The sequence below is a fragment of the Nostoc sp. genome (assembly GCF_036917355.1).
Taxonomy (GTDB): domain Bacteria; phylum Cyanobacteriota; class Cyanobacteriia; order Cyanobacteriales; family Nostocaceae; genus Nostoc.
The window spans coordinates 1-334,758 of the sequence record NZ_JBALDP010000061.1; the positions used below are offsets into that span (position 1 = coordinate 1).

255 protein-coding genes, 3 tRNA genes and 8 pseudogenes are annotated in these 334,758 nt (G+C 40.9%); 117 read left to right on the top strand and 149 right to left on the bottom strand.

Annotated features, from left to right (window positions below):
• Positions 1–188 precede the first annotated feature (188 nt).
• The 4 genes and pseudogenes from V7K53_RS17270 to V7K53_RS17285 all read right to left on the bottom strand — a co-directional run.
• The gene (locus tag V7K53_RS17270) at positions 189–527 is read right to left on the bottom strand and encodes a hypothetical protein (RefSeq protein WP_322660052.1); all 339 of its coding nucleotides are present in this window, start codon (positions 525–527) and stop codon (positions 189–191) included.
• 267 nt (positions 528–794) lie between these two features.
• Positions 795–2,501, bottom strand: a complete 1,707-nt coding sequence (ilvD, locus tag V7K53_RS17275; protein WP_335198703.1) for a dihydroxy-acid dehydratase — start codon at positions 2,499–2,501, stop codon at positions 795–797.
• 226 nt (positions 2,502–2,727) lie between these two features.
• The gene (locus V7K53_RS17280; RefSeq protein WP_335198704.1) at positions 2,728–2,994 is read right to left on the bottom strand and encodes a hypothetical protein; all 267 of its coding nucleotides are present in this window, start codon (positions 2,992–2,994) and stop codon (positions 2,728–2,730) included.
• A gap of 177 nt (positions 2,995–3,171) precedes the next feature.
• Positions 3,172–3,502, bottom strand: a pseudogene (locus tag V7K53_RS17285) (IS1 family transposase); the annotation flags it as partial.
• Positions 3,503–3,582: 80 nt separating this feature from the next.
• Here V7K53_RS17285 and V7K53_RS17290 point away from each other — a divergent pair.
• The 4 genes from V7K53_RS17290 (at position 3,583) to V7K53_RS17305 (ending at position 7,747) form a co-directional block, all read left to right on the top strand.
• Positions 3,583–5,028, top strand: a complete 1,446-nt coding sequence (locus V7K53_RS17290) for a PQQ-dependent sugar dehydrogenase (protein ID WP_335198705.1) — start codon at positions 3,583–3,585, stop codon at positions 5,026–5,028.
• A gap of 190 nt (positions 5,029–5,218) precedes the next feature.
• On the top strand, positions 5,219–5,554 hold the full coding sequence (locus V7K53_RS17295; RefSeq protein WP_335198706.1) for an STAS domain-containing protein: 336 nt from the start codon (positions 5,219–5,221) through the stop codon (positions 5,552–5,554).
• Between the two features lie 583 nt (positions 5,555–6,137).
• Positions 6,138–6,222: transfer RNA gene (locus tag V7K53_RS17300), tRNA-Ser, on the top strand.
• 343 nt (positions 6,223–6,565) lie between these two features.
• Positions 6,566–7,747: a CapA family protein gene (locus V7K53_RS17305; RefSeq protein ID WP_335198707.1), complete on the top strand. Its 1,182-nt coding sequence runs from the start codon at positions 6,566–6,568 to the stop codon at positions 7,745–7,747.
• 76 nt (positions 7,748–7,823) lie between these two features.
• On the opposite strand, the gene V7K53_RS17310 is transcribed toward V7K53_RS17305, so the two are convergent.
• Together V7K53_RS17310 and rpiA are read right to left on the bottom strand one after the other, a co-directional pair.
• Positions 7,824–9,452: a serine/threonine-protein kinase gene (locus V7K53_RS17310; protein WP_335198709.1), complete on the bottom strand. Its 1,629-nt coding sequence runs from the start codon at positions 9,450–9,452 to the stop codon at positions 7,824–7,826.
• A gap of 427 nt (positions 9,453–9,879) precedes the next feature.
• Positions 9,880–10,590 carry a ribose-5-phosphate isomerase RpiA gene (gene rpiA / locus V7K53_RS17315; RefSeq protein ID WP_334819582.1) on the bottom strand — a complete coding sequence of 237 codons (711 nt, stop codon included), beginning with the start codon at positions 10,588–10,590 and terminating at the stop codon, positions 9,880–9,882.
• A gap of 246 nt (positions 10,591–10,836) precedes the next feature.
• On the opposite strand from rpiA, the gene V7K53_RS17320 reads away from it, so the two are divergent.
• Positions 10,837–11,511, top strand: coding sequence for an S-layer homology domain-containing protein (locus V7K53_RS17320; protein WP_335198938.1), 675 nt, complete (start codon positions 10,837–10,839; stop codon positions 11,509–11,511).
• Between the two features lie 30 nt (positions 11,512–11,541).
• On the opposite strand, the gene V7K53_RS17325 is transcribed toward V7K53_RS17320, so the two are convergent.
• Positions 11,542–12,852 (bottom strand): hypothetical protein, encoded by a 1,311-nt coding sequence (locus V7K53_RS17325; protein ID WP_335198710.1) that lies wholly within the window; start codon positions 12,850–12,852, stop codon positions 11,542–11,544.
• Positions 12,853–13,287: 435 nt separating this feature from the next.
• On the opposite strand from V7K53_RS17325, the gene V7K53_RS17330 reads away from it, so the two are divergent.
• The 4 genes from V7K53_RS17330 to V7K53_RS17345 all read left to right on the top strand — a co-directional run bounded on the left by V7K53_RS17330 (position 13,288) and on the right by V7K53_RS17345 (position 19,564).
• Positions 13,288–16,119 (top strand): DUF3131 domain-containing protein, encoded by a 2,832-nt coding sequence (locus tag V7K53_RS17330; protein ID WP_335198712.1) that lies wholly within the window; start codon positions 13,288–13,290, stop codon positions 16,117–16,119.
• 252 nt (positions 16,120–16,371) lie between these two features.
• Complete coding sequence (locus V7K53_RS17335; RefSeq protein ID WP_335198713.1) at positions 16,372–18,363, top strand: glycosyltransferase; 1,992 nt, start codon at positions 16,372–16,374, stop codon at positions 18,361–18,363.
• A gap of 87 nt (positions 18,364–18,450) precedes the next feature.
• Positions 18,451–19,164 (top strand): PIG-L deacetylase family protein, encoded by a 714-nt coding sequence (locus tag V7K53_RS17340; RefSeq protein ID WP_335198714.1) that lies wholly within the window; start codon positions 18,451–18,453, stop codon positions 19,162–19,164.
• A gap of 73 nt (positions 19,165–19,237) precedes the next feature.
• On the top strand, positions 19,238–19,564 hold the full coding sequence (locus V7K53_RS17345; protein ID WP_335198715.1) for an STAS domain-containing protein: 327 nt from the start codon (positions 19,238–19,240) through the stop codon (positions 19,562–19,564).
• A gap of 42 nt (positions 19,565–19,606) precedes the next feature.
• On the opposite strand, the gene V7K53_RS17350 is transcribed toward V7K53_RS17345, so the two are convergent.
• Entirely contained in the window at positions 19,607–20,794 is a 1,188-nt protein-coding gene (locus V7K53_RS17350; protein ID WP_335198716.1) for a SpoIIE family protein phosphatase, read from the bottom strand.
• 150 nt (positions 20,795–20,944) lie between these two features.
• Between V7K53_RS17350 and V7K53_RS17355 the strand changes: the two genes are divergently transcribed.
• Entirely contained in the window at positions 20,945–21,373 is a 429-nt protein-coding gene (locus V7K53_RS17355) for an ATP-binding protein (RefSeq protein ID WP_335198717.1), read from the top strand.
• A 20-nt stretch (positions 21,374–21,393) separates the two neighbouring features.
• Here the strand turns inward: V7K53_RS17355 and V7K53_RS17360 are convergent.
• From V7K53_RS17360 to V7K53_RS17430, 16 genes and pseudogenes are all read right to left on the bottom strand, one after another.
• Positions 21,394–23,067: pseudogene (locus tag V7K53_RS17360) on the bottom strand (ATP-binding protein); the annotation flags it as partial.
• 12 nt (positions 23,068–23,079) lie between these two features.
• Positions 23,080–23,847 (bottom strand): annotated as a pseudogene (locus V7K53_RS34065) (PAS domain-containing protein); the annotation flags it as partial.
• Between the two features lie 5 nt (positions 23,848–23,852).
• A complete protein-coding gene (locus V7K53_RS17365; RefSeq protein ID WP_335198720.1) occupies positions 23,853–24,377 on the bottom strand; it encodes a Rab family GTPase in 525 nt (174 codons plus the stop codon).
• A 56-nt stretch (positions 24,378–24,433) separates the two neighbouring features.
• Positions 24,434–26,608 carry an OmpA family protein gene (locus V7K53_RS17370; protein ID WP_335198721.1) on the bottom strand — a complete coding sequence of 725 codons (2,175 nt, stop codon included), beginning with the start codon at positions 26,606–26,608 and terminating at the stop codon, positions 24,434–24,436.
• A 135-nt stretch (positions 26,609–26,743) separates the two neighbouring features.
• Positions 26,744–27,379, bottom strand: coding sequence for a hypothetical protein (locus tag V7K53_RS17375; RefSeq protein ID WP_292774975.1), 636 nt, complete (start codon positions 27,377–27,379; stop codon positions 26,744–26,746).
• Positions 27,380–27,598: 219 nt separating this feature from the next.
• Positions 27,599–32,314 carry a response regulator gene (locus V7K53_RS17380; protein WP_335198722.1) on the bottom strand — a complete coding sequence of 1,572 codons (4,716 nt, stop codon included), beginning with the start codon at positions 32,312–32,314 and terminating at the stop codon, positions 27,599–27,601.
• Positions 32,315–32,503: 189 nt separating this feature from the next.
• Complete coding sequence (locus V7K53_RS17385; protein WP_335198723.1) at positions 32,504–33,856, bottom strand: hypothetical protein; 1,353 nt, start codon at positions 33,854–33,856, stop codon at positions 32,504–32,506.
• Positions 33,857–34,247: 391 nt separating this feature from the next.
• The gene (locus V7K53_RS17390) at positions 34,248–34,460 is read right to left on the bottom strand and encodes a CopG family transcriptional regulator (RefSeq protein WP_094351406.1); all 213 of its coding nucleotides are present in this window, start codon (positions 34,458–34,460) and stop codon (positions 34,248–34,250) included.
• Between the two features lie 55 nt (positions 34,461–34,515).
• Entirely contained in the window at positions 34,516–35,190 is a 675-nt protein-coding gene (locus V7K53_RS17395; RefSeq protein ID WP_322686757.1) for a response regulator transcription factor, read from the bottom strand.
• Positions 35,187–35,324 (bottom strand): annotated as a pseudogene (locus V7K53_RS17400) (ATP-binding protein); the annotation flags it as partial. The gene V7K53_RS17395 and the pseudogene V7K53_RS17400, both read right to left, overlap by 4 nt.
• A gap of 237 nt (positions 35,325–35,561) precedes the next feature.
• Entirely contained in the window at positions 35,562–36,995 is a 1,434-nt protein-coding gene (locus tag V7K53_RS17405) for a sensor histidine kinase (RefSeq protein WP_335198725.1), read from the bottom strand.
• Positions 36,996–37,481: 486 nt separating this feature from the next.
• Positions 37,482–38,135: a glutathione S-transferase family protein gene (locus V7K53_RS17410; RefSeq protein ID WP_335198726.1), complete on the bottom strand. Its 654-nt coding sequence runs from the start codon at positions 38,133–38,135 to the stop codon at positions 37,482–37,484.
• Positions 38,136–38,274: 139 nt separating this feature from the next.
• Complete coding sequence (locus V7K53_RS17415; protein ID WP_335198727.1) at positions 38,275–38,730, bottom strand: VOC family protein; 456 nt, start codon at positions 38,728–38,730, stop codon at positions 38,275–38,277.
• A gap of 27 nt (positions 38,731–38,757) precedes the next feature.
• Positions 38,758–39,786 (bottom strand): glutathione S-transferase family protein, encoded by a 1,029-nt coding sequence (locus tag V7K53_RS17420; RefSeq protein WP_335198728.1) that lies wholly within the window; start codon positions 39,784–39,786, stop codon positions 38,758–38,760.
• Positions 39,787–39,925: 139 nt separating this feature from the next.
• A complete protein-coding gene (locus V7K53_RS17425; RefSeq protein WP_335198729.1) occupies positions 39,926–41,953 on the bottom strand; it encodes an amylo-alpha-1,6-glucosidase in 2,028 nt (675 codons plus the stop codon).
• Between the two features lie 185 nt (positions 41,954–42,138).
• Entirely contained in the window at positions 42,139–42,780 is a 642-nt protein-coding gene (locus V7K53_RS17430) for a GNAT family N-acetyltransferase (protein ID WP_335198730.1), read from the bottom strand.
• Positions 42,781–42,907: 127 nt separating this feature from the next.
• Here V7K53_RS17430 and V7K53_RS17435 point away from each other — a divergent pair, with 127 nt between their 5' ends.
• The gene (locus V7K53_RS17435; RefSeq protein WP_335198731.1) at positions 42,908–43,447 is read left to right on the top strand and encodes a hypothetical protein; all 540 of its coding nucleotides are present in this window, start codon (positions 42,908–42,910) and stop codon (positions 43,445–43,447) included.
• A 62-nt stretch (positions 43,448–43,509) separates the two neighbouring features.
• Here V7K53_RS17435 and V7K53_RS17440 read toward each other — a convergent pair whose 3' ends face one another.
• The 3 genes from V7K53_RS17440 to V7K53_RS17450 all read right to left on the bottom strand — a co-directional run bounded on the left by V7K53_RS17440 (position 43,510) and on the right by V7K53_RS17450 (position 44,943).
• Positions 43,510–44,310 carry a PD-(D/E)XK nuclease family protein gene (locus V7K53_RS17440; RefSeq protein WP_335198732.1) on the bottom strand — a complete coding sequence of 267 codons (801 nt, stop codon included), beginning with the start codon at positions 44,308–44,310 and terminating at the stop codon, positions 43,510–43,512.
• Between the two features lie 90 nt (positions 44,311–44,400).
• A complete protein-coding gene (locus V7K53_RS17445) occupies positions 44,401–44,622 on the bottom strand; it encodes a hypothetical protein (RefSeq protein WP_335198733.1) in 222 nt (73 codons plus the stop codon).
• 81 nt (positions 44,623–44,703) lie between these two features.
• Entirely contained in the window at positions 44,704–44,943 is a 240-nt protein-coding gene (locus tag V7K53_RS17450; protein ID WP_335194705.1) for a hypothetical protein, read from the bottom strand.
• A gap of 626 nt (positions 44,944–45,569) precedes the next feature.
• Between V7K53_RS17450 and V7K53_RS17455 the strand changes: the two genes are divergently transcribed.
• Positions 45,570–49,097, top strand: a complete 3,528-nt coding sequence (locus V7K53_RS17455) for an NB-ARC domain-containing protein (RefSeq protein WP_335198734.1) — start codon at positions 45,570–45,572, stop codon at positions 49,095–49,097.
• Positions 49,098–49,159: 62 nt separating this feature from the next.
• Here V7K53_RS17455 and V7K53_RS17460 read toward each other — a convergent pair whose 3' ends face one another.
• The 3 genes from V7K53_RS17460 to V7K53_RS17470 all read right to left on the bottom strand — a co-directional run bounded on the left by V7K53_RS17460 (position 49,160) and on the right by V7K53_RS17470 (position 50,705).
• Positions 49,160–49,363 carry a hypothetical protein gene (locus V7K53_RS17460; protein ID WP_289798204.1) on the bottom strand — a complete coding sequence of 68 codons (204 nt, stop codon included), beginning with the start codon at positions 49,361–49,363 and terminating at the stop codon, positions 49,160–49,162.
• A 10-nt stretch (positions 49,364–49,373) separates the two neighbouring features.
• The gene (gene def / locus V7K53_RS17465; protein ID WP_322668450.1) at positions 49,374–49,937 is read right to left on the bottom strand and encodes a peptide deformylase; all 564 of its coding nucleotides are present in this window, start codon (positions 49,935–49,937) and stop codon (positions 49,374–49,376) included.
• 480 nt (positions 49,938–50,417) lie between these two features.
• Positions 50,418–50,705: a Mo-dependent nitrogenase C-terminal domain-containing protein gene (locus tag V7K53_RS17470; protein WP_335198735.1), complete on the bottom strand. Its 288-nt coding sequence runs from the start codon at positions 50,703–50,705 to the stop codon at positions 50,418–50,420.
• Positions 50,706–51,088: 383 nt separating this feature from the next.
• Here V7K53_RS17470 and V7K53_RS17475 point away from each other — a divergent pair, with 383 nt between their 5' ends.
• The 4 genes from V7K53_RS17475 (at position 51,089) to V7K53_RS17490 (ending at position 54,823) form a co-directional block, all read left to right on the top strand.
• On the top strand, positions 51,089–51,991 hold the full coding sequence (locus tag V7K53_RS17475; RefSeq protein WP_335198736.1) for a cell division protein FtsX: 903 nt from the start codon (positions 51,089–51,091) through the stop codon (positions 51,989–51,991).
• Between the two features lie 95 nt (positions 51,992–52,086).
• Positions 52,087–52,257, top strand: coding sequence for a hypothetical protein (locus V7K53_RS17480; protein WP_335198737.1), 171 nt, complete (start codon positions 52,087–52,089; stop codon positions 52,255–52,257).
• A 172-nt stretch (positions 52,258–52,429) separates the two neighbouring features.
• Positions 52,430–53,239 carry a DUF3598 family protein gene (locus V7K53_RS17485; RefSeq protein WP_335198738.1) on the top strand — a complete coding sequence of 270 codons (810 nt, stop codon included), beginning with the start codon at positions 52,430–52,432 and terminating at the stop codon, positions 53,237–53,239.
• 72 nt (positions 53,240–53,311) lie between these two features.
• Complete coding sequence (locus tag V7K53_RS17490; protein ID WP_335198739.1) at positions 53,312–54,823, top strand: BamA/TamA family outer membrane protein; 1,512 nt, start codon at positions 53,312–53,314, stop codon at positions 54,821–54,823.
• A gap of 102 nt (positions 54,824–54,925) precedes the next feature.
• On the opposite strand, the gene V7K53_RS17495 is transcribed toward V7K53_RS17490, so the two are convergent.
• Positions 54,926–55,600 (bottom strand): hypothetical protein, encoded by a 675-nt coding sequence (locus V7K53_RS17495; protein ID WP_335198740.1) that lies wholly within the window; start codon positions 55,598–55,600, stop codon positions 54,926–54,928.
• 550 nt (positions 55,601–56,150) lie between these two features.
• A complete protein-coding gene (locus V7K53_RS17500; RefSeq protein ID WP_334896999.1) occupies positions 56,151–56,822 on the bottom strand; it encodes a LuxR C-terminal-related transcriptional regulator in 672 nt (223 codons plus the stop codon).
• Positions 56,823–56,922: 100 nt separating this feature from the next.
• Here V7K53_RS17500 and V7K53_RS17505 point away from each other — a divergent pair, with 100 nt between their 5' ends.
• From V7K53_RS17505 to V7K53_RS17515, 3 genes are all read left to right on the top strand, one after another.
• The gene (locus tag V7K53_RS17505) at positions 56,923–57,579 is read left to right on the top strand and encodes a DUF3386 domain-containing protein (protein ID WP_335198741.1); all 657 of its coding nucleotides are present in this window, start codon (positions 56,923–56,925) and stop codon (positions 57,577–57,579) included.
• A 160-nt stretch (positions 57,580–57,739) separates the two neighbouring features.
• On the top strand, positions 57,740–58,249 hold the full coding sequence (locus tag V7K53_RS17510) for a HugZ family pyridoxamine 5'-phosphate oxidase (RefSeq protein WP_335198742.1): 510 nt from the start codon (positions 57,740–57,742) through the stop codon (positions 58,247–58,249).
• Positions 58,250–58,512: 263 nt separating this feature from the next.
• A complete protein-coding gene (locus V7K53_RS17515) occupies positions 58,513–59,445 on the top strand; it encodes an alpha/beta fold hydrolase (RefSeq protein WP_335198743.1) in 933 nt (310 codons plus the stop codon).
• A 52-nt stretch (positions 59,446–59,497) separates the two neighbouring features.
• On the opposite strand, the gene V7K53_RS17520 is transcribed toward V7K53_RS17515, so the two are convergent.
• Positions 59,498–62,341, bottom strand: a complete 2,844-nt coding sequence (locus V7K53_RS17520; RefSeq protein ID WP_335198744.1) for a zinc-dependent metalloprotease — start codon at positions 62,339–62,341, stop codon at positions 59,498–59,500.
• Positions 62,342–63,460: 1,119 nt separating this feature from the next.
• Here V7K53_RS17520 and V7K53_RS17525 point away from each other — a divergent pair.
• A complete protein-coding gene (locus V7K53_RS17525; RefSeq protein WP_335198745.1) occupies positions 63,461–63,844 on the top strand; it encodes a hypothetical protein in 384 nt (127 codons plus the stop codon).
• 751 nt (positions 63,845–64,595) lie between these two features.
• Entirely contained in the window at positions 64,596–66,044 is a 1,449-nt protein-coding gene (locus V7K53_RS17530; protein WP_335198746.1) for an AAA-like domain-containing protein, read from the top strand.
• Between the two features lie 91 nt (positions 66,045–66,135).
• Here V7K53_RS17530 and V7K53_RS17535 read toward each other — a convergent pair whose 3' ends face one another.
• On the bottom strand, positions 66,136–66,513 hold the full coding sequence (locus tag V7K53_RS17535; RefSeq protein ID WP_335198747.1) for a hypothetical protein: 378 nt from the start codon (positions 66,511–66,513) through the stop codon (positions 66,136–66,138).
• Positions 66,514–67,384: 871 nt separating this feature from the next.
• Between V7K53_RS17535 and V7K53_RS17540 the strand changes: the two genes are divergently transcribed.
• The gene (locus tag V7K53_RS17540) at positions 67,385–67,876 is read left to right on the top strand and encodes an orange carotenoid protein N-terminal domain-containing protein (protein WP_335198748.1); all 492 of its coding nucleotides are present in this window, start codon (positions 67,385–67,387) and stop codon (positions 67,874–67,876) included.
• 320 nt (positions 67,877–68,196) lie between these two features.
• Here V7K53_RS17540 and V7K53_RS17545 read toward each other — a convergent pair whose 3' ends face one another.
• The gene (locus tag V7K53_RS17545; protein ID WP_335198749.1) at positions 68,197–68,976 is read right to left on the bottom strand and encodes a glucosamine-6-phosphate deaminase; all 780 of its coding nucleotides are present in this window, start codon (positions 68,974–68,976) and stop codon (positions 68,197–68,199) included.
• 235 nt (positions 68,977–69,211) lie between these two features.
• Between V7K53_RS17545 and V7K53_RS17550 the strand changes: the two genes are divergently transcribed.
• The gene (locus tag V7K53_RS17550; protein ID WP_335198750.1) at positions 69,212–69,898 is read left to right on the top strand and encodes an HAD family hydrolase; all 687 of its coding nucleotides are present in this window, start codon (positions 69,212–69,214) and stop codon (positions 69,896–69,898) included.
• Between the two features lie 65 nt (positions 69,899–69,963).
• On the opposite strand, the gene V7K53_RS17555 is transcribed toward V7K53_RS17550, so the two are convergent.
• Positions 69,964–70,893, bottom strand: a complete 930-nt coding sequence (locus V7K53_RS17555) for an AraC family transcriptional regulator (protein WP_335198751.1) — start codon at positions 70,891–70,893, stop codon at positions 69,964–69,966.
• A 208-nt stretch (positions 70,894–71,101) separates the two neighbouring features.
• Between V7K53_RS17555 and V7K53_RS17560 the strand changes: the two genes are divergently transcribed.
• Complete coding sequence (locus V7K53_RS17560; protein ID WP_335198752.1) at positions 71,102–71,833, top strand: SDR family oxidoreductase; 732 nt, start codon at positions 71,102–71,104, stop codon at positions 71,831–71,833.
• Positions 71,834–71,895: 62 nt separating this feature from the next.
• The gene (locus tag V7K53_RS17565) at positions 71,896–72,894 is read left to right on the top strand and encodes an aldo/keto reductase (protein WP_335198753.1); all 999 of its coding nucleotides are present in this window, start codon (positions 71,896–71,898) and stop codon (positions 72,892–72,894) included.
• Positions 72,895–72,988: 94 nt separating this feature from the next.
• Here V7K53_RS17565 and V7K53_RS17570 read toward each other — a convergent pair whose 3' ends face one another.
• The 3 genes from V7K53_RS17570 to V7K53_RS17580 all read right to left on the bottom strand — a co-directional run bounded on the left by V7K53_RS17570 (position 72,989) and on the right by V7K53_RS17580 (position 76,571).
• Positions 72,989–73,627, bottom strand: coding sequence for a PadR family transcriptional regulator (locus V7K53_RS17570; protein WP_094352959.1), 639 nt, complete (start codon positions 73,625–73,627; stop codon positions 72,989–72,991).
• Between the two features lie 1,017 nt (positions 73,628–74,644).
• A complete protein-coding gene (gene tsaE, locus V7K53_RS17575) occupies positions 74,645–75,100 on the bottom strand; it encodes a tRNA (adenosine(37)-N6)-threonylcarbamoyltransferase complex ATPase subunit type 1 TsaE (RefSeq protein ID WP_335198754.1) in 456 nt (151 codons plus the stop codon).
• 61 nt (positions 75,101–75,161) lie between these two features.
• The gene (locus V7K53_RS17580) at positions 75,162–76,571 is read right to left on the bottom strand and encodes a gluconeogenesis factor YvcK family protein (RefSeq protein WP_335198755.1); all 1,410 of its coding nucleotides are present in this window, start codon (positions 76,569–76,571) and stop codon (positions 75,162–75,164) included.
• Between the two features lie 175 nt (positions 76,572–76,746).
• Here V7K53_RS17580 and ruvC point away from each other — a divergent pair, with 175 nt between their 5' ends.
• On the top strand, positions 76,747–77,238 hold the full coding sequence (ruvC, locus tag V7K53_RS17585) for a crossover junction endodeoxyribonuclease RuvC (protein ID WP_292735399.1): 492 nt from the start codon (positions 76,747–76,749) through the stop codon (positions 77,236–77,238).
• 587 nt (positions 77,239–77,825) lie between these two features.
• Here ruvC and V7K53_RS17590 read toward each other — a convergent pair.
• From V7K53_RS17590 to V7K53_RS17670, 17 genes are all read right to left on the bottom strand, one after another.
• Complete coding sequence (locus V7K53_RS17590) at positions 77,826–79,139, bottom strand: DUF4910 domain-containing protein (protein WP_335198756.1); 1,314 nt, start codon at positions 79,137–79,139, stop codon at positions 77,826–77,828.
• A gap of 21 nt (positions 79,140–79,160) precedes the next feature.
• Complete coding sequence (rfbC, locus tag V7K53_RS17595; RefSeq protein ID WP_335198757.1) at positions 79,161–79,715, bottom strand: dTDP-4-dehydrorhamnose 3,5-epimerase; 555 nt, start codon at positions 79,713–79,715, stop codon at positions 79,161–79,163.
• Between the two features lie 40 nt (positions 79,716–79,755).
• Complete coding sequence (locus V7K53_RS17600) at positions 79,756–80,409, bottom strand: PIG-L deacetylase family protein (protein WP_335198758.1); 654 nt, start codon at positions 80,407–80,409, stop codon at positions 79,756–79,758.
• Positions 80,406–81,203, bottom strand: coding sequence for a sugar phosphate nucleotidyltransferase (locus V7K53_RS17605; RefSeq protein ID WP_335198759.1), 798 nt, complete (start codon positions 81,201–81,203; stop codon positions 80,406–80,408). Before V7K53_RS17605 ends, V7K53_RS17600 begins: the two co-directional genes overlap by 4 nt.
• A gap of 39 nt (positions 81,204–81,242) precedes the next feature.
• Positions 81,243–82,508, bottom strand: a complete 1,266-nt coding sequence (locus V7K53_RS17610; protein WP_335198760.1) for a class I SAM-dependent methyltransferase — start codon at positions 82,506–82,508, stop codon at positions 81,243–81,245.
• Positions 82,509–82,525: 17 nt separating this feature from the next.
• Positions 82,526–83,554, bottom strand: a complete 1,029-nt coding sequence (locus V7K53_RS17615) for an NAD-dependent epimerase/dehydratase family protein (RefSeq protein ID WP_335198761.1) — start codon at positions 83,552–83,554, stop codon at positions 82,526–82,528.
• 3 nt (positions 83,555–83,557) lie between these two features.
• Complete coding sequence (locus tag V7K53_RS17620; RefSeq protein ID WP_335198762.1) at positions 83,558–86,113, bottom strand: tetratricopeptide repeat protein; 2,556 nt, start codon at positions 86,111–86,113, stop codon at positions 83,558–83,560.
• 130 nt (positions 86,114–86,243) lie between these two features.
• Positions 86,244–88,256, bottom strand: a complete 2,013-nt coding sequence (locus V7K53_RS17625; protein ID WP_335198763.1) for a tetratricopeptide repeat protein — start codon at positions 88,254–88,256, stop codon at positions 86,244–86,246.
• 385 nt (positions 88,257–88,641) lie between these two features.
• Positions 88,642–89,922: a calcium-binding protein gene (locus V7K53_RS17630; protein WP_335198764.1), complete on the bottom strand. Its 1,281-nt coding sequence runs from the start codon at positions 89,920–89,922 to the stop codon at positions 88,642–88,644.
• Positions 89,923–90,030: 108 nt separating this feature from the next.
• Positions 90,031–90,201, bottom strand: a complete 171-nt coding sequence (locus V7K53_RS17635) for a hypothetical protein (RefSeq protein ID WP_335198765.1) — start codon at positions 90,199–90,201, stop codon at positions 90,031–90,033.
• A gap of 6 nt (positions 90,202–90,207) precedes the next feature.
• Complete coding sequence (locus V7K53_RS17640; protein ID WP_335198766.1) at positions 90,208–91,470, bottom strand: nif11-class peptide radical SAM maturase 3; 1,263 nt, start codon at positions 91,468–91,470, stop codon at positions 90,208–90,210.
• A gap of 67 nt (positions 91,471–91,537) precedes the next feature.
• On the bottom strand, positions 91,538–92,002 hold the full coding sequence (locus V7K53_RS17645) for a Nif11-like leader peptide family RiPP precursor (protein ID WP_335198767.1): 465 nt from the start codon (positions 92,000–92,002) through the stop codon (positions 91,538–91,540).
• A 72-nt stretch (positions 92,003–92,074) separates the two neighbouring features.
• A complete protein-coding gene (locus V7K53_RS17650) occupies positions 92,075–95,167 on the bottom strand; it encodes a tetratricopeptide repeat protein (protein ID WP_335198768.1) in 3,093 nt (1,030 codons plus the stop codon).
• 540 nt (positions 95,168–95,707) lie between these two features.
• On the bottom strand, positions 95,708–95,968 hold the full coding sequence (locus tag V7K53_RS17655) for a hypothetical protein (RefSeq protein ID WP_335198769.1): 261 nt from the start codon (positions 95,966–95,968) through the stop codon (positions 95,708–95,710).
• Positions 95,969–96,403: 435 nt separating this feature from the next.
• Positions 96,404–97,192 carry a peptidylprolyl isomerase gene (locus V7K53_RS17660; protein ID WP_335198771.1) on the bottom strand — a complete coding sequence of 263 codons (789 nt, stop codon included), beginning with the start codon at positions 97,190–97,192 and terminating at the stop codon, positions 96,404–96,406.
• 181 nt (positions 97,193–97,373) lie between these two features.
• Complete coding sequence (locus V7K53_RS17665) at positions 97,374–98,921, bottom strand: HlyD family efflux transporter periplasmic adaptor subunit (RefSeq protein ID WP_335198773.1); 1,548 nt, start codon at positions 98,919–98,921, stop codon at positions 97,374–97,376.
• 146 nt (positions 98,922–99,067) lie between these two features.
• Positions 99,068–102,178 (bottom strand): peptidase domain-containing ABC transporter, encoded by a 3,111-nt coding sequence (locus V7K53_RS17670; protein WP_335198774.1) that lies wholly within the window; start codon positions 102,176–102,178, stop codon positions 99,068–99,070.
• Positions 102,179–104,432: 2,254 nt separating this feature from the next.
• On the opposite strand from V7K53_RS17670, the gene V7K53_RS17675 reads away from it, so the two are divergent.
• Positions 104,433–105,632 (top strand): acyl-CoA dehydrogenase family protein, encoded by a 1,200-nt coding sequence (locus V7K53_RS17675; protein ID WP_335198775.1) that lies wholly within the window; start codon positions 104,433–104,435, stop codon positions 105,630–105,632.
• 218 nt (positions 105,633–105,850) lie between these two features.
• Here V7K53_RS17675 and V7K53_RS17680 read toward each other — a convergent pair whose 3' ends face one another.
• The 6 genes from V7K53_RS17680 to ssuD all read right to left on the bottom strand — a co-directional run bounded on the left by V7K53_RS17680 (position 105,851) and on the right by ssuD (position 111,884).
• Positions 105,851–106,801, bottom strand: a complete 951-nt coding sequence (locus tag V7K53_RS17680; RefSeq protein ID WP_335198776.1) for a D-2-hydroxyacid dehydrogenase — start codon at positions 106,799–106,801, stop codon at positions 105,851–105,853.
• Between the two features lie 283 nt (positions 106,802–107,084).
• Complete coding sequence (locus V7K53_RS17685) at positions 107,085–108,032, bottom strand: D-2-hydroxyacid dehydrogenase (protein WP_335198777.1); 948 nt, start codon at positions 108,030–108,032, stop codon at positions 107,085–107,087.
• A gap of 123 nt (positions 108,033–108,155) precedes the next feature.
• Positions 108,156–108,656, bottom strand: a complete 501-nt coding sequence (locus V7K53_RS17690; protein WP_335198939.1) for a GNAT family N-acetyltransferase — start codon at positions 108,654–108,656, stop codon at positions 108,156–108,158.
• Between the two features lie 246 nt (positions 108,657–108,902).
• Positions 108,903–109,673: an ATP-binding cassette domain-containing protein gene (locus V7K53_RS17695; RefSeq protein ID WP_335198778.1), complete on the bottom strand. Its 771-nt coding sequence runs from the start codon at positions 109,671–109,673 to the stop codon at positions 108,903–108,905.
• 140 nt (positions 109,674–109,813) lie between these two features.
• Positions 109,814–110,644 carry an aliphatic sulfonate ABC transporter permease SsuC gene (gene ssuC / locus V7K53_RS17700; RefSeq protein ID WP_335198779.1) on the bottom strand — a complete coding sequence of 277 codons (831 nt, stop codon included), beginning with the start codon at positions 110,642–110,644 and terminating at the stop codon, positions 109,814–109,816.
• Between the two features lie 91 nt (positions 110,645–110,735).
• Positions 110,736–111,884: an FMNH2-dependent alkanesulfonate monooxygenase gene (ssuD, locus tag V7K53_RS17705; protein WP_335198780.1), complete on the bottom strand. Its 1,149-nt coding sequence runs from the start codon at positions 111,882–111,884 to the stop codon at positions 110,736–110,738.
• Between the two features lie 1,020 nt (positions 111,885–112,904).
• Here ssuD and V7K53_RS17710 point away from each other — a divergent pair.
• Together V7K53_RS17710 and V7K53_RS17715 are read left to right on the top strand one after the other, a co-directional pair.
• A complete protein-coding gene (locus V7K53_RS17710; protein WP_335198781.1) occupies positions 112,905–113,663 on the top strand; it encodes a hypothetical protein in 759 nt (252 codons plus the stop codon).
• Between the two features lie 281 nt (positions 113,664–113,944).
• Positions 113,945–116,995: a TIM-barrel domain-containing protein gene (locus tag V7K53_RS17715; protein ID WP_335198782.1), complete on the top strand. Its 3,051-nt coding sequence runs from the start codon at positions 113,945–113,947 to the stop codon at positions 116,993–116,995.
• A 377-nt stretch (positions 116,996–117,372) separates the two neighbouring features.
• Here the strand turns inward: V7K53_RS17715 and V7K53_RS17720 are convergent, their stop codons facing one another.
• A complete protein-coding gene (locus tag V7K53_RS17720; protein ID WP_335198783.1) occupies positions 117,373–117,612 on the bottom strand; it encodes a hypothetical protein in 240 nt (79 codons plus the stop codon).
• A gap of 594 nt (positions 117,613–118,206) precedes the next feature.
• Between V7K53_RS17720 and V7K53_RS17725 the strand changes: the two genes are divergently transcribed.
• From V7K53_RS17725 to V7K53_RS17780, 12 genes are all read left to right on the top strand, one after another.
• Complete coding sequence (locus V7K53_RS17725) at positions 118,207–120,021, top strand: iron uptake porin (protein WP_335198784.1); 1,815 nt, start codon at positions 118,207–118,209, stop codon at positions 120,019–120,021.
• A 523-nt stretch (positions 120,022–120,544) separates the two neighbouring features.
• On the top strand, positions 120,545–122,164 hold the full coding sequence (locus V7K53_RS17730; protein ID WP_335198785.1) for an FAD-binding protein: 1,620 nt from the start codon (positions 120,545–120,547) through the stop codon (positions 122,162–122,164).
• Positions 122,161–122,490, top strand: a complete 330-nt coding sequence (locus tag V7K53_RS17735; protein ID WP_335198786.1) for a 4Fe-4S binding protein — start codon at positions 122,161–122,163, stop codon at positions 122,488–122,490. Before V7K53_RS17730 ends, V7K53_RS17735 begins: the two co-directional genes overlap by 4 nt.
• Positions 122,491–122,509: 19 nt before the next feature.
• Positions 122,510–123,568 (top strand): ABC transporter substrate-binding protein, encoded by a 1,059-nt coding sequence (locus V7K53_RS17740; protein WP_335198787.1) that lies wholly within the window; start codon positions 122,510–122,512, stop codon positions 123,566–123,568.
• A gap of 319 nt (positions 123,569–123,887) precedes the next feature.
• Positions 123,888–125,372, top strand: coding sequence for an amidohydrolase family protein (locus V7K53_RS17745; protein ID WP_335198788.1), 1,485 nt, complete (start codon positions 123,888–123,890; stop codon positions 125,370–125,372).
• A 91-nt stretch (positions 125,373–125,463) separates the two neighbouring features.
• Positions 125,464–126,945, top strand: a complete 1,482-nt coding sequence (locus tag V7K53_RS17750) for an amidohydrolase family protein (protein ID WP_335198789.1) — start codon at positions 125,464–125,466, stop codon at positions 126,943–126,945.
• 208 nt (positions 126,946–127,153) lie between these two features.
• Positions 127,154–128,335 carry an acyl-CoA dehydrogenase family protein gene (locus V7K53_RS17755; protein WP_335198790.1) on the top strand — a complete coding sequence of 394 codons (1,182 nt, stop codon included), beginning with the start codon at positions 127,154–127,156 and terminating at the stop codon, positions 128,333–128,335.
• Between the two features lie 83 nt (positions 128,336–128,418).
• Positions 128,419–129,240: a class I SAM-dependent methyltransferase gene (locus tag V7K53_RS17760; protein WP_335198791.1), complete on the top strand. Its 822-nt coding sequence runs from the start codon at positions 128,419–128,421 to the stop codon at positions 129,238–129,240.
• A gap of 446 nt (positions 129,241–129,686) precedes the next feature.
• Positions 129,687–130,715: an aliphatic sulfonate ABC transporter substrate-binding protein gene (locus V7K53_RS17765; protein ID WP_335198792.1), complete on the top strand. Its 1,029-nt coding sequence runs from the start codon at positions 129,687–129,689 to the stop codon at positions 130,713–130,715.
• A 161-nt stretch (positions 130,716–130,876) separates the two neighbouring features.
• Entirely contained in the window at positions 130,877–131,983 is a 1,107-nt protein-coding gene (locus V7K53_RS17770; RefSeq protein WP_335198793.1) for an aliphatic sulfonate ABC transporter substrate-binding protein, read from the top strand.
• Between the two features lie 37 nt (positions 131,984–132,020).
• Positions 132,021–132,884 carry a TauD/TfdA dioxygenase family protein gene (locus V7K53_RS17775; RefSeq protein WP_335198794.1) on the top strand — a complete coding sequence of 288 codons (864 nt, stop codon included), beginning with the start codon at positions 132,021–132,023 and terminating at the stop codon, positions 132,882–132,884.
• A 741-nt stretch (positions 132,885–133,625) separates the two neighbouring features.
• Positions 133,626–134,714, top strand: a complete 1,089-nt coding sequence (locus V7K53_RS17780) for a sulfonate ABC transporter substrate-binding protein (protein WP_335198795.1) — start codon at positions 133,626–133,628, stop codon at positions 134,712–134,714.
• A gap of 22 nt (positions 134,715–134,736) precedes the next feature.
• Here V7K53_RS17780 and V7K53_RS17785 read toward each other — a convergent pair whose 3' ends face one another.
• Positions 134,737–137,787 (bottom strand): hybrid sensor histidine kinase/response regulator, encoded by a 3,051-nt coding sequence (locus tag V7K53_RS17785; protein ID WP_335198796.1) that lies wholly within the window; start codon positions 137,785–137,787, stop codon positions 134,737–134,739.
• A 336-nt stretch (positions 137,788–138,123) separates the two neighbouring features.
• On the opposite strand from V7K53_RS17785, the gene V7K53_RS17790 reads away from it, so the two are divergent.
• Both V7K53_RS17790 and V7K53_RS17795 read left to right on the top strand, forming a co-directional pair.
• Positions 138,124–138,417, top strand: a complete 294-nt coding sequence (locus V7K53_RS17790; RefSeq protein ID WP_335198797.1) for a hypothetical protein — start codon at positions 138,124–138,126, stop codon at positions 138,415–138,417.
• A 191-nt stretch (positions 138,418–138,608) separates the two neighbouring features.
• Entirely contained in the window at positions 138,609–140,816 is a 2,208-nt protein-coding gene (locus tag V7K53_RS17795; protein ID WP_335198798.1) for a CHASE2 domain-containing protein, read from the top strand.
• A gap of 206 nt (positions 140,817–141,022) precedes the next feature.
• Here the strand turns inward: V7K53_RS17795 and V7K53_RS17800 are convergent, their stop codons facing one another.
• Positions 141,023–144,574 carry an NB-ARC domain-containing protein gene (locus tag V7K53_RS17800; RefSeq protein WP_335198799.1) on the bottom strand — a complete coding sequence of 1,184 codons (3,552 nt, stop codon included), beginning with the start codon at positions 144,572–144,574 and terminating at the stop codon, positions 141,023–141,025.
• Positions 144,575–144,953: 379 nt separating this feature from the next.
• Here V7K53_RS17800 and V7K53_RS17805 point away from each other — a divergent pair, with 379 nt between their 5' ends.
• The 5 genes from V7K53_RS17805 to V7K53_RS17825 all read left to right on the top strand — a co-directional run bounded on the left by V7K53_RS17805 (position 144,954) and on the right by V7K53_RS17825 (position 150,171).
• Positions 144,954–145,499 carry a hypothetical protein gene (locus V7K53_RS17805; RefSeq protein WP_335198800.1) on the top strand — a complete coding sequence of 182 codons (546 nt, stop codon included), beginning with the start codon at positions 144,954–144,956 and terminating at the stop codon, positions 145,497–145,499.
• Positions 145,500–145,924: 425 nt separating this feature from the next.
• Positions 145,925–146,653, top strand: a complete 729-nt coding sequence (locus V7K53_RS17810) for a COP23 domain-containing protein (protein WP_335198801.1) — start codon at positions 145,925–145,927, stop codon at positions 146,651–146,653.
• 134 nt (positions 146,654–146,787) lie between these two features.
• Positions 146,788–147,630, top strand: a complete 843-nt coding sequence (locus V7K53_RS17815; RefSeq protein WP_335198802.1) for a S1 family peptidase — start codon at positions 146,788–146,790, stop codon at positions 147,628–147,630.
• A gap of 34 nt (positions 147,631–147,664) precedes the next feature.
• The gene (locus V7K53_RS17820; protein ID WP_335198803.1) at positions 147,665–149,377 is read left to right on the top strand and encodes a tetratricopeptide repeat-containing S1 family peptidase; all 1,713 of its coding nucleotides are present in this window, start codon (positions 147,665–147,667) and stop codon (positions 149,375–149,377) included.
• 167 nt (positions 149,378–149,544) lie between these two features.
• Positions 149,545–150,171: a hypothetical protein gene (locus V7K53_RS17825; RefSeq protein WP_335198804.1), complete on the top strand. Its 627-nt coding sequence runs from the start codon at positions 149,545–149,547 to the stop codon at positions 150,169–150,171.
• 169 nt (positions 150,172–150,340) lie between these two features.
• Here the strand turns inward: V7K53_RS17825 and V7K53_RS17830 are convergent, their stop codons facing one another.
• From V7K53_RS17830 to V7K53_RS17840, 3 genes are all read right to left on the bottom strand, one after another.
• Entirely contained in the window at positions 150,341–151,324 is a 984-nt protein-coding gene (locus tag V7K53_RS17830; RefSeq protein ID WP_335198805.1) for an RNA polymerase sigma factor, RpoD/SigA family, read from the bottom strand.
• Between the two features lie 574 nt (positions 151,325–151,898).
• Positions 151,899–153,629, bottom strand: a complete 1,731-nt coding sequence (locus V7K53_RS17835; protein WP_334893813.1) for an ATP-binding protein — start codon at positions 153,627–153,629, stop codon at positions 151,899–151,901.
• Positions 153,630–153,755: 126 nt separating this feature from the next.
• Entirely contained in the window at positions 153,756–154,550 is a 795-nt protein-coding gene (locus V7K53_RS17840; protein WP_335198806.1) for a glutathione S-transferase family protein, read from the bottom strand.
• 733 nt (positions 154,551–155,283) lie between these two features.
• Between V7K53_RS17840 and V7K53_RS17845 the strand changes: the two genes are divergently transcribed.
• Complete coding sequence (locus V7K53_RS17845) at positions 155,284–156,108, top strand: fasciclin domain-containing protein (protein WP_335198808.1); 825 nt, start codon at positions 155,284–155,286, stop codon at positions 156,106–156,108.
• 76 nt (positions 156,109–156,184) lie between these two features.
• On the opposite strand, the gene V7K53_RS17850 is transcribed toward V7K53_RS17845, so the two are convergent.
• Both V7K53_RS17850 and hemL read right to left on the bottom strand, forming a co-directional pair.
• The gene (locus tag V7K53_RS17850) at positions 156,185–157,105 is read right to left on the bottom strand and encodes a polysaccharide deacetylase family protein (protein ID WP_335198809.1); all 921 of its coding nucleotides are present in this window, start codon (positions 157,103–157,105) and stop codon (positions 156,185–156,187) included.
• A 720-nt stretch (positions 157,106–157,825) separates the two neighbouring features.
• A complete protein-coding gene (hemL, locus tag V7K53_RS17855) occupies positions 157,826–159,124 on the bottom strand; it encodes a glutamate-1-semialdehyde 2,1-aminomutase (RefSeq protein WP_292741328.1) in 1,299 nt (432 codons plus the stop codon).
• 231 nt (positions 159,125–159,355) lie between these two features.
• Between hemL and hisIE the strand changes: the two genes are divergently transcribed.
• A complete protein-coding gene (gene hisIE, locus V7K53_RS17860; protein WP_335198810.1) occupies positions 159,356–160,006 on the top strand; it encodes a bifunctional phosphoribosyl-AMP cyclohydrolase/phosphoribosyl-ATP diphosphatase HisIE in 651 nt (216 codons plus the stop codon).
• A gap of 122 nt (positions 160,007–160,128) precedes the next feature.
• Here the strand turns inward: hisIE and V7K53_RS17865 are convergent, their stop codons facing one another.
• Positions 160,129–161,403: an MDR family MFS transporter gene (locus V7K53_RS17865; RefSeq protein ID WP_335198811.1), complete on the bottom strand. Its 1,275-nt coding sequence runs from the start codon at positions 161,401–161,403 to the stop codon at positions 160,129–160,131.
• Positions 161,404–161,874: 471 nt separating this feature from the next.
• Here V7K53_RS17865 and V7K53_RS17870 point away from each other — a divergent pair.
• Positions 161,875–162,066, top strand: a pseudogene (locus V7K53_RS17870) (DUF2811 domain-containing protein); the annotation flags it as partial.
• Between the two features lie 796 nt (positions 162,067–162,862).
• Here V7K53_RS17870 and V7K53_RS17875 read toward each other — a convergent pair.
• The gene (locus V7K53_RS17875) at positions 162,863–163,582 is read right to left on the bottom strand and encodes a response regulator transcription factor (RefSeq protein WP_094348795.1); all 720 of its coding nucleotides are present in this window, start codon (positions 163,580–163,582) and stop codon (positions 162,863–162,865) included.
• A gap of 648 nt (positions 163,583–164,230) precedes the next feature.
• Here V7K53_RS17875 and V7K53_RS17880 point away from each other — a divergent pair.
• Positions 164,231–164,857: a CPP1-like family protein gene (locus V7K53_RS17880; RefSeq protein ID WP_289798780.1), complete on the top strand. Its 627-nt coding sequence runs from the start codon at positions 164,231–164,233 to the stop codon at positions 164,855–164,857.
• Positions 164,858–165,011: 154 nt separating this feature from the next.
• Here the strand turns inward: V7K53_RS17880 and V7K53_RS17885 are convergent, their stop codons facing one another.
• The 10 genes from V7K53_RS17885 to V7K53_RS17930 all read right to left on the bottom strand — a co-directional run bounded on the left by V7K53_RS17885 (position 165,012) and on the right by V7K53_RS17930 (position 175,984).
• Entirely contained in the window at positions 165,012–165,704 is a 693-nt protein-coding gene (locus V7K53_RS17885; RefSeq protein WP_335198812.1) for an HAD family hydrolase, read from the bottom strand.
• A gap of 117 nt (positions 165,705–165,821) precedes the next feature.
• Positions 165,822–166,907, bottom strand: coding sequence for a 4-hydroxyphenylpyruvate dioxygenase (hppD, locus tag V7K53_RS17890; RefSeq protein ID WP_335198813.1), 1,086 nt, complete (start codon positions 166,905–166,907; stop codon positions 165,822–165,824).
• Between the two features lie 106 nt (positions 166,908–167,013).
• On the bottom strand, positions 167,014–167,718 hold the full coding sequence (locus V7K53_RS17895) for an SDR family oxidoreductase (protein ID WP_335198814.1): 705 nt from the start codon (positions 167,716–167,718) through the stop codon (positions 167,014–167,016).
• An 81-nt stretch (positions 167,719–167,799) separates the two neighbouring features.
• Positions 167,800–169,077 (bottom strand): IS1/IS1595 family N-terminal zinc-binding domain-containing protein, encoded by a 1,278-nt coding sequence (locus V7K53_RS17900; RefSeq protein ID WP_335198815.1) that lies wholly within the window; start codon positions 169,075–169,077, stop codon positions 167,800–167,802.
• Between the two features lie 186 nt (positions 169,078–169,263).
• The gene (pstB, locus tag V7K53_RS17905; RefSeq protein ID WP_335198816.1) at positions 169,264–170,043 is read right to left on the bottom strand and encodes a phosphate ABC transporter ATP-binding protein PstB; all 780 of its coding nucleotides are present in this window, start codon (positions 170,041–170,043) and stop codon (positions 169,264–169,266) included.
• A 432-nt stretch (positions 170,044–170,475) separates the two neighbouring features.
• The gene (pstB, locus tag V7K53_RS17910) at positions 170,476–171,255 is read right to left on the bottom strand and encodes a phosphate ABC transporter ATP-binding protein PstB (RefSeq protein ID WP_335198817.1); all 780 of its coding nucleotides are present in this window, start codon (positions 171,253–171,255) and stop codon (positions 170,476–170,478) included.
• A 132-nt stretch (positions 171,256–171,387) separates the two neighbouring features.
• The gene (gene pstA, locus V7K53_RS17915; protein ID WP_335198818.1) at positions 171,388–172,269 is read right to left on the bottom strand and encodes a phosphate ABC transporter permease PstA; all 882 of its coding nucleotides are present in this window, start codon (positions 172,267–172,269) and stop codon (positions 171,388–171,390) included.
• Positions 172,270–172,343: 74 nt separating this feature from the next.
• Positions 172,344–173,321: a phosphate ABC transporter permease subunit PstC gene (gene pstC, locus V7K53_RS17920; RefSeq protein ID WP_335198819.1), complete on the bottom strand. Its 978-nt coding sequence runs from the start codon at positions 173,319–173,321 to the stop codon at positions 172,344–172,346.
• Positions 173,322–173,502: 181 nt separating this feature from the next.
• The gene (gene pstS, locus V7K53_RS17925) at positions 173,503–174,546 is read right to left on the bottom strand and encodes a phosphate ABC transporter substrate-binding protein PstS (protein WP_335198820.1); all 1,044 of its coding nucleotides are present in this window, start codon (positions 174,544–174,546) and stop codon (positions 173,503–173,505) included.
• A 463-nt stretch (positions 174,547–175,009) separates the two neighbouring features.
• Positions 175,010–175,984: a stage II sporulation protein M gene (locus tag V7K53_RS17930; RefSeq protein ID WP_335198821.1), complete on the bottom strand. Its 975-nt coding sequence runs from the start codon at positions 175,982–175,984 to the stop codon at positions 175,010–175,012.
• Positions 175,985–176,064: 80 nt separating this feature from the next.
• On the opposite strand from V7K53_RS17930, the gene V7K53_RS17935 reads away from it, so the two are divergent.
• Positions 176,065–176,910 carry a hypothetical protein gene (locus V7K53_RS17935; protein WP_335198822.1) on the top strand — a complete coding sequence of 282 codons (846 nt, stop codon included), beginning with the start codon at positions 176,065–176,067 and terminating at the stop codon, positions 176,908–176,910.
• A 45-nt stretch (positions 176,911–176,955) separates the two neighbouring features.
• Positions 176,956–177,741 carry an RDD family protein gene (locus V7K53_RS17940; RefSeq protein WP_335198823.1) on the top strand — a complete coding sequence of 262 codons (786 nt, stop codon included), beginning with the start codon at positions 176,956–176,958 and terminating at the stop codon, positions 177,739–177,741.
• A gap of 62 nt (positions 177,742–177,803) precedes the next feature.
• Here V7K53_RS17940 and V7K53_RS17945 read toward each other — a convergent pair whose 3' ends face one another.
• Positions 177,804–178,592 (bottom strand): DUF1868 domain-containing protein, encoded by a 789-nt coding sequence (locus tag V7K53_RS17945; RefSeq protein ID WP_335198824.1) that lies wholly within the window; start codon positions 178,590–178,592, stop codon positions 177,804–177,806.
• Positions 178,593–178,790: 198 nt separating this feature from the next.
• Here V7K53_RS17945 and holA point away from each other — a divergent pair, with 198 nt between their 5' ends.
• Positions 178,791–179,780, top strand: a complete 990-nt coding sequence (gene holA / locus V7K53_RS17950) for a DNA polymerase III subunit delta (protein ID WP_335198825.1) — start codon at positions 178,791–178,793, stop codon at positions 179,778–179,780.
• A gap of 109 nt (positions 179,781–179,889) precedes the next feature.
• Positions 179,890–180,372 carry a DUF4168 domain-containing protein gene (locus tag V7K53_RS17955; RefSeq protein WP_335198826.1) on the top strand — a complete coding sequence of 161 codons (483 nt, stop codon included), beginning with the start codon at positions 179,890–179,892 and terminating at the stop codon, positions 180,370–180,372.
• Between the two features lie 465 nt (positions 180,373–180,837).
• Here V7K53_RS17955 and V7K53_RS17960 read toward each other — a convergent pair whose 3' ends face one another.
• Together V7K53_RS17960 and V7K53_RS17965 are read right to left on the bottom strand one after the other, a co-directional pair.
• On the bottom strand, positions 180,838–184,818 hold the full coding sequence (locus V7K53_RS17960; RefSeq protein ID WP_335198827.1) for a PAS domain S-box protein: 3,981 nt from the start codon (positions 184,816–184,818) through the stop codon (positions 180,838–180,840).
• A gap of 185 nt (positions 184,819–185,003) precedes the next feature.
• Positions 185,004–187,379 (bottom strand): glycoside hydrolase family 31 protein, encoded by a 2,376-nt coding sequence (locus V7K53_RS17965; protein ID WP_335198828.1) that lies wholly within the window; start codon positions 187,377–187,379, stop codon positions 185,004–185,006.
• Positions 187,380–187,846: 467 nt separating this feature from the next.
• Between V7K53_RS17965 and rsgA the strand changes: the two genes are divergently transcribed.
• On the top strand, positions 187,847–188,908 hold the full coding sequence (rsgA, locus tag V7K53_RS17970; protein WP_335198829.1) for a ribosome small subunit-dependent GTPase A: 1,062 nt from the start codon (positions 187,847–187,849) through the stop codon (positions 188,906–188,908).
• Between the two features lie 395 nt (positions 188,909–189,303).
• Here the strand turns inward: rsgA and V7K53_RS17975 are convergent, their stop codons facing one another.
• The 7 genes from V7K53_RS17975 to V7K53_RS18005 all read right to left on the bottom strand — a co-directional run bounded on the left by V7K53_RS17975 (position 189,304) and on the right by V7K53_RS18005 (position 194,513).
• A complete protein-coding gene (locus V7K53_RS17975) occupies positions 189,304–190,311 on the bottom strand; it encodes an aldo/keto reductase (protein WP_335198831.1) in 1,008 nt (335 codons plus the stop codon).
• Between the two features lie 94 nt (positions 190,312–190,405).
• Positions 190,406–190,870: an aldo/keto reductase gene (locus V7K53_RS17980; RefSeq protein WP_335198832.1), complete on the bottom strand. Its 465-nt coding sequence runs from the start codon at positions 190,868–190,870 to the stop codon at positions 190,406–190,408.
• Between the two features lie 95 nt (positions 190,871–190,965).
• Entirely contained in the window at positions 190,966–192,024 is a 1,059-nt protein-coding gene (locus V7K53_RS17985) for an NAD(P)-dependent alcohol dehydrogenase (protein ID WP_335198833.1), read from the bottom strand.
• A gap of 214 nt (positions 192,025–192,238) precedes the next feature.
• A complete protein-coding gene (locus V7K53_RS17990) occupies positions 192,239–192,394 on the bottom strand; it encodes a hypothetical protein (protein ID WP_335198835.1) in 156 nt (51 codons plus the stop codon).
• Positions 192,372–193,148, bottom strand: coding sequence for an SDR family oxidoreductase (locus tag V7K53_RS17995; protein WP_335198836.1), 777 nt, complete (start codon positions 193,146–193,148; stop codon positions 192,372–192,374). The genes V7K53_RS17990 and V7K53_RS17995 overlap by 23 nt, the downstream gene beginning before the upstream one ends.
• Positions 193,149–193,253: 105 nt before the next feature.
• Positions 193,254–194,090 carry an SDR family oxidoreductase gene (locus V7K53_RS18000; RefSeq protein ID WP_335198837.1) on the bottom strand — a complete coding sequence of 279 codons (837 nt, stop codon included), beginning with the start codon at positions 194,088–194,090 and terminating at the stop codon, positions 193,254–193,256.
• Positions 194,091–194,117: 27 nt separating this feature from the next.
• Positions 194,118–194,513: a (R)-mandelonitrile lyase gene (locus V7K53_RS18005; protein WP_335198838.1), complete on the bottom strand. Its 396-nt coding sequence runs from the start codon at positions 194,511–194,513 to the stop codon at positions 194,118–194,120.
• A gap of 209 nt (positions 194,514–194,722) precedes the next feature.
• On the opposite strand from V7K53_RS18005, the gene V7K53_RS18010 reads away from it, so the two are divergent.
• Complete coding sequence (locus V7K53_RS18010; RefSeq protein WP_335198839.1) at positions 194,723–195,703, top strand: AraC family transcriptional regulator; 981 nt, start codon at positions 194,723–194,725, stop codon at positions 195,701–195,703.
• A gap of 799 nt (positions 195,704–196,502) precedes the next feature.
• Here V7K53_RS18010 and V7K53_RS18015 read toward each other — a convergent pair.
• Entirely contained in the window at positions 196,503–196,715 is a 213-nt protein-coding gene (locus tag V7K53_RS18015) for a hypothetical protein (protein ID WP_335198840.1), read from the bottom strand.
• 197 nt (positions 196,716–196,912) lie between these two features.
• Between V7K53_RS18015 and nifH the strand changes: the two genes are divergently transcribed.
• Positions 196,913–197,803, top strand: coding sequence for a nitrogenase iron protein (gene nifH, locus V7K53_RS18020; RefSeq protein ID WP_335009683.1), 891 nt, complete (start codon positions 196,913–196,915; stop codon positions 197,801–197,803).
• A 284-nt stretch (positions 197,804–198,087) separates the two neighbouring features.
• On the opposite strand, the gene V7K53_RS18025 is transcribed toward nifH, so the two are convergent.
• Positions 198,088–198,384: a hypothetical protein gene (locus V7K53_RS18025; RefSeq protein ID WP_292729887.1), complete on the bottom strand. Its 297-nt coding sequence runs from the start codon at positions 198,382–198,384 to the stop codon at positions 198,088–198,090.
• A 168-nt stretch (positions 198,385–198,552) separates the two neighbouring features.
• On the opposite strand from V7K53_RS18025, the gene V7K53_RS18030 reads away from it, so the two are divergent.
• A complete protein-coding gene (locus V7K53_RS18030; protein WP_335198841.1) occupies positions 198,553–198,960 on the top strand; it encodes a hypothetical protein in 408 nt (135 codons plus the stop codon).
• A 53-nt stretch (positions 198,961–199,013) separates the two neighbouring features.
• Here the strand turns inward: V7K53_RS18030 and V7K53_RS18035 are convergent, their stop codons facing one another.
• The gene (locus V7K53_RS18035) at positions 199,014–201,113 is read right to left on the bottom strand and encodes a TonB-dependent receptor plug domain-containing protein (protein WP_335198842.1); all 2,100 of its coding nucleotides are present in this window, start codon (positions 201,111–201,113) and stop codon (positions 199,014–199,016) included.
• Positions 201,114–201,543: 430 nt separating this feature from the next.
• Between V7K53_RS18035 and V7K53_RS18040 the strand changes: the two genes are divergently transcribed.
• From V7K53_RS18040 to V7K53_RS18050, 3 genes are all read left to right on the top strand, one after another.
• Positions 201,544–201,942 carry a hypothetical protein gene (locus tag V7K53_RS18040; protein ID WP_335198843.1) on the top strand — a complete coding sequence of 133 codons (399 nt, stop codon included), beginning with the start codon at positions 201,544–201,546 and terminating at the stop codon, positions 201,940–201,942.
• Positions 201,935–203,584 (top strand): caspase, EACC1-associated type, encoded by a 1,650-nt coding sequence (locus tag V7K53_RS18045; RefSeq protein WP_335198844.1) that lies wholly within the window; start codon positions 201,935–201,937, stop codon positions 203,582–203,584. The genes V7K53_RS18040 and V7K53_RS18045 overlap by 8 nt, the downstream gene beginning before the upstream one ends.
• Positions 203,585–203,699: 115 nt before the next feature.
• Positions 203,700–204,485, top strand: a complete 786-nt coding sequence (locus tag V7K53_RS18050; RefSeq protein ID WP_335198845.1) for a DUF3598 family protein — start codon at positions 203,700–203,702, stop codon at positions 204,483–204,485.
• A 48-nt stretch (positions 204,486–204,533) separates the two neighbouring features.
• Here V7K53_RS18050 and V7K53_RS18055 read toward each other — a convergent pair whose 3' ends face one another.
• Positions 204,534–204,839 (bottom strand): DUF6398 domain-containing protein, encoded by a 306-nt coding sequence (locus V7K53_RS18055; protein WP_335198846.1) that lies wholly within the window; start codon positions 204,837–204,839, stop codon positions 204,534–204,536.
• On the bottom strand, positions 204,832–205,086 hold the full coding sequence (locus tag V7K53_RS18060; protein WP_335198847.1) for a hypothetical protein: 255 nt from the start codon (positions 205,084–205,086) through the stop codon (positions 204,832–204,834). The genes V7K53_RS18055 and V7K53_RS18060 overlap by 8 nt, the downstream gene beginning before the upstream one ends.
• Before the next feature lie 97 nt (positions 205,087–205,183).
• Here V7K53_RS18060 and V7K53_RS18065 point away from each other — a divergent pair, with 97 nt between their 5' ends.
• The gene (locus V7K53_RS18065) at positions 205,184–205,783 is read left to right on the top strand and encodes a Uma2 family endonuclease (RefSeq protein ID WP_335198848.1); all 600 of its coding nucleotides are present in this window, start codon (positions 205,184–205,186) and stop codon (positions 205,781–205,783) included.
• Between the two features lie 168 nt (positions 205,784–205,951).
• Here V7K53_RS18065 and V7K53_RS18070 read toward each other — a convergent pair whose 3' ends face one another.
• The 3 genes from V7K53_RS18070 to V7K53_RS18080 form a co-directional block, all read right to left on the bottom strand.
• On the bottom strand, positions 205,952–208,567 hold the full coding sequence (locus V7K53_RS18070) for an S-layer family protein (protein ID WP_335198849.1): 2,616 nt from the start codon (positions 208,565–208,567) through the stop codon (positions 205,952–205,954).
• Positions 208,568–208,741: 174 nt separating this feature from the next.
• Positions 208,742–209,080, bottom strand: a complete 339-nt coding sequence (locus V7K53_RS18075; protein ID WP_335198850.1) for a hypothetical protein — start codon at positions 209,078–209,080, stop codon at positions 208,742–208,744.
• A gap of 205 nt (positions 209,081–209,285) precedes the next feature.
• A complete protein-coding gene (locus V7K53_RS18080) occupies positions 209,286–210,605 on the bottom strand; it encodes a calcium-binding protein (RefSeq protein WP_335198851.1) in 1,320 nt (439 codons plus the stop codon).
• 712 nt (positions 210,606–211,317) lie between these two features.
• Between V7K53_RS18080 and V7K53_RS34070 the strand changes: the two are divergent.
• Positions 211,318–211,978 (top strand): annotated as a pseudogene (locus tag V7K53_RS34070) (ISL3 family transposase); the annotation flags it as partial.
• 116 nt (positions 211,979–212,094) lie between these two features.
• On the opposite strand, the gene V7K53_RS18095 reads toward V7K53_RS34070, so the two are convergent.
• The 4 genes from V7K53_RS18095 to V7K53_RS18110 form a co-directional block, all read right to left on the bottom strand.
• Positions 212,095–213,900 carry a dynamin family protein gene (locus tag V7K53_RS18095; RefSeq protein WP_335198854.1) on the bottom strand — a complete coding sequence of 602 codons (1,806 nt, stop codon included), beginning with the start codon at positions 213,898–213,900 and terminating at the stop codon, positions 212,095–212,097.
• Positions 213,901–213,908: 8 nt separating this feature from the next.
• The gene (locus tag V7K53_RS18100; protein WP_335198855.1) at positions 213,909–214,877 is read right to left on the bottom strand and encodes a M48 family metallopeptidase; all 969 of its coding nucleotides are present in this window, start codon (positions 214,875–214,877) and stop codon (positions 213,909–213,911) included.
• An 80-nt stretch (positions 214,878–214,957) separates the two neighbouring features.
• Positions 214,958–217,000 carry a dynamin family protein gene (locus V7K53_RS18105; protein WP_335198856.1) on the bottom strand — a complete coding sequence of 681 codons (2,043 nt, stop codon included), beginning with the start codon at positions 216,998–217,000 and terminating at the stop codon, positions 214,958–214,960.
• 429 nt (positions 217,001–217,429) lie between these two features.
• Positions 217,430–219,502 (bottom strand): dynamin family protein, encoded by a 2,073-nt coding sequence (locus V7K53_RS18110; RefSeq protein ID WP_335198857.1) that lies wholly within the window; start codon positions 219,500–219,502, stop codon positions 217,430–217,432.
• A gap of 782 nt (positions 219,503–220,284) precedes the next feature.
• Here V7K53_RS18110 and glgX point away from each other — a divergent pair.
• Complete coding sequence (gene glgX / locus V7K53_RS18115) at positions 220,285–222,411, top strand: glycogen debranching protein GlgX (RefSeq protein WP_335198858.1); 2,127 nt, start codon at positions 220,285–220,287, stop codon at positions 222,409–222,411.
• Positions 222,412–222,479: 68 nt separating this feature from the next.
• On the opposite strand, the gene V7K53_RS18120 is transcribed toward glgX, so the two are convergent.
• Complete coding sequence (locus tag V7K53_RS18120; RefSeq protein ID WP_335198859.1) at positions 222,480–223,034, bottom strand: hypothetical protein; 555 nt, start codon at positions 223,032–223,034, stop codon at positions 222,480–222,482.
• A gap of 12 nt (positions 223,035–223,046) precedes the next feature.
• On the bottom strand, positions 223,047–223,976 hold the full coding sequence (locus tag V7K53_RS18125; protein WP_335198861.1) for a hypothetical protein: 930 nt from the start codon (positions 223,974–223,976) through the stop codon (positions 223,047–223,049).
• 112 nt (positions 223,977–224,088) lie between these two features.
• On the opposite strand from V7K53_RS18125, the gene V7K53_RS18130 reads away from it, so the two are divergent.
• Positions 224,089–224,550 carry a Uma2 family endonuclease gene (locus V7K53_RS18130; protein ID WP_335198862.1) on the top strand — a complete coding sequence of 154 codons (462 nt, stop codon included), beginning with the start codon at positions 224,089–224,091 and terminating at the stop codon, positions 224,548–224,550.
• Positions 224,551–224,561: 11 nt separating this feature from the next.
• Here the strand turns inward: V7K53_RS18130 and V7K53_RS18135 are convergent, their stop codons facing one another.
• From V7K53_RS18135 to V7K53_RS18150, 4 genes are all read right to left on the bottom strand, one after another.
• On the bottom strand, positions 224,562–225,485 hold the full coding sequence (locus tag V7K53_RS18135) for a tetratricopeptide repeat protein (protein WP_335198863.1): 924 nt from the start codon (positions 225,483–225,485) through the stop codon (positions 224,562–224,564).
• Between the two features lie 169 nt (positions 225,486–225,654).
• A complete protein-coding gene (gene petJ / locus V7K53_RS18140) occupies positions 225,655–225,990 on the bottom strand; it encodes a cytochrome c6 PetJ (protein ID WP_335198940.1) in 336 nt (111 codons plus the stop codon).
• Positions 225,991–226,351: 361 nt separating this feature from the next.
• Positions 226,352–226,846 (bottom strand): GNAT family N-acetyltransferase, encoded by a 495-nt coding sequence (locus tag V7K53_RS18145; RefSeq protein WP_335198941.1) that lies wholly within the window; start codon positions 226,844–226,846, stop codon positions 226,352–226,354.
• A gap of 163 nt (positions 226,847–227,009) precedes the next feature.
• Entirely contained in the window at positions 227,010–228,182 is a 1,173-nt protein-coding gene (locus tag V7K53_RS18150) for an RpoD/SigA family RNA polymerase sigma factor (protein WP_335198864.1), read from the bottom strand.
• A gap of 804 nt (positions 228,183–228,986) precedes the next feature.
• Between V7K53_RS18150 and priA the strand changes: the two genes are divergently transcribed.
• Together priA and V7K53_RS18160 are read left to right on the top strand one after the other, a co-directional pair.
• A complete protein-coding gene (gene priA / locus V7K53_RS18155; RefSeq protein WP_335198865.1) occupies positions 228,987–231,746 on the top strand; it encodes a primosomal protein N' in 2,760 nt (919 codons plus the stop codon).
• Between the two features lie 819 nt (positions 231,747–232,565).
• Complete coding sequence (locus tag V7K53_RS18160) at positions 232,566–234,764, top strand: Ig-like domain-containing protein (protein WP_335198866.1); 2,199 nt, start codon at positions 232,566–232,568, stop codon at positions 234,762–234,764.
• 282 nt (positions 234,765–235,046) lie between these two features.
• Here V7K53_RS18160 and V7K53_RS18165 read toward each other — a convergent pair.
• Positions 235,047–235,118 (bottom strand) — tRNA-Thr (locus tag V7K53_RS18165).
• Positions 235,119–235,485: 367 nt separating this feature from the next.
• On the opposite strand from V7K53_RS18165, the gene argF reads away from it, so the two are divergent.
• The 9 genes from argF to V7K53_RS18210 all read left to right on the top strand — a co-directional run bounded on the left by argF (position 235,486) and on the right by V7K53_RS18210 (position 244,142).
• Positions 235,486–236,406, top strand: a complete 921-nt coding sequence (gene argF, locus V7K53_RS18170; protein WP_335198867.1) for an ornithine carbamoyltransferase — start codon at positions 235,486–235,488, stop codon at positions 236,404–236,406.
• A 196-nt stretch (positions 236,407–236,602) separates the two neighbouring features.
• The gene (lexA, locus tag V7K53_RS18175; RefSeq protein ID WP_104901782.1) at positions 236,603–237,208 is read left to right on the top strand and encodes a transcriptional repressor LexA; all 606 of its coding nucleotides are present in this window, start codon (positions 236,603–236,605) and stop codon (positions 237,206–237,208) included.
• 57 nt (positions 237,209–237,265) lie between these two features.
• Entirely contained in the window at positions 237,266–238,747 is a 1,482-nt protein-coding gene (locus V7K53_RS18180; protein ID WP_335198868.1) for a DNA phosphorothioation system restriction enzyme, read from the top strand.
• A 327-nt stretch (positions 238,748–239,074) separates the two neighbouring features.
• Complete coding sequence (locus V7K53_RS18185) at positions 239,075–239,248, top strand: hypothetical protein (protein WP_167306198.1); 174 nt, start codon at positions 239,075–239,077, stop codon at positions 239,246–239,248.
• On the top strand, positions 239,245–241,317 hold the full coding sequence (locus V7K53_RS18190) for an AAA family ATPase (protein ID WP_335198869.1): 2,073 nt from the start codon (positions 239,245–239,247) through the stop codon (positions 241,315–241,317). Before V7K53_RS18185 ends, V7K53_RS18190 begins: the two co-directional genes overlap by 4 nt.
• 73 nt (positions 241,318–241,390) lie before the next feature.
• Positions 241,391–241,960, top strand: a complete 570-nt coding sequence (locus V7K53_RS18195) for a Uma2 family endonuclease (protein WP_335198870.1) — start codon at positions 241,391–241,393, stop codon at positions 241,958–241,960.
• 93 nt (positions 241,961–242,053) lie between these two features.
• Positions 242,054–242,605 carry a Uma2 family endonuclease gene (locus V7K53_RS18200; protein ID WP_335198871.1) on the top strand — a complete coding sequence of 184 codons (552 nt, stop codon included), beginning with the start codon at positions 242,054–242,056 and terminating at the stop codon, positions 242,603–242,605.
• Between the two features lie 93 nt (positions 242,606–242,698).
• Positions 242,699–243,169, top strand: a complete 471-nt coding sequence (locus V7K53_RS18205; RefSeq protein WP_335198872.1) for a DNA phosphorothioation-associated protein 4 — start codon at positions 242,699–242,701, stop codon at positions 243,167–243,169.
• A 31-nt stretch (positions 243,170–243,200) separates the two neighbouring features.
• Positions 243,201–244,142 (top strand): HNH endonuclease, encoded by a 942-nt coding sequence (locus V7K53_RS18210; RefSeq protein WP_335198873.1) that lies wholly within the window; start codon positions 243,201–243,203, stop codon positions 244,140–244,142.
• Here V7K53_RS18210 and V7K53_RS18215 read toward each other — a convergent pair whose 3' ends face one another.
• Positions 244,143–245,741, bottom strand: a complete 1,599-nt coding sequence (locus V7K53_RS18215; RefSeq protein WP_335198874.1) for a DGQHR domain-containing protein — start codon at positions 245,739–245,741, stop codon at positions 244,143–244,145. It lies immediately after the preceding gene.
• Between the two features lie 172 nt (positions 245,742–245,913).
• On the opposite strand from V7K53_RS18215, the gene dndC reads away from it, so the two are divergent.
• From dndC to dndD, 3 genes are all read left to right on the top strand, one after another.
• Entirely contained in the window at positions 245,914–247,569 is a 1,656-nt protein-coding gene (gene dndC / locus V7K53_RS18220) for a DNA phosphorothioation system sulfurtransferase DndC (RefSeq protein ID WP_335198875.1), read from the top strand.
• A gap of 225 nt (positions 247,570–247,794) precedes the next feature.
• Positions 247,795–248,415, top strand: coding sequence for a Uma2 family endonuclease (locus tag V7K53_RS18225; protein WP_335198877.1), 621 nt, complete (start codon positions 247,795–247,797; stop codon positions 248,413–248,415).
• 193 nt (positions 248,416–248,608) lie between these two features.
• Complete coding sequence (gene dndD / locus V7K53_RS18230; RefSeq protein ID WP_335198878.1) at positions 248,609–250,597, top strand: DNA sulfur modification protein DndD; 1,989 nt, start codon at positions 248,609–248,611, stop codon at positions 250,595–250,597.
• Positions 250,598–250,619: 22 nt separating this feature from the next.
• On the opposite strand, the gene brxL is transcribed toward dndD, so the two are convergent.
• The 5 genes from brxL to V7K53_RS18255 are packed head-to-tail and all read right to left on the bottom strand — an operon-like array spanning position 250,620 to position 259,846.
• Positions 250,620–252,068 (bottom strand): BREX system Lon protease-like protein BrxL, encoded by a 1,449-nt coding sequence (gene brxL / locus V7K53_RS18235; protein ID WP_335198879.1) that lies wholly within the window; start codon positions 252,066–252,068, stop codon positions 250,620–250,622.
• Positions 252,040–254,247, bottom strand: coding sequence for a hypothetical protein (locus V7K53_RS18240; RefSeq protein WP_335198880.1), 2,208 nt, complete (start codon positions 254,245–254,247; stop codon positions 252,040–252,042). The genes brxL and V7K53_RS18240 overlap by 29 nt, the downstream gene beginning before the upstream one ends.
• On the bottom strand, positions 254,237–258,559 hold the full coding sequence (locus tag V7K53_RS18245) for a hypothetical protein (RefSeq protein ID WP_335198881.1): 4,323 nt from the start codon (positions 258,557–258,559) through the stop codon (positions 254,237–254,239). Before V7K53_RS18245 ends, V7K53_RS18240 begins: the two co-directional genes overlap by 11 nt.
• A 32-nt stretch (positions 258,560–258,591) precedes the next feature.
• On the bottom strand, positions 258,592–259,032 hold the full coding sequence (locus V7K53_RS18250; protein WP_335198882.1) for a hypothetical protein: 441 nt from the start codon (positions 259,030–259,032) through the stop codon (positions 258,592–258,594).
• Complete coding sequence (locus V7K53_RS18255) at positions 259,022–259,846, bottom strand: DUF4007 family protein (RefSeq protein ID WP_335198883.1); 825 nt, start codon at positions 259,844–259,846, stop codon at positions 259,022–259,024. Before V7K53_RS18255 ends, V7K53_RS18250 begins: the two co-directional genes overlap by 11 nt.
• Positions 259,847–260,151: 305 nt before the next feature.
• Here V7K53_RS18255 and dndE point away from each other — a divergent pair, with 305 nt between their 5' ends.
• The 7 genes from dndE (at position 260,152) to V7K53_RS18290 (ending at position 266,009) form a co-directional block, all read left to right on the top strand.
• A complete protein-coding gene (gene dndE, locus V7K53_RS18260) occupies positions 260,152–260,538 on the top strand; it encodes a DNA sulfur modification protein DndE (RefSeq protein ID WP_012410821.1) in 387 nt (128 codons plus the stop codon).
• Between the two features lie 51 nt (positions 260,539–260,589).
• Positions 260,590–262,047, top strand: a complete 1,458-nt coding sequence (locus V7K53_RS18265; RefSeq protein ID WP_335198884.1) for a DNA phosphorothioation-associated putative methyltransferase — start codon at positions 260,590–260,592, stop codon at positions 262,045–262,047.
• 247 nt (positions 262,048–262,294) lie between these two features.
• Entirely contained in the window at positions 262,295–263,587 is a 1,293-nt protein-coding gene (locus V7K53_RS18270; protein ID WP_335198885.1) for an AmpG family muropeptide MFS transporter, read from the top strand.
• The gene (locus V7K53_RS18275; protein ID WP_094353027.1) at positions 263,572–263,994 is read left to right on the top strand and encodes an ABC transporter permease; all 423 of its coding nucleotides are present in this window, start codon (positions 263,572–263,574) and stop codon (positions 263,992–263,994) included. Before V7K53_RS18270 ends, V7K53_RS18275 begins: the two co-directional genes overlap by 16 nt.
• 267 nt (positions 263,995–264,261) lie before the next feature.
• Entirely contained in the window at positions 264,262–264,453 is a 192-nt protein-coding gene (locus V7K53_RS18280; protein WP_335198886.1) for a hypothetical protein, read from the top strand.
• Positions 264,454–264,470: 17 nt separating this feature from the next.
• Positions 264,471–265,076, top strand: a complete 606-nt coding sequence (locus V7K53_RS18285; protein ID WP_335198887.1) for a GNAT family N-acetyltransferase — start codon at positions 264,471–264,473, stop codon at positions 265,074–265,076.
• A gap of 174 nt (positions 265,077–265,250) precedes the next feature.
• The gene (locus V7K53_RS18290) at positions 265,251–266,009 is read left to right on the top strand and encodes a HEAT repeat domain-containing protein (protein WP_335198888.1); all 759 of its coding nucleotides are present in this window, start codon (positions 265,251–265,253) and stop codon (positions 266,007–266,009) included.
• 62 nt (positions 266,010–266,071) lie between these two features.
• Here V7K53_RS18290 and V7K53_RS18295 read toward each other — a convergent pair whose 3' ends face one another.
• The 7 genes from V7K53_RS18295 to V7K53_RS18325 form a co-directional block, all read right to left on the bottom strand.
• The gene (locus V7K53_RS18295; RefSeq protein WP_181928464.1) at positions 266,072–266,479 is read right to left on the bottom strand and encodes a phosphomannose isomerase type II C-terminal cupin domain; all 408 of its coding nucleotides are present in this window, start codon (positions 266,477–266,479) and stop codon (positions 266,072–266,074) included.
• A gap of 174 nt (positions 266,480–266,653) precedes the next feature.
• Positions 266,654–267,997: a PQQ-dependent sugar dehydrogenase gene (locus V7K53_RS18300; RefSeq protein WP_335198889.1), complete on the bottom strand. Its 1,344-nt coding sequence runs from the start codon at positions 267,995–267,997 to the stop codon at positions 266,654–266,656.
• Positions 267,998–268,155: 158 nt separating this feature from the next.
• Positions 268,156–269,367 (bottom strand): EAL domain-containing response regulator, encoded by a 1,212-nt coding sequence (locus V7K53_RS18305; RefSeq protein ID WP_335198890.1) that lies wholly within the window; start codon positions 269,365–269,367, stop codon positions 268,156–268,158.
• Positions 269,368–269,445: 78 nt separating this feature from the next.
• A complete protein-coding gene (locus V7K53_RS18310) occupies positions 269,446–270,366 on the bottom strand; it encodes a hypothetical protein (protein ID WP_335198891.1) in 921 nt (306 codons plus the stop codon).
• 462 nt (positions 270,367–270,828) lie between these two features.
• Positions 270,829–273,693: a family 10 glycosylhydrolase gene (locus tag V7K53_RS18315; RefSeq protein ID WP_335198942.1), complete on the bottom strand. Its 2,865-nt coding sequence runs from the start codon at positions 273,691–273,693 to the stop codon at positions 270,829–270,831.
• Positions 273,694–274,662: 969 nt separating this feature from the next.
• Complete coding sequence (locus tag V7K53_RS18320; RefSeq protein ID WP_335198892.1) at positions 274,663–275,988, bottom strand: TIGR03279 family radical SAM protein; 1,326 nt, start codon at positions 275,986–275,988, stop codon at positions 274,663–274,665.
• Between the two features lie 295 nt (positions 275,989–276,283).
• Complete coding sequence (locus tag V7K53_RS18325; protein WP_335198893.1) at positions 276,284–277,108, bottom strand: undecaprenyl-diphosphate phosphatase; 825 nt, start codon at positions 277,106–277,108, stop codon at positions 276,284–276,286.
• A 437-nt stretch (positions 277,109–277,545) separates the two neighbouring features.
• Between V7K53_RS18325 and V7K53_RS18330 the strand changes: the two genes are divergently transcribed.
• The 3 genes from V7K53_RS18330 to nadB all read left to right on the top strand — a co-directional run bounded on the left by V7K53_RS18330 (position 277,546) and on the right by nadB (position 281,148).
• Positions 277,546–278,325, top strand: a complete 780-nt coding sequence (locus V7K53_RS18330; protein ID WP_335198894.1) for a DUF3120 domain-containing protein — start codon at positions 277,546–277,548, stop codon at positions 278,323–278,325.
• Positions 278,326–278,893: 568 nt separating this feature from the next.
• Positions 278,894–279,322 (top strand): photosystem II complex extrinsic protein PsbU, encoded by a 429-nt coding sequence (gene psbU / locus V7K53_RS18335; RefSeq protein WP_292715556.1) that lies wholly within the window; start codon positions 278,894–278,896, stop codon positions 279,320–279,322.
• Positions 279,323–279,471: 149 nt separating this feature from the next.
• Entirely contained in the window at positions 279,472–281,148 is a 1,677-nt protein-coding gene (gene nadB, locus V7K53_RS18340; RefSeq protein ID WP_335198895.1) for an L-aspartate oxidase, read from the top strand.
• A gap of 142 nt (positions 281,149–281,290) precedes the next feature.
• Here the strand turns inward: nadB and V7K53_RS18345 are convergent, their stop codons facing one another.
• The 4 genes from V7K53_RS18345 to btpA all read right to left on the bottom strand — a co-directional run bounded on the left by V7K53_RS18345 (position 281,291) and on the right by btpA (position 287,089).
• Positions 281,291–281,527 carry a hypothetical protein gene (locus tag V7K53_RS18345; protein ID WP_335198896.1) on the bottom strand — a complete coding sequence of 79 codons (237 nt, stop codon included), beginning with the start codon at positions 281,525–281,527 and terminating at the stop codon, positions 281,291–281,293.
• A 741-nt stretch (positions 281,528–282,268) separates the two neighbouring features.
• A complete protein-coding gene (locus tag V7K53_RS18350; RefSeq protein ID WP_335198897.1) occupies positions 282,269–284,473 on the bottom strand; it encodes a CHASE2 domain-containing protein in 2,205 nt (734 codons plus the stop codon).
• Between the two features lie 618 nt (positions 284,474–285,091).
• Complete coding sequence (locus tag V7K53_RS18355; RefSeq protein WP_335198898.1) at positions 285,092–286,075, bottom strand: vitamin K epoxide reductase family protein; 984 nt, start codon at positions 286,073–286,075, stop codon at positions 285,092–285,094.
• Between the two features lie 165 nt (positions 286,076–286,240).
• Positions 286,241–287,089, bottom strand: a complete 849-nt coding sequence (gene btpA / locus V7K53_RS18360) for a photosystem I biogenesis protein BtpA (protein ID WP_322670041.1) — start codon at positions 287,087–287,089, stop codon at positions 286,241–286,243.
• A gap of 757 nt (positions 287,090–287,846) precedes the next feature.
• On the opposite strand from btpA, the gene rimO reads away from it, so the two are divergent.
• Together rimO and V7K53_RS18370 are read left to right on the top strand one after the other, a co-directional pair.
• Positions 287,847–289,166 carry a 30S ribosomal protein S12 methylthiotransferase RimO gene (gene rimO / locus V7K53_RS18365; RefSeq protein ID WP_335198899.1) on the top strand — a complete coding sequence of 440 codons (1,320 nt, stop codon included), beginning with the start codon at positions 287,847–287,849 and terminating at the stop codon, positions 289,164–289,166.
• A gap of 287 nt (positions 289,167–289,453) precedes the next feature.
• Entirely contained in the window at positions 289,454–290,983 is a 1,530-nt protein-coding gene (locus tag V7K53_RS18370; RefSeq protein WP_335198900.1) for a DEAD/DEAH box helicase, read from the top strand.
• A gap of 189 nt (positions 290,984–291,172) precedes the next feature.
• Here the strand turns inward: V7K53_RS18370 and V7K53_RS18375 are convergent, their stop codons facing one another.
• The 7 genes from V7K53_RS18375 to V7K53_RS18405 all read right to left on the bottom strand — a co-directional run bounded on the left by V7K53_RS18375 (position 291,173) and on the right by V7K53_RS18405 (position 296,350).
• On the bottom strand, positions 291,173–292,120 hold the full coding sequence (locus V7K53_RS18375) for an aldo/keto reductase (protein WP_335198901.1): 948 nt from the start codon (positions 292,118–292,120) through the stop codon (positions 291,173–291,175).
• A 267-nt stretch (positions 292,121–292,387) separates the two neighbouring features.
• Positions 292,388–292,612 carry a hypothetical protein gene (locus V7K53_RS18380; protein WP_179066759.1) on the bottom strand — a complete coding sequence of 75 codons (225 nt, stop codon included), beginning with the start codon at positions 292,610–292,612 and terminating at the stop codon, positions 292,388–292,390.
• Between the two features lie 202 nt (positions 292,613–292,814).
• Positions 292,815–293,246, bottom strand: a complete 432-nt coding sequence (locus tag V7K53_RS18385) for a hypothetical protein (RefSeq protein ID WP_335198902.1) — start codon at positions 293,244–293,246, stop codon at positions 292,815–292,817.
• 164 nt (positions 293,247–293,410) lie between these two features.
• A complete protein-coding gene (locus V7K53_RS18390; protein WP_335198903.1) occupies positions 293,411–294,163 on the bottom strand; it encodes an ATP-grasp domain-containing protein in 753 nt (250 codons plus the stop codon).
• Between the two features lie 200 nt (positions 294,164–294,363).
• A complete protein-coding gene (locus V7K53_RS18395; protein ID WP_335198904.1) occupies positions 294,364–294,789 on the bottom strand; it encodes a hypothetical protein in 426 nt (141 codons plus the stop codon).
• Positions 294,790–295,315: 526 nt separating this feature from the next.
• Complete coding sequence (locus V7K53_RS18400; protein WP_335198905.1) at positions 295,316–295,534, bottom strand: hypothetical protein; 219 nt, start codon at positions 295,532–295,534, stop codon at positions 295,316–295,318.
• A gap of 18 nt (positions 295,535–295,552) precedes the next feature.
• A complete protein-coding gene (locus V7K53_RS18405; RefSeq protein ID WP_335198906.1) occupies positions 295,553–296,350 on the bottom strand; it encodes an Rpn family recombination-promoting nuclease/putative transposase in 798 nt (265 codons plus the stop codon).
• A gap of 257 nt (positions 296,351–296,607) precedes the next feature.
• On the opposite strand from V7K53_RS18405, the gene V7K53_RS18410 reads away from it, so the two are divergent.
• The 4 genes from V7K53_RS18410 to V7K53_RS18425 all read left to right on the top strand — a co-directional run bounded on the left by V7K53_RS18410 (position 296,608) and on the right by V7K53_RS18425 (position 300,755).
• Complete coding sequence (locus tag V7K53_RS18410; protein WP_335198907.1) at positions 296,608–298,041, top strand: BCD family MFS transporter; 1,434 nt, start codon at positions 296,608–296,610, stop codon at positions 298,039–298,041.
• Between the two features lie 70 nt (positions 298,042–298,111).
• Positions 298,112–298,918, top strand: a complete 807-nt coding sequence (locus V7K53_RS18415) for an inositol monophosphatase family protein (protein ID WP_335198908.1) — start codon at positions 298,112–298,114, stop codon at positions 298,916–298,918.
• A 215-nt stretch (positions 298,919–299,133) separates the two neighbouring features.
• Positions 299,134–299,706, top strand: coding sequence for a hypothetical protein (locus V7K53_RS18420; RefSeq protein ID WP_335198910.1), 573 nt, complete (start codon positions 299,134–299,136; stop codon positions 299,704–299,706).
• Positions 299,707–299,801: 95 nt separating this feature from the next.
• Complete coding sequence (locus V7K53_RS18425) at positions 299,802–300,755, top strand: MDR/zinc-dependent alcohol dehydrogenase-like family protein (protein WP_335198911.1); 954 nt, start codon at positions 299,802–299,804, stop codon at positions 300,753–300,755.
• 121 nt (positions 300,756–300,876) lie between these two features.
• Here the strand turns inward: V7K53_RS18425 and V7K53_RS18430 are convergent, their stop codons facing one another.
• The 5 genes from V7K53_RS18430 to V7K53_RS18450 form a co-directional block, all read right to left on the bottom strand.
• Complete coding sequence (locus tag V7K53_RS18430; RefSeq protein WP_335198912.1) at positions 300,877–301,164, bottom strand: hypothetical protein; 288 nt, start codon at positions 301,162–301,164, stop codon at positions 300,877–300,879.
• Positions 301,165–301,269: 105 nt separating this feature from the next.
• The gene (chlG, locus tag V7K53_RS18435; protein WP_335198913.1) at positions 301,270–302,316 is read right to left on the bottom strand and encodes a chlorophyll synthase ChlG; all 1,047 of its coding nucleotides are present in this window, start codon (positions 302,314–302,316) and stop codon (positions 301,270–301,272) included.
• A gap of 93 nt (positions 302,317–302,409) precedes the next feature.
• Positions 302,410–303,510, bottom strand: coding sequence for a Get3/ArsA fold putative tail anchor-mediating ATPase NosAFP (locus tag V7K53_RS18440; protein WP_335198914.1), 1,101 nt, complete (start codon positions 303,508–303,510; stop codon positions 302,410–302,412).
• A gap of 120 nt (positions 303,511–303,630) precedes the next feature.
• Complete coding sequence (petP, locus tag V7K53_RS18445; RefSeq protein ID WP_335198915.1) at positions 303,631–303,822, bottom strand: cytochrome b6f subunit PetP; 192 nt, start codon at positions 303,820–303,822, stop codon at positions 303,631–303,633.
• A gap of 66 nt (positions 303,823–303,888) precedes the next feature.
• Complete coding sequence (locus V7K53_RS18450) at positions 303,889–304,038, bottom strand: hypothetical protein (protein ID WP_335198916.1); 150 nt, start codon at positions 304,036–304,038, stop codon at positions 303,889–303,891.
• 14 nt (positions 304,039–304,052) lie between these two features.
• Here V7K53_RS18450 and V7K53_RS18455 point away from each other — a divergent pair.
• From V7K53_RS18455 to rfbD, 17 genes and pseudogenes are all read left to right on the top strand, one after another.
• A pseudogene (locus V7K53_RS18455) lies at positions 304,053–304,850 on the top strand (Uma2 family endonuclease).
• A gap of 378 nt (positions 304,851–305,228) precedes the next feature.
• On the top strand, positions 305,229–306,077 hold the full coding sequence (locus V7K53_RS18460; RefSeq protein WP_335198943.1) for an ABC transporter permease: 849 nt from the start codon (positions 305,229–305,231) through the stop codon (positions 306,075–306,077).
• A 168-nt stretch (positions 306,078–306,245) separates the two neighbouring features.
• Positions 306,246–307,559: an ABC transporter ATP-binding protein gene (locus V7K53_RS18465; protein WP_335198917.1), complete on the top strand. Its 1,314-nt coding sequence runs from the start codon at positions 306,246–306,248 to the stop codon at positions 307,557–307,559.
• Entirely contained in the window at positions 307,552–309,387 is a 1,836-nt protein-coding gene (locus V7K53_RS18470) for a class I SAM-dependent methyltransferase (RefSeq protein ID WP_335198918.1), read from the top strand. Before V7K53_RS18465 ends, V7K53_RS18470 begins: the two co-directional genes overlap by 8 nt.
• Before the next feature lie 71 nt (positions 309,388–309,458).
• A complete protein-coding gene (locus V7K53_RS18475; RefSeq protein WP_335198919.1) occupies positions 309,459–311,132 on the top strand; it encodes a methyltransferase domain-containing protein in 1,674 nt (557 codons plus the stop codon).
• A 29-nt stretch (positions 311,133–311,161) separates the two neighbouring features.
• Positions 311,162–312,778: a glycosyltransferase family 4 protein gene (locus V7K53_RS18480; protein ID WP_335198920.1), complete on the top strand. Its 1,617-nt coding sequence runs from the start codon at positions 311,162–311,164 to the stop codon at positions 312,776–312,778.
• Complete coding sequence (locus V7K53_RS18485) at positions 312,775–313,698, top strand: glycosyltransferase family 2 protein (RefSeq protein WP_335198921.1); 924 nt, start codon at positions 312,775–312,777, stop codon at positions 313,696–313,698. Before V7K53_RS18480 ends, V7K53_RS18485 begins: the two co-directional genes overlap by 4 nt.
• Positions 313,695–314,876, top strand: coding sequence for a glycosyltransferase family 4 protein (locus V7K53_RS18490; protein WP_335198922.1), 1,182 nt, complete (start codon positions 313,695–313,697; stop codon positions 314,874–314,876). Before V7K53_RS18485 ends, V7K53_RS18490 begins: the two co-directional genes overlap by 4 nt.
• A 50-nt stretch (positions 314,877–314,926) precedes the next feature.
• Positions 314,927–315,901 (top strand): glycosyltransferase, encoded by a 975-nt coding sequence (locus V7K53_RS18495; protein ID WP_335198923.1) that lies wholly within the window; start codon positions 314,927–314,929, stop codon positions 315,899–315,901.
• A 99-nt stretch (positions 315,902–316,000) separates the two neighbouring features.
• A complete protein-coding gene (locus V7K53_RS18500; protein ID WP_335198924.1) occupies positions 316,001–318,307 on the top strand; it encodes a hypothetical protein in 2,307 nt (768 codons plus the stop codon).
• A gap of 39 nt (positions 318,308–318,346) precedes the next feature.
• Complete coding sequence (locus V7K53_RS18505; RefSeq protein ID WP_335198925.1) at positions 318,347–318,715, top strand: EamA family transporter; 369 nt, start codon at positions 318,347–318,349, stop codon at positions 318,713–318,715.
• A 342-nt stretch (positions 318,716–319,057) separates the two neighbouring features.
• Complete coding sequence (locus V7K53_RS18510; RefSeq protein WP_335198926.1) at positions 319,058–320,029, top strand: GDP-mannose 4,6-dehydratase; 972 nt, start codon at positions 319,058–319,060, stop codon at positions 320,027–320,029.
• Positions 320,030–320,037: 8 nt separating this feature from the next.
• Positions 320,038–321,198, top strand: coding sequence for a glycosyltransferase family 4 protein (locus tag V7K53_RS18515; RefSeq protein WP_335198927.1), 1,161 nt, complete (start codon positions 320,038–320,040; stop codon positions 321,196–321,198).
• Positions 321,198–322,292, top strand: coding sequence for a glycosyltransferase family 4 protein (locus tag V7K53_RS18520; RefSeq protein ID WP_335198928.1), 1,095 nt, complete (start codon positions 321,198–321,200; stop codon positions 322,290–322,292). The genes V7K53_RS18515 and V7K53_RS18520 overlap by 1 nt, the downstream gene beginning before the upstream one ends.
• A 102-nt stretch (positions 322,293–322,394) precedes the next feature.
• Positions 322,395–323,471 (top strand): glucose-1-phosphate thymidylyltransferase, encoded by a 1,077-nt coding sequence (locus tag V7K53_RS18525; RefSeq protein WP_335198929.1) that lies wholly within the window; start codon positions 322,395–322,397, stop codon positions 323,469–323,471.
• Between the two features lie 113 nt (positions 323,472–323,584).
• On the top strand, positions 323,585–324,130 hold the full coding sequence (rfbC, locus tag V7K53_RS18530; RefSeq protein WP_335198930.1) for a dTDP-4-dehydrorhamnose 3,5-epimerase: 546 nt from the start codon (positions 323,585–323,587) through the stop codon (positions 324,128–324,130).
• A 164-nt stretch (positions 324,131–324,294) separates the two neighbouring features.
• Positions 324,295–325,185, top strand: coding sequence for a dTDP-4-dehydrorhamnose reductase (rfbD, locus tag V7K53_RS18535; protein ID WP_335198931.1), 891 nt, complete (start codon positions 324,295–324,297; stop codon positions 325,183–325,185).
• 76 nt (positions 325,186–325,261) lie between these two features.
• On the opposite strand, the gene V7K53_RS18540 is transcribed toward rfbD, so the two are convergent.
• Positions 325,262–326,002 carry a 2-phosphosulfolactate phosphatase family protein gene (locus V7K53_RS18540; RefSeq protein WP_335198932.1) on the bottom strand — a complete coding sequence of 247 codons (741 nt, stop codon included), beginning with the start codon at positions 326,000–326,002 and terminating at the stop codon, positions 325,262–325,264.
• A 330-nt stretch (positions 326,003–326,332) separates the two neighbouring features.
• On the opposite strand from V7K53_RS18540, the gene V7K53_RS18545 reads away from it, so the two are divergent.
• Together V7K53_RS18545 and V7K53_RS18550 are read left to right on the top strand one after the other, a co-directional pair.
• Complete coding sequence (locus V7K53_RS18545; RefSeq protein ID WP_335198933.1) at positions 326,333–326,752, top strand: BlaI/MecI/CopY family transcriptional regulator; 420 nt, start codon at positions 326,333–326,335, stop codon at positions 326,750–326,752.
• Positions 326,752–327,591: a M56 family metallopeptidase gene (locus V7K53_RS18550; RefSeq protein WP_335198944.1), complete on the top strand. Its 840-nt coding sequence runs from the start codon at positions 326,752–326,754 to the stop codon at positions 327,589–327,591. Before V7K53_RS18545 ends, V7K53_RS18550 begins: the two co-directional genes overlap by 1 nt.
• A 122-nt stretch (positions 327,592–327,713) precedes the next feature.
• On the opposite strand, the gene V7K53_RS18555 is transcribed toward V7K53_RS18550, so the two are convergent.
• From V7K53_RS18555 to V7K53_RS18590, 8 genes are all read right to left on the bottom strand, one after another.
• A complete protein-coding gene (locus tag V7K53_RS18555; RefSeq protein WP_335198934.1) occupies positions 327,714–328,016 on the bottom strand; it encodes a hypothetical protein in 303 nt (100 codons plus the stop codon).
• A 159-nt stretch (positions 328,017–328,175) separates the two neighbouring features.
• On the bottom strand, positions 328,176–330,632 hold the full coding sequence (locus V7K53_RS18560) for an AAA family ATPase (RefSeq protein WP_335198935.1): 2,457 nt from the start codon (positions 330,630–330,632) through the stop codon (positions 328,176–328,178).
• 2 nt (positions 330,633–330,634) lie between these two features.
• Complete coding sequence (locus V7K53_RS18565; protein WP_335198936.1) at positions 330,635–331,711, bottom strand: nSTAND1 domain-containing NTPase; 1,077 nt, start codon at positions 331,709–331,711, stop codon at positions 330,635–330,637.
• A 278-nt stretch (positions 331,712–331,989) separates the two neighbouring features.
• A complete protein-coding gene (locus V7K53_RS18570; RefSeq protein ID WP_335198945.1) occupies positions 331,990–332,112 on the bottom strand; it encodes a hypothetical protein in 123 nt (40 codons plus the stop codon).
• 72 nt (positions 332,113–332,184) lie between these two features.
• A tRNA-Asn gene (locus V7K53_RS18575) sits at positions 332,185–332,256 on the bottom strand.
• A 145-nt stretch (positions 332,257–332,401) separates the two neighbouring features.
• Positions 332,402–332,950 carry an NYN domain-containing protein gene (locus tag V7K53_RS18580; RefSeq protein ID WP_109011419.1) on the bottom strand — a complete coding sequence of 183 codons (549 nt, stop codon included), beginning with the start codon at positions 332,948–332,950 and terminating at the stop codon, positions 332,402–332,404.
• 264 nt (positions 332,951–333,214) lie between these two features.
• Positions 333,215–333,892 (bottom strand): ABC transporter ATP-binding protein, encoded by a 678-nt coding sequence (locus V7K53_RS18585; protein WP_335198937.1) that lies wholly within the window; start codon positions 333,890–333,892, stop codon positions 333,215–333,217.
• A gap of 13 nt (positions 333,893–333,905) precedes the next feature.
• Positions 333,906–334,178 carry a hypothetical protein gene (locus V7K53_RS18590; RefSeq protein ID WP_012410874.1) on the bottom strand — a complete coding sequence of 91 codons (273 nt, stop codon included), beginning with the start codon at positions 334,176–334,178 and terminating at the stop codon, positions 333,906–333,908.
• Between the two features lie 374 nt (positions 334,179–334,552).
• Between V7K53_RS18590 and V7K53_RS18595 the strand changes: the two are divergent.
• Positions 334,553–334,758 (top strand): annotated as a pseudogene (locus tag V7K53_RS18595) (photosystem II D2 protein (photosystem q(a) protein)); the annotation flags it as partial.

The following is a 334,758-nucleotide window of genomic DNA, read 5'->3' on the forward strand; positions in this document are numbered from 1 at the left end:
GACCAACTTACATTTGAGCAGGTAATTTCTGTCTCTTCTTACAACTTTATCCTGGAAGCTTTATTCTATGCAGCTTCATATTAAATTGGTATTACTTTATTAATTAAGTAATTACTTCGAGTCTAGCAGAGGACATATTGTTGAGTTGCCCTGTCAGAAGTAAGAAATGTTTTAAAGTCGGATGAGTATCACTCCAAACTAATTTTCCACAACCCATCTAGGGGATTAGACAGTTGGAATTGACTATCATTGCTACCGAGCCAATTATTGTCATACACTAACCCCACACTGAATATTCTATTTAGAGGATACTGTCCTAGTTTTCCAAAACCTTCAATATTCTTTGAGTCAGCGATCGCTTGCTGGTTCAACTGTATAGTTGTTTGGTTGCCGTCGTCAAAGTAAATTGTAGCTCGTTTGTTGTGAAAGCGCACCTGAACTTTGTAGACGCCACCAGTTGCATAGTAATAAGCTGTAGCAGGCAGCTTTTGACCGTCAATATTTTGTCCTTTAAGCTCAACTGCCATAGCAGGACTGCATAGCAGCAAGAGGATTGGCAAGACTGACCCTAAAACTTTCATTGGTAGTAACAAACACTTTCAATCAACTACTTTCTACTTTAAAACATAAGTAGAGTGACTTAAAAGAACCAGGCTATGTAAAGATAAGCAAATACTGGTCGCGATCGCGGAAAAAACAAGAAGTATACATTTCCAATTTTGACAACGTCAGAAAATCGTCTTTCCATACGTCTTGTAGAGAGACGCGAGATATCGCGTCTCTAACCTTACTCCCTACTCATTAAATAAATCCAAGTCTGTGACAGCACCAACACTACTAGAGGAAACTAGCTTGGCATATTTTGCTAAGATGCCTTTTGTATAACGGGGTGGACGGGGTTGCCATTTGGCGCGGCGACTGGCTAATTCTGCATCAGAAATGTTGATTTGTAACAAGCGAGAATTAGCATCGATAGTGATGCTATCACCTTCTTCGACCAGAGCGATCGCACCACCAACGGCGGCTTCGGGAGCAACGTGTCCGACTACCATCCCGTAAGTACCGCCTGAAAAGCGTCCATCAGTAATTAACGCCACTGCATCGCCTAAACCTGCACCAATAATTGCTGAGGTGGGTGCTAACATTTCCCGCATCCCAGGACCACCTTTCGGCCCTTCGTAGCGGACGATAATTACATCACCAGCTTTAATCTTACCTGCAAGGATGGCATCTAGGCATTCTTCCTCGGAATCAAATACCCTTGCAGAACCGGTAATGTTGGGATTTTTTACCCCAGTAATTTTTGCTACTGCCCCCTCTGTAGCGAGATTCCCTTTCAGGATGGCTAAGTGACCTTGGGCATACATCGGGTTATTCCAAGGACGAATCACATCTTGATTGCTTGGTGGTTCATCGGGAACATCTGCTAAAATTTCAGCGATGATTTTACCTGTAATGGTAATACAGTCACCGTGAAGTAATCCATGCACCAATAGCATTTTCATCACTTGGGGAATACCACCAGCTTGATGTAAGTCTGTGGCGACATATTTACCACTGGGTTTTAAATCGCATAAAACCGGGACACGATCGCGGATAGTTTCAAAATCATCTAGATTAAGTTCTACATCAGCCGTATGAGCGATCGCTAGAAAATGTAACACGGCGTTAGTTGAACCACCCACAGCCATAATTACAGAAATAGCATTTTCTATAGATTTGCGTGTGATAATGTGCCGGGGTAACAATTGATTGCGAATTGCTTCTACTAATACCTTGGCTGATTCTTCAGTGCTATCGGCTTTTTCATCGTCTTCCGCCGCCATTGTGGAAGAATAGGGTAAACTCATACCCATCGCTTCAAAAGCCGAGGACATAGTATTGGCTGTGAACATCCCACCGCAAGAACCAGCACCAGGACAAGCGCGGCGTTCTACTTCCATCAGTTCGGTGTCGTCAATTTTTCCAGCACTGTATTCACCCACAGCCTCAAAGGAACTCACAACAGTCAAGTCACGGCTGTTGTAGTGTCCGGGTTTAATTGTCCCACCGTAAACAAAGATAGCCGGGATATTCATCCGTGCCATTGCAATCATTGCCCCTGGCATATTTTTATCACAGCCACCGATGGCAATTACACCATCCATACTTTGACCATTACAAGCGGTTTCAATTGAGTCAGCAATCACTTCTCGTGACACTAGGGAATATTTCATTCCCTCAGTTCCCATAGAAATCCCATCACTAATAGTAATTGTGCCGAACATTTGCGGCATTGCCCCGGCTAGTTTAATTCCAGCTTCAGCTATGAATGCTAATTGATTAATCCCCATGTTACAGGGAGTGATGGTGCTGTAGGCATTAGCCACACCGACAATTGCTTTCTTAAAGTCTTCATCCTGAAAACCTACTGCACGCAGCATAGCCCGATTTGGCGATCGCTGTACGCCTTGTGTAACAACTTTACTTCTGAAATTCTCTGACGTTGTTTTTTCACTCATTGCTCTGGCCTCAATCAAATCTCTGTACGAGTATGATATGGAGCCTTTTTTGAGATGTCCAATATATATTTATCTAAATTTGAGACTTATAAAGTATCAAAAAGATGGGACTACGACATCTGCGCTACTTTATTGCTGTAGCTAAGGAATTACATTTCAACAGGAATTAGACAAACGTATAATTTTATTCAGCCATAAATCGAATGGCTCTCTGCGTTCATATTACTCACCCACAGAAATTATCAACTCTCAACTCGCGCCACACATCAGACGGTTGCCAGCCAGAGTTACCAACGGAACGCAAAGGGCGATAGTGTTCACAGATGTAGTCCGATTCGGATGCTTCGATGTACACAGGTAGATTTGGTTCAACCACCGATTCAGGAATATCTTGACTCTCAGGCATCTCAATCGGTTCAGTCAATGGTGGAGTTACTTCTGTTATCTTGCGAATTGGGTTAGAAGTTTTTTTGATGAGTCGTTGCATATTCATAGTCATTATTTGGCAAACACAAGGTAGGATATCCCAGAATACAGTAAGTTATCAGAAAATCCGAAATATTTTGCTGGAAAGTTTTTTCGGGTGCGGATTGCTTTTCGCTTTTCAAAGATGGGAGGGTAGCACGATTGCATGATTGCACTAATAGGCGTTGCATAAATGCAGGATGAATTAGCCAAATACGGGTATTTCTCTATACTCGAAAATTAAAGTAACAATCAAATTGAATATTTAAGCGTATCTACTGATTTGGAATAGCACAATGTTTTTCGATAGCGAAGCGGTAGCGACGTTAGGAGCGTCTGTAGGCGTGCAAGATAATCACGTAAATGTGTATTTTCACCTTCTAGTCTGGTCATATATGTTTTACTGACGATACGATCTTCTGGGTTAATAAAACTGGGGTAAACTTTCCATCCATCCGTCATATAAAAATAGCACTGCCAACAGCAAACAATGTCCATCAAAGTTTAAATGTTTCAGCACTATGGTCTCCTAAGATTTAAGCTAAAATTCCAAAAAATTTCCCTTATCAAGAGGGATTTAACAACAAAACTAAGTGACTATTTTATTAAGAAAATCATGAACAACACTAAATCATTTAACCAAGTTAAACGCAGATTTTTCGGGAAATTTGCTCTTAAAACGCTGTTATTTACAATAAAACTATTATTTACAATAGTTTTATTAAATCATAGCACTACTGGAGTAAGTGTTGTACCGCAAGCCCTGCGTCCTGATATCAAGGTTCGCAATATTATTAATACACTCTCAGTCTCTCCTTCTGTGCGGATTGTAAAAGATCCACGAGATAATACTCTCTATTACCTCAAACGAAATGGTGAGATTTATCAAGTCAATTTAGCCTCCTCTACTAGAAGCCTTGTGTACAACTCTAGTAATCATAATATAAGTGAAACTCAAGGTATGGCCATTGGCCCTAACGGCACAATTTATTTAGTTGGCAATGCAGACCTTGTGAATAACCAAACTCAAGCAATTATTGTTAAAGGTGTAATTAATTCGAGTACAAGACAGCGTATCTGGTCTATCTTAGCTAAGAGTGCAGCCTATCCCAAAAGCAAAACAGCTTATGACCATCGCTTCAACGGTGTAGTTGTTAGCCTGGATGGTAATTTTATCTATGTGAATAGCGGTTCTCGTACCGATCATGGTGAGGTTCAATCTGTTGATGGTCTGTATCCCAATACTCGCGAAGTTGGATTAACCGCCTGTATACTCCGTCTTCCTAGTAATGGTAACAATTTATTTCTGGCAAACAATCGAGCAACCTTAAAGACATCTGGCTATATTTTTGCAGAAGGAACACGCAATACTTTTGATATGGCATTTGCACCCAATGGGGATTTATTTGGCACAGAAAATGGGCCAGATCGCGACATGTCAGAAGAATTAAATTGGCTACGTTTAGGTGGTAATTACGGCTTTCCTTGGCGTATTGGTGGGACAGATAATCCACAACAATTTTCCAATTATAATCCTGCCACTGACCGATTGTTAAGCCCTCAATTTAACGCTATCCAAAAGGGCTACTATCGTAACGATCCAACCTTTCCTATTCGGCCTACTGGAAAACTGATTGAACCAATTCCTAATCTTGGACCAGACGCAGATAATTACCGCGATCCTGTAGATGGAAAAGTTAAAGATGCCAGTGTTCTTGGGCAACCTTTTAGCACTTTTACAACACACCGTTCTCCTTTAGGGTTAGTTTTTGATACACAAGGAGTAATGAGTCCAGAATTCAACAGAGATGGATTTATGTTGAGTTGGACAGCAGGCGATCCCACTGGCGAAACACTAATAGGCCCTTTTAAAGATGCCAGCCAAGACCTACTACATTTAAAGTTAACTAAAGTAAGAAATACCAACTATAAACTTAACTCTACGCGCCTTGTCACAGGTTTTAGTAATCCCATTGATGCCGAGATTATTAGCAACAAGATTTATGTTCTAGAATATGGCGGAAATCAAGGAATTTGGGAAGTCTCTATGCCTACCAAGTAAAGTAAATTCGACATTCGTCCAACAGGTGACAGCATCGACAACGCCAAACGAAAATAGATTGCGATAATCTAACTTTTCTAAACTTATTTATCTTTTTTCCTTAAGTGTCTTATCTGTCTTAACTGTCCTTGTAACGATTTTTCAGCCGTGATAAGTTCTTATAAAACAACACTATTAACCAAGCATAACTATGTCAATAGAAACAAGAACTGTGAAAGACGTGACTATTTTAGATGTAAAAGGCAAAGTGACAATTGGCCAAGGTGATTTAACCCTTCGCGAATCTATCAGCAGCGCACTTGCAGATGGTGCTAAAAAGATTTTGCTCAATTTAAGCGGAGTGACTACAATAGACTCTTCTGGAATAGGTGAGCTAGTATCAGGTTATACTACAACAAATAACCAGGGTGGGAAACTTAAATTAACAAATCTTCCCCCGAAAGTTAATGATATTTTGATGATAACCCAACTCATAACGGTTTTTGAGACTTATGACAGTGAAACAGAAGCACTTCAATCATTCTAATTAGTGGGATTTTTGTTGTCTGTACTGATGGCGAAAAAACAAGTTATAAAAAAATCTAAGTACAGTAGAGATTTAAGATTTTTGCTCTGCCTGTCCCTGTACCCAATTCAATACTTAACTCATCCCACCTTTTCCCACCTTTTGATTGGTGGGATTTTTAGTTTCAGGATCTATGCATTAGTCACATCTTTCTTAACAAAAGAGTTAAAGTGTAGAAAGCAGATACAGCAGTAGTTTAAGCGATAAAAGGCAAGGATTAATCAGAGTGCGATGTCTGACGACAAGCCTTACGGCTACGCTTTTATTGGAGTAATTGAGATAAGAGGATGCTGATTAAAAAATATTTCACAGAATAATACGAGTACTGTTATTTTTAAGCCATGCTAATGTAAGTAACATGAATCTTGTGATGTCTTTTTCGATGTCTACAGACCTTAATTTGCCTTGCCGTTGGTGTTCTTGGAGGATTGCATTACGCAAAAAAAGCGATAATGCTATAGTACTATAGGGAATCCAGCAAAAATTCTCTAAATTTACAGCATTTGCATGTAAAATAGATAGTCAAATGTTTGAATAAATAGTTGGAGAGGTGTCCGAGCGGTTCATGGTGACGCACTCGAAATGCGTTTTGGGGAAACCCAACGGGGGTTCGAATCCCCCCCTCTCCGTTCAAAAGATTACTGAAAATTTACTACAATGTGGCTGAAATTTGCCTACCTTTAGCAAGGATCTTGAACAACTTGTCTGTTTATTTGCAAGTTGAATATAGGAATCCGGTTTGATTCCTGAATTTAGTTGCGTAGACAGGGGACAGGGAATAGGGGACAGAGAACAGGAAAGAATGGATAGATCCGTACTGAGTCTTGTTCAAAAATCAAATAGGAATCCTATAGGATTATCGCTTCATATTTACGTAGTTAAATATTTGCCAAAAACACTAAAATATACACCGCCAACACAGATTTTTCAGATTTTTAGGATAAACTAATGCCATCGTGTGAGGAGTGAACGATGGTAGATCGCAGATTGGGGCGAGTATTCTCATTTAGTCTGATCAGCATTTGTTTATATCTGGGTATTAGTATAGGAGTCATTATCCGGCTTGGTCAATCACAGCGATTAAACGCTGCTACTATGCCTACTAAGCCTATGCAATTTCCATTAGCTATTCCTGAACTTACGCCATCAAAAACACAACAACAAACCTTTCCAGATACTATTACCATCAAAGCTGTTGGAGATATTATTCCCGGCACTAATTTCCCTGACTATAGATTACCCCGTCTTCGAGATCAATTATTACCAAAGTCAGTGAGAACTCACTTGCAAGGATCTGATATCTTGTTTGGGAATTTTGAAAGTAGCCTAACTAATTATCCCTATACTGCCAAAGATATTAGTCGAGGACAAGTCTTTGCCTTTCGTTCTCCACCTGCATACGCCCAGCTTTTTGCTGAAGCTGGTTTTAATGTGTTCAATATGGCAAATAACCATGCAATGGACTTTGGCCCGGTAGGGTTCAAAGATACAATGAAAAATCTTCAGGCTGTGGGCATTGCAACATTAGGTCATAAAAATCAAATTCTTTATTTGGAAGCTAACAATATCCCTGTGGCAATGCTCGGATTTTCTCCTTATGAAATGTATAACTCCATCCATAATTTAGGAGCAGCTAAAGCACTCGTGGCAGAAGCCAAAAATAAAGCCAATATTGTAGTAGTATCGATGCACGCTGGAGCGGAAGGAACGGGGGCACTACACGTTAAGAATCAAACAGAGTTTTTTTATGGAGAAAATCGAGGTAATGCGATCGCGTTTGCTCGAAACATGATTGATGCCGGAGCAGACTTAGTACTAGGACATGGCCCTCACGTTCCCAGAGCGATGGAAATTTATCAGGGAAAAATCATTGCCTATTCTTTAGGAAACTTTTTGGGATATCGGACTTTATCTACAAATGCCCAAACAGGTGACTCCATGATTTTAGAAGTCAAACTTAATTCAGCAGGAAATTTGGTATCAAGTAAAATTATTCCAGTTCGGATGGATCGGCAAGGAATCCCTCATATCGATCGGAGTTTTCAAACTATAAAACTTATGCGTTATTTGAATAATCAAGCTTTTCCCAAGAATCCGGTGAAGATTAATAAGAAAGGGGAAGTTGTTGTACAGAATAAACTTAATCCTTCCTAAAATAATTCGTAATTAGTTAATAGGAGCCAGCGTGGTTGTGGACTTACCACGCTGTTTTACCAGAATCCAAAATTGATTAGTTATTGTCATCTTGTGGCTTTTCCTCGAACTTCTGAATATTCTGGGATTCACTATTAGTCGGTGAATTTTGCTTTTCCAATGTTGGTACTACCACAGCAGAAGGATCTGATTGTTTGGATTCTGTTGGTGCTGCTGGTGGTATAAGTAAAGGTTTTGACGGACTTACGGGTTGAGGAGAGGCAGGATTTTGACTAGAAGTGGGTAAGTTATTTTGTGGGAATGGCAACGGTGCAGGGGCGGGGGAAGCTTTTCGAGATGAGCGGATTGCCCGTAGTTTCTCCACTAACGAGGGTGTGGGGGAAACGCTAGGTGAAGGTGTGGATTGTTCGGAATCACCGCGTTGTGATTCTCTTGTAGGGCTGCTGGTAGATTCTTCTTGGGAAGAACGACGATTGCGGCGACGCTGCTTGGAATTAGAGCTAGGTGCTGTTTCGGTTCTTGAGGTAGTGTTAGTCTCTTCACCTCTGGGTGAAGATGTACTATCAAAATTAGGTGCTTTCGCGCCTGATTCTTGAGTTGGCTTTTCAACAAGTGGCTTGGCAGCCGGCTGCTGAAATTTGGGTAATATACTGGCGATCCCAAAACCTGCTGTCGCAGCAACTAGCGCTACACCCATACCAATAAATACTTTAGATGACGCCAGGTTTTTAGCCAGTAAAGTTTCCTTAGCCATGCCTGGGTTGGACTGTGCCATCACAGATGGTCTATGCATAGAATTTTGGGCTGTTTTCCCAATTACAGTTGCTGCTTGCTGGGCAGATAAATTGACAGTTGGCACTGCGTAAGTGGGTAAAACTTGCGGTGTTCCATTCACCCCATTTCCAGGTAGCAATTGCAGCCACTCAGCAACTGTCGCTGGTCGAAAACGAGACTCTACCGCCATACCGCGCATTACCGCTTGGTTGACAGCAGCACTCAAGTGTGGTTGCAGTTCGCGGGGGGAAGGCATTTGTTCGCGATCGCGCAATAATGCTGGCATGGGAACTTGGGCTGTCAACAGTGCATACAAGGTTGCTGCTAAACCATAAACATCCGTGGCGGGTGTGCGCGCCGCTTGCGTCATATACTGCTCAATGGGAGAATAACCCTCAGAAACCAAACCTGTGTGGGTCTGCCTGACACCGCCATTAAATTCCCTGGCAATGCCAAAATCAATTAGTACTACTTCCTGTGTTCCTTGACGAAGAATAATATTATCTGGTTTGACATCACGATGTAACAAACCGTTGTTGTGTACTACCTGCAACGCTGCCCCAATTTGCCGGATGTAATGAATTGCTGTGGCTTCTGGCAAAGTTACTCCCGGTAAAACAAATGCGTCTCCCAAGGTTTCGCCAGGAATGTATTCCATCACCATGTAAGGCAGTCCAGCTTCCACAAAAAAGTCACTAACTCGGACTATATTTGGGTGAATACACGTAGCTAATCGTCTGGCTTCATCTTGGAATTGGCGCTCGAATTTGGCAAAATCAGGATGTTGTCGCAGCCGTTCGTTGATGGTTTTCATCACCACCTCCTGACCCAAGTAGTGATGCGTAGCTTTAAAGGTAATGCCAAAGCCACCCCGCCCTATTTCTTGAATTAGGGTATATTTTCCATCCTGCAAAATTGTGCCTGCTAACATAAAGAGTCCTGAGTCCTGAGTGAGCAGATAAGTACCGAGTCCTGAGTTTTGAGGGATTTCCCAAAAATTTTCCCATATTTTTATCGGGCAGGGTTCTTGCCTGTCTATTTTACGGGATGTAGTTGTTGGAATTGCTGAAGTGAGAAAGACCTCCCCACGATCGCAACAGTTTTATCTTTCTCAGATGATAACGCGGGAGTGCGGCAAGCTTAAAAGCGAAAGACGGGCTAAGGCTATTTTTTAGGTTTTATAGAAAATTCGGCTAAAGTTTAGTGTCAAAACAGAATTCAGAAGTCAGAATTCAGAATGAATGATGTACAACTGGCGAGTTTTGGGAAATTTCTGTTTAAACTCACTGGAATCTTGCTTAGTTTTGGATTTTAGATGTCTCTGAAATCTAAAATCCAAAATCTAAAATCCAAAATTATTACAGTTGCCGCACTAATGGCTGACCATCTTTGACTTCGCCAATTAAAACTAAATCGACGCAGTTCACAAAGATACCATTTTCCAGAACGCCGGGAATGTTATTCAATGTCTTTTCTAGTCCGGCTGGATCTTCAATAGAGTCAAATCTGACATCTAAGACAAAGTTTCCTTGGTCAGTGATTACTGGCCCAGCTTTTTTTACACCCATGCGGAGTTCTGGCTTGCCACCGAGTTTTTTGATGGCATTGGTTACAGGGGTAATTGCCATTGGAATCACTTCCACGGGTACAGCAAAACTAGAACCCAAGCGGTCTACTAACTTGCCACTGTCTACCACGACGATGAACTGTTCTGCTAGGTAGTCTACGACTTTTTCGCGGGTATGTGCTGCACCACCGCCTTTAATCAAATTCTTCTGCGGATCGACTTCATCTGCGCCATCAATGGCAATATCGATGCGGTCAATAGCATCCAAGGTGGCGAGAGGGACACCGTACTGCTTTGCCAGTACTTCTGACTGAAACGAGGTAGGTATACCAATGATATCTTTGAGTTCACCAGACTTGAGGCGATCGCCCAAAAACTGAATCGTATATGCTGTAGTTGATCCCGTACCCAACCCGACAATGGAACCCGACTTGACTAGGGCGGCGGCGGCTTTGCCAACTTCTTGCTTCATCAACTTTACGGGGTCTGCTGCTGCTGTCATTCCCAAAACTCCTGAAAAACTGACTATAGTCCATAGTAGTGGCCGGATAACGCCAAAACATCAAAGGGAAAAAACAAGTTTTTGCTGATTTTTACTCCCTTGACGATCGAAACCAGCTAACGCACTACGTAACGGGAGCAACATTGCCTAGCCGAAATTCGTCATTAACTGAGACTAAATTTTGCGTTAACCTCATTAACGTAGTTTTTTTTTGATTCACGTTAGCAGCTAAAAGTAGTTATCATGATGCGTCAGCTTTCAATTACTCTCTCTTTAATGGCAGTACTACAAAGCTTGCCAGCAATTGCTCAAATGCCAGAATCTAATTCTGGAATAACAGCTGATTCCATTCAACAAGTAACTGCTGTCAAATGGATGACAAACTTTCCCGATGGCAAATTTTATCCAGAAAGGTTACTGAGTCGGGCAGAGTTAGCCTCGATTATGGTAAAAGCATTTCGCCTAGATAAAAGAGAAGCTGTTAACAAACAAAATTTAACTATTCCAGATGTTCCTCGTTCTTATTGGGCATTTAATGATATACAGACAGTCCTAAAAACTGACATCATGAAAGGCTATCGGGGCAATGAATTCTTCCCTAACCAAAAGGTGACAAGGGCAGAAGCTCTGGCTATTTTCGCCCAGGCTTATGGTGTATTTCAGTTTCCTGATGCCGCTGTGAATGAGATTCTGGCTTCACATCCAGATGAAAAGTCTATCCCAACTTGGGCTAGAAAAGCGATCGCTACAGTGGCGACTGAGGGATTTCTGAATACAGATGCTCAAGGCAATATTTCCCCATTAAAACCCGTAACTCGTGGGGATATGGCTTATGTATTGAGTAAATATTTGCAACGACAACAGCAACAACCCGAAACACCGGAAGTTCCGATAATTCCAAATAGCCCACAATCTCCTTAGCTAGACTTTATCAAGCCGACGGACTCAAAATCAGTTTTGACCCGGATTTTTATACCTGTCTCGAAGTTGGCGAAGAAGATATACGGAATTAGACTGTGTTGGTTGCTGCAACACATTATTCCCATAATTAGTTTGTGGTACTTGGGTCGGTTGCTGCAAGCCATAATTCCCATAATTAGATTGTGGTACTTGGGTCGGTTGTTGCAACACATTATTCCCATAATTAGTTTGTGGTAGTTGAGTCGGTTGCTGCAAGCCATAATTCCCATAAGTAGATTGTGGTGGTTGCGTTGGTTGCTGCAAGCCATAATTCCCATATCCCGCAGGGTTAGTGGGTGTGACAACACTTTGACTCGGACTCTGGCTAGAGTAAGGTGCAATATTATTTGGCGCTACATTAGGCACTACTTGACCGTTATTTAAATAAGTGTAAGGATTTTGCGGTAAGTTCGTACCCGTAGTTAACCCATTATTAGGCACTACTTGACCGTTATTTAAATTAGTGTAGGGATTTTGTGGTAAGTTTGTACCCGTCGACGTGTTGCCTGTCCCAGTTACCCCAGTGTTTGGTAGGGAATTCTGACTGGTTAAGCTATTGATAGGTGGCATTAAGGTTGTTCCTGGAGCGGAGACTTGCCCTAAAGCATTTGTTTGAGTTGCAGTGGTATTATTGTAGCTAGACAATTTCTGGTTTGCCGATTGATTAAGCGCTGCTTGCAGAGGGTTGATAGAGAGAGAATTTTGATTCTTATTAGTTTGATTAGTGAATCCAACACCCAGGCTAGAAGATGTTTGGTCTCCCCCTGTTGGTTCAGACGCCGTATTAAAGGTTTTAAGACCTAGAAACGGGTTACTACTATCAACTGTTCCAGTACGCAATAAATTGTCTGTTTGCTGGACAAAGGGATTTTTCAGGGTTGGGGAGGTGTCGCCGTTAACACCTAAACCAGGATTTAATTTGGTATTATTAGCAGACTTTTGTTTGTTAATTACATCATCTAATGAGCCTTTGGTCTTTTTTGCCTCAGTCTTTTCTTCAGGCGCATTTGCGTTTAATGAGAGAGTTGCTTGCTCAAAGTCATTAAATAAAACTGGTAAGTTATCAATATCTGCTGCAATAGCTTTGTTTTCTTCTGACAGGGAAGAATCAGCAGACTTTTGTAAAACGACTGGTTTTTTTTGCTTATAAACGAAAATACCTGGGTTTGACCAGTATTCCCAGGTTGCTAGCCCAACTACAGATAAAAAAATCGCAGTTCCCCAAAAACCAGGTCGCCCAAGATTCCATAACCTGGCTTTGAGATAGCGTAAGTAGGCGGGAGGATAATGACGATGTGGCATGGGATTTGCTAAGTGAGATTTACTATAAATTGGTAAAATTCAACGGAAGAGGCATTGCTGTTTGATGCTTTTATTTGCCTGGGAAGGAAATATCTCAACTAAAGTTCGATTGTGATTTCATCGTAACTTCTCAAGAAATTATTAGTTATAAGTAAGTCAAAAATTTACTAATTACTATTTTAAACTAAACGGTTTAGTCTTGAAAATAATTTTAACTATCTTAGCTGCGATCGCCCCAACTTCCATTTTCGCTATCTTGATTTTCTACAGGACTAGCCGACAGATTAGCAGAGGTAGCATCTCTGCGGTGGAAATAGTTGACCGCCATTGACCAAAACGAGCGCCAAGTCTATTTTTTATACCTGATAAAACTTGATTTATGAATTATAACTGTACAGACGGGCTATGACGCTCTTTTAACTCCTTCTTTGAATTATGATATACAAACTCCCTCAACAAAAGCTGTTGAGATGGATTGCATTGTTCCTAATTGGAACATTTCTGCAATTTTTGTTTTACATCCCGACACCAGTCTTATCTCAAAATTCCAATAGCTGTAGCAATATTACAATCCCGCTCACATCTGAAGAACAAACTTATGCTCGTGCTGCTTGGCAGTATTTTGTCAAAAATTATCAGCCAGCAACGGGATTTACCAATTCTACTGGGGGTTATCCTTCAGGTACGCTCTGGGATATGGGTAACTACCTGATGGCATTGAATGCTGCACGATGGTTGAATCTTACCGATCAAGCAGACTTTGATTCTCGCCTCAATAAGTTTTTGACGACTCTTAGCAGTCTGAAGTTATTTGAAGATGCTTTGCCCAATAAAGTCTATAACGCAGCCACTGCACAGATGGTTGATTATGGTAACAATCCACTAGAGCGGGGTATTGGTTGGTCTGCTTTGGATGTTGGGCGAATATTGGCTGCGTTTGATGTCGTCCGTACCTGTCATCCTCAATATAATGACTGGCTCAAAGGAATTATAGCGAAGTGGCAGGTGGCGCGATCGCTCAAAGATGGACAACTTTTCGGCGCTACTGTTCTCTCTGACAACAAAACCTTACTAGTACAAGAAGGACGACTCGGCTACGAGGAATACGGCGCTAGAGGTTATCAACTTTGGGGTTTCTCAGCACCCAAAGCTATTGCTTTAGAACCGTTTAAGTTAGTTGAAATTAACGGTGTACAAATTCCTGTTGATAGCCGTGACTTTCAAAGCACCAACGCTAATAATTACGTTGTGAGTGAGTCTTATATCCTTGATGGGATTGAATTTGGCTTGCAGGGTGAATTAGCTGATTTTGCTGCCAGGGTTTTAGATGTGCAAAAACGGCGTTTTGATACCACAGGTCAGTTAACTGCGGTAACAGAAGATAATATCGACCAAGCACCTTATTTTCTCTATAACACCGTTTACGCCAACGGTACAAACTGGGCAACTATTACCGATGCCAATCAACCTTACCCACAGTTTCGCAGCCTCAGTACAAAAGCTGCTTTTGGCTGGCGCTATCTGTTTCCAGAAAATGCTTATGCCCAAAAGATTTTTGATGCAGTAAAGGATCTCCGCAGTCCTGATGATAGCGGTTACTATGCTGGGATCTATGAAGAATCAAAACAACCCAATAAAGCTTTAACAGGTAATACGAATGGGTTAATTTTGGAGATTTTATACTACAAAGCTAGGGGAAATCACCCTTTAATTGCTTCTGCTTCTACGAGTGTGTCTAGTAGCAAGCCTAGTGAGAATGCTTCTTCAGCAACCCCTGCAAATCAATCGAATCCTACTGTTACGACTCCGATCGCAATCCCTGTAAATCAACCGAATTCTACTGTTACGACTCCGATCGCAACTTCTAAACCTACAGAAGTAGCTGTTGCACCTATTCCACCAGTGGATAGTCCCCAGTCATCATCTAACCTGAAACTAAATCGATCGCTAACGCCTATTGAACGGCGTTATGCAGATGCGGCTTGGCGATACTTTCAAGCGAATTATCATGCCAAGAGTGGGCTGATAGACGATCGCAGTGATTTTAAAGGTGCAACCCTCTGGGGATTGGGAGATTATCTGGCAGCACTCCATGCGGCGCGATCGCTCGATACAATTACCCCTAAAGAATTTGACCAGCGCACCCGCCATCTCTTAGGAGCTTTGACAAAGTTACCGTTATTTGCAGGTGAATTGCCGAGTCGGAGTTATGATACGCGATCGCTGCAACCAGTCGATTATGGTGGCAATCCAGTTCCCGAAGGAAACGGTTGGTCAGCTTTAGATTTAGGTAGAATGCTGGCAGCGCTTTACAACTTAAAAAGCTGTCATCCAGAATACACGGCTGCCGTAGATAAAATTGTCCTGGATTGGTCATACTTGCGTGTGGTGCGCGAAGGTATTCTCTCCAGTGCCACCGTTACCAAAGAGGAAGATGGGCGATATCTCACCCGCGTTAACCCAGAAATCCGCTTGGGTTATGAGGAATATGCCGCTCGTGCTTTTCAATTATGGGGCTTTAATCTCGATCGTTCTGCTGTTGGGGGTGAATATCAAACTGCCTCAGTGGAGGGATTGAAAGTCCCAATTCAACGCCATCGCACAGATACTAATTCCAAAGTTAACCAATACACAGTTAGCAATCCTTTTGTACTCTATGCATTGGAGTTTGGATTAGATCCAAAAATGCGATCGCTCTTTGAACCAATTTTTCAAGCACAAGCTGAACGTTACCGTCGCATCGGCACCCTCACAGCCTCAGCCACCACCTTAATCGATCGTAAACCTTACACTGTCCACAGTACAATTACTGGACAAGGAGAGTCTTGGGTAGCTTTAGGAGATGATGGTCAACCAGTACCAAAGGGGCGATTGGTAAGTACAGCAGTAGCTTTTGCCTATAATGCTCTGCTTCCAGACAATAAGTATAGTCAACAGTTACAGGAAGGAACGACTGACTTATATAATCCATTAATTGGATTTTATGAGGGCTTCTACGAAACCACCGGCAAAACAGCAGTTGGTTTCACCAGCAGCACCAACAGTATGATTTTGCAATCATTGCTATACAATGTGACAAATCGACAACCCTTAATTCGTCCGATTAACGCTATGAAATCTCTTTGGTGGCAGACAGTTACCAAGGGAAATTCTGGGCGAGGTCTACCAAACAGCGCTATACAACAAACCAAGTTAACTTCTGATAGTTCTGGAAGTTACTGGGTTTCAGATAGTGAAAATACTCACCTAGTAACTGGCACAAAATAACATAACCAAAACCCTGATTTTCAGGTAGGGGCAATTCATAAAATTGCCTCTACAGTATGTAGTTTTGCATAAGTCCTAGTAATACCAAAATCCTTGTAGAGACGTAGCAGTGCTATGTCTCTACATCCAGATTCATAACTCAAATCAGCAACGCCAATTTTGGGTTGATTGAGAAAAAGTTGTTAGTCACAAATTTAACTAGGGAATACTTATTTTGATGGAGATGCAGATACATTAACTATCGGTACTAACATGACTTCAGTTTCTCTGACAAACTTTTCTGGTAACAGCCGCTCATTACTCAAAAAAAGAACGCTGTTATTTCGTTATTTAGCAGAAATCAATTTAATTTTTGGTATCTGGTATTTGCAATGGCGCATCACCCATTCGATCAATTTTGATGCCCTCTGGATTTCTATTCCTTTGCTGATAGCTGAGATTTACAGTTATTTCGGTGGCGTCATGTTTGTAATTGGGTTGTGGCGACCTTTAGTCAGACAAGTTAAATCTCTCGACCAGATGACCCCACCCATACCCAGAGCCGACTGGCCAACAGTGGATGTGTTTGTAACCTGCTACAATGAGCCGCCGGAAATTGTCGAAGAAACTGCCAAAGCTGCTTTGGCAATGGATTATCCGCCAATCAAGTTACGCGTTTATGTGCTGGATGATGGTAACTCGGCTGATATGCGAGCGATGACAGAAAGATTGTGTATTGAAGATTTGCAGTCACCACAATTACAGCTAGAAGCGGAACGGATTGATGCAGAACATTCTGGTCTGTTGGAGCGCTTGAAGCAACTGGAAAATCTGACATCTAATACTCAAGCTGCCGAACAATGGCTGCAAACATCAGAATCAGTGGTGAATCAGCCTGCGGCTGGATTTGTGCAAAGTTTGCGATCGCTGATTCTTTGGCTATCTCCGACTCATCAAAGTATTAACGATTTTCCTGTCAAAACGCTACGCGATCGCCTAATTACCGAACGGAAAACTTTAGAAGAAGCTATTTATAAAAAAGAACTAGAACTAGTTGAACTCACTCGTTTTCGCTACATTGCTCGTCCGAAGACGCCTGGTGTAGCGCATCATGCCAAAGCAGGCAACATCAATTACGCAATTTTTTCTGGAGAAACTTCAGGAAATTTTATTGTTACTCTAGATGCTGACCACATTCCCAAGCGAAATTTTCTCAAGCGAGTTCTGCCTTATTTCTACGCCTATAATCTTTCAACCGGAAAATACGACCAGAATCAAATTGCTTTTGTACAGACCCGCCAGGATTTTTACAATATTCCTCCAGGCGATCCTTTTGGACATCGAGCAAACTTATTTTATGGGCCACTTCAACAAGGTAAAGATGGTATGAATGCCGCGTTCTATACGGGCACAAATGCAATTCTCAGACGTGAAGCATTAGTTAGTGTCGGACTGCAAAACTTTGCTGATGAATTTGCCAAAGATGAAAAACGTTTAGATGAATTTGATTTAGTTGGTGGGGTATCCAGTAATAGCATTACAGAAGATATGAATACAGCCATGCGTCTGCATAGTGCTGGCTGGAAATCTATTTACCACAATGAACTTTTGGCAGAAGGTTTAGCCCCAGACGATCTAAGTTCTACTCTTAAACAGCGGCTACGCTGGGCACAAGGAACTATCCAAGTGCTAGTAAGGGAAAATCCACTGACAAAATCAGGGCTAACGTTTTGGCAAAGGTTGCAATATTTTAAGACGATGTATAGTTATTTTTCTGGTTTTGCAACTCTGGTTTTTATTTCTTGTCCAATTATCTATTTTTTTACGGACATTGTTCCAGTCAAAACCTACGGGTCTGACTTTGCCATACACTTTTTCCCAGCTTTTATTATTAACCGTCTGACTTTCCTTGCAGCTACCTGGGGTATTCCAGCGAGAGAAGTTTGGCGATCGGAACAATATGCGATCGCTTTATTCCCCTTATTAATCCAAGCTGTATGGAGTGTGTTCACAGGACAAAAACTCAATTTCCAAGTCACACCTAAGCAGCGGCAATCCGGGATTTATCTCCGGCTTGTTTGGCCACAGTTGGTTGTTTTTATCCTTACCATCTTGGGGATGTTATGGAGCCTTTACCAATTCGCAATTGGCCATTTAAATAATCCTGATGTTCACCTACTCAATGGTGCATGGGCTATCTATAATTTATTACTTTTGTGGGCGATCATCCGCGCATCTGTTTGGCAGCCTCCAAAAGAGGTTTAAAAGGTAAGTAAGAAGAGTGAGCAGAGGGAAGAAGGAGAATAACTACTGACTACCGACTTATAAATCCAGTCTAGAAAGAAAACAGCTATGAACACTCATTCAGACTCAAAAAACTTTGGTCAGCGAACTGTCTTAACAATTTATGCTCATGCTGATGATGAAGTTCTACCTGCTGCTGGTACTCTCAGTCTGATGTCGAAAGCAGGATGGAATGTTCGTTGCTTAATTTTGACTGATGGTGGTCTTTCTAGTTCGCCTGTTAAAGGTACACGTCATCAAGAAGCAGATGCAGCTGGTAAAATCATCGGTGCAACTTATGAGTTTCATGCACTTGAGGAGTGCAATTTCTCAACACAAGCAGTGATTAAAGTTACTGAAGAAGCTCTTGGGCGTTGGCAACCGGATCTGATTATTACTCACGCACCACAACCGGAAAAATATGGACATAGAGATCATGAAGTGTGTGCGATCGCAGTTTCTAATGTTGCTACCCGCAAAAATATACCCTTGTGGTATTCAGCACCACCCGTTTTTTTGCGCGGTTTTGAACCCAACTTTTTTGTAGATATCACCTCTGTAATTGAGGAAAAAGTCGCAGCGATCGGTTGTTATGAATCAGAGTTAAATAAAGCATTTATGCAACTTGATGCCATACTTGTTCTATCTCGCTTTTGGGCGCGAGAGTTAGGTCAAAAAGATGGCTATTTTGAAGCTTTTGAAATTTCTCGGCAATGGGTTGATGCTAGCTTTTTTACTGCTATAGCAAATAATAGTAATCAGCAAGTATTAAAACAAAACTAATTGTAGACTTTATCTATTGCAGGTTGCATGAATCTAATGCCAAAATATAACTATACAATAGGGAAATAAAACCATGAATTTGAGCGTAAAAGTACTAGAAATATCTGGAATTTTAGATGGTATTAGAGGTAACGAACTACGTCGTGAAGTTAGAGGTATGCTAGCAAACGGAGCCGATATTTTGTTGATCGACATGAAAGAAGTCAAGTTTATTGATAGCTCTGGTTTAGGTGCTTTAGTATCAGCGATGCAAATGGTACGAACTGCCAATGCTAAACTGTTTGTTTGTTCGATAAGCGATCAAGTCAGGATGTTGTTTGAACTGACTAAAATGGATAGGATTTTTCAAACTTTTGCTGACAAAGATGAATTTTACCGTCAAATATTGGCAACACAATAAGCTATTATCCAATCCAAACTTAACCATGCATAGTTGACTATTCTAACCAAAGTTAACTTTTACTAAAGATAAGTCATCATTTAGATTATCTTGAGTATTTAAAGTAAGAATATTCGCTAAGAGTTGATTGAGGTTACAGGCATTCTGACTATATTTGGTTAGTAAGTCAATGAAAGCATCGATCCCCCAAATTTTACCATCTGACTGATTAATTTCATAAGCACCATCACTAAAGATGTATAAAATGCTATTTTCTTCAATTTCAAAAACAGCATCCTCAAATTGAACTTCAGGCAAAAAGCCAATTGGTAAATCTAAAGAAGTTAGCTGTTTAACTTCGATATGATTTGTGGAGGTATTAGATAACAGTAAAGCCGGTGGATGTCCCGCGTTGGCATAAATGAGTTGACGTTTAAGGCGGTGATAAACTCCATACCAGATTGTGAAGTATTTATCACCGTGCTTGCTCATTTGAAAGGCATGATTGAGAGCTTTTAGGACTTCACTTGGTTGACAAAAGTTAGTTTTTGGTAGGGATTGCGATCGCAAAACATTCAACACCGATACTGATAGGAGGGCTGAACCCACCCCATGACCTGATACATCTAACAAATAAATTGCCAAACGATCCTCGTCAATCCAATGATGGTCGAAGCAATCACCCCCTAGCTGTGCTGAAGGAATAAACAGATTTTCTGTAGTTACTGCTCCTACAAGCGGTGAGGGTAAAAGCGATCGCACATAATCAGCGGCCTCAGCCAATTCTGCTTCCAAAATTTGCTTTTGAGTTTGCAAATCCTGATTTAGCGTCTCCAAAGCTTGCTTTTGACTTTGTAAATCCTGATTTAGCTGGTGTAACCTTAGTCCTGCTCTTACCCGTGCTTTCAATTCATTCATCTCTATTGGTTTGGAGATAAACTCATCCGCTCCAGCATCAAGTCCCCGAACTCTATCTTCCTCTTCTCCTCGAGCTGCTCCCCTAGCCGTCAATAGAATAAAAAAAGTAGTTGCCAATTCTGGATCTTTTCTAATTCGACGACACACTTCTAGCCCATCTAGCTGTGACATCATCCAATCACAGATAATCAGGGCAGGATGTAGCAGTTGTGCTTGGATAATTCCTTCTTCACCATTGCTAGCTACAGTAGTTTCATAACCCTGCTTTTGGAGTGTGCTTTTCAGTACTGCTCGCACTGTCGGGTCATCATCAATAACCAGAATTTTAAACATAAATTACAGTTTACTAAGTAAAATGATTGATAAATAGTTGCTTTAATTTAAGTTATATGCAATTTAGTTTTTAATGTATAGTAAAAATACTCAAATTAAATAAACTAATTAACGAATATGATGATTTCACGATATTTTATTAGTTAAGAAGTGAATAATAAAATTTATCTCAAAGTCAACACAGACCTGACAGCTTCATCTCAAGTTTTGTCTTGGTTCGAGCAGATGAATCAACCACCTATTCCCGATAAACAAATTTGGTGGCAATGTCAAACGCTGATGATGGAAGGCTTTACTAACATTGTTGAACATGCCCACAAAAATTTACCTATTGAAACTCCGATTGAGATGGAAGCTGTGCGGTTAGATGAATACATAGAAATTCGCATCTGGTCTCAAGGTGAACCATTTGACTTAGAACAGCAATTGCGCCAAACATCTGAATTTGAGGATAACAATCGAGAGCGCGGGCGGGGTTTAAAAATCATGTCCGCCATTGCCGACAAATTGAGTTATGAGCCGACAGTAGATAATCGTTACTGCTTATTTATTAGTAAATTTTACAAAAAATGCCTATGATTGGAGTAGGGAGATAGTAACTACTGACTCATGATTAAAAACTCTTGGATGCGTTTAATAAAATCTTCTAACTCTACAATTAAGTTAATAGTACCTCGACGCTCTTGGTTTATCGCTAATTGTTCCAGTTTTTCTGCTGCTAGATGCATGGTTGTAACTCCTATATTGGCACTAGAACCTTTAATTTGATGGCCTTGAAGGGCTAGTTGCTCAAAATCACAAGCTGCGATCGCTATTTTAATAACTTCTAGACGAGGTTGAATATCTTCAACAAATATTTGTAGTAGTTCTAATTCAAATTCTCGGTTATTTTCTGAAAGTTGATGCAAGCGTTCCCAATCAATTGGGAGTTCAACTGAACCGACATCTGTTGTCGAAACTGTCTGCTCTGTGGCAGTTGTTTCTTTTGCCTTGAGTATTACATTTCCCCAATACTCTAGCGTTGCGGCCAAATTTTCTTTCATCACCGGTTTGCTCAAATAGTCGTCCATTCCAGCATCTAAACACATTTGTTTGTCTTGTTTCATTGCATTAGCTGTCATTGCAATTACTACAGGACGACGACCACTCGCAAAGCTGCTTTCTTGCCAACGATGAATTTGTTTTGTGGTTTCCAAACCGTCGAGAATCGGCATTTGGCAATCCATCAGAATTAAATCATAGGGAATTTTTTCTAATAGTTGCAAGGCTTCTTTCCCATTATTAGCGACATCAGCGCTGTAGCCCAGGCTTTTGAGTTGCTTCAAGGCTATTTTCTGATTCACCAGATTATCTTCAGTTAAAAGAATTCTTAATTTATATAGGTCAGGAGACGGGGAAGGAGGGGACGCAAAGACGCTCTTATCCGGGGACAATAAGAATAACTCCTGACTCTTGAACGCCAGTTGCTCCACTTGTGAAGACTCGACCGCTTTTGGTATCTCCTGTTGGGAGAAGACCACACTGGCTCCTGCTGACTCCTCTGGAATAACAGAAGCGGCAATCGTAAAGTAAAATGTACTACCTGCATTCAGCTCACTTTCAACCCAAATTCTGCCACCCATTAACTCGCACAGTTGCTTGCAGATAGCAAGACCTAAGCCAGTACCGCCATACTGTCGAGTAATGGAGGAGTTAACTTGACTGAAAGCTTTAAATAAACGCTCTAGGCGATCGCGTGGAATTCCAATGCCTGTATCTTTAATACTAAACTGAATTTCATCAGGATTTGCAGCAGAAGAATGATTAATATCGCTACTCTTGCGGGTTATAACTGAAACTTCTATACTTCCAGTTTCGGTAAATTTAATCGCATTACTGATTAAATTAATCAAGACTTGGCGCAGTCTGGTGATATCCCCCACAATCGTAGTAGGAAGTTGAGGACTATCTAAAAATGTGAGTTTTAAACCTTTTTCTCTAGCTGTAGGCGCAAGCAGATAAAGAGCCTCATGAATGCAATTTTGCAAAGCAAAAGGTTCTTCTTCGAGTTCTAAGTTACCCGATTGGATTTTGGAGAAGTCAAGGAAATCGTTAATAATTTTGAGTAAGGAATTTCCACTGGTGTAAATGGTTTCAACAAAATCTTGCTGTTCAGCAGTCAATTCAGTGTATTGCAACAAACCGGCCATACCAATTACCGATGCAATCGGAGTCCGAACTTCATGGCTAATCATTGCTAAGAATTCTTGTTTAGCAAGTTCTGCCTGCTTTCGTTCAGTCATGTCTCGCAAAATGTAAACATAACCTTGAAAATGTTCAATTTCTGTCTTTACAATTGAGGACGAAAAAGCTACGGGAATTGTTTTACCACTTTTGGTATAACAAACGGTTTCTACTTCTTTTACTAAAAAATTTATGTCTTGACTGTGGGATATATCAAGATCGTCAATTATCAATGGATATTTATTGGCTTCTCCAATAACTTTTGCGATCGGTTGACCGATGAGTTCTATTTCGTTGTATTGTAATAAAATTTGTGCGGCATAATTCATTTTTTTTATCTCGCCTGATAGCGTTGTCACTAACAAGGCATCCGCCATTGATGTTACAATTTGGTCAATGTATTGTTTAGAAGCCTTTAAGTTACGTAATAAAAGATTTGCTTCATTTGCACCTTGAAATAAAGATTGCTCAAGCACCATCCGTTCTGTAGCATCTTCGACAGCAATGGTTAGTCGATTCCTAGAATGGTCTTCTTGGAGATTATTAGTAATACGAATATCAATATATAAAGGAGAAGGCGTATCTTGCGATCGCATAATTCCTTTTAATTCAAAATTATCTTGTTCTCCCTGGAGAATTGCATCAAAAACATCTTCTAGTCCCTCTAATTCTGGAAACACAATCCGAACATCATGACCTAGTTTTGCTTCATTAGGAAGATCGGCAAAATGATGTAATCCCAAAGACATCTCTAGAATCTTGAAGTTTTCATCAATTATCAAATATTCAATACCACATACAGATAATAGGTTTGTAAAAAATGAATTCATCTTAATTAAATTAAACGAGTAGCTAAAGCTTGAAATATTTTATCAACATTATTGCCAGTTTTAGCTGAAGTTACATAAGTGTCTAATATATTAACTTGATTGGTAAATTGATGCATTTGCCGAATTTTTTCTAAATATTCGGCTGCAATCATATCTGATTTGTTCAGTGCAACAACAATATAGCTGTTAGGATTAACAGCTAAAAAAGTTTGAATATGCTCCTGGATATGATTGAGCGTTTCAGCTTGTGTCACATCGCCGACTATCACAGCACCTTTAGAACCTTGAAAATAATTTTTAGCAACTGCTTTAAACTTATTACTACCTTCAATATCCCAAATTATCAACTGTAATTTTTGTTCAAAATGTGGGTCTGTTTCAGGAAAGTAAACCAATTTACGAGAGATTTTTACTCCTACAGTTGAAAGGTATTCATCACTAAACTGACACTCTACAAATTGGCGAATCAGACTAGTTTTACCAACACCAAAATCACCAAATAAGCATATTTTTTTAGAGATTGTAGACATGGTTGAAGAAAAATAGAGAATGTTTTATCAAAATCATAACTACTATAAACTTAAAATTACTTGTTTATCGCTTCTAGAGCGACACAGCGGCTTAACCATAAGGGTTGAGTTTCATCAATTCCTGGTGGTAAATTTGTCCTACCAATGACCTGTAGGCGATATGGCTCAATGCCTAATTTAATCAGTGCTTGTTGTACAGCCTTTGCTCGCGCCAGTGCCAATTTTGGAGATTTGTTCGCGCCAGTACGGTCACTATAACCAATGATTTTTAAATGCTTATTTAGCTGCTGATTAAGGAAAAACTTAACCTGTTGAATCTTATGTGCTGTATCTGCTTTCATTAAACTCGCTGAGTTGGGTTGAAAGTAAAATCGAACTTCAATCTGTGGGGGTTCTACTCGCACTGCACTAGATACATATTTTACGCCGGGAATTTGTGCAAATGCATTCGCAATAATCTGAGCATCTGCAATTCGGTTGACAGTTCCTTCAACAGCTACTTTACCAGCGATATATTGAGCGGAAATTGCTATGTCGTTAGTCTGATTTAAAACTGTTGTGACTCGTTTGACTTCAGCAGCAGCTAATACAGGATCTGCTGGTACTTCTACTAATAAAATTTGATTGTCAACCAACCAATTAGGAGAGGTTATTTTGGCGGTTTGCTCGGCTTTCTGGCGAAGAAGCTGATTAGGTAATCGTCCTGTTAATTTTAATTTATTGTGTTCTACTTGTACATTGAGCCGATATACAGCTAGCTCTGGAACAGAAGTTAAAGCCAACGAAGTTTGATTTTCAATGGAATGTATAACTCCACTACGGTATTGCCAAATACCCCAAGGAATGAAAATGGTACTTATAACTGTTAAGACTAATATTTGTAGCGGCGAGATTTTCGCTTTCTTTTTATCCTGAATACCTGAATTTTTTAGTTCTTCTAGAAGTGTATTAATTTCAAAAGGAATTAAATCTGGATCGCCGTCAAATCTTTCAATTAAATTACCATACTTTTTAATAATTGTGCTGAAGACTTGCCGCATTTTCCAAATAAAGTTTTTGCTTGGGTCTCCTCGTACAATAATCGCTAAATAACAGTATCCTGCAACTTCTAAAATGATTTTTGATGTTCCATATTCAATTGCATCTAATTCTATTATGCTTCCAGATTGATTGATGCAATCATTGGCAAAGCTACGAATTGCTGTCAACATTCCTGCTACCATTTCAGCCTCTAGCTGCTCTACATGAGAGTGCTGAATATCTGAGATAACTAAACCAGATGTTTTATGAATCAAGAAAATGGCTTGAATTGTAAATGGCAGAGCTTCTTTAAGAATTAATTCTGCTTCCGAAACTCCCTGTAGCTTGGCACGAATTTTACGTTTAACGCCTTCAACACTAAGGGTTTCTTCAACTTGTCGGTTAATGGCACGGATTGTCTCTGCCATATATTTGGCTATGGTACTACCAATAATTGGGTAGAGTGCATCCACCACAATATTCTGCTCAATTTCAATTTGCTTTTTTATGGCTCGTCCCATTGCCGGAGCGATCGCATCTGAAACTTCTTCTGGAGCTATAATAATTTGCTGGGAAATGGCTAGAGGAATTACAGGTGCGATCGCTGTACTCATGCTAACTTTATCCTGTTCAGTGCGACTGCGGATAGTCTCATCAATGATCGAAGCAATTATTTGGACAATTTCCTCTCTCGACTCTGTAATCTTCAGTCTTAAAAGCTCAGAAATCCACGGTAGTAGTAAATTTATTAACTCTTTATGATCGTAAATTTGATGCTCTATTTTTGTTAATTTTTGTTCCAACTTATCTGTAATATTGTTTATTTCTGCTAGTTCATATCCGACTAATATATCCCGTAATTTTTGCAATGCATCTTCTGAGTTGTCTAATTTTTCCTCAAATTCTGTAAATATTTCAATAGATTCTTCTAATTCTTCTTGAGTAGTTTGTGAGTAATTCAATATATCTTGAGGAAAATTAAAATCCGACTCTAAATAAGCTTCACATACTTCTAATGTCACTGAAGGAAGTTGCAGTAATTCGATTTCTTCTGGAATATACTCATTACTATTATCAGTTTCTGATGGTAATAAAGGAGATTGCTCAGGGGATTCGATAATTTTGAGATCGATAAGCAAATGCAGCAAATTGTCAAGCTGCACAGCTGTTTCTGACTTCAACTCAACAGATTGAGAAACCGAATTTTCCACCTGAGTTATCCTTTTTAGAGTGCTGTTAGAGGTAGCGGGGCGTTGCGCCCGTGCTGAGTTAGGAGTTTGGAGTTATTATCTCCTTCATCTCTCTTTACTTTCTGACTTTATTATGAATGTGATTCTGCTGTACTGTTAGAGTGAGTTAACACTTACTTTTGATAACTTTGTAGTTTCTAGAAGCGGTACAGCAGTATATTCATCGCTGCGTTCATTGGCTGCTTCTCGCAATTTAGGAATAAATTCAGTTTCTTTCAGACGCATTCCCAAGGCAAACAAAGTTTCAGCCATATCGTCTTTAGAAACTTTTGTGTCTGTCAGTTGTGAGAAGCGTCGATCTATTTCTTCTAAAATTAGATCCCGTAATGCCGTAACATCATCTTGTAATTGGACTTTAGTTTGAAAGATTTCATCTCGAATCGAGGTAGTTTGGCTATCTAAGGTTTCATCAAGCGACTGAACGCTGCTAGAAAACTTTTTATTAAGTCTATCAACCTGTTGCCGTAAGTCAAGAGTTTCTTCTTGAGTTGCGAGGTTCAGTGATTTCAGCTTTTTATCCAGCGACTCAAATCCCGCTTTTAGTTCGGCAGAAAAGTTGGACTTGAGTTGCTCGACATGCAATCGCGTCTGTTGTTGCAGGAGAGATATATCTGACTCCAGCTTGCTAAATCGATTTTCGTACTCTCTTAGCTGTGTTCCAAGAATAATATCGCGGATCTGATCGATATTACCAAGTCTTTCTCGTACATCGTCTCTACTCATCTGACTCATTAGGAAAACCTCACTTTTTGGGAATCATAATAGATGATGCATTTAACTGACATTTAGGCTAAAAATTCTTAGCTGATGATGCAGCTAACTCACCGAATATACTTTGTTATTATTCCCAATCGGTTACAATTTCTATCTGAAAAATAGGAAATGAGTAATGCGAAATATAAAATAAGTGTTTTTCATAAGTTACTCAGAAAAAACGATCCAGTTAGTTTATTAATAAATATTATTATTAGTTAAGGTTGTGGCATTACTATCTTTACGGTTCAAAAACTCTTGAATGCGTTTAATAAAGTCTTCTAACTCTACGATTAAGTTACTAGAACCTCGACGCTCTTGCTTATAAGCTAGTTGTTCTAGTTTTTCAGCGGCCAGATGCATGGTTGTAACTCCCATATTGGCACTAGCACCTTTAATTTGATGCCCTTGGAGTATAATTTGCTCAAAGTCATAAGCGGCGATCGCTATTTTAATGACTTCTAGACGAGGTTGAATATCCTCAACAAATATTTGCAGTAGTTCCAATTCAAATTCTGGGTTATTTTCTGAGAGTTGGTGTAAGCGTTCCCAATCAATTGGGAGGTTAACTACACCGACATCTGTTGTAGAAACTGTTTGCTCTGTGATAGTTGTTTCTTTTGCGTCGAATATCACATTTCCCCAACGCTCTAGCGTTGCCGCCAAATTTTCTTTGATTACTGGCTTGCTCAAATAGTCATCCATTCCGGCATCTAGACACATTTGCTGGTCTTCTTTCATGGCATTAGCTGTCATTGCAATTACCACCGGACGATAACCACTAGCAAAGTAGCTTTCTTGCCAACGATGAATTTCTTTTGTGGTTTCTAAACCATCGAGAACTGGCATTTGGCAATCCATCAGAATTAAATCGTAGGGAATTTTTTCTAATAACTGCAAAACTTCTTTCCCATTACCAGCAACATCAGCGCTATAACCCAGACTTTGGAGTTGTTTCAAAGCAACTTTCTGATTCACCAAATTATCTTCAGCTAAGAGAATTCTAAGTTTGGGAGAGTCAGGAGAATAATAGTTGCGGTTGTTTTCAGAATTTTTCAGTTTTAAATCCTGACTTCTGACTTCTAACTCCTGAATTGTGACTTCTGTCTCTTCTTCTGGCTGCGTTCCTAAAATAGTCATGATGGTATCGAGGAGTCGGGATGGCTTAATAGGTTTGACTAAATAAGCCGCAAATCCTATTTTTAGCGCTCGTTGAATTTCATCGCGTTGATTAGTAGAGGTAAGCATAATTAAAGGTAGCCCAGCGATCGCTGAATTTGCTTTAATTTGTTCTCCTAAAGTCATGCCATCTATTTCTGGCATCTGCATATCAATCACAGCTATGTCATAGAAATTTTTTTGCTTGGCGGCTTCCTGAATAGCTTTGAGAGCAGTAGTAGTCGAAGCAGCTTGATCCACCAGCATCCCCCAACGGGTAGCTTGATGGTAGATGATTTTGCGATTAGTAGCATTATCATCCACTACTAACAAGCGCCGATTGAGCAAAAGTTCGCGTTCGCCTTTTAAAGAAATAGGATCGAGTTGCTTGGCGAGAGTTATTTCAAACCAAAACTTAGATCCTTTCCCCAAGCGACTTTCTACGCCCATTTCTCCTCCCATCAAGCTTACCAGTTGCTTGCAGATGGCTAATCCCAAACCTGTGCCGCCATATTTTCGGGTGGTGGAAGCATCTACTTGGGTAAATGGCTTAAAGAGTTTGGATTGATCTTCAGGGGTAATGCCAAGACCGGTATCTAAGATCGCAAAATAGATGGTGGCTGTAGTCAAGGAAAGCGATCGCAATTCTGCTCGTAATACTACCTCACCCTTGCTGGTGAACTTGATTGCATTGCTAATCAGGTTCATAAGAATTTGTCGCAAGCGGCCGGCATCGCCTTGGAGGTGGGTGGGGACGTTGCTGTAAATTAATCCTGCAATTTCTAATCCCTTATGATGGGCTGAGGGAGCCAATAATTCTAATACTTCTTCTACACAAGTAGATAAGTCAAAATCTAGAGTTTCTAGTGCCATTTCCCCAGCCTCTAGTTTGGAAAGATCCAAAATTTCGTTGATCAGGCTTAAGAGAGCATCGCCACTAATGCGAATTGTTTCCATAAAATCCCGCTGCTCGGAATTTAGGGGAGTTTCTAACATTAAGCTTGTCATCCCCAGCACAGCATTCATGGGAGTCCGAATTTCATGGCTCATGTTGGCCAAAAAGGCACTTTTGGTTTGGGAGGCTAATTCAGCTTGGTGACGAGCAATTTCGAGTTCTCGTCGTTGTTGAGTTTCTGCATCTAACATTTGGGCTTGGGCTAAGGCAATACCTACTTGGTCAGCTATTTGCCGTAGAAGATGAGTTTCAAAACTAGACCATTGGCGGGAACTGCCGCACTGATGGACAATCAGCAAACCGCAGAGTTCTTCTTTGACAAGAATGGGTATGACTAAATTACACTGGACTCCAAATTGTTGTAGTAATTCGAGATAGTTTTTTTGGACTTCAGCTATATCCAAGTCAGCAAGCCCCAGATTCGGTTTTTGACGGTACTGTTGTAGATAGTACTGCTGGATGTATTCAGCTTGAAAGTAAGCATTGACTAGCTCTTTCTCTTTAATTGCTAGCCAGCCAGAAATTACTGCCTCAACCACGGTAGCTCCAGAGCCATCAGCCAAAGGCTGATAAATCAAAACTCGGTCGCTATGGAGAATTTTTTGAACTTCGGTGACAGTGATTTGGAGAATTTCTTTGATTTGCAAAGACTGACGAATCTTAAGGGTGATTTCAGTAAATAATTGCGATCGCAAGTTTTGGCGTTGAAGTTGTTCTTCTGCCTGCTTGCGCTCAATAAACTGCCCTACTTGCTCGCCAATCAAATTCATGACCTTTGCCAAATTCGGATCAGCTTGCTGGATTTCATGGCTAAAGCAGGTAATAACACCGATGATTGTTTTACCACTACGGATCGGGAAACCGAAAGCTCCGTGCAGTTCTGCTTCGGCAGCGATTTGAGAGCGGATAAAACTCCGATCTTTAACTACATCAGCGATCCAAACAGGTTCAAGACTAGCCCAGACACGCCCAGGCAGCCCAATTCCTGGTGCAAATGTAATCTGCCGACTGAGGATGTCAAACTCTTGCATCTCAAAGGAGATTTTATACCATGAATTTAGCAAAGACAGTAGATTTGCTCGCCCATCTACCATCCAAAATTCACTAAAATCCCATCCCAAACTTTCGCAGATTCCTTGCAAGATTTGGGGCATGGCTTCGTTGATTGTGATTGACTCTGCTAAGATCCGGGTTGTAACGTACTCTGCTTTCAGATGCTGTTCAGTTCGTTGGCGTAAGCGAAGTTCTTCAAAGACATCGCTGATATCAATACCTGTAGCAACAATGTATTCAACGTGCCCCTCATAATCTTTCAAAGTAGTGTTAGTCCAAGAAATAAGCCGTCGACTGCCATCCTTAGTTACCCAATAGTTTTCGTATTCTTTGGGCGCTTCACCAGATCGCAACTGCTCAAAAACTGCTTTAACCGACTCTACCTGTTCAGGAAGTAGAAACAGGTTCCAGAAATGCCTTCCTTTCACCTCATCAAATGAGTAACCAGTAATTTGTTCGCAAGCTTGATTGAAGCGAACGATTTGCCCTTTCGTGTCAAGAACTATTACTAAAGCGCTGGTTGTATTAAGGACTGCTGAGATAAAGTTGCGTTCTTGATTGAGTGTTTCCTCTGTTAATTTCCGCTCTTTTCCTTCACGGTAAATAAAGTAGTAAACTATAGCCAGAATCAAAAAGCTTAGACAAATCGCGATCGCCAGTGTCAAAACTGTGTTGTTAGCAGTGGCTTTTGCAGCTTGTGACTGCTGTTGAAGCAACTCTCTATCCTGATTTTCTATCTCATGGACGATCTTGCGGATATCATCCATGAGATGTTTTCCTTGATTTGTCTGAATTACCTGCAACGCCGCCTCAAATCCCTGATTTTGACGCAGGTATATAGTCTGCTTGAGTATGGCAAGTTTTGCAGCTATCAGAGATTCAAGGGTTGCGAACTGCTTTTGTTGGTTAGGTTGATCTGCGATTAAATCTTTCAGTTCTACAATTTTGCGATCGATGTTTCCAACTACTGCTTGATAAGGTTCTAGATAACTTTCTTGTCCAGTGAGGATGTAACCGCGTTGTCCAGTCTCAGCATCTTTCATCTCAGACAGTAATTCTTCTAGTTGATTGATTTTCTCTTGAGTTCTTTGTACCTGATTATTCGTATCAATCAACCTGTGTGTGTTTTGATAAGAAATCACGCCAATCAAAACTAAAATTGCCGATGCTAACCCAAACCCTCCAGCTATTCTTTGAAAAAATTGTTTGTGTGCCTTCTGGGACTGTTTGCGTGTATCACTTGCCAATACCAAACTTGCTAAATTGCGGCGCATTTCTAGTTGCTTAATTACCTGACGACCAATAATTCGTAATGCTTCAAGTTGTTCTGGAGAAAGGTTTCTTGGTACACGATCGATTACACAAAGTGTTCCTAGTGCATATCCTTCAGAGTTAGTCAGTGGTACACCAGTATAAAATCGAATATTTGGAGCGGAAGTGACTAGCGGGTTTGTCGCAAACCTTTCGTCTTCTGTGGCATCAGGTACAACAAAAACTTCAGGTTGCAGAATAGCATGGGCGCAGAATGCCAAATCGCGGGGTGTTTGTAAGGCATCCAAACCAACTTTTGACTTGAACCACTGACGATTAGTATCAATTAAGCTGATTAAGGCAATGGGAGTTCCACAAATATACGAGGCTAAATGGGTGAGGTCGTCAAAGGCTGCTTCCGAAGGAGTGTCGAGTATTTTATACTGCAAAAGAGATTCGATTCGCTGTGTTTCGTTATCAGGTAATGGTGCTTTCATTCTCCAGCCTTATACCATTTTGAATTTTAAAAACAGAATTCGGAATTCAGAGTCCAGGAGTTAGAAGTTAAAATTAAGAATCCTTGGATAGTCAAAGTTTATAATTTTCAAAAAATCAAAAAATCAAAAATATATAGCGCGCTTGATTCTAATATTCATTCTGAATTCTGACTCCTGAATTCTTTTTTGTTAAAATTTGACCCGCAACTGTCCTGTGAAGGAATTACCACCGTAGGCGCTTCCGCCGGTTTCTTGATTGCGGACATTACTAAAGCTATAGCCCAAGTCTGCTTCTATACTGGGCGACAGTTTTACCGTACAGCGTGTTTGATAGGTATTTGCGTTGTCAAATTCTCCTTTAAGTCGCTGCCGTCCTAAGTTGGCAGCAAGGCGACAGCGTAAGAATTGTGCAATATCTCCCTCCCAAGCTACCTCACCGTTGTAAACTAAGAAATCTGGTGGAGAAAAATAACCGCTTGTGCGTTCTAAATCGCGATCGTAACTCCAAGTAAATAAGTTAGCTGCCAAAGAAAATTGTCCGAACTTGCGCTCTAACCTACTAAAAGACTGCACCTCGGAATTACCATCATTGTAATTACCCAAACGCAATGACGAAAATAAGCTGGTATTACGGTCAATCTGCCAGTATAAATCAGGCCCAAATCGCCAAGCAGTAATTTGATTGTCTAAAGTTCGAGCATTAGATTTATAAGGCCCTTGTTCTAAATTACCTGATATTATTGCTGCCGATAGCAATCGACCTGATGACGAAACTCGCGGGGGCGAAATGGGAGCATCCACCTTAACATTAAGATTGATAGCTGTGGGTAAACGATTGAACACATCGACTCCAGCTGCTGTTTGTAGAGTCACTTGTCCAATTTTCCCTTGCCATCCAACTTGCAAGGGAAAATTGGTAATTGATTCAACACCACGTTGCTCAAAGAGGTTAAAACCTGTCTTGAAAAATATTTTATTGCCATTTCTCAATCGAAACTGAACTGTTGGTTCTAGGAAAAAATTAGTTTGACCAAAGTTGTCTGTCTCATAGTGATAGTCTGTATCAATACTTTCCAAAACTGGATCTGGCGTTTTTGGTTTGGTGGAAGTTGTTGGTGGACTAGAATTCTGCTGTGGTGGTTCGGGTAGCGGTGGCGGACTAGAATTCTGCTGTGGTGGTTCGGGTAGCGGTGGTGGACTAGAATTCTGCTGTAGTGGTTCGGGTAGCGATGGGGGTAATCGCAAATCAGGATTGAAGTTTTCGGGTGCCGCCAGCAAAATAGGTGTTGGTTTTAATCGATAGGGGAGTGGTTTAGAGTATTGCTCTGCTGACTCAGGATTTACTGTGGTGACTTGCTCAGTCAATCCTAAAGGTGATTTCCAGGTCTGATGTGCTTGGGCTGCTTGTAATTTAGCTTCTGATAATATCCAAATACCTACGCTACAGATTACTCCTAATTGAATCTGTAGGCATCCCAAAAGAAATACAGCGTACAAACTAGATCGAGAAACAAAGAGATAAGGTCTAAAACTATATACCATCGCTTGATACTATATTTGTAAATGTAGAACTTGCTGCCAAATAGTTTTCTGGCTGCTAGCTGATGTAGTCGGGCTGGGATTATGATGCCCACAATCGATGCTTGTTAAGACATAGGAAAGGTAAAAGGCGTAAAGGCGTTAATTTGGCGGGATATAGAAGTTCCCAGGTGCATAAAGTACATATCAAAACCTCACCCCCAACCCCTCTCCTTGCTGAAAAGAGGGGTTGGGGGTGAGGTTAAGCTGTAGCTGATTCTGATTAGGAAACGCTAGACATCTTGCAAAATTTACTTTTGCAAGATATTGGGGAAAGGTTAAAGGGAAAGGGAAAATTCCATCCTTTCCCCTTTACCCCACTTCTGCAAGAAGTCTGCTATATTCGAGTCGATAGTTAGTGTGATTTTGACGAACTGCCAACAGTGATTTTTGAGTCTGCTGTTCCCATCTCAGAGTTTTCAGCATTGTCAACCTCAAGACTTCGGAGCAATTCTCGAATTACATCTGTTGCTGGTCTTCCTGTGAGAGTACAGTATTGTTCAAGTTTCTTCATTTCCTCGGTTGTGAGATTTACTGTCAGTCGTTTAACAGCCCATTTTTTCTTCATAATTCTCTTTTATCTTGAATATGTTGCTTTTCTCGAAATCACCACGTTATTACGATTACTCCCGTAGTGCATAGCCTACACCACGGACTGTATGAATCAAACGTCTTTCATTATTTTCTTCTAACTTAAGTCGCAAATAACGAATATATACTTCAATAATATTAGAATCACCCATGAAGTCGTAACCCCAAACTTTCTCTAAAATTTGATCTCTAGTAAATACTTGACGGGGATGTGAAAGGAGATATTCTAATAAGTCAAATTCTTTTGCTGTTAACTGAATGCTTCGTTTTTCCCGAAATACTTCACGGGTGCGCCGATTTAAGCTTAAATCTTCAAATTGTAACAAATCCTCGTCTGTTTCTTGCGTGCGGCGGAGATGAGCGCGAATTCTAGCTAATAATTCCTCAATGCTGAATGGCTTAACTACATAATCATCGGCTCCTGCATCTAATCCGGCGACGCGATCGCTCACTTCATCTTTTGCTGTCAACAAAATCACTGGTACTGTACTACCTGTTGTTCGCAAACGCCGACAAATTTCCAAACCTGTCAACCCTGGAAGCATCCAATCCAGAATTGCTAAATCTGGTGAGGAGTCTCGTGCCAGAGTCAAGCCTGCAATGCCATCATGGGCAACACTTACTCGGTATCCTTCGCTATTAAGTTCTAATTCGACAAATCGCGCCAGTTTGACTTCATCTTCCACCAAAAGGATATGTGCTGTCATATTTTTGCTCCTAAAGCAGGTAATGTGAGAATAAAAGTGCTACCATAACCTGGCTTTACAAGGATGGCAATTTTACCTCCCATACCTTTGGTTAGGTGTTTCACAATCGATAAACCCAAACCTGCTTTGCCAGTTAAACGAGGGCTGTCTTTATTCTTACAGGAAACGGGGTGACTTCCAAATAGATTACCCGATGTTTAAATTTCTAGCATTGCTGATTAGATGTAGAAATGTTTGATTGCCAAGTATCTACAGAGGTTTTGAAATCACGCAAAATCATTTTCATCTTGGAATTGAGCAACACCAAATTTCTCTATCATCTGTACTATATCTGCAATCAAATCTAGAACCTGGGGATCTGAGTCTTGCAATCACATAGAATTACTATATGTAGGTAAGCTGATTGTAAACATACTCCCTTCTCCTAACTTTGATTCTACACTTACAGTACCCCCCATACCTTCTACAAGAGTCTTAACAATAGATAAGCCCAAACCACAACCTCCAGTAATATGAGAGCGAGATTCATCTACACGGTAAAATCTCTCAAATATCCGTGCTTGCTGTTGCAAAGGAATGCCATAACCTTTGTCACAAACTTGAATAATAGCCCGATATTGAAGCTGGTTTAACTTAAAAATTATGGGTGTATCAGCGTCAGAATACTTAATGGCATTATCAATTAAATTTAATAATACTTGTTTAAAGCGACTATAATCTGCTTTGATCTCAATTGGATAAATTTCTGATTCGATTGTAATTGTGCGATCGCTATATTTTTTTGCCATCATGACAACTTCTTCAACCAAGTCATTCAGCACATAAGATTTCATTTGAAAATATAAGTAACCGCTATCTGCACGTGCTAAATCAAGTAAATCTTGTAGCAGACGGATAGTGCGTTCAGCTTCCGATGCCGCAGTTTCTAAAGCTTCTTGTTGAGTTTGGGTTAGGTTATTCTGCCTTCGCAATACGCTTTGTAAATATCCATGTACAATTGTTAAAGGTGTGCGTAATTCATGAGAAACATTACTCACAAATTCTCGCTCTTGCTCCCATGATTGGGAAAGGCGCGATAACAGCATGGTTAAAGTTTGAGCTAATTCTTTAACTTCACTGGGTGCATTCTCAAGATATAGCTGCGCTTGTCCTAAATCTTCAGCAGAAATCACAGAAGCCATTTGATTTAGCTGGCGCAGAGGTTGCAGAGAACGCTTAATGTAAAATGCGATCGCAGCAGTTAAAACAATAATTGCCAAAATACTAGTAATACCTAAACTTTGCACCATTACCACAAACATTCTCTGTTCGCGGGTAATATCCTTGACTACAAATAACTCACCCAGTAACTTACCCTGCACTTGTACAGAACTACCACATAAAACAAAGTAGCTTTGGTTCACTTTGTAAACTTGTGGTTTAATCGGCATCTTTGTCAGAGTCATTAATTCAGCTACAGTAGTATCAGATAATAAATCCAAAGTGGTAGATTTTGCTAAAATTTTATTATCAGGACTTTTTAGCCATAATAATATGTTGGTATTTGCCAAATTATTAATAGCCTTTTGCAACCCAGTTTCAGGTTGCATCATTTCACTATAAATTTGCACATCTTGCGGCAAGCGCTTGGCAATTTGTTCTATATTATATTTATGACTATCAACTAAAATTTGCTGCATTTTCCAGCTAGTCCATGTAGCAAGGCTACCTAATACCAAAGCTGAAAATGATGCAATACCAACCGTGAGGCGTGATTGTAAGGAAAATGGATCTATATTTATCCCAACTTTTATGGTTTGCTTCACTGTTTCGGTTGCGTTTTAGATGTTTAATAAGGTCGGAAAAACAAAATCAGACTGGTAAATGTAAAGTTACTGTTAACCACTACATCTTTAGTTATAGCTGATTTGAACTTACCTCTGTTGCATACCTACAGTGAAAAGTGCAGCCATTTCAAAAAGATTACTAAAATTTTTATTTAATTGCCATCTCAAATCCGCGAATTCTTGTCTAATAATAATGTAAATGCATTTCCTAGTAATTAAATTAATTTCTGCTGAGAATTACCTTAAAAATTTTCATCCTCGAAATTGATTCTAAGGGAGGATGGTAACAACAAGCCTTTTTTATTTGGGCGAGAGAGAATCAGATTTGGATGTTATTATGTTAAAGCGATCGCGTCTTTATCCTTCTCTATTTATAGTTCTTGATCCTTGGTAAACTTTGCATTCGAGGAATGCGGATTACTGTATATGATATTTAAGAGAACGGTTAGTGTCTAAGCTTTGCTCTCATTGAGCAAATCGAGCATAATGTTCGATATAAAACTTAGGAGGATTGGCGATCGCGCGCACGGATTCACGATTTGCTACGGCTGCCCACCATTGTTTGAGCCGATCGAGTCCCGGTGGTAATTGGAAGCCTAAAAAATGCTCTAATACATTTAGCTGCTCGAACCAAGGATAATAAGTCAGATCGACTAGACTAATCTCCGACCCAAGCCAGTAGGGAGCGCTATCTGACAATTTGTGCAATGCTTCATGTTCGATAAATAGCAAGTGTTCGGCTAACTCTTGTAATAACCCTGCCTGCTGTTGAGGATCTCGGCTATGTAACAATTTGCCAGAAGCAGCGAACAATCGGGTATCAGCAAAGTTAATCCAAATCCGCGCATGGGCACGCTGAATCGGCTCTTTGGGTAACAGAGGTGGTTCGGGAAATATTTCATCCAGATACTCATTAATAATGCTAGATTCCCACACCCTAATATCACCATGCTTGAGAACAGGCACCTTGCCATAGGGAGAAATTTCTAGAAAATTGGCAGGTTTGTTTTGCAAGTCGATTTCGACGATCTTAAAAGGAACGCCTTTTTCGGTCATGGTTAAGCGCGATCGGTGTGCGAAGGGACACAAAGCCGCACTGTAAATTTCGATTTCAGTCATAGGGACACCCTTTATATTGGGCAAAACAATTAGCTGCGAGCAAAATATGATAAATCATGATTATTTTCTCTGAATGCGATCGCAAATCGACACTATTAATTAACTACAAACAGCGAAGGGGACTAATGCTAACTTCAACCTATTGGTTGATAGTCTCTAGATATGGCCGCGGTTGGTGAAAACCCTGGAGTGAAGCATCGACAATGAGGCAAACTTCAATATGCATACCATCAGGATCGGAAAATGATAAGTTAAGTACTGGTCCAAGGTCGGCGATCGCGCCATCACTCACACCTCGATCTATCAGTTTGCGGCGGATAATCTGGAACGCTGATTCTGTTGGCGCATTCAAAGCTAGGTGGTCGATGTGTCCTCGTGCAAACGTATCCGGCAATCCAGAACTATGAATATTATTAGGCATTTCTGCTGCGTGAAGTACGCTCTGCGATCCAGCTAGCAGAAGTGCGTGACGAAAAGCTGGGGTCGTCTCTTGAAAAATTACTGGCATCTCGAATACATCAGTATAGAAGTCGATAAAGCGGTCGATATCTGCTGTCACCACTGCAACATGGTGGATACCTGATACAAGGCTCATGGTGTTACTCCAGTTAGATTGTGCAATTTATTTTCTATGAATAGGGAGCGATAACTTCTCAGGAGACGTTTTAGTGAAGCGATGTCTACGACGGGCTACGCCTACGCGATCGTGCTGTTGGTCAAAATCAATAATTGGCCCCTTCGGCACAATTTGATTTGGATTAATATCAGTCATACTCATGTAATAGCCGCGCTTGGTATAGTCTAGATTGCAAGTCGCTTTGAACTCAGGACGCTGATAGAGGTCTAGTAAATAATTCCAGAGATTTGGATAGTCGATAATTCGCCGCAAATTGCATTTAAAGTGACTGTAATACACTGAGTCGAAGCGATACAAAGTAACAAACATACAAATATCGGCTTCGGTGAGTTGATTGCCGCATAAATACCGCTGCTGGCTCAGAATGGCTTCCCATCGATCTAAACTCTCGAAAAGTTCTGTTACCGCATCTTCATAGGCTGCTTGCGAAGTCGCAAAACCAGCACGATATACACCAGCATTGATTGGCAGATAAATTGCATCAATCGTTTCATCAATCTGATGCTGTAGGTCGCGTGGGTATAAGTCTATTTTTTGTGTTGCCAATTCCCCAAACTCTACATCAAACATCCGCATGATTTCGCGAGATTCGTTATTGACGATCGTTTGAGTTTGCTTATCCCACAACACCGGAACAGTAACTCGTCCTGTGTATTTGGGATCGGCTTTCAGATAAATCTCTTGCAAATATTGAGTGTGGTTCACCCAGTCAGGAATAGCTCCCGGTGCTTCAGAAAACATCCATCCCTTGTCGCTCATAATCGGATCGACGATAGAGACTGAGATGGCATCATTCAAACCTTTGATTTCTCGCATAATTAAAGTGCGATGCGCCCACGGACAGGCTAAGGAAATGTAGAGGTGATAGCGTCCTGCTTCTGCCTTAAACCCACTAGAACCATCGGCGGTTATGCGATCGCGAAACGTTGTCGGCGTCTCAGTGAACTTACCGCTGGGATCTGATTTATTCCCATTGGTTGTCCATTTGCCTTCGATCATCATTCCTGACGGCATAATTTCCTCCTAACACTAAAGCGTGTCTATAAACTTTTGAGGATTACTTCAGCATTACGTCTTTCCTTTTCTGAAGGATGTTAATTTCTTAAAAATTCTTGACAAAATCGATTTTACAGAGAGATCAGGGTTTGGTGTATCAACTCGCTGTCGCCAACCAAGCACGCAAAACCTCTGCCACTGTCCACGCTTGGGCAATACATCCCCGTGGAGTCATCGGAGCATCACCATCAAAAATTTCGCTGAGATTACCAACACCATGTGCAGTCAGATGATTAGCCATTGGTTCCAAAAATTGACGAGCCTGCTCAGGATTTTTGTAGACGCGCAGGTGTGCTAACACGAACGGCCCCAACAACCAACCCCAGACGGTTCCTTGGTGGTAAGCTCCATCACGTTGATACTGATTACCACCGTATTCTCCCTGATATTGAGGACGATCGGGCGCTAGCGATCGCAACCCATAAGAAGTCAGCAGCGATCGCCCGCAAGCTTCCACCACACCCCTTTGCTGGGCAGGTGTGAGCGGACTTTCTGGTAATGACACAGCAAATATTTGGTTAGGACGCAACGCTGAATCATCACCATCAGGACTGTCTAGAACGTCATAGCAATAACTAGTCTCTTCATTCCAGAAGCGAGAAAATCTATACTTTGCCCGCTCTGCCATTGCCTCATATTCTTGGTGTGGTTTACCAAGCTGACGCGCAAACTTTGCCATTGTCCGTAAAGCATTATACCAGAGGGCATTAACTTCAATCGGTTTGCCAATTCGGGGCGTAACTACCCAATCATCAACTTTGGCATCCATCCAGGTCAGTTGTACGCCTGCAACGCCTGCATAAAGTAAGCCATCGGCGGCATCGAGATGAATATTGTAGCGTGTACCGCGACAGTGCCAATCAATGATGTCTGCAAGTATGGGAAAAAGTTCACCAAGCAAAGTATCATCATCTGTAGCACTGTAGTAGGCGCGGACTGCTTCAAAGTACCAAAGTGTAGCATCGACTGTATTATATTCTGGTTGCTCACCCGCATCGGGAAAGCGATTAGGTAACATTCCTTGGTCTACGTATCTGGCAAAGGTGCGAAGAATTGAGCGTGCTACCTCTGGACGACCAGTGGAAATTGTCAAACCAGGTAGACTAATCATCGTGTCGCGTCCCCAGTCGCTAAACCAGTGATAACCAGCGATGATGGTTTTGCCATAGGGATCTTCTGGCAATGAGCGATCGACAAGAAACTGGTCAGCAGCTAGTACTAGGTGGTTGATCCAGCTAGGTGATTCCTTAGTTTTCAGGGGTCGATTAGTTTTCCAAAATCCTGTTAACTTCTGTTCTTGAGCGCGACGTAACTTTAGTGCCGCTTCACCATTGAGATTTGGTTGTTTTTCTGTGCTGGCTACAAAGGCGATCGCTTCCCCAGGATTCAGTGTAACTTCAAAGGTGGCGGCGTGGAGGTGGTCTTCTTTATCTCTCAATCCCCGATAGCGTTCAACTGCTAAGTCAAAGCCATGATACCAATCGTGGACAACAGAGACACTAACACGTGAAACGCTGCGTAGCTTGCCGCCGTAGGCATCGCCTTTAGGTGAATCACTCAGTAGATATAGTGGTACAGCACCCGGATAAGCAGTTACACAAATCCCCTGTTCTACCTCCTCAATAGACATCTGCCAACCATTGCTTTGAGTATCGCTGTGATAATCGCGGTAATTGACTATTGCTTTGAGCGTCAACTTTAGCGGTTGAGTGGCACGACGCAAAGTATATTGGACATAAGTTGTATTAGCGCCTTGTTGCATCCACACCCGTTTTTCTAATAAGGCATCGGCAACAGCAAAACACCATACAGGAATTGTACCTTCCAGAGAAAAACGTTCAATATGTTGATAACCGTGGGGACTGACAATACCATCTGCCCAACGATTAGTGTCTAGAGAATAAGAACGAGTATCGTACAGGACATTTTCATCTAGTTTTGCCAGCATTAAGGTACGACCCAAAGGAGGTTTTAATGCTGCTACCAGTAGTCCGTGATAGCGGCGAGTCAACAAACCAGCCACAGTCCCAGAGGCGTAACCACCAATACCGTTAGTAACTAACCACTCCCGCGATTCTGCAGCGTCAAGATTGCCGCAGATTTCCCGCCCAAATTCTATACACATAAGTCACGCCACTTTGCTCTAAATTCAAAATCAACAATCGCCATCATGCTTTTCTCTCTGCATTTTCTATGCGTCTACGGTTTAAAAGTAATTTATTGAACCACAGAGGCACAGAGAACACGGAGAAAAGATAAATGATCGTCCAGAAATTTTACCCAAATTAAAAGGGCTACTCCTAACTTTTGTTAGATTGGGGATTGATCCTCAGTTATTTGAGATTCATTTACTAGAGGATTAAGGATAACTTCATTAGCTACACTATCAGCTTTCCGGGCACGAATTGCAGGACGCGATCTCTTGTAACCGGCTCTTTCAGCTTTTTGGTGTTCGTAATCAATCAATCTCCCATAATATTCGTGCTTGCTTAAATTCATCGACAAGAAAATATGCTGGCGAGTATTACCAAAACCTTTGCGGTTAAAAAACTTTAATGCTGAAGTATTGGTGGGGTCAGTATCTACCAACATAAACCGCGCCCCATCTTCAATCATTCGGGCGACGACTTTATCAACCAACTTGTCTGCAACTCCCCGACGCTGATATTTCGGGCTAACTCCTAGCCATAAAATATATCCATAAGTCCAGGATGCTTTGGTGATGATCGTTCCTAAAACGAATCCTGCTAATTCCCCGTCTGTTTCAGCCACAAGACAGTATTCTGGATCGGTGTTATAAAGTCCAATCACTTCCCATTCATCCCAAGTACGGTATAAATAGGGATATAAATCACTGGTAAATAACCCTTCTCCCAAGTGGTAAACAAGAGCAATGTCATCAATTCCTAATTCGCGTACATAAATTGCTTCAGTTTCGTCAAAAGTTGACATAAATTTAGAAGTTGTGATTTATTTACATAGATGATTACGGGCTTTTAGGATTCTCAACTATTTAAGAAGATTTATTTTGTCAGCTAACAGCACTATGTTAAATTTTGGCGACAAGGAATTTTAAAAAATGTCAATGGAGCATAAAGCATTTGTCTTTGATTACGATAGATTTCTTCAAGAGTTGGCTGATATCTTAGTCAATGCACTTGTTATTAATCAAAGCAACGAATTGATTACCTTTATCGATAATAATTTTTCATACCTGAAATATCCTGATGAAGGCGAACCTTTAGATTCTTTCTGGAAAGAAACGATCGAGATAGATGACATAAGCCAGTATGGTGATTTTGCAATTACCAAGTATTATAATCCTCAATGTGATATTGGACTTGGTTATGATTGGTTGCCTCTCTATGATATGTTACTCAATGAACTGGATAAAGATATATCTCCCTTGTTAGGTAAAAATTTCGGCATTCCAGGAAACTATTTTAATCCTGGCAAAATGGGGTCGTATTTTCAATCCCTTGAGCAAGTGAAGAATAATTTTGAATTGCTTAATTTGTTATTGAATGAAAAAAAAGAGTATTTACCGAATCTAGCTCTTTTAATAAAAATGCTTGCAAATGCTTTAGATTTAGACAAAGGAATATACATTACTTTTTGACTTTACGCAAGAGTCTAAAGATATAAGGAATCTGTTTTAGCGAAACAATCCTGCGGATCAAATCAAAATGAGACTTCTTGAATGCTGTCAAAATTTGGCAATGAGTATTTCACTGTTTCTTCAGTAGATTGGATGCGATCGCACCGTTTGGCAAACTGACAATAATCACAGTTTTTACTACCCTCCACAACTTGCGGAAACTGCTGGTTATTTTGGTAGTTTTCCAGCCAATTAGTTAACTGACTTAACAGTTGATTAAGTTTCTTTGCTGTTTGTGTGTGTTGAACATTACTGTAATTAAATTTAATATTTTGTGGTTTTCCTTCAGATTGGACAAACCAATAAGTCATAGAAATCTTTTCTGGCAAATAGTCGCTAGTTTCTGCGAATACATACAGATAAAGCCGTGTTTGCCAGTTGGATTCTAACTTGCGTTTGTTGGGTGGTTTAGGATAAGTTTTCCAGTCGAGAATTTGAGCTTGTTGGTTATCTGCAATCAATAAATCATAGATAACTGTGAGCAAATAATTCTGAACTTGCAGAGTGCGGTAGTGTTCGCTTTCACGAAAAGTTTGATTATCAGATGCAGCCGTTAAGATTTCTGGCGCTGCATCAGCAAAACCTAGCATCCAGCTTTGCAGTTGAGCATCTGCTTCTAGGAAACTATCAATTGGCAAACCCATTTCTCGCTGTTGCATTAGCAAGTGAAAACGACTACCCAAAGTTTGCCGTTCTTCTTGTTCTGGATTTGCGGGGGAATTGAGTTTTTCGAGATAGGTATGTTGAAATTTACGCGGACAAGCTTCTAGTAAGTTAAGTTGTCCTTGAGACAGTCGCAATAGTTGAGTGGGAGTTGACAGCATTCTTCTATTTTAGAAGTAAATTATAATCTGCAACTCACCTTTGGCAGACTATCAGTAAAAAATACCTGTTTTTTACTGCCTTTACATCTGCTATTTCAACTCGTCTCGATCTACCTCATCCTGGCGATTGGAATATTTACTTTTTCCTTGAGACTTGGTTGAGCCAAAGCTATAGGCTATAGCTATTTTAACTATGTCAAAATATGCTGGGTGATTAGCTTTGTTAACGATCGCCAAAGAAATTGACCCTGCCACTAAGATGATTAAAAGTGGCGAACATGTTTCTACCCCAGAGCCGTTGTTATTGGGCATGATATGATCTCCAAGTGAAAAGATTACGAAGCCTTTAGCTGAGTGAAGGTCAGCTAAAGGCTATTTTGGTCAGTAGGAGTCTTAACCCCAAGACTCGAACATCATGGCGATCGCAAATAGACAGACTAGAAAAATCGCTATCCTCGCAACCCATGACCTTAGACTTGCGGACAAAAGTATCCCAACGATCGCATTTGCCCCCAAAGTGTGAGACACAACAAAGGCTATTCCCAGCCCCAGCAGCGCCAGCAAGAAATATTTGAGTCCTATACAAAACCACTTGAACAACAGATTATCGTTATCTTTGAGACTGGGTTTCATAGTTTTTTTCCTGTTTTGATTGAATCTAGGTAGCAGTTTGCGCTCCCCCGACCACACTAAGGAAACAGCGAATCTCCACAGTTTTGCTCCCACCAAGTCAAGGTAGACAAAAGTCCTACTCCTGAGTGGAGTGGGGATACTAACAAAGGTGGTTTTGATATTTGCGGCTGATGAAAAATTAAGCTCTTTGATGAATTACCAGGGCAATCTGGATATCAAAAATTAGGCGTTCAATGCGCGTAATCGCACAGAACGCGCACTACGCGCATTGAACCCTCGAAATTCCTACAGGCAATTTGTATGCCTTTTTCAGAATTTGCAGTTCCAGTCTTTGCCTTTATGTCTTACTCACTAAGTTTCTTTAATTCACCCGTAACCTTACTAAGTCACCGTGGTTTCTACTGTTAAACTCACTATAAAGTAACTTAGTTACTTAGGTCAAGGTAAACTATAGAGAAAATTATCTAAATAGCATAAGATACTCTAAAACTGGCTGAAATATCCAGTTAAGGAAGGAACAGGAAATCAGAAAAACTGTCCCCTTCGTCAATGAATACTCACTTTTTGGAGTAATCTTGACTCACATAGTGAGCTAACATTGGTGTGTAGTGTGTCTTTGTGTGAGTATGAGTGTAATTCCCGAAAACGTTCTTTTGGCTTTAGCCGAAAAACGGTGCTTGTCTAGCAGCGAGATAGAGGTGTTTTTACACGCTGTTGAGGGACAATCGCCAAATGCGATCGCAAAAAAATTGGCAATCAGCGCTGAAGCAGTACGCAAAAGATTAAGCGAAGTTTACAAAAAATTTCATGTTACTGGTAGCGGTCCAGGTAAGCTCACTAAGTTACAGCAAGTTATAGAATCTGAGTATCAAGCATCTTCACACAATGAGAAATCCATTACCCAAAACCGTCAAGATTGGGGTGAAGCGCCTGGTGTCTGCTTTTTTCGGGGACGTATAGCAGAATTGTCTCAGTTAACGCAGTGGCTCATTAAAGATAACTGCCAACTAGTAGCAATATTAGGAATGGGGGGAATCGGCAAAACTGCTTTATCTGTGAAACTGGCAAAGGAAGTTCAGGAGAATTTTGAGTATTTGATTTGGCGAAGTCTCCGCAATGCGCCACCCGTTGCAGAGATGTTGGCGAAACTGATCGGGTTTTTATCTGATGAGAGGGAAACAAATTTGCCAGAAAGCGTAGATGGTAAAGTAACGCTGCTGCTTCATTATTTACGAGAGCATCGTTGTCTTGTGGTATTTGATAATACAGAGACAATTTTACAAGAAGGCGATCGCGCCGGACAATATAAACAAGAATACGAAGATTATGGTCAACTACTTAGTCGGGTAGGAGAAGAACCACATCAAAGCTGTTTGGTGCTGACATCTCGCGAAAAACCAAAAGAATTTGCGCCTTTAGAAGGAGAAGCATCACCAGTCAGAACATTATCGTTAATCGGCTTAGAAAAAACAGAAGGGCAAGAAATTCTCCAAGATAAAGGGTTATTTGGCTCACAACAGGAATGGGGCAAGCTAGTTGAGAAGTATTCCGGCAATCCTTTAGCGTTAAAACTAGTTTCTGAGCCAATTCGAGAGTTATTTGATGGTGATATTGCTGCTTTTCTGGCTGAAGGAGAGATAATTTTTGGTGACACCCGAAATTTACTAGACCAGCAATTTGAGCGGTTGTCAGAGATCGAAAAAGAAATAATTTATTGGCTAGCAATCAAGCGCGAGTTAGTTTCTCTAGACGAATTGCTAAATGATATTGTGCGTCCCTTGACCAAAAGGGAAGTGATGGAAGCGCTAGAATCTCTACGGAGGCGATCGCTAATTGAACAAAGAACAGCACTTTTCACCCTCCAATCTGTGGTCATGGAATACATCACCGACCAACTAATTGAACAGGTTTGTGACGAAATTGCCACTCGTAATATTAGACTATTTATCAGCCATGCTTTAATGGAAGCTACGGCCAAAGATTATATTAGAAACACTCAGATTACCCTGATTATTAAACCAATAATAGATAGATTATTAACTATTTTTAGAAATGCTAAAAATATTGAACATCATCTATATCAAATTTTATTGTCCCTACGACAAACTCCCCAAATAGCAGGATATGCGGGTGGAAATCTGTTAAATATTCTTTGTCAATTGCAAACTGATTTTAGCGGCTATGACTTTTCAAATCTGATTATTTGGCAAGCATATTTGCAAAGCGTAAATCTCCATCGGGTAAATTTTGCCAATAGCGATTTAGCTAAATGCGTTTTTGCAGAAACATTAGTTAGCATTTCGTCAGTCGCATTTAGCCCGGATGGAAAACTTTTGGCTACGGGTGATGCTGATGGCAAAACTTACTTGTGGCAAGTTGACGATGGAAAGCTACTTTTTACCTGTATGGGACATAGCAGTTGGGTAAAATCAGTTGCCTTCAGTCCCGATGGTCAAACTTTAGCTAGTGGTAGTGATGACCAAACAGTGAAATTATGGGATGTTCATGACGGTAAATGCCTCAAAACCTTGCATGGACATAGCAATTGGGTCAGGTCAGTTGCCTTTAGTCCCGATGGTCAAACTTTAGCTAGTGGCAGTGAAGACCAAACAGTAAAGTTATGGAATGTCCACATCGGCAAATGTTTGATAACTTTGCAGGAAAATACCAATCGAATTATGTCAGTTGCCTTTAGTCCCGATGGCCAAACTTTAGCTAGTTGCAGTGAAAAGCAAACAGTGAAGTTATGGGATATTCGTGATGGTAAATGCCTAAAAATATTGCAGGGGCATAACAGTTGGGTAAGGTCAGTTGCTTTTAGTCCCGATGGTGAAATTTTGGCTACTGGCAGTGATGACCAAACCGTGAAATTATGGGATATTCGTGATGGTAAATGTCTGAAAACCTTCCAGGGACATACCAATCGCGTCTGGTCAGTTGCCTTTAGTCCCGATGGTCAAACTTTAGCTAGCGGTGGTGACGACCAAACCGTGAAATTATGGGATATTCGTGATGGTAAATGTCTGAAAACCTTCCAAGGGCATACCAATCGGGTAAGGTCAGTTGCTTTCAGTCCTGATGGTCAAACTTTAGCTAGTGGTAGTGAAAACCAAACAGTGAAGTTATGGAATGTTCAGGATGGTAAGTCTTTAACAACCTTGCAAGGGCATAGCAATCGGGTAAGGTCAGTTGCTTTCAGTCCCGATGGTCAAATTTTAGCTAGCGGCAGTGAAAAGCAAACAGTGAAATTATGGGATGTCCGTAACGATAAGTTTCTCAAAATTTTGGAAGGTCATAACAGTTGGGTACGGTCAATTGCCTTCAGTCCAGATGGTCAAATTTTAGCTAGCGGCAGTGAAAAGCAAACAATTAAATTATGGGATGTTCAGACGGGACAATGCCTGAAAAAATTTCAGGAACATACCAATCGAATTAGATCGGTTGCTTTTAGTCCAAATGGTCAAATTTTAGCTAGCGGCAGTGACGATCAAACGGTGAAATTATGGGATATCTACACCGGCAAATGTCTCCAAACCTTGAAAGGGCATACCAGTTGGGTAAGATCGGTTGCCTTTAGTCCCGATGGTCAAACTTTAGCTAGTGGCAGTGAAAACCAAAGAGTGAGGTTATGGGATATTTATACAGGAGAATGTCTCCAAATTTTGGAGGGACATAGCAATCGGATTAGGTCAGTTACTTTCAGCCCAGATGGTCAGACTTTAGCTAGTGGTAGTGATGACCAAACAGTGAAGTTATGGGATGTTTTCATGGGCAAGTGCTTCACAACCTTGCAAGAACATACTAATCGAATCTGGTCAGTTACCTTTAGTCCCGATGGTCAAATTTTAGCTAGTGCCAGTGAAGACCAAACGATAAAATTATGGGATGTCTATAATGGCAAGTGCCTGAAAACTTTGCAGGGGGCTAATTGGGTAAAGTCAGTTGCCTTTAGTCCCGATGGTCAAACCCTGATTTGTGGTAGCCAAGATGAGACAATTAAGCTTTGGGATGTATCGACGGGTGAGTGTGTAAGAACACTGCGATCGCCACGACCCTACGAAAAAATGAATATCACCGGGGTTACAGGGTTAACCGCAGCGCAGTTAGTAACGCTAAAAGCTTTAGGGGCAGTTGAAAATGGAGAGCAAAAATAAAAGGTAAAAGAATGAATTTTGCCTTTTCCTTCATCCTTTTACCTTTTTTATGTACCTGATGCTTATTTCATGTTAGCCCTTGCGTCCTTAACTGCGGCAAAGAAAAATAATCCTGTAAGTGGAATGCTTAATACCAGGATAATTGCCGTCGCTGTGACACCAAAATCTGGTTGTCCGTAACCGAGTTCAAAAATCGAACCGACGGCTGCGATCGCACTTACACAAGAACCACCCAGAAATAAACTGCTTTTTGGAGTTAAATACACTACTGCCCCCCTATGCTATTGGTTTCACCGCTTGATACGAGAAGCCATTCTTAGATAGCTCCTGGGCTAAAGTCAAGGAGTTTTCTACACGGTCTACAAATACCACGCCGTTAAGGTGATCCATCTCGTGCTGAATGCAGCGGCCCAGGAGGTCATTAGCCTTCAATGTCCGGGGACGACCGTACTCGTCTTTATAGGCGATTTCTACGACTTCGGGGCGCTTTACGTCTAAATATACGTTGGGAATACTCAAGCATCCTTCTTGGGCAACAGAGAGGTCGCGGCTGACTTGTTTAATGGTGGGGTTAATCAACACCAAAGGCTGATTAGCTGCGTTCTCTGGTTCCAGGTCGATGACAACTAGTTGTTTGTGAATTCCCACTTGGGGTGCAGCCAAACCAATGCCATCTTTGCTGTACATAGTTTGCAGCATTTCGCGCACTATTTGGCGAAGTTCGTCATCAACTTTAGAAATCCGCTTTGCAGCTTGACGCAGCACGCGATCGCCTAAATAATGAAGCTCCAAAGGTGGATTTTTTAACTTTTTTTTCTCGACAGCAATTTCAGAGGGCATGAGTCTCGATGGCTAGATGGTGAAAATTCCTACTATTTTCATTCTATCAATCTCAGTTAGAGGATGTTTAAAAAGTCCTGAAGTATACCAAAAACCCATCTGCCATTCCTCTTTTTGCTTGCCTAACGGCAGGCTGATGCCAAGAGTGAGAGGCTGGGAAAACCTTATTTTATTGTCAGGAAGGTTTTCTAGGGGGTTATGTCTCCGAGGTTGTATTGTTAGCAATAATACTTTTTAAATATCCCCTTAGACGTAGTACCAATCTCCAAAATAATTATTGTGAAGTCACGTTGCACCATACTTGGAGCGATCCTTTTATCGAGGCTGACATCATTAAACAGTACTTTTAAATGTGAAATCGATTGTCAGTCGTTTACCAGTCTATTTCTGATTCTTATCTGATTGCAACTAGGATTCCTATACAATTTTTGTTAGTAAAAAGATTTATCCAATCAATTTATTATTGATGGAAACCTATATTTAGCAATATTTTCTAGCATCTTCACCACATTCATTGACTAAATATAATAAACACTTAAAACGAAGAGTAACTATCTGTTCGTAAAGAGGGTTCAATTTACACAAAGGTGGAATGCGAAGCAGAGTCCGACCAAAAATTTTAACAGTTCTTTCAAAAGGGCAATTGGAAGGAATTATTTTGCACAATAGTCTGGCTAGATTAGAATTATGTATTTCTACGGACTCAAGCTGATAGCGGATTTGGTTTAAGAAGCTATTGTCCAAATTGGCTTTATTTAAGAAGTTCATGGTTCAACTTTCCTTCCATCAATCTGTTTCTCCCTATCAAATTACTACGATATTCAGAGAAAAACATAGTATAAATACCAAACTATTTTCCTACTTTTTGGAGGTCAGTTTAAAGAACCGTAGAATTGCTGAGAAACTAGAACAGCTAGCCAATTATTATCAATAACTGTTAGAGGCAATAGTGAGTATATCTGTGGCAAATGGCATGAAGAGCGAGTAAATGGTCAAGGCAGCAGGAGGACAGAAGAAGGAAGTAGCAATAGATAAAAGCTGATATATTGGCAAACTTTACACCATTGACTATAAATAGTGGTGTTATTGACGCAAAAACGCAAAAGCTGAACTTAGTGCTTTGGCGTTAAGTTCAAATTTTGAGGTGATGTGTGTTTAAATCTTTCACGAAACTTGACTATCTGCTCAAAGAAACTTTCCTCGGTTTATTGCGGGGAGGTTGGATGAATTGGGCCGCTGTTAGTACTGTGACGGTGTTACTGTTTTTATTCGGTTTGAGTTTGCAAACCTCTTGGCAAGTCGAAAAACTCCTCTATCAGTTTGGTAGCCAGTTAGAAGTGTCAGTTTATCTCGAACCAGATACACAAATCGAAAGTATTGAGCCACTCATCGCCAAAATGCCAGAAGTGGCGGCGATAAAAACCATTACTAAAGAACAAGCTTGGACTAAGTTAGTTAAGGAAATGAGAATTTCTGATATTGAGGGTGCTACCCAGCAGCTAGGTGAGAATCCTCTGGTTGATGAGATGAAGGTGAAAGCGCGTAATTCTCAAGTTGTACCAACCTTAGCAACACAGTTGGCTAAATTACGAGGAGTTGAGACGGTGCAATATGTCGATGAAGCAGTTAAACGCATTGCCCAGTTGCACCGAGGACTGAACTGGATTACTTTAACAATTACGATTATTCTGACTTTAACAGCGATCGCAGTGACTACTACCACGATTAGGCTGATTGTCATGGCGCGTCGCCAGGAAATTGAAATTATGCAGTTAGTGGGAGCGACTTCTGTTTGGATTTACCTCCCGTTTATTTTACAAGGAATTGCCTTTGGTTTGGTTGGTGGTGCGATCGCTTGGAGTTTCATTTCTGTGATTCAACAGTTTCTCGGTAAGTTGCTAGTCAATCAACCTGAGTTTATTCAAGTCATCACCAACAGAGTGCAACTCACTCCAGCAGAAATTTTATTATTGCCTCTGATTCTTTTGAGTTTCGGTGCAGGTGTAGGATTAATGGGGAGCTTATTTGCTGTCCGACGTTTTGCTAAAGGATAGTCATTGGTCATTAGTCCTTTGTCATTGGTCATTTGTCCTCTGAACTCGGAACTTCGACTTCTGAACTCGAAACTTCGACCTCTGAACTCGGAATTTTGACCTCTGAACTCGAAACTTCGACCTCTGAACTCAGAACTCCGACTTCTGAACTTGGAACTCCGACTTCTGAACTTGGAACTCCGACTTCTGAACTTGGAATTTTGACCTCTGAACTTGGAACTCCGACTTCTGAACTCGGAACTCCGACTTCTGAACTCAGAACTTAGACTTCTAAACCCGAAACTTTGACCTCTGAACTCGAAATTTTCCAAATTTTAAAACAATAACTGAAATTTTACTTTGAATGAACATGAATTAAACATACATATCAACTTAACAGGGCTAATCAAATAACAAATGACAAATGACCAATGACAAATAACAAATGACAAAATCACTATGAAATCACAATGGGAATGTTTTTTGCAGAATCTCGGTGTTTGGGAAGGTTCATTTACGAATTTTTCTCCCCAAGGAACACTTTTGAATGATACTCCTAGTCGTCTTTCCCTAGAACATTTGAACAATAGCCAGAAAGTGCGCTTAACTCTGAGCCGTTCGGGACAAGATATAATGAGAGACTTTAATACCGTGGGAGGGGGTCTGCTGTTTTTTGAAAATGGTTCATTTTCAGAAGGTTTAATTCAGCTAGGGCCATTTTCTGAATTTGGTGGAGAACTCGCTTTTGTTCATGAAAATCGCCGCTTGCGTCTGGTGCAACTGTTTGATAATACTGGTCAGCTAAAGGAATTAATTTTAATTCGAGAACATCTCGCTGGAACCCCAGCAGATGAACGTCCAACTTTACAGATAAATGATTTATTAGGAGAATGGCAAGGTCAAGCAGTAACAATATATCCAGATTGGCGATCGCCTGATACTTACTCTACAACTTTCAAATTACAACTTGATGATGCTGGGCGATTGATTCAAAGTACCTCTTTTGCAGAACGCACTATTACTTCAACTGCTACCATCAAAGGCCCGATTGTTCTCTTTGACCAAAATCCAGAAAAGCAGGTACAAGTATTATTTTTACCAAATGGCGCTTCTGCAACATCACCTGTCAAAGTGCAGTTACGCCAACCATTTTTTATCGAAGCAGGTTGGTTAATCCAGCCAAATCTTCGCCAACGGATGATTCGCAGCTACAACGAGAAAGGCGAATGGGTTAGTTTGACATTAGTTACTGAAGAAAGAAAGCTTTGATATCACGTCCGCTTGATTACTTGTCAAATATTTAACTGTTGCCAAAATGTGGGTAATGACAAAGCTTTATTTATGTATATTCAAATAGCTGTAGTTGCGATCGCAGTCATCTTAATAGCTGGAGAAAATCTAGAGGCCGTTGCAGACTCGCAATCTTTTACTGAAGAAGGCTCTAGTAGGAATGTGGCAATAAAACCTACATTACAGATAGAGGGAGAGTATGCAAAATATGGTGACTATATCGGATTAACTCCAGTAGATAACCAGTCTACCGAGTTTTCTCAAAGAATTGTCAAAGACATCCAGATTCGTTTTGTTAATAACAAAGATCGATTGCTCGATGACAAAGGTCAGCCGATTAAAGGACGTACTCAAAAAGAGTTTATCATTGGTCTGCTGAAACTCAAACCTGGAGAGGTATTCCACCAAGATTTACTAGAAGCAGACTTGCAACGATTGCGGAGATTAGAGTCATTTAATGAAGTCAATGTTTATCGCCAAGAAGATGGCAATAGCGTTAATCTCATCTATGAAATTAAAGAGCGTGACTTCCCTTCTCTAATCTTAGGAGGCGGTAGTAACGAAGATGTTGGATTATTTGGTCGGTTGGGTTATAAAGATGAAAATATCAGCGGTCTTAACGATAAATTAGATACAACTGTACAAATCAGCGGTAAAGATGTCCAATTTAATGGTCAGTTTACTAGTCGTTATCGTCCTCAAGAACCAAAGCGCTTAGGCTACAGCATCAGAGCTTTTCGTAATCGTAATATATCAGGAACCTTCAACGAAGATATCAGATTGTCTAACGGTGACAAAGTACGCGAGGGAAGGTTTGGCGGTTCTGTAGGAGTTTTACGATCTTTTGATGAGTGGGATGCAGGTATAAGTTTGAATTACACCAGAATTAGCCTACGCGATCGCGACTATAAAGTTGCACAGGTCGATAGTTTAGGGAATCCTTTATCTGTCAGTGGTACTGGTATTGATGACTTATTTACAGTATTATTTTCTGTATCCAGAGATCAACGCGATCGCCGAGAAAATCCGACTCAAGGATCGATTCTGACTCTCAGCACAGAACAAGCAATTCCGATTGGACTGGGTAATATTTCTAGCAACCGCCTACAGGGAGATTATATTCAGTATTTACCAGTCAGTTGGATCGGTAAGGGTAGACCAACTGACAATCCAGAAATGTTGGCGATTAATTTACAAATTGGTACGACTATTGGAGACTTTCCACCAGCTGATGCTTTTAATATTGGTGGACTAGATTCTGTCAGAGGTTACGGTTATGGAAAAGTTGCCAGTGGTCGGAGTTATGGTTTAGCTTCTGTGGAATATCGTTTCCCAATTTTGTATTCAATCGGAGGAGTTCTTTTTACTGACTTTGCCTCAGATTTCGGGTCTAGCGAAACCGTACTAGGAGAACCAGGAGTGCTACGAGATAAACCCGGAAGTGGGTTTGGTTACGGCTTAGGATTGCGCGTCAAGTCATCCTTTGGGCTGATTCGAGGTGATTTAGGAATTAGCGATCGAGGAGAGCTGAGATTTGAAGTGACTACAGGTCAGCGATTTTAACGGGTGGCGGAAAAGTTCTAAAAAACTACTGAAGGCTTAATAACACACTCAGGGCTATTTGAGTGTGTCTAGTCCAAACGGACATAATCAAGACATTGGAGATTACTTGCACATTTGTAACGTGCGGCGATCGCTAGCTGCGATCGAATTTAACCGATAAAAGTCTTGCAGAGCCAGGGAGTAAGCATAAGAATTTGACTCATCCTCACCAACCTTGGGCAATCTATTGCTTGTAGCTACCTGATTCGATTGTTCAGAACTGGCTTCATTTGACGAACTATTAACCGTCATCGCCAACTCTCCTGCTGGGTTGATTGTACCCTGAAAACAATTCAACTCTGATTGGGGCATATACAACGCACCCCTTACCTTGTCCTGCTGCTTTTGAAATATGATATAACCTTGACCAAGCTGGTTTGGCTTTGGCGATTGACCATAGAGGTAAATCCCATCTTTTACAGGAAAACTTGCTTTTGGTAAAACTCCTGCGCTTTTTGTAACCCCATCGCCTGGAACCAACCCTGCGATCGTAGGTGCTGTATTTCCGCCTCCAGAAGCCGCATTAAGTTGACTTCTTTGATCTCGAACTTTTCTTAGCTGCGACAAAAGAGAGTTTTCGGAGGTTTTGTGAATCCGAGCCGATGATAATCGAGAATCTGTAAATGATATTACTTGAGTCTGCTTGGCTAGAAAGCCCAAACCGAGAAGTAAGCCTAAGCCCGCGAGGGGAATTCCCCACTTTCGGGGAGATAATAACTGATGAAGGTTGTTAAGCACCCTACTTCTCCTGTTAAAAAACTAACTAAGTTCTCTAGAACTTACTTAAATCATAACTAAGTCTTAATTGTCAAAGACTTTATTTACGACTTATATTACTATTGTCCAAAAAAGAAAACTGTCAAAAACAAAAGTTTTTATTGGATTTCGTTCTACAATCTTAGATTACCATCAGTTAGAGTCTTTATAACAGAGTGTAAGAGGCAGTGTTTCGACTACGCTCAACAACCAGGCTGGGGGCAGGTGGTCACTGAGCGTAGTCGAAGTGAGGCAGAAGGCAGGAGTAATCCACCTTTAAAAGCATGAGATTAAAGTAAGAAGAATTGTATCTCGCTACACTCTACTCAATACAATTCTGATTTTAAAACTGGGTTTTATACCCAGAATTAAAATTTTCCTATCATGTCTGGCTAATAGTTCTAATTCCCGAAGCTACGCAGAAAGCCCAAAAACCCATCCCTGGTTGTTGAGCGTATTCGAAACCCTGGTTGTTGAGCGTATTCGAAACCCTGGTTGTTGAACGTAGTCGAAACACTACCCCCTGCCCCCTTCAAGAAACTTGTATATCTTGTAACTTTGCCACCATTTCTGCACGCGCCGAAACCTTCAACTTCCGAAACATCCTTTTCAAAGCTTGTTTGACGGAATTTTGCGTAATCCAAAGTTTTTCCCCAATTTCCGCATTCGTTAACCCCTGTGCCACCAAATCGGCAATTTCTAACTCACGCGCTGTTAAAGGACTCACTAAAAGAGAATTGGATATTTTGGGTTTTGTCCGTAGGGTTGCCATTTTTGATGACAAATGAATACATAAAGCGCTCAAGTCAGCTAAATCGTTGCCATTAAAAGCAGGATTTCCCTTGTCACGTGCCAAGTTCAGCGTTCCGACAAGACGGCCATCGCAAACAATTGGCCCGGTCATCACGTGTTCGTGGTCGGAACGCGAACAAAAATGCTTCCAGTCTCCTGGCGATAATAATAACTGTTCGTGGGCGGGAGCATGACGCTCAACCACGTAGCGTCCCACTGGATTGCTCTCTAAGCATACTGCCGGAATGCCTGGAACATTAATCTCAGTGGTTGGCTGCTCATCAAGAAGATAAATACCCCAATTTTGCACGCCAAAATGCTCGCTAATTTTATCCGTGAGAGCGAGTCTTAACTCTTGCTCATTCTGGACATTAGCGATCGCATGAAATACAGCGTGTAGAGAATTAGTCATAAGTGTACCCAGTTGGGGACTATCCAAGCCTCAACAATTACTTCTATGCTAATACCAAGGAAACTAAAACGCTAATTACAGTAGCGACTAGGAGAAGCACATGACAGTTACACAACTCTCTGCTCAGGAACTTTTCCGGGCTGCTTATGAAAACCGCTATACTTGGGACAAGAATTTCCCTGGTTATACTGCAAATATTACCTATAAGCATGATGATAAAGTGTTTACAGGCAAAGTTATCATCACTGCCAATCTCAAAGCCGAAGTTTTGGATGTAGATGATGAGTCAGCCCAGAAAGCAATTCATGGTCAAGCCTGGGAGATAGCAATTCACCGCGTCCGCCGCAGCTTTGAAGACACCCACAGCGCCAATACGTTTAGCTATGGTAAAACTGACAAAACTGGTGCGGTTGAGCTTTTAATGGGTGGTAAGGCTGAGGGCGATAAATACAAAGTCCGCAATAATGAAGTCTGCCATGTTCACCGTCTAATCCACGGTACTTACGTCACCATTGACACCTTCAGCAGTCATGACACTGGCGAAGGCTACCTGTCTCACCGCTATGACTCTGTGTACCATGACCCCAAAACTGGGGAACAAAAAGGCGGTAGAAGCGAATTTATTGATGAGTATGAAAAAGTTGGTGACTATTTCATCCTAAATCGTCGGGAGATTCGCACCGAAACAGCAGGACAATTTTCTACTCAGGAATTTATTTTCTCTGACATTAAATTGTTGGAACCTGTTGCTGCTTAAGCTGTATTCTGTAATCCAAAAATTAGCGATCGCTCTTGAGTTAAAGGGAGCGATCGCTTTATTTTTGGGCATTCCATGCGTAGCTGTAGCTCCTCGTAGACATCGCTCAATCACGTTAAGATACTTAATTAGGTGTTCCTAATCAAGCGGTAATCTAGTTATGAGTCAACTTGAAAACATTCAAGCTGAGTACGAAAAATTCCCTGAAGCATTTGAGAGTGTAATTATTAGCACCGTGAGCGCGCAGTCAATACCCAATGCTAGTTATGCTCCTTTTGTAATGGATGATTCTAAGAATATCTACATATACGTGAGTGGTCTTTCGACTCATACCAAAAATCTTTATGCCAATCCTCATGTTAGTGTCTTGTTTATCGAGGATGAAGCTAAAAGTAATATAATTTTTGCCCGTCGTCGTTTGAGTTTTGATTGTACAGCAACTTTGATAGAGCGTGAAACTGATAAGTGGAATCAAATTGTTGAGCAATTTCAAGGGCGGTTTGGTGAACTTATCGAGGTTTTGCGTGGCTTGTCTGACTTTCGCATTTTCCGGCTAACCCCAAGTGAAGGTCGTTTTGTAGTTGGTTTTGGGGGAGCATATCATATTAGTGGTGATAACCTTCATCAACTTGTTCAAATCACAGGAGATGCCGAGAAAAAGCAAGGATGAATTATGAATTATGAATTGCAAGAATTCAGCATCCAGAAGTCAGACTTTAGAATTTAGAAATAATCAAGTGTAATTGATACAGCGAATTTAAAGTTAGTGAGGTACACAATTTAAGTTTAAAAGCCAGGTATAAGCCTGTTTTACTTCTGAGTTCTGACTACCGAATTCTGAATTCTGCTGTATAACTATTCAGACAGATGTATTTTGAATCCTGAATTAGTTCGACTGTATGTAAATTCAAATAAACTAAACTTTTTAATTTTATGCTTCAGTTTCAACCTCCTGGCTTTGGACATAAAGTTATCCATACATCCTTGGGAGCAATGGTTTACTATACCCAAACCAATGCACCTTGGACAATTGCTGACACTGAAGATTTACCCCCACTACTATTTCTCCATAACTTTGGTGGTGGAGCATCTGCTTATGAATGGTCTAAAGTTTATCCGGCTTTTGCCTCTAATTACCACATTTTAGCCCCCGATTTAATCGGCTGGGGAGAATCGGCCCATCCAGTGCGGGATTATAAAACTAGGGATTATCTCAGCACGATCGCAGAGTTTATCATCCAAACTTGTCGCCAGCCGGTGACAGTGGTAGCCTCATCTCTCACAGCCGCTTTTGCTATTCGCCTAGCTATTGTTCAACCCAATTTATTCAAAGCACTGTTTTTAGTTTCTCCCTCTGGATTTGATGATTTTGGGCAGGGTGCTGGACGCAGACTTCCGCTTTCGGTAATCAATGCGCCTCTGTTGGACAATTTTATTTACATGCTTGGTGCTGAAAATGAAATTGCAGTCCGAAATTTTTTACAAAGTTTTCTCTTTGCTAAGTCACAACGAGTATCTCAAGAGATGGTGGAGGCTTATTTAACCTCGGCACAACAACCTAATGCCAAGTTTGCTGCTTTGGCATTTTTGCGGGGCGATCTTTACTTTGACTTGAGTTTATATATTCAACAACTAACAGCTCCTACTGTCATTTTTTGGGGAGAAAAGGCACAATTTACCAACATCAAATTAGGACAACGCTTGGCAAATTTAAATCCAAGAGCAATTCGAGATTTTTATGCGATCGCAGATGCTGGAATATTACCTCATTTGGAAATACCAGAAGTTTTCATTGGTCTGTTGCAGCGGTATCTTGGGGAGGTGGAGAGCAGAGGGGCAGGGGAGCAGGGGAGCAGGGGAGAATAACTAATGACAAATACTTCGGCTTCGCTTAGTACAAGTGACAAATGACAAATGACTATTTAGAAAGTAACTGTGCGTTTAATGCTTTAGTAATGCGATCGCCAGAAGCTTCTAAGTGAGCTAGGGTGTAAAGATCGAGGCTTTCTCCGTTCGGGTGACGCTCGTTCCTCTCTACGAGACGCTGCGCGAACGCTATCGCAGTGCTTTCAAGGGAAGGAACCTCGCTAATGCCCTGTTCGCCAAGTTGTTTGAGTTTGACATCAATGGCTTTTTGGAGTTGGCGCAATTCATACCAAGCCAATGTCCGACCATCTTCAGGTGTATTAGTAGTACCTAACATCATCTGTAACAAAATATTCAGATGTTCCCGTTGCAATGAACGGCGGATGCTCGAAATTGGCTTTGGTTCTCCTGGGGCGAAAACTTCTGTCCAGATGCCTGTTTGCAGGGTGTCGAACAGTTCTGGTATGGAAAGCGCTTCTCCAGGCAGAGTTTTTAATTCTATATCTTGTAACCGATTTAGGCGATCGCTGGCTAATAGCGATCGCAATATCGTACTTTGAAAACTCAAAATGCGATCGTGAATTGGATAATCAAGGCGGTTATTAGGTGCAGAATTGCCCCAGTGTTCCCAACGCGATGGTGCCAGTTGATTGAGCAATTGTGGTGAAAAGCTAAAAGCATCTTCGGCAAACACATACTCTTGCAACTTTGTCAATGCTTGGCGTTGTTTTAAAAGTGAAACTGGTACAAATGCCCAAGCAGCATTATTACTGGTATGGAGACGCCGAAACGATTGTCCACCAATGTATTTAGAAAGCAAAGTGGCGTTCCGAAAATAATATTTAAGTACTCTATTAAACTTAAGGCGCAGGTTACTATAGCTTTCTCCTTTCGATAGATAACCCTTATCAAGACGCTGCCACATAAAACGAGCATTATCCATTTGCCACTGCGAATAAAGTAGCACATCACTACTCATATCCCAGACATTTGCCAAAGGATTGATGTCCCAGATATCTTCATCGCTTGCGTAAGATAATTCTGGTTGAGGCGACGCTAATGCAATCTGGTCTAAAAAACTTTTTTCTGATTCTGGAATAGTTACCTCAAGGACTGTTGATGGACATTTTTTATAACCATACTCAATTGCCCATTCGTCATAAGGCCCAATAACTCCTGGGAAATAGTCACCTTGCTGTACTCCCTGTGGTGCTATGTTCACAGGTACATAGTCCATCACCGAACCTACTAAACCTTTGGTGTGAGTGATTTCAGTATTATTTAATTCTTCTGGCGCTAACATGGTGCTGCCATAAAAGTTATGGCGCAAACCCAGAGTGTGCCCGACTTCGTGAGCGATGAGAGAACGCAAATATTGATGCACATACTCCTTAATCGTTTCACTACTAGGTGTAGTCTCTGGCAACATTGACAACGCCAGCGCCCCCATAGCTGCTTGATTTGAAGATTCCATACCATAGCAGGACTCTGAGGAGAAAAAGTGAGCAGAGGAAGAGGACGCAAATTTATCCAGAAATTTCCCCGCGTCTTCACGTCCTTTCGTATATTCTTGACATGAATTTGTGTTCAGTGATGAATTTGCCTCCATCAGTGCGTGATATTCTTGCTGAACTAAACGCACCATATTGGCATCCACTATGATATCTGCATCCAATATTTCCCCGGTGAATGGGTTGACGCGCATCGGCCCTTTGGCAAAACCTGCATCTAAAGAATTGAACCAGCGAATAGTGTTGTAATGTACATCTGCTGGTTTCCAATTAGCATCATCTGGCATTTCCTGCACTTCAATAGCATTTTTAAATCCGGCTTTTTCAAATGCTTTGTTCCACATCAAAACGCCTTCACGAATCGCATCGCGGTATTCTAGTGGCACAGCATTTTCAATCCAATACACAATTGGTTTTTTGGGTGGAGATAAAAGGGCGTTAGGATCGGATGGTTCTAGATGCCAGCGATTAATGTAACGTACAAATGATTCGTGAGCATTATTGTTAGATAAATCTTGAAAAGTAGTAGTAAAATATCCAACTCTATCATCGGCAAGTCTGGGAATATAACCATTGTTTTCTCTCAACTGAGAAAAGCTGTAGTGTACCTTCAGAGTGAGTGCCCTACTATCGGGTACAGCGATTACATTTGAGCCTTGTAGTGATGAAAAACCGTAAATAGAATCAATCTCTATATTTTCTGGGAAGCTATTAACATCACCAAAATATGACTTGCGTGCATCTAAGCGGTAATCAGCCTGTAAAGAGTATTTTAATAGAGGAGTTAATCCAGGAAAATCCTGCATTAGCAGTCCATTCAGGTCGATGAGAATATTTTTATTCTTTGGCTCGATAGTGGCTATTTCGAGTGAATAAAGAACTGAATCGCTAAATGAGCGAGCAAGCGATCGCTGTTCTGGTATACTTTCTGTACGAAATTTTACATTCCGCATAACAAAATGCAATCTATTATTTACTCGTCGAAAATAAAAGATAAAATCAGAGAGAGGTAATCCACTATAAATCCCACTTTCCCCAACGCCTGATTCCAATGTCACTATAGCTAGGTAATCTTTATTTAGCTGCTCTGGCTTAAGTTCTAAGAAAACTTTTCCTGAATCCTCGCTGCAATAAAGTGTGAACAGTCCCTCTAGTTTATCTACCCGATTAACAATTCCATTAAATCGGCAAGAATCTTCTTTTTGAATCTCAGCAAGATTCTTGTCAGCACTTGCTACGTTTTCAACTACTGGCAGTGTATTTAATTGCTGCACATCAATATTAGAAGTATTTGAAAGTTGGTTTGCTGCTGCATAATCATTTGATAGCAACAAGCTATACAGTAATACTATACAGACTGCTAATTTCGTTATCCAGTATTTCATCCTTTGGCTTTCCACCTGAAGCAGTTCTCGTGTTGAGGAAAAATGTCGAGTAGTTTTTCGTCTGTAAACCCTTCAAATATCTAGTAGTTTGCCAACCCAAAAATGTGCTTGTGAGGGCTGGGGAAAGGGTAAAGGGGAAAGGGTAAGGGATTTAAAACCTTTCCCCCTTCCCCCTTACCCTTTACCCCGCAAAGTTTCTTTGGCGAACTACTAGCGATTAGGGTATAAATCCACTCAGTCAGATAAACAAAGCCTCTAATACGGCACAGCATAAATTCAGCTACCATCTCAATTAACTAGACAAATTGTTCAAGCAACTTACTAAAGGTAGGCAAACTTCCGCCACAGTGTACTAGCCTAAAAGTCGTGTGACTATTGATTGTTATTAGTAACTATTTAGGAAATATCCATTAAGCATCTATCTTTTCAGGTTGATAATTTATATAACCAAAGATACATGTTTTTTTTACTTCTATCTGTATTAAAAACCAAATGTAGCATTAAAAATGTATTTAGTGCTACATTTGGCAGCCGAAGGAATCTCAAGCATGATTTATAAATAAAGAGTAAGACTTATAAGAAAGCTGTTATTGGGCATTTAAATGCTTTTTTAGGATGAATTTTGGAAATTTGTGCTAATCTCGACCGCTTTCTCACATCTTCCATTGTTCTCAATGATCTTCAAAGCGTTATTCCCACACAAAATTAGCTTTTTTGCCTAATTATCGACCTTTTGCTCTAGCCAACCACAAACCAATTTTGAGTGCTTTGATCTTATTTTGTGTAGAAGCAAAAGCGAGTACACCAATTTCTACCGCTTAGGTGATGTCAAAATCAAGCAATATATGAAAAAAATCGTAGTTTACTAAATATTCCGGTTAATACATACCTGGTGAAATTAAATATGCGTTATCCAGAACCCTTGTAGAGACCTAGCATTGCTACATCTTTACATTATTTTTCACTTCTATAAATGGTTTGATTTAGTTGATTTGCTTGCGGATGATTGGTATAGTCTCATCCCAGATTTTTCATAACTGAGATATGCCTTTTGTTAGAAGGATAATTATTTTTTTATAGTTAGTCTTTATTTGTACTCCAAAAAACAAGTTAATTGGCATGATAAATTTGATTTCTAGGACTATTAGTCACATCAGTTCCCTGCTTAAAGGACTTCAAATAAAAAGTTTTTTGGCTGTTGTCATAGTTGGTTTTTTAGTGCTGACGACGAATTTTGCTCCTGGGCAAAATAACACAGGCTTAAAGGAAAGAGTTCGCGAACAGATACAGCAAGATGATTCTCAAAGGCCGAGAACAATCGGGGAGTGGAATAAAGAAGCTCGTGAAACGGAAGGTTCTCCCGGTAAACGACTTCAAAAGATTGGAAAAGAGTCAGCAGAAGCCTTTAAACAATTTGGATCTGGATACGTAGAAGGTGCTCAGAAAACTGCTAGTGATGTAGGGGACAGTGCAGCACGTACTGGCGAAAAGATCCTTAATTAGTTCGATGCTAAATGCGTTACAATCTTTACTTGGCAATAAGTACTAATAACTTTTCGCCAATAAATGAGTAATATTAGGAAGGCTGGTGTCTAACCAACGAACTCTTCTAATATCTGGGTAACGCCCTCACCCTTGCTGATAATAGATTGTAGCGTTTCGTCAATCGCATTAAATATAGGTTTTGAGTAGGGGCGGTACAGCTAGCTGTACCGCCCCTACTGCGTGCTATAATTTTTTGTCAGTTTGATCGCTATTAAAATCAAAAGAAGCCCAAAGATCAAACTTTGGTAAGAAAGCCAGTGCGGTATTTTCCCTACAGCCCTACGGGCATCCTACTACAGGCACCAGCATCATAGCCCTTCGTATACATTGCTTACTCCTTATTGGATGGGTCTGCACTGCAAAATTTATATTAATGCCAGATAAAAAATATTTTTCAGTAATACTCAGTAAATTGGTAGAAATAAAGTCAACTATTAAGGCTTGTCATTTGTTATTTACAAGTAGTCAAAGATACTTGATGCAGAAGCATCAGCGTCTTTCTGGAGGGGAGAAAAAATGACAATCAATATAGTTATGTTTGTTTATACCCATTTATCTAACTATCCTAAATAATATATGTATATTTTTTTACAATTTTTATAGTATTTTAAGAACGGGTAAGTAACTGTTGAATAACTGTTTTAAAACGTGAAACAATGGGGAAATAGCTAAGACAGTAAATAAAGAAAGTAGATTAATAATTAGTGATATGAAGCAATCTAAGAGTACGCGAAGGCGGGGACTTGTCTTAACGATCGCTGGGCTGAAGCGTTTACAAGGGGCGATTCTGGCTATAGAAAAGGTAGAAAACAATGGACATCGCTTCACTCTAGAAGATTTAGGCGATCGCATGAAGGTATCTACCAAAACTCTGAACCGATTATGGTCGTTGAATACAGGCGTCGATCAAAAAACCTTAAAATTGTGCTTTAGCGCCTTTAACTTAGAATTATGCAGGGAAGACTATGGAATCCTGAGTGAACCTAATCATACTGAAGGCTATCAAACTAACTCAGTAAGTTTAGATACAGGAGAAAGAAAATTATTCCCGTCTTTATCCTTAGATTATCTGGCGACTCAACACCATAACCAACTCGAAAATCTTTGGTCATACCCAGATGGCCCCGTACCTGTAGATTCTCCCTTCTATGTCGATCGTCCCCCAATTGAGGAACTAGTTTATCGAGAAGTAATTCAACCAGGCTGTGTGATTCGGATTCGAGCACCAAGAGAAATGGGAAAAAGTTCTCTTGTGCTGCGGCTGTTAGCCTTTGCCAAGATGCAAAGTTATCGCTCGGTGAACGTGAATTGCAACCAAATCGATTCAAGCTGTCTGACAAACTTAAATAAACTGTTGCGTTCTCTTTGTTGGCAAATTGCAACAGAATTAGACATTGACCCCAAGCTAGATGAAAACTGGGATGAGGAAATAGGTTGTAAGTTGAGTTGCAGTTTATATTTGCAATCTTATTTGCTCAAGCAATGCAAAAGTCCAGTAGTTTTAGTGTTAAATGAGGTTGACCGCTTTTTTGAATATCCAGAAATTGCTCCAGAGTTCTTTGGTTTGTTACGCTCTTGGTATGAAGAAGCACGACAAGATCAAAACTTGCAGAAACTAAGGTTAGTGGTAGTTTACTCCACAGAAGTATATGTTTCTTTGGATATCAACCGTTCTCCATTTAATATTGGACTACCGATCCGTCTGCCAGAATTTACTGAACACCAAGTCAAATACTTAGCCCAACGACATGGTTTAGATTGGACTTCTGATAACGAAGTTAACCAACTGATGTCTCTCGTGGGGGGACATCCAGCGCTGATTCGGATTGCTCTATATTATCTATGCTGTCAAGGAATGACCTTAGAAGAACTGATACAAGATGCGATCGCTAACGGCGGTATCTATCGTTATCATCTATGGCGACACTGGGCAATCTTACAAGAAAATCCTAGTTTAGTAAAGGCGTATGTTGACGTTGTAGCGGCAACGCAAAGTATTTCTCTCAATCCCATTGACGCTCATAAGCTCGAAAGCTTGGGTTTGATCGCTTATGAAAGCGATCGCATCCTACCGCGTTGTGAACTCTACCGTGCTTACTTTAAAAAACAACTGGGTGTTGCTGAATTTGAATATAAATCATTGCAAAAACGTGCTTGAGAAAAAACTATTACAGGCTCTTTATCTGACGTTCACGTAATGGCTCCCTGACGCTCTAGGGATTAGAAACAAGGTTTCCAACGAAAAATAATTAATTGTTTGACCAATAAAGCTGATAATCCTCGATATAAAATTTTCCATTATTGGAAGACATTTTGAAAAAGAAGTAATAATCTTCTGGCTCCCAAATACTAAATTCTTGCTCTTGTTCTTGAAAACTAGCTGTCGAACCACTATTAGGGATAGTCATGCCAGCAGTTAGTGTTCCATTTTGTGTTCTCATTAGAAAAATTTCTAGCAGACAGAAACCCTGTAGTTCAGCAGAATAACGAATTTTGAAACGGATTCTTCCACCATTGCGTAGGGTCTTTTTAATATAAAAATTTTCGGTTTTAATGGGATTGCCAGACAGATAAATACCTTGACCTTGTGTTAATATATCAATTTGCCTTTGGTTAAATGAATTCATAAATTTTTCTCCTCCAAAAGAATAGAATTGATTGATATAATTGCATTATTGGCAAATGTTTTTAAAGATGGGTTATTTCTGTGATTCTGAATGTCACGTTTGTATTTTCTCGCTATCTCCAAAAAAATGCAATGACAGTTAAGACAGTTAAGACAGTTAAGAAGACAGTTAAGAAGATAATGAAAAGCTCAATTATGAAGAGCGATCGCAACCTGCAAAAATAGAGATTATAGAGATTAACGATTCGTTATTTGTAATTATTAATAGTGTTGGCAAACTCGCTATTTCTGCGTTCGCGCAACGTAGTGTAGAGAAGACAGTAAAACTCTTGCATAAATCACAAAAAAGAGCCTAAAAGAGCCAAAGCCTAGCTTTGGCTCACTTCCCTTAACAAGCTACAGTGTATATACAAGTCGAAAAAAGATCGATTTTCCATTGTTCTCTTGTCCATACAGAACATGGAAATGACTTATTAGAGATTGCTGCCTCTTTGTTTGACTGGAGACAGTAGCCCACCCACAAGAAGATTACAATGCAGAGCCTTGTAACAAGATTTACTCCACAATTGGTTGCTTCTGTCAATGCGTAAGTTATAAATTGAGCTATTTTAAAGATTAACAAGTAGTGCTTTTTTATTCACTATTACAATCAAGGTAACATCTATCCAGGGAAATACCTTTTAACAATCATTCAATTTAGCAATAGACTTCTAATTGCTAACTATTTCATTTGGCACTTGTCAAGCCTTATTTTGGCTTTGAACGATCTTCTTTATGATTTGAAGACATCTGTCTTCAGTAGGGTAAAACTCCAAATGTACATTTGGTAACATTGCTTAAGAATAAATAAGTAATTGCAATTGAAGTTAATCATGACATACACACAAACCAACGATCCAACTATTCGCGAACACGTTCAAGCTTGGCAACAGTTAAATGTAGATCAACAACTTGCTTTGTTTTGGTTTATCTATAAAGAAATGGGGGGTTCAATTACTCCAGCCGCTCCTGGAGCCAGTACTGTTTCTCCAGAAATAGCTGAAGGTTTATTTAATCAAGTTAAGGAATTATCTCACGAACAACAATTACAAGTTCAGCGTGATTTGATTAATAAAGCGGATAGCCAAATTTCTCGTGAGTATGGCTCTTTGAGTGATACGACAAAACTCCTGTTTTGGTATCGATTATCTCAAGGGATGGAAAATGGTACTATTATTCCTGTACCTGATGATTATCAACTTCCTTCCGAAGCGAAAGCGTTGTTTGGTAAAATTCAAGGATTAGAGTTTGAACAGCAGATTACTCTTTTCCGTGATTATGTTTCGCCAATGGGTACTGAAGCAAAATCAGGTGCTGAAATTTAGTCCTTTTGAAGTCTTTAGGATGCTTTAGGGTATCTATTAAGTTATTTATACCCTTCTCTTAAAGCTTGCTAGATTCGCCAGTCGCTTAATATAAAACTAAATTTTGATGACTGGCGTATTTAGAAACTTTTCTTTCATTACTTTGAGATGTTTATGACTTCTATAAACATCAAATTGTTAGAACAAAGTGTATTAATATTTGCGAATTTGGATATGAAATCTCGCTTGACAGTTATAGCGTTACTGGATACTGAAACTACCTAATGCAATTACAGCGATCGCTGCAATAATTAGCTTGTAAAATTCAGGTGTGGATAAGTTTAAGGTAATTCTAGTACGCTAGCAGAATTAACATCTAAAAACAACGTCGCTTGGGGTTGTTGACGGAGAATAGAAGCTGGACAGTCTGTACCGATATAATTTTGCAACATCTCTTTTACCACATTCGCTTTACGTTTTTCTGGAGCAAGACAGATAATTTTTTTAGCTGAACAAATTGTTGGGATGGTGACAGTAAAAGCATACTGTGGCACAGTTTCTAAATTTGGAAAGTGACCTGTATTTACTTGTTGCTGACGGTTCACGGTATCCAGTTTTACCAGTTTCACGCTGTAAGGATCTTGAAAATTTGCTACAGCTGGATCGTTAAAAGCTAAATGTCCATTTTCGCCAACACCAAGACAGCATAAGTCAATCGGTTGTGCTTGTAATAATTTGGTGTAGCGATCGCACTCTGCTACTGGTTGTAATGTATCACCTTCTATATAGTGAAATTTCTTAGGTTTAACCCGTTTCTCTACACGTTCTCGCATATAACGCCGAAAACTAGCAGAATGATCGGTAGTAATTCCCAAATATTCATCTAGATGGAACAGAATAATCCGTGACCAATCTACACCACCCAATGCAATCAAAGCATCAAGAAATTTGAGTTGGGAGTTACCTGTAGCTAACAATACAGCAGCTGTTTCTTGTTGCTTGAGAACTTGCTGTAAATACTTTTGCACGATTTCGGCAACATCCTCGGCCATTTCGACTTCAGAGTTGTAAATCTGCACTAGTAAATCGTCAACGCGAAAAAAGTTTGTGGCGGCTACCATTTGCTTACGAAGAAGGTTATCAATTATACGGCAGTTTGTTGAATAATTTTACCTGTCTGCCCTCAAATGCCCTATCCAGTATAGATTTTAGGATTTAGCAGATTAATTTCTGACTCTTGAAATTTTTTCTTCAGTCCCCAATCCCCGTATTAACGTAGGAACAATCACTAAAGACAAAAAACAATGTAAACTATTTAAATTAAGTTAACAATTATTTACATTTTACCGAAAAATCATGCTGGCTGCAATTCTCTTTGACCTAGACGGCACTATTGTCAACACTGACCCCATACACTACCGAGCTTGGCGGGAAATGCTGTTAAATTACAGCATAGAAATAGACGAAACATTTTATAAATCTCGAATTAGTGGAAGGCTAAATCCAGAAATTGTTAAAGACATTCTGCCACAATTATCAGTAGCAGAAGGGCAACAATTTGCAGACGAAAAAGAGGCGTTGTTTCGCAAACTCGCCCCACATCTCAAACCGCTAAATGGATTTTCTGAACTACTCGCATGGACAGAAACACATCAATTAAAACGTGCATTAGTAACTAATGCGCCTAGATTAAATGCAGAATTTATGCTAGAGGTTTTGGGGATAAAAGAAGCTTTTCATACAGTTGTTTTAGCGGATGATTGTATTGCAGGTAAACCCGATCCTGTGCCCTACCAAGTTGCCCTGAATAAATTGGGGATTACAGCAGAAGAAACGATCGCTTTAGAAGACTCTCCCTCCGGTATTCGGTCAGCGGTGGGCGCAGATATTCGCACCATTGGCATCGCCTCCACCCACGATCCGCAAATTTTGCAGTCAGTTGGTGCATTTATGGCAATTCCAGACTTTACTGATTTGCAGTTATGGACATTGCTAAACTCACTCATCGAGCCAGATTTAAGTGCGATCGCTTCTAATTTTTGAGGATAGGGGGAACAGGAGGCAGTGTTTCGACTACGCTCAACAACCAGGCAGGAATTCTTTAATTTTTAATTTTTAATTGATTTCTCCCCATCCCCAAAAACTCCACTTTTTAACCGAGCCATATCACGCAACGGTGGTGCGCCGAACAAGCGACTGTATTCACGGCTGAACTGTGATGGGCTTTCATAACCCACGTAATGACTAGCTGTCGCCGCATCCATACCTTGCCCCAGCATCAGACGACGGGCTTGTTGAAGCCTAAGTTGTTTTTGATATTGCAAAGGACTCATGCTGGTGACTGACTTGAAGTGATGATGAAGCGACGAGGGACTCATGCGCGCTTCACGAGCGATCGTATCGATCCGAAATGGTTTTTCATAGTTCCATTTCAGCCAGTTAATCGCTCTGCTAATTGCTTGGAGTTGTTTATCGACTAAAGCAATCTGTCGCAATCTAGCACTGTGTTCGCCAGATAACAAACGGTAGAGAATTTCTCGGACAATCAAAGGTGCGAGGATAGCAATATCTTGAGGCGTTTCCAACAATCGTACAAGTCGGATTGCGGCATCAAGTAGTTGCGGGCTAACAGGATTAATAGACAAGCCCGGTTCCGGTGGTTCGTTAGCTGGAGCGTCTAGTTTTGCCTCCATCATCAGTGTGCTGAGTTCTCCCATATCTAAATCAAGCCGAAGACACAAATACGGAAAGGTTGGCGTTGCTTCAATCACTTGACCGACAACAGGTAGATCGATGGATACCACCAAATATTGGTCTTGACCATAAACATACAAATTGTCTGCCAACATTACCTGTTTCTTACCCTGAGCGACGATGCACAGGGCAGGCTCATGCAGGGCATGGAGAGGCGCAGTAGGTTGTAAGGAACGGATTAGGAATAGCCGCTCGATCGCTGTGGGATGGACACCATCTCCATTACTGTTCTGTGCAATCAGAGCGGCTAGCTCGGACTGCTGCTTTATAACAGTCTGTTCCATAATGTCGTTTAAAATCCTTTATGAAACTAACATTCAGGGCAGCCGCAATTTATTTAGCCGCTGAGGTCAGTTTATCTTTTTACGATCGACAATGAAGAAAAATGCAGGATTAGGCAAGAATTTCGCAGGTTCAGATTACCGCATCAAGCTTTGACTCTTTTAGATTAAGAGTGTGCTAGAGAATACAACAACTTGGAGATACGGTTTTATGACTACCAACCATCAGAAAGTCGTACTGATTACAGGCGCAAGCAGCGGTATCGGTGAGGCGACAGCACGTCTACTCGCTCGTAAGGGCATCCACGTCATCCTGGGCGCACGACGCACGGAGCGCCTAGAAACCCTCGTGGCTACAATCCGCGCTGAGGGAGGCTCGGCGGAGTATCAGACCCTTGATGTTACTAATCGCGCCGACTTCCAAGCCTTTGTAGAATTTGCTCAGAGCAAATTTGGCCGCATTGATGTCATCGTTAACAATGCAGGCGTTATGCCGCTCTCAAAGCTAGAAGCGCTGAAGGTTGATGAATGGGACTGGATGATTGACGTGAACATCCGTGGCGTACTTAATGGCATCGCCGCTGGGCTACCACTGATGAAACGCCAAGGATTTGGCCAGTTCGTCAACTTGTCCTCCATCGGCGGACACGCTGTCTGGCCAACCTGCGCCGTTTACTCAGCCACTAAGTTTGCGGTGTTGGCAATTTCGGAGGGGCTGCGTCAGGAAAATACTGACATTCGCGTTACTGTTATTTCGCCGGGCGTAACGGAGTCGGAACTGGCCGATAGCATTACTGACCCCGAGGCTGGCAAAGGTATGCAGGAATTCCGCAAGATTGCGCTTCCGGCTGAAGCGATCGCCAGAGCGATCGCCTTTGCAATTGAACAACCGGATGACGTTGATGTGAATGAGATTATCGTGCGCCCCACAGCCAGCGTATAGTTACGCAAAGATGCGAAGAATTTTCAACCTAAGCTAGCAGTAAAACAACTGAGAACCGCTATATGACTACTCAAAATAAAATTCAACCTCGCCAACTTGGTTCTAAAGGTCTAACTGTTTTCCCCCTAGCTCTCGGATGTATGGGTATGTCCGGTATGTACGGTGCAGTAGACGAAAACGAAAGCATTGCAACTATCCAAGCAGCTCTCGATCGCGGGATTACATTACTGGATACTGGCGATTTCTATGGTAGCGGACACAATGAGATGCTAATTGGTCGGGCAATCAAGGAGCGTCGAGACAAAGCACTGGTTTCGGTGAAATTCGGCGCTTTACGTACTCCTGATGGTGGATGGATTGGTATAGATACCCGTCCCGCTGCGGTGAAAAACTTTGTCGCTTATAGTCTGACCCGATTGGGAGTAGACCACATTGACATCTACCGCCCAGCTCGATTAGACCCGCAAGTTCCCATTGAAGACACTATTGGCGCGATCGCGGAGCTTGTCACGGCTGGCTACGTGCGACATATCGGGCTATCGGAAGTGGGAACGGACACTATCCGCCGCGCCCATGCCATCCACCCCATCAGTGACCTACAAATCGAGTACTCCCTGATTAGCCGTAGTCCTGAGAGCGAGATTTTTCCTGTACTGGAAGAACTTGGTATTGGCGTAACTGCCTATGGCGTGCTGTCACGAGGGCTACTGAGTGGCTCCACTCCAGCTACACAGGGAGACTTCCGTGCCTACTTACCACGCTTCAGTAAAGAAAACCTTGCTCAGAATCAACGCTTGATCGAAGAACTAAAGCAAATTGCCGCCGAGAAAGGAGTACTTCCTTCGCAGTTGGCTATTGCTTGGGTACTTGCAAAAGGCAGAAATATTGTGCCAGTTATCGGCGCACGCAAGCGCACCCAACTTTCCGAATCGTTGGCGGCTCTGGATGTGAACCTATCGCCAGAGGACTTAACCCGCATTGAAACAGCAATTCCCGCATCTGCGATCGCAGGCACTCGTTATGATGAACATCAAATGCAGATGCTGGACAGCGAACGCTAATGCGATCGATAGTGCGAGCAAAGTAGTAGAGGGTTTGTAGTAAGCAATTTGCTGCTTAGAAAATAAGGACTAAAGTCTTACTACGATCCTCTACTTATTTTTCAGCCAGAATCGCGTAAATTTCCCGTTTAACTTGCTCTAAAAGCTCCCGCACCCGATTTATCCGCTCCATATTGCCACTACGAGCAACCTGCACCACCGCAGCAGCTAACTCTGTGGCGGCATTCCGCAATTCAATAAACTCTTGGGGCTTACCTGTAACAAAACTTTTGAAGGTATCCCAAGGAGTATCTGAAGGTTCTTGTTGGGCACGTTCTGCCAATAATTGTTTACCCTCATCCGTAATTGTATAAATCCGCTTGCCTCCTTCCTGTGCGCTCTTGAGATAACCACCTTCTTCCAGCAATTGGAGTGTTGGATACACTGAGCCAGGACTGAGGCGACGGAAACCACCATAACGAGTTTCCATCTCTTTAATCAGGTCGTAACCATGACTAGGATGCTCGGATAACAATTCCAGCAGAATGAACTTGATGTCACCCCGACGAGTCCGGTGCTCATCTCCCCAACCACGACCAAACATTTCATTATCAAAGCGTTTGTCATGATGTCTACCATGATGCTTGTCATGATGGTTGCCATGTCCAAACCAAGACCTGACAAGCAATGAATCCTCTTCGCTAACTCCTGCCCATGCAGGTGCGCCAAAACGTGACCGAAAATGTCTAAACATAAGTAAATCTCAAATCAACTTTCTCTAATATACGATATATCGGAATATATCGCGATATATCGGATAGAAATTTGATGAAGATTTGTAACGAAAGCAGCTTCGACTAGCCAAGAGACTGAACTTGTTCGACAGAAGACTCCAACTATTGCAAAAATGCTTAATCTACGGCGTTTAATCGGAGATTAAGCATTTTTGCTTAACTCTGAAGTAATAGGTGTAACAAAGAGTTCAGTCCACAGATAAACCCTTGTATCTTTAGATGGTTTGCTTTTTTCGTGTCTTGTCTTTCTAGATAGAATATGTATAAATACGAGATATTTTAGTTAAATATTTTATTGAGATCGGTGCTAATTACAGATGTGAATAAAAGAATTTATTGCTAGTTAAAATTATTAAAAATAATTTTGTAAATTTATAAAATAGTTTATTTTTTTGTATAGATTGTGAACTTAACTTGGGAATACTAAGTGTAAGAAAAGTTAAAATTATACATAAATTTATAATTGTTTAACTTTTTCTACTAGCATTCGCTGCTAAATAATCTAGATTCCATCTTTAAACCACAGTAGGGAACTAATCGGGTTCAATCGAAGCTGACTAGTTCTCTGAAAACTCTCATTGACCCCAACAACAGTTTATTTACACTTGCTTGATTCGTATATCCCGTTTAGTTAAGAATCACTTTAGGTTCAATACTATTCGGATAAGATAACCCCGCCTGGATTTAAGGGAGTGAAGGAAAAAATAGTCTCCCTTTTAAAGAAAGCTAGTGTGTTGCGAACTTTCCTAAATTTATAGGGGCAGGTGTCAGCAAAGCTGACTACCAGTTTTCTCTTGAAGAAAAGCTGATTAAATATTTTTGTTTTGGTTGAGATAACAATGTTAGGAACTGACAGTGGCGAACGTGGTAGTGGCAGATAGGAAGAGTGTAAAGTTCTCTCTTGATTATTTGTAAGAATTTTTGAGTGTTGCGATCAAAAAACTGAAATCCCTCATGCTTATAGTCGGGATATAAGCTTAAATCGCGGCAATGACTTTGCTAATGGCACAATTGAATGGTGTGAGTTCGACTTGACGAGTGCCTTCATGTCCATAAATCAAACTCACGCTCAGATAACTATCTGGCTTGTAGGGCAATCGTTCCGCCCATTCAACTGCCACAATTCCTGGTATCACTTCAACACCTTCCCAATAACTTTCTAAATTTAGGGTTGCAACTTCTTGCGCCTCTAAGCGATATAAATCCAGATGGTAAAGGGGAAAGCGCCCTTCCGTGTACTCATTAATCAACGTGAAAGTGGGGCTGACAATGGGTTCAGTAATTCCTAAACCTTTACCAATACCTTGAACTAAAGTAGTTTTACCAGCGCCTAAATCACCTTCTAGTAAAATTACGCTGCCAGGTATCAGGGATTCGCCAAGAGTAATACCTAAGCGCAGCGTCGCTTCTGTATCTGCAAGAAAAATTTTCATGATTGAGGTATTGGGCATTACTGATTAGTCTAAACAAATGAAAAATGACAAATTTTCATCTTCACTTAATTTTCAATTCCCCGTTCGCATAGCGTCTCCGCAGGAGAAGCGACTGACTTCTACCGTACCACCGCAATAACACTTGTGCTAGTTTTTGCGGATTGTGACGTACAAAACCTGTTTCATCTTCATACAAAACATTAGCTGGAACAATCCGTCGCCCTAGTTGAGTTACGGCTTCTCTATCGAGAAAAACGGGATGGGAGTTTTGTTGGGCGTAGCGGAGAAGTGATTGCTCCGAAGGAGATTTTTTGTGTATTAATACAGCATCGAATAGTCGTCTTTCTCCACAAGCAGCATCAATTGCTCTGATGTGGTCGGCAACAGTGTACCCTTCAGTTTCTCCTGGTTGAGTCATGATATTGCAGATATAAATACGGGGGGCATCTGATTGAGCGATCGCATCGGCAATTTCTGGTACTAATAAATTAGGAATTAGGCTTGTATAAAGGCTACCTGGGCCAATAATAATGTAATCAGCTTCTTTAATTGCCTTAATAGCTGCTGGCACCGCCGGAGGATTAGCTGGAATGCAGCCAATTTTGACAATTTTACCGCCAGCTTTGGGAATACTAGACTCCCCCTCAATCCGACGACCATCGGTTAATTCTGCCCAGAGGCGAACATCACTGAGAGTTGCTGGTAGTACTTGTCCCCGCACCGCTAGAACTTTAGAACTGGCTGCAACTGCTTGTTCTAAATCTCCAGTAATATCACTCATTGCCGTTAAAAACAAATTGCCAAAACTGTGACCAGTTAACCCATCTCCAGCCCGAAAACGGTATTGAAACAATTCTGTTAATAACTTTTCTTCATCAGCTAGTGCAGCCAAACAATTGCGAATATCTCCTGGTGGTAGCACTCCAAACTCTTGACGCAAACGCCCAGAAGATCCACCATCATCAGCGACAGTGACAATTGCAGTAATATTAGCGCTGTAGGTTTTCAGTCCTCTCAACAACGTAGAAAGTCCCGTACCACCACCAATTACCACGATTTTTGGACCGCGGTACAATCGACGATGGGCCAGCAAGACATCAATGAGTTCCTCTCCGCCTTCTGCTCTTAGTACCTTAGTAATTGAGCCTACGGTGCGAGTTTGCCCCCAAAGCACTAACAGCAAGCCGCCAAGCAGCACCAAAGGCCCACTGATATAGTTCGGTAAGAGGTTGGCGATCACTCCCAAGAAACCTCTTACCAACTCAATCATCCAAAAAATTGGGGTCAGCTTAATCCAAATGGCTAACCCCAAACTCGCCAGCAGTACACCCCCAACACTAATTAACAACCAACGTTTTACCGATAGTCCAGGGGATAACCATTTGAACCACTGGTTAACCCGATAGGAAGTACGAGAGCGCGACTGCTTTTGCAGGGCGTTGAGGGCTTGTCTGAGAAAACCAATTGACATACCTGATTTGGAGCAGTGCTACAAACAATAATTAACAGAAAATTTACACCGCTTGGTTTAAAAGACCAGGCGTGAAACTATTATATTTATCAATCCTATTAGACTAAGAGCAAGTCGTGAACATTGCCAGTATTTCTAGTTAAACAATAACCCTGGCTTGGTAAAAGTGAATTTAATGGAAAAACGAATTTTAGGATTAGATCCAGGACTGGCAATTTTAGGATTTGGAGTAATTAGCTGTACACAAAATCTCAACAAAGTACCAGAGACTACAGTAAATATGCTGGATTTTGGAGTAATTAAAACGTCAGCAGATGTAGAAATGGGACAGCGCTTATGTACCTTGTTTGATGATTTACACACCGTGATGGAGGAATTTCAACCAGATTTAGTGGCGATCGAGAAATTATTCTTCTATCGTATGTCAAGTACAATCCTGGTTGCACAAGCGCGGGGTATAGTCATTTTAGTGTTGGGCCAGCGTCGTCTTCCTTATGTAGAGTTTACTCCGGCTCAAATTAAACAAGCTTTAACAGGCTATGGCAATGCTGATAAGTCAGAAGTGCAAGAAGCGGTGGCGCGGGAGTTGGATTTAGATGAAATTCCTAAGCCAGATGATGCTGCGGATGCTTTAGCAGTGGCTTTGACGGCTTCTTATCAGCTGTAGGTGTTGTAAAAAGAGAATAGTTAGTTGAACTGGAGAATAATTAGTTGAACTGAGAAGTAAACGTTCTATCTATATAATAATTGATGGCTATGAGGGCGATCGCCTGAACCAATTAACTTTGATTGGGAATGAGCGATCGCTTTTTGCTTGAAGGTTAACTTGTGGTGTGTGGCTAGATGTCGCTAAGCTTAATTTTCTGTATGGTAACTAGAAATAACTATATTTAAGTGTAACTGTCAACTACCAATCCAGTAAAGTCTAAGTTAATCTAGCTTACTTAACTGGGAATAATCATCTAAGTAGCTTATATTCTAAAATATACTACCACGTGGAATTTCTAACTACTTATAGGGTTGGCCTTGGAGTAAATACTTGCTATGTCTGATTTTCTGCCATCTTGTAGTAGTATATTAATTCGCTAGTCCATAATCTGTCATCTACAGCGATCGCTCATGGCATTCAGTAATTTCACAAATCCTTACAAAAATCCAGCTGACATACCAGAGATATACCGTCTTAAGTGAAGCAATGATTTATGGCTCATTGATTCGTCTAATGGTCAAGCGAATGGCATCTTAAGCTTTTCTTTACGAATTAGCTTTTAATAAGTCATGTGTTGATAATGTATCGGCAGCAGATTTAATTACATCAAATGACATTCCCGATTTTTCTGCAATATCCAATAGAGTATGCTGACCGTCAGATAAATTTAAAACCCACAGGATTGCCATTTCATTTAGCCCGCTATCTTTGTTCCCACCAACTGCCCGATATATTCCTCTTTTACCTAACTGTGGCTCACATTTGGGATTTGTGTTGTAGTAGATTTCGTTATTGTTGAGGATATGCAACATCGAATGACATTGAAAGAATGACTCGGCTAGATATTGGGGTTGAACGAAATTTAAATCGTCTGCCGAGGTATGGTATTCAGGAAAACTACCATGAGGCGATCGCATGAAGCAACCTACAGCTAAATTAAATCCAGGCGAGCAATATTGTCGCTCATCATAGCCATAGGGGAAGAAATCTATAATTTTGTGATCTTGTTTTGAGTTTTTGAGTACATAAGCAGCAACTTTATCGATTTCAGTGTCACCTCTACGGCTTTTTTTGTAGGTAAAGTTGCCTGCATCTCCTAAACAAGTTAATACCAAGCCATGTTTAATGTTATTGACTTTAGCTTCATTGACAGCCAACCATGTAATTGAACCAATGGTTCCGGGAATCCAGAGAAATCTATAGGAATATCTTGGTGTAGTTTGACTTAAATATTTAGCGATAAAAATAGCGATCGCAATTCCCGAAAGATTATCATTACAGAGTGAAGGATGACAGGCATGGCAAGAAATCAATACTTCATCAGTACTGTCTCCGGGAATATAATACTCACCATAAGTCAAATAACCTGGTTTTAGAGAAGAATCAATACATACTTCATATTCTTGATCTTCTAGTTGCAAATACTGATTGTGAGTCAGGCAAAAACCCCAACTTTCCTTGTAATATGAAGTTCGGTAAGGAATCCAATTCGGATAATCGGCAAGTGTAAATAGATGCGATTTAAGTTCTTGAAGAGAGATTTTTTGATGTATGGGAATACTATAGTTAACAAGGTGCAAATTTGAATTAGTAAAATCTACAATCTTTTCACCTTGAGAGTTTTTAATATAGGCATCTTTAATATTCCACTCATTAGGAACTGTCCAATCAAATACCTCTGTTCCCGTTGGTACTTCATGAACTGACAAAGGAATATGCTGCTGAAGAATTTTTAAAGTTTCTCTAAAACCATCACCTGTAATACTACGGCAAATGGGATATAAATCAGAAATTAGTTGGTAAAGTTCTAGACTGATATCCTTGAGGTTAAAAGAGTTTTTGATATCAACTGCAACCATAAGTAGAATCCTTTTAAAAGCCTAAGTCATAGGCGTTACAATTTTTGTCGATTCAAATAAACTCCAAGCCCTATCTTTTTCTGAAATTTCAGTCACAGGTAGAGGCCATTCAATACCAAAAGCTGGATCGTCGTAGCGATACCCAGTAGCATATTCTGGTGCATATAAGTCACCCATTTGATAAGCCACTTCGGTTTCGTCAGTGAGCGTTTGGAACCCATGAGCGCACCTATCTGGGATATAGAGAGCAAGGCGATTTTCAGCGGTCAACTCTATACCAATATGAGATAAATAGCTAGGAGAATCTGGACGCAAATCGATAATTACATCATAAATAGCCCCCCTGATACAACGCACCAATTTTGTTTCCTGAGAAGGAGGCATTTGATAATGCATACCCCGCAACGTTCCTTTTTTATAGTTAAAAGATAAATTGCATTGGGCAATAGTAGGTTTTAAACCACGATTTTGAAATTCCTGAATGCAAAAAGTCCGAGTAAAAAAGCCCCGAATATCTCGATGCAACTCTAAATCAACAATAAATGCTTCTTTTATTTTAGTTTCAGTGAAGATCATAAATGTTACAAATTATTAAAAAAATTAAAATTCTAATTTTTTAGAAAAACATTTTTCGACAATAAAAGGCTTCAGCATATTTCCCCGGTGAGTTTGATTCAATCCCGCGAATTCTAAGAATGGAACGAAAAGTTTCTTCTGTAAACCACTGCTTATTATTCTGGGTAGGAAATGCATCCAAAATATATTGAATTTTTCGGCGACAGAGTGTTTCATTTAAATGAACAAAGAAATTAGGAATACCCAAATCACCATCATATTTGGGTATTTCATATTCCAAAATTAAATGATTTCTAAAGGTATTCCAAGTCAACTCAGAAATTAAGCGGTGATCTTGGTGGCGATCGTCTCGGTGATGAGTAAAGATTATATCTGGTGAAAATTCTTGCTTTAACTGTTCAAAACATTCCTTCACCTCTATTCCCTGAAAAGGCAGAAAGCCATCTCGAAAATTTTTAATGATAATTTTCTTGACCGGGATTTCTTTTAAGAAGAGATTAGCACTTGTGGTTGCTTCCTCTGCTCTTTGCTCATTGGAACTAAAGACAACCCAATAGATAACAACATCTTGGTAATTCTCTATCAGCTTTAAGATTGTGCCTCCACAACCAATCTCGATATCATCACAATGAGAACCTAGACAAAGAATTTTGTACTCAGATTCTTCTATCTTATTCAAACTAAGTTGGATCATACATGGTCGACTTGTACTTGTTCATCTCCCCAGACTTCCCAAGGTCTTTGTCCTTGAGCATACATATCATCCAACTGTTGTTTTTCTTTAAACGTATCCATGACTCCGAAAAAGCCAGTGTATTTATATGCAAAAAGTTCTTCTTTGGCAATCAATCTTTGAAAAGGCTCCATTACCAGTTCTTCACCATAATTTATATAGTTAAAAATCTCTTTTTTAAAGATAAAATATCCTCCATTAATCCAAATATCACATTGTTTTACATCTTGGATATTTTTTACCAAACCATCCTCTTGCATGTCAACTAAGTGAAAAGTTTGGCTTGGTCTGACACATAAAAAACTACCAATTTTATCACGCTGATGAAAATTATTGATATACGTTGGTAAATGTAAATCTGTCAAACCATCACTATAATTAGCTAAAAAGACTTCTTCTCCTTCTAAATACTTTTCTACTGCTTTGAATCTTTGACCAATGTTGGCAGTTAACCCTGTATCTACAAATGTAATATTCCAATCTTGAATATCTCGATTAAACAACTGAATTTGGCTGCCGTTGGAAAGAGTAAAGTTATTAGAAAGCCATTCATTGTAATTCAAAAAATAGCTTTTAATTAGGTCAGATTTGTAACCAAGACATAAAATAAAATCTTTGTGCCCATAGTGAGCATAGTATTTCATGACATGCCATAATATTGGTCGATAACCAATATTCACCATTGGCTTAGGAATACTTTCTGAATATTCTCTCATTCTGGCTCCTAAACCACCGCAAAATAAAACTACTTTCATGTTACTTACCCCCTTTTGACGAGCAAAAATATTAAATACTTAAGAGTAGACATTAACTTCAGGAATTGGTACAACAAATTGACCTCCCCAATCCCGAATGTAAGCCATTTGGGTCATAATTTCATTTTTCAGATTCCAGGGTAATATTAGTATATAGTCAGGTTTTGTTTCGGCAATTTTGTCTGGATGAAAAATCGGAATATGAGTTCCTGGTAAAAATTGACCCTGTTTATAAGGATTACGGTCTACTGTATAGTCAAGAAAATCTGTGCGGATACCGCAATAGTTTAAGAGAGTATTTCCCTTACCTGGAGCACCGTAACCAACAATCGATTTTCCCTCTCGCTTAACTTCGATCAAAAAATCTAATAAGTTGCGTTTAGTTTCTTTAACTTGTTCTCCAAAGGAAAAATAGTATTCTAATTGCGTAAAACCAGCTGCTTCTTCTCTATTTTTCAGTTCTGATACTTGTTGAGTAACGGGTCTAGAAGAGTCTTCATTGTGGCGGGCATAAATTCTCAAAGATCCACCATGAGTAATTAATTCTTCTACATCAAAAATTGTCAAGCCGTGAGCAGCAAAAACCTTGTCTACAGTAAGAAAGGAAAAATAAGAGAAATGCTCGTGGTAAATAGTATCAAACTGATTTTCCTCGATTAATCGCATCAGGTGGGGAAACTCCATAGTAATGACACCATGCGGTTTGAGGATAATTTTCATTCCCTTGACAAAATCATTCAGATATGGAGTGTGAGCAAGAACATTATTTCCGAGTAATAAATCTGCCTGTTTACCCTGAGCAACCTGTTCTTGCGCTGTTTTCTGTCCAAAAAATTTGACAACTGTAGAAATACCTTTTTTAATTGCTACTTCAGCAACATTTGCTGCTGGCTCTATTCCCAGCACCGGGATGCTTTTGGCAACAAAGTATTGCAGCAAGTAGCCATCATTACTAGCAATTTCTATTACCTGACTTTCCTGGTTTAATTGGAAACGTTCTACTACTAAATCAACATATTTTTTTGCGTGTTGTAACCAGCTATCAGAGTAGGAAGAGAAGTAAGCGTAGTCGCTAAAAATATTTTCTGGGCTAATGTATTCTTGGAGTTGAACTAAAAAACATTCTTCACAAACATAGACATGTAGAGGATAAAATGGCTCTACTTCATTGAGTTGTTTCAGACTGCGATAACTTTCGCAGGGAGGAGACATACCTAAATCTACAAAGGTATGCTGTAACCCTGTTCCACAAAATAGACAGTTACCAGTTATTAGTTGATTATTTGTCGATTTTAGTAAATTCATAACTTTATATGAAATTTTTAAACAGTCTGCCAGAAGAAATCTCGATCGATTTGCTGAGTGCGTATGAGGTATTCTAACTGTTTTAGGCGAGTAAAGCCTCTAGACTCAAATGTTCCTCTATCCATATCAATTTGCTGGAAGACATTATATAGTTGTTGGGCACCGCGCTGGGCATCCCATTCACATTTGAATCCTGGTAAATTTTGGTCAATTTTATTAAATAAAACCCGATAACTGCGGTTGTCAGGATCGTGTTTACCAAAGCTCAATTGGCAATCTGTAAAAACATCTGCAACTATTTGAGCAATTTGTTTGACTTGATAGTTGCTATTTGTATCACCGACATTGAAAATTTGGTTGTGAATTACATCACGCGGAGCTTCTAAGGTACAGATAATTGCTTTGCAGATATCTAATAGATGTACCAGGGGACGCCAAGGTGTACCGTCGCTGTTCATCTTGATTTCTTTAATTGTCCATGCCCAACCTGCTAGGTTGTTTAAGACAATATCAAAGCGCATTCTCGGAGAAGCACCATAGGCTGTGGCATTTCGGAGAAAGGTGGGAGAAAATGCATCATCAGCAAGGAGTTTCACATCCTGTTCGACAAGTGCCTTGCATTTGGCATAAGCTGTTTGGGGATTAATTGTAGACTCTTCACTAACGTAGTCTTCAGTGGCAAAACCATAGACACTGCATGATGAAGTATAGACAAAGCGTTGGACTCCAGCTGCTTTCGCCAGTTTCGCTATATGTACTGAGCCTTTGTGGTTGATATCGTAGGTGATATCAGGGGCTAACTGACCTAAAGGGTCGTTAGAGAGTTCTGCCATGTGAACTACTGCTTCCACACCTTGTAGGTCTTCTGTTGTAATGTGGCGGATGTCTTTGTTGAGGGTTTTAGCAGTTACTTTGGTGCCGTTATATAGCCAACCTACTTTATAAAAGCCAGTATCTAAACCAATAACTTCATGACCTTCTTGAATTAACAGAGGAGCTAATAATGAGCCGATATAACCTTCAGTTCCAGTTACAAGTATTTTCATATCCTATGATGCGATCGCAATTGGTGGGGATTTTAATTCAGTAGGAATCTTGTCTTGGGTAGTATCTACAGGTAGTGGTAGGAACTTAGCAATGATTTCTTCTCGTAGGGGAGCGGCTTCATCTTGAGTCAACCAAATGAATAACTTTGCTACTGCTTGCGGGGAGCTGTCAAGTTTGAGAATTTCTTGGAGCATACGCAAAGCTCCTATAACATTACCACTCTTCAAAGGAATCGCTGCCCGTGTCAAACAATAATTGAAGTTATAGCTACGAGCTTGGGTTGTAATGTCTGCGCGATATTCAACAGGAAGATAACTCTCTGAAATTTCTATACACTTGCGGATGGATGTCGCCAAAATACCGGATGATAAGTCATCACCTGTCTGTCTGTGGGAATGTATACGGTAACGAGCCAAACTTTCCGGTTCGTACCACCAATCAGAAGAAACAGTAATGCGTTTATAAAGTTCCCATTCAGGGGTGCAAACTAACTTTGGATAATAACCTCCTATTTTTTCATGAGTCAGACGACGAATAACAACCGCAGGCATCTGTAACGGGCATGTTACACCAATCTGCTGCCAAAAATTCCGAGCTATACCTTTATGCTTTCCAAAACAGGAAATCACTTCCCGTTTTTCAATTACTGTTCCTTTTTCATTGAAATATTCAAAATTTGCGAAAGCGGCTCCTACGGAATCTGGACACCCTTGGAGACTATGCTGGAGTCGGTCATAAAAACCTGGAACCACACTATCATCATCATGCAGGATATGAATCCACTGACCGCGACTGAGGGAAATGCCTGCATTTTGATTTGGCAATACTCCAATATTTTGCTGATTGCGGTAGTAGCGGATTATTCCTCCCCCAATACTGTTTACTAGATCGAACAACGGTGTTGTACTGGCATTATCCATTACCAGAATTTCCATCTGCTCTGCCCCAGTCCATTGCACTAAGACGCTAGCCAGACATTCCAGGAGATAATCGGTGCGGTTATATACCGGAATCACTACAGTCCAAAATGGTCGAGGTTGCTCTGGGTCTGTTACAGGTGGAATCGCTGGAAACTGATAGTCGCCAACAGTAACCTCACCTTGAGGAATGGGGGGAGTCACGAGCATTTCTGGAGTAATGGCAGCATTCTGGTAAGCAGACACCGCTTTAGCATAGTGAGGATTGAGTAAAGTTAATGCCTGACGATACACAGAAATCGCCTCTGCTCTCTTGTTTTGAGCTTGGTAAATCTGACTCAAACGGATGTAGATGTCCCAGTTTAAAGGATTGAGTTTTAGGGCTTGGCCATAGGAGGCGATCGCTTCTGACCACTGACCTTCTTCTTGTAGAATGTTGCCTAAGTTATAATATGTCTCTGGCAAGTTTGGGTCAAGAGCGATCGCTTGACGATAGTAATTAATTGCTTCCTTGAAATTCCCTGCGACTGTGTAGGAAAGTCCCAATTTGTGATTCAAATTCGCGTAGTGCCCTTGTTGAGCTTTTGATAGTTTACCTTGTGCATTGAGGGCGTTGCCTAAGTTGACTTCTGCTTCGGTGCAGTTGGGCTGAAATTCTAAGGCTTTTTGATAACAAGTAACTGCTTCGTCAAACTTACCTTGTTGTTCCAAGGTATAACCCAAGTTATTATGTATTGCTACTAGCTTTGATTCTAGGGCTATAACATCAGGTAGAGAAGCGAAATCAAAATACAATAAAAACTTTTGACAAGGAATATTTTGAAAGTTTTTATTTTCTTGCTTAAATTTTTGAGATAACAAAACTAATTGTTTTTCTCTATTTATTATCTCAATATAGTTCAGTTTTTCTAAAAGCTCACCATCCAATTCTCTGCCGTCATTCCTGGTAAATGCATTCTTTTTTAACCAACGTGTGTGCCAGAAAATAAAACCTAAATAATAAGATGTTAGTCCTTCAAATTGAATTGCTTCACAGAATGGAATTTTTGCATGTTTATCGAAAATATTTTGCTGCGAAACTGTCCAATATGCTAAATCTCCATTGCCAGAAGCAGGAGATTTTAAATTGGTGTAGTAGTTTGGATCGTCTGGACGTTGATATAAATTTACTCCTGAAAAAAATAAGGCTGTATTTTGCAGATGATTTTGCTTCAAATAATGATAAATATTTTTTAAATGTTCAGTAATACCGACGTGACCGCTGTCAATATCAACGCAAATTTTATACCGCGTCTGACTCAGAGCAAAGTTAGAATAAAAAACGAAAGAATGAATGTTATTTACATCCAATTCAACTTGTTCTTTTGTCCCAAATAAATCGACGTGGGGTAAGTAATGAAAAGCCCGTATTTTTTGAGGATATTTTTGTGCAAATGCCTTGATTATTTGGGGAGTTTTGTCCGTACACTGATGAAACACAATTACCAATTCATCTACATAATCAATCCAAGATTCGATCGTTGGTGCTAAAAATTCCTCTTCATTACGAACTCGCATCAGACCGCTAATACCATCTTGCCGATTTTGTGGCTCAAAAGATGAAGTATTTATAGTAGGATGCTCAATCTGACCAATTGACATAGTTTGTTAGTCCAAAATTCAAAAATTTTGCTTTTCCCTAAATAAGTCTTTATAGCAGTTCCCAATCTGGTGAGGTACGTTTTCAAAGTTACTAACCTTGCTCACAAAGATTTGGGTGTACTTCAGTTGGTTAGGAAACACTATATAAAGGAAGTGAGATCAATCTTGAGGCAATTTCATCACGCAGAGGAGCTGCTTCTTCTTGTGTTAACCACCGAAATAACTTTGCCACTGCTTCAGGGCTACGATCTATTTTTAAAGCCTCTTCTAACCCTTGCCAAACTCCAGCTAGATTACCAGCCTGTAGGGGAATTATGGCTGATTCTAGACAATAAAGAAAATAATGATTCCGGGATTGGGCGGTAATCTGTGCTGAATATTCAGTGGGAAAATAACTCTTTGAAATTTCAATTGCACGGCGGATAGATATCATCTGTTTCCCAGAGAGTAATAGTTCGCTGGTAACATTGTTAGCGTGTTGGCGGTAACGAGCTAAAATTTCTGGTTCATACCACCAATCGTAAACACAGGCAATGCGTTTATAAACTTCCCAATCACTTGTATAGGTTAGTTCAGGATGATATACGCCCAATCGTTCGTGTGCTTCTCGACGAATCACTACCGCAGGCATATTCAATGAGTTACTAACTCCAATAATTTGCAGCCAATTTTGGGCAATTCCTCGCTGCTCTCCATAGACTTGTTGGCTGAAAATTACTTCTCCTTTCTCGTTAATATTTTCATAACCTGTAAAAGCGGCTCCTACAGAATCCGAACACCCTTCTAGACTTTCTTGTAGCTGGGAATAAAAACCTGGGAGAATATAATCATCGTCGTGCAGTAAATGAATCCAATGACCGCGAGTGAGAGCAACTCCGGCATTCCAATTTCCTGGCAGACCGAGATTTTGCGGGTTGCGATAGTAGTTGATTATTCCTTGTCCAATACTATTCACCACTTCAAATACTGGCGTTGTACTAGCATCGTCCATGACGATGATTTCCATCTGCTCTTCTCCTTGCCATTGGGACAATACACTGACAAGGCATTCGAGTAGATAATCTATGCGGTTATATACAGTTATCACCACACTCCAGAAAGGACGCTTACCTGTATTTGCTACTGTCGGAATAGTCGGAAAGCTGTATTCTCCTACAATTACCTCCCCTTGGGGAATTGAGGGTGTGACTGGTACTTGTTGAGGAGTTTCAGCATCCTCACCAGCTGCTAATGCTTTGGCATAGTGAGGATTAATTAGCTTTAACCCTTGTCGATAGGCAGAAACTGCTTTCTGGTATTGGTTTAGTTGTTGGTAACTTTTGCCTAAATTGAGGTACACTTCTGCATCGTTGGGATTAAGTTGCAAGAGTTTTTGGTAGGATGCGATCGCCTCTTCTAATTCCCCTTGTTCTTGCAGCGCCAAAGCCAAGTTATAATGGGCTTCTAACAAATTTGGTTGTAGTGCGATCGCTTGCTTGTAACAAGTAACAGCATTTTTCAAATCCCCTGCTTTTTTTCGGGCAACACCCAATTGATTATTTAATTGTGCATAGTACATTTGTTGATTGCTGGAAAGCTTACTTTGAGCATGTAACGCATTGCCCAAATTAGCCTCTGCTTCTATAAAGTCTGGCTTTAACTCTAGAGCTTTTTGATAATAGTGAATTGCTTCTTCAAATAATCCTTGTTTTTGCAGAGTATAGCCCAAGTTGTTGTAAATTGGTAGTGAGTTAGGTAATAAAACTAAAGCTTGCCGATAAGCTTTCTCTGCTTCGGAAAACTGTTCTTGAACTAAATACAAATTTCCTAAACTGAACCAAGTTTTCACAGAATCTGGTCTAACTTGTGAAGCCGCACTTAACCACTGTTCAGCAATTTCAGGTTGCCCCATCTGCTGCGCTAACATTCCCAAACCATATAAAGCTTCAGGGTTATCAGGTTGTTTTTCCAGAACTTGACTATATAGCTGTTCCGCCTCCAATAAACTATTGTCTCGTTGCTGTTGAAGTGCTAGTTCGAGGATTTCAGCTACTTCTGTTTGATCTAGCGATTCAGCTTCATCCTTGTCACCTGACTGATGCGTTTGCACCGCAATTTCAATAAGAGATTTAACTCTAGATTCTGAAATGGTTGTATTATTCATAACTATGTAGTATCTATAACTATATTTGAATTTGATATTATATTGTTATAGATTACTATAAATTCAGACCATAAGTGATAACTATCAATAAAATATTTTACCTATTTTTGCCTGTCAATAAAGCAAGTCTATTTAGTTAAGATAAGGGAGAGATTTTGTCAACAGTATGAGCGAGAAATAAACCTGAAGTTAGCGATCGAACATTACCAACTCAAGTAATTTCAGTGCGTACACGATAGGGGTTGCTGTTGGCAAAACTTCTCCCAGAAAAAATATCGACATTTTCTTGTGCAATCAGATTTTTTACTCACCCGATTGTTTTGACTGAGATGCTTGTAAATCAAAGTCTGTTAGGAAATGAAACGAGGAATTAGCCTTAAGTAAATTAGATTACCGAGCTAATATCACTTGCACTCACGTTTGAAAATAGTATGCTTTGTTGAGAATTATTCAAGAGAGACAAAGAATTACCGAGAGACAAAGAATTGCCGAGAGACAAAGAATTGAAGGTGAGAAGAGCGCCATTGTTGGTATCTGTTACATTACCTTGACTTCCCCAGCCATCTAATACAAGCTTATCAACACCAACCTGGAAATCTTGAATGACATCAAAGTCTTTTTTAAGGAAGGTATCGCTACGTTTGAAAGTAAATGTGTCATTACCTTCGCCACCAACTAAGACATCATTACCACTACCACCATAGAGTGTATCATTGCCTTTACCGCCATAGAGTGTATCATTGCCATCGCCACCATTTAGCGAATCATTACCTTGGCCGGCGTCGAGGTCATCATTACCTCTGTTTCCAGATAGCTTATCATCTCCCAAGCTGGCATAAAGTTTATCCGCACCGTTGCTTCCCGTCAGATTATCCTTCCGAATCGTGCCATAGATAACATCTCTACCCAGGTTGCCGATTAAAGTATCTCCTGCCAATTCAACAGAAGTAGTATTAATTTTGACTATAGTTAGGTTGGTATTGCGATTAAAATTCCGTTCATAAGTCCCAACAGCACTACCATTGAGGAAGTCACTACCATTGTTGCCATTAATATCAGAATCTTTATCACGACTGTCGATTGTGACATTGCGACTACGACCAAATGTTAGATCCCCGATTTTATCGGAGGAGACTAATTTACCCTGGATGCCAAAATAATCTAAAACTCTGGCCCTGTTAGGATTTGTGGTATCTAATACCAAAAAAGTGGTTGTAGACTGAGCCTTGTTATATTCAACGTCAGGATTTTCAATTTCTTTAGCTGCCAATTTTAAATCTGCTAAAAAATCAAAAGAGAAGCTTTCATTACGACCAACCGCAAAACTAGCAAGTATCTTTGCTTCGCTGTTGGAAGTACCTTCAAACTGACCACTTAATCCAACGACAGTAGACTGAGTGAAAAGTGATGAAAAAGTTGGATCAAAACTTGCTTTAGCATCAGCAATTGCAGCAGTTACGCCACCTTTAACTAATGTATCTGCCTGGGTAGAAGTTAAAATGCTTGAAGCACTTTCACTATAGTTAGAAAAAGTTGCATCCCCTTCAGCGGTAGCAAAATTAGGGCTAGGATCTGGCTTAGGATCGGGCCTATTATTGAGATTAGCTCTACCATTGAAAGAAAGTAACTTTTGGGGTGTCAGTTGTAAACTTACTCTTGATGCCATAAAAAACCTGTGTTGATTTTGTTAGTTAACAAATTTGCGCGTAAAAATTTGGGGAGTAATTCTCTCCTAATTTACGAGCTTAATCTCTCGATATCCCTAACGAACCTGTCAGCTTTTATCCAGGACTTGCTTTGCTTTTAACAGCACTTTTAAATAGCCTACTTGACTATTCCAAGCTGAACGTGGAAGCAGTGGGATTTTCTCTAATTCTTGAGATGGTAATGACTTAAGGTCAGTTTTGTTCTCTGAAATTGTGTTAATTTCTGAATTTTCTGCCATAATTTATTATCTCACTAAAGAGTAATAAAATTCGGGTTCTTGTTGCCAACTTTCCGACCACTGAATGCTGTCAGCAGTAAAGTTTAATCGGTCGTTAGCTGGCAACAAAGTATCTGTAGGCTCGACAATTAGCTCAAATTCGCCATTATCAAATGGCAATCCTTGCGCCTTTACTTTGGGAACTACACGCTCTCTCATACCTTGTTTGGCATGAACAAGAGCGCGATGATGACAGTAAGGATTATTACCTCTCTTATTAAAGAAAACATGGGCTGTCCAACTGCAACCCCCACGACAAAGTTCAGCATATTCGCAGGTTTTACAGAAACCCCACAGGTGTTTTGTGCCTTCAGGTGTTCCTGCTCCTAGATTGAAGCGTAGTTCTTCTGCACCCTCGATAATATCATGCAAGGTCTGTTCTCGAATGTTACCACCTGTATAAGCAGTAGTCGGCAGTGAGGGACAACCTTTAATCGCTCCGTTAGCTTCAATTCCCAAGGTTGAGAGTCCTGCACCGCAACCTTGCCAAAATGAGAAGTCATGCTCCTTTCCCCGTCCCCGCAACAGTCGCTCATAAGGGCCGTAGTAACCAATGTTATTTCCCGCCTGAAGTTGCACACCTTCTTGGTAAGCACGACGCGCCACACGGGCAAGCATGGGGTAGATATCTAACAGTTCATGGGGTTGGAGGAGGATATCTGCGTTATCAGCTGCATTCCCCATTGGGACAGTTAGCTGAACTTGCCAAGCACGGGCACCGGCATCACGAATGCGCTCATAAATGCACGGAAACTCTGGCGCTGACAGGCGGTTAATTTGGGTGTTGCAACCAAAAGAAATACCCACTTCTCGCAGATGACTCATGGTCTTAAATGCATATTTCCAAGAGCCTTTCTTTCCCCGCAGGCGGTCATGAGTCGCTTCCAAGCCATCAATAGAAACAGAGACGGTACGAATTCCCGCTTCCTTCATTTTTTGGGCGGTTTCTAACGAAATGCCATAGCCGCCCGTAGTCATACCACATAACATTCCCGCCTCGTTGATAGCTTTGGCAATTTCCAGCCAGTCTGGACGCAGAAATGCTTCACCACCAATGAGAGTAACTTCTTTAATTCCAACTTCTGCCATCTGCTTGACGAGATCCAAAGCTTCCTCTGGGGAAAGTTCGTTGGCGCGTTCATGTCCTGCACGGGAACCACAGTGACTACAAGCTAGATTGCACTTTAAGGTAATTTCCCAAACTGCGTAGCTTTTGCGGTGATAGGTCATAGGTTAACTCTCAATCTCAACCCTCAAAATAAACTAACGCATTCTATTTCTTCATCGTTTTATCGGGTTATTGTACTTCTGTTGAACTAACAACGACTCCATATAACGCTTGTACAGGTGGATCTATTGCTTGACAAGGAAGCGGCCATGGCTTTGGAAGTGGTCTAGGAATCCATTTAATTGGTTTAATTGATGGTTGTCCAAAGTTTTCGGGAAGTGAGACTACAACATCACGTAATTTTGGCTGAGTGATTAATGGTGGCTTAATGACTGGTTGATTGATGCTTATAAACCCGCCAAATGCTCCTACTAATTCTTCTTCACTGAGATCATCAAACTGACCTCGTTCTTTTAATTCCAAGATTTTAATGGAGGCTATTTCAAATTCTTCTTGAGAAAAATTATAGCCACCTTCTTCCATGACTTTTATCACTTCCTCAATCTTATCACTCATCAATTGAGTGTAAAAAGCCTCGTCTTTGACTAGTCTGACCAGGAAGTCTTTAACTTTCTCGAAAATTGTTAATGACATAAATTTTACCCCTTGAATTTGAAAGTTTAAGTTTAGTTTGATGAAAATTGAAGATCGCGTGAAATAATCCGTTTAGCCAGAAACTTTTAGTGAGTCAACTTGTGTAAATTCTTGTTGCTGGGTTTGGTAAATCTCTCCTAATTTGATGTTGGCTTCCTGGTGTTGGGGATTGAACTCCAAAGCTTTTTGATAGCAAGCGATCGCTTCTTCTAACTCCCCTTGTGCTTGCAGTATCACCCCCAAGTTATAATTGGCTTCTACCAAATCAGGCTGTATTGCGATCGCAGTTCGATAGTAAACAACAGCAGTTTGCCAATCAGCTCCTTCTTGGTGGGCAAAGCCCATCTGATAATTCAATTCTGCATAATAGGCTTGTTTCTCTGGTGAAAGCTTCCCTTGAGCAAACAGCGCATTCGCTAAATTGATTTCTGCTTCTATGCAGTTGGGCTGAAATTCCAGAGCTTTTTGATAAGATGCGATCGCATCCTCCCACTTATCTTGCTGTTGCAAGGTGTAGCCCAAATTGTTGTAAATTGTCCCTGCATCTGGTCGCAACGCAATTGCTTTTCGGTAAGCGGCTTCAGCTTCTGGTAACTGTCCTTGGCCTTGCAGCAAATTGCCTAAACTAAACCAAATTTTCACAGAGTTAGGCTGAACTTGCGAAGCTACACTCAAATGCTTCTGAGCTTCTTGCAACTCACCTTTCTGCTGTAGCAACATCCCTAAATTGTATAATGCTTCTGAATAGTCTGGTTGTTTTTCGATCGCTTGACGATATAGCTGTTCGGCTGTGTCTAGGCGATTAGCTCGATGATCTTGAAGTGCAAGTTGAAACAGTTCAGCAACTTCTTCGGCGTTAAATTGTCTTGGTTTATTAACCAGCTGCAAAATAAAATCTTCCAGCGCTCTGACTGGCTTTAAATCGCCATATAATTTATGTTTATTTTCTGCAACTTGCTGGGAAATATATTGCCGATATTTAGAATCTTTCCCTAGACGGATGGCAATTTGGACATATTGTGATTTATTTGAAGCGATCGTCTCTTCGATACCCATCATCTGCAAAATTGCCAGAGAATGCCGCGATCGCATCAGCTCTCCTGGTAAAGTGACAACCGGAATATTATGAGCAATAGATTCGAGTGTGGAGTTACATCCAGACCAACCAATACTATCTAAGAAGATATCTGCTAAAGCTGTAGTCCCAGCAAACTTACTGTTATTGAGGAAAGGCAAAAACAAACAGCGATCTTGATAATCTAACCCGAATGCTGCAAAAGCATGGTTTAAGCGCTGGCGAAATCTTTCTGTTATTTCTTCACTTTTGCTTTTAATAAACACAAACTTAGAATTCCCTAACTCTTTAGCAATAGAAGGGAAAACATCATCATGATTAGGCAAATATTTATATAATGACTGACAACACCAGAAGAAAATATCATCGTCTTTTAAACCTATATCTGGTTTCTTAATTTCTTCGGGTGGAATTGCTAAAGGCATGTAATGAATAGATAGATTAGGTAATCTAACTAATTTTTCTGTATAATGTTCTTGAGCATTTTCTGGTTCCATTAAGTCACTGCTCAAGTAATAGTCAATTGTCGGGAGTCCACTAGTCTCAGGGTGTCCCCAAGATGTCATTTGAATTGGCGCTAATCTCAGACAACCCAGTTTGAGCGTCATTGAGTCCATCCCAAATTCTGGGAAAATCAGGATATGTAATTTATCTTTTGCGATCGCCTCACACCATTGTTCAGTTGAGCGAACACCTTGGACAAATTTATCAAAAGCCTTGGTGGCACTTATTGTTGAGTAATCTGTTTTGTCCCCGGTGTAATAACCAAATAATTCAAACTCGCTTCGATCGATATTTTCTACCCAACCTTTAATCGGTATTTTCCAATTAGAATGACTAGATAAAAACCCAGAAACAATACCAATACGAACCTTTTGATTTTTATCTAAATTTGGCAGAACAAGCGGCTGGCAATCTTGGGGATACCGACTCGACATAATCTGGAAAATCATTTCCCCATAAGTTCGCTGTAAATCTCGGTCATTTAAACCTTGATATGTCAAATAAAAAGGTTGAAATGCTCCCACAGCCTCAGATGCTTTGGCCCGTTCTTCCTGATTAGTTAATTCATAATATTTAGCTAAATCTTGCAAATACTGTTGATACTGATTTCGTCTGAATGCAATTTCATCAACATTAGAATAGATAACTGGTAGTTGGCTCATACAAGCACCAAATTTAGCCATATCATAGTTTGGTGTCAGTTTGACGGCTTGCTCAAATGCCTGGACTGCCGCTTCTATTTGGTTATCATCTCTTAATGCTGTTCCCAAGTTGGAATATATGTAATCAACATCAGGTCGAATTTTAATCGCTTTTTGATAGGATTCTATGGCGGCATCAAATTTATTTTGCGCCCTGAGAATATTTCCCAAGTTGTTATAGGTGATTGCAAAATCAGGTTGAATGCTTAAAGTTTTTTCGTAAACTTCTATTGCTTCTGCAAATTTCCCTTTTTCCTGGAAAAGATACCCTAAGTTGTGATAGGCGTAATGATAGTCTGGTTTAATTTTTAGTGCTTGTTGGTAAGAATCGATGGCATCATTGAATCGCCCTTGTTTTTGGAGTACCTCTCCTAAATTAGTATGAGATGATACCAAATCTGGCTGCAATGCAATAGCTTGGCGATAATATAATTCTGCTATCTTGAAATCGCCTGCCTGTTGCCTAGCTAAAGCAAACTGCTCATTCAACTCTGCGTAGTGGATTTGTTCTTCTGGTGACAGCTTACCTTGAATGTGAAGAATATTACTGATATTAATTTGTACTTCTATGCTGTCAGGGAGAATTTCTAATGCTTTTTCATAACAGGCGATCGCTTCTTCTAGTTTACCCTGCTGTTGCAGAGTAAATCCTAAGCTGTTATGTATTGCCCCTACTTCTGGCTGTAATTGCAAGGCTGCTTGAAAAAATTGTTCTGCATTTTGATATTGTTCCCGTTGCTGCGCCAGCAGACCTAATCCATATAATGCCTCTGACTGCTGGGGATCTAAGTCTATAATTTGACGATAAATCTCTTCGGCTTGGGTGAAGCGCTTAGTTTGGTGATATTGACTTGCGAGTTGGAGAGCATCAGGAATTGTGGTCACGTCGCTTTGCTCCAAATTCAAAATTAACAATCCCCATAAATAAACTCAGGAGCTTATATCCTTTTATTTATGGGCTATAATTTATACAATCTTGTTTATTTAATACGTCTTTTGTTCCTATATCTGCAAGGAACTCAAGCTTTTGAAACTTATAACTGATATCGATTGATATCATGTATGCTTGATTACTTCCTAAACTTAATTAACAGGAATTTTACTCTTCTCTACTTTTTGGGGGTCTACGAGAAGCTTAAGGCTACGGTAAAATCTTCCTCTTATGACTATTAGCCCAGAGTTTTAATTCAGGGCGGGCAAGCAACACAAACTGCAAACTGGGTTGAGGATTAAATGTTGTAAGTTGTAAAATTTTATTGCGGAAACAGTTATTTAAGACCAAAGAATGTATTTTGGGTAAAAGCCGAAGGCTCAAATGAGCAAAGAGCCTTCGGCGATTTATCAATATACTAAGCTTTCGAGCCTAACTCTACTTGCAGAAGTTAATACTTTTTGTGAGTAGAGTTTAATTATTACTACTTGTTACTACTTGTAACCTGAAGTAGCAGCATAGCTTGATGACGAAGCAGTAGCACTATTAGGAGTGACGGTGGCGTTAGTATAGGTTACGGCTACGTTGTTGAGGCCGCCAGTTGCTGAAGCATCTGCATCAGCTTGTGCAACGCTGCTGAATTTTACAGGGGGCTTGGGCTTCTTGATTATGATGATAATTGGCTTCTTACCAGAAGTACCACCAATAATTTCTTCAGAGGTATTTTCCAAGTAGTTCAGATCAGAAATGATCATTTGAGTTCTCCTAAATTTTGTAACTGTTGTTGGGAATATGTCTAACCAACTTGTTTCGTTTGGCTATACATCTAATATACTTTATTCCTCATAAAAGTCAATGCTTTTTTGAAGAATTTATGATTAAAAAAACTAATGTATTTATGTTTGAAAATCATTATATATAGTCCTAATTGAAGTTAGAAAAAACTGCATGATAAATTTAAGCAGAAATGATAATTAATTGCTGCCCAGCAAGAGTTGTAGCGATTTAATTTAGTTTTTAAATAAAGCAAAAGCAGCACTTTGTAGATATATTCACAAAACACTAAAAAAGAAAGGCTATTAAGTTTTAAAGCAAATAAAACCTGTATCTGCAACATTTTTGAAGACTAGAGAAATCTATCCTAAGTTAGGGTAGATACTTAGCGACAAAAACATTTGAAAACTCCTACATTATTTAGTCTTGGTGTATAACATATCTATTAATTCCTCTTGTGAACCGTCTGAGTCTATTTGAGTAACTATTTTCATCGTGGTGATTTGTTGCTTTAACCAATCAGAAAAGGATTCTGTAATGATTTTTTGGCGTAACTGTTCATCTAATTGGGGTTGAATGACTTCTTCCACCCAAATTAAATACACTCCCTTGGGAGTAGTTATCGGTTTGAGAGCTTCTGGTGGTGTAGCAGCAAAGACAGCGGCTGCAATCTCTGGACGAAAATCTTTGCGGTATCGGAGTCCTTTGTATCCATAAGCACGACGGGCTTCTGGTTCTGAGATATATAGACGAGCAATATCTGGAAAATTGATTTCGCCTTCTTCTAGAGCGTAAAAAAGCTCTAAAGCCAAGTCTCGATCCTCGAAGACAACTTCGTAGGTAACGGCGGCGATATAATCTAGCTGATGTTCGTAAAAATGCTTTTCCAGTTGATTGGAAAATAGATGATTCGCTAACTTCCGCGAAAGGATGTTGTTGTAGGCTAATTCTTCAAACTGATCCACAGAGAGGTGGTGTTTTTCTAGCCATGACCAGGTGTCTTTAGCTTTGACAAGCTTCTTGGCGAACCTTAAGTTATCTCCTTCTTGCTGTAATTCTTCTGGCGTGACTGTAATTCCTGCCGCTTGAGCAGCTTCGGCAATAATACTTTGCGATGCGATCGCTTCCACAACAGCAGGTATCTGACAGGAGAGTTTCAGACTGTGAATGATATCTGAGGTGGAAATTGTCAGATTGTGGGGCATAACACTATATCTCCAATAATTAAGCGGGATTGGGCATCCCTTCGGCTTCTCTACGTTCGCGCAGCGTGTCGCAGACAGACAGCTTGCTTCCCCGCAGGGGTACGCTCAGGGCAAGTAAGCACAAGGCATTGATTATTCCTCCAATCTCCCTTGTCCTATTTCCTGATTCCGATACCTTTAACTACATCTCCAAACCGCCCTTTTTCAGTTTTTTGAACGGATCTAGAACAAAATCAATTACTCGCCGTTGACGAATGATGACTTCAGCATTTGCTGTCTGACCCGCACCTAATGGAATACGTTTGTTGCCATTTTGGACATACTGCTGGTCTAAAGTGATTTCTAATTCATAGGTTTCGATGTTGCCTTGGGGTGTTTGGCTAACTTTCGAGTCAGGCGAGATCCAAGTAACTTTTCCTGGCACGATGCCATACTCTTGGAAAGGATAGGCATCAAACTTGACTTTTACTGGCATTCCTAACTTCAAGAAACCGCTATCCTGATTAGGCATACTTGCTCTGAGTACGAAGTCTGTTTTCGTAGGTGCAATTTGGGCAATCCTTTGACCGACTTGTACCACCGCTCCTGGTTTAGTGGTGGGTAATTCAAAAATCACCCCATTAATCGGCGATCGCACCACTCGCTGCTGAATTTGTACTCTTATAGATGTAAGCTGACTTTTAGTCTGAGCGATTTCTGATTGCGTTGCTGTTATTTGTGACTGTATGTCTTTTAGCTGTTCCTGATTTTTCATTACAGCTAGTTGTCCGGCTTGCGTGGCACTTTTATAACTACTTTGTTCTTCTTGCAGTCGGAGTTTTGCTTGTTTGATATCAGACTCTAACGTTTTGATAGTTACTTGATAATTATTTACCTCTTGGGCTAAACGCAATTCGGCTTGTTTAATATCTGATAGAGACTTGTTATAAACTCGTTGGCTTTCTTGCTCTTGTTTTTTGCTTTCCTCTAATTGGATTTCAGCAACTACCTTCTTGTCAACAAGTTGGCTATAACGTTCAGTTTGCTTAGAATTTATACTCAAAAGTTTTTTAGCCGATTCCCAATCGTCACGACTAGTGGAAATTTGCTCCTCTGCTTGTTTAACTAATGATTGCTTTTCTAACTTTTGCAGGTTATAGCTACTCAGTTTGGCATCCAAGTTTTGCTGCACCTGGTTGAGTTGAGCCAATTTTTCTAATTCTTGGGATTTATTTTGTTGTTCTAAAAGACTCGTTGACATTAAGAGTTGATTTTTCAGCAGTTCCAGTTGGGATTGCCGATTTTGTAGCCCTTGCAATTTGCTCTGGACTTGTTGGAGTTCGGTTTGTAGCAACTCAGAATCCAGTTCCAGTAAAACCTGGCCGGCTCTAACTGTATCTCCTTCTTTGACTGTAACTGCTTTGACACTTCCAGCAGCTTGAGCGTCTAATTTTTGAGTTGCACCTTTAGGTTCCATACGCCCTCTGGCGCTACCAGTTTCATCTACTTTCGAGAGAGTTGCCCAAGGCAAGAATAGACCAGCAAAGCCGATGAGCGCATACAACAAACCACGAGTCCAAATTTGAGGTAAGGCATCAAGTAGTTTTTCTGTACCGTAGTACAAATCTTGACTTTCATTTTCTGCCTCTGTCTGCTCGTCAAACTCTACCGATTCCTCTTGCTGTTTGTAACCTTGATATTTATCTTGCTCATCTGGGGGAAGTGGGGAGGATCTATTGGGATGTGGCATGGCTTTTTTTCCGATAACAGTAGATGGGGAGTGAGGGAGAAATCAATTCAAAATTCAAAACTTGTACTGAGCTGGTCGAAGTATTTAAAATTCAAAATTGTTCGCGCAGAGTCTCGTAGATAATAAAAAGACTGCCCAATGCCCCATCAACTAACTTGAGACATCTGTTGTTGATTCAGGTAGTAATAATGACCTTTTTTAGCGATTAATTCGTCGTGGGTACCGCTTTCTACCAAAATACCTTGATCTAAAACCAGGATTAAGTCCGCGTTGCGGACTGTAGAGAGACGATGGGCAATAATTACACTTGTGCGTCCTTTAAGAATTGTTTTGAGGTTGTTTTGAATAATCCGTTCTGATTCTGAATCTAGGTGACTAGTGGCTTCATCAAACAGTAATAACCGAGGATTTCCGAGCAAAGCACGAGCAATAGCTAGGCGTTGGCGCTGTCCACCAGAAAGCATTCCGCCGCTTTCACCAATTTCTGATTCGTAACCTATCGGTAATTTTTGAATAAATTCATCGGCTCCAGCATATTTTGCTGCTTGGATAATTTCTTCTGAAGAAGCATTTGGATTAGCGATCGCAATGTTTTCGCGAACAGTCCCACCAAACAGAAAAGTATCTTGGTCTACAACGCCGATTTGGGAACGGAGCGATCGCATAGATACACTGGTGATATCGTTACCATCAATGAGGATTTTGCCATCTGTCGGTGGGTATAAACCTAAAATCAATTTACTGAGAGTTGTTTTTCCAGAACCGCTGCGCCCTACGACTGCAACCATCTGTTCCGGTTTAATTTCAAAGTTGAGATTTTCTAATACGTTAGTGTCGCTTTCTGAGTGATAACGAAAGGTAACATTTTGAAAACAAATGTTACCGCGGAGTTTACCCAACGACTTGCGGGGTTTAGTTTCTAAATCTTCTTCTGGTTCCGCCTCCAACACATCATTAATGCGTTCAGTGGAAATCACGATTTCCTGTAATTCATTCCACAGTAAAGCCAGTCGCTGGAAAGGACTCAAGACGTTACCCACCAACATATTGAAAGCAACTAATTGTCCAATAGTTAGTTCGTTATTAATTACCTGGGTTGCTCCATACCACAGCAATGAAGTATTTACAAAGGTGTGGATGACGCCACTGATAATTTGCAAGCGATTGTCAATTATTTGAGCATTAAAATCTTTTTTGATTAAATCATTTAGCAGTTCCTCCCAACGCCAACGCACTGTCTGTTCAATTGCTAATGAACGGACGGTACGAATTCCGCTTAGGGATTCGATGAGATAGCTTTGTTCTTTGGTAGCTGCATTAAAAATATCTCTGGAGATGCGGCGCAAAATACTTGTGCTGGCCAGCGCCAAGATAAAAAATGGCGGTACAGTACACAGCACGAATAATGCCATCCGCCAGCTATAGGAGAACATCAAAGCCAGATAAACCACTAATGTCAGCATATCCAACACAATCGAGAGTGTCTGACCAGTCAGGAAGTGCTGAATTTTCTGGTTTTCTTGGATGCGCGAGATTATATCCCCAACGAAACGAGACTCGAAATAAGCAAGGGGCAAACGGAAGGTATGTTTGATGAAGCCTACGAGTAAGGCGATACTAATGCGGTTAGCAGTGTGAAATAAGAGATATTGCCGTACACCGTTGACAGCAACACCAAACAACCCAAAAACAATCATTCCCAAACCAATGGCGTTTAAGGTTGGAACACTGCGTTGCACAAGTACTCTGTCGAGCAACAACTGGGTAAATACTGGCGTTACTAACCCAAATAATTGAATTACTATCGAAGCTATGAAAATTTCTAGCAGTGTTCGATAGTGAGGTTTGACTAACTCAAAAAATTTCCAGAAGCTTCTACTTTCGTCTTTAGCACTTTTTAGTAGAGCTGTCGGTTGCAGTAACAATGCATAACCAGTCCAACCTGCTTGAAATTCAGCTTTTGTCAGACTGCGTTGACCAAGAGCTGGGTCACATACAATCACCCGCTTTTTGGTGATTTCATAGACAACAATAAAGTGTTTGCCTTCCCAGTGAGCAATTGCAGGTAAAGGTTGTTCTGCTAATTTATCAAGAGTAGCTTTTACTGGACGGGTGGCAAAACCCAAGTATTCTGCTGTTGCTGCCATTGCCTTTAGGGATGCACCGTTGCGAGTGACATTGGTCATATCGCGTAGGCGATTGATACTAAAATGTTTGCCCCAATAGTTACCAATCATCACCAAGCAAGCAGAGCCACAATCAGCTGCACTTTGTTGGGCATAGAAGGGATAGCTCTTGGTAATCCGCTTCCACCAATGCCCCACTTGTACTTTCGGACTGGGAAAGTAAAAACGTGATTTTTTTGTTGGCTGTTGTTGTGACTGCTTCTCTTTTTGGGGAAAAGGAATAATTTTAGATTTTGGAGATGGGAAAGTTTTTTCTCTAGTACCCAATCCCCTGCGATGTACTGAGCCGGTCGTTGTGTCCTCAGTCTCCAATTCCGTCCCGCTGACACTCATGGCAAAAGCCCACTCCCCTAACTCCGGGAAGTATTCTAGTGCTGTTTGCATCTGGTCGTTTTTTAGAATGTAAGCAATCGTTGGTTGCGTTGTTTCCCAATCTTCTTGTTTTGGTTGAGCAAAGATTGTACCTGGTGTCAAAGAATGGCCTTCAGAATGCCGCAGTTGACCTTTGTACAATAGCCACAACTGTGAATCTTGGGATATTTGTGGACTTACAGAGCCAGTGTCTAACTGGTGTCGCTCAAACAAAGATAAGGCTTTGAGCATTCCTGAAACTTGTGATGTATGGCGTGGGAATTGTGATACTTGGCGACATAACAACAACAAATCCCAAAGTTCTGCACGGGCAAATAGGCGATCGCGAATGTTAGGATACTTGTCTATCAACCTTTGCAATGCTTCTTGCCTGAAATAGCCAAGTTTTAAGCTTGTGGAAGCTCTAGCTACATAAGGACTAAAGTTAGCTTCGGGAAACAAGGTCAATTCACCAAAAACAGACCATGCACCAAAGGTAGTAATTAAATTTTCAGAGCTATCTAATAGTCGGACTTTACCTGTAAGAATAATGTATATACCAGGATTCGTCTGTGCAGATTCCCAGAATTGCTTTGCTGATGGTGGCTCGACAATCTCCATTTCTGCCAAGAAGTTCTCTAATTCTTTTTCTGAAAGTTTTGTACCCAAGGTATACAAAATTCTTTCACCCACATGTTGCTCAGAAAGCACTGGTGGCATTTTCTAATCTCCACAAAAAAATTTACTTATCAGTCGGAATCCAATTCAAAACTTTATTAAAAATATTATTTAATCCCGTATTTTCACCGAGGAAACTCTAAGCTTTATTAAAGTAGAGTTTAGAGAGAAGCAGTACGCTAGGAAAGCATGTGTCTTTTACATACAAGGTATTTTTATTGAGTGGGCAATCTACTTGTTGCAGCGAGTTATTGATGTGGCAATAACTAGTGTAAATGCCAAAATATTGAGCTAGAGCTTTATTTATCGGCATTTAGCTTCAAAAGCAACTAACTGCATTGACAGACTCCGCACAAATATGGATTGCTCATTTTTGCAATCAGCAGTAGTTGTAGGTGATGATTAAGAGGAATTATTTTCGCAATATAATTTGCTGTATGCAGCAATAGCCATACAAAGTATTTCATTTCTCAATCACAAACTCTCGAAGTTTTTTCTAGTCCAGGACAATGTTATGGCTGAAAGTTAGCTTTCATACTCTTAAAAAAGACCTGACTCGGAAGAATTTTTAAAAGAATGTTTTCAGACATTCCTAACTTTTTAACAGCCTTGTCTTGACTTAAATGGTGTGACATAATTGTAGTTAGAAATTGCATTGAGTCGTAAATTATGTGAAAACGTAATTCATTAGCAGTTGTGTGATCGAAGCCTGACAGCAAAAAAAACACAACTACAAATCTGATTAACGTTGTAGTGTTAATCAGAAATCTACACAATGTGCAATTAGCTCCCAGCGTATTCCCTAGTGCTTTGGCGAGTCTAGGGGATAGTCTCTGGGATAGCTTCATCCTTATCGTGCAACCTGGAACAAAAGAGGATTTTGAGTAGGCTACAAGAAACAGAAGACTATAAAAACTATAAAGCTATAAAAGCACATCGTAATTTTTGTTTAAGTAGTATTTTACCAATTAAGCAAAACTCCACTTAAACAAATATTGCTTAAGTTTGCTTGGAGATTCCAGAATGGATCTTTTTCCAGCACTGCTTAGTATCTTTTAGGGAGCATCTAGCAAGTTATTTAACGTTTGTATTATACCTCCTATAGTGTAACAAATGCAAGTGACTAAAAGAGACTTGCGAACATCATCATATTTACATATAAACATGATATTTACATAATTAGCTTACACTCCTTAGCACTTAAATTTAGATATTTTAGTAGTTTCTTAATGTAAATTTTCTGACAAGTCACCTAATAGATGATTTTTAACAAAAAAAATATATTTCACAACCATTTATACATTAAATCTTTAAATAGCTAGGCTGCATAACATGATGGTAGCTATAACGGCGACTATTGTTTGCTTAAAGGTGATATTTAAGTTGTTTAAATTAGCTGTGAGGTAAAACACATTAATGTTGTGATCGGGCACACACACTAGTTAACTACGGCAATCTTAGCATTTTTCCTATCAAGGACATAGCAGCAATACATATTGCAGCCTGATAGAATTGGAGAAATAAGCATCATGTTTAAATGAGCCTATAGTTCAAAAAATGACAATAAATCGCAAATTCGTCTTTTAAAACCTAAGATTGCGATGCGATCGAGTCAAGTAGTAAATGGATAAATTGAATGGTGGTTATAGAGTTAGTGCCCTGACGAAATTGTGACACCATAGATTTGGTTAAATATAGGAAATGATCCATAGGGTTCTCACTCAGATCGGGTACATCCTCAAAGTTAAAAAATTTATATATGAAGTCTAGTTATACCTCAGTAGCAGAGGAACCGCAATAAAAACAACCAATATCACCTTGGTTGCGATCGCCAATGCTGTTGCTGTATATTTACCACTTGGAAAATCTACTTGACGAGAAAATCATCCCTCTGTTATGTAAGGATCTTTATATTACTCTCAACAGAGAATATTTAAACGCTTGTTTCTCCGTGCTTGGTTCCAAATGCGGAGATTTAATTTAAATGACGATTCGCTTAAAAGACCAGCAGGAAATTCAGTTCCTAAGTTGTGGGGCGATCGCTGAATTTTCTACTTGGCTTGTTCTATGAAAGGAGTTTGTGTCATACTTACAAAAACCACTAATTACTAAATATCGGTCGATTTTAAGTAGTATTTTCACGAGCGCTAGAAGTAATACAGTCTGGGTAATGAGGATTGGAAATTGAGGGGAGACTGCCGTCATGCGAAAAATTGATGTTCCTGCAAACTTGAGATGCTTCCATATTGAAAAACATCTCTGATTTAGTAGTACAGTGAATTACGAAGGAGTATTTATGTCACAGTTGGAGCAAGCAGTGCCAGACACCTTTGTAGCCCAAGGCTTAGAAACTCTCCCCAATATTTTCGACCGAGTTGAGGCTCTGTCCAAAGATTTTGCCACCCGTGCAGGGGCACACGATAGAGATGCTTCCTTTCCTTTCGAGAATTTTACAGCTTTGCATGAGGCAGGATTGCTCAACCTCACCATTCCGTGTGAATTCGGTGGCCAGGATTTGGGTTGGGCAACTATCTGTCGGGTGATTGAAGGGATAGCACGTGGCGATGCTTCAACCGCATTAGTACTGACAATGCACTATCTTCAACATGCTCATGCAGCCCGTAGCCGTCGCTGGCATCCAGAAGTATATAAGCGGCTGTGTCGTGAATCAATTGAAGGCATCGCCCTACTGAATGCTGCCCGTGTTGAACCAGAGCTAGGAACGCCAGCGAGAGGCGGATTGCCAGCGACAATTGCCGAACGAACAGCAGAGGGTTGGCGTTTAACAGGACATAAGCAATACACCACGGGCAGTCCTATCCTCAGCTATTTTGTTGTTTGGGCACGGACAACTGAAGATGAACCACAAGTTGGGAATTTTCTAGTTCCGCGCGATCTGCCTGGTTTGCGAATTGTCGAAACCTGGGATCACTTGGGGATGAGAGCTACAGGCAGCCATGACCTCATTTTAGAGAATGTATTAATTCCTTCAGAGTATGCTCTAAATATCAACCCCATATCTGCTGCGCCATCTTTTGATCCACTGATTTCCACTTGGGGCAGTTTGACAGTGAGTGCCCTATATCTCGGTGTTGCTAGTAGTGCGCGAGACTGGCTTGTTAAATATCTTTGGGAGCGATCGCCTTCTAATCTCCAAGAGCCACTGGCAACTCTGCCACGCTTCCAAACTGCCGTGGGTGAGATGGAAGCACTGCTGTTTGCTAATAATAGATTGATTTATAGTTTGGCTCAGGATATTGACAAGGGCAAATATGAGCCTAACGTAGGATTACAGGCACAGGCTGTTAAATACCTTACGACAACAAACTCAATTCGCGCTGTAGAGATTGCCTTAGAACTAACTGGTAATCCTGGTTTATTAAAGAGAAATCCTTTAGAGCGACACTACCGTGATGTTTTGTGCAGCCGTATACATACGCCGCAAAATGATGTTATTTGCCAATCTTTAGGAAAGTCGGTGCTGAAAATCAAGTGATTGGAGAGCAGGAGAGCAGGGGAGAAGTTGCAGTAAGTTTTATCTCCTCTGCTCTTCTGCCCCTGCGCACCTCTGCCTCTTGTTCCCAATGCCCAATAGACTTCTTGGCATTTGTTGGGAAAAGGGAAAGGGGGAAAGGTTCTGTATTGTCCCCTTTCCCTTTAACCTTTACCCTTTTCCCACTCTTGCAAAAAGCACTTTTGCAAGAGGTCTAATATTTAGTATCCTGCTTGCTTATCTACAACATTCCGCAAGGGCTGACCGTTTTGGTAGCGTTGAAGATTGTCGATAAATAGTTGTGCTATGCGCTCTCTCAGGCGTGGCGACAAGGCTGAACAATGGGGTGTGATAAAAGCGTTCGGTAGCGACCATAAGGGACTTTCTGGCGGCAGAGGTTCGGTTGCAACAGTGTCTAATCCAGCACCCGCAATCCATCCCTCACGTAGTGCAGTAAGTAATGCGGCTTCATCTACGATCGCACCACGAGCGATGTTAATTAGGTAAGCAGACTGACGCATAGAGCGCAAAGCAGCTTCATCGATCGAGCCTTTAGTTTCTGGAGTTAATGGTGTCGCAATAACTACATAGTCTGCGGCTGGGAGGAGCGATCGCCACTCATCAGCACCCACAACTTTGTCAAAATTCGGTAGGGGTTCAGGATGGCGGCGACTACCCCAAACTGTGACTCCAAAGGCTTTAGCACGAGATGCGATCGCTTGACCGATATTGCCTGTACCAAGAATTAACAAAGTTGCGTCTGCCAACTCTTCGAGAAACACTCCTCTTACCCAAGTGTGTTCATTCTGCAAAGTTTGCAATTTCCGCAGATTCTTGGCGTGATAGAGCATAAATGCCAGTACAAATTCTGAAATTGGAATTGCATGAACCCCTGCGCCATTAGTGAGGATAATGTCCTTTTGCAAAAAAGTTGGCGTGAGGATGTGATTTACGCCAGCACTTGGTGACTGTTGCCAACGCAGCGCGGGTGCTGCTGTCAGTACTTTGTCAAGGGTAGAGGTTTTCAGGTAAAATCCATTGACATAAATCTCTGCATCACTGACATCACCATCGAGATTACCTTCACTATCCACCTCTACTACATCTATATTAGATGGTAGGTGTGGTTCTATATCTGCAATGAGATGATCGGGTAAAATTAGTTTCACCATTAGCTACTCCCTAATTTAATTTTGGATTTGGATTTTGGATTGTGCAACCCAATCGGTAATACCATTTCTTTGTGAAGCTGCGCTAAACCCTTTTAACTTCTTTCTTTGTGTCCTTCTCTGACGAGACGCTACGCGAATGCGTCCTTCTCTAACGAGACGCTACGCGTAGCTTGCTTCCCCGAAAGGGTATGCGGTTCGTTTTTCTTTCTTGTACTTAAATATGGTTTATCGCATCTTCATACAGAATTGGTATAACACCTCTTCATTTTCAATTTTTAATTGTTTAATATCCTGCTTCTTTATCTACTACATTTCGTAACGGCTGACCAGCTTGGTAACGCTTTAGATTGTCGATAAATAGGGCTATTGAACGCTGTTTACTCTTGGGTGAATGGCCAGAAGTATGAGGTGTGATAAAGATGTTAGGAAGTGACCACAAAGGACTTTCTGGTGGTAAAGGTTCTGAGTTAACTGTGTCTAATGCTGCACCTGCAATCCAACCTTCTGTGAGCGCTTTTATTAATGCTGATTCATCTACTACGCCACCGCGAGCAATATTAATTAGGTAGGCATGATTTGGGAGCGATCGCAATACAGATTCATCAATAAATTCTTTGGTTTCGGGAGTTAAGGGTGTTGCAATAACTACATAATTTACCTCTGGCAGGAGCGATCGCCACTCATCAGCACCCACTACTTTATCAAAATTTGCTAGCTCTTGGGGATGACGGCGACTGCCAATAATTCTTAAGCCGAAGGGTTTAGCACGGGCGGCGATTTCTTGACCAATACCACCAGCACCGATAATTAGCAAGGTTGCATCTGTTAATTCTTGGATAGCAAAGCCTCTTTTCCAGTGACGTTCAGCCTGTAAAGCATATAATTCTGGCAGGTGTTTGGCATGAGCCAGTATATAAGTAATGACGAATTCTGCGATCGGAATTCCATGCACTCCAGCCCCATTTGTGAGGATAATATCTCTTTGTAAATAAGTTGGTGTCAGGATATGATTCACCCCTGCATTTGGTGCATGATGCCAACGTAGTACTGGTGCTGCTTCTAGTATTTTATGCAGTATAGGACTTCTCGATAAAAACCAACTGAAATAAACTTCAGCATCGCTAGCATCCCCATCTAAATTTCCTTCAACATCTACTCGTACAATCTGTGTATTGGGTGGTAGATGTGGCTCAATGTCAGTAACCAGATCGAGCGGCAAAATGAGCTTCATTGTAGATTACCTCTTCTTTATTTACAAGGCTATCTCTGGAAATTGCCTATGTTTGACAAAAAATTGAGTGCCATTTTCCCTTGGCACAGATAATAATAATATTTAGTAATATTTCAGGGCTGATTATTTAATCTGTAAACACATCAACTCTAGATCAAAATATTGGTTATTATATTTATACGCTCTTTTCTCTGTTCCATATATTTGAAATCCCAATGATAAATAAAGTGCTTTTGCTAAGATATTGTTTTTAACAATATCAAGTAATAATATTTCCACCTCGTTAATAGCTTTTGCTTTTTCAATTAATTCATTTAGTAATAATTTACCTAAACCTTTTCCCCTATACTTTTGTTGAACATACATACTACTAATATATGCTTTATGCCAGAGTTTTATTCTTGCTTCTTGATGAAATGCAACTATCCCAATTAAATTTTTATCCTCAAAACATCCCAAAATAAAATTATTGTTATCTACTGGAATTCTATACCGAAATTGATCTATCGTCTTAATTACTTCTTCTTGATATGTTGTGCCAAATGAATCTGGATTTTTATCTAAAGCTTCTAATCTGATCTGTCTATAATCTTCTGCATCATACTTTGTTAATTTTTTGACGATCGTTAGATATTTTTTGTTTTTTCAATCAAGCAATATATATTATTATATTTTACTTTGTGTAGATAGTGAATATAGAAAAAAACACCTAGACTATCATAAAGGAGACTTGAGAGGTATTTTGATTGTTCATCAATAATTTTTTATTGCTATAGATAGCTGCTTTTAAGAGTAAGTTTTAATCTCGAAGTAGCCTATTTACCGCAGCTACCTCAAGTTTAAATTGATTGACTAAAAAAAGCTTAAATTTCAACTACTCAGTTGGAATAACTGGTTGTTTACCTGAGTATTTTCATTTCTCATTACTCGTTCTAAAACAGCTTCTCTGATATTGATAAACACTTCGCTACTTCGATCTCGCGGGCGTGAAAGTCTCACAGGTAAATCCATAGAAATCTTTCCTTCATCAATCACTATCACTCGGTCTGCCAACGCCACAGCCTCTTCCACATCGTGAGTAACCAAAAATGCAGTAAATCTTCGCTCTTGCCACAAGTTTTCAATCAAATGCTGCATTTCTTGGCGAGTTAGAGCATCTAATGCTCCCAAAGGTTCATCTAGCAACAACAAACGGGGCTGACTGGCTAAGGCTCTGGCCAATGATACCCGTTGCCGTTGTCCTCCAGACAAAACATAAGGCCACTCATCAGCTCTATCTTTGAGTCCGACTTTATTGAGTACCCATAAAGCTTTTTCACGCCAATTACCTTCTAAGCCCAATCCCACGTTCTGAATAACGCGCTTCCACGGCAGCAAGCGGGGATCTTGAAACATCACTGTTACAGAGCGGCTGAGTCTATGTAGTGGTTCTCCATCCAATAGTATTCCGCCTGAAGTTGCTCTATCTAATCCTGACACCAGACGCAATAAGGTACTCTTGCCACAACCACTTCGTCCAACAATAGCGACAAACTCACCTGCTTCAACTTCTAAATTCAGCGAGTTTAAAACAGTTTTCTTACCAAAAGCTTTCGTCAAATCCAAAATACTTAATTTTGTACCCTGTACATTTGAACTCACTTGCAAAACCTCCTTTTCGAGAACAACTGGAATTTAATTATTTGATCAGACGTTGAAGAAAGCAAATCACAGTCAAAATTAATAGAAATCAAAAGTTAAAATCTGGAATTTTCAACCTTTGAGTCTGGTGAGTTTAGTATTTATGACTTTTGGTAATTGGGGTTCCAAGCCAAGAATTTTGTTTCTAATCCTCTGGCAACAGCATCTGCTAATTTACCCAGCAGTGCATAGATTACAATACTCAAAACCACAACATCGGTTTGCATAAACTCACGGGCATTCATTGCCATATAACCAAGACCAGAATCTGCCGCGATCGTTTCTGCCACAATTAGTGTCAACCACATAATCCCCAAGGAAAAACGGACACCAACGAGAATCGAAGACAAAGCTCCTGGGAAAATTATTTGCCACAGAAGTTGTGGTGTTTTTAATCCATAGACTTTTCCCATTTCAATCAGTCCAGGGTCAACACTGCGGATACCATGAAATGTATTGAGATATAATGGGAAAAATACCCCCATAGACACTAAAAATAATCTAGCTTGATCGCCAATACCAAACCAGAGAATCACTAGCGGAATTAATGCCAAATTAGGGATAGTACGGAGCATTTGTAAGGAACTATCCAATAACTTTTCTGCTACACGGGAAAAGCCATTGAGCAATCCCAAACTAAAGCCAATACTGCCACCAACTAGAAAACCAGATATCGCCCGCCCAGCACTAATTCCTATATGTTGGAACAGTTCTCCAGTCGATCCTAGTTTAATCGCTGTAGCGATTACACCACTTGGTGCTGGTAAAATTCTGGTTGAAAGTAGACCAGTTCTGGAAGCGAATTCCCAAAGAACTAGTACGGTAACAGGCACAATCCAAGGAACTAATTTCTGGAATTGTTGGTTTTCCCACAATCCGTTCAGAAATATTATATTGTTGTTGCTTTTGGTCTGTTTAAAAGAAATAGTCATGGGATTTAGAATTTTAGATTGTCCACAAGGATAAATCTAGAAGCATCGTTCGCATAATTCGCAACTTGCTCTTTAATTACGAATTATTAGGTCATGAAGCACTTGTCAATTGTTTCGCAAATTTTTCATTGGCGAAATCTTCGCCAATGGTACTCAAGACTGGTGGCGTTAAAGGTGCAGGTTCATTCTGCAAAGGTAGACGTGGAAATAATAATTCAGCGGTGCGATACGCTTCTTCTAAATGGGGATACCCAGAGAAAACGAATGTTTCTATCCCCAAATTGCGATATTCCAGCATCCTAGCAGCAACGGTGTCAGGATCTCCAACTAAGGCCGTACCAGCACCACCCCGCACTAATCCAATTCCTGTCCAGAGGTTGGGGCTAATCTCTAAGGCTTCTCGACTACCACTATGTAGTTGACTCATGCGCCGCTGTCCTTCAGAATCAGATTGAGCTAAGTCTTTCTGAGCTTTAGCGATCGCATTGTCATCGACATACTTAATTAGCTCATTGGCTGCATCCCAAGCAGCTGACTCAGTTTCTCGCACAATTACATGCAAGCGAATCCCAAAACGGACTGTTCTGCCCTGTTCAGCCGCCAATTTCCTAACTTCGGCAATCTTTTGGGCTACTTGTTGTGGAGGTTCACCCCAAGTCAGGTAAACATCTATATGTTTAGCAGCAACCCGCTTGGCGGCAGCAGATGAGCCACCAAACCACAAGGGTGGATAGGGTTTTTGAACTGGTGGAAATAAGAGCTTACCACCTTTAATATCCAGGTAGTTTCCTTTAAAATCGACTGTTTCCCCACTGACGATACCCCGCCAAACTCTGAGAAATTCATCGGTTAAATCATAGCGATCGTCATGACTAAGATGCAAGCCATCCCCAGCCAGCTGCACCGGATCTCCACCTGTCACCACATTAATCAACAATCTTCCTTTAGAAATCCGGTCAAATGTTGCTGCCATCCGTGCAGCAACACTTGGGGAAGTAATTCCTGGACGAATTGCCACGAGAAATTTCATCTGTTTGGTGACAGATATGAAAGCAGCGGCAGTTATCCAAGCATCTTCACAAGAACTCCCTGTAGGTAACAATGCGCCCGTGTAGCCTAAACTATCCACAGCTTGGGCAATTTGTTGTAAATAATCAGGTGTGACAACACGAGAGCCAATATCTGTGCCTAAATAGCGTCCGTCATGAGATCCAGTAGGAATAAACCAAAGAATTTGCATTTGTGTCAGACAGGGTACAAGTATATATCCTACGGTAGATCGATCGAATTACCGGAGTTTATAGTCAGTATTTTACAGGAAATTATTTAAAACGCCAGTGATAGATTAACAGATTCATAAAGAATAACTGCCCATAAGATTGACGTTCTCACGCACAATCCTGATAATCATTACACTTTTTTTGCAACAATAGCTGTCGTGAAGAATACAAGTTTTGTGTCAATTACCCACATTTTTGTGACTTGTAAGTGTTTACTTCTGGTTTCATCGAGAGAAACCTTGTTAACTTGCACTTTCTAAATCTGTGTTTGGATAAAGGTTATCATTGCTGATGACTGGACTCCTTGAATACATACAGCAGTTTTCTTTTACATGAAGTTTTGAGGCAGGGAGAAGGAAATAGAAACTGTTTATGTTTGATTATTAAGTCCTACACTTTGTACCTCATCTACTTGAAAACTGCTGTATTTACTCTAGTACTAGTACAACACGGCAGAAATAAACTACCCATTCCAAATCAATGAAACGCTTACGCTGTATTCATTTTTCATTCTGCCTTGCTGTTTATGAAGCTACTTTTAGAGTCTTGATGTAGTGGTGAATTAGATAATTTATAAAATTTTTTACGAAACAAAATGGAAAGTCCGCACCTATGAGACGGATAAACAGTGAAAAAAGCGCAAGTTGCACTAAGGATAAAAGCCAGAGTCAATGCAAAATCAAAGCTTATTGTTTGCTCATCTTTTCGGGCAAGTTTGAAAATCTACGCTAATACATAGCAACTATGCGGTTATTAAGAATTTATTAAATGTTTATTAACTGTCTTAACTGTCCTTGTATTTGTATTCAACATTTTATAAAGTGTTGAAGAGAATTTTAAGTAATACCCGCTGGGGCATGCGATCGATTAGCTTAGGTGGAGCAAGTGCCACCGACAGGTTGTATTCAAACAGTAAGTGAATGCTCTCAACTGCTTTGTTTGCTGTGAGTAGATTTTGTCGAGCAGAGGAAAAGTAAATTATGACAAGCACGCTGATACATAACGTGGAAAAGCAGTTAAACTTTTCCGGTTCGCACATAGATGCGAAATACGTTGTTGATGTAACCAATTATTACATCAACAACGAAACGATTGTAGTTAACCCACACATGTGGGATGTTTCAGTTGGTCAGCCCGTTAGAAATATCATTCCTGCTTTTTCCTCAACTATCCTCAAAGACATAACCATCGAGAAGGCTCAAGCACTGATATTGATCGAGGTAAAAGACACCACAAATATCGGGAATATTATTTTGGAAGAGGGTTGGGTTCTATTAGGCGATACTATGGAAGACTCTCCCAATGGTGGCGACACTAGCGAACTTGCCTATCCTAAGAATACACCTCTATGGAAATCGCCACAAGATGACGCGGGTATTGTAGAGATCGACCCATATTACATGACGAGGCAAGCAAAGACACCGAGTGAAAAGCAAAGCTTTGTCGTTAAACTCAACTTATGGTTTGCACCCTCACGCACCAATTGTTTCATACACAACAAGCATGACTTCATAGAAACCCATACAGAGATATTTGGTACTGGCAGAATGCAGAAGTTCAAAGCTCAAGATTATGGCACTCTCTATGAAGACATGTTAATGAGTCCAGGTTTCACAACTGCTGTGCCATTTTGTCAAGTTGAAGAAAACAGCAAATACATTTATCCGTGGCATCAATATTACGCAGATACAGATTGTATTTGGATGGCAATAGAATATCATCCGTTAGCTAAAGCTTAAACTAAGCAACTTTATTGAGGGAGATTGCCAACTAAATTATGACATGGCGATCGCTAATTACCAGTCACATCCTTTGTCCTTGGCTCCAACAGATTGCACTACTTAATCTTGAGAGTCTGGGATAGGAAGTTAAGGTAGCTCTACCTCAGTCAGTCTTGTACACAAGTTCCTTCAATAATAACAAGAATAGAATTTATTCGCTTTAGATTCAGATAAATCTGATGGTGAATGATTTTAATCACTGAGCGATTGAGACAATTTTGTACTACCACACCATAATCATGTCGAATATAATTTTTTCCGAAAAAGAGGCCTACAAATTTCTGAAAGTAGAAGAGTATTTTGATAGGTATAAAGAATGGGAGAAGCTTCTAGAAGTCAAAAGTCATGCCTTCGATGCAGACTCAAAAACTTTGACGCTGAATTTTAGCAAGAGTGATGACAATCCATGCAGTATACTCATACAGTTCCCACAACAAGATACTTTCCGGTTGCGCTTCAATCCTGGAAAAACTGCCGAGGAATATTCTTCAAAAAATAGTCCTTCAGTACTTTTGAACAACTTTGAAGATTTGACGAGACTGCTCGATAATCACGAACATTTTGACATCGAGGTAATAAAAGATGTCAGCAACGGCATTGAACTGGTGACGAAGAATGTGGATAATAATCCAGAAATGAAAGTGGTTGTCAATCATCAGCCATTTTCAATTACGGTCTATATGTTTGCTCCCCATGAAGAGTATATTGTTTGGCAGACGGCAGATACTCCGATTTACTATACCCCTAACGGAAATAATAATTACGCCATTATCCAGGCAGTGAACAAGCCAGCCAACGCCAAATATGTTGGCTTTGGCGAACAAGGCGGGCAATCTCTGAGCAAAAATACCGCACAAGTCAACTATTTCAACTTCGATAATATGCGGTATCGGCAGGTTTACGATCGCGGTCCTTTAGACCCCCGAGAACCTCTTTACCACTCAGAACCGTTCTTTTACGAATTTCATGGCGTTCCCGAACACGATAGCGTCACTGGCGTTTTTATTGATAATACTGGTCAAGTCCTAGTGGACATCGGTTATATCAACTCCAGTCGCTATATGATTGGGACTCGCTTTGGGGATCTTGACTTTTATTTTTTTATCGGACATAACCCTGCCAACATCCTAGATAGTTATACCGAAATTGTGGGCAGACCGCGCTTGAAACCCCGCTACTGCTTGGGATATCAACAAGGTTGTTATGGCTACGAACGTCAAGATATCGTAGAATGGGCAGTCCGCAAGCATCGTGAATACCAAATTCCCCTTGATGGTATGCATGTCGATGTAGATATCCAGAAGAATTACCAAACCTTCACGATTGATACAGAGAAATTCCCCAACCCCTACGAAATGTTTCACAACTTGAAAGAACAGGGCGTGAAATGCAGCACCAATATCACCCCAGTGATTAGCCGACTAGACCCCAATTATTCAACTTATGCTGAGGCTAAGGACAAAGGGTTTTTCGTCATAGACAGACGTTACGATCCCGGAAATCCTGATAGCAAAATTTACCAGCTTTACGGTAGCGGTCATCAATTCTCTCCCAATAATGGGTATGTTGAAGGTTTCAATAGTGGGGAACCCTATATTGGTGGGGTTTACTACGGCAACGATTCCGACGGTAATGAGCTAGGGACTCCTGGTCATTACGCGGATCTGGGTCGGCAAGAGGTACGTGATTGGTGGGGAACCCAATATAAATACCTCTATTCGATGGGTCTAGAAATGGTTTGGCAGGATATGACAACACCTGCTATCCGCGATTATCGTGGGGATATGAAGGGCTTTCCTTTCCGTTTATTAGTGACGGATAATTCACACTCTGATGCCAAGCCGAAATTAACCCCAGCGATTGAGGTGTGGAATTTGTACTCTTACAATCTTCACAAAGCTACGTATCAGGGATTAAACCGTCTGCACGAAATCAAAGATTCCAGATACCCGAACTTAAGCGAAAGAAAAAACAAGCGGAACTTTATCATTGGACGCGGTAGCTTCAGTGGTGTCCATCGTTATGCAGGATTGTGGAATGGTGACAACTCTTCGGACTGGGATTTTCTGAAGATGAATGTCTCCCAAGTGCTGTCCCTTGGTTTGTGCGGATTAGCTATCAATGGGCAGGACATTGGCGGTTTTGAAGCTTCAGCGGTGGATGAAGGCAAATGGGCTAGTCCAGAATTGCTGATTCGCTGGACGGCGGCGGGTGCTTTCTTGCCCTGGTTCCGGAATCATTATGTCCGCAAAGGGCGTAAAGAGTTTCAAGAACCATTCATGTATGTAGAATGGTTTAACCAATATCAGAGTGGCAAGCTGCCTGAACCGCAAAATCTGTACCGGATGGTACTGCCGATTTGCAAGCACTACATTGAATTGCGCTATCGGCTGATGCAGTTGTTCTACGATGGGATGTTTGAAAACTCGCTGAATGGACTACCGATATCCAGACCCCTGTTTATTAACGATCCCGGCGATCAATCCCTCTACAATGACAAAGAAGCTTTCCTAGACAATGAATTCTTTGTGGGTAAGGATCTGTTGATTGCTCCGGTTTTAGATCCCCAGGAACCTCAATCAATTGAGAAAAACTACGGCAAACGGGATATTTATGTTCCCTACGGCAGCGATTGGTACTGTTTTATGAACAATACTATGCCCCTTGGGAGTGTTGTTGAGGGTGGAACAACTATCCGAGATTTTGATGCTAGTCTTAATCTGGAAGGCGATCACATTAACTTCATTGTGCCGATTTATGTGCGTGCGGGTGCTATCATTCCGACGATTGAATTGGAACAATATGTAGGACAACTGAATAAGGAAGGTAAGCCCAATCCGATTACTCTGAATGTCTATCCGGGTGTGAGTGGTAAATATACCATGTTCTTAGATGATGGTGTGAGCCGTTCTTCTGCTTTTAAGATGCCACCGAACTCTGGATGGGATGAAGAAGCGAACGATGAATATCGTCGGACTGAGATTACCCATCGTTACCCCGATCAAAAGACTCGCGAAATTAATGTAAAGCGCGTCCATGATGGTTACACGCCGAAGCTTGAAACCTATTTCTTTGTGGCAGTATTGCACGATCCATCTGAAACTAAAGGTGCTTCAGGTTGTTTGAAGAGTGTGAAGATCGCCGAACAAAGTATTCCACAGGTGCAAGGGAGTTCTAATCTCAACTCTTCGCCTCAAAATGCTTGGTATTACAACGAAAGCATCAATATCAGCTTTGTGAAGGTGTTTGATAATAGCCCAGATATCACCATCACAGCAGAGTATTTCTAATGGCTGATCCTACAAAACTTCAAGATTGTGAGATAAAGTCTTTGATAACAGTCCGTCGATCAAAATACAGGCAAAATACAATGCCTAAATTTGCATAAAAACTTGGTTTTTGAGTTTTTATAAAAGCCGTGCAACAGCCGACAAAAAATGACTGTTGCACGGCTTTCGTCTAAGGAAACAGGATACAGCTAAAAGCGATCGCAATTACAAACAGAAAAGTCACACATACATAAACGCCTAGCAGCGGCAGCATCAGAAATTGGTAAGAATTCAGCACCCAGGTAGTCGCCGAGCGTAGCCGTACCCCTCCGGGGAAGCAAGCTACGCGCAGCGTCTCCGGCAGGAGAGGTGAGTCAGAAGTCAGAATTTACGATTCTTTAACTATTCTGACCGGAGGCGGAGCGTCTCCGGCTCCGCTCCTGAATTCTTACAGAAATTGACTTAAAGCTTGTGCCCAGCCTGCTTTGATACAATCCAAACCCGCTTGCACAATGAACTGGTAACTCAAGACGACATTCTCCCTTACCAGCGTTGAGACCGATGCCAACTCCAATATTGCCACCTTTAGCTGACGCGATCGCAGTTGCTGGAATTGACTTAACCAAGAAATTTGACATATTTTCGCCTTATAGAAAATTACTAGGTCTTGCATTGTACCAAGCTCTATGCAAAGATAATTCTACCAAAGTACGGTAAGTCGATAGAACTATCGTACTTATGTAACGATTGATGCTGTCAAAATATAGCTGATTACAAAATAGTGTTTTCAACTAATGTTAATTGGCAAATAATCACTTGAATCGAAATCAAGCTTTCGTCAATGTCAGTAGCCATTGATGAACTTTGTACAGCATAACTAAAAAATGGACTTTAGGATGTTTCAGAAGTATCAGTTTATATAGTGTGTGGTTGAGTTTCCCTTAAAAGTAGAGAAGTCTTTGCTAAGTCCGTTATTGTCTAACTCCAGACGTTTTTAGACTTATTTTAAGCGTCATAATTCCTAGTTCACTGCGAATTTGGGATTGTACATTCAACTACTTAGTACTGGTTTCGATATTTATCAGAATTTTGCGCTTTTTTCAGCAGCTAAAGCCTTGGTAAATCGATGTTCTAATCGTTAGCTGTAAACATTAGAACAATGATTTATCTTGTCTTTTCTGTCCAATCAAGAGCTAATTTATTCATCTTTAAGGTTGAGGAGTTAAGGAGTCATGTCGAAATTTCGCTGGAATTATAGATCCATAGTTTTCCTGCTTTCGGTGCTAGATATTCTAGCTATCCTGGTTTTTCATCCAGCCAAAAGTCAGGCTGAATTACCTAAATCTGATGTATCTACTATTGAATTAGAAAAGAACAAAGCTCCAGAAGCAGTTGTCAATCAAACAGTAGACACTTTAATTGCACCAGTCACTCTTAAAAAAGCTCCAAACGATCTCCAAGATCGAGTGATACCTGTATCACAATTGTTGCAAGCTACACCGCCAACTAACCAAAAAGCCCCAAAGAATGCAGCAGGGCAAGTTACATCCGTCTCGCAACTATCAGATATTAAGCCGACAGATTGGGCATTTCAAGCATTACAGTCTCTAGTTGAGCGCTACGGTGTAATTGCAGGATATACAGATGGTACATTTAAAGGCGATCGCTCCCTAACGCGCTATGAATTTGCCGCTGGGTTGAATGCAGCTTTAGATCGCCTCAATGAACTAATAGCGACTTCGACAACAGATTTAGTCAAACGCGAAGACTTGGATACCATCAAAAAACTACAAGAACAATTTTCTCCAGAACTCGCTCAACTTCGGGGACGCGTAGATAGCTTGGAAACGCGAACTGCGAAGTTAGAAGCAACTAAGTTTACAACCACAACCAAACTTATAGGTCGAGTCCAGATTGTTGCTAGCGAACTTCTGGCGGGTAATAATGTCGTCACCAAGAGACCAGCACCTAACAATGTCACACTTCAAGGCTCAACGACTTTACGGTTAAACACCAGTTTTAACGGAAAAGATTCACTAGGTATAACAATAGGAGGTGGAAATATTGAATCACTAGGACAAACAAGAGCTGGATTATTGGGAACTTATGAGGGGAGAACTGCTGATAACTCCAGTATTACTTTTGCACGCAACACTCTTATTCTCAGTGGTGTTCGCTATCGGTTTCTACCTTTTCCAAATACCCAAGTCAACATTTATCCCTTGTCTGACGGAGCTAGTGAGATAGGTCTTTCTGGTCCGGTTAACCCATATTTTGAATCATCTTCTGCGACTGGTGCTAATGGGATTTCACGATTTTCACGGCGGTCTTTGGTCTATAACTATGGAGATAGCGGCCCCGGAATCGCCATACTCCAGGGATTAGGCAAACAGGTTCAATTCGGGATAGCGTACAGCGCACCAAACGGTGGTAATCCCACAACTAATAACGGCTTATTTACAGGCAGATATTTAGCTTTAGCACAGTTAATATACTACTCCGGTAATAGGAATTTTCGGGTGGCTGCAACTTATGTTAATACCTATAGCCCACCAAGGACACTAGGTTTTAGTGGGACAAATTTCGGCCCAGCAGTCGGGAGTAACCTGGTAAACAGCACCGTGGATGGAGTAGCAACTCTAGGCAACCTTTATGGCCTACAAGCGTTCTATCAAGTTAATTCCAAGTTGGCAATCAATGGGTGGATAAGTTATGGGGTACACACCTATTTGGGGCGCGGAAATGGTGAAGCTATGGATTGGGCGGTAGGACTGGCATTCCCCGATCTTTTTAGTGAAGGTGCTTTAGGGGGGATTTTAGTTGGTATGGAGCCAAAACTCATCAGTCTTAGTAATAATGTAAATTTGGGAAAAGGTCTAGGACAAGCGGACAGAGATACTTCTCTGCACGTTGAGGCATTTTACCAATATAAAATCGGAGATAATATTGAGGTTACGCCAGGTTTGATCTGGATTACTGCACCTGATTCGGATTCCAGCAATCCTGATAGTTTATTTGCTTGGGTTCGTACTGTCTTTAGGTTTTAACCTTTGGCACTCCCCGGACTGAATAAAAACAGGACTTACATTCGTTTAATCAAAAGTCCGGGGATTCTTGAGTATTAAAGGAGCGAATGTTAGTGCCGCAAGACAAAGACAATTCAATTTCGCGTCTTTTCTATCTAGACAAAACCGTTTAAAAAAATTTATTAAACTACGGCAAACTTATCGAATTTAAATATTTTATAAACCAAAATTCGACCACTACACAAAAGACGTTACAAAGCAAGTTATTGAGAAAGATAACTCCGTTGATTTTACATAAATTTACGTTTGAAGTTATTTGGTAAAATACTTGCTTTTTGTCGAAAACTGTGAAAGACTTTATTATGCTACAAACTACGGTTTGTCGATCAAGATAAAGTATTTAAATGATGTCAAGAATCTCAAGCTAGTTAGAACCTGTATTAAAAGATCGATCGCGATTTCTAGATTTTTAAATATTTATTTTGCAACATGGATGGGGTGAAGACTTGATGCTTAAGAGTTTATTGATGGAGGGAAATGGTAGATGCTAAAGACGTTAACAAACGATTTTGAACTCGACTTAGAAGCAGATGTACTTGTAATTGGAGGTGGGCCAGCTGGAACTTGGGCGGCTTGGAGTGCTGCATCAAATGGAGCTAAGGCGATCCTTGTAGATAAAGGCTATTGCGGCACAACTGGATGCGCTGCTGCATCTGGCAATGGTGTGTGGTACGTGCCACCCGATCCCGAAGCAAGAGAAACAGCAAAGGCAAGTCGGGAATCGTTAGGTGGGTTTTTATCCGATCGCAACTGGATGGATCGGGTGCTGAATCAGACATATCTAAACGTCAATCAGTTAGCAGAGTGGGGTTATCCCTTCCCTACCGACGATGAAGGCAAACCCTACCGGCGATCGCTGCAAGGGCCGGAGTATATGCGGCTGATGCGGCGGCAAATTCAACGCGCTGGAGTCAAGATTTTAGACAACAGCCCCGCCTTAGAATTACTGGTTGATGACGATGGTGCTGTTGCTGGTGCAACAGGTGTGAACCGTCAGACTGGTGAGAAATGGATAGTGCGATCGCAGTCCACAATTATCGCAACTGGTGGCTGTGCGTTTCTCAGTAAAGCGTTAGGATGCAACGTCCTGACGGGGGATGGTTATCTGATGGCGGCAGAAGCAGGAGCCGAGATGTCGGGTATGGAATTTTCTAATGCTTATGGCATCTCTCCCGCCTTTTCTTCAGTTACCAAAACCCTGTTTTATAATTGGGCAACCTTCACCTACGAAGACGGTACTGTAATTCCAGGGGCAAGTTCTCATAGACGTTCAGTAATAGCTCAGACATTACTGCAACAGCCAGTTTACGCCATCATAGACAAAGCGGCGGAATCAATGCGGCCATCTATGCGTTTAGCGCAGCCCAACTTCTTTTTACCTTTTGACCGTGCAGGCATCGATCCATTTACCCAACGTTTCCCTGTGACTCTGCGCCTAGAGGGAACTGTGCGAGGTACGGGGGGAATTCGGATTGTCGATGAGAGTTGTGCCAGTTCTGTACGGGGACTCTATGCGGCTGGAGATGCCGCTACACGGGAACTGATTTGTGGCGGATTTACTGGCGGTGGTAGTCATAACGCGGCTTGGGCAATATCTTCTGGCTATTGGTCGGGGAAATCGGCTGCTGAATATAGCCGTAGTTTGGGAGAATACAAAACTCAACGACAAGTTAAGGGAGTTGGAGAGGTAGTATTACATAGTGGGAGCGATCGCTCTTTAGCAACTGATGAAATTATTCAAGCAGTCCAAGCTGAAGTATTCCCCTACGAAAAGAACTATTTCCGTACAGAACAAGGTTTAACCGAGTCTTTGAGTAAGCTAAATCATCTTTGGCAAGAACTCCGCAGTAGCCAGGTAACATCAGATAAAGAACTAATCCGGGCGCGAGAAGCTGCGGCAATGGTAGCCACAGCGCGATGGATGTACAGCAGCGCTATTGAACGTAAAGAAACTCGTGGTATGCACAAACATCAAGACTATCCAGAACTTGATGCTAACCAGCAACATCACTTGATTAGTGGCGGATTAGATCGAGTCTGGGTGAAGAGTCAGCCCTTACATAGTACAGAAAAGTCACAATCCAAAATAGGAGCAGCAGTGTGATTGAGTTGGTCAGCGAGTCGCGGTGCATAGAATGTAATATCTGCGTGAATATTTGTCCAACCAACGTATTTGATAGAGTACCTAATGCGCCCCCAACCATTGCCCGACAGAGTGATTGCCAAACTTGTTATATGTGCGAATTGTATTGTCCAGTTGATGCTCTTTATGTAGCACCAGAAAGCGATATCAAGACTTTAGTCAACGAAGCAGAATTAATAGAAGTTGGGCTATTAGGTAGTTACCGTGAAAACATTGGTTGGGGACATAAACGCACTTCAACAGCCAAAACGGATCAAACATTTCAAATTTTGAAGCAGATGAAATAGTGCGGCGGAGAAAATAGTCATGCTGTTGTTTTCAGTAGGAACAGGTTATATCAGTAAAAATAAATTTACTTCCAGATTATCAACTTCAGTGGCTTGTGTCCTACTGCTACTAACTACAGGATGTAGCGAAGGCGAAAATAAATCTGCTCAATCCATTGAGGCTGTTAATGTCAATAACACTGTTGCTGCATCTAAGAATATTTCTACACTACGTATAGGTTATGTAGGTAGTTCAGAACCTACAGGAGCACTTGGTTGGGCAAAGAAAAAGGGAATTTTAAATCGTGAGTTGCAAAAAGCAGGATTTAAAAACATTACTTTTGCAAGATTTCCTAACGGGCCGGATCTAAATGAGGCGCTTGTTGCCGGACAATTAGATGTTGGCTCTTTAGGCGATACACCAGCCATAGTTTTGAGAGCAAGGGGTCAAGAAACCCGGCTATTGCGGATCAGTCAATTTAATACAACCGCTTGGTTAGTGGCGAAAAAGAATGGTGCGCGATCGCTTGCTGAACTGAAAGGTCAAAAAATAGCTACTCAAAAAGGTTCTTATATGCATAGATACCTGCTGGGTCTATTAGCTGAAGCTAAAATTGCCAAAGATGTAAAAGTTGTTCACTTAATGACCACTGAAGCAAAAGCGGCTTTAGAACGTGGTGATGTCGCAGCTTATGCAACCTCAAGCGATCTAGGGCCTTTTTTGAAATCGCAAGGGTTTCCAGTGATTGATTCTTCAGCAAATCATCAGGGTTTGTCAGGGACATCATTAGTTGTCGCAACCGAAAGCTTTTTAGCGAAACAGCCTGATTTCCCGCAGAAATTTAATGCAATTCTCACAGAAGCAGCTAAGGATTTAAAAGCGAATTCTGAAGAATATTATCAGTACCATGCTCAAACTACTAAATATCCTCTCGATATCATAAAAATATCGTACCCGCTCAGACAAGTTTCAGAAGAACCATTACCAGCCGAAGGCGTGAAACTTTTAGAGGGGACGAAGAAATTTTTAGTCTCGCAGGGTTTAGCAAAGTCCGACTTTAAATTAACAGATTGGGTTGCTAAAGAACAGCCGCGTTAATTTTATTTATCTTGTTGATTAAAGTTTTTTTAACGTAGACGCAAAGCGGCTTGCCGAAGGCTACCACAGAGGCGCAGAGAAGCCAGCGCGTTGGTCGGGTTCCCCGACTTGAAGCAACTGGCGCGACGCAGAGAGAATTTATGGAGAAGGAAATTATTCAGTAAAGCTGATTTTCGAGATTTTATCTTTACTAATCACGCCACATATAAAGAAAAATCCCAACTTCTTCAAAAGAATTGCTGTTGAGAAGAGAGTAAACAACCTTTTGAATCAGCATTGACTATCTACCCAATCCAATTGAAAAATCAAGGTAGAATCTATGACTATTGCACTAGACCGTCCCAGAAAAACTAAGTCCGCTCAAATTCGTGAAAAACTTGGTTATCCGATCGTTGACACCGATGTGCATACCCAAGAGTTTCCCCCAGCATTCTTGGACTATTTAGAGCAAGTTGCTGGAACTGCGATCGCAGAGCGCTTTCAAGAACACTTACCCGGTGCATCTCGCTCTAAATGGTTTAAACAATCTTGGGATGAACGTCGCGCTAACCGCACCGCCCGCCCTCCTTTCTGGACTCGTCCCACTAACGACGCTTTAAATTTAGCTACCGTTAGTTTGCCAAAGTTGTTGCACGAACGCTTGCAAGAAGCTGGTACAGACTTTGCCGTTGTGTACCCCAACTTGGCAACGATGGCTCCACACATCGGGAATGAAGAAATGCGGCGGGCTGTTTGTCGGGCAGCTAACACTTATCACGCTGATATTTTCCGCCCTTATAGCGATCGCTTAACACCCATTGCTGCCATCCCGATGAATACGCCCGAAGAGGCGATCGCAGAATTGGAATATGCCGTGAAAGTACTAGGACTCAAAGCCATTCAAATCCCCGGCCATATCCGCCGCCCGATTCCCGCCTTTGAGAAGTATGGCGAAGAAGTAGCCAACGAAGCCATCTGGATTGATACTTTTGGCTTGGATAGTAAATATGATTACGATCCCTTCTGGGCGAAATGCGTAGAACTGAAAGTTGTACCCACTACCCACTCTTCCGGTATGGGCTGGATCAATCGGCGTTCCATTAGCAATTACCAATACAACCATATTGGTCACTTTGCATCGGCTGCGGAAGCACTATGTAAATCTCTGTTCTTTGGTGGTGTAACTCACCGTTTCCCCACACTCAAGTTTGCTTTCTTAGAAGGAGGTGCAGCTTGGGGTGCTAGTTTGTACACCGATTTGATTTGGCATTGGGATACCCGCAATAAAGACCATTTGGTGGAAAATAACAATCCCGCCAATATCGATCGCGAAGAACTGCTAGAACTCTATACCCGTTATGGTGGCGAACTAGTACACGGTCGCTTGGATCGGCTAGGTAGCGGTTTAGGTTTCCACGCTGAGTTATTATCTCCCCTAGAACCAGGTGATTTAGATGAATTCGCCGTTGCAGGAGTTACCAAGCCAGAGGATATTCGCGATCGCTTCTTGAATCATTTCTACTTCGGCACAGAATCAGATGATACCCGTGTAGCTCAAGCTTTTAACCGCAAAGCTAATCCTTATGGCGATCGCGTTAAAGCATTTTTGGGTTCTGATTCTGGTCACTGGGATGTACCTGATATTACTGCGATCGCTGCTAATACCTATTCAATGGTAGAACGCAAAATTATCACCGAAGAAGATTTGCAATATTTTCTATCAATTCATCCCTTAGAGTTGTACACCAGCCTGAATCGTGACTTTTTTAAAGGTACGGCTGTTGAGAAAACCGCGGATGAATTTCTGGCTGGGAAATTAAGGTAAGAGACGCGATAAATCGCCGTCTCTACAAAGGATTGATTCTGCGTCTTTGCCAATCCCCATAAACAATTTGAATAATTTAGGGTGAACTATCATGACGATTGCTCTAGACCGTCCACAAAAAACCAGGTCTGCTCAAATTCGCGAAAAACTTGGTTATCCGATCGTTGACACCGATGTACATACCCAAGAATTTGAACCAGCAGTCTTGGATTATTTAGAACAAGTTGGTGGAACTGCACTTGTCGAACGTTTCAAAGAAAATTTACCAGGATCTTCCCGTTTTAAGTGGTACAAGCAAAGTTGGGAAGAACGTTTTGCTTATCGCACCAATCGTCCTAACTGGTGGGGTCGTCCCACAAAAAATACTTTGAATTTGGCTACCATTAGCTTACCCAAGTTGCTGCACGAACGCTTGGAAGAAGCAGGTACAGACTTTGCCGTTGTCTATCCCAACTTGGCAACAATGGCCCCAAATATCGGCAACGAAGAAATGCGGCGGGCTGTTTGTCGGGCAGTTAATACCTACCATGCTGATATTTTCCGCCCTTATAGCGATCGCTTAACACCCATTGCCGCCATCCCCCTACATACTCCCGAAGAAGGGATTGAAGAATTGGAATATGCGGTGAATGTTTTGGGACTCAAAGCAATTCAAATCCCAGGTTACGTCCGTCGTCCAATTCCTGCCTTTGAGAAGTATGGCAAAGAAGTGGCTAACGAAGTGGTTTGGATTGATAACTTTGGCTTAGATAGTGAGTATGATTACGATCCATTCTGGGCTAAGTGCGTAGAACTGAAAGTTGTACCCACAACTCACGCTTCTAGCCAAGGTTGGACAACACAGCGTTCTGTCACCAACGCCCAGTACAATCACATTAATCACTTTGCCTTTGCAGCAGAAGCATTATGCAAATCGCTGTTCTTTGGTGGAGTTACCCGCCGCTTCCCACAATTAAAGTTTGCCTTCTTAGAAGGTGGTTCAGCTTGGGGTGCTAGTCTATACGCTGATATTATTTGGCACTGGGAAACCCGTAATAAACAACATCTGTTGTCAAATAACAACCCTGCTATTATCGACAAGGAAGCATTAGTAGAGTTGTACACTCGCTACGGTGGCGAACTGGTAGATGGACGCTTAGATAAAATTGGTGACGGTTTAGGATTCCACCATCAACTATTAGCACCAGAAAATCCGGGCGAACTCGACGAATTTGAACTAGCGGGAATTGAGAAGCCAGAAGATGTGCGCGATCGCTTCTTGAATCATTTCTACTTCGGTACAGAATCAGACGATACCCGTGTAAGCCAAGCATTTAATCGTGCAGCTAATCCATTTGGGGACAGAGTTAAAGCATTCTTGGGTTCAGATTCCGGTCACTGGGATGTGCCAGATATTACCGCCGTTACAGCCAACGCCTACTCAATGGCAGAACGCGAAATCATTACCGAAGAAGACCTCCGCTACTTTCTCTCAATCCATCCCTTGGAGTTGTACACCAGTCTCAATCAAGACTTCTTCAAGGGTACAGGTGTTGAGAAAGCCGCCAACGAATATCTGGCTGCTAAAAAATAACTGTCATTAGTCATTAGTCATTTCCAAAGGACATAGACGCACCAGCGGCTTCCCACAGGGTAGGACTAATGACAAAGGACAATTACAACGTTCCATGTTCCATTTCCTCTGTTCACTTGTAGCGTGGGCCTTGCCCACTCTACATTTCTCCTAAATTCTGTGTCCGATCGCTGCCTACTGCCGAAACAATACCAAGGATGATTTGATTATGGTGCTAGATATTACAAAACCAAAGGATTACGTTGACCTAGCAACTTCTCTATCCAAGGAACTTGCTCAATCCGCAGTTGAACGGGATGCTAAAGCTGGAATTCCAGAACAAGAAATTAATAAACTGCGTGAGAGTGGTTTGTTACCACTGGTTGTACCGAAGCAATATGGTGGAATTGGTGCAACTTGGATTGATGCTTTAAAAATTGTCAGAAAGCTATCAAAAGCAGATGGTTCAATAGGTCAGTTGTATGGTAATCATCTAAATTTGACGGCTTTGGGTCACGTTTCCGGCACACCAGCCCAAAAGGAAAAATATTATAGAGAAACTGCTAAAAATAACTTATTTTGGGCAAATGCTATTAATACAAAGGATACTAGACTGAAAATTAATCCAGAAGGTGAGAATTTTCGGGTTAATGGTATTAAAAGCTTTGGTACAGGTATTTCCGTTGCCGATTATCGGGTATTCTCCGCTTTAGAAGATGGTGTAGAATTGCCCTTCATATTCATAATTCCCAAAGACAGGGAAGGGTTAGTTTCCAATCAAGATTGGGATAATATTGGGCAACGTCGCACTGATAGTGGTAGTTATACATTTAACAATGTTTTAGTAGAAAAAGATGAGATTTTGGGGCCACCAAATCCCCATGATAGTGCCTTCTCAACCTTCCTTGGGATTATTGCCCAGCTAACAAAAACTAACGTTTATCTGGGAATTACTAAAGGAGCCTTCGCCGCCGCTCGTGAATACACTAAAACTACTACTCAACCGTGGATTACATCGGGGGTAGATAGTGCTACTCAAGACCCATATATTCTGCATCATTACGGAGACTTTTGGATTGAAATTCAAGCTGCGATCGCTCTAGCCGACCAAGCAGCCGAAAAAGTGCAAGCAGCGTGGGACAAGGATGTAGCGCTGACTCATCAAGAAAGGGGAGAAGTAGCGATCGCAGTTTCCGCAGCCAAAGCATTAGCTACCCGTGTAGGTATAGATATTACCAACCGCATCTTTGAAGTTACGGGAACTCGCGCCACAGCAACCAAATATGGATTTGACCGTTATTGGCGGGATTTGCGAACCTTTACCCTCCACGATCCTGTGGACTACAAATTGCGTGCGATCGGCGATTGGGTACTCAACGATCAACTACCTGTCATCACCCAATATTCTTAGGGCATTGGTTATTTCTCTCTCCACCTTTATCCCCAAAGACGCGATGAATCGCGTCTCTACAAAATCCAAAATCCAAAATAGATATGACTCAACTCAAAACACTTCCTACCTACGACCCAAGTTTATTTGAGGGAGCCGCAGAAGGCTACGCTCAATATAGAACCAAATACCCATCGGTTGTATTCGATAAACTAGCCGAAATATTTAATCTCAATGGTCAAGGACGACTCCTTGATTTAGGTACTGGCCCAGGATTAATTTCCATTCCTCTGCGAACCAAATTTGAGGAAGTTGTTGCGATCGATCCCGATCCCGAAATGATTGCAGAAGCTAAACGGCAAGCAGCAGCAGTCGGAGCAAATAATATTACTTGGTTAGAACAAGGGGCAGAGTTAATCGACTCTAGTTTAGGGAAATTTAAGTTAACCACCATTGGTAGAGCCTTCCACTGGATGGAACGCGAACTAGTGCTTGAGCGCCTTTATGAATTGCTAACTGATGATGGTGGACTAGCACTGCTTAACACTGGTGATAACCCTTGGGAAAGCAATTTACCTTGGAAACAAGCTGCTGTTGGAGTAGTGAAAAAATGGCTAGGTGATGAGCGGCGGACTGGACAACGAGGACAAGGCATTCGTAAGCCAGTCGATCCTCCCCATGAAGTCCTAATTGGTAATTCGGCTTTTGCTCGTCAAGAAACCTATGAAGTGCCATTTGAAAAATCTTGGACTGTTGATAGCTATCTCGGCTATTTATACACTACAGCCTTCTCTCTGAAAATTTTCTATGGTGATGACGCCCCAGCATTTGAAAAGGATCTTAGAGAAGCGCTACTAGCAGTTGAACCGTCTGGACATTTTACAGAAGAACTCAAAGCTACAATTTTAGTCGCTTGGAAGCACTAGCAAAATTGAACATGATTGAAGAATAATTCAGAATCAAAACGCCACAAATTTCAATCTTCCACTAGCACGACCCTGGAGTGGGCCCTTCTCACTCCACTTCCTAAATTTTCCCCTCTCAACTCTTAAATTCTCAGTTCCTCGAGTCGTTATAGGGTGGGTATTACCCACTCTCTTTTCTATTTTAGACATTCCCAAAAATTATTTTTATTTATTAAAAAAATGTTCTCCATGACATGTAAACATGATAAAAATAGTTTTTATAAAAGTGGTCAGAGTATCTCTAACCAATATATTTCAGAATGAGCAACAAAACCCTTGTAGAAATGCAATGCATCGCGTCTTTAAAGACCGATTGTCTACTTTTTAAATCTGAATTACCAATAAAATTCAGTCTAACAAAATAAAAAATAGAAATATCCACTTACCTCAAGAAATTACATTGAATCATGTTCATCAGCTACAGAAAGTCATGGTTGCCTGCGAATATAGCTCGTTATTTTTTGCTGGCGTTTACGACTTTTCTGTTAGTTACAGGCTGTAGCTCTCCAAGCACGCAAAACAATAGTTCCCAAGTTGAGCCAACTACTGCAAGCTCAAAAAAACTAGAGGTTATTAATATTGGTCATCAGAGTGGTACACCAGGTCTAAACCTACTCAAAGCTCAGGGCTATTTGGAAAAGCGCTTTGCTGCTGATGGCATTGCTATCAAGTGGATAGAATTTCGGGGCGGCCCGCCAATGATGGAAGCAATGGCCGCAAACAGTGTTGATATTGGCAACGTTGGAAACTTACCACCGATTTTTGCTCAAGCTGGTAATAATCCCATTGTTTATGTTGCTGCAACTGGCTCCAACGCAGGCGCTCAAGCAGTTATTGTCCGTAAAGATTCACCAATCAAAACTCTTGCGGAACTCAAGGGTAAAAAAGTTGCGATCCAAAAAGGAACGGCTCTGCAATATTTACTTTTGAAAGCTATAGCAAGTGCCGGATTAACTCTCAATGATATTCAACCTGTTTACCTGACTATTCCAGAAAGTCAGGTTGCTTTTGAAAGTGCCAGAGTTGATGTTTTACCTACTAGCGATCCGTTTTACGCTCGGAAAGAGCGAGCAAATGAAATACGAGTACTAGCCAAAGGTTCTGATGTCGCTCCCCAAAGAGCCTACTATATCGCTACACGCAATTTTGCTGAAAATCACCCCGACTTAGTGAAGGTAATTTTGGAAGAACAAAGAAAAGTAGAAGAATGGGCTAAAGCTAACCCCAATGAAGTTGCTAGTTTATTGGCAGCGCAAACTAGACAAGAACCAGGAGTCTGGAAATGGGCTTTAGAGAGACGACCTATCTTAGGGGTGTTTGATATAACTGATGAATTTGTCGCTGAACAACAGCAAGTAGTTGAACTTTTCTACAGTCAAAAGCTGATTCCTAAAACTTTTCAAATCAAAGATGCAGTATGGAAACCTAAGAGTTGATTTATTAAAAGAGAATTCAGAATGAGCTACGCCCCACTACGCTAACAGAATTCAGGATTAACCAAACTCTCCTCTCTTATTATGAGAGTTCTTGTGATTATTTCATTCGAAATTAATCATAATCGTTTCAACCACCGACCGAGGAATAAAAATAACAACCCATGCCAGCTTTAAAAGGAAAGTTTGAATTCAGAAAAAACCAGAGAACAACGCGTCGTTCCTTGTTATTTGCTCTGGGCTACTGCTTAATGCTATCGACAGTCTTATCGAGTTGTGGTGAAGCCAAAAATAACACTCAGCAGTCATCAGCTTCCCCTGAGTCGGTAGCTGCATCTAGCACTACACAGAAGTCAACTGAGAAGCAAGTAGTGCGGATTGTACGTTCAAAACAACTTTCTGCTTTAGCAGTTTTAGAAAAACAGGGTTCCTTAGAAAAGCGATTAGAGCCTCTGGGTTTTAAAGTACAGTGGGCTGAATTTGCTGCTGGGCCACAACAGCTAGAAGCCTTGAATGCCAATGGATTAGATATCGCATCTACAGCCGAATCGCCTCCTATCTTTTCACAAGCAGCCGGAGCGCCTCTTGTTTATCTAGCTACTACACGCCCTAGTGGTAAAGCTATTTCACTTTTAGTTCCTGTCAACTCTCCGGTTAAAAGTGTTACTGATTTGAAGGGTAAAAAAGTAGCTTTTCAGAAAGCCTCCATCGGTCACTACTTATTAGTTAAAGCGTTAGAAGATGCAGGGCTGAAACTGAGCGATGTCCAATCAGTTTTTTTAGCACCGCCCGATGCAAATGCGGCATTTAGTCAGAACAAGGTGGATGCTTGGTATATTTGGGAGCCATTTGCTACCAGAAATGTACAAAATAAAATAGCTCGTGTTTTAGCCGATGGTGGTAAATTGCGGGATACTGGCAACTTTTATTCAACTTCACGCCAATTTTATCAGGCTCATCCTGATGTTATCAAAGTGTTTCTAGAGGAGTTAGAAAAGGCAGAGATTTGGACTAAGGATCATCCCAAAGAAGTTGCACAACTGCTTGCTCCTGTGACTCAGTTAGATCCACCAACTCTAGAAATAATGCATAAAAAATATGACTATGGACTGCGACCAATCACTGATAAAACTATTACCAAGCAACAGGAAGTTGCAGATAAGTGGTACAGCTTAGGACTTATCCCCAAGAAGGTGAATGTTAGAGACGGGTTCCTGACACCTGAAGAGTACGCCAAAATTACTCCCTCAGACGTGTTAGCGAATAAGTAGTTATCCCCAAAAAGAAACTAAAATTCAGGAGAATATTATGTCTACCTCGACTTTGACAAAGGTTAAAATTAGGTCTATCGATGCTCCTTTGGGAGCCATAGTTACCGATCTGGATGCCAGTCAACCGATCGCACCTGAAATTATATTACAACTTAAAGAAGCTCTGCGCGATCGCCACATCTTAATTTTCAAAGACCAAAAGCTCTCCGATAAAGAACTTTTAAACTTTTCTCTATACTTTGGCGCACTCTTTGTACCATCTGATGAAACTCCAGTATTGGCTTCTAAACCAGGAGAAACTCCGGTGGTGATTCCGATTTCCAATGTTGATGGTGGCTATACCGGTACTGGAGAATTAACTTTCCATTCCGATCACAAATGGACTCCTACCCCATCTAGTGGTTCGCTTCTTTATGCTTTGGAAATACCAACTCATGGTGGAGATACTTATTGGTTAAATACCAATTTGGCCTATGAGGCATTAGATGAAGCCACCAAAGAACGGATTGCAGATTTACAGCTAATTACCTACAACCCATTTTTACGAGATCGGAATGCACCCCGCTCTTTGTATCGTTTAGACAAAACTATTCCTTTAATCAGTCCGATCTTTCCCCATCCTTTAGTTAGGACACATCCAGAAAGTGGTAAAAAGCATCTTTACTTAGATGCTGCTACAGAAGTGGAAATTGTCGGGTTAGAGCCGGAAGAAGGATCTAAACTGATTGAACAGTTGAGACAACATCTAACTCAACCCAAGTTCTACTACCAACACAAATGGTCAGTAGGTGATATTGTCTACTGGGATAATCAAGCTACCTTGCATTACCGTCAAGCATTTGATCCAAATGAGCGACGAGTATTAAAGCGGGTTAGCCTTGCAGGTAGTCGTCCTTTTTAGAATTTATAGCTCAGAAGATTAAGCTAATGGGCATTTAAATATACCTTTTATTGGTCAAGAGTCAAGAGTTATTCTAGACTTTTGACCAATAAAACTTGTCTAAATATCATACTCTATGCTTGTAAATCACAAATAGTAAAAAATATTTTTTGTTTAAAAACAAGTGTTAATGAATACTTTATTTCTAGACCAAACTTGATAGACTCTAGACTGAAAATGATAGTTGTTAGCACCTCCTTAAAAGCGCTACAACGAAAACTATTAAATTTAACTAGAAAAATATTATGGGGCTTTTAAAATCTTTGTAAAGGCTAAATTTGTCTAGCAGCAATAAACCGCTGCAATCAAGTTAGCAAAACTTGAAACGGGTGACGTTGGTATTGATGTACTTACTCTCAAAACGATTCATAGTAAAGCAGTATATGGTCTGCTACCAATAACCGATGAAGTTGTTAAAAAAACAATAAATAGCTGATTTATGCTATGCACAAGGACTTTTACCAAAAAAGGTTAATGTCAAAGATGGAGTACTTACTCCAGAAGAATATGCAGCATTTACACCTGATTCAATTAAATTTAATAAGTAATTGAATAAGAATTCAGAATCAAGACGCGCTCTACGAGAGGCTGCGTTTAGCTTGCTTCTGACTGGGAGTACACGAACAACTTTAGTAATTGGAAAAGTTAAGCTTTTCGCTAATGTTTTTATATCAGTATTTAATCAAAAGCTGAGGTGCAAAAATGTTTCAAAATTTAGTTAAATCTAAGAAAACACTAATCAGTAAATTCTCCTTATTTGTAATACCTGGTTTTGTAGCTTTATCTACTACTTTAATCAGTTGTACGTCAACTGTATCTAACACAAATATAGGAACTGAACCGAAAGCAGAACCAGTAGGATCTAAGACTATAACTTTTAAAACAAAATTACTGCGAATAGGATATCAAAGCTCTGGTGATTTAGTTAGAGTCAGAGGAGTTTTAGAAAAACGTTTGGAGCCTTTGGGTTTGAAAGTAGAGTGGTCACAATTTGCTCAAGGGCCACAACTCATGGAAGCTATGAATGTGGGCAAAATTGATATTGGCTCAGTTGGAGAAACTCCTCCGATCTTTGCCCAAGCTGCGGGTGCCAGAATTATCTATTTGGCTGGGAGAAGACTTGGCCCTAATTCTGGTAAAGGTAGCGCGATCGCAGTTCCAAAAAACTCTCCAATTAAAAAATTAGCTGATATCAAAGGTCAAAAAGTAGTCTTTCAAAAAGGTTCTGCTTCTCACTATTTTATCATCCAAGCCTTAAAAGAAGTAGGTTTAAAATATAGTGATATTCAAGTTTTGAGTATGCCCAATGTCGAAGCTCGTGGTGCATTTATTCAAGGCACTATTCCAGTTTGGGTAACTGGCGATCCTCATTTAGCTTTGGTAGAAAAACTCCACGGTGCGCGTGTGCTGAGAGATGCGACAAATATCGGTACTCCAGGCGGATACTATGTAGGAACGCGAGAATTTGCTAAGGACAATCCTGAATTAGTTCGGATCATTTTAGAAGAAATTGACAAAAATGGTCAATGGGCAGAAGCGAATCGTAAAGAAGTAGCTAAACTCATAGCACCTGTACTTAAAATTGATTTACCTATTCAGGAAGTAATTTCTAGCCGTGCTACTTATCGCTTAAGAGGAATTACTCCAAAACTAATGCAAGCCCAGCAAAGTGTTGCTGATTTATTCTATAACGAAAAAATCTTACCCAAAAAGATTGATGTTAAAGAAGCACTGCTCACGCCTCAAGAATATGCAGCTATTACTCCCGAAACACTCATCAGTGGAAAATAAATTCGGAATTCTGACTCTTTGTTTATTCAGCGATTAAGTTAGCGATCGCATCTACTAACTCGCTCGGCTCTACTGGTTTGGCAATATGCTTGTTAAATCCGGCTCTTAGCACTTGTTGAGCATTCATTTCTCCAGCATAGGCGGTAAGCGCGATCGCTCGAATTTTTCCTCCCTGCTCTGGTGGCAGTGTTCTCAACTGTCGCATGAACATACATCCATCCACTTCTGGCATTCCAATATCACTTAAAAGTATATCTGGCAAGGATTGGGCTAAAGCAGCTAAGGCTTCATTGGCTGATGTTACTGCTGTTACATTTGCCCCATACTGCTCCAGTAAGAAGACAATAAATTCTCGCGTATCTGTATCATCATCCACTACTAAAATTTTGACACCATTTAAATTTGAAGATGGCTCAGAATTGCTACTGTCTTGTTTAATCTCTAATTGATTTTGGATTAACGGTAGTCTGACAGTAAAAGTCGCCCCCCGATCTTCGCCATCACTTTCTACTTGGACTGTCCCACCATGCAGTTCGACTAAGTGACGGACGATCGCTAATCCTAACCCCAATCCACCAAATTTTCTGGTGGTACTGCTATTCTCTTGGCGAAAATATTCAAACACGTAAGGCAGAAAATTTGGGTCGATACCTTTCCCTGTGTCGCTAACTTGAATCAGTGCTGAGTTATGAGTGCTGGGTGCTGAGTTGAAATTAGAACACGATGATAGTCGAATATCAACCCGTCCGCCTTCTGGTGTAAATTTAACCGCATTTGAGAGCAAGTTCCAAACGATTTGCTGCAATCTGTTGGAGTCTCCCAAAACTTGTCCCAAATTTGGTTCCAGGCTGATGTGCATCTCTATTGATTTAGCTTCTGCTGATAGCCGTACTGTCTCCATTGCTGCGGAAATCACAGATGTCAGATCGACTGGGTAAATATTCAAGCTGATTTTACCTTGTAAAATCCGGGAGATATCCAGTAAATCTTCAATCAGTTGAGCCTGTAATTTCGCATTTCGCTCAATAGTCTTCAGCGCTTGAGGAATTGTCTTTTCATCAAGTTTTTTGGTTTGGAGAAGCTTTGCCCATCCTAAAATTGGGTTGAGTGGCGATCGCAATTCGTGAGAAAGTACTGCCAGAAACTCATCTTTTATCCGGTTGGCATTTTCTGCTGCTTTCCGGGCGGTTTGCTCTGCCTCGTATAGGCGGGCACGTTCCATCGCTTGAGCACACTGCTGTGCTAGTGCCAGCATAAAGGCTCGATCGTCTTGATTAAACTTCTGAATTTCGGTAAAAGCTAGAGACATTCCACCAATAGCTCGTCCCTCGATGAGCAATGGAATCGAAATCCAAGCGCCGTAGTTGGATTGAGCATATTCCTTGGCAAGATTTGCGTAACGAGCAATCCTTGTTTCGGTTGGCTCTTGCCAAATAGGCTGCTTAGTTCTTACAGTTTCTGCCAGTGGCGCGGATGCATTAATCGAGAATCGACGCCATGAATCTACTATCTGTTGCTCGCCAACAGTTCGAATAAGTTCTAATTCAGTGCCGCTTTGAGTCAGTAGTGCGACAAAAACAGAACTAGCTCCCAAAGCTGCCATACCTTGCTCTACAATTACTTCAGCAACCTGTGTCGGAGTTAAAGATTCAGAAAGGGCAGCGGTAATCGCTTGCAGACGGGTAATGCGAGATGCTGCGCGTAAAGCCGCCTGTTGAGATTGCTGTGCTTCTCTGTAGAGTCCGGCATTATCAACTGCGATCGCTGCCCGGCTAGCCAACTCCTCAGCTAACATCAGGCTTTTGGTATCGTAGAAACGACCTGAAGAAGATACCAAAGTCATCGCTCCCAACACCCGTCCCCGAAGGATTAACGGTACACTCATCCCAGATGTTGGATTTAGTTCTTGCAAGATTTTGAAGTGACTGGCGTTATGGGTTAACCCTTGGATCTGTTCCTCAGAAATAAAATGAGTAATTTGTGATTTGCCTGTCCGTATTACCTTCGCAATACCTGCTGTTTGTGCCAAATCAGGCGGATAATTTTGTAACTGTTCTACCAATTCTTGTTTCTCTGGATTGGCATGGGCTGCTGCAACCCGACGGACTAATTGATTGTCACAAATAATATCAACTAAGCACCAATCAGCGATTTCCGGCACTGCTAAACGCGCCAAACCTGCTAGGGTTATTTCGTAGTCCAATGATGCAGCCAAAATCCCACTAGCTTCAGCTAAGAAACGCTGCTCCTCTTCCACCTGTTTGCGCTTAGTAATATCTCGCGAAGACGCTTGCATTTCTAAAATTGCTTGAGTTTGGCGATCGCGAATAGCTCGAATAGTTGCTTCCAACCAGATATAATGTCCGTCTTTGTGACGCGCACGGTGAGTAATGGTATAAATATCTGGTAAATCGGCATTGACTGGGTAATTCTTGGCAATCTGTACCAAATCGTCTGGGTGAACTAACTCCTGGCTGGGATGACCGACTAGCTCCTCTGGTTGATACCCCAGTACTGTGTAGCAAGCTGGTGAAATATATAGAAGAGTTCCATCTACTGTGTGGCGTGAAATAATATCAGTTGAATTCTCAGCCAGCAGCCGAAAACACGCCTCACTCTCGCGCAGTTTGGCCTCTGCCTGCTTGCGTTCGGTAATATCGACACACATTCCCACCCATTCGCGGATTTCGCCTGTTTCGTCGAGTATCGGCACACCGCGTATATTCATATAACGGTATTCGCCGTCATGGCGTAGAACACGATACTCAGCAACTGCAACACTGCGTGTAGGAAACGCCTGTTGCCAAATTTCCACCATCGATGAACGATCTTCTGGGTGCAGTGCCTCAACCCAACCCCATCCTTTATATTGTTCGGGACTTTGCCCTGTGAACCCCTGCCAAGTTGGAATATCATCAACAACATTGCCCCAAGGTGCTGCCCTCCAGACAATGGATGCGCTGGCCTCTGCCAGTGAACGGTAGCGTGCTTCACTATCGCGCAGCGCAACTTGCTGTTCGCTCAAATATTGCTGCAAATCAGTAACCTCTTGAGCTCTCAGGTTCTCACTCATTTTAAAAGTATTTGGCTAAAAGCGACTCGCCAGGTTCTCCCATCTGCTGTAATAGTTATTTTGATTTTTCTAATGCAATATAGCAGATGCTATGGCTCTAACTGCACCCATCTAAGGTTATAGAGGTTGTCAAGAAAAGGCAGGGGAGCAGAGGGTAAAAAAGATCGCCTACAAGGAGCGGGGCTTGTACCGAAAATCATTTTTCTCCTCTGCTCCTCTGCCCCCCTGCCCCCCTGCCCTCTGCATTCTTGTAAGTTGGTGATTATGTATTACATCAACTATCATGCAAGCTATTTAAGCTAGTAATAGAATTGTTTCAATTCAGGGGATAAGAATATGAAGGTTTGGCTTGCTTGCTTTTTGGTACTGTTTGCCTTAGCAGAACTGTTTGACTGGTTGCAAGAATTTAATCTGCCATTACCTATCTATATTTTGGGTGGCGCTTTTTTAGCTGTTGCTTCTAACTATGATAAGATTGTTGGCTCCTATTTTGCTGATTCCAGCATTGAAGCATCACTTGAACAACCTCAGTTAGATTCACTAACTCCATCTACTAATCCGATTTCTTTCCCAATTAGCAGTCCTGTTGAAGATGTTCAAACATCTCAAACATCTCCAACAGATGATTAGGGCTTGTCTGATTCTATGGTTGACGCTGGGCGTAAGCTTGCTTTAAAAGTAGGAATACGTCAAAGTCTCTAACTAACAAGTAAATTGCTACATTAATAGGAGCTTTAGGTTAATTAGCTTTTAACCTAGATTCCCAAAATTGACTTCTGCGCCTACAACATCTACCCAATTCAGGCTACCGCCTCAATGCCGTGATTAGTGGACTATTAGAAAAACTCCGCGTACCTTTTGTCAAAGTTCAGGATTCCCGTGAAACTCCTAAGAGCAAAAGTTGGCTACAAATTATTTTTGTTACCAGTATAGGAGCCACCGCGTTTATCTGGGGAGTTCGGGAACTCAAATGGTTACAGCCTTGGGAGTTAAGAGTTTACGATCAGATGTTGCGATCGCGGCCAGCAGAAGCACCCGATCGGCGGATTTTGCTAGTCAAAATTACTGATAACGATCTCAAACGCGAGAAATGGCCTCTATCAGAGCGGACAATCAATCAGCTATTAAAGAAAATAGAGTCTTATCAACCGCGAATTGTTGGTTTATATCTTTTCCGACCAGAAGACAATAATTTGGCGGCTAATCTCCAAAATCAAGATAACATTGTCACTACCTGTTTGTTCAGCAGTTTGGGTAGAGATGAAATTCCCCCGCCGCCGAATGCCGCTATAGATAATGTCGGGTTTAGTGATGTGGTCGCTGACAATGAAAACGACCAAAGTCTCCGCCGCACTTTATTATTTGCTAACTCTACAGACAAGAAATGTACAACATCATTTGCATTTGGTGCATTAATTGCAATTAATTATCTAGAAAAACAAGGTATTGAATACGATTTCACTAAAAAAGGAGATTTTATATTAGGTAAAACCTTGTTTGTGCGTTTACAACCTAATTCTGGCGGCTACCAACATTTGGATGCACAAGGCTATCAAATATTATTAAATTACCGTCACCCCAACAGCCTCGCCGACCAAGTAAGCCTCACAGATGTTCTTAGTGGGCAAGTCAACCCCAGTTTATTCAAAGACCGTCTAGTAATTATTGGCACTACAGCGGCTAATATCCCTCCAGGTGGCTTTTATACGCCCTACAGCGCTTTGCCAGATCAACCAGCCAGAATGCCTGCTCTATTTATTCATGCACAGATAGCAAGTCAACTCATCAGTACAGTGTTGGATGGGCGACCCTTGATTTGGTATTGGCCAAACTGGGTAGAACTTATTTGGGTATGGGGCTGGTCGCTATTAGGTGGTATTTTCGTATGGCGGTGGCAAAATCCGCTGCTTTTGCTAGTGGTGGAAACGATAACTCTATTTGGCTTAGTAGTAATCTGCGTTGCTTTGTTTTTGCAAGCTGGATGGGTGCCGTTAATCCCTCCTGCTCTTGCTTTGGCGATCAGTAGTATATGTGCGATCGCTTATACTAGCTACCAAAATCAGCGGCAAACTCAGGTGATTGTTCTGCAAGTTGAAAAACAACAAGAAGCGATCGCTCAATTAAATGTACTCTTAGAAGATAAAACAGCAATTCCCGACTCGTCTGTTGACTTTCCTCCCCCAGTTGATTCGCTAGAAATAAAATCGGGTGATTTGCTTTTGAGTGGACGCTACAAAATCTCTCAAACTCTTGGTGCTGGTGGATTTGGTCGGACTTATTTAGCACAAGATACTCAACGACCGGGTAATCCTACTTGTGTAGTTAAAAAGTTAATGCCAGCCCGTCAAGATGCACGATTTTTGCAAGTCGCTCGCAGATTATTTCATAGTGAAGCTGAAATTTTAGAAATTTTGGGTAAACATCATCAGATTCCTGAACTACTCGCTTATTTTGAAGATAATCAAGAATTTTATTTAATCCAACAATATATTGAGGGACATACCTTAAGCGAAGAATTACCACCCGTACAAAATGTCCAAAACGAATCATTTGTGATGGAAATGCTCAAACAAGTTTTAGAAGTTCTAGAATTTGTTCATCAACATCGAGTGATTCATCGGGATCTCAAACCGACTAATATTATTAGATGCGCTCAAAATAATCGCTTGGTATTGATTGACTTTGGGGCTGTGAAATTGATGCAACCGCCGAGTAGCGAGCAAACAGAATTAGCCACAGTAGCCATCGGGACGCGGGGTTATGCACCTCCAGAACAATTTGCCGGTCATCCCCGCTTATGCAGTGACATTTATGCTTTAGGAATGATTGCTATTCAAGCCATAACTGGGATAACACCGCAAGAACTCCACCCACATCCAGAAACTGGGAATGTGATGTGGCGGCAAACAGCGCCAGTCAGCGAAGAATTAGCGGCAATTTTAGATAAGATGGTTTGCTATCATTTTAGCGATCGCTATCAATCAGCCACCGCAGTTTTACAAGATTTGAAACGTTTTTCAACGAAGTGAACTGGTTGACTGGGATATATACAGCAGATTTCAAATTAGTGAGGTACACAAGCTAAGTCTATTACCCAGATATAAAGCAATAGGGTTCAGTTAAGGATAATTGGTTTTTCAAGACGCGATAAATCGCGTCTCTACATGAGGGTTTTGTTGCTCATTCTGAACTGTATTGAGATATAAAGCGTGTTTTACTCCTGAATTCTGCTGTATCAACTTACTTCTAACGCACCCAAAGCTTTTAAAGTTGCTACCTCTGCTTCAGTCAACCCTGTCACCCCGGTAATAATCATGCCTTCATACGGGCGGGCTGGTCTTAACGTTTGCCGACATTCCCCTGTAGTAATATCCCAACAGTTGATTGTTTCATCCCAGCTACTACTGAGAAGAGTTTGAGCATCTGGGACTAGACTAAGCGACCAGACCCAATTGAAATGATTTTGTAGTGTTGCAAGGCAGTCTCCAGTAAGTGTATTCCAAATTTTGATCGTGCGATCGCCACTACTGGTAATCATCCGATCGCCATTATCGACGAATAGAATACAAAGTATCTGGCTGGTATGTCCAGAGAATGTACGCAGACAAACCCCTGTTTCAATATCCCACAGTCGCACCAAGCAGTCATCACCACCAGTAGCAACGTATTGAGTATCTGGACTCACTGCAACTGCCCAAACACGGTTGGAGTCTGCCTCCCAACTATGAAGACAGGTTCCTGTTTCCATATCCCAGCGTTTAACTATCTTTTCATAGCCACTGCTGAAGAGAGTTTTTCCATCAGGGCTAAAGGCGATCGCCAACACAGAACCAGGATGACCTTGCAATGTTTGCCAACATTCACCAGAACGCACATCCCATATCTTGATTGTATGGTCGTAGCTAGCACTAGCAAGAAAATTACTGTCTGAACTGAAAGCGATTGCCCAGACCCAACTACCATGACCGTGTAAGGTTTTAAGGCATTGCCCTGTATGGGGACTCCAAAGCTTGATAGTCCGATCTGCACTGGCGCTGGCTAGCAACTGTCCATTGGGACTGAAGGCAACAGAGAAAATACGATTGCTATGTCCATGTAGTACACGAAACGGCTGGAGGTCAAGCTTTAAGTGTTGCGGGGCATTGACATCCCAGAGTTTAATTGTCTGATCTTCATGTCCACTAGCAAGTAAGTTTTGCTGCCAACTGTGTGCGATCCCATAAACAGCATTACTGTGTCCTTGGAAGGTTTTAGTACACTGTCCAGTCTGAAGTTCCCAGACTCTAGCTGCGTGATCGTCTCCACCACTAGCAATTAAGTGCCCTTGAGGGTGAAAAGCAACTGACCAAATCCGATTTGTATGTTTTTCCAGCGTATCCAGACATTTCCCTGTGTCTATATCCCAAATCTTCACGGTTTGGTCATAGCTGCCACTTACCATTTGTTCGCCCTTGGGGCTGAACGCTACCGAGGTGACAACTCCTGCGTGTCCCTGCAAGGTTATCAAACACACCCCGGTATGTAAATCCCACAGTTTCACAGTTTGATCGAAACTGCCGCTTGCTAATATTTGCCCTTTTGGACTGAAGGCGATCGCTTTTACCCATTGCTGATGCCCTTCTAGGTTTTGCACACAACATCCAGTTTTTAAATCCCACAGCTTGATTTTGTTATCTTCACCAGCCGTTGCTAAAATTTGATCTGCGGGATGAAAAGCTACACTCCACACACAAGCATGATGTCCTTCTAGAGTTTGCACGCATTTGCCTGTGGCTAGATGCCAAACTTTAACTGTGTAGTCATAGCTAGTACTAGCAAGGAATTGACCGTCAGGACTCCATGCGATCGCTGTGACAATGCTAGTGTGATCGCATAACGTTTTAAAACATTCTCCTGTAGTAATATCCCAAAGTTTAATTTTATGATCTTGACCGCAACTAGCTAAAACTGGGTGTACAGGGCTAAAAGCGATATTCCAGACCCAACTATTATGTTCTTTACAGCTAAAGAGTTGTTTACTATTGGTAATATCCCAAACATGAATTTCACCATTTGTATCACTGGTCGCAAGGCTGTGCCCATCTGGACTAAAGGCAACGCTAGTAATTCCACCAAAGGTTGCAGCAAAAACACAATCTTGAAAGTTGGTTTGGCTAAAGTTTACCCGATGTAAATTGAGCGATCGCAAATCGCAGTTACGGATAGTGAGATGCGAAAAATCATACCCAGTTAAATTTGTTTCTAATTGTGTCAGTAAATTCAGCAGATTACCGCCACCATACCCAACTGGATCTATAGCTTCACTTTGAAGCTTTCTAACTAGTCTGCCAAGTTTATGCTCAAGCTGATGAGCAGAACCAAGGGTTATTTGTAGCTGATTTAGGATAGGCCGCACAATTAAGTGAATTTGACTATCGCGGATGTAGTCTTTTGCCTGAGCTTGCATCAAAACATGAGTCAGCAGGTATTGTGGTGATTCTGTGACTATTTCCTCGCAGACTTGTTCAATCAAGCAGTCTGTCACGTATTCCATCACCACGGGTTGCTGTGTGAATCCTCCAGTATTGCTTTCTATGAAGCTAGACCAGCGTAAAGATTCGAGGACTGACATTAACTTAGGTTTAGGCAATGTTGGTGTGAAAGCTGTTTGCAATTCTGTCGAGGAAAGCTTCTCCCGATTAATTGCCAGCCAGTACATCACTTGCTGCTCTAAGGTGGAAAGTCTTTTGAATTGCTGCTCTAGAAGATTGGCAATGCCCTTAAAGACGGTTGTGCCTTCAGAAAAGAAACTGGCGATATTGCCTTCATGTAAGTCCCGAATGGAAGTGGCGGCAATTTTTAAAGCTAGTGGATTACCACGGTAACACTCAACTAGTTGGCGGGTTTCTTCTTCGGAGCCTGATAGCCCTTTGAGTGTCAAAATTGTTTGTCCGGCTGCGACTTCTAATCCTAATAAAGCAAGGGTACGAACTGGCAAAGCATCACCTTCCAAGGCGGCGATTTCAGTCGGTTTTTCCCGACTGGTGAGCAGGACACAGCTTTGATGCCCAGTCTCTCCCAATCGCCATAGGAGTTCACCGTAGGGTTCGTAGCCCTCACGGTAACAGCCTGTCCCTGTACCTTGCTGCAATAATGTGTCGAAATTATCCAGAATCAGCAAGCATCGAGATTTGCGGAGGTACTCAATTAAATAACTAATTTGCTCGTGGGGGGAAGCAGGCAATGTGGTAACTTGCTGATGAGAAAGGATTTTGATGTAGTCTGTCACCTTGTTGTAGAAAAAGGGTGCGTGCCGGAGCGATCGCCAAATCACATATTCAAATTCTCCCTGCAATTGTTCTGCTAACTTCACCGATAGCGCGGTTTTGCCGATACCACCCATACCTAACAGTGTGACTACACGAGCGCGATCTCTCACAATCCATTGGCTGAGGGTTTCTAATTCAGTAGTACGTCCATAGAATTGGGAAACGTCGATTGCTTCCCCCCAGTTTGTGAAGGGTTGAAAATTTAAGGAGGTGTTTGTGTCCTTTTGTAGCTGTGTGGTTCGCTTCAGTATTCCTTGCAGGTTATTTTTGGTAACTTTTTCTCCTAAAGCTTGAGAGAGCGATCGCCATAATTCCGAACCAATATCTTTGATGTAACCACAATCGTAATCGGACTCTACAGCCATGTCTAAGTAGGTCTGTCCTGCCCAAGATTGACGAAATACAATTTCTTGAACTTTTGTTAAGCGTCCCCGTTCTAATAATTGCTCAACTAGTGCGATCGCCTCTTCAACGGTCATTTATTTCCGTAGTAATACAGGTTAACTACAATATTCGCACCATAAGCTTTATTTATTAAAAAAGTTTGCGTAAATCTACTAATAAGATCCGACTTTTTCCCGACCTTTTCAGACCATCGAACTTTATACCAGGCAGTAGAGTATTTGGATAAGCAATTCTATAGAGAAGTAAGTCGGCATTAAAAAATTAATCTATATGACGAAATGTAAAATCAGTAAACAGCTAATAAATAAGTGATTCAACAGTTTTTACAAAATCAAATATACATGAATTTTATCGTGCCGATTTACTTAACTGACTTTGAATAAGACAAGGAATTGAATGATGATAAAACGTTCTTACCGATCAAGCCGGGTCCTAAGAGAAGCTACTAAGTTTTTGTGTATCACTTCCTTTGGTATCGGGTTAGCGTGGCTCCCGGCACAAGCGCCCTCAACCGCACAAAGTTGCAACGTCTTTGGCTGTTCGCAACCAGGTGCGGCAGCCTGTAATCCGTTCGGTTGTCCAAGTCAGGGAGCAGGTGAATGTAATCCGTTTGGTTGCCCCAATCCTGGTGCAAGTGCTTGTACTCCCTTCGGTTGTCCTGCTTCGCCTCAACGTTCCAGTGAGCCTCCACCCAGCAGTACCCAGAATGCTCCTGCCTCTGATCGTCGCAACTTTGTTGCTTACAACAAGACCAACCAAACCATTACAGCGTTGTATCTCTCTCCTACGGATAGCAACTCTTGGGGTGGCAATATCCTGTCCGATGTTTTGAGAAGCGAAAGTTATACAAGAGTGACTTTTTCAGATAACTCCGAGCGTTGCGTGTATGACTTGAAAGCAGTCTATGGCGATAAAACCTATGACAGAAACCGTTTTAATCTATGTGAAACGACAACTGTTGAATTCACTGGCAATGGAGGCGACTATACACCGAAGTAATTGGAAAATTAGGAATTGCAATAGGCAGCTTTAGCTCTAGTACGAAAAACATCCGACTTTTTTCCGACCTTTTCTGACCATCAAACTTGATACTAGACACTATAGTATTTAGATCGGCAGTCATTCTGACATCTAATTTTTCTGACAAATTGTAACTTGGGTTATTAGCTATTTAAGAAATACTGAATTATTTATAGCCTTTTTACCAACAGTGTATTTGCTATTTATTTACCAATTAGTTTTCTTTTTATAATGCTTTAACCTAAGTTAAATAAAAACGATCAAAAAGTTATTTGCTAGGGCAAGCTGACATAGCATAAAAAGAGAATAGTTACTGAACAATACTTTGTTTCTTCCGCAGTATCAGTCAGATGGTTTCAGAAACAATGAGTAACAACAATTCAATTTCAGTTAGGAATGTATTTATGAAATTCAAGTTAGCAACTAAATTTTTGATGAGTGCGATCGCGCTTTCTGGTGCTGCGGTGTCTCCAGCAATGGCACAAAATTATCCTAATCCAAATGCGCCTGTGCCAAGTGGGAATCCCTATCCCTATCCAAATGCGCCAGTCGCTACCGGAACATCTTTTATATGCGGTCGAGTGGGAGCTGACCCAGCCACCCTTGTCCAAGCAAACGGTCGGATTTTACCATCGCCTTTAATCGTTTGGCAAACAGCAAGTAATAATATGTCACCCCAGCAACGGTGTCAAATGGTTTCCCAGCGAATGACAGCGACAGTAGCGCAAAATGGTGGCAAATTGAGTAACTTGCTGTTGACGACTGGTAAAGTCAATGGCTTCAGCGTGATTTGTTTTGTAAACGCTACCGAAAGTTGCAACCCCAATAATGTGATTATGACCCTGCTGAGAGGGGAAAATGCCAGCAATCCCGGCAATGTCCTAGCCCGGATTGTGCGGTTTGGTCAACGGGCTAGTGGTCCCAATGTAGTTGAAAGTGGTGGCTTTGCAGGCGGTGTCGGTGGTGAGCCAGAAATTATTCCCACTGCTGTGGGCTTAGAAGAAGCGGTTAATCAGTTAGCTAATGAATCTGGCGCGATACCTACTGCCCCCAATCCAGGAAACTATACACCACCCAATCCAGGAAACTATACTCCAGTTCCAGATGCAGGGACGGGTGGCGGTTCTATCTAGCTTTAGCAATTGTTATAGAGACGTTGCTTTCAACGTCTCTATATATATGCAGGTTCACAAAACCTTCTGCTTCTCAAATAGCTGTGGAAATTAACAAAGTTGGTTTAAGCTCGCTCCTTTTAAGTCCAATCTGGATGTGGATTGTTCAGTTGGGAGTGTTTGCAGTATTTTCTGCTTCCCCATTAGTATCGCCTTCTATCGCAGCTAACCCAGGTTTCATAGATACTGACCTGCAATTGCATCAAATGTCCCAGACGATCGCTCAATTTCCAGAAACGGCTGCTACTCTTCCTGATTCGGTGTCAGCGATCGCTAAATTAGTAACAGTGAGAATTTTAGGCGATCGAGGGACTGGTTCGGGAGTGATTATAAAACATCAAGGACAAACCTACACAGTACTCACAAATGCTCATGTAGTGTCCGAAGTTGGAGGCAATGGCTACACCATCTTAACGGCGGATGGTCAACCCCATAAGGGTGTTGGGCTACATTCTGCTCAATTGGAGAATGACGATTTAGCCTTGGTGCAATTTAGCAGCGATCGCCTTTACAAAGTCGCAGCGATCGGCAACTCTAACATCCTATCTGTTGGTGAACTTGTTTATGCTTCGGGATTTCCCAGTTGGCGCATCATTAATGCAAACACCCTTGCTGATACTCGCGATTGGGGCTTAAAAGCCTTTGAATTAACTCAAGGCTATATTGGGATGCTGCCCAATCAACCTTTGCAACAAGGATATCAACTTGGCTATACCAATCAGATTGAACCCGGAATGAGCGGGGGCCCGGTTTTAGATCGATATGGCCGCTTAATTGCGATTAATGGCGGCTTGAAATATCCACTTCAAGGCATAATCGCCTTTATTTTTGCCGATGGCACAATGCCAAGTCAAGCTTTATTTGAGCAAATGGAAACCTTGAGTTGGGCTATTCCAACTGCTAGATTTCAACAATTGTTTGGGCAACCTGCTAAATAATTTTCGGGTAGTTATTAACTATTTTTTACTATATATGAACCTCAACTTTTTTCGCTCTAATTTTCCTTATGCCGTAATCAGTGGAACTGCCAGTGTTGCTGCAATAGTCATCGTTCAATCGGCAGCTTTTGCGGTGAAATCTTCTCAGGAAATTGCCCAGTATGCTAACACCATTACTGTGCAAGTAAACAGACCAACTGGAGTTGGTGTAGGTCTAGCTAGTGATGGTTCTGGGTTTATTATCAAGCGCGATGGAAGCACTTACACCGTCCTTACTTGCAATCATGTGGTTAATCCATCTAACGGGCCTAAGCCAGCTAGCATTCGCACTAGCGATGGAGTCTCTCATCCCATTAACCCTACAAGTGTTAAAAGTTTAGGAACTAACGTTAAAGGAAGTAACGATCTAGCCTTGTTTAGCTTTAGTAGTGATAAAGACTATCCAGTAGCCGAATTAAAAAGCCCTAATCAAACAAGGCTGGGCAGTAAAATGTTTGTTTTTGGTTATCCAGTTAACAATGATTTAAACAGAATTGCTGAAAATCGTGTTAATGAGTTTCAAGAAGGAACGATTTGGGAATCCAAGGATGCGACTTTGAGCGAAGGTGGCTACTCGTTGCAATACGCGGCTCAAACAGCAGGTGGGATGAGTGGGGGGCCAGTGTTTGATATTGATGGTAAAGTGATTGGAGTTCACGGTAAAGCTGACACAGAAACGGAAGTCAAGGAACTCCAATCTGGGCAACAAGTATCAGCGGGGCTAAAACCTGGAGTTAGTGCAGCAGTTCCAATTGAGAAGGCGATCGCTTTATCTGGGCAGGTTGGACTCACTGGTTTGAAGATAGACAGCTCCCCCAGTACGGATAAACCCCAAGAACGGATGCAAAACCCCCAAGCTTCGAGCGATTTCTTAGCACGGGGACTGTCCCAGCAAAGTAATAGCACCGCAGCAATCAATGATTTTAGCCAAGCGATCGCTCTCGACCCTAAAAGTAGTATTGCTTATTACAATCGTGCCAATACTCGCTACAAGATAGGCGATAAAGAAGGTGCGGTCGCCGACTATAATGAGGCGATTCGCTTCAACCCCAATAATGCGATCGCTTATTACAACAGAGGGGTAGTGCGATATTATTTAGGCGATAAGCAAGGTGCAGTTGCAGATTTTACCGTCGTCTTGCGTTTCGATCCTTATGATGTGTCGGCTTATTACAGTCGAGGATCTATCCTCCGCAACTTGAAAAATGCTCAAGGTGCCTTTGCCGATTTTGATCGAGTTGTTCGGCTTGCACCTAATGTGCCTCACTCTTACTTCAACCGGGCGCTAGCTCGTGCCATGTTTAACGATCGCCAAGGTACTCTCGCCGATTTGACTCAAGCGATCGCTCTCGATCCCAAGTTTTCTAGAGCCTACATCAGCCGCTCGTTGACATTGCGTCGCTTGGGACAGTTACCCGCAGCGATTCAGGATTTAAACACAGTGCTGAGTTACGAGCCAAATAATAGCATTGCTATTTACCAACGCGGCTTGTTCCGCCGCGATTCAGGCGATCGTCAAGGTGCGTTTGAGGATTTACAAAGAGCTGTAAATTTATTCCAGCAAGCCAATGATACTGCTAGTTACCAAAAAGCAATATACGTTCTCCAACGCTTACAGTCATCACCTGCTACTCCCACTCCTAATCAACCAAATAACGGACAACCGAGTGGTGAAACTGCCCCAGATGTCATAAATGAACCTATTTAGGAATGAGTGTAGAGATGTTTTATGGAACGTCTTTACACTTATCTAATAGACTTATTGCAGAAGTGGGGAAAAGGGTAAGGGGTAAAGGTATGGAATTTTCCCTTACCCTTTAACCTTTCCCCAACATCTTGCAAAAGTAGCTTTTGCAAGATATCTCAAGATATCTAATGAAACTTATCCAGAAAGCACACCAAAAAATTATGAAAACTGGGCGCTTTAAACTAAACTTTACTAAACTAATTCGCTTCAGTACGACAATCTGCGCGTCTACTTTTTTATCAGTAATTGATATTGCCGGGGCTATAGCAATACCAATGCCTACGGCGGTAAACTACGCTCAATCCCTTCCGCCATCGGGTTTTTCTACTTACCCAGCCTCCACAATATCTCCTCTAAATGGAATTTGGAAACTCCAGTGGCGCATGAATGGGAAATCTTTTGATGGACTCCTGACTTTAACGGGAAATTCTGGCACCATGACCGTTAATGTGCGCTATTCCAATGGTCAGAATGATGTCGTCCAACAAAGAATGGTGGTTCATTCTTCTGACGATCAATTCATTTTATCTGGACAAAATCCCGTTTATGCAGGGACGAATATGCCGATTGTCTCCTACATTCCCGATACTTTTTTGATCGAGCAATCAGGCAATTTGGAAGGTTGGAGGGCTAAAAGTTGTGATAGCACTGAACGGTGTTCGCAAGTAACGATGCAGTATGTTGATCCTGCTTACCCAGCATCTGTACCGAATCAAGCACCTGCCGAGATGCCCACAAAAAGGGATTCATTATAAATTTTTGATAATTGCTCAATCATTGAGTACTATTAACTTTCAGAAAGCCGATCGCTATAGAAATCGCCCATGAGTTTTTCCTAGTTTTCAGCAAAAAAAAATCGCCCCCTGAATTCAGGAAGCGCATCACCAAGGTGGTGTAGAGACGCGAAATTTCGCGTCTCTCGTTTTAACTAGCAACGTATTCTTTGACATTGGCACGACGGCGACGCAGATGAGCCAAAGCTTGATGCTCTAACTGGCGGACACGTTCGCGGCTGAGATTCAATCTCTCACCTACTTTCGCCAATGACATTTCATTACCATCTTCTAAACCAAAGCGTAAAGCTACAACTTCTCGCTGTTGCGGGGTTAGTTCTGCTAGCAGATTGTTCAAGTCTTGGCGTAAGAATTCCTGGTTGGTGTAATACTCTGGCGATGGGCCATCATCTTCGAGCATTTCTTGCAACTCAGTATCCTGGTTCTCACCAACCCGCACATCCAAAGAAACTGGTTGACGAGCCATATTCAGGTACTCGCGAATCTGAGCAGGTTCTAGTTCTAGTGCTTTGGCAATTTCGGCTGGAGTCGGCGATCGCCCCAAGGTTTGAGCTAACTCGCGCTGCACTTTTTTGATTTTGTTCAGTTTCTCGGTAATGTGGATCGGTAAGCGGATAGTCCGACCTTGTTGAGCGATCGCACGAGTAATTGCTTGGCGAATCCACCAGTAAGCGTAAGTCGAGAACTTATAACCCCTCATCGGGTCAAATTTCTCCACACCTCGCTCTAACCCTAGTGTTCCTTCCTGGATTAAATCCAGAAACTCCATATTTCGCTTTTGATACTTTTTGGCAATAGCAACAACCAAGCGCAAATTCGCTTCGATCATTTTTTGCTTTGCCCGCTTACCTTGTGCCACCGTTTGTTGCACATCGGTTTCCGATTGTTTAACGTGATCGGCCCACTCTGAAATATCCGGTTCGCGTTGCAACTTCTTCGCCAAAGCTTCCTTGGCGTCGATCAGCGTCATCATCTGTTGCACTTGCTTCCCAAAGACAATTTCTTGTTCGCGGGTTAGCAGTGGTACACGACCAATTTCTCGCAGATAGGTTCGCACCATATCAGCCGTGAATTTGGTGTTGAGGTTTTCCGTTTGGGTATTGATAGTAGGCATTGGTGCGATGTCCTCTACTTCGTAAAGATAATGTATGTTTTATTACTAAAATGGAGGGGAAAAAGTAGTACATCTATCACGAAATGTCAGGAGCTACCAAAAGCAATTGATTAATTGATACAGCCGTTGTTAAGACGGTAAGCCCCCAATGATAGGTTCCCCTACTTTCCCTAAATTTTCAATCTTTTATAAGCACGCTGGTTATTTTTGAGAATTCTTCTCTTGGACAGTTACTAACACCGATTGGAAAAACCGAAGTCGGTATGAGTTCTACTTAACTTATGATACGATAAATCAGGCAAATAGTAAACTATCTTTAGATAAAACCTATCATTATAATTCAAAAGCAGCAGTTATAGAAAAAAAATTTAAACTTCCTTGAAATTACTGACTATATCTATAGTGACGCCAAAAACCCCTCTTCTGTTGCCAAAAACTAGCCAGATAACCGAACTTAATTTGCTATGACAATGGAGGGATGTCACGAATTAGTCATTTGTCATTGGTTATTAGTCATTAGTAAATATTGATTGACTCTAGACAAAGGACAAGGGACAAATGACAACTGACACATCTAAAATCCCAGGTCAGCTTTAGCTAGTTCCGCAGCGGCGAATACTTCTGCGTCAGGTTTTTCTTCCCAGGCTGGCTCACCAATTTCTGCGTAAAAAGTTGCGTCGTAAGGACGGGTACGTACTACTACGGGCATAGGAACGGCGTGACCCAATATTAAAGCTTGTTGCTTCGAGTCTAGCTTTGCCAAAACCGATCGCAGTCCGCTACCACCAGATACACCTGTAAAAATCGCGTCAATGTCTTTTTCATCATTCAGCAAAGCAGTAATACGAGTCCCAATTTGCGACATAACTTCATTATCTATGCCTGATGGACGTTGATCGACTACCAAAAGTGTGACAAAATACTTGCGCAGTTCGCGGGCAATAGTCCCAAAGATAGTACTTTGGACGATAGCTGGGTCAAGGAAACGGTGCGCCTCTTCAATGGTAATCATCAATGGCGTTGGGCGATCGCTAGGATTTTTGCTTTGCAGGAATTTGTCTGCTTTTTTAACGTAATGCTCGTGGATACGTCTGGTGATCATATTCGTCACCAACATATAAGAGAGCATATTAGACTGGGAACCAAATTCTATCACAACATTCTTCCCAGATTCCAGGCATTGCACAATTTTACTAATGTAATTCTGGGGGCAAACTGCTCGCATATACTTCAAGCTATCCATCCGCAAGAGTTTGCGCTGCAATGCCATAATCGAGCCTTTGTGTCCGCGCTTCTCGTCGCAGAACATCTCGATTTCTTCGTTAGTCATATTTAGCAACTGGACAATCCAAGACTTGCCAAACTCGCTATACAGAATATTGGCGTTATCTAAGGCTGCGTCAGAGAGTCCTAAATCTCGGCTACATAACTTAATATCTTCAACTTCTATTTGCTCGTAACTCAAATAAAGTTCTTGAGCATCACGCACACCACGGCGCTTTGTCGATTCCGGGTCGAGGGTGTAAACTTCCACTTTACTAGGAAAAAGTTGCTTTAAACCTTTAACAGTATTGACGTTCTTACCTTCTGCAACGGCTTCCCAGCCATACTCAGAGTGCATATCAAAAATCAAATTGACTGCCGCATTTTTACGGATAACGCCAGCTAAAAGTAACCGTGTTAGAAAAGATTTCCCAGTACCAGATTTCCCAAAGACTCCATTACTCCGTTCCACAAAGCGGTTTAAATCAATACAAACGGGTACATCCATATCCAAAGGTTTGCCGATGGAAAAGTTGCGCCTTTGGGGGTCATCTTCCCAACCAAATACCCGGCGAAAATCTTCAACACTTGCTTCGTAAACTTGACTAAAGTGGCTAGGAATAGTTTTAACAGGCAACAATTCTATTGTCGTGCTGGTTTGTGGCACAAATGAAGCCAAACCTGTGACCGATGGGAGGAAAGGATTTGCCGATTTGCCATTTGTTGGGGAGAAAGATTCTTCAGTTTCGGGAGTGAACATCAACATCGGCGCGAGGTTGATGGTACCGTAAGTACCACTTCCGGCTAAAACATCTCGTAAAAAAGTGTCTTCCCAACTTGGGGGATTAGCAATAATTCGGGCATTAGCAGCTCCCAATGCTACATCTGTCAGCATACAAAAAAAACGCGATCGCATCCCTTGCACAACAAGAAACTTACCCACCCGCATATCTTCTACAGAAATGTCAGGATGCAATCGTACTTCTAAACCTTCAGTTAAAGAACCTTGAATGACCGAACCTAATGGCTGTGCCGAATTCATCTGATTAGTCATTTGTCATTTGTCATTTGTCATTGGTCATTGGTCACTTGTACTGAGCGTAGTCGAAGTATTGGTCATTTGTTTTTCTTCTCCATTCCCTATGCCCAATTCCCCATGTCCAATTATCTAATCAATCTGAATTGAGGTTGGCGCACTTCCTGTTGATGGAGTGGTACTAATTAACGGTTTGCGGAATTGGGCATAAAGGCGATCGCGCCAAGTGAAGAATGGTTCATAATCTATATTCTCGGCAAAGATTGGCAATCCTTTACCTCTGATAGAAGCTGGTAAATCCAGATAGGGGCCAGAGGGGAACTTGAGCAATATCGATAAGCCAGCCACCGCTAAGTCAGCTAAAGTCGGCTCATCTCCTGTTAAATAAGGACTATCTGCCAATAATAACGTTAAGGCTTCCAAGTCTTGTTTTAAAGATGCGATCGCTGACTGTATCACATCTGGGCTGTAACCTACGCCAAAACCCAACACTGTCAGTAAGTCACTAGGTACTCCTTGAACCAGACTTTTAAATATATCTGGTGTTGAGGTGGGTAATAAAGACTTACGGAAATTTTGATCTTGACTTACGGCTGCAAATAGTGCTTTGCGACCTTTGATGCCTATGGACTCATCCGCCCATTCTTCTATTAATAAAGTTAAACCCCGTTGTTTAGGATCTTGCGGTATTATGGGGCGATCGGGGTACTCTAAGTCTAAATACTTAGCTATTTCCGTAGAATCCGCAATATATTTATTACGATCCTTTAATACAGGCACTTGTCTTTGACCAGTCAGCCGGAACAGTTCCACTTGTCCAATCCCAGGCGTGACCTCTATTTTGCGGTAATCTAGTCCTTTAAAATCTAGAATTAGGCGCACTTTCTCTGAGTATTGAGAGAGTTCCCATTGGTATAATTCCAGCATGTGTTCTATCTCTTGTAACTGGTCAACTTATTAACTTTACAATTGTATCTTTAGTTTAAGTAATTTTTATTGGTATTAGTTGGTTAGCTGTCTATTTAATTGACATTAGGTTTTAACCGATGCCTGATTTTTGGCAAAATTATCAATTAAAAAAAATATTGTTTTCTGATTGATTGCAATATCAAATAATTAAGTAATTTAATTCAACATATAAATAAACTCAACCCCTCATTCGTGGGTCTTCAACAGTTAGTGCAATTTTTGTCAGCGTTAGCCTACGTTAAAAGATTTCGGTAATTAATTTCTGTGTTTTTGCTGAATAATCAATGGTTAATTCGGAAATATAGCCTTCTTCTCTATGTAATTCAGGATTTATGAATCAACTATTATTTTACGTACAAGTTTGTATATAAATTGTCTTTTAAGTATAATCTTTCTCGAAGCTCATCGTAACTCATAACTTGTATAGGTAAGATTTTCACATTTTCTGAGAATTTACTTGACACCGAGTAGGATTTTTTAATTTTCGTGTGGTGGAGAAAACTTGCTCAATTTACATGAAATATATGGTAGATATATTTCATACCTATCAGCGTGAATCGAGGTTAAAAATTTTCCCTCACTAGCACAAACTCTTCTAGAGAAAAATCTTACTTCCCTCTTGAGTTAGATTTTGTGCATAGCAAAATGTTATAAATCTTTATGTAATGTGTGGACAAAAAAAACAAAATTTATGAAGACAAATTACAGCAAATTTCTGACCGCGTTGGCAGGCATAGCAGGATTTACTAGTTTCAGCGTCCTCATTACTTTACCATCTGATGCGAAAGAGATACTAAATCCTAACCCCAGTATTTTCAACGAAGCTCCCTATAACCAAGGTCAACGCTTTCAAGCAAACACTCAATACACACCTGCTGAAGCCGTTTCCCAAATCGAAAAGGGCAATACCAAACGCAAACCAGTAGCACAGAAAAGTGGTGGAACGGTAAATCCCAGACCAAGTATTTTCAACGAGCCTCCCTATAACCGTAGTGGTGGTAGTGTTACACCTAGTGAACCTACACCCGTCACCCCAGGTACTCAACCCACTGGGACACCGACTACAACTCCACCAAAACCAGGAGCAAGTAGCAATCAAGGCAAAAACTTGTTAGCCTTGGCAGAGTCAAACGCTTCCTTTACCACGTTGACCAAGGCTTTGAAAGCAGCAGGATTAAGCGCAGCTTTGCAAGGCAAAGATAACTTAACTATTTTTGCACCCACAGATGCGGCTTTTGCTAAGTTACCGGCAGACGCTTTGCAAGAATTGTTAAAGCCAGATAACAAAGAAGTATTGCTCAAGATTTTAACTTACCATGTGGTGGCTGGTAAGGTATTGTCTACTGATTTAAAATCTGGCGAAGTTAAAAGCCTCGAAGGTGGCGCAATCAACGTTAAAGTCGATCCTGCTACCGGTGTAACTGTCAATGATGCTAAAGTGACACAGGCAGATATTACAGGTAGTAACGGTGTAATCCACGCAATCGATCAGGTGATTTTACCTCCTGACTTGTAGTTGTAAAGTATCAGCACAACTAGCAACATAACTAGATTGGCATAAAGTATTAATACGTTAAAATTCCGTTCAGATGTTAGTTTTGGACGGTTTTTTTGTTTGCAGTTAGCTTTTGATCTTTATCTTGCATTTCTAAAAGTTCAGGAATAGTAACAAATTTATAGCCCTGTTTCCGAAAGTTGGCAATAATTTCTGGTAAAGCTTGCACAGTTTTAGAGCGATTACCACCACCATCATGCATTAGCACAATTCCACCTGGCTTGGCCCTCCTAAACACATTATTAATTAATTTTGGTACAGCAGGACGTGAGTAGTCTACAGAGTCAGATGACCAGCGAATGATGGCATATTTGCTATTTCTCGCGTAACTAGCCACCCCATTGTGCATGATTCCCCCTGGTGGTCGAAATAAATTTGTTTTAATCCCTGTTACTTGATAAATCAAGTCTGCTGTGTGGTCAATTTCATAGGCAGCTGCTTGTGGATTTAAGAATTGATACCAATGATGCCAAGTGTGATTACCAATTACGTGACCCTCAGCAATCTCCCGCTTCACTAAGCCTGGATAATTCTTTACATTTTGCCCAATGAGAAAAAATGTCCCTTTAATCTGATTTTTTTTGAGAATATCTAGTACTTGTCCGGTACTTTCAGGCCATGGCCCATCATCAAAGGTGAGCGCAATTACTTTCTGTTCGGGAGTCAATTTTGCCGCATCAACTACTGCCCCTTGAAAACGTAGGGGTACAGTATATGAAAAACCTTTGGTTTGTACTTGTTGCTGCCAACTTCTAAGCATCGTTGCTTTGAGTTCTTCAATCTGCTGCTGAATCCCAACTTTGCTTGGTTGATTGTTTACATTTATATTCTCTGTACTTTGAGCATTAGAGGAGCTTGACTTAATAAGCATCATGGTGCTGATACTCACACTTCCACTCAATACAAGCAACGTAACTAATATTTTTTGCAGACCAAAAAATGACTTATTGTCGTCCACTTCATAGCTCCTTCAAGGTTGAACCATCTTTTTTTCACAGTATTTATGGCAGCTTTTCCTACTCTGTAAGCCTTGCCATACAAGCTACAGTTATGACTGGTATATTTTTTTAAGTTGGCTCCAACCCTGACTCTGAAAAAATACCTTACCCGATGGATAATCTAATATCTCTAAGCAAAACCCTCACCATAAAGGTAAGAACCTTCTTATGCATTAATTTTTGTAATCTATGGAGTATGAGGAAATTTTGAGAACTGTAAAAGGCAAGTAAAATAATTTGTAATTAAGTTAAGTTTTGCAATAAAGATTCAGACAAGACCCACAAAACTTGATACTTCTTAGTTGCAAGGGACTTAACCCCCTAATAATTTATTAATCCTGCCTCATTAACTATGAATCTTAATGTAGGCTAAATATTGCATATTCTATTGACGAAGCCATTGCGAAATGATGACGAAGATGTGACCTTTCTTGAGTAATGATGGTAGAAAGCAAATCTGTTAAAAATTTTTTCTATCCCCAGCAGTGTCAGAGGATTGAACACTACTAACTGCTGAAAATTATGCAAATAATGCTTTAAAGTGAGTCCAAAAATTCCGCACGTTTGTTTCTGTCTCAAAAAAGGGACTTCCTATAAATCATCCATTTTGTGGGGCAAGATGCCCACCCCACAAGAGTTAACAGGATACTTTTATTTGGAAATCCCTTACCCTTAACAGGTTACAGGCTAGACATTACATCCCGTGCAACTGCTAAAGTCTGCTCAATGTCTTCTTCTGTGTGAGCAAAAGATGTAAACCCTGCTTCAAATTGAGAGGGTGCTAAGTAAACACCGCGCTCTAACATCCCGCGATGGAAACGTCCGAATTTGGCTGTATCAGACTTTTTCGCATCTTCGTAGTTATGAACTGGGCCGGCGGTAAAGAATAAGCCGAACATGGCGCTGATTTGACCGCCGCAAGCTGCATGACCAGTTTCTTTGGCAATTTGCAGCAAACCATCTGCTAGCTTTTTAGTAATCCGCTCAAGAGACTCGTAAGTACCTGGCTTTTGCAGCAATTCTAAAGTCTTAATACCGGCAGTCATCGCTAAAGGATTACCAGAAAGAGTCCCAGCTTGATATACGGGGCCGGCAGGTGCAACCATTGACATAATATCTCGGCGACCACCATAAGCCCCTACTGGCAAACCACCACCAATCACTTTACCCAAGGTTGTTAAATCGGGAGTGACGCCAAATTTTTCTTGAGCGCCACCGTAAGCAATGCGGAAGCCTGTCATCACTTCGTCAAATACCAACAACGCTCCATATTCGTGAGTTAGTTCCCGTAAACCTTCTAGGAAGCCAGCGTCAGGCGCAATAAATCCAGCATTGCCGACGACTGGCTCAAGAATAACACCGGCAATCTCGTCGCGGTTTTCTTCAAATAAAGCTTTGACTGCTTCTAAATCATTGAAAGGTGCAGTTAGAGTGGTGCTAGTTGCTAATTTAGGTACTCCCGGTGAGTCTGGCAAGCCAAGTGTAGCAACACCAGAACCCGCCTTTACTAGAAACGCATCGGCGTGTCCGTGGTAGCAACCTTCAAATTTGATGATTTTCTCTCGATTGGTGAAAGCCCGCATCAGCCGCAAAACTCCCATACAGGCTTCAGTTCCAGAGTTGACAAATCTGACCATTTCGATGCTAGGAACGGCATCGATGACCATTTCTGCCAAAACATTTTCTAGAACTGAGGGAGCACCGAAACTGGTGCCTTTTTCTAAAGCTTCATGCAACGCTGCAATGACTTCTGGATGAGCATGACCACAAATAGCTGGGCCCCAAGTGCCTACATAGTCTATGTATTTATTGCCATCTACATCCCAAATATACGCGCCTTTGACACGATCAAAAACGATGGGTTGTCCGCCCACAGATTTAAAGGCACGAACTGGAGAACTGACTCCTCCGGGCATGAGATTTTGAGCAGCGGCGAAGACTTCTTGTGATTTTGTTGTTTTAATTGTGGTATTTACCAAAGTTCTCTCCTAACAGTGGGCAATAAAACGCTCTATCTTAGAATAGGGTCAAACACTGCTTAGAATTTCTATCCTATAAAATTAGCGGAACCAAAAAAATAACATTATGTTATGCAAGTCCAATGAAGACTTGACTTTGGATATTTAATTCAAAAAAAAACATACCAGCTGCCCTATTTTGAATGGTATCGTGAATCCATAAATTATTCTCATAAGAGCAAACTAGCTGGTATGTCTTCTAACGATTCGCGATCGCTGCATTACACCATCCCGGTTGATAAAATTCGCTACGATGAACGGGGTCTGGTGCCTGCAATTGTCCAAGACTATCTGGATGGTACTGTCCTGATGATGGCGTGGATGAATCAGGAGTCGTTACAAAAGACTTTAGAAACTGAAGAAACTTGGTTTTGGAGCCGTTCTCGGCAAGAATTATGGCACAAGGGAGCGACTTCTGGGCATATCCAAAAAGTGCAAAGTATCCGTTATGACTGCGATAGTGATGCGCTGCTCATTGGCGTAGAACAATTAGGAGATGTTGCCTGCCATACTGGAGAGCGCAGTTGTTTTCATCAAATAGAAGGAAAAATTGTCTCACCTCCTGGGGATACATTGTCGCAATTGTTTCAAATAATATGCGATCGCCGCGATAATCCTACTGAAAGTTCTTACACTTGTAAACTATTCGCAGGTGGCGATAACAAAATTTTAAAAAAGATTGGTGAGGAAACCGCTGAGGTGGTAATGGCTTTTAAGGATGATGAAGCAGATGCGATCGCCGGTGAAGTGGCTGATTTGCTATATCATACTTTGGTTGCCTTAGCTCACCATCAAGTTGATTTAAAATCGGTATATCGCAAGCTCCAAGAACGTCGTCAATGAGGAGGAAAGGGAGCAGGGAAAAGAGGCTTTTCCGATTTTTGCACAGATGCAGTAATCATAAGTGATTAATCGGACTTGATATGAAACCCTTTTTGCAGGAAAATTCCAGTATTCTTGCGCCCCTACTCAGACAAAATTCGATTGAGATACTGTAAAATTACCACAGCGATCGCTACGCTCAAAATGAAGCCTAGCCAGTAACTATTGGTAATAATTTGTGGTTGATCTAATGCCCATCCACCCAAGGGATGACCAATAAAAGAGCCAACAGCCCAGCACAAAGCATTGATGGAGAAATAAACGCCACGTTGATTTTCTGGGGCTAACTCAGTCACTAAAGAGGCAGCAGATGGGGTATAGGAAACAATCGCCACAGCAAATACTCCCAATGCCAATGTTACCCATGCCAGATGATGAGATGGGGCTGTACCGCTAACCCAAATCAGTCCGAAACCAATTGCCCAGAAAATGGCGGAAACAGTAAGCGCAAGTGTGTGAGAGCAGCGTTTTAAAATGCTGGTGACAGGCAACTGACAAATAATTGCGAACACTAGATGCCAAGCAAATAGTCCGCTAATGGTAGTTTCAGCAAATCCCTTGGCAGTACTTTCAACAAATACAAAGTTTTTGAAGTAAAGCGGCAGGGTGCTGTGGATTTGAGAAATATAGATTGTAAAAAATATATTAACTGCGATGTAGACCAGGAAACGCCCATCTCTTAATACTGCAATCCAAGATGCAAAAAGTTCTGTCTTTTCAGGTTCCTCTATTTGCTGTTGTTCCGTTTCATTAATCCCTACATAGACAACTCCAAAAAATGCCATAAAAGAGATGGCATCAATCACAAATAGCCATCGATAATTCCCAATTATCGCGATCAAAAACCCAGCCAGCACAATTCCGATCGCTAACCCAAGATTATCAGCTAGTCTGGCGATCGCAAAAGTTTCGCGGCGATTGTCAATTTGGCTAGCGTCAGCAACCACAGCTTCAGCCGCCGGCCAATAGAAACCTATCCCTAAACCGCTAATCAAGCTACCGATTACCAAAGAAGTGAAATTATTGGTTGTAGCTAAAACTAGAGAAGCAATTGCTGAAATCGCCGTCGCTAGTAACAAAGTTCGGCGGCGTCCCCAATATCCAGAATCAGCTAAAGAACCACCTGCAATCCGCCCTACGATGCCGGAAATCGAGGCGCTACCCAAGGCTACCCCAACACTGGTTGCAGATAAACCAAGTTGATTAACAAAAAAGATGGGCGCATAAAACAGGGTAAAGCCGGTACCAACTTCCGAAAGAAATCTACCAATTGCGAAAATCCAGACCTGGGGATGTATCGAGGGCAACCACGATGATAACTGAGATTGAGAAGCTAATTTCATGAGTTTAAATGTCATAGGTTGATGACATTTTTGTAATTCTTATCATTGGCTACTATTTTCCTCACTCATTCCACAGGGTTTCCACAGGGATTTTAGCAGTTTTCCACAGGTGCTATACGAGCTAATAGGCTTCTTGCTGTCTTACTGGGGATTGTTGATTACAAGTAGCAAAGAAGTTTAAGGACTGAGTTTTTATGAAGTAAAGTAACAAAAAATTGGCTTAAATCCCTATTCTGTCGTTCGCATTTATTTTTTATACCATCGTTTTTAACATTTCGCAGCATTGACAAACCCACCCCCTCTTGGCGCACAATGATGCGGCTTGCTTTTATAATCCTGTTCAACCGTTGGCATCAAATGTGTAAAATATATTACTACTAGATGTAAGCGCAGATTGTCGGGATAGCGAAAGAGCGTGTAAAGCCCTAAACCGCTTTACCGCAAGCAACTTGTCCCTCTTGATTATCCTCATAGGAGGAAAATCTCATGAAATCAACGGTTAGCATCTTTACAGAAATTCCTGAAACACTCCACGAATCCTTAAAAAACTACTTAGAAACCCATCCCGATTGGGATGAAAACAGAGTATTGACGGCGGCACTATCATTGTTTTTACTCCAAAATGGAGATAGCGATCGCCGTGCTGCACGAGTCTATCTGGAAACTTTGTTCCATCACTCCACAGTAGAAATGCCCTGTACCGACTCACCAGCAACAGCTAATTTACTAGACACCCCATAGCTACTGGTATAAAGGGCGTTATTCCCCCACTTATTAATGGGGTACGGCATACCGTGCCCCATTAACGGGATTTTAAGCTAATAGCGATCGGCAATATTACAATAAAAAAGATCGGTAGATTCCGATCCATAAAAAAGTTCTAATAGTTTTTCTTATTGCCAAAAGTAGTTGGTAATAGAGCGGAATTTACCTTTTTTGTCAGTCTCCAACTGGAAATATCTATTTTGAGACCGCGGCTTACCTGGCTTACAGCAACAGCTCAATGAGCAGCATTTCCAGACAGAGGCTAGAAACGGGCTTTTAAGGGGACTTTAGCTTAAGTTGACACTAATACACAGCTATAGGAATCCGGTTTGATTACTGAAATCATTTGCGTAGGTAGGCAATAGGCAATAGGCAATAGGCAATAGGATTTCAGCAGATTAAGGTGTACCGATTTTTTTTCAAAAATCAAATATGAGTCCTATATGTGCCCTACAAACTCCAATCTCAGCACCGTTATATCTACCAAAACGGTTACATACCAAGAAATATTTTCCAGTGGACTCTCTCCCCTGTCCACTATCTTAAATAGATAGATAAATAAATATCTCAAATCACTGTTTGGCGTGTATTTGAGGAATATCTACTTATTTTGATTATCTAAATTTGTCTGTTACTAAAACCAAGAAAATTCACCAACCACTACCCCAAGAGTCAACAGTCAAGAGTTAAAAAACTCTAGACTATAAACTTAGGACTTGGCTTCCAAATGCTGGGGATGAGCAGGAGATTCAAATTTATAGCCTACGCCACGTACAGTTTGAATTAATGCTGGCTGACTAGCATCAATTTCAATCTTCTTGCGAATTTGGCCGATATGAACATCTACAACCCGCTGGTCGCCGACATATTCATAATCCCACACTTCTTGGATTAGCTCTGCCCGCCGCCAAACTCGACCTGGATGACTAGCTAAAAAATGCAACAAGTCAAATTCCAGAGCAGTTAAGGGTACTGCTTGGTTATTAAGTGCTACCTCCCGTCGTACTGGGTCAATCATAAGTTTTTCAAATACCAAGCGTTTCTGCTCGGCCGTAGTTATCACTCGCTGACGCCTCAAAATAGCTCCGACTCTGACTTCTAGCTCTCCTAGTCCAAAAGGCTTGGTGAGATAGTCGTCAGCACCTTTAGCAAAGCCGCGAATTTTATCAGCTTCGTCAGCACGGCTAGTCAACATCAAAACAAAAACACCATTACGACTTTGCATCTCTTGGCAGAGGTTAAACCCTGTGACATCTGGTAAATTCACATCTAGAATCACCAAATCAGGGTTAAATTGCTCAAATAGATTTAAGGCTGTCTTTCCGTCTTCGGCAGCCTCCACCTGATAGTTCTGTTTAATCAAAAAGCGTTGGATTAAATTCCGAACCGCAGGGTCGTCGTCAACTACAAGAATCTTGGCGGGAGCCATGACCATTACTTTGCACAAAAATTCGTAAGATTAACAAGAGAGTTGCGTAAAAACGCAGTTGCCACTTTAGGACTAACTAAGAATCTACATGGCTACGGTATAACAATCCCGATCGCTCAAAAATAAATACTCTAATCAGGATTGTAGGCAATTAGAAGGCGAAACTTCTGTTAGCCAACAGTATATAAGCGCTCTGACTTGAACTGCAACCGTTCTTGATAGCAAGACACCTTCTCGATCCCAGTTAGGTGGTAACTTAAAACGTTTCAATTTTAAATCGATATGTGGATATATACCACAAGCGATTATTCAGTATAATTAAAAAAAAACTATTTTAGGGCACAGTAAGTTGCCAAATTTGAAACATTAAAGTTGATTTTTTCATAAAAACCATGACTTTTAGGTACTCTCCGTTCAAATTCTAGATTAGAGCCAGAATTAGACAACGACATGAGGGTATACACGGAGTTATAGCGATATGTTAAAGTGACTATAGTTGAAATTACAAAGTCGATCAAACTAACCCGTGCTACTATCCTGGTAGGGCATATAAATAGATCGAGACTTTAGTTTCGATCAAAATAAAACCTAAAGCTGTTTTTTTCGATAAAAGACCGCCGCTGATTGAGGCTGAAGTAACAAACTCCCATGAGCGATCAAAATCCCTACGAAAAACTTGGGGTATCAGAAGAGGCTAGCTTCGATGAAATTCAGGATGCTCGTAATCGCCTATTCGAGCAACATAATGGCGATGCCAAGCATTTAGAAGTGATTGAGGCGGCTTACGATGCGATTTTAATGGATCGCTTACGGATGCGCCAGGAAGGAAAAATCAAAGTCCCTGAGCGGATACGGTTTCCAGAGTTGCGAGTGCAATCGCCTCCTAAAGAAAGTCCAACCCCTCGCGAGCAGTCACCCGCATGGCTGCAACGTATGCTGGATCAGCCAACGCCTGCGGATATACTCCTACCAGGAGCTTGGTTTCTCGGTTTGAGTTCTATTAGCCTGTTCTATCCAGAGGGAGGCGATCAGGTTTTGCAGTTAGCATTGGTGGTTGGCGTAGGCACGAGTATTTACTTTCTTAATCGCAAGGAAGGCAAATTTGGCCGAGCAGTTTTGTTCACCCTGGTCAGTTTAATAATTGGCCTAATCGCTGGGGGACTAGTTGCTAGCTGGCTCTTACCACAAATATCATTTATCAGTCTGGAAACGAATCAGTTCTCTACTGTCGTGACGTTTATATTGTTGTGGTTAGTTAGTAGTTTTCTACGTTAAACCACTGCCGTAAGCAGGTTTCTATAAAGAAGACATGGTTTATGTGTGTTCTTCTAAGATAAAAAAGTCAGGAGTCAGAATACCTATTCTGACTCCTATTTTAATTTGCAACCCGAATGCTGATTAATTGAATATGTTGCAGGTAGAGAGCCTTTTAGACAAGGTGTTTAGCTTTTAGAACTAAATCTACAGCAGCGCTAAAATCCTGAACAATTAAGTCGGGGTGGTAAAGTTCTAATTGGGTGCGATCGCGAATTCCAGATTCTACAGCCATCACCTTAATACCATAATTTTTCGCAGCGGTGATGTCGGCTTCCGTATCTCCCACCATCCAGGTATCAGCAGCCGCGGGCAGTTCTTTTAATGCCCTAGCCATTAACAAGGGCTTATCTTCAATATCGCGAGTTTTAACGTAGTCGTTACTCAGACAATAACAACGATTTTCTGGGAAAAATTGGCCTAAATCATGTTTTTTAAAGGCATAATCCAGTTCTCGAACTCGGCGCATGGTCATAACTGCCAAATCAATTCCAGCTTGTTGTATTTTTAACAGTGCATCCACAGCACCAGGCGCGAGGGTGTCATAGTCAAAGTAGGGTTCTGTATGCACAGTTTGTCGTCGCAGCTGGGCAAATTCTTGGGCTTGAGCTTCGTCTAACCCGGAATTTAAGGCAATTTGTTTTTCGGGAACACGCGATCGCTTTAACTGCCAAAATTCCGCTTTCGGAAGTTCTTGCACTACTTGATCTGGGCGACGGGTTTTATCTAAGCAGAATTGATATACGCGGTAGTACCGTTCGGAAACATCAATAATTGGGCCGTCGAAGTCAGTAATAAGTCTTAGCATCGGCGGTAAAAGTTAATTTTTATTAAGTTTATCTCAGATGTATGGCTATTTTTGGAGACTATCAAGTTTAGCTAAAGGTTTTTGTAAATTCTTTTTAAGAAAGTATCGACGATGACCTCATTGCAAAGTACCGCGTTTGATTTGTTCGCTTTCAATGGCTTCAAATAAGGCGCGAAAGTTACCTTCGCCAAAACCTTGAGCTTGGAAACGGCGTTCAATAAACTCAAAGAAAAATGTCGGCTGTTCAAATATTGGCTGGGTGAAAATTTGTAGTAATAAGGGTGCGGTATTTCCTCCTTCTACGAGAGTATCTTCTTGCCAGTCCACCAGAATTTCCTGTTGAGCGATCGCTTCTAGTTCTAGAGGTGATAGCGTGATTCCTGGTCGCTGTTTTAGCTGCGAGTAGTAGGTTTGAGGAACTGAGAGTAAAGATAAACCACTGGCACGAAATTTAGCGATCGCATTCACAAGATTAGTCGTCCGCAAGGCAATATGTTGAATTCCTGGCCCCCGATTGACATCTAGAAATTCCTGAATTTGAGAATTTTTAGAAGCAGGTTCATTAATTGGCAATTGGACGCTACCGTTGCGCGAAACCATCACCTGGCTGTGTAAAGCAGAGCGATTGGTTTTAATTTTAAATGCCTGCTGGGGTTGAAAATCTAGAATTTTTTCGTACCAAGCCACAGCACGATCCAATTCACCAACTGCTACGTTTAAGACTATGTGATCTATGGCGGTAAAAGTGTTGTCATTTGTAATTTGTTCTTTGTCATTTGTGTTAGTTACAAATGACGACGGACAAATGGCCAATGACCTTTCTATTAATGTATGAGTCAGTCCACCCCAGGCAGCAATTTTGCCACATTTGATGAATTCCGTACCTTCTTGGCGTTCCTGGATGGGTTGTAGGATTGTAGCACCGTGTTTTTGAGCTAGTGCGATCGCGCCTTCGACATCTTCAACAGCAAAAGCGACATCTGCCACACCAGGCGGATATTGACGCAGAAATTCGGCTACTGGACTTGTAGGCAACAGGGGTGAAGATAGAAAAAAGCAGACACTACCATTTTTCACCACTTCTGTACAAGTGTGAAATGAACTGCTGCGATCGGTTACTGCTTGAAAACCAAGATGGCGTACAAACCAATCTCGCCACACTTTGGCATCTTCTACATAGAAATGAACGTGATCAATTTTCATAGATATTGAAAATCCAGCATAACAGTTTATATATCTGTAAATTTTGCCTTTTTTGCTAGATTTTCACGTCCTTCCTAAGCAAGAATTATGTACACGTACTCCCCCTTTAAAAGAACAGATGACTATCAGGTTGAATATTAATTTCCATTGGCACAGCTTGCGGTTCGGCAGAAAGAGCAAAGAAAATCGCATTGGCAGCAGTTTCAGGACTGAGCATTTTTTTTCGGTCTACTTTTAGGTTGACGTTATCCCAAAAAGGAGAATCTACCCCACCAAAGTAGAATAGCGTGAACTTGATACCAAAACGCTTGAGTTCCTCTGCCATGCACTTGCTAAAACCGACAACACCAAACTTAGAAGCCGAATAAGCCGCTGCCATCCCCATCGAATGCTTGCCCAGAATTCCTACGACATTACAGATGTGACCAGACTTGCGCTTTTGCATCTCTTCAGCAGCCGCCTGAGTGGTGTAAAAGCTACCTTTTAAGTTGACATCTAACATCTTGTCTAAATCAGCGGGTTCTAGGCTGTTGTAGGGCTTGAGTATACCAGCACCAGCTGCATTCACTAAAATATCAATTTGACCAAACTCAGCGATGGTCTTTTCTATCAAATAATCTACCTGTTTGGGGTCAGTAATATCGGTGGGAACAGTCAAAACTTCTCCTGGGAAATCAGCAGCCAGTGTCGTTAAACGCACCGCATTTCTGGCAGCTAGTACCAATCGAACTCCGGTAGGCGCAAGTTTTTGTGTTAAAGCTGAACCAATACCACCAGTTGCACCGACGATAACAACAACTTTATCCTGCATTGTATTATTTACATTTCTTTACATCTTTTTACATAATACAGAATTAGAGGCTCAGGTTGTGCGTAAACATCCAAGAAGTATCTATTCGGAGAGTAACGGCATTACTTCATATTCCTTGCCATTCATTTTTAATGTAAATGTGGGAGATGATTCTAAATATTTGGTAAAATTGGAACCTAACTTTAACTTTTTAATAATTGAATTAGAAGATTCTCCAGTTATTTTCTGTAACTCTGTACCTAATTTGGACACAGATAATTTAGTTTGGGGAGACTTTGTTTGTATATCTTGAATAATTTTTAATAGTAATTTATCTAATGTTTTTTCATTAGGAATTTCTGCAGAATCTTTTTCTAGAATAGATTGTACAGATGAATTATCTATTATAGGGATAATTTCCTCCATGTCTGGTTGCTTAGGATTAGATTTATTATTGATATTTGCTCTTTCTTGAAATAAACTTGAAATAGTTGTTAACCTGTGTAATCGAGTATTGATTGAATCTTGTTCATTTTTAATTAAATCTTGTATTTGCTCAACCACTTTTTCCAAGGATGGAACTTCTGTTGTCATTGCTAAAGAATAATGAGTTAATTTGCCAGTATTCCGGTTTTTTATATGCAAAGTTTGCCCTTGTCTACGTACCCAATAGACAATTAATCCTTGGTTTTGGAGTTCGTTGCAAAGGTGAATTAAAATTCCATCGCTAGAACAGACTAATATTTCTTTAACTGTTGGATAAGAGCGTAAAATACAAGAACCGAAAGCGATCATTTTTGCATCAGCACTATCCTTACCCTCTGGCACATGGACAAGTTGATAGCCACGGTTATATAGTTCAATATCTTGCTTTCCAATACTTGGATTTTTCCAGTTAGCAAATGCCATTTTAAATTGGAGGGGATACTTGCAGACACTAGCTAAAAATAATTCAGAATTAATATCTAGTTTTAAGTTTTCTGCATCCAAAAGTAGAAGCGATATCCCTGTTTCTAATTGATAATTTATTTCAGTTTTTTGTTGAATTTTTTGGATAAATTGACTGAAAGCCGCAGATTCTAACCAACCAGGTGATAATATCGTTTGCAGCAGTTGTTCAGCTAATGTCAAACTAAAAGAGTCAAGGCTTTTCTCTGTGATTTTTTCTTGTGGCAGGTTTTTTACTAAAGAAAGTTCCGTCGTTTCAGCCGTAGATACTTTAGTGTGTCCGTTGCTGTTAGCAAGCAAGTCAGTTTCTAAGGGACGAGAGAATGCAGGTTCTAAGAATTGTTTACCACAATTTTTGCAGAGGTAATTCTGCTTGTCATTCCGACGACCATTTTTACGATATGAAGTAGATTCGCACCGGGGACATTTCATTTTATGATTCAAGTGGTCTAGAGCAAATACTTGTCTTCAAATATATAGTATAAAAAAATACTGTCAATGTCAGTTTGTATTGCCCAACACAAGAAAAGCTCAAAGTAAGCGGAAATTAAATTCAACCCTTAATTTCCGCTTGCACTATGTATTAACCCTCTGAATAGCTAGAATTTAAGAAATACTTCAACCGACGCGAGCGAAAACATAGTCGCGGGTACGAGAATCCACAGGGTTAGTAAAGATTTTATTGGTAGTACCAAATTCAACCATTTGAGTAATACGATTTTCGTTACTATAAAAGAAAGCCGTAAAATCAGATAGGCGAGTAACTTGCTGCATGTTGTGAGTAACAATCACAATTGTCAACTCAGAACGCAAATTATGGATTAAATTCTCGATTTTCATATTAGCCATAGGATCGAGACCTGAACAAGGCTCATCCATCAACAAAACATTAGGTTTGACCGCTAAAGCACGGGCAATACATAATCTTTGCTGCTGACCGCCAGAAAGCTCTAAAGCAGATTTGTGCAGTTTATTTTTCACTTCATCCCAAAGTTCGGCAGCTTTGATGGCAGATTCAACAATTCCATCTAATTCTACTTTCGGATGCCATCCAATTAATTTCACCCCATAAGCAACATTATCATAAACGCTCATGGGAAAAAGATTTGGTTTGGGAAAAACCATACTAACTTGGCGACGTAAGCGATTGATGTTAACACGACGCTCATAAATACTCTGCCCAAAAAATTCTACTTTTCCTTCAACCTTTACTTCTGCTTCTAATTCACTCATGCGATTTAACGATTTAAGAAAAGTAGACTTCCCACAACCACTAGAACCAATAATTGCCGTGACTTGGTTTTGGTAAATATCCATTGACACGCCTTCAACTATCTTTTGAGTGTCGTAAGAGAAGCTGAAGTTTTTGACTCTGATTGCTGGAATTAGTTTACTCATATTCCTAAAACGTGTGAAACAAAACCTAACTAGGTAAAGTAGTACAAATTAGCGCCGCTGTTTCACTATGTTACCCCCAAAAGGAGATATTCATGGAAATTACGTAGCCATGCAGTAGCTATACAGCAGATAAACTGTTGGTCGATACTTATATTAAAGTTATGCTCAAAAATTTATCTTTTACAGACTTTTTATACCCACCTTTCACACCTTAACTATATACCATCCTTTCTGATGAAGAAGAATTAGGTATGGTTCGATTTAAAATAGCTATGTAGAAATCAAAATCTGAGTATTGTATACTCTTTATGGGTAGTGAGGAGTTAATTTATTTATAAAGATAAATTAGTAACTTTTTTAAACTACACTTTATCAGTATCCTCTAGTGCAAAATAGCTCGACAAAAATCAATAAGTTACGCTAGAAAGTACCTTAACCGAAACGCCCCGAAATGTAGTCGCGGGTGCGAGGATCGAGTGGATTGTTAAAGATTTGCTCTGTAGCGCCAAATTCAACCATTTGACCGATCCGACTTTCATCGGTGCTAAAGAAAGCCGTAAAATCAGAGACGCGAGCAGCTTGCTGCATATTATGAGTAACGATCGCAATTGTCAACTCAGACTGTAAACTGTGGAGTAGTTCTTCAACTTTCATGGTGGCGATGGGGTCAAGAGCCGAACAAGGCTCATCCATCAGCAGAACTTTTGGCTTGACTGCTAAGGCACGGGCAATACATAATCTTTGTTGCTGACCACCAGAAAGCCCTAAAGCTGATTTATCAAGCTTATCTTTGACTTCATCCCAAAGAGCAGCGCTTTTAAGGGCAGATTCAACAATTTCATCTAATTCTAATTTCGAATACCTGCCTGCTATTCTCATACCGTAGGCAACATTTTCGTAAATGCTTATAGGAAAAGGATTTGGTTTTTGAAATACCATACCAATTTGGCGGCGTAAACGATTGATGTTGACACGAGGAGCATAAATATTTTGACCAAAGAATTCTACATTTCCTTCAATTTTTACAGGCCCTTCTAATTCGCTAATGCGATTAAGAATTTTGATGAAGGTAGATTTACCACAACCACTAGGGCCAATAATTGCCGTGACTTGGTTTTGGTAAATATCTATTGACACCTTTTCAATTGCTTTGATTGTGCCATAGTAAAAGCTAATATTTTTAACTTTGATAGCTGGAATTAGGTTACTCATGCTTTCCCAAGGTGCGAAATAAAAATTTATCAAAACAGAATTCAGGAGTCAGGATTCAGTGTGAATTCTGTACGACTGACGGATAGCGAACGCAAACATCTTGATTCTGACTCCTGAATTCTGAATTCTTCTTCAATTTATTTTTCTCTGCCTAATAACTAAGCGAGAAAGAATACTGACACATAAAATTAAGCCGAGTAGGACTATAGAAGTAGTCCAGACCAGTTGACTTTTTTGTGGATCGGGGTCGTTATAGAGGTTAAAAATTAATACTGGTAAAGAAGCTGTTGGACTTAACAATCCTTCTGACCAATCTAGACTAAATAAAGCGGTAAAAATTAAGGGTGCTGTTTCACCAGCCGCACGAGCTACAGCTAATAAAATGCCTGTAGTAATTCCGGGGATTGCAGTAGTTATAACAATGCGAAAAGTAGTTTGGAAACGAGTTCCACCTAAAGCAGCAGAGGCGAGGCGTTGAGATGTGGGAATCAGTTTTAAGGATTCTTCTGTTGTCAGTATAATTACAGGTAGCATAATCACGGCTAAAGCAAAACCACCTGCGATCGCACTAAATCCTTTCGTTACCAAAACTATTACACCATATGCAAACACGCCGACAACAATTGAAGGCACGCCTGTCAGAATACTAGTAACAAAACGAACGATACTAGCAACTGGGTTAGTTTGACCAAATTCTGCTAAGAAAATTCCTGTCATAATCCCTGTGGGAATGCTGAAAATAGCACCAATTACTACCATGAATATGGTTCCCAAGATGGCATTGCCAAAGCCATTATCAATAACTGCTTTGACAAACATTTCTGATTTTAGTCCAGATATTCCCCGGAAGAAAATTTCCCATAAAATTGATAATAAAGGAATGAGTACTAGACCTGTAAGACCAAAGGCGATCGCATTCATTGCGTATGTAAATATGACTCGCTCTGTTGGCAGAGGACTGCATAATTCTGCCGCCAAAGATTCATCTGTTTCTGACTGGATGTAACCACTCATAAATTTGAAAAATTTTGATTGATAAACGTTGTATTAGACTGGATTATTTGTAATATTTTCAAAGTGAGATAGTGTTATTGATTTTTACTGCCAACCCACTTTAGGAAGATGACAGCGCCAATATTTACAGCCAAGGTCAACCCAAATAAAATCAATGCCAAATAGCTTAAAGCACCTATATGTAAACCCGGTTCAGCTTCAGCAAATTCATTAGCTAATACAGAGGGAATTGTATAAGCTGGATCGAGTAAAGAAACGCTGATTTGAGCAGAGTTACCAATCACCATAGTTACAGCCATTGTTTCACCCAAAGCCCTTCCTAAAGCAAGCATTGCTGCACTTACTATTCCAGAAAATCCAGATGGTAGCAAGACTCGAAAAATTGTTTCCCAACGAGTGCCACCCAAAGCCATAGATGCAGTACGTAATTCTTTAGGGATAGCTATTAAGACATCACGACTAATTGCTGCCATTGTGGGCAAAATCATGATGGCGAGAATAACCCCAGCAGTCAACATATTAGTCCCAGAAGGATCTTCTGTATTAAACAGTGGTATCCATTTCAAAGTACTGGCTAGCCACTTTTGTAGAGGTTCCAGAACTGGAATAAAGACAAAAATCGCCCATAAACCAATAATTACACTGGGAATTGGAGCAATTAATTCAACAACAAATGCCAGGATGGTTCGCAGCGATTTAGGTAAAAAATTTTCACTTGTAACTAAGGCTACTGCAATTCCCACTGGGACAGCAAATAAAATAGCGATCGCACTACTTACCAAAGTTCCATAAATATAGGGTAATGCACCAAAAATCTGATTACCTGTATCCCAATCTTGTCCCCACAAAAACCCTATTCCAAACTGCTTAATGGCTGGTAGAGCTTCGTGTAAAATTACCCAACTCATTAACAACAGTACTGTAACAGTAATCACAGCAAAAAAGTATACTAGCCGTGTAAAACCTTGGTCAAACCAGAAATTTGTGCCGCTGGTAGTAGTTAGATTGAAATTTTCATCACCTAGATTTGAATCATCTGATAAATTTGCCATTACAAATCAGTAAAATAGATTTTTTATGACTGGTAGAGCGAGTTATTAACTCAGTCTATTAGGGGAAGAAAGTAGTAAAATAATCCCCCTAAACCTTTTAAAAGGGGGATATATTCAAAGCACCTTTCTCTTTTTAAGGGAATTGGGGAATCTCTTGTGCGTAATTTCTAAAAAATACAAATTAAGGCTTGACAGAGCTATTCACTGTTTGAAGCACTCGATTTGCTACATCAGACGGAATTTTGGTGTAGTTAAGGTCATCGTTATATTGTTGACCATCTTTCAATACCCAATTAATCCATTTCTTAACTGCATCAGCTTTCGCAGCATTAGCATACTGTTTGTAAACCATCATCCAAGTAAGACCGACAATGGGATAACCTTGTCCTGGATCTCCTATAAAAACGCGGTAGTTGTCTGGGAAAGTGACAGTTGATAAAGCTGCATTTGCAGATTCTAAAGAAGGAGCAACAAATTCTCCATTCTTATTTTGTACCAATGCTGATTTCAGCTTATTTTGGACAGCGTAGCTATATTCAACATAACCAATAGAACCAGGAGTACGAGCTACTATAGCAGCTACACCTGGATTCCCTTTACCTTTGAGGACATTTGGCAGATTCCATTTTGGAGCAGTGTTAGTTCCAACTCTGCCTTTAAAATAACCGCTGATGGCACTCAAGTGGTTCGTAAAAATGAAAGTTGTACCGCTACCATCTGCACGAACAGCAAATTTAATTGTTTGATTTGGTAGATTAGCGCCTGGATTATCAGCTTTAATTTTCGCGTCATTCCATTTGGTAATTTGACCTGAATAAATTGCTGGTAGTGTAGCGCGGGATAATTTGAGATCGTTAACACCTGGAAGATTGTAAACAACAGAAACAGCACCGCCTGCTGTAGGTACTAAAATTGCACCATTCTTGACTTTAGCAATTTCATCATCTTTCATTGCAGCATCACTACCACCAAAGTCAACGGTTCCAGCAATGACTTGACGAATACCGCCACCGCTACCAATTGCTTGGTAGTTAATTTTTAAGTCTGGATATTTCTTCTTCACTTCACGAGCATAGCGTTCGTAAAGCGGAGCCGGAAAAGTTGCTCCTGCACCATTGAGAGTTTCAGCTTGTGCGATCGCACCAAAAAATGGACTAAGTGCAATAGAAGTTGTCACCATTGAAGTAGCAACGACACGATTCAATATGGCGGTCGAAAAAATCATATTACCTCTGATAAAAGGAATATTTCCTTGGTGTTATTTCAGTCTTAAAATAAGGTACATTTTTTATATTTAAACTTTGTTTAACAAATGATGAATAAAAAATTAATGTCTGTTTAAATATTACTTTTAAATATTTTTATCTTGTTGATATTTGATTTGTTAACTTAGTTAAGTAAAAATATGCTAAGTATCTAAGCATAAATAAATTTAAAGTTTGTAGTAAAGACTTTAGTCTTGATAATCTTTTCTCTGAGCGATAAATCGCTTACTACAAACTAGGAGTTTATTTTATATTTAATTATGTACACCTACTTACAGTTTAGTTTCTGGTAGTGCGAGAAACTCTTCTAGAGTCAATCTTTTATTTGATGTTTGTACCATGATTATCCTAGCTTCAATTTATGATGATTTATTTACAGAGTTAATATTTACCTTATTCTAAAATATTTTTTAAATTTGCCAATCAGCCGCCATCTAAATTATTTCCTGTTTGCTTGCGGTTACAATACAGCACTAAAAGTATAAATAATCCTATCCCTGCCAAATATTTAATTGCATCAGGTACATTAGGATTAGGGGAGAAAAAGCCTTCGATCGCACCAGCGATAATCAACATTGGTACAATCCCAAATACTAGCTGCACCGCCTGATAACCATAGAATTTCAGTGCATCTCCACGGCGATATTTACCAGGAAATAAAATTGCTCTTGCTAATAAAAATCCCGCGCCTCCAGCAAAAAAGATTGCCGGTAATTCCAAGGAACCATGCGGAAATACAAAGGCCCAAAAAGGATAAGCTAGATTATTTTGACCGACTAAAGTACTAACAGCACCAATTAATAAACCATTAAATACCATCAAATAGGCTGTGTATGCTCCACCTGTCATACCACCGGCGACAGCCCCAAAAGATACCGACAAATTATTGATTGCGATCCCGCTGGATGCCAGAGGTTCAACACCAACAATTGAACCCATCCATAATTTATGCTCATCTCGCACCTTGGTAATCAAGCTTTCAGGTACAATCAAAGGCATAAAGCTGGGGTTTTGCCAGGAATACCACCAAGCCACTAGTGCGCCTATTAGAAACAGCGCCGTTGCTACAGCAATATATACAAATGTTTTCTGGACTACAGATGGTAATCCCCAACGATAAAATTCTAGGATTGCCTGCCATTCTTGTCGTCGCGAACCTTGGTAAATCTGCGTATAAGCACGAGTTGTTAAAGATTGTAAACTTTGGATCGAGGTATTGCCGATTTGCTGAGTGCGGGCACGTGCCAAATCTGCTGCTACAGAACGATACAAACTCGCTAACTGTCTAATTTCTGCTGCCCGTAAGGACTTTAACCCTTTTTTTTCTATCTGCCTTAATAGGGCATCCAAACGCTGCCAATTCGGTTCTCGTCGCGCAATCCAACGTTGAATATTCATGAATTTTGGGAACACTGAGTTTAACTTAGCTTAAGATAGCCTCAAATTCATCTCCGTAATTTCAAGGGAAATTTACCATTATGTCTGAAAACTTTGGATCTTCCGGCCAGATACAACCACTGAGTATCGGTAACGTTGTCAGTGCTGCGGTACGGTTGTATCGTTCTCATTTGAAGACTTATCTTAACCTAGCTGCGATCGCTCACTTGTGGGTTTTAGTTCCTGTGTATGGTTGGGCAAAATATGCAGCCATTTCTGGACTAATTTCACGCTTGGCTTTTGGAGAATTGATTTACCAGCCTGAAAGTGTTCAAACTGCCAGAAGCCATGTTAATCCACGTCTTTGGTCTTTTTTAAGAGTTGCTTTCCAAGTAGGTATATCTTTGCTGATAATTTATATTGGATTAGCGATCGTGGGCGGTGTACTAGCTGGCTTGATCGGAGTAGCATTAGGAGGAATATTAGGTAGTTCAGGCATTATAGTCATAACCACATTGGCAATAATTGTCACGGCAGGCATTATATTGTTAGGACTAACCTGGTTCTACTCCCGTTGGATAGTAGCTGAAGTACCCTTAGCAGTTGAGGAAAATATCAATGGTGGCGAAAGTGTTGCCAGAAGTTGGGAGCTAACTAAAGCCTCAGTTTTTCGCATTCAAGGCATTGTTTTAGTTGCTTTTATCGTTACATTGCCGTTGGTGTTTGTATTAAACTATATACCTAGCTTATTTCTAATCAAACTTGAGCCTGGTACTGCTATTTACTCGATTGTGTATATTATTTCTGTGATTGGAAGCTTGATCGGTGGAGTTCTAGTCATGCCATTCTGGCAAGCACTAAAAGCTGTTTTATACTTGGACTTGCGTAGTCGGCGTGAAGGTCTAGGTTTACAATTACGAGAACCTCCCTCGCAAGATTTTCGTTAATTCAACACCTTAATCCAACTCTATTAATTTTGAATTAGTTAAAATATGCGCTTTTTTAATCGCATCACATTCCAGACTCCAGAAAGTGTAGAGTTGGAATTCACTCTAGCGGGAATTGGTAATCGAGCTTTGGCACTCCTGATTGACTATACAGTGTTGGGTGTAACTTTGCTTCTGTTTGTCCTTACTTGGAGTGTCTTCTCGACGCAGCTGTTAAATTTTGCTGAATACTTTTTTACAAAATTACCAAGTTTAGATATTTGGTTGTTAGCAATTTTCTTCATTATCGCCTTTGCAATTTATATCGGCTATTTTGTATTTTTTGAAACCTTATGGTTTGGGGAAACCCCTGGTAAACGCTTTGCGAAAATTCGCGTAGTTCGAGATGATGGTAGACTGATCGGCTTACAACAAGCAACGCTACGTGCTTTATTGCGACCATTTGATGAAACTTTGTTTATTGGTGCTTTTTTAATTATGTTGGGTAGCCGCGAAAAGCGCTTAGGTGATTTGGCTGCTGGCACAATTGTCATTCAAGCCCAAGCACCCACTGCATCTACCAGATTGACAATTTCAGAACAGGCAAAAGGACTTCATGAACAGTTAATCGAGATTGCTGATTTCTCGCAATTGATGTCAGATGATTTTGCTATTATTCGTGAGTATTTACAGCGACGTGGTGCAATGTCGTTAAAGGCAAGAGCCTCACTATCTCTAAAGCTAGCCGAGCAAGTTAAAGCTATTATTAATTTAGAAAAATTGCCAGAAGCTGTTACGCCTGATGTTTTTTTAGAAGCAATTTACCTCGGTTATCAACAACCGAAATTTTAAATTAATTAATAATGAGTAGTCAGTAGTCAGTGAGTGGAAACTACTGACTACTAACTAATTACTTAAAAATCCAAAATTGGCCAGTCGGATTCACGATAATAGTGTGTCATGTTGTCAAACTTTCGTAATTCAACACGATCGATCAAAAACTCTGGCAAATTCAACAGCCATTGTTCATTCAATTGAGAAAGCATAGTGCTGAAGTTTATACGGTCTAGGTCAGATGGAACCTCCCCAAAATAGGCTAATGTAATATGGGCTGTGAAGTGATAGTGCTGCTCAATACCCAAGGCAATTAACTTGGGATTTTGATAAATTGTTCGGCGAAATTGAATAATTTCCTCGTAACAGCGTTCATCTTGGGGGACTAAACAAATGGCTACAGCTCTTGGCATCAGTATTAGTCCCAGCATTTGCCATTTAATTGGATGACTCCTGTTTGTCATCAATTGTTGATATTTTTGAAATATTTCAGCTAAACAAGAGTGTAACTCCTCGTCAAATTTAGGATTTTTTTCGTAGGCATCAAGGTAAGCATTGTCCCAAATTAAATCCGCTAAAGTCAGATGGAAGCTAGCAGGAGGTACAGGTACAATCAAATTACGGTTTACAGGCAACTGCAAAAGTTCCTGTTGATAAGTCTGTAATTTGGCATAGAAAGCAGAGTTGGGTGATTCTTCTTCTGCCGGCGGGGTAATTAGCGTATAGCCAGGAAAGGATGCCGCTTGTCTCAACCCAGAATTTAGCTGAAATTTAGAAGATTCCTGAATATGCTGGGCTTGGGATCTGTAGGCTTCTGGCAGCGTCAGTCTTGCTAACCGATTTAAGTAAGTTTGATAGTTGTCGTCCAATCTTCATAGCCTCACGCTCTCACTTGATAGATTTTAGGGAAAATTACCCCGATTAAGAGAATGATTTCAAAAGTATTTAATTTTTGGGAATGGAGAATGGGGAAGAAGAACTATTAATTATCGATCAATTCTCCATGCTCAATGCCCACTTGCCCTGAGCGAAGCCGAAGGGATGCCCATCTACTAAAAGGTTTATCTATGCCAATCTATGTTTACTGGGGTGAAGATGATTTTGCGATGGAAAAGGCGATCGCTCTTTTGCGCGATCGCGTTCTCGATCCCCAATGGACAAGTTTTAATTACACTGCATTCTCGCCAGATCGGGCTGATGCTGCTATCCAGGGGTTAAATCAGGTAATGACGTCTACTTTTGGCGCTGGTGGGCGCTTGGTATGGCTGATAAACACTACTCTGTGTCAGCACTGTCCAGAGAATGTGCTGGCAGAATTGGGGCGATCGCTACCTGTCATTCCCGAAAACTCATTTTTATTGCTCACCAGCCGCAATAAGCCAGATGAACGCCTCAAATCCACGAAATTGTTAAAACAGTTTGCTACCGAATTCCGAGAATTTCCCCTCATCCCCCCTTGGAAAACAGAATTATTGGTGCAATCTGTTAATCAAGCAGCCCAGACAGTGGGCGTGAAACTGACTGCCAATACTTCCCATCTGTTGGCAGAATCTGTAGGCAATGATACACGGCTTCTTTACAATGAACTAGAGAAATTACGGCTATATGTCCAAGATAGCAATCAGCCTTTAGACACAGATACTGTTACGAAGTTAGTAAGAAATACTACTCAAAATAGCTTACAATTAGCAACAGCAATCAGAACAGGAGATACAGCTAAAGCTTTGACAACACTGGCAGATTTGAACAATGCTTCCGAGCCGGGATTACGGATAGTTGCGACGCTGATTGGACAATTTCGCACCTGGCTGTGGGTAAAGATTATGATAGAAAGTGGGGAACGGAATCAACAAGCGATAGCTAAAGCCGCTGATATCGGTAATCCCAAACGAATTTACTTCTTACAGCAAGAAATCAAGCTGCTTTCTGTGCAACAGTTAATCTTTTGCTTACCCCTACTGCTGGAATTAGAGGTTAGCCTTAAGCAAGGAGCATCAGAAATGTCAACACTCCAGACAAAAGTCATCGAACTTTGTCAAGTATGCCGAGGAAATTGACAATCAAATATAAAAGCTCGATCTATTGAGCAGTTCCTGGAACTTCCAACTCTGAAAATAATTCAAAGTTCTTATAATATCCCTGATGTAGTTTCGTGTCATACACTATATGAAGAAAATTTCTGATTTATTTTCTCGAACTAGCCGAAAGCGAACTCTGTCGCGATCGTTATTTTTCGGTGCGATCGCTACTGTGAGTCTGATTTCTAACGGTTTTTCATTGAGTTCTAAAGCTAACGCTCAAACTCCAGCACCAATAGTTAATAATACTGAAATCGACAGTTACGCTCAAGCCGTTCTAGCAATGGAGCCAGCTCGTCAAAATGCCTTTGAAGAAATTAAAAAACTTATTGGCAATGGAGAAATTCCCCAGATTGTTTGCAACGATTCTAATAGCATAAATGGTCTTCCCAAAAAGGCTCAAGATATCGCAGTCAACTACTGTAACCACGCTCAAAAAATTGTCGAAGATAATGGTTTAAAATTTGAACAGTTCAACAAAATTACTATAGAACTACAAAATAATACTATCTTAAAAAGGCAGGTTTACAATACTCTATTACGTCTGCAACAACCTTCTGAGTCTCGGTAAGTAGAAGGGTTACTTAAATCCAAGCACGTAGTCAGTAAGTGGCTAACTACTATGAGAATCATACTAATTATTCTGACATTATCGCAGTCCTATTTAATTCATGAAAAATATAGATAAGGGGCAACGAACCGCTTTCTCTAGGAGACACTATCTTAATGTGTAGTGTCTTGTAGAGAAGGACGCAAAGGGAAGAAAGAGATATATAATTTTCACAAATGATTTAGGACTGCTATATATAAATTTTGAGATTAGAAAAAAAGCTCGCGAGACATAGGGGAGAATTTAATTCATATTCCCCAATGCCCTATTTCTAAGTCCGTCCTAATGCTGTTCGGTTAAGGCAAGAGACGCGATGAATCGCCGTCTCTACAATAATCGATCTTTCGTAATGGCATCATCTGTCAACGTTGCGGCTGGAATTCTCTGTTGTTCTCACATCTTCGTGGGGCATACTGATGTCGCTGACTAAACAGAGGGGGGCGGGGGCAGAGGAGCAAAAGAGCCGAGGTGGGCATTCTTCAGTAGTGGTAGTTTGACGGTAAACGTCGCTCCTTGTTCTTTGCCTGGGCTATCTGCGCGGACAGTACCGCCATGTAATTCTACTAAATGACGGACGATCGCTAATCCTAATCCTAATCCACCATAGATTCTAGTGCTGGAACTATCAGCTTGACGAAAGCGATCGAAAACGTAAGGAAGAAAATCAGGGCTGATACCAATGCCTGTATCAATCACTTGAATTTGGGCATATTTATCCGTTGTCTGTTGTTTTTCTTGTCCACTAACCACTGACAATTGCAACTCTACCCTTCCGCCAACGGGTGTAAATTTGATGGCATTGGATAGCAGATTCCAGATGATTTGTTGCAAGCGTTCGCAATCGCCGGAAACTAAATATTGAGAATTTTCACCCAGCTTGCTGTTTTCTGAATGTTGATTGGTTTGGGATTGTGCTGCTGAAAGTTCGAGATTTTCGCCATCAACTCCTAATTCCCAATCGAAATTTGGCGTTGCTTTTGAGGAAATTAGAGAAAATCTCAAATCGATTTCCTTGGATTGGGCGGCTAAACTAACAGTCTTGATAGCTGACTCAATTATGGGAACTAAATTACAAGTACGGACATTGAGGTGTAACTTGCCTCTAACCATCCGCGATATATCCAGTAAGTCTTCAATTAACTGGGTTTGCGCTTTGGCGTTGCGTTCAATTGTCTCCGTAGCTCTAGCCATTTGGGAATCACTGAGCTTGCTTCTTTGCAGTAATTGCGCCCAGCCAAGGATGGCATTGAGAGGCGATCGCAATTCGTGGGATAATATTCCTAGAAACTCATCCTTCATCCGGTTGGCTTCTTGTAACTGCTCAGTTTGTTGTTGCAAAGAAGCAATTAAGCTAGCCCGTTCCATTGCGATCGCTATTTGGTCGCATACTGCTTGCATCATCCCTTTTTGATTGTCGGTGAAGCTCAACAGAGTGCGGCTACCAAAAGAAAGAGTACCCAACAACCGTCCTTGGGCAATCAAGGGATAACCATAATAAGCAGTAATTCCTAAAGAACGAATCAATTCTGTTTTCGGGTCAATTGATTGCTGCACATTCTCTAGAGCAATTGCATAACGCTCCTGGGCGACAGTCCCACAAACTGCTTCACCAAATCCCAAAGACCCGATTTGGTTTGCCAGTTCTGGGGAAATGCCACTGTAAGACTCTAGCCGCATTAGCTGAGAGTTATCCACAACCAAGTAGTTAAAGTAAATATCTAAACCAATTTGGTCTGAGAGTTTTTGATAGACACTATCGATTAGTGCTACTGGTTGCTGACTCGATAATAAATCGTTGGCTGTGTCAAATAGTAGCTTTAGCCTTTTGTAACTTAATGAGAGGGCTTTTTGTGCAGCCTTGAGGTTGCTGATTTCTTGGAACACTAAGATACAGGTAGCCGGATGACCGTGCATTGCTGGCAAGGTATCAGCAAATACTAGTAGAGAGCGCACACCAGCGGGAGTATGCCAGTCCACCTCCAATCCATTCAGGCGTTCGCCACGGGCAACCCGTACTCCTGGCATAAGTGCATTGGGGATGCGATCGCCAGCGACATCTGTATAGTAGTAAACTGTGTGATACTCTTGGGCAGGTACACCTTTAGGAAATTCGCCCCCAGCTAATTCATCAGCAGAGCGATTGGCAAAAGTTACCCGCGCCGTTCCTGGTTCGATAAACAGCAACGGTCTTGGCATCAGATTTAACACATCCTCCAGCCATTTTTGCTGATTTAGCAGTACTTCTTCTGCCTGTTTGCGCTCCGTAATATCTAAAAATGCACCAACGCTTCCTCTGGTTTTACCCTCTTCGTCAAACAGGGGTGCAACGTACTCCAACAGGTTGACTATTTTGCCATTTTCATGGACGACATCGAGTTCACAATTGAGAACCTCGACACCATGAGCAGCAGAATACTGCATTGGGAGTTCTTCTGTTGAAAGTTCCCTTCCCTGGCGGTAGATTTTAAAGCTTGTCGGTTTTTCGTCCAAGGGAGCGGTAAGGGAAGCATTTGTATCTGACGATATCCCCAACTGCTTGGCAAAAGCAAGGTTGACCTTGATATTTTGGCATTTTGGATCTTCGGCAATGCCTATTCCAATGGGAATTACCTCCAACAAAGTTTGTAATTCAGTAATGCGGCGCTGTAGATTCCTGTTTAGCTGTAAGATTTGTTCCTGGGTCTGCTTTTGCTCGCTGATGTCGCGAGTCACAGTTGCTAAGGCAATTGGCTGACCTGTTTTGTTATCTGTAACAGTGAAGATATTGTAATCAACTGGTATCGGTTGACCTGTTTGGAGATGCCGGAAGCAGAATTCTCCCTGCCAGCGCCCTTCTAATAGTACAGTCGGCAGTATATATTTTTGAAAATAGGCTTTGTCTTTGGGCATGAAGTAATCTAATACTGCTTTTTGCCTCACTTCATTAAGGTTGGCAAAACCTACCAACTTTTGACCTGCATCATTTATGTAGAGTAATTGACCCTCAAGGGTGGCAATGCCGATAAAGTCAGAGCTATTTTCTACCAGCAATGCTAATTTTTGTTGTTCTGCTTCTGCTTGTTTGCGTTCGCTCAAGTCGAGGATAAAGGCTACTGACTCTTCGCGGTTTTCTCCTATCAGCACGTAACCAACTAAAACCGGGATACGGCTACCATCCTTGCGAATATATTCTTTCTCGTAGGGCGTACAAGCAGCGTTGGTGTTTCCTTGTGCTTCAGCGATACCTTGCTCGTCTAAGTATAAATACTCTGATGGTGTGATATTGCGCCAACTTAACTTACCAGCTAACAAATCCTCCCGTGCGTAACCAATCATCCTCAAGAATTCGTCGTTTGCCTGCTGGATATCGCCATACACATCGCTAAAGAGAATACCGATGACGTTAGAATCTACAAAACTTCCTAGTTTAGCTTCGTAGGTTCTCAGTGCTTCTTGGGCCAGGTCGCGTTGATAGCTGAGGCGTTCAATAACCCTGGCACTTTGCCAAATCAAAATAGTAAAAATTACAATCAGAACGATCGCAAACACCGATACTGCAAATGCCGGATCGTATTGTCCTGCCCGTTGACCTTCGACAATTACCCATCCCAATATAAAAGGTACTGCGATCGCGGCAACTAGTAAACGACGTGCAAGTAAGCCGCCGTAACTATCACTTGTAACTACCCTCATTAAGCCATGTTCTGCCCGCGCCCACAGAATACCTATACTTAGTAAGAAGAACAACACCGCTGTGTGTAACGCCATTGATGTTGTATAAGGGGCGAGTCCGTAAAGAACTTTCACTTTGTAGGCATAGCCCATCAGCGCCTGAAAGGAAATTAAAGTAGCAATCAGAGCAATAATTTGGGCATACCAATAACTGCGGTGGGTTTTTGGATGAATCAGAATCTGTAGGGCGACACTGACCAGGATAAAGTTCAGTGCTGTGTTCACCCCCATTCGCCCCGGATGCGATGTCGCTATACTAGTTCGCAAATCACGGAATACCAGCTCATCAATTCCCAGATTCCAGCCGAACAGATATTGACAAAGGGTGAGCACTGCAATAGTGGTGACAGCTATTGCACAGACCTGAGAGATTAGAAGAGTAGGGAAATGGGTAAATAATTTTGAATTTTGAATTTTGAATTTTGAATTATTTTCCCCTGCTCCCCCGCTCCCATGCTCTCCTTTGAAAAATAGCCACAGCGACACACCACACAACACAAAACATAACGCTGTGTTGACTTTCATCGTGGCAGGACTACCAGGGAAGCCGCGCTTAAGAACTTCAACACCAAGACACCAGCCAACTAATACCAAGCTACCAACAAAAACAGCGATCGCACTTGCGACTCTTGCCACAAGTGCATTTGTAGAGATTTTAAATCTATCTTGCAGCCGCAAGCGGTTAACATTTAACATTGAGTGTTCTCTAACCGCATCTATCTAACGTAGTAAACTTACGTATTTCTTACGAGCTAATCATTGATGCTCTTTGTATTTTAGGCTACACTCTGGCTGATTTTTCATCTACCTCTATGCATATTTTTTTTGCATAATTTAAAGTAGGAAATAATGGTGGCTCAAAAACCACCTTTACGAGTATTTCAGAATTGTAGGCTATGTTGCTTACCGTCATCTTGAAAGCGTTGCTCTCCAACACCTACAAGTTCTACGATCGTTTCGCGTGTTGGAGGTGTCCACTTTCCAACTCTTGCTGCAATTTCCACTACTGTATGGCTTGCCTGGGTAAATACACGGATGTTAGTTATTGAATGGTTATTATCTTGATACTTGCTTGTTTGTCCATCATCTTCAAATAACTGATATTCGTTGTTACCAGCCCATATTCGTAACCGAATCTGGTCGAGTGGCGATTCATCAACGTATTGGCTAACAGGTTGCATAGGAACGATTGCACCGCTACGGACATACAGTGGCATTCTTTCTAATGGTGCATAAGCAAGAATGTGAATCGGGCCTTCATAGCGATCGCCAGTCCACCAATCATACCAAGTGCCAGCGGGCAAGTAGACAGCTCGATGGTCAACTCCAGGGCGGTAAATTGGTGCAGCCATCAGCGATGCACCTAGCAGCACTTGATCGTAGAGGCTATAGGTTTTCGGATCGTTGGGGAAGTGGTATAATAATGGTCTTAAAATCGGCGCGCCCTTTGTTGCCGCTTCCCAGAAAAGACTATAAATATAGGGAAGTAACTGGTAACGTAGATTAATGTATTCTCGACAGATATTTTCAACGCGATCGCCAAATACCCAAGGTTCATGACGAGCAGTAGACATTGCCGAGTGACCGCGCATCAATGGGTAAAGCATTCCTACTTGCATCCACCGAGCAAATAATTCAGATGTGGCGTTACCAGCAAACCCGCCAATATCGCAACCCACAAACCCTACACCCGAAAGTCCAATGTTACAAAGCATCGGCAGAGACATTTCTAAATGCTCCCACAACGATTGGTTATCCCCCATCCACACAGAAGACCAGCGTTGCACACCAGCATAACCCGATCGCGTTAACACAAATGATCGCTGTGAACTTCGATGCCGTCGTAACCCTTGATAAGAAGCTTTAGCCATCATCAACCCATACAAATTATGTACTTCTGTATGAGTGGACGTAGATAAATTCTCCTCTGCCCCTCTGCTCCCCTGCTCCCCTGCTCCCCTTCCCCCCTGCGGCGCATCTAGAGGAAACCAAATCTTTTCACCATCATCGCCGAAAGGGCGATCGTTTATGGCAGGTTCATTCATATCATTCCAAATTCCTGCCACACCAATATCAGTTAGGCTTTTGTGTAAATCAGCCCACCAGTTACTCACATCAGGACGTAAAAAGTCAGGAAAAACAGCTTTCTCAGGCCAAACGTAGCCGTGGAACAACGTACCATCAGCTTTACGCACAAAATAGTCGTTTTCTATGCCTTGGTCAAAAACATGATAATTACCTTCTGGTTCATACTTCACACCAGGATCGATAATTGTGACTGTTTTGAAACCATCCTCTGCTAAATCACTAATGAGTTTTGCCGCATTTGCGAAGCGTTGAGGACTCCAAGTAAACACTCGATAGCCCCGCATATAGTCAATATCTAAGTGAATAACATCGCAAGGAATGCGGCGCTGACGAAATTCCTTTGCTAGTTCCCGCACAACAGTTTCTGATTCGTAACTCCAACGGCATTGATGATAACCTAGCGCCCATTTCGGCGGTAATGGCATTCTCCCAGTTAGTTGAGTGTAAGTCTCCAGGATTTGGGCAGGTTCGGGGCCGTAAATAATGTAATAATCCAATTCACCGCCACGAGTTTCCATCTTCCAAATACCTGGTTGTTCAGCGCCGATATCAAACTGACTCCAAAAAGTGGTGTTGAAAAAGATGCCATAGCTTACCTGCGGGCGCAAAGCCATAAAAAATGGAATTGCTTGGTACATTTCATCAGTGAGTGAATCATAATCTAGAGCATCCGTTGTCCAGTTGGTTTTCACTTCGCTGAGTTTATCCAGAAAGCCTGTGCGTTCGCCAAAGCCATAAAAATGTTCATCGGCGGCAATTTCCTTCCACCCTGCAACTGCGCCCATCCGCCAACCCATCCCCATATCCGCATCTTGGGCGAAGGGACGATTAGCTTTGTCAAAACAGGCGATGCGACACTTTTCCCGCTGAACGCACACACGAATCTGTGCTGTTTCAATTTCGACCGTTGCTTCAGTTTCCCGCACTGCAAAAGGTGTTATTGCCCATTCTGTATCATCCAACGTCACTGCCCAAGAGCGACGAGGCATAAATTCCCCAGTTGGTGCGAAACGCACGCGGATTAAATTCGGAGTAAGTACGCTGATGACCAGGCGTGAGTCGCCACAGTCAAAATTAACAATATTATTTTCCCAGCTTACAGCTTTTACATTGCTAACAGTTGTCCAAGCTTGGTTTGTGGTGGGTAATTTTCCGAAATATTGCGGCATATCAGTTATTTAGCAGGTAAACACTTATCCGCATTCATGATTACAGAGATAGTCACCCTCAAACTCTTTCTTTCGCTAGAAGTTGCTGAAAGATGAGCAGATATTTTTTACCAAAATTGTTTTTATAATGTACAAATTTGTGCATTGGTCTTTCAAGACGCGATAAATATCAAAGTTAAAATTGGATAATTTAAACGAATTTTCTGGAATAGGCTAATGTAATAATGTAGATTATTTACTGTAGTACATAAGGAGGACGAACTATGACTGAGTTGCTAGCAGTCCGGGTTACTTTGACCATTTCAACTCAAAGAACGCAAGGTGCAGAGATTCTGTTCAGTCCTCTTTTCTACAGGAATGAAAACTAGAATTCACAGACATTCTGGTGCGGGGAGTTCTCCTGCATAGAAGTGTCTTCCTCTGTGGAACCTTGTGCAAAACAAGTAGCACACATCGAGGAAACATCAATGAATTTGGATTATTTAGGCTGGAGTGACTTTTTTGCTCGGAGCTTTGAACCCTATCGCTTACAAGGATTTAGCGTTGGTAGGGTTGCTATTGAATACAGAAATACTTACACCCTCTATAGCGAACAAGGGGAACTTTCAGCAGAAGTTTCAGGTAAATTGCGGCATCAGGCTTCTCAACCACAAGATTTTCCCGCCGTTGGAGATTGGGTTGTGATTAGTGTTAGAGAATCTGAGGGACGAGCCACTATCAACGAGATTTTACCCAGGAAAAGCAAATTTTCTCGCAAGACGGTGGGTAGTAAAACAGAAGAACAAATTGTTGCAGCGAATATTGATACAGTCTTCTTAGTCTCAGGGCTGGATGGCGATTTTAACCCTAGAAGAGTTGAGCGTTATCTCATTCTGGCTTGGGAAAGTGGTGCAAATCCGGTAATTGTGTTAAACAAAGCAGATTTGTGCAATTCTCTAGAAGAGTATTTAACCCAAGTAGAAGCAGTTGCTTTGGGTGTACCAATTGCAGTTTTAAGTGCCACCAATCATCAAGGATTGGATGGCTTAAAACCTTACTTGCAACCAGGACAAACAGTTGCTTTGTTGGGGTCTTCTGGAGTTGGTAAATCCACCATCACCAACCAACTACAAGGTGCATCTGTCCAAGTTGTGCAACCAGTACGGCAAGGTGATGACCGAGGTAGACACACAACAACTAATCGTGAGTTGATTTTGCTCTCTACTGGCGGATTAATTATTGATACTCCAGGAATGCGGGAAATTCAAATTTGGGCGGGTGATGAAGGTTTGCAAGAAACTTTTGCAGACATCGAAACCTTGGCACAAGAATGCCATTTCCGAAATTGTCAGCATAATAACGAACCGGGTTGTGTCGTGCAGCAGGCTTTGGCTGAGGGAGAACTTGATTATTCTAGATTTCTTAGCTATCAAAAGTTACAAAAAGAACTCGACTACCTTAACCGCAAACAAGACCAGAGAGCGCAATTAGTTGAGAAAGAAAGATGGAAGAAGATTCATAAATCTATGCGAAATCATCACAAGCGCTAGTGCCGCAAGGCGGAATTAAAAATTAAAAATTAAAAATGAATACATCATAAGGGTTTTGTTAATTTGGAATGATTGGTTTATTTCCGCCGTGTTGTACTAGTTGCACAGGTGTTCAGTACAGAATGGCACTAAGAAAAGGTAAATTGTCGAGGCAGCAAGGGGGCAGGGGGGCAGAGGGGAAGGGGAGTAGCACTTCGGCTACGCTCAGTGACCGAGGAGCAGGGGGGCAAACAAGAGGATGGGGAACTCTTGAGTAAAGCGCTTTGTTGCAAACTCTTTCCCCTCTGCCCCTCTGCAAACCTTACGCTGCTTACTATACGGCTTAACTTAGTGCCATTCGTCTAAGTCCCATTACTGAGCTACGGAATGCAACCAGAGAACACATTTTTTGCCGCTCAACGACCAGTCATTTGCTCCAGTTTTTCGGGGTATCTAGCCCCTTGCACCTCGATCTTGGAGGCGGCATCATCGATGGCACGCAGATCGTCGGGCGTGAGTTCGACTGAGACTGCCCCGATGTTTTCGTCCAAGCGATGCAACTTTGTGGTGCCTGGGATCGGAACAATCCACGACTTCTGGGCCAGCAGCCAGGCGATCGCAATTTGAGCAGGTGTCGCCTGCTTTCGTTCTGCGATGCTGCCGAGCAGATCGATCAGGGCTTGATTCGCCTTGAGAGCCTCCTTAGTGAAGCGAGGCAGGGTGCTGCGGAAGTCGGAGCTGTCAAAAGTCGCGTTTTCGTCGATCTTGCCCGTGAGAAAGCCCTTGCCCAAAGGGCTATAGGGGACAAGTCCGATGCCAAGCTCCTCAAGGGTCGGTATCACTTCCACTTCAGGCTTTCTCCACCACAGCGAGTACTCGCTCTGGAGAGCAGTAACAGGCTGAACCGCGTGTGCGCGACGAATCGTTTGGACTCCTGCTTCAGAAAGTCCAAAGTGCTTCACCTTACCTGACTGAATCAGTTCTTTCACCGCTCCTGCCACGTCTTCTATCGGCACGTTCGGGTCAACTCGGTGCTGATAGAGCAGGTCGATCGCCTCCACCTTGAGTCGCTTGAGCGAACCCTCCACAGCTTCCTTAATATGCTCCGGTCGGCTATTCAGTCCGGGTGAACCCTTCATGCCACGGGGATCGGAATTCGGACTGATGTCGAACCCGAATTTGGTGGCGATGACCAGTTGGTCGCGGAAGGGAGCGAGGGCTTCACCCACCAGATCTTCGTTTAGGAACGGGCCGTAGACCTCGGCAGTGTCAAAGAATGTAATGCCGCGATCGACGGCAGCCCGAAGAAGAGAGGTCATCTCCTGCGTGTCTTTAGGCGGGCCATAGGAAAAACTCATTCCCATGCAGCCCAGCCCAATCGCTGACACTTCCAGATTGCTGTTTCCAAGTTTTCGTTTTTGCATAATTCCTCCATTAAGGGCAGTTAAAAGTCCTGCTATAACTTCGTTGTCAATCAAACACTGTTTCTAAGCCAAACCAAACGGAAACACAGTGATTCTAAATGTCAAGTTTTACGGTACCCAACCGTTTCACCATCTCCGGATTACGATGGTCGAAGAAGCTGCTGACCTTGGTACCGATGGCTCTAATCTTGCGTTCTCGATACAATTCCTCCATTGCTCGCCAAGAGCCATAGATATCGCCATAGGGTTGATGAATCAGATAGAGATCCAGATAATCTAATTGCAATCTCTTTAGCGATTTTTCAAAAGCCTTCTTTGCGCTTTCGTAGCCAGCATCCTGAATCCAAAGCTTTGTGGTGACAAATATCTCTTCCCTTGGCACACCACTTTTTTCAATGGCTCCTTCGTTTTGATAAGCAGCGGCGGTATCAATTAAACGATAGCCAGCACGTATTGCTTCATATACGCTTCTTTCACATTCTTCGAGGTCAGTTACCTGGTAGACACCGAACCCTAAAATGGGCATCTCGACACCATTATTCAATACGATCTTTTGCATTGTTTTTCTCCGTTTATGTAGAACTGATGCGAGTAGCGGTTGCTGTTGCCAAGTTCACGCTTCTGCATGGTTACTCCTTCTAGGAGCTGCCTCAGTTATTCAGATTTCAGAGATGCCATATCAATTACAAAGCGATATTTCACATCGGACTTGAGTAGTCTTTCGTAAGCTTCGTTGACCTTCTGGATAGGAATGACTTCGACATCGGCGGTGATGTTATGCTTGCCGCAAAAGTCGAGCATCTCTTGGGTTTCGGCGATGCCGCCGATCATAGAGCCGGAAAGACTGCGGCGCGCCATGATGAGGCTGAATGCCGAGACATCCAGAGGCTTCTCAGGTGCGCCGACAAGGGTGATGTTGCCGTCAAGGCGGAGCAGGTTGAGATAGGCGTTGATGTCGTGCTTGGCAGAAACAGTATCGAGGATGAAATCGAAACTGCCAGCGTGCTTCTGCATCTCGTCGGCGTTGCGGGAAACGACCACTTCATCGGCACCAAGGCGGAGTGCGTCTTCCTTCTTGTCGGGCGAGGTAGTAAAGACAACAACGTGGGCATCGAACGCACGGGCGAACTTCACACCCATGTGGCCAAGTCCACCAAGACCGACTACTCCGACCTTCTTGCCCTTGGTGACACCCCAGTGGCGCATGGGCGAATATGTTGTAATCCCAGCGCAGAGGAGCGGCGCAACCCCAGCGAGATCGAGGTTGGAGGGAACGCGCAGAACGAAGCGTTCATCGACGACGATGCTATCAGAGTAGCCACCATAAGTGACACCTCCAAGGTGTTTATCTGGGGAGTTATAGGTTTGGGTCATGTTTGAGCAGAACTGCTCAAGACCACCCCTGCAATGCGGGCAGGTGCCATCCGAGTCAACCATGCAGCCGACCGCAGCCAGGTCGCCGGGCTTGTACTTCGTAACTGCCGAGCCGACCTTAGTGACGCGGCCGACCATCTCATGACCAGGAACAATTGGATAGATCGTGGACATTGTGCTGCTCCACTCGTTACGCACCGAATGGAGGTCGGAGTGGCAGATGCCGCAGAAAAGGATTTCAATCTGCACGTCCTGTTCAGTTGGATCGCGCCGCGCGATATTGGTGGAGGAGAGAGGTGATGTTGCACTGGCTGCGGAATAAGCTTTTGTGTTGTACATAAATTGATGCTCCAATCTGGAAGATAAGCTGGTTTCCTTCTACTCGGTCTTGAATCTGTCTTAAATATTGTTCGTCGCTGACCTTTTCCATCCAGTCCACGGGCTTACCGTTGAGTACCTCCTGATACCAATTCGCAATTCGTAATTCGCAATGGGCTAACGCCCCGCTCCGCTAACGCAATTAAAAAACTTAGAGATACTTGCCTTTCAGGGTTTACATCTGTTTCATAATTTTAGTGAATTGGTATGAGTGGCGATATGAGTCATCGCCGTTGGCGGTGAAGGTGGCGATCGCGATAATGCTTTGTTGTTGTGCGTTTAGCGTTCGATCGTGTTGGCAACGAACATCACTGCACCGTTTGGCCGCCATCGATGACCATCGCGTGCCCAATGACGAAGGCAGCCGAGTCCGAACACAGCCAGACGACAGCCGCAGCGATCTCCTCGGGCGTGCCCATCCGTCCAACCGGCTCCTCCGCAATCACCTTCGCGCGTCCTTCGTCCGTGCCACCGGTGAAGCGACCCATCATTGGGGTGTCGATGTAACCGGGACAGACAGCATTGATGCGGATGTTTTGCGACGCATAGTCGAGGGCTGCTGCCTTGGTCAGTCCGATGACGCCATGTTTTGCGGCAGTGTACGCGGGGCTGCCCTTGATGCCGATAATTCCCGCACCCGATGACGTGTTAACGATCGCGCCACGTCCCTGCTTGAGAATCAGCGGGATCTCGTGCTTCATGCACAGGAAAACGCCACGGAGGTTGATGTCGATAATCCGGTTCCACTCCTCCTCCTCGTACTCTGCGGTTGGAGCCGCATTCCTCGGCTCGATGCCTGCGTTGTTGAAGGCAAAGTCCAGCCGCCCGAAAGCCTCAATGGTCTTGTCCAGAGCCGCCTTCACTTCCTCGGTTCGCGTCACGTCGCATTTGACAGCAAACGCGCGTCCGCCGAGTTCCTCGATCGTGCGTGCCGTTTCTTGATTGCCCTGTTCTGAAACATCAGCAACGACCACGCTGACACCCTCACGGGCAAATGCCAGTGCCGTAGCTCGACCGATACCGCTCGCTGCTCCGGTCACAAATGCAACCTTTCCTATGTAGTTTCCATTCTCGTTCGTCGTCACTATTTTCTCCTTAAAACCTTTGTTTTGCAGGTAGGACTTTTCTGACAGTGCAAATTTGTGAAGTGTTGCAGGTTCGTAGATTTGATGATGCTTCTTGCGCGATCGCTAGAACAAACCGTCTGTTGATTTCGATAGCTCTTCATTGGCACGCGTCGCCTGCAACCGTTCCTCGACAGCCGACGCGATCGCGGCGATCGCGTCGCTGCCAGCAACAAACAGCTTCGGCGGATTCTCCATTCCGGCGATTTTGACCAGAGCATCGCCCAACTTTGCCGGATCGCCCTGCTGCGTGCCGTTGTAAACCGACCACGTTTCCTGGACATTGCCCTCGGCGGCATAGTCTTCGATGGCGTTGCTGGGCCATCTGACATTCTGGCTGTCCAGAAGATCCGTGCGGAAGAAGCCAGGTTCGACGACCGTCATCTTGATGCCGAACCCCTCGACCTCGACCGCGACCGACAGCGAGATGCCCTCGACCGCGAACTTCGATGCGGCGTAGGCGGCACAGTGCTTAAACCCGACAACGCCAGCAACGGAGCTGATGTTGATGATGTGGCCCGATCTCTGCTGACGCATAACTGGCAGCACAGCGCGCATGACATACACCACACCATAGAAGTTCGTAGCGAACTGGCGTTCGATCTCGGCTGTGGTCATCTCTTCAAAATTACCAAGCAGGCTGTAGCCCGCATTGTTAACCAAAATGTCGATACGACCGAACCGCTTCACTGCCTCCTCGACGGCTGTTTTCGCCTGTACCTCGTCCGCAACGTCCAACTGGACAAATGCCAGATTCTCGCTTGCAACGTCGCGCAAGGCATTACGCACTTTGTCAAGGTTTCGGCCGGTCGCGACTACACGATCGCCAGCCTGCAATGCCGCCTTAGCGGTTCCGGTGCCAATGCCGCTGCCGGCGCCTGTGATCAACCAGACTTTGTTCATAATTATTTTCCTTTGCCTCAGACTTAATCAAACACTGTATTGTTCATCGCTGACCTTTTCCAGCCAGTCCACGGGCTTACCATCGAGCCATTCCTGAATAGCGATGTGCGTCATAGCTGTGGTTGCTGTAGCACCGTGCCAATGCTTCTCACCCGGCGAGATCCAAATCGCGTCCCCCGGTCGAATTTCCTCGATCGAGCCGCCCCATCGCTGTACAAGTCCGCAGCCTGCCGTCACGATCAGGGTTTGTCCCAATGGGTGGGTGTGCCATGCTGTCCGAGCGCCAGGCTCAAACGTGACACTAGCACCGGATGTGCGGGCTGGATCGTGTGCCTCGAATAGAGGATCAATGCGGACAGTGCCGGTAAAATAATCAGCCGGTCCTGTGGCAGAAGGCTGTGAGCCACTTCTTTTGATCTCCATTTTCTTAATTCCTTCACTTGATGTAATTTTGGTGGTTAGCAGGCAAGTCTCTTGCCCAATCAAAACTGAGTTTTCTCTTAAATAAAAATCCAGAATGCTTATAAGAAGTCGAAATCATTTTTCATTGCTTTAGCTTCATTCTAAGAATCTTGAAGAACAAGCAATAGAACGATCGTCTAAGATCGTTGTACAATTCTGCAAACTTAGAAATGAACCCTGCCAAAACGAGTGAAAAGTCCGATCGCAATTTAATGAACGACCCGCAGGCAAAGCGCCAGGTAGAGAGAGCGCAAGCCAACAGAGACGAACTCAAAGAGCGGATCGCACACGCGATTCCTCATGATGGGACGATTGAGCCGCTCAAAGGATTGCACTTCAATCGCGCCTCCTCGCCTTCGGAATGCGTTCATAGTGTCTCTATACCTGCCTTTTGTGCGATTGCTCAAGGCAGCAAAGAAGTTCTTTTGGGTAGCGATCGCTATCAGTACGACCCGATGCATTATCTACTGGCTACGGTCGAACTGCCAATTATCAGCCAAATTCTGGAAGCGTCCAAGGCGCAACCGTACCTTAGTCTTCGCCTCGATCTCGACCCCACTCTCGTTGGCTCAGTGATGGTCGAGGCAGGGTATCCCTCGCGCAGCCGTGCTGATGTGAAAGCGATTGACGTAAGTCCGTTGAATGCAAATCTGTTGGATGCTGTAGTGCGGCTCGTCAGGCTTTTAGATTCTCCTGCTGAAGCTCATGTTCTCGCACCACTGATTAAGCGGGAAATCATTTACCGACTCCTGATGGGAGAGCAAGGTAATCGGCTCCGTCATATTGCAGTTCTGGGTGGCTACACCTACCACATCGCCAGAGCCGTCGAGCGACTTCGTAAAGACTTTAACGAGCCGCTCAAGATTGAAAGCATCGCCCGAGAACTGGGAATGAGTGTTTCTGGCTTTCACCATCACTTCAAGTCTGTCACTGCCATGAGTCCCTTGCAGTTCCAGAAGCAACTGCGGCTCCAAGAGGCTCGCCGTCTGATGCTGGGGGAAAATCTTGACGCTACCAGTGCTGCTTATCGAGTGGGGTACGACGATGCCTCGCACTTCAACCGAGAGTACAAGCGGCTCTTTGGTGCACCACCGATGCGCGATGTGGAGCGGCTGCGAGAAACTGCTAGGGAGACTGCTAGTTCAATATGATGACAAAATTTTTGACTGCAAAAATAAGAATTTCTGTTTTCTTTTTCAAACATTAGTTTTAAATACTTTTATCAAATTTCCAAAAGTATCTAACTGCACATATTGGCTATGATAAATAATTTGCTTAACTAGCTACTAACGAGGGTGTAATCTATGGCTATTAAAGGTTATAAAGATAATCTTCTATTAAATAGATAAATAATTTGAGATTCGGCAAATTAATTAGTGAGATGTATGTTATGGTTTTTATAGGAATCAAACAAGTGAAAACACAAAAAGACTTCAAGACAAGTTTGAGGCAAGCTCAAGAAAGTTTTTTTGCTCTGGTAAGTCCCCTTCAATTAGCTACATCTTTTTTTAACGAAAATCTAAAAATAGATTGAGTAGGATAGTAGCCTTTGTAACAACTTGAAGTCAATCAAAATTTATCTGGGTACAAGCCAATAAGAGTTGGCTAACCTAGCTAGAGCATTACCCGCCAAAGGCAATTACTCTTGGAGTCTGGGAAGAAAGACTCTTAGTACAGCCTGACAATTCAATAGGAATACAGAATATTTACTAACTTTGTCTTGCGGGAGTAAACATTTCCAACCGCAAACTAAGTTGAAGCAGTTGCTGACTTTTGGAACGAAAACTTCAAGCAGAATGGTGTAATTCCATAATTTATAGGAATTTAACCATACTGTCAAAAGTCACCAAGATATTACTCAGCCAGAGTATCAGATGTTTCCTGTGCAGGTATTATATTACTGCACTGGTAGCTATCATTTTTAGGCTGGAATTTATCCTGCTGCATCAATCACGAAACGAGAAGCGCTATAGATTTTCTTAGATACTTGACATCAGCAAAATCAGAAAAGTTGTAGCGACCATTTAAGAGTGGATTGCAATTTGGTTGGTTGTGTGGTTCAAGGAACAAATCTGCGTTCATTTGAATTCCTGCTGCAACCACTCTTAAGGCTTGAGCAACCATTTGGGATTGGTTACAACAGCTTGATAATTCTGAAGTCATAGTGTCAAAGACTTCTTTATTAGGAGATTAGATTTCTCTATCTCTTAAGCCATCGTTTCGTGGGTAAATATGTTCTGATTTTAACTGTTTTTGCCAGGGTGCGATTGCCAACAGGCTCTACTTCCCTACGGCACCAAGGTGAATATTTCACATCCAGCTTCCGACTCATCAACTAAATCATTGTAGGAAACACAACCATGACTGACGAAAAGATTAGACAAATAGCTTTCTATGGTAAAGGCGGTATTGGTAAATCTACCACTTCTCAAAATACCCTTGCAGCAATGGCTGAAATGGGTCAGCGCGTCCTGATTGTCGGTTGCGACCCCAAAGCTGACTCTACCCGTTTGATGCTACACAGTAAAGCTCAAACAAGTGTTCTTCAATTGGCTGCTGAACGCGGTGCTGTAGAAGATATTGAACTCGAAGAAGTAATGCTGACCGGTTTCCGCGATGTACGTTGTGTAGAGTCTGGTGGTCCTGAACCTGGTGTGGGTTGCGCTGGTCGTGGTATTATCACCGCTATCAACTTCTTGGAAGAAAACGGTGCTTACAAAGATGTTGATTTTGTAAGTTACGACGTTTTGGGTGACGTTGTGTGCGGTGGTTTCGCTATGCCTATCCGTGAAGGTAAGGCACAAGAAATCTACATCGTTACCTCTGGTGAAATGATGGCAATGTATGCAGCTAACAACATTGCTCGTGGTGTTCTCAAATATGCTCACACTGGCGGCGTGCGCTTGGGTGGTTTGATTTGTAACAGCCGTAACGTTGACCGGGAAATCGACCTAATCGAAACCCTGGCAAAACGTTTGAACACCCAAATGATTCACTACGTACCTCGTGACAACATTGTGCAACACGCAGAATTGCGCCGCATGACTGTTAACGAGTATGCACCTGACAGCAACCAAGCTAACGAATATCGGACATTAGGTACAAAGATCATCAACAACAAGAATCTGACTGTCCCCACACCTATCGAGATGGAAGAGTTAGAAGAATTGTTGATTGAATTCGGTATCCTTGAAAGCGACGAAAATACCGCAATGCTAGTTGGCAAAAGTGCTACTGAAGCACCTGTTTAAAGTATTGCTAAGTAAATAATGGTTTAGGGTGGGCTGCTGCCCACCTTTTTCCCAATGTTTGCATTTCTTTGTTTGAATCCTTAATAGAAATATATAGCGATCGCTCGTACTCTGCAATCAGCAGCTACGCATCTATGTAGAAGAGATGTTTAGAGATTTTAAAATCCGTGGTTACAAATTAAAAATACAAATATTTACAGTAATCGCTTGATATCTCTAATCTTAATCATTTTCAACCGGAAGCTAGTAAAGGATTTGTTAACAACAATGACAGCTATACATCCCTACTCCCAAGTGGAAACATCTCGCAGCAAATTAGGAATTTCTCCTTGAGACAAGGGAAACTCTAGCAAAGTTTCCCTAATACCCAAATATCCAGATTCAGCAAACGATAAAAGCATTCGTGAAAGCGCTAGCCAAACCTCCGGTTCGTATTCCCAATCACGATAACGTGAAGCTTGACCAGCAATTGAACGTAGTGCCCAAAAATAAGAATTTCTCACCACCGAACCACCCTTCTTAAACTCTGGTAAATCTTCGTGGTGAATCAAAAGTATTTTATTTTCAATTCTGGCTCTCATGTCAGCTATTTGTATTGAAGGACAGTAACAAAAAATTCTTCGTAAGAAGAATTATAACCTGGGTAAGTTTTCGTAATTTTTTGTAAATTTAATAGTAATTATTACGTTCTTGATGATATTTTTTTTGCTACATATAAAATCCATTGTATAATTTTTCGATGAAAAATTATGAAGAATAATTTAAAAACATATACAGCTATTGCTGTCTGTTGTGGAACATTTTCATGGGTAAGTTCAGCTTATGCTGATGGCTGGCCGACAAGCGTGGCTGGCACTTGGTCTGTAATAGGAAATCAAAGTTTTGGCTCTCTTGTCATCACCCAACCTGCAAGCACTCTCAACTGCAAACCCATCTCTGGAAGCATCTTTGGGAATGCGATTGAAGGCTTCTATTGCCCTAGTTCGGGACGTATTGCTTTTGTCCGTAAGTCTTCTAGTAACTTTCCTTATCAGTACTATCAAGGCAATCTCTCACAAACCGGTTCTACCCTGCGAATCGGAGGATCTTTTTCAGCTTTCTTGAGCAATGGTATTGGTGGTAGTCTTGGAGAATATAATTTCTCTGCCAGCAAATAGTAATGCAATTTCAATGTAGAGAGATTGTAACTGCAACCCTCTACATTGAATATCTAAAAATTGGCGTTTAAACCCAAACGAAAAGTAAATCCAGGGCTATATATGCGATTAACTCGCTCATATTGCTCATCGAGTATATTTTCTAAGTAAACTGTTAGTCCTAAATTGCTAGTTAGAGGTATACGCCCGCTCAAATCTAAATTGACGAAAGACGGTGCAAAATCTGTAGGCTTGTCAGTAGGGTTAGCAAAGATGGATCTGCGAGCGCCACTATTGTAGGTAACATACAAGTTAGCTTGCCAACCTGAATTTTGATAACCTACACCAGTTTGCAGTACAGAGTAGGGAATCAAACCTAATTGTAAACCTTTCTCTGTGCCTGTTTTTATTTGGGAATCTGTATAAGTATAGTTGAGGAAAGTTGACCAGCCAGCCGCAATTTTTAATTGCAATGCAGCCTCTAAACCATTGGTATCTACTAATCCAATGTTTGCCCATTTTCCGGCGATGACTCCCAAGCGATCGCCTATACTACTACCAAAGTAAGTAAACTGTCCAATCAGATTTTCCGAAAAATTAACATCGACTCCCGCAGTCCAAGTTGAACCAATTTCTGGGCTTAAATCAGGATTAGGTGCCCAACCATGAACCGTATCATAAACATACAACTGATCTAACCCAGGATTGCGTTGTCCACCTGCCCAACTTCCACGCACTGCTACTATTGGCGTGACGGCATAACGTAAACCAACACTAGGGTTGAGATAATTTCCAAATTGGCTATCAAAGCTTTGTCTTAGCCCTAAATCTATCAGAAAATTATCGCTAATATTCCAAGTATTGACAGCGAATAAAGCTGTATTGAACAAACTTCTATTTTCAGTTTCGTTATTGGTAATAGCAATAGGATTGGTACTCAAAACATCACCGGTTAAGTCGGTGTTTTTCAAATCTAGTCCCCAACGCAATTTATTATTGGCAGTAATTTTCCACTCATGATCGACCCTGGCTGTGAGTTGTTGTGTATCTAAAGACCCTCTACGATAAAATGATGCTCCTGTAGGGCCATAAGTGCTAAAATAATCTTGGTTATAACCAATTGAGGTTGTAAGATTAGAGCTTTCGCCATTACCTAGTCGAGTTTTCCAAGATAAGCCAACATTTAAACCATCGTGGTCCAATCTATCTCTTTGCAGAGGGAACCCAAAATAAATTAAGCCGCGACGACTGCTGAGTGCAGTAACATCTAAATTCAAAGAATTTTTTTGATCTAAATCTACTCCAATGCTACCAAAGTATGTACTTGTCGCTGTGTCTGCATTTGATAAAAAACCCTGACTATCACGATTTGCTGCACCTACAGGGACGCGGTAACGGTTATCTGTAAAGAATCTTTCAAAGCTAAAGTTGTACTTGACTTTATCAGATGAACCACCATAAGTCACTTGTTGATTATTTAAATTCAATGAGCCGAATTCTGCACTAGCATCGAATTTAGGCTTGCCATAACCTTCTTTGGTAATAATATTGACAACTCCTCCAAAGGCCGAGGAACCAAATAAAGCGGAGGCTGTACCACTATATAGTTCTACTCGTTCAATTGCCTCTACAGGAATACTATTTAAATCAGTTCCACCATGATAAGTGTTGACATTAGTGTTAATTTGTCTACCATTAATCAAAAATACAGATTGATTAATTGAGGCTCCCCGGTAGTATGTACCTGTGTGAATATCTGCACCATGACCGACATCATTGATGGCAAAACCAGGCATTCTTTTCAAAATATCGGCTAAACTTGCAGCACCCTGCTTTTTAATTTCTTCTCGATCGATTACGTAAGTTGGAGTAGATTGAGGTAGGTTGTCTGGTTCTGCGATCGCTTCTATAGAAATGTCTGCATCATCGCTCGGAGTTTGCTCTGTTTCTGGCTGAGTTTCTTCTGGATTAACTTCAATCGGTACAGATTGTTGAGATAATAATTCGGCATTAGTGGCGGGTAGCTCAATTTCACTCAAACTCGGAATATCTGAAATAACTTCGGTTGATTTATTAGTATTTCTTTGCTCAATTTCACTTTCAACCGCATAACTAGGAGACACTATCAGTAAACTCGGTAAAGCAACTGTTAGCAACAAAAAATCATTTTTCACGTTCTTTCTCACACCAAGTAAAAACAGTCACTACGTAGCATTGTGGCTGTAATAGTAAAATCGTGTCAAAAGACACGCTGTCATAGTTTTTCTAAGCAGCAACTAACCGTCTCTACAAGTATGAAAAGGCAAAATCAAGGGTAATTAAACTCTTTTTCTCCCCACCTTCTTTCTGAAGTTTCAAGCTAAGGCTCCCTTAGATGGGATTTCTCGATGCTCTCTGCCGATCCGAATTGTATTTGAAACAGGGGTTGACTGGGGAATATATAATCGTTCGGGCGTGTATGTAAAGTACGGTAATCTGTTAAGTATGGCAAGGGATTATTCAACTTATCTAGCAGTGGAAGAATTTGTCACTGTTATCTCCACCATAGCAAGTGAAATAAATAAACTTAATTACAACAACGATGATAGTACTTAAGGAGCTATTATGACTGCACTATCGAATGTAATCTTTACTATTGCTCTTAACGATCCAGAGTTAGATCCAGAAGAAAAGCAGGAAATAGTACAGAATTTATTGAATCGACTCAGCAACCTGGAGGAAGTAGAGCGAGTTGTACGTACAGAAGACCTGAATCCAGAAGAGGGAAGCAAACCAGGGATTTCGTTTTTGGTAGGAATGCTGACAGCAGAAGTGAGTGTAAAGAATATTAAAGGATTTTTGGGTTTTTTAGGCGATCGCTTGGGTGACAAACCAATCAAGGTGACAGTAGAAGCCAATAATAAGAAGGTTGTGCTTGAAGCTAGTAGCCGCCAAGAGCTATTAGAGGCCGAGAGAATAGCAAAGGAACTGCTAGCAACCGTTCAGGGAGACTCGAATGCCTAAGAAGGTCGCACTGCTGATTGGAGTGAGCGAATACGAAGCTGGCTTACCGCTAGTTCCGACAGCTGATAAGGATGTCAAAGCAATGCAGCGAGTGTTACAAAATCCGCTGTTAGGTAGTTTTGACCAAGTAGAAGCACTGGTAAATCCAGATTTAATGACAATGCAAATAGCTATTCAAAAGCTATTTGCAGATTGTAAAAAGGATGATTTGACCTTTCTGTTTTTCTCTGGTCATGGAATTACAGATGACCATGATGGTAGGCTTTACTTGGCAACTCGTAGCACTCGCAAAGATGCCTTCCATTCAACAGCAGTGCCAGCTAATTTTGTGCAAGATATTATGAAAAGAAGCCCCTCCAGACAGCAAGTTGTGATTCTTGACTGTTGTTATAGTGGAGCTTTTGCTGTGGATTGGCAAGCAAAGTCTACTTGTGAAGGGTGTGCGCTACTTGCATCTTCTACTGCTGCAAGACAATCCTTTGAAGCCGAAGAAGCAGGCATTTATACTCATTACATAGTAGAGGGGATTGAAACTGGTGCAGCAGATCGAGATAAAAATGGGCTAATTTCTATTGATGAATTGCATGAGTATGCCAAGGAGAAAGTGCAAGCAATCAGACCGACAATGAAGCCAGAAATCCAAACATTTAAAGAAGGCTACAAGATTGCGATCGCAAAAGCTCCAAATACTAAAAAAAGCTTCAGGATTCCAATTGTTAAAACTCCAACTAATAAAACTCAGGTATGGAGATGTATCTACACACTCACTGACCATTCAGATACAGTCAATAGTGTTGCCATCAGTCCTGATGGTCAAATTCTTGCTAGTGGTAGTGCCGATAAAACCATCAAAATTTGGAATCTGAAGACTGGAACACTCTTAGAGACTCTTGAGGGTCATTCACATACAGTGAATAGTGTTGTCATCAGTCCCAATGGTCAAATACTTGCCAGTGGTAGCGCTGATAAAACCATCAAAATTTGGAATCTCAACACGAGAAAACTAGTTCGCAACCTTGGAAATTGGTTCTCTACTGCACATTCAGACTCAGTATATTCTTTAGGAATTACCCCAGATAGTCAGACTCTGATTAGTGGCAGTCGGGATCATACAATCAAGCTATGGAATCTAACGACGGGAAAAGAAATTGGAAAGCTACCTGAAGACTCTTGGGCAGCTTCTTCCTTGGCAATCACTCCCAATGGTCAGGCTATTGCCAGCGACAGTTTAGATCGTACTATTAAATTGTTTAGTCTAGACACTAAGGAATTATTGCAAACTTTTGTTGGCAATTCTAACTTAGTTTGGGCGATCGCTATCAGTCCAGATGGCAAAACTCTCGCTTGTGGGAGTCAAGAACACACTGTTAAACTGTGGAATTTAAATACTGGGAAACTGCTGCACACCCTCACCGATCATTCCAAACCGATTCATTCCATTACTTTCAGCCTGAATGGTCAAATCCTTGCTAGTGGTAGTTATGACAATACTATTAAGCTGTGGAATGTAGAGAATTGGGAACTTATTTGTACCTTGAGTGGACATAGCGATGGAGTAAACTTTGTCGCTTTTAGTTCAGATTGTATGACTCTTGCTAGCGGTAGTGATGATAAGACAGTGAAAATTTGGCAGTTGTGCTGACTAAGCTAAAACACATCTAATTTGCATGTGGGGTGAGCAATCTTGCCCGCCCTTGGTATGGATCATAATAGTATTTTCACAAAGAGATTTTAAATATACTTTGGACACAAATATTATGGATGCAAAAGAACGAAATTGGAATTATTGTACTAATCATTTACTCAATTGGCATGGAATTTGGACGCGATATACACCAGTTGGTGATGTCAAAGAATCATTTGAAAGTCTGAGAAGTTTTAAAAGCAATCCAGAAAAGACTAAAATTGTCCATACTAATACTTATCGTTATGCAAATGGCGAAAATAAGCAAGAGAGTTGGGAATTTAATTTTCTGTCAAATAGCTTAGATAATGGACTTTTTCACCCATCACGCGAGACGATGCGAGGATATTTCTTTGCTTCGGGTCATGCTACTTGGGCAACAGTGAAGTTAAAACCCAACTCGTATTTTGGGATAGAATTATTCTTTCGGTATGAAGATTTACGACATAGTGTAGGTATTGTTTACGACGAGAGCGGAAATTTATTTCATACCGCAAATATTCGTGAAGATTGTAATGGATTCCCTAGTAAATACTGGTCAACTGAATTAAATCAATTACCAGAACGGAATTTTAGTGGTCATTGGCAAGGGATATCTATGACTATTACTCCCAATCTGAAGATTTCCGAACCAATAGTCACTCAATTTAATTGGCATAGGTCAGGGCATAAATATTACTATTTACCTGACGGTGTTTCTATTAATTGTCCTAGTTCAATCAGTATAGGCACTCCTTTTTCTCTAATCGCCAATTGGTTGATTAATAATTACGAAATGTCTCAACTAATTGCTAATTATGATGAATTGGGAGTCTTTTCCTCACTGACGCTAGAAACATTCCTGATATCCAATGTTTAAGAGGTTGTTTGAAAAGTATTTTACTATGACTTTAGGCACTTTTATATCTCAAAAGGAATCGTTTATAGGTGATAAATAGGGAATTAAACCTCTGCGGAATGCTTCTTCTTGAATCTCGCGGGAAGTGTAACGCGCATCTATAGGGAATCCATTGATGGAAATTAACCGCGCAGTCGGATGGCTATCCAGTCGGTTGGGCAAACACCAAGTCGTGTTATAGTAGCTAATCTTCATCGCGTCCCGAATTGTTTTAGATTTCCCCTGTCCGGTACTTTCCGCTACGCCAAAGACTTGGTAAAGTTCGCTAGCTTTGATATGAGGAGTCTGGGAGGAATCGAAGAGAAAGTTAACCATACCGAGAGCGTGGACAATGCCACAAGCCCATGACTATGACTTGGCTTGCCCTGCTGCTAGGGGTGAGGGACGCTTGCGGCACAGAGCAGGCGCCAGTTGGCGTGACATCTCGGCATATTCCAGCACTCGTTCCCATTAAGAGCGCCACGCCGTCTCTACCAGTATTTCCTTGCTGTTGGTAAATTTGATAAATTCTTGCCCAAAGGCAATGAAACGCATCAGTAAGCAGCCGATGAAAGCACATCATATCCCACTTGGAGGCTGCGGCATTCCACCGTTCAATAGCAATTCTTCCTTTCGTTGCTGATAATAGTTTTAGAGCTAATTATTCAAGAGGTCTGATTGTGGTCTTTGCTCAAACCAGTCCCCCAGATATAATAACAACTCACCTCACGTTAGACGAGTATCGGGCTATGGAAGAAACAAACCCCGAACGCCATGAATACCGTAACGGAGAGATTATTACTATGTCGGGAGGGTCGGAATCTCACAGTGCGATCGCCAGCAACTTCTTAATTTACTTAGGTTTTTTGCTGAGAGACACGGATTTTCGTTTGTATAATAGCGACTTGCGAGTTTGGATTCCTGAATATCAGTGTGGGACTTATACCGATTTGATGGTTGTTAATGGCGAACCAGAGTTCAATGGCAATCGCAATGATGAAATTCTGAATCCAATGCTTATTGTCGAAGTTCTATCACCCTCGACTGAAGCTTATGATCGAGGGGACAAATTCAGAAAATATCGCTCGATTGCCAGCTTTTGTGAATATCTGCTTGTAAGCCAAACTGAACCCTATATTGAGCAATATCACAACTTGGATCGTAACAGTAACGATTGCTGGCTATGGCAAGTTCACTCTAACCTTGAGCGGACGATTATGTTGCACAGTTTAAACGTAGAAATTCCCCTGACTGAAATCTATCGTCGGATTAATTTTTAGACATCTATCTTCTTAATTTCAGAGCGTAAACTCGTCACCAAAAGAAGCACTCCCAAGAAAGCTAGAAAAAGTAAACAGCATCCAACCCAAACAAATATGCTTTTGGGTTTGCCAATCATATCTGTCTTCTATCGTCGGGATTCGGTAAATCACTTACCGGACTTGATATCATTGATTACAGGATATGGCAGAGGGAATAGAATAACTTTGCACAGATTGAGCCACAAGCATAACATCACCATTAGCATCGACAATCCATCCTTGAGCCTCTACAATGCGATCGTCAGATTTGGTCATAGATGCAGTAGATGATTTATCCGTGACTCTGTGTGTTACTTGTTCGGGCAAATCTACCCAACTAGTAATCACTGCTCGTCCTCGCAACGGTTCATTAGGACTTTGAGGTAATCCACCACGTCCGGTGGCGATAAAACTACTGGCGTTTTGTCTTCCTCTGGGTGTGCAACCTTGGGCAAGTTGTTGGGATGCATCCACGAGGTTAGAGGGTAGTTGAATTAAGCCGCGACTGGGGTCAGTATCTGGACTGTTGATAGTTACTTCGCCAGTGACTCCCAATTCCGAACTCGCTGTAATGTCACTTTTTTCGGTTGGTTTTGGGCGTGACTCAATACCGAAAATACCTTGAGTATTAATTTGGACATTTCCACCTGCACCTGAAAAAGCATTAGCGCTGATGTCACTGTTTTCTTCGGGGATACTAACAATAAATTTAGAATTAATATTGATACTACCACCATCTCCACGCTGTTGTGCTGTGCCTGCGGTGGTGGAAATTTCACTGCCACGGCGCAGCAGTAAGAGGTCTTTTACTGATAGAGTAATGTTTCCTCCATTACCGGATGTCGTTTGCGAGGTAATACTTCCCTGGTCAAGACTCAGAGAGCTTGCTTGTACTTTAAAATCGCCTGCTCTTCCAAGTCCTGTGCTGCTACTGGTTATCTGTGCGCCATTTTTGATAGTCAACTGCCCAGTTTCAATCGTTAAATTCCCGGCGTCTCCCACACCTGTGGTTTCAGTTGTCAAGAGGCTGGGCATCTGACCGTCGGCTGAGGTGCCATTTAGCTCTATAGAGTTAGAAGCATTCACCGTTACGTTTCCTCCTCGTCCCTCGCTCACAGTACGGGCAGACACAAATGCTCCATCCAGAACTTGCAATTTCTCAGTTTTAATTGTCAGTTCTCCGGCAGATCCGGTACCTGTGCTTCCAACAAGCAAGCCGCTTCTGTTCTGACCATTTGCCGATGTTCCAATCAGTTGCACTGATTCGGAAGCGGTCACACTCAACCTCCCCCCCGACTGAGCCGAGCCTAAATTGGAAGCTGAGGCTCTTGCCCCATCCCGGACAATAAAGAAGCGAGTTTCAATCGTCAAGTCTCCAGGTTGACCGGAACCTTCCCCCAAAGCAAACAGACCACTAGGTGTCGGATTATCAGCGGATGTTGATGTTCCAATCAGTTGCACCGAATCAGAGGCTCTTACAAACAACAGTCCTCCTTGTCCGGAACTAGTCTTAGCACTAGCAGTTGAGACTTGTGCCCCACCCTGAACAATCAATTGCCCAGTTTCAATGCTCACCGAACCGGCATCTCCGACACCATCAGTCTGAGTTATGATTCTGCTAAAATTCGCACCATCAGCCGATGTTCCACTCAGTTCTACAGAATCAGAGGCTCTTATAGTCACAGTCCCCCCCTGTCCGGAGTTAAAAGTACCAGCTGCTATCTCTGACCCATCCCGAATAATCAACTTTCCAGTGTCAATCGTCAAATTTCCACCAGTCTCGACACCATAAGTTTCAGCTAACAGGCGGCTTGCTCCAAGGACTTCCACCAACTCAGAGGCGCGGACGGTAAGTGTCCCTCCTGCTTTTGCTCCTGTGTTATTAGCTACAATCTGTGAACTATCAGCGATTGTGACACGTCTACCCTGTACCTGGATATCGCCAGTGCCTAGTTGAGAACCGACACCTCGTTCAAAACTGGTTTGGATTGTAGCTCCTTTGGTAAGGGATACGTCTGCTAGCGCTACATTATCAGGAAAACTCAAACGCAGATTTTTGTCATCTATATTCAGCCCTACCGTTCCTTCTTCTGCTAATCCTCCCAATTCGACTCGACCATTGAGAACGGACAATTTCCCCCCTTCTAAGTTCACATCACCACCTACCAACAACAAACTTTGATTGGCAGGAAGTTGCAGACCTGTTGTAGATTGATTGGTAATCGATTTAGCAATTTGATTGAATAGCAAAGCTGAAGGATTGATCGTTAGGAGTGGAGGAGAATTAGGAACTGAGGCACTGAACAAGCCTTGCTCACCAAACCCGATGGCATTTGCTGTTGTTGCTACAAACGAACCTCCTATATTAAGTTGGGCATTCGGCCCAAAGATAATCCCCGACGGATTAATCAGAAACAGGTTAGCACTACCTAAGACACCGAGCCTGCCGAGAATCTCGGAGCGGTTCCCCCCTGTCACCCGACTAATAATATTCTCAATGCCAGGAGGATTTATGAAAATGGCTCCTCCTCCTTCTTTAACGTTGAACTGCTTAAAACTGTGGAATAGATTGCCCCCCCGAATTGCTCCACCGTTTATAAAGTTAGAAGAAGGTGTAACAACAGAACTTTCCTGACCTAATGTGTTATCGGGTACTATCTGGGCTAGGACACACTCGTTGGCTCCTGCGATCGCTGCAACTAAAGTTAATAAGCTTGCCAACCTCAATTGCCACCACTGATAAAATAGGCTTTGAGAGAACACGGGGAAAGTCACCTTAAAGGATATTTGTAAAGTTTTTATCAAGTTACTTGATGATTATTGATGAAACTGAGGAAATTTTCGACAGCAAAGAAAAATAGTAGCCATACTCAATTCATACCCCGCCTAGAAATTCTCTAAGTGGGGTTATTGTTTTTGGAGTGTAGTGTCTAAAATTTAGATTTGGTTAGGCACTCCAAATCCCGGCCGATCACCCGTAAATACATTTGCATTTATATTTACATGGTTATAGTTGTGATTTACAGGGTCAATACTGATAACGCTATTATTACTAATACCATTTTTAAAGAAGTTTTTAATGATGTCAAAACCATCAGTACTATACACGTACACGCTAGAATCAAAAATGAAGACATTAATTACATTGTTGAAGACAAACTCATCAGCACCACCAAAAACATCAAGAATGTCATCACCTAAATCGCCGAAGATGGAATCAGTTTCTGAAGTCCCAGTCAGATTGTCGTTACCAAAAGTACCGTTAATAGATGCCATGTCCATCGCTCCTTCTCAAACTATGATTCAGTACAGAATTAAGTTAATTTAATGTGATCTGATAACTACCTGGATTCGTTATGCCTTAAGAAAAACAATCTAGTTTCCTAGTAGTTCGACAGGTTGAAAATGACTTTTCAAACATCCTCTAAGTGGGGTGATTGTTTTTGGAGTGTAGTATCTAAAATTTGGGTTTGCTTAGGCACTACAAGACCAAGCTAATTGAAGAGGTTAGACCCTCAGAAAGAAGCTCAATATCGAGACTGGGTATGAAATTAGGCTTGTTCTCAAGAGTAGTGAATTGGGTTCCCTGGAAGGATAAGGCACCAGTGTTGCTGTTGTAACTAAACTCCTTAGTGGAAGTAGTGCCAAACCCAAATGTGGAAATCTGAATTTTGTCGCTCTCCAAGTTGCTGAAGTCCTTGATGATATCAATGCCTTCAGACCTAAAGTTGAAGACAAATGTATCAGCACCTGCATCGCCTGTAAGTGTGTTGTTCCCAGCATCGCCAACGAGTGTGTCGCTACCAGAACCCCCATTTAAGAAGTCGTTACCAGCACCGCCTTCAAGCGTGTCATTACCAACTCCACCAACCAAAATGTCGTAGTCCCCATAGCCAAACAAGTGGTCACTGCCATCGTCGCCAATCAAAAAGTTGTGAGCGGCATTCCCCTCAATTCGATTGTCCAGGGCGTTGCCTATGCCATTAATATCGCTACTACCTGTGAGAATCAAGTTCTCTAGGTTGTCACCCAATTTGTAGTCGAACGAAGCCTCAACCGTATCGGTTCCTTCATTCAAGTATTCTATGATATTGAATTTTACAATCTTATTGGTAAACTTATCGGTGATTAAATTGTCCTCAGACCCGAATACAAAAGTAATATAAGTGTCGCTGCCAGTTCCACCGATTAGTTTATCAGTCCCGTGAATGCCATCAAAAATGTCATCGCCTTCCTCGCCATATAGTACATTACCACCAAATTTTCCACTATTCAAATAATCATTGCCTAAACCACCGTACAGTTCGTTAGAATTTTCACCACCGTCAAGGCTGTCATTGCCCGGGCCGCCATACAAAATATCGTAACCATTGTTGCCATGCAGTACATCGTTGCCTTCCAAACCATAAATATTATCGTCTGCCGAGGTCCCTTGGATTGTGTCAAAACCTTTGGTACCGTAAATGAATTTGGTTTTTCCCGACCTAAATTTCGCAAAGTCAGGGGCAACTGCAAATATATCTATATTGACATGGTTATAGTTATGATTTACAGGGTCAATACTGATAACGCTATCATCATTACCATTTAGAGAAAAGTTTTTAATGATGTCAAAACCATCAGTACTATACACGTACACGCCAAAATTAAAAACGAGGACATCAATTACATTGTTGAAGACAAACTCATTAGCACCACCAAAACCATCAAGAGTATCATCACCTAAATCGCCGAAAATGGAATCAGTTTCTGGAGTCCCAGTCAGATTGTCGTTACCAAGGGTACCGTTAATAGATGCCATGTTTATCACTCCTTGTCAAACTATGGTTCAATGCAGAATTAAGTTAATTTAATGTAAGTTCGACGCCGAACAAAAGCCAGAAAGCTTGCTCTCAGAGGAATTGAATGAATGAGGGAGGAGAAAACAATAACTAAGATTTCTGGAGAATAGATTAAAAAAAGAATAAAAATACAGAGACTAAAAAATATTTAAAAAAAATCATGCGCCAGTGCGATGCCGAACACGAGTGCGTCTCCAAGAGTTGGCAGCAAACTACGCTTTTTATTCTTTTGTGACACCTCCTCAAATTTCCATTTCCTCTTCTAGTAATTCTTTTGCAGTTATGATGACCAACTTTTGGGGAGTGCTAGTGCATTTTCTTTCATGATTGATATATGTTAGAAAGTTGGTTGCAACCGCTAATCAACAGCATACGTGAATAGGGAAACAACCGCTTACAAGTAGCAGAAATGACACAAAAGTTTTTAATGTAGTACCAGAGAATATTCAGAGATTGCAAAAATTAATGAATAATTCAAAAAAAAGAAGAAGTTTTAATTTGGTTTTCTATTTCTACATTCGGAATTCCCCAGATGCTTGGTGAATCATTACCAATATTGGGAAACTTGTAGTGGGAAAAAGTTCATAAATTCCCACTACTAGAAATTATTAACGGGTAAGTCCCAGATACTCCTGGTTATTTTTACCCGCTTTTGGATTAAAATTATTTCTTAAGTTGCTCGTAATTTTAAGCGATCGCACTCCAGAGATAATCAAGAAAACCCTTATATGGTGGGGAACTGAAGTTTTAGAACAAATAGAGAAAGTCAGTATAGATTTATGAAAAGTGTATAAAAGTTTAGTTGCAGAATTAATGCCTAAAGCTCAAGTAGTTGCAGATAGATTTCACGTTATGGTTCAGATAAACAAGGAATTAGATACGCAGAGAAAACAAGGAAAGCGGAATGTAGAACAATTAATAAAGAAAGCAAAAATATCATCAAAAAAGGCAGAACATGAAAAAATATTAGCCGGAATTAATAAAAGTAAATACGTTCTACTAAAAAACGATTCAGATTTAAATGATGAGCAAAAAAAACAAGCTGATTCAAGTAAAAGAGGTGTCTTATATTCTCAAGGTAATGCATGAACTAAAAGAGAAAATTAGAACTATTTTTAATAAAACTAATAATTGGTATACAGCAGTCTTTAAACTGGTTATTTGGCTCTCAAAAGCTAAACAATATTTTCCAAATAGCAACAATACTGTTATCCGTTGCTTTGATGAGATAATTGCTTATTTTGATAATAGGACAACTAGTGGTTGCATTGAAGGTATCAATAACAAGCTTAAACTAATTAAGCGCTCTGCCTATGGATTTAGAGATTTTTAAAATTTCCGAGTAAGATGCTTAATTTTGTTTCTTCCATCCATAACGGAAGCGATAGCGTCCGTAAACAGCTTCTGTCACTCTCCGAAAAATTTTGCTATTTCTGAATTCTAGAGCTTTTAAAGCATATCTTCAGAGCAAAGTTTTTGCTTGAGCTTCTTGAGTCGGCTATGGATGTCATTTAAGAGCAATAATGTATCTTGCAACGTTTCATTAGCTGCACTTACTGTCAGTACTTCTTTAGCGCTGACTTCTTGCGCTTGTCGCATTGCTGAGACTGATATTTCAATATCTTGATGATAAGCACTTTCGATTTGCTGCTCAAGTTTAGTTGCAATACTATTATACAAAGAACGAATTTCTTGAATAATAGCTAGCTTAAAATCTGGCAAGGCGATTTGTAGTTTTTGTTGGTAACTAACCGCTTGCCTTGATGGACCTAACTCTTGCGTTTTCCTGATGATGAGGTCAGCAACAAAAGTAGATGGTTCGCACTCTGCCAATATTTCTAAAGCATCAAAGTTTATCCACGGATGCTCATGAGAAGTTACTTTCTCTCCCGAACTTTTACCATCTACTATACTGCTACTGACATCAGTTAAAAGTTGTAAATCCCTGACAATTGCTTTCTGAACTTTCTTAATAGTTTCAAAAAGACTGGGTTTATGAACACTCAGACAGTTATTAATCGCTTCCCTGAGTGAATTTGTCAAAAATAACTGGAAATGTCGTTTAATCTCCTCAACTTTAAAGTTAGCAATGCCAGCAATTGCTTCAGTTTCTAAGCGATTCATAAACTCATTCATCCACTGACAAGCTTGATCGCACATTTGATTCATATCATCTTTCATCACCTTTATATGCTGTGCAATCTTAGCGGATAATTCCGAGGTTGGATCTTCGCATTGGTCGATGGCTCGACTTAAACGCTCTCGGTCTGTTTGCATGGCATTACGCAGAAGTAACAAGCTATCGCTAAATTCTTGTAACGTCTGTTCTAGATGATCGGTGGCTCGGTCGAGTTGAATTAAATCACGCTGCAAATGAATACTTTCTTCCAAAGATTTGCGAAATTCATTGAAGGATTTTTCTAATTTTGATGCAGAAGCAGGATTTGGTCTGGGAAGAGATTCAAGACGACAAAACTCATCGAAAGCACTGATTCCAAAAAGTTGAGGATTAGGAAACAAGCGGCTAATCTTTTTTTTGGTGCTTTTTAATAATCTTTCTACCTCTTGTTCTGTCTGAATATTATCCATCATATTCAGAGTAAAAAAGACTTTGGGAAAATCTTGAGGTAAGACAGACATTTGCAAAAATTTTTGTTCTGATTCTGCAAACGGAGAGAGGGCTGATACTACGAATACTACTGCATCAGCTTGTAAAAGATAAGTGTGAACTTGACGATCAAAACGCTTAAAAACATCCCCAGTACCAGGAGTATCTACAAGACGTACCCCTCGCAACCATTCAACGGGAGTCTCAATTTTTAAATGGCTAGCTGTCTGAGGAAGAGTTTCTAAAATTGAACTAAGTTGCTCTGATTTTAGTTCTTCTGCTTCTATCTGAATTTGCCCACCATCACTCAAACAAACATGAATCTTCGGTTCTGAACCATACTGGATGTGATTAATTGTCACTGTTTCTGTTGTCACATCTGTGGTAACAACAGATTGCCCTAATAAAGCGTTAATTAATGTTGATTTACCTCGTTTGAAGTCACCTATAACAACGAGAACAAAGTCTGCTTCCAAACGAGTGAGAATTTGGGAAATTTGACTCTGTATCTGTTTGAGTAACCTTTTACCTATAGTATTTTGAACTTTTTCTAGGCGCAATCCTTCGGAAAAATCATTGATAATTTCTAGAAATTCTTGGTGCAAATAGCTGAAGTCATAGCTGATATATTTAGTTGGTGATTCCATAAAAAACCTTAATATCCTTTAGGTAGTACACGAACAACCTGTTCGCACAAATTATCAGTTTCTTCTTTGCTGCGTGCATCTTGTAAAGACGATTCCGACCGCCAGTAATGGAAAATATCACACTCAGCAAACAGGTGGAGTGCAGCAATTCGTTTGGAAATCAACGGGTGAGTATTGAAAAGCTCTATCAGATGGAGGGGAGTAGATTGAACTTTACTCAATTGTTTACGAAATTCCTCAATATTGATTTTTCCCAAGAAATCGCCACCACCAGTTATCAATTTTATTAGGGCATTTTCCGCCGTATTGATATCACCAGAGCAAATCAATCCGGCGCGATCGCAAGTAATTTCTGCACATCGGCTCCAGCGTTTAAAAAAAATCGTCAGTCCACCTTGAATAATTGGTTCCAGCATTCCGTGAGTTGGAACTACCTGTAAAACTCCTTGTGCTAATTGGTTTGTCATAATTTCACAAACAGTGTTATAAACACCATGCAAATTGTGAATATGACCGCATTCATGACCAATAACAAACTTAAGTTCTTCAGGTGTAAAAGATTCGACAATATCACTTGAAAGAACAATAATTGGTGCAACGTCATCAGTGGCGATGGTGTACGCATTAGAAGTAGAATCTCGGTAAATAAAAATCTGCGGAACACCAATACCCAATCTGTGAGCGCAATCTTCACCAAGGGCGTGGATTTTAGGATACTGCTGCGGGCCAACAGCAATACTTTCCATGAGATGTAGTTGCTGGACAACAGGAACCGCCCAACCAACTAAGGTTTGCACCATTGCTCTAACTGGCCCCATAGCCATCAATTGCTGGCGTAGTTTTTGATCTAGAGAAAAGGCATAGTCGGGAATTCCACCTACTAAGTGAGCAGATATTTGGCGATCGCGTATTTCCAAATAATGACCAAAATTGAGGTCAACAGCCGCAGTCGGATTGGGAACTGATGGATTTTCCATAATTCATATCTAAACTGTAAAATTCATTGTATAGAGTGTGAGGTACGATCAAATCTCAAACCTCACAGCCCTGCAAATTTTTAAACACTCATGATTTCCACAAGTTCTTGAGAGCGTCTTTGGGCACTACCAAGAATTCTCTCTGTTTCTGCCCGAATTTCATCAAGTTCTTTATGTTCTGCTTCGGTTTGAGTCTCATTCTGCTGCCGTTTTCGGTTTAGTTCATAAAGAGTATTCTGAGTATTATCCAGTAAAGCCTCGACCTCTTGACTTAGTGTTTGTTTGAGATGCTCAAAACTTGTAGAAATGTGATCCTCAACTTTATGATTAATCGGATTTGATTTCAGTTGTTTTTCAATTTCCTTGATAATAGCTTCCTTGTAATTTTCCTTAAAGGTTTCCACTTGCTCACCACCAAACACTAGTTTGGTAAGCCAACCCCCTGTGAAAACAGACACAACACTAGCAGCAATCACAACAGGCCAGGTAATTGGGAATCCGATTAACCCAGCTAATAGCCCAGCACCAAACAATGTCCCAAAGCTACCAGCTGCACCAATCACCCCACCTTTGATGCCAGCTGCTTTAAAACCTGACCAGATACCACCAAATCCAGTGAACACAGCTAAAGCAGCAGCAATAGCTTCTCCACCTGCATTTCTTTTGCGATTAGAATTAGCTTCAACATCAATAAACTGCATTTCGATGCGATTTAAGACTGTAACTACAGAATTAGCAAAATCTTTTAATCGGTCTACTTCTTCTGCTAACCCCTGTTGAATCTCTATCTGAATTTTATCAGCCAACTTTTGCCCTGCATTTTGCAAACTAGTAGAAACTTTGCGACCCAGTTTTTCAGCTAAAGCCTTCTTGTTATTCAATTCTTTGGAGGTTATTGTTGTTGAATCAATAACTTGCAGCGCTGTTTGCTTCAAATCATCTTCTAGCTTATTGAGTAAAGGTCTGACATTATATCTGACATTTTCAGCCGCTTTATCAATGAGTTGCATTTCGTCTTTTTTTCGGCTTCGCAAGTCTGCAATTTCTGCAATAGAGGTTTCGTAGGTTTTCTCAAAATCTTCTAGCTTCATTTTGAGGGCACTTTCTTGAATGTTAATTGTTGATAAAATTTCTCCAGATGTAGCGATCGCTCTATTTAAAGGTACTTGCAACTCAATTGCTCCTCGCTCTCTAACCAGAAATTGCTCTAAAGCCTTTTCAAATTCAACAAAACGGCTTTCAGCAAGCAATTCATCATCTTTGCTATGCTTCGCTTCCAAAGCTTGGTAAGCAGAAAGACCAAAAACTTTTGGATCTCCAATCTTTTTCAAGTAAACTTCATATTCTGCCGAGTTTTCACCCCACTGTTGTGCCGCTCGCTCTAATACATATTCTCTAATACGCTTTTTCACACTGGCAATTACTTTGTCAGCATCTCCAGGTCGATTGCAGCGGTCAATTCCAGTAACTACAAAAATCACACGACCTAAGTCATTTGTTAATAGTTTGTTCTCTAAAAAGTCCCGTTCAACTTCTGAAACAGGTGATTGAGCCATGATTACTAAAATAGCAGCATCAACTCTAGGTAACACTGAAAGTGTTACACCAGTCATGCTAGGGTCGTCATTCAATCCTGGTGTGTCAATAATATCTACATTGTTTTTACAATAAGTAGCTGGATAATAGACAACAGCCTCTTTCACTGTTGCAGCCTTTGCCTCGGCTTCTGGTGTTAACTTCGTCACATAATTAGCAAGTTCGTCAATAGCTATCTTCTCTTTTTCACCATCTATAAATTCCACTTCCACATAGGAATTTAAACTATAAGTAACGCGATTGAGAGTGGCGGAACATGGTTCAATATCTGATGGTAAAATTTCCTGACCTAATAGAGCATTAATAAATGTACTCTTGCCGCGTTTAAACTCTCCAACAACTGCAACCCAGAAAGTCTTCTCCTCAATTCGTTGTAAAACATCATCAATTGATGAAATTGACTGTTGGAGACTAAGTTTTTCTGAAAACGATCGCAGTCTCTTCAAATCAACTACTAAGTTATTCGCTAGTTTATTATAATCTGTGAGTGATGCTAGAGGAGCATTATGATTATTTCCAGCTTCCATTTTCAATCCTCTCTAGGTGATTTATTGAATAAATATTTAGACTTGAAATTATAAAATTTCAGTCTTTGTTACTAAGTCTGTTAATGCCCAATAGACTCAAAATCTGGAGCAAATAAACAAAATTTGCTGTGGCTTGGGCTTAACATCTCTTAGCTGCTGGTCATTGTATAGTTGGTGCGATGCCTACGGCGGGCTTTACCTACCCGAAGTTTATTCGCTAGCTACCTTTGCAAGCAGTCTGATAAGTAATACATCTCGTGATGCACTGTTTTCGGATGAGGGTTTGGATTATTGTCAGTATTTCTTGATATAGTTAGCAGTTTTATCTTATTAGAAATGCTAAAGCCTATGTTATTAAAGGCTTACTGCTGTTCAGCAAAAATGATAATTTTATAGACTACTTTACAAAGGTCATGCAGTTTGATATTATTAATCGTTTATAGTTAAACGAGTGCCACATTTAATACAAAATCTACAATTTGAGTCATTCGCATAACCGCAATTTATACAAGTTTTTTTCTCAAAATTATCGCGCTTATCCAGATTGATACTTTGGTAGAGTTGCTCAGATAAAACCAAAGCATTATTTAGAATAGTTTGCGTTTCGTTACGCATTGTATCGAGTATTTTCCGCTGATTTTCAGCCAAAGCTTGTTGTTTTCCCTGGAGTTTAGCAAGTGTATTCTGAACGTTTTCAATCCAGGAATTAATTTCTTGATCTACTTTAACTTTGAAGAGTTCTAAATTTTTGTATACTTGATAAATGTACTCATCAACTGATTGTTTAGTTTGGTGCGATCGCAATTGGTTTTCAATCTCTGCAATTACTTTAGATTTATAATTAGTTTTCAAGTTCTTGGCTTTTTGCAAATTGCCAAATCCTACACCTACAGCTTTTCCTAAAGAATCGAATAAAGAACCAGCTACATCACCGACGACACTAGATAAACCACTCAATTCAGATTTAAAAATAAATGTTTCTGAACTCCAAGTAAATAAAATCAGTAAATTACTAGATTGCTCTCGATTGAATTGCTCAAAAGCTTGATTAAGCGAGTTACTTATTTGCAGTGACGAGCTTTTAAAACCTAAATTATCATCAATTTGAGTTAAATGTATTTCAACACTATGCATCACTTCAGGCGCTATTTCTAGCAAACTCTGCATTTGCCATACTGCTGCTGATAACTCTTGCTGGATGACATTTTGAATTTGGTCTACTATTATTTGGCTAGCGCTTTGCACAGCACTTGAGATGTACTTAGCACATTGTTGCTGTAATTTTATGCCATCTGTAGCATTTACGTCTATTGATTCAATAACTTGTTCAACAGTCTGTTTTAATCGATTTTCTAACTGTTCTATTAATAAATTTACTTGGCTTTTAATTTTGTCATTATTCGGATTAAACAGCAAGATTTTTTTTGTTTTTATTTTATTGAAATTTAAAATTATATTTTGAAGTTGATAACATTTATTACTAAAAACTTGTTGTTTTAGTTCTAATTCATTTTGCTGATTATTAATTATTTGGGTAATTTCTATAGCTATAGCGCTTAGGTGATTAACAACCACTTGTAAAATAACTTTTTCCCGATCTTCTAGCAGAAGCTTCTGTAGCGCCAATTCAAATTTTCCAAAATGACTCTGGTTTAAAAGAGCATCATTGTTATTAACTTTAGCTGACAATGCTTGGTAAGCAGAAAGACCAAAAACCTTTGGTTTACCAATCTTATTTAAATAAAATTTATATTCCTGAGAATTTGCATCAAACTGTTGTTTTGCCCAATTCTCTACAAAAGATGCGATCCGTTTTTCAATAGTTCTAACTACTTTATCTGCATCCTGTGAGCGTTTGAAGTGGTCAATTCCTGTTGCGATAAATACGATACAACCAAGGCTATTTGTTAATAACTTTTGAGTGATAAAATTTCCTTCAGATTCAGCGAAAGGTGCTAAAGCTGATGTTACCATAATAGCAGCGTCAACCTTTTGAATAATTGAAAGGGTTACTGCCGTCATATTTTCATCGTCACTCAAGCCTGGTGTATCGATAATTTCTACATTATTTCGACAACAGTTTATTGGATAATAAATGACTGCTTCTTTCACAGTCATAGCAACAGCTTCACATTCTGGTGTTAGTTTTGTCACAAAACTAGGCAGTTTATTAATCGCTATCTCACGCTGTTCATCATCTTTAAATATTATTTTGACCAGTGGTTGCGATCCATAAATCACGCGGTTGAGAGTAGCAGTTGTAGGCAAGACATCAGATGGTAGGATTTCCTGTCCTAGTAAAGCGTTGATAAATGTACTTTTGCCTCGCTTAAATTCTCCGACAACTGCAATAGAAAATGAATTTGTTTCTAGCCGATTTATAGCATTGTCAATTAGTTGACAATTATTTTCTAAATGTAGTTTTTCTGAAAAATTTCTTAACTGTTTTAAATTCCCCACCAGTGTAAGCACAACTTGCTTATAATTGGTAGCAAATAACATAGTAATTTTTATAGTGCTGTTATGTATAGCATAATTCAAAACTACAAAAAAATCTTAATTTCTTAGCTGTGTTTTATTATACGTAAGTAGAAAAAATCAATTAAAGAGATTTGCGATTTAGATGGTATATTTTGTTGCAGAGTCTTCAGCAAATATTAAGTCCTATAGTAAAATGGTGTCAAAAGACACGTTGTCATATTTCTACAGTTCAGATGCGACTGTTGGGTAATTCACTATGAGTTAAACTATAGAGCGATCGCATTTAAAGAAGTCATATCATATCCAGCTAAAGACTTATCATTTAGACGCAGTTATTGCTGGGGGCTTGCCGTGACTTGTGTCGAGCATCTCGATTTACTTCGACTACGCCCTTCTCTGCGAGAGGCTGCGCCCGAAGCGTAGCTATGCTATGCCGCAGGCTTTACGGCTACGCTCAGGACAAGCTCAGTACAAGTCGCTTGATGGAACCAGAGCCGAGGTAGCGTAGCCAAAGTGGAGCAGGGTGAAAGAAGCTTTGCTGAAGTTGCTTTACTTAAGCAAATCGCGCAGCGTGTCGCAGAGACACCAGTTTCCTTCCTTCAGCCTGTTGCTCTCTGCATTAATTTTTCCGACTTAAGGAATAGAAATTTCTATTACTAATGATAGATCGAATAACATTATCTATAAGTTAAACTTTAATGTTAGTGATTTTAAAGAATTATTAGTAACTTTCACTATTAACTAATTATTCAAAAAAGTCAAAGTCAATTATTTACAGAAAAACTAATATTCAAGATTTACTTATGTATGTAGCTTTATGGCCGGGGAATGTATATCCTTTAGGTGCAACTTGGGATGGTAAAGGGACAAACTTTGCTTTATTTTCGGAAAATGCAACGGGTGTAGAGCTTTGTTTATTTGATAACGATGACGAAGAAATTCGCATACCTTTGACAGAAAAAAACAATTTTGTTTGGCATGGTTACTTGCCAGGAGTTGGCCCAGGTCAAAAGTATGGGTTTAGAGTGCATGGGATGTGGGCACCGGAGGTGGGTCATCGATTTAATCCCAACAAACTATTAATTGACCCCTACGCTAAGGCAATTGACGGTGAATTTAGTAACGATCCCTCTGTATTTGGCTACTCTCTAGACGCTGAGGAAAAAGACTTAGTTTTTTCTGAACTAGATGATGCCAAAATAATGCCCAAGTGTGTTGTGGTCGATCAATCTTTTGATTGGGAAGGTGATAAACTGCTTGCTACACCTTGGTATAGAACTGTTATTTATGAAACTCATGTCAAAGGTTTTACTAAACTACACCCAGCTATTCCAGAAGAGTTGCGCGGCACTTATGCCGGGTTGGCGCATCCTGCTGCAATCCAACACTTACTGCAATTAGGAATTACAGCAGTTGAGTTGATGCCAGTACATCATTTTCTATCTCATCCGGGACATTTAGAAGATAAAGGATTAAGCAATTACTGGGGCTACGATTCCATTAACTATTTTGCTCCCTATTCTAGTTACAGTGCTAGTGGGGCTGCGGGACAACAAGTCAATGAATTCAAGCAAATGGTCAAGGCACTACATTTTGCTGGAATTGAAGTGATCTTAGATGTAGTCTACAACCACACTGGCGAAGGAAATCATTTCGGGCCAACGTTATCTTTGCGAGGTATTGATAATTCTGTATATTACCGTTTAGTAAAGGACGATCCTCGCTACTACATGGATTTTACAGGCTGCGGTAACTCTCTGAATGTGCGTCATGCTCAAGTTCTGAAGTTAATCATGGATAGCCTGCGCTATTGGGTGACAGAAATGCATGTAGATGGCTTCCGCTTTGATTTGGCCTCGGCGCTGGCGCGGGAATTATATGAGGTAGATAACCTATCAGCTTTCTTTGATATTATTCATCAAGACCCGATCTTGGCAGATGTAAAGCTCATTGCTGAACCTTGGGATTTAGGAGAAGGAGGTTATCAAGTTGGGAACTTTCCACTGCGTTGGTCTGAGTGGAATGGTAGATATAGGGATACAGTCAGAGATTTTTGGCGTGGTGTAGATGATAGTTTAGGACAATTTGCTTACTGTTTTACCGGTAGCCCTGACCTATATCAAACCAACGGGCGTAACCCCAATGCAAGTATTAATTTCATCACTGCTCATGATGGTTTCACGTTAAATGATTTGGTCAGCTACAACGAAAAGCATAACGAGGCAAACGGGGAAGACAGTAGAGATGGTGAAAGTCATAATAGATCCTGGAATTGTGGTGTAGAAGGTGAAACCGACGATCCAGAAGTAATGCGTTTGCGCGAACGGCAACGACGAAACTTTTTAGCAACCCTAATGCTATCTCAAGGTGTCCCAATGCTATTAGAGGGGGATGAAATTGGCTGTAGTCAAAAGGGAAATAATAATGTCTACTGCCAAGACAATGAAATTTCTTGGCGGCATTGGGATTTGCATAAAGCGAACTCGGATTTACTAGACTTTACACGCGAACTCATTAATTTTCGCCATCAGCATCCAGTATTTCGACGACGTAAGTGGTTTCAAGGTCGCCCCATTCACGGTTTAGGCATTAATGATATTGCTTGGTTTAATTCTGATGGCAGTGAAATGACAGAGACGCAATGGCTAGTTAGTTATGCCAAAGTAATGGAGATCTTTTTGAATGGGCAGGGAATTGCTACTCCAGGAGATCGTGGTGAGCGGATTATTGATGAAAGTTTTCTAGTATTTTTTAACGCTCACTACGAGTTAATTGACTTTGCTTTGCCCAATGAATTTCAAGAAAAGGTATGGGAGATAGTAATTGACACTAATGAACCTCGCTTTTTAGACCGAGGAAAATTAGTTTCAGGCTCTCAAACTCTACCAGTTACAGATCGCTCTCTGATGGTGTTACGCCTTATTAGTTAGTCATAAGAGAAGAAAAGATGCTCAACTTTATAGAAAAATATATTTTTCTATAAAGTTGCTAAAATACTTCAACGATTTTTACTTGTAACTCTAATTAGAAAACGCAGAGCTTCATTTACAGCTTCCGAATTGGGAAACATTTTAGCAACATCAGGTTCTAAAAAAACTGTCAATTTTTCAATATTATTAAAATTATATTCACCATTTATGATATTAGTGTCTGCCAAACTCTGATTTGATTGAGGTTGATTCTGCATAATGCTTGTTTGGCAAGATGCAGCATTTAATTTATTAACTAGTGATTCCCAACTAGTAACTTTCAGATTAAAGTGAGCCTTTGCATCCCGTAATGTTTTAAACTGTTGCTTCAGAATATCGACAGTATAAGTATACTTGTTAGATACGTGTTTCTCTGCATTTAGGTCTGACTCAACCATATCAACTACTTCATTAATAAGTCGGTCATGATTTTCGGCAATCTGAGCAGCAGCCCCTAAAATCCGAGAAGTTGCTTGTATCTGGACATCAGTCTCTTGTTTAAGGCGATCGGCAATACTGCGAATTTGATCTCCCAGCCTCGCTTTACCTTGTTTTTGCGTGGTTGGTAATGATTTTTTGCTCATGAGTATGCTTGTTTATTCAGAAAGGATATCTTTAATTGCTAGCCAGATGCGTTTAAACTTTTGTACTAAACCTATAGGATTGTTAGTTGTTTCTTCTTCCACCGAATCGACTAGAGATTGAATCCGATCCATACGCTCTGCTACAAGGTAAAGACTATTTACTGCTTCATCCTTACTTGCTAAAGAGTCACGCAGTAGCACAACCATCTGGGCAATTTCTCGTTTTAGTTTTTCATTCTCGGCTTTCCGGCGAGTTTCCCATCCCTTAATACTAGCTTTGGAACGACGCTCATGTTTGAGTTCTGCTTTAGCCTCATTGTATAAAGTCAAATACATTTCTCGTTCAGAGTTGGCTGCATCATATTTGGCAAGCAATTCAGTTGCTCTCGCTTTTTCTTCGTTGTAGAGACAGAGCGTTTGTTGATGACTTTGTTGTTCATCAATATAGAAGCGATAATTTTGATTTACTTGTTCTTTTAGCTCATTAGCTTCAAGTTGGCAAGTTTGAATCTCCCGTTGGTGAACATGAACTAGCTGTGATATTTTCGCTTTTTCTTCGTTGTAAAGATAGAGTGTCTTTTGATGATTTTCTTGCTCATCAATATAGAAGCGATAATTTTGAGTGACTTGCTCTTTTAGCTCATTAGCCTTTACTTTTAGTTCATTAGCCTCGAGTTGATAAGTTTGAATTTCTTGCTGAACATGAACCAGTTGGGATGCAGCTTCTTGATATTCTTTGGCACGTTGTTGCCACTCATCGCGTTGAGATGCTGCTTCCTCATTTTCTTTCGCAAGTTTTCGCGCCTCCTCAAGATTAGCGCGAACAGTCATTAATGAAAGTTTAAGATCATGATAAGGAGTTGGTTCATTCTTCGGTGGGCGAGGATTATTAACAGCGTTGTCATAATTAGAATCTCTGCGATCTGCTCTCCTCATTGCCATAATTTAAGTTCCTATGTAAGTATAAATATTTAAGTATAAGTATTCAGTTTAACCGAGATGAACTAATTGAAGTGTGATCTTGGTTCTACTGGTAATATGATCTCAATCTGGATTGGAATATCTTTTATTCTGTCTCAAAGCATTAGTCAAACCGCCTGAAAATGAATCTGCTTACTCACCAGATGTGCTGATATTAAATCGTCCTAATTTGGTAAACGAATCTCTGTGGAAAAAAGAATCTACTGTAAGCCAAGCGGAATCAATACCTTTAGTAGTTGAGGTGGTAAGTAGCAATTGGCGTGATGATTATTTAAAAAAAGCTGCTGACTATGAGGCTGTAGGCATCCCGGAATACTGGATTGTAGACTATGCTGGTTTAGGCGGTAGGCGATTTATTGGCAACCCCAAACAACCAACTGTCTCGCTCTACACTTTAATTGAGGGAGAATACCAAGTTAGCCAGTTTCGAGGTAGCGATGCCTGCGGCGGTAAACAACGCATTATCTCACCTCTTTTCCCAGAATTAAATTTAACCGCCGAACAGATTTGTCAAGCTGGTGGATACCCTGTATAGCGGTGACAGTCTTATAAAAAAGCTATTTCAGTTACAGACGAAATTTGTTGTCGCAGATTCTTCAGTAAATCTAGAGTTTTTTCGTAAGCAACTTTTTTTCCTTGGTTTTCAAAGTACTCAGATGCTTTTTGTAAATCAGCGATCGCAGCTAAATGATATCCTAAGCGATACTGAGCTACTCCTCGATTAACGTAAGCTTGGGCATTACTAGGGTTAAGTCTGATGACTTGGGAAAAATCACGCACTGCACCAAAGTCATCTCCGTTTCGTCCGCAAGCACAAGCCCGGTTAAAGTACGCTCTATAATCGTTAGCATTGAGACGAATTGCTAGATTAAAGTCAAGCATAGCTGCTTGGATATCTTGTAAGACTAAATGTGCTAAACCTCGGTCATTATAGATATCTGCAAGCAGTAAGCTAGTTATTCGAGGAATTTGGGTTAGGGCTAAATTAAAGTCAAAAATTGCCTCCGAGTCTTTCCCATCCCCAGCACGGGCTAACCCTCGGTTATAGTAAGCCCGAAAATTGTAGGGTTTAAGTGCGATCGCTCGATTATGATCGACAATGGCAGCAGAATAATCCCCTTGTCTGTAGTGTGCTACTCCCCGGTTTAGATAAGCCTCGAAGTTATCCGGTGCAAAATTTATGGCTTGAGTACAATCTGCGATCGCTTGATGGTAATCTTGTAGTTGGAGATAAGCAAGACAGCGATCGCTATAAGCTACAGCCAAATCTTTCTTAAGTTCAATCGCCCGGTTGAAATTCTTTATTGCTTCCTGATAATCACCGCGCCGCATCTTATCTACACCCAACTCTAAGAAATCACCCGCTGTAATTTGAGTAATTAAAATGGGTGAGGAATGTGCAGGTAAAGTCAAAAAAGTGAGGGGTAAAGCAATAATTATACTGAAAAATAATCGCCATAAATTACTCATAATACCAAATTAGGATAGGTAGTATTGTTTGATATTCTTGGAACAGTCTTTTTGTAAAGACTCTTAATCCCAAATTGGTATATGCATCCTGTTTGATAATTTCGGCAACTCTAAAATTAGCGGGGCTTTTTGTCCCGCTAATTATTAATTTTTGAAGTTAGATTTTAATCTACTTCCATTCTTTATCTGCTTGTGAAAGCACATAAGCAGCTACATTTTCAATTTGTTCAGACTTCAAACGTTTGCCGAAGGCGGGCATAGCACCTTTACCGTTTGTAACCTGGGCAATAATCGCCTCTGCGGAGTACAAACCATACTTTTCCAAATCCGCCTTCTTCAGGCTTTTGGCAGCATTAACCAGATTTTTTCCTCCTGCGTGACAAGAGGCACAATTGGCACTAAATACTTTAGCTCCACCAGCAGCATCAGCTGCCAAAGCTGGACGGCTGAAGGCAAAGGTGAAGATTGCTATGCCTAACAGCATGACTGTAATCATTTTTTTCATTTCGTGTTCTCTCTGCAATAATGGCTTATTCGGTGCAATATCCTCCACAATTGTGAGTTGACCTGTTGCCATAGTCAAATGACAAGCTGTCAAACTTTGCTTTATTAAATAAAGTTTTGGGATTTTGAATCTTGGTGATTTTAGATTTAAGTTTATTAGCACAAAGCAATATGTAAAGAGAATATGCTTCTCTCCAAAATACCCTAGCTTACTTATTTGCAAAAATGTGCATTATGCTGATGATTAAAATCCCAATTTATATAATTCTGAATATTTTATAAAAAAATGATTAAAATTTAAGGATGAAATATTAAAGATGAAAATTTTCCTGATTCATTCTTTATACTTCATCCTGTGTTTTTTATTTTACGGAACCTAATTGAGTAAGCACATCTTCTGTGACGCGACATATTCGCCAATCATCTAATATAGATGCTCCCATCCTACGGTAGAATGCTTGGGCTGACTCGTTCCAATCTAAAACACTCCACTCTAATCGTCCACAATCACGTTCTACAGCTATCTGAGCTACTTTAGTTAAGAGAGCCTTACCAATACCTTGCCTGCGATATTCTGGTAAAACAAATAAATCTTCTAGATAAATTCCTGGCTTAGTCAGAAATGTTGAATAATTATGAAAAAATAGCGCAAAACCAACAGCTTGTCCCGCAGATTCCGCTAATATTGCCTCTATATACCTCCGCGAACCAAATAAATGCTCCTGAAGTGCTAAAGCATTGCCAGCGATCGCGTGAGATAATTTTTCATATTCTGCAAGCCCTTCAATTAATTTAAACAGTACGCTGCAATCGTCTGCTTGGGCAAAACGCACAATCAAATTGCTACCCGAAGTCATTAGTCTATAGTCCATAGTTTATAGTCCATAGTCTATAGGCAACTGGGCAATTTATTTTGAGTATTGACTAAATAAGAGCCGAAAAAAGCTACAAAACGCCCGATTTTTGCGAATTGCAAAGCTAATTAAGTTCCAGATTGCATCTCTATCTTGAGCAATCTAATTAAATCAACCAACCTTTTAAGCGTTTGGCTATGTGAGGACGGCGTAATTTCCGCATGGCTTTGCTTTGAATTTGACGCACTCGCTCGCGAGAAAGATTGAACATATTGCCAACCTCTTCTAAGGTGCAGGGTTCGCTGCTTGTCAAACCATAACGCAGAGAAATCACATCTTTTTCTCGTGGAGTTAACACGTCACCCAAGACTTCCCAAATCTCCTGACGCATCATGTTTTCATTCATTTTTGCTTCTGGAGACAAGTTATCTTCATCTTCTAGCAAATCCATCAATTCCGTGTCTTCTTCTTTACCGACGCGGTGGTTGAGAGAAAGTGCTTGTCGCCGTAGCTGTTGTAGCTGGCGTAGTTGTTGCACGCTAATCTCTAAATATTCTGCCATTTCACCTTCGGTAGGATTACGACAAAGTTTTTGTTTGAGTTCCCGTTGAGCTTTTTTTAGCTTGTTAAGCTTTTCAACAATATGAATCGGTAGTCGAATTGTTCGCGCATCGTTAGCTATCGCTCTGGTAATTGCTTGTCTAATCCACCAATAGGCGTAAGTAGAAAACTTATATCCTTTATCGGGATCGAATTTTTCTGTAGCGCGATTTAAACCCATTGCTCCTTCCTGAATTAAATCCAGAAAAGGCACTCCCCGATTCAAGTATCGTTTAGCAATAGAAACTACCAATCTCAAGTTTGAGCGAATCATTTTGCGTTTCGCTACTCTTCCTTGATACAAGCGACTTTCTAGTTGCTTTTCCGTCATTCCTAACTCAGAAGCCACTTCTAATTTGCTAACTTCATGTTCCAGTTTTAACTCTAAAGCCGCTTGTATTTCTCTAAATTCCTCTAGAAACCTGACTCGCCGCGCTAATTCTACTTCTTCATCAGCTTTTAAAAGCGGATAACGCGCCATTTCTTTAAAAAATGCGCCGACAGCATCATCATGTTCGGTTTTGTTGTATCCCGAAGGACGAGCCGCCGCCATGTCATCTCCATCGCGTTCGTCTGATTCCAGATTTTCTACTACAATTGGAGATTCTTCTTCTGCCACTGCATTTAAACTATCGAGTGATGGTTCTTCGATATCAGCAGCATTCTCCAGTATTTCCATCTTTCCCAATTCAACAATATTCATATTTTCCTTTAGGGATTGTTGCTTTGTTTGGTACATAATTCATTTACACCTACTCGTTTGAGGCTTGGTAGTTTTCCCTAATGGACGATGCACCCGTAAAGAATAGCGAAATATAGGCTGATGCTAATTTGTCTACAGAAATAAAAATCGGCATCTACCTAGTACCTATAGGTTACAGTTATATACAACCTATAACGAAACTTACCTTAGCACCCAGCAAAACTTTTTTCTTAGATTCCCAACAGATATATTCTTCATTTTTTTCTGAATTATCAAATATGTCAAACCCCCTCAAACTTTCTCAACCTTAACAAATATAAAAATTCCAGCTAATCATCCAAATTTCTTAAACTTTCATATATTTTTCTAAATATTTATAATGTTTTAGGGGCTGGATACCACTGTATAAAAGGAAGACCTACTAATAGGTTACGCATTCCCGATTTGATTTCAAGTTACCTACACGATCTAAATTACAAGAGTAGCAGCTTAATTTTGGGACGATATTACTCTGTATAAAAGCATCTCATATACACAAAGGGTTGAATATCTACCGATAGGCGGAAAAAGGCTACTCCATATTTAGTAGATAGAGTAACTGTTGCAGCAATAGCCGACATGCTTTTATTTGTATAGTGGGCACCAAATATTTATTGCATATATAGTTGATACGAATTTGTCTAGTAGATTACATAAGAGGAAAATTATCAAGTATTATGAAGAATAACAGTATTGAGAAATACCATTTTAATTTAAGAAAGCGAAAAACTAAAGTTTAGTTAGCTAGGTTGATTTTGACCAGCTATGTGAGGAAAATAGTTAATTATAAAATCAGCAAGTATGTATATTAATGACATAAATTTATCTTCTTTAGTGGTGAGTGAATCGAGTGAATCATATAAGTCAGGTGAAACTGTTAATCGGTGGGTTGAAGTATTGGTAGACTGTCCAGGAAGTACAGGACTATTTACTTATCGATTGCCAGCCCAGTTAGAAATAAAACCAGGGGATATTTTGAGCGTGCCATTTGGGGCGCAACAATTAGGAGCGATCGCAATTCGATTACTGGCACAACCCAATATCGATTTACCACCAGAAAAAATCCGGGAAGTAGAAGATATAGTCAGTGTTGGATTTTTCCCAAGTGCTTACTGGGAATTACTCAACCGAGTTGCTGCATATTACTATACGCCCCTGATTCAAGTAATCCGGGTTGCTCTGCCGCCAGGGTTGCTGGGGCGATCGCAGCGTCGTATCCGTCTGGTTGGAGGTAGAGGGGCAGGGGGGCAGGGGGGCAGAGGAGCACAGGGGCACAGGGGCACAGGGGCAGGGAGGAGTAGTTATTTACTGGGATCTGCCGATCCTTTGGCTTTTTTGACTCCGACTGGGCGGCAAGTTTGGGAACTTTTGCAAGGGCAGCCGGCGGGGGACTACAGTTTTATTTACCTTCAGCAAAAAGTCAAATCTGCTTATCGGGGAATTCGGGAGTTGTTGCGATTTGGTTTAGTAGAAAGCTACTTAGAACCACCACGACTGACTCGACCAAAATTGCAAAAAGCAGTTACGCTCACAGGTACAATTGACCAAGAGTTAACTACTCGCCAACGAGAGATTTTAGAAGTGTTGCGGCGACATGGTGGGGAGTTGTGGTTAAATGAATTCTTACAGATTTGTAAAACAACTACCTCTACCCTGAAAGGGCTAGAGGAAAAAGGCTACATCATCATCGAAGAACGGGAAGTTTTGCGAACCGAACAAGGCCCAACTTTAGTAGGTGATGATGCTAAATCTTTAACTGCTGCTCAAGCTAGCGCCTTAGGGACAATCCAGACATTAGATGAATTTGCTCAAGTTTTATTGCATGGGGTGACAGGTTCAGGAAAAACCGAAGTATATTTGCAAGCGATCGCACCTCTCCTCAATCAAGGTAAATCTGCTCTGGTTTTAGTTCCAGAAATTGGACTCACACCGCAGTTAACCGATCGTTTTCGCGCTCGTTTTGGTAATAAAGTCAGCGTTTATCACAGCGCCCTCTCAGACGGCGAACGTTACGACACTTGGCGACAAATGCTCGCGGGAGAACCCCAAGTTGTCATTGGAACTCGTAGCGCTGTCTTCGCTCCTTTGCCCAACTTGGGTTTAATTATTTTAGATGAAGAACACGATAGTAGCTTCAAACAAGATTCCCCTATACCCACCTACCACGCGCGTACCGTTGCCCTGTGGCGAGCCGAATTAGAAAATTGCCCCTTGGTGTTGGGTTCAGCTACGCCTTCGTTAGAAACTTGGGTAAGTGTGAGGAGGCAGGGGAGCAGGGGAGCAGGGGAGCAGGGGAGCAGAGGGGCAGGGGAGCAGAGGGGCAGGGGAGCAGGGGGAGAATTCGTAACTCCTAACTCCTCACGCCCAACTCCTAACTCCTCACTCCCAACTCCTAACTCCTCACTCCCAACTCCTAACTCCTCACTCAGCACTCAGCACGGGCTAAACGCCCCGCTACCGCTAACAGCACTCAGCACTCATTACTTAAGTTTGCCTGAGCGCATCAACTCTCGCCCTTTACCGCCGGTGGAAATTGTCGATATGCGGCAAGAGTTACAGCAGGGAAATCGTTCTATATTTAGTAGATCGCTGCAAGCAGCTTTGCAAGAGTTGCAAGAAAGAAAACAACAAGGAATTTTATTTATCCATCGCCGAGGACACAGTACTTTTGTATCTTGCCGCAGTTGTGGATATGTGTTGGAATGTCCGCATTGTGATGTATCGCTGGCGTATCACCACACTGAAGAAAAAGCACCGGAATTATTGCGGTGTCATTACTGTAACTATGCGCGATCGCACCCCAAATTTTGCCCTGATTGTAGTTCCCCTTACCTGAAATTTTTCGGTAGCGGTACTCAACGGGTAACGCAGGAACTAGCGCGACAGTTCCCAGAGTTGCGCTTGATTCGTTTTGATAGCGATACCACTCGCAATAAAGGCTCCCATCGTACCCTACTCACTCAGTTTGCCAACGGCGAAGCAGATTTATTAGTCGGTACGCAAATGCTCACTAAAGGTTTAGATTTACCACAGGTGACACTTGTGGGTGTTGTCGCCGCCGATGGATTGCTAAATTTATCAGATTATCGCGCCAGCGAACGCGCATTTCAAACCTTGACTCAAGTTGCTGGACGTGCCGGTAGAGGTGAAGATCCCGGTAGAGTGATTGTGCAGACTTATACTACAGAGCATCAGGTAATTGCAGCAGTGCGATCGCACGATTATCAGTCTTTCTCTCAAGCTGAGTTAGAACAACGCCAAGCACTCAATTATCCCCCTTATGGGCGGTTAATTTTGTTGCGCTTAAGTAGTCTCGACCCGATTCAAGTGCAAAATACGGCGCAAGTTATTGCTACAGCTTTGAGTACAGAAGAAGAATTCGAAATATTGGGCCCAGCACCAGCGAGTATTTTACGGGTAGCTAATCGTTATCGCTGGCAGATATTGATTAAATTTGCCCCTGATGCATTACCGCGATTACCAGATTGGGAAGAAGTGCGATCGCTTTGTCCTTCGTCTGTAAGTTTAACTATTGATGTAGACCCATTAAATATTATGTGATCGTAAATTACTAACCTACCCAGTTGCGCACTCATAAATAAAGCTGATTTGCTTAGTAATTGAGTTAATCTCTGCATAATCCACCTTCAGATAGATGAGTGAATTAGAATATCATCTTATTACAAAGGTAAGGCATAGATATTGAAAAAATTTTCATGATTTGCTGTCAAACTTATATCATGTTCGGCTGATTACTTAATAATAAAATCTCTCCATGTTCATGTTGGGTTTCACTATTGTTAAACCCAACATGAATATGGATAAAATGTTGGATTTTGTTCCTCGAATGCCACTTGCTTGGTTGTCGGGAAACCTCCAGACGTTCGCGGTAGCATCTTTAAGAGTTGCTATGCCGTTGGCGTTCGCGTAGCGTCTCCATTTGGGACAAGAGAAGGCTTTACGCTGCGCGAACGCCCTTGCTGGCTTCCCAAAGTACAGATATTATAAATGTTTAACCGAACCTGATATTACTTGCATATTAACAGCACATACAAAAATGAACTCTGCCAGCACCAATTAAAAGTTGGTTTATGGTAATAATTTTGAAGATTTATTGCTTTTTGCGTAATCATACTGTGGCAAGTTGAGGCATTAGAAAGTTCCCTATAATTCTCTTAAAAAGAAGTTCGGTATTTATGTAATTTAAAGTATTTACTAAATAATTTTTATACAGTCTAGAGAAATGGGTTCCCTGAGACTTGCGGTCATTACGTTCGTTTCTAGCCAGTGAAGGATTGCCAAGAATAATCATTGCAGATACTTGGCCAATGTTAATGGACTACTCACGTATCAACTACGAACACAACGGCAAGGCATACTATGATTTACAAGATCAAACCCAAAATACTGGTATTAGCAATTGTTCAAGGGATTGCTTTCCAACCAAATGACGCGCCTGTACCATCTGGGTATATTAAAGATATCGGTCAAGCCTACAATGAGACTAGAGGCTTTGGTTGGGTGCGTGAAGATAGCTTAGGCAATACTACACACACTCCCCTTGATATCCAACTCAATACACGCGATCGCAACCAAAGTGGCATCGATCGGCGACTAAATAGACTGATTCATCTGCAATATCCTCCTAGCAATGCGGGAACAGCAGTCACGATACCTGCTGCTTGGGAATATGCCCTATCTAATGGTTCCTACAATGTGACTGTTAGCGTCGGTGATGCTAGTAATACTGTAAATAGTAAGCACCAGATCAATATAGAAGGGATGGCTGCTATTTCTGGCTTTGTACCAACGGCAACCAAAAAGTTTGCCGCAATTACCCGGATTGTTAATGTTGCCGATGGCAAGCTCACAATTGATGCTAAAGGTGGTAGGAATACCAAGCTCAACTATATTGCGATCGCACCAGGTAATCGTCCCTCGATCAGAACGACCAATCCCAATGATGGTCAGACAAATCTCTCGCCAGATATTTCGATTACAGCAGACCTAAATCTTCCCAATAGTGGGATTGCGGTTAATACTATTTCTGCCTCAACCATCAAGCTGATCGATAGCACTACTAATACACAAGTCAATGCCAATTACAACACTTCCGGTGGTGGAGATGTGATTGTAGTGTCTCCGATAAATCGTCTCAAGAACAATACCAAATATTTGTTACAAATCACCGACGGGGTTAAAGATAGCAATGGTGCTGCATTCTTACCCTATAGCATCAGTTTCACAACAGGCACCTTTGTGAACCCAGTAAGCAAGATTACTTTCGAGCAAATCTCACTAGCGAATGTACCTACCAAATCTTACACCACAGTCTTGATTGGGCCTGACAATAAACTATATGCTGCCACCTTACTAGGTGAGATTTTGCGTTTTCCGATCAATGCTGATGGCACTCTGGGTACGCCACAAACGATTTTCTCATTGCAGACTGCAAATGGTGGTAATCGAACGATCGTTGGTATGCACTTCGATCCCTCATCAACAAATGCCAGCAACTTAATTCTCTGGGTAACAAATAACTACTACTGGAATGGAACCATTGATGCACCAGAATGGAGTGGTAAGATTACTCGTTTAAGCGGCACCAATCTAGAGACAGTAAAAGACTATGTGGTTGATTTACCGCGATCGAGTCGGGATCATCTAACCAATAGCATTGAGTTCAAGCCTAACGAGCCAAACGTGCTGTATGTGTTGCAGGGTAGTAATAATAGTACGGGTGCACCAAACACTGCCTGGAGTAATCGTCCTGAGCGGTTGTTAACTGCTGCTGTATTACGAGTTGACCTCTCTAAAATCACCTCACCTCCTTTAAGCGTTAAGACGGAAGATGGAGGTACTTATAACCCCTTTAATCCGGGAGCAGCTGTAACTATCTTTGCTAGCGGTATACGTAATGGCTACGATCTGGTTTGGCATACCAATGGTCAGTTATATGTGCCAACAAATGGTTCGGCGGCTGGTGGCAATACGCCAAATACACCTATCTCTTTACCTCTTGCCTGCCAAAACCGGATTGATAAGGCTACTAATGGGGCTTATACTACTCCACCTGTGCCTGCTCTTAGCAGTCTAGGCACGCAGCGAGACTTTCTGTTTCGCGTTGTTAAAAATGGTTATTATGGCCATCCCAATCCGAAGCGTTGTGAGTGGGTGTTGAGTGGAGGAAATCCCACAGCTGGTACAGACCCAGTTCAGATCAATGAATATCCCGTTGGTACTCTACCCGATCGGAATTGGAAGGGTATTGCCTTCGATTTCGGAGAGCATTTTTCACCTAATGGCGTTATTGAATATCGTAGTAATGTTTTAGGTGGTCAACTGCGAGGCAAACTGCTGGTGACACGCTTCAGTTTAGGGAAAGACATCATTGTGCTAACACCAGGTGGCGCAAACTTGGATATTGTAAATTTCCAAACGGCTATTAGTGGCTTCACTGGTTTTAATCCAAGTCCATTGGATTTGGTTGAGAATCCCACGAATGGAAATCTCTACGTGGCGCAACTCAGTCAAGAGACGGGCATGGGCAAAATTACACTTCTGCGTCCACTTAATTAATATCAGTACCGAGCGATCGCAATCAATTCATGCTTGTAGCTGAAAAGGGTTTTTACTGAAACTGCAAGCATTCATTTTTTTGTATCTACTCTCCAACAAGCGTACTTTTATAATTCACTCCAAATTACGGTTGCATCTAGCGCGACCGTAAACTTTTCATATGCATTTATCTAAATCAATGGTTACGAAGCATCCAGAATTTTATAACCCGCAACTTGGGTTAATATGATGTTAATACTTAATTCAAAACAATTCGGCGACAATAATTTGCGAATGTACAAAAGCCAGCAGCGGGATTTGAACTCGCGACCTTCCGATTACAAGTCGGATGCACTACCACTGTGCTATGCTGGCAAGTTTGACGATTACTCTTAATTAGCAACCACGATTTATCATTGTACCATAATCCATTTATTTGTCTAGCTGTAAATTCTAAAAAATATCTGCTTCATCATAAAATTAGGCTAAAAGACCAGAAATTTTAGCAATATCGCTGCTTTTGTACGCCTAGATGGTTGTTCTGGCGTTGCCATTGTGATGAACCAGAAACAATCAGGGATTCTGAATCATTGATAAAGTTGATAAATTAATACTTATAGCAAAAGCTAACTCAAATCCTGGGCTGAACCCAAAAATATCTAGTCAGTTCTAAAACTATATTTTCTTGGCACAGCTGAATAAAGGAACAGAAATATATAATTATTTTTTACAGATTACAAGCATGGCAGCATTGCTCGGACGAGATTTATTAAGTCTAGCGGACATCAGTTCTACGGAACTTCAAGAACTCCTGCAATTGGCAACTCAACTTAAATCACAGCAGTTGAAGTTACAGTGTAATAAAGTTTTGGGGTTGTTGTTCTCCAAAGCTTCAACTCGTACACGGGTAAGTTTTACAGTAGCGATGTACCAACTGGGTGGACAGGTAATCGATCTCAACCCTAATGTCACTCAAGTTAGTCGTGGTGAACCTTTGCAGGATACGGCGCGGGTGTTAGATCGATATCTGGATATTTTGGCAATTCGCACTTTTGCCCAGCAGGATTTGGAAACTTTTGCTCACTATGCCAAGATTCCGGTGATTAATGCACTTACCGATGCAGAACATCCTTGTCAGGTATTAGCTGATTTATTGACGATTCAAGAAAGCTTTGGCACTCTAGCTGGGTTAACTTTAACCTACGTGGGTGATGGGAATAATGTGGCTAATTCTCTGATGTTAGGCTGTGCTTTGGTAGGGATGAATGTCAGAATTGCTACTCCTACGGGATATGAGCCAGATTCTAGGATTGTAGAGCAAGCAAGAGCGATCGCTAATCACAAAACTGAAGTCCTCCTCACTCACGATCCAGAATTAGCTGCTAAGGGAGCTGCTGTACTTTATACTGATGTTTGGGCGAGTATGGGGCAAGAGGCAGAAGCTGATAATCGGATGCCAATTTTCCAGCCTTACCAAATTTCGGAGCAGTTATTGAGCCTTGCTGATCCAGAGGCAATTGTTTTACACTGCTTACCAGCCCATCGTGGTGAAGAAATTACTGAGGCAGTTATTGAAGGTTCCCAATCACGAGTTTGGGAACAGGCAGAAAATCGTCTCCACGCTCAAAAAGCTTTACTTGCAAGTCTTTTAGGGGCAGAGTAAGGGAATAGGGCACAGGGGATAGGGTATAGTTTTCTTCCTTATAACCTGTAACCTGTAATATTCTTATTTGTCAAAAGGCAAAAGAGAAGAAAATAATTTTGCTTTTGCCTTTCATATTTTTACTTTTCTCTTGTTATAGGGAGTTTTTTGTAGTACTAATGTTCTAGAGACATTTATAATTACTTCCCGCAAATTTATGGAACGCCTAACAGAAGCTCAACAAGAACTTTACGAATGGTTAGCAGAATACATCAGAACGCATCAGCATTCGCCTTCTATTCGGCAAATGATGCAAGCGATGAACCTGAAGTCACCAGCACCAATTCAAAGTCGTTTAGAACATTTACGCACCAAGGGATATATAGAATGGACTGAAGGACAAGCGCGAACGATTCGGATTTTGCGTCCTGTTAAGCAAGGTGTACCAATTTTGGGCACGATCGCTGCTGGTGGTTTAATAGAACCGTTTACTGATGCTGTAGATCATTTAGACTTTTCTAATTTCGATTTACCTCCCCAAACCTATGCTTTGCGGGTAGCTGGCGATAGCATGATTGAAGATTTAATTACTGATGGCGATGTGGTATTTCTGCGTCCAGTAGCAGAACCAAATCATTTAAAAAATGGCACTATCGTCGCCGCCAGAGTTGATGGATTTGGTACAACATTAAAACGTTTTTATCGCCAAGGCGATCGCGTTACTCTTAAACCAGCAAATCCTAAGTACAATCCCATTGAAGTCATGGCTCAACAAGTGCAGGTACAAGGTTCTCTCATTGGTGTTTGGCGTGGTTACAACTGAGTAATCGGGAATGGGAAAGATAAGTACCAATGACCAATGACCAATAACTAAATAAATATGTACCTGACGCAAAATTCAGTGCAGCAACTGCCCACTTTCCGGTTGAAATTACCGTTTGCAAGGGAAAGTAAGGGCAGTTATTACACTCCGCAACCATTACCAGGATGCCCAAGAATGCCTGTGTCTCTGCAATTACGGCAATATCAGCGACAAGCGATCGCTAGCTGGTTTGCCAACAATGGCAGAGGGACGCTAAAAATGGCTACTGGTAGTGGTAAAACTATTACTGCACTAGCGATCGCTTGTGAATTATATCAGCAGATTAATTTACAAGTTCTGGTGGTGGTGTGTCCCTACCGCCATCTCGTCACCCAATGGGCGCGAGAATGTGAAAAATTTAATTTGCAACCCATTTTAGCTTTTGAGAATTTACGCACTTGGCAAAGTCAACTTTCTACGCAAATTTATAATCTGCGTTCTGGTTCTCAACGGTTTGTCACGGTGATTACTACCAATTCCACTTTAATTGGGGATGGATTTCAGTCTCAACTTAAATATTTTCCCGCGAAAACTCTAATTATTGGGGACGAGGCCCATAATTTAGGCGCACCCAAGTTAGAAGAAAGTTTACCGCGTAGTGTTGGGTTGAGACTAGCTTTATCTGCCACACCGGAAAGATATTTTGATGATTTTGGGACGCAATCTTTATTTGATTATTTTGGCCCAGTTCTCCAGCCAGAGTTTACTTTGAGAGATGCGATCGCTCAAGGTGCTTTGGTACATTATCTGTATTATCCAGTGTTGGTAGAGTTAACTGAAGCAGAAAGTATTGCCTATTTAAAGTTAACCAAAAGAATTGGGCGATCGCTACTTTACCGAGATAAAGAAAATGGACAAGCAGGAAGTTTTGAAGACAATGAAGATTTAAAGCCGTTATTGATGCAAAGGGCAAGGTTAATTGGTGCGGCGGAAAATAAATTAAATGCTTTACGGGATTTAATGGCAACTCGCCGCGAAACTACTCATACTCTTTTTTATTGTAGTGATGGTTCCCAAGATGCGGGACAACGTTCATCTCTACGCCAACTCAAAGCTGTTGCTAAAATTCTCGGAGTGGATTTAGGGTATAAGGTAAGCACCTATACAGCCCAAACAACTTTACAAGAACGCGAAATTTTGCGCCATCAATTTGAAAGCGGGGAATTGCAAGGTTTAGTCGCAATTCGTTGTTTAGATGAAGGTGTTGATATTCCAGCAATTCAAACTGCGGTGATTTTATCGAGTTCTGGTAATCCCCGTCAGTTTATCCAGCGACGGGGGCGAGTTTTACGCCCTCATCCTGGTAAAGAACGCGCCACTATATTTGACATGATTGTTTTGCCACCAGATTTAGATAGAGAAACTATAGAAGTTGAGCGCAATCTGTTAAAAAAGGAATTACGGCGCTTTGTGGAGTTTGCCGATTTAGCTGATAATGCAGGGGAAGCAAGAATGAAGTTACTTGATTTACAAAAGCGCTATGGTTTATTAGATATTTGATGATGAACTATATAGTTGTATTTTTTTGTAAAAATTTTCAAGTTTTGAAAAAACAAGCATTAAGTATGAAATAATAAAATTATGAATTAGATCATAATGGGATGTAAGTAGCTTTAAAAATTTCACTTACATCCCATTATTATCTAGATTGTTAATATTAATAATAACAGAAGATAATTCAATAATAAAGTCTTTTTTCAAAGAAAAGTATAAATTTAAAAAAATAGTTTTTACAAAATTAAAGAAAACGATAACAGTGGCTTTACGGAGGTAAATACAGCACTAGACAAAGTTAAAATATGGAAAATCTATATTTCCAAACCGAAGATGTCACAAGATGCGAATATCGATGATGTGCAAGAGCCAATAAACAGCGCTCCGCCGGAGGTACGGCGAATTATTGAGCGGGTATGGAAGCTGGAAAAAGGCAGGTTAGATAAGAAGATTAACAGCCATATAAATGATAATATTTTGGACATTATTAAGGAAGAGGTGCGATGAAGCTGACTTCAATCAAGCTATGCAACTTTCGCTCCTTTTATGGTACGACACCAGAGATGTTCCTGGCTGGTGGAGATGTTCAGAATACGACGATTATTCATGGCAATAATGGCTCTGGTAAAACCAGTTTACTAAATGCCTTTACGTGGGTATTATATGATAAATTTAGTGCGGCGTTTGCATCAATAGAACAGTTAGTTAATAAGCGTGCGATCGCAGAAGCTCAAAAAAATCAAGCCGTAGAATGTTGGGTAGAAATTGGCTGGGAACATGAAGGTAAACGCTATCGAGTTAAACGCGCCTGTCGGGGTTATAAAAACGAAGGTGATTTTGACGCTGGCAAAACTCAATTAACCATGTGGGTTGGTGCGGATGATGGCAAATGGAATATACCAACTCAGCAGCCAGACGATATAATCAATCAAATTTTACCCGCTACTTTACATCAATATTTTTTCTTTGACGGCGAACGAATTGAAGAAATAGTCCGTTCTGATAAAAAGGCTGAAATCGCCGAAGCTACAAAAATTTTCTTGGGTGTAGAGGTAATCAACCGTTCCATCAGACATTTAGGAGATGCTAAAAAATCTCTAGAAAATGAATTAAAAGCGATTGGTGATTCTGAAACCAAACAACTATTACGACAGCAAGAAAAAATAGAACGGGAACGCGAACGCATTACCAAACGACAAACCGAAATTAAAGAAGAGTTAGAATATCAACAAACTTTTAAAAAAGAGACAAGTAACCGTTTGCGAGAACTCAGTGCAGCTAAAGAATTGCAAGAAAGATGGCAAGATTTAGAATTGCAGAAAGCAGCGAATCAAGAAGAATATAAAAAAACAAAGGAAGCGCTGAAAAAAGTTATCTCTGCGCGGGGTTATACCGTTTTACTCTCAGAAACTACATCCCAGTTTCGAGGAATTATCAATGATTTGAAGCACCGCGGCGAGTTAACCTCTGGAATTTCACGAGAATTTGTCAATGATTTACTCAATTCTCAACGCTGTATTTGTGGTGCAGAGTTACATGAGGGTAATCATTCTCATACTCATGTGAGTAACTGGCTAAATAAAGCAGGTTCTTCGGCGGTGGAAGAAACTGCAATTCGGATGATAGCTCAAGTAGATGAAATTGATAAGCAAGCTATAGGATTTTGGGAAGAAGTTGATAGAGAACAAAGTAGAATTAATCAGTTAAGGCAAAGCATATCTCAAATTGAAGGTGATTTAGACAATATTCAAGAACGGTTAAGAAAAGATGCTAATGAAGAAATTAGCAGTTTGCAAAAACGGTTAGATGAAATTGAAAGTAAAATTGATGAGTTGAATCGAGAACAGGGTGCAAATCAGCAGCAAATTGCTCAACTGACAACTGAGATTGAAGGTTTAAATAAACAAATTGCCAAGCAAAAGCTGAATGAAGATAAGCAAACTCTAGCACAACGACGAATTAATGCCACTCAAGATGCAATTGAACGGTTAACGGAAGTTAGAAATCGTCAAGAACAACAATTTCGCCTGCAACTAGAAAAGCGAGTACAAGAGATATTTATGGAGATTTCTGTAACTCCATACATTCCTAAAATTAGTGAAAAATATGAACTGACATTAGTAGAAAATACTACAGGTATAGAAGCACCAGTTGCAGCATCCACTGGGGAAAATCAAATTCTCAGTTTATCCTTTATTGCCAGCATCATTGACAAAGTAAGGGAATGGAGTGAGAAACGAAAAATGATGATGATTCCCGATAGTAGTACTTTCCCAATTGTGATGGATTCACCCTTCGGTAGTTTGGATGAGAATTCGCGGCGACACATTGCGAAGACAATTCCCCAATTAGCGAATCAGCTGATAGTTTTAGTTACTAAAACTCAGTGGCGGGGTGAAGTTGAAGCAGAGATAACAAACAGAATTGGTAGAGAATATGTGCTTACGTATTATTCTTCTAAGCCAGATTGCGAACAAGATTATATTGAGTTGGGTGAAGAAAGATATCCTTTAGTGAAACAAAGTCCGAACGAGTTTGAGTATACGGAAATTATCGCAGTTGAACGCAATGGGTAATTACTCACGGAGAGATGGAGAGGCGCAAAGGTTTTTTCTTGGTTACATTTGATAAAAAGAGAGGAATAAAGTTATGGTTGCGAGTCCAGACAGAAATTATATGTCTCCCCAGGAATACCTGGAATGGGAACAAGACCAAGAAATTAAATATGAATATATTGATGGTGAAGTTTTCGCCATGACTGGGGGTACTCTTCCCCATAATGATATTGCTTTAAACTTAGCTTCAGCCTTAAAAAGTCACCTGCGAGGGAGTGGGTGTCGGGTGAATATGGCGGATGGGAAAGTAGGTGTATCTGAAAACGGGCCTTTTCATTATCCCGATGTTGTGGTGAGTTGCGATGAACGGGATAAACAAGCTATTCAATTTCTCCAATATCCTTGTTTAATTGTTGAAGTTCTTTCCCCAAGTACAGAAGCTTACGATAGAGGTACAAAGTTTACGCGGTATCGTCGCATTCAGACTTTGCAAGAATACGTTCTCATCGATGCTGAAAAAATTGGTTTAGATTGCTTCCGGTTAAATGATAGAGGACTCTGGGAGTTACACCCTTATGAAGAAGAGGATGAGGTTTATTTAACTAGTGTTGATTTTAGATTTCCTATTTCTTTGGTTTATGAGGATGTTCAGTTTGCAATATAAATTTTGGAGAAACGAACCGCCAAGGCGCAGAGAACGCGGAGGAAAGAGAGGGCGTAAAATTGGAATTATCCCTCACTAATTAGAAGTTATTTTATGAGTATTAAAACTGAAGCAACTATTGAAGATTTGTACCACTTACCTGACAATTGTAAAGCAGAGATTGTCAATGGAAAATTGGTGCTGATGTCTCCAAATGGATTTTTACCAGGACATGCAGGCGGTGAAATTTATGTAAGTTTACGGGATTATGAACGTCTGACAAAAAGTGGTTACGCTTTACCTGATAACGTCGGTTTTATTATCAATCTCCCTAATCGTCGTTCTTTAAGTCCTGATGCTGCGTTTTATACTGGCAAACCTACAGGCGGGAAGTTTCTTAATGGTGCGCCTGTGTTTGCTGCTGAGGTACGAAGTGAAAATGATTACGGTGATAAAGTTGAGGAAGAAATGGCTAATAAACGCCGTGATTATTTTGCGGCTGGTACGTTAGTAGTTTGGGACGTAGATGTGCTTAAAGAGGAAGTTATTAGAGTATATCGCGCTAGTAATCCTGAAGAACCGCAAGTTTATCGCCGTGGTGAGGTGGCTGAAGCTGAACCGGCAGTACCAGGATGGACTATGTTAGTGGATAATTTGTTTGTTTAGCGATCGCCCACATACTAGTATAAAATAATGCGCCAATAATTACTATCACTTCCAACTTTCGGTTAAAATAGCAACAATGTAGATATTAAAACAATGGCTGCAAATAGAATCAGGGTTGCTAAAGATAAGGCTGAGTTAGTGAAATCTCTAGTCGCATCAAAAGACACAACTGGGCCTTTTCAAACTTATGTAGAAGTTATGGTGTTTGCAGCAGCATTAGGCGTTAAAAATAAAAAGCGGGTTCCTTTGGGAGAAACTACAAAAAGAGAACCATCTCCAATTCCACAAGAAAATTTTGCTTCATTGGGATATGACCTAATCATTAAATTATTAGGAATCAATGAAACTAAAGATATCAACATACTTTCATCTAGAGAAGAACAAGATGAAGATAAACGTACTCAAATATTTGAAGAGTATGCTAACGCCGGACTGGAAATTTTACAAAACGAGTTGCGGGGTTCTGTTGACTACTCAGAGCGACTTCTATTAGTTCTTATTTCTGAAAGAGGAGCAAAAGAACAGCCAGAAGAAGAATTTGACCTCAGCAAATTCTTAACTTGATTTTTTCACTTGCTTAATTAAGTTATTAAATATGAAAAATATAGCGTATTATTGTCAACGCTTTGCTGAATTAAATGTGAGTAGTAGCCGGAAGCGTGGTAATGCTCAATATAAACCAATATTACTTTTATCTGTAATTGATTTGATTGCACGAGGTATCATTACTACTAATGATATTCCAGTTTCAGACGAATTAATTCAAACATTTGAGAGGTATTGGAATGTAATTGGTTCTCCGTCTTACAAAGGTGGTTTACACTATCCTTTCTTGCATCTACAAAATGAAGGCTTTTGGTACTTGAAATTTAAGCCTGAATTTAATGGGTTACAGCCAAAGACAATTAACAAACTAAAAGAGGCTGTTGAATACGCATATCTAGACAATGAATTATTTAATTTTTTGCAAGATGAGTTTTACAGAAAAGAACTAATTGATGCACTTGTGGCAGCTTTCTTTTCTGATAATGAAAATGATATAGAGTCTATTTTACAAATAAATCAAACTTTTCAAGATGATGCGTTAGATATAGAAAAAATAATTGAAGCAGGAAATTTAGAGACTAATCCAAGATGGAGCTTGAAACGAGCAGTTATTAGAAATGCTTTCTTTCGGAAAGCAATCGTACACGTTTATGACTACAGATGTTCCTTCTGTGGACTAAAAGTAACTAGAAAGGTAAATCAAAATATTGTGGATGGCGCACATATAAAGCCATTTTCACAGTTTTATGATAATAAAATTCATAATGGAATTGCTCTTTGTAAAAATCATCATTGGGCATTTGACAGGGGTTGGTTTGCTGTAGATGAGCAATACAAAATTATAATTAGTAATGATTTGGAAGAAGCATCTCCCCATGCTAAACCTATGAAAAATTTTCATGGTGAAACAATACTTCTACCAAATACAGAGCAACACTTTCCAGAACTGGAAGCGCTGCAATGGCATCGCCAAAATGTATTTCAAGCATAATTAGAGGATAAGTGGAAGTCCTACCGCTTTCGGTTCAACAAACTTGCCATCAAAACCTATAGTTTTATCTTCTAAAGTTCTAGCATCGGCCAAAGCTTTACGAAGTTCAGCACGTTCCATCTGTTCCTGAATTCCACCCAAGATGTAAACCAATAACTTCGCGGCCAAATCTCGTCCAGCAACCTGCACCCGCTTTTTATTTGGGTCATACAAAACCCCATACCAGAGAGATTGGGGATATTCCATACCACTAAAACCACCTTGCTGGTCAAACTTCCGCAGTTTCTTACAAATATCTGCGAGTGAAAAACCTTTTTTAAAAACCAAAATTCCTAAAGCTTGCGCTAATGCAACTTGAGCAACTGGACGGAAAAGCATATTTCCTTCACCTCCATCTTTCTCAAAGCTGAAGCGCCGTAAAGCTGGTGTATCCTCGTGTTCTAAAATTTTATAACTAGAAAGACTAGCCAAAGAATCAAATAGCTTTTTAAATTCCTCAATTCCCTGCTCAATTTCTTCGTCCTCTGGACGCATAGGAATTAAACCTTTCTCCAAGGGTTTCCAGTGAGGAAACTTATGAACTAAATATCGCTCAGACATATCTTGGAGAGCTTGCAAAGTGGTCAAAACTGTAGAATTGGAAGCTACTGTTGCACTATTCCAATTAACACGAGGATTGCGCTCTTGTCGTTGTTCTAATAGTGGATGTGTAACTGCAATTTTTCTAGCAACGATCGCAAAACCATCATCTTCATTCAACTGTGTTAGTTGCCCTTTAGTCAACGGTGCAGCCATCAGGTTGACATGAACAAAAATTGATCTCACCCTCCGCCTTGCCTCGGTGCGAGTTTCCCCAGCCGCTACTGCACAGATGAACTCAATACCAATTTTTTCCTTGGGTAAATTTTGCAAGTAAGCAAGGTCTACTTGGTACTTTTCTATCAAATCATTGACTGTAATAAAACTGTCATCAGCACCTTTATCTTTTTTATAACGCTGGAGTTTACGAGTTTTAATTAACTCCATCAACCCCTGAACCCCCATTAATCGGTGTTGACCATCTAGTGCATAAATGGTTACATCATCCTCAGAAATATTTAGCAGACCCACTTTAGCGTCTTTATCTAGGGGGACGAAATCAGTAGTAGACTTGGTGGCGCGTCCTTCGCTATCCCACTCCGCAGCTTTGGGATTATCCACCCACGGTTGATTAATTACTACTAGCACTGGCGGAAACTTATGGTTGTGTCGAGCCGCCAAATACTGCACTAGTGGCGCTTGACGTGACCAATCAAGGGGACGCTGTTGAATTTCATCAATACTATCCGCGTCAATCTCGACATTATCAGTTTCAGGATTATACTTTTTTTGAAACAGAGGTAAGCCAGAGGCGAAGTGAACCCGGCCTGCGAACCATTCCAGTGTAACAGAGCTAACATAAGCCTCAGTACCACCCATCTCGGTTTTTTGAACGAGAATCTGATCTTTTCTCCCTAAAAACTTCTCTAGGAGTAAAGCTAGTACCTGTTTTTCCTTGTTTTCCCGTTCCAGGTATTCTCTAGCGATGTCAGCCGTTGGGTCAGATGCAGTATCTTTCATGTTAAATTTTAAAAACAGAATAGGATTATGTCGTTTAATTATCCAAAAATTTGGATATTACTAGTAAAGTTTTTAAAAACTTTTTTTCAACTCACTAAGGTGGGTTTCGTCTGTGTAGCCGCGAATTCTATTCGCCCGGATATTACGCCAGTGTTTCCAGAGAGAAGGAGAAATGACTACAGCACAACAACCAGAAAAGATAGTTCAACAAGCACGTACTGTAGCAGAGTTAGTGGACTATATCCAAGCTCTCACTATTGAAATTCAAGAATTGTATTGTTTAGATGAGATACCTTGGGTGGTGGGCTATTCGGGCGGCAAAGATAGTACTGCTACCTTACAGCTTATCTGGAATGCGATCGCAGCACTACCAGTTGAAAAGCGAAAAAAGACTATTCATGTTATTACAACTGACACACTAGTAGAAAACCCTGTAGTCTCTGTTTGGGTACGCAAATCCTTAGAAAGGATGAAAGTTGCTGCTCAAGAACAGAAAATGCCCATTGAGCCACATTTATTACACCCAGAAATCAAAGAGACATTCTGGGTAAGCTTGATTGGTAAAGGTTATCCAACGCCGCGAGGAAAATTTCGTTGGTGTACAGACCGTCTGAAAATTCATCCTTCTAACCACTTTATCCGTGATGTAGTTAGAGTAAATGGGGAAGTTATTCTTGTTTTAGGTACGCGCAAAGCTGAAAGTATCAAACGTGCTATCTCAATGGAAAAACATCAAGCAGGTAGCCTAAAAGATCGTCTTATTTCTGATTCAAGTTCACATACATCTCTGCTTTACCATAGTGCAAGCTTACCTAATTCTTTAATATATAGCCCTATCGAAGATTGGCGTACTGATGAAGTTTGGATTTACTTAAATCAGTGGCAAAACCCTTGGGGATATAGCAACAAAGACTTATTCACCATGTATCGAGGTGCTACAGCAGATAATGAATGTCCTTTAGTTGTTGATACTTCTACTGCTAGCTGTGGTGATTCTAGATTTGGCTGTTGGGTTTGCACAATTGTTAGTAAAGATAAATCAATGGAGGCAATGATTCAAAATGATGAAGAAAAAGAATGGATGCAGCCTCTATTAGATATTCGCAATGAATTAGATAATAGAGATGACCGCGATAAAAGAGACTTCCGTCGCATCTGGGGAGAAGTTCAACTTTTTGAACGTCATGTAGATGGTGAAACCTCTATTGAACCAATTCATGGTCCCTATACTAAATATTGGCGTGAACATTGGCTTAGACGATTATTAGAAGCGCAAACAAAAACCCGTCGTACAGCGCCAGAAAATATGCGCGATATCACCCTAATTACTCTAGAAGAAATGAGCGAAATCCGCCGCATTTGGCTAGAAGAAAAACACGAATTTGATGATAGCTTACCCCGGATTTATCAAGAAGTGACTGGCGAAGAATTTCAAGATCCCCGCCCTGGTGCAGACTATAGCCTACTAGGTCGTGATGAATGGATAGTATTAGAAGAAATCTGTGAAGGTGACGCGATGCACTTGGAACTCATGGCGAAATTGTTAGACACAGAACGCCAGTATCGCAAAAAAACTCGTCGTGTGGGGATATACGATACTCTAGAAAAATGTTTTAATACGAGTTCCCGTTCTCCAGAAGACGCGATTAAAAATGCTCGTTTGAAACGCGAATTAAGCGAAGCAGTTAGTCAAGGTGATGTTGCAAAAGTCAAGCAGATGACTTTGGGCGATGTTGCAGCAATCAATGAAATAGATGAAGGTAAAACTGAAAGTGATGAAGAGGTAACTTGGGCAAGTATGAAATTTAAAAAGGAAAATTCAGAATAATAGAAGACGGGAGTCAACCAAACTATTTATACAAATTTTTTATGAAGCTGCATAGAATTCGATCCCCCCTAGCCCCCCTTAATAAAGGGGGAACCGGAAAAACATCTGTCAAAGTCCCCCTTTTTAAGGGGGATTTAGGGGGATCAAGATATGTGCAACTTCACATTAAATTGGTATTAAAGAACGCTTGACAAAGCTGGGTTATCTTAAAACAAGCGAGGTTCTATGATTCAAGCCATACACAAATTAGTAACTTTTGAAGATTTTGCAGCTTGGCGGCCGGAGGGTGGGAGATACGAATTACATGATGGCGTGATTGTTGAAATGGCACAACCAGTGGGAGATCATGAGGATGTTGTTGGTTTTTTGGCGCTAAATATATCTATCGAAATTGGGCGAAAAAAACTTCCTTACTTCATTCCAAAAACTGTATTAGTCAAGCCATCTGAAGGGGAATCAGCTTATTCACCAGACATCTTAATAATCAATCGACCAAATTTAGTGAATGAGCTTTTATGGAAAAAAGAATCAACTGTATCTCAAGCTGCATCTATTCCCTTAGTAATTGAAGTTGTTAGTACTAATTGGCGAGATGATTACTACAAAAAATTAGCTGATTATGAAGCTATAGGTATTCCCGAATATTGGATTATAGATTATGCGGCTATAGGTGCTAGGAAGTTTATTGGCAATCCTAAGCTGCCTACTATATCCATTTATCAATTAATTGATGGTGAGTACCAAGTTACTCAATTTAAAGGCGATACCCATATTGTCTCACCTACTTTCCCAGAATTGAATTTAACCGCCGAACAGATTTTTCAAGCTGGAGGTGTGCAAATCTAGCCACGCTTATCAATACAGAGACAGATATAATCGCATTTCTTAACAGTTAGTGATGGTATTATCTATATTTCATAGACAATATTTTTTATCAATGCGTCAGACAAAACCATCTAATTAATTTTATCTGATTCCTTTCATCACAAACTTTCTGCTTCTGCGATCGCTGTCGAACTCATGTTAATCTTAAAAATCAATGATATTTCTTGAACTCGTTCTACAAAACTTTGGCCCCTACAGTGGAAAACAGGTAATCAACCTTAACCCAAAAATTGATGAGGAAACCTCACACCCAATTATCTTATTAGGTGGGATGAATGGCGGCGGAAAAACCACTCTTATGGATGCCATTCGTCTCGCCCTTTATGGCGCTCGTGCCCAATGTTCTACCCGTGGTAATTTAAGTTATAGTGATTTTCTCAATCAATGTGTTAACAACAAAATAGATCCAGTTGCAGACACCCGGATTGAATTACTTTTTGAACATATTGAAAACGATAAACCAATAAAATACCGTGTTGTGCGTAGTTGGACAAAAAATCCTAAAGATGGTAAAGATACATTAGGGATTTTAGGTGACAGTGATACATGGCCTGATGCTTTAGTTAATATTTGGGATGAATATATTGAAAATCTTTTGCCATTAGGGATTTCTAACTTATTTCTTTTTGATGGTGAACAAGTTAAAGAACTCGCAGAACAAGAAATACCGCCACCAGTTGTAGTAGACGCAATACGCGGACTTTTGGGGCTAGAGTTAGCAGACCGTTTAGCAGTTGATTTAGATATCTTAGTTAACCGTAAACTTAAAGAAGTTGGTAATAGTAAAGATTTAGCAAACCTAGAGGAAATTGAAAGTAGGTTAACTCAACAGCAAGAAGATTATCAAACCACAGAAGAGAAAGTAGAAATTCTCAAAAATCAGGTAGAAGAGTTAGAACAAAAGCAGCAAGAAGCCTTTGATAAATTCATTTCTGAAGGTGGGAAGATTGCAGCAGAACGCAATCAACTAGAACTACAGCAAAATACAAAAACTGCGGAAATTGAAGAAGTACGTCAGTCAATGTGTGAATTGGCAGCTGATGTTTTACCTCTAGCATTAATTCCCAATTTGCTTAATCAGGCGCAGACACAGGGCGAAAAAGAATTTCGCCATCAACAGGTACAAATTTCTAAAGATTTGTTACTTGAACGAGATCAGCGTTTACTCGCTTGGCTAAATCAAGTAGAAATTTCTCCGATACAAGTTGACAAAATCCAATCATTTTTAATCCAAGATGTAGATAATTTATATGCAAAGACTCTCCAGACGGAAGCACCTTGGTTATTAGCTGATGATGAAACTTTAAGTCAACTAGATAATCTTATATATCACTTACAAAATTCTAAAATTTCTGCAAAAGAGAAATTAGCTATTCTTAGAAATAAAGAAGAAGAAATTCATACTTTAGAAAGACAAGTGCAAACAGCAGCAGCACCAGAAGATTATACAAAGCTGCGTCAAGCACTAGAATCGGCACAAAATCATGTCGTTGAAGCTAAAGCAAATTACGAAACGATCCGCCGCCGTTTAGCTGAATTAGAAACTATTATTGCTAAGTCAAAAAGAGAATTAAGTGATTATACTGTAGAAAATATTAAACATAAAAATAGCGAACATATTATTACTTCTGCGGCTAAAGTCCAAAACACACTTAAGATTTTTCGTGAAAAATTAACCCTGCGAAAACTTAATAAATTAGAGGAGGAAGTTAAAAATTGCTTCCTTTATCTCCTCCACAAATCAGACTTAGTGCATCGCATCACTATTGATACTAAGACTTTCAGCCTTTTGCTTTACGATTTAAATGGTAAATCTGTGCCTAAACATCGTTTATCAGCAGGTGAAAAACAACTACTTGCGATCGCATTCCTCTGGGGTTTAGCCAAAGTCTCTGGACACCGCCTACCAGTAGCAATCGATACGCCACTAGGTAGACTAGACTCTTCTCACCGCAGTAACTTAGTTGAACGTTACTTTCCATCCGCCAGCCATCAAGTAATTTTGTTATCTACGGATACTGAGATTGGAAAGAAAGAAGTGGAAACACTGCGAGAAAATGAAGCGATCGCTCGTGAATACCTGCTCAAATACGACTCCTCCACCCGCCAAACAACAGTGGTAGAAAATCAATATTTTTGGTGATTCTTTTAGTGGGATATAGTATTTACTTTGTCTCCACATAAATTTCTCTACCAAACTGCCTAAATTCATCATCGAGATAATATAGCGAATTTCGGATTGCTTGGCGTAGTTTACAAGCGGGTTCCAGGCAATCGCGCTCGTAGTCCATTAATGTTAATTCTAAATGAGGATAGAGAATTTTTAGAAAACCTGATGCTGATTTGAGAATAGCATTTTGGTCGCGAATAGTCACATTTTTGGCAAATTTAGTATGCTGTTCTACATAGAATCTGAAGCGATTATCTTGGCGTAGAGATAGCAATACTTCACCAAAAAAATCCATTTTTAACCCAACTTGAGAAGCTATCATTTCTTTTTGAAACTTCGGAATTTTCCAACCGGGAACAATACCAGATAATCGGTCTAATAATGCAGTTTCAGCAAAAAACTTAGGGAGGTTAGCAATTAAATTATCTTCATTGCGTGGTTCTAATTGATCGTCTAATTCAATATTAGCTAGCATCACTAACCCGCAGTCACTAGAAATATCTGCAAAACCAGAGCGATTATAACGACCACTAGCCAGATAATTTTTAAGTGGGCCAATCACTTCTTCAGGATTATCGAAGGTTAAACTTTGAACTTCATCTAAAACCACAACTTCATGACGACCGAGTAGCCCAACTTCTTTAGTTCTGCCGTTGATAAACAATTGGGCAGGAGTAACTTTACCACCACTAATTAAAGTAACTTTACTACTGATATTTTCAAAAAAGAAGCTTTTTCCAGTACCTTTAGGAGCTAATTCTATGACATGGTAATTAGCTTCCACTAATGGTAATAACCTAGCCAATATCCATGTTTTAGCTTCCTGCTGATAACTGGGATGCTGGGGATTAAAACCCATTGAGCAAAATATTAAATCCCGCCATTGTTGTGTATTGAATTTTGCCCGACATTCTGCATAGCCTTGTAAATCAACTTGTGAACATTGAAATGGTTCAAAATCCATCACTTCCACTTTGCCATCGGGCAGCATAGCCAGAGTAATTTTGCCCCATATTCCTTGGCGTAGCAGTATTTTATAACGTTCGACAATATCAGTCGCAATGCTACATTCAGTCAAATTTAATACAGGAATTTGTGCTAATGGTTCAGGAATTACTCTTCCTCCCTGTTCTAATTTAATGCGTACCTGCATTAAAGCAATGAGTTTTCGGATTTCCCCTTGAGTGAGGTCAAAAATAATTTCATTCCGGTCATCTTTCCGGGGAAAAGCTTTTTTAATAAAACTATTGATTTTCTCTAATTCTATTGATGTAAGTGTTCCTGAACCGGGCACTATTTTATCTAACAACCATTCAGCCACAAAACTAGGCACGCCAATAGAACTTAGTCCGCTAGATGGTAGTCTAGTTTTATCAATACAGAGATTTCCGAAAACCTCACGAACCAAATCGTTATTATAGGTTGCTGCTTCCCAAGAATTCATCTATATCAAATCCACTACTATATATTTGGTTAATAATAATTTTTGAGTCAGGAGTTAGGGCAGTGCTTTCAATTTCAGTACAGGTAAATCTAAAAGTTAAATTGCCAGATAAAGATAAGTTATTTCCCGGAGAATTTGGGGGCAATGTGGGTACTTCGGGAATTATTATCTGAAAACTGAAGCGCTGATTAGCAGGAATTTCTTGTTTTAATAGTTTTCCCTGCTGAAAATCAGGTAGTTCATGAATATATACGCACAGGTCTGTTAGCGGCACTGAGTTAGGATTGTCAATAGTAATTTCTAGTTCTCCTGCCTGTTTGGGCTTACCTTCACCAAAGCAAAAAACCAGTACAGGAAGACGTTGGATCGATTTTCGCAGAACGGATACACCGACCACAACTTCTTCAGGAAATAGCCCACCGTGAGAACCGATAATTTTTTTATTGCTAGTGTAGCTAAAAGAACCTAAGCTGGCGGAGCCTTTAACAATACTAATATCGTGAGGAAGACCGTAGCGATCGCCTTCTAAAACCACAAACCTAGTATCATCAGTTTTACCGATCGCCATTCTCCCCTTGGCTTCCAGTTCTGGGGGGCAGTGGGTGATTTTTTCGGAAGTACCCATCATTTGACCATGATCGCTGGCAATAACGATTCTTAGCGCATCTGGATCGGGGTATTGTTGCAAACAGTAATCAATTTTCTTGGCAATGCCTTCTAGAGTGTGGGGACGGTCAAGTTCGTAAAGGCTTTGCCAATCTTTTTGAGTGTGATAAAGACTATCGAAGATATCTGTATCCCAACAATACAACTTAGAAGTCTTTTTTCTTAAAGCGCTGTAAAGTCTGTCAACTTGTCTATCTGTATAACGTTTGCCCATACCCATTTTCACAAAAGCTTTGCCAGCATCCGCAACCCAAGCAGAATCACTGGGCAACAATTGAGCATATAGGCTCCATTTGGCATACTCTGTTTTAGTGGGCAAAATACTAAACCGAGGCTCAATGGCAGTTTCTACAGCCAGTTTGTAATTATTCGTTAGTAAAGCCAAAAGTTCTAGATGATCTAACCATCCTAAGCCATCGACCACAACCCAAAAAACAGGACTATCTTGGCAAAGATTTTGTACTTTTGATGCAACGCTGTAGTTGAGGTAGGAATTTTCTACTGAGTCTACCTGCATTTGGGGGTAGTGCTGGAGCATCCATTTGACAAAGCTATCCGCCAAACTATCACTAATTTTTGGTGCAACGGGAGGTTGCTTAATAACTTCCCAGCGACGGAAGGGCAGGTAATCTTTTGTTGCCCAAGCTAAAGCTTGCCCAGGAGTAGCATCTAAAGCCAGGGGTTGGGGGGGATGTTGATTAAGATTGAATTCTTGCTTCTGCTGAGGGCTAAAATAAGGGGTAACTTTGGCTTCCCTGGCTTGATTAATCCAGTTAGGTCGATTGCCAAGAACCTTGTAAGCACAATTTGCAATTCGCTCCATACCTACTTGGTTCGCGGGCATTAGGGTATCCAGAACTTTACCTTCGGTGCGAGAGATGAGTTGTTCCCAGTAGTTGTCAAACTCTTGTTTGAGGAAGTCGGGAACTGAAAAAGGATACTTGCCGATGTCGTTGAAGACTGGTTCTGCTATACCTAACCAGCGACGTAGGAACAATAATTTATCTTCAGTCTGGTAATAGTTTGCTAACTCATGTTCCTTGAACCCCTGTTGCCAAACTCGCTCTAGGGGTTTGTACTCTTCTGGAATTGGAATTGACAACCAAGTGGCGAGATGTGAGATTGAGGGATCAGCAAACCATATCTGTCCATTACTGTTAATGATATTGTCTGCCAAAAAGTGGGCAATGGGGTTGTCTTGAGGATAAGAATCTAACTTGGTAGTCAGAATCAGTAATTGCTCATCAGTCCAGTCATGGGGTAACGGTACATTAGCAAACAATTGCCTTAGTATGTTGCGGGGATGTTGCTTAATCTCCGTGATTTCCTCACTTCTATTCCACGATCGCAGCCAAGTTTCTGCCCATTTGCATAATCGCTCACCTCTTACCCAGCAAGGCTCGGCACTGACACCAAAGAACTGTATCCATTCCACCTCTGTTGTAATTTGGATATAGCCGGAGGGAATATCGTATAATCCAGTAGGGTCTAATATGATATGTTTATTGCTCATCCGTCTTTTCTGAGAGAATTTGCCCTAACCTCTCGTACACATTTTGTTGCTCTAAACGGGAAAGTTGCCGTAACAGTACGAAAATTTGATTGGTTATATCTTTATTCCGTTCCTCAACGCATTGACGTTCTATATTCTCTAGTAATTGAATTTCTGTAACACTAATTAAGCTAATATAATCAGATTTTTCAGCTTGAATTTGCTCAAGTAGATTGTTTGCTATCTCTAGTTTCTCCGCATTATCAACCGATTGGTTTATTTGAGTAAAACTGTTTTCTAAATCTTTGACCCATTGCTGGGCAGCAGCTTGTTTTTGTTGGAGAATTTGCAATTGTTTTTGTTCATATTCCTGTATTTTATTCCTAAAATTTGCTTCTAACTGAGAAATTCTGCCTTGAAAGCGGTCAGCATTATAAATATTCAACTCTCCACTAGTAATTATTGCCAAAGCATCATTACAACTGGGAATAGAATCACTTTGTTGATAACGAATTTCTAGACTTTGTATTTGCTCTAGATCATGCTTTAAACTCTGAATTTGCGGTTGTAATTCTTGGTAATTTCCGTAATCAGCCGAATCTTGAAAGACAACATCAAGCTTGACGTATTCTGTATTAATAATATCTAATTCTCTGAGATTTCTTACTGACCATAGTTGAGTGAGGAGATTCGCCAGACTAGAACGATCGCTAGTGATTTTGTTTTGAATTGACTGCACAATTTCAGCAAGTTCATCCTGAAACTTATCAGGATAATTGAAGCGAGATTGTAAATTTTCAATTTCTTGAAGCGCTGCTTGAGAAAGATGAATAGTTTTGATTTTTGTTGCAGAATTGCGAATATTCTGCATAATTTCTGTATCTTCAGCTTGCTTTTGCCCTGCTTCTGCCTGCTGCCTAATGTCTGTTAATCTGATATTGCTGGTACGGAGGCCATTTTGCAAACTCTCAATTAAGTGGGGAGGCAAGTCTGCAATTTGGGTAATCTGGTCAATAATTCCTTGAATCTCAATTTTATAAGTATTGCAAGCTTCTTCGGTAGATAGTGACTCAGCACGCTTGTTTTCTGCTGCTACAAGTTGGTCAATTTTATTACTGACAGTTTGAAATGCTTGAGAGAAGCGATCGCGTTGTTGTTGTGTTGGTAAAATTGAGTTGTTTGGCGATCGCTTCAACAGTTGCGGGTAAAGTGGTAAAAGTGCTGCCAATTGTGCATCATGAGGTAAGTTTTCCACAGCTTGCACTGGTTGTAACCACTTGTCAATTTCAGCAACCGCAGCACTCATCTGCTTTCTATTCTTAGTTAATTCTTCTTTCTCTAACCCATCCGATTCATTAGATTCTAAAAAAGCAGTAACTGCCTCTAGATACTCCTTCGCCTGATCGTAATAGTTTATTAGCGATGCCGAAATCGGCATTTCTGCTTGTTGGCGGCGAATCAGTTTGGACTTTTGTTTAACAATCCACTCTTCAACAAATGCAGTGGGGTTTTGCAGAATATCAGTGCTGCCCCAATTCTGCACAGACTTAGCCTCTATAGAAACAGACTCGAATTTTTTGGTAGTAAGTTTGATGCGTCCTTTTAAACTAATTTCTTTGCGATGAATTGCCAACCACCCTGCTAGCAACATGGTAAAGTTATACTCACTATAACCAAAAGGTGGCGCAGAAAGTACTTGCCAAATTGTTTCTAGACTAAAAATCTTTTGTGGCAATCCTTCTAAATCAGTTATTTCAGAAATCTTATCCCAGGCAGCACGGATTTTTTCATTAGTTGGTTCTTGAACGATATATTTATCAGATGTTTTCTTAAATAAACCCCATAACTTGACAAAAATCTGGTCAATGACACCAACGAAAGAACCGTCAGGCAGATTTTGACTGAAACTATTTTCTATAAATATTTGTGTTGCAGTCCATCTTACAATTTTTTTACCTGTCGGATGGTCTGAACGCATTTTCTCTATTTTATCCACAGGAGGAACGAAGGGATACAATTCTTGTAGAAGTACACTGATTACCCTTTGAGCTTTGTGCTGTTCCGCAGATGGAATTTTTTCGATTTCCACACAATAATAAGTGCAATTATTGAATAACCTCGTTAACCGTGTGTTTGCTTCTTCTTGCCAACGCTGAAGCTGTTCTTGATAAGCTTTTCCCGACAGTATTTTATCAGCAGCATCCGTCTCTTCAAGAGTTTTTATCTGTAGAATTACACGGTCTAAATTCCCGGTTTCTTCTCTAGGAATAGCAACGGCAATGTAATTTTGAATTGGCGATTTAGATAAATAATTAGCTACAGTATTACGAAACTCTTGCAACTCCTCTTGAGTCTCTGTTAGAACATAAGCTAAAATCCCCTTCTCTTTGGTATCTCTCAGAATCCGATTGTTCTCTAGCGCTTTAATGAATTTATCAATACTATATATCTTACGTTCAAACCGCCAGTCTTCATGCCATAACTTGTTATCTTCGACAAACTTTGTAGCACTAATTATATTAGATTTATCTTTTTTGTCTTGTTTAAGAATATTAATTCTATCACAATAGGCGACAACATCATTAATAGAGGTTGTTTGAAATCTGATTTTTTCTTCAATCTCTTCTTGAATAACTTTAGGGTTAATTCCTTCCCAGAACCGATAAAGCTTAATTTCTGGTCGGTGGTAAATTAAGTCTCTTTCCTTTTCTAGTTTATCTAGTGCTGTCTGGAGTCTCAATTTAGTTAAACCTGTTAAAACTACTAAAATCTCTTGATGTTCTTCTTGGTCTGCTTTGGTAAGTTTTTCTCCACTAGCTTCATATAAAAATAAAGCTTTAATAACCATTAATTCGTCGTCATTGTCAGAACCTGCAACCAAATCCACAGCTTTTTTATAGTGATTATAAACCGAGGAATTAGAAAAGTTTTCAATAAAGGTATCTACTAAAGCAATGGGATAAATGTAATTAAGTTTTCCAGCATTTTCTACAGGCTGAGTTGCAATGAAATTTTTGACATAGCCTTTTATAAACTGGATAGCAGTTCTATCTTGGGTAAAATCAAGGTTGCACAGCAGATAAGCCGTCAGAGGATGGAGGGGAAAACAACGCTCGGATAAGTGGGTATAAAATTCTTCAAAAGACCAGCCTTTCTTTTTATAAATTTTAATTCTTTGTTCATAAGCTGTTTCAGCTTCTCTCCTCAGAGTGTTATGCCATTGGGAACGAAATGTTTGCCAAGTAGATGCATTTTTTACCAACAATAAATTCTCTATAACCAGTTCTAAGCTAGAAGAAGGGTTGTAAGTAGTCCCATCTTTTGGTGCAAGGCGAGTTGCAATCTTTTGGTATTCTGGTATTACATTGGCAGAAATCCCAACTCCTTGAGCGGGATGAATTTGGGTGAAACTTAAAAGAGCGATTTTGCCTTTGTAGTTTTCGCAAATGTTGGTAATATTTTGCAGTGCAGTACCTCCAGCACCAAGATCATCTGCTGCCCAAGCTTTCAGATATTGGTTTAGCTCATCAAATAAAATTAAAATTCCCTGGTAGTGAGCATTTTCACCAGTACAACGATTTTTTATCAAGTCTTCTAGAATTGCTTGGATATTTATATCAGCAGCAAAATCAGGAGTAAATCCCGTGATTTCAAAGGCAACTTTTTTAACAATCGATATAACACCAGAGTTATTTTCTCTAAGTAAGCGAATGAGAGAATTTAAATCACCATCAGGATTACCAATGCTTTGGAGATATTTTTCTGCTTTTACCCTATTCTCTGGATTCAAACTTTCCAAGTAGCGTAGGGGTTCACTGCATATATGTTGTGCCAAAGAATCCTGAATACCTGCTTCTTCCAGATTTTTGACAAGTTGTTGCAGAAATTGCTTTCTAATGTCGCCGCCTTGATCTCCACTAAGACAGATAACCAAATGTTGGTGGCGTTGCTTTTCTTTAAAAAGCTTCAAATTTCCAGATACAGCCTGACTTTTCCCAGATGTTGCCTTTTCTACTTGTGATAGAACCCCTTGCACTTCCTGACTGTGGAAGGTTTTTTTGAAAAAATTGGCTACAGCGATCGCAAAATGAGACTTACCCTTACCATATTGTTGAATCATCAAATGGATATTCGGCTGATTTGGACTATGATAGCTACGGCGCACCGCATCCAAAATACCAACCGTCGATAATTCAGGTTTTGTTAAGTCGTAATTAAAGATAAAACTCTCACACAAAAGCAAATTCTTTTCTAAATCATCCAACATGCCAAAGTTGACAGAACTGGCAATACTACCCTTTTCGTTGATTTCAACAAGTTGGTTGAGGAGCATAATCAATTAAAATAGCAAATGCAAGGTGATAATTATCCTGAAGGAATACGCTTAATTCGCTCTGATGACCAATTTTTGGGTGCTAGTTGCTGAGGTAACAGTATCCACAAAAGTTTTTCTAACTTCCGAGTTTCTTCCAGTTGCTTCCAGAAAAGGGTAATGTGACTGCCAGATGTCACCTGTAGATAAGTAATCAGACAATCTAACCCTTCCAATAAAACAATCTGCTTATTAACCCCAGAACACATTGACTTGATCGCATCCAATTCCAGATCCAAATTATGATGAAGCGTGAGAAAGTTTTCTCCCGGATGAATCCTTTGTAACAAATTTTTTCGGTAGTTAACCCGTTCAGCATTATTATCAAAAGCGATACGTACTAGTTCAGTTTCGTCAGGCGTATCCCACAGTAGCAAGTGAATTCTGTCATCGGGTCTAGCATTTCGCAGCAGGAAATCAGCTTTATCCGTCATAAGCTTTTTCCAGCAGTGCCAAAGGTTCATCCCAGCGCGGAATAACTTGAAAAGGAGGTACTGCCCGTCGCTGTTCGATGATGCCGTAAGCTTCTAGTGCATTTAACTGTTCCTGTAGTGTGTCTGCTTTGATTCCCAGTACAGCAGCAATTCCCATTTTCTGGTTCAAGATAGACTCGGTAAGAACAGATCCTTCGCCTTTAAAGTCACGTTCCCACAGCTTGGCTAGGAAATATCCCACCAGGTAAGAGTTAGGTAAATGGGCATTTCCAGCAACATATTTATCCTCTTGTTGAGTGATAAACTTGCAGGATGCTAAGGCTTGAAACTCAATGTATGCCCGCAAGATAAATTTGATTCTGTCAGCAATAACTTTGCTTTCTTCTTCAAACTCTGAAGCAATATGATACAATAATTCCTCGCTAGTAAATTTACTATGACGAGGCAAGAACGTATATACAAAGTAAGACCATCCACCCCAATCCACAGGATTTTCTGGTGTTTCTTGTAGTCCTTTATCACCAAAACTTAAATAAAAGTGCATCAACCAGTCTGTAATATTTGACTCAAAGCCTGAGTCTAATCGCAAGACAATTTCCCCTTCCCGACTGGGGCGATTATTCTTAATTAACCCTGCACGTACTGCCCAACTTTTTACTCGTCCTACTTTGCCATTACCTAAACTTGTTTTCTGCATCAAATTAGGTAACGTATCATTCAAGCCTTTTTCTTGAGCAGACGCATGAAGTATTCTATTGATTTCGTCTTTCTTAAAAGCAAAAGATCCATTAAAATGTAATTGCAATTTAGCCATAGCATCCCCTGTAAGTACAAACTTATTTTTAATATGCTTTAACTAGCCTTAGTCAAATTTCAAAGCATAATAAAAAAATTTAGCAATCCTATTGAATTTGTAAAAATCATTTTTCCAAATAACAGGAATAGCCTGTTCAAAATCCTCCTTTTTAAGGAAGATATAAAGTTTTAGATACCTCAAATATTACTTTTAAAACATCCTTTTATATACGTAAACGCACATTGTACCAAATTAACTAACAAGTAGTTAACTATTATGAATTAAGTGAAAGGATAATGTAGAGTATTGCTTTAACTCTAATCATGGAATCACCAATCGAAAGAATTAAACTCTCTCAAACAGCCAAAGACCAACTTACCAAACTTAAGCGCAGCACCAAAATCGACCAATGGAATATCCTATGCCGTTGGGCGTTTTGCCGTTCTCTCGCAGAAGCAACTACACCTTCCCCCGTCCCAATTCCCCAGGATAGTAATGTCGAAATGAGTTGGCGCGTTTTTGGTGGCGAAATGTCTGATATACTCCTTCTCGCCCTCAAGCAACGCTGTCACAATGACGGTTATCCCACCGATAAAGAAACCCTCGCCACCCAATTCCGCTTACATTTACATCGCGGTATTGGCTACTTAGCAGGCGATCCAAATATCAAGAAAATTGAAGATTTAATTGAACTAGCGGTTAAAAATTGAAAGGATATTAGTTGACTGTTAACTGTTCACTGTTAACTGACAAATAATATTATGCCTGAAGCGCTAGAAATCGAGCGTCATAGAGCTGCGATCGCTCGCACTGACATATCTCGCCCCGTGCGATTGGCAATAGAAGGGTCAATCCTCAATCAAGACACCACTTTTTTTGACTACGGCTGCGGCTACGGTGGCGATGTCCAGCGAGTAAAAAACTTAGGCTACACCAGTGCAGGCTGGGACCCTTACTACTATCCCGATGTACCACGCACCCCCGCCGATGTGGTCAATTTGGGTTACGTTCTCAACGTCATTGAAAACTCAGATGAACGCCGTCAAAGCCTGATCCAAGCCTGGGAACTCACCGGGAAAGTTTTAATTGTCGCGGCTCAAATCCTGATTAACGCTCCCAGCAAAACCCAACTTGCTTACAATGATGGCATTGTGACGCGCCGCAATACTTTCCAGAAATATTACGAACAACAAGAACTCAAAACTTATATTGATGAAGTCCTAAATGTCGATGCAGTGCCGATCGCACTAGGCGTTTACTTTGTTTTTCGAGATGAAGCTGAAAAAGAAAGTTACAAAGCTATCCGCTTCTTTTCTACCACCTCTACACCGCGAGTCCGTATCCCCACAAAGCGGTTTGAAGACTATCAAGAACAACTGCAACCATTAATGGCTTTTTTTACCAAGCGCGGTAGACTACCCGTGAAAGGTGAATTGGAAAATGAACAGGAATTACTCAGCGAATTTGGTAACTTTCGCCGTGCCTTGGGTGTAGTTTTGCAAGCTACTGATGAGGCTGAATGGGATGCGATCGCTTATCGTCGTTCTCTGGATATCCAAGTGTATCTCGCCCTGACCCACTTTGATAAACGCCCTGCATGGCAGAAGCTAGCCCCAGAAATGCGTCGCGATATCAAAGCCTTTTTTAGTAGTTATGAAGAAGCTTGTCAAGTAGCCGACCAAAAGCTTTTCAGCTTAGGTAAACCTGGGGTGATTCAAACTGCTTGCGAAAAAAGCAAAATTGGTAAACACACACGCGGTGCGCTTTACGTCCATGTTTCGGCATTAGCAGCACTTGATCCCGTACTACGAATTTGTGAAGGTTGCGCTAGCCGTACTATTGGGCGTATCGATGAAGCGACATTAATCAAATATCACACTGACAAGCCGCAAATATCCTATCTGTCTTACCCTGAATTCGATACCGATCCCCACCCGGCGTTAAAAGCCAGCATCGGTATTGATTTAAAAACCCTCTTCGTCACTCATCGAGACTACGAAACTAGGGCAAATCCGCCGATTTTGCACCGGAAGGAAACATTTGTTACCAGCAACTACCCTGGTTACGAAGAATTTGCTAAACTCACCCAACAAGAACAGGAATTAGGATTGCTCAATAGCAAAAGCGACATCGGTACTCGTGAAGGTTGGGAAAAATGCCTCGCTGCCCACAGAGTCGAAATCAGGGGACATCAGGTTTACCCAATTGAAGAAAGTTAAGAAAACGCTGACGCTATAAGGTTATCCTGAATTTGTATTTAACCCAAGTAAATCTTGGTAGTTTGTCATGTTTGCGGAAATTCACACAGCAGCTTTGGCAAGTTTCAATCCCCGATCGGGATTATATAAGGAACTCCTGCCGCTCCGATAATTCAAACCTTTATAGGTACTAGTTACATGATATATTTCTCTATTTCCTCGTTAGATTTTATTGATATTTCCTCAAAAAAGGCTAAAAGTTGAAACAATGAGGAAAATTAAATCACTACTGGGAGTTTTCGGTAGTCGCAAGATGGCGGCTTTATTATTTTTAGGTTTTTCATCGGGTTTACCGTTATTGTTAATCGGTAATACTTTAAAGGCTTGGATGACCGTAGAAAAGGTAGATTTAGCCGCTATTGGTTGGTTTAGCCTTGCCAGTTTGCCTTATTCGTTAAAGTTTCTGTGGTCGCCACTGCTGGACAGGTTCGCCTTACCAGTTTTGGGACGACGACGGGGTTGGTTAATTTTGACGCAGATTGCTTTGATTGTAGCGATCGCATTCATGGCTTTTCAACAACCCAAACAAGCATTACAGCTATTAGCAATCAACGCCATAGTCATCGCTTTTATCAGTGCAACTCAAGATATTGCTGTTGATGCCTACCGTACCGACGTTTTAGAAAAACTAGAAATGGGGGCTGGTGCAGCAGTTTTTATCTTAGGCTATCGAATTGCCCTATTAGTCGCAGGTGCTTTAGCCTTGATACTTGCTGACAAACTGCCTTGGTCATCGGTTTACTTGTTTATGGCAGGGACAATGGTAATTGGTATTCTTGCCACCTTGTTCGCACCGGAACCCAAGGAAATTAGCCCTCCAGGTTCTCTGGCTGATGCTGTCATCTTGCCGTTTCAGGAATTTTTTCAGCGTCAAGGGATTATCAAAGCGATTCTAATGCTGGCATTCATTACCCTATACAAGCTAGGTGACGCTTTGTTGAGCAATATGACCACGCCTTTTTTGCTGCAAACAGGTTTTACCAAAACCGACATTGGGGCAATTCAAGTGGGGATGGGGTTAATTGCGACGATTGTCGGTGCTTTAGCAGGTGGTTCAATTTTGAGTGCTATTGGCATCAATAGATCGCTTTGGGTTTTTGGTATTCTACAAGCAGTAAGTAATTTAGCTTACTTTCTTCTAGCATACATCGGTCAAAACTACCAAGCTATGGTACTTGCCATCAACGTAGAACAATTTTGTGGTGGATTGGGGACAGCAGCCTTTGTTGCCTTTTTGATGAGTCTTTGTAACCAGCGGTTTTCCGCAACTCAATATGCTTTGTTATCCAGTTTAATGGCTGTCAGCCGCGATATTCTGGCGGCCCCTGGAGGCGCGATCGCCCAAAGCACGGGTTGGCCTGTATTTTTCTTAATTACCATCGCCGCCGCCGTACCAGGACTACTCCTATTACCAGTATTTGCCCCCTGGAACCCTCAGCCAGTGGCAGTATCCAGACCAGGACTTGAGGACGAAGAAGAGGATATATGGGGAATCAAGTAGTTATTGCTGTCGGCACATTCATCCTCTTACTCACTGGTTTATTACTTGGGTATGTTCTCTCGCAGTTAGTTCTGGGATTTCTAGCATTTAACCTCCTAACTTTTTTCGGAACACTCAGCCTAATTTTAATTTTTGGTACACTTTATTACGTTTTATTTTGGCAGTTGCGGAGAGAGCAATCCCGGCCATCAACTCCATCAACCATCAATCAAGGGATACCAACCCAGGTAGAGGAGGGTTCATCTGATAGCTATCTCAAAAACAGGCTAATTGCTAAATTATCTGGTGACACTGCCGCTGCCGAACGGTTAATTGAACAGGCAAAGGAAACTTATCCTGGGATGCCGGAGAATTGGTATTGCGAAAGAGTGCTTGATGACTTGGAGAGCGATCGCCAGAGGGAGTAGAGGAGCAGCACTTCTCTACGAGAGGCTTCGCCAACGGCTCCCTTCGGCTCCGCTCAGGGCAAGTCGCTCAGTGACCGAGCGAGGAGCAGGGGAGCAGGGGAGCAGGGGAGCAGGGGAGCAGGGGAGCAGAGAAGAATAATTAATCCCTAATGCCCAATTCCCAATGCCCCATTCCCATGTACAAAAAATTGCTAAAATCAATCAAGAATACTTCACAAATCTTCAGCTAGGTTCTCATAAAAGTTCCTAGCTTCTTGCAATTAAAATATGGCTATTTTTCGTCAATACATCGCTCCAGTGCTTGTAGTACTGGTATTTGTTTTTGCTCTAGTAGCAGTCAGCGCCCGGATATTTTTACCGTCCGATATGGCAGCACCCGCACCAATTGAAGAGGTAGAGGTAACTTCTCAACCTACTCCCACTGATTTACCTCCAGCAGCACATAACTTAGCTAGCTAAGTCAATAAATATCAGCAGTGTCTGAGCAATTATTACCTGGATACATTATTCGCCGTGGCTCCCTTTTAGAGCGATCGCTACTACTCAAATTCATGCAGCGAACTTACCAGGATCTCTTTCCCAACCAGGATTTTTCCCACCTAGAGCAAACAGTTAAGCAATACTTTTCTAGCGATACGCCTTTGTGGTGGGTAGAAGAGGAGGGGGAGCAGGGGAGCAACACTTCGGCTCCTTTCGACTTCGCTCAAGGCAAGTCGCTCAGCGATCGAGGAGCAGGGGAGCAGGGGAGCAATAAAAAATCTCTCTCCTCTGCCCCTCTGCCTCTCTGCCCCTCTGCTCCCCATCCCCCTATCGCTTGCCTTTGGGTAGGCAATGCTATAGATCAAGTACATGGGAACCGTCATGCTCACATCTTTATCCTCTACGTTGTACCAGAACATCGGCGGCGGGGTATTGGTACAGCCTTGATGCGATATGTGGAAAATTGGGCTATTCAAAGAGGCGATCGCCAGATTGGCCTGCAAGTGTTTCAATCAAACAAACCCGCATTGAATCTTTATAATCAGTTAGGTTATCAAACCCAATCCATCTGGATGGTAAAATTCCTGAGTGCAGAAAAATAAACTCAAAAATAGCGATAACATACTGTAGCGTCTGAGTTATAGAGGTTCTCGTTTGGATAAAACTCAACGAGGAAGAAAGGAAAATGTATAAGAACCCAACTAATATATATAAAGCTTTAACTTATTAGCGCGGGGGATTATGTGTTAATCCCTTTTCGGGATTGAAATCAAATTATGTATGACGAAGACGATCTAAGCCTACTCGATATTGAGGAGGAGCTAGAAAGCCCCTTAGATAAAATAGAGCCGCTAACTGCCGAATCAGTTGTGGCAAAGCCCGATCCAGAACTGATGCTAGCCTTGCTGGAAAATCCCCAGGCCCAGCAAAGAATGTTAGCGGCACGTGCTTTTTGTGATATTGAAGATGCGCGTGCTACCCCCCATTTGATTCGCCTGTTAACTGATACCTGTCCCTTGGTGCGGGTAAGTGCAGCTTATGGCATCGGACGCAATCCCAGTTTAGAAGCAGTGAGTCCGTTAATTGCTCAACTAAACAGTGATTGGAATGGCTATGTGCGTAAAGGTGTAGTTTGGGCTTTAGGAAACTGTCGCGATCGCCGTTCTTTAGCACCCTTAGCAAACGCCTTAAGAACAGACATTTCCGCAGTGCGTTTGTGGGCTGCTAGCGCCTTAGCACAGATGGCAGAAGTCGGTTATGAAGCAGTTATCGGGGCAACACCACCATTAATTGAAGCCTTAGTCCAAGATCCCGTGGCAGCAGTGCGGAGTAACAGTGCTTGGGCAATTGGTCAGCTGTGCCGCGAATTGCCTTCTAATGTAGTTTATGCCACAGCGATCGATGCCCTAATTCAAGCCTTTGCCGAAGATCAAGATTTGGGAGTCCGGGAAGACGCCAAAGCCTCACTATTAGGAGTGGGCGATCCCCGTGGCTTGCAGCTGATTGAAACCTTGGAACAAGAAGGGTGGTTTTGATTTGGGAATAGGGCATGGGGCATTGGGCATTGGGCATTATTCTGCTCCCCTGCTCCCCCATCCTACTGTCCTTCAGCTACAGGTTTGACCAAATTTAAGTCATAAGGGCGCTCAGTATCATCCTCACCCAAATATTCACCATTTTGAATTTCCAGAATAATTAGCGGAATATGTCCAGGATTTTCTACCTTATGTAGTGTTGCTGCGGGGACATAAGTTGATTCGTTCCGATTCAGTAATATTTCCGCGTCGCCACAAGTCACTTTTGCCACACCGGAAACTACAACCCAATGTTCATTGCGGTGATAATGAATTTGTGGTTTAATTCCGTGCCTGGGCTTAATTTCCACACGACTAATTCTATAGGTTTCTCCCTCCTCGATTACCTCTACCTCACCCCAATATCGTGTACCTGAATGTGGAGATAATTCGTTGATATTTGACTGAGTATTATTTTCATTGGGAGTCATAATTAATTTCTCAACCAGATAAGTATTAGTATTTATCAGTAATTTACCGTAAACGAGATAAACCTGGGTAGGGAGATGCAGTCACAACGTCTTTATTGATGACAACTGCTCTAACTTTACTTTAGGCAACAGATCCTATCCGTAAATTTCTAAATGTTTGAATACGTGAATTGTTCATTCCCCCGTATACTGAATCCGATAAATCCGATTATTGGCTTCTTCTGTTAGTAGTAAACTGCCATCTGGCAACACGAGTAAACCTACAGGCCGTCCCCAAGTGCTGGGTACAGAAGGATTTAGCAAAAATCCTGTGAGAAAATCTTCGTAGTAGCCAAGCGATCGCCCTTTAGCATCGAAGGGAACAAATACAATTTTATAACCAGTGCCGCGATCGCGATTCCAAGAACCACGAAAAGCCGCAAAAGCACCGTTCTGGTATTTTTTGGGAAACGTTTTACCATCATAAAACTGCAAACCCAATGCTGCGGAGTGCGCCTGAAACAGTACATCTGGTGTTTGAGTACGAGCTACTAAATCAGGACGTTTACTTTTGTCATCCGTCTTTTGGCGCGGATCGAGGTTATTTGGTGTTAGATAAGCATAGGGCCAGCCGTAAAATGCCCCCTGTTTAACGCGTGTCAAATAGTCTGGCACCAAATCATCGCCAATTCCATCCCGTTCGTTGACAGTGGTATAAAGTTCCTTAGTTATAGGATGAAAGTCTAAACCAACAGGGTTACGCAAGCCGCAAGCGAAAGTTTGCTGCTGGGAACCATCCAAATTCATCACCTGTATTGAAGCCCGTGGTAGAGGTTCCTCATCTACATTGGTTCCCGATCCAACTGAAATATATAATTTATTGCGATCGGGTGAGACAACGACATTGCGCGTCCAATGATTGTTATAACCTTGAGCGGGCAAATCGGCAATTTTTTCTCCCTTACCTGTAATCTGGTTTTGACCTTGAGTATAGGGAAAACGCACCACAGCATCTGTATTTCCCAGAAAAAAGGAATTACCTGCAAAAGCCATTCCAAAGGGTCTATTGAGTCCGTTGTCAGTACTAGCAAATGTTTCTCGAACGTCAGCTACACCATCAGCATCGCTGTCACGCAACAAACGAATGCGATTTTGCCCAGTTTCAGTCACTAATACATCACCACTGGGAGTTAAAGCTAGCCAGCGTGGGGCATCTAAACCTTCGGCAAAGACGTTTACTGTAAAGCCTGGTGGTACGCGCAGCACCGGATTTTGGGGAATGGGCACAACTTCAGGGCGCTTAGAGGCGCTTTCTGTTGCGAAGGGTGCTGGTAAATTCTTCAGATTGATGCGGATGGGTGTAGGTGAAAGTGCTTCAGTACGGACAATATTTTTTGGCTGTGTAGAATTCTGTGTTGGTTGAGTAGAAGGTACAGATTTTTGAGGTGTAGGATTATCTGAGTTAGCGCGAGTCTGGTTACAGGCTGCTGCCAAAATCATTAAAAAAACTGGCAGCAAAAAACGCGCAGGAACTTTCATGGTGGTAGACACTATACACAATGTTCCTACTCTAGACTTTAGGCTTAATAATTGTCGCCAGTCAAAAGTTTGATTTTTCTTAGTTAGTCAACCTATTAACAATTCAAAAATAAAGCATTAGTGACTAAATTCTATTCTCAATGCCCAATGCTCAATATTTACACATACAAACATTTGTTAGTGAACAAAAAATTTTCAAATTCTGCTGCTGGTAAGGGACGACTAAATAGAAAACCTTGCATAGAATTACAGTTGTGTTGGCGTAAAAAACCTAGTTCTGCTTCTGTCTCTACACCTTCAGCCACTACATCTAGATTGAGATTATGAGCCATCTGAATTAATGCCTTAGCGATGGCTGACTTTTGCGAATCGTTAGCAACATTATGGATAAAATAACGGTCTATTTTTAATGTATTAATTGGTAAGTTTTTCAGATAAATCAAAGAAGAATAACCCGTACCAAAATCATCGATCGCGATTTTTACACCCAAAGATTGCAATTTACTCATAGTAGCGATCGCACTATTGACATCTTGCATAATCATACTTTCAGTGAGTTCTAGTTCTAGGTCATGTGGTTCTAGATTATTCACGGATATAAAATTAACTACATTATGAATAAAATCTGGCTGGTTAAATTCAATTACTGACAGATTTACAGCAACAATCAAGGAACTAATTCCAGCATCACGCCAGCTTTTGATTTGTTGGCATACCCTTTTTAATACCCATTTCCCAATCGGAACAATTAAACCTGTAGACTCTGCTAACGGAATAAATTCTGTTGGATAAATCATCCCTAATTCTGGACTTTGCCAGCGCAATAAACTTTCAGCACCTACTATTTTTCCCGATGCAATATCGACTATTGGTTGATAATAAACTTCAAATTCTTGAAAATTATTTTGTTTTATAGTTCGATGTAAACTAATTTCTAACAATTGCATTTTTGGAGACAAGTTATTAATGACAGTCTGAGGAGATAAATACCTTTTTAAAGTAGCGTATTTTTCCAACCTGTTCATGATGGCACTTAATAACTCAGATCGAGTGAATGGCTTAGTTATATAGTCATCTGCACCCATATCCATACCTTGACGAAAGTCAGATTTGGCAGATTTGGCAGTGAGAAATATGAAGGGAATTGTTGCTGTTGATGGATCTTGACGTAATGCTGTTAGCACGCCATAACCGTCAATTTCTGGCATCATCATATCACAAAGAATTAAATCAGGAGCTTCGGAGATAGCCAAATGTACTCCGATTCTGCCATTAGCTGCAGCAATAGTTTCAAAGTCCTCAGCTTCTAGCAAATCTAAAATGTTTTCACGGACTGCTTCTTCATCTTCTATTATTAAGATTTTTGGCATAAATTACCTCATATTTAGATTTTATTATTTAATGGCAACATCCAGCAATATTTATTACAAATTTCATTATACTTGCCCTCAAAAATATTCTAATTTTGTAGTATATATACACTTTTTTAAAAATGCCATTTCTAATGCATTACCTAGTAAATTAACACCATTTATAGTGTGATAAAATGATTCAATCAGATACACTATATATTCTTGGAAAATACCAATCTGCAAATATTTAATTTCAAATACAGTTTGTCTATCTTGACTAAATAAATTAAACTCGAAAATGCCATCAAATGAGAAATATTTAATAACATTTGAAAAAAAGTTAGTCAAAATGTGTGCCAACAGTTTTTCATTGATGTAACAGATTACAAATTTATATTGACTGATGAAAAAAATCAAGCGCCGATAGCCCAGATTAATCTGTATTTGTTCTGGCAATTGTTGGCTATGTTCAACTAAATTGAAGGATGTTGCTCTACACTCTAATTTTCCTACTTCTAACTGGCCGATAATCAACACATCATTCAACATTTCAGTCATGATTATGTGATATTTGGGCGTATTGGTCTGCATGATCCTATTAGACTTACGGTACAAGTCCAAATCTTCCTCATAAACTTCAATGAAGTGCGTGTATTTGCCTGTCGTAGCTTTACGTACTATAGCGCGTGCTAGTAACCATTGGGACTTGAGTAATTGTCTCTCAATGAAAATCTGATGTTCTACCTCAAAGGAACAAATACTAGCATTCCCTCTAGTTTTCTCTGTTTTTTGTGCAAGTGCTTGACAGATACAGATACTTTCAGGAGTAATATTGTCAGTAATATCACTTGGCTTATCTACAACTAAAAGTAGTTCTAACTGCTGCTTGCACAACCGTGATAGCACTGAGACTATTTCCGAAAATTCTGACATATTCAATGTCATGATTAAGGTATGCATAACTTCAAAAGTATTGGCTGTTTTCAAGCTAGTTCCAGAAGCTACAAACAGTACCATATCATGCTTGGTGAAGTACCTTACTACCTGCGAAGATGAAAAAACAAGATACTTTTACCCCGTGCTACATCAGTGCGTAAGCGTAGCCCTTTGTAGAAATAGCATCTACTCTAATAGTGATGTTTTTAACACAACCATCAGGAGCAAACAGTCAATTCTTAACTCTAAGCTTTGTAGCCCGATCGGCTGAGGTAAAGCTTGCATAGATTTTCACGATAGCTATCATCAAATAATAGTTATCTAAAGCTGCTTATCTAAGTATTTTCCAATATTTTGACACTAAACAAGTAGTAATATTTGGGATACAAACACTACAAAAAATGTGTTAAGAATTACCAACTAGCTTATATCCAGCTAGTTGGGTATTGAGCATTGGGTATGGGGAAGAGGAAAAGCGGAAAGACTTGTTGCAAGTTTTTCACTCAAGTCACCTTGTTTCCCCTGCTCCCCGCCTCTGCCTCTTTACCAAGGACGCAACTGCACCCGCCGTTCGCCATAACGTAATAGCCTTTCTATAGTTACGAGTCGATTTTCCCAAACTTTGACTTGATAGGAATTCGACTTAATTTCTTGGCTCATCAATACCCGGAATTGAGACTGGAACCGAGTTAGAGAGGCTTTCGCAACGACTAACTTACTAGCAGAAGGGGAAGCGGCAAGCTGATTTAAAGCGCTGCGTAAAACTTCTGCCTGGTTGTTAAAATCTGAAAGTTTCTGAGAAGACCTTTGTTGTTGGTCATTTTGGAAAACAAATTTCCATTCCCGTTGTAGCGCGGTGTAACGGATGGCGGCAGTTTGAAAAGGCTGGCGGTGAGGAATCGGTTCACTTGTTGTAGATTGAATTCTACCTTGGGTGTTACTAAAGAGTTTTTGGAGATCGTTGCTAAAATTTTCTGCTGCAAATAGTGCATAACCACTAACTGGCAAGTCCCTTACCAACTGGAGTTGATCGAATGCCCCGATTGTTGGCAAAGAAAGTAAGCGAATTCCCGGCACCAACAAGGTAGCCCCCAATTGTTTAGAGGCAATCCAGGGTTGGGCCAGTCGTTGAAACCGAGAAGTATCGAGAGCATAAGTCATGGGAACAATTAAATCTACATCTCCCCGCCTTGCCCAAGTTTCCCAATTTTGTTGAATTTTTTGAATCCGCTCTTGTTCTGGCAAAGGAAATACTGCAACCGACAAAATCAAATTTGGTTGCTTTTGTCGCAACTGCTGTGATACTTGGGCGACAAAGCTATCAACTTGCTCGGTGCGAAATTTTGTCCATTTTTGCCACAAGTCTGCTTGGCTAGGAGAAATATTCACTGGATCTACACCAGTAAGTTTTTGAAATTGCGCTCTTGCAGCTTTCCCATAGCCATAAGTTCGACCTGCTGATGGGTCTTGGAAAGGATAGCGAATGTAGTCTAGCTGTAGACCATCCACCTTATATTTAGTGACAATTTCCTCATACAGCTTGAGCAAGTATTGCCGCACTTCGGGGTTGGCTGGATCGAAGAATGGCTTGCTCTGACCAACGGGAATCATGTTGCCCAGATTATCGTAGTTTGCCCAATCGGGATGAGCCGCCAGTACTGGCCCTGGATAATTAGGATTAAGGTTGAGAATTTCATTATGACGTTGATTGCCAGCAGCAAAAGTCCACACCCAAGCGTGCAATTCCATGTCTCGCTCATGGGCTAGTTTCACCGCTTCTTCCAGTGGGTTCCATCCACGAATTAATGGGTTTTGCTCTTTTGCGACTTGGCTCGGATAAATTGTATAGCCAGCGTTAACAGTTTCAAAAAAGACGGTATTAATCCCAGCTTGGGCGAGGCGATCGAAAATCTGTGCCAGTCCCGTCTTACTACCAGCGCGAACAATCGTTCCCCGATCTAACCAAACTGCGCGAATTTCTGGTTGAGCTAGTTTTCGATCGACAGGAAATTGCTGCCACAAAGTCGTTTTAGCGAGCAGCCACTGCTGACGAGCCAAAGCGTAGTTTTTTTGAGCAATCAACTGGGGTAAATTTTTGGCAATTAGCCTTGCTTGTGCTAATGCTTGGTCTTTACTTATGGTTAGCGCCCCCAGTTTGGTTGAGGCCAATTGTGTTGGCTGTTCTTTGACAGATTGGGGGGTGTTCAAATGCCTAGAAAACTGTTTCCCCTCACCCTCAGATATTGTTTCGCCAACATTAGCCGCATCAGCTAACACCGCTAAATGAGCACTTTCCACCCGACCAATCAGATTTTCTAGCTCTTGCTGGAGAGCGATCGCTTGCCTGTTATCAATCGGCTCATTGGAGTTGGGTGCAACATCCAAACGCACTGCTTGTTCTAATTGGTCAATAGCCTCCTGAGAACTTGGGGGTTTGACCATAGGCAGCGATCTAAGTATGGGAGCAGTGGCAGTTTTAGGAGAAGATGAGAGAGATGAACCGCCCCTCTGCCCCCCTGCTCCTCGGTCACTGAGCGTAGCCGTTGGCGTTCGCGTTAGCGTCTCTGAAAGAGAAGCCTCTCGTAGAGAAGTGCTGCCCCCCTGCCCCATTGGCGCAGCCGCCACAGTCGTGGAGCAGCTTTGGGAACCTCCTGCTATTTTTTTGGTGCGATTTGATGGCGCTAGTGCTGTCAAATAGTGATTGATAGTAGTTTTTAACCAGGCATTATCCAACTCGGCTGCTGAGGCTGTATCTGTTCCCCAGCGCCAGCCTAAAAAGGTGGAACGCTCAGTTGTCACGACTGCGGCTGGATTATCTTTGGAATTCCAAACAGCAGGAGATTCACTGCCCATATCATTAGGAATCACAACGCCGCCGCGCACTTTACCAAAGAGTCCAGTTTGGTTTGTCCATTCTGGGATCTTGGTTTTTGCAGCTTGAATCTGTTCTGTGTCACTAAGGCTGAATCCCCAATAACCTCCCAAGAGCGATCGCAATAACTGCCGTACTCCTGGCGATGACAGACTACCGACAGGCCCACTAGCAATCAAACGCCCTCCCTTACTCATCCAGTCTTCTAGAGCGATCGCTTGAGTTGGTGTTAATGTCTCGACGTTTGGCAAAAATAATACCCGGCGATCGCCCCAATCTGCCCCACTCTTGACATCATTTAGGGAAATTACACAATATTTCACCCCTATTGTCTGTAAGCGATCGCTTATCCCTCTCCATTGATTTGCATTTTCTTGGCCATAAACTACGCTCAATACGGGTTCTTCAGTCGCCGCCGTTACTGGCAAAATACCCAAAAAATTTAAAACTACAATTTCACAACTTAAAATAAATAATTTTCTAGCTTTTTTAATTTTTAAACTTATATCTTTTTGGTTTTCCTGATAATTCACCAGTGACTCCTCACTTCATTATTAATTAATTTAGTTATTAGTCTTAATTCATTAGTACATAATATAGGACCTTAGCTTGATTCCTAGTAAGTTTACTGAGATTCTCACTCGGATTAAGCAAGCTAACCTTTGACTTTTCAAAAATCAAATACAATTCCTATAAGCTTTTCGTAGAAGTACTTAGTGAATGACCTTCATCAATCTAGCCTATCAAAAGCAGTAAAAAATGCCAAGATGGATACTCAACTTGCCCAGACGATTCTATAGAAATTGTTAGCTATTACATTGTGAATTTCATTCCATTGGTGACTAGCTTTTTAGAAAATTTTGTGTTTACCAATTCCAATAGGCTTTTGGGCAATTGCAGAGAGTTTTCACTTAAACCTAAAATAAAAAATGCCACTCTTATTCTAATTATCTGTTTTTCAGGATTTTTGTGAGTTAAAAAAGTAATACTAGTACATCTTAAAGCTCTCACCCTAAATCCCTCTCCCAAGCTTGGGAGAGGGACTTTGAAATTGGCTCGGCTCCCCTTCTCCCAAAATTGTGAGAACGGGTTGGCGGATGAAGACAGATTTAGTATTTGTGCAATAAGTTTAATTAGTACTCTTGACGATCGCCAGAGTTAAACTAACAATAATTTATCACAAGCTTTTCTAGAAAGTTTTAGATAGAATAAGACAATATTTTCAACAGTCGCAATTAGAATCACCAAAATTTATTAAATGTAAAGCAATATGTTTATATTTAATTAAAGCTGATCAATTTTGTATTTAACATCCAGATATTTGGATACAAAAAAATTAGTTTGAGTTGAAATGCTTAAAATTATACTGATTCAAAAAACGTTTATAACAGATAACCCCACCCCCAAAGTATTTTCTTGACAAGAATAGGGGTCGGGGGTGAGGTTTTGATATGTACTTCATCCACCTGGGAACTACTATAGACTAAAGAGATAACAAAAACAGCTTAAAGAATACAAGTATTGATTAAATCTTCAACTCCTCCTACTGGTAAGATTTTTGTCTCCAGTTTGCAGGCTAATTCTTCAATACTCATATCATCTAAAAATACCAATTCACCATGTTTGAGCATTACATTTGGCAGTAAAATTCCGTCTCCCAAATCTTGCCCTTGTAAGTTCAACAGCAAATCATGACCCGTTAGTAATCCCGTAACAGTGATACTCTGTCCCCAATAATCACTACATAAAGCACGCATATTTACTTTTAATCCTTCAACAAAATTTAACCGTTTCAAGATAGGTTCAAAGGCGTTTTCTACTGCGTTGCCTACTACCCAAGTTAATGTCCTCTGAGGATAAACTTTTGGCGGTAGTAATTCTGTTGCAGCGGCTGCAAATTGCTTGATAAACAACTGGATTGAACCAACACCATTATCAATTTGGGGATACTCTTCATATTCAGATTCGCTCGGTAATTCTTCACCAGCAATCAAAAACCACTCATCAGCTAACCAAGCGACGCTAGAGGAAAACTTTTGGCGAAATTGCTGCGAGAGTATTCGCACTTGAGAAATCACTTCTTTCGCTTTTTCTCTGGTTACGGGTATGAGTTCGTCTTCTGGAGGACGAAACCTTGTCAACCCAACTGGCACAACTGCCACCGATGCCACCGTAGGCACTTCACCAGTATGAAAGGATGCTAAATCTTTTAGGGTTTGCTCTAGGTGTTCGCCATCATTTATACCTGGACAAACAACTACTTGAGCATGAATTTGTAGCCGTCTTTTTTGAAACCACTTGAGTTGTTGTAAGATTTGTCCTGCACGGGGATTTTTCAAGAGTCTAGTTCTAACTTCCGGCTCCGTGGCATGAACAGAAACATACAAGGGAGACAAGCGCATTTGTTCAATCCGCTGCCATTCTTTTTCTGGCAAATTGGTCAGGGTAAGATAAGAGCCGTACAAAAAGCTTAAGCGGTAATCGTCGTCTTTAAAGTACAAGCTGGTGCGCTTACCTGGTGGCTGTTGGTCGATAAAGCAAAAAGGACAGCGGTTATTACACTGAATTAAGCTATCAAATAGGGCAGTTTCAAATTCTAGCCCTAAGTCTTGGTCGTAATCTTTTTCGATTTCCAGGCTATGAGTTTTACCAGTAGCGTCTAAAACTTCTAATTCCAAGACTTCATCAGCACACAAAAACTGATAATCAATTAAATCGCGGGGACGTGTACCGTTGATTGCAACGATCGCATCCCCAGCTTCAAAACCAATCTCTGCGGCTATTGAGTCTGGAAGCACCTTGGTAATTCGGGCAGGATGAATGGTAGTCATGGGGAATTGGGGATTGGGAATTGGGCATCCCTTCGGCTTACCTCGGCTTCACTCGGCACGAGTCGCTCAGGGCAAGTGGGCATTATAGCGTTTCTCAGTTGAGTCTAATACAGACCTAACCCCCAGCCCTTTCCCTACTAGTGTTGGGGAGTAAAATTCAAAGCCTCTCTCCTTTTAGGAGAGAGGCTTAGAGTAAGGTTAGATTGTATTGCATACAAAGTTAGATTGTATTGCATACAAACGAGCGGTCGCTATAGTCATTTGCTTTGGACAAAGGACAAATGACTAATGACTATTATCCTTTCCAACCTGCTGCGATCGCTAGTAAGATCGCACTACCAAATGCTAATCTATACCATACGAAAATCAAAGTATTTTTGGTTGCTAAGTATTTGATCAAAAATGCAATTGATAGGTAAGAAAAAATAAAGGTTGAAATAATTCCTACAATTAACAGTCCAACAATGTTATCTGGCAACTGGTGTTCTTGAAACAACTTGAATATTTTCAAGCTTTTATACAGCGTCGCAATGGTAAGAGTTGGAAACCCTAACAAAAATGAGAATTTCGCTGCTGTAGCGCGTTCTAATCCTAAAAATAAGGCAGTCGTTAACGTCGAACCAGAACGAGAAACACCCGGAATCAAAGCAAGTGTTTGTCCCAATCCAACCAAAATACCATCTCGAATTTGCAATGACTCAAAACCGCGCTTACGAGTGCCAATTTTTTCTGCTAGACCTAGTATAAGTGCCATAATAATTGACATAATGCCAATAATTAATGCACTCTCAGGTAAAATATCTTTCAAAAGGAAGCCGAAAATTAAAGCCGGCAGTGTTCCGACTACAATACCGACAAGAATCTTCCATTCTTCGCGTTCCCAGTCTTTGGCTTTTAATGCTTCAATTCCACCTTTGGTAATACTATAAATCAGCGACCAAAAATACCCCACAATTGCGATAACACTGCCAAATTGAATTGCATCAACAAAATCTTTAGAACCTAGTTCTTTCCAACCAAATAGCTTGGTAAAAATCAGAAGATGTGCAGTACTGCTGATTGGCAAAAACTCTGTAATACCTTGAACAATACCTAAAATAAAAGCTTGAATAAACTCCATATACAATTAATACCTTTTTCGTGTTATAGAGATCGTGATGAACATTTTTTAGCTGATGATGTTGCTTTATATACTCTCTATTGCACCCAATCTTGTAGAAAACTCAATTTTACCGATGGAAAACATCATCGAAGACGCTGACTATGTTCTTACACCCACCTCAATAAGTCAACGCAATTTGAGAAATTCATCAAATTTTAATATTTAGCAGACTCATAGCAGCTGACTTTTCACATCTCTGTAGTCCCTCAGTTACAGGTAACTACAGAGGAGTTATGTACATAGTGGAACTTTAATCGATTCGTCTGACGCAGAATGTTTTCTTTGGTTTGCACCAGCGCTAGTGGAAATTTCAGTATAATTACAATGCCCCAGGGGGGGATTTGAAAATGTGATATCTTAAATAAAATAAAGTTTAGTAACAAATATTAAAAACTTTGATTAATAATACACTGTCTTCCTACAGCGCTTCTACCCCTTCTATTGATACTGAGTTGGATTTAGCTGATACTGGGCTGAAGGGTATCAAGCAATTGGAATCTACACTTTCCCTTTCTCCCTCTTTACCCTTATCTACTTCTGCCCGACAAACTTGGTTAGTGTTTGCAGCAGCGGTGTTTTTGGTAACAGTGCCAGTATTTATAGAAGCGCCTATCGTGCGATCGCTACCAACTCTGAGTTTAGCGCTGACAGGATTTTGGGTGTGGCTCAGTTTTGCCTTAATGTCACGTCCTGCAACTTACGTCTGGGGAGATTTACTCTTGGGGTTTAGCTGGAGTTGGTTAGCAGGAGCGATTTACTGGGGTTGGTTACGTTGGGAACCTTTATGGCATCTGCCTGTGGAATTTATCGGTTTACCGTTTGCTTGCTGGTGTCTGGCGAAGAATTGGGGCAAGGTAGGTAACTGGTTTTATTTAGGTTCTTTACTCGGTACAGTTTTAACAGATGTATATTTTTATATAGTAGATTTGATGCCCTATTGGCGGCAAATCATGAGAGTAGATGCAGATTTAGTACCGCAAATCTTACAAAATGCTCTCATACAAGTACAAGCACCTTGGGGGCAAACTTGGGCGATACTTTTCGCCGCAGTGCTACTAACAGTAGGGATTTCAGCTTTAGGTCGAAATCAAAGACACTGGTATGCCTTTGGTGGCGCAGTTTTAAGCACAATTTTGGTAGACAGCCTATTTTTGTTAGCTGCGATCGCAGCGTAAAAAAGGTAGGAGACACTATATGTTGCAATGAGCGTGTAGGCTTCTCTTACTGAAACTTTTCCCATCCCAATCTACGACACATCAAAAATGATGCTGTAAAAGATTAATTAGTTAAGAAATATTACATAAAATCCATCAGTTTCAAGTCTTTTTTGTTCAGATTTTCGGTCTTAGAAATCATACAGTTTGGTGTCTGCTTGGGAGGTAGAATCAGGCACCCCGAAAAGATTTCATCTCGCTGGGAATGCTACCGGGATCGTCGATGCAACGCTATCGCAGCTATGCAGGCACTCTTTCCACGATGAAAATTTTTGGCAAAAGTATAGTCAAACCCAGTAACGGTAAATATTGTGGATATTAATACGCTGTATATTAGTTTCTGATGACTGCTGTGTTGACTAAGCTATCAGCTTTTGTCCTAAGTCAATTGTCCTTCGTCCTTGGCGCTCTCACGTAGAGGCATTAACGGCTTCCCGCAGGGTATAACTAATGACTAATGACTAATGACTAATAACTGTTGTTAGCTTAAAACTTTTATTTCTGTTTGATGGAAAGAGGTAGAAAAATCGTGAAAGGATTGGCGCGTTTATTAACAGTGTTTAGCTTGTTACTTAGTTGCTGGGGATGGTTGGGAACAACTCAGATAGCCCAAGCTGCTAGTTTCAACAGTTTTGCTTTTCCCCAAGTCCCAGTTCTGGCAATTGAGCGGCAGAATCGGGCAGACGCTAAACTAGGAACGGAATTTGGTAAAAAAATTGATTTGAATAATACCAACGTCCGAGCTTTTCAACAGTTTCCAGGGCTTTATCCCACCCTGGCTAAGAAAATCATCACCAATGCTCCCTACCAAAAGGTAGAAGATGTATTGGATCTTCCAGGATTGAGCGATCGCCAAAAACAAACCCTGCAAGCCAACCTCGATAAATTCACCGTGACGGAATTAGAGCCTGCCTTCAATGAAGGAGACGATCGCTTTAACAACGGTATCTACAGATAACTGAATTGCAGTTAATGTAGCAAATAGCAGCCCACTCCTGATTCTAGGGAGTGGGAGATGATATGAGTTAGGAGTTAGGAGTTATGAGTTAAAAATTCAAAACTCCTAACTCCTAACTTCTAACTCCTCACTTCCCCCTACCCATTACCTTGTCTCAGATAGATATTCCCAGCCAATTTGATGTCTTAGTAGTCGGCGCTGGTGCCGCTGGACTATACACAGCTCTGTGTTTGCCAGAATCCTTGCGAGTCGGTTTAATTACCAAAGAAACCGTTGCTTTATCCGCCAGTGATTGGGCACAAGGTGGCATTGCCGCAGCGATCGCCCCAGAAGATTCTCCCACGCTACACATTGAAGATACGATCCAGGCGGGTGCCGGTTTATGCGATCGCACTGCTGTCGAATTTCTCGCCCAACATGCCCCTAGCTGTATTCAATCTCTAGTTAACTTGGGGGTAGCTTTTGACCGTCATGGTCAAGCTTTAGCTTTAACTTTGGAAGCCGCCCATTCTCGCCGCCGTGTTCTCCATGCTGCTGACACTACAGGCAGGGAAGTTACTACCACCCTCACCGCCCAAGTATTACGTCGCCAAAATATTCAAGTCATTCAGCAAGCTTTGGCTTTGAGTTTGTGGATTGAACCCGAAACTGATTGCTGTCAGGGAATTAGCCTGTTTTATCAAGGTAAAATCACCTGGATAAGAGCTGGTGCTGTGGTACTAGCAACCGGCGGTGGCGGTCAGGTATTTGCCCAAACCACTAACCCGGCTGTGAGTACAGGTGATGGAGTAGCGATTGCAGCTAGGGCTGGGGCTATCCTCCGCGATTTAGAATTTGTCCAATTTCACCCCACCGCCCTCACTAAACCTGGTGCCGATCGCTTCTTGATCAGCGAAGCTGTACGCGGCGAAGGGGCACATCTCATCGATAATGAAGGGCGGCGTTTTGCTTTTGACTACCACCCTGCGGGTGAACTTGCGCCTAGAGATGTTGTCAGTAGAGCAATTTTCAGTCATTTACAACGTACCGCTATTGATTTAGCTACTGCTCATGTCTGGTTGGATATGCGCCCCATCCCCGCTGACAAGATTCGTCACCGCTTTCCCAACATCATCAAAGTTTGTCAGCATTGGGGTGTTGATGTCTTCCACGAACCAATTCCTGTAGCGCCAGCTGCCCATTACTGGATGGGTGGAATTGTTGCCGATCTAATGAATCGCACGAATATCCCCGGTTTATACGCAGTGGGTGAAACCGCTAGTACTGGTGTGCATGGGGCAAATCGCCTTGCCAGTAATTCCCTATTGGAATGTATTGTCTTTGGGGCCCAGATGGCTAATATTAAGTTAGAAAATATTGGGCTGCCCTCAGAAATACCAGTGCTGCCGTTACAGAAATTTAGTCCTGATGCTAGTGAGTGGCACATCCAACAAGCACAGCTAGAAACACTTAGGGAGAAGTTACCGCGTCTAGTGTGGGAAAGTGCTGGTATTTGTCGGGAGCAATCAAGGCTGGAAACTGCGATCGCTACTATTGAATCTTGGCAGCAAGATTTCGCTGCCTTGCCTTTAACTCAATTCTTGCTTGCTTTACGTCCAGCAGAACCCGCTAGTTTTGACCTACCAGATGTTGAACGGCAATTGGGACTTTGGGCAGAAACCCGCAATTTATTAGATGTAGCTGATTTAATTCTCAAAAGTGCTGCTTTTAGAACCGAAAGTCGAGGCGGACACTTCCGTTTAGATTATCCTCAACCAGACTCAAATTGGCAAGTCCACACACTTATACAAACAAATCATTGGTGGAAATCTCCACTATTGTCTTGAATCAACTATCTTAAAGAGCCTGACGGTTTTCGCAACCCTAAGCACAACATCTTGCAATGAGCCGCCAAGTAAAAGATGTGGTGTCCAAGACGGTGTTAACTCATCGCGCTGCTCTACCACAATCTAAAATCTAAAATTGCCATTAGCGGGTGCCGCTACCATTATGACTGTCGGGGCCACCATAATTTGGTGGAATGTATATGTCTTGTAAATTTTGAGAATTGACCTTGCGGGCGATTAAGGTATCACTGATAGTAGGGCCAAAAGAATTAGCACTTGCAGTACTCAATATACCTGTGCAAGCAGCAATTTTTGGGATCAGTATATAAGCACCTATGCAGAATATCATAAACTTTGTGATTCGGAAGTTAGTCTTCATGTCTTTCAGTAAATTTACTAATTTTTATTCCAAAACGTATTTTTTATTTACTACCGTATATTTACTGTACTTTTTGAAAAAAGTATTTTAACTTTATGAAATTATTGCTGGTAGCGTACAAATCATTGTGGTATTCGCTTGTCGATTAACCTTAATCTGCCGATATAAAAGAGTCTTTATACTTAAGTGGTATTCTTAATAAGCGGTTTTTACATCAGTCTCAGGTTAGATATGTCAATGATTTACTGTGAGCATTTTGCTTAATTCACTATTTATTAATAATATCTTAATACTTTTAAGTATAAATACTATGTTCTCTGAATCAGTAGTTTAGAAAAACGTGAAATAATACTTATTTGATTGTATAGTTTAGACTTAATAGAGTAAAGATGTGTAAAGATAAAACAACATATTTATCGTGTTATAAGGATTTTTAAAACTATCAAACAGCGTAATAAGCGAATAAGTATAAGTATAATTTTTAATGTAATTTAAATTACATTAAAAATTATTTTCCTAATTATTTCTGAGCGCTAATTGTTTTGTGACATCAATTATGAGGTTTAGTCTTCAAGCCAAAAAGCCTTGCCGAGTATATATCTTGGCTAAAAATTTACCTCGCAGTACATAAGCTATATTTTTCAAAATAGTGCCTTAGACGTGTCTCCAGTCCAAATTCATAATTTGAATGTAAAAATTGTAACTATATTGAAAAAAGCTGGAAGCTTGACTCTTAACTAATTAAGCAAACTCGTAGCGATTTTTACCCAGGCGCTTGGCACGGTACATTGCTGTATCAGCTTGTTTCATCAAAGTTTCACTGTCTTGACTGTTGTATGGGTAAACACTAATGCCAATACTGGCAGAGACTCGGATTGTATAGCCGTCCAAAACAATTGGCTTGGTAATACTGCTTAAAATTTTTTCGGCGACTTTAGCAGCTATTTGGACATTGGGAATTGCCCGTAAAATCACAGTAAATTCATCGCCACCCAAACGAGAAACTGTATCACTAGCGCGTAAAGAGTTGCTGAGTCTTTCAGCAATAGTCATTAACAAGCGATCGCCCGTCTCGTGTCCCAAAGTATCATTGACTTGCTTAAAGCCATCTAGATCGATAAACAGCAGTCCCAGCAACAAGTTATTGTGTTGTGCCCAATGTAAGGACTCGTAAAGTTGTTCGGCAAAAAATTTGCGATTGGATAAACCGGTGAGTGGGTCGTGATACGCTAGATAACGTAAGTGGTCTTCTTTGAGTTTTAATTCATTGTTAGAGCGAGATAGTTCAGCAGCAGTACGCTTCAGTTGTTCTTCCATCAGCTTGCGCTGAGTAATATCTCGGATGACCCCAACTAAAAAGAAATTGCCAGCTGAGTCTTTGTGAAGCGATCGCTTAGTGGCAATTTGATGAGTCTGACCATCGGCATTTGTAAATTCTTCTTCATGTTCTTGGGGTTGCTGAGTCCGAAAAACAAGATCGTCCTGTTGTCGAAATACATCAGCCTCATGTTTTGGGAAAAAGTCATAGTCTGACTTTTCAATTAAAAACTTATTTGGATAACCGATAAATTGACAATACGCCTCATTTAAAACAATCCACTGATGTTGTTCATTTTTCACAAAAATTGGATCGGGGATCGTGTTAATAACGTGATGCAAAAATTCTTTGGAACGTTTCCACTCTTCCTGCATGTGAGCGATATGACTAGTCATCCAAATAGCTGAAGTGCCAAAGCAAACCAGTGAGGGAATGAGCGGTATCCACCAACCGTATAAGAAAGCAAGGTATGCACTCACGGTCAATACAAAGCAAGAAACTAGGATACAGAAGAGACTCCTAGTTGCGTGTCGTATCCGCCATATTGTCACGGCTCCCAAATAAGACCAAACAAAAACCCACAAGTATTCCACCAAGTCAGGCCAAACTTTAAGTAATGGTCTTCCATGTACAGCAGCAGAGATTAACTCACTAATAAAATAAGCCTGCAATTGAATACCAGGTACAGGCTTTGCCGTACCAATTAAACTGCTGGAGTATGGAATAAATACAAAATCTTGGAGACTGGGTGCAGTGGAGCCAATAAGTATAATCCGATCTTTGATTAAGTTTGCTTTGACTTTATCTGCCAGTACATCTCTCATCGATACCTGGCGAAAACTACAAAATTCTCCAGACGAACTTTGGCATTTAGGTTTGGGAAAATTGCTCAAAATTTGGTAGCCTCTATCATCAGCTCCCACATAAGCACCATCATTAGCCTCAAAACGAGTAAATGCTGCCTTACCCAATTGCAAATACTCAGGGTTACTTTTTGCTTTAGTGGGAGTAATTCCCTTTGACTTTAAATACAATAAAGCCAACTTCAGGGCAAAACTTTCGTGTACTTCACTTTTAACGTGCCAATACAACAAACTGCGACGCACTTTCCCATCAAGATCGTACAGCACGTTATTAAAGCCCACTCGATCCCGATCTAGTCCCAGTGGAGGCGAAACACTAAAGTTTTTGTTGTTATCATTTGCTAGTAGTTCAATACCAATCAAGTTGGGTGTTAACTTGTAAGCATTACGTAGTTCTTGATTACCAGGCTCTACTGGTAAATTCCTGTAGATATCTAAGCCAATCGCACGGGGTTTGTGGACATTTAATTTTTGCAACAACTGGGCAATCTTCGCATCTGGAATTGGCCACGAACGTACTTCGTTTAAATAAGCCTCATCAATCACTACGATTGTAATCCGGTCTTCTAGCGGTTCATTTGGACGTAAGCGAAAAAATTGATCCAAAGCTGCCAACTCCAAAGATTGCAATAATCCAATGGAGTGCAAAAGCAGGACGCAGACTGCAACGCTGGCCGCAGTAATCAATTCTCTGTGTCCTCGACTAAGCGATTGTTTCAGTCCAAAGGTTAACTTCACAAAACGCTTGCCTAGCTGCTGATTCATTCCCATTACCTAGTAGGCAGAAATATTCTCTATTTCTTATAGCTATTAACTATCGGACTAACATAGCTCAAGTAGGAGCTAAATAGAGTTTCTAAAAATTTTTTCAACTCAGCAAGGTTCTTTAAGACATCGTGGTATTTGTGATGTATTACCATATATTGAGGGCAATTATCTGACTAAAAGGCAACTGTGACTTTTGTAGCTCTCAGCACAGATTAATAAATATTGTTGAAAGTCAGTTCAGTAACTTTAACTCTCAAAGCCTTGTCTGGTAGAGCTTACTCAACGAAACTCACACATTTGCGATCGATTAGGTATCTGACTGAGAATTACGTTAACTTCCAACAGAAACAGCTCTCAGTTCGAGCCTTGACATGATTACATCCCAAGGTGGCTCTCAAGTGTTATAAAAAGAAATTAAAATATACATTGTTTTAAAGCAAATGTACTTAGCTAATTTCCTTTAGCTTAAGTGTTTGCAGATAAAGCCGCAGGAAAATTGATATTGGGCATTGGATAAGGTTTATCATCTGTTAGCAAAAACAAAAAAGCCAACTGGAAACAGATTTTACTGTATTCATCCAGTTGACTATGGGGTGTGAACTACTGAAGATCAGTTTACTTAAAATACTTGAAGTTCCGAGGCCCTGTGTAACCAGAAACTTTCGCTAGTTCCTCTAAGTTTTGGACTCCGCTATAGCTTTTACCATTAACGATCCAAGTGGGGAAACCTTCAATTTTTGCAGCTTTACAGAGTTCTGGTTGAGCTTTGAGTCCATCGGGGGCGCACTCTACCTTAATACCATTATTGATTATTTCCTCAGCTTCTTTACCAAAAAGCAGCTTTTGTTCATGACAGTGAGGACACCAATAAGCACTGTATTCCTTTGCACCTACCTTTGCCAGATGGCTTGCTAAGGCTATTTCTGCCTCACCAGAAGTAGTGGTAACTTCCCAACCGAACGCTGGGTTGGGGTTTTCTTTGGGAGTAAAGGTAATTTTTGTGGGTTGTCCAGGAGTTCCAGGTGTCACATCTGATTGATTCACGCCAGCATAGACGCCTAAAGTACCAATCAGCGTTACCATCCCGACAATCAGGGCGGTAAACAAGATTTGTCCAATATCCTCCCAAGTTCGACCGATAATCGTTAGTATCAAAAGACTCACAGAGAACAAAGCTGAACCGATACAGTAAGGACAAATAGCTTTGATTTGAGATGTTAGCACATACATTAAGTAGCCGCTAAAGACAGACATAGCGATCGCACCTACCAGCAGCAGCCACCACGTCCAATTTTCCAATTGTTTGCGGTTATTGTTTTCCCCTGAGTTGAATACCAAGGGAGCCAAAGCTAATATCACCATACTGGTGTATGCCAAAAACCCAAACAAAGCTAATGGCTGACCAAAAACTGTTGCCCAAGGACTGGAAAGGACATCATTACAGCCCTTAGCGCCAGCCTGTGCCACACAAGCGGCACTGCCTCCAGTTAACTTTTCTATGGTGAGATAACCTGTTATCAAGGCACCACATCCAGCGATCGCGGCAATCAATGGACGTGACCATTTATGAATCCAAGGAGTAGAACGACGGCGAATCATAAATATTGGGGAATGGGATTAGTAATAGTTATGAGTTTAAGAGTGAGGAGTGAGAAGTGAGGAGTTAAGAATGAGGAGTTAGGAACAATTAGTTTAAAACTCATAACTCATAACTCATAACTCATAACTCATAACTTATAACTCCTAACTCTCTTTCCCCACTTTCTAAGAATGTAACTTCACTTGTTCTGCTGATTTGCTTTCACCTTTGGAGTTCCAATTGCGACGGGCAACTTCCACAAATTGACTGACGCGAATTGGGTCAATTGGTTGCTCTATGCGTCCATGACGTTTTAGGGAACTGGAAACTATGACACCATCTGCTGCCTGCATCAATGTATCAATATTTTCCCAATTAGCCCCACTCCCGATGAAGACTGGCGTGCCATTTGCTGCGCCACAAGCTAGTTCCAAATCTTCTAAGTTAGGAGGACTACCAGTAGCCCAACCAGATAAAATCACTCCGTCTGCTAAACCCCTTTCAATGGTGTCTTTCACGGCGACTGTGAGATTTGGAGAACTCAAAGGACGGGCGTGTTTCACCAGCACATCGGCCAGGATTTTAACATCACAGCCCAACTCCCGTCGATAGCGGAGTAGTTGATGGGCTTCTCCCTCAATTAATCCTTGGTCAGTTGCCATCACGCCTGTGAGGACGTTGACGCGGATAAATTGCGCCTGTACACAGCTAGCGATCGCTATTGCACTTTTGGCATCGTTTCGCAATACATTTAAACCTATGGGCAAAGTCACCAAATTCTGTATCCGCTGCACCACAATGGTCATGGCACTCACAACCACCGGATCGACTTGGTTTTTGGTAAACGGCGCGTCGAAAAAATTCTCGACAATCAGACCGTCAACCCCTCCACTTGCCAAGGCTGCGGCTTCTTGTTCGGCACGGTCAATCACCGCTTTTAGGCTACCTCCCCAACGGGGTGAGGTAGGCAGTGGTAGCAGGTGAACCACGCCAATAATTGGTGAGCGAGTTTTAAATATCTGATATAAGTCCACGTCTTTAAATCCGCCTCGCGGAGTCCAGAGTCCAGAATTTTTTGACTATTGAACGCCAGTTCAACACCACTCCTCTTAAGGTCGGGAACCTTTTTATAGGGGTGGCTCTTCAACGGGGAAAACCCCGCACGTGACTGGCTCCTTTTGACCCTTGACTCTTGACTTTTCATTAACTAGTCAAATGTGTTTTATGATAGTCGGTTTATTGCCTCTTTCCTCAGATGGAAATTGGCGTGAAACCTCCCATAAGATATGTTAAGATAAAACCTGGCTACAAGAGGAGTTTGCCACTCACTAGACGCAAGGCAGCTTTCCGTGGTTTAGGCGTCTTGTCCGCGCATTGTCGTAGGACTTGCCAATCGCCAAGGTAGTATTACTGCTTTATAGGCGTAGTCGCTTTCGTCGATTTCCCTGAGGGTAGCGACTTCTCACAACAAGCCCTTTGGGCGGCTTCCCGATGGGTAGGTTAACAACGCACACGCTGTGGTAATGTAAAATATCAATAGGCGAATTGTTAAAAAACATTACAAGTGTCAAATGTACCCAAAGACACTTCAATTTACCCTGGGGAACAGATTGATAAAAATATCATAACATGACCTCTATTTTTATTATTGATAGGGTCATAATTCTACGGACAGTTGCTGACAGTGAAAATCTGCCATCGTCCTGTTACTAGAAGGATAGCGGTCGGAAAAAATTGAAATTAGCGTCAGAATGTTGACTAGAAGAAAAAAAATGAAGATATTTTCAAAATATGGGTGACAAGCCAACGATTGCCATTTCTCATCTGGGCTGCGAGAAAAATAGAATTGATACAGAACACATGCTGGGAATGCTCGTAGAAGCAGGCTACGGTGTAGATACAAATGAAGAGTTAGCAGATTACGTTATTGTTAATACTTGTAGTTTTATTGAAGCGGCCCGGCAAGAATCTGTCAGAACTTTAGTAGAACTGGCAGAGGCAAATAAAAAGATCGTAATCACTGGCTGTATGGCGCAACACTTCCAAGAACAACTTTTGGAGGAGTTGCCTGAAGCAGTAGCTGTTGTGGGTACAGGCGATTATCACAAAATTGTAAATGTAATTGAGCGTGTAGAACAAGGCGAGCGGGTCAAACAGGTTAGTATAGAGCCAACCTACATTGCCGACGAAACTACACCGCGCTATCGCACTACAACGGAAGGTGTTGCTTACCTCCGGGTTGCCGAAGGTTGTGATTATCGTTGTGCATTTTGTATAATTCCTCATCTTCGAGGGAACCAGCGATCGCGTACTATTGAATCTATCGTCGCCGAAGCGGAGCAGTTAGTTAGTCAAGGGGTAAAGGAAATTATTTTAATTTCCCAAATCACCACTAACTACGGTCTAGATATTTACGGTCAGCCAAAATTAGCCGAATTACTTCGCGCTTTGGGGAAAGTAGATATACCGTGGATCAGAATGCACTACGCTTATCCCACGGGACTGACCCCAGATGTAATAGCGGCTATCCAAGAAACATCCAACGTCTTGCCTTATCTGGATTTGCCCTTGCAGCATTCTCATCCAGAGATTCTCCGCGCCATGAACCGCCCTTGGCAAGGGCGCGTAAATGATGGGATTATAGATCGCATCAAAACGGCGCTACCAACAGCCGTATTGCGGACAACATTTATTGTTGGTTTCCCAGGAGAAACTGAAGAGCATTTTGAGCATCTACTAGAGTTTGTTCAACGGCATGAATTTGACCATGTTGGTGTCTTCACCTTTTCCTCTGAGGAAGGAACTCCAGCTTATAAGTTGCCAAATCAGTTGCCCCAGTTGGTGATGGACGAGCGCCGATACCAACTGATGGAAATCCAGCAACCGATTTCCCAAAAGAAAAATCAACAGGAAGTAGGCAAAATCGTTGATGTCCTGATTGAGCAAGAAAATCCTGAAAGTGGTGAATTAATAGGTCGTTCAGGTAGATTTTCCCCAGAGGTTGATGGTCTGGTGTATATAAAAGGCCAGGCAAAGTTAGGAACCATCGTGCCAATAGCGATTCACCACGCTGATACATACGACCTCTATGGTCAAGTAGTCAATAACTAAATTGTCCTTTGTCTTTTGTCCTTTGTCTTTTGTTAAATGACCCTTACAGATTCACCCTTATCCCAAGATCAACGCTGCATTAATAGCAGTTTTCATGAGGGTTTACCTGAAGTTCGGGGACTCACTCGTAGGCATAGCTTCTCCAATATTTGAGGCTTTGCTATCGCCCTTGGCTGACTAACTAGCCAATAACTAATAACTAATGACTAATGACTAATGACTAATGACTAATAACTAATGACTAAATGACTAATCCAAAAATCCTTACAAAAAATTTAGGAGAATTAATGACTCTTTCATTTCAAGAATTAGGCATTTCCCAAGAACGTGTCGAACAACTAGAAAAAATTGGTTTTACTGAACCAACTAACATTCAAGTGCAAGCAATTCCCCAATTGCTAGCTGGTCGTGATGTGGTAGGTCAATCTCAAACTGGAACAGGCAAAACGGCAGCATTTTCTCTGCCAATTTTAGAACGGCTAGATATTAATCAAAGAGCCGTGCAAGCCATAGTTTTAACACCAACGCGTGAATTAGCGATGCAAGTTCACGATGCGATCGCGCAATTTATCGGTAATGAAGGATTGCGAGTGTTAGCAATTTATGGTGGTCAATCAATTGACCGTCAAATGTTACAACTCAAACGTGGCGTTCACATGGTCGTGGGTACTCCCGGACGGGTGATCGATTTACTCGATCGCGGCTGTTTAAAGCTCGATCAAGTGAAGTGGTTTGTGTTGGATGAAGCTGATGAAATGTTGAGCATGGGCTTTATCGACGATGTGATCAAAATCCTCTCGCAAGCGCCCGTAGATCGCCAAACAGCTTTATTCTCGGCAACAATGCCACCATCAATTCGGATGTTGGTGAACAAGTTCTTGCGATCGCCTGCAACTGTCACCGTCGAGCAACCAAAAGCCGCTCCCAACAAGATTAATCAGGTAGCTTACTTGATCCCCCGCCACTGGACAAAAGCCAAAGCTTTACAGCCAATTCTGGAAATGGAAGATCCAGAAACAGCTTTAATCTTTGTCCGCACTAGACGCACCGCCGCAGAACTTACCAGTCAGTTACAAGGGGCTGGTCACAGTGTCGATGAATACCACGGTGACTTGTCTCAACAAGCACGGGAACGGTTATTAGTCAGATTCCGTAACCGTCAAGTTCGCTGGGTGGTAGCAACTGATATTGCAGCACGAGGCTTAGATGTCGATCAACTCTCCCATGTAATCAACTTCGACTTACCCGATAGCGTAGAAACTTACGTCCATCGCATTGGTCGTACTGGTCGTGCTGGTAAAGAAGGAACAGCAATTTCTTTAGTACAACCATTTGAACGGCGCAAGCAACAAACATTTGAACGTCATAATCGCCAAAGTTGGCAAGTTCTGACGATTCCCACACGCGCCCAGATTGAAGCAAAACACATTCTGAAATTGCAAGAACTGGTACGAGAAGCTTTGACAGGTGAGCGTTTGGCTTCATTCTTACCAATTGTCAGCGAACTGATTGAAGAATACGATGCTCAAGCGATCGCCGCCGCCGCATTACAAATCGCTTACGATCAAACTCGTCCCGCTTGGTTAAACTCAGACGTAGAAATTCCCCAAGAGGAATCTTCCGCTCCCAAACCAAGACTCGGCAAACGTCGTGAATCTTCCAGCGATCGCCCCCGTTCTGCGTGGAAATCAGATAGCAGCAATGGTGAAGAAAGACATTCTTCTCCCAAGCCAAAACTGCGGACAAGTGGACAGGATTCTTCTGCATCTCCTAGTAAAAAGATAGGTTCACCTACAGCTAGGGAATCAGCTTCTTAGTCAAGAGTTAGAAGTTAATCAATTTTGGATTTTAGACTTCGGCGTGAGCGCTTAGTCGAACGCTTTTCCTTTAATCCAAAATCAAAATCTAAAATTCGGCAAAGTTAAGAGTTGAGAGTTAAGAGTCAAGAGTTAAGATTTTGACTTTATACTCTTGACTTTTTGGCTTTTTTAGACAAATCAAAAATACTACAGCCAAGGACGACTAACTTGTTCTAACTCTCCAATTTCATCATCACTCAGTCTCCAGCCCAAAGCACCAGCATTTTGCCGCACGTGTTCGGCTGTCTTCACCCCAGCAATAGGAATAACATTCCCCTGAGCAATTAACCAGTTGAGAGCAACTTGAGCAGGAGTGCGATCGTATTTTTCCCCGAAATTGCGCAGTAAAGATATGACTGGGGCAATTTTTTGCAGACCTTCTTTCTTAAATCGTGGGTCTATTTTCCTCGCACCAGTAGGGGTTTCAGCACTATCAATAGTGTACTTCCCTGTGAGTAATCCCTGTGCTAAAGGACTATAAGCCAAGATAGTCACACCCAACTCACGCGCAGTTGCGATAATACCTTTGCTTTCAACTTGGCGACTGAGTAAAGAATAGCGCACTTGGTTCACAGCTAAAGGCACTCCACGGGTCGCCAATATTTGATGCGCGTCTCGCATTTGTTCTGCTGAGTAATTACTCACACCAACTGCGGCAATTCTCCCCCGCTTCACTTCATCCGCTAGAGCATTCATCAAAGTTTCTTGACTTAAAAAGAAGGCAAAAGGCCAATGCACTTGATACAGGGCGATTTGCTCAAGTTGTAGCCGTTTGAGGCTGGCTGTTAAAGCATCAGAGACGGATTGGGCTGTAAATCGCCACGGTAGGGGGCCAAATTTTGTGGCGATTTGTACAGGTTGGTGTGTCTGTTGTAGAAATTGCCCCAAAAATTTCTCTGATAGTCCCATTCCGTAGACTTCGGCAGTATCAAAGAAGGTAATACCAGCTTCTAAGGCTGCGGTAAACGCTTCTTGTAACTGTTCTGGGCCGTAGCGATCGCCATAATTCCAAAATAGTTTATCACCCCAAGCCCAAGTGCCGATGCACAAGGGGTTAACAACTGGGCCATTTTGCCCCAATGTGATGTTTTCCACGGTTGCAAAATTTAGTTTATTTACATTTCTTTACTTTTATAGTGTATCGTTATAGACAAGATTGGGTGCGATCGCCACCACTTGGCTGCAAATCTTGTTGTGTCGCAGCTACGCCCGTCGTAGATATCGCACCTTGCATAAAAATTTAAAACCTGAATCAAACGCGCATAAACAAGATCCCCGACTTCTCGAAAAAGTCGGGGATCTGCGGGTCGCAATTCTCACAAATCAAATAGGATTGCTATAGTTGAGTGTATTTACTTGTATTTAAGAATTAGATGATTTATCCTGCTTGGGTTTTTTGATTAATTCCATGTAGACATTAATCTCACTAATTTCTACATCATGCTCAACTCTGGTTACTTTCCATCTTTCTTTTTTTAGGTAAACTTCCTCTCCTACTCTGGGAGTAAATTGGAGATCGTAGAACTTTTTTAGAAAATCTTTTTGATTTTCTTCCCATAATATTACTTTGACTGGTTCTTTACTCATTGCTTATGCCTTTTTGATTACTAGATGAAGGTAAGTATTTTGATGACATACATACGGCAATTTTATCTTACTAATTCAATGTAATAGCGTAGTTAAAACCACATTTTAATATTGATATTTTTTATGTGGCTTGATTGCGTCTCTTCAAGTTAAAGATTTTTTATTTTTATAGCGTATCATCATTGTCTGATTAATTGCCTTATTAGCTATGTCTGTACAATTCAGATACATATTGCTTACGGTCAAACTTGAATGGGCCTAGATTATATTGCCAGTCACGATGAAATTGACGAAAATCAGCCCACTCAACAGTTGATTCATTAAGTGTGATGCGAACCTGAATAAACCAGCACTCAATCACCCCACAGGTACAACCTAAAACAATTGCTTTGCCAGCTTGCAAATTATTTGATTCCAAGCTAAACCCATGATCCCAAGGTTCGCCGAGCAAATTGCGTGAAGGAAGTAAAATCATCGAAGGTGGTAAATACAAATAGTCTCCTGCTGGAAAGGCTAACTCATCAATATCTTCCCCCGCAGCACGCCGTTCCTTAATCTCTGCTTGAATAAATGGTTTTTCAATTAGACGCACTACTTCTATGAGTTGTTGATTATTGATATAAATCTCAGCCACACAAAGCCCCTTACCTAGCGTCCAGGGAGGAAATGAACAATTAATTCTTATTTCAAAATAATCAAAAGTCTGCATCTTGAAAAACTTATTACATCAACTCTCATCAAAAACAATAAGGCATATAAATTTCTAGTTTAGTGGCTGCAAAATCTTAAAAATTCCTATCAAAGTGCGCTTGTTAAAAGCTCCTCCCATCTTGCCAAAATCATGTCTGTGTAGTTTTTCTTATCAATTTTGTATGCTCCAATCGCAAAACCATCGTTCATTTCTACGAGAGCGGTTTGTCCAGAATCTAAAACTCCAAAATCAATTGCATATCCTGCATAGGATTCTTTTGCATTCTCTAGAGCTTGAATAGCGCATAGAACTTTATCAATATCTAGTAGAACATTGGGGTTTCCATCATAATGATCGATGCTTCTAATTTGTGAGTGAACAACATAAACTCGGTACTCACTTACCCAAGAAACAACTTCTGAACACAGCAGCTGCTCTTGACGTGACACTCCGTATACTCGGCACAAATCATATTCCGATTCAAAAACACAACCTGTAAAGCGTTTACGGCGTGTAGCGGGTTTAGCAAATGTTGGAATATATCTACCGTCACAAAATTCCATTTCCAACTGTTCTAGAGTAGATGTCCATGTACGACGGTGCATGAAGTTCTTAAGTGAAGCGGGATAATCGTTAGGCTTTGGTTCTGGAATGCCAAGCTGTTTTATTGCACCTAAAACACATCGCATATCACCAACAACTAAAGATTCATTATCAAGTGTAAGTTGTCTTCGATGGATACGTTTCTCAGTATAAAAAGTAACTGGTAAGCCTCTGGCTCTGAATTCTTCAGTGACAAGTTGCTCCTCATGTCGGAGCCTTCCATTACCTTGTTCTTGAATAAAAGCCTTAGAAATCAATTTACTTGTCAGAATTTCAAATAGTATTTACATTGTTATATAAAAATGAGAAAAGGGGCATGAAAATTGCTTGATTATTTATTTACTGACCTTTATGCTCAATGTTACAAATACCAAACCTTCAAAAAACTACATTGGCTCTGTCTTTGTTATCATGTTTACAGTTTTTATATTAGCTTAAGTAAGTAAATCAGCTGTTATTAAATATTATATTGAAAAAATTTTTCTACTTGTTGTCCAATCGTTTGGTGTAGTTTCATCGCTAAAGAGTTGTGAAGCAATTGTGCTAATACTTCTCGTTCTAAGGGGATGTTTAACTCAGGAAATTCTTTTTTGACCCGAAATAAACAAATTGACAAAAATGATGCCGTTGAGCGCACATCAATTCTTTTATCTTGAGTAATGGATAAAAGTTTATTAACGAATTGTGTAATATTATGATACTTCATTTGGTATAAAATACGCAGTAAATTTATAACTTGATATTCAGTGAGTCTTGGATCATCTATTTTTGCTAATAGATAATCAAATACAGGTTTACCAAGTTTGATAATTTCATTAGCTACATTATCAGGTAAACGTTTACTATGAAGCTGTTTGATTAATTTTTTAAGGGTATTATCCATCTTTTTGAGTTTCTGATACTGTTGACGAATTTCAAGAATACCCAACTTAAGAGATTAGTAATTGTAAATTTAGATTATATTTAAAGATTTTCCCATCTGTTAGCCACACATTTACTTTACAAAAAATATCCGAATAAGAGGCTATCACAACCTTTGATATTGCTGGACTTTGCCTACCATTGATAAGACATGCAACTCTAACGCTCTTCCATCACTCTCAGAAAACAATAATCGAAGCAGAAACCTAAAACTATCACTCAATAAAGGTTTGAGGCTTTATTTTCTAATATAAATTCAAAAATGTAGCCAAAACTCGGAAAGTGTAGTCTCATAAGCCTTGCAGCGATTGCTTCCTGCAAGACTGATGGAAGAGCGCTAAAGTTTCTGACTTTAGTCTTTTTTCAAGCTTTTTTATAATTTGCTGCCTTGAAGCGATCGCTCTGGAAACCATAAAAGTAAAATTGAGGATTCTTATCAAGCTCTCCTCATTTTGCAAAAATATGACAACAGACATGAAATGTCCATTCTATGTGTTTTGCTGTGCGGCACGCTGGACAGCTTCTATATCAACATTGAAATGTTGAGCAGTCTGCTCCACACTCATCCCTGTTTTTAGTAACAGAGGGACGGTAAGTTTCAACATTTCAGTTTTCCGTTCTTCTCGTCCTTCTTTTCGACCTTCTTCTCGACCCTCGGCTTTCGCTTCTTGATAAACTCTTGTTTGCTCCAAAGTTATTCCTAGCATAGCTTTAACTTCCTCATTCTATGTGGTTGACTGTGCAGCGATCTGGACAGCTTCTATATCAACATTGAGGTGTTGAGCAATCTGCTCCACACTCATCCCTGTTTTTAGTAACAGAGGTACAGTAAGTTTCAACATTTCAGCTTCCCGTTCTTCTCGACCCTCGGCTTTCGCTTCCTGATAAACCCTTGTTTGCTCTAAAGTCAGTCCTAGCATAGCTTCAACTTCCTCTCTACTCAACGAAGAAAACTTATAAACGGCAATTGTGGTGATGATGTCTAGTATTTCGTTTTTCGGTAGTGTGTCTGTTTCCTCTAATTTTACCCGCTCAATTAATTGCTTTGCTTGCTCTGCCATCACTTCATCCGATGCTAGAGTCAACTGCATCAAGTTGATGCCTATTGGCTGCTGATTAGTCGCGCCTAACTCATCTAAATAGATTCGCTGCACTTGGTTGCTGTTGAGAAATATTCGATGAGTTTTTTGATCCCTTGGTTCCAAAGAGCGTGATGAAAAAATCACCACACAGAACCAGTCATCGTACTGAGAACGATTCCGGTTCAGGTACATCAGCGACTCGGTAAAGAACCGATGGTAAAGGGCTTCATCTTTTTGGAATTGAACTTCAGCAAAAAAGATTACCCTGGAAGTCGCATCCTCTGGAGGTAAAAACACACCATCAATGCGAAAAGCGGTTTCTTTGACTTCAAGTGATTCAAATCGATAGTTTTGCCCTTGCAGAGGAGGATTATCAACTAGTTCAAAGAGTAACCCAGGAAAGCGCTTAAAAATTTGATAGTAAATTGAGTCTCGTTTCACTATTTCATCCTAAAATTCTCTGGTTATGCGTAGGCGTAGCCCGCACTTCGACTTGGCTCAGTGACCATCGTAGACATCGCAGATTACAACCAAGCCCTAAAAATTAATCCTAACTTGGCTGAAGCATACCCTAATTGGGTGTATAATATATTGCCAAATCGCAACTTCAACTTTTCGTTCGCTGATTTTGAGCGGGTAGGGTTTATCTTTATTTAAAGAGAGAGATTAAATCCTATAAACTATACGAAAAAGTATCTATGGCAAGCGGTGAAGTATTTGATACCAAAACTAAATCCTTATCTGTGCCAAGGGTAAATCTGCTGACCATGTTCCGGCTGGGTTTATTTCAGATGGGGTTGAGCATGATGTCTATCTTGACTCTGGGGGTACTCAACAGAGTTATGATTCAAGAAATAGCAATTCCGGCGACGCTGGTATCAGTAGTTTTAGCACTGCCTTTATTTGTTGCTCCTTCACGTATCTGGTTTGGTCAGATTTCCGATGCTAAACCGTTATGGGGATACCACCGCACAGCTTATGTTTGGGTAGGCGCAGCAATATTTGCGATCGCAGCATTTTTAGCTGTACAAGTAATGTGGCAGATGAATATTGCTGGAAATAGTGCAGGTACTTGGGTATGGACAACCCAAACAATTGGCTGGACAGCACTTTTGGCTTTAGTTTTCGCTGTCTACGGTCTAGGAATTTGTGCTAGCGGTACTGCCTTTGCTGCTTTGTTGGTGGATATATCTGAAGAAGATAACCGTTCTCAAGTAGTCGGTGTAGTTTGGTCGATGCTAATGGTAGGGATTATTGTTGGCGCGATTATCAGTGCCAGCTTGCTGAAACAGTTAACGCCAGAAGCAACTGTAGAAACCTTGCAGCCAGCCATCAATAGATTGTTTACTATCGTCCCAGCAATTGTATTTGGTTTAGCGATCGCTGCCACATTCGGCGTAGAAAAAAAGTATTCCCAATACTCAACCCGTTCCACACTGGTAAACCGGGAAGACAGCATTACTCTAGGCAATGCTTGGAAAATCTTGACAGCTAGCCCACAAACAGGTATTTTCTTCACCTTTTTATTGGTGATGACTATCAGTTTGTTTATGCAAGACCCGATTTTGGAACCTTACGCGGGTCAAGTGTTTAAAATGCCTTTAGCGGAAAGTACCAAATTAAATATTTTTTATGGAACGGGTCTACTGATTGCCTACGGTGTTACGGGCTTTTATATTGTCCCGCGTTTGGGTAAGCGCAGAACTGCACGTCTAGGCTGTATGTTGGTAGCATTCTGTGCAATCTTGCTAGGTATCTCAGGATTCACAGCTAATGCAGCAGTTCTCAAACTAAGTTTGGTCTTGTTCGGTTTAGCCACAGGGTTCTTAACTACAGCAGCAATTAGCTTGATGTTGGATCTTACCGCAGCCGAAGCCGCAGGTACTTTTATTGGGGCATGGGGATTAGCACAGTCCCTTTCTAGAGGTGTGGCGGTAGTCATCGGAGGTACAGTTTTGGATATTGGACGCAAGCTATTACCAAGTTTAGAGTTAGCTTATGGACTGGTATTCGTTCTAGAAGCCGTGGGAATGGTGCTGTCGATTTGGTTTCTGAATCGGGTGAACATTACAGAATTTCAAACAAGTACCAAGCAAGCGATCGCTTCAGTTTTAGAAAGCGATTTAGACTAAACTAGAAACTTAAGCCAACCCGAATCTACCTAATCGCCGCTCAAAAACCCCTTTGCGCGAGAATTAACCAATGAATGATTTTTGGACAACAATTCTTGATTTTGCCCAAACGACCACTACCAGAGTGGGTAAGCAGCTAATGCAAGATTTTGGGCAAGTACAGGCTTCCCAAAAAGCTGATGGTAGTTTGGTGACGCAAGCAGATAAATGGGCAGATCAGGAAATTCGGGATGCGATCGCTTCTAATTTCTCTGGTTACGGCATTTTGAGCGAAGAGAGCGATCAGTCATTTCCCGGTACTGAGTGGTGCTGGGTAATTGACCCTCTCGATGGTACAACCAACTTCACACGCGGCATTCCCATCTGGACAATATCTCTGGGTTTACTGTATCGAGGTACACCCATTTTTGGTTATGTTTACGCACCAACCTTGAATCAAGCTTTTCATGGTTTTTGGGCAGGTTCATCTGGTTTAGCAACTCCAACAGGAGCATTTCTCAACCACCACCCCATCCACACTAGTATAGATAGTCCCAGCAACAATCACTTTTTTAACCTCTGTTCCCGTAGCACCGCAGCTATCAAAAACGGCTTTCCCTGCAAAATTCGGATGTTGGGTGTAGCTAGCTATAATTTTTTGACAGTTGCCACTGGGGCTACTCTCGGTGGGATTGAGGCGACACCAAAAGTTTGGGACTTAGCCGGAGCTTGGGTAATTGTCCAAGCTGCTGGTGGAGTCTGGGCTTCGCTGAAGTCAGAGCCGTTTCCATTGTCACCGGGAGAAGATTATAGCGATCGCTCTTTTCCCACCCTTGTGGTTAGTCGTCCCGAATTAATTCCGGTATTTCAACCTTTTCTCGAAAGCGTAAAAATTTAATTTGCAGCTCGTTAAACTGGAAACAGTGATTTTGTTAACCAGCCTAGTGGACAACAGCATAACCGATATTAAACTTAACAAAACCCTAGTTCAACAAAGAATTGAGTATAAATAAAGCTGGTAATAATCCTGATTTAAGTGCAAAACCAGTGTAGTTATTAATTTAAGTAGTGTTGTGACTTTCATTACACTGGTTAATTTAGTATAAAAATTTTATGTTGTCTAATCTAGATTTAATTCGAGAGTTTGTGCAAAACTCTATTCAGAAAAAAGATGTTTTGTTGTCAAATCCTGTTTTGACAGCGCAAACAGTGTATAAAATCAACCAACTGACAGCAAAATCTGAAGGCGTAATTGCCACTGTTCAACTATCTAACACCTTATCTGAATTCTCGATTTCTCCAAAATCAACCCAGTGGGAATTGATAAATCAGGCATTAGCAGAATATAGTTATATCCTCAAAGGAGAGGTAGATAGTCGGGGTTTCTATCAGTATCAATACTGCGAAGTTCCCAAAGGCTATCAAATGAACTGTACTAAATGTGTCATTCTATGGCGAGCCTGGTGGAAATATTGCAAGCATAGTTCAAGATCGGGGATTCCGTTAGAACTTCTGATTAGAACACGAGATTCATGGTATCCAATTAGAGATTTAATTATCAGTGACGGACTTCTCTATATCAAAACCTTGGGAAGTGAGATTGCACTTGGCTCAGACGATTTAGTTACTTGGTTAAGCAAAGTTGATGTAACTAAAATTAAAGAAATACCTTCTACAGAGACATAGGTATGGATATGGGGTTACAGATGTATGCCCCTATATTTGTAAACATTTTTCAAAGTGATTATGACAACATAATTAGGTAAAGGACGTGAATAGAAATGAAAGGACTTTGGCTCGAAAATAAGCAGTTGCAATTACGCACAGATATTCCCGTTCCTGAACCGCCACCAGGAGAAGCCTTGGTACGCGTCTTGCGTGCAGGTATCTGTAACACTGATTTGGAACTACTTAGAGGCTACTATCCCTACACTGGTATTTTAGGGCATGAATTTGTCGGCATTGTCGAACAAGGGCCAGAACATTTAGTTAACCAACGCGTAGTTGGAGAAATCAACGCTGTGTGTGGGCATTGTCGGTTTTGTCGTAGTGGACAACCAACTCACTGTGAAAATCGTACAGTTCTAGGTATTGTCAACCGCAACGGAGCCTTTAGTGAATATCTTTGTTTGCCGGTGGAGAACCTGCATTTAGTACCCGATAATGTGCCGACAGAAGTAGCAACATTTACTGAACCTATAGCAGCAGCTTTGGAAATTCAGCAGCAAGTGCCATTGCATCCAAACCATCGGGTGCTAGTGGTTGGAGATGGCAAACTAGGGCAGTTAGTAGCTCAGACACTAGCTCTAACAGGCTGTGAACTCGTAGCTGTGGGGCGTCATCGAGACAAACTGGCTAACTTAGAAGCACGGGGGATAAAAACGAGTCTGGTTGATGCTGTTACAGATGGATATTTCGATATCTCAGTAGAATGCACTGGCAACCCAGAAGGATTTGCGATCGCCCGCCGCGCCTTACGTCCTCGTGGTACTCTTGTACTGAAAAGTACTTATGCTGGCAACCTCAGTCTAGATGCTTCTTCTTTAGTAGTAGATGAAATCACCCTCATCGGCTCCCGTTGTGGCCCCTTTACTCCGGCTCTCCAGCTACTAGCCACAGGAAAAGTTGACGTGCAACCCCTGATTCATGCCACCTATCCTCTTATTGAAGGGCTTGCAGCTTTTGAACACGCTCAGAGTCGGGGTGTTTTAAAGATATTGTTAGAGATTAGTTAATTGTCATTTGTCATTTGTCATTAGTTATTTTCCCTCTGCTTCTGTGCCACCTGCTCTCTCATCTGCCTTATTTTCTAACCAGTCTCTCGCCACTCCCCAGTCCCTAATACCTACTCCCTAACTAATACAGATAAGGATTCGTCTTCGGTTGATAGTCAGAACAATGAATCGCTTCTTCTGTATTTGCAATAGATGGGCGTACAGTACATTTAAGACGGTAATTATCAGTAAAAAATTGGCAACCAGTACAGGGGATTTGATGCATTTGCTTGGCTGTAGTTACACTATCTCGCGCCGCTGCCCAGAGACTCAAAACAACGAGAATAGTTACAGTCCAAGCACCGATAAAACAAATCGGAATTAACAAAGGTTGAATCCCATGAATGAGGAAAGATATCAGTTTAAACACGTTATGTCCTGATACAAATTAGGAATTAAAAGTATATTACCTCTTAACCGGAGGCGAGGCGTCTCCGGTTTTACTCCTAATTCCTGACTTTTCCAGAAGTATAAGTTAAACGCCAGCATGACCCAGAGCTAAACCTGTTACTAGCATTCCCAGAACAAGGAAAGGTTGGGCGCTGGCTTGGTACTTAACATCATTTTTCACGGGATCGCGTAGGAAATACATATCCTGCAAGGTAATTTGCGGGATGATTAACAGTACTAGTATTGCTGCATACAAATTCTCGTGGATGCTGACAAGATAAGCCGCAATCAATCCTTGAAAGACATCAATTGTCACTACACAAATCCATGCTGCTGTGGTGATGCCAAACATTACAGGTAGTGAATTTAATCCTAACTGGCGATCGCCTTCTACACTCTTGAAGTCATTGACAATGGCAATACCCAATCCAGCCAAGCTGTAGAACATTGTCAAAATCACAATTGTGGAATTGAGATCGCCAAATAAAGCATGTCCTGTAGACCAAGGTAGGGTGATATAACTTGCACCCAAAGCGTAGCTGCCTAACCAGCCGTTTTGCTTGAGTTTCAGGGGAGGCGCAGAATAAATATAGGCAATGAAAGAACCGATAATCGCGATCGCTGTAATAGTCGGGAATTCATGACCAGACCACACATCTAGCGCAAATGCCAAAGCAATCCCAGCAATCAGTAATACCCAAATCTGAATAATTACCTGGGGTAGGGGAATTGCACCAGAGGGAATCGGGCGATAGGGTTCATTGATGGCATCGATTTCGCGATCGTAGTAATCATTGAGAATTTGAGTGTAACCTGTCATCAATGGCCCAGCCAGTAACATACAGGCTGCTACCTTCAAGACATTTTCCAGCGTCCAAGTATAGTTACCAGAAGAAGCCGCACCACAGACTACACCCCAAATTAGGGGAATCCAGGTGATGGGCTTCATTAGCTGTAAACGAATTTTCCAAATCGAAGTTTCTCCAGATGCTGCACCTTTCATCCCCAACATCTGCCTAGTTTTCGCATTGCGATCGGCAGACGCGAGCGCTTGCTCATTGAGATTATTTGCCACTGAGTCTAGTGTTTCAGACGGGTTAGGGTCTGGGGTAATGGGAGTTGATTCTGACATAAAGCGTATTTTTTTTTAGAGTGAGGAGTTAGGAGTTAAAAGTTATGAATTATTGTTTTATTCCTAACTCGTCACTCCTAACTCCTAACTAAATTAAAACGAAATTATCAAATAATTATTCTGAAACTTTGCTCCAGCAACGGGTCTGCCACTCAGAGTCGGGGGTAAGGGTATATTGCGCCGCTGATCTCCTGCTTCTACCGTGACTTCTGGCCCATATTGGGTAAGTTTGACCTGCTTTTTGTCAAATCCTGGCAAGAATAAGCGTACTTGACGATTGTGGATGTCTATTTCAATCGGTTTGGGAGCCTGTAAAGCTTGTGCTTCAAAGTTTGGTAGAGCGTCTATCAGTGGTTGCCAATCAACCGTGGGCGAGTTGGGAACGACGCTCACAGGGAGGGGTATAAATTCCTCTGCCAGGTTGACATTTGTCCCGTTAGACACAAGCAGAACACCACCAACAGTTAAACCGATTTGTTGAGCGCTACCCCATAAATAACGAGCATTTGCCACCTCAATCGGATCTCCTGTAGTCACTAAGAAAGCAGCGAGACGCTTGGGATCTGCCAAAGCGGCTCTCCCCTTTTCTAAGAAATTATTGACTTGGTTAGTGGGAGCGGCAAAGTTATCTGCTGTCCAGTTGACATTGAAAAAACTGCTAATCAGCGGTTGAATCAAGGGTGATTCAGTAATCGTCTTCCCCAAATCGGAGTTGACAAATAATTGCCGAAATCGCCGGACATACCAACTCAGAGATTCTGGCAAACCCAACATTCGCAGCGTTAAAGAGTCGCCCGTGCCATCGTAGACGATCGCATCATATTTGCCACTGGCATCATATTCGCGGATAGCATTCAGTGCCAGGGCATTATCCATCCCCGGCAAGACTACCAGTTCTTGACCAAAAACGTCTTTGAAGATGGGTGTGCGGAGATATTGCGCCTCAAGTTTCTTCACTTCGTCCCAATTGCGTTCTAGTAGTACAGATGCTTGAAACTGGACTACTTGCAAATTGGGAGCGATTTCCTGGGGATCGGCAGCAATGGGAGTGCCCAGCAGGATCTGCAATGTTGGTTCTGCTTGTCCAGCTAGGAGTACGCGCTTGCCTTGACTTGCCAATAATTTGGCGGCGGCGATCGCAATTTTGGTACGAGCGGTGCCGCCTTTGCCCAAAAATGTCAATATTAGAGCCATTAGTTGATTCCTATTTTCACCGCCGATCTTTTCAACTCCAACTTAGCACTCAACAAAGACTCTCAACCTGTGCTTAAAATTTCAGATACCAAGAAAAACTTGGATCTGAGTTCTTTTCTACTACACAGGTTTGATTTCATCTTCAAAAAACCAAGTGGAATAATTATCCTCAAACAGCAGCACAACACCGATACCACCACCATCGGTGACTTTGTAGCCTTGGATAATACCCACTTGTCCGAGTTTTTTTACAACTGGGGGAGAAACGCGATCGCGCAAACGAAAGACTTTAACCTTTTGTCCGATTTCCATGCCTGATTACAATTCAGATAAACCAAGTCTCAGTGTAGCGGAATCCGTGACTCTGCTCTCATAAATTCAGTGGAGATGAGGAGTGAGGGAGAGAATCGTAACTCCTACTTTCTGACCTAAGAACTTAAAATTAACAACAGGTGCGATCGCAAAGATTAGTGCTAGTGGAACATTTGCGATCGTTAGAGGTTCATCCAGATAGCTTGAGTTAAGCAACCAAGGTAGTAGTCATGTATCAAACAGATCCACCTCGTCCGCCACAAGAAACAATGCCTACGATGTATGATTTACCCAGTGAATTAGTGGGGGAATCAGGTTTGCCAGATGAATTTCACCGAATTCAGGCAGATTTGCTCAGTGAGACTTGTCAGCCTCTTGCTTATCCATCTGAGGAAATTTTACTTGCTAGCGACTTAAATCTTTACTACGATCCGCGCCATCCTTTGTGGTACAAGCGTCCTGATTGGTACATGGTTTTAGGATTACCTAGTGCTAGCCAACAGCAAGACCTGCGCTTAAGTTACGTTATTTGGCAAGAAGGAATTGATCCATTTTTAGTAGTTGAATTACTTTCGCCTGGTACGGAACAAGAAGACTTAGGAAAAACACTGCAGGAAGTAAACTGACGCCCAACGAAGTGGGAAATATATGAACAGATTTTACGGGTTCCCTACTACGTTATCTACGATCGCTATGAAAACCATTTGCGTGCCTTTAAACTCAATGGCACTCGTTACGAAGCAATATCTTTACCAGAGAACCGCCTATGGTTAGAAGAGTTAGAGCTAGGATTGGGTCTTTGGCAAGGTAGTTATCAGCAGACAACAGGTTTGTGGCTGCGTTGGTATAATTCTGCGGGTTGGGTGCCGACTCGAAGAGAACAAGCTGAACAGGAACGCCAACGGGCTGAACAGGAAAATCAACGGGCTGAACAAGAACATCAACGGGCTGAACAGGAACGCCAACGGGCTGATCGATTAGCAGAGTATTTGCGATCGCAAGGAATTGAGCCAGATAACTTGAGTTAAGCAAAAACTCGCATCCTTAACAAAGAAAGAGCCTGACAAACAGACGTTATATTTGTAGTAAAAATACATTTGACAATATCCTATTTATTGTATAATTGCCAAGATAATTTGGATAAAATTCTCTAGTGATGATAGATGCTAAAAGCACTGAAGAGATTTCCAACAAATAAATTATCCAATCTTATGAGGTGAGCATCCTGCCTACCCACATTTAACCAAAGGCGGGTAAGACACGCACCTCACAAGAAATAGTTGGATATTTTTTCTATTTGAAAGTCCCGGAAAAAGGAACTTTCATAAATATAATAGGCTTGAGTGAGAGCAATTAGGTGAGCGGATAGTGAGTAGTGAGCGAGGAAGCAAAAATTGTTGCCGACAATGCGGGGAATTGTACGTAATGTAGGGAGATTGAGGCGAATCTTGCCCATAGATGAACAGTTGTGGGTGAAGTTCGACTTACTAAGAACTCTAGTACGCCGAGATTTAGAGGCACGTTACAAGGGTTCTATTTTAGGTAACTTGTGGCCTTTGCTAAATCAGCTATCCCAGTTACTGATTTATACTTATGTATTTTCCACTGTGTTGAAGGTGAAGCTGACTACTCTCAAGGGTTTACCAGAGAATGATTTTACCTTTGGTTTGTGGCTATTTGCAGGCTTACTTCCTTGGATTGCTTTTACGGGTGGTCTCACGCAGTCCGCTAATTCGGTACTAGGACAACCAAATTTAGTCAAGAAGGTGGTATTTCCTTTAAGTTTATTACCCTTAGTGCCAATTTTGTCAACATTCATTGAGAGTTCCTTTGGTTTAATGGCATTGATTTTTTTCGTGGCGATCAATGCTCATACTTTACATACTAGCTTGGCGCTATTACCCTTGATCTGGTTAACACAGTTATTGCTAACAGCAGGGTTGGGCTATTTAACAGCCGGACTAACTGTATTTTTGCGAGATATCCCGCAGACTTTAGGAGTAATTTTAAATATTTGGTTTTATGCAACACCGCTTGTCTATCCAGTATCAGCAGTCCCAGAGGAATGGCGGAGTTTGGTATTCTGGTTAAATCCAATGGCAGCGATCGCAGAAGTTTATCGTGACATAGTTTTAGTTGGAGAAGTAAAGCACTGGGGTGAATGGGCAGTTGCTTGTGTCATAGCAACAATTATATTTTGTTGTGGTTTTACAGTGTACAAGCATTTGCGTCCAGCCTTTGCCGATGTGTTGTAGTTAAGGTTCATTAGTCAACCGCTCTTAAAACAAGCAAATGCTAACGTGAACTGTATAGTAGATAGCGATATAATTCAACCACAAGCCAAAATTATAATGAAGTAACTAATTTTTAATTGATAAAATTATACCGTCTGAAATTCGTTATTAGTTTAAGTATGCAGTGTTATGGGTGAGGAGATTGCAATTTCACTGAAGAATATCTCAAAGTGCTACAAGCGTTATGCTCGCCCGGTAGATAAGCTCAAAGAAATTTTACTGCCTGCTAAGAGCCACGCTCAAGAATTTTGGGCATTGCGGGATATTAACTTAGAAATTACTAAAGGAGAGAAATTAGGAATTATTGGTCAAAATGGTTCCGGTAAAAGTACATTACTACAAATCATTGCTAGAACCTTGACACCAACTACAGGAAATGTCTGGATTCACGGCAGAGTTTCAGCTTTACTAGAACTAGGTAGCGGATTTAATCCTGAATTTACTGGAAAACAAAATGTATTTTTCAATGGACAAATTTTAGGGTTAAGTCGTGAAGAAATTGAAGCCAAATACAATGAGATAGTGGAATTTGCAGATATCGGAGATTTTATTGAGCAGCCTGTTAAAACTTATTCAAGTGGTATGTTCGTGAGATTAGCATTTGCAGTTGCAGTAAGTGTTGATCCTGACATTCTAATTGTAGATGAAGCACTAGCAGTTGGAGATATTTACTTTCAGCAGAAATGTTTTGAGCGAATTAGAAATCTAACACGTATGGGAACAACACTTTTATTTGTTTCCCATGATTCGTCTGTTGTACATAAAATCTGTAACAGAGCTTTATTTATGGAAGCAGGAAATTTAGTGTTGGATGCTAAACCAAGGCAAGTAATTGATTTATATGAAGCCAAACTGTTACAAAAAAAAGATATACGATCGGAAGCAGTAGAAATTCAAATGTTTCCAGATTCTAATTATGTTAGTTCCGAGGAAAATAAAGAATTTTTAGATATAACCTCAGAATCAGTACAAGAAGTAGTTATTAATGCGCCAGAAGTAAGCATAGAATTTGTTAGGTTTTTAGATGAAACAGATCGAGAAATAAAAGTTGTAATTAGTGAGCAGTTATTACAGATTTCCGTAGGAGTTTTATTTTCCCAGTATTTTGAAGATCCCCATATTGGTTTTAAAATACGGGAAAGAACAGGTGAGGTAATTTTTGAAACCAATACTCTATGTATGGGAAAAAAAATAGGTCGAGTAGAAAGCGATACTTTACTGGAGATTTGCTTTAAGTTTAAGGTGCCTTTAATGGAGGGTGAATATACAATTACATTTGGTGTAGCTGATAGTGCAATTGGAGAAAGTTTATTCCAGAGAACATTAGTTTATGCTCATAATATCGCCGCATTAAAAGTTCTAAGAAACAAAGACTCAATACTATGGTCAGGTATAGTAAATCTTTCTCCTTCTATTTCTATTCATAAATATACTTATGTTTGACTCTATCATTAAACAGGCAAAACAGACAGAATATGACTTTAGAAAAACTACTAATCCAGAAGATCCCTTGTTACATCTTTTTGATGAGTGGATTGATTATTACAAACTCAAATCTGCGATCGCTCATGAATTAAAACCTATTAATATCCTAGAAATAGGAGTACGTTTTGGTTATTCTGCCGCAGCTTTCCTACATGGATACCCTAATACTAAATATACTGGTATTGACTTAGATACCAATGATTTTGGTGGTGTCAAAGGTGCAATTAATTGGGCAAAAGAAATTACTAAGCAGTTTAATACTGAATTTATTATTGCTGATACACAGGTAATGAAACGCTTGCCTGGTAATGTCTACGATCTCATTCATGTTGATGGGCAACAAAATGGAGACGGTTCCTTTCATGATTTGGAACTTGCTATTAAGCAATCCCACTACGTGTTGGTAGATGGATACATGTGGACGCAGCAGAACTTTATGGCAGTTAGTGATTTCTTATTTAGATATGCTGATTTGCTCGATTGGTATGGTGTAATACCAGGTTATGCTGGAGAGTTATTAATAAAAGTTTCTAATAATTATTTAAGTGAGCTTGAAGAACACCACCACAATACTAATTCTAGTCTAGACATTCGTCAAAGTTATACCAGTCACTACTATACTCAAGACTGTAGCGGATTTGATACTTATAAACAAAATCAAGGGAAGAAGCTAGAAGATCCAAGATTGCAATCTGTAGCAGCGATCGCTAGTTTGAAAGCATCAGGACGAGTACTTGACATTGGTTCTGGGCGAGGTGAACTTAGTTACTATTTTGCCCGTCAAGGTTTTGCGGTTACATCTATTGACTATTCACCAAATGCCATTGAACTAGCAAAAAATTGTTTTAATGGAGAAGCTGAGTTAGCAGCCAACGTAGAATTCATCTGCGATCATGTCTGCAATGTACAACTTCCAGATAAGTACGATCTAGCACTAGCTTCTGACGTGATTGAACACTTAGCTTTTGAAGAACTAGATGCGCTTTATCAGCAAGTCGCCCACAGTCTTAAACAAGACGGATTATTTGTTGTGCATACTTTTCCAAATCTTTGGTATTACAAATATGAATATCCACGTAAAAGGAAAATTGCTGCTTCTGTTGGTGCCTACCTACCACCACAGCCCCGCTCAAGATATGAGCTACTAATGCATATTAATGAACAATCGCCAAGGATTTTGAAAAAGCAATTAAGCAAATACTTTAACCATGTATGTTTATGGTTTGGTGATACCCAGAATCCAGGTGGAAGTTTAGTAAAAAAGTTTTCTACAAGAGAAATAGGTGCAGCGACTAGTCTATTTGTAGTTGCTTCTCATCGACCCATAAATCGGGAACATCTGAAGAGTAGCTTACAAATGTTCCCTATCCCACCCATCTCTGCTGGAAAAATCAAGATATTTGTGAAAGATCATCCAAAACTAGTAAATGCAGATAGTGAATTTGAAATTAAATTAGAAATTGAAAACTCTAGCGAATTTACTCTTAATAGTTATGGTTCTCATCCAGTTCACATTTCGTATCATTGGATGAATGAACAAGCTACCGATTACATTGTTTTTGAGGGACAACGAACAAAGATATTTCCCCATTTAAATAGCTCTGAGGATATAGTGTTGAAACATTTATTCAATAAAGTACCCAAAGAAACGTATAAAATTAAACTTAGATCCTTAGCACAAAAAGGTAACTATATCCTGAGAGTTACATTGGTACAGGAAGGTGTACGCTGGTTTGATGTAGCACCAACTGGTTTAATGGAGGACATTGGAATCAGGGTTATATAAGCATTAAATACCATATCTAATCTAGAAATTAAAATCATATCAAGAAATAATTGAGGTTAAGTAATAAATAAATGATTGAATCCAATTATCCTGAAACTAATATTGATGAATTAATACATAAAAATGTTGAGCATATTAGCAAAAATCAAGCTCATCCTCAGTTAGTAGATTCACAATCTAATCTAGACACATCAAACTTAAAGTTAAGTATTAGTTATATTGAAACTTTTATTGAAAATGCAGAATCTCGTTCAAGTGCCCGTACAAAGTGGCCAGATAAGCTTAATCTTTTTCCTTTCAATTTAAGTGGTAAATTGCAAAAACTTATTCTAAAAATCATGAACTTTCTCTTTAAAGATCAACGAGAAATCAATTTTAGTATAATTAATTCTCTAAAAGAGTCTGTAGCACTTAATCACCAGCTAGTGGAACACATTGCGACTTTAAAAACGCAAGTGGATAACAACATCCAAGGGCTAGATAAGCGCCTGATTGCTATGGATAATCGCTTTCCAGGATTGGATGAGCGCCTGGTTGCTATGAATAACAGCATCCAAGGGCTAGATGAGCGCCTGATTGCTATGGATAATCGTTTTCCAGGATTGGATGAGCGCTTAGTTACTCTGGATAACAGCATACAACAATTAGATAGGCGCTTGATTGCTGTAGAGAATCGCTTTCAAGGGTTGGATGAGCGCTTAGTTACTCTGGATAACAGTATCCAAGGAATAGATGACAGCTTAAATGCTATTCATACTTTAATTACCAACTGGCTAACTGGCGTTCAAGAACGTTTGGATACTCTGAATCGTCTAGTACAAGAAATAGATGAGCATAAAAATATTGTAGATGCTCGTATTGAAAGAATAGGCGATCAATTAATTACAACAGATAATCGTATAAATACAGCAAATGCTCGTATTCAAGAAATCAATGAGTATTACATCAGAAACGATAGTTACCTCAAAAATGACTTAATGCAGCAAAAGCGTTTAATAACAGTGTTTTTGGAAGATGCAAAAAAACGTTTACCAGAACCTTTTACTCAAAAGGAGTTAGAAACCTTTGTAAATGAAGATATGCACTTTTTAGATGCCTTTTATGCTGCATTTGAAGAGCAGTTTCGAGGTAGTCGGGAAGAAATATCAGACAGATTAAAAGTTTATTTGCCATTGATTGAGGAAGCAAAGATAGGCACATATGAATCACCAATTTTAGATGTAGGTTGTGGGCGTGGTGAATGGCTGGAGTTGCTACAGGAATCTGGATATACAGCCAGAGGTCTGGATATCAACAAAGTAATGGTAGAACAATCCCGCTCCAGGGGATTTGAGGTGATAGAAGCGGATGTAATGCTTTATGTACAATCTTTACCAGATAGTAGCTTAGGAATGGTAACTGGTTTTCATATTATTGAGCATCTAACTTTTACAAAGTTAATGAAATTTTTCACTGAAGTAGTCAGGATACTTAAGCCTGGTGGATTAGCCATTTTTGAAACACCTAATCCTCAAAATGTATTAGTTGGTAGTTGTAATTTTTATTTCGATCCCACGCATCATAATCCTTTGCCAAGCTCCATGATTAAATTTATTCTTGAAACGCAAGGTTTACATCAAGTAAAAATTCTCAATCTGCACCCTTACCCAGAAACTTATAAGCTCAGTGGTTCTGAGGTAGCTGAACGATTTAATGATTACTTTTACGGAGCGCAAGATTATGCAGTTGTCGGATACAAATTATAGACTCAAAAATTAAATGTATTAATTACCATATGAGCGAATTACAACCATCTCTAAGAATTGCTATAGATTTAACTCCTCTACGACCTGGTGGTGAAAATGGAGGCGCTAAAGTTTTAGTATTGACCCTACTAAAGCAATTTCAAGAATTAGCACCTCATCATTATTTCTTACTCCTTACAGCTCCTTGGAATCATTTAGAATTAGCCCAATACGAGACTAACAGGATGGAGCGACTATTAGTTCCTGATTCAATTGATACATCAAAAAAAAATAATTTGGGGCTTTTCTCTAGACTTGTAAAAAAAATAGTTAATAAAATTAACTTTAAGTTCAATAACTTTATAGGCTCTAGCTCCTTCCTGAAAGAAAATAAGATTAATTTACTATTCTGTCCTTTCTCTGCACCAACATATGCTGACAAAGATATTCCGTTAGTAGCTATTGCTTATGATTTACAGCATTTAGACTATCAATTTTTCTTTACTGCTCAAGAACAGCAACATCGAACAAAATTTATAGTTGAGCTTCTTAATAAGTCTCAAAAAATCATTTGCATTTCAGATTTTACACGCCAATCATTTATCAAGCATTTTAAAACGCCCTCCGATAAACTTGCTGTTATACCGATTTCTATTCATGAACGCCTAGTTGAATTAAATGAAACCACTGTTATAGAGCATCTCAGTAGTATAGGTTTAGCAGGACGAAAATATGCATTTTATCCTGCTAACTATTGGCCACATAAAAACCATCGTATCTTGTTAACAGCCTATGGAATATATAAAAAACAGTTTCCAAATTCACTTTTAGATTTAGTTTTTACAGGTGCATTAGAACATGAAGAAAATCACTTAAAGGAAGCAGTAGACCTTATGGGCTTGAGTGAAAATATCCTCTTTTTAGGATTTTTAAATCAAGAGGCATTAACAGCTGTTTGGCAAGGTTGTCAATGTTTAATTTTCCCTTCATTATATGAAGGATTTGGGATTCCAACTTTAGAGGCAATGAAATTTGGTAAGCCAGTATTATCTAGTAATGCTGCTAGCTTACCAGAAGTTGGAGGAGATGCTGTTATCTATTTCGATCCTCGAAAACCAGATGAGATAGCATCATGTTTGGCAAATATTAGCGGTAATCAATTATTAGTTGAACAACTGGTCAAAAAAGGGTTTCAAAGATTAGAGCTATTTGATGGTAAGGAAATGGCTTACCAATATTTAAGTATTTTTCAAAAAGAGGCTTTAAATCAAAAGACATTAATTCAAACAATGATTTCTGGCATTTATGATGATGGTTGGTCAGCACCTGAGTTTCATATTTCCATAGAGCCAGGTTTGTCAGGGCGAACTCTAGAGATTTTGTTTGAAACTCCTGAATTTTATCCAACCTCTAAAGCCACGATAAAATTACGCACTAAACAGAGAAAAGCTTCTTACAATTGCCTTCGGGGCGAATCACAGAAAGTTATTTGGCCACTTTTGCCTACAGGTGAAGTGGTAACAGTGCAAATATCGCCTAGCTTTCAACCTAGTCAACTAAATCTGAACTCGGATCAACGTAGGCTTGGGTTAATGGTACGCCATTGTCGAGTAAACTTAGTTGATGGGTCATCTAGTTCAATTTTAGCATTAGAGAGTGTGGTGTGAACTTAAAATTTAGCGTTATTACACCTTCTTTTGGTCAGGGTTGTTTTATAGAAAGAACTATACAGAGTGTGCTATCTCAACAATTGGCAGATACAGAAATGGAGTATGTAGTCTGTGATGGTGCTAGTACCGATGGGACTGTAGAAATCTTAAAAAATTACGATAAGTACATAAAGTGGGTTTCAGAACCTGATAAAGGACAAGCAGATGCCGTTAATAAAGGTATCGGTATGACCACAGGTGACATAATTGCTTGGATTAATTCTGATGATATTTACTATCCAGGAACTTTTCAGGCGATTAAAGAGATTTTTGAATCTTATCCCAATATACAAGCTATATATGGTGATGCCGATCACATTGATGAACAAGACCGAATTATTGAAGCTTATCCGACTGAGGCTTGGAATTATCAACGTTTAATCGAAACTTGTTTTCTCTGCCAACCATCAGTATTTTTTCGCCGTAGTCTAGTTAAAAAATATGGCAACTTGAATGATTCTCTCAAGTACTGTATGGACTATGAGTTGTGGCTTCGTTATGCAAAGAATGCACCATTTCATTATATACCACGCAAGCTTTCTGGTTCCCGCTTATATAAGACTAATAAAACGCTGGGTCAACGGATAGCTGTGCATTATGAAATAAATAATATGATGCATTCCAAATTTGGAAATGTACCAGATAAATGGATTTTTGCTTACGCACACGTAAAGATAGAAGAGACTTGGAAGTTAGACAGAACAAAACCTATTCAAAACATGATTTTTGTGAACGCAGTAATTTTTAATAGTCTGTGGTCATTTTATCATTGGAAAAAATCGATTTCAATTAATGCATCAGTCAGGATGATTTGGTGGTTAATTGCTGCCAACATATTTCTGATTAAAAATTTAGTTTTACTATTGAAAAGATTATGAGGATCGGTTTTGATATTAGTCAAACTGGAAAAGCCAAGGCAGGATGTGGATATTTTGCGGATAGTCTTATAAAACACCTAGTAAGCTGCGACAAGAATAATGAGTATTTGCTTTACTCAGCATTTGGAAATACTTTTTGGGATCCAGAACATGGAACTAGCACGTGCCGTCTTTATAAAAGTAATTGTACTCATCTACTAGACCATTTTTCACATTATGATTCTCTAGACTTTTGGAGTACTTCAGCAGCAATTGATGAAGAGAAATTAGGGAATCCAGATATTATTCACGGGAACAACTTTTCATGTCCTCGTTTTACTTCTGCTCGTTTTGTTTATACTTTATACGATCTGAGTTTCCTCGATCATCCAGAATATACTTCTGAGGAAAACCGATGGAATTGTTTTAATGGTGTTTTCAATGCAGCAATGCAAGCTGACTTAATTATTGCTATTTCTGAATATTCTAGACAACGATTTCTGGAAATATTTCCCCACTTTCCAATAGAAAGAACTCGTGTAGTCTATTTAGGAAGTCGTTTTCAACATCGTGATGAAGAAAAACCGGTTGCTGACCTCGAACCTGGTAATTTTTGGCTTTCTGTAGGTACTTTAGAACCAAGGAAAAATTTACGCCGGACTTTGTTGGCGTATAAAAAATATATCGATATTTATAACGATCCGAAACCTTTGGTTTTAGCAGGAGGACAAGGATGGTTAGAAGACGATCTTGAAAGTTTCATTGTCAATATAGGCTTGACTAAGCATATTCGTAGACTAGGGTATGTGGATGATGATACACTAAACTGGCTATATAAAAATTGTTGGGCATTTGTTTATCCATCAATTTATGAAGGATTTGGATTGCCCGTTTTAGAGGCAATGAGTCTTGGCGCAGCTGTTATAACTTCTAATACTACGAGTTTACCTGAAGTTGGCAAAGATGCAGTTTTATACGTAGATCCTACAAGTGAAACTGATATTGTCAGAGAATTAGTAAAACTTAACGATGGTAAATTGCGTGATATTTTGAAGATGAATAGTCAAAAACAAGCAAAAAAATTTGCCTGGTCATACACAGCAAACCAAGTAATTCAAGCATATATAGATGTTTTGGAACTTCCTAAAAAAACTTCTGTAAAAGAGGTTAAAGCCAAGATCCCGCACTTCGATATCTAGGACATAGATATTCAATAATATTTTCAATAAATAATAGGTTGTTATAAATCATGAATGATGAAAAATCTATCAATGAATTAATATTGATAGTAATTCCCGTTTTTAATGATTGGCAATCATTAGATATTTTACTCATAAATTTAGACAAAGTTATGAGTAATGAAAGAATGAAATGTGAAATTTTGGTGATAGATGACGCATCTACCATACCTGCTCATGATAGTTTTATGTTTGCACATTTTAACGCTATTCAAAAAGTGAACTGTCTAGAACTGAAGCGAAATTTAGGGCATCAAAGAGCCATTGCTATTGGATTAGCTTATATTGAAGCCAATATAATATGTCAAGCAGTTGTTGTGATGGATGGAGACGGAGAAGATACTCCTCGAGATGTGTTAAGACTCATAGATAAGTGTAGGGCAGAAGGATATAAAAAGATTGTTTTTGCTCGAAGGAATCAGCGTTCTGAAAATCAGATATTCAAGGTATTTTATAAAATTTACCAATTGCTTTATCATTTACTAACTGGCCAGGAAATACATGTAGGAAATTTCAGTATTATCCCTCACAGGATATTATCCAGACTTGTAGTTGTTTCAGAAATATGGAACCACTATACTGCTGGAATTTTGAAAGCAAAAATACCCTGGACACAAATTCCCTGTAATCGTGGTGTACGTCTAGCTGGACAGTCAAAAATGAAGTTCGTATCTTTAGTGATACATGGACTCAGCGCCATTTCTGTATATGGGGACATTATAGGTGTTAGATTTCTGATTGCAACCTTATTACTAATGTTGCTCAGTATTACTATCATTACAATCGTTATACTTATTAGAGTAGCTATTCCTAATTGGGCACCTTATGTAGCTGGACTATCTTTCATTATATTACTACAATCTTTGACTATATCTCTTTCTTTTGTATTTTTGATTCTGAGCGGAAGAAATAGTTTTGGCTTTTTACCACAGAGAGATTATCAATATTTAGTTTTAAAAGTACAACAAATTATTCCTAAATCTTAATTTATCTTGATTTCAGTAATTGCTCTTTATCAAGCTTGAAGCAAGTCAAATCACTCAAATTAGAAAGATAATCTTGTACAGAATTATGAAAGATTAACCATGAAATTTAAATTACATTTAACAAATATAAATTTTCTACTAACAATATTAGCCTTTTCTGGCGTTGCTCTGGCTTTTAGTGTATTAATTATCAAAAATTTATCTGAGCCACTTGTTGGATTTGGTGATACAGAGCAATGGGAGTATGCAGGATTCTACCTAAAAAATAATATAAGCTTTACACCATTTCCTCATCTGGATCTTATTAATAATCAGGTATTTTATCCTTACGGAACTAGTAGTGTTTTTCAGCCTTGGTCAATTGAAAGAGATATTTTTTATGGTATCTTTTACTCATTTTTTGGAATTGGTCCCTGGATACAAATCTACTATCTTTTAAGCGTTTTGCTTACAGGTATCGGAACCTTCATTCTGCTTTTCAAAGATTATAGCTTTGCCCGCGCTAGTGGGGCTGGTTTCCTGATTCCCTTCTTTAGCTTCTACGCAATTCATCAATATCCAGCGCATCTCGGCTATTCAGTATTTCATTGGACTGCCCTTAGTTTAATCACTGATTTCCTCATACTCAAAAGAGTAATATCGGGACAGTATGTATCTCTAAGACTTATTTTATTAAGAGTTTGTTTACTTATTTTATCTCTAGGACAAGAATTAGGATACATAGCTGGTTGTTCTTTAACGTCATTTACAATTTCTACTATTTTTGCTGCGTTATTGATTGGTTACAGGTATTTTAAAAATAAAAAACAGAGTTTAGTAAGCTTTATCAAAAGTACAGCAGTCAATTATAAAAATGAGTTTTTTGCCCATTCCCGCGTATCCCTAGCTTTACTGGGATTATGGGTGATTTCAAGCTTTATTAATTTACCCCTAATTTTACAAATTGCGAGAGAAGCAAAAAGCTTTGACTTTACTGAAATTCCTGCTGGAGCTTGGTGGGCTAATCCTCTTAGAATACTAATTCCTTTTCTACCATTTTTTAACCCAGGACAAGTTAATCTCGATCAATTCTTTAACGATTCACCAGAAGGTTTAGGTGCTGGTAGTCCAGGCTGGTTTTTACTGATTATCGCATCTGTCGGGTTATGGCAAGGGCGCAAAAAAATTATCATTTTTATACCTCTACTGCTGATTTTTCTTCTTTGTCTGCTTTACCACCCGATTCACTTTCCCATACTGAAAATATTTCCCTGGTTTGCCTTCAGTCGCGTTCAAGGTCGTTTTACTGTTCTCTACCCGATCATACTTTGCATTTTTGCTCTAAATATCAATCTGAATGGCTTACGTTTATATAATAGACGGCTACTGTCAGCGCTCTTAGTATTTTTGGCTTGCACTGAGATTTATACTGCTTATTCACTGAAACTAAGCGCTCACCCTTTCTACTCCTTGGACAATAACTTCCTTCAATATATGAACTATGTTAATAAACAACCAGGAGAAGCAGTTCTAGATTGGCCATTCTGTGTAATAGGAGGTAATGCAGTAGGTGGAAACAGTCTTTGCCCATATTATTCAAAGAATATGGCAATTTCTAGTTTAAGAAGATTTCATAATAAAAAGGTTATGGGACACTATTTTGGACGCTTACATACTTCTCAAATCCAACCATATATTGATGCTGGCTGGGATAAACTTTTTGCTCCTGACATTCAAGATATTTTCAACGCAAGCCATCAAAAACGCTGTTTTAGTTCAGAGGAATGGACTTTTTTTACAGATTTTTATAAGCTGAATGACTTTGCAGGAATTAATCTTTATCTAGATTTTTTACCACAAGATTGTGTTAACAATTTTTATACACGCTTCGGCAAGCCAACTGTAGAAACAAAAGTGCCTGGAGCCGGTCTAGTTAAATTTATACCCAAATCTTCTCAATTAAGAAATCAAGTGAACTTAAACTTGGGAAGTCACCTGAAGTTTGAACCTTTTTTAGATTTGTCTGAAGCTGACTTAATTAAGTTTCAAGTACCCTATGGCTTAAATCTAAAGGGGCTAACTATAGAGACTCATCAAGGCAGTACATGGCGCTGGGGTTTAAGTCCAGAAACTTTGCTCAAATTTAAGTTGCCAAATTCTAAATCAGTAACCTTAGCTTTCAGCTTTATGAATCCAATTAATGGACAGGATGTTTTTGTGGAAGCTAATGGAGTAACTTTGGACAAACTAGTTAATCTCAGCAAAGATACTAATATTAAGCGTAGACTTAAATTTAAAAGTATTCCAGGATGGAATACAGTAGTTTTTAAATACAAAGATTGGAATAATGGGAAAGTTACGTTTGCACCAGATGATGAGCGCAAGATGACTGTTAATTTTACGCAACTTGCAATTGAAGAGGAATAGCAATATAAATTGCAATTAAAAAATCTAAAGGATATTTCGGTGACATCACAAGAACTTATTTTATTGCTAATGTCAGTCCTTGCCAGTGTAGGAGGACAGTTTTTCTTAAAAGCAGGTGCGCTAAAGTTAGGTAGAGTAAATATTGGAAATGCTGTTAGTCACATTCTTAGTATCATTACAACACCTGAACTTGTATTAGGACTAGCGTGTTACGGTCTGGGTGCGCTAGCATACATCATGCTTTTAACCAGAGTCAGTCTGAGTATTGCCGGCCCATCTATATCCTTAGTTTATGTTTTCTCGGTTCTGTTAGGTTACTTTATATTTAGAGAAGCTATTCCCATAACCCGTCTTATCGGTTTGAGCTTTATCGTGGGTGGAGTTATTTTGGTAATTTGGCAAAAATAAAACCCACTTTCATCTAAGTGAACCTTATCAAAGAATCAATAATAAAAAGACATATAGGCGCTCTATTTCTAGAATATGCTTTGAAAAGATAGAATAACCATAAGGCACTCTAGCGTTTAAGCTTATGTTGGGAATTAGCATTTTTGACAAGAAAATGCTTTGTTTAATCTCATCAAAAAAGTGTATATAACGAGAATGTCTCCCTTTAGCAGAATTCTGCATAGATGCTCATATAGTTATTATCGATATGATACTTTTAACCAGAGATATTAATTGCTACCCTACTAATTTTGATACCTTATAGCTAACATCTCCACAATCTTGATAATTTTGTTATAGCAAATGACTCAAAAAGCCCTAATTACAGGTTTAACAGGACAAGATGGCTCTTATCTAGCTGAACTTCTTCTTGCTAAAGGCTACGAAGTTTTTGGCTTAGTCCGCCGCTCCAGCACAAGCAATTTAGAGCGCATTAACCACCTCTCAGGCAATGTTCAAATTGTATCTGGCGACCTTTTAGATCAATCTTCTTTAATGGATGTGATTACCGAAGCTCAACCTGACGAAATTTATAATCTCGCCTCTCAAAGCTATGTTCCTCTCTCTTGGACACAACCTGCTCTCACCGCTGAATATACAGCCCTTGGTGTCTCCCGTATTTTAGAATCTATTCGTCGTTGCAAACCTGATGCCAGATTCTATCAAGCATCTAGTAGTGAAGTCTTCGGTCAACCTGATGAATCACCTCAAACTGAACGCACTGCCTTTCGTCCGCGGAATCCTTATGGTGTTGCCAAAGCATACGCTCATTGGATGACTGTCAACTATCGAGAGAAATACAACCTTTACAACTGCTGTGGTATTACTTATACTCACGAATCGCCTCGACGTGGGACAGAATTTGTATTTCGCAAAATCACCCATGCAGCTGCTCAAATTAAACTAGGTTTAGCAAATGAACTAAAATTAGGCAACCTAGATGCCCATCGTGATTGGTGCTACGCCAAGGATGCTGTTTACGCTATGTGGCTGATGTTGCAGCAAGCACAACCTGATGACTATATCATTGCTAGTGGTGAAACTCACTCTGTCAGAGAACTCGTTGAGTGTGCTTTTAACTGCGTTGGTTTAAACTGGCAAGATTATGTCTCAGTCGATCCTGCTTTTTATCGCTCTGATGAACCAGTGCAGTTAGTTGGTTCCATTAATAAAATTAAGACGGAGTTAGGTTGGCAGCTTCAGCATTCCTTTGAGCAATTGGTTGAGTTAATGGTTGATTACGATCTAAAAAAATTGAGCAACGGCGGAGCTTAAATATTCTGATGCTAAAAATTGTAGTTGATGCCACCCCAGTGGATTCAAAACCCAGTGGGGTTGGCTTTTATGTTGCTAATTTGATATGCGCTCTTGATGTATTACAAAAAGACGAAAATTTTCAGTTAGGAGTAGTGTATCAACCAGGGTTAAAAAATTGGCTTCAAGGTGACTTCAGTTTTCCTAAATTATTTAAACATTCTTCTCAACAATATGTTCTGCCTTTACCTGTAAGAATTTCAGATTTATTGTTAGCTTTAGAGTTTAAACCTAGTTTATCTTACTTTGAAAAATATTTCGGTTTTCCAGATATATTACATGGTACAAATTACTCGGTTTATCCCTGTAAAAATAGTTTAAAGGTAATGAATATATACGATCTGACTTTTATTAGATATCCTCACTATATAGATTCAGTGGTAAAAACATATTCAGAAAAAGTAAAGCGATGTTTACAGTGGACAGATTTAGTTTTAACAATTTCAGAAAGCTCTAAAAAAGATATTATTGAATATTTGCAAGTAGACCCCAAAAAAGTATATGTCACACCTTTAGCTAGTCGCTACTATCCTAATTACTTGTCTGAGGAAATTGCCCAAGAACTAGAAAAAAAAGCTAGTTATGATTTTTCCAAGCCATATCTACTTTTTGTTAGCACAATAGAGCCAAGAAAAAATATTAATACTATAATCACAGCTTTTAATTTTTTAAAAGAAAAATATAAAATTGAACACCAATTAATATTAATTGGTAAGAAAGGATGGAATTACAAACCGATATTTGCAGCTATTGAAAATTCCCCTTGGGCAAACCAAATTCATCATCTTAATTACCTATCTAATGAATTAGTTGCATTATTTTACTCAAAAGCTGATGTCTTTGTTTATCCATCTCACTACGAAGGGTTTGGTTTACCTGTATTGGAAGCAATGACTCTAGGCGCTCCTGTGATCGGTTCCAATACTTCCTCAATTCCAGAAGTTACAGGAGATGCTGCTATACTAGTTCACCCTAGTAACCCTATCCAACTAGGGGAAGCCATACTGAAAGTAATCAGTGATTCCCAGTTACGCCAAGAATTAATTAATAAAGGGAAAGCTAGAGCAAAATTATTTTCTTGGGAAAGAACGGCAAAAGAAACATTAAACGCTTACAGAACCATTATTTAATGAAAATAGTAGATAATACCTCTGCCAAACAATTAATTATTAATTTATCTATTCTATTGTCTAAACCAACAGGTATAGGCAACTATGCTCAAAACCTTTTTCCTTATTTAAAATCTTTGCAACCTACCCTATTAGTAGCGCAAAAATATCCCGATTTTGACTGCTATCCAATACCGTCAAACTTAGCACCAGACCGCGGTACAAAAGGTCATTTTAACCGCCTCATCTGGACACAATTTCAATTACCACAAATATATAAAAACCTCAAATCAAGTCTTTTATTCTCCCCACTGCCGGAAGCACCTCTTTATAGTAACTGCCGTTTTGTCGTCACATCTTTTGACATGATACCGTTGCGCTTTGGCAAACGCTTTTCACCACTTACACCCTACCATCGCTACTACACTCCCCAAGTTCTTAAGCAAGCACAACACATTATTTGCATCTCCCAGACTACGGCTAAAGACATCACTGATTTTTACCAAATTCCCGCCAGTAAAATTACTCCGATTCCTTTAGCGCACGATCGCACTCACTTCCATCATCTCAACCTCCCTACCAGCAACTACTTTCTCTACATTGGACGCCAAGATCCTTACAAAAACATCCAGCGACTCATCAGTGCTTTTGCGGCGTTACCTAACTGCAAAGACTATGAACTATGGTTAGTAGGGCCAATTGATTCGCGTTACACCCCGACTTTAAAAGTGCAAGTTGCAGAATTGGATGTAACTAATCAGGTGAAGTTCCTTGACTATGTTCCTTACAGTGAATTACCAAAAATCATCAATCAAGCGATCGCTCTGGTTTTTCCTAGTCTCTGGGAGGGTTTTGGTTTACCTGTCCTCGAAGCAATGGCCTGCGGTACTCCCGTCATTACCTCCAATCTCTCTTCTTTACCTGAAGTGGCTGGCGATGCGGCGATTCTAATCGATCCCTACAACACTGGAGAAATTACAGAGGCGATGCAGTCTATTGCAATTAATCCAGAATTGCGATCGCGCCTTTCTAGTCAAGGTATCACTCACTCTCAAAAATTCAGTTGGGAAAAAACAGGAAAAGCAACCGCCGAAGTGTTATCTCGTTACCTATAAACTAACGCCATAATTTAAATGCAATGATTTGGGATTTTGTCAAGATTTCAGATTATCTTGACTAATGACTTGTAATTAATCCTAAATCCTGATGAAAGCACTATGAAAGCACTAATTCTTTCTGGCGGTAAAGGTACACGTTTACGTCCCCTCACCTACAGCGGGGCAAAACAACTTGTTCCAGTTGCTAACAAACCTGTTTTATGGTATGGCATTGAAGAAATGGTTGCGGCTGGTATTACTGATATTGGCATCATTATCAGTCCAGAAACCGGGGCAGAAGTCCAAGGGAAAACCGGAAATGGAGAAAAATTTGGAGCAAACATCACCTACATTGTACAAGATCAGCCACTTGGACTTGCTCACGCCGTCCAAATCGCTCGTCCTTTTTTAGGAGATTCTCCCTTTGTCATGTACTTGGGCGATAACCTGATTCAACTAGGTGAGTTACGTTACTTTCTGCAACAATTTAGCCAGCAGCAGCCAGATGCTTTGATTCTCTTACGTTCAGTTGCTAACCCTAGTGCCTTTGGTGTGGCTCAGGTGGATGAAACAGGAAGGGTATTACAGTTAATTGAAAAACCGAAAGTTCCTCCCTCAAATCTGGCATTGGTAGGGGTTTATTTCTTTTCTCACCTCATTTATGATGCGATCGCAAATATCCAACCTTCCACCAGAGGCGAGTTGGAAATCACTGATGCTATTCAATACCTCATTAACCAGCAAAAGCAGGTTGTAGCCCACAATCTCCAAGGCTGGTGGTTAGATACTGGTAAAAAAGATGATTTATTAGAAGCTAATAGATTGATTCTCGATACCTATCTGACAGCATCAGTTGTGGGCGAAATTGATGCCCAAAGTCAGATTATTGGACGAGTCCAAATCGGGGTAAAATCTAAAGTAATTAACTGCACAATTCGGGGGCCAGTAATCATTGGTAGCAATTGTCATTTAGAAAACTGTTTTATTGGCCCTTATAGTAGCATCGCTAACAATGTCACACTCATTGATACTGATTTAGAACACAGCGTTATTTTAGAAGGTGCTAAAATTGCCGGAATTCATCAGCGCATTATTGATAGTGTGATTGGACAAAGGGCACAATTGAATCTTGCACCCCGTCGCCCTAAAGCCTTGCGATTTATGATTGGCGATGACTGTCAAATTGAACTAACGTGATTTACTTATTCAAAACAAAAAAACTACAGTCAAAATCTTATTCTAATACCTGTAGAATACAAGTATTAAATTATTCTCCTAATTAAGACTGTGGCACATTACTTGTAATATTAATGAGCATTGTACATACCAAAATTCCCGAAGTTATCCAATTCGAACCCCAAGTATTTGGAGACGATCGCGGTTTCTTTTTTGAAGCTTACAACCACCAAAAATTTGCTCAAGAGATAGGGATTGTTACGAACTTCGTCCAAGATAACCACTCTTGCTCTAAACAAAACGTCCTACGTGGATTGCACTATCAAATCCAACAACCCCAAGGTAAACTCATTCGGGCGATTGTTGGCACGATTTTTGATGTAGCCGTAGACATTAGAAAAAGTTCGCCTACCTTCGGTAAGTGGGTAGGTTATGAACTCAGTGCTAAAAACAAACGTCTACTGTGGATACCACCAGGCTTTGCTCACGGCTTTCTGGCAGTTTCAGAAATAGCCGAAGTTCTCTACAAAACTACAGATTACTACGCGCCCCGAAGCGATCGCACAATTCTATGGAACGATCCAGATTTAGAGATAGATTGGCCCTTGAGTGAACCACCAATTTTATCACCTAAAGACCAAGCAGGTAAATCTTTCAGAACTGCTGAAGTATTTGATTAAGTAGTCATTGGTCATTGGTCATTGGTCATTGGATTTTGTCAGACACCCAGCCTCTTGCTATACCGTAAGCTTACTTTTATAGTGGGTGGAAAAACTTTGTCTTTCATCGAACTAATTCAAACCAAGTTAAAGAGTGGACGTGGCTTCTCTTGGACAAATGACAAATGACAAAATCAATTTTGCTGATTGGTAGAAACGGTCAAGTGGGTAAGGAACTACAACAAATACTCTCATCTTATGGCGATGTTATCTCAGTAGCACGCCCAACAGTAGACCTTGCTCAACCTGATACCCTCCGCAAAGTTATCAGATTCAAGCAGCCGCAAATCATTATTAATGCCGCCGCTTATACTGCTGTAGATAAAGCCGAAAGCGAACCCGAACTTGCTACCGCTATTAATGCGACTGCACCCCTAATTCTTGCCCAAGAAAGCCAAAAATTAGGAGCTTTTTTAATTCATATTTCAACTGATTACGTTTTTGATGGCAATGGCTGTAGCCCTTACCAAGAAACCGATGCGACTAATCCTTTGAGTGTTTATGGTAAAACCAAACTTGCTGGAGAAGAAGCTATTCAAGAAACTTGCGCCCATCATCTCATTCTCCGCACTGCTTGGGTTTATGGAACCTTTGGCAAAAATAACTTTGTCAAAACCATGCTGCGACTAGGTGCAGAACGCCAAGAACTCCGTGTTGTCGCCGATCAAATTGGTAGCCCGACTTGGGCGCAAGATATAGCGGCAGTTATAGCCCAGACGATTCCCCAGTTAACCCCAGAAATTAGCGGCACTTATCACTACACTAATAGCGGCGTTGCTAGCTGGTATGATTTTGCTGTCGCTATTTTTGAAGAAGCACAACAACTAGGCTTCCCTTTGAAAGTTGAACGTATTGTCCCCATTACAACTGCCGAATATCCAACACCAGCCCGTCGCCCTGCTTATTCTGTCCTTGCTTGTGGAAAAATTGCCACAATTCTAGAGACTTATCCACCCCATTGGCGACAAAGACTCCGGCAAATGCTCACAGATTTGAAAATTGGGCATGAAGATTAGGGGATAGGTGACAGGTAATAGAAAATAATCTATACCCTGTAACCTGTACCCTATTCCCTTCTTCACTACCCATTCCCTATTTCTTTTGACTTTTTAATACTCCCGTTTCATGTTGTATTGGCAAGACATCTAAAATATCAGTTTGGGAACAATATTTTAAATCTTCGTGACAGTCAAGACGCAACAATCGTTGGCCGTGACTAGCTTGGTGAAGTAATCCTAATAAGTTATCTTGCCATTGAGAGTAAAGAGCGATCGCACCAACTACTTCATCGTTACCAGCTAGTTCTTCAGGTGACAACTTGGTTTGTTGCAAAATACTATGAGCGATCGCACCTGCACAAACTGTATCCTCTAAGGAATAACTGCCTTCCCAACCGGAACCGACAATCCACACTGTCTCTGGTTGCTTATCTAAGAGAAATTGCACCACCGCCGCCCGGTTAATCAAGGCTGCTGCTAAGACATTTGGGGAATCTTGTACCCGTTGTAAAGCACGAGTGCCATTTGTGGTACTGATAAACAAACGCCGCCCATCTACTAATTCTGGTGTGCAGTCGAGAGGAGAGTTACCCAACTCAAAACCAGCTACTTTCGCACCGCCGCGTTCTCCAGCCCGCAGACGTTTTTCAGGGGGCCATTTTTCGCTAACTTCAATTAACCGATCTAAATCGCTGAATACTTGTACAGCTTCGCCTCCAGATGCCAAGACAGTCGCAATTGTGCTAGTAGCTCGCAAGACATCGACTGCGATCGCACATTCTGGCGCTTTATCCGTTGGAGTCAATTCAGGAGTGTGGTATACGAATAACTTCACGGGCTGGATACACCTGTTTTAATACTACTGCCGAAAATAACATTCTACCTAGTTGGTGTCACTAACTATAGTCACAATTATTCGCAAACAATTTTTTAGCATCAAATATGCACGATGTAACCTATTCAATACAAAAATACTCAAAAAGTCTATTTTTATGCTTTTAGACTTTCAGATTTGCTGCACTATCCTGTAATCTAAAACAAGAACAGGTTTTCTCAAGCTGTATTTGGTATTTCAAGTTAGCACCACTACACATCCTGACTAAACTTGCCAAATAGAAACTAAAGTTTTTCCCTCCACTTTGCTCATCCCAAATCGAAAATCGCTATGGCACCTTTACCCGACTACCGCCCTAAACAACTATCTTTAGGCCCGTTAGAAGCGGAAATTTTAAATATCATTTGGGAGCTTGGTTCAGCCACAGTCAAGGATGTACACGATCGCATTCTCGCCGATCCCAACCGCGAATTAGCGTATACTTCTGTAACCACAGTTTTACGTCGCCTCACTGATAAAGGTTGGCTGACCTGCGATAAGAAGGAGCGGGCATTCTATTGGCGGCCAATGCTGAGTAAGCAGCAATCAGATGTGATCAAAGCTCACGAGCAGTTACAACGATTTTTGGCAGTGGGGAATCCCGATGTTGTTGCTGCCTTTGCTGATAGTCTGGATGAAGCAGCTAGCGAGCAAATAGCAGCGATCGCCAAACGGATTCAATCTGCACGCCAAGCCAGGGAGGAAGAATGATGCATCTGATAATGATTTTAAATGCTTTGGCAGTTGCCTGGTGGTTAAGATCCACTTGGAATCAACCCCAAGGCAATTGGAGTCGGCGGTGGCAGCGATCGCTATTTTTGTTTCTCTTTCCGCCTTTGCTAATTTTCATGACTGCGATCGCTGTGCTGTTCATGGGGCCTCAAGGGCAAATGGGGGGGATGTATACAGGCTCAATTAGCTATTTACTTGCATTAATTTATTTGGCATTTTTTGCCATTTCATGCATTAAACTTGCCTTCCAGGGTTGGCAGTCTGTAGAATCTGCCCGTAACTGCCCCTTAGTGAATGTTGGCGATAGACGAGCCAGACTGTTGCAAACAGGCGCGTTGTTCGCCGGTCAAATCGGTTTTTGGCAACCAGAATTAGTGGTTAGCCAAGGATTAGTGCAAACTCTCTCACCTGCTCATTTAGAAAGCGTCTTAGCCCATGAGCAAGGGCATCACCATTACAGGGATACGTTCTGGTTTTTCTGGCTGGGTTGGGTGCGTTCTTGCACAGCATGGTTGCCAAATACAGAGCCTTTGTGGGAAGAACTGTTAGCTTTGCGCGAACTCCGTGCCGATGGTTATGCAGCATTGCAGGTAGACCCTCTGGTGCTAGCAGAATCACTTTTATTAGTGGTTAGTAGCGGCCCCGTTTTATCAGAAATTTGCTGTGCTGCATTAGGTTCCTCTGGTGCAGATCGATTAGAACAAAGAGTAGAAGCTCTATTAGCACCACCAGAACCAACCCCAGAAGCTCAATTACAATCTTGGCATGGCTTTCTGTTGGCGTTTTTACCTCTACTGACTGTGATATTTCATAGTTAATTTGAATTTATAGCAGGGAACAGGCAATGGGAAATAGGCAATAGGCAATGGGCAATGGGCTTGCAAGTGTCTTGATGTCGGCGTTTTACGATCGGTTTATGTTCTAAACTATATTTCAACTGCTATAAAAAGCTACTACAGCCCAAAACTGCAACGGTAGCGACATTTGTCATGTCTGTAGCAACTTCTGCCTTCCCTGTAGTAACTTCCGCTTTAACGTTTCCGTGTTTCGCGCAAGCTGTAGCGACTTCTGCTTTGACGTTTCCGTGTTTTGCGCAAGCTGTAGCGACTTCTGCTTTAACGTTTCCGTGTTTCGCGCAAGCTGTAGCAACTTCTGCTTTGACGTTTCCGTGTTTTGCGCAAGCTGTAGCAACTTCTGCTTTGACGTTTTCGTGTTTCGCGCAGGCTGTAGTAACTTCCATCATGACTGTAGCGACATTTGCATGGAATACAGACCTAACCCCCAGCCCCTTCCCTTCTAGCGTTGGGGAGTAAGATTCAAAGCCTCTCCTTTTAGGAGAGAGGTTTGGAGAGAGGTCAAAAATGTACTGCACCCAAGCGAGAACCACTATAGGACTGTTATATTACTCTTCTTCTAGCAACTGTTCTATATACTTTTGCACCAAAGGCACTTGAAAAGCATTGCCTTCTGGAGTCAAAATCTCTTTTCGCGTTAGTTTGCGGATAACACCTTTGTCTTGCTGCGTGGGAGTTTCTCCGTAGATTATCCGGCGTAGGAAAGAGCGATCGCTCTCTGCTAAACTCTTCCATAATTCCCGAAAATACTGATCGCCTCGCTCCAGCACAACAGGTATAACTTCTTTAACATCCTGTGCAGTAGCTTTTGCTGTATCTGCTTCTCGCCTGTTTCTTCTGATATCGCGGTTTAGCAACTCCACCACCTCATAACACACCAACTGAACGAGATAAGGTTGACAGCGAGTAACTTGGATAATTTCATCTACAGCCGTTGGTTCATAGATATCGCCGAAGTTCTCTACTGGCTGTTGAATCAAATCGCGGGCTTCTAACTCGTGCAGGTAAGTCATTCGCAAAGCACGGGTGTTAATTAGATAGTCACTCCAGTAATCATCAAGTTCAGATAACTCCTGGGAACCACTAAAAAGTAAAATCCACTTCTGTTGGTGTTGCAACAGGTTACGAATAAAATTGAGTGGCACACGGCTGCTTGTTGCTTCCACCACCTCACCCAGGCGTTCATATTCATCCAAGCAGAGGAGAAATTGCTTACCGGAGTTGTTGCGTTCTATTTCTGCTAACCAAGTTTGCAGCGCGGGAAATGGATCTTCAGCTAGTTTCTTGGCATCTGGATAAGGTAAGTTTACTGTGCGGGGTAATCGCCGTGCAGCTTCGATAATTTGTTGAGCTAAATTTTCAGCCAATCCTTTTAAGGTTGTGGCTGATGCTGCACCCTGTAAATCTACCAGCAAAGGTACAATATTTGCTTGTATTCTGTAAGGTAGATATTTCAGCGCTGAAGTTTTCCCTGTCCTCCGCCCTCCATAGAGTAACAACACTGGCGGTTGCTCAGAAAGCGCCAAAGATTCGATTTCCCGAAATATATCAATTCGCCCTTTGAAACGATTCTTTGCTGTTTCCGGGTCTAGCGAGTTACCAGCAATATAAACTTGTCGAATTTCTTTTGATTGCTGTGCCTGTTCCTCTAAAGTGCGCTGCGCCGTTTCTAGTATAGTTAGCCAGCTTTGTGCAGTGTTGCCAAAAGAGACAGCAACGCGAGCATCTTTAGCCAAAGCTAGACTTTGCCCCAGTTGGCGTAATGCAGTAATGGGAATGTTCAGTAACTCATATTGACGATAAAGTGAAGTTGCTTCTTGTGATGCCCGTACATTCTGGCTGATTTCCAAAAATTGGGGCAGTATAATGCCAAGTTTTTTTGGTGGTGGTGAGGGAATCCACGCTAATTGGTTGGCAATGTCTACAATATTGCTCAACCTCTGACAACGATTGAGAATATCTACAGCAATACCAAAAATTGCCTGTGCTGCAACTTTTTGCTGATTGGTGGATGTAATTAGATAATTAATAGTCTCACGGGCAGTGATTGGGTTGTTTCGATAAGCCTCTACAATCATCACATCCATGAAAGGCAGAGGCAAAATAATTAATTCATCAAAGCGAGGAGGCAGATATCGCAAACAATTTACTTGCTTTCCATTGCGAGATAACAAGAACAGGGTGAGTATCCATAGTAATTCTGGCAACCAGAAGTAAACCCGCAACATACCCAAAATCCACGCCACGCCGAACGCAACGCCGAACACCACACCTACTGCTACGCCGAACGCCACGCCGAACACCACGCCGAACACCACGCCAAACACTACGCTGCCCGCCACGTTTACCGCCAGGCCAAGCGCCACGTTTAGCGCCAGGCCAAACGCCAGTCCGAACACCAGGCCGAACACCACGCCGAACACTACGTTGCCCGCCACGTTTACCGCTAGGCCAAACGCTACGCCGAAAACTACGGTCAAAGCTACGGCGAAAGCTACGCCTCCCACTACGTTGAGGGATGCGCCTACCACCATGCCGAACGCCACGCTTACCGCCACGCGTCCCACTACGCCGAACGCCACGCCTGATAAAAATTGAACTGCCGAAAATATATTAAGGGCAATAACCAGGAAAATAACTACTCTATTTTTGTTACTGCCACGGTCTAGAACTCTTCCTATAAAATAGCCCACCAAAAAAACACAACTTTTAAACCAGTTAAATGACTCACCATTAATCAGAGTGTAAACTGATGCCACCAGCAACACGGCAAACATTGGAACTACAGCAGTTACCCACCAAACCTGCCCAGCATAGCAATACAGGCAGGGGTTAGTACGAAATTCAGCCCGTTTATCAAAGGGGTTATCTCTCGGCTTCAGTTCTGGATGGATATCGCGCAACCAACGTTCAAAGGTAAAAGGCTTGAAATAAACCCAATACAGCAGGCGCAAGCATTCAGCCACATAATTCCAAAAGCCTGATGCTGGAGACGCGTTACTCATTGCTACTTTATCCCCAGCTTCTCACGCACAAAATCCCAAACTTCATTCCAGTGCAGCACACCCACCCAAACCAAAACTGGTAAAAGCAGGATGACTAACCCAGTAATCCAGTTGCCTATATCACCTACCGTTGCACCGATGAATTTGGGTATTTTCCCTAGACGCACTGGCAAATCCCAAACTAACCAACGCAGCCATAATTGCCATCGTTGTCCTTTTGCTTTAGATTTAGGATTTGCAAGCTGTTGGTCAAACTGCTGTTTTGCCCACTTGATTGGCTTGCCTTGTTGACGTGCTTCCCACAAATAGTAACCAGCCAATTGCAACTTGTAAGGATAACGATCGCCCCATTGCTGGGCATGATTCTGTTCGTCTACACTCAAAGCTGCACCATTAGTAGAGCGAGTTGGTAAGCGCGACAGTTCAATCGCCTCATCTGTAGTTAGTTCATTCAAAGAAATAGTGTGACCAATATTGAAAAAACTAGAGACAAACCGATGCTCGTTAGCATAAACATCCAGTTGTTTACGGGAAGCCACCACTAGCATCAAGGCGTTGCTATCCATCAGCGATCGCAAATTGTCATAAAATCCATTATCAAATTTATCGGGATATTTCAAAAGGCTTTCAAAATCATCCAAACAGAGAACAGGTAGCTTTCCTTGCTGTTTCCATTGCTTAACCGCATCTGAAAAAGCTTGACGATTAAGCGGTTTAGTCTTCCAAGGATTTTGCAGACTGCGTTGTTGCCATCCCTGAACGTGATTCAGTAAACCTTCAGCTACAGCCTCATAAAAACCCGTTTCAGTTTGGCAATCTACACCCCGTAACGGTAGATAAATTACCACATAATTACTGCTGTTGTTTAATACTCGCTGCTGCCAAGTCCGAACGAAATAATGCAGCAACGAAGATTTACCAATGTGCTTGTCACCAATTATATTAATACTTGTAGGCTGATCGCCCTTCATCCGAGATGCGATCGCGTGTAATTCATCTTTACGACCGACAAACAGCCTGGGGTCTTCAATCATCCCCGCAGCTACAAAAGGATTGGCAGGCAGCGCTCCAGAAGTCATGTAAAGCGTTATCCTAGTTTCAGCAATTTTAAGTGCAATCACCTAAAAGAATAGCACTAGCCCTATAATCTCTTTGCAGATCGCAAAGACGCGATAAATCACCGTCTCTACGAACAACCGATTTGTAGAGACGGCGATTCATCGCGTGTCTTGCCTTAAACGTGGCATCTAATAAAAATATTTATTTGGCAGATGGGCCAATGTTCACTGCTACAAGTGCAAAACATACCCTTGATGCGATCGCCAATTTCCTAAATTAGATTAACAGCACAATCCCTTTAATACCTTTGCCAACCCAAAAAGCGTAAGGGTTCCTGTTCGAGCTGCGATCGCAGCCTTTGCTGAAACTCCAGCACTTGTTTAGGACAAGCACCAAAAGACCCATAATTCAGAAACGTCACAGTCGAGTCAAGCGACCATAAGTCTCAAATGGATAATTTAGAATCCAAAATTTAAAATCCAAAATCTAAAAACTCCCCAGGCTGGATTCGAACCAGCGACCAATCGATTAACAGTCGATCGCTCTACCACTGAGCTACTGAGGACCACTCACGATTTATAATATTAGGGCTAAAAATAGTATTTGGCAAGTACTTTCGCCAATATTTTTTTTAGAAACTTAATTTAGAGAATTATTTGCAGCCAGAATCGATTCAGGAACTTAAGCAGAGACTCTTAGATACTAAATATCTATAATCCCATTCGTAATTCAGCCAGACGCTGCCGCGCTTTAGCATCAATGGCATTAGCTAAAAACCTACTCTTAGATTGTTTGCGCGTATGATACTTTTGTCGCATCCGGCAGACAGTGGCTTCCACTTCCCCGCAGAGTTGCTGTGCTGACAACCATTCAGCCCCATACCCTTGGATCATCAACTGCTGTGCCCGATCTGATGTAGCAACAATCACACGAGAAATCAAAGATTGGGCTATTTGGTGGCGAAAAGAAGCGCAGGATTTCTCAATATAAGTATCTGCTGTTTGCCCAAAATCAGTGTAATAAACAGATAAAAGCTCAGTAATAATTTCTTTATTACTAGAGCAATTTTGATATTGGGCATCAAAAACTATCTGAGTTGTGTAACCTTGAAACGCACTATAACCAGTCATCGCTTCCACAAGCTCGCCCCGTGCGGCCTCTAATCCAACGCTATCACGCGTTTTTTTAAGGCAAGGCCAAGCGCCTATGATATTGTAGCCGTCCACTAACAAAACGGCTTGGAGTAAGGAACGGGGCATGGTTTTTAATCACAATTTTCTAGAGTTAACAAAATTCATTCATAAGTTTTATAATAATTGATGCATAGTCTGTAACACTATGTTACACAGAATAAAAAATACGGCAACCTCACAAAACTCAAGCCTCAGATAGACGCACCAACTTAAAACGCGCCTTTATTTAAAAGGCGCGTTACAGTTCTTTCTTAGTAGTATTCAGGAGTGCTAAGTAGAATGAATTTTACTTATTAACTCATTACTCATTACTCAGCACTCAGCACTGACTTAAGAGGCTTCGCTCTGTACCTCCATCAGACGTTGTTTGAGACGTTCGGCTTCACCACTATCAACCAGAGAGCCTTTTTCTAACAAGAAAGCGCCATCACAGTAATTTAGCTCATCTAATCGATGTGTCACCCAAAGGGCTGTAATACCTCGACTTTTGACAAGGCGGCGGACACCAGCAACTAAATCCAATTGGCTATCTGGATCTAGTAAAGCAGTGGGTTCATCTAATAATAGAACTTCACAGCGACGGGCGATCGCACCTGCGATCGCGACTCGCTGTTTTTGTCCCCCAGAAAGTGCATAAATAGGGCGTCGTTGCAAGGTAAGCAAATTCACCGCCCCTAACGCCTCTTCAACTCTTGCTCTGGTAGCAGCAGATGGTAACTTTTCTTCCACCAATCCAAAAGCCACATCAGCACCAACTGTTGGCATCACCAGTTGATGATCCGGATTTTGGAAGACAAAGCCAACAGGGTGCAAAACCCGAATTTCGCCAGATTCAGGAGCTAATAACCCCGCCAGCAGTCTCAGTAAAGTAGATTTTCCACTGCCATTTGTACCCAAGAGCATCCAAAACTCACCCTTGGGTACTTTTAAAGAGCAAGATTTGATCACTTTCTCTCCATTAGGCCAGCTGAAATTTAAATCCTTGACCTCAATGCCCACTTGAGCCATTTGTCAACCTTGGTTACTCAGCAGCTACAGCGAAAAAGCCAGGTGGTCTGCCGCCACCAGGGGTTGTACCATCTTTCTGAACAATCTGCACCCCAGAAATTTCACTAGCGCGGACAGCAATTTTTTTCTCTGTCTTGCCTTCGCACTTGAGTTCTACAATGTCAGGGTTCCCAGAACGGATTGCAGCCAAAATTAGCTGATAGACAGCCTCAGCATCCTCTGCTGACTTACGTTGTACTGAGATTGGGAAAGCAGTGTTTCTGATGCTTAAATCGATGGTAAACATTTAGCAATAATCAAATTTAACTGTGGACTCATTTTAGCGTCAGCTGACTGATTCTAGGGAAATGGGTATTGGACAGTTAGTTCACAGTTAACAGTGGAAAACTGTCAACTAACTTTCCACTCTCCTTTCTCCCTCCACTCCCCAGTAGAAACGCGGTTTATCACATCTCTCGCATCTCATTGAGATAAAAAATTAATTTTTATGACAAAACCCCTAGAAAAATTAGCGATTTACACCTAATATGATTAAAGGTGTGTAAAAAATTGTAAACTTGGTTAAGAACCTGGTTAACTTTCTGCTTATAGAAGGCTTTTATATGGCCATCTATAATACAGATACAACCTGTACTTATAAACATTTGGAGATTTGCTCTAATGACCATCGCAGTTGGACGTGCCCCTAGTAGAGGGTGGTTTGACGTTCTCGACGACTGGCTCAAGCGCGATCGCTTCGTATTCGTAGGTTGGTCAGGGATACTATTATTCCCCTGCGCCTTCCTAGCACTAGGCGGTTGGCTGACCGGCACCACCTTCGTAACCTCTTGGTACACCCACGGATTAGCCTCCTCCTACTTAGAAGG

Coding starts and splice junctions, on each gene's coding strand:
- V7K53_RS17270 (WP_322660052.1), bottom strand. CDS start 527: ATGGCAGTTGAGCTTAAAGGACAAAATATTGACGGTCAAAAGCTGCCT.
- ilvD (WP_335198703.1), bottom strand. CDS start 2,501: ATGAGTGAAAAAACAACGTCAGAGAATTTCAGAAGTAAAGTTGTTACA.
- V7K53_RS17280 (WP_335198704.1), bottom strand. CDS start 2,994: ATGAATATGCAACGACTCATCAAAAAAACTTCTAACCCAATTCGCAAG.
- V7K53_RS17290 (WP_335198705.1), top strand. CDS start 3,583: ATGAACAACACTAAATCATTTAACCAAGTTAAACGCAGATTTTTCGGG.
- V7K53_RS17295 (WP_335198706.1), top strand. CDS start 5,219: ATGTCAATAGAAACAAGAACTGTGAAAGACGTGACTATTTTAGATGTA.
- V7K53_RS17305 (WP_335198707.1), top strand. CDS start 6,566: ATGGTAGATCGCAGATTGGGGCGAGTATTCTCATTTAGTCTGATCAGC.
- V7K53_RS17310 (WP_335198709.1), bottom strand. CDS start 9,452: ATGTTAGCAGGCACAATTTTGCAGGATGGAAAATATACCCTAATTCAA.
- rpiA (WP_334819582.1), bottom strand. CDS start 10,590: ATGACAGCAGCAGCAGACCCCGTAAAGTTGATGAAGCAAGAAGTTGGC.
- V7K53_RS17320 (WP_335198938.1), top strand. CDS start 10,837: ATGCGTCAGCTTTCAATTACTCTCTCTTTAATGGCAGTACTACAAAGC.
- V7K53_RS17325 (WP_335198710.1), bottom strand. CDS start 12,852: ATGCCACATCGTCATTATCCTCCCGCCTACTTACGCTATCTCAAAGCC.
- V7K53_RS17330 (WP_335198712.1), top strand. CDS start 13,288: ATGATATACAAACTCCCTCAACAAAAGCTGTTGAGATGGATTGCATTG.
- V7K53_RS17335 (WP_335198713.1), top strand. CDS start 16,372: ATGACTTCAGTTTCTCTGACAAACTTTTCTGGTAACAGCCGCTCATTA.
- V7K53_RS17340 (WP_335198714.1), top strand. CDS start 18,451: ATGAACACTCATTCAGACTCAAAAAACTTTGGTCAGCGAACTGTCTTA.
- V7K53_RS17345 (WP_335198715.1), top strand. CDS start 19,238: ATGAATTTGAGCGTAAAAGTACTAGAAATATCTGGAATTTTAGATGGT.
- V7K53_RS17350 (WP_335198716.1), bottom strand. CDS start 20,794: ATGTTTAAAATTCTGGTTATTGATGATGACCCGACAGTGCGAGCAGTA.
- V7K53_RS17365 (WP_335198720.1), bottom strand. CDS start 24,377: ATGTCTACAATCTCTAAAAAAATATGCTTATTTGGTGATTTTGGTGTT.
- V7K53_RS17375 (WP_292774975.1), bottom strand. CDS start 27,379: ATGAGTCAGATGAGTAGAGACGATGTACGAGAAAGACTTGGTAATATC.
- V7K53_RS17380 (WP_335198722.1), bottom strand. CDS start 32,314: ATGAAAGCACCATTACCTGATAACGAAACACAGCGAATCGAATCTCTT.
- V7K53_RS17385 (WP_335198723.1), bottom strand. CDS start 33,856: ATGGTATATAGTTTTAGACCTTATCTCTTTGTTTCTCGATCTAGTTTG.
- V7K53_RS17390 (WP_094351406.1), bottom strand. CDS start 34,460: ATGAAGAAAAAATGGGCTGTTAAACGACTGACAGTAAATCTCACAACC.
- V7K53_RS17395 (WP_322686757.1), bottom strand. CDS start 35,190: ATGACAGCACATATCCTTTTGGTGGAAGATGAAGTCAAACTGGCGCGA.
- V7K53_RS17410 (WP_335198726.1), bottom strand. CDS start 38,135: ATGACTGAAATCGAAATTTACAGTGCGGCTTTGTGTCCCTTCGCACAC.
- V7K53_RS17415 (WP_335198727.1), bottom strand. CDS start 38,730: ATGAGCCTTGTATCAGGTATCCACCATGTTGCAGTGGTGACAGCAGAT.
- V7K53_RS17420 (WP_335198728.1), bottom strand. CDS start 39,786: ATGCCGTCAGGAATGATGATCGAAGGCAAATGGACAACCAATGGGAAT.
- V7K53_RS17425 (WP_335198729.1), bottom strand. CDS start 41,953: ATGTGTATAGAATTTGGGCGGGAAATCTGCGGCAATCTTGACGCTGCA.
- V7K53_RS17430 (WP_335198730.1), bottom strand. CDS start 42,780: ATGTCAACTTTTGACGAAACTGAAGCAATTTATGTACGCGAATTAGGA.
- V7K53_RS17435 (WP_335198731.1), top strand. CDS start 42,908: ATGTCAATGGAGCATAAAGCATTTGTCTTTGATTACGATAGATTTCTT.
- V7K53_RS17440 (WP_335198732.1), bottom strand. CDS start 44,310: ATGCTGTCAACTCCCACTCAACTATTGCGACTGTCTCAAGGACAACTT.
- V7K53_RS17445 (WP_335198733.1), bottom strand. CDS start 44,622: ATGCCCAATAACAACGGCTCTGGGGTAGAAACATGTTCGCCACTTTTA.
- V7K53_RS17450 (WP_335194705.1), bottom strand. CDS start 44,943: ATGAAACCCAGTCTCAAAGATAACGATAATCTGTTGTTCAAGTGGTTT.
- V7K53_RS17455 (WP_335198734.1), top strand. CDS start 45,570: ATGAGTGTAATTCCCGAAAACGTTCTTTTGGCTTTAGCCGAAAAACGG.
- def (WP_322668450.1), bottom strand. CDS start 49,937: ATGCCCTCTGAAATTGCTGTCGAGAAAAAAAAGTTAAAAAATCCACCT.
- V7K53_RS17470 (WP_335198735.1), bottom strand. CDS start 50,705: ATGAACTTCTTAAATAAAGCCAATTTGGACAATAGCTTCTTAAACCAA.
- V7K53_RS17485 (WP_335198738.1), top strand. CDS start 52,430: ATGAAATCACAATGGGAATGTTTTTTGCAGAATCTCGGTGTTTGGGAA.
- V7K53_RS17490 (WP_335198739.1), top strand. CDS start 53,312: ATGTATATTCAAATAGCTGTAGTTGCGATCGCAGTCATCTTAATAGCT.
- V7K53_RS17500 (WP_334896999.1), bottom strand. CDS start 56,822: ATGACTAATTCTCTACACGCTGTATTTCATGCGATCGCTAATGTCCAG.
- V7K53_RS17505 (WP_335198741.1), top strand. CDS start 56,923: ATGACAGTTACACAACTCTCTGCTCAGGAACTTTTCCGGGCTGCTTAT.
- V7K53_RS17510 (WP_335198742.1), top strand. CDS start 57,740: ATGAGTCAACTTGAAAACATTCAAGCTGAGTACGAAAAATTCCCTGAA.
- V7K53_RS17515 (WP_335198743.1), top strand. CDS start 58,513: ATGCTTCAGTTTCAACCTCCTGGCTTTGGACATAAAGTTATCCATACA.
- V7K53_RS17520 (WP_335198744.1), bottom strand. CDS start 62,341: ATGAAATACTGGATAACGAAATTAGCAGTCTGTATAGTATTACTGTAT.
- V7K53_RS17525 (WP_335198745.1), top strand. CDS start 63,461: ATGATAAATTTGATTTCTAGGACTATTAGTCACATCAGTTCCCTGCTT.
- V7K53_RS17530 (WP_335198746.1), top strand. CDS start 64,596: ATGAAGCAATCTAAGAGTACGCGAAGGCGGGGACTTGTCTTAACGATC.
- V7K53_RS17535 (WP_335198747.1), bottom strand. CDS start 66,513: ATGAATTCATTTAACCAAAGGCAAATTGATATATTAACACAAGGTCAA.
- V7K53_RS17540 (WP_335198748.1), top strand. CDS start 67,385: ATGACATACACACAAACCAACGATCCAACTATTCGCGAACACGTTCAA.
- V7K53_RS17545 (WP_335198749.1), bottom strand. CDS start 68,976: ATGGTAGCCGCCACAAACTTTTTTCGCGTTGACGATTTACTAGTGCAG.
- V7K53_RS17550 (WP_335198750.1), top strand. CDS start 69,212: ATGCTGGCTGCAATTCTCTTTGACCTAGACGGCACTATTGTCAACACT.
- V7K53_RS17555 (WP_335198751.1), bottom strand. CDS start 70,893: ATGGAACAGACTGTTATAAAGCAGCAGTCCGAGCTAGCCGCTCTGATT.
- V7K53_RS17560 (WP_335198752.1), top strand. CDS start 71,102: ATGACTACCAACCATCAGAAAGTCGTACTGATTACAGGCGCAAGCAGC.
- V7K53_RS17565 (WP_335198753.1), top strand. CDS start 71,896: ATGACTACTCAAAATAAAATTCAACCTCGCCAACTTGGTTCTAAAGGT.
- V7K53_RS17570 (WP_094352959.1), bottom strand. CDS start 73,627: ATGTTTAGACATTTTCGGTCACGTTTTGGCGCACCTGCATGGGCAGGA.
- tsaE (WP_335198754.1), bottom strand. CDS start 75,100: ATGAAAATTTTTCTTGCAGATACAGAAGCGACGCTGCGCTTAGGTATT.
- V7K53_RS17580 (WP_335198755.1), bottom strand. CDS start 76,571: ATGTCAATTGGTTTTCTCAGACAAGCCCTCAACGCCCTGCAAAAGCAG.
- ruvC (WP_292735399.1), top strand. CDS start 76,747: ATGGAAAAACGAATTTTAGGATTAGATCCAGGACTGGCAATTTTAGGA.
- V7K53_RS17590 (WP_335198756.1), bottom strand. CDS start 79,139: ATGGTTGCAGTTGATATCAAAAACTCTTTTAACCTCAAGGATATCAGT.
- rfbC (WP_335198757.1), bottom strand. CDS start 79,715: ATGATCTTCACTGAAACTAAAATAAAAGAAGCATTTATTGTTGATTTA.
- V7K53_RS17600 (WP_335198758.1), bottom strand. CDS start 80,409: ATGATCCAACTTAGTTTGAATAAGATAGAAGAATCTGAGTACAAAATT.
- V7K53_RS17605 (WP_335198759.1), bottom strand. CDS start 81,203: ATGAAAGTAGTTTTATTTTGCGGTGGTTTAGGAGCCAGAATGAGAGAA.
- V7K53_RS17610 (WP_335198760.1), bottom strand. CDS start 82,508: ATGAATTTACTAAAATCGACAAATAATCAACTAATAACTGGTAACTGT.
- V7K53_RS17615 (WP_335198761.1), bottom strand. CDS start 83,554: ATGAAAATACTTGTAACTGGAACTGAAGGTTATATCGGCTCATTATTA.
- V7K53_RS17620 (WP_335198762.1), bottom strand. CDS start 86,113: ATGTCAATTGGTCAGATTGAGCATCCTACTATAAATACTTCATCTTTT.
- V7K53_RS17625 (WP_335198763.1), bottom strand. CDS start 88,256: ATGAATAATACAACCATTTCAGAATCTAGAGTTAAATCTCTTATTGAA.
- V7K53_RS17630 (WP_335198764.1), bottom strand. CDS start 89,922: ATGGCATCAAGAGTAAGTTTACAACTGACACCCCAAAAGTTACTTTCT.
- V7K53_RS17635 (WP_335198765.1), bottom strand. CDS start 90,201: ATGGCAGAAAATTCAGAAATTAACACAATTTCAGAGAACAAAACTGAC.
- V7K53_RS17640 (WP_335198766.1), bottom strand. CDS start 91,470: ATGACCTATCACCGCAAAAGCTACGCAGTTTGGGAAATTACCTTAAAG.
- V7K53_RS17645 (WP_335198767.1), bottom strand. CDS start 92,002: ATGTCATTAACAATTTTCGAGAAAGTTAAAGACTTCCTGGTCAGACTA.
- V7K53_RS17655 (WP_335198769.1), bottom strand. CDS start 95,968: ATGATCATTTCTGATCTGAACTACTTGGAAAATACCTCTGAAGAAATT.
- V7K53_RS17660 (WP_335198771.1), bottom strand. CDS start 97,192: ATGCCCCACAATCTGACAATTTCCACCTCAGATATCATTCACAGTCTG.
- V7K53_RS17665 (WP_335198773.1), bottom strand. CDS start 98,921: ATGCCACATCCCAATAGATCCTCCCCACTTCCCCCAGATGAGCAAGAT.
- V7K53_RS17670 (WP_335198774.1), bottom strand. CDS start 102,178: ATGCCACCAGTGCTTTCTGAGCAACATGTGGGTGAAAGAATTTTGTAT.
- V7K53_RS17675 (WP_335198775.1), top strand. CDS start 104,433: ATGTCACAGTTGGAGCAAGCAGTGCCAGACACCTTTGTAGCCCAAGGC.
- V7K53_RS17680 (WP_335198776.1), bottom strand. CDS start 106,801: ATGGTGAAACTAATTTTACCCGATCATCTCATTGCAGATATAGAACCA.
- V7K53_RS17685 (WP_335198777.1), bottom strand. CDS start 108,032: ATGAAGCTCATTTTGCCGCTCGATCTGGTTACTGACATTGAGCCACAT.
- ssuC (WP_335198779.1), bottom strand. CDS start 110,644: ATGACTATTTCTTTTAAACAGACCAAAAGCAACAACAATATAATATTT.
- ssuD (WP_335198780.1), bottom strand. CDS start 111,884: ATGCAAATTCTTTGGTTTATTCCTACTGGATCTCATGACGGACGCTAT.
- V7K53_RS17710 (WP_335198781.1), top strand. CDS start 112,905: ATGACAAGCACGCTGATACATAACGTGGAAAAGCAGTTAAACTTTTCC.
- V7K53_RS17715 (WP_335198782.1), top strand. CDS start 113,945: ATGTCGAATATAATTTTTTCCGAAAAAGAGGCCTACAAATTTCTGAAA.
- V7K53_RS17720 (WP_335198783.1), bottom strand. CDS start 117,612: ATGTCAAATTTCTTGGTTAAGTCAATTCCAGCAACTGCGATCGCGTCA.
- V7K53_RS17725 (WP_335198784.1), top strand. CDS start 118,207: ATGTCGAAATTTCGCTGGAATTATAGATCCATAGTTTTCCTGCTTTCG.
- V7K53_RS17730 (WP_335198785.1), top strand. CDS start 120,545: ATGCTAAAGACGTTAACAAACGATTTTGAACTCGACTTAGAAGCAGAT.
- V7K53_RS17740 (WP_335198787.1), top strand. CDS start 122,510: ATGCTGTTGTTTTCAGTAGGAACAGGTTATATCAGTAAAAATAAATTT.
- V7K53_RS17745 (WP_335198788.1), top strand. CDS start 123,888: ATGACTATTGCACTAGACCGTCCCAGAAAAACTAAGTCCGCTCAAATT.
- V7K53_RS17750 (WP_335198789.1), top strand. CDS start 125,464: ATGACGATTGCTCTAGACCGTCCACAAAAAACCAGGTCTGCTCAAATT.
- V7K53_RS17755 (WP_335198790.1), top strand. CDS start 127,154: ATGGTGCTAGATATTACAAAACCAAAGGATTACGTTGACCTAGCAACT.
- V7K53_RS17760 (WP_335198791.1), top strand. CDS start 128,419: ATGACTCAACTCAAAACACTTCCTACCTACGACCCAAGTTTATTTGAG.
- V7K53_RS17765 (WP_335198792.1), top strand. CDS start 129,687: ATGTTCATCAGCTACAGAAAGTCATGGTTGCCTGCGAATATAGCTCGT.
- V7K53_RS17770 (WP_335198793.1), top strand. CDS start 130,877: ATGCCAGCTTTAAAAGGAAAGTTTGAATTCAGAAAAAACCAGAGAACA.
- V7K53_RS17775 (WP_335198794.1), top strand. CDS start 132,021: ATGTCTACCTCGACTTTGACAAAGGTTAAAATTAGGTCTATCGATGCT.
- V7K53_RS17780 (WP_335198795.1), top strand. CDS start 133,626: ATGTTTCAAAATTTAGTTAAATCTAAGAAAACACTAATCAGTAAATTC.
- V7K53_RS17785 (WP_335198796.1), bottom strand. CDS start 137,787: ATGAGTGAGAACCTGAGAGCTCAAGAGGTTACTGATTTGCAGCAATAT.
- V7K53_RS17790 (WP_335198797.1), top strand. CDS start 138,124: ATGAAGGTTTGGCTTGCTTGCTTTTTGGTACTGTTTGCCTTAGCAGAA.
- V7K53_RS17800 (WP_335198799.1), bottom strand. CDS start 144,574: ATGACCGTTGAAGAGGCGATCGCACTAGTTGAGCAATTATTAGAACGG.
- V7K53_RS17810 (WP_335198801.1), top strand. CDS start 145,925: ATGAAATTCAAGTTAGCAACTAAATTTTTGATGAGTGCGATCGCGCTT.
- V7K53_RS17815 (WP_335198802.1), top strand. CDS start 146,788: ATGTGGATTGTTCAGTTGGGAGTGTTTGCAGTATTTTCTGCTTCCCCA.
- V7K53_RS17820 (WP_335198803.1), top strand. CDS start 147,665: ATGAACCTCAACTTTTTTCGCTCTAATTTTCCTTATGCCGTAATCAGT.
- V7K53_RS17825 (WP_335198804.1), top strand. CDS start 149,545: ATGAAACTTATCCAGAAAGCACACCAAAAAATTATGAAAACTGGGCGC.
- V7K53_RS17830 (WP_335198805.1), bottom strand. CDS start 151,324: ATGCCTACTATCAATACCCAAACGGAAAACCTCAACACCAAATTCACG.
- V7K53_RS17835 (WP_334893813.1), bottom strand. CDS start 153,629: ATGAATTCGGCACAGCCATTAGGTTCGGTCATTCAAGGTTCTTTAACT.
- V7K53_RS17840 (WP_335198806.1), bottom strand. CDS start 154,550: ATGCTGGAATTATACCAATGGGAACTCTCTCAATACTCAGAGAAAGTG.
- V7K53_RS17845 (WP_335198808.1), top strand. CDS start 155,284: ATGAAGACAAATTACAGCAAATTTCTGACCGCGTTGGCAGGCATAGCA.
- hisIE (WP_335198810.1), top strand. CDS start 159,356: ATGTCTTCTAACGATTCGCGATCGCTGCATTACACCATCCCGGTTGAT.
- V7K53_RS17865 (WP_335198811.1), bottom strand. CDS start 161,403: ATGACATTTAAACTCATGAAATTAGCTTCTCAATCTCAGTTATCATCG.
- V7K53_RS17875 (WP_094348795.1), bottom strand. CDS start 163,582: ATGGCTCCCGCCAAGATTCTTGTAGTTGACGACGACCCTGCGGTTCGG.
- V7K53_RS17880 (WP_289798780.1), top strand. CDS start 164,231: ATGAGCGATCAAAATCCCTACGAAAAACTTGGGGTATCAGAAGAGGCT.
- V7K53_RS17885 (WP_335198812.1), bottom strand. CDS start 165,704: ATGCTAAGACTTATTACTGACTTCGACGGCCCAATTATTGATGTTTCC.
- hppD (WP_335198813.1), bottom strand. CDS start 166,907: ATGAAAATTGATCACGTTCATTTCTATGTAGAAGATGCCAAAGTGTGG.
- V7K53_RS17895 (WP_335198814.1), bottom strand. CDS start 167,718: ATGCAGGATAAAGTTGTTGTTATCGTCGGTGCAACTGGTGGTATTGGT.
- V7K53_RS17900 (WP_335198815.1), bottom strand. CDS start 169,077: ATGAAATGTCCCCGGTGCGAATCTACTTCATATCGTAAAAATGGTCGT.
- pstB (WP_335198816.1), bottom strand. CDS start 170,043: ATGAGTAAACTAATTCCAGCAATCAGAGTCAAAAACTTCAGCTTCTCT.
- pstB (WP_335198817.1), bottom strand. CDS start 171,255: ATGAGTAACCTAATTCCAGCTATCAAAGTTAAAAATATTAGCTTTTAC.
- pstA (WP_335198818.1), bottom strand. CDS start 172,269: ATGAGTGGTTACATCCAGTCAGAAACAGATGAATCTTTGGCGGCAGAA.
- pstC (WP_335198819.1), bottom strand. CDS start 173,321: ATGGCAAATTTATCAGATGATTCAAATCTAGGTGATGAAAATTTCAAT.
- pstS (WP_335198820.1), bottom strand. CDS start 174,546: ATGATTTTTTCGACCGCCATATTGAATCGTGTCGTTGCTACTTCAATG.
- V7K53_RS17930 (WP_335198821.1), bottom strand. CDS start 175,984: ATGAATATTCAACGTTGGATTGCGCGACGAGAACCGAATTGGCAGCGT.
- V7K53_RS17935 (WP_335198822.1), top strand. CDS start 176,065: ATGTCTGAAAACTTTGGATCTTCCGGCCAGATACAACCACTGAGTATC.
- V7K53_RS17940 (WP_335198823.1), top strand. CDS start 176,956: ATGCGCTTTTTTAATCGCATCACATTCCAGACTCCAGAAAGTGTAGAG.
- holA (WP_335198825.1), top strand. CDS start 178,791: ATGCCAATCTATGTTTACTGGGGTGAAGATGATTTTGCGATGGAAAAG.
- V7K53_RS17955 (WP_335198826.1), top strand. CDS start 179,890: ATGAAGAAAATTTCTGATTTATTTTCTCGAACTAGCCGAAAGCGAACT.
- V7K53_RS17960 (WP_335198827.1), bottom strand. CDS start 184,818: ATGTTAAATGTTAACCGCTTGCGGCTGCAAGATAGATTTAAAATCTCT.
- V7K53_RS17965 (WP_335198828.1), bottom strand. CDS start 187,379: ATGCCGCAATATTTCGGAAAATTACCCACCACAAACCAAGCTTGGACA.
- rsgA (WP_335198829.1), top strand. CDS start 187,847: ATGAATTTGGATTATTTAGGCTGGAGTGACTTTTTTGCTCGGAGCTTT.
- V7K53_RS17975 (WP_335198831.1), bottom strand. CDS start 190,311: ATGCAAAAACGAAAACTTGGAAACAGCAATCTGGAAGTGTCAGCGATT.
- V7K53_RS17980 (WP_335198832.1), bottom strand. CDS start 190,870: ATGCAAAAGATCGTATTGAATAATGGTGTCGAGATGCCCATTTTAGGG.
- V7K53_RS17985 (WP_335198833.1), bottom strand. CDS start 192,024: ATGTACAACACAAAAGCTTATTCCGCAGCCAGTGCAACATCACCTCTC.
- V7K53_RS17990 (WP_335198835.1), bottom strand. CDS start 192,394: ATGGCGGCCAAACGGTGCAGTGATGTTCGTTGCCAACACGATCGAACG.
- V7K53_RS18000 (WP_335198837.1), bottom strand. CDS start 194,090: ATGAACAAAGTCTGGTTGATCACAGGCGCCGGCAGCGGCATTGGCACC.
- V7K53_RS18005 (WP_335198838.1), bottom strand. CDS start 194,513: ATGGAGATCAAAAGAAGTGGCTCACAGCCTTCTGCCACAGGACCGGCT.
- V7K53_RS18010 (WP_335198839.1), top strand. CDS start 194,723: ATGAACCCTGCCAAAACGAGTGAAAAGTCCGATCGCAATTTAATGAAC.
- V7K53_RS18015 (WP_335198840.1), bottom strand. CDS start 196,715: ATGACTTCAGAATTATCAAGCTGTTGTAACCAATCCCAAATGGTTGCT.
- nifH (WP_335009683.1), top strand. CDS start 196,913: ATGACTGACGAAAAGATTAGACAAATAGCTTTCTATGGTAAAGGCGGT.
- V7K53_RS18025 (WP_292729887.1), bottom strand. CDS start 198,384: ATGAGAGCCAGAATTGAAAATAAAATACTTTTGATTCACCACGAAGAT.
- V7K53_RS18030 (WP_335198841.1), top strand. CDS start 198,553: ATGAAGAATAATTTAAAAACATATACAGCTATTGCTGTCTGTTGTGGA.
- V7K53_RS18040 (WP_335198843.1), top strand. CDS start 201,544: ATGACTGCACTATCGAATGTAATCTTTACTATTGCTCTTAACGATCCA.
- V7K53_RS18045 (WP_335198844.1), top strand. CDS start 201,935: ATGCCTAAGAAGGTCGCACTGCTGATTGGAGTGAGCGAATACGAAGCT.
- V7K53_RS18050 (WP_335198845.1), top strand. CDS start 203,700: ATGGATGCAAAAGAACGAAATTGGAATTATTGTACTAATCATTTACTC.
- V7K53_RS18055 (WP_335198846.1), bottom strand. CDS start 204,839: ATGGTTAACTTTCTCTTCGATTCCTCCCAGACTCCTCATATCAAAGCT.
- V7K53_RS18060 (WP_335198847.1), bottom strand. CDS start 205,086: ATGATGTGCTTTCATCGGCTGCTTACTGATGCGTTTCATTGCCTTTGG.
- V7K53_RS18075 (WP_335198850.1), bottom strand. CDS start 209,080: ATGGCATCTATTAACGGTACTTTTGGTAACGACAATCTGACTGGGACT.
- V7K53_RS18080 (WP_335198851.1), bottom strand. CDS start 210,605: ATGGCATCTATTAACGGTACCCTTGGTAACGACAATCTGACTGGGACT.
- V7K53_RS18095 (WP_335198854.1), bottom strand. CDS start 213,900: ATGGAATCACCAACTAAATATATCAGCTATGACTTCAGCTATTTGCAC.
- V7K53_RS18100 (WP_335198855.1), bottom strand. CDS start 214,877: ATGGAAAATCCATCAGTTCCCAATCCGACTGCGGCTGTTGACCTCAAT.
- V7K53_RS18105 (WP_335198856.1), bottom strand. CDS start 217,000: ATGGAAGCTGGAAATAATCATAATGCTCCTCTAGCATCACTCACAGAT.
- V7K53_RS18110 (WP_335198857.1), bottom strand. CDS start 219,502: ATGTTATTTGCTACCAATTATAAGCAAGTTGTGCTTACACTGGTGGGG.
- glgX (WP_335198858.1), top strand. CDS start 220,285: ATGTATGTAGCTTTATGGCCGGGGAATGTATATCCTTTAGGTGCAACT.
- V7K53_RS18120 (WP_335198859.1), bottom strand. CDS start 223,034: ATGAGCAAAAAATCATTACCAACCACGCAAAAACAAGGTAAAGCGAGG.
- V7K53_RS18125 (WP_335198861.1), bottom strand. CDS start 223,976: ATGGCAATGAGGAGAGCAGATCGCAGAGATTCTAATTATGACAACGCT.
- V7K53_RS18135 (WP_335198863.1), bottom strand. CDS start 225,485: ATGAGTAATTTATGGCGATTATTTTTCAGTATAATTATTGCTTTACCC.
- petJ (WP_335198940.1), bottom strand. CDS start 225,990: ATGAAAAAAATGATTACAGTCATGCTGTTAGGCATAGCAATCTTCACC.
- V7K53_RS18145 (WP_335198941.1), bottom strand. CDS start 226,846: ATGACTTCGGGTAGCAATTTGATTGTGCGTTTTGCCCAAGCAGACGAT.
- V7K53_RS18150 (WP_335198864.1), bottom strand. CDS start 228,182: ATGTACCAAACAAAGCAACAATCCCTAAAGGAAAATATGAATATTGTT.
- priA (WP_335198865.1), top strand. CDS start 228,987: ATGTATATTAATGACATAAATTTATCTTCTTTAGTGGTGAGTGAATCG.
- V7K53_RS18160 (WP_335198866.1), top strand. CDS start 232,566: ATGATTTACAAGATCAAACCCAAAATACTGGTATTAGCAATTGTTCAA.
- argF (WP_335198867.1), top strand. CDS start 235,486: ATGGCAGCATTGCTCGGACGAGATTTATTAAGTCTAGCGGACATCAGT.
- lexA (WP_104901782.1), top strand. CDS start 236,603: ATGGAACGCCTAACAGAAGCTCAACAAGAACTTTACGAATGGTTAGCA.
- V7K53_RS18180 (WP_335198868.1), top strand. CDS start 237,266: ATGTACCTGACGCAAAATTCAGTGCAGCAACTGCCCACTTTCCGGTTG.
- V7K53_RS18185 (WP_167306198.1), top strand. CDS start 239,075: ATGTCACAAGATGCGAATATCGATGATGTGCAAGAGCCAATAAACAGC.
- V7K53_RS18190 (WP_335198869.1), top strand. CDS start 239,245: ATGAAGCTGACTTCAATCAAGCTATGCAACTTTCGCTCCTTTTATGGT.
- V7K53_RS18195 (WP_335198870.1), top strand. CDS start 241,391: ATGGTTGCGAGTCCAGACAGAAATTATATGTCTCCCCAGGAATACCTG.
- V7K53_RS18200 (WP_335198871.1), top strand. CDS start 242,054: ATGAGTATTAAAACTGAAGCAACTATTGAAGATTTGTACCACTTACCT.
- V7K53_RS18205 (WP_335198872.1), top strand. CDS start 242,699: ATGGCTGCAAATAGAATCAGGGTTGCTAAAGATAAGGCTGAGTTAGTG.
- V7K53_RS18210 (WP_335198873.1), top strand. CDS start 243,201: ATGAAAAATATAGCGTATTATTGTCAACGCTTTGCTGAATTAAATGTG.
- V7K53_RS18215 (WP_335198874.1), bottom strand. CDS start 245,741: ATGAAAGATACTGCATCTGACCCAACGGCTGACATCGCTAGAGAATAC.
- dndC (WP_335198875.1), top strand. CDS start 245,914: ATGACTACAGCACAACAACCAGAAAAGATAGTTCAACAAGCACGTACT.
- V7K53_RS18225 (WP_335198877.1), top strand. CDS start 247,795: ATGATTCAAGCCATACACAAATTAGTAACTTTTGAAGATTTTGCAGCT.
- dndD (WP_335198878.1), top strand. CDS start 248,609: ATGATATTTCTTGAACTCGTTCTACAAAACTTTGGCCCCTACAGTGGA.
- brxL (WP_335198879.1), bottom strand. CDS start 252,068: ATGAATTCTTGGGAAGCAGCAACCTATAATAACGATTTGGTTCGTGAG.
- V7K53_RS18240 (WP_335198880.1), bottom strand. CDS start 254,247: ATGAGCAATAAACATATCATATTAGACCCTACTGGATTATACGATATT.
- V7K53_RS18245 (WP_335198881.1), bottom strand. CDS start 258,559: ATGCTCCTCAACCAACTTGTTGAAATCAACGAAAAGGGTAGTATTGCC.
- V7K53_RS18250 (WP_335198882.1), bottom strand. CDS start 259,032: ATGACGGATAAAGCTGATTTCCTGCTGCGAAATGCTAGACCCGATGAC.
- V7K53_RS18255 (WP_335198883.1), bottom strand. CDS start 259,846: ATGGCTAAATTGCAATTACATTTTAATGGATCTTTTGCTTTTAAGAAA.
- dndE (WP_012410821.1), top strand. CDS start 260,152: ATGGAATCACCAATCGAAAGAATTAAACTCTCTCAAACAGCCAAAGAC.
- V7K53_RS18265 (WP_335198884.1), top strand. CDS start 260,590: ATGCCTGAAGCGCTAGAAATCGAGCGTCATAGAGCTGCGATCGCTCGC.
- V7K53_RS18270 (WP_335198885.1), top strand. CDS start 262,295: ATGAGGAAAATTAAATCACTACTGGGAGTTTTCGGTAGTCGCAAGATG.
- V7K53_RS18275 (WP_094353027.1), top strand. CDS start 263,572: ATGGGGAATCAAGTAGTTATTGCTGTCGGCACATTCATCCTCTTACTC.
- V7K53_RS18280 (WP_335198886.1), top strand. CDS start 264,262: ATGGCTATTTTTCGTCAATACATCGCTCCAGTGCTTGTAGTACTGGTA.
- V7K53_RS18290 (WP_335198888.1), top strand. CDS start 265,251: ATGTATGACGAAGACGATCTAAGCCTACTCGATATTGAGGAGGAGCTA.
- V7K53_RS18295 (WP_181928464.1), bottom strand. CDS start 266,479: ATGACTCCCAATGAAAATAATACTCAGTCAAATATCAACGAATTATCT.
- V7K53_RS18300 (WP_335198889.1), bottom strand. CDS start 267,997: ATGAAAGTTCCTGCGCGTTTTTTGCTGCCAGTTTTTTTAATGATTTTG.
- V7K53_RS18305 (WP_335198890.1), bottom strand. CDS start 269,367: ATGCCAAAAATCTTAATAATAGAAGATGAAGAAGCAGTCCGTGAAAAC.
- V7K53_RS18310 (WP_335198891.1), bottom strand. CDS start 270,366: ATGGTACTGTTTGTAGCTTCTGGAACTAGCTTGAAAACAGCCAATACT.
- V7K53_RS18320 (WP_335198892.1), bottom strand. CDS start 275,988: ATGACTACCATTCATCCTGCCCGAATTACCAAGGTGCTTCCAGACTCA.
- V7K53_RS18325 (WP_335198893.1), bottom strand. CDS start 277,108: ATGGAGTTTATTCAAGCTTTTATTTTAGGTATTGTTCAAGGTATTACA.
- V7K53_RS18345 (WP_335198896.1), bottom strand. CDS start 281,527: ATGAAGACTAACTTCCGAATCACAAAGTTTATGATATTCTGCATAGGT.
- V7K53_RS18350 (WP_335198897.1), bottom strand. CDS start 284,473: ATGAATCAGCAGCTAGGCAAGCGTTTTGTGAAGTTAACCTTTGGACTG.
- V7K53_RS18355 (WP_335198898.1), bottom strand. CDS start 286,075: ATGATTCGCCGTCGTTCTACTCCTTGGATTCATAAATGGTCACGTCCA.
- rimO (WP_335198899.1), top strand. CDS start 287,847: ATGGGTGACAAGCCAACGATTGCCATTTCTCATCTGGGCTGCGAGAAA.
- V7K53_RS18370 (WP_335198900.1), top strand. CDS start 289,454: ATGACTCTTTCATTTCAAGAATTAGGCATTTCCCAAGAACGTGTCGAA.
- V7K53_RS18380 (WP_179066759.1), bottom strand. CDS start 292,612: ATGAGTAAAGAACCAGTCAAAGTAATATTATGGGAAGAAAATCAAAAA.
- V7K53_RS18395 (WP_335198904.1), bottom strand. CDS start 294,789: ATGGATAATACCCTTAAAAAATTAATCAAACAGCTTCATAGTAAACGT.
- V7K53_RS18400 (WP_335198905.1), bottom strand. CDS start 295,534: ATGCTAGGAATAACTTTGGAGCAAACAAGAGTTTATCAAGAAGCGAAA.
- V7K53_RS18410 (WP_335198907.1), top strand. CDS start 296,608: ATGGCAAGCGGTGAAGTATTTGATACCAAAACTAAATCCTTATCTGTG.
- V7K53_RS18415 (WP_335198908.1), top strand. CDS start 298,112: ATGAATGATTTTTGGACAACAATTCTTGATTTTGCCCAAACGACCACT.
- V7K53_RS18420 (WP_335198910.1), top strand. CDS start 299,134: ATGTTGTCTAATCTAGATTTAATTCGAGAGTTTGTGCAAAACTCTATT.
- V7K53_RS18425 (WP_335198911.1), top strand. CDS start 299,802: ATGAAAGGACTTTGGCTCGAAAATAAGCAGTTGCAATTACGCACAGAT.
- chlG (WP_335198913.1), bottom strand. CDS start 302,316: ATGTCAGAATCAACTCCCATTACCCCAGACCCTAACCCGTCTGAAACA.
- V7K53_RS18440 (WP_335198914.1), bottom strand. CDS start 303,510: ATGGCTCTAATATTGACATTTTTGGGCAAAGGCGGCACCGCTCGTACC.
- petP (WP_335198915.1), bottom strand. CDS start 303,822: ATGGAAATCGGACAAAAGGTTAAAGTCTTTCGTTTGCGCGATCGCGTT.
- V7K53_RS18460 (WP_335198943.1), top strand. CDS start 305,229: ATGCGGGGAATTGTACGTAATGTAGGGAGATTGAGGCGAATCTTGCCC.
- V7K53_RS18465 (WP_335198917.1), top strand. CDS start 306,246: ATGGGTGAGGAGATTGCAATTTCACTGAAGAATATCTCAAAGTGCTAC.
- V7K53_RS18470 (WP_335198918.1), top strand. CDS start 307,552: ATGTTTGACTCTATCATTAAACAGGCAAAACAGACAGAATATGACTTT.
- V7K53_RS18475 (WP_335198919.1), top strand. CDS start 309,459: ATGATTGAATCCAATTATCCTGAAACTAATATTGATGAATTAATACAT.
- V7K53_RS18480 (WP_335198920.1), top strand. CDS start 311,162: ATGAGCGAATTACAACCATCTCTAAGAATTGCTATAGATTTAACTCCT.
- V7K53_RS18490 (WP_335198922.1), top strand. CDS start 313,695: ATGAGGATCGGTTTTGATATTAGTCAAACTGGAAAAGCCAAGGCAGGA.
- V7K53_RS18495 (WP_335198923.1), top strand. CDS start 314,927: ATGAATGATGAAAAATCTATCAATGAATTAATATTGATAGTAATTCCC.
- V7K53_RS18500 (WP_335198924.1), top strand. CDS start 316,001: ATGAAATTTAAATTACATTTAACAAATATAAATTTTCTACTAACAATA.
- V7K53_RS18510 (WP_335198926.1), top strand. CDS start 319,058: ATGACTCAAAAAGCCCTAATTACAGGTTTAACAGGACAAGATGGCTCT.
- V7K53_RS18515 (WP_335198927.1), top strand. CDS start 320,038: ATGCTAAAAATTGTAGTTGATGCCACCCCAGTGGATTCAAAACCCAGT.
- V7K53_RS18520 (WP_335198928.1), top strand. CDS start 321,198: ATGAAAATAGTAGATAATACCTCTGCCAAACAATTAATTATTAATTTA.
- V7K53_RS18525 (WP_335198929.1), top strand. CDS start 322,395: ATGAAAGCACTAATTCTTTCTGGCGGTAAAGGTACACGTTTACGTCCC.
- rfbC (WP_335198930.1), top strand. CDS start 323,585: ATGAGCATTGTACATACCAAAATTCCCGAAGTTATCCAATTCGAACCC.
- rfbD (WP_335198931.1), top strand. CDS start 324,295: ATGACAAAATCAATTTTGCTGATTGGTAGAAACGGTCAAGTGGGTAAG.
- V7K53_RS18545 (WP_335198933.1), top strand. CDS start 326,333: ATGGCACCTTTACCCGACTACCGCCCTAAACAACTATCTTTAGGCCCG.
- V7K53_RS18550 (WP_335198944.1), top strand. CDS start 326,752: ATGCATCTGATAATGATTTTAAATGCTTTGGCAGTTGCCTGGTGGTTA.
- V7K53_RS18555 (WP_335198934.1), bottom strand. CDS start 328,016: ATGATGGAAGTTACTACAGCCTGCGCGAAACACGAAAACGTCAAAGCA.
- V7K53_RS18560 (WP_335198935.1), bottom strand. CDS start 330,632: ATGAGTAACGCGTCTCCAGCATCAGGCTTTTGGAATTATGTGGCTGAA.
- V7K53_RS18565 (WP_335198936.1), bottom strand. CDS start 331,711: ATGACTTCTGGAGCGCTGCCTGCCAATCCTTTTGTAGCTGCGGGGATG.
- V7K53_RS18580 (WP_109011419.1), bottom strand. CDS start 332,950: ATGCCCCGTTCCTTACTCCAAGCCGTTTTGTTAGTGGACGGCTACAAT.
- V7K53_RS18585 (WP_335198937.1), bottom strand. CDS start 333,892: ATGGCTCAAGTGGGCATTGAGGTCAAGGATTTAAATTTCAGCTGGCCT.
- V7K53_RS18590 (WP_012410874.1), bottom strand. CDS start 334,178: ATGTTTACCATCGATTTAAGCATCAGAAACACTGCTTTCCCAATCTCA.